We start from the raw sequence: 461,373 nt of genomic DNA, 5'->3' as shown, positions 1-461,373 counted from the left end.
TTAAGTCCTCTCCATTCTTTCCATGGCAATTGTCTTTTCCACCTTCTTGACCAGCCCCAGCTGCAAACTTTCTACGATGTCTATAGTCTGTAAGTGTATTAAGACCTGGATCTACTTCAAAGATGACATCTCCGCCATCACCACCGTCTCCACCATTTGGACCACCATTTGGCACGTATTTTTCACGACGGAAGCTAACATGGCCATCGCCACCTTTTCCTGATTTTATAATAATTTTTGCTCTATCAGCAAATGACATAGTAATCTCCTTGAATAAATAAACGACCCGACTTACGTAATGTGAGTCGGGTCAAATAATTACTGTTCTACTGGATAGACAGAAGCCTGCTTCTTGTCTCTACCTTTTCTTTCGAAACGAAGTACACCATCAACTAAAGCAAAAAGTGTATCATCTCCACCGAGACCTACATTGTTGCCTGGAAGAATCTTTGTACCACGCTGTCTGTAAAGAATGTTGCCAGCCTTAACGAACTGACCGTCTGCTCTCTTAGCGCCTAATCTCTTAGACTCTGAATCTCTACCGTTCTTTGTAGAGCCTACACCCTTTTTATGAGCGAAGAACTGAAGGTTCATCTGTAACATGTCTTACACCTCCTTGTAAAGCAATGATATATATTCATCGCCGTATTGTTTTTGGATTTCCTCCAAACCTAATAACATAGCATCTAATAATACTTGTGACTTTTCTGAAAGTGATTCAGGAAAAGTGGTAAATATATGACCATCTTCCTCAACAAACTCAGTAGTCATTGCATCATCAGTAAATTTTTCAATACTGTTAATAGTATTAAGAACTAGAACTGATACTGCTGAACATACGATATCATAACCTGCGTCATCATAACCTGCATGTCCATCAAACAAGATACTGTAATACTGATTATTACGTTTGGTAATTGCTACGCTAATCATAATTAGCCGTTAATCTTTTCGATCTTAACCTGTGTGAATGACTGTCTGTGGCCATTCTTCTTATGGTAACCTGTTTTTCTCTTGTACTTGTAAACGATTACCTTCTTACCTCTGCCTTCTTTAACAACAGAAGCCTCAACTGTTGCGCCTGCTACTGTAGGTGCACCAACCTTGAGTTCCTTGTCGCTAACAGCAAGAACCTGATCAAAAGTAACCTTCTCACCAGCCTCAACGCCGAGCTTTTCAATGGTAATGATATCGCCTTCAGAGACTTTGTACTGCTTACCACCTGTTGCAATAATTGCGTACATGGTTTGTTCCTCCTTTTTATCATTACTCGCCAGTTTCGGTGGTGTTTCGGAATGAAACACACTTCATAAAACCACACTGAGCGGCATACTCAAGTATATTAACACAGGAATTTGTATACGTCAACGAGAATTGAACAGAAAACTTTGAAAATTTAAAAATTTTCTATTCAACTTCATGATATTTGCCTAAATGCTTCTTTAAATAGACATCTAATGAACTTAGATTCTTTTCGTTAGAAGAACGGATTTTTTTAGCTTCATCAGCAAGACAATGTCTGCAGGAACCTCTAAGATCCTCTTCTTCGTTGGTTACAAACCATTCATTGAATTGCTGGTCTAAATCTTCACTTTCTCTATTAAAATGAAATTTGCTCAACTGTAAGGTTAACTGAGAGGTTGCTCTCTCCTTTACAGCATTCTTTGCTTCATCCGTAAGATTAATGTCAGGAAAATCTTTATTGTATTTTACAATTTCTTCCTCAGCAATCTCGATAGCTTTATCTTGAACAAGCTTAATGATTTCATTCATTTCCATAAATAGCACCCTCCAATGAACTACCATCGATTCATAAAGTGCATTTTCCCCTCTTGCTTACGCTCGAAGTTTTTTGGCTTTTCTCCAACATCAGGATTAAAGAATATTCCGTTAAGATTATTGGTCCTAGCTCTAATGCAATCAGGACAAAATCGCCCATATCTAATACTGCAGCCGCAGCTTTCACACTCAATATAAATAGAGCTACCTTCTGGGATTTCCAAACGACCTTCGTGCAACATTCCATTGATCAAATCCACTGGAACACCTGTCTGATCACTAATAACTACCGCAGGACTTGCGCCATGTTCATCAATATAATCTTTGATTTTACCGAAATCGTCTAATTCTTCGTTGTCGCAATCATAGCATTTATAATGGCCACCACCAATATATTTTAAGCGGCCTTTACATTTACTACAACGATTAGGCTTCCTTTCAATAAACTCTTTCATAAAGCTTTTTTTATCTTCTAATGACCCCATAACGTGACCCCCAGATTAAAACCAGCGGAAAATAACCTTCCCCAATTATTTCCACAAATCTCTAAAGCCTTCGTATTGCCATAAGCCCTTTGAATTGTTCTTAGCCTCTAGTGTAAGACCTTGAAGAACATCGTCATGGGCAACTGTAGGCTCATAACGCTTTGCAATTCCATAACCCTCGGCTACTATTATAGCATTAACCATTGAATTTTTTATGTTCTCCTCATTAAAGGTATCGCTTACATCCTTAAGCCATACATAAGCTAGAATTCTGTCATATTGATCGTCATTATCTACGTCATATTCAAGGTATAAGGTATCTACATTAGAAAGAAGTTCCTTAGTATAGTCAGAAGCCATTCTGCCATATTCATTATTTCGTTCTTCTTCCTTGGCAACAGATTCAGGAGTATCAATACCAATCATGCGGACACGTTTTTGTTCCCCGGATTTATCTTCGACAATTATGGTATCTCCATCAACGCACCTAATAAACTTAACTGCATCCAAGTTGTTTTCACTCCCCACATTATCAATGCTTGTATCAGCTTCAATTACTTCTGTATTTTCAACCTCTAAATCTTCTGTGTTCTGATTGGTAATAAATTCTGGAACACCAACACCAATTAATATTGCAATTAAAATTATTCCTATTCTCTGCCACTTATTTTGAGTCTTCATTTCGTATTCTTCCTTCTACTAGTTTATTTTAAGAGGTGCAAACATTCTACTACGGGTGATTTCGAGTAATCCAAGATTTGTAATGCCGTGGACATCAACAGTAGCGTAATCCTGTTTTGAAAGAGCCACAAACAATTCCATCAAATGTTTTTCCTCATCTTTTGAAACCTTTAATAAATCTACAATTATAATTCCAGAAATAGAACGCAATCTTATTTGTCTTGCCAATTCTTCTAAAGCTTGGATATTGGTTTCCATGGCAGTACTCTTGCCGCTATTTTTCCCGGAATTAACATCTATAACCGTTAAAGCTTCTGTTTGCTCAATTATGATATTACCACCATTTTTTATATAAGAGATTTTTGAAGTAAGGTTATCAATTAACTTTGTTAAATCATAAAGTTGCCATAAAGAATAAGTGTCATCAGTATATGCACGAACATTTAAATCCTTAGATATAACTTCAGGCAAATCAGATACAATCTCATAATCCTGTTCTACAAAATGCTCAATGTAATAATCAATAAAATTATAATTGATATTTGTCGGGACTTCAGATAAGAACTTACATGAATATGGCTTGCTACTTTTCTTATCCTGGTTGATTTGAACCCAAAATCTATCCCCCTGACATACTAGCTTTTTTTCAGAATGTCTTTCTAAGAATTTTTCTGGTTTAAGCTTCTTATTTTCGATAAAACCTTTATCGCCTGTAGATAGCTTAAGAATGCATGCATCTATGTCTGTTAATACTTTTTCAACACAAGCTTCGCATACCGTTCCAATTTTAGTATTAACAAGATTAATTACATCTGTGACTTTATCCTGTTCATCAAAAGACACAAGTAAATTAAGTTCTGTCTCGGCGTATATTCCTTTTGTTATTACAACTTTATTTATCATATTTAACAAACCCTTAACACATAAAAATTAGATAACTGATATATTTATTATAGCCAAAATACCATTAAAGGAGATACTTTGAAATGAGTGAAAAAACTATTCGAAATATTTTGATAGGACTATTTATTCTTTCTATTATTCCTATTTTAAGCCTATGTATATATATCAAACCTTTGTGGGATGATTATTCTAGTGCTGCAACTGTTAGAATATTGATTCCAAATGTGAATTCAATAGTTGCATTAATTATAAATCCGCTTATTACACCGCTTTATCAATGGTTTGCATGGCAGGGAACCTATTCCGCTGAATTCGTATTTGCGCTACAACCTGGAGCCTGGCCTATACCAGCATATTGGATTACCCCATTTGTTATTATTGGTTCCATTAGTATCGCTTATATAGTTTTCGGAAGCACTGTATCAAAATATATATTTAAATGTAGCTCTTTATACGGCATTGCCATCGCAATAGTAACATTGATAATTACCTTCCAATACACACCATATATACATCAGGCGTTCTATTGGTTCAATGGTGCTACTTATTATGGATTATTCTATGCACTAATGATATTTGAGCTTTCTCTGATTATAAAAGTCCTGTATTCAGATAAAGATTATTCTAAAAAGCAACGAATTCTTTTATACCTTTTCACCTTTATAATATCAGGTGGAAACTACTCAACTGCTTTTGTGAACCTATTAGTTTTGCTACTTATAATCTTTGATTTATATGTTACCAAAGAAAAAACTACAAATAAAGTTATTATCAAAATGACTATTTTCGCTTTTATAGGATTAGTTATTAGTATGATAGCACCTGGCAACGCAGTAAGAGCTTCCTCTACTACTTCCATGTCTGCTTTTAGAGCTATTTTTACTTCTATTAAACAAGCTATAAAATTTGTTCTTGAATGGACAAATCTGCCACAAATAGGACTCTACATAATACTGATTCCTATACTTGCAATGCTAATAAAAAACTTAAAGAATATATCAATGATTAGAATGCTTATTTGGATTGTAGTTTTATGCGGTTTATATGCTGCACAAATCACACCACCACTTTACGCCATGTCATCACCTGGCGACAAAAGACAGATAAACCTTTATTACTACAGTTATTACTTCATTTTCATTTGTGTGCTTGCCTGTATATTATTATTGATTAAGTCAAAATTCCCGCAAATAAATGAAGCAATAATAAAATCTAAGCTAATACTAATATCATTAGGTGCGATAGTCCTTATTACTGGTATTTTTATTAATGGATATCAGAATTTGAATTCCTTCCAAACCTATAAGGAAATCTCATCTGGTAACGCAAAGACGTATTATGAAGAATATACAGAAATAATAGAACAGGTAAAGTCCAGCGAGGGCGAATGCTACGTTTCAGATATTGAACATTCATCGGATATTCTTCCGAAGTTTGAACTAAGTGATGATCCAGATAATTGGGTAAACCAAAGTATTGCCGATTATTATGGCATAGAAAAAGTTCACTTAAAAGAATAAAAAATAAGAGAAGATTATTTACATTGAATAATCTTCTCTTTTTTATTACTTACTTATATCACCAAGTGAAACCAACGAATCTGGCTCTCCTGTGAACATATCAAGTCGCTTAATATCAAGTGAAAGCTCATCAAACTCTGGAAGGCCTAAAAACTCGTGGAAAGCCTTAATTACAAGTTCTGGCTTTATGTTGTCAGTACTACCACTAGAAAGAAGCAGGTGGTACTCAGGAACTCCTTCCTTCATAATAAGATTAAAATTATAAATAAGTGGCTTTAAATCAAGCTCACGCTCGCCTTTTTTTGTCTTCTTTACAATGTTAATAGAGGCTGCTTCATCGAAAAACTTTTCTTTTAATTCGATGATGTTGTCAATATAGCAAGCATCATCCTTAGAATCCTTATAGGTAACAATATAGCTTGCTGTAGTAACAGCAGACATACATTTTTCCGCATCATCTGGGAGATACTTAAAGCTTGTAATCTCAAGCCCCTCAACCATATTGTCATTTAAAGCTTTAAGAGCCTTAGAAGCATCAACCTCTTCCTTTAAATCGATGTCCATATACTCTCCAACTGATGTAAGTCCAACACCAAGTGGTGCGGCAAAGGACATAATCTGATGAGGATTAAAGCCTTCAGAATATCTAATAGGAAGTTCAGAGCGTTTAACAGCCTTTTGGAAAAAACGCATTAAATCTAAATGACCTACATAACGCATGATTCCCGTTTTCTCAAATCTAATTCTAACGCGCATTATGACATACCCCCGATCCAATAATTCCAGCACCGCATCCATTACAGTTCATTTTACAGTTAGGAGTAACCTTTGCGTTCATGGCATTATTCCATTCTCTCTTAAGGAAATCCTTTGTTACGTGACAGTTAATGAAATCCCATGGGAGAATCTCATCTAAGTCACGTTGACGGTATGCATAATAATCGATAGAAATATTATTCTTTTCAAAAGCAGCAAGCCACTTATCAAAGTCAAAGTATTCGCCCCAGGCATCAAAGAAGCAACCGCTCTTGTAAGCATCAAGAATTGCTGGACAAAGTCTACGGTCACCTCGAGCAAACACACCTTCAAGAACAGTAACATCAGAATGATGCCAATTGTATTTAAGTGACTTTTGATTAAGCTGAGCCTTCATCTCGTCATTAACAACCTTTGCTCGACGGAGATACTCTCCTGCTTCGTACATAGGAGCCCACTGGAATGGTGTAAATGGCTTTGGCACAAAGAAGGATGTAGAAATTGTAATCTGGCAACGTCCCTGTCTCTGTTCCTTTGGAACTGTATCATAGTAGGCAGCAGCAACCTCATTGGCAAGCTGTGGAATAGCCTTCATATCTTCGTCTGTCTCTGTAGGAAGACCAAGCATAAAGTAAAACTTAACCTTATTCCAACCACCCTTAAAGGCAAGTGTGGCTCCACCAATAATATCTTCTACAGTAAGACCCTTGTTAATTACATTACGCATTCTCTGGGAACCAGCCTCAGGTGCAAAAGTGATGCTTGATTTTCTAACATCCTGTACCTTCGACATAACATCAAGAGAAAATGCATCAATTCGTAAAGACGGTAATGACACATTAACGCCTTCAGATAAACAATCGTCAATAAGGAAATCCATAAGCTCACCAAGAGCATGATAATCCGATGACGAAAGCGAGCTAAGAGAAATCTCCTCGTGACCAGTAGATGCAAGAAGCTCTCTAGCCTGTTCCTTAAGAACATCAACAGACTTCTCACGATTTGGTCTATAAATCATACCAGCCTGGCAGAAACGACAGCCTCTGATACAACCACGCTGAATTTCAAGGACAACTCTATCCTGAATAGCACGTACAAAAGGAATAAGCATCTTTGTAGGATAGCTAGATGAATCCATATCCTTTACAACCTGACGGTCAATAATAGCTGGCACATCATCATAGATAGGCTTAAAGCTTTCGATAGTACCGTCAGATTCCTTATATGTAACCTGATAGAAAGCTGGAACATAAATACCAGGAATCTTCGCTGCAGCGCGAAGGAAGGACTGTCTATCAAAGCCCTTAGCCTTATGTTCTTTGTATAAATCAAGAAGACGAGGATAGCTTGTCTCCCCTTCTCCCACGTATACTAAATCAACAAAATCAGCAATAGGCTCTGGATTTGTAGCGCAAGGTCCGCCAACTATAACAATAGGATCATTGTTCTCACGGTCTTTAGACTCTAACGCAACTCCAGCCAAATCAAGAATCTGAAGGATGTTGGTATAGCACATCTCGTACTGAAGAGTCATACCAATAAAATCAAAATCTTTAATGGCATCCTGAGATTCCAACGCAAAAAGAGGTATATTCCGCTCTTTCATCAGATTATGTAAATCTGGCCATGGCGAATATACCCTTTCACAATATGTGTCTTCACGCTTGTTTAGCATATCGTAAAGGATTGCTATTCCAAGATGAGACATACCTACCTCGTAGACATCAGGGAAGCACATAGCAAATCTAATGTCTACTTCAGCAGGATTCTTTTTAACACTATTAAATTCGTTGCCGATATAACGTGCAGGCTTATCAATCTGCATCAAAATATCGTCAGGTAATGCAAGTTTTTTCATATAATAAACTTATCTTTGAGCAAGCTCAGAGGTGATATCTTCCCAAGTTACACCCTTTTCTACCATAAGAACCATCATATGATACAGGAAATCTGAAATCTCATATTTAGTCTCTTCGGAATCAGGATTCTTTGCAGCAATAACAATCTCCGTTGCTTCTTCACCCACTTTTTTAAGAATCTTATCTAAGCCCTTATCAAATAAATAATTTGTATAGGAACCTTCCTTAGGATGCTGTTTTCTGTCAGAAATAACTGCATAAACATCCTCGAAAACCTTAAGTGGATTACGCTCAATATACTCCTTTTTTACTATCTCGTTGTGGAAACAGCTTGGTGCACCAGTGTGACAAGCAACTCCAACCTGAGAAACTTTCGCCAAAATAGTATCAAAATCACAGTCCGCAGTCAATGACTTAACAAACTGGAAGTGACCACTTGTTTCGCCTTTTACCCAAAGTGATTGTCTAGAACGAGAATAATAAGTCATCTTTCCTGTACGGATTGTTGTATTGAATGATTCTTCATTCATGTAGGCAACCATAAGAACTTCCCCTGTCTGGAAATCCTGAACTACAGTAGGAACAAGTCCCTGACTATCAGGCTTTAAATCAGACCATGAAAGCTTTGGCTCAAAATTGTCCATCTTAACACCGGCATCAGAAAGATCACTTTTCATCTGCATGATATTGAAGTTGGTGTCGTTAATAAACTGGCCAGAAATACCACGAATCTGATCTGATTTTAGAATACCTAAAACATAATCAAAATCGTATTCATCTATCTGAAGAATATATGGAATAGGTGAAATATTCTCCAAGCCCTCTAATAGGTTTTTGTTCATGATAAGAAGCTCGTGAATATTATCCTGGAGGAAATCCTTTGTCTTGAAAAGGAAGTCTACAGTTGCAAGACTGACAAGCATTTTTTCAGCTCCAAATCTTGCACTTGCCTCTTTAATCAAATCAATTGTCTCTGGCTTTGAACCATTGAGGATAACCTCTACGCAACCAGCATAAAGAAGCTTTTTAACATCCTCAAGTCTTTTGATATTTCCACCACCAGCAGTCTTAACTTGAACGTTTCGGTTAATCTCTCTGATAGCTAAAATATTCTTCTCATGCTCTTCATCATCTGTTGAAAGATCATAACAAATGATTTTATCAATTCCACTATCATCATAAACTGATGCTAGCTCTAATACGTCTTGTTTTACATCTAATTCTGTAGGATTTTTAACTGCCATACCATCCTTAAGATAGATAGTGGCAACAATATTCTTGTGTTCCATACCTCGTGTGCTCCTTTAATTAGATTGATCCCTTTGTAGACATAGTCATATCTTGTAAACGAGGATCAATTATTGTGGCTTCATCTAAAGCCTTTGCAAAAGCCTTGAACATGGCCTCGCACATGTGGTGAGAATTACCAGGAGTAATCACTTTAATGTGAAGATTCATGCCTGCTGAATATGAAATAGCATAGAAAAATTCCTTTACCATTTCTGTGTCCATGTAGCCGATTTTTTCTGTTGGAAAATCAGCATCAAAGGAAAGATATGGACGATTGCATAAATCAACAGCTACCATAACTAATGTCTCATCCATTGGAAGAATGCAGCTGCCATATCGTTTGATGCCCGCCTTTGAACCACAGGCTTTTTTTATGGCATTTCCAAGTACGATACCTGTATCTTCTATAGTGTGATGACAATCCACCTGAAGGTCACCCTTTATTGATGCTGAAAGATTAAATAAACCATGACGAGTAAAAGCATCAAGCATGTGATCAAAAAATCCTATACCAGAAGATACCTCACACTCTCCTTTTCCATCAATGGAAAAATCTATGGTAATATCTGTTTCTTTAGTTTTTCTAGCAACCTTGGCTCTACGTTCTTCAGTCATAATTGTCAGCCTTCCGTTTTATTTACCACAATGATTATTATACTCAATATTTCAATTTTTTTAAAGAAATATTAAAGGTGCAATTAACCAATAAATCTCTTAAAAATTCTGCACTATTTAACATCCTCGAAACGCACTTTAATGGAGTTTGCATGAGCCGTAAGACCTTCGTTGTTTGCAAACTTCACAACATCTGGATATACCGCCTGAAGGGCTTCTCTTGAGTAAGAAATAATGCTGGATTTTTTAATAAAATCATCCACCGAAAGAGGTGAGAAAAATCTAGCAGTACCATTTGTAGGAAGCACGTGATTAGGACCTGCAAAATAATCCCCAAGTGGTTCTGAAGAATACTGTCCTAAGAACATTGCTCCAGCATTTTTTACATAAGTCATTGTCTCAAAAGGATTTGCTGTTACTATTTCAAGATGCTCTGAAGCAATAGCATTAACACAATCAATAGCCTGCTTCATATCTGAGGCAACCAACAAGTATCCAAAATTATCTAAGGACTTTTGGATAATATCCTTTCTAGATAGAATCTTAACAAATCTCTCAATTTCCTTTTCAACCTCATCAGCAAGCTTTGAAGATGTGGTAACAAGGATTGCAGAAGCAAGCTCGTCATGCTCTGCCTGAGATAATAAATCTGCCGCAACATATGTAGGATTTGCTGTATCATCTGCAAGCACTAAAATTTCTGATGGACCTGCAATGGAATCAATAGAAACATATCCAAACACTGCCTTTTTTGCCAAGGCAACAAATATATTTCCAGGACCTACAATCTTATCAACCTTTGCAATAGACTTTGTTCCAAAGGCAAGTGCAGCTATAGCCTGAGCACCACCACACTTGTAAATCACATCCACACCTGCTTCATTTGCAGCAACTAATGTACTAGGATTAACCTTTCCATTTTTGTCACATGGAGTGGTCATGTAAATACATCCAACTCCTGCCACCTTTGCCGGCATAACATTCATTAACACAGATGATGGATAAACAGCTTTTCCGCCAGGCACATAAACACCTACCTTTGCAAGAGGAGAAACCTTTTGCCCAAGGATTATACCTTCTTCAGAGGTAAACCAGCTGTTTTGCTTCTGTTTAGCATGATAGCTTTCAATATTAACAAGTGCTTTTCTGATAACTTCCACTAATTCATCAGGAACAAGGCTATAAGCCTCTTTGATTTCTTCTTCAGTGACTACAATATTACTTGCATTAATATCTGCTCCATCAAACTGCTTCGTATATGCGAATACTGCTTCGTCACCTTTTTCTCTTACCGTATTTACGATATTAGTAACGGTAGCTTCGTATTCAGAATATTGATTAGGACTTCTCTTTAAAAGAGTCTCTAAAATTCCATCTATTGTCTCTTCTGTAAGGTTAAGCTTTTTCATTTTCTAATGCTCCCTTCAACCTTTCAATAAGGTCAGTTATTCTATCATATTCCATTTTCATGGAAACCTGGTTTACAACCATTCTAGCGGATAATGGACAAACCTCCTCAAGAACTACAAGACCGTTTTCTCTAAGTGTGGAACCAGTCTCTACAATGTCCACAATCACTTCTGATAAGCCAACAATCGGTGCTAACTCTATTGAACCATTAAGCTTTATAATCTCCACAGTCTGGTTCTTTTTATTATAGAAATAGTCCTTTGCAATTCTAGGATACTTGCTGGCAACTCTAATAAGCTCATGATGCTTAAGAAGCTCAGCGGCCTCTGCAGGACCACATACGCACATTCTGCATTTTCCAAAGCCCAAATCAAGAACCTCGTAAATATTTCGATTCTCTTCTAGAATTGTATCTTCACCTACAACACCAATATCAGCTGCGCCGTATTCCACATATGTAGGCACGTCTGGCCCCTTGGCGAGGAAGAATCTAAGCTTTAATTCTTCGTTAGTAAAAATAAGCTTTCTAGTGTCAGGATCTTTCATTTCCTCACAGGTAATACCAATGCTTTCAAATAAAGCAAGAGTTTGTTTTGCTAATCGCCCTTTTCCTAAGGCAAAAGTTAAATATCTATCGCTCATACTATTGTCTCTCCAATGCTAACATCAACTGGTCAACGGTAATTGCAAAGCCTATAGCTGGTGAATCCTTTCCAAATAGACTAAGTAAAGAATCATATCTACCACCCTTTACAAGAGGTTCCCCTACTCCATAGGAATAACCTGTAAAGATGATTCCCGTATAATACTTATATTCAGAAATCATGCCTAGTTCGAAGGAAATATAATCCATAACCTTATTCTTATTCAAAAGTTCATATAGCTTAGTAAGATATTCTAAGGCATCGTATACCTTTTTATATTTCTTTGCTTTTTCAAGATACTGCTTCCACTCTGAAGGAGAATTTAGAATCTTTCCAGTAAGCTCAAATAACTCTACAAGTCCTTTGCTAACACCTTCTGCTTCCAAAAGCTCCTTTGCTCCAAAGAAGTTTTTATTTGATATTAATGATATAAGCTGTTCTTCCTTTTCATCACTAAGATCTGCAGCATCAATTAGGCCTCTTACAACGTCCACATGGCCTACGCCAATTTCAAATTCCTTAAGGCCAAGTTTCTTCAAAGCATTCACAACTATGGTAAGAATTTCAGCATCTGCATCAACAGAGCTATCCCCAATAAACTCACATCCAGCCTGTGTGCTTTCCTTAAGTCGGCCTTGGAGACTATGGTAATTAATAAATACATTTCCTTCATAGGAAAGCTTTACAGCCCCATCTACATCAGAAAAATACATAGCCGCAGCTCTGGCAATTGATGGCGTAATGTCTGGCCTAAGAACTAAAGTATTACCATCTCTGTCAAAAAACTTAAACATCTCATTTGATTTGCAAGAACCTACTTCCCTTGAAAAAGTATCAAAATACTCAAAGGTTGGAGTTGAAATAGGTGCATACCCATAATCTTTAAAGCATTTTCTAAGATTATATAATGCATCTAATCGCTTCTCATATTCACTGTTATAAATGTCTCTTACACCTTCTGGTGTGTGTAAAGTTAAATTTTTCATAAGAAATCTCCTGTCCATGTCAAAGAGGTTGTTTCTTGGTAATTTGAATCTTCTAATAAATGTTTACATTCATGTTATTCACTTTAGTCTGCTAATGTAATAAAGTGATTATAACTGAATAAAGCCACAAAGTCAAATTTAGACTTGGCGGCTTTGTAAATCTATATTAATCATATCCAAATATGGAACCAAAAGATTTGGTTTCGTTTTAAAGAAATAGTCTTCCTCTAATTCGTCTATGCGAAATGACTTTCTTCCACCTTCAGTCATACGATCCCAAAAGCTTTTTAACTGAACATATGGAAGATAATAATATACATCTCTCTCGCTAAAGAAAATCAGAATAAATGCAAGCCCATCCTGAGCTTCCCACTTGCCCATAAAATCAATCTGATGCTGATGAATATTAGCCAAAGGAAATGTGTCTTTATTACATTCCTTTGCATCGAAGCACACAGGTATCCCCTGTACTGCACCAACGTAGTCTACAGTAGATTTTTGATCAAAATAAGCCAGAGTAATATGACCCTTCTTGCTATCCATCTCTATAGGAGTAATGGGCGTAGGAATCTTTTGGATGAGAGCTAGCCCATTTTCTGAATATACATCATTAGTTTTGTTTATAAATTCTTCGAAGGTAGAACCACGCAGGCCCCTGGATTTAAAGGTAGACATTAAACTCCTTCGGCTCCTTTGCTTCGTAGCAGCCGCCGTCGTCAAACTCTATTGAATAAGCGTGAAGCAACTGAGATTTAGCATTAAGCCTTTTGTTAATATTCGCATTTCCGTATTTCATATCACCAAGGATTGGGTGATTTATAGATGCCAGGTGAGCTCTAATCTGATGAGTTCGACCAGTAATAAGATGAATCTCCAATAGTGTTAGGTCATTGCCTAGCTTTTTAATTGGACGATAAGCTGTCTTGATTGGTTTAGCATCATCAGTTTCTTTATCAAGAATTGTAACTTTATTGGTTTTCTCATCCTTATAAAGAAAACCATCTATCATTTCAGGCTTATCAATTTCACCTAATACAATTGCATGATATAACTTCTTACAGCTACGCTCTTTTAGTGCCTGGCCTAACCTCTGGGCTGTTTTTAAATTCTTTGCGAACAAAACAATTCCAGAAGTATTTCTATCAAGTCTATTGCAGATACTTGGATGAAAGTGCTTAAAGCTTTCTTCAGTAAGCTGTCCAGATTTAATCATATATGCAATGGCCATTTCATTGATGGAAATATCTGAAGCTGTATCCTTTTGAGACTTTATACCGGATGGCTTATTGATAATAATCATATCATCATCTTCATGAATAATATCAATGTCACCTTGAAAACTTGAAATAGTCTGAAACAAAGGATCTACACTTCCCTGTCCTGACATCTTTTCAAAGGTCTCATCAGAAAACCAAATCTTAACAATATCACCTGTATTTAGTTTTTCTGAGCCATCAGCTTTTTTGTCATTTAATGTGATATTTTTCTTTCGAAGCATTTTATATATAAAGGATGTGCTTGCTTCTGAAAGTACACGTTTTAAATATTTATCAAATCGCTGATTGCTATTTGCGTCGTCTATTCTTAGTTCTTTCATTTGCGGTCTTTTTATTTTTCTTATTTTCTGTAGGTCTTACATTTTTACCATTAGATTTTTTAGATTGATTACTTCCAGTTTTATTAACTGGCTTTTTATCACCAGGTTTTTTAGAAAAATCCTTACCCTTAATCTTTCTAGGAGGAATAAGACAATTTTCTCCAAATCCTATTAAATCTTCTCTACCAGCCTTCACAAGAGCTTCCTTTACAAGGTCATAATTTTCTGGACGTTTGTATTGAATCAAAGCTCTTTGCATAGCCTTTTCATGAGGATTCTTACATACATACACAGGCTTCATATCTCTAGGATCAATTTCTGTATAGTACATTGTTGTAGAAATAGTGCTTGGCGTAGGATAAAAATCCTGTACCTGCTCTGGAGATAAATGATGATCACGTAAATATTCTGCCAATGCAATTGCATCATCCAAGGTGGAACCAGGATGAGAACTCATTAAATAAGGCACCAAATACTGCTTTAAACCAAGCTGTTTATTAATCTTTGCATATTTATCACAGAAAGCATTGTAAACGGAAATATCAGGCTTTCCAAGGTATGAAAGTACATTATTTGAAATATGCTCAGGAGCAACCTTAAGCTGCCCACTAATATGATATTTGCAAAGATCCTTCAGGAAGGTGTCATCCTTGTCATACATAACATAATCGAAACGTACACCAGAACGAACAAATACTTTTTTTACCTTTGGAAGCTTGCGAAGCTTTGTTAAAAGCTGTACATAATCCTTATGATCTACCTGTAAATTAGGACACTTGGTTGGGAACAAACACTGTCTATTGGTACAAACACCTTTCTCAAGCTGCTTTTTGCAGGATGGATTTCTGAAGTTTGCAGTAGGTCCACCAACATCATGTATATATCCTTTAAATTCTGGATCTTGAGTTATAAGCTTAGCTTCGTCAATAATTGATTCCTGGCTTCTCGACTGAATAATACGTCCCTGATGGAAGGTCAAGGCGCAGAAATTGCAGCCACCAAAACAACCTCTATTGCTAATCAAAGAGAACTTAACTTCTTTGATAGCAGGAATACCTCCATCCTTTTCGTACATAGGATGATAGGCACGCATATACTCAATGGCATATACATCATCCATTTCCTGTCTTGTTAAAGGCTTTTGAGGAGGATTTTGTACAACAAACATTGCTCCATCGTAAGTCTCTACTAGTTTCTTTGCTGTAAATGCATCCGTATTTTCGTATTGAGTATAAAAGCTCTTAGCATAAATTTTTTTATCTGCTTTAATTTCCTCAAAGGAAGGAAGTATTATGCCATCCTCAGTAAAAGCCTTGTCTCTAGTCTTGAAAACAGTGCCATCAATATAAGTAATATCCTTTACATCCATTCCTGATGCAAGACAATCAGCAATTTCTACAACAGAGCGCTCTCCCATTCCATAGGAAATAATATCTGCACCTGAATCCAAAAGGATAGAACGTCTAACCTTATTTGACCAATAATCATAATGAGCAAGTCTTCGAAGTGATGCTTCAATTCCGCCAATAATAATTGGTTTTGTCTTGTAGGTATGTCTTATAAGATTGCAATATACAATTGTTGCATAATCAGGACGAAGATTTGGCTTACCTCCTGGTGAATAATTGTCGTATTCTCTATGGTGCTTTGAAACACTATAGTGGTTAACCATTGAATCCATATTTCCAGCAGATACAAAAAAACCAAGTCTTGGTTCGCCAAGGATATTTATAGAATTGTCATCTTTCCAATCTGGCTGTGGGATTATTCCCACGGAATAGCCATGTAATTCTAGGATACGACAAATTATTGCCGCACCAAAAGATGGATGATCTACATATGCATCACCGCATACATAAACAAAATCCAATTGGCCTATTCCACGCTCCTTCATATCCTTTTTTGAAACTGGTAAAAATTGTTGCATAAACGCCTCTTAAAATATATAAGGCATCCAATCTAATGGATGCCTTTAAAAATCTAATTACTCTTTGTTAAAAAATGTATCTGGAATATCAAGTGATGGAACCTCGTCGTCACCGCCCTGAGTTGCTTCTGGGGCTTCGATTGGAGCCTGCTCACTTTCGCTAATAGCACCATTTCCAGTTGCATCCAAGCTTGAAGCTGGATCCTCGTTTCCATCGTTAAGTGAATCAGGAACAAGGGATGCTCTATTGGCATTAACAGTATCTAAATATGCCTGCATAGTACCAAGGAAAGCATCATCTCTGCTTCGAGTTGTTTCAATTGAATTTGAAAGTATAGTCTGAATGTTTGCAAGAAGCTCATCCGTATATGCGATAGCACCCATGCGAATATTGTTGGCATCTTCAGTAGCTCTATCGATTTTTTCCTGAGCATTCTTCTGAGCAATAAGGATAACCTCGTTTGCCTGAGCATATGCCTGTTGCATGATCTGATGCTCTGATACAAGCTCGTTGGTCTGCACCTGAGCCTGGCTAATAATATCATCAGCCTTTGCACGTGCATCTGCTAAAATCTGCTCTCTATTTGCCAGCATACGCTGATATTTTCTAATTTCGTCTGGAGTCTTTGTGCGAAGCTCCTGTAATAATGATTCTAATTCATCCTTATTAACAATTATCTTGCTTGCTGAAAAAGCTGATGGCTTACAATCATCAATATATGCTTCAATATCATCAATTATATCTTCGATTTTACTTTGGTTTGCCATAACATTTACTTCTCCTTGTTTTTATATTTGGCTTCTATAAGAGGTATAATCTGCTCTGGAACAAAAAGGCTGATATCTCCTCCATATGATGCAAATTCCTTTGCAACTGTAGAACTTAAATAAGAATACTGTAAAGATGTAGTCATAAAAAGTGTTTCTAATTCTGGATACTGAACCTTATTAGACTGCGCTAATTGAATTTCATTTTCAAAATCAGTAACAGCTCTAAGACCACGAATTATTACTTGTGCATCTTTTTCTTTAGCAAAATCAACTAAAAGGCCTTCAAACGATTCAACTTTAATATTGCCTAAATTTTCAGTCAATTCACTTATCATACTAACACGTTCGTCTATGGAAAACAACGGATTTTTTTGACGATTGTTTAATACACCGACAATCAATTCGTCGCATAATTTGCTTGCTCTTGTTATAATATCCAAATGCCCAAAAGTGATTGGGTCAAAACTTCCTGGATAGATTGCTCTTTTCATATTACATTTACGCCTTCTTTATAAATATATGTTTATTTGTTTTGTAAGTCTTTTCTTTGATGATTTCGTATCCCATTTCAGGAACATAATCAAAGGAGGTTTCCAAACTAGCCTCAACGATAATAACTGTATCTTCACCTACATATTTTTTGTCTTTAATATAGCTTAAGACATCTTTTTCAATAAGCTTATTGTATGGTGGATCCATAAATATAAAATCGAATTCCGCATGACTACTAAGCTTATTTAGGGCTGATAAGCAATCCTCAGAAAATACTTTTGCAGTATCATTAAACTTTGCCTTTGCAAGATTTTTATTTATACATCCCAGTGCATTTTTATCCTTTTCAACAAACACTGCTTCAGCTGCACCTCTGCTCAGTGCTTCGATACCCATTTGACCACTTCCAGCAAATAAATCCAAGAAATAACTGTCTGGAATATCAAATGCAATCATATTAAAAAGGGTTTCTTTAATTCTATCTGACGTTGGTCTTGTATCTAAACCTTCTGGTGTCTCTAGAACCAAACCACGTCTACTTCCAGAAATAATTCTCAATACTATTCCTCTACTTTATAAATACACTTTTCTAACAAAAGAAGTGCTTCTTTTGTGGCATTTTCTCTCACCGTTGTACGATTTCCTTTAAGGTGAAGCTCTTTTACCACGCATTTATTGTCTCCGTAGGCACATGCAATATATACAAGACCTACTGGCTTTTTAGGTGAACCACCACCAGGACCAGCAATGCCTGTAGAAGAAAGGCCAAAATCAGATTTTGCTTTTGCTCGAACACCTTTGGCCATTTCAGTGGCAGTCTCCACACTTACAGCCCCATGAGCCATAAGCGTAGAGTCCTTAACACCTAAGTTTTTCATTTTTGCTTCGTTGGAATATGTAATATATCCCTCATTAAAACAGTCTGAAGCCCCTGGAACATCCACAATTGTGCTAGCAATCATGCCGCCAGTACAAGACTCTGCCGTAGCAACTGTATAGTCGCCATCAATCAGTCTGTTAATTACCTCAGACATATTGGCTATTATCATTATTTCTGCTCCTTAAGAACATCAACATTCTGATAAATATAAATTACAAGTGAAAGAATTGTCATTACAAATGCAACCCACTTAAAGATTTCTCCAAGAACCTGAAGCCATCCAAACTGAAGGTTTGCTACAAGAATAACAATCATAATCATCTGTGTTGTTGTCTTAATCTTTCCAAAAATATTGGCAGCGATAACAAGTCCGTTTTCAGCAGCAATAAGTCTGAAACCTGAAATAATGAACTCTCTTGCAATAACGATAATTACATACCATGCAAAAAGCTGCTTTGTAGAAATAAGACAAATCATTGCAGAACAAACTAAAAGCTTATCTGCAAGTGGATCCATAAACTTTCCAAAGTTTGTAACTAGATTGTACTTTCTAGCGATTTTTCCGTCGGCCAAATCTGTAAGTGATGCTGCGATAAAGATAAGGTCAGCGATGATTCTAAGTGCTGTAACCTCTGGCTTGATAAGCAAGAAGAACACAAAGAATGGAATCATAAATACTCTTAATAGTGTCAATTTGTTTGGTAAATTCATATTCATAACGCTACATCTCCTATCAAATCATATTCATCAAAACTTGTAACAGTCACCTCAACAAACTGGCCGCTAACAAGTTCGGTGTCACTATTAACAAAAATAAAACCATCTACAGAAGGTGTATCTCTGTATGTACGACCAATAAACACACCATCCTCTGGAAGCTTTCCTTCAATAAATACAGGAATAGTTCTTCCAACATAGTTTTCATTATTTGATAAAGAAATATCTTTCTGGCAGAGCATAACTTCTTCCTGCCACTTTTGCTTTAATTCTTCCTCAACCTGATTATCCCAAGTGGCTGCAACTGTGCCATCCTCCTGAGAATATGTAAAGGCTCCAAGTCTATCAAACCTCATGTCTTTAATAAACTGAAGAAGCTCCTGATGAATTTCTTCTGTCTCTCCAGGGAAACCACAAATAAGTGTGGTACGAAGAGAAATATCAGGCATTGCTTTTCTAAGTCTATCAGCAATATTCATGATATCCTGCTTGTTAGTCTTTCGACCCATTTTCTTGAGAATATCATCATTACAATGCTGAATTGGCATATCAATATAATGACATATCTTTGGTTGAGATGCCATACACTCAATTAGCTCGTCTGTGATTTCTTCTGGATAAGCATATAAAATTCTAATCCATTTTAAATCATCAATTTCACAAAGCTTATTTAAAAGCTCTGGCAAGGCTTTTTTACCATAGATATCAGTGCCATAAACTGTAGTTTCCTGAGCTACAAGTATAAGTTCCTTTACGCCGTCAGCAACAAGCTGCTTAGCTTCTGCTAAAAGCTGCTCCATTGGAACTGAGCGATAGTCACCTCTAAGGTACGGAATTATGCAATAGGTGCAACGCTTGTTACAGCCTTCTGCAATTTTAAGATATGCATAATGACCACCAGTGGTAAGCACTCTTTTACCATCCTTTGGAAGACCTGTAAGAGGCTTTTTATAGATTGGTTTTCCATCATGCTTTTCAAGCACCTTATTAATGGCATTTATCAGCTCATCATAAGAGTTGGTACCGATGATGGCATCAACCTCAGGAAGATCTGCAAGTATTTCGTCAGTAAATCTTTGAGCAAGGCAACCTGTAACAATAAGACCTTTAAGATTGCCCTTTTCCTTGTACTGACCAAGGTCAATGATGCTTTGGATGCTTTCCTCCATGGCATCAGCTATGAAAGAGCATGTGTTTACAACGATAATATCTGCCTCAGCTTCATCATCGCAAATTGTAAAGCCCTGCTCCATCAAATCACCAAGCATATGCTCGGAATCTACCAGGTTTTTATCGCATCCTAAAGAAACAAATAAAACTTTCATATAAATTAGTTGTTTACTTCCTCGTTTAAGATTTTAATAGCACCATCGTTAAGCTCATTAACTGCGATAGATAATGGCTTGTCATTTTTGTTGTATCTGATAAGTGGATCTGCACCATCGATAATCTGACGTGCACGCTTAGCTGTTGCAGCTACGATAGTATAACGTGAGTTAACTACTGGCTCCTCACCAACCTCTACGTTTTCGTTTACCTTTTCCATAAGTTCTACATAAGATGGATGTATCATAATTAATTACTCCTTTCAAACATCTTTAATTGACTTTTCATTTCACTGATGGCTGTTGTATTTCTAGTAACCTTGAAATGCTCAGCCTGAATTATATTATGAACCTGATCTACAGCTCTCTCTAGAGAATCATTTACTATCAGGTAATCATACTTGTCCATATACTCAGATTCCTTACAAGAAATTGCAAGACGCTGAGAAATAACCTCTGGGGTTTCTGTACCTCTGCCTACAAGACGATTTTCTAATTCCTTGGCAGATGGTGGCATTGTAAATAATAACAATGCGTCTGGATACATTTCCTTAACCTGAAGGGCTCCCTGAATTTCAATTTCAAGGATAACATCCTTCTTGCGTTCAATGAGCTGCTCTACATATGCCTTTGGTGTTCCGTAAGAATTACCATTGAAAGTGGCATACTCTAAAAGCTCATTGTTTGCTATCATTTGTTCAAACTCTTCATGAGTCTTGAAGAAATATTCTCTACCATCCTTTTCACCAGCTCTCATATCTCTGGTGGTGGCAGATATTGAAAGATTATAATCATTTGGATGTGCTTCAAGCAAATGCTTCATAATAGTGCCCTTGCCAGCTCCTGAAAAACCAGAAAGAACTATTACAAGCCCTTTATCATGCATCATACTCCGATTCCTCCTTAAGGGAATTATTCTATATTCTGGATTTGTTCTCTAACCTTTTCGATTAATGTCTTAAGAGTGATACCAATATCGGCTATCTCAACATCTGTTGATTTTGAAAGAATTGTATTGGCCTCTCTGTTAAGCTCTTGAGCAAGGAAATCTAGCTTTCTTCCAACTTCTTTATCAAGGTCAAACACTGAACGTGTCTCAGCTACGTGACTCTTTAATCGAACCATCTCTTCATCAATGCAAATCTTGTCCGCATAAAGAACAACTTCCTGCGCGATTCGATTTTCATCAATGCGATTATCCTCAAGAAGCTCATGAACCTTATCTAAAAGTCTTGAGCGATATTCCTCAATAATCTGTGGGCTTCTAGCCTCAAGCTTATCAACAAGCTGAAGCATCTCGTCCATCTTAGAGATTAAATCCTTTTCAAGACGATTTCCCTCTGCAATTCTAGAATCAATGAACTGCTTAATGCAGCTATCAAGGGCTTCTAAAACAAGGGACTTAAGTGAATCCTCGTCTGCTTCCATTTCCTCTAATTCGATTACATCTGGAAGACGTGAAATGCTGCTGGCCTTAAGGTCATTGTCTACACCAAGCTTTTCAGCCATTGCAGATATTGACTCATAATATTTCAAGGCAATAGCATCATTAATAGATACCTGATAGCAGGCATCTGAATGCTCGTTTAGAGTAATATAAACATCAACTTTTCCCCTGAAAATGCTTTCGCTGATTTTGTTACGAACTGTGCTCTCTAAGAAGTTGAGCTTCTTAGGAAGTTTAATATTTAAATCGAGATATCTGTGATTTACAGACTTCATCTCGATAGTGACGCGAGCGTCTTCATTTTCGGCAATTCCCTTGCCGTAACCTGTCATGCTTCGTACCATGTTAGTCTCCTTCGACTATGTATTTCGCAAAGTTACCCACATTTACATAGTTGTTTTTAATTATAATTAAAGATACAATAATAGTCAATTACAGATTGAAAGGACTAGACTTTAATTATGGCACTTGACGGCTATACAATCAGCTTTTTAGTACACGAATTTAATCGTGTCTTATTAAACGGAAAAATAAATAAAATATCACAGCCTGAAAAGGAAGAACTGCTCTTCACTATCAATACAAGTGAAGGTAATAAACGTTTGCTTATTTCTGCAAACGCCTCTCTTCCATTTATGTATATAACAAACGAAAACAAAACCGCTCCAGCTGTTGCTCCTGGTTTTTGCATGCTCTTAAGAAAGCACATTGGGGCCGGCAGAATCATTGAGATTTCTCAAATGGGCTTAGAGCGTGTTGTCCGATTTAAAATCCAACATCTTAACGAGATGGGTGACATAACCTTTAAATATCTTTACGTAGAAATAATGGGCAAGCATTCTAATATTATTTTCTGCAATGAGGAAGATATGATTTTAGATTCCATCAAACATATCCCTTCATCAGTTAGTTCGGTTCGAGAGGTTCTACCTGGAAGAACATATTTCATACCTGCGCAGGAAGGTAAAATTGACCCTTTCACCTGCGACCTGGAGTTTTTCTTAAACAAGGTATTAAAACGAAGCGAATCTATATTTAAAGCAATGATATCAAGCTTTGTAGGCTTTAGTCCAGTCATTGTTAATAATATTTGCTATAGCGCAAGCCTTGACTCAGATGCCAGCTGTGCTTCACTTTCAGAGAAGCAAAAGGACACACTTTGGCAAATTTTTAATTCTATGCTCGAGGCTTCAAAAAATGACAATCATCAATACTGTATTTATATCGATGCTTCTAAGGGCGCACCAGTAGAATACTCTGCTGTTCCACTTAAGATTTACGAAGATATGGAATGCAAAACCTTCGAGACTATGTCTGAGGTTTTGGTGGAGTTCTATTCAAAGCGAAATGCCTATACAAATATCAGACAAAAGTCAGCTGATTTGAGAAAGATTATTTCTAACCATATTGAGCGCGCTTCTAAAAAGCTTGACTTGCAAACAAAACAGCTAAAAGATACCGAGAAGAAAGAAAAATACAAGGTTTACGGCGAGCTTCTTCACACTTATGGTTATGAGGCAAGGCCAAATGATAAATCTATTACAGTTTTAAATTATTACACTAATGAAGAGTTAACCATTCCTCTTGATCCAGATTTTTCTGCATCAGAAAATGCCAAAAGATATTTTGATAAATATGCAAAGCTAAAGCGTACAGCAGAAGCTCTTGATACTTATATTGAACAATCTGCCCAGGAGCTTGAGCTTTTAAAATCAATAGAGGCTGCTCTAAACATAGCTGAATCTGAGTCAGATTTAAATGATATCAGACGAGAGCTTTCAGACCATGGCTTCATCAAAAAACATACTGGAAACAAAAAAGAAAAATCTAAGAAAAGCAAGCCACTTCACTTTATTGATGACAATGGCTTCGATATTTATGTTGGAAAGAACAATTATCAAAACGATGAGCTTACCTTCAAGTTTGCCACAGGAAATGATTGGTGGTTCCACACCAAAAAGATTCATGGTAGCCATGTAATCGTAAAAACAAATGGCAAAGAGCTTCCTGATAGCTCATACGAATATGCAGCAGAGCTAGCTGCATACTATTCTTCTGGCCGAGATACAGATAAAGTTGAAATCGACTATCTCCAAAAGAAAAACGTAAAAAAGCCCGCTAGCGCTGTAGCAGGCTTTGTAGTATATTATACAAATTATTCTATGGTAGTTTCACCAACCTTAGAGCACGTAAAACTGGTTAGCCAGGAATGAGTTTAAAGTGGATCTTAGTTCTAGATGATTATCTAGACTAGGGTCCTCTTTTAATATAGCATCAACATCAGCAGAAGCCATTTCTAACTCATCAGCATCCTGATAAATATCAGCAACCTTAAAGCTAAACTCCCCGCTTTGTCTCACGCCAAACATATCTCCAGGGCCACGTAGCTTTAAATCCTCTCTGGCAATAAAAAATCCATCGTTTGATTTAAGCATAATATTAAGACGCTCAGACTCGTTATTATCCTGACTGGCATTCATAAGAATACAATAGCTTTGGGCATCTCCACGACCAACTCTACCTCTAAGCTGATGCAAAGCAGCAAGACCAAAGCGATTGGCATTTTCAATCATCATTACTGTAGCATTAGGAACATTTACACCAACCTCTACAACGGTAGTGGAAACAAGGATTTGAAGCTTGTGATTTGCAAAATCCTCCATGACCTGATTCTTTTCAGCAGGCTTCATCTTTCCATGAAGAACACCAATAGCATATTTATCCCTAAAATAGGATTTAAGCTTTTTGCTGTAATCAGTAACATTCTGAGCTTCGGTGGTTTCTGAGGCTTCCACCAAAGGGCAAATAATATATACCTGATGCTTCTTTTCAATTTCATCAGCTACAAATTTAAAAGCTGTAGCTCTCTTACTCTCTTTAATAACACAAGTCTTAATAGGAAGTCTATTAGCAGGTAACTCCTTGATAGTGGATACATGCATGTTGCCATACAAAATCATAGCGAGTGTTCTAGGTATAGGTGTAGCTGACATAACAATAATATGTGGATGATTTCCCTTTGAAGAAAGCTTGTCTCGTTGCTGAACTCCGAAGCGATGCTGCTCATCTGTAATAACTAAAGCTAAATCACCAAAGGTTCTACCTTCTGAAATCAAAGCATGGGTTCCAATAATAAGACAAGCATCATTTTCATCCACAAGCTTTTGCATTACTTTCTTTTCAGAAACCTTCATGGAGCCTGTAAAAAGTACCACCGGAATATCAAGCCCAGCTTCCTTCACCCAAGCTAAAAAGCTTTCATAATGCTGCTTGGCTAAAACCTCTGTAGGAGCCATGATGGCCGCTTGATATCCAGATAAAGCTACATCAATCATAGCTAGAAAGGCCACAATGGTTTTACCACTGCCAACATCACCCTGAATCAATCGTTGAGTCACATACTCTCCTGTTAAATCTGAAATAATATCAGACAAAACCTTTTCCTGATCTCCAGTAAGCTTAAATTTAAGACTTTCTTTAAACTCATCAGTTTTAGTGTGATGCTCGAGATTAAATTCATTTGGAAAAGATACAGCCGTATCTTCCTGTAACCTGGAATTAAGTATAAAGAAAAACATTTCTTCATAGGCAAGACGACGTCTGGCAGCAACTAAGCTTTCAAAGGTTTCAGGAAAATGATAGGTTAATAAAGCTTTGTCATATGGCATTAACCCGTTCTTTTCCTCTATTTCCTTTGGAAGTCTATCCTTAGAAACTCTACAATGTTCAAAGGCTTCCTTAACACTTTTTAAAACCAGATTATTACTTAACCCCTTGGTTAAATGATAAATAGGCTGAATCTGCTTTTGCAGCTCTAAATACTTTTCAGGTGTAAAAATGGCAGGCTGAGACATTTTGTATCTGCCATTATCAAAAACTAAACGGCCGTAGAAAATATAAACCTTTCCAGGCTCAAAATTACTTCTAAGATAGTTAGAGTTAAACCAGACCAAATCTACCGGAATATCGTCAACATAAGCGATAGCTGACAAAATTTCCATTCTGTTTTTTGAACGATAAGCTTTTGGGCTAGTTTTGATTCTGCCTTCTATACTAACAAGAGAATTCACCAGATCCTTATCTGGAACAGAAGGCTTTGGATAAACAAGATATGTGCGCGGAAAAAAAAGGAGTATATCCTCTATGGTATATACTCCTAACTTATTAAATAATTTAGTTGTCTTTTCTCCAACGCCTTTGATAACGTCTATAGGCGACAACAAATCCATAACAATTACTCCACTGAAACAATGTAAGCATAAACTGCCTGACCACCAGCAGAAATCTCTACCTCAAGATCAGGGTACTTCTCTTCGATGGCTTTACCAAGAGCTGCAGCCTTGTCTTCGTCACTGCCTTCGCCCCAGTAAATAGAAACTACAGCAGAATCTTCTGTAACCATCTGGTCAATCATTTCCTTGAAAGCAACATCAATATCAGCATTTACAGAAAGTAAACCTGTGTCTGCCATACCCATCCAGTCGTTCTTTGTAATCTGCTTGTCGTCGATTACTGTATCACGAACTGCGTATGTTACCTGGCCAGTCTTAACATTCTTGATTTCCTCATTCATGTTTGCTTCGTTATCTTCAACACTTGCATCAGCATCGAAAGTGATAAGAGCTGTAATTCCCTGAGGAATTGTCTTTGTAGGGATAACAACAATCTTCTTATCCTTACAGATAGAAGCTGCCTGGTTTGCAGCAAGAATAATATTTTTATTGTTTGGTAAAACAAATACTGTCTTTGCGTTGACATGTTCGATAGCACTTAAAATATCGTCTGTGCTAGGGTTCATTGTCTGACCACCTGGAATCATGTAGTCACAACCAAGCTCAGTAAAGATAGATGTAAGGCCATCACCTGTAGCGATTGAAACAAAGCCCATTTCCTTAGCTGGCTCAGTGAAAGCTGGCTCTTCCTTTGCAGGAGCAGCTGAAACTTCATCACCAATCTTAAGATCAGTAACAGTACCAACTGTAAGAGCTTCGATCTTTGCCTTAATCTCTTTAATCTGGTATGTAGCAAGTGGCTTATCTGACTCGATAACGAATTCGATTGTAGTCTTGCACTTTGTTTCTTCCTTAGCAGCTGTCTCTGGTGTGAAGTTTGTGTAATCAACTTCCTTACCAATGAGAGCATCATAAGCACCCTGAAGGACACATACTAAGCCCTGTCCACCTGAGTCAACAACACCTGCCTGCTTTAATACAGGAAGCATATCAGGAGTCTTTGCAAGAACAGCCTCTGCCTCAGCAATAACTGCCTCTGAAAACTCAACAATATCATCAGTCTTTGTAGCCATTTCAGCTGCCTTATCAGCAGCACCTCTAGCTACAGTAAGGATTGTACCTTCCTTTGGCTGCATAACTGCCTTGTAAGCAGTCTGAACAGACTTTTCAAAAGCTTCAGCTAAAATCTCAACTGTAACCTCATCATATGAGCCCATGACCTTTGTAAGACCACGGAAAAGCTGAGATAAAATAACACCTGAGTTACCTCTAGCACCTCTAAGGGAACCAGAAGAAATAGCCTTTGCTACAGTCTTCATATCAGCATTTTCAAGCTCTGCTACTGCATTAGCTGCTGACATGATTGTCATACACATATTTGTACCTGTATCACCATCTGGTACTGGGAATACATTTAACTCATTGATCCATTCTTTCTTAGCTTCAAGATTCTTTGCTCCTGAAAGGAACATCTTTGCTAACAAAGACGCGTCTATAGTTTGGATTTCCACCTAAATTTCCTCCTTAGTCAATAACCCTAACGCCTTCAACGTAGATATTAATTGTATCTACTGTTAAACCTGTAAAAGATGATACCTTATACTTTACAGTGTCGATAAGGTTCTCTGCGACAGCTTCAATGCTGACACCATACGATACAATAACATGAAAATCAAGTGTAATAGCATTGTTCTCTGTGATATTAACGCTAATACCATGATTTAAATAGTCTTTCTTAAGAAGCTTAACCAAGCCGTCTTTCATATTAACAGCTGCCATTCCTACAATACCGAAGCATTCAACAGCAACTGAACCAGCATAGGTCGCAATAACATCTGTATCTATAATAATCTTTCCAAGCTCTGTTTCCATTTGACCTTGCATAACGTACCTCCAAATTAGCATATTTTGTCATGATGTGTACATTATATACTAAAGCAAAAATAAAAGCCACCCTTTCGAGTGACTTTCAATATCGTGTCATGTAAGATTAAGCACGCTCAACCTTGCCAGAACGTAAACAAGAAGTACATACATATAACTTCTTAGGTGTTCCATTCACATTACACTTAACGGACTTCACATTAGACTTCCACATATGATTGGATCTTCTATGAGAATGGCTCACATTGTTACCGAAATGAGCGCCTTTTCCACAAACTGCACATTTTGCCATGATTGCACCTCCTTGTAAATTATTTCAAAACAATCAGTTGCGTCAAAATCGCAACAAATGGATTATAGCAAAGCAATTTAGAAATTGCAATGTTTTTCACAAATAAAATTAGAAAAAATCTTAATTATCGAAATAAGCGTTGAAAACATCAGCAGCTAAAGGTGCTGCATACTTACTTCCATAGCCTGCGCTTTCCATAATAACAGCTATAGCAAGCTTTTTGCCATATTCATTCTTGGCATATCCTACAAACCAGGAGTGAGTAAGCTTCTTGTTGCTGGTGTACTCTGCTGTTCCAGTTTTGCCATAAACCTCAAGATCTCCGAAGTCCACCTTTTCAGCTGTACCATCCATAACAACTGCTTCCATATAGCTATTAAGAAGATTTACCTCATTCTGAGAAAGAATAGTGTCATAGCTTTCCGGCTCAGTCTGAGAAATCACTTCACCATTTGCAGATACGATTTTATCTGCCATATATGGCTTCATAAGATTACCATCGTTAGCAATAGCTGAAACTATCATACACATATGAAGAGGTGTTACAGCAGTCTGACCCTGACCAATCGCTGTCTGAGCAACAATACTCTCCTTTGTATCGTCATCAATTTTGAAAGATGATTTCCTTGTGTTGTTCAACATTGTTGGCAAGGTGGTATTAAATAATAAGTCTTCTGCAGTCTTAGTAAACTCATCCCTATCAAGCTCAACTCCCATAGAGGCATAAGCACTATTACATGAATTTGAAAAGGCCTTAAGTAAGTCTTCCTGCCCATGAGATTTATTGCCACTACAATGGATGGTGTAATCATCCACCTTAAAGTTCCCCCTACAATTATAAGAGAAATCATCGTTTCCTGTAGCACGAAGATATGCCAAGGTGGTGATAATTTTAAAAGTGGATCCTGGTGGGTATGAGCCGTTTGTAGCTCGATTCATAAGGCCGGTATTCTTATTAGTGGAATCATTAATCTCCTCCCACTTTTCAGCAATGGTATTAGGGCTATAATCCGGCTTTGAAACCATAGCAATGATTTTCCCTGTGGAAGGCTCAATGGCTATAACTGCACCATCAAACATTTTCAGCCCATCACTGGCAGCCTTTTGAGTCTCATAGTCAAAGGTGGTATAAAGAGAATCTCCTGGACTTTTTGTACCAGTAAGACTGTTATTTATTTGTTCATCCAAGCTAATGTGACTCTTCAGCAAATCAAAGGAATATTCAGCCTCTAAGCCTGACATTCCCTTGCCTACATATCCTACTGCATGACAAAACAACCTGTCATCAGGATAAACTCTCACTTCTTTTCCTTCGCTATCTTTACTGGTTTTGGCAATCTCCACTCCGTCAGCTGTGTATATGCTTCCTCTTGAAACATCATCAGCAAACACAGAGAAACGAGAATTATAGGAATTATAAATAAAATCCTTGGAATCATTTTTCATGAAACCGATGAGATAGATTATCATTCCAATAAAGAAAAGTGAGAAAAATCCAGCTGTAATATATATTTCTTTTCTAATAGATTTTTTATTAGGATAATGATTCATTAATATCTTGCCCTTCTACTGTGTTTTTCTGGCATTGTCCATAAGTCCTCAGAACATTGACAGATAAAAATGCCAAGCATCATTGATAACAACGAGCTGCCGCCGTAGCTAATCAATGGAAGGGTTACTCCTGTAGATGGTATGAACTTAATTACACCGCCAATATTTAAAATGGTCTGTACAGTAAAAATGATACCGAAGCCACTGACCACCAGCATGTAAAAGCTATAGGTACAATTGAAGGCCACATTAAAAATCATAATGCAAGTGCACATGTAAATTAGTATTAAGCATATAGCCACAATGGTGCCCATTTCCTCTGAAATAGCCGCAAAAATAAAATCCTTAACTACTACGGGGATTTTGTTAGGCATGCCCTTATTTAGACCAGAACCAAGCCATCCGCCAGTGCCAATAGCAAACAAGGACTGAGATATTTGATAGCCCTTGTCATCTACAACTGAAAGAGGATCTGTCCAGGCGATAAATCTGGTTCTGATGTGTGGGAAATAGCTATAAGCAAATATTCCGCCAATACTAGCTACCAGAATCTCTATCAATAGCACAAGGTAGTTCTTATAAGCAATAAAAATAAGGAATACATAAGTGGCAAGGAATATCAACGCTGTTCCTAAATCTCTTGAAAAAACAAGTACTAAAACATGCACTGCCGCTCCAATGCCGGCAATTAAAAAACCTCTAAAATCCTTCCAGGTCACAATACAACCTGCTATAAAGAAAAGATAAGAAAGCTTTACAAACTCACTAGGCTGGATGCTAATACTTCCAAAGGTAAGGGAAAGCTTTGCGCCATATTCCACCTTTCCAAGCAGGCTAACCAGCATAAGCGATAAAACACCAAGAACAGCAAAAACCATCATAAAACGATTTATTCCAGGTATCTTTCTAAGGATAAAAACTGCAAGTGCGCAAACCCCTAAGGAAACTACAGCAAATACAAATTGTCGAATCGCTCTATCCATATTTAATCGCTCAAGAAAGACAAAGCTAAAGCAAAGCAAAAGCATAATGTTGTTCATAAGAGCTCTTGAAACAGGAATTGTTATTGTATTAATCAAAAGTCCAAAGCCCACGAAAAACATAAGCTGAAAGATTAATAAGCCAATTATTCTTGGATCGTCTTTGGAAAAGTATAAAACTATGGATGAATTACAAAGGAACAACACTATCATTACCGTCTGGATAGTTGAAAGGATGCTTGAAACAGTCTCATTAAGTCTGTATTCAAAAATCTGTATCATATCTATTACAGTAAAAATTATGATGTACGCAAGTATTGTAATTCGTGAAAACGTAGTAAGAACATTAACCAACGCTATTCTACTCCTCTTCTTAAATGTCCTTTGGTATAGTCCTCATTATATCTAAAGTTATTACCTTCAATAAAGGAATCTTTATAAAGCTTAAGGATATTTTTAGTCTCTTTAAAATCTTCAACAGTAAAATCAAGTCTGAACTCTTTGATTCCAAGTCCCAAGAGCTCGTTTTTCATATCAAAGGCTATATATTTTTTGCTATTGTAGATAGTGTTGTAGCAGTAATCGCAGTTGCACTGAACAACAAGATTTTCATTTTTTCTATCTACGATAGTAATTCTGTCGTTATTCTTTTTGCATCCAACTGTATTTTTCACTGTGCAGTTGGCAGTAACCATCATAGGAATGCGGCTATATACAATCATCTGAGAACGAGCATTGTCCCTATGCTTAAGCTCTTTAAGGGAAAGCTCATAAGGAATACAGTCCATTCCATAATCTAGCTTTCTAAAGCTATTAACACTTCGATTGTTAAAGGTATAAAGTCTATGATCAACAATTATTTTCTCAGAGTCATAGCCTAGGTCATGAAGCCATCCCAGCTCGTCAAAAGATGCCGCAATCACACCGGCAGCTCTATCATCAATCTTAAGCTTAGCTAAACAATCCTCTCTTAATACTGTAGGAAGATAAATATAAACCTCTCCATCAAAGGCGTTAATAGCTTCATCAAAAAGATTAAAAGGTACTGCAAGTCTATCTATTCCGCCTACAGCAACAACAGCCTCTAATTGTTCCTTGGTAGAGATAGTCACAAAGCTTGAAGCCTGAGTCTGATTATTACCAACGAATTTATATGGCTTAAAGTCGTTAATTGTAGGTGCTTCGTTGCTTCCAGACAATTCTTTAGTTAAAGCTTCAATAGCATCTCGTCTGGCATTTTTAATAACAGATACAGGAAGGAAAATATCCTCATCACAATCAATAATAAGCCTACCCATTTCAAAAATGGTATTACCTAAGCCAGATACCGCCTTTTCAATATCTTCTTTGGTGGTAGGCTTTTTGCTGGCAGCCTCAATAATGTTTCCGGATGCAAAGCCTTTGTGTTCATTTCCATCCGTAAAGGTAACTTGGAATTCTTCACCTAACACTGCACGAACGCGACAATCCACTTTTATCTTTGATGCGTTAACAGCAGGAGTTGCACTAACCTCTGTCTTTGTATGAGATGGAGCCTCAAAGGTAATCATTTCAGGCCCATTATGCTTATTTAAATACAAATCAGTAAAGCCACTTCGATTTCCAAAATCTAAAAGCTTTTGAATATCTTCCTCAGAAACAGAGTAATTTTTAGCACCCTTGTAAAGATATTCATCAATATATTTTCTATAAACACTAACAACGCCCGTGGCGTAGCTAAGTTGCTTCATGCGCCCCTCAATTTTGAAGGACATAACACCAGCCTCTATCATTTCTGGAAGGTGATTTATAGTACAAAAATCCTTTGGCGAAAGGATATAGTTGCCCTTTTTTTTAAGCTTCTTTCCGCCTTCATCAAATGCTTCATAAGGAAGACGGCAAGGCTGAGCACAACGACCTCTGTTACCAGAACGTCCACCTAAAATTGAAGACATAAGGCACTGGCCCGAATAACAAACACAAAGTGCGCCGTGTATAAAGCTTTCAATCTCAAGCTCAGGGCACTGCTTATGAATTGCAGCAATCTCTGCTATAGAAAGCTCTCTTGCAGTAACAATTCTCTTAGCACCCAAATCCTCAAAGAACTTTGCACCATGTCCAGTACAAAGACTACACTGGGTGCTTACATGAACATGGGTATCTGGAAAGTATTCTCTAATAAAATTGAAAACACCAAAATCCTGAACAATAAAGGCATCAATGCCATTTTCTACGTATGCCTTTAAATAAGGGTAAAGACGCTCCTCAATCTCTAGATTTTTAAGAAGTGTATTAACAGTAAGATATGCCTTTCTGCCGTGCAAATGGGCATACTTTATAGCCTCTGCCGCCTCATCAATGGTGAAGTTTTTAGCATAGGCTCTGGCGCCAAATAAATCTCCACCGAAGTATACAGCATCTGCCCCTGCATCTACCACTGCCTTGAAAATTTGAAGATCACCTGCTGGTGAAAGTAATTCTAATTGATTCATATATATTCCTTAAATAAAAAAATAATAGAGTCCCAAACTGGGACTCTTGATTAATCGTCTGATAAAGAACCTAGAAGAGCATCCTCTAGGGAAGCCTCAAGTTTAGTCTTTTGAAGAAGAAGTTCTTTGTTCTCCCTCTCAAGCTTTGTAATTGTCTCTTCTAATGTTTCTGTCTTTAGCTGTGCTGAAATCAAATCATGCTTAAGATTATAAATCTCTTTGTCTCGAATTTCTAAATCTGATTCAAGGGATTCAACCTGGGTCTTTGCCTTGAAATAATCATCCGCAATATTCAACTCAAGTAAGGTGGCTTTTAAGTCTGCAGAAATACGCTTGTAATCATCAATTGAATTAAACTCATCAAGCTTTGAATTGATGTAATTGGCTACCTTCTGAAGATATTCCTCTTCCTCGTAACCAGACAACGTATATACTTTCCCGCCTATAAGCACCTTTGCGCTTTTCTCGGAAACCATAACGCATTCTCCCTTCAGAATTTCAAGTTTAATTATATATATTTTCCGCCTTTAGCACAAGGGTTATCGTATAAATCTCTATCCTAAAAAAACTCTGGATATTATAACCCTTTGTTTTGCTGATTATTAATAACCATACCATCAAAAGGCCTGTCTTGATTCTCATTTGACATCCCTGTATTGTATCCCATTAAAACCGTCATAGTAACGCTGAGAATAAAACCAACTATTATAATTATTTGGAATTGAATAGATAAAAATTTTATTTTCTATTTTTTATTCATTACTACAAATAAAAAATGTGTAGAACTAAATTTTTCATCTTCTTCAGATATATTATAGTATGCTTCTAATAACGCATGTTTTGAGCATATTAAAACTGCATCTTTCTTAAAATCAAAATTTTTAGGCAGTTGTATTTTCACACTATACATTTCTTCAAAGTAACTTAATTCATCTTTATCGTATAGTATTTCATAAAATTCATCAGATTCTTTTACCTCAAAAGAATCTATATAATGAACCTCTACATAATGATTATCCTTGTAATAAATTATGAAACATATCAATATAATTACAATAAAAGCAAACCCCATTAAATAATACATTTTCTTCATAATATCTCCTATTTATTCATCACATTATAAATCTATAGCGCCATATCCATACTGCAGTAAACAAAAATCTCTCAAAAATCTCAATTAATAACTATATAGGATAAAATCAATTATTTAATTCTGAAATCATATACCTTTTGAAGCCACTCTGGTTCAGATGAAATTGAATCTGAAATTTTATCAAGTGTACGCTTACCAACTCTTCTATCTAATAATGCAAACATTTTTACAATTGGATTATCTGAATAGAGACTATCTTTGATGTCTGATTGTCTATATTTTTTAAGAGCTTCAGAAAACTCCTCATCTGTATACTCTGTCCTTTCAGAGATTGGATATTCATCAACTAATTGCCAAAAATCTTTCCAATAATCAGTTATAGTCATCTGTGCAGGCTTATCTGCATATACCATCTTAATAAAATATGAGTTTACTGTTTCCCAAGAAAACTGCTTAAATAGCTTATCATCTAAGAAAACTTCAAATATAAAACAACCATCCATACCTACATATGTTGTGCAATTGTACCGAACTTTTCCCTTTAAAGAATCTGCAAGCATATCTTTTTCAAGATATTTACGCATTCCACTCCAAGACTTTAAAACTTTACTCATTTTTTTCTTTCCCGATTAATAGTTATAATCATCAAAATATTTAATAATCCACCATTCTTCTAGTAATATACAAAATATATATGAAAAAACTGCAAAGCATAACACTTTGCAGTCAATAATCTTTATTTAATTCTCCTCAGCATATGCAATTCCAAAATGGTCATAAGCTTCTTTCGTAGCAACTCTTCCCTTTGGTGTGCGAATGATAAGTCCATGCTGAAGAAGATATGGCTCGTACACATCCTCAATAGTTCCTGAATCTTCACCTACTGTAGCCGCAAGGTTATCAAGACCAACAGGGCCGCCATTAAAACGCTCAATGATAGCAAGAAGGATATTTCTGTCATTGTTATCAAGGCCTAAAGTATCAACTTCAAGGGAATCAAGTGTAGCTGCTGCCACCTCTTTTGTGATTTCACCGTCGAACTTAACCTCTGCATAATCACGAACACGCTTCAAATATCTATTAGCTAAACGAGGGGTTCCACGGGAACGAAGAGCTATCTGATATGCTCCTTCATAATCGATAGGCGCATTCAACTTTCCAGCAGAAGCTGTAACAATTGTAGAAAGCTCCTCTGGAGTGTAATAGTCCATGTGACCAATGATGCCAAAACGATCACGAAGAGGTGCTGAAAGCAAACCTGGACGTGTAGTGGCTCCAATCAAAGTGAACCTTGGAAGCATGGTATGGATGGAACGTGCTGTAGTGTCTTTACCCATAACTATATCTACAGCGAAATCTTCCATAGCCGAGTAAAGAGTCTCCTCTACTGGCTTTGAAAGACGATGTATCTCGTCAATAAAAAGGATATCTCCATCCTTTAATGTCATAAGAACAGCTACAATCTCGCCAGGGATGGTAATAGCAGGGCCAGAAGTGACCTTTATGTTTGAGCCCATCTCTCCTGCCACAATACCGGCAAGAGTGGTTTTACCCAGACCAGGAGGGCCATATAAAAGCACGTGATCAAGTGCATCACCACGATTCTTGGCAGCCTCAATATATATTTTCATATTTTCCTTGACCTTTGTCTGTCCGATATAGCCATCGAATGACTTTGGTCTAAGAGCATTGTCATTTACAAGATCTTCATGACTTGCAATTGTTGATGTAATTTGTTTATTCGATAACATTGAAAAACTCCCTGAATTTTATAGGTTTTTGATTTTCCTCAGAAAATCAAAAACCGGACATGGACCAATATTTTCTTAAAGAAAATATTGCTTGGCAAAGCCAAGTTCTTGTGGGCTTTTTCCTTAAGTAGCCCACAAGAAGTCATAAGAAAGACATCTGCTTTAAGGTGTCGGACAGCAATTGCTCTGTGGTTGTAGATTCTGTGATAGTCATCTTATCAAGCGCTCTGGCTGCATTGCTTGCAGAATAACCAAGAGCCACAAGAGCTTCAAGAACTTCTTCCTTAACTGTAGATACTGGAGCGGCCTTTGATTTACCAGATAACTCTAAGGTAATCTTTGCCTCAAAGGCTCCAATAACATCCACCTTATCCTTTAAGTCTATGATAACTCGCTCTGCTGTCTTTTTACCAACGCCTGGTGCAGCAGCAAAAGCCTTTGAATCTCCGCCCGCAACAGCAAACTGAATATCAGAAACAGTCATATTGCTTAGAATTGCAAGCGCTCCCTTAGGACCAATTCCACTAACAGAAAGAAGAAGCTCAAACATCTTAAGCTCCTCCTTCTCATAAAATCCATATAAAGTAAGAGAATCTTCCTTTGGAATGAGCTTGGTATTAAGCTTTATTTCTGAACCAATTGTAGGCAGCTGCCTTATTGTATTCAGAGATGAGCTGATGCCATAGCCCACTCCATTATTCTCTAAAATAATCATATTGTCATCGATGTCAGCAAGTGTGCCTCTAATGTAAGCAAACATTGTACATCCCCCTTTTGTAAGTAATTGGATTATTCAGCGATTTCTCCGATGAAATAAAATCCCTTACAACAGTTTAACTTAACCTTGACAATTTTTCCAATCATAGATTCATCTCCAGGGAAATGAACTGTAACATTGTTGGCAAGCTTTCCTGAAACAAGTGTTGAATCCTGCTCATTAACCTCTTCAACAAGTACTTCCTGAGTAGTACCTTCAAGAGACTTAACCTTGTCGTGGCCATGCTTCTGTACAAGAGCAAGAAGTCTGTCAAAACGATCCTTCACAACATCTTCTGGAACCTGATTGTCCATTGCTGCAGCAGGTGTACCTGTACGCTTCGAATAAATAAATGTAAAGGCGCTGTCGTAATGAACCTTATCTACAACATCCATAGTATCAAGGAAATCCTCTTCTGTTTCCCCTGGGAAACCAACAATAATATCAGTTGTAATTGCAACATCTGGAATACGAGCACGAAGCTTTTCTACTAATCCAAGATAGTGCTCCTTTGTGTAGCGTCTGTTCATCTTCTTAAGGATTTCTGTGCTACCAGACTGTAATGGCAAGTGCATGTGGTGACAAACCTTGTCACAGGTAGCCATAGCCTCGATTAACTCATCTGATAAATCCTTTGGATGTGGAGTCATGAAACGAATACGCTTTAAACCTTCGATATCATTTACCATCTTAAGAAGCTCTGCAAAAGTGGTCTTTTCCTCAAGGCCAACTCCGTAAGAGTTTACATTCTGACCAAGAAGCATAACCTCAACAACACCGTCAGCGACAAGTCCCTTAATCTCTTCTACAATATCCTCTGGCTTTCTAGAACGCTCACGTCCACGAACATAAGGAACGATACAATAAGAACAGAAATTGTTGCAGCCAAAGCTGATGTTTACACCAGACTTAAATGGGTACTTACGTGAAATTGGAAGATTCTCAACGATTTTGTCAGTATCCTTCCAAATATCAATAATCATACCCTTTTTATTAAGGAGAGCTGTTGTGAAAAGCTCTGCGAACTTATAAAGGTTGTGAGTACCAAAAATAAGATCTACGAACTTGTAATTAGCCTTAAGGTGCTCAATTACAGTAGGCTCCTGCATCATGCAACCGCAAAGACCAATCATCATATCCTTATTCTTTTTCTTATAGCCATGAAGAATACCAAGGTGACCATACACCTTGTTGTTGGCATTTTCACGAACTGTACAGGTGTTGTAAATTACAAAATCTGCATTTTCGTTATCTGTTTCTTCATAACCAATCAGCTTTAAGATACCAAGAAGCTTTTCAGAATCACGTGCGTTCATCTGGCAACCAAAGGTTGTTACACAGCAAGTAAGCTTGCGACCTTTCTCCTGCTCCTTTTTCGCTACAATCTTCTTAGCTTCCTCAATAAAATAATATTGACGCTCTGGCTCCTGGTCTGGAGCATTGTTTAATAAATCTGTAATACTCATTTATACTTCCTATCTTACTTTCTAATTTGTCCATCACCATAGATGGTATATTTATAACTTGTCAAAGCTCGAAGTCCCATTGGTCCTCTTGCGTGAAGCTTCTGGGTACTAATACCAATCTCTGCTCCAAATCCAAACTCAAAGCCATCGGTAAATCTGGTAGATGCATTTACATAAACGCAAGCAGCATCAATTCCATTTAAGAATTTCTCAGCATTTGCATCATCCTTTGTGATGATAGCTTCCGAATGACCTGTGTTGTATTTATTAATATGTTCAATTGCCTCTTCAACAGAAGAAACAGTTTTTACCGAAATAATATAATCCAAGTATTCTGTAGCAAAGTCTTCTTCAGTGGCTGCTTCAGAACCTTCCATAAGTTTTCTTGCTTTTTCATCAGCGAATATCTGAACATTGTGGGCTCTAAGTTCTTTGTTTAAAACTGGAAGAAGCTCTGATGCAATATCTTCATGAATCACAAGTGACTCAGCTGCATTGCATACACCGATACGCTGTGTCTTCGCATTTACGATAATATTTACAGCCATGTCAATATCAGCTACGTGATCCACGTAAATATGGCAGTTACCAGAACCTGTCTCAATAACAGGGACAGAAGCATTTTCTACGACTGATTTGATAAGACCAGCGCTTCCTCTTGGAATAAGCACATCGATATAACCATTAAGGCGCATCATTTCCTTTGCTGTCTCTCTTGAGGTATCCTCAATAAGAGAAATTGCATCTACTGGGAAACCGCCCTTTTCAAGGGCCTTCTTGATGACTTTGACGATAGCCTTGTTTGACTCCATAGCATCACTGCCGCCCTTGAGGATTACAGAATTACCAGTCTTGAAGCAAAGTCCAAATACATCAGCTGTAACATTAGGTCTAGCTTCATAAATTACGCCTACAACACCAATAGGAACAAGGCGTTTCTTGATATCAAGACCATTAGGACGCTTGAATTCTTCAACAACCTGTCCAATAGGATCATCAAGCTTTACAACTTCTCTAAGACCATCAGCCATTCCCTTGATACGTGCTTCGTCAAGCTTTAGTCTGTCTAATAGACCAGCTGATAAACCTTTTGCCTCACCGTTTTTCATATCAATTGCATTTGCTGCAATAATATCAGAAGCATTAGCCTCAAGTGCATCTGCAACCGAAAGAATAGCATCGTCCTTTTTGTCTGAAGGAAGTGAAGCCACAGTGTATTTTACATCTCTTGCTTTTGTTGCTAATTCTAGTAATGTCATTACACACCTCTTTTAATAAGCCTATCGTTAGTTACTATATAATCCAAAGGCACATCATGTTCCTTTATATCCAAATTTAACACCATCTGTTCTTCAAAGGCTACACCGATTTTTACAACCTCAGGATGCTTTGTATAGAATCTATCATAAAAACCTGCACCATAGCCAATGCGATTACACTTTTCATCAAATATTAGCCCTGGTGTTATTACTATTGTGTTGCTATCGAAAGCTGGAAGCTCAGGCAATGATTTATTTGGCTCCTTAACATTAAAGCAGCCAATAGAAAAATCCTTATCTAAGTCTCTTATATTATGAAAGCTGAGCTCATGGTTTTTGATATCAGAAACCGGGAAATATAAGTCTTTCCCAGCTTCTAAAAGTGCTTTATATAACGGTCGTAAATCAACCTCTGAACCCAATGGATAAAAGCATAAAAAAATATTAGCCCCTTTAAAATCAGATTCTAAAAGAGCCAAAAGTCCATCAACTATCCTTTGAGACTTGGCATTCCTATCTTCTAAAGTCATGCCATCTCGAATAGCTTTAAATTCAAGTCTAAGTTCTTTACTACTTTGAAACTTTTCCATATTTTTCGCCAAGGTTTTCAACCTTACCATTTTCATCAACAATATCAATATTGTTAAGCTGTGCACGTACATTACCCTTTATAGCATCAATATATGCGCGTCTAAGCTTTGCCTGCTCTTCCTTTTCTGCTTCTGTAAGACCTTCACCCTTCTGCTTGTGGTAAAGCTCGTTGATTCTTGCAATATCTTTCTCTGTAATCATAATTATTCCTCTAATAAATCTAAAACACGTACATCATCGCGTTTATTGGCGATGAAAAGTGTTCCTTTGTCTTTGTTCTCAAAAATACGGTGAATATTTCCAATATGAGCACCATTTGTAATGACCATATCTGCACCACAATAGGTGGCAATCTGTGCTGCACGAAGCTTTGCTGTCATACCGCCAGTGCCTACGTTTGATGAGCTCTCTGAGCTTGCCATACCAAGCACATCATCAATACTTTCAACCACAGGTACAAACTCAGCATCTGGATTTGTGTTTGGGTTGTCCGTGTAAAGGCCATCAATATCTGAAAGAAGTACCAATGCATCTGCCTTTACAAGAGCTGCAACAATTGCTGAAAGTGAATCGTTATCACCAAACTGTATCTCGTGGGTGGCAACTGTATCATTTTCATTAACAACTGGTATAACACCAAGGGCGAACAACTGCTCAAAGGTGTTTCTGGCATTCTCTCTAGATTCTGGATCAGTCATAGTCTTCTTTGTCATAAGAATCTGACCAGCACGTTGATTGTATTCTGAGAAAAGCTTTTGATAAACGGACATCAAATAAGCCTGACCAATTGAAGCGCAAGCCTGCTTTGTAGCTAAATCCTTTGGACGCTCCTTCAAACCAATTGCATATCTGCCCACTGCAATGGCTCCAGAGGATACAAGACATACATCCTTTCCCTGGGCTCTCAAATCACAAAGTTGACGCACCAAACGCTCAAGCTTAGTGTAATCAATATTGCCTGTGGCATCATGGGTAATTGTAGAAGAACCTACCTTTACGATTATTCGTTTTTTCTGTGTAAAATCATGTCCGTACATACCCGTTCTCCCTCTATATTATCCGCTACATCATACCACTAAAATATATATATAATCAAGAAAAAAGAATCCCACTACCGTGGGATTCTTAAAAAATTTATAAAATTATCTTTCGTGGGCAAACTTCTGCACACTTACCGCAGCTTGTACACTTGCTTTGGTCGATGTGTGCATAGAAGCCGTCTACAGTGATTGCACCAGCCTCACAGGTCTTCTCACACTTATGACAGCCGATACATCCAACTGAACAAACCTGCATAACATCCTTGCCCTTGTCATTATTGTGACAACGAACAGCATGTCCTGAATCGTAAGGAATAAGCTCGATAAGATGATTAGGACAAGTGTCAATACATTTGCCGCAGGCCTTGCAGGCTTCCTTATCTACAAGAGCTACACCATCTACAATGTGGATTGCATCAAATGGGCAAGCCTTTACGCAAGAGCCAAAGCCCATACATCCATAAGAGCAGGCTTTTGGTCCACCACCTGGAACAAAGGCCATAGCCTTACAATCCTCAACGCCAGTGTAATCGTACATCTGCTTAGCATTTTCGCAGGTACCGTTACACATTACGAAGGCAACCTTACGAACTTCCTCTTCTGCTTCAACACCCATGATTTCAGAAATAAACACTGCTACAGGTGCTCCACCAACTGGACATTGATTAACAGGAGCCTCGCCCTTTGCAATTGCAGCAGCAAGACCAGCACAGCCAGCATAACCACAACCACCACAGTTATTTCCAGGAAGTACAGCAAGCACAGCCTCTTCCTTTGGATCAACTGGAACCTTAAACTTCTCAGATGCAAAGCATAAGAAAAATCCAATAACACAACCGGTAGCGCCGACTATGACAGCTGCCAGTAAAATTCCTGTAATACTCATAGCAAGCCCTCCCCCTTAAATTACACCTGAGAAACCAAGGAATGCCATAGCCATAAGTCCTGCTGTAACAAGAACAATGGCAGAGCCCTTGAAGGTCTCAGGGATATCGTTGTATTCAATCTTCTCACGAATACCAGCCATAATAACGATGGCGATTGTAAAACCAACAGCAACACCGAAACCATTTATAACTGACTCGAGAATATCGTAGTTATTGGTAACGTTATTAATTGCAGTACCAAGAACTGCACAGTTTGTAGTAATAAGTGGAAGGTATACACCAAGCGACTCGTAAAGAGAAGGTACACTCTTCTTTAAGAACATTTCTACGAACTGTACTAATGCAGCAATAACAAGAATAAACACGATTGTCTGCATGTACTCAAAGCCGGTAGGAACAAGAATAAATTTGTAAATTATCGAAGCTACAAAAGAAGCTATGGTAATTACGAATATAACTGCTCCACCCATACCAGCTGCTGTCTCAACTCTCTTAGAAACTCCAAGGAAAGGACAAAGACCAAGGAACTGAGAAAGAACAACGTTATTTACAATTGCTGAAGCAACTAATAAAAGAATTAATCCTGTAAAATAGCTCATTAGTTATTCTCCTCCTTTCCTGATGATTCTGTGGTGGCACTTGCCTGGGAGCCTGCTGCCTTTCCTGTACAAGCCGATGATAAAGAGCAGCCTGAGCAATCTCCAGCTAAGCAACCTTGAGCAGCTGGAAGTGGCTTTCCTTTAGCTTCCATCTTCTTACGAATAACATTCATTATTGCAACAAGTCCACCAAGTACAAAGAAGGCACCAGGTGCAAGTCCAAATAATGAAATATGATAATTATTAAGAGGTGTAATTGCTACGTTAAATACTGAACCATTACCAAGAATTTCACGAACCATACCAATAAGAGTAAGTCCAACTGTGAAACCAAGGCCCATACCGATACCATCAAACATAGATGGAAGGATTGGATTCTTAGAAGCATAGCTTTCTGCACGTCCTAAGATGATACAGTTAACTACAATAAGTGGAATATAAATTCCAAGTGAAGCATAAAGTGAAGGAGTAAAGCCCTCCATCAAAAACTGTACAATTGTAACAAAGGATGCAACAACAACGATAAAAGCTGGCATTCTAACTCTGTCAGGAATGATGTTTCTAAGTGCTGAAATCATCATATTAGAAAGCACCAATACCACTGTTGTAGAAAGTCCCATTCCTATACCATTGATAGCTGATGTGGTAACAGCAAGTGTTGGACACATGCCAAGCATCAACACAAAGGTAGGATTTTCTTTCCATAAACCGTTATATAAACGTTCAAGATATCTATTCATTTGCTGCACCTCCTTCTAAAGAATTGAAGTAGGTAACACAAGCATTGATACCGCCTGTCATAGCCTTTGAGGTGATTGTGGCTGCAGAAATAGCATCAACTTCAGAGGATGCAGATGCACCGCCCTTTACAACTGTAAAGATTTCTGCTGCTCTATTCTCAAACTGAGATGAGAAGGTGCCATCGCCTGTATCCCTAGCCTTCATACCAAGACCTGCTGTCTCAGAGATGCTAGTGATTGAATATCCATTAATCTTATTATTGTTTGTAATACCAACAGAGAAAGTGATGTTACCGCCGTATCCAGCAGAAGTTGTAACCGTGATAACATAACCAAGAGTGTTTCCACCTTCGTCCACTGCCTTTACACAATTATCAATTGTATTGTCTTTATAACCTGCTTCGCGAACAAGTTCTGTTGCCTTCTCAGAATCGAACCCCTCAAGGTCTTCAAAAGAATCAGCCTTTGCAAAAACTGATCTATAGGCCTGCTGAGTAGCCTCAGCCTGAGCCTTTGCAATTGGAGCCTTTGTGATTTCATATACAAGTCCAAGGGCAAAGCCTGCAATAACAGTGATGCAAGTAAGAACCAAAGCGTCTTTAACTAATTTATTCATTAGCCTTCACCTCCTTGGTCTTTTTCTCCTTAACCACACCAAAGGCACGAGGAACTGTAACCTTCTCAATCAATGGTACTAAAAGATTACTGAAGATAATTGCAAAGCTGACACCCTCTGCACTATTTCCAAATAATCTAAAGAGACCAGTGAGAACACCAAGACATATTCCAAACAGTACCTTGCCTGCGGGAGTAATTGGTGAAGTTACATAGTCGGTAGCCATAAAGAAAGCACCAAGCATTAAACCACCACCACAAAGATGTGCAACGATATATGCTGTATCAAAGCCATGGCCACCAAACAAAGTAATAAATGCAACAAAGGTAAGAATATAGATTCCAGGAATAAGTAAATCAATTACTCCAAGAAGAATAAGAATAATAGCACCAATCAAAATGCAAAGTGCACTAGTCTCACCGATTGTTCCACCTGTACGTCCAATAAGCATATCAAGTGTGTTTACAGACTCTCCATTTTTAAGAAGCTGAAGAGGTGTTGCACCAGACACACCATCATACTCAAAATGAGTCATTGTAGCTGCAAAGGAAATAACAAGGAATGCTCTTCCGCCTAAAGCAGGATTCATAAAGTTCTGTCCTATTCCACCGAAAAGCATCTTTACAACAACGATTGCAAAAATACTACCAAGCACTGCCTGCCATACAGGAAGTGTATATGGTAAGTTAAGTCCAAGTAAAAGACCTGTAACAGCTGCTGACAAATCTTTTATTGTGCTCTTTTTTCCTACTGCTAATTCAAATAAATATTCTGAAACTACACAGGTTAGAACACAGACAACTACAAGTAACAATGCTCTAAGTCCAAAGTTAATTACACCAAAAATCGTTGTTGGCATAAGTGCAAGGATGACATAAAGCATAATTCGAGTTGTATCATCTTTGGCTCTAACATGTGGAGATGAAGAAACCTTTAATAAGTTACTCATGACACGCATTTCCTTTCTATTTTTTTCTCTTGTCTGCAAGAACCATCTTCTTCATAGTCTTTATTGACTGAGCCAAAGGCTGTCTAGCTGGGCATCCAAAGCTACAGCTACCGCACTCAATACATTCAAGACCATACCACTTTTCAAAGCTTTCTTTATCACCGTGCTCTGAAAACTTTGAGAGTCTAGATGGAATAAGATTTTCAGGACATGCTTCCACACAACGTCCGCAGTTGATACATGCAGTTGTCTCAAATTTTGAAACCTCATCCTCTGATAAGGCTAAAAGTGCACCAGAAGTTTTGGTGGTAGGGATATCTACGTCCATAAGTGCAAATCCCATCATCGGACCACCAGAAATAAGCTTCTCTGGTTCACGAATATATCCTCCTGCAGCATCAAGGATTTCCTTGCAACTTGTTCCAATGCAGATTCTAAAGTTGCGAGGCTCCATAATAGCGTCACCAGTGATTGTGAAGATTCTATCCATGACAGGTCGACCTTCAACAACAGCTGTATAAATAGCATTGATGGTAGCAACATTATCAACGATACATCCAGCATCTGCAGGAAGCATCTTTGAATTAATCTCTCTACCAGTGCAAGCCTTAATAAGCTGTCTCTCGCCGCCTTGTGGATATTTTGTCAAAAGTGGAACTACTTCGATACGAGGCTCATCATTTACTAAAGAAGTTAAGCTTTCGATAACATCGCTCTTATTATCTTCAATACCCAGAAGTCCCTTTGCGTTAGGGAACAATTGAAGAATAATTTTCATACCTGTGATGAGCTTTTCAGGTTCTTCCACCATTGATCTGTAGTCTGATGTAAGATAAGGCTCACATTCAGCACAGTTTGCAATGATGAATTCGATGCTTTCAGGATTCTTTGGAGATAGCTTTACATGGGTAGGGAATCCAGCACCACCCATACCAACAATACCAGCATCCTGAATTTTTTTGATAATGTCTTCCTTTGAAAGTGCTGTATAATCAGAGCAACTTTCAAAACCTTTTTCGATGAACTTACAATCGTTTTCGATAACGATAGAGTTCACCATGTCGCCAGTGGCAACACGCCTTGGCTCAATTGCTTTCACTGTACCAGATACAGAAGAAAAAATTGGTGCCGAAACAAAGCCTCCCGCGTCGGCAATCTTCTGACCTCTAAGAACAGTGTCGCCCACATTTACGCATGCTTGTGCAGGTGCACCAATATGCTGCGACAGTGGATAAACCATCATTCCCTGTGGCTTTAATTCCTTGATAGGCTTCTCCTTTGATAGCTCCTTGCCATCATAAGGATGAACGCCACCTTTAAATGTCTTAAGGCCCATAGCATTACCCCTCTTTATAATATTTGTTACTTATTTACTTAAATTATATCATTTTGTTACAATAGGGCGAGAAAATTTATCATTAATTTTGTATATTTTTAAGTACCAAAGCCACAATTATCTGTCAATTAATCTATAATAGAAAAGGCTTTAATAGATTTAGAAAGATTTTATATGGAGAAATAATGGAAATAATAAATAATACCTACGAGATTGATAATATAAGCTACGCATTAGACAAATACTTTGACAACAATACTATTTTCTTCGATATTGAATGTACCGGTCTTTCACCAAGAAAATCCTTCATATACCTAATAGGATATGCAATTCGATTGGGAAATATGGTAACTGTAACTCAGCTTTTAGCAAACAACGAATCAGAGGAAATAGAAATTCTTAATGAATTCGAGAATGTAATACGTAATTACGATAAATTATTAGGCTTTAACTCTACTCGCTTTGATGAATCCTTTATTGTAGAGCGTTGCAAGAAATACAAGCTAAACACTGTAATAAAGCAAAAGAAGCATCTGGATATGTATCTTACCACCACAAAAGCAAAATGTCTTTTGGATTTACCAAACTATAAACAAAAGACTATCGAAGGCTTTTTAGGATTAAATCGTAAAGACGAATATGATGGAGGACAATTAATACCGGTTTATCAGCACTATTCTCTTACTAATGATCAAGAATCAAAGAAGCTTATTCTTCTTCATAATTACGAAGATGTAAAAGGAATGATCTATATTGCTGATATTCTTTCCTACAGCGATATTCTTACTTCGGATTTACGATTTGTAAATATGGAGTTGGATGAAGATAAACTTAGATTTGAAATAGAAACTGATATTGCTCTTCCATCTTCGATAAACAAAATTCGCGAATACGGAATGTATATCATAAAGAATAATCGCATATACGTTACTTTAAATATATTCAAGGGAACCTTGGAAACTTATCTTCCAGATTATAAAAACTATTATTACCTTATTAGTGAAGATATAATCATTCCTCGTTCCTTAGGGGAAAGCATGGATAAATCAAACCGTCGTCCTGCCACCCGCAAAGAATGTAAGGTTGTAGCTGAAGGAAGCTACGTATCCCTCCCAAAGGGGATAGATGTTGGAAGCACTCGCACCTTCAAAGCTTCCTACGAATCCAAGGAAGCGTATATCAGCGTATCGGATATAAAAGAAGACATTATAATTAAGATTACTAGATATATGTTGAAACACTAAAAAAGAGTCTTGGTAGGCCTCAAGCTCATGGGTAACTTAAGCGAAACATTTCTCGTTGAGCGTAGTTACCCATGGCTTGTAGCCGTGACCAAGACTCTTATATTAGTGGCTAACCACTATACTTTCTCATAATAGAATGAATATCTTCTCTTATATCCCAATTCTTTGTAGTCTATTACTTGCTCTGTAGAACCTATAAAGAGAATACCACCCATTCTCAAAGCTTTATTAAACTTAGAGTAAACCTCATTCTTCGCCTCATCTGTAAAGTAAATTAAAACATTTCGGCAAACAATCATGTCGTAGTTTGTAGGATATGAATCTCTAAGAAGGTTATGCTCCTTAAACTCTACACATCTTTTAACTTCATCACTAATCTGGTAAGAGTTTCCCACCTGTGTAAAGAACTTTTTCTTAAGATCAGCAGGAACATTGGCAATAGATTTTGCACTGTAAAGTCCAACCTTTGCTGTAGCGATAACCTGCTTGTCCAAATCAGTGGCGTAAATCTTAATCTTGTTCAAAGGAATATGGTTAGATAAGCACATAACAAGAGAATAAGGCTCATCACCAGTTGAACAAGCTGCACTCCAGATTTTCAGCTGCTGGCCTGACTTAGCCATAAGCTCTGGAATAAACTCCTTGCTCATTAATTCCCATTGTTCTGGATTACGATAAAATTCGGAAACATTTATTGTTAGGAAGTTTACGAATTCATCAAAAACCTCTTTGTCCTTCTTCAAAAGCATAACATACTCATGATATTCCTTGCATTTATGCTTTGTAACAAGGGAATCGATACGACGACGCATCTGTTTTTCCTTATAGGAACTAAGGTCAATTTTGGTAAGGTCGTGAACTTCCTTCTTAAAAGCTTCGTAATTATCCATAATCTTCTCCTATTCCTCAAAAATAATAGAATATCCCATTAATTGAACTCCATTATAACCAACAGTTGTGTATTAATTGTTATTTTTTTAAGAATAAAAACAAAAAAACCTAGGTGGAATACATCCACCTAGGCTGAATAATCTATTGAATTACTCTTCTGAAGCAGCAACTTCCTCGATGTTAACATCTGCAACGTCAGCATCATCAGTTGTCTCTGGCTCAAGAAGCGCCTTCATTGAAAGGCTGATCTTCTTCTCTTCATCGTTGAACTCAACAACCTTTGCCTCGATATCCTGACCGATTGAAAGAACATCAGAAGGCTTCTCAATACGATCCTTAGAAATCTGAGATACGTGAAGGAGTGCATCAATTCCAGGAGCAAGCTCTACGAAAGCACCGAAGTCCTTCATACGAACAACCTTACCCTTAACAACAGAACCTACTGCGTACTTGTCAGCAGCACCGTTCCATGGGTTTTCATTGTCGAACTTGCAAGAAAGTGCAATCTTGCCATCCTTGATTTCCTTAACGAATACCTTGATTGTATCACCAACGTTAAGAGTCTTTGTAGGATTCTCAACACGACCCCAGCTCATCTCTGAGATGTGAAGAAGACCATCAGCACCACCTAAATCGATGAATGCACCGAAGTCCTTAACGTTCTTAACTGTTCCTTCGAATTCCTGACCAACAGCGATCTTAGCCATAAGCTCTTCCTGAGCCTTTGCTCTATCAGCAACAAGAAGTGTCTTTCTGTTACCAATGATACGACGACGCTTTGGATCGAACTCAGTAATTACGAACTGGATTTCCTGACCCTGGTACTTACCAAGATCCTTTTCGTATACATCTGATACGAATGAAGCAGGGATGAATACTCTAGCCTCATCAACAACAACTGTAAGACCGCCCTTGAGAACCTTATCAACTGTGGCTGTAAGAACTTCACCCTTCTCAAATGCCTCAGCTAATCTCTCATTTCCCTTTTCCTGAGCAAGTCTCTTATAAGATAAGAGAACCTGACCTTCGCCATCATTTACCTTTACAACAATGGCAGAAAGCTGGTCGCCTTCTTTAACGACAGTAGTAAGATCAACATTAGACTCATTTGTGTACTCAGAACGTGTAATGATACCGTCTGACTTGTAACCAATGTTTAAAACGATTTCATCAGGCTTTACACTGATAACAGTACCGTCTACTACCTCTCCATTGTGTATAGTTTTAAATGATTCCTCCAACATTTGTTCAAAACTCATTTCTGACATTTCTTTTGAACCTCCTCGATAATATTGTTTGGGGTGGAAGCCCCTGCGGTAATACCTACACTTTCAATGGAACTAAGGTCAGATGGCATGAAATCATCAGCCGTCTGTATATAGTAAGTATTGTTGCATTTTGTTTTGCATATTTCATACAACTTCTGCGTGTTGGAAGAATTTTTACTTCCAATGACTATCATGGCATCCACTTCTGACGCAATTTCAGCCGCTTCAACCTGCCTTTTGTTAGTCGCATCGCATATTGTATTCAAAACAATAATATGATAACCTTTTTGCTTTATAATTTCAACTAATTCTTGAAATTTATTGTGGTTAAAGGTGGTTTGAGACACAATACAAATACTCGTGTGAGTATTAACTGAAAAATCAACAGCAGCCTGTTCATTTGGTATTACTGTATACTCATCACCGTTTATCCAACCAACAATGCCTCTAACTTCTGGATGTTCAGGATTTCCAATGATAACAATGTGCTCATCATTCTTTGAATGCTCATCCACCGCCCTATGAATCTTCTTAACAAAAGGACAGGTTGCATCAATAATATTGTGACCCTTTTCCTTTAATCCTTCTTCAACAGCTCTTGTAACACCGTGGGAACGAATGATTACAGTTCCTGAAGGATAATTTTCATCAGAATCCTCTTCCATAACCTTAACGCCGTTTGCTTCAAAAGCACGAACAACCTCTTCGTTATGGATAATAGGTCCATAGGTATATAAAGGCTTTGTTCCTTCTTCAATTTGTTTGTTTACTACATCTACAGCTCTTTGCACTCCAAAGCAAAAGCCTGCAGACTTTGCTAAAGTAACTTTCATATATCGTTCCTTTATTTATTAATATAAGAAATAATTGTTTCTACAACCTGGTCGATGTTCATTTCTGAGCTATCAACAAGGATTGCGTCATCAGCCTGCTTAAGTGGGCTGATTTCTCTGTGAGAATCTCTGTAATCTCTCTCTTCGATGTCCTTTGCAATCTTGTCAAAGTCTGGTGTTTCACCCTTTGCAACAAGCTCATCAAAACGACGCTTTGCACGACACTCAACTGATGCTGTAAGGAAAATCTTTACATCTGCGTTTGGAAGTACAACAGTTCCGATGTCACGGCCATCCATGATAACGTCTGTTGTCTTAGCAAGCTCCTGCTGTAGAGAAACAAGCTTAGTTCTAACTGGTGCATATACAGAAGTTGAGCTAGCCATGTTTCCAACCTCTTCTGTTCTAATCATACCTGTAACGTCTTCTCCGTTAAGGATTACGTGCTGAGCACCATCTTCATATTTAATAGAAACAAGAATATTATCAACTACTGATGAAATCTTTGCTTCATCAGTTGGAGCGATACCTTCGCGAAGAAAATATAAAGCCATAGCTCTATACATTGCTCCAGTGTCTACATACACATATCCCATTTTTGCTGCAATAGCCTTTGCTATTGTTGATTTTCCTGCTCCTGCAGGTCCGTCGATTGCTACATTCATTGCCATAATAAATTCCTCCGAGTTTTATATTGAAATACCAGCTAAATATCCTGTAGACCAGGCTATCTGTAAATTAAAGCCGCCGGTAAATGCATCTAAGTCCAAAACTTCCCCGGCAAAGGAAAGTCCTTCTATATTTTTACATTTCATAGTACTTGGGTCAATATCTTTCACAGAAACTCCACCTTGAGTTACGATTGCTTCTTTAAAATCCCTAAGACCAATTATTGTAAATGGAAAGGCCTTTAAAAGTGAAACAATACTTTGGCGCTCCTCCTTAGTGATGGAATTGATTTGTCTGCCATCATCAAACCCAAGTATATCTATAAACACAGGCACCATAGAGCTTGGAAGAAGCCCTCTAAGAACTGTGCTTAAGTGCTTGTTCATATTATCATTGAAATCTCTCAGGATTCTAGCATCTAAATCCTGAGCTGACAAAGCAGGCTTCAAATCTATAAACGCTGATAACTTTCCTTTGTTCTGCAAAGTCTTACCAATAATTGACGAAGCAGAAAGTACAAGAGGGCCGCTTACTCCAAAATGAGTAAAAAGCATCTCGCCAAAGCTGTCATAAAGCTTCTTCTTTTCATCAAAAATTGTAAGGTTAACATTTTTGAGAGAAAGCCCCTGCATTTCAGGTATGTATGCTTCCTTTGTATTAAGAGGAACAAGAGCTGGACGCAAATCAGAAATCTTGAGCCCAGCTGCCTTTGCCCATTCAATACCGTCACCTGTGGAACCTGTGGTGTAATAAGACAAACCACCTGTACAAACCACAACGTGATCAGCAGCAAGCTCTTTTCCCGACTTAAGAACTACACCTTTTACAGTGCTTCCTTCTATAGATAGGCCCTTAACCTCTGTATTCAACTGAACCTTAACACCAAATTCCTTGAGACCATTATCTAAAGCCTTTGTAATATCTGATGCATGATCAGACTCTGGAAAAGCTCTATTTCCTCTTTCAACCTTTGTCTTCACGCCATGACTTTCAATAAAATCAATCATCGAATCAGGGCTAAAGGTATAAAGAGCACTATATAAAAACTTAGGGTTACTAACTACATTTTTAAAGAAATCCTCAATATCACAGGCGTTTGTGAAATTGCATCGGCCCTTACCAGTGATATAAATCTTCTTACCAAGCTTTTCATTCTTTTCAAGCAAGGTAACTTTATGGCCACACATTCCTGCTGAATAAGCAGCCATCATTCCAGCGGCTCCACCGCCAACAACTATAACATTTCCCATTAAATCTCTCCTGGATATGCCATTTTTATAGAATCATCCACCAAATCAATTTCATCATTCTCGTAGAATTGATAATCATTCCAAACATTCTCAACCATATCAAGGGTCTTGGCTACTTCTGCTTGTCTACGATTACAAAGCTCTACAATAAGGGCATTGATAACAGAAAGCGGTGCCACCAAGGAATCAACTACAGAATGCATATCACTATCTGCTATCAAATTACAAGAACTATAAAGATTCATAGGCGAATGAATGGAATCAGTAATTGTAATAACATTAGCCTGTCTATTGTTTGCAAATTCCAAAGCCTTAAGTGTTCTCATAGAATACCTAGGGAAGGAAATTCCAATAATACAATCTTGCTCGTTTATATGAATCATCTGCTCAAACAACTCTGATGAAGACGAGGTTTGCAGATTTACCACATTATCGAAAATCATATTTAAATAGAAGGAAAGGAATGATGCAAGTGGCGCACAGGTTCTAATACCTACCACGTATATTCTTCTTGCATTAAGCAAAGCCTCTACAGCATTGTAAAAGGCTGCTTCATCAATATTTTCCATGGTGTTTTTGATTTTAAGGGCATCAGATGTAAGTACCTCTCTAACCACACCATTTTGCTCCAAACCACCATTTGTAATTTCGATCTTCTCAGTGCTATTAAGCTTTGTGCGAACCATCTCCTCCAAAGACTGCTGAAATTCAGGGTAGCCGCTGTAGCCAATAAATGATGCAAAACGAACAACAGTAGATTCTGAAACTCCAATTATTTCGCCAAGCTTTGCAGCAGTCAAAAAAACAGCCTTATCATAATTATCAAGAATATAATTAGAAAGAAGCTTTTGTCCTTTTGACATTCTTCCATACTTTTCATTAATTTTTGAAATTAAATCAGTTGTAGTAGCCATGTAACTCCTTAAAACTAATAATACAATTCAAAATATATTCGCTAAATCACGGTTTATTTATTACTCATTTGTAGAAAATAATTATAGAGTAAAAAAAAGAGTAATGCAAGAATTCTTGCATTACTCTTGAATCAGTGAAATTAAACTGGGTAAGCCCCATTTTCCTTGTCTGCCTTAGCAGGATCAACCTTTGTCTGCTGAGCTTCACGATACTCGAAGAACTCTGTAGCAACCTTTGGGAACAATGCATATGAGAGAACATCCTCATCCTGCTGCTTCCACTGCTTGCACTCTTCCTCGAACTTAGCAAGACCTGGCTCGATTAAGTCTGCTGGACGACATGTAATTGCCTTATCCTTGTCAGCACCAAGTACCTTCTCAACAACCTCTGGGTTGAAAGGCTTAACAGTCTGGCCGTACTTACCAAGAAGGATATCCTTTGTCTGCTCTGTAGCAACCTTGTATCTCTCTCCCATAAGTACGTTAAATACAGCCTGTGTACCAACGATTTGTGATGAAGGTGTAACAAGTGGTGGCTCACCAAGGTCTTTACGTACACGAGGTACTTCCTCAAGAACCTCACGAAGCTTATCTTCCTTACCCTGCTCCTTTAACTGGCTGATAAGGTTTGAAAGCATACCACCTGGAACCTGGTAACGAAGTGTGTTGATGTTAACACCAAGTACCTTTGTTGAAAGAAGACCGCTCTCGATGCACTCTTCTCTGTATGGTCTGAAGTAATCAGCGATTTCTGAAAGAAGCTCCTGATCAAATCCTGTATCGTATGGTGTGCCTTCGAATGCAGCAGCCATAACTTCTGTAGCAGGCTGTGATGTACCAAGAGCAAATGGTGACATAGCACAGTCGATGATGTCAGCACCAGCTTCAACAGCCTTCATATATGTCATTGAAGCTACACCTGATGTGTAGTGAGTATGCATTTCGATAGGAAGTGATGTAGATTCCTTTAATGCTGAAACAAGCTCGTAAGCCTTAGCTGGTACTAAAAGACCAGCCATATCCTTGATACAGATTGAATCTGCGCCCATATCCTCGATACGCTTTGCAATATCCTTCCAGTAATCAAGTGTATAAGCATCACCAAGTGTATAAGAAAGAGCAACCTGTGCGTGTCCCTTCTCCTTGTTTGTAGCTGTAACAGCTGTCTGAAGGTTTCTGATATCGTTGAGGCAGTCGAAAATACGAATGATATCGATACCATTTGCAATTGACTTCTGAACGAAGTACTCAACAACATCATCTGGATACTGGCTGTATCCTAAGATATTCTGACCTCTGAAAAGCATCTGAAGCTTTGTATTTTTAAAACCATCACGAAGCTTTCTAAGTCTCTCCCATGGATCTTCCTTAAGGAAACGAAGTGAAGCATCGAATGTAGCACCGCCCCAGCACTCTACTGCATTGTAACCAACCTTATCCATCTTATCTACGATAGGAAGCATCATAGAAGTTGGCATACGAGTTGCAATAAGTGACTGATGAGCATCTCTAAGTATTGTCTCAGTAATTTTAACTGGCTTTGGACTAATATCTGCCATTATTTTTCTCCTCCTAGTTTAGTATGAATCGAGGCCTAGTTTTAGACTCCGAAAATAGCCATAAATACACCGGCTGCAACAGCTGTACCAATAACACCAGCAACGTTTGGTCCCATAGCGTGCATGAGAAGGAAGTTTGTTGGGTCCTCTTCTGCACCAACCTTTTGAGAAACACGTGCTGCCATAGGAACAGCAGATACACCAGCAGAACCGATAAGTGGATTAATCTTACCGCCAGTAACATGGCAAAGAATCTTTCCAAATAATACACCAGCTGCTGTACCGAAAACGAAAGCAACAAGACCAAGAACTACGATCTTGATTGTAGCTGCATTTAAGAATGCCTCTGCTGATGTTGAAGCACCAACAGATGTACCAAGAAGAATAACTACGATGTACATCATAGCGTTAGATGCTGTCTCAGTAAGCTGATTAACAACACCTGACTCCTTGAATAAGTTACCTAACATAAGCATACCAACAAGTGGAGCTGTTGTAGGTAAGATAAGACAAACAATAATTGTAACAACGATTGGGAAGAGAATCTTCTCAAGCTTTGAAACTGGACGAAGCTGAGCCATCTTAATTGAACGCTCTTCCTTTGTTGTAAGCGCCTTCATAATTGGAGGCTGGATAATAGGAACAAGTGACATATAAGAATATGCTGCAACCGCAATTGGTCCCATTAACGCAGACTGGCCAAGTTTACCAGCCAAGAAAATAGATGTAGGTCCATCAGCACCACCGATGATTGATACGGCAGCAGCTGCCTGATCTGAGAATCCAAGGAAAATAGCAAGGATGTATGCTGTAAAGATACCAATCTGTGCAGCAGCACCAAGCCAGAAGCTTATTGGATTTGCAATAAGTGGACCGAAATCTGTCATAGCTCCAACACCCATGAAAATAAGTGATGGAAGGATTGAATACTCATCAAGAGTATAGAAATAATAAAGCAAGCCGCCTACTCCATTAGAGGTTTCCTCTGGAGATGCAATAATATCAGGATAGATGTTTACCAAAAGCATACCAAAAGCGATTGGTAATAAAAGAAGTGGCTCATATCCTTTCTTGATTGCAAGGAAAAGGAAAACACAGGCAACCGCTATCATGACATAGTTACCCCAAGTCAGATTGAAAAACGCAGTCTGATGAGCGAGGTTTAACAATGTCTCTCCAACGTAACTCATGTGTAATCCTCCTATTAGTTCATAGTAGCAAGTAATGCGCCAGCTTCAACCTGCTGACCTTCATTGCAGTTGATTGATGCAACTGTACCATCCTGAGGTGCAACAACAGGTGTTTCCATCTTCATAACCTCAAGTACAACAACAGCATCACCCTTCTTTACAGCAGTGCCAGCTGCAGCTGCAATCTTAACAACCTTACCAGCAGCACCTGCTTCGATCTTAACACCACCAGCAGCGCCTGTTGCTACAGGAGTTGGAGCAGCCGCCTTAGGAGCAGCAGCTGGAGTAACTGGAGAAACACCAGAGCCTCCCTTATCTTCTACAGTAACGTCATAAACTGTTCCATTAACAGTGATAGTATAATTTTTCATGGAATGAATCCTCCTAAAATCTAAAATCTTTTCTTGATGGAACGAACTACAAACGAATCTGTAGAAGCTCCTGTGCTAGCAGCAATTGCTGCAGCAATAACAGCTACAAGCTGTAAGTCATCAGTTTCATTTTTAACTGTTGTTTCAGCAACAGGTGTTGCAGTTGAAACAACCTCAGGTGCCTCTTTCTTTTCCTTAGCCTTCTTTTCAAGCTTAGGAATGATTTCAAAGCACTTGATTACACCAGACATAACAATGAGCATACAGAATACAATAAGGATACCCATTACTGTATTAAGACCTGCCTTCTTCATTATCTCGCCTAAGGTGTATACTGGCTCAACATTAACTGCTGTAGGACCAGCATCTACATCATTTGCTTTATAAACAAATGTAGTCTTTAAATCTCTCTTTGAATAATCGGTAATCAGTGTTGCTGTAATTGTCTTACCAGACTTTTCTACAGTAACATCTTCAAACTTTTCAAATTCACCAACCTTAACATCTTTGATACTCTTGTAGCTATCAATAAGCTGATCAAAACCAACGAAGCTCTTTGTAAGGAATTTTGGTAAGCCTGCCTGCTCTACAGCTGCGCTGTACTCACCAAGACCATTAGCCATGAAATATTCAGTAGCCTCTTCATACTGATCTTCCTCAAGGCTTAATGCATAGTTCATATAGAGCTTTGCGATTGTATCATAAGCGTCTGTATCATAACCGCCGTAGGTTTCGTCCTTCTTGCCACCACAAGCGACAAGGCTAAGAGCAAGGATTAAGGTAGTGAATACTACTAAAATTCTTTTCTTCATAAATTCACCTTCCTGCTCTAAAAGAACATTTCAAATCCAGCAATAATATATTTTCTAGCATCTGCATAAGAAACGATTCGATCAATGTGACCGTGTGCAGCTGCTGTAAGTGCACTATCCTGAAGCTGAGCATAATCCTTTTCGATTGTTGCAGCATCTGTGCCATTCTCGCTAAGGATTCTAGCAGCCTTTGATGCTTCCATAGCACCAACTGATGCATTCTCGAAAGAATATACCAAATCAGCACCAAGTGACTTAGAGTTCATAAGAACATAAGCACTACCATATGCCTGCTTTGTAATGAGGTTGAGCTTTGGAATGCTAGCATCTACAAATCTCTGTGTCATCTGAGAAAGTGCTCTAGGCAATCTCTTCTCCTGACATGTGCAAGACTTGAATGCAGCAACATTTGTGATTGAAAGAACTGGAATCTCGTACATATCACAAAGATCAACAAAATCAGCAGCCTTCTCACAACCTGCAGCTGAAAGATAAGCCTCTCCATCAACTTCTCTATTACCAACAACACCAATGGTAACACCATCAAGCTTCATAAGACCTGTAACCATTTCCTTAGCGAAACCAGCCTTAAGCTCGATGAATTCTCTATTATCTGCAATTTCTGTTGCTACAGCTGCAGCGTCAGAAACCTTGCTTTCAAGACCTTCAGAAGCTCTGTTAAGATCATCTGTTGCCTCAACGATATCATTAGGAATCATTGAGATAACCTGTCTCATTGATGTAACAACATCATTTAATGAGCCATGCATATCAACTGTACCAGCTTCTTCAAACTGGAACTTAGCTGAAGAAGTATCACATTCATCTGAACGATTTCCTGTGATTGTATCAGGTGAATTAACAAAAAGAGATGCACCGTCTACCATAAATGTAAAATCAGCAAGCGCTGGAAGAACTGAAAGTCCGCCACCACACTGGCCTGCCACACACATAAGCTGTGGGATTACACCCTTAACATCTGCTGCCTTTTCAACTACAGCACCAAGTGCCTCAAGTGCGTCAAATGACTCCTGAAGACGAACACCGCCGCAATCAATAAAGCCAATAACTGGAGCACCTACCTTAAGTGCCATGTCGTAAACCGACAGAATCTTTTTTGCATGCATCTCGCCAATTGTACCACCCAAAACATCGGCATTCTGGCTGAAGACAAACACCAAAGTGCCGTCAATAAGACCATGTCCAATAATTACTCCGTCTGATGGTTCTTTCTTTGCATCAAGGTTAAAATCAGTGTTGCGTGACATTACTAAAGACTGAAGCTCAACAAAGCTGTTGTCATCAAGTAATGCATTAATTCTAGCCTGAGCTTGATTTGAATCACTACCCATCTTGTACCTCCATTTATATAAATTATTTCAAATTTCTCGCAATAATAATATTATCGTTTTTTGCCACTCATTTCAATTAAATGTGTTAAATAATTATCAAAAAAACACCCAAAAATCAGGGTGTTTTTTTAGTAATGATGTTACACAAAATAAGGTAAAAAATACCTATTAACTTTATATTGTAACTTCAACATTATTCGCTTCATTTTCTGCTTCAATTTTGAACTCTTCTATCTGTGTTTGAGAAAGTTCTGGCAATTCATCAATAGAGCTAACGCCAAAGGAACGAAGGAACTCTTCTGTTGTTCCGAAAAGCATTGGACGACCTGGTGCATCTAAACGGCCAAGCTCTGTACATAGACCAAACTCCACAAGCTTCGATACAGCAAAGTCGCAGGAAACCCCACGGATTTTTTCAATCTCAGACTTAGTGATTGGTTGCTTGTAAGCAATTATAGACAATGTCTCAAGAAGAACGTCTGTGAGAACATACTTCTTTGGCTGCTTTGCAATCTTGATAAGGTATTCATAGATATCAGGGCTGGTGCACATTTGATATGCTCCATCGATTTCTGTGATTGTAATACCTCTATTGTTCTTTTCATATGAGGCCTTTAAGGACTCAATAGCCTCAACAACCTCTTTATCTTCTATTTCAAGGGCCTTTGCGATCTTAGATGGCTCTACTGTGCCACCCATGGCAAACAAAATACCCTCAACTATATTTTCAATTTCCTTAAGTTTCATGAATCCTCCCAATTTAACAAGGATAATGTGATGTTTGTAATTGCCTAAGCAGCAATCTTGCTTTCAATAAGAATATCCTTAAAGGTATCCTCCTGAGTGATGTTTATCTGTCCAGCCTTCATCATCTCTAAGATGCAAAGGAAGGTAACAATAACCTCTGTCTTAGAATGTGCTGCCTCAAGCAATGCTCTGAAGCTGAAGGTGTTGTGCATCTTCGCAAATGCGATAGTCCATTCCATTTTCTGCTCAAGAGAAACCTCTTCCTTCTTAATCTTACCGAAGGTAGAACGAATTGGATCTCGACGATTATCCTGGCGCTTAAGCACCTGCTGGAAGATATCGTTAAGTCTGTTTAAAGTAAGGTCAGACATAAGCTCTTCCAAATCCACTGGCTGCTCATACTTAAGCACTTCTTCAGGAATTGTTGGCTCCTTGTAGAATACAAGGCTGGCATCCATCTGTCTATCTCTAAGCTGATAAGAAATAGTCTTGTACATTTTGTATTCCAACAACTGCTGTACAAGCTCTGCACGTGGATCTTCTGCCTCCTCGCCTTCCTCTTCCTTTTCTTCTCTAGGAAGAAGCATGCGGCTCTTGATATCAAGAAGTGTAGTAGCCATAAGGATGAACTCAGACATAACATCTAAGTTGCTCTGATCCATAGCACGAACATATTCCATATATTGATCTGTGATTTCCACGATAGGGATATCGTAAATATCAACTTTGTTTTTATCTATCAAATGTAAAAGCAAATCCAAAGGTCCTTCAAAAACCTGAAGCTTAACATTCATCTCCATACTTATTCTCTCCCAATAATCCGCTCGTTACGTCCACAAGCCATAGTAATTCTCCGGTGGACTAACACGTCCACCTTAAGAATTCTATGAGCTTGATGCCTACGAGCTCATTTAAGGCATAAAAAAGTCCCATACGCCTTACGTATGAGACTATTATATTTGACTATATTGTGTATGTCAATATACGATACCACTATATATAGTTGTCAGATAATTGATAGACATAATCTACATTTTTAAGAATTTCGATGATTAAAACATATCATCGTGGTTATAAACAAAGTCATAAAGTGTCTCTCCAGACTTTATATATTTACCATTTTCATCAAAGAAATCCCACTTCCCATTTTTATTTCTGGTCCAAAATACAAGCTTGCCATAGTATTCAGCATTATACTCATCATGACAATAATCACACTCAAATCCATCATCAAAATCGTCACTAAATTTTCCGGAAAAAATTTCTTTGCCTTTTTCATCATGCCAATGCACAACTGGCTCCATATCATCATTAAGTTCAGCAAAAAATTCAAGTGTTTTACCATTGTTACCATCTTCTACATCATAAATGGTTTCATGACCTTTATATAAATACCAATCGTCAGAAACAAGTTCTCCCGTGGTATCAATCTGATTATATATAGTAAATTTATTATCTGGCCCCACCTGCTGATAGACTGTAAAAAGAGTCTCTTCATCATCTTCGGTAGTATAAAGACCATGATATTTGTATCCTGTATACTTAATATTGCCATCAAGATCTGCTATTACAGCTTCACCAAGATGCTCATCGTCTAAGCACTCTAGACAGAATATATCATCTTCTGACTTAGAATAATCTCCGTAATTTCCAGTGATAATTATTTCACCATTCACATCAAGTATGTTTATAACATCATCCCTTTTACACATCAGATAACTATTGTTTTCTTCATCATATTCAATACAAATTTTATTATATTTGTTTGTCTCATATAGAATTTTGTCACCATGAAATACCGCTATATTATTCGAACCATCATTTCTTCTAAGACAAAAATATCCTGAACCTAGTCTACCATCTTCGGGAGAAAATGCCTTATCATCTTCAAAAACATTACCATCAAAATCAATAATAGCTACATATTCATCGAAACTGCCATCTTCATGGACATCATCATATTCAACAAAAAACTTTTTTAAATCACAGTCAACATCTCTTACTACTACACCATCATATGACTCATCAACTAAATATCGCAATTTATAATCAATGACATTATTACCTCCACCTTTTATATGTACTGGAGTTACTTCATATCTATTTTCAGAAGAAAAATCATCAAAAATAGGCTTCGTTAGTATTTTTCCATCGTCTGAAATAATACCAAAGCAATCATTTAATTCAGAATAATAAAAAGCTAGCCCGTGCCCAAAATAATGTTTTATAGGATTTCCTTTGTTATACTCACGCGATACACAAATACCACTACGAAAAATTTCAACATAATAGAAATGATTCTGTTTAATAACCGATTCTTTCAAATTATTATATTCTACATTTGAACGCTCTTGAAATGCTAAATCTAAAAACTGCTGACGCAATGATTTATGTCTAGTTATAGAACCTGGAATATCAAAAACTATTTCACCATCCATATTTATGAAATGCCCTTTATAATCAGGTGCTATTCCATCATCATCAAATTCTGGGAAGCCATCATAAATAGCACCACTGTTATAACCAGTCTTTACATTCAAAATTCCATACTTAATATCATAAAACATTGACTTTTCAGGCATAATGTTTTCTTTTGAATAAATGTATACATCTGAACTTACCTTTTCAAATTCATCGTAAGACTTTTGTTCAGATAAAACTTTACCATTTTCATTTGTAAGTTTTTTATCACCTGTAATGTAAATGTTTTCACAAACAAAAATAATAAACAATGAGACAACAATAATAATTCCAAAAGGTATCATTCCAAAATATTTTTTTAAATAATTATCGTAATACAATTTAAAGCCTTTTAATTCATCACCGCTAGTCTCTGACTTATTTAAATCATCACTCTCAAGCTTACAAGTCCATACAGTCTTTAAAGGATATATCGCAAAAACGTATTTCAAACAAGTTAAAGCCATACAAAATCCTATTAATTCATCCGACTTTAGCAACATTACAGTAGCAATAACATTTACTGCTATCCAACAGATTTCTATAATTTTATAACGATAAAATTTCTCTTCTTCGCCAGATTTATTTTTTTCTATGTAACTAAATAACTTAAAGTATAAAAAGCAACTAGAAATATATTTAATAATTAACAGTACAGCTAATGTCATATTCACATATTTATTGTGTCTATCTGCAGAAAAAATATCCAAATACAACTCGATGAAATCACAATAGATAAAAGCATTTATATATCTTGATAAATCAGCCCATATACCACCTTGCTTTGTAAATCGATGTTTTATGCGTATGAACAAAACAAGCTCTATTACGTATATAAAAACCTCAACCCCAGAAGAAATAAAAGGATGAAAACCGCTGTATAAGTGTAAAAAGATATTTACAAAATTCCACAGAGTAAAAACGATAATCAGATGCTCAGTTTTAATTAATTCAGGTAATTTATTTTTCAGCAATAACTTCATAATACCTCATAAAATAAGCCTGCCAAAATTGGCAGGCTTACAAATACCTCTCTTATATTTTACAAACTTTCTAATGTTTTACGAATTTCGATGATGAAATCGCGAGAATTCAATACTGTTGGATTCTCGACAGAAGTAATAAGCGCCAAATCTTTAGTCATTTTTCCATCTTCGATTGTCTTGATACAAGCTTTTTCAAGCTTATCAGCAAAGGCTGAAAGCTCAGGGATGTTATCAAGCTCGCCACGTTTTCTTAAAGCTCCTGTCCAAGCGAAAATTGTTGCTACAGAGTTTGTAGAAGTCTCCTCACCCTTAAGGTGCTTGTAGTAGTGACGCTGAACTGTTCCGTGAGCAGCCTCGTACTCATAGTAACCAGCTGGTGAAACAAGAACTGAAGTCATCATAGCAAGTGAACCAAAAGCAGATGAAATCATATCTGACATAACATCGCCATCGTAGTTCTTACATGCCCAGATAAATCCGCCCTCAGACTTCATAACACGAGCTACAGCATCATCAATAAGTGTGTAGAAATATTCAATACCAGCTTTATCAAAAGCATCCTTATATTCCTTATCAAAAATCTCCTGGAATACATCCTTGAAAGTATGGTCATACTTCTTAGAAATTGTATCCTTTGTAGCAAACCATAAATCCTGCTTTGTATCTAAAGCATATTTAAAACAGCTATGAGCAAAGCTTTCGATTGAAGCGTTAATGTTGTGCTGACCCTGAACCACTCCAGGTCCATTGAAGGTATGAACTATAGAACGCTCTTCTGTTCCATCCTCAGCTGTGTAAACAAGCTCAACCTTGCCAGCACCTGGGATTACCATCTCTGTGTTCTTGTAAACATCACCATATGCATGACGAGCAATTGTAATAGGCTTCTTCCAAGACCTAACATTTGGATCAATTCCCTTTACAACAATTGGTGCTCTAAATACTGTTCCATCAAGGATTGCACGAATAGTTCCGTTAGGACTCTTCCACATTTCCTTAAGGTTGTACTCTGTCATACGAGCTGCGTTAGGAGTGATTGTTGCACACTTAACGGCAACACCATATTTCTTTGTAGCCTCTGCAGACTCAACAGTTACCTTGTCATCTGTCTCATTTCTGTGCTCAAGACCAAGGTCGTAATACTCTGTCTTCAAATCAATAAAAGGAAGAAGTAATTCATCCTTAATCATCTGCCAGAGGATGCGTGTCATCTCATCTCCGTCCATCTCTACAAGTGGGGTTGTCATCTGAATCTTGCTCATAATTATTCTCCTATAATCCGGGGACCCTTACATTAACAATCAATACATCTCTTCCTTCAACTAACACGTTTCATTCAGAGATATATTAGATTGTTAATTAGAGTCCCCTCATCATAACAATTTATTTTACAACAATATTTACGATTTTGTTTGGTACGTAGATTTCCTTAACAAGGTTCTTTCCTTCAATTGCTTTAATTACATTCTCATCAGCCTTTGCGATTGAAAGAGCTTCGTCCTTCTCGCAACCGTTAGGAATCTTGATTGTAGCCTTAAGCTTACCATTAATCTGTACTGCGATTTCGATTGTAGACTCTACAATCTTAGCTGGATCGAACTCTGGCCACTGTGAAAGTGAAACATATCCTTCACCGCCAAGCTCAGCATACATTTCCTCACAAAGATGTGGAGCAAATGGAGCTAAGATCTTAACAAGTAAGATAAGATTATCCTTTGTAATATGTCCCTCTGATACGATATCGTTAAGAAGTCCCATCATAGCTGCAATAGCTGTGTTATACTTCATAGCCTCGATATCCTCAGATACCTTCTTAATTGTCTTATGAATTCCTGTTTCGATAGACTCACTGTTTGGCTCATCTGTGATGATATCTGTAAGACCAGCGAATCTCTCAAGGAATCTCTTACATCCACGAACTGATGCATCTGACCAAGGAGCAGCTGCGCCGTAGTCACCCATGAATAATACATATGTACGAAGTGTATCAGCACCGTATGCATCTACAATATCAAGTGGATCAATTACGTTACCGCGAGACTTAGACATCTTCTGTCCGTCTTCACCAAGGATCATACCCTGTGCACTTCTCTTCTTGTATGGCTCTGGAGTGTTAACCACACCAAGGTCATAAAGGAAATGATGCCAGAAACGTGAGTAAATCAAGTGACGTGTAACGTGCTCCATACCACCGTTGTACCAATCTACTGGCATCCAGTAGTTAAGCTTGTCCATTGCAGCAAACTCGTTGTCATTGTGTGGATCAATATAACGAAGGAAATACCAAGATGAACCAGCCCACTGTGGCATAGTATCTGTCTCACGCTTTGCAGCGCCGCCGCACTTAGGGCACTTGCAGTTTACAAAGCTATCAATCTTTGCAAGTGGTGACTCTCCGTCTGTACCAGGCTCGAAGTTTTCAAGTACTGGAAGCTTAAGTGGAAGCTCCTCAAATGGAACTGCAACATCACCACATGATGGACAATGTACGATTGGAATAGGCTCGCCCCAGTAACGCTGTCTGTTGAAAGCCCAGTCCTTCATCTTGAACTGAACACCAGCCTTACCACAACCAAGCTTCTCTAATTCCTGAATCATTCTATCAATAGAGTCCTTCTTGTTGTTAAGACCATTAAGGAACTCAGAGTTAATCATGTTACCTTCGCCAGTGTAAGCTTCCTTTGTAACATCACCACCCTCGATAACAGGGATGATATCAATACCGAACTTTGTAGCGAAATCCCAGTCTCTCTGATCATGAGCAGGAACCGCCATAATAGCACCTGTACCATAACCCATCATTACGTAATCAGAAATGAATACTGGAATCTTCTTTCCTGTGATTGGGTTGATTGCATCAAAGCCCTCAACTCTCACACCTGTCTTATCCTTAGAAACAAGCTGTGTACGCTCGAACTCAGACTTCTTCTGGCACTCAGCACGATATGCTAAGATATCGTCCATGTTAGAAATCTTGTCAGCATACTCATCGATATATGGATGCTCTGGAGCAATAACCATGAATGTAACACCACAAAGTGTATCTGGACGTGTGGTGTAAATTTCAAGCTTTTTATCAATACCATCAAGAGTGAAGTTTACGAATGCACCCTTAGACTTTCCAATCCAGTTTACCTGCTGCTGCTTGATGTTCTCAGGAAAATCAACCTCATCAAGCCCCTGAAGAAGCTTATCAGCATACTCTGTAATACGAAGGTACCAAACGTCCTTCTCCTTCTGAATTACATCGCTGTCACAGATATCACACTTACCACCCTGTGAATCCTCATTTGAAAGAACTACCTTACAATGTGGGCAATAGTTAACAAGAGTCTTATCTCTGAAAACAAGGCCCTTCTCAAACATCTTAAGGAAAATCCACTGTGTCCACTTGTAGTAATCCTCCTGAGTAGTGTCGATTGTACGACTGTAATCAAAAGAAAAACCTACAGACTTAAGCTGTGTTGTGAACTTTTTGATGTTGTCATCTGTAATTTTACGTGGATGTGTGTTTGTCTTGATAGCGTAATTCTCTGTAGGAAGACCAAATGCATCAAATCCAATAGGGAATAATACATTATATCCCTGCATTCTACGCTTTCTAGAAACTACCTCTACTGAAGAATAAGCCTTAATATGACCTACGTGCATTCCTGCTCCAGATGGATATGGGAACTCTACAAGACCATAAAACTTTGGCTTATCTGAACCATCAACTGCTTTGAAAATATCGTCCTTTTCCCAAGCAGCCTGCCATTTTTTCTCAATTGCTTTGAAATTATGTTTCATTTTCTCACCTCGTATATATACAACTATACGAGATTATAATAAAAGCCGTGAAGTTTTGCAACGTCAACTCCACGGCTTATTAGATTTATTTAAGGTTATTACACCTCATCAGTCAGCTTCGCTAACAGCTTCTCCTCAAGGAGAAGCCTATTATTCTTCGTCTACATCCTTAATCTTGTTAGCTCTGCGTTCTACTTCCTTAGCCTGAACATCTGATGGAACCTGCTCGTATCTTGCAAGCTCATAAGAGAATGTTCCGTAGCCACCAGTCATAGAACGAAGCTGGGTGTCGTAGCCATAAAGCTCTGCCATAGGAACCTCAGCAAGAACTTCTGTCTTTCCGCCGGTCTCAGTAGGATTCATTCCAAGAACTCGACCACGTCGCTTGTTAAGGTCACCCATAACATCACCAGTGTAGGTATCAGGTACAACAACCTTTAGAGTCTCAATTGGCTCAAGAAGGATTGGATTAGCCTTCATGATACCATCCTTGAAAGCCCCCTTTGCTGCAACCTTGAAAGCCATTTCAGAAGAATCAACTGGATGATAGCTTCCATCGTAAAGATTAGCATGGATACCAACTACAGGATAAGCTGCAAGTGGTCCAGCAAGAACAGCTTCCTGAAGTCCCTTTTCAACTGCTGGGAAGTAATTCTTTGGTACAGCACCACCAACTACAGACTCTGTAAAGTCGTAATGCTCTTCCATGTTTCCAGATGGCTCAAAGGTCATCTTTACATGTCCATACTGTCCATGACCACCAGTCTGCTTCTTATACTTGTATTCAACATCAGACTTACCGCGAATTGTTTCCTTGAAAGCAATCTTAGGCTGGCTAAGCTCGATATCAACCTTGTATTTTTCAACAAGCTTTTGAACAAGCATATCAATGTGACGGTCACCAATACCATAAATAAGTGACTGGCTGTTTTCACCATCATTTACAGACTTGATTGTAAGGTCCTCTGCACAAAGCTTAGCAAGTGCCTGTGCGATTTTATCTTCATCTCCCTTGTTTTTAGCCTTATATCTCTTATATGTATAAGGAACTGAAAGTGGTGTTCTAATGTAAAGAATTGGATTAGCCTTTGTTGAAAGGGAATCTGTAGTAGCAACCTTCTGAAGCTTAGAAAGTGCACAGATATCACCAGCATGAACCTCAGGTACTTCCTCAGGTTTGCTTCCTGTTAAGATGTAAAGCTTACCAATCTTCTCTTCAGTTTCTTTGTGCTTGTTATAAAGCAAATCATCTGTCTTAAGTACACCAGAGTTAACCTTAATAAGAGAATATTTTCCTACAAATGGATCAACAATTGTCTTAAATACATATGCTGACTTTGGTTTAGAGAAATCGTAATTTGCTTCATAAACCTCATTCGTATTTGCGTTAATACCAGTAATCTTGCAATCAGCTGGAGAAGGTAAATACTTAACAACGTCAGTAAGCATTGTGTACTGTCCTCTATTTGTAAGGTTTGAACCCATCATAACAGGAACAATATCACCACTTGCTACGTTTACACGAAGAGCCTGTCTGATTTCGTCCTCTGAGAACTCCTCGCCACCAAAGTATCTATCCATGAATTCCTCTGATGTCTCTGCAACAGATTCCATCAAAGCTTCACGATACTTATCCAAATATTCTTTGTTATAATCAGGAACATCAGAATGCTCAACTGTGCCGTCAGCCTTCCAACGCTTGCCCATTTGCTGGATAACATTTACATATCCTACAAACTCTCCATTCTCTCTAATTGGAAGATGGAATGGAGCAATCTTCTTGCCATAAAGACTTTGAAGCTCTTCAACAATTTCTCTATAGCTGGCATCATCTATATCCATGTCAGTTACAAATACCATTCTTGGAAGATTAAACTTGTCGCACATCTCCCATGCTCTCTTTGTACCAACTTCAATTCCGCTTTTACCTGAAATTACAATAATAGCCGCGTCAGCTGCACTAACAGCCTCCTCAGCTTCACCTATAAAGTCGAAGTATCCTGGTGTGTCTAGGAAATTAATCTTAGTATCGCCCCATACGATTGGAACTAAAGAAGTGTAGATAGAAAATTTGTTTTTTGTCTCAAGCTTGTCGTAGTCACTAATGGTATTACCAGCCTCGATAGTGCCTGGCTTGCTGATTTGACCAGCCAGAAAAGCCATTGATTCGATGAGACTGGTTTTGCCCGCCCCGCTATGGCCGAGCAACACAACGTTCCTAATTTTGTCCGTAGTAAAAACCTTCATGTGTTATACCTCCCAATAAGTTATTCGACGCCTTAACCCCGCCGCGCCGTGTTGTCTTAAAACTTATATATATTATATTTAATATTCACACTATTTACAACGGATAAATGTGATATTATATAAATATATTTATACTTTAAAGTATTAAAGTGAAAGGACTGTTTTACTATGGCGTTAAAGACTAAAACTATCGGTTTTGTTGGACTTGGATTAATTGGGGGAAGTATTGCAAAAGCCATCTTAAAAATATATCCAAACACAAGAATTCTTGCTACAGCATCCAGAGAATCTACTATCGAGGCTGCCTTTGAGGAAAGACTCATAGACAATAATGGATTACTTAAAATTCACCAGTTTGGTCAGTGTGACATTATCTTCCTTTGCAGCCCTGTAAAAATCAATTGCGATTATCTCAGACAGCTTAAAGAGGTTGTAAAACCAGATTGTATCATCACAGATGTAGGTTCTGTAAAAGGCGATATCACTGCTGTTGCCAGAGAGCTTGGTATGACAAATCAATTTATCGGTGGACATCCAATGACAGGTTCAGAACTTACAGGACTTGAACATTCCGATGCACTCCTACTTGAAAACGCATACTATATTCTTACTGCCGATTCTGATATGAACCCATCCACTTATGATGAATTTGCTGCATACATTCAAAGCTTAGGAGCAATTCCTATTAAACTTACACCTGAGGAACATGATGATGCCACTGCAGCAGTATCTCATTTACCACATGTAATCGCCGCATCCCTTGTTAATCTTGTTCAGGATACAGACGATGAGCGTTCAATTTGTAAAACAATTGCAGCAGGTGGTTTTAAGGATATTACAAGAATCGCATCCGGTTCTCCAACCATGTGGCAACACATATTCTTAAGCAACAGAGATGCTTTAATAAAATTACTAGATATTTATAAGGATGAGCTGGAAAGCTTTAGAAAAGCAATTCTAAAGTCAGATGGAGATGAGCTTCTTCGTCTTTGGACTAAGGCAAAGGATTACAGAGACTCAATCACAATTCCAGACAATGCTCTACTTCGTTTTTACGAATTATACTGCGATATAGATGATAAACCTGGAACCTTGGTTGGAGTTTTACAGCTTCTTGCAAATGCAGATATAAGTGTAAAAAATATAGATATTATTCATAACAGAGAATTCGAACCAGGTGTTCTTAGAATCGAATTTTACACTGATGACGCTATGAAGAAAGCACAAACCGTGCTCACTCACAACAACTACTACGTAAGACAAAGAACAAACTAGTTAGAGGATTATTTAATGGCAATTACAAAAGTTAAAAGTTTAAAAGGGGAAATTACAGTCCCTGGAGATAAATCAATAAGCCACCGCGGGGTAATGTTTGGAGCTATTTCAGAAGGCACTACTGAACTAACAGGCTTTTTAGATGGAGCTGATTGTCGTTCTACTATAGACTGCTTCAAGGCCATGGGAATCGATATCAGCCAAGAGGCAGACCATGTAATTATTCATGGAAAGGGCCTTCATGGCTTGAGTGCTCCAAAGGAAATGCTTGATGTGGGAAATAGCGGCACCACTACTCGACTTATTTCTGGAATCCTTGCAGGACAGTCTTTTATTAGTTCTTTAAATGGAGACGCATCCATTCAAAAAAGACCGATGGGCAGAATCATCACCCCTCTTACTCAAATGGGCGCACATATCCGTTCTATAAAGGATAATGGCTGTGCTCCCCTTGAAATTGGAGGCGCACCTTTAAAAGCTATTCACTATGACTCTCCTGTTGCTTCAGCTCAGGTAAAATCATGTGTACTTCTGGCTGGATTATACGCAGATGGAGTCACTTCTGTTACTGAGCCGGTTGTTTCAAGAAATCACACTGAGCTTATGCTTTCTGGCTTTGGTGCAGATATTAAGTCAGAAGGACTCACTGCTTCTATCGTCGGTGGTCCAAAGCTTGTTGGTCAAAAGATTGCTGTACCTGGAGATATTTCTTCTGCTGCCTACTTTATTGTTGCAGGACTTATTTGTCCAAACTCAGACTTACTCATAAAAAACGTAAATACGAATCCAACCAGAGCAGGCATTATCAAAATAGCTCAGGATATGGGCGGTAATATTGAACTACTAAACGAACGAATTGTTAGTGGAGAGCCGGTTGCCGATATTCATGTAACCACCAGCGATTTACATGGTTGTGAAGTATCAGGTGAGATAATTCCAGCTCTTATTGATGAAATTCCTGTTATAGCTGTTATGGCAGCCTGTGCATCTGGTACCACTGTCATTAAAGATGCCGCAGAGCTTAAAGTAAAGGAAAGTGACCGTATCGCCACCGTAACTGAAAACCTTAAAGCAATGGGCTGTGATATCACACCTACTGAGGATGGCATGATTATAAACGGTGGTAAGCCACTTCACGGCACCACCGTAAATACACATTTAGATCACCGTATCGCCATGTCCTTTGCAATCGCAGCACTTATTGCTGAGGGCGAAACAACCTTTGACAACGAAGAATGTTGTAGCATCTCATATCCAACCTTCTTTGAGACACTAAATCAAATAATCAATAAATAAAACAAAGGATTCTAGAAATCAAAAATCTAGAATCCTTTAATTATTCAAATCAACATTTACCAGTGAGTCTTGTGCTCATCAATAATTTCATTTGTTTCTATATTTACGAGATAAAAGCCCTTAAGGATAGCTTCAGCCTGTCCTAGAGAATTTCCCTCTTCATCCAAAGGCTCAGCTTCAAGAACAAGCTCTAGGCATTCATTACCATTCTCATCCTGTTTGGTTCCGTTGTCATAAAGATTGTACTCATACTCATCATCTTTATAAACCGTTCCCCTCACATTTCCCTTTGCAGAAAAACTTATGGCAATACTAGTATAGTAATCTTCGATGATGCCCTGATCCTTCAGATAACCTCCAAGAACAATCATCATGTTCATAATATCAAGGTCATTTAAAGGTTCTGATGACATATCTATATTATGTTCACCTTCATAATCCTCTGTTTGGGTATAGGCAAAATCATCATACATGTCATCTTCAGCATCATAAGATTTATCCCCATAATAATTCCCTGTGTGACGATAACGGCAATAATTATATGATTCCGTACCAATTAATAAGTACATAACAATTGTTAATACAGCTAGTATTACCACAATAATAGGTTTTGCTATTTTCTTGCGAGTAATACGAGTTAAAATAACACTAATGGCAAGTGTATAAATATAAGCAAAAGCAAAGGCTGAAATTGCTCCAGATAATAATGCAAAATATCCTGGAATATTACTGAAGTAGAACATGTCCACATCTAATCCAGCATAAGCCAGACCATAAAATACAATTAGTGAGCCTATTAATAAAACAGATTTTTTAGGCTGTTTTTGTTCCTTAAAATTCTCTCGCTCAAGAGGCGCATCTTCAGTCTCTAACCATTCTTTAATAACAGTTAAATCATCATTTTTAAAATCCGGAGAAATCAAGCTTACAGCGTTAGCACACTGCTCTCTATCTCCTGTCATGGAATCAATTCTAGCCAGGGATAAAAGGGCAAAATTTCTGTAGCCTTTTCTACGATTGTACATCTTGTAATAAAGATACAAATTATAATCGTGCTTTTCCTGTAAGGATAGAGATTTAGCTTTTGTGCCTACTACTATGTTGCAAGTAAAAATCAAGCACATACAAAGTAATATGGTGGCAAGCGTAAACAGCACTGGAAAAGTACTTCTAAACCAATCTGGATTTTTATAGTAGATGCAGTATATCACTAAGAAATCAAAAGCCAGGCCATACAATCCAATGATTATACGTGATAGAGGAAGCATTTTTGCCAGCTGTAGGCCTTTGCTATTCTGGTCAATCGAGTCTATATCAAAGGAATTCCTATCGTAAATATTCATAATCTATGCTCCATTATTCAAAGACTAGATTTCGAAAATCTACAACACCTCCAAGATTCTTTGTACCATAAGAAAATACGCCTATACGATATCCTACAAAAACATCAAGGGTAAACTCCATAGCAAGAGGCTCACCAAAGGCTACAAAATCTTTTCCATCTACAGAATAATAGAAATAAGCCTTATCATCATTTTCGAAATCAAACACTATTCTAAGCCAAAAATGATTACAATTAAAGCCTTTTATTGAGCTTACATTTTCTCTAATTGTTTTTTTATCCCTGCGCTGCTGAGATATGTAAAACTCACCATTACATTTGCACAAACCAATAGTGCCATATTTACCCATAAAAGCTGCAAGACCAGCATAGTCTCCACCCTTCATTCCCGAGAAATCTCCCTCAATGGTAAATACAGATTTTGGAGTTACTGTTCTTTCAGTAAGAGTGTTTCTAGCATCCATAATAGATGTGGCAAGCTGATAATTCTTAAGTCGTAAGTATCCAGGTCTGGCTGTAAAAGACCAACCCTCCTTTATAGGATTATGGTTCCATTGGAATTGAAGTGGTAGCTCATTTTCACCATGATTGAAGCTATCACTAACCACCAAAGGCGAAGTCTTAACCTCTTTTATATCGAGATTCAATTCAGAAGGAGTCATTCCATCAACACCAACAACCGGCCAATCATTTTCCCACTTCATTGGAAGCAAGTAAGGAATACGACCTACCGCTCCATGATCCTGGAACAACATACTGTACCAATTTCCATCTGGACCTTCAACAAACACGCCTTGAGCAATACCACGGTTCTTATAGCCCATATCATCATCAAAAATGATTTTTCTTTCAAAAGGCTTATTAAGTGAGCGTGAACGATAACAAACCTGGCGACGGCGGAAATTATCCACTCCCACTGCAGGCCACTCAATAAAGGATAGATAAATATAACCGTTTCTTACGTAGGCTCTACACCCCTCGCAGCGAAGCATGATGCCTTCATCCTTCCTTGGTGTAGAAAATAATAGCCTGTGTAAGCCGTCTTCCTTTATTCCAGATAAATCATCCTCTAGCTCAGTAATATAAATATCACCATTTCCATATACAAGATAAGATCGACCTTCAAGGAATAAGAAGCTCATATCATGATATATTCCGTCTAAAACATGACGATTCCAAAAAGATTTTTCAATATCATCAGTGTCAAAAATAAAAGTTTTCTTTAAATCATTGCAAACAAAACAAGCATAGAAATGTCCGTTTCTTTCTACTAAGGATGTCGCCCACTGACAAGCTCCATAAGCATTCTTATCATTTCTCAATTCGTAGATATCATTATCTGCAATCTTGTCAAAAATATAAGATACAATTTCCCAATTCTTTAAATCCTTAGAACGAAGGATTGGAGCACCTGGAGTGAAAAACATAGTGGTGCTTACCATATAGTAAATGTCACCGACCTTGATAACATCCATGTCTGGCATGTCTAGATTCAGTAATGGGTTTAAAACTTTCATAGCATACTTCTCCTAATTTATTACTAACCTCATCATCTGGTCCAAAAGGATGATTACTTTAGTAATCAACTTTTGTGACCTAGTAAGCTTTGCTTACATTAAACCTCCCCTTCGGGGGCACCTTCCCCTTAAAAAGAGGAAGACTTTATAATCCGCCTATCATAGTATAAAAAAAACACACCCACAATAAGGTGTGTTTTTTGACGTATTTGATATAAATTATTTCTTAATAGCACATAAAATCATTTCAAAATAAATGATTTTACTTCTTGTTCATGCAGCAGTGCTTATACTTCTTGCCAGAACCACAAGGACATGGATCGTTACGTCCAACCTTCTTTTCAGCTCTAACGATTGTGTGCATATTCTTAGCTTCCTTTGTAAGAGCCTTGAGCTTGTCAGCATCGAAAATCTTCTCCCACTGTGGAAGACCATAGAGCCAATCAGCCTTTGCATCAATCATGTTCTTGAAAAGCTTTTCCTTATCGAACTTAAGAGAAACAACAGTGTCCTCTTCCATTGTATCGATTGGGTTTGCCTCAACAAGTGAATCGTTGATTCCATCAAGGAAACCAACCATTGGCATAACTTCGATTTTATATTTCTCAGCAAGCTCCTTAACTGTGCCCTTAACCTCTGTGTCAGGGTCGTCAAGTAACTGCTCGTAAATGCCTTTCTCTAAAAGGAAATAATTCTGCCAGAATCTCTGTAAATCTGCCTGAGACTGATTCTGATTGTAGGCAATCTTTTGCCACTGTTCTAATAAACTCATTTTAAAAAATCCTCTCCAATTATAATCAAAATATGTGGCTAACCACGAAGAAAATTATATCATATTGCAAAATAAAAGGCTACCCAAAAGGTAGCCTACAATATACCCGTTTGCTAATCATATAATACTCTTACACACTTAATAGGTGTACGGTACATATAGTTTGAAATCTTGATACCATCACGTTTGTTTGATGCATGACAAATCTGTCCACCACCAATGTAGATGGCAACGTGATTGATACTCTTTCCACGTCCGTAGAATATCAAATCACCAGGCTTAAGCTCTGATGTAGAGATTGTTGTACCCTCATTTGCCTGTGCCTTTGAAGAATGGCTGAGGTAAACACCGTACTGTCTCATAATCTGCATTGTGAAACCTGAGCAGTCAACACCGTTTGTAAGGCTTGTTCCACCCCAAACATAACGGTTACCAACATACTGAAGAGCGTTTTCACAAACAGCCATACGCACATCAGAAACACCAGCACCATATCTGGCCTCTGTAAGTGTCATAGCAGTCTTAAGTGAAAGGTCTACATCAACATATTCAGCGCAAACATATCCCTCGTCTCCATCAACGTCAACCTTAATCCACTCTTCATCCTGAGTGTTATCAAGGATAGCGATTTCTTCGCCTTCTGCAAGCTGATAGATAATTTCACTGTCTGTATTTCCTTCACCGCGAACACGAAGCCCACCAGTCTTTGCTGTAGCAACAAACTCAGCAAGCTCTACTGCTTTATCCCAAGCCTCAGTGCCAGTAAAAAGATATTCTGAAAGAACGTATCCTTCTACTTCGCCGGACTTAATCTTGCTCCACTCGCCTTCAGTTTCTATGATTTCGCAACCAGCATTTGCAGGAAGCTTACCTACAAGCTTTGAATCCTTAGATGCTTCTTCACGAATGTTAAGATTACCTGAATCAACATTACAAATACCAAGGTTCTTGTAGCCATAAATATCTCCAAGAGACTTTGCTGTTGCAATAGCGTTTGAGTCGGTAACTGAAGGTTCTTCAAGTGACGATAAATCAACAGCGGCTACTGATACTGCTCCCGCGGTAGCTGAAGCTGATTCTGTCTTTACAGAAGTATCAACTTTTGTGTATCTATTATCAGCACAATAATCAAGTAGCAATAATGTTGCACAAGCTACTGAAAAGGCTGAAACAACACGTTTATTCATAATTCCTCCAATAACAAATAGCCAAAATAAACCGAAACTTTGATGATTATAGCAAGAAATTACTCTAATGTCAATTTCGATGTAACATTTTTGTAATATTTACAAAGAATCCTAGTTATTAAAGTACTCTTTAGCCAACACCTTATCCTTATTCATCTGGGCTGTAAGCTCCTCAATGGAATTGAACTTCATCTCAGGTCTAAGGAAGTTTTTGAAGGTGACCTTTACATATCTACCGTAAAGATCTCCATTGTAATCAAGAATATGCGTCTCAATTCCAACTATATTTTGATCTGTAACCGACGGCTTCGTCCCAACGTTTGTAACACCATGGTAAATACGACCGTCAAAATCTATTGTGGTAACATAAACACCAAACTTTGGAACCAGCTTCATCTTCTCTGGCATAATGTTTATAGTAGGAATACCGATTGTATGGCCTAAATGAGCCCCATGAACAACCTCTCCCCATACAAAGTAGTCATAGCCTAACATATTGTTTACGTCATGTATATGACCGTTTTTAAGCTCCTCACGGATATATGTACTACTAATATCTCTATCATTAAGCTTTATCTTTTCAATTACCTTATATTCAAACCCTAGCTCAGAGGATAAATCTGCCAGCAGCTGAACATTACCTGCACCTTTATATCCAAAGGTAAAATCAGAACCTGAAATCATATATTTCATATTAAGATTATCAACCAAAAATTGAATAAAGCTTTTTGCATCTGTCTGCATAAGACGCTCATCAAAAGGACATTCGATAAGATAATCTAATCCACCATTATCCAACATATACATTCTCTCTTTGTTGGTAATAAGAGAAGGTGTTTTATCAAGTTCAAGGGCAATTCTAGGTGAATTAGTAAAGGTAATAAGACAAGACTTTAAGCCTTGACTTTTCTTAGAAATGATATCAGTTGTAAGAAGTGTATGACCTCTGTGAATACCATCAAATTTGCCTACAGTCACAGCTGTAGGCTCTGAAATTTTAGTATCAAATAAAGAATGTAAATACTCCATAATTATTCCAAAAACATTTTCTCCAAAACAAATTTCGAATCCTTGAAAGTGTATATACCAAGGAAGCGATTATCAGGAAGAAAGATTCTATATCTTTTTTCCTCCTCAAAACTGCTTATCCCCTCAGCAAAAACTTCCTCTGTAGAAATCTTGCCACCATTCACCGCTGTTTTGATGGCTTCCTCAGTAGGAATAACAAAGACTGTATCCAGTCCTTCAAAAACATCAGCAATACCAATCATAATGCCATCGATATTGCCATTATTTGCTATTCTTTGAATTTCATCTAAAGTCTTGGCATCAGATATGTCAAACTGACTAACTCTTGTTCTAACCAAAGACTTCATGGCGCAGCCACAACCAAGTTTTTCACCAACGTCGTGACATAATGATCTGATATATGTACCCTTGCTACAATGAATTCTAATTGATACCTCTGGCAGAGACATATCAAGAATATCAATGCTAAAGATTGTAACTGGTCGAGCTTTTCGTTCTACCTCCTTACCCTCTCTGGCAAGTTCATAAAGCTTCTTTCCATTAACCTTTAATGCTGAATACATAGGGGGAACCTGCATAATATCCCCAACAAAAGAATTAATTGCCTCTTCCACCTCAGCTTCAGTGCAAGTTACAGAATTACGAGATAATATACGACCAGACATATCGTAAGTGTCAGTTTCCACGCCAAGGAGCATGACACATTCGTAAACCTTATCTTTATCTGTAAGCATATCGCAAAGCTTGGTTGCTTTGCCTACACAAACAGGAAGGACACCAGTGGCATCAGGGTCTAAGGTACCAGTGTGCCCTATTTTTTTTATCTTTAAAATGCCTCTAAGCTTGGCCACCACATCAAAGGATGTAAAGCCCGCCTCCTTATAGACATTAATAATTCCACTTTTCATTAACTAGATTCCTAACGAGTCAAATTGAGCCTTTACTAGCTCTATTATTTCATCAATGATTGACCATGGATCCTTTGTGCTAACTGAGAAGCCAGCAGCCTTTTTATGTCCGCCGCCGTTGTACTTCTGGCAAATAACAGTAAGATCAACATCTCCTGTAGCTCTTGTGCTACCCTTAAAGTCTCCATCATCAAGCTCATACAAGAATATAGCAACCTCAACACCTGTAGTGTCTCTAAGCTGCTGAACAATACCTTCAAGATGCTTGCTTAATGCACCGTATTCAGCCATATCCTCGGCAGTAATAACAGCAGCAATAATCTTTCCATCTTCAAAGGTCTTACAATTCAAAAGTGCCTTTCCAAGCATTCTATTTTGAATCATTGTCTTTGCATAGTAAGTATCTGTGCAAATCTTTGGATAATCAATGCCAAGGCTCATTAAAAAGCCTGCAGCATCCATTGTAGCTTCTGTGGTACAAGAATACTGAAATACACCAGTATCATGAATAATTCCAGTGTATAAGCACTCTGCAATATCCTTTGTAATTTTATCCTTACCAAACTGATTATATACAAGCTCACAAGTAGAGCTATCATCAGGGATTATGTAAGAATACTCTGCGAAGCCACCATTAGTCATGTGATGATCGAAGCAACAGGTATGCTTTGCAGCTTCAAAAAAGCTGAAAGCATCTCCCAATCTGCCTCCATCACTGCAATCCAAGGCAATGTATAAATCAAATACAGTGCCTTCAGGTACAGTGTGAATATCCTCAATTTTATCTGTGTTCTTGAGGAATTTGAAGATATTTGGAATAGGATCAAGATAGACATGAACCTCTACCTGCGGATAGTATGTAGCTACATAATTGTACATAGCCATACATGAGCCAACACAGTCACCATCTGGACGAATATGACCAGAAATGGCTACCGTTTTTGAGTTAGATAATAATGTATCAAAATTTTCAATCATGTCTTTTCTCCTATCTACACCTCATCAGTCACCTACGGTGACAGCTTCTCCTCAAGGAGAAGCCTAGTCTTCTTTCTCGTGTAAAGGTGCATTCACCTCATCAATTAACTTGCTCATCTTTGCAGCGTAAGCAATAGACTGATCACTTACGAAGGTAATCTCTGGTGTGTTTCTGAGATTGATTCTGTGGGCAAGCTCACGGCGAATGAAGCCGGCAGAGCTCTTAAGACCTTCGATAGTCTTTGCTACTGCCTCATCATCACCTAACACTGAAATATAAGCCTTTGCAGTTTTAAGGTCTGGCGCAACCTCAACAGACACCACAGAGGTGACTGGTGAGATGCGTGGATCCTTAACTTCAAGACGAATAATATTACTAAGCTCTCGCATAACTTCTTCATTGATGCGAGTATTTTTAACTGAATTTTTTCTCATTATCTAGGTACCTCAACCATAATGTAGGCCTCGATGATATCCATCTCCTGAACATCATTGAAGTCTTCAATAACAAGACCACACTCGAAGTTTGACTTAACCTCCTTAACATCATCCTTGAATCTCTTAAGAGAACCAAGCTTGCCTTCGTGGATAAGCTCACCTTCACGAGTAACACGTACCATACAATCTCTCTGGAAGTAACCATCTGTTACATAAGAACCAGCGATGTTTCCAATTCCAGAAGCCTTGAAAATCTGACGAACTTCTGCATGACCGATAACCTTCTCTTCGAAGATAGGATCAAGCATACCCTTCATAGCAGACTCAACATCATTGATTGCATCGTAAATAACCTTGTAGAGACGAAGATCTACGCCTTCTCTATCAGCTGTAGCCTTAGCCTGTGGATCGATACGTACGTTAAATCCGATGATGATTGCATTTGAAGCTGATGCAAGAACAACGTCTGACTCATTGATTGTACCAACGCCACCGTGGATAGTCTTAACAACAACTTCCTCGTTTGAAAGCTTTTCAAGTGACTGCTTAACAGCCTCAACAGAACCCTGAACGTCAGCCTTAACGATGATATCAAGTTCCTTAAGGTTTCCTGATTCAATCTCACTAAAGAGTGCATCAAGAGACATCTTAGACTTAGTCTGCTCAACAAGCTTGTTCTTGTGCTCTGCAACAAAGGTATCTGCAAATGCATGAGCTTCCTTCTCTGAATCAAAGGACATAAGAACCTCACCTGCATTTGGAACCTCAGAAAGACCAAGAATCTCTACAGGAACTGAAGGACCAGCGCTCTTTACACGAGCTCCTGTGTCGTCAAGCATAGCACGAACCTTACCGTAGCAGCTACCGCAGGCAACAGGATCACCAACGTGAAGTGTACCCTTCTGAACGAGAACTGTAGCAACAGCACCACGTCCCTTATCAAGCTGAGCCTCGATAACAAGACCACGAGCCTTACGGTTTGGATTTGCTCTAAGCTCAAGAACCTCTGCTGTAAGAAGAATCATCTCAAGAAGGTTGTCGATACCCTCCTTTGTGTGAGCTGAAACTGGACAGAATACTGTGCTTCCGCCCCAATCCTCTGGGATGAGCTGATACTCAGAAAGTTCCTGCTTAACTCTATCAATATTTGCATTAGGCTTATCAATCTTGTTGATTGCAACAATGATTTCGATACCTGCAGCCTTTGCATGGTTAATAGCTTCAACTGTCTGAGGCATAACACCGTCATCAGCAGCAACTACAAGGATTGCGATATCTGTTGAGTTGGCACCACGCATACGCATAGCTGTGAAGGCCTCATGACCAGGAGTATCAAGGAATGTGATGTCCTGACCATTAATTGAAACTGTATAAGCACCGATGTGCTGTGTAATACCACCAGCCTCACGGTCTGTAACCTTTGTATCACGGATTGCATCAAGAAGTGATGTTTTACCGTGGTCAACGTGACCCATTACGCAGACAACAGGTGGGCGTGATGGGAAGTTTGTTGTATCCTCTTCCTCTTCCTTAAGAAGCTCTGCGATAACATCAACCTTTTCCTCTTCCTCACAGATACAGTTGAACTCAAGAGCAATTTCCTCTGCCTTCTCAAAGTCAACTTCCTGGTTTACTGTAACCATTGTACCCTTCATGAAAAGAGTCTTAACAACTGCTGATGCCTGAACCTTCATCTTATCAGCAAGATCCTTGATAGTGATTCTATCTGGAATTGTGATAGTAAGAACTTCGTTCATATCACGCTCTGGAGTCTTAGGTGTGTTGTTCTTTTTCTTCTTTCCACCGTTCTTTTCAAGGTTTACAAAGCGCTCCTGCTTCTTGCCGCCTAAGTTGTTATCTCTATCGTTATTCTTCTTTTTCTTGTCGTCACGACGTCCGCCCTTAGCATTAGAAGATGGAGACATATCTGGAGCTGAAGCAGCCTGTGAAGGACGATTGTTTCTTCCGTCACCTCTACCGCCTTCAGGTCTCTCACCACGATTTGGTCTGTCGCCTCTCTCTGGACGATTTCCAGCTTGCTTATCACCACGTGCTGGTCTGTCAGAACGGTTATTTCTATCCTGTCTGTTGTCTCTTCTATCGTTATTACGCTCTGGACGCTCGTTTCTATCCTGCTTCTTAGCTGGACGCTCCTGAGCCTCCTCTTTTACCTGCTTCTTAGAAACAAACTCTGTATCCTGAGACTGAGCACTAGCTCTCTGAGATGGACGAACACCATCTGCAAAAGAACGTGGTCTGATTGGGCCTCTTGGCTGTGCTGGAGCCTGAGCCTTCTTCTGACCATTGTTGTCTCTATTTTCGTTTCTTGAAGAATCAGAACCACGTCTTCTTCTGTCGTCTCTATCTCTAGTTACAACGAAAACGTTTTTCTTTTTCTTGATTGGATTGCCATCCTTGTCCACTGGACGTGGCTTCTTAACAGGATTGCCTTCCTTATCTTTCTTTTCAGCCTTAACCTCAGCCTTAGCCTCTGATTTAGCGCCAAACTTTGATCTAATTTTAGCTGCCATATCATCCTCTACACCACTCTGAGGTTTTGCCTCTATACCACTTGCCTCAAGGAAAGCGATAATGTCCTTGCTCTCCTTTGAAAGCTCTTTGGCTAACTCATGTACTTTAATTTTTGCCATCTAATATCCTCCTCACCTAACTTCACGTATCTTATCTTGAATGCTTAAGGATAAATTTTCATCGCACACTACGATTGATGCTCGATATTCTTTACCAATTGCATGACCTAAAGATTCTTTTGTTCCATACTCAACATATGAAACCTTGTAAAAATCACAGGAATTTGAAAATGATTTCTTAGTGTTAGCAGAAGCATCTGTAGCAACAATACAAAGAAAACCACTGCCGTCCTTAATAGCCTGCTCACATGCAAACTCACCACTTACCAGCTTGCCTGCCTTCATGGACATGCTAATCATATTAAGCGCTTTATCTACCATCTTCCAACTCCATAAAAAGTTTATCTATAATTTCGTTATTGACTACACCCTTAAATGCCCTGTTTAAGGATTTTTTCTTTTGAGCAAGCTCAATGCAATCCTTGTTGCGGCATATATATGCACCGCGGCTTTGTGCCTTGTAGGTTAAATCCAATTCAACCTGTCCCTGAAGCTTTACCAGCCTAAAAAGTTGATCCTTAGGAAGCATCTGACCACAGGCAATACATTTTCTAAGAGGTAATTCCTTTGATTTCATTACTCTTCCTCTGAAGCATCCTCTGACTCAGCAACTTCTTCATCGTAGTTACCTTCCTCAGCGTACTCTTCATCTTCTGTATACTCGCCGTCCTCATCATAGTACTCTTCATCATCGTAGTACTCGTCATCATCGTAATCCTCATCATAGTCAAGGAAATCACCAGCTTCCTTAGCCTGAGTCTCACTCTTGATATCGATCTTGAAGCCTGTAAGACGAGCTGCAAGACGAGCATTCTGTCCTTCCTTACCAATAGCAAGTGAAAGCTGGTAATCAGGAACAACTACACGAGCTGTCTTCTCATCAGCATCAGCGATAACTGCAACAACCTTTGCTGGTGAAAGAGCATTCTCAATGAGGTAAGCAGGGTTCTCATCCCACTCAACAATATCAATCTTCTCACCACGAAGCTCATTAACGATAGCGTTTACACGAGCACCGTTCTGTCCAACGCAAGCACCTACTGGATCAACATCCTCGTCGTTTGACCAAACAGCAATCTTTGTACGGCTACCAGCCTCACGAGAGATTGACTTAATCTCTACAATACCATCTCTAACTTCTGAAACTTCTTCCTCGAAAAGCTTCTTAACAAGCTCTGGATGAGTACGAGATACAAGAATACGTGGTCCCTTGTTAGAAGTCTTAACCTCTACGATGTAAACCTTGATACGATCCTGTGGCTTGTAGTACTCGCCCTTAACCTGCTCTGTCTCAGAAAGGAAGCCTTCAAGCTTTCCAAGATTAACATGAATGTTGTTGCCTGAGAAACGTGTAACAACACCAGTAACAACCTTGTGCTGAAGCTCGTAGTACTCTTCGTAAAGCACCTTACGCTCTTCCTCACGGATCTTCTGAGTGATTGTGTTCTTTGCTGCTGTTGCTGCAATACGTCCGAAGTCCTTAGACTTAACCTCAAGGCGAACAATGTCACCAATCTGGTGCTTTCCATTAAGGTTCTGTGCCTCAGCAAGAGAAATCTCCTCAACTGGGTCCATTACCTCATCAACAACAGTCTTTGCAAGGAATACGTGATACTCACCTGTTTCCCTGTCAATTTCAACTGAAGCATTATCAGCCTTACCATAATTGTTCTTACATGCAATAAGAAGTGAATTCTCGATTGTCTCGATTAATACTTCCATGCTAATATTTTTCTCTTTTGCAAGATCTGTAAGAGCATCCCAAAAATCATTTGTATTTGCCATATTTCCTCCTTGTATTTAGAAATCTAAAGATAATCTAATTTGTGCAACATCTGATCTATTAAAAATTTCAACGCCATCCTCAAACTCGATAGTGAATGTATCCTTATCGAAAGCCTTGAGGCAACCTGTAAATTCCTTTGCTCCATTAATTGGCTTATAAGTCTTGATGTCAACATCTGACCCAAGAGCTTTTTCAAAGTGCTTGTCCTTTTTGAGAACTCTACCAAGGCCTGGTGAGCTAACCTCAAAAATGTAACCATCATCTCCGCCTATGCTTGGATCCGCATCTAAAAGCTCATTCATCTTGCGGCTAACCTCAACACAGTCGTCGATTGTGATTCCTCCTTCTTTGTCAATGTAGGCTCTAAGATAGTAATCCTCGCCCTCTTTAACGTATTCAACGTCGTAGAGCTCAAAGCCCATTTCATCAAGAATAGGAGTAATCATTGTTTCCGTACGTTTTTCGTAATCGGTGTGTTTTGACATAAATGTCCTCCTCTATTCAGTTTTCCAACGAAGAGCCCAAACAATACAAAAGAGAGAGCTAAGTGCTCTCTCTTTCAGTCGCTCTCTTCAATAACAACTACATTATAGCAAAAAATCTGATAATTGCAAGTTTTTTGGCTATTAATGATGGAAAAGTCTAAGACCTGTGAAGCTCATAACCATACCGTATTTGTTACAAGTTTCAATAACATTATCATCTCTTACAGAGCCACCTGGCTGAGCAACATACTTAACACCCGACTTATGAGCACGCTCAATGTTGTCTCCAAATGGGAAGAATGCATCTGAACCAACTGATACATCTGTCATCTTATCAAGCCAAGCTCTCTTCTCGGCACGAGTGAACTCTGAAGGACGTGTCTTAAAGGTCTTCTCCCAAACATCATCACCAATAACATCCTCAAACTCATCACCGATGTAAAGATCGATAGCATTATCTCTGTCAGCACGCTTAATACCATCAACAAAATCAAGGTTAAGCACCTTTGGAGACTGACGAAGCCACCAGTTATCTGCCTTCTGACCTGCAAGTCTTGTACAGTGAATACGTGACTGCTGTCCAGCACCAATACCAATTGCCTGACCATCCTTAACATAGCAAACTGAATTTGACTGTGTATACTTAAGAGTAATCATTGCAATTGCAAGATCTATCTTCGCCTGTTCTGTAAGCTCTTTATTATCAGTAACAATATTAGAGAAGAAATCATCGTTAATCACCAATTCGTTACGACCCTGTTCAAAAGTAATTCCAAATACTTCTTTACGCTCAAGCTGCTTTGGAACGTAATTAGGGTCAATCTTAATAACTGCATAATTACCGTTTTTCTTAGCCTTAAGAATCTCAAGAGCCTCTGGCTCATATCCTGGAGCGATGACACCATCTGATACTTCTCTCTTAATAAGCTTTGCTGTAGCAACATCGCAAACATCTGAAAGCGAAATAAAATCGCCAAAGGAAGACATTCTGTCAGCGCCACGAGCTCTAGCGTAAGCATTTGCAAGTGGAGTGAACTCCATGTCAAGGTCATCACACCAGTAAATCTTTCTTTCTACCTCAGAAAGTGGAAGCCCAACAGCTGCTCCGGCTGGTGATACATGCTTGAAAGATGTTGCAGCTGCAAGACCAGTAGCCTTCTTAAGCTCTGAGACAAGCTGCCAACCATTAAAGGCATCTAAGAAATTTATGTAACCTGGCTTACCAGATAAAACCTCGATTGGAAGTTCGCCTTCCTCCATGTAAATTCTCGAAGGCTTCTGATTTGGATTACATCCATATTTTAACTCTAACTCTTTCATTATCCTCTCCATTCCGCTTGTTACACTAACAATCCTTATGATTTCTCCGCTCAGCTAGCACGCTTCGCTAAAGAAATATAAGAGATTGTTAGCTACAAGCTAATTTATTTTCTAATATTCTTGTTTACGATACGGGTTTCTTTAGCACCAGTTGCGATATCGATGTAACGTACGAAAAGAGAAACCTTATTATCTGCATTAAGGTTTGACCAAATCATATCGGTAAACTCATCGATATTTCCTGAAATTTCAATTGGTGTAGGCTCTCCCTCGTATGAAGGAAGTGGATTTCCATCGCCCATATAAGTGTGAATAAAACGACCAGAACCGGCCTTAGGATTAGAATAATCAAAGGTGTATCTGTTACAAGAATCTGAATCACCCATGTTAGATTTAAGAATAGACATTACATATGAAAACTCACCGTTTTCAATGTGCATGAGACCTGAAATACGAGGTGTGAAATTAGGGCCATCTGGCTCAAACTCACGGCGACGAAGGGTCTGCTCGAAGGTCTCTCCTGCCTTCATGTAATCGTAAATAGTGTCAGTCTGATCACCATTTGTAACGATAGTGTCATTTCCAAGAACTCTTACCGGTGCATAAATGATAAGACTTGGGTCAGTAAGCTTTGATGGGTCAAAGGCTTCAGTGCGAATTCCCTCTCCATCCTCAACGAATACTCTGTTACGTGAATTTTCAGAACGTCCCATAATAAAATAGGCAGCGACAGCCTTGGTACCATCTGATGATTTACCAATGACAATGCCTCTGCCCGGATAACTGGTTTCTGATAATTCTCTTGCTAAAGATTTTACTACCATGGGTTCCTCCTTGTAATGCAATTTCCGCTCAAAATTATAACCGAAGAAACCCATCAAGTCTACAATTAATTTAAACTAAGTATAATGATTTTCAATTTATGTTGTCTCGTCGAATTTTCTAACAATATCATCTGATGAAAGTGAAAATCCGCCAGAACTTGTATATGATTTGCTTCCTGTAAGCTTAGATAAATCTGTGCTTGCATAAGAATTTGCCATGCTGGCTTTTGTAGCAATTTGATAAGCAAAGCTACCTGTGCCGTTAAACAAATCCTTTACATAGGTTATGTTAGCTTTATTTTTAAGGAAGTCCTCGTCAACATTTAAATGATTTTTAGAGTCAATGGTAATTCCAGCCTTTCCAAGAGTTGTAGCAGTCTTGGAAGAAATGGTAACCATTGCAGCCACCTGACTAAGAAGGCCTGTTGACTCTGCTTTCTGACCACTATCAACAAGACTATTATATGCCTTAGCGAAATTATCTACTGCCTTATAAATAGCATCCTTATCATAGTCTTTTGTAACTTTTCCATCTTCATCTTCAGTCTCTACCTGGTCCCAGAGCTTTGAGCCTTTGCTAAGAAGCTTATCTGCTGCCTGACTAAGACTAGATGAATCACCTCTAATTTCACCTAGAGTACCCTTGTCATCTTTAACCTTACTCTTTGTACCCTCAGTCTTTAAATTGCCCTCAGAATCGTACTTGGCATAATAAGACTTTACAAGCTTAGCGTAGGTTCCACTTTTAATCTGTGAAAGACTTGTAAGGGAGCTCTCCAAACCACCAAACACAGAATTTGTGCTGGTGTTATTAGAAAACAATGAATAGATAGAATTATTATTAAAAGAATTAAGCGTCAAAGACATAAACATCACTCCTTTGAAGATAGTACCTGAACATCCGTGTTCCTAGTCTGTCTCATACTTATACCTATTAGTATAATACACCAAAGTTGTGATAAATCTGTTAAATATAACAAAATAGAACAGCTTCCAAGTTTTACATGCTCCCGCAGGCCACCTTCCATACTCAAGCTAGGCAACTTTCCGCTTCGCGGCTCCCTCCTAGCTTGGCATGGAGCCTTCCTGCTCGCGCTTGCCAAGTCTTCAAAGCTGTTCTTATTTCAATAATTATATATACTTATTTGATTATATTCTAACGGGTACGCCTTCGTCGCGGAGGTAACGCTTCAGGTCGAGGATTTCCAGTTCCTTGTAGTGGAATAAGGACGCGGCAAGGGCTGCGTCAGCGCCGCCTACTGTGAGAGCTTCCTTGAAGTGTTCCATAGTTCCTGCACCACCAGAGGCAATGACAGGAATATTAACAGCTGAAGAAACAGCCTTTGTAAGCTCCAAATCGAAGCCAGCCTTTGTGCCGTCGCAATCCATAGAAGTAAGTAGGATTTCACCAGCACCAAGCTTTTCTACCTTCATAGCCCATTCTACAGCATCAATGCCACAATCTAACCTGCCGCCGTGCTTGTAAATATTAAAACCGCCATCTTCGCGACGCTTTGCATCAATGGCAACAACCACACACTGACTACCAAACTTATCAGCTGCTTCAGCCACAAGATTAGGATTATCTATTGCAGCACTATTAACAGAAATCTTGTCAGCTCCTTCTCTAAGCAAAGCCTTAAAATCCTCTACAGTACGAATACCTCCACCAACTGTAAAGGGAATAAAAACCTGCTCTGCAACTCTTCTAACCATATCTACAACAGTGTTTCTGTGATCAGAAGATGCAGTAATATCCAAAAATACCACCTCATCAGCGCCAGCTTTATCATAAGCAGCTGCTATTTCAACTGGATCACCAGCATCCTTTAAATCAACGAAATTAACACCTTTAACTACACGGCCGTCTTTTACATCTAGGCATGGGATAATTCTTTTAGTAAACATATAACACCTCATCCGCCCCTTCGGGGCACCTTCCCCTCAAGGGGAAGGCTTATTTTAATTTTGCAAAGTTTTCAAGTATCTTAAGTCCAACAGTAGAGCTTTTTTCTGGGTGGAACTGACATGCAAAGATGTTGTTCTTCTCTACTGAAGCATGAATATGACAACCATATTCTGTGGTAGCCTTTACAATTTCCTGCTCCTTAGCCTTCAAATAATAGGAATGAACGAAATATACAAAAGAGCCTTCATCAATTCCTTTAAAAAGACGTCCCTTATTAGGATAATCCAAAGAATTCCAACCAATATGTGGCACCTTGATTCCTGGAGCATCAGGAATACGAACTACATCTCCCTCTAAAAGATGTAACCCCTCAACGCCTGGCGACTCCTCACTAGAATCAAATAAAAGCTGGAGACCTAGGCAAATACCTAAAAATGGTCTGTCGCTCTTTACATAATCCTTAATTGCCTTATCCAGTTCAAATTTCTTAAGATGGTTCATTGCATCAGCAAAAGAGCCGACCCCTGGTAATACCACTCGGTCAGCTCTTTCAATCACACTAAAATCCCTGGTGAGGACAGTTTCCTCACCAAGGATTGCAAATGCTTTTTCTACACTTTTAATATTTCCTGCATCGTAATCAAGTATTGCTATCATGTGTCCGGTAACCCTAAGCCTCTCAGCACCTTTCTAAGTTCTATCGTGTAGTAATGTCTGTTTGGTTGCTTATAGATGGCCATAGCCTCGTCAACAGATAATCCAAAGGATTCCTGTAGCTCACTAATAATCTGATTGCCGTACGCATCATATTGATCAGAAATACCATATTCTACAGCATCGTCTTTATATTTTTCGTATCGGCCAATTCCCTTTAACAGAGAATCTAATGCATAATTATACATTTTTGCATTAATAAAGGCCACATACTCATCTTGACATTGCTGCAAGTCAGCAAGGGTTCTAGCTTGATTTCTAAGTAACTCTAATTTCTCGTCGTTTCTAAAATCGTAGCCATTAATCTTTTCGTAAGCTGCTATATAGTTGCCTTCATCGAAAAGTGTCCTTGCCTGTTCCATATGGCGTTGCAAGCCCGTGAACTGCATTCCAACCATTACCACACCAATTATTGATATAGATAATACCAAAAATGTTGCAATAATGGAAATAGGAATTTTAGGAGAATTGTCAGGTTCCTTAGGTTTCTTTTCCTTTTTCGGCTTAGGTTCCTTCTTTGGCTTTTCTTTCTTAGCCTTCTCCTTCTCCTTTTTAGCTGCTTCTTTCTCTTTTTTTGCAGCCTCCTTAGCAGCTTTCTTTTCTTCCTTTTCTCGTTTTTTCTTTTCTTTTGGATCCTCAGGAATACCGCCCTCAGGAATTATAGGATTACCTTCCTCATCATAAGTAATCTCAACAGCTGGTGCATTTTTAGCTGCCTCAGCCGCCTCCATTTCAGCAATTTCATCTTCGTCAGGAGCGCCAAAGATAAGTAAGGCAAGCTTTTGTAAGAATGGATTAGGCTTCTTTTCTCCCTTTTCCTTCTTTTTCTTTTCTTTCTTCTTTTTCTCTTTCTTTCCCTTTTTATCTGAAGGTTCCTCTTCCTCGGATGGAGCCTCTGCAGACTCATCTATGTCCCCAGCTTCTGGAGCCCCCTCTTCATCACCATTAAGAAGAGATTGAATATCTAATAAATCCTCGTCACCTTCTAAAATGTTTTCTAAGTCTAAATCACCTTCACCTGATAAATCTGGCTCATCACCATCACCGTACTCTGCCTCGTCTAAAGCATCCATGTCATCAGGCATAAACTCCTTCATTGATTCATCCAGAGGCTCTTCTTCTACAGAGTCATCGGTAGCATCATCAAGAGAGAATCCAAAATCAGCCTCGTCCTCTTCAGCAGCCTCACTATCTTCAGAATCATCTTCCTGAACAAATTGAGATAAATCTATATCGTCATCATCTGGAAGCTTTAAATCTTCTCCCAAATCATCTTCATCGTTATTTAATGTGGCAGCAGAATCATCAACAGGCTCTTCAACTGCCATGTCAATGCCCTCTAAAGGTTCAAGGTCATCTAGGGATTCCGATTCTAGCGCTATTGGTTCCTCTTCCTCAGGTACAACAGGAGCTTCCTCAGGTACCTCCTCTTCTTCAAGTTCCTTGGTGGCATCTGAAACAACATTATCAATGTCGTTTATTAATTTATCCACCACATCCTCACTGCCCATGGTTTCACCTGTGGTTTCAAAAAGATGCTCCTCATCATCTATCTCCTGCTCAAAAGCAGAAAGGAAAGTATCTACATCATCGTTATCAAGTTCTTCCTCAAATTTGCGCAAAAAATCCTCCTCAGAAAGAACTTTCCTGAGGTAAGGATGTGAGCTTTTTGCTTTTGTTTGTTGAAGATCCGTTCCAGTAATGCCTGTTGCAGTAAAGAAATCCTCATCCGGGCTTACAGCCCTTCTATTTTCCACGAATTCCTGCTGTTTCTTTTCTGCATTCTCAAGAACAGCTTCAGCATCAGTCTTAGCCCTGCTTATTGAATTGAGTAGTCCATCCAAGTAGTCCTCCGACTGAGACATTCCTAAATCCTCCCTATTCAAAAAAGGGGCATGCTTGGCATACCCCTACGATTTTAAATTTTTAATTTCCCTTACGAGCATCCTCGTACTTGGCAACCAACTCATCAACTACGCTGATAAGCTTACCAATTTCAGGCTTTGTAAGCTGTGCATCTGCACCTAAGCTCTCGCCTTTTCTTCTAATCTCATCATTAATCAGAGATGAGAAGATAATTAATGGGATATTCTTCATGGTGTCATTTTCTTTTACAAGCTTGCAAAGTCGGTGACCATCCATGAGAGGCATCTCAATATCAGTAATAATCAAGTGAACATCGTTAAGAACTGTTCCGTTCTTATGAAGCTCAACAAGCTTATCCCAACCCTCTTGACCATTCATATTGATAAGAAGATTTGTATAACCTGCCTTCTTCAAGCACTCAACAATAAGCTTTGAAAGAAGTGGTGAATCCTCGCAAAGAAGAATTGGTGATTTACTTCTATCACGAGTCTCATAATCATCCATTTCTGAAACCTTAAGACCAGTTTCTGGATTAATATCTGTAACAATCTTCTCGAAGTCGAGAATAACTACAAGTCTGTCTTCAAGTTTGATAACACCTGTAGATACACCAGATTCGTCGGAACTAATAGTAGCATCTGGTTTAATAATATCTTCCCAAGAAACACGGTGAATACCAAGTACCTCGTCTACATGGAAAGCTGTATTCAAGCTGTTGAAGTTTGTGATGATAAACAATCCATCATTGTTTGCTTCATCTGTAATATTCAAGCATTTTCTAAGAGAAATGACAGAAATCATAATATCTCTTGGCATGAAAATACCTTCGATACAAGGATGTGCATTAGGAAGTGGTGTAACCGGTTGATACAACAAAATTTCCCTTATCTTGGCAACATTGATTCCATAGAAATTCTTGCCAACCTTGAATTCAAGTACCTCAAGTTCGTTAGTGCCCGATTCCAATAAAATATTAGTATCCATGCAAATCTCCTCTCATTTAAATCCCAAAAAGATTTATATGCTTGTTTCTCTAGAACTGCCGTCGCTTGTAACAAACAACTCCAAAGAAGAAATATTATCAACCGCTGAATTACTAAATAAAAACACTAAAACAAAAGATTTTGATTCTCCCGCCTTCAAACTTCCCTTAAAGCTTCCTAAATCATTAGTAAGAGGCGTAAACTGGCTTTTTGATTTTTCTCCACCGTTTAAAGAAAGTGAATACTCTCTCTTTGGTAAACTTGAGAAATCTACCGTGGTCTCTGACTCATTGGTAGCTGTTATATTAAGAACCACATATTTCTTTCCACTAACCTTGGAAAGAATATAACTTGAGGTAGGTTTGTATTCGGAAGTTACATTAAATTCAGAGCATACAAAGGATACCCCATCTATTCCAACAGCCTCTGTAAATGAATAACCAGAATCACCTGTAGTCTGGGTTCCTTCCCCTGTTTCAGCTCCAGATTCTTCTTGATTTTCATCCTCAGACTTAACTATTGGTTCGCCTGTTTCCGGGTCAATTTCCGGTTCCGTTCCTTCTGAGTTTTCTTCCCCCTCTATCTCTTCTTCCTCTTCAGGCTCATATTCCATATCTAATTCGCCCTTTTTCACCCTAGCGTTAGCAATTCCAATAATCTGATTTTTATTGAATTTTGCCACTGCCTTAGCTGAATAAAGAGAAATGATAGCTTCTTCTTCGCTGGTGAGCTCAGTCATAGGTTCGCCACAACCAGTTGCTAATAGAGAAAAACACAACACAGAAGTTAAGAATATAATTCTGTTAGTTTTCATGCCTTCTCCTAAAAAATATACTAATCATTAATGGTATATTAGCATTAAAATGTGTCCCATTCAATGTGAAAAATCAGAAAATTCTATGAATTTTCTTTGATTTTTGTGTCTTTTGCCAAAGATAATTCAAACCAGAACTCAACTCCATTTGGAAGATTTTCCACACCAAACTTTTCGTGTAACAATTCCATTGTGGCTTTAACCACAGAAAGACCTATACCACTGCCGCCATACTCACGACTTCGAGCTTTGTCAGCCTTGTAGAACTTCTCCCAAATATGCTTCAAATCCTTCTTTGCAATATTGTTTCCAGAATTGAATACACTTATCCTTACTTTTCCTTTTTTCAAAAAATCATAGCGAACATTAAGGATATTCTCGTTTAAAACGTAATGAATGGCATTACTAATAAAGTTAGTAACAACCTGCTCTACTAAAAATTCATCTGCATGAACATAACATTCTGTTTTATTAATGAAGCTATAACTGATTCCCTGCGCCTCAAAATTAATCTTGTTGCTTTCTACAACACTGTCAATCATTTCCGTCAAATCAAAATCAACCATATCCATGCTCATCTGACCTGCTTCAAGCTGATTAAGAATAAGCATTTCTCGAACAAGACGGTTCATTTTATTGGCTTCATCAATGATGATATCCAAATAGATCTGCCTACTTATTTCATCATCCATAATGCCTTCTTGAAGACCTTCGGCATATCCTTGGATTAAGGCAATAGGAGTTTTCAGCTCGTGACTTACGTTAGAAACAAATTCCTTACGCATATTTTCAGTTTCTTCTCTTAATTCAAGGTCATGCTTTAAGCTTTCATTGGCTGTACGAAGCTGTTCAATGGCACGTTTCAAAGTGGTGGACATTTCATTAACATGTTCACCTAAATCATCCATTTCATTGTAGAATTTCTGAGGATGATAAGTGGCATCAAAATCAAAATTTGAAATACGCTTTGTGATGTTAATAAGCTCGAAAAGTGGCCTAGTAAAATAAGCGATAACAAATTTACCAATGATTATGCTAATTAGCGAACCAACAATTACAATGTAAAGCAAAAATCTATTTGTAAAGGCTGCCACTTGCATCAAAGCGGAACTATTAGATCTTATAAAAACAATATTTCCATCAGGTAAAACGCCCAACAAAATAATGTAAGCATCCTCCACACCAGGAAGCTTCTGCTCAAATATTTTATAATCTCCAGTAGCTTCAATAGCCTCGCTATTATTGTCATTTGCCAGCAAGGTATAATTTAATTGTTCAGAAAGAATTTTGGGATCAACATTAGATTTTATAAGAGATTCCCCGTCTGCCGCTGTAACAATTACAGAAACAGAATATTTCTCAAAAAGAGCTATATTTTGGAAATCATATTCATCTCCATATAGCTCATCCACTTCACACTTCTCAGACATAATCTGATATAAATTTTTTAATTGTTTTTTTGTCTCATAAATATAATAATCGCCTAAAAAGCAGGCTGTTAGGATACTTACTAATATTAATGATAATAATACTACAGCTCCAAACAGTCCTACAATTTGGCGATTAATTTTATTAGACTTTTGCGTCGACTTCAAATTTATACCCCATGCCCCAAATAGTCTTGATGTAATTTCCTTTGTCGTCTAACTTACTACGAAGCTTCTTAACATGAGTATCGATTGTTCTTGCATCTCCAAAGTAATCGTAATCCCAAACATGATTAAGAATCTTCTCACGAGATAAAGCAATGCCTTCATTGTTAATGAAGTAATATAAAAGTTCGAATTCCTTAACTGACAGTTCCACTGGATTGCCATCGTTTGTGGCAACATGCGCATCCACGTCTAATTGGATACCACCAGCTTCAACAACTTTCTTACCAAGAGAATCATCAGTGCTTCTACGAAGAACTGCATTTACTCTTGCCATAAGAATTTTTGGAGAAAATGGTTTGTTGATATACTCATCAGCACCTAATTCAAAGCCATTAAGTACATCATTTTCCTCACCCTTAGCGGTAAGCATCAGAACTGGGATAGATGAAGTTTCTCTGATTTCCTTAAGCACAGCAAACCCATCAACCTTTGGCATCATGACATCCAGGATGATAAGCGAAATTTCGCTATCCATATAGAACATATCAAGAGCCTGTTCACCATTTTCTGCTTCTACAACTTCGTAATCCTCTCTTACCAAATAGTCCCTGATAAGTTTTCGCATACGGCTTTCATCATCAGCCACAAGAATTTTGTTTTTCGACATAACACCAACCCCATCCTTGAAAAATTAATGGTTACTCTATATCACTGACACCCAGTTCTTGTTTGGTAAGCTTTTCCTCTCTCTCGTTGAGATCCTTCTCACGTTGATCAAGCTCTTCCTTCCAAGTTGAGTATTCGTCAGTAATACTCTCTTTATAATTTAGTATGGTTGGACTATTTATTGTTGTGCTGATATAAAACATCCCCCCTATACACAACAATAAAGTAATCACACATACTATCAAAAACCTGTTAATCAGTCGTAGCTTCTTTAACTCCCCATTAGCATCATCAGAAGCAACATTTGATTTATCGGTTTTTTGTTTCTTTTCTTTAGTTTTAGAGGCTTTCTTTTCAGAGGTCTCTATATTTTTTGTTTCAGGTTTCTCTTCTACAGCCTGGACACTTTCAGCTATTGGTGCTGAAGGCTTCGCCGTCTCGGCTGGTCTTTCTTCTTCAATAGTATAAACCGGAGGAATATCTGACTCATCAAACGCGCCAGAAGCAACTAGGTTCTGCCGAAGCTGATTAAGAAAACTCATTCCTATCTCTGTAGAAAAAAGTCTCTGCTTAAGAATCTTTTTGTATACCTGAAGGACCCCGTTCTCATCTGCACCTTTAACCTGTCCTAAAATATACTCAACAGCCTTAAGTTCCTTAGCAGCTTTCTTTGCACTATTCTCATCGTTAAAGATATATCCACCAATATTATACTTAGCCATATCTTTACCTTCACAATTTTATAAGATTATTTTAGCAATTTACAATTAAAAAATCTATCTTTTATCATTATTTTTGTGTATTTATTCTTAAAAGTGACCAAATTGTGATAATTGTCCCTATAAAAGTAACAAATGTGCCGAACCATAATGTGGCAGAAACTCCACATAAATTAATGATTAATCCTCCAAGGACACTACCAAGCAAACTACTAAAAGTCATTGCTATAGTAATAAACGCTTGCCCTTTAACTGCATCAGATTTAGGCATTATCTCATCAACTAAATGAACTGATGCTGGTATAAACAATGCAAAAGATAATGCTTGGAAAATCATACTAAAGTAAAGCATTCCTACGCTTGTAGCAATGGCCGTGAAGAATATCTTAATTAAATAAAATACAGAGGCAGTACCTAAAAGTAATCTATTACCAAAACGTTCCCTTAACCAATTAAAGAATATCATGGCAGGCAATTCAACAATAGCCTGAAGTGCCAACAAACCGCCATTAGCTCCCTCATCTCCTCCAACATTTACAGCTATTTGGAATAAGAAGTTGTTTACAATAATATGTCCGAAGAAAAAGCATACCAGTCCAATTAAAAACATAAAGAACATTCTATATCGTTCAATAAAGGACTTAACATAGTCTAAGGTAATACCTTCAGAAACATCATGTTCAAGTGGATCAAATTCCTTTCTAACCTTAATTCCAGAAGCCTTCAGCTCTCTGTAAATCACGAAAATTAGATAAGTAAACAGAACAGCCACAATAAAACCTAAAACCACCGTAGCTTTTTCAGATACAACTTTCATAAAAAAGCCAACTATAAGGCTCATGAGGAAAAAGAAAAAGGAACCACTAGCTCTTGCCACACCATAATTCATTGACACCTTATAGCTTTCAATATGGAAATTCAAAGCGTTTAAGAAAGGTTGAATTACCGTAGCAATCATAGCTGCCAACAGAAAAGTCATTCCTGTAGCAAAGCCTTTTCCTGATGTAAACAATGCAATAAATAAATCTATGGAAACAATTCCACCAAGAACCGCAAGAACATCTACCACATCAAAACTAGTTGAACTATCTGTAGCCACAGATACCACCTGCTGAACAATTGCAGCAAATAGATATGCTATAGCAAACAACAAACCAATAGCAAAGGTAGAATAACCTCTATTGGATAAATACGCAGAACCCATACTAACCGTACAGCACACTAGCATCCAATAAAGCCCTTGGGTTATTGTGTACAAAACATTCATCTTAAAATCAAAAGAGCTTTTAAAGCGTTCTAAAATATCTACCATAAATAAATCTCCTTTACTAGTTGCTGTTGATAGTATTTTATTGTGTTATCCTTAGTAATATATTTGATTATATGGTATTATTTTTTTGCCGAATAATAAAAGGTATTACTTGTTTTAGGAAGGATAATTTATGACTAAAAAATTCTTGAAGGCTATATTATATGTAATAATAGCTTTAGTTGTTATTACAATAGCCTACTTTTCATATGTGTTAATTGCATACCACCGAATTGATGATAACCTTGACCTTATAATTGAAGGAACTTCGAAAGATTTTACTCTAAAAACCAATCAAAAATATCGAATCACTTCAGCTAATCTTGGTTTCGGTGCTTATTCCGACGATTATTCCTTCTTTATGGATGGTGGCAAAGAGTCTTGGGCTCGCTCCAAAGATGCAGTCTATACAAACATCAATGGCTCTATAGAAGGTATTAACAGCCTTAATCCTGATATAATGCTTTTCCAGGAAGTAGATTTAGACTCTACTCGAAGCTATCATGTAAATCAAAAGGATTTAATCATAAAGGATATACAGGATAAGGGAAATGATAACATTTCTTATAATTTTGCTGTTAATTATGATAGTCCATTTTTAATGGCACCTATCTACCAACCACACGGCAAATCAAAAGCTGGATTGCTTACTGTTTCTCCCGTAAATATCAAATCAGCCACACGACGCTCTCTTCCTATTGAAGAAGGATTTTCAAAGCTGATTGATTTAGACAGATGCTACGTCAAAAATGTAATATCTGTATCTGACGGAAATAATTTAGTGCTGTATAACACTCATCTTTCTGCTTACACCACAGACCCAAGCACAGCGACAAATCAGCTTATAATGCTCTTTGACGATATGAATGAAGAATTACAAAAAGGCAATTATGTAATTGCTGGTGGAGATTTAAACAAAGATATACTTCTTGACTCCTCAAAATATTTCCACAAAACCAGCGATGAAAACTGGGCGGCCGCTTTCCCAACAGAATACATACCTGAAGGTTTTCAGCTAATTCAACCTTTAGATGAAGATAACCCAGTTCCAAGCTGTAGAAATGCTAATGAACCCTACAATGAAGCTACAACCTTTGTTTTAACTGTAGATGGATTTATCGTTTCATCTAACGTGAAGGTGGAATATTCAAACGTTTTAAATACAGAATTTAAATATTCCGATCACAATCCAATTTATATGGATTTTATGCTAAAAGAATAATTCATAGGTTCTTGATTTGGTTAACACCATTTCAAGGACCTTTTTATTTCTATGCTTTTATTTTCACGGTGTTGCTGGCACTAGTGCCACATAGTTTATCAACAGACTTGATGATTTCCTGGATTTCAGGTAGATAGTGCTCGTGTCTAGTCATAAGTCTATCTATCTCATCACGTTCCTCTTGAACAATTTTTCTATGGTCTTCTAACCTATCACGTATCTTCTTTCTTCTCTGAACCAGTCTGTGACGACAGTCCATCATGTCCTGCTTGTTAATTAAAGCATTAACCTGATTAAGCCAGATTTTGTCGTCAGCCAAACCTATACTTCCAAGTATCTTGCCTAGCTTTTCGTTGTAGAATTCCAAATCATCATTGTTCTGCAGAAATCTTTGTTGATCTCGAACCTTGTCCTGATACTGTTCCCAAACATATTGAAGCTCAGCGGCGGTCTTAACCTTGTACTTATCCTTTGAATATTCAATACTATTGGTAACATTAACATATTTCATTCGCTCAACATTTAGCATACTAATAGCCTGGTTCAAATGCACCAAAGCAATTCTACTTTCTCTAGCTAGCTTATTCTGTCTCAAGAAAATTATAAAACCACAAACAGCGCAAATGAATAAAACTGCAAAAATCCATATAGAAATATCAACCTTTGAAGCGGTATACATAACATAAAGCAAAATAATTAGTGTCAAGAAAGATGTCATAACCGCAATTGCCATATGTCTAAAAAGCTTTCCCTGGCTTTTCAAATCTTCTCGTTCGATTTCCCAGCGACTTTTATCACCTTCCAAAGTGGAAAGATTGCGTTTGAGCTTTCCCTGATAAATCTCATCTGCCGCAAATCGATTAATAATCTCAGGCATATCATTTTCATCCCCAGATATAACCTGAAACTGTTCATCAGTAATGTTTCGTTCAATAGCTCTAGCCTCAAGAATATTCTTTTCCAATTCACAAATATTGGAAGCGGTATTCTTAAGATCCTTAGCAGTTTCCTTTGGAAGATTTTCAATAGTCTTAATGTCGTTAAGATATCTGGTGACTATTCTATATTCCATCTTCTGGCGTTCCATAGCCTTTGTGGAAGCAATGATTTGTTCACAGGAATCAAGAATATAGTGCTCTAATTTCTTAGGATCTTCCATGCTGCCAATACCTTCAATTTGGGAATAAACCCTATTAAAGGCATCATCAATCTTAGCGGCTTTAAGTTCTCTTTTCTTTTTTCTACTAGAAAAAATACCCATAGCAAACTCTCCCCAACCATTTTTTAGATTTTACAAAGATTAATGTATTCCTCTTTCCAATCTCTTATTACCCCTGATAAAGAGGAAATAGCATTTTCTCTCTTACCTTCATCATTAACAAGCTCATTAATAGCTGTGTCAAATTCTATTATATTTTCTCTGGCGGTAACTAAAGATACCACCTTTAAAACCTCATCAATCTCATCCTTTGATACTAAGTATTTAGCTACATACTCGTCAAAGGCCCCTTTATCTTTAGCGCATCTGGCAGCATATAAAAGACAGTGAAGACTCTGTTTCTTTTGATTTCTTTTATAAGCTTCATCGAAACATTTCATAGCTTCGTCAAAAAGGAACAATCTTGAAAACGCACAACCAAGATTGTGATAAACATCACCCTCTGTAACCTTTGGCATAGTCTTTGCAACTTCATCGGCAAGTAAGGTTTCATATTCATAAATAGCGTCTACAAGCTTGTCTTTATTCATTAGACGGTCAGCTCGCATCTTCTTTCGTTCAGCCTCTGTTTTGTTTTCAAAGGTAGCGATAACAGCAAGAGTATCTTTAATCTCTTTTGCCGATGCATATCCATTGGCACTAAGAATATGTCCAACGAAAATATGTAAAGGCGCATTGTTCTGTACAAGGCCCAACAATTCCTGTGCAAGCTTTGGTCGCTTTAGTTCTCTTCCAATCCAATTACAAAGCTCAGAATTCATAAGCTTTGTAGATAAAAGATAGACATTATTAAGCATAAAATAGCTAAGCTCCTCCAAAGAATATACATTCAAAGAAGCCTCTTCAAGATAATATGGAGTTGCTGATAATGAATTTTGACAATAAATTAATGTACTCATAATGTCCTTTTAACTATTTAATAGTAATTGTATGCTCCCAGCTTTTTCCTGAAGCTGGAGATATTTCACCAAAACCTAAATCCGTAATTACGATAGCCACTGCCACATCTGAGACCGGTCTGGCTTCGATGCGAAGTCTTGTGGTTCGATTTTCACGTTTTGGCAAATCGGTAAGCTCTAAAACCTCTGTTTGAACCTCTCTGGATTCTGGTCGTTGGATATAAAACTCTATCTCCGGTTCCCCATCCAAGATAACCTCGCATTCCCCATTAACGTCATACCAACTCTGGCCTGCATCAATAAGGGTAAAAAATTTCATTACATTGTTTTCTAATATCTTAATAGAAAGGTTAAGCTTTAAATCGTTATCACCTATATAAATAAATGGCCAATCTCTTTTTCCATCTTTTGTATAGCCTGCATAGCAAGCACCTTTTGAATAAAGATTCTTTCCAAGGAAAACCTTTCGGCCTCGACAAAGATGAGAAAGACTTGTTTTCATCCACTCGCCATCAAAGCCATCTCCGACCAGGTATACTGCTGAAAATAACGCGCTTCCAAAAGTATCACTGATAATTTCATCAAACGTCTCATCCTTATTTTCAATAACCGTACCATGACTAACAACGTTTAAGGTAACCAGCTGTGGTCTGGTATTTTGATTACGGTTTAAGGTACAGGAAATCATATTAGAACCACTGTAATCAAACAGGGCCACATTATAAATAAAAAGCTCTGGCTTTTGTGATAAAGCGTAATAATAAAAGCATTCATTTCTGTCTATAAGCATCACACGACTTAAATCTATTGAAAGCTTAGAAGCAACATAGTTCATAAGCTCCATAACCTCAAGATTCACCTGTGTAACACAAATAACTAGCTTTTCAATCTCACCTAAGGCCGCCATGGGACCAGGAATGGAAAACAGCTTTTTAAAGAAAATCACAAGTAAATCTCTAGCACTATAGTTTTCTGCTTCGATTACAACCTGTCCATCTCTAAGGGCAAGATTGTATAGCTCTTCCACAAGCACTGCCTCCTTTAGGCGACTCATCTTCAAAGCATCCTCTCCAAAAAACCACTGTCCCATGCCCATTCTCTTGGCAAGCACAGTAGGAATGGAATAGTTTTCTTCTCCCACAATAGTGCTTATTGTAGCAGGTTCGTCCATATTCGATTTGTAAATACTAAGTACTGTGCTCTTTGAGCTAATATCAATACCTACGTAAGCACCTTCTGTGTTCATAAAACTCCTAAATTAAAAACTTTTATATGATTTAAAGGGTTGTAAACAACTCTCTGGTAACTGCATCTAAGCCCTGATAAGACTTTACATCCTCTGCCAACTCAAACACCTCTCCATAAAGGCTATGACGTGAAATGCTGTTCATCAAAGCATATCTTCCCTTCTTTTCATCAAGCTCATCACTTAAGACAAAGGTCTTTGACTGAAGAGGCTCTTCTGAAAGCTCCTCGCAAGAAATCTGGTATCTGAGCTCGTCTCCATAGAAAAGAATAAACTGCTTAACGTATAAACCATCATACATCTCTATCATATCTTCAGTCTTAAAAGCTGCACCATTAACTGAGTATGTGATTGATAAATTCTTACGTTTTTCAGCGTTAAACTCCACAAAATGCTTGTCGTAAAGATGATATTTAACCTTTAGTCGACGATCACACTTTGCAAAGAAGCCAAAGTATTGATTACGAAGGATAGCATCTGCAAGAAGAATATCCAACATGTCGTAATCATCCTCCTGAAGCTTATCCAAGCAACATAAGTATTTAAGCAGAGCTATTCTCATACTTTCGTTAAAGCTTTGACCTCTCTTAAATCGATTGTAAATATATGCAAAAATGGTTTCTGGAATATCCGCTCCATTTGCAAGATAATCGTGAGCTTCATAGGTTAGGAAAGCTTCCACAATCATCTTATTATTTTTGCGTGACACATAGGTGTCGAACACCTTAAGGATATCTGGTGTAAGGAAATCTCTATACAGTGATTGTGTAAGAATTCTCTCACCAAACTCAACTACATCCTCTCCCTTTTCAAAGGCATTATCGTAAATACGAAGCATAGTATCTGTAGGGCCCACAAAAAACTTGATAAGATAGCGGACCATATTCGTATGTACGAAGCCTTTTTCAATAAGGCTAGCTGTAAGTATAATCAAGAAATCATCAGGTGTGTCAGGCTTTTCATCAATCAAATACTGACAAAGCTTTGTAGCAACTGCAGGCTTTAGCATTGACCCATTTGTATGCTGCATCATGTAGTATGCTTCATCATATTTGCTTCTAGAAATAAACACCTCAAGCACTGCAGCAATAACCCCCGCACTGAGAGCCTTTAGGTCTGCCTTGTTCATGAAGTGCTGCTCAAGCAAAGCCTCTCTATCCTTAAAGCGCAAAACCTCTATAAGTTTTGGATATAGCCTATGTAAATAGTCTAGTGAAATAACCTTGGAATCAAGGATAAGCTCCGCCGCCTTAACATCTTCCTCGTCATACTCTGAAGATGCCTTGCTCGAAGAAATACGCTCCATAGCATAGGTTAAGTTTAAAGGTGTAAGCTCTTTAAGCTTTTCTGTATATCCTTCTGTGCTAAGGATTTCTTCTGTGAAGTATGCCTGGTCATCCACGAAAAGGAAGCCATTATTATCCTCAAGGAAGATAACACCTTCGCTGCCAATATAATTAATATATGCCTTATGGTCAGAAATATTTGCTATAGTAGGCGCCTTGAATTCCTCCTGATATAAGAACACTCTTCTGATTTCAGGATTGATAACTGCAAGCTTTCTCTTAAAGGAAAGCTCGGAAATCATTCTGGCAACCTCGTTATCAAAGATACCAAGCTCCATAAGTCGCTGGTAGCAAACCGCCAAGTTATCATCAAGTCTACCAAGTCTAAGCTGCTCTATAGAGAAGGCCTCGATAATGCTCTCATACTTCTCATAGGTCTCGTAATCCTCATCCTTATGAAGAATAATGTTTGCATATAAAAGAGCCTTTTTATCGTATGGTAAATTACTATTGTATTTAAAGAACATAGTAACCAGCTGCGGAAGCTTTTCTACTGAATATGAAGGCAGCGCATCCATGTAGGCCTCAAAAATACCTGACACATGAAGATTAGACTCTATCGCCATTTGGTACCACTTCAGGAAGCTTTCATCCACATAAGGAGCCTTCAAAAGATAGGTAACAATTCCAAGCAAAAGCTGCTCATTTGGATAAACCTGATAGCAAGCATCCAAAATAGGCAACGCCTTTGCATTGAAGGTACGCTCTGTTTCAAGAACATGCATCATCTGAATAGCAAATTCCTTAGTGATAGCATCCTTCTTTTTCGCCCAATTAAGTACCTTTATTGTAAGCTCATTAAAGGTGGTAATAAGGTATGGATCTTGTACAAAGATATAGTAGGCCTCTATGTAAAGAAGTGGAGAATCCCAACCTTCTTCAACCCATTTTGAGATATCCCTAAGCTTTGCTGTAGGATTCTTAATATATTCCTTACGAAGGAATAAAAGGAACCAGAAAATATGAGGGTCGTCACTGTGCTCTCTGAAAATAAGCTCGATATTTTCAGTAAGTCGATCCACATATTCCTCTTCTCGATCAATAAGAGTACAAATATAAAGTAAAAATGCCCAATCACGACTGCGCTTGTCTTCGATTGTGCGCTTTAGATCTTGAATAATCCAAAGAGCTTCCTGCTTTTGATTGTTTGTAACATACAAAAATGCCTTTAGAAGAAGCAAGAAATTATCAGGCTCTCCCTCGGTTTCAAAAGACTCTACAATCTCTAAAGAAGAAGCACACCACTGACCAGTGGAAACTCTTCTAAGACGGAAATCTTCGTATAAACGAAATGCCTTAAGCACCCTTTTATTCTGAATATGTTCCTCTGATTCAAGAGTAACACCCTCTTTATCTGCAGTGGCAAGGATAGAAATCTCCTTGTGGATTCCCCTATAGTCGAAGGAAATCTTTGCATAGTTAAGACCAGCATGCATCTTATCCCTATGGATGTAATAACTCATGTTAAATATTGAGCCAAGGAAGAAATCCCCTGTAATATGTTCCTTTTCTACAGAAACAAAATCAGCATCAGATGAAACTGTAATGTCTATGAAGCCCCAAGTTGAACGAGTGATTTCAATCTCACCTTTGACATTTTCTGTAACTTCAAAATATCTATCCTGACGCTCATCAACAGAGAAGGTCATCTTTGCCTTAAGACCACAGGAAACCAAAAACTCATCCACATTAACAGGCGCAATAGGTGCAGCCTTAAAGCCTCGATACATAAGTCTGGTTCGCTTATCTAAGCCTGCTATAAAATCTGAAAAGCGGTCAGAATAAAACAGTGTAACTGCCTCTGGAAAACGATTTTGTGCAAACTCTGCGTATTCCTCAAGGGAATGAATCTCTCCCACTGAAGCAATAAGCGGTGGATGTACATAAGAGATTTTAAAAGGAATAGTTTTTTCAATACCAACGGCAACAACTATAAAATTACCCTCTATTGATTCACCAAACTTAAAATTGCAATCCTCAATGGAATAATCAATGCGAACACTAACACCATCAAACCATGGATCATTAATCTTTACATAAGCATTATCACAATAAATGACACCACGAATTCGAACATCGTTGAGACTCTTAAAATATATACTTCCAGAAAAAGGCTCATTAACGAAGCAGGTCTCTTCAATCTGCTGTCTTTCAAACTCTATATTAGGTTTTAAGTCATCGAATTTATCTTCGGAAATACGATAGATTCTTTTTCTCAAAACAATTCTCCTCAAAAGCTCCTGAACTACTTAAAACCTAAAGAAGGCAACAATTAGCTCAGCATAGTTAGCATATTATTTATAAGTATAGCACAACATATAGTGTTTTCAAACGAATTAAGCGACGAAAATATGGAAAATTTAGAACATCAGTGTTATGATATTTTGCAACAGAATAAACATCCTTTAAGGAGGAAAATCATGATAAAACACAAGGATCATTTCCACGGTAGTGATTTAGAAAAAATAGAGAAAATTTATGGAATAAAAAAGGAAAACATCATTAGCTTTTCTGCAAATGTAAATCCACTTGGTATTTCTCCTCTTCTAAGAGAAGGAATCGCAAAACACATCGATTGCATAACCACCTATCCAGATCGTGATTATGTAGAGCTCAGAAACAGCATTGCAACATATTGCAAAACTGAGCTTGAAAATATAGTTGTAGGCAACGGCTCCACAGAGCTCATCTCACTTTTCATCCAGATGATTAAGCCTAAAAAAGCTATGATTTTAGGGCCAACCTACTCTGAATATGAGCGCGAAATTTCCCTTGAGGGTGGTAAAACCATCTACTATCCTCTCCGTGAAGACAACGAATTCATCTTGGATCCCGCACACTTTATAAGCAAACTCACAGAAGACATTGATATGCTTGTAATCTGCAATCCAAACAATCCTACAGGCACAGCTATAAACAACCACGACATGCGTCTTATCCTTGATGCCTGCAAAGAATGCAGTATCTTCGTAATGGTTGACGAAACCTACGTGGAATTCGCAGAAAACATTGATGAAATATCATCTGTTCCTCTCACAAGAACCTATGGCAACATTGCAATCTTGCGAGGCACTTCAAAGTTTTTTGCAGCTCCAGGCCTTCGTCTAGGCTATGCTATCTGTTCAAACACAGACCTTATGCAGCAGGTTAACCAGCGCAAAGACCCATGGACCATCAACTCCATTGCCGTTGTAGCCGGAAACCTTATGTTCAAAGACGACGCCTACATTCGTCAAACTAAAGAACTTATAAAAACCGAGCGTGACAGAATGTATGAACTTTTCAGCAAATCAGACCGCTACAAGCCATATAAACCTCAAGGCAACTTCATGCTACTGAAGATCCTCGAGGAAGGCCTCACCAGTCAAATGCTCTTCGACAGATGCATCAAGCAAGGCCTTATGATTCGCGACTGTTCCACATTCCCATACCTTGGTGAAAACTACATCCGTTTCTGCTTCATGAATCCCGAAGACAACACACGCCTCGCGGACCTCTTACTCCAATAACCACAATCTCAAAGAGCCCTCCAAGCCTTGGATGGCTCTTTTTTGATGCCTCAAACTCAACAATCCCCTGGCCCTCCCCACCGGGCCGCCCTTAGTACTTCTGTGTCAAAGCCAAAGAATTTGTATTTTCTAAATGCTACACTGCGCTTTCTTTATTGTAGCTGTCTTTTAAATTCATTGCACTTTTAGCGCTACAGTTTGCATTGCTCAAACACACGCTATTTTTTGTAATGCTCCCCCTCAGTGTATATAACTATCAGTTGCTGGAATTTGTAGTGCGCTTAGTAAAATAAAAAGCAGGTTTTGTATGTATAGGCAGCAGCCGCTAGGATGGCGGCTGCAGTGGTTACTTGAGACACGATGTTGAATGTACCACGGTGACTATACATTCAAAACCTGCTTTTTTAATTTTACTTAGCAAACGGAGTATGGAAGCAACTGATAGTTATATACACTGAGGGGAGCATTAATTAAGCTAAAAGGTGTTTGAGCTATGCATACAGTAGCTTCAAAGTGCAACACCAATTAAAAGACACCTACTGAAAGCTAGTTTGTAGCATTAAGAAAATACAAAATTCATTGTCAATCATGACACAGAAGTACTAAGGGCGGCCCGGTGGGGAGGGCCAGGGGAATATAAGGAATAAGGCATCAAAAAAGAGCCCCTAAGAATTTAAAGGGCTCTTTGAGTTTAGTTATTCGGTAAGCCAGAGGTCCAGGTCTACGTTGCCTTGGATTCCGTTTACAGATCCTTTTTCGGAGTATTGCCAGATTTGGTATTCGTATGGCCAGTAGAATTCCTTGTTGTAGCCTGCGAACCACTTTGGATAATCGGTAAGTTTTGCGAGGTCAAGGAGCATAGCGCCCATCTCTGTGTTGTGGTAAAACATTGGCTGATAGCCAGCATCCTTCACTGCATTTAAGAAGGTTTTGGTAAGGGCGGTTCTATCCTCTACGGAAAGTCCGTTGGTACGAGCGTCGCTGTCGCTTACCTTTTCAACGTCGTATACGATTGGAAGCTGTAGTTCATATCCCTGAAGAAGATCGATAACTGTTCCTGCCTCCTCTAAGACTTCTGCATTGGAGATAGCTTGTGAGAATACGTAAACACCTACATCGATGCCTACTGCCTGGGCACCCTCAATGTTTTCAAGGCATTTCTCATCAACAACAAGCTTGCCGGTGCCATAGCCTCTGTACACAGCACGAATAAAAGCAAATTCAACGCCGTCATCCTTAACAGCCTGCCAATCTATATCTCCCTGATGCGAAGATACATCGATTCCAAATTTCGAAACAACAGAACCGTCTTTTACATAGTTATATCTACCAGTCTTTTCATCCACCTGAAGGTTGTCAATATCAAAAGAATTCTTAGCCAAGTCTTCGTTTATAGGTACAAAGTTGTATTTTTGATTTGCTGCAACAACTATGTATTCAGGATAGAAAGATTTCAAAACTGAAATTATCGTATTTCCGTTTTCCAAGGATTCCTTGATGGACTGCAAAACAGAATTTCTACCCTCTTCCTTGGCTTCATCTACCATAGCCTCAACTTCTTCGCTAGAATAAGTCTCGCCATCATCAATATTTATACGACTCTTTGTATCAACAACTACATAGATAATGCCAACTGCCACTAAAGTAAACATAATTGACAATATCGATATTAAAAAGTATCTAAAAGCTTTTTTCATTTATATTTTCAATGTCATATCTGTAAGCGAACCTATCTGCTTACGATACCACACTATCCCCTTCCAAGTTCCAAATTTATAGCCAATGTTTTCAAAGTGCCCTACCTCTTCAAAGCCTAATGACTTATGAAGAGCAATGCTAGGCTCATTGTCATCTGTGAGAACACCATACATGAATTTGTAGCCCATGTCTGAAAGACGCTTTTCAAGCTCCAGATAAAGCATCGAACCTAATCCCTCATGTTTAGGTGCATCCTTCGAAAGATATATGGTGCTTTCTACTGAGTATCTATAGGCATCATGATGTCTAATTCTACCTGCGTAGGCCATTCCTATAACCTGATCTGCCTCGTTGCAAAGAACTATATAAGGATAAGCCTTTTTTGTATTAATTATAGCATCCTCATATTCTTTTACCGAAGGATTATCCTCTGTAAAAGTAACATATGTCTCCTCGGCATAGTAACCATAAATATCATGAATCGCCTGAGCGTCGGCGATTTGTGCTTCTCTAATATAATAACTCATAACATCATCTCCAAAACATAGCTATATAAGATAGTAACAAAGTCCTATCAATAATTCAATTCAAACCCAGATACTTTACAAATGTTTAGGTTTCATCTATAACATAATAGTTAAAAGTTAGGAGAAAAAAACATGAAGTATAATACAATTCTTTTCGATTTGGATGGAACCTTGTTGTACACCCTAGAAGATCTTGCAGACAGCATTAATTATATGTTGGCAAAATATAATTTGCCTACACACTCAATTGATGATGTTAGAAGATTCGTAGGAAATGGTCTTAGAAAATTGGTAGAACGCGCTCTTCCAGAGGGTGAAAACTATGAACACTTTGAGGAATTTTTAAAGGAATTCATTGAGTACTATAACTGTCACAACAGAATTAAAACTCGCCCTTATGAAGGAGTGTTAGAAACCACCGAAAAGCTTGCAGCTTTAAATATAAAAATGGCCATCGTGACCAACAAGGGTCAGACAGCCAGTGATTCGTTAATTGATGAGTTTTTTGCTCCAAGTATTACTATTGTAATTGGCGATGATGGTAATCACAAAAGAAAGCCTGATCCAGAACCAATTGAAATTGCTTTGCAAAAGCTTGGGGTAACAGATAAATCCAAGGTTCTTTATATTGGAGATTCTGAAGTCGATGCAGCCACTGCCGAAAACGCTGGCCTTGACTACGTACTTTGCACCTTCGGATTCCGCACAGCCAAAGAACTCTCCACCTTCCACCCCGTTGCGTACGTGGACTCATTTGCAGAAATACTCAGCATTATTTAGAGTACTGGTAGGTAACCAGCTTTATTTATTCTAAGTGCTTGTTACCGTAAACAGCGCTCTACATTATTCTGCATAGTTCTTATATATATCCACATGGTCATAGATGCATCTCCAAGACGAGCTTGAGTGTGCTGTACAGCAAATGTATTCTATACCACCTTCAGTAACCATTGAGCTTACAGCGCAGCTTCCTGACTCATCTACATATCCAGTCTTTGCGCCTTCAATCTCACCACCAATGTCCTTGTCTTCGATTCTACGTAGGAACCAGTTGGAAATAGTAATTCCCTCAGGATTAACATTAGTAGCAGTTGAATTATATACCTTAGTGGTAACCACTTCCTTGCAGATATCATTATCCAAGGCAGCCATCATGATAATTGCAATATCATAAGGTGTGCTGTAATGTTCCTTGCTATGAAAACCAACTGGATTGGTGAAATGAGTTGTATCTGAAATCCCGAGATTCTTAGCCTCTTCATTCATCATCTTAACAAAGCTATCAATATCACCAGCTACATACATAGCAAGCTGTGCAGCAGCATCACCACCAGATGGAAGAATGGTTCCGTAGAACAAATCCTTAACAGTGACCTCTTCATCCTCAACAAAACCAGAAGTAGAGCCGCCGCCTGCATAAGAATAATCTATAGCCTCATGACACATAACAACCTTCTCATCCAGCTGTTCAGGCTTAATGTTTTTTGCAGCAACAAGGACTGTCATAACCTTTGTCATAGATGCTGGAACAATCTTTTCATGGGCATTTCTAGTTGCCACAATCTCCTTAGTATCATTGTTAATAAGGATTGCGGACTGACTAACAACATCTCCACCTATTTCAACTAAGCTATCACTTTCTTTTGCACTATAACCACCCGAAAGAGCAGGTGTTTCTTCTTCTATCTTTTCCTCTTCTGCAGGCTCCTCTTTATCAGCCTTTGCAGAAACCTTAAGGCCCTTCTCTTCCTTCAAATCGCTGGCAGCTTCCACCACCTGCTCCTCAGAAGCAGCAACCTTCGTAGACTTATCATCTTTGCCTTTAATATGGGATACGATTAAGACGCCAGTGAGGACAATCGCCAATGCCATTAGCGACAGTTCAGAATATACTTTAATCTTACGAATAAGTTTTTTGCGCTTGCGGTAAACCTTACGCTCTTCGTAAGACATGTTTCTAATATCTCTTGCCATAACAAAAATACTCCCACTCCCCTTAAAAACTTCTAACTTTTCCAAAATGCCCTAAAAGCATAAGGAAAATCATATAAAAAGTTTAACATTTGATAGTGGGCAGTACAATTCAGAACAAACATTTCGTAAGTATTGTATAAAATGACACAATCATTAACATTTCTTTAATTTAGTGGCATTGTGTTGCTTTAAGCTACAAAAAAAGACATCCGTCGTCAAACGAATGTCTTATAAAGTGGACTAGACGGGAGTCGAACCCGTGTCCAAAAGCCAATTCCCGGCCCTTCTACGAGTGTAGTTTGCATTTTTACATTCCCTCCACATGACGCCCACAAACAGGCTGCATGCTTTAGTAGCTTCATGATACGCCCACTATCGCAAAGCTTAGATAGCGTCGTTTCCTACAAAGTCGAAGTCTGGGTCCTAAGGTGTAGGTGCCCTAGGTCAGACTGCCGCAACTAGGCAGCGTATGCTAAATTATCGTTAGCGTTTAATTTTAAGTTTGGCCATTTAACCCATCGCCGTGGGACTCGCTTCTTCCGCTGCATGACCCCTGTCGAAACCATGACTAGCCCATATCTGCATTTTATCGAGGACATAATATGTCCGAAGGGAAAATGTAGATCTTTCTTCCATAGAACTAAGTAAACATTTATGTTTACTTAGTGAGAGGGAAGAATTCCACTTACTAAAAGTCAGCTTCCTAATTATACAATTCTCTATAAACCCTGGCAAGAGGCAATCCAACAACATTGTTATAATCTCCTCTAATCCCCTTTACAAGAATTGCCCCAAGCCCCTGGATACCATAAGCACCAGCCTTATCCATTGGCTCCTTTGACTCAATATAAGCCTTTATAGACTCAGCAGAATTCTCATACATCTCAACATCTGTGCATTCAGAGAAGGTATTTACCTTTCCATCTTCTGTCACAATAGTAACGCCAGTGTACACCTGATGTGTTCTTCCAGAAAGAGCTGTAAGCATGTTAAAGGCGTCCTCTTCATCCGATGGCTTTCCAAGAATTTTGTCATCGAATGCCACTACTGTATCAGCAGCTACCACAATCTCACCTGGATGATTCTTTGCAACAGCAAGAGCTTTCTGTCTGCTTAAATCTTCTACTACCTTTGCAGGAAGTGTTTCGGAAGTAACCTCTTCAATATCAGCTGGATCAACAATATATTCAATGCCAGCCTGTGTAAGTAGCTCTCGTCTTCTAGGAGAGCCTGATGCTAAAATAACCTTCATAATTCTGTCCTTATTTCTTATGTCTTTTTTCTAGTAAATCAATTCAACTGAAGCTTTATCCAAGATTTCTAATTTTGAAATCTCTCTCAGCTTCTCGCTTCATATCCTTCTTCTGAATATCAGCACGCTTATCATAAAGCTTCTTACCTTTTGCAAGAGCAATCTTAACTTTCACGAGACCATTATTTAAATATACCTCTAATGGAACAATAGTATAACCACTCTCCTTGATTTTGCTAAGTAATCTGTTGATTTCAGATTTGTGCAAAAGAAGCTTTCTTGGTCTAAGTGGGTCTCTATTAAAGATATTGCCCTTCTCATAAGGATTAACGTGCATTTGGTAAATGAACATCTCTCCATTATCTATACGAACAAAGGCTTCCTTAATGGAGCACTGCCCCATACGCATAGACTTTACTTCTGTGCCGTGAAGTTCGATGCCTGCTTCGTATTCTTCTTCCATGAAATACTCATGGTATGCCTTCTTATTATTCGCAATTAACTTTCTACCTTCTTTATTCATTACATAATCTCCAAGTACGCTGGTTACAGTAACAATCCTTAGTGTTTCTTTTTTCAGCTGAAGAAAGCTTCTCAAAAGGAACCTAAGAGATTGTTACTTACCAGCTCATTTAAAAATTTAATTAATTTAAATCTAAAAACTAGAATCGCTGAAATTCCTCAAGAATAAAATCGATTGTACGAGCTTGCTCGTCGACGCTATCGAGGATTACAGTGACGGGCTGGCCGAGCTTAAAAATACGGCCTGTACGCTCTCCTACAAGTGTAAGATTCTCCTCTATGAATTCGTAATGGTCATCGTACAGAGTGGATACGTGTACCAAGCCCTCTACAGTGTTTTCTAGCTCTACGTACATGCCCCAGCCAGTGATTGAAGAAATACTTCCCTCAAACTGCTGACCAATAAACTCCTTCATAAACTGAACCATCTTCAGCTTATCTACCTCACGCTCACAATCCTCTGCTCGGCGTTCAAGCTTGCTAGTATCAAGAGCCACCTGTGGAAGAATGGATTCATAGTGAGAAATCTTTCTCTCATTCATTCGCCCTCTAAGATAATCCTTAATTATACGGTGAATCTGCAAATCAGGATATCTACGTATAGGCGAAGTAAAATGACAATAATACTGAGCCGCAAGACCAAAGTGTCCCTTACAATCTGTATCATACTTGGCCTGTTGCATGCTTCTAAGAGTCATCTTTGTGATAACAGCCTCATCCTCATGTCCCTTAAGTGTCTCAAGCATCTTTTGAATTTCCTTAGGCTTTACGGAATCCGTTTTGCCTTTAAACGCATATCCACATGCTCCAAGGAAACGAGCAAGGCCCTGCATCTTTTCTGGATCAGGCGCACCATGAACACGATACACAAATGGAGACCCCATCAAACAAAAATGTTCAGCAACAGTCTCATTTGCAGCAAGCATAAAATCCTCTATAAGCTTATGAGCATCATTTCTCTCATAAGGAGCCAATCCCACAACTTTACCATTTTCGTCAATGATAATATGTGTTTCTGGGAAATCAAAATCAATAGAACCTCTCTTCTTACGTTTTGCGCGAAGAATCTGAGAAAGCTCAGACATTCTGTCTATCATTTCCGCTACATCTGAATAGGTTTCTCGCTCAGCTTCGTCCCCAGTCATAATGGCGTAGACAGAAGTATAAGTCATACGATGGTTGCTATGAATAACAGACTCACAAATATCATGATCTATAAGCTCACCCTTTTTATTAAAGGTCATAATGCAAGAAAGAGCAAGTCTATCTTCACCTTCGTTCAAGGAACACATTCCATTTGATAAGGTATGTGGAAGCATTGGGATAACTCTGTCTGCAAGATATACGGAAGTGCCTCGCTTAAGCGCCTCAACATCCAAGGCTGAAGATTCCTGAACATAATTGGTAACATCAGCAATATGTACACCAAGAACATAGTTATCTCCATCCATCTCAAGAGAAACGCCATCATCTATATCCTTTGTGTCTTCACCATCGATTGTAACCACGCATAATTCTCTCAAATCCTGTCGTCCAGCCATGTCTGCCTCAGACACAGGCTTTGCCACATTAGTAGCTTGCTTAAGGACCTTATCTGGAAATTCCGGAGAAATTCCAAAGGCTCTAACAATTGAAAGAATATCAACACCTGGGTCATTCTTATGACCGAGGATTTCAGTAATGTGCCCCTCAGGCTTATGACTGTCATCGCCATAGTCATCAATATGACAAACTACCTTATGACCAGTGACAGCACCCATTTCTTTTCCAGCAGGAATAAAAACATCCCTAACCATCTTTTGGCTGTCAGCCACAACAAATCCAAAGGTACCGCTGCTCTCAAAGGTACCAACCACATCAGAAAAACCATGGGTGATAATTCGAACCACCTTTGCTTCCTGACGCTTTCCTGGGGCACCGAAGGTAAGAACTGCAGCAACTATATCATCCTGCATTGCAAAGCCAGTGTTGTCTCTACCAACGAAATAATCTTCCTCCTGGCCCTCCACCTCTATGAAGCCAAAACCATCCTTATGAGATATGAATCTACCGATAATATCAGGCTCAATATCTTCGTTCTTTGGTTTATTAGCACGCTTTGCAACAGCATTTAAAGACTGCTTTTTTCCGGCAGTCTCTGCCTTTGTAAGCTTTTTTGTTTTGTGATCTTTTGTCTTTATGAACTTTGGACGGTTTTCTGGAATCTGATATTTGCCTCGTTTTGTAATTTCTACCTGGCCTTCTTCTACAAGCTCAGCTAAAACATCAGCAAACTCAGCCCTCTTATCCTTTTCAACATCAAGAAGAATCTCTAAATCCTTCTTTTTCATAGGAATATAGGCCTGACTCTTAAACACATCCATTAAAAAATGTTTTTGTTTGTCTAAATCCTTCATGTTTCTCCTAAAATTTCTCTTTAAACATTAAAAGCCACCCTTTCGGGTGGCATAAAATCAATTCTTAGAAACTTCCAATATTGAGAACAGCTGAAAGTACGAAGAAAAGGATTACACATACGCTTGTAAGCTTAACTAATAAGCCCTCACGTGAGCGACCTTTGTTTCGGCTCCAGTAAGAATCGAACTGCTGGCCTGATAAAGAACCAAGTCCGTTCTGCTTGCCCTCCTGGAAAAGAATAATGACTGTAAGTGCCACACAAATGATGATTAATAATATAATAAGAACTAACTTTAATGTTTGCATAATTTCCTCCTAATAATGGGTGCGGTGATTCGCAACAAACGAAGTATATCACAGCAAAAACCTATTTTCAAGACTTTAGGAGTACTTTATACCCCAACATCAAAATTCATTCCAGAAAGCAATTTTCCATCTGCTTCTTTTCGTGATTTCTGATATGGATTATCCTCATTAGGATACTTAATATGGGTTGTGGTTGTTCCTCCTGAAACATAGGTGCGGCCGCATTCTGGGCATACAGCAGTATGAATAGCCACAGAGGCATTCAAAACCTTACCACCCTTTTCCTTAGCCTTATCATAGGCATTGTTCACATGCTCCTGCTCATGGCCCCTAACTCTTGCTGCAGCAGCTTCTGGAGCAATATGCGCTGCTGATTTAAAGGAAACCTGCTCATCACTTCCATCCTGATATTTACGGGACGCACAGGTTTCACATTCAATAACACCAGCTCTTTTGGCCGCACGTTCAGAACCATAGCTTTTCGCTAAAGCTTCGCTTTTCCCCTCTGCTTTTAGTTCTTTTGCTACCTGAGATGAGCCCTGAGTTGTTAAGGAATTTGAAACACCGCTAGAATTAAAAGGATTTGAATTCCCAATAGAATTTATCCCTAGCATAAATATCACCACCCATATAAAAACACACCTATAGGTATATTTATAATACAACAATAATCGTAAATTTCTATGAACTTTCCCCTATGCATTTTATTTATGCCCCACATCTATTATACTTATGTGTTGGAGGACAAGGTTATGATAGTTTCGAAGTATTTCGTTTATTTTATTATATATAGTTTCTTAGGCTGGATATACGAGACCTGCTTTTGTACAATCCACGAAAAAGCCTGGGAAAATCGAGGTTTTCTTTACGGCCCATGCATCCCGCTATACGGTGCAGGCGCCACTCTAGCACAAATCATATTCGTAGATATACCAAACCATTTATCCGTAAAGCCACATTTAGCAATAATCTTTTTAGGATGCTCCATCGGATCCTTCTTCCTAGAATATGGAACTTCCTACATACTGGAAAAACGCTTCAACGCCAGATGGTGGGATTACGGAGAATTTCCACTAAACATCAACGGACGCGTATGCATCCCCTTCACTATATGCTTCGGATTTGCAGGAATCATTGTTACTCAACTAATCATTCCACCAATCGTGTACAGCATATCCCTTATTCCATCAGTAATCGTTGAGTTATTTGCACTTATATTTATGTTTCTATTTGGAATGGATATGGCTCTTACCGTCTCTGCCATCACAAGCTTCGCCAAGGAATTTGAGCGCATCAACGAACAAATCAACACCCAGATGGCCGAGCGCATCGAGGCTTGGCAAATCAGCCGCGCCGACGCTAAAATAGCCCGTCTTGAAAAAGCCAACGAACGAAAAGAAGCCGCTATCCTCAAGAAGGAAATGAACGCTGAACGAATAGCCGAACTCAAGGAGCAGCTCTCAACCGAGGCCGTTAAACAGTGGGTGTTAAATGCCACCGAAACCCAACGTGGCCAGTTCCGTCACATCGCGAAGTTCACCCACCCCGTAGCCTCCACCAAAGCCCTCCTCGACAAAGGCTCTGAGTTCCTCCGCAAGAAAACAAAATAACATTCCACATCGGCCACATTTATCTGTGGCCGCTTTTTTCTCTTTTTCTACAGTAAGCTACTCTGCCTGCCTCCCGGCCCGCCCCCTAACACCACAGCTATATATGAATCGGAACAAAATAATAGTTTCTCTTAATGCTGCAAATGGAGCTTTACGTAGTTGTCTTTTCATTGGTGTTGCACTTTGAAGCTACTGTATGTATAGCACAGACACATAAAAGCTTATATAATGCTCTCCATCAGAGGATATGCCTATCAGTTGTTTCCATACTCCATTTGCTAAGTAAAATTAAAAAAGCAGGTTTTGAATGTATAGGCACCGTGGCACATTCAACATCGTGTATCAAGTGACCACTGCAGCCGCCGTCCTAGCGACTGCTGCCTATACATACAAAACCTGCTTTTTATTTTACTAAGCGCATTACAAATTCCAACAACTGATAGGCATATCCTCTGATGGAGAGCATTACTAACAATAGTGTGTGTCTGCGCAATGCATACAGTAGCGATAAAAGTGCAACGAATTGAAAAGAAAACTACAATAAAGAAAGCGACATGCAGCATTTAGAGAAACATTATTTTGAGACTGAATATATAGCTGTGGTGTTAGGGGGCGGGCCGGGAGGCAGGCAGGTGTGAGGACAATATAGAAAAAGAGAAAAAAGCGGCCCACGGAATATTCCGTGGGCCGATGTGTTTGAATGTTATTTTGCGTCTGTTGCTTTAACGGCATCCTCAGGCTTTTCAACCTGTGCAATGGCATTCTTAGTCATTGGGATGCGGCAGTGCTTATCGCTTCCGAACTCAACGATAACAGTTGTATCGTCTGGGATAGAAATGATTACACCATAAAAACCACTTGTTGTAAGTACTGTATCGCCAACTGCAAGAGATGACATCATAGCTGTCTTCTGCTTCTGCTCCTTCTGCTGTGGACGAATCATAAAGAAGTACATAAATACAAAAAGTACTACGACCCAAATAATCAAGCTGATTGAACTATCCATTAACTTATCCTCCTAAACTAGGCTTACGCCAAATCACTGAAATTAATTTTACCAAAAGAATATAGTTAAGCGCAAGACAAAAAGATTCATTTAATAAATAATTAAGATTAATCCTCGCCTGCTTCCATACTCTCAAGCTTTCTCTTCTTATATCCTGCAAAATCGCCAGTATCTAAGGCATCTCTGATTTCTTCCATCATTGTGTTGTAGAAATAGAGATTGTGAAGTACGCAAAGACGCATACCAAGCATTTCCTTTGCCTTTAAAAGATGACGAACGTAGGCACGTGAATAGCTTCGACAGGTTGGACAGCCACAGCCTTCCTCGATAGGTCTCATATCCTTTTCAAACTTCTGGTTGAAAAGATTGAGCTTGCCGTGATTTGTATATACGTGACCATGACGACCGTTACGGCTAGGATAAACGCAATCAAAGAAATCTACGCCACGCTCCACTGCCTCAAGGATATTAGCTGGAGTACCAACACCCATAAGATAAGTTGGCTTATTCTGTGGAAGATACGGTACAACATTGTCAAGAACATCGTACATCTGCTCGTGGCTTTCACCAACAGCAAGACCACCTACAGCATAACCAGGCAAATCAAGCTCTGCAATACGTTTTGCATGCTCAATACGAATGTCATTAAAAATAGCACCTTGATTGATTCCAAACAAAAGCTGCTCTTTATTGATAGTGTCAGGAAGAGAATTTAGGCGAGCCATCTCCTCCTTACAACGATAAAGCCATCTTGTAGTACGAGCAACAGAATCCTCTACGTATTTACGTTCAGCAAGGGCTGGTGGACACTCATCAAAGGCCATAGCGATGGTAGAACCAAGATTTGACTGAATCTGCATAGATTCCTCTGGGCCCATGAAGATTTTGCGTCCATCTATGTGTGAATTGAAGGTAACACCTTCTTCTTTGATTTTACGAATGCCTGCAAGAGAGAAAACCTGGAATCCGCCGGAATCTGTAAGGATTGGACGGTCCCAATTCATAAATTTATGAAGGCCACCAAGCTCCTTTATAAGCTTATCACCTGTACGCACATGTAAGTGATAAGTGTTTGAAAGCTCCACCTGGCACTTAATCTCTCGTAAATCGTCAGTAGATACGGCACCTTTGATAGCCGCAACTGTACCAACATTCATAAATACAGGTGTTTCAATTACACCGTGAACAGTATGAAATCGACCTCTTTTGGCCTTCCCTTCTGTTTTTAATAATTCGTACTTCAATTCTTATAAAACTCCTTTATATAATCCACTCTGTCTGTCATGTGACTAAGCATTGCGTCACAAATTGTGATAGCACACATTGCCTCAACCACTACAACAGCTCTAGGAACAACAACAGGATCATGACGACCATGAATCTCAATGTCCGTTTCCTGGCCCTGTTCATTAACAGTATGCTGTTTCTTAGAAATAGATGGAGTAGGCTTAATAGCTGCACGAACAATAATGTCGTCTCCATCTGATATGCCACCTAAAATTCCACCACTGTGGTTGGTCTCCTTAACAACCTTACCTTCATCATCTAAGGTGAAGCAATCGTTGTTAAGGCTTCCTGTTGTTTTGGCAGCCTCAAAACCATCGCCTATTTCTACGCCCTTGACAGCACCGATAGAAACAAGCGCCTGGGCAAGCTTCGCATCAAGCTTGTCAAAAACTGGATCACCAATTCCAGCAGGAACACCGGTGATAACACATTCGATTACACCACCTGCGCTATCGCAGTTGTGAATGCAGGCTTCAAGGAATTCCTGAGCCTTTGCCGCTGCATCTGCATCTGGCATTCCAACAGGGTTCGCATCTCTCTCACCAAGTTCGATTTTTGTAATTGCAATATCTCCAATTGACTTCGTATATGCGAATAATTCCACACCAAGTGTCTTTAAAAGCTTGGCACAAATGGCACCTGCAGCAACTCGACCGATGGTCTCTCTACCAGAAGAACGACCGCCTCCACGATAATCTCTAAAGCCGAATTTTTCGTAGAAACCATAATCTGCATGACCCGGTCTAAAGCTGTGGGCTATATCGCCATAATCCTTGGAATGCTGGTCCATATTTCTAACCATAAGTGAAATAGGTGTACCAGTGGTGTGACCTTCAAACACACCTGAAAGAATCTCTACCTTGTCACCTTCAGCACGTGCAGTAGTGAATTTAGACTGACCAGGTTTTCTTCTATCAAGATAAGATTGAATATCCTCTTCGCAAAGAGGAAGTCCAGCAGGAAATCCGTCAATAACTACACCTAATGCTGCACCATGGGATTCTCCCCATGTTGATATTTTAATAGTATTACCAAACGATGAACCAGACATATGAAGCCTCCTAATTTAAGCAATCAACCCTATGAAAAAGGGGCTGTCTTAAACAGCCCCATAAAAACTATTTAATCTTTACAACCACTATACTGTTTGGCTTAGCAATCTTGATAGGCGCATTCTGCATTAAAGAATGACCAGTCTTCTTGTCGATTGTGAAGCTGCGGATTTCGTTTGTATCGTGATTAAGTGAAACAAAATATTTATCCCCAGGTAAAACTGCAAAACTCTTAGGATAATCGCCACTAATAAAGTTGTGTGAGAAATATGTAATCTTTCCAGATCTAACATCTCTTTCATACATGCAGACAGCATTAAGACCATCAACGCTGGCGTATAAGTACTTGTTATCCTCACCAAACTTGATATTTGTACCAGTACTGATTTCCTCATCAACACCAACAAGAAGAGAAACAGTCTGGATGTTCTCAAAATCAGGATGATCATCAATGATATGATAATCATAAACTAAAATCTCGTTAGACATCTCTGTGATAACGTAAGCATACTTTCCGTCGTTAGAGAATTTCATCTTTAGTGGAGCTGAGCCCATTGTACATCTAACGATATCTACAAGACGAAGCTTTCCGTTTTCGTAATCAACTTCGTAGATTTTGATCTGGTGAAGACCATTTTCTACAACGCAAAGGAAACGCTCATCTGGTGTAAGCTCTACACATGTACAGTGTGGGTAAAGTGGTCTGTCAGCAACTGACTTACCAATTCCCTGATGGAAGATACCATCAGCGATACCGCCAATGCTTCCGTCCTTGTTGAGGCTCATCATAGTAACACGACCATCATGATAACCAGCAACAAATAAATATCTATTCTGAGAATCAACACAAAGATTGCAGCCACGCATGCCTCCAACCCATTCCTGATTCATCTTTTCAAGATCACCGTTCTCTAAAATCTTGAAGGATGCAACACCTTCATCAGCAATAGAATAAAGGAACTTGTTGTCCTTAGAATTAATAATATCAGAAGGATTGTTAATTGGAGCAACGCTCTGCTCTGTAAGTACTCCTGTTTCAGGATTAACATCATAAACATAGATACCTACACTAGTCTGGTGAGTATAAGTACCAACGTAAGCAACATATTTTTCTGCCATTGTATTCTCCTCGTTTACATTTATGCTTCTTTTCTACGTAATAAATCATACTCCGCTGGAGTAACGCTAAGCTTTATGAAAAGCTTTTGCTTTGGATGTGGACAGCTTTCCATAGCGTTTCCGTCCTCATCTTTAATTCCTAAAACTTCTACCTCTACATTATCACCGTTTGGCTTCATAATTTCAATAGTTTCACCTACTGAAAATTTATTTCTCTGCTCAATTTCAAAATATCCTTCTGAATCAGCAGTGCCACAGATACCTAAATAGGTATATCCGATATTGTAGGTATTGTTATCATAAATCTGAGATTCCTCAGATGGCTTTCCATAGTAGAAGCCAGTTGTAAACTGACGATATGTACATGCAGCAATCTGTTCCTTGTACCAATCAAGATTTGCCTCGTATTTTGCAGGTGATTCCTTGTAGTCATCAATAGCCTTGCGATATGTACGAGCTACAGTTGCAACATAAAGAGCAGTCTTCATACGACCTTCAATCTTAAAGCTGTCAATACCAGCATCAATCAAGTCAGGAATATGCTCGATCATACATAAATCCTTTGAATTGAAGATGTATGTTCCTCTCTCATTCTCGTATACAGGGAAATACTCTCCTGGACGCTGTTCCTCAACAACAGCATACTTCCATCTACAAGGATGTGTGCAAGCGCCCTGATTTGCATCCCTACCTGTAAAGTAATTTGAAAGAAGACATCTGCCTGAATAAGAAATGCACATTGCACCATGAATGAATGATTCAATCTCTAAATCATCAGGAATGTTTGCTCTAATCTCTTTGATTTCTGCCAATGAAAGCTCTCTGGCAGAAACAACTCTTGATGCACCTAAGTCATACCAAAACTTGTATGTACCATAATTTGTGTTATTAGCCTGTGTGCTCACATGTCTTTCGATTTCAGGACAAATCTCTTTAGCCATCATGAATATAGCAGGATCTGCAATAATAAGAGCATCAGGACCAATTTCTTTAAGTTCCTTTAAATACTCTCTAACGCCTTCAAGATCATTATTATGAGCCAAAATATTAACAGTAACGTGAACCTTTACGCCATGATCATGGGCAAACTTTACGCCCTCAATCATATCTTCCTTTGAGAAGTTCTTAGCTTTAGCTCTAAGACCGAACACTTCTCCGCCAATAAAAACTGCATCTGCTCCATAAATAACAGCAACCTTAAGAACTTCAAGACTGCTTGCTGGAACTAATAACTCTGTTTCTCTCATTTCTTTCCTTTCACACTAATACTAACGCCATCTCCAAGTGGAAGAATCGTAGTAGAAAAACCTTCATCATGAGTCAGTTCATAAAGATAATCTCTCATTCGTTTGTGAATGGTACGATTACGTCTTGTAATAGCATATCTAGACTCAATAATATCCCCGTCCTGTAATACATTATCAGTAACTATAACACCACCTGCACGAGTAAGCCTCTTGACCTCTGGCCAGAAGTTTATGTACTGGCCCTTTGCAGCATCCATAAATACAAAATCATATGGACCTTCCAAGGTTGGCAATATCTTCATTGCATCCCCCTCCAAAAGTGTGATTTGATTTTCATGACCACATCTTTTGAAATTCGCATTTGCGATAGGAATACGAGGCTCATAATTTTCAATTGTAGTAATCCTAGCATCAGGACCAGCTGCCTCAGCCATAAGATTTGCTGAGAATCCTACTGCCGCTCCAACCTCAAGAATCTTCTTTGGCTGGTTCATAGCAATGAGGAGCCTCAGCAAATTGACAGTTTCTAGCCTGATGATAGGAACAAAGGTGTCTAAAGCCTCCTGCTGAATAGCCTTAAGCTCAGGCGAAAGCTCTGGGTAAAGACTATTCAAATAGGTGGTATATCTCTCATCAACAATCATTTTATACTTCCATAATAATTGGAATAATCATTGGACGACGCTGTGTCTCGTGCCATACGAAATCAGAAAGGTTATCTCTGATATCTGACTTAATCTTATTCCAATCAGTAATATTCTTTTCCTCTAAAACTTCCATAGTTTCAGCAAGCACTGCTCTAGCGCTATCCATAAGATCTTCAGAATCTCTAACGTATACGAAACCACGAGATACGATATCAGGACCAGCAAGAACTGTGCCAGATGCACTATCAAGAGTAAGGACAACGATAATGATACCGTCTTCGGCCAACTTCTGTCTGTCACGAAGAACGATATTTCCAACATCACCTACACCGATACCGTCAACCATGATAGCCCCAGTGTGAACGTGACCAGAAATCTTTGAGTAGTTGTCACCAAGCTCAAGTACATCACCTGAACGAATAATCTTGATATGGTCGTGATCCCATCCAAGAGACTCTGCTATACGTGCCTGAGCTGTAAGATGCTTGAACTCACCATGAACAGGAATTGAGAACTGTGGACGCACAAGAGAATAAATAAGCTTAATCTCCTCTGCGCAAGCATGTCCTGATACATGAACATCCTGCATAACAATCTGGGCACCACGCATTGTCAAATCGTTAATAACGTTTGATACGGCCTTCTCATTACCTGGAATTGGATGAGAAGAAAATACGATTAAATCACCTGGCTTAATCTGAACCTTTTTGTGGGTTCCATTGGCCATACGTGAAAGAGCTGCCATAGACTCACCCTGAGAACCTGTTGTAACAAGTACAACCTTTTCATCTGGATAAGACTTAAGTGACTCTATCTCGATAAGTGTATTTTCTGGAATATGTAAGTATCCAAGCTTCTGAGCTGTATCAATGGTGTTGACCATTGAACGTCCTTCCACACAAACCTTACGTCCGTATTTATCTGCTGAATTAATAATCTGCTGAACACGGTCAACGTTAGATGCAAAGGTAGCAATGATAATACGGCTTGTTGTGTTATCAGCAAAGATTGAATCGATTGTCTTTCCTACTGTCTTTTCAGAAGCAGTGAAACCTGGGCGCTCTGCATTTGTAGAGTCACACATAAGGGCAAGTACACCCTTCTTTCCGATTTCACCAAGACGCTGTAAGTCGATTGGATCACCATAAACTGGTGTGTAATCAACCTTAAAATCGCCTGTATGCACAACAATACCTGCTGGTGAATAAATAGCAAGAGCTGCCGCATCCTGAATGCTGTGATTTGTGCGGATAAACTCTACTCTGAAGTCACCTGCATTAATATGTGTACCGTACTTAACCACCTTACGCTTAACCTTTGTAAGCATCTTGTGCTCTTCAAGCTTGTGCTCAATAAGACCGTTAGTAAGCTTTGTTGAATAAATTGGGCAAACATTTAACTCCTTAAATACATAAGGAATAGCACCTATATGATCCTCGTGACCATGGGTGATAAAAAATCCTTTAAGCTTATCCTGATTATCCTTCAGATAAGAAACATCTGGTATTACCAGATCCACGCCCAACATATCATCCTCAGGAAAGGAAAGTCCGCAATCCACCACAATAATACTGTCCTTATACTCAAAGGCAGTAATATTCATGCCGATTTGCTCAAGACCTCCCAATGGAATAATCTTCAGCCTTTCAGCTGTCTGTTCAGTTTTCTTTTTCAAAAATAAACCTCCTATATCAAATAAAAAATATTAAAAATCAATGTCAGCATCGTCGCCAACTAATTCTTCAAAAAGTTTTGCTACAGCATCAAATTCAACGTCATCTTCAACAAACTCGTAGATAACTTCGTCGCCGTCTACTGAGACTTCCTTCATTATTGCTGCTTCAGCATCTTCATTTTCATCTTCACTGTCACAAACAAGAAGATATTTATTACCAGAAACTACTGTTTCCTCTAAGACAAAAAACTCTAAGTCTTCGCCATTGTCACCTGTCAAAATAATCTTATCCATACTAAATTCATCTCCAAATCCGCTGGTTACGTTAACAATCCTTAGTGTTTCTCCGCTCACCTATAGAAAGGTTCGCTTGAGAAACCTAAGAGATTGCTAACTACCAGCTCATTTAAATACTATAGTTAACAAATACCCTAGTTAACTTTATTTATTGTAGTTATCGAGGAAGTCTTGGAGGATAATCGCGGCGGCGATTTGGTCGATGACCTTCTTTCGATCCTTGCGAGCTACGCCAGATTCTTCCAAGATTTCATCTGCATACATTGTGGTGAGTCGCTCATCCAATAGTTCGATTGGGATATCAACTCGCTTCTCTAATAATTTTTTAAACTCAAGTGTTTCCTCGCAACGAAAGCCTTCGCTATCATCCATGTTTCGAGGATAGCCAAGGATAATTTTTTCCACCTGATATTCGTCGCATATTTCTTTGATACGCACAAGAGTGTGACGTAAAGCGCTAGGGCGCTGACGAGTAATAGTTTCAAGCTCCTGTGCAGTCAAAAGTAAGGGGTCACTAATCGCGACCCCTACTGTTTTCGTCCCATAATCAAGACCAAGAATCCTACTCATTATTTACTCCAACTCTCGTTAGAAATATATTCCTTAAGAAGCTCTTCTACGAGCTCATCACGTTCAACTTTCATAATAAGGCTACGCGCATTATTGTGACTTGTAATGTATGTGGGATCACCAGACATAATATATCCCACAATCTGATTCACTGGATTGTACCCTTTTTCAGAAAGAGCACTGTAAACCTGTTCGAGTACTTCTTTTACTCCAACAGGATTCTCCTTTTGAACCTTGAAATATTGTGTGTTACTTAAATCTGCCATAATAACCTCGTCTCTGTTCTAATCCCACAATAATAATTAAAATTTCAACCTCATTGTAATATAAAAAATTTTATATTTCAACAAGCAAGTACTGTTTATCACTAGATAAAACAACACCTTTTGCCATTACGATTTCATTGGTGTAGTCCTTGTCATCCTTACATTCAATAGCGCACTTAATATACTCCTTTGAGAAACCGATGAAGTATTCCTTGCCATCGATAACAGTTTTCTCTTCAAACAAGATATCAAGCTCTTTGCCAATAAAGGAATTTCTGAAACTTTCAGTAGACTCATTTCCAAGTGCAATAAGGGTTGCACTTCTCTCCTTCTTCACTGCGTTTGTAATTTGGCCAGGCATTGTTGCTGCCTTTGTTCCTGCTCTCTTTGAATAAGCAAAAACATGAAGCTCGTAAAACTGAATCTGTCTAACATAATCTGCAGTGATATCAAACTCTGAAGCGGTTTCACCAGGGAAGCCCACAATGATATCTGTGGTAATTGCAGGATCAGAAAAATATTTTCTAAGAATCTCTACTCCCTTAGTATACTCTTCAATTGTGTATTTTCTGTTCATTCTCTTAAGAACTGTGTCACAACCTGACTGAAGAGATAAATGGAAATGCGGACACATCTTTGAAAGTGAAGACACGCGCTTTGCAAAATCCTCAGTAACAATCTGTGGTTCAAGGGAACCAAGACGAATACGTTCAATTCCATCAATCCTTTGTACAGCCTCTAACAAATCAGCAAGAGTAAACTCAGTTCCACTTCCGAAGGAGCTAAGATGAATACCTGTGATTACCACCTCTTTGTAACCGTTCTTTGCAAGACCAGTAACCTCTTCAACCACATCTTCAATTGAGCGGCTTCTGATACGACCTCTTGCAAATGGAATGATGCAGTAAGAACAAAACTGATTACAGCCATCCTGAACCTTAACAAAAGCTCTGGTATGTTCTGAGTCTTTTTCAATGTGCATATTTTCATAAGCAACATTGCCTTCATTAATATCTATGCAATCAAGGATTGGACCATCGTTTTTGTCCAGGCCCTGAAAATATTCGTGTATACGTTCTACAAGCTCGTTCTTTTTGTTGTTACCAAGAATGATATCGGCACCAAGCTCGTCGGCAATATCCTTGCCAAAGTTCTGAACATAACAACCAGCAGCAACAACACACGCATCAGCGTTAAGCTTCTTGCATTTGTGAATCATCTGTCTCGATTTTCTATCAGCTATATTTGTAACAGAGCAAGTATTAATGACATAAACATCAGCCTGCTCATCAAAAGGAACTATAGTGAATCCATCCTTCTTCAGAAGCTCTTCCATAGCCTCAGTTTCATAGGCATTTACTTTGCATCCAAGATTATGTAATGCTGCTTTTTTCATTTATATAAACCTTTCTATTTTGTTGACTTTTAGGGGGTGTTGCTTTAGTATATATCCATATAATTTATACTAAAAATCTCGAGGGAGGCACAAACGATGAAAACAGTTCAAATTTCTCTTAACTCAATTGACAAGGTTAAGTCTTTTGTAAACACAATCAGCCAGTTTGATTATGATTTTGATCTTGTTAGCGGACGTTATGTTATCGATGCTAAGTCAATCATGGGAATCTTCTCACTTGACCTTTCTAAGCCAATCGATCTTACTGTTCACGCTGAAGGCGATGCAGACGATGTTATGTCTACATTAAAGGATTATATCGTTTAATCCATAGCCTTTACTAAGTAAAGAAATTTATGAGCTTTGCTAGATTCTAGCAAAGCTCTTTTTTTGTTCTTATTTAACGTGAACGATTTCAACTGTTTCAATAGCCTGCTTCATAAGCTCATCTATCTTTTCATCAAGAAGATGCTCGTGCTTTTCAATAGCTTCAAGCTTTGGCTTTGTAACAGGATGCTTAGCAACAAAGATTGTGCAGCAATCCTCGTAAGGTAAGATTGATGTCTCGTAAGTATCAATCTTTTCAGAGATATCTACAATATCCTGCTTATCAAAAGCAATAAGTGGTCTGTAAACAGGAAGTGAACATACAGCGTTTGTACAATTGAGAGACTGCATTGTCTGAGATGCTACCTGTCCGATAGACTCGCCAGTAACAAGACCGAGACAATCGTTCTCCTTTGCAAAGTGCTCTGCTATTCTCATCATGTAACGACGCATAATAATAGTAAGCTCATCATGAGCACACTGCTGATAAATGTAAAGCTGAATATCTGTAAAGTTTACAATATGTAAATCGATAGGACCAGAATACTTAGCAACAAGCTTTGCAAGATCTACAACCTTCTGCTTTGCCTGCTCTGAAGTGTAAGGTGGTGCATGGAAATATGTAGCTGAAAGTGTAACACCACGCTTTGCAATCATATAACCTGCAACTGGTGAATCAATACCGCCTGAAAGAAGAAGCATTGCCTTTCCAGCTGTACCAACTGGCATTCCGCAAGGACCTGGAATTTCTGTAGAGTAGATAGCCATATTCTCACGAACCTCTACATAAATAATCTTGTCTGGATTATGAACATCTACGTGCATCTCTGGGAAGGCATCAAGAAGACGTGAGCCTACCTCTGCAGCAACCTCCATAGAAGTCATAGGATACTGCTTGTTTGCACGACGGCCCATAACCTTAAAGCTAAAGTTCTTATCTTCAAATTCCTCATCCACATATTTAATAACTGCATCTGCAAGAGCATCAAAGCCCTCATCAGGCACAACTACTGTTGGACAAATTGCACTGATACCAAAAACATGCTGAAGAGCCTTAACTGCCTCATCATAATCATAGTCGCCCTCTACTGAAATAAAGATACGACCGCTCTGCTTCTTAACAACAAAGTTGCCCTCTACTGGATAGAGGGATCTTTTAATCTGGCGAACAAGGGCGTCTTCAAAGAGGTAACGGTTCTTTCCCTTAACACCAATTTCTGAATACTTAATTAAAAATGCCTGGTATGTCATAATAACCTTTCCTATAAAACTCTAAACTATAGTTGCATCATTGGCACAAGCTCTGTAAGAGCCTTGATTGCTGTCTCCACTTCTTCCATTGTGTTTTCTGGACAAAAGCTGAAACGAATTGTGCGCTCTAATAAATCTTTTTCAAGTCCGATTGATTTTAAAGTCTCGCTGATTGCTGGCTTATTTGACGAACAAGCAGAGCCTGCTGAAACGTATATACCATAATTATCCTGGAGCGCATTTAAAATAACCTGAGCTCTTGTACGGTTTCCTTTAATTGAAACACTTACAATCTGAGGAGCGCTGGCTTCATCTAAATGACCATTAACGCTGACACCCTCAATTGCAGAAACACCTTCGATTAAACGATGTCTCATAGCATACAAGTGTTTTTGCTTCTCGTCAAGATTTTCATACGCAATCTTTGCTGCCACTCCAAGAGCAGCTATTGCAGGAACATTCTCTGTACCTGAACGCATTCCTCTCTCATGACCACCGCCGAGAATCTGAGGTACCATAATATTAAAGATAGCCTCATTAATATATATAAATCCAGAACCCTTAGGTCCATGAATCTTATGTCCACTAACTGAAAGAAGATCGATTCCCATCTTCTTTGGCTGAATTGCCAGCTTACCAAAGGCCTGGATAGCATCAACATGAAACAAGATTTCTTTGTTGAAGCCTTTGATAATCTTTGAAGCCTCCTCAATTGGCTGAAGAGCACCAATTTCGTTATTTACCATCATAATAGAAACAAAAATAGTGTCTTCGCGAAGAGCTGCCTTTAATTCTTCAAGGTCAATAACTCCATATTCATCAGTTCCAAGATATGTAACCTCAAAGCCTTCCTTCTTTTCAAGATACTTGATAGGATTAAGCACTGAAGCATGTTCAATCTTTGTAGTGATGATGTGATTGCCACGACGTTTCTTTGCAGCAACACCACCCTTTATTGCAAGATTATTGCTTTCTGTTCCACCTGAAGTAAAATAAATTTCCTTAGGCTGAGCTTTTAAAATGCCAGCAATAATCTCTCTAGATTCCTTTAAATAATCCTTGCCCTTTGCTCCCATTCCATGTAGAGAGGATGGATTTCCAAAATCCTCCAAAAGGCACTTATTCATAATTTCAACTGCTTCTTCGGCACATTTGGTAGTTGCCGAATTATCAAAATATATCATTACATTTCCTCACATTTAAGCATCAACATTGCAAGTGAACAGATTGCTGCTGTATCTGTTCTAAGAATTCTGTGGCCAAGAGAAATAAGCTTCATGTGACCATCAACCATCTCAATTTCAGAAGGAGCAAAGCCACCCTCTGGACCTATAAACACCCCTATGCTCTGTCCTTTTTCAAGTTCCTTTAATGCATCAAAGGTATCCTGCATGCCATTTTTGCTTTCATATGGAAGCAAAAGCACATCCAAAGATTTGGCATATTCAAAGGCTTCTTTAAAGGTCATCACAGGATGAATCTGTGGGATAATTGAACGCTTTGACTGCTCTGCCGCAGATTTAGCAATAGCCTGATAACGCTCAACCTTAGACTTTTTCTTTTTGTCATCCAGTTTTACAATACAGTTTTTCATTTCAACTGGGATGATTTCAAAAGCTCCAAGCTCCACACATTTCTCAATGATGGTTTCCATTCTATCTCCCTTAGGAATAGCCTGAAACAAATAGATTTTGTTTGGAAGCTCGGTGGATGGAACCTCTTCCACCACAGTTGCCACCAAATCCTTATCCACAAAATCAGACACTTCACAGATGTAATTGGAACCATCTGCCACCGACACTCGGATTCGCTCTCCTGGACGAAGGCGAACCACCTTTGTAAGATGATGAGCATCCTGACCTGTAATATTAAATTTACCCTCTAATGGCAATTCATTAACAAATACTTGCTGCATAACTCTCTTAATTTTTCTGAGCGGTGATATTCACCCACTCACCCTGATGATTAATTTCTACAATATCAAGTCCAACCTGCTCAAGAGCAGCCTTTACTTCGTTCTCCTTGAAATCGATGATTCCAGAAGTGATAAAGTAAGCCCCCTGCTTCATAGTAGGTGGAATGGCTGGTGCCATAGCAATGATAATATCTGCTAAGATATTTGCAACTACAACATCGTATTTATCGTAGCCCACCTTATCCTGTAACTGTTTGTCATCAATAAGATTTCCAACATAGAAATCACCTGCTGACTTGTCTATATGATTAACTTCAAAATTTTCATAGGTAGATGCGATACAATCTTCATCTATATCGGTGCCTACAAGATGGCACTTTCCCTCAAGAAGCTTGTTGGCAATGATAGAAAGAATACCGCTGCCGCATCCCACGTCAAGGATTTCATCACCAGCCTTAAGATATTTCTTAAGCTGTCTGATGCAAAGCTGAGTAGTCTCGTGCTTTCCTGTTCCGAAAGAAACACCTGGATCAATCTCCACGAAAATCTTTCCCTGATCTGCTGGTGCAATTTCCTCCCAAGTAGGCTTGATAAGAATATCATCAATATAGAAGGATTTGAAAAACTGTTTCCAGTTGTTAATCCAATCTTCCTGCTTTGTAAGGGAAGTATCGATTGTGCCTGCACCTATATCAGTTGTTTCTTTAAGCTCTTCAAGAGCAGCCTTAACCTGCTGAAGCACTGACTCGTGGTCATCATCTTCACCAAGGTAGAAGCAAACCTTTGATAAGCCTTCATCCTCTGGGAGATCAGGCTGAAGCTCTTCAAATACTCCGCCCTGTCTGTCTCCGTCATCTACAGGAACATTGTTTTCAATTTCAATAGAAACTATGCCAAGCTCCATAAGAGCTGCACTTACAAAATCCTCTGCAAATGTAGTTGTATTAATAGAATATTTAATCCAATTCATATAACTCCTCTTTGCCCTTTAGGGCACCATCCACTTAATATGGAAGGATTTGCTTTACATGAAAAATCACATATCAAGGTTTCCCTTGATATGTGAAGTATACAAAAATAGTTAGCCTTGTGCTTTTTCAGCTGCAGCCTTTGCTGTGATTTCATCCTTTAAGTCTACGCATTTATCCTTAAGCTTTCGAGATGTGCTTGGTGATTGAATAAGACGAGCAATAAGCTTCATAGCTGCGTCGTATTTCTTGTAATGCATTGACATATTCGCAAGCATAAACTCAACTGCTTCAGATGCCATTCCACAATATGGAGGGGTCTCTGATGAGATTGCCTTCATAAAGCCTTCGTATGCCTGACTGTAAAAGCCTTCGTATTCCTTGGTGATCATTTCCACAAGCTTTGGATCAGCTTCTTTGTTGCCCTCAAGCTCTTTAAGCTGCGCACGGCGAAGCCATGCTATCTTTAAGCAAACATAAGCCTTTTCAGACATCTTTGCACGCTTTTTCATGGTGCATATCAATGCAAGCTTAAACTTTTCAACTGAATACTCGTAGTCGTATATGTCTGGAAGCTTTTCGTCTGGTTGTGGCTTAAAGCTTGGACAGAACTCTGCTCTAATGAGCTTTACACGAGCTGTGTCTATCTTAGCAAAAGTGGTATCAAGCGCTGAATAACCACAGTTTGGGCAAGACATAAAATCGTATTTAATCTTGTCCACATGCTCATAGTTAGGCTTTAAGTCGAAATCAGGCTCAAGTCTCTTAAGCTTTGTGGCAAGAACCGCTTTAATTGGAAATTCCTTGTCACAAACGGGACAACGAACCTTTTTATCTATAACAAAATCCTTTTCCTGTTTAACAACAGGCGCTGCCTTGGCAGTACCAGCCTCCCCTGCTTTTGGTTTTTCATCAGCTAAAATATCTAGCTCATCCATGGAAAAACCAAATTTTTCCATACCTGAAAGTAAATTCATAACTCGTCCTCTTGTGTTAGCTGTTAATTGTTAGTAGGTAACTTAAACGAACTCTTCAAAGATACAATTCTGTTGAATACTAAAGCATCCTCCCTAGAATCCTTAGCATCAACACAGAAAAATCCCTGTCTAACAAACTGGAAGCTATCATAGGCCTTTGCGTCCTTTAAAGATGGCTCCACAAGACAGTTTTTAAGAACTGTTAGTGAGTTTGGATTGAGATTCAAACTACCATCTTCATTATACACTCCTTTTTCCTCATCCACAATATTTTCGTAGAGACGAACCTCTGCATTGACAGCTGTCTTTGCAGCAACCCAATGGATTGTTCCCTTAACCTTGCGGCCATCTGGAGCATCTCCACCCTTTGTAGCTGGGTCGTAAGTACAGTGAATGCAAGTAACCTTGCCATTTTCATCTGTCTCATATGATGTACATGTAACGAAGTAAGCGTTCATAAGACGAACTTCGTTGCCAGGATATAATCTGAAATATTTCTTAGGAGGCTCAATCATGAAATCCTCTCTATCGATGTAAAGCTCCTTACCAAATGGAACCTGGCGGCTGCCAAGCTCTGGATTCTCAAGGTTGTTTGGAGCATCGAGCCATTCAACATCACCGCTTTCGTAGTTGTCGATAACAAGCTTTACAGGATCAAGAACAGCCATTGCACGTGGACGGCTTGTCTTTAAGTCTTCACGGATGCAATACTCAAGCATTGCATAGTCTGATGAAGAGTTTGCCTTTGAAACACCTGAAAGCTCAACGAACTTTCTCAATGACTCTGGTGTGAAGCCACGGCGACGAAGAGCTGCGATAGAAACAAGACGTGGATCATCCCATCCGTCAACAATTCCGTCCTCAACTAGCTTCTTGATATATCGCTTACCTGTAACAACGTTTGTAAGGTACATCTTTGCGAACTCAATCTGACGTGGTGGATTTGGGAAGCCTGCTGACTTAACAACCCAGTCATAAAGAGGTCTATGGTCCTCAAACTCAAGTGTACAGATAGAATGTGTGATACCCTCGAATGCATCCTCAAGTGGATGAGCAAAATCGTACATTGGGTAGATGCACCACTTGTCACCAGTGTTGTGATGTGTCATGTGTGCAACTCTGTAAAGGATTGGATCACGCATGTTGATGTTAGGTGATGCCATATCAATCTTCGCACGAAGTGTGTGTGCACCATCCTCATACTTACCGTTCTTCATATCCTCAAACATCTGAAGGTTTTCCTCGATAGAACGATTTCTGTTTGGATCTTCCTTACCTGGATGCTCGAAGTCACCACGGTACTCTCTCATTTCCTCTGCAGTAAGGTCTGAAACGTAAGCAAGACCCTTCTTAATAAGGTCTACAGCTACTTCGTACATTTTATCAAAATAGTTTGATGCGAAATAAAGGTGATCACCCCAATCAGCACCAAGCCACTGAATATCAGCCTTAATAGAATCAACGAACTCTACCTTTTCCTTTGTAGGATTTGTGTCGTCGAATCTCATGTGGAACTCGCCATTGTACTTCTTAGCAAGACCATAGTTTAAGATGATAGACTTTGCATGACCTATATGTAAATATCCATTAGGCTCAGGAGGGAAACGTGTACAAACGTGATCGTATACCCCTTCCTTTAAGTCCTTATCGATTTCAAGCTCGATAAAATTTTTGCTTACTACTTCTTCACTCATTTTATTTATTCCCTTCAAATATAATAGGCTTCTCCTCTGCCTTCTCCTTGAGGAGAAGGTGCCCGAAGGGCGGATGAGGTGTCACCATAATTTTTTATTTAATATGTGTATGTGTAAACAAATGCTCACTGCAATACTCATAATTGCCACTGCACTTGCTACAAAATCTAAAATCAAGCTCAGGATTTGTAACCTCTGTACGTCCGCAAACTGCACATTTGTGACGAGCAATTGGTGTGCCATCTCTGTACTGGGTACGAGGTGGTGTAGCCTGACGTCTGAATTCATTTCTTCTGTGAATTTCTTTAGGGTCAAATCTATGATAGTTTCTTGTTGAAAAATAAAAAATAACAAAGTTCAACAATGAAGCTATGATTGGTACTGTGGAAACCCAATTTCCTCCAAGGATGTTGATAACAATGGAATATCCAAGTACTACAACATAAAAGATTGAAAGCCATTTCATCTTCACCGGAATAATGAAATACAGCATAAGCTGCATATCCGGAAAATACATAGAAAAAGCAAGGAATATAGACAAGTTAATGTAATAGGTACTAACTGTATCTCCAAGACTCAAAAACGCAGGGTCAGCTCCATATATAGCGATGCATAAGAAATATGTTAAGAATGCACCGATAATGGTAAACAGCATTCCACCAAAGATGTATACATTAAAACGGAATGCACCCCAGGTATTCTCTAAGGTACTACCCAACGAATAATAAAGTAAAAACATAAACAATGCCCAAATAAGGGACACTTTTGGAGGGATAAGAACCCATGTGAATAATCTCCAAATTTGGAAATTATGAATGATAAGATATGGCTCCAAGGTTAAGTTAGAAATATAAGGAACTCCTGTAAATTTCTGACCAAACTGAAGCATATATCCAATAGCATATCCAATAAGCAAATAAACAGTAAGGTTTCTAATTGCATATTTGCCAAATTTCTTCTCTAATTTATTTAACAAAATCGTCCTCCCAAATGCATAGTAAACATAATTATAGACTTTAAAGATTATAACCCTTTAAAGCCTATTATAGCAACCACTATTTATAAGAGAAACAGCACTAATACAAGAATACAAACAATAACAAAAGCTATCTTTGTCGCCACATTAATTATACTTGGCAGTCTGTAGCTTTCATGGCCTAATACCAATAAATGAATGATGTAAGGAATGGTTCCAAACACTGAAATAATAAAGAACACTGCCAAGGTTATTGGGAAAAGAACTATAGATACAATTTTCTTTTTCTCAGAGAGACTTGAAAACCATATTCTAAAGAAAATAAAAACAAAGCCAAAAGCAAATCCCGATAACGCACTAGTAAGAACTGAAAACAACATGCTATTTATAGGCATTCCATTAAACATCATTCCATAAAGAGGATCAACTGCATCTACTAACGTAAACATTACAAATACGGCAGCAAAAATAATAGGAATTCTAAATCTCTGGCCTAATGGTACTCTTTCCGACCTACTATTATTTCTCCAAGCGGCTTTGATATCTTGTTTATTTTTCTTATCCTTTTCCTTTTTAAAATCCTTAAAAGATACAAGGTTGTTCTTTTTAGCCTTATCTTTTACAAGGTCTTTAATTTCTTCTATGCTTCCCTCTACAAAACCATTTAAGGAAATGCAATACACATACTCTGTGGTTTCAATAAAAGCGAAGGCGTTTCTAACTACAAATCTGTTAACATCTTGAAGAGGTGTTGATAAATCCTTAAAAATCCCCTCTTCATTTCTAATCACTTCGCGAATAACACCATCCTCAATAGTGATTGTACTATTAGCGTTATTTCTTCCATACATATCAACATCAGGCAGATTACTTCCCTTATAATCTGCCTTGATGTTATTTATTACTTCCTGACCAAAGTCATGTTCAATTCTTATCATAAAAAACTACTTCTTCCTACTTTGTTTTGTGGTGAGGAATATATTACTTGGTGTAAAAATATATTGAGTCTGCATCCTCGTCTATTTTGTAAGTGAAATCGAATAATTTGCAGAAGTCATCCACAGAAACTCCCAGTACATAAAAGGCCTTGCCTTCCTGGACATCTATATCTAGCTTCTGTCCATCTTTTGTGAATTTCACCTTGGATACGCCTTGGTCTTCATAGTGAGAGCTCATGTTCCAAGTATGACCGCCGTATTCCCACTGGGTCTTTAAATCCAGAGTTCTTTCTTTCTGGTCTGGAGTAAGAATGGTGAAGGTTCCGCCAAGTCTATCCATGTACTCTGCAATAACCAAAGGAACACTGCCACAATAATCAGCAATAAGTCCAAAATCAATGCTCATCATGTATTGCTCATTCTCTTCATCATAATAAGAATAACAATAATCATCGGTAACTAAGCCATAGTATGAATACTGGCTTTTATTATTGTCATAGAGCATCTCCTCATCATTTAAATAAATATGATTCAGCTGACTCTTATGGAAAGAATCTATTTTATCAGAGAGACCAGTGTAAATCTCTTTTGAGAGATTTCCATCCTTAATAGCTGCAGCAATAGAATTTTCAAGCTCTTCTAGTCTAGCTTCTTTATCAATTTTAGCGCCATAAATAACATACTCGCTTAATTTATAACAGCTATCATTGTGAATGTCATCTGTCTCGCAGCCCCATACATCCACCTGGCCAATAGGATGATTCATCAAAAATTCCTTTGAATTATACTTTAATTCCTTACGATAAATTTCATTGGCTTTATCAACAGCAGCAATTACCTTTTGGGCCTGCTCTGTATTTGTAAGTAAAACACCTTCATTGAAAGGATAATCAAATTCATCAAACAGCGTTTCTATATCATCTCGATAAAGTTCTCGAACTTTGTTGGCGTAATCCGATTCAAATTCAATTTTTTTCTTATCATTCTCATCTGTAATCTGTCGACGATATACATTAAAGACTAAACCACGTTCCTTAGTTTTAAAGGAATATCTCACTTCCTCAGGACTATGACACAAAAATTGACAGCCCAAATATTTAACCTTTTCACCGCAATTATCCTTTAGATAGCTCTTTACTTCCCTCTCAAAAGGATAATATTCAGAAGTGTCAAGCTTTCCAGAATCAGACACACTAAAGTAATCTTTATCTAAATCTACATGATGGAACTTATCCTTAACTTTGAAATATGTATCAATACCAAAGACTTCAGAAATAACGGATTTTTCTACAATAGGAGCCCATCTGTAGGTGTCATATTCCGTATTAATGTATACGTTTTCATCATTTTTAAGATAATAGGCACCTTCATAATCAACACAATTCGTATATGCGAATTGGTACTTGTCACCATTATCATCTATATATTCAAAATCCACAGGTGAGCCACTGATATTACCACCTTGATACTTCAGAAGCCAGTATAAATTTCCAAAGGAAAGTTTATCATCGTCGTTAGAGTATATCTCATTACTGTAATCTGTTGATTCTCCGTCTTTAATTACTCCAACACGATAATAAATAGATTCCTCCAGGGCCTGAGCTTTTTCGTCTTCAGAAAGCCCATCAATGATTTCTGGCAACTGATAAGTAATACCAAACCAATAATAACCTGCTTTAGCTTCAGCACTCATTTCTTCTGGACTAAAAGCGCCAAAACGGTCGTAGGTTCTATCTTTTCCCAGATAACCTGACTGACTCAATAAATCATATTCAAAACCTACGTCCTCATATTTTTCTTCAAGGTCTGAATAGTCGAATTTCAACACATATTTAATTTGGAAATTATAATGGAGTGCATTTAGCTTGTCATAAAAATTCCAAAGATCCTCACAGCCTTTTTCAAGAGAATCCATGTCATCATAACTTACTAAGAAATATCGCTCTCTTTTATCAAGCTTATCATCACTATCATCCTGATACTCATCTTCATCAGAATAATCCTCAGAATCATCATAGTCATTATAAGAAGACTCTTCTTCATCTTCTCCTGAAATTACATATTCAACAGTATCAGAAATTTCATCTTTATATTTTTCGATAAGGCATCGATCATAATCATCCCAGACCTCGCGGCCAAAAGTTATGAATAAATCTGCCTCTGAATAGTATTCATCATAAACATGAAAATGAATATCGTTCTTTTTGTCATATACCTCCCATGAATAGTCATTATTATTTATCCTTTCGGAGTTTTTTGACACTTTAAAATCTCTATGACCAAGCATTTCTCTAACATGCTTTTTTATATCACGCCTGCTGGTAGGTGTGAAAGCACAACCTGTCAGTGCAAAAGTCATGCAGAGAACCAATATAGTTAACAGTGTCTTTTTAAATCTCATGGATAAGTATTTCCTTCCGTTGTATCAATGTAGTCTGAGTAATTATTTCTATCAATCATCTTGTAAGGGACATAATAATACTTGTCATTTACAAGCTTGATATCCTCAGGCACACTGCCCTCAGTGGCAAGACCTAAAGCCATCCTTGCAATAGCGCGACCTTTTTCGCAGGAATCATTAAGTACCGTTCCAAGGATTGTTCCATCACCTACTAGCTGGATTGCTTCCTCCTGACCATTGACACCTACAATCAAAGGCATAGATTGTACGCCAAAAGCCCTTAGTGCATCTACTGCACCTAAAGCCATATTGTCATCGTTAGCAATAATAAGCTCGATTTGACGAGGATATCCCTGCAGCAAAGATGTAATTTTTGTTTGTGCCTGCTGTCGGTCCCAGTTGGCAATCTCATCCCCCAGGCGTTCTAGACGAATGCCTCCAGCCAGAATGGTTTCAACAGAAACATGACTGCGGATAATTGAGTCCTGGTGACCGGCCTCGCCCTCTAGCATAACATATTGTATAACTCCATCTCCACTAATATCTATTTCGTCAAAACGACTTTTTAGCGCTTCCCTTACCAAAAGACCTTGAAGCTTCCCGCTTTCTTCCGGTCTTGCCCCCACATAATAAAGCTTATCAAAACGATTCAAGTCATCCTCAACTAACTCTCGATTAAAAAAGATGATAGGTACATCAGCCAGCTTTGCCTTTTCAATAATCACTGATGCATCGGTTCTATCTACAAGATTTACGCAGACTACATCGTAACCCTTGTCGATAAAATCCTCCACCTGATCATTCTGAACCAACTGATTCTCCTCAGCATAGACAACAGTACAATCCATTTCAATCTGGCGATTGCTGCTGTACACCTGAAGATAATTTTGAATGTTTTGCTTTATTTCTTCTGTGAAGGGATCAAACTCACTGTACATGGTAACCCCGATTTTTATAGTCTTGTTATCAGTTTTCTCCTTTTTGGTGCTTCCTACAATAATGTTTGCAATTATCAAAAGGAGTATAACCGCCACCCCAAGGATGGAAAGCCTTTTTACCCTACTCATTTTCTCCACTATTTTACAAAGGGAAATAAAACTTTTTCTAAATCCGCAGAATACATTGTCTTTCTATCAGCAATGTAATAAAAGTTTCTTTCCTCAGCCTCTTTATTAATGTCTTTATCCTTCAACAACTGACGCACAGCAATATAGCCCATGGAATATTCATCCCTGTAGGCCAAGGCCTCTAAACCGCCAGAATCAAGGTGATATACAGACTCACTACTGTTATCAACTCCATATACGTAAATACGTCTGTTAATTCTATCTTTGGCCTCACAAGCAGCTTCGATAGATGGCCCATCAAGAGCTATGAAGCAATCGAAAAGGCCTGACTGCTCCAGGTTGTACATACTTTGTCTTAACTTCTTTTCATCGGTGGAAAGTGGTCTATACTCAGATTCACAGCCAGCCTCTTCAAAGAAAGAGCTAAAGATGTCTATTATCTCTGCATACTTTTCCTGGTTACCAGATGACACCAGAAGGATTTTTGGACAACCTGTTTCCTTCAGAATTCTGTCGCCTAACTCCGAAACCATGCTTTCATTATCAACCTTCAGTTCCCCCTTTGAATAGGTTACCTTATCATTTTCTACAATAATCTTTTCATCTGCTTCAACCTGTTTTTCTTTTGATGAATCCACGAAATCTATGATGCAGTTACTGTCCATGGCAGCGTTTGCAGCTCCTGATTTCATATTTTCATAGGCATCAGAAGCTTCAGAATCCACCACAAAGGCTATCCTAAAGGGTTCCTTCCCCTTATTGCCATAGCGCATATAAATTGAGGCTTCAATCAAAAGCAAGACACCTACCGCAAGAAAGAACAGGATAATCCATTTTCTATTTTCTTTATTTTGCATTGCCTTCACCTCCCAAATATTCCTCCATTGTCATCTTTGGAAGATGAATAATAGCCACAGTACCCTCATCCAGCTCACTTTCAAGCTTAAGGCCGTAATCATTTTTGAAATACAAATTAATACGCTGATTTATATTCCAAAGTCCTATACCAGAACCCTTTCCCTTGGACTGAGATTTTTCTTTCAGAAGATTTTCAAGGACATCTGGCGGAATTCCCATACCGTTGTCCCTAACCTCTATAAAGATATCTCCATCTTTCTCATAGCCCTTAATATCAATTATGCCTTCGTCATCCAAGTCTCCTACAGCATGATAAATAGCATTTTCTATAAGAGGCTGAATAATAAGCTTTATAGTGACGCAATCCTCAATAGCAGGGTCAATATCTATGTTTGCATCAAACTTGTTTTTATATCTCACCTTTTGAATAGCTAGGTAGTTTCTTGCATGAGTGATTTCATCCTTAATGGTGATGATGTTATTTCCCTTGCTAAGAGAAATTCTAAAAAGGGTGGCAAGGCTCGTAATCATAGAAATAGCCTCTGGATACTTTTCAGATTCAATCATCCAAATAACAGAATCCAAGGTGTTGTACAGGAAGTGAGGATTAATCTGAGCCTGGAGAGCATTTAATTCGGATTTACGTTTTTCCTTTTGCTCCTTTACTCGCTCATCCATAAGATCTCGCATCTGTACCACAAGTGATCTAATTGTTCTGCCAAGATGCCTGATTTCATGTGATCCACCAATGTAAACCTTCTGAGCCTCAAGGCTTCCTTCCTCAATACTCTTAAGAGATGCTTCCAGCTGACGAATTGGGTCAGTAACAATTTTAGAAATGATGATGTTACCAAAGACAATAAGGAAGATTGTGACAGTAACAATAATCATCATAAAGGCTCTCAGCTGATTGTATGGTGCTGAAAGTTCTGAAGCCGGAACCACAGAAACAATCTTCCAGCCTGTATAGCCAATGGTTTTCACCACAACCGCTCTTTCACTGCCTTCAAAGTTTTCCATATGGCCGCCGTCATCATATTCAGCTGCAGCAATATTATTTTCCTGCATAAGACCACCAGAAATAGCCTTTTGCTTTGGGTGATAAATAATCTCGCCGTCGCCATCAATAAGATAAACATAGCCTGAGCCCTTTTCATTTACCCTAGAAAACATCTGCTCAATGGCAGAATAATTCATATCAACAAGAAGAATTCCCCTTCGTGCGTATCCCATATAATTCAGGTCCACGCTTCGACTAAGGGAAACCACCCAATAATATCTGTAATTGCTGCCTTCAAACATATTTTGAACATGGGGTTTTGAGAAATGAAAGTTTTCGATTTTTTCTTCTGTACTGGTGAACCACTCCTGCTCAGTGAAATCCACCCCAGATTTTCTTGTAGAAATTGGAGCAGCAGAAATAAGCGCTCCATCCTGAGAGATGCAGGCTATACTAATCAAATCGTCTTTATTTGCCTCATAGAGAATATCCATCTCTTTGTTCATGGTGTCACTGGTAAGATCCATGTTTTTAATAACACCATAATACATACTGTTGGACACTCCCATCATATTTCGTAAATACGAATTGAGTGTCCAGCTCATTTGGTCTATAACCTGTTTATTATTTTCGATGGCAGTTTCCCTGGCGGTATTTATATAAGTGGTATAAAACGCCATGGTAATAAAAGCCATAGAAAGAATAGACACAATGGTAAAGGACAGAGAAATAATAAGTTGGATACTTCTTCTTTTTGAAGCACGACGAACCCTTTTATATTGATTATAAAAATCAATGGATTTCATTAATTACCTCTCTGCTGTCTGTACTTTGATGGTGAAATACCATAGGCCTTTTTGAAAACATAGCTGAAATAATTTGGCTCTTCGATACCAATCATTCCCGCTATGATATATGCCTTTTCGTCTGTATTATCAAGAAGCCACTTTGCCTTTTCCATACGAAGATTTGTAAGATAGGTCACAAAAGTGAGCCCTGTCTTCTTTCTAAACAAGGTTGAAAAATAGTTTGGAGTTACATTTAAATAAGAGCAGATTTTATCTACGGATAAATCTGATTCCTTGTAATGCTCTAGAATATAAGCTTTTGCTTTGTCTACAATATCTCCGGCATTTGAGGTATTTTCCATGAAATACTTTTCCAATTGCTCAAGCTTGTGCCTAATATCTACCTCATTATCAAGGCGCTCTTTCAAACGTGAAAATAGCTGATACAGCTCATCAGAATTGACAGGCTTAAGGATATACTCCTCCACTGAAAGCTCGATTGCCTCCTTCGCATATTCGAACTCATCATAGCCTGATAGAATAACAAATTTTGTAGCAGGAAGCTCAGCCTTGAGCTGTTTAGAAAACTCAAGTCCGTTCATAAAAGGCATATTGATATCGGTCATTACCACATCTGGGCGACACTCCAATGCCATATCTAAAGCATCGAAGCCGTTGCCTGCGGAGCCAACCACCTTAAAGCCTATATCTTCCCAATTAATCTTCTTTTCGATTGCGACGCGGACTTCCTCCTCGTCGTCTACAAGCATAACATTATACATACATTCTTCTCCCATACCCCTCCTGGATATTATAGCAAAAAGCTGGTAACGCCTACAAGACTTGAATCAGTCGGTTACGCCTACAAGCCATAGATATCTACGCTCAGCTGAAGAAAGCTTCGCTTGAGATACCTATGAGCTTGATGTCTACCGACTGGCAATTCTTGAAGACTACCAGCTTTTCCAAAAGTCTCTAGAATGTATAGGTATATGTATAATGTTAATTCTTTTTACGCTTAGAGAGAACGTCTACGGTTACGGCGCCAAGAAGAACTGCGCCCTTCACGATTTTCTGGATATCAGTTGACCATCCGAAAAGTGACATTCCGTTATTTAATACACCCATTACAAAGGCACCTACAACTGCTCCAAGGATTGTACCAGAACCACCGGCTACGGCAGCACCACCAATGTAGCAAGATGCGATAGCATCCATCTCGAAACCATCACCAGCCTTTGGTGTAGATGATCCGTTACGAGCTGAAAGCACGATACCTGCAATAGCAGCAAGTACACCCATATTTGTGTATACCCAGAAGAATACTTTGTTGGTATCGATACCTGAAAGGTTAGCTGCCTTTCTGTTACCACCAAGGGCATAAATCTGACGACCAGCAACTGTCTTTGTTGTAACGAAGGCATAGATTGCAATGAGAACTACCATGATAAGAAGTACAAATGGAAGTCCATTGTAACGAGCAAGCTTGTAGAAGAAGAACCAAATAATAAAAAGCTCAATACCAAGCTTTAATACTGTCTGCCATGTAGGAGCCAGGACGAAGTTGTACTTCTTCTTTGTTTTAATTCCCTTTAACTCAGACCAAATAAGTCCAACTGAAGCAATAATTGCAACTGCGATTGATACCAAATCAAGAATTCCATCACCAAAGAAAATCTTATAAGTTGGAAGGAAACCAGCACCAATAAAGTTGTAGTTTGTTGGGAGTGGTCCCTTTGTCTGAGCCTGTAACAATGTGTATGTCAGACCACGTCCCATAAGCATGGTTGCAAGGGTTACTACGAAAGGAGGGATGCTTAAATAAGCAATGAAGAAACCTGCAAACATACCAACCAAAAGACCAATAACGAGAGCAGCAATAATTGCCACCCACATATTCATCTTGTAGTCCATCATAATGATACCGGCCATAGCGCCGCAAAGAGCAACTACAGAACCAACGCCAAGGTCGACGTTACCAGTAAGTACACAAAGCAACATACCAATTGCAAGAATAACAACATAACCATTCTGCATAACCAGGTTGTTGATATTCATTGGGGTAAGGTTCTTACCGCCTGTAAGTAAAGCAAATATTAAATAAATAACAATCAAGGCAATGAACATGCCGTATTGTTTCATGTTAAGACTAGCTCTTTTATTCATTTCCATCATCCTTTCTATTATGTGCCATTACACACTGCATAATTCTCTCCTGAGAAACCTCTTGGCTTGTAAGCTCACCTGCTATTTCGCCTTCATTGATTACGTATATACGGTCACAAGTACCAATGATTTCTGGCATTTCAGATGAAATAACGATTACAGCTTTACCTGCCTTAGCAAGCTCATTAATGACACAATAAATTTCGTATTTAGCACCTACATCGATGCCTCGAGTTGGCTCATCCAAAATCAGTACATCTGGCTGTGTGAGCATCCATTTAGCAAGCACGACCTTCTGTTGATTTCCACCGGAAAGTGAACCAACCACCTGATTGATGGAATTCGCTTTTACGTTAATTCTCTTTCTATAATCTTCAGCAGCTAAAATCTCTTCATTTCCATTAATAACACCATGCTTAGAGAAGAACTTTGGACGAGCTGCAATGGTCATATTCTCTTTGATATCACCAATAAGATTTAGACCATTTGTCTTTCTATCCTCTGTAACATATGCAAGCTTGTTATTAATTGCATCTTTAACAGTATGAAGATTAACTTCCTTGCCGTTAATCTTTACTGTACCAGAGATTTTTTGTCCGTAGCTGTGTCCGAAAACACTCATGGCAAATTCTGTACGACCAGCGCCCATAAGTCCTGCCAGACCAACTACCTCTCCTGATTTAACTTCAATGTTAATGTTTTTAAGAATCTGACGATCTGGATCGTCTGGATGGAATACATTCCAATTCTTAACCTCAAAAATAGTATCACCTATTGTGACACCTTCTCTAGCTGGATATCTGTTTGTAAGCTCACGACCAACCATGGCTTTTATAACTCTATCCTCTGAGAAATCATCAACTCCCTTTATGAGAGTTTCAATAGTTTTACCATCACGAATGACAGTAACTGCATCTGCAACATAACTGATTTCATTAAGCTTATGAGAAATAATGATACAGGTAATCCCCTGTCTCTTAAGCTCAAGCATAATATCAAGAAGCTTTTTTGATTCTTCATCATTAAGTGCAGCTGTAGGCTCATCAAGGATAAGAAGCTCTACCTTCTTTGCCATGGCCTTTGCAATTTCAATAAGCTGCTGCTTTCCAACCCCCAATGAATTAACTGGTGCGTTTACATTTTCATTTTCAAGACCAACCTTTGCCAGCATTTCCTGGGCACGCTGTCTTGTCTTTGTCCAATCAATAACCCCCTTCATGGAAAGTTGTTCATTTCCCAAGAACACATTCTCTGCAATGGAAAGAAGGGGACTTAAAGCTAACTCCTGATGAATAATAACGATGCCCTTGGCTTCCGAATCCCTTAGATTGTGGAATTTACAAACCTCTCCGTGATATACAACATCGCCCTCGTATGTTCCAAATGGATATACACCAGAAAGAACATTCATCAGTGTGGACTTACCTGCTCCATTTTCCCCACAAAGGGCATGGATTTCTCCCTTTTTTACCTGCAGATTAACATCATCAAGTGCTCTTACTCCGGAAAATTCTTTAATAATGTGTTTCATTTCCAAGATGTAATCTGACATAATCTTCTCCTTTAATAAAACACCTCACCTGGCTTCCCCTTGAGGGGAAGCTGTCAGCGCAGCTGACTGATGAGGTGTAATTCATTACAATACTAAATTATTCCGCAAGTTGCTCCTCAGTGTAGTAACCACCATCAACAATGATTTCCTTGTAGTTATCCTTATCAACTGCAACTGGTGTGCAAAGGTATGAAGGAACAACAAGCTTTCCATTGTCATACTGCTCTGTATCATTGATTTCTGGCTCTGCACCTTCAAGAACTGCCTGAACCATTGTTACACACTTGTCAGCAAGGAGACGTGTATCCTTGTAGATTGACATTGTCTGAGAACCTGCGATGATATTCTTTGTTGCCATAAGCTCAGCGTCCTGTCCGGTAATAAGTGGCCAATCCTCCCCAACTTTGTAGCCTGCACCTTCAAGAGCTGCCTTACAACCATATGCAAAACCATCAAAAGCTGTTGCACAGATATCTAACTTCTCGTCAGCATAGAAACCTGTAAGGTAGTTCTCACAGTTCTGCTGTGCTGTTTCCTGAGACCATCTTAAGATACATGTATCATCGAAAGATGTTCTTCCTGACTTACATACTAATGTACCGTCATCAAGGTACTGCTGAAGCTCTTCCATAAGACCGTTGTAAAGCATTACAGCGTTGTTATCGTCTGGAGAACCCATGAAGAACTCGATTGTGTATGACTTACCTTCCTTCTGAGCTGCTGGAAGATCTTTAGATTCTACAATGTACTTACCGATTGCTGTACCAACACCCTTGTTATCGAAGGTTGCATAGTATGAAACAGCATCTGTATCCATAAGAAGTCGATCGTAAGCGATGATAGGAATCTTAGCATCCTTAGCCTGCTGCTCAACATTTACAAGAGCTGATGAATCTACAGCTGCGATAACTAAGCAGTCAGCACCAGCTGCGATCATGTTCTCAATCTGAGAAACCTGAGCCTGAACATCATCCTCTGCGTACTGAAGATCAACTTCATAGCCAAGAGCCTCAAGCTTTTCCTTCATGTTGTTACCATCATTGATCCATCTCTCTGATGACTGTGTAGGCATTGCAACAGCTACTCTCTTGCCGCTTCCATCAGCTGGCTTAGAATCTGTTGTCTCTGTTGTTGCATCCCCCGATGCATCTGGAGCTTCGCCTGTATCAGCAGGGCCACATCCAACCATCAACCCAAGTGACATCACTGCAGTAAGCAATAATCCCAATACTCTTTTTTTCATTATTTCTTCTCCTCCTAGTAAATTGATTTCGCAGCCCCCCGGCTGCTTGACTAAGTCAATATTAGCAGTTCACAGTTTAGACATAAATATAAAAATCTACACACAATCTTAAATTTTCTACACAAAAAAACTTCCCCATAAGGGGAAGTTTTATATTAATACAAACTCTACGACGAAAACGACTACGCAGCAGATAATAGCAACCCTAAAAAGGCTTTGGTTGAGCCAGGCGGCGATGGTGCCGCAGATAAGAGCCAGGATTCCAGCGATTTTGTTTTGTGTGGCGTCAATAATGGCTGGAAAAGTCATAACTGCCAAGGTGACGTAAGGCACATAATAAAGGAAGGACCTTACAAAACGGCTCTTTATTGGTTTTCTAAAAACAGTGACAGGCAAAACACGAATTAATGTGCTGACTACAGCTGCCACTAATATATAAATATAAGTATTACTCATAAGTCTCTACCTCCAAAATGCAGAAATTAAACTATTCTCCATAATCATATATTTATAACTGCATTTTTAGTCATCATCTTCCACCTCCGGATGTGGGAACAGGATTGCTGCAATAGATGCAATTGCAACCGTAAGGATTATAGTTTTTGTACCTCCGGATATTCCGGCAAAAAGCTTCACTCGACTGGCAACATAGCTTAATACAAAAGAAACCCCAATAAGCACTGCCACAATTCTATGCTTTCTAGCTTCAGGCATGATGCATGCCAAGAACATTCCATAAAGGGCTACGGATAAGGCACTTACCACGCGGGTAGGCATGAGCTCTCCGGCAATAATACCGCAAGCAGTTCCAAGAGACCAGCTTCCAGCTGCAACAAAAAAGGCTGCATAATTATAGAAAGGTGCAATATATCCAGGTCGTTTAATAGTGATAGCAAAAAGCTCGTCAGTTACAGTAAATCCCACAAGGATTCGATGAAGCATTGGAGTTTTCTCGTTGAATTTCTGGCTAAGAGCTGTGGACATTAGCAAGTATCTTGCATTTACCACCAACGTCATTATTGCCATTTCCACATAGCTGGCTCCAGCGGCTACAACAGTGTATACCGCGTACTCTCCTGCACTGGCATGATTAAAAAAAGAATTAACAAAGCCTTGGATAGGAGTAAAAAATGCTGTGCGGGCAAGAATTCCAAGGGAAAACGCCACAGCAAAATACCCTAATCCTATAGGAAAGCCATCCCGTAATCCCTCAATCAAATCTTTATTTTTAGAATTATTATATGAATTATTCATAGTTTTTTAATACTTTCATCTTCGCATAAGTGTAAAATAATATTAAACATAATTTATGGAGGCGTAATATGAAACCTGGTGTATATCCGGCAAAACGAAAAAATGGTACAACCTATTATCGTGGAAATATTACTTACAACGGTAAACATATTAGCATTGGAAGCTTTGATTCTGAGGAAGAATGCAACCTAGCCTACAAAGAGGCCTGGGATATCCTTAGTTCAAAGGAGATTACTCTTCTCTCTTATCAAAACAATATATCCCACCTTCCATTTGAAAAGGTGGTTACATTAATAAACTTTAGAGATAATCGAATTTACATCAAAAATCCGATTTATCTTTTAAAAAACTACTTTGTTTACTACATAGACCCTTCCATTGTTTTGAAGTTCGATAATGATGATTTGTTCTATTACTCAAGCCACAAGATTCAAAACCGTGGTGGGCATATGTTTGTAAGCGACTACGGCATGCAATATAACATTCTTGCACGCTATGGTATCAAGCCTTACAGCGTCAAAGATAGAGATTACAAATTCGCCAACGGGGATAATACGGATTTCCGATATTCAAATATTATCCTGGTAAACAAATACCACGGGGTTTCTAAAGAAGAAAAGCGTGGCAAGGTAAAATATGTGGCAAAGATTCATCTCAACGGCGATTTTATTGTTGGAAGATATTCCAGCGAGGCAAAGGCAGCCATCGCCTACAACAAGGCGGTAGATCTTTGCAAATCCAGAGGCATGACCAAGAAGTTTCCAACAAACTTTGTGTCTGAATATAGCCCTCGTGAATACGCCGACATTTATACCGAAATAAAAATATCATCGCATCTATATAAGTTCTTCAGGAACAAGAACTTCAGAGAAGCGTAGCGTACAATATTTCAACAGAAGTAACTCTTACCTAATCTGCTAAAAAGCATAAAAAACCACCTGTAGCTAATCAAGCTCTTAGTGTTACTCGAGTGAAGCTTTCTTCAGCTGAACGGAGTAATATCTAAGGCTTGTTAGCGTAACAGGTGGTTTATTAGTTACTAGTTGTTGATGAACTTATCTTCTTCGTTGTTCCAGCTATAAAGCTTACGAACTTCCTCGCCAACCTTCTCTGATGGATGCTCAGCTGCAAGCTTACGCATAGCCTGGAAGTGAACCTGACGTCCTGCTGGAGACATATCAAGTAAGAACTCCTTAGCAAATGTACCATCCTGGATATCTGAAAGAATCTTCTTCATAGCCTTCTTTGTATCCTCTGTGATGATCTTTGGTCCAGTGATGTAATCACCGTACTCAGCTGTATTTGAAATAGAATATCTCATTCCAGCAAAGCCTGACTGGTAGATAAGGTCTACAATAAGCTTCATCTCGTGGATGCACTCAAAGTATGCATTTCTTGGATCATAACCTGCTTCGCAAAGTGTTTCGAAACCAGCCTGCATAAGTGCACAAACACCACCACAAAGAACTGCCTGCTCACCGAAGAGGTCTGTCTCTGTCTCTGTTCTAAATGTTGTCTCAAGAACACCAGCTCTTGCTCCACCGATACCAAGTGCATAGGCAAGTGCAAGGTCAAGAGCCTTTCCTGTAGCATCCTGCTCTACAGCAACAAGACAAGGAACACCCTTACCAGCAAGGTACTCAGAACGAACTGTATGTCCTGGACCCTTAGGAGCAATCATAGTAACATCAACATCTGCTGGTGGCTTAATGCAACCAAAGTGGATGTTGAAACCATGAGCGAACATAAGCATGTTACCAGCCTCGAGGTTTGGCTCAATGTCTTTCTTGTACATATCAGCCTGCTTCTCATCGTTGATAAGAATCATGATGATGTCAGCCTTCTTTGCTGCTTCTGCTGCTGTGTAAACTGTAAGGCCCTGCTTTTCAGCCTTAGCCCATGACTTAGAACCTTCGTAAAGACCAATAATGACATCGCATCCGCTCTCCTTAAGGTTGAGTGCGTGTGCGTGACCCTGGCTACCGTAACCGATAATAGCTATTGTCTTACCTTTCAATAATGAAAGATTGCAATCTTCCTGATAATAGATCTTTGCTTCCTGTGACATTCTTTTATCCTCCTACTTTTTAATATAACTTACAAACATCCCCAAGGCTTCCCCTTGAGGGTGCTAGATGCCAGTGGCATCTGTTTAGCACCGACCGAAACGGCAGTGAAGAAGAAGCTGTCAGCTTTAGCTGACTGATGAGGTGTCATAATTACAAAATAACTACATCGTCTGAGCCTCTTGTCAAACCAGTTACACCAGTTCTTGCCAGCTCAAGGATATCGTAATCTGCAAGCATATCAAGGAATGCTTCCAGCTTGTCTTGATTTCCAGTAACCTCAAGAATCATTGAATCATGTGTAACATCAACAACCTTGCCGTGGAAAATCTCTACGATTGTAAGGACATCCTGACGATCTGTGTTTCTAGCAGAAATTTTAACTAACATAAGTTCTCGCTTAATAGATGTACCGTGCTCTAGCACCTTCAAATCAACAACATCAGTAAGCTTTGAAACCTGCTTTTCAATCTGCTCGAGCACATTCTCATCGCCATGTGTGACGATAGTAACCCTAGTGTATCTAGGATCTGCTGTAACTCCAGATGAAAAACTATCAATGTTGTAACCTCTACGGGTGAATAAGCCAGTGATGCGGCTAGCTAGACCAGGTGTATTTTCTACTAAAATAGAAAGAACCTTTGTAGACTCCATAATATTTCTCCTCTTTCCTACTTCACTATCGCTTTAGCACTGTGAAGTATAAAACTATCCTAAATTCTATCACAAACCATCTATATGTCAACTAGAATTTGAAAAATTCTGATTTAATTTATATTAAAAAAACAAGGAAAAACTGCCATTAATAATATTTCCCATCATACGGATTATACAACCCCATCTGAATTGGCTGTCTTCTATCCTCATAGCAAAGGGTGATATAAAAATCTCTGAACTCAAAGCCCTGCTTAGTCCATTCAGTATTGCCCTTTTCACAGTCACAATATTCACTATAATCAATCCACTGCAGTACCTGCATTAGCGGTCTATCCATCATCTTGCAGGTGGCCTCTTTAAAGGTCCAGACCTCAGTGAACTTCTTGTCCACTTCACTTTTTTTGAAGGATTCCAGATACTCCAAATCGTATTTTGTAAAAAATCGCTTTACAAGATCCACATCATAAGGACGAATACGTTCCACATCAATACCAACAGGCTTGTCAGAAATAGCTGCCACCGCAAAAAAATTGGAATGGCTAATGCTGAAATCCACATTCTTCGGTTGTATAAAAATTGGTTTGCCCTGGGATGTGCTTGAATAAACATAGGGCCTTTGGATGTGGTTTTCCCACAAAAGCTTTTCTAAAAGATGGGCGGCGCCAAGTCTCTCACATTTACCCTTTAAAGTCTTGGCCTCGTCAACATGAGCCCTCCTCTGAGGACTGATTAAATCGTATACTTCGTCAAATACGAATGGATTTTGTAATGGTTCACAGTTATATGCTGCCGCTTTTATCATAGGCTCCCCCTGTTCTTATGTAAAAAATTATACCATAGTGCAATATCAAGTGTGGTAAAATAATTGTGAACAATATATTTAGATTTCTTGCATTCGGAACAAAGCGCAGCACCAAAATTTATAAAATATAATGGGGTTATGGGGTATGAAATTTCTGATTTTTGAAATGCGAACAGTTTGCTACAATTCTTATCTTTACTTTGGGGATTCCTTAGGAAATGCCCTTTCCAAACTCGGGCATGAAGTTGAATACTTTAAAGTCGATGAGAACCAACTAGATGATTTGGAACAATATGTTGGGCAGCATTTTGACGCCATGATAGATTTCAACTCAGACTTGCCTCGCGCTCTAATGGACGATGACTCTTATTTTCTAGACCATGTTGATGGACCATTTTTTGACGTTATACTAGACCATCCTCTTTATCACCACGACACACTAAAAAACAAAATTCAAAACTTTCATGTAGTCTGTTTGGATCAAAGACACAAAGAATATATAAAAAAATACTATCCTCATATTAAATCAGTTACTGTGACACCTATGACAGGGGAGCTGGCTTTTGGCACTGATGCTATCGATTGGAACAACTGGGAGAATCGACCTTACGATATTCTCTTCTCTGGAACATATACAGATCCTGTTAGGATTGAAACCGCCATCAGGAAAATGCCAGATCCAGTTATAGAGTGTGTTTTTAATCTTATTGATATGATGAAAGCAGATAGCACTCTTTCAATAGAAGATGCTGTTGATGAATTGGCCAATGACGAATTTTTTGATTATATAAACTTGGATAAACCACTTCACACCCAGACCTTTTACCTTGCTGATACATATATACGATGTCTCAACAGAAAGAAGCTTGTAGAGGCTTTAGATAAGTGTGATTACAATTTCCATCTATTTGGTGGATTATGGGAAGAACTTGATTTAAAACACGCAACACTCCACCGAGAGATTCCCTTCAATCTGACTTTTACCGTATTTGCGAAGTCAAAAATCTCGGTTAATATTATGCCAAATTTCAAAGCAGGAAGTCATGACAGAGTCTTTTCAGGCCAGCTAAACGGCGCCGTCAGCCTTACTGACCCTACTACACTATTAAACCAAGAGTACAATAATAATGAAAATATCCTGTTCTACAACCTTAACAATCTAGATTCCGTCACCGAACAGGTGAACTCTGCCCTATCAAATCCATCTGAACTCAAAAAAATAGCCCAGGCAGGCTATGACCTTGCGTCACAGCACCACACCTGGGATAATATTGCAAACGTGATCCTTAAATCAATACAGAATATATATTAATACTACTCTTGTTCTGCTAAGGAACTCAGTCCAAGAGCGGCGCGAGCTTGCTCTTCTGTAAAATTTAAATTTTTCATAAGTTCCTTTATTGATTTTTCTCTTTCTAATTCTTTGCCCTGCTCTAGTCCCTGCTCTTTACTCTTACGCTCTATTTCCATAATAGCTTTACACATATTATAATCACCTTCCTTGCTTTTCCTAGGTAATTTGATGCTCGCAAAATCTCTCATCAATTCCGCAGTCTTTCTAGATATATGCTCAAATGAATTATCAGTATTCACAAGTTCCTGCATCTTCACATCATCATTTCTCGTATTTAATAATAGAAATAACTGTCTGAGTTCCGTCTTAAAATCTGGCACATTAACCAAATCTATAATTGAAAACAAATTGATAAAGTAATCATTTATGAAAGGTTCCATCTGAGGATCAACAGCATTAAACATTTGCTTAATTGATGTTGGTGCATTCCAATTCTTTGTTCCCCAATAAACTGTAACTGTAATGACAGGAGTGAGTTTATCCTCTAAAGAAAACCCTGAAAGAAAGTCATCATCTGAGAACCCACCTTTAATCCTCTTTTGTTTTTTGACACCATCAACTTGTTCTGCATAAGACAATGCATCATATAGCATATTTCTGACTGGCATTGCATAATGAATATCTGTCTGATTTTCTATTCCTAGTATAGCATAATAACATGAAGAATCTCTCATTATTATTGTTCTTTTTATAATATCTCTATATTTCTCAATCCCTTTGGATTTCCTTCCACTAGCGAAAGGGATTACAGAAAGTGAAGCAGTATCTATTTCTTCAAGTGTTTTCCAGTCAATTTTTGTTTCTCCATTATAAATATAACCATTAAAAAAATCCGCAAAAATTTCAGGATTTCTCATATATGATTTTGTAATAACATCCTTATTTCCCATTAAACTCACCTTTAAAACATAATATATCGATAGTTGAATATTTTAATCATATAAGATAAAATATCCAATGATAGTTACTATGCTAACCAATGGTTATTACGTCAAGAGGAAATTTATATGAAATTTTGTCCAGAAAGACTTATTACAGTTAGAGAAAATCTAGGCATTAATAAAGCTGATGCAGCTCGCAGACTTAATATTTCAGCTATGGCTTATGGGCGATATGAAAAGGGTGAACGAGAGCCATCATTTCAGACTGTTAGCTATATTGCTCAAGAATTTAACACAACCACAGATTATCTTTATGGTCAAACTGATGAAATGACATCACAGAATATTATCATTTCAAAAAATGATGATGAAGAATTATATGATTTAGTGAAAGAACTTAAAGTTAATCCAGATTCCAGAAAAGCAGTTCTTGCTTATCTAAAATTTTTTCTCAAAGAAAAATAATTAAGAATCTACTGTCGGCACAGCCGACAATAATAAAAGATAGCAGGTATCTAATGATACCTGCTATTTCCTTTTAATCCATATTCAGCATTTCCTGATAGAAGGCGAAGTAGTCTTTTCTGCCCTGCTTTGTGAACTCGATGGCTGTACGAGGATGCTGGTTCAAGAGACCAGTTGTAAGGTACTGCATATCGTAACCCCAAACAACGCCCTGTTCCTTAAGAGGAAGCATATAATCCTCCACGAACTTGATAGCATATCTCTCCTTGTACTTTGGATTCTTGAGGAAGCCAAGAAGAAGCTCCATTGCGCAGTTTCCTGCGCCACGCCCCATAGCACAGTATGTTCCATCAAGATAATCAACATTGTCACCAACAGCTTCGATAGTGTTTGCAAAGGCAAGCTTCTGATTATCGTGAGCATGCATACCAACCTTTTTGCCATATTTAGCAGCAGCATTGCAGTATACATCAGCGATACGCTCAATCTGTTCTGGATAAAGGGAACCGTAGCTATCTACAATGTATACACAAGAAATTGGAGTCTGACAAACAATATCAAGAGCCGCCTTAACATCATCCATAGATGCAGAAGAAATAGCCATGATGTTGCAAGTAGTCTCATATCCCTTCTTGTCAGCATCTTCAATCATCTCAATTGCACCAGGGAGCTGGTGAAGGTATGTAGCCACACGAATAAGATCTACAGGCGACTCGGCCTTTGGATGAATGTCTTCCTTGTAATTACATCTACCAACATCTGCCATGATGGCAAGCTTCAAGTCTGTATCATTGTCACCAACAATCTTTCTAATATATTCGTCAGATGAAAACTTCCATGGTCCAAATTTAGACTCATCGAACTGCTCCTTGTCAGCGCGATAACCCATTTCCATGTAGTCCACTCCTGCCTTAACATTTGTTAAATAAAGAGCCTTTGCAAACTCGTCAGTAAAATAAAAGTCGTTAACAAGACCTCCATCTCTTAAAGTTGCATCAACTACACGTACGCTTTCTCGAACTTCGAGAAGCTTTGAAACCTCTTTCATCTTTGTGTCCTCCTAATGTAATAAAGCCTTCCCCTTGAGGGGAAGGTGGCTCTTTAGAGCCGGATGAGGTGTCTAACTAGCATGCCCTCATACTTTAATAGTTAAAAGTGTTAAAGTGTATAGTAAGTATATCACAATTCCCAATTATGTCAATCGTACAAAGTTCTAATTCACCAAATGCGCAAATAAAAAACTACTCAGTAGCTATAAAGCTCTGAGTGTTGCTTCCAACTCACGTGTTAGTGATTGGAAGCAATATCTCAGGCTTGAGAGCGTGACTGAGTAGTCAAATAACTAAATTATTTGGTTGAATTAGAACTTTCCAGCTGTAGCAGCTTCCTCAACTGAAACTGCAACTGCAACTGTAGCACCAACCATAGGGTTGTTACCCATACCGATAAGACCCATCATCTCAACGTGTGCAGGAACTGAAGATGAACCAGCGAACTGAGCATCTGAGTGCATACGTCCAAGTGTATCTGTCATACCGTATGAAGCAGGACCAGCTGCCATGTTATCTGGGTGAAGTGTACGTCCTGTACCACCACCTGAAGCAACTGAGAAGTACTTCTTACCAAGGTCGATACATTCCTTCTTGTATGTACCAGCTACTGGATGCTGGAAACGTGTAGGGTTTGTAGAGTTACCTGTGATAGAAACACCTACGTTCTCGTGGTGCATGATAGCAACACCTTCCTGAACATCGTCAGCACCGTAGCACTTAACTGTTGCACGAAGACCGTTTGAGTAAGCCTTCTCAGAAACGATGTTAAGCTTTGCCTCATGATAATCGTACTTTGTCTCAACGAATGTGAACCCGTTGATACGTGAGATAATCTGTGCAGCGTCCTTACCAAGACCGTTAAGGATAACGCGAAGTGGCTTCTGGCGAACCTTGTTAGCCTTCTCAGCGATACCGATAGCACCCTCAGCAGCAGCGAATGACTCGTGACCAGCGAGGAAGCAGAAGCACTCTGTCTCCTCCTCAAGAAGCATCTTACCAAGGTTACCGTGGCCAAGACCTACCTTACGGTGATCAGCAACAGAACCAGGGATACAGAATGCCTGAAGGCCCTCTCCGATTGCAGCAGCTGCATCAGCAGCCTTGCGGCAGTCCTTCTTAATAGCGATTGCAGCACCTACTGTGTAAGCCCAGCAAGCGTTCTCGAAGCAGATAGGCTGAATCTTCTTTACCTGCTCGTATACATCAAGACCTGCGTCCTTTGTGATTTTCTCAGCTTCTTCGATTGAGCTGATACCATACTTATTAAGAACAGCATTGATCTGATCAATTCTTCTCTCATATGATTCAAATAAAGACATTATTGTTTCTCCTTTCTATAATTATTCCTGACGTGGATCGATAATCTTAACAGCATCGTCAACACGACCGTACTGGCCCTTTGCCTTCTCCCATGCTGTGTTAGGATCATCACCCTTCTTAATGAAGTCTGTCATCTTTCCAAGAGAAACAAACTGGTAACCGATAACTTCGTTATCAGCATCAAGTGCGATACCTGTTACATAGCCTTCAGCCATCTCAAGGTAACGAACACCCTTTTCCTTTGTTGCGTACATTGTACCAACCTGTGAACGAAGACCCTTTCCAAGATCCTCAAGACCAGCACCTACAGCAAGTCCGTCATCAGAGAATGCAGACTGTGTACGACCGTAAACGATCTGAAGGAAAAGCTCTCTCATAGCTGTGTTGATAGCATCACAAACAAGGTCTGTATTAAGAGCCTCAAGGATTGTCTTACCCTGAAGGATCTCTGCTGCCATAGCAGCTGAATGTGTCATACCTGAGCAACCAATTGTCTCAACAAGAGCTTCCTCAATAACACCATTCTTAACATTTAAAGATAATTTGCAGGCACCCTGCTGTGGAGCACACCAGCCAACACCGTGTGTGAAACCGCTAATGTCAGAAATCTGCTTAGCGTGTACCCATTTTCCCTCCTCAGGGATAGGAGCTGGTTCATGCTTTGCGCCCTTTGCTACAGGACACATGTTTTCTACTTCTTTTGTGTAAATCATTGTAGAACTCCTTTCTTCGTTCGATTAATGACCATTAAAATGTAATTGCTACTTACATTAATGACATAATTATAGTAACACCTTGTCATTCACCTTTTACTCAAGGATAGACATGTGGGCGTTATCGATAATATTTTCTCACTTTCAAGCCCATTAGTAAAGTATTATTTTGAAGTTTGTTAAAATTTTACCAATTACTGCTTCTTCACAATATTATCTGCACTCTTGAAGATGCTGTCAGCCTCGATGACACCACGTACTGGTGAAAGTGGATATACGTTTGAGCGTGGGCAAACCACTGTACCTGGGTTGAGGACTGAGTTGCAGCCAACCTCTACATTGTCACCAAGCATAGCGCCAAATTTCTTTAATCCTGTTTCAATTTTCTCACCATCACGTGCTTTAACCACAACAAGGGTCTTGTCAGACTTTACGTTTGATGTGATTGATCCAGCACCCATGTGTGACTTGTAGCCAAGAACTGAATCACCAACGTAGTTGTAATGAGGAACCTGTACGTTGTTGAAAAGTACAACGTTCTTAAGCTCTGTAGAGTTTCCAACTACGCAGTTCTTACCAACGATTGCTGAGCCTCTAACGAAAGCGCACTGTCTAACCTCTGCATCCTCGTCGATAATAAGAGGTCCATTGAGATAAGCTGAATCGAAGACCTTAGCTGACTTTGCTACCCAAACGTCCTCTCCTCTTTTCTCGAACTTTTCAGGATCAAGAGTTGGACCTAACTTCTTGATGAAATCAGAAATCTCAGGAAGTACTTCCCAAGGATACTCCTTACCTTCAAATAAATCCTTTGCAATTGTCTGATCTAAGCTATACATAGATTTTATTTTTGCTTGTTCCATCTTTTATTCCTTTCTGGCTTTATTGACCATTAAAATTATCAAATTCAAACTCTGTGCGACACTCATCATTAAGTTTTATTCGCGCATCAAAGAATAAACCTTTCTTGCTTAAAAATCCAGAGATAACATCAGTTTTCTTTTCATTAATAAGTTTAACGAACTGATCCTCAGGAATATCAACACCAGCAACCTTTCCAACATAGAACTGACAGCTGTCCACATTGTCCCTTACATTATTCTTACACTTATAGCCAAAGTGGTTCTTAATAATAGGACTTCCACACTTAGGACATTTCACGCCAGGTATTTCTTTTGTTTCATCCTCAAAAACAAAACCGATGCCCGTTACCTTGCCAGCCTCATCCTTAGATAAGGTAAGCTTTGCGTCGAATTTGGTACCCTTCTTTGACTTGAAGCCACTGATTGTCTCGGTAATTCCATTTGTGAGAAGCTCCTTCACCTGTGCTTCCTTCAGCTTCACACCAGCTACCTGACCGATGTTAAACTTGCAGGAATTGTCAGGGTCTTCCTTATTATAATTGCTGCAGCCATAACCAAATGGGGTAACTACAATCTTACCACCGCATATAGGGCACATAACATCCTTTATCTCTTTTGCCTCTACATTATCAAAGTCAAAGGAGATTTCATGCTTACCAGTCTCTTCGTTTTTCTTGAGAACCAAGCAGGAATCAAACTTCTTACCGGACTTTCCTTTGAAGCCACGGATTGTTTTTGTGGCACCATTTGTAAGAAGTTCCTTTGCGTCAGCATCAGTAAGCTTCTTGGATGCAATCTCACCGATTACAAAACTGCACTTATCTTCTGCTTCTTTATCAAAATATTTCTCACAGGCAAAACCAAAGTTGGTCTTGATGATTTTGCTGCCGCAATCTGGGCAAACAACATCGGGAAGATAGTTTGCTTCCACATTATCAAAGTCAAAGACCACTTCGGTGCGACCAGTCTCTTCATTCTTTTTAAGAACAAGAACAGCATCAAACTTCTTCCCAGTCTTTCCTTTGAAGCCTCTCAAGGTCTCAGATTTACCAGACTGAAGAATCTGTGTGGCCACCTGAGGAGAAATGTTCTTTCCAGCAATAGTCTTTCCTATATAAAACTTACAAGAGTTTTCATCTGATGAACTGTAATTAGCGCAACCGTAGCCAGACATCTTAACCACAATATCTCCGCCACAGTCAGGACACTTGCAACCTTCCAGCTTTGTAGCTTCGATTCCCTCGAAATCAAATGCTATAACCGTCTTGCCCTCTTCATTGGTTTTAAGTTTGAGCTTAGCATCAAACTTTTGATTGTTCTTAGATTTAAATCCTGATATAACTTCCGTGCTACCAGTCTCAAGAAGCTGCTTAAACTCCTCTAAGCTAATCTTCTTTCCAGCCACCTCTCCGATTGAGAAGTAACACTGATTCTCCTCCTGGAAGCGATGCTCACAGGCGAAGCCGTAGGATGTGGCAAACATTCTTCCACCGCAAGCTGGACACTTGAGACCATCTATAAACTCGGTAGGAGTCTCAGAAAAATCGAAGGTAACCTTGAACTCTCCGTCTTCGTCCTTTTCCATCTTAAGAACAGACTTAAAAGGCTTACCAGACTTGCTTTTGAAGCCTTCTATTAAGTCGGTCTTTCCTTCTGTAACAAGCTTTATGAACTGATCCTCAGGAATGTCTACACCAGCCACAGTACCTAGATTAAATTTACAATTAATTTCTTCGTTAAAATAGTTAGTACAGCCATATCCGAAGGATGTGGTAGTAAGTTCGCCACCACACTTTGGACATTTGATGCCAAGTGGCTTTCTGGTGGCTATTCCCTTAGATTCCTTTGTGGTGAAAGGATTAATCTTTAGGGCTATAGTCTGATTAAGGTCCTGCTCGATCATATTCTTGGTCTCGCGACGAATATAATCCTCCAGTTCCTTACGATATTCAGTAAACTCAACAGTGCCGTTGATGATTCCCTCTAAGCCCTTTTCCCAGTTGGCAGTCTGCTCTGGCTTCAGCAAAGAAGGTGTGGTCAAAAGAACTACTTCGTATATCATCTCACCCAGATTTTCAGGGGTGATAATCTGAGACTTGTTGTTCTGATTCAGATAACCGATTCTAACAAGCTTTTCCAGGATTTCGCCACGAGTAGCTGAAGTACCAATACCTGTGGTCTTAATCTGCTCACGAAGCTCTTCATCCTCGATGAGCTTTCCAGCATTTTCCATGGCAAGAATCAGTGAACCTGAAGTATAGCGCTTTGGAGGAGAAGTCTTCCCCTCTTTAAGCTGATAGCCATTAACAGCTAAGGCATCTCCAACGTTTGCTGCTTCAAGGAATTCAACAAACTTTTCCTTAGAATAATCGTCCTCTTCCTCAGCATCTTCGCCCTCAACCGACTCAGCTCCCTCCTGGGTAGCTGCATCGGCATTCTTAGCTTTTGGCAATCCGGCGATTTCCAAATATCCAGGCTTTATCAGAATCTTGCAGCCTGCAAAAAACTTTTCATTATCTACCTGAACGGTGATTTTTGCGTTTTTATACTCTGCCGGTGGATAGAAAATGGATAGGAATCTGCGAACAATAAGCTCGTACACTCTCTGGCTGAGAGGTGAAAGCTTGTCGATTCCGTTGCACTGGCCTGTAGGGATGATGGCGTAGTGATCTGTAACCTTACTATCATCTGTATATGAAGTCTTTTCAAGACCAACAAACTTCTGGGTGCCAATAATGTCCTTAACAAAATTTGCAGTTGGACCATAATTCTGGAGACCGTAAAGATTCTTTTTAATCTCCTTTGCCACGGCTGTGGTAAGAACTCTGGCGTCGGTACGAGGATAAGTGGTGTACTTTTTCTCGTAGAGCTCCTGGATGATATCCAAGGTCTGGGCTGGCGAAATCTTGAATCGCTTTGAACACTCAGACTGAAGCTCTGCCAGGTTGAAAAGTAAAGGTGCTTTCTTTTTAGAAATACCTATATCTTTGTCAGCAATTTTAGCCTCAAGATTTATTAATTCTTCAACTAACTTTCCTGCACTTTCTCGAGTTTTAAAGCCGTTTCCCTTGTCGCCATATAAAAGAGGTGACTCGAAGTATTTTGAACCATCTACAGCCTTCCACTCAGCAGGGAAGTTTACCTCGGAGAACTTTCCAACCACCTTGAAGAAAGGATCTTCATTGAAGTTGCGGATTTCACGCTCACGCTCAACAACCATACCAAGGACACAAGTCATAACACGACCGATGGCAATGGCTGAATAGCCGGTGGTGGCTGCAGCATTGTTAATCATGTTTCCGTATTTAACTGAAAGAGCACGTGAGAAATTGATGCCCAAGCTGTAATCTTCGATGGTACGCATGATACCTGAAGCACCAAGCTTGGCATATTCGCTCATTGGCTTGGCTTCGCGAATGCCTCGGAGGATTTCATCGTCGGTCTGTGAGTCAATCCAAACACGAAGCTCTGTCATGCCCTCGCGAACACCGCCATAGTTTCTTATGTTTTCCTCGATAGTCTGACCTTCTTTTCCCGAGTCGCCTGCCCAGTAGACAGTGTCGATGTCCTGGCGATGAAGAAGACCGTTAACAACTTTGTACTGCTCTGCCGCCGACTGAACAACACCGTATTTGTATTCCTCTGGAAGGAATGGCAAATCTTCAAGGTTCCACTTTTTATATTTGATGTCGTATTCCTCTGGGTAGACCATCTGAACCAGATGACCATAGCACCAGCTGATAACATATTCATTATTTTCGATAAAACCATTTTGATTGCCGGCAACCTTCAGCACACGGGCGAAATCTCTGGCAACAGATGGTTTCTCAGTAATAATTAGCTTTTTTCCCAAAACATAGCTCCCAAAATAAAATTTAGAATTAACAAAATGGAAGCCTCTGCAAAATCTATTGCAAAGGCTTCTCCCATTTAAAATTCTATTCAATTATACCAATTACAGCTCTGTCATGTCCACAAGAACAACGCTATTTTTTTCTTTAGCAAGGTCTACAAGCTTGGCGTCAAACTTTGTAGCTGAGAACAGGTAAATGGTGTTGGCTGTAATGCGGGCCTTCTTCATAGACTCCAGAAGTTCCTCGTAACGAGCAAAGCTCATTTGCTTATCAGCCCAGTTACAAATACCAACCACGTTTTCACGATTTGAGCTCTGACCGATTACATCGATAGTACCCTCTTTTCCAATCCAAGTGCCGATTTTAACAAGCTTGATTGGAAGCTGACCAACCACATTAAGAAGATGTAGGTACTCACGACAAACATCCACAAAGTATGACTGGAGATAATCATCCAAATATGGAGCGATAAACTCGTTGTAGAAAGACTCTGGCTGTCTAGAGATAAGCTCTGACAAATGAGGATAAACGAAGGTGAACCAGAAATTGATGTATGGGTCTACGATTCTGTAAACACCTTTCTTTGTGTTGTCCCAACCACCGGTCTCGAAGGAAACTACCTTATCAACGATGTCGAAGGCTGCCAGATTCTTCATATATACTGAAATCTTTGCACGAGAATAGCCTGTATCCTCGAACAAGTCGTTAAGCTTTTCATTGCCAGCGGCGATAGAGCCTAAAATTGTGTTGTAGCAAGAAAGCTCGCGGAGCTCTGTAGAGATGTAGCCCTCCGCCTCTTTATAAAGGAAACCTGTAGGACTAAGGATATGCTCGCAAACATTTTGCTTAATAGTGCGTCTGCCATTCCATCTATCCACATATTCAGCAACGCCACCGATTATGCCGTAAGTGCTGACAGACTGAGCCACTGAATAATCAGGGAAGGCACGAACCACATCAAGGAAAGAAAGATTCTCAAGCTTGATCATCTCGTCAACTGCCGATTTCTGATTTCCAATAATATCTGTAAAGGTATTTTGAGCCCAAACAATAGATGAGCTAACTAGAATAATCATAACCTTTCCAGGATATAGCTTTCTATCTTTAAGGGAAACTAAAGCTGAAAACAGCTCGTTTGTCTTTTTAACCGCAAACTGTGCCTCATCAATGATGACCACCAGCTTTGAACCATCCTTTGAGCGGAAATTCTTGAAGCTTTCCTCATAAGATTCAGAAATTTTCATGAATCTGTAGGTCTCTCGCATCTGTTTATCAAAATATGCCAGCTGCTTGTCGTCAGAGCACTGACGGCTTCTATAATAGAAATAAGATTTACCAGTAGTGAAAGAATCCAGTAAATCCTCTTTTCCGCTACCAAGACGACCATACAACAGCACAAGATTATTGCCATTTTCGTTGTAGATTGCCTCAAGTTTCTTAAGTTCATTTGTTCTAGTCACCATAACATATCTCCCTAGTAAATGCATAATCACTAATTGTACGGTTACTATAATAACACACTTTACTTTAGCAGACTACACTAAAAAAGAATTTTATTCAAATTTAATTAATTGGATAATTTCTCACATATCAAAATTAATGTATTCCATTACTTAAACGTTTTCGCTATAATGGATTTAGGTTTTATAGATTTAATACAAAAGGCGGGTAATTATTATGAAAAATGTGTATGTAAATCAGGTTGGATACCTATCTTCCAGCACAAAAAAGGCGGTTTTCAACTTCCAGCCTTCTAACTTTACTGTAGTTGATGCTAAAGGAAATGTGGTTTTCCAGGGCACTGCTACTCACTTCGGTACAGACGAAATTTCTGGTGAAGATATTAGCTTCGGTGATTTCAGTGAAGTAAACACCAGCGGCCAGTACAAAATCCTTGCGGAGGATGCAGAAAGCTACAGCTTCACTATTAAAAATGATTGTTTTGAGCAGCTTATGAAGCATGCTTGCAAATGCTTCTACTATCTTCGTTGCGGTCAGGGCTTGGATAAAGACCACGCTGGAATCTATTACCATGAGCCATGCCATACCACAAAGGCCACCGTCTACGGTGAGGATGTTCCTGCCGTTGATGTTAGCGGCGGCTGGCACGATGCTGGGGATTATGGAAGATATTCCACTGCTGGCTCTGTGGCTGTTGCCCATATTCTATACGCAGTGCGCTTCTTCCCAAACCTTCTTCAGGTAAAGTTCGATATTCCTGAGGAAAAGGGTGACAAGGGACTTTTGCCTGATATTCTTGCCGAGGTGAAGGTGGAGCTTAACTTCCTTATGAAGATGCAGCGCGAAAACGGCAGCGTTTGGCACAAGGTGACCACCTTTAATCATGCTCCATTCATTATGCCTGAGGCTGATAAGGAAGAACTTTTCCTGTTTCCAGTTTCCAGCCTTGCAACAGCTGATATTGCCGCTGTGTTTGCACTGGCTTACAGCATTTACAAGGATTATGATAAGAATTTCGCTGAATTGCTCTTAGACCGAGCTAAAAAAGCTTATGATTGGCTTGAGAAAAATCCAGCGCCTACCTTATTTAAAAACGCAGAAGGTTCCAACACTGGCGAATACCCAGAGCCAGAGGATTATTCAAATAGATTTTGGGCTGCTTGTGCTCTTTACGAAGCCCTGGGGGATAAGAAGTATTATGAGGATGCCCTTACACAGAAGGGAAAGCTTCTTCATTATGATGGTGCTTCCAGTGAGCAAGGCTTCCACGGAAATATGTTTACCTGCTTCGGCTGGGCTGATGTAGCTGGCCTCGGTGCCCTCTCTCTCCTTCTTAAGAAAGAGGATAACGAGCTTACAGCCCTCGTAAAGGCTGACTTTGAAAAGGAAGCTACACGTCTGAGCCAGAACGGCAAGAAAAACGGCTTTGGACTTTGCATGACAAAGGATGATTTCATCTGGGGCAGCAACATGGAGCTCCTGAAATATATGATGATTCTCACTGTTGCCAACAAGCTTCAGCCAAAGGATGAATACAAGACGCTTATAACTTCAGGACTTGATTATCTCCTTGGTTGCAACACCATGAACATTAGCTACATCACAGGTGAAGGCACCAACGCCTACAAGCATCCTCATCTTCGCCCTACAGATGCGGCTGGCCTTGATCCTTGGCCAGGACTTGTATCTGGAGGGCCTAACTGCGGATTGCAGGATGAGATTGCACAGCAGATTCCCGCTGATACTGCACCAATGAAGTGCTATGAGGATCATGTGCAAGCTTACTCTTTGAATGAAATCACTATATATTGGAACTCACCACTAGTCTTTGTATTAGCTGGAATATAGTTATATAAACAACAAAAAGCACTTGCATATATCTAATAGTATTTTCAATATCGGTCAAGCCTATATTCATTGAAAATACTAAGATATATTGCAAGTGCTTTTTATGTTTACATAACCCTAGAAGTTACGCCCATTCCAGCCCCAATCTGTTACGGGATGGTAGGTGACGTATACTGAATCGCCCGGAATACCAAGCTTTGATGAAAACAAGTCGCAAATCTGTCCTGTGAGCTTGTCATAGGCATCAGAAGATGCATTTCCATAAAGGCTGACCGCAACATAAGCCCCCTTCTCAAGCTTCTTTCCACCCAGCCATAAATCGTACGCATCATCTATGCCCACCATGAGATATGTCTCTGTTTTGTTTAAAGTTGTGATGAGCTTTCCAAGCTCAGACTTAAGCTCTTCCTTTGTATCTGCTGATACTGGTAATGTGATTTTTGAATCAATAAATGGCATAGTGTACCTCCCTTTGAGTTTTATTTATTTTTTTCTTGCCTTATTCTTAACAATTTTAGCAACATCTTTAATACTTCTCAAATACTCTTCTTCCACTGGAGATATACATAGGTTTATGTTCAATAGAATTGATTTCAGCCAAATCAAAGTAACCAGAAACAAGATTATTAAGAGTTTTTAGCTCATCAGCCTTTAGATAATTCTTTGCAATACCTATGTCCTTAAGGGCTGGCAACTCACCTGCAAATGAAGTGAGTCCCATAAATGGTTTCTCGGCATCAGCTCTTTCCAGTAATTTCCGCCACCATTTCCTTTTAGTCGCTCATCATCCATGGCAAACCCTTTGATGATGTACTCTTTTAAAACAGAATTAGCCCATATACGGAATTGCGTACCACGCTGTGATTTTACTCTATAGCCTACTGAAATAATAACATCGAGATTATAGAAATCCACATTATATTCTTTACCATCTGCGGCAGTATAGGCAAATTTTGCCCATACTGCTTCTTTCTCCAACTCACCTTCTTTAAATATGTTTCTAACATGCTTTCCTATTACACTTCGGTCACGCTGAAACAATTCCGCCATCTGATCAATAGACAACCACACCGTCTCATTTATAAGATTGACCTCTAATTTACTTAGTCCATCTTCAGTTTGATATATAATAACTTCACCCTTATTTTCCATTAGGTACTATTAGCTCCCTATTTCCTTCTTTTTGTAAATTATATAAATAATCCTAGCTTTATTCAACATACTCGTAGTATTCATCCTCTGTTGCAAATAACTCATACTTGCCATCAACTAATCCCATGTAACCCTCAGAAACAACATATCCTTTCATAAAAAACACCTCCATAAGTTCCTACACATTAAGTTCCTTGATTAACTATGTATAGGATAACTCATGGAGGTGTACCTATTTAGGGTCCATCCAGCCCATAGTAAAGCATCTCATTATACTTTGCATTGGCAGCCTCACTGGCTTTCTTCTCTCGCCATCTTTCTATATCACTGCAAATTGCAAGGGCCTCATCCACTATTAGCTCAGCTGTGTTTGGCTTTACATTATAAAGATATGCCATCATCCTCTGCATCGCCTTTGGACTGCCAAGCATCTTTGCAATCTGTTCTCCCAGCTCATCAGGAAATCCCAGGCTCCTAATAGCCTGCACCAACTCATCCCTGCTTCTGGCCCATTCTCTTTTTGTGTCCATAATCTCATCTTCCTATATCAAAAATATAAAAAGTGCTGCAAGGCATGTCGCCCCGCAGCTGTTGCTATAAAATAATATCATTAAATCATCGATTTGAGCTTGTCCGCCTCTGTAACACTTAGCCCCAAGAGCTTACATACCTCATCGTATGACTGCTTAGTATTGCTCATAAGATTTTTGATGCTTTCGATTAGTGTCTTCTCTCTACCAAGGATTTCGCCCTGTTCAAGCCCCTGCTCAAGCCCCTGCTCAAGCCCCTTCTCAATGCCCATATTCTCAATATCAATAACCGCTTTGCACATATCGTAATCACCATACTTTTTACTCACTATGCTTTTCTCCCTTAGTATAACATGAAATTTCAAAGAAAAATACCCATCTATTCATTCCACTCCTCCCAATAATCCACAGCCCCATCATAAGCATCGTCGTCATCCTCGTAGTCATCATAGTCATAGAATTCCTCGTAGTAGTCCTCTGCAAAGCTGTCAGCATCCTTATAGCGACTGCTGTCATAAATATCCTTCTTCTTGTAGGTGCCACCAGAGCGTCCCTTAGAAGATGAGCCAGAGGATGAACCGTTGAATTTGCTATTGTTCCACTCCTCACTTGCATGCTCTGTATTAGAGTTAGCCCTAACATAGAAGTTCTTATCCATTGAATCCTCCGGAGGATAAAACAGCAAAATCTGGTACTCATTCTTAGTATCCCTAAGGGTAAAGCTTATGTAGTTTCTATAATTGTATATCCTCTCGCCGCGATAAATGGCATCCCCATTCTTTATATGCTGCACATAAGGACTGTTCTCACACATAGAATCAATATCCGCATACATGGCCTCCAAAGTGCTATGCATATAGTTGTAGACCTGCTCATGGGAAAGCTGCTCAGTGCCAACGCCCTCTCCCTCAAGGGTAATGTAATTGGTTTGAAACAAGCTGTTGTTGCTTTTAAGTCCGCCACCACCGGTGAAATCAGTTTTGGTGACAGATAAGCTTTTGTAGCAGCTTTTAGAATAGGGTGATAAATCCATGGTCTCAACAGACTTGGCAAACTCCTGCCTTGCAGCTTCCGCCTGCTTAGCCTTATGACCAGAATATTGGTTTATTGCCTTGTCCAAGGATAAGATGGCTATGATCACCACAGTTACGATTACCATGAATTTTAGCATTCTGCTATTTGATTTTTGGAGATTTGTAGATGTGTCATCCTTCATAATATATTTCCATAATCACCTTCACTATTATTGCCTTGTGGCTTGTGAATAAATAATATCACCCTACTGTGACTTTTTATCGTACAGTATAATACATGTATATTGATTTTATAATTTGTTCGATTGTTAATATACATTAAATTTGCTAAACTGACTGATGGTGCTACCATTTACAGGTTAGCGGTTGGTCTTCTACTAGAGGACTGAGACCTCTATTTAGAATAATCTGTCTTTGAGCAGAAATATCTATGGAGGGAAACTTTTATGACATTAGAGCAATTTGTAGCTATTACTGGATTATTATTTACAGCATTTGGAATCGGCTACAAAGTTGGCCGAGACAATGCAACAAAAAAGTAACCGCTCATAGGTCCTGGTAAGACTGAGCGGTTACTACTGCTTTTTCTGAACGGACCAACCGTTAATCGGTTAGCACCTTTTTTACACTTTCATTATATCTACTGATAAATAGTTTGTAAACAAAAAAGTAACCTCACATAATCATATTCCATAAGACTTACTGTACCTAAAAATCCTCATCAAACTCATCATCAAAGTCGGCTTCATCCTGATCGTCATCCAGCGAATGCATCAACTCCTCCTCTTCTGCAGGATCAAGATAATCGTCACCATCAAAATCAAAGACCATCTCTTCTGTAGTATTTACTGGTCTACCTGGAAATATTACAAAAAACTGTTCCTTTAGTTTCCCCATCAATAAAGTAATCTATTGGATAGCTATTGTATTTTGAGACTTCTTCAAGCATTTTTCTTTGTAAGTTTTTATTCATAATTATGTTCTCTTCAGCCCTATTCTTACAAAAGTATCATTTTAACTATAGTTTAATTATATAAAAATAATACTGTCAGAATAACAAGTTAAACTGACAGTATTGTGAAATCTTTTTGTTAAAATGTTAAATTGAACAAATTTCTATTACTAACACTTACCTTGTACAAAATTCACGTCAGTTGCACTGTCGTAAAAATTGTTCTCATAATAATTTATTGTTGGAACCGGTGTAGCTATTGTTTTTTCTATTTCAGAAAAATTCTTACCTTCTTTCAGTAGTTCATTTCCTTCTAGTGTTATTGACCACTCTAATATCTTTTTCCTTACAGTACTAATTATTCTGTATAATTCACTCTTTGATACAAAAAATGAATATTGGGTAGGATATCCCGTCCCCTTATTTAGTAAATCAGTTAATTGACTACTTAAAGAAAATTCAATAGATACGTCATTTGATTTATAACATTCAATGATTGATGAAATTGGTATTGTAAGGGGCATATGTGAAAGTGCATCTGTAGATTTTGGATTTTTTGCTAATATTGGAATCCAGCCACTAAGTGGATTCCAAGCCTTTGTTTCACCTGTAATTTGTCTATAATCTGGAATACTATTCACGTCGTCATAACCGTCAAGTTCTTGACACGCCCACTTTTCGAGCTCATCTAATTTTAGTTTCTTTGCAACAAGATAAACCTTTTGTAATAACATTTCTAACGAAATATTATCGTCTAAAGCATCTCTTTGTAATTCTAAAAAAATACCTTCTGCCATTTATAATACTCCTATAATTAATGATGTAATACCCGTTGTTATTACGCCTTTTCCTACACCAACAGCTATATCTTTAATGCCACCTAAAGCCTTTTTTATTAGACTAGGATTCTCTTTATTTTTTATAAGTTCTTCTAATTCAACAATGCTCTTTCTCAAGTTTTCGGCTTCATTGCCAAATTCTGCATCGAATAGAGAATCATACTTTTTAATCTGTAAAACAATATCTGTAATTGCATCATAATCAAATCCCTGTGTGACTGTTTGCTCTTGCGAGGAGTTTACAACTCCTTGTTGAATCTGGACTCCCGTGCAACTCGCGTAAAAATTATTAATACTGGTTGTGTTATTCACACTGTAATTCTCCTTATCGGTAAAATATGTAAAAATAGTTGGACGTAATGATACTTCCCAGCCACCTGTAATATCTATTTTCCCATCAAAATTCAATAAACCAGCATCATCTAACTTTTTGAATTCTTTTACAAGATTGTTTTCTATATAGATTGGTAACTTTACATCCTCAGATGTAATAATGTAATCATCTCCTTTATAGCCATTACTCAATATCTTTATCAGTTCTTCCGAAGTAGTATCTAATATATTCATTTTTTCCCTTTCTAATTTAAATTTTTAAATCAAATAAAATATGTTACTTATCAAATATACTTCTCATAATCATTCCAATGTCACTATCATTCATCACCTCTCTTCTTTTAGGAATATGACCGTTCAAAAAAATTTAACTTGGTAAATATACAATATTTATAATGCAGCCTCTTTCTCTACCAAGTAACTATTATGTTGATAATTCGATACTATCACCACAACATCTAGTAGTCAACAGATTGACTAACCACAAAATAAAGTTTAAGCAATTTAGACATATTTTTTCTCTTGGCCGAACTAAAGTATATGCAATCAATATAAAAAACGTCATATTATTAGAAAAAAGAAGACTGCAAAAGTAGTTCTCTACTTTGCAGTCTTCTTACACTTAAAACGTTATATTTCTTTTCTACATGTTTATTCTGAAATACTAACGATATTTAAATATATCTCCAGTAGTATCCTTTTGATTTCCTATTATATTTCACCGCTTGAAAAATTGAATTAGGAACACATTGCATAGCTCTAGCAGCTTCATGTAATCCTTGATAGGTATTAATTAAAGTTCCAGCTTCATCAAATTGACCTACCAATTTAGAATTGGCGATTCCAACCTTAATGCGAGCGCAGTCTGGACAACCCGAACCACCAATTCTATTCCCTGGAAATGCAGGATATGATTTTTTGCATTTAGGACAAATCCAATAATATTTCTTATTGGAATATGGTTTAATCTGAGAAGGTAATACTCCTTTATTTCTCTCCTTATCCCATTCTTTAGCCAAATCTTTGTGAAGAGTTTCAAAATCATCTACTCCTGGCATTGCTACTCTACCGGCGCAATGAGGACATCCAGATATGCCCTCTTCCTTGGTTCTAACTCTTGAATTTGGAGAACTTGACCATTTATATCCGCAAACGTCGCACTTCCATGCAACTTTATATTTATAATTTAATGGTATTTTATAAGGAGATAAATCACCATTTTCTTCATTATCCCACTGTTTCAGTAACAATTCGCTTCTCTCAGCAAGACTTCCATATTTTGCTATATTGCGCTTACGAAGAGTGACTCCATTATTCTTCATAGAACAAGTTCTACAACAATTAGGTTTTCTAGATACAATACCTGCTATGGGGGCATTCCAAGTATCTCCACACTTAGGACATTTCCATATTGCTGGGTAATTAGAGCCTGGTGTAAACATAAACGGAGTCACATCTTTATTTTCATCTTCATCCCACATAGAAGCTAATTCTGGATACAATGCGCCAAACGAGTTATCCACATCTACTAAATACTCCAGTATTTCTGGCCTATCTCTTTTGATGTTAAAATCGGTAGGAAATCCCAAGAAATGATTTAAATAGGACTCTCTTTTATCCTTACAGTCAAAAGTATGCATGCTTAATGCAAAAAGCTTACTAAACATAAAACTCAAAAAAGCGGTGATTTCTTCATCTTTCATCCTCTTTTTTGTGTAGAATAATTCATCTGCCGTATCAATCCAGCTATCCTCAGATTCTTTTATTCTAACTAGCCTTATTCCAAGCTCTCTACACGCAGCATACTTTCTACGCTCACGATCATGTTGTTCTTCATCATTGTGATATGCAATTCCATCATATTCTATTCCCATCCTATAAGAAGGAATGTATATATCCAACTCCATTCCATTTTCAAAAGGATCTTTATACCTATTAATTGCATCTGGAAAGCATTTCTTAGCATAATAAAAAATAGCTTGTTCTGGAAAGGATGTGCAACTTGCCTTCGCACACTTAGGACAATCATTAGGTTTATGAAATTTAGTTCTTAGCGCTACCTTTCTCCTATATGAATGACCTTTGGGACACGTCCACCAGTATGGTCTGTACGTAAACGCAAGAACCTCACTGGGAGAAATCCCATTTTTTTCTTTGTCAAATTCTTTTGCGATATCTGGAAAAAGAGTTGCCAAGTCATTTTCATTGGGTATTGGCAGGCGTCCAGCACAATATGGACATTCTGATTCTCTGTTAACACGGTGCGTTATGCTTCTTTGAAAACTTGGATGTTTCTTTTCACATGTCCACCAATATGGTTTCGTATCTCTAGGTGATACTTTATCAGGGGTAATACCATTCTTTTCGACATCAAATTCCTTAGCAAGGTCAGGATGTAGTTTTTGTAAGTCATTTTCACCAGACCATATAAGTCTTCCAGTGCAATAGAAACATTTATGTTTTCTTTTGTATATTACACCTACTTTTTCTTTGAAAGTATGTCCATTAGGACATTTCCAATTTACGATTTTGCCAGAATTTACAAATAAATTCATAGCATCGATGCCATTGGACTCATTTTCTTCATTATCAAGAAGATTAACTAACTCCGGTATTTCAAATACATTAATTTTCTCAACCATCAGATTAATCCTCCTTCTCATAGTTAGTTAAAACGTAGGTGAGCATATCAAATGCTGCTTCTTTCTTAGCTTTTTTCTTAGAAGAAGAATCTGCGTAATAATAGTATTCCATCTCTTCAATATGACACTCTACATGCCATATTGGATTACCATTTTCGTCGTGAGTTTCCTCAAAAACATATTCTGGAAGAGAAAAATATCCTCTACGTGATAATGTTTCTAGCTGATTAATTGCTAGTTCAAGACTTGGTTCATCTATTTCATCTTTCACACTTATCATCAAGTTTCTACGCTCTAAAACTATTAGAGCATATCTTGCTGCATCTTGTCTGGCTTCGCTTTGAGTATTACCAAAACCTAGTATAGTTTCTTGTACTCCTCTTATATTCAAATATGCAATGTATCCTGGATTGGCATTAATACGATAGTGTCTGCTCATATCATAGATATAATCAGAACGGTACCAGTGCGCTGTATTATACGTCTTAATGATATAAACAGGTAAAGTACCATATTTCTTTTGTGACCATTCCTGAAGCTCTTGGATATAGTTATCGTCTTCTTCGCGCAAATTTGGCTGAAGCATTTGATCTACTACTCGCTTTAACACTTTCATATCCCAACTACAATCAATTGCAACCGCACCAAGAATTGCCTCAAACAAATCCTCTTTAGTAGAAGCATTTTCATGAACACGATTATCAAAATCACTTTGACTTATTGTAATGAACTTTATCAAATCTAATTCATCAATTCGTCGTGCCAAGTTTTTACGCTGTACCAAAGCTTTTTTGATTTCAGTCAATTCACCTTCTGTCTTATTGGAATGTAATACGTTAGGCTCATTAGTTTTTACAACTGATTGCCACATTCTTTGCTGCTGATACTGCCAGCCCATAGTCATACTACAGTGCTCTTCTACTAGTAACTGGATTACGGCAAGATCTAAAACTTTATCACCTATAAATTCTAGAATTTCATTATGAGCGCAATCATGTTCAACCCCGTAAGACTTGCGCACAAATGCCTGCTGTAAAAGACTTCTCTCCTTAAATTTGTAGCCAATAATCATTTCGACTACTTTCATCTGTTCTAAATTCATTTTTTATCCTCCTTAGAATGAATGTTGTTAAAGAAGGACATAAAAATACCTAACACAAATAACAATACATTTCCGTAAACGTATTGCCCGTGTTAGGCAAGGTAAAATAAATTTAATTCTTTGTTTTATCATGTTTACAAGGGTTCACTTTCATAAACCAGAATAAACATACGAAAACAATGTTTTCAATTTATAAGACTATGCCCTGCTATTATTAAGTTACTATCTCTTTATATCACAGATAAAATAAAAAGACAAATCTAGGATGATAATATCATATAATCTTCGGTATAACTCCAGGACTATAACCGTAAAAGTGTTTTCATATTATCTCTAAAGTACATTACAAATAAGATCCCACTAATTCACCACACCTGATATCCCTGTCTCATCGCACTATCATATACAGGCGCCATATTCTTCTTTAACAAGTTACAAAACTCATCCTTAGTCTTACCCTTCTGGTAAAGTTCACCGCCCCAGATAGAATGCAGATTATCCTTAAAGCAAGACTCGAACTTCTTGTGTATCTGAGGTTTGCTATCATCATTTATCATGCCATACAAAATGAATTGATTATTTGCATACTTACCAAAATATGTATCCCACTTTGGAAGCTTGTTACTCTTTGAACTGTTCAAGCTTGAATCCATAGGCATCAAATTCCACAGTTCATCATTCATCACAAATGACCATGGAATAAAATGGTCTATATCATACTTGCCTCTCTCTATTGGAGTATCCTTAAATACATCAATTATCTGTTGCAATTCCAGAATGCATTCCCACAAGTCACGTACATGATTCAGCTTGCGCATCCTATCATCCATAGGTGCAAGCTTATAAACCAAACTTGGCACTTCTGGATTATTGCTCTGTAGCCATTTCACTTTTTCAAACTGAATCCACCCAAGAATAGAAACAGTATTGTCTTGAATCATTTGAATCCATGCATCGTTAAAGTAAATTTCTCTATTAAGTCCTGTAGATTTACCAAAAACATAAGGCAGTGGTCTGCTGACATTTAGTGCTTGCGCATAGTCCATTACTGCACCTGTTCTGCCCCAGTTAACAGTTCCTTTTTCATTATCAAAGAAACCAGCCAGTGCTCTATAAGGAACATTCTTTGTCAGCTGATCCTTATATGGTTTCAAATCAGCTTCGTAATTACGAATCTCATTTCTGATTTGTTCTGGAGATGCATCTGCTCTCAGTCCACTTTTCGCCTGTAGTGTGAGCACAGCTCTTTCCAAACCATCTCGTGCTTCTCCCAGCATAATACCACTGAGATGAACATGGAATTCCAGCACCGTATACCAGGCATTACATATCATCTCGTCGATAATATCATTGTATGAAGTTTGTTTAACATTTCTGGAAATCAGCTTGACGATTGCTTCAAGCCAATAGAATTTATAGCAATAGGATGGGTCTTTCAGCATCTGTGAAAATCCTGCAATATCCAACCCGTTATAGTATTGCACATCAATATTTAAATGGTTCTGTCCATCCAAATACTCAATCCCCATTACTTATTTCCTTCCCAATAAATGCGCTCTTTAAATGCCCCGCGAGCATCCTGCTTTTTCTGTTTCACTGCCATCAGCTCATCTATGCTATGTCCCCTAGCTTCACATATTGCAAATAGCACTTCTAAAACATCAGCCATCTCTTCAATTGATTTATCTGCCTGATACTCAGCCACTTCTTCGTTTAGCTTTTTATCCAGCTCTTCCAGATATTCAGCCTCATCAAGTATTCTGGTAACAGGTGTTTTACCATCTGCTTTTATTATCTCTGGTATCTTGTCTCGTACTAGTTTTGCCATATTCCCCCCATAGAGCTTATAGTTCATTATACTTAGCGCTGCTACCTTTTGCTTTTTCAACAGGATACTTTGCTTCATTCTGGTCCATTTTTTTATTGATAATCTCGTCAGGATTAACACCAAGCTTATCAGCCAAGTTCTGACAATAGACCATAACATCTGCTAGTTCTTCCTTTACATGCTCCTCGTCAAAATTATCATTATCCCACTGGAAACACTCAAGTAATTCCGCTGCTTCAATGACAATAGACTTTGCAAGATTTACTGGTGAATGAAATTGATCCCAGTCTCTATCTTCAGTAAATTTTCTAATTCGCTGTATAGTTTTTTCTGTCATTGCAAGTCTCCAATCTTTTCTTCAAATATTCTTCCATATTTTTGTCGGTGCAATAAATATAGCATCCTTTCATCCCTCTCGTCAGAAGGGTTCGATAAGTATTCTTAATAATCTCATCTGCTCTTCTTTTAGCAAGCTCCGGGTTCTCTTTATATAGCTTTTTTATTCCCTTTAGGGACTGATCTGTTTTCGCTCTTCGCGTGAAATCAGTTACAACTTTTCCATTTTCGTACCTCATATCATCACCAATAATGACTCCCACGTAATCAAACTCAAGTCCCTGGGACGTATGGATACAACCAACCTCATTAATCGATGTTTCGCTTACAGCAAATGGTTCTCCACTGCCAAGGTTCCAGCTCATTTCAAAATCGCCAATTTTGATATCATGATAATTAGTGTTATTTTGCTCAGACTTCAGCCACTCCCAACAATATCCTGCAAGAACGCGCGCACGATTTGCTAGTTTATTCTTTTCATTGACCGTATCCCACATTTCCACAGGAGAATCGAATACTCTTATATCATAATCTATTCCCTCAAGATCATAATTAGCAGTTTCTCTGATATCCAATACATCATCAAGCCAAGCAAGATATCCATCAGAGCCATTGCATCTAAACTGCGACTGTAATTCCAGATAAAAGAGTTCAGACTCTTCTTCCTTTGCCCACTTTTCAATTTCTTCAACAGAACCTATGTCATCCATTGTTACTCTTTGGCTTTCATCAATAAAAAATACACTGCAAAAAGATGAATGAATGATTTCTTTAATCTGGTTTTCCCCACGATTATGAAACATACCAGATTTTTCATTTAAACGATGAGCCTCATCTACAAGTAGCGTATGCGCAACATTTAACCCAGTCTCAGTATATGTTCCTGACCCTTTGAACATATTATCTACACTACTCTTTCGCATTATACCTTTGAGCTTTTTTAGATAGACCTGTCGAGGTGCACTATTCTTTGAAACATACTGAACCATTTGATCCCTAGCAGTTAGTTCTGCCAACAGATTAACAGCTATAACTGACTTTCCCGTTCCTGGTCCGCCTGTAACTATAACCGTGCGTTTCTTATAATCCTTTTGGCACTGCAACGACAGTCTCAATATTTCTTCATAGGCAACTTTCTGCTCATCTATCATTATGAACTCTCGGTTACCCTTAAGCATTGAAGCGATTGCATTTTGTAAACTTTTGGACGGACGAATCTTGCCGTGATCCACAAGGTAAAGAACTTCCTTCTTATCACCATAGATAATAGATTTCTTTATAAATTTTCTTAAATCTGATGCATGTCCCTTTGTAAATGCAGGTGCCTCATCAAGGTAATCTTTATACTGTTTTGAATCTAAAGGATCATTATCATGTCTTATATAATTATGCAAACAAGCGCATGGATGAAGCTTTACTCTTCTATCCTGAACCGAAGCATTATAATCTAAAATAAGCTGAGCATAACTCCAAGCCTGATAAGATGGATGTACAACCTTGCGAACTGCACCTCCTGTATATGTTTCAACTAATGCATCTACACCGTCAAGAGCTTTCAGTCCCTCCCACTGCTTAAGCTCAACAATGACCATATTAGGTTCATTAGAACTGTCAAATCCTGAAATAATAAAATCCACTCGCTTTGATGTCTGAGGTATGTTGAATTCTATGGCTATTCCTACGTCATTTGGAATCTCATTGTCATTCAAGACCTTATACATATAGTTCAACGAGTTTTCCCAAGAACGAAACTCAGATTTAGGAGTATGTCTGCCCAATTTTGAAAGAATATTCTCCTCAATCTCTATAGCAATAGAATCGCTCTCACAGCTTTTTAAGAATTCGCTTTTTAAGCCATCGTATACAATCATTACTTACCACCCCATAAGTACACATCTATGTTTTCTAATTATAACATTTTCATGGTACCAACGTATAGAACAATAGAAAACTTACGCTTTATGCCAAATACCATTTATGTCATCTATTTATTTTTTCTTCCAAAGCCTTTTTGACTTCGTCATTCCATTTTCTGAAGCTATCTTTTATCAAAATTATCAACGTTATAAATGTAACCAAATTCAGTGCAGAACTTTGCGCATCAGAATTCATCTCAACACCTAAACCACTTGGTTTAAATGCAACTACAAAGAAAAATATCACAAGTTCAATTAAGGCAATCTTTTTTGACTGGCTACTATAAAAAACATCAATATAATGATACTTTGATTTTTCAGTCTCTCCTTGCTTCTTAAGGCTACTTCTTACAAAAAACATATAAACACTATAAACAGTAATATTTATTGAGTGCACCAATACCATTAAAAGTCCTATTGATAATGCATCCTTATCCTCAATCAGCCAGCTTATTTTTGGCATAACAAAATCAATAAACAAATCTATTCTGTTATGTATTAATCCTGCTATTGCTAAAAAAGTAATCAGCTCAAACGCAATCAGATTTATTGTGTCATCCACTCTTGATGTAGAATCAGCATGAATTTTCCTCGCTATAAACTTATAAAAAACCATTATTATTGCCAATGGAGTAACTATAAAACGCAGAATATGTTCAACACCCTTGCTTCTAGTTACCACAGCTATAACTGTGAAAATAAGAGCAATAGCCATATATGCAAACAACACCTTAATGAACATGCTCTTAGTTGTTACCATAACCACGCCCATGGTAAATATAGCCAAAATAAGTGCAACGTAAGCTAAAAAACTATTTATTATCTTTTTCATTTATTATGAAACCTCCAGTGTATTTTATATGCTGAGATATTGTTCTATTTTACTACACATCTACTATAATGTCGCATTTCGATTATCCACCTTTTAAACGTAACAAAATAAATATCACCACCCTCCATAAACATCTATTGAATAGTCCCTTAATATTTATATGTCCCAAAAATCAAAAATACGTGCACAAATTTTGTATTTCTCTTGTTTTTTTTCTACTTTTAATATGAGTAAAAAATCAATTTATTAAAAAAAAAAGCGATTCTCAGCTAAAAAACTGAGAACCGCTTATTTAATTACATTCTAAAACTCCCCATCCTTAACACATTCCTTGTAATAAGGACACCTCAAACAACACTGGCCGCAAGACCTCTTTTCAATCCTCTTCTTTTTCTGTAGCCAAAATATGAATCTTCTCATAGTGTTTCTCCCTAACCTCCTATGGGGCTCCCTTTCTAATTATGAGTATACTCAGGATGGTGACTATTAATCGTACAGCATTAGAAGGGCCTTAAAAACATAAAAATAGCACCTAACCTTTCCGATTAGGTGCCATATGCTTCCCCTATTAAATTATTTAATATGCTTAATCATTTCCTGTGCCAGTTTCTTCGCAGTCTTGGTAAGCAACAACTCCTTGTACGCCAGATAAGCATCGGCATCGCTAATCTCCATCTTCCCTTCACGAAGAGCCTGCCGTATTGTTACGTACAAATCATAGTACTCCTGTGCAGCTGCGTTATCATCCTTTACCTTTACCATTGTATCCATAGCTCACCCCCATGTACACATATTACCCCATGGCTGTGACTAAATCGTTAAATAAATGCTGGTTCACAAAATCTACTTTTTCTGGGGATTAGGAATCACCTCCCCCTCTCATCTCACATAATTACAAAAAAATTATGGGCTATATTTGCACTTTTTATAAATTAGCAGGTGCAAATATTGCACCCTTATTACTATAAATAGTGCAATTTTATATCATTATATTCGTGTTGCGTTTTCATTTTATCCATGTTATTATAACGCTGTCGTTTTTTGTTTTCTTATTATTGTTCAATAATATCTTCCTCAAACTGGAGCATTGGCAGTCCCAATGCACAACGATTACCTCTTCAGAGCTCTTCTTCAAGAGAATAACGAAGTTCTTAAAGAGCTGATTCAAAACCTGCTCTATTTACCAGACGGCGCAATCAAATCTGCAATAATAACAAATCCTATAATGTTGGGTGACTCTATAGATAGCAAGGAATTCTTGCTCGATATCAATGTGAAAATTGACAACGGATCTGTTATTAACATTGAACTTCAGGTAATCAACCAACATAATTGGGTTGAACGCTCTTTATCTTACCTATGTAGAAACTTTGATAAGCTAAATCATAGTGAAGACTTTGCTCAAGCTAAAGGATCCTACCAGATAGGTCTTTTGAATTTCACATTATTCAAAGACCATCCATCTTTCTTTTCCACATACAAAATGATGGATGTAAAAGATCACTATATTTATAGTGACAAACTCCACCTAAGCGTGCTAGACTTAACTCAGATAGATAATGCTACAGCAGAGGATACAGCCAATGGACTTGTTTACTGGGCCAAGCTTTTCTCTGCAACTTCATGGGAGGAAATCCATATGTTAGCAAAAGAAAAACCTATTGTTGAGCAAGCTGCAAACACAGTGTATTCACTGACTGAAGAAGAGAAAATCCGCCTTCAGTGTGAGGCCCGTGAGGATTTTTATAAATCTCAAAATGATTTCCATAATTATTATAAAAATAAGCTAGCTGAGAAGGATAATGAGTTGGCTGAGAAGGATACTGAGTTGGCTGAGAAAGATAGAATAATCCAGGAGCTTCAAAAGGCTCTTGAAGATAAGAACAAGTAGCATGATTTGATAATACGCAAAAAGTCGTCCATCTGGACGACTTTTTTCATTCTCTACTTTTTCTTGGCAAATATATTAAAGTCAAAGGAAGTTGTATATCCATCCGAATCATCAACAATCCCTATATCATCAAAATATACATACTCATCATTCACATCGGTGTTAACATCATAACCATCATTCCTCACCAGGATGTCTTCATCCTTACTAGCTACATCTTTTGGAATGTATACAAATGCCCTATCTGCATTAGTCCTAAGATGATAGGAGGCAACGTGCCTTACCTCTGAATTTGGCATTTCAGCATCAGCAAGCTTTTCTATGGTAATTGGCTCATCTTGAAGAACACAGACTATCAGACCGTCATAGGAAGCAGAAAAGACCTCAAAATACTCCGGTTCATAATCCTCTACACTGTTCTTCTCATAGTAAAGGTACTGGCTGATATATGGCAAAACCCCAGCCGCCTCATAAGCGCTAAAGTATCCCATTCTATCAGGATTTGGCATCTTGCTCTTATCCTTGTAATTAATGACAGACAATGAATCACAAGGAAAGTCTAAACGGAACTGATCTATAGGAAACTCCTTTACATCCTTGTTGAAAAGCTTCAGAACTATATGGCTCTTGTAATCCTCTTCATCAATATAATCAAAGAAGTTGTCCCCTGTTAAATATGGGCCAAAAAGAGTATCCTCATCCTCCAAACTAGGGAAGGACACACCATCCACTGTAGGGTATGCATCAATGATATATTCCTCTAGAAAGCTAAGAATTTCCTCTTTTTGATAATCATCCTTCCCGTCTGTGTTTTTGCTGTTTCCGGCTATTTCTACATTAAACTCTTTCCCCTGATACTTCATCTTGACGGTGACAAAGCCAGTAGGCATAGGGGTAAGATCTGGGATTGGGCCTCCCATAGGATATTCATTGTCCACATCCACCACTTCCGCCTCGAAGCCATACTTTTCTTTTATGTAGTTTTTCGCATTGTCACTTCCTTGAACCTTGTACTTTTTCATGGTGACGAAATCACCAGCAGAATAGCCGCAGCTACAAAGGAAAAGGGCCAATATCAAAGTTAAAACTGTTAATTTCTTTTTCATATAATCTCCTACCTCATGGACACATAGTACAACACAGCAGTGTCCAAATCGTTAAATGTACCGAATGATATTATACCTCATTTCTAGTATAATATGGATTAACGTGATATTTATTACTAAAAAGGAGGTATTTTACTATGGCAAGATTTACGTTGCCCAGAGACATCTATCATGGAAAGGGGGCTCTCGAAGCTTTAAAGACTTTCAAGGGAAAGCGCGCACTCATCTGTACTGGCGGTGGTTCCATGAAAAGGGGTGGATTTTTACAGAAAGTTGAGGACTACTTAAAGGAAGCTGGCATGGAGATTGAGCTCTTCGAGGGGATTGAGCCTGATCCATCTGTTGAAACTGTTATGAAAGGTGCTGAGGCAATGCAAAAGTTCCAGCCTGATTGGATTGTTGCAATCGGCGGTGGTTCACCTATAGATGCAGCCAAGGCTATGTGGATTAAATACGAATACCCTGACACAACCTTCCAGGATATGTGCAAGGTTTTCGGTCTTCCAAAACTTCGTACAAAGGCAAAATTCTGTGCTATCTCTTCTACTTCAGGAACTGCAACAGAGGTTACTGCCTTCTCAATCATTACTGATTATCAAAAAGGTATCAAATACCCAATCGCAGATTTTGAAATTACACCTGACGTGGCTATCGTTGATCCAGAATTGGCTCACACAATGCCAAAGAAGCTTGTTGCTCACACCGGTATGGATGCAATGACTCATGCCATCGAGGCTTATGTATCTACAGCAAATTGCGCTTATACAGATCCTCTTGCTATCCATGCTATCGAAATGATCATGGACAAGCTGGTTAAGTCTTACAACGAAGATATGGACGCCAGAGATGCAATGCACGACGCACAGTGCTTAGCTGGTATGGCCTTCTCTAATGCTCTTCTTGGTATCGTTCACTCAATGGCTCACAAGACTGGTGCAGCCTTTGCAGACTTAGGCGCGCACATCATCCACGGTGCCGCAAACGCAATGTATCTTCCAAAGGTTATTGCTTTCAATGCAAAGGACCCAGTTGCAAAACAGCGTTACGGTGTCATCGCTGACTACATGCACCTTGGGGGCACAAATGACGACGAGAAGGTTGAGCTTCTCATCGCATACTTACGTCAGATGAACGACGACCTGAACATTCCTCACAGCATCAACCACTACGGTGCTGATGGTCTTCCTGCTGAGCAGGGCTTCGTACCTGAGGACGTATTCCTTCAGAGACTTCCTGAAATCGCAGCCAACGCAATCCTTGACGCTTGCACCGGCTCAAACCCAAGACAGCCTAGCCAGGAAGAAATGGAAGAACTTCTCAAGTGCTGCTACTTCGATACTGAGGTGGATTTCTAAACCTATTTAAGGGCTAAACAATAGACCAGTAATCTGGGTATGTGATATATACCCAGATTCGCTGGTCTGTTTTTATTTGAACTGTTGCAAATTTCACAACAGTCATAATCCCTTTTATTTCTCACTAATCTTATTCCACTCATAAGGAGTTGCCTGATAGACATAGTAGAACTCCCAATATTTTTCAAAAGTCCCGCAAAATCAACGTTTCCGGGCACTCTATTTACGTGTTGACACCATTTTGACACCATTTTCAGTGCACAACTTTTCATGTCGTGACACCATTTATTATAACCTTTCTCAATATATTTTTCTGTAAACAAAAGCCCTGATATAATATCAGGGTATTTGTTCAAATTAACTATTAAATTTACATGAGTTTCATTTTTGTATTTTATACAAATGAAACTATCTTTCTACTATCTATAACTGCATTTTTAAAGTTATCCTCAATAAATACTTCATTCTGCTGCTCAATATCAAAATAATAATCATTTAGTGCTATTACTGCTTCATCCCTACATCCATTAATTTCCGCTACTATTCTATCAATAGCATCAATAATAGTCTGGTCACAAAGCGGTCTACCATATCTTGATATAAATAGAAGATTCTCAAAACCTTCAATTGGTTTAATACTACGTCGTGACATAATATTATTTCTTAGAATAAATTGCTTTTTTAAAGCCAGCTCACATTTAGGACATGAGAAATACTATGATTATTTCCTTTAAAGGGTTGGCTACTAATGGTGTTTTTTCCTCTATATGGGCAATAATTAAAATGCCTCCAAATAATGCAGCCATAATAAGGAATCCTAGGGAATATTTGAGCACATAGCCCGTGGAATTGTCACAATTGGTCAAAGCCCTATCTCCGGTTATCTGATACAAGAAAAAACACACTGCACCACAAAGCATAGTTCTTACTATGAAAAACTGGAAATTTGTGTCGGTTTTAATTGATTTAAAACAAATAACCACATAAATTATACAGATAGCCGCAGTAATAATTGGTGACCTCTTCAGAAAATCAATATATCGCTTTAACATATACTTTCTCCTAAGAATTAATAAAGACTATTTATATAATCTGTCAGCTTTGCCCTATCATAAAAATGCTCTGGTTTATCAATTATATAATCAGGTTCTATTCCCTTATCAATATCATATATAGAGCCATTTTTCATATAGCTTAACCGATTTGGACCAGAAATTTGAAGAATTGTTCCGTCAGCAGTTGAAAGTGGCATAACTACACATGCACCGCCGCCACTCTGTTCTCCAATAATCCTTACCATGCCAGAGGATTTAAGTACACTTGGCATTAAATTTCCACAGGAAAAACTTGAAGGTGATGTAAGACAATACAAATTGTAATCCAGTAAGGAATCCTTTTCGTCAAACTGTCCATCTAAATTAGCATCTGCCCTAAAGGACTCATTTGCATAGGCCCCTGTTAACGTATCATGAATACACAAAGTGCCTTCCCCCAATATAAGACTGATAATATAGCTGGCTGTAACCGTATCCCCACCACCATTTAAGCTAACATCAAAGACCACATTTTCAATTGGGCTATTGTCCCTGGTTATCTGAGAATATGCATATAAAAACAGTCCGATAGTATCCTCCGTATCTGCTGTTGGAGGTTCTTTGTAGTAGTCCACATCTTTATCTTTAGTCATAAAACTATCAAATGTTATATATGCAGTATTTCCAACCTCCTGATAACCTGGCACTTTCTCTGGAAAATATTCCATTCTAGCCTGATAATATTTCATACTTGATTCATACATGCTTAAAACAGAATGTCCATATTTACTTTCGACTTCTGCGTCCATTCCAAGTCGCCATGAATTTAAAGTATAACCACTATGACTATCATCAATATAAAGATCTAAAAAAACACTCAGCGCATTAGCACCTGCAGCAGAATCCTGGCTCTTCAATGCATCTTTAAGAGCAACATCTGAAAAAAACTTATCAAATGAATCTATTCCGTGATATTCCTTTAAACCATAATAATAGTCCATTACCATGCATAATTCGTTATAACTGAATTCTGAAAGAGCTTCACTTTTCTCTTGAACAGGTTCAGCCTCATACCATTTTTTCAACAAATCCTTCCCTGTCTCCGAACCATACTCATATACGAAGACAGATTTTTCATTGTATAACAGTAAAACGTAACAAGGTAAGGCTAAAATAATATCGCTTACAGTCTGCAAAGGTATATAATAATTTCCTCCATCAGCGACTAAGTCGATTCCGTATTTTTTCAAGTCGATAAGCACTTCTGAACCATAGCGACTATAAGAGCTATCCTCTGAAATAATAAAGCCATCAAAGACACCATCCGGTGACAAAACGTCCATTATAGTTTTTGACCAGGATGGTACAAAGAAAGCGTCGAAGTCCTTAAAGCTAAATGTATCCTTATCGAAATCAATCTCCATATAATACTGATTATCACGAGTGAATGTAACTAAAGAGCCACTTTTTTCCACATCCAGTGAATAACCATTGTCTTCATTATTTTCATGATAAACTCTTTCAATCAACTCCTCTACAGTATCTATATCTAGGTATGGTATATCCAAACTATCATCAGTAAAATATAGGTTAATACTGTCTTGCTGATCAATAGAGTAAAAATACATTGGTACCTCAGCACTTCTTATAGTTTCTTTAGAAGAATTTCCACAAGCGCATAAAATCGTACCGGCTATTAGAGTTATAACCACTAATAAAACAGGAATTTTTTTACGAAAGACTCTGCCCATAAATAGTCTCCTACTATTAGCAATCATATTGTTCCACTTTGTTAATCATCATATTGTCAAATTTATCGCCATTCTTTTTAAATCTGATTATCATACGGAATGAAAAAACAATAAATCCGACTATTACAACCAATGCATACACACTACCAATTGTAACCATCACATTATTTCCGTTTGCTGCTCCTTCAAATACCATGAAATTACCAGTTGAGCCAGCGTCATATAATGTATGAATAATAACTGGAACAACTAATGCAAATATATTAAATATTGCTACAGGACCAGCATTATTTTTCTTGTTGTACATAGCTATACCTAAGAATTCACCCATAAGCATATCCATTGCCATGTGACCTGGAAGCATTGGGAGTCTTATGAAAACACTTGCCAATTCAGATGCATAACTGTAATCTTCTGCTATAGAAAATCCTATTCCTACCGCTGCGCCTATCAATATATATTCATATACATTTTTTACTTTCTTCCTAAATACGCACAGAGTTATGATTACCATTATTAACTTGAAAAACTCTTCTGGAAATGCTGCAAATAAAAATGGTGACAGAAACTGTCTTGCAACTATTGGCAATTCATTAAACTTAGCAGATCCTTCCTGCCCCAAACTAATCATCACAAAAATAACTAATCTTGACGAAACTATTTCAGATACAATGCCAAGAATAATTGGGAACAAAGCTTGAGGAATACCAATCTGCCCACTTTTTTCCCTTTTTATCATTCTCATATAGAGAACTCCCAAAATTCCCGTAGTGATTAACCCTGCAATTACTTGTTGAATAATAGTGATCATTCTTATACCTCCTCAAATTTACTCACATTCCCGCCAACTTATTTCCTGATCCCTTTATTTTTTCAACAACCATCTTTTTTTGTGATAGCACCCCATTAAAAAATCTTCCAAGATATGTATTTGCTTTATCCTGGCTATGCACATATTGTGAAATATACTTATCCATATCAAAATCCGGAATTTCTTCCCCTGATAGGCTTTCCCCAAAAGCCTTCCAGTCATCAGATGCATCAACCTGCCTTTTTGAAATTATCCGCCGGATTTTTTCAAGATGTGGTTGGATTTTATCAAATTCATAGGTATCTTTTTCAAACACATCTATATCTCCCTTGAGATAACTGAGAGCATAAACCATCTGCGCAAAGGCATATTCATAATCATGGGGATTATCCTTGATAATCTCCTTATAATCCCCCCATGCAGGCAGATAAACATATCTGATGTAACTATAATCCGGCAGATGCCCCGCTCGGCCGTGTCCTAGGTTCATAATAGAATGCTCGTGAAACTGATAAACACTGCCAACATATACCGGTTTATCTACATCCTCTGATGCTGATGGATTATGAGAAAAAACAATCTGTCTACGCTCAGGTTCTGCTCCTTCAACAGGAAACAGTTCATAAAAATACCAATTAGTATTGTTAATTACAAGGGAAGGTGTCCCTGCAAAATTTGTATGAGCCCAAGTGTCTGCAAGTACATGCATAGCAATACCTGCCGCTTCCAATCCTTTATTCTTTGCAAGGTTCACTGTATCTTCAAGCAGGTCTCCATTGGGACCACATATCAGGCGATATTTGTCTTTGTAGCTCTTAGCCCCCTTATCCACATTTGCATACAAATCTCTAGGTAAAAAATGAAAGGCAGACCAGATTCTGGTTATATCGCACAAACCTATGGGATCCGTCCTGGCTTGCAAAAGCTCTGCCTGTAACTGAGTGGTGGCTGCCATGGAAGGTCCACCTGATTTTTTCAGCCAATTCCTAGAACAGTGATCCACCAGCTGGGCGCCGTAACATATATCAAGACTATCAATATGATTGTATCCTGCCAGCAATGCAGCGCAGTAGGTTGCATAATAATGGAAATCTTCCTGCATATTTTTCTCCTGTTTAATCTATGGTTACAACCTGTTGGCGACGGAATGTATTGGCTATACTCATAACCGCCGACAAAATGAAGCCTATTGCGCAGATGTTCACAACTCGTACTTCGCTACGCATAAAAATCAAACAACTTATGGCAAACAGAATCTTAACGATTCCCTGGAAGGTCTTAAACTTCCATGAGCTTTCGATTCTTTTTGCTTCACTTGCTCCAATAATGTTTACTATACCTGAGAATGCTAGCGTTCCTGCTAAATACATCAGAATATATCCTTTGGGAACCCATACTAGAGAGCCTGTAAATAATCCAAAATCAAAGAAAAGGATTCCACGAAACAGGATATTTCGCCCGCCTACCATGTAACGAGCCATACCAAAATAGAAAATAAGCATCCGAAGCCCCATAATCTCTAATGCTAGGGAAAACAGGCCAATAATAGCCATGTATGCTTTTTCACCATAGAATAGCATCGCCACGCCTATGATAATCATAGAAACTGACAGCAATACGTTTTTTATTTTCTGCCAAATCGTCATGCTATTCCCCCTCTATCTTTTCAAGTATTCTGATTTTACGAGCCGAATACAAAATGAAAATGTAATTAAAAAAGGTGGTAATCTCCATTATTAAAAAAGCAAAATCCACATTACCCCTTTCATCTGTTGCATTAAAGAGAACTAAAACATTCGACAAAATTAGCATTCCTGCAAATATCGTACTTAGCAGTGTAAGAACAATAAAAAAACGATTACTTTTTTTTACAGTCTGCCTGCCCACTCTATAAGCATTTAATCCTATGTAAAGGTGGTACAAAAAAATAATTGCAACAAAAATCGAAAGTATTAGCAATATTGATACCCACGTCAGAGCTCGCATCGTACTCTCATATTTAGCGTCAATAGCTGAGATACCATTCTCATATATGGTAGCTTCTACAAGCTCTTTGATAGTGTCTTCCCCGAGGAAAAATCCGATAAAAAGTTTGATGATATCCCATATCGACATGACAATAACCATACCGCCACTTATGGCCAGGCTATCTCGATAATACCTGAGCTGAATCTGTATTCCTTGGTTCTTAGGATTATATAATGTAGAATCCATAAATATTCCTTAGCGCTTACTCTTCCACTTGCTTAGTGTTCCATTTTTTCTCCCATATCTTATTTGCAATAGATAAATCGTTATTAGTAGCCATGTAAAATGCCAATGTACCAACGATTACAGACGATACAATAGCCAGCACCATTGCTACTGGGGTGTATTGCTGTACAATTATTCCTTCTGAAGAAAGCGAAGGATCTGTTGTAAAACAAATATAATCATAAAAAGCATGTGCAAATATTGGGAATATCACACTACCTGTTTTTAAGTACAATGCGCTAAACATTAATCCTAAAAATATTGAAAAGAATGCCTGCACAACAGTCATGACCATATCTGCGCCTTGTTGAATATTTCCCATATGCATAAAGCCAAAGAATACAGCTAGTAAAATAATTGAAAGTATTCTTTTTTCCTTTTTAACATATCTCATAACAATTGCTATGGAGAATAATCTGAACATTGACTCCTCTCCAAATCCAGCTGCTAGGCCCATGGTTAACGCAGAAAAAGTAGGATTGAAATAAAAAGGCCTCTTCAAATACAATGGTTCAGCTAACGTATATAGAAGCAAAAGAATAAAAGGAATCATTAATATGCATATATTCTTTGCAGAGTTTTCCGGCTTCACAAAGCCTTTAAAATTTGGTGAAAACCATGCTTTAAAAATAATCATCATTATTATTGCAGCGATGCAAGTTCCTATATTTCCAGCTTCACTTGAAATCAATCCACCTATAAGTGCACCTGCTCCTACAATAATTGAAGGGACAATCATTGCCATAATAATTGCTAATAATGGCATTTTTTCACAAACTGAATGACTTCTAATATTTTTATCCATTTATTATCTCCTTTTTGTGATATAAGACAATAATAACTATACCCGTAATAATCATAACTGCTATCGCCGTGATTGAGCCCTCTAGGCCAAATTCAACGCTATATGCAAAGCTGCTTTTAGCAGTTGCAGCATCCAATTTAAAAACTGAGACCGGAGAAACTATTCCACTGTTTGGCAGTCCGAGTATCAGATTTTGAGTGAAGTTCCAAGCTGTATGTGTAGCCATCGCACACCAGATACTATCCATGTAATAAACCATTAGCGAGAATAATAAACCTGCCGCCAATACCACTGTCATCGAAATAACACTAGCTCCCGGATTAAATAGATGCATAGACGTAAAAAGTAGCGAATTTAAGATAATTGCAACTGCCGGATGTCGATATCCTCTTCTTAATCGCTGAAATATGAATCCTCTGCAAACCATTTCTTCAGCTGAAGACTGTATAAAAACAGCGATAAACAGCAACAACAGTTTTATAAAATTGAAAGAATCATATTGTAACGAAATATCTTTGTTTAGCACTGCTACAATAGCGCATATTATATTGAGGACAAATCCTATCAAAAATCCAAGCCCCAAATATTTGATATTATTTCCCTTAGGAGCAGTCCATAAAGTCTTAAGTATAGGTCGATCTTTTTTCACGATTAGGAATTCAATCATAAAAACTATCCACGTCCCTATGAATCCAAAATACATGAAGAAAGTACTCCAATAACCTGTACTATCATTTTGAATCAAGTGGGTAAAAGGCACTTCCACCAAGCCTCCCATTATCTGCCCACAAATTATCATCATGAAGGTAGCAAAAAGCATAACTAAAATTGCTTCATCGTACCATCTAAAATTTTCTGTATGTATTTTCTTAAAAAAAGTTTTCATTCACGCCCCCTATTCTACAGTTACATACTATAGTGTATAAAATTTGTATGTTGAAAATGTGTAAATATAAAAAAATACGGGACAGATTACTTGTTCAACACCTCTTATATTTGTTTAAAATGGCTTATAAGGCCTCTCCGCCTCTTGCCTTAGTTTTTGTCTTAAGTTCCTTTTTAGGGACCTCCTTGACCTTATCCTTTGAATCATAATGATAAAGATTATCTGAAATAACATCCTCCGATCTTAACTCTGTTGAATTTACTGTAGAAATCATGTCTTTACGCCATTTCAAAACTAGAAAGTTCACAAAAATGGGCATAAAAAAAGAGCAATTACCGAAATTAGTAATTGCTCTATGATATCCTACGATATTTTACGATAAGTTACAACAGTTTGTAATAACCCCGCAAACCCTTGAAAACAGCTAGTTTTCAGCGATTTTATTCCACTCATAAGGTGTGTTCTGATATACGTAATAACTCATCCAGAAAATTTTTTGAGCCCTGTATTTTCAAGCTTTCAAGCCTGTCTGAATTATTTTGACACCATTTTGACACCATTTTCATATCACAACTTTTTATTACTTGACACCATTTTTATATCTCGAAATTTACCACTTTTCGGCTGTTTAGTATAGCCTTTTTGAAATCATCCTCAATAACGACATCGCCTTGCTGCTCTATATCAAAATAATAATCATCTAGTGCAACAACAGCCTCATCCTTTTTATCATCTAATACATGAGTATAAAGATTCATAGTCATATCTAAAGTAGCATGACCTAAAAGTATCTGAACTGTCTTAGGTGGAATTCCAGCCTCAAAACATCTAGTTGCAAATGTATGTCTGAAGCAATGTGGGGAAATTCTATCAAATAACTCAGCTTCATCCCTATAACTATTTATTTCATTAACTATTCTATCAATAGAATCAATTATAGTTTGATCACAAAGTGGTCTTCCATACCTGGAAACAAATAATAAGTTTTCAAATCCTTCAATGGGTTTTATTCTATGACGTGACATAATATTATTCCTCAATATGAACTGCTTTTTTAAAGCCATTTCGCACTTAGGACTAATAGGTATATCACGATTACTGGTCTTTGTCTTTGGAGGCCCAATATGAAAAGTTTTGCAATCATCTCCTTCAAATTTTTGATAAGTAAGTGTTTTGCTCACATGAATTTTCTTAGCCTTCAAATCAATATCATCCCAGGTAAGAGCACATATCTCTCCAATCCTCATTCCTGTAGTAACTGCAACCACATAAAGATTATCGAAATATGTACCTTTGGAACACTCAAAAAAAGTAATCTGCTCTTCTTTTGATAAAACACGTCGATTAAAATCCCCCTTGTTGAGCTTAATATTCTTAGCAGGATTTTTTCTTATTAAATCATCCATTATTGCCTTATCAAACATATCCACTAACATAATTTTCACTCTACTCTGAGTAGAATAGCCAAGACCATTGTTTTCCAAATTATTAATCAATTTTCTTATATCAGAGGGCTTGATTTCACTGAGAAACTTATCCCCAAGATAAGGTTCTATATGCTTAGAAAAAATCATATTATAATGAGTTTTTGTTCCTACTCTTATAGCATTTTTCTTATATATATCAAGCCATGACTCAAACCATTTCTTCAACGTTACTGAACAATTAACCATTTCATTATTAGCTTCATCAAATTGTGCAGCTTTTAATTTCAGGCGTATTTCATTAATACTAGAAGCATAAACATTTTTTCTATTACCATACCTATCAACAAATCTGGCCACATACCGTCCGTCTTTACGTTGAGTAATGCCTTTTCCAAGTTCCCTACCATTTAAACTTTTTCCCATATTTTTACCTGCCTTCATTTTTATTACGCGCGCTTTATAATTTCATTAAATAAGATTGTTATCATTTCGTCCATGATACGGATTTAATATTTATCACATTCACTTGCCAGCCACTGATCTAGTCGGTTCTTATTCACATACCATTTGTTGCCTATCTTTAAACTAAAACCGTTTTTGGGCTGCCTGATAAGTTCTCTAGCCTTTGTTTCTCCAATACCAAGATAGCTGCAAAACTCTTCAACTGTTAATAATGCTTTCTCCATTCCTTTTTATCCTCCACGTAAAAACCTAACTGAATTAATAGCTTTGGGTTTACAACCTTACTCATGAATTGTTTGTCAAGGATACCAAGCTTTCTAATTAATTTTGTTTTATCTATAGTTGTAATCTGTTCTGCCATGATTGCTGATTTCTCTGTTAGCACTTTTAGGTCATCAATAATCACATGTGTTGGCATTCCTTCACTCTTATGAATTTTCGTAGTGATAGGAAGAACCGTAACTGTAGGTGAAAATATATTTCCCTTATTGTTTTGCACAATAAGAACTGGTCTTTCACCTCTCTGCTCTGAGCCAACTCCTTCACCTAAATCTGCTAAATAAATATCTCCACGTTGAACTACTAGCATATGTGTCCCCCCTTTCCTTATGTATAAAGAGCGCCTTCACATAGAAAGAAGACGCCCTGTAATAAATCATGTATTTCGTATCTATTTGCCACGCACCCCGATACAGTCCTGGGATTCAATCAGGCGGCTGCAACACAGCTCCATAGGTTCTATCCTCCCCGCGGTTCTCGCCGGGCCGCTCCCATTACGATAATTGTGGCTGAGCGGAAGTATCATTATACCTGCATGTATCATCGCCAGTTTGGTGTTACCAATTTTCCAGTGAGGCTATATCGCACAAGGCGTACCTGTTGGGGCTCCAGCATGCAGGAACGTACCTGATGAATGTATATTTATTTTTCAATCTACTAGTGAAAGATAAAATACCTTTCACTAGTTCTAACGAATGTCGGACAAAATATGCGCCCTAGAAAAATTTTTTTATATTTTCTATCGCTTTTGCTAATGTACGGGAAACATTTGACTGATCAACCCCTTCTATACGAGCGATTTCTTCCTCAGTAAATCCATGATAGAAATATAGCTTACATCTTCTTTTTTGTACCTCTGGAAGTTCTTCTATCATTTCTCTCAGGAACTTATAATCCTTTGAAATAGCTGGTTCATTTAATTCATACTTAGTCATCAAATCAAAATATGTTTCCTCAGTTACACTATCTTCATATCCAAGGAATTCGTAAGTACGATAATTTCTCATCAAATGTTTACTTTCATTTTTATGAAATTCCTTAAACGCTCTTCCCTGCTCAACAGAAAGCAGAATTACTGGTGAATACTTTAATAACTCCTTGCCATATTTCTGCATAAGCTCGTCCATAGACAAATCTGATATGACTGCCCATGTAACTCCTCCATTCATTCCTGGATATTCAAATTTTAAATTTATTAGTTCATATTCCTTGTTTTCATTATTTGTATTCAATGTTTAACCTCCGATTTTTGAAAATTGATACGTTCCAAAAACCGGAAGTCATGGGTAAGCTGCTATATAGCATTCCCAATCATGCATCCCCTATCACTCTCAGAGCTCCAGAAGGAAGCATCATTTATTGCATCAAAAAAAAGACGAAGCAAAACAGAATATCTATCTCTAGATACTTCCTTCTGTTTTGCCCCGCCTTTCGTAATTCTCTGATCACCTTAGCCGTGTCACAAACTCTTACTACTTATGTGCCAACCTTGCAGCTCCTACGACCACTTCGTTGCTATCAAAAGTAGCTCATTATATTAAAATATGTAAAATAACAATCATGTTTCCTCAAATGATGTAATAATAGTGTAGTTTGGCCCCTTTACAATACATGTAATATTTACGTGACAACGTGGACAATTATTCTCTGCCATTCCAGCGAGTTTTTTAATAACCAGCTTACCACAGCAAGGACAATAAACACGGTTGTCTTCTACAAATAATTCCATAGCCTTCTCCTTTCCTTCAAAAACTCATTCCCCTGCGCAAAATCAATATTAACACAAGACTATTGAATTGAAGCCCTAACAATGGTCTAATCTTAGTCCAACACTTCCCTAGCACTTGTATAGCATGTGTCTAACATCCGCCTAGCAAATCCCTAACAGATGTCAAACAAATGTCTAACACATCCATAAAAAAATGCCCACAGTCACAATAACTGTAGGCATAATTGAACTAATTATGAGTATTATTTTCTTTTTCGGCATCTTCCTGCTCCTTTTCATAAGCATATCGATACATCATGATGCCAAATAGCTTAATAGCTTCTCTCTTTTTATTTTCTATGCTTGCTCTGCTAAAACCTAGTTCCTTGGCAAGCTGATCTACTGTCTTTCTGTCCTTTCTGAGGTAATAATCAGTGATAATCTTGTGATAAATAGGACCAGAATTTCCATAATCCTTCATTCCTTCAAGAATATAATCTCTTGGCTCTATAAGCCATTCATACTCAGATACTTGCCATAAAAGTCGTCTTTGTATTTCCTTTGATTCAGATATTGGCTGATTAACTACCCAAAGAAAGTCTTTACGCATTTGGCGTTTAACTTTATCTGGATTAGCCAATTTAACAATGCTGGAAAGCATCTTACCAGCAACGACACTTCTACTGTGATGTTCAAACATCATCATTGTGAGCTCATAATCAACGTCTGGATCAATTCCGTTTCCCTCACAAATAATATCAATCCCCTGTTCATCTTTAGACCTTCTAATCATTCCTCATTTCCTCCGTTTTCATAACAACAGTTCCCGCAGTTTCTCCCATATATAATAAAAAGACCAAGGTTGCAATTCACCTTGATCTTAGTACTACCGAAATATATTTATTTAAAATATCTATATCAGTTTTCCTTTTACATAATCCATTGCATCACTTAAAAATCTAGCCCTTTCCTTTTCTGTCATAGAACTGATAACCACTGAAAACTCTGTGTTATCAATCTGTTTACCTAGCAAAAGATACTCAATATCAAAGTGCTTGTTATCATATAAATCTAAAATTCTATCAAGCGGTAAAATGGTCTCACCCTTACAATACTTACGATATTGCTCAATAGATACACCAAGTACTTCAGCCATATCATCTGTTGAATAACCTAATGACTGTTGTACTTCCTTTAAACGTGAGCCAATCTGCTTACTCCGAGTTTTTACATCCATTTTTAATCTCTCCTAAGATAAAATTTTAACAATTCTACCTTAGAAATATGAGTAACTAGAGTGTGGATTGAACCCACAAGTTATGTGGATTTCAAGAACAATTAACGCTTAATGTGTCACCGTTCTCTGTCTCAATCTGAGCAGCCTTATAATTGTGATACACCTCAGCAATCTCTTCCTTTGAAAAATCCTGAAAACAGGCATATAAAGTCTCTAAGTCCATACCTGTGCTAACAAAATTTTCTACTGTCATTTGGTCTTTCTTATTCATTCCAAATTCTCCCCTTACTCTTTTAATAATATGGTGCCACATAAAGATCTGAACCTGACTTCTTTAATGATTCAAAATAAGCCTTATCACCAAGTCTTTCAACAGTATCATTGGTTATTCTATAAAAATCAAGCGATATCTTATCTAAACCATCTGTATATTGATTTAACCAGTCTTGATATACATCATCATCTACAGGTGCTATCTTTTGATAATCTTCTAGCCCATTCTCATAAATATAATAAACAAAACCGTTTCCATCTATATCTGCCTCTGCTGGGAAAGAACTTCCACTCGAATCAAGTACTTCCTTATTGCATTCATATAGATCTTTGTCATAAGCATCGACCGAGCCAACTTCAATATATTCATCAGAATCTGAATTATAATAATATAAATTATATGGCCAAAACGCCCCCGCATATCCTTGATTATGTGACCAACCTGCTTCTATAGTACCATTCTCATAAATACTAAGGTTAGGAAATTCCATGAACTTATATTTTGCCTGACCGTCTAAATAATCATAAATGACCGCAACCATTCCAGCCATACAAGCATCATCAAAATAAACAATTAGTTCATCAATATCGTCATTATCGATATCTGCAACCGCAAAGCTAGAATATTTTAGCACAGTATTCATTTCCTCTGCTGGAGCTTCTATATCCCTGTCATCCATAGGTAAAATCCCAGATTCCATAAAAGTAAACAAAATATCTTTGTACTGAAGATAAACATCATCTAGATTTTTCCCATCAGTTGAATCTTCATAAATATCAGTTTGTTCTTCTTTGTTAACTATATCTTCTGTGGTTTGAGAATCTTCTTTTACATCATTAATAGAATTAACAGTAGTCTGCCCACAACCTATAAGCAGACTACTAGTTAACGTAATTATCAGTGCTCTATTTTTTTTCATCCTCAGATTCCTCTTCTTCATCCTCCGTGAGCAAGCCTAAAGTGATAATATCATCGATAATATCTACATTGCCATCTACATTCCAATCGATTCCAAACATAGCAATATCCTCGCCAAAACTATTTTTCCATGATAATTCTTTTATCAGTTAGCAATGCATAGACATAAGATTGTCCTCTAATTCCATTATCTCCTAAATACTTAGTATCCTTTGCAGGCAAAAGGCTATAGGCTTTTTCAAAATTCTTCCGAGATAATAAATAATCTGTTCTACTTGTTTTAAAACCCTCAGGCTTATCAAAAACAGTATACGTAAAATCTAATCCTCGGGTCGTATGAAATACTTCACCTTCATGTCTTATTAAATTATCCCATGCTTTATTTACATCCATATTTTTTTCCTTCCTATACTGGTTTACCACAAAATGGACATTTTGCGGGCTTTCCACCGACCCATGGAATTTGATTTCCACACCAAACACATAAACTGGTAACAACCCCATTCACATTTGCAAACATAATTTTTCTAAACATATTCATACCTCCACTCTGATATAAAACATTTTTACGTGAAAATAATATCTGCATAGAAATATTCTTTATAATGTCATTCCACAATAGGGACATTTATTGGGTCTTGTTGTCACAACAGGTATTTCTTTACCACACCAACCACATCTAATATTTACCGTAAAAAATTTTATTTTTAATATTCTTATCATATTGCTTCTACCTCTAAAAATATTTAAAAACTAATTTTATCAACTGCATATTTTATTTCAGTTTTCTTATATCCATCATGCTCAAGTTGCTGTGTTAATTTATCTTTTGAAAAACTAAACAGCTTCATATAATTTTTAGCCTTAGTTAAGGCAGCTTCTTTCCAATCCGCTCCACAATTATTAACTGCATATTTTACATCTTCAGGAGAAAATTTTTCATATTCTAGTTGCCTAATTAATCCTTTATAAGAAAAAGCTTGCGAATGAACATACCCTTTTGCCTTTTGTAAAGCCATTTCTGTCCAATTAGGATTAACTTTTTTTACAGCCTTAACTGCCTTATCATGCGTGAATCCCTCATATTCTAATTGATGCACCAACCCATCAAATGAAAATGCTTGTGAAACTAAATACTCTTTTGCCTTTTTATATGCCTGCTCCGATATATTTATATGACATGCCGCTACAGCATTTTCTGCTTCACTTTTACTAAATCCTTCATATTCAAGTTGTTCAACTAACTTTTTTGGGGAAAAAGCAGATGAATTCAAATATTCTTTAGCCTTTCTTAATACCTGAACGCTCCAATCAACATTACATAAATCTACCGCTTCTGTTGCAATCTTTTTTGAAAAGCCTTCATATTGAAGTTGTTCTATCAAAGTCTTACGAGAAAAAGAAGATGCATTTAAATAGTCATTAGCCATCCTGAATGCATCACCTGCTTTTTTTGAACTCAAATTCTTAGGAGCAATACTTTTAGAACTATAATTATCTGCAACAATTTTTTTATTTTTTTTCTCACTTTCAGCTATAGAATAAAAACCTTCATATTCATCATACTTAATTTGCCCACCTTGACGCTTTGCTACATCAAGCAATGCTGCTCGAGAAACAGAGCCATCCAAATCATTGAAATCCGAAAGGGAAAAAATATCATTACAGCGTCTTACAGCCTCAGACAAAATAGATTTGGAAACAGACCCATCCAAATCATTAATTTCGCTTATAGTTAATGTCTTTCCCGAATCCAAGTATGCTTTTAAGACTCTCGACAGAATCTTATCATTTATGTATCCATCTAAATCAAATAATTCATCTTTTGTAAAGATATATCCTTTATCTAATAAAGCCTTTACATAATCTGATATCACTGGCTCAGAAAGATATGACATATATTCCATCAAATCCTTTGAATCAAAATCCAAATTATTATTAAGTGCATATCTACATACTTGTTCAAAAACTGAATCTGAAACCTCTCCCTCCAACGAATATAAATCATCTTTCGTTAAAGGAAGTTTACTTTTCATCCACTCTTTTACTATCTTGTTTACAGCTTCTTCTGATATTTCACCATATACATATTCAATATCTTTAAAAGAAAGCTCTCCTCCATGAGCAATAGTCTTAAAAATCAATGACATCGTTAATTCATCACCGTAGATGCCTGATATATCCGCAATTTGCTTCAATGAAAAAACAATTCCAGCAGCTGAGGCTTTTTCTAAAATTATTTTTCCTGCTTCTTTATACCAACTAATACCTGCAAACTCTACTATTTCATCTGGATGCTCAAACCTAACCATCTCATGCGCATATCTTATATATGTATCTTCATCCAAATTGGTAAAATGATCATAGAAAAAATGCCAGTTCATTGGACGTGGAATTATCTTTTTTTCTTTGTTTACATAATATCCATCAGGATAGTACTCCTTTTCAAGTTTACTTTCGTCAACATAGTATCTACCGCACTTTACTATATCATTGCCTACAATTTTATCTTTATAAGCAGAACTATCCTCTTCTAAATATTCATCATCATCTTCTTCATCTATTTCATCATCGTCATAAGCTTCATCTTCATCATCTTCATCATCTTCATCATCTTCTTCCCATTCATCTTCATCATAATCTTCGTCAAAATCTTCATCGAAGTCTTCATCGAAATCTTCATCATCATAACCACGATCTCGCTTTATTATTTCATCAAAAGTATCTACGTCATGAAGAAAACACTCCTGAGCGTCAAGTTCATTAGGATCTAAAACACCATCACGGTTATAATCAAACATTCTATCTGACCCACCTCTAACTGGTCTATCAAATAATCCCATAATCGCCCTCCATAAAATACTACTCAAGTTCTTCAGCCTTTATAAAATCCATTGCCTCTTTGGATCCCATTTGGGCTGCTTTTTTTATCCCTTTCAAACCGGTTTCAATATCAGATGCAAAAAAAATAGTCTCTTCCTTAGTATTTCCAAATTTTCCAGAATAAAGTATAACCCCTACATTAAATAAATCTAATAACGCCGATTCTTCCAGAGGTTTCTCAACAATCTCAGCAATATTCACTATTTCCTTATAAATAGCTACCATTTTTCCTGTAATTTCTGGGGTATACATAAGTTCGTCCCTATCACATATATAAACCTCTGTTGCAGCAAGATTATATAAAGCAACTATAATACTATCAGCTGATACTTTCTCCAATCTGCTTAATTTGTAATCATAATAAAACTTCTCAAGATAATGCTTTGCCTTGTCAATATCAACACTTAATCCGTATAATCCCCCGCCATATGCAGGTCCTATAAATCCATAATCACCTAAATATCCATAGTCAACTGCTTTTGCTAAATGTTCAATAAACGACGCATTATCATCTTGCTTAATACTAATAGAAGATAAAATAAGCTCTTTTTGCATATTTAGCTCTCGAATCTTATTATCTATATTCTCAACTTGCGTATTCATCTTTTCTATATCATCCATATCAAATATTTCAACCATTATCAAACAATTGTGCTAAATCATTATCAAAACTCTTCTCCATTTCAAGCCGTCACCTTATTGTTACTTATAATATCAAATCTTTGTGACTAATTTACGGCAAAAAAAGCACCACTCTTAAAGTGGTGCTTAACAAATCTAGCGAAAACGTTTGTACCTCACGAGATCGACTGAATCGTATCTATCTTTTTCCCAATCGTTCATCTCATGATCAGTAATATGATATATTCTTCTTTGCGTAATTCGGTCAACATAATAACGATACATTAACGCATCATCATCACAATCTGTAATTAACATTACTCCATCATTAATATACGTAATATGAACTGGATTAGTCTTTAATCGTATATCCTTTTCACTTCGGATTTCTTTCTCAAAAGCATAATCATGACGTTTTCCTTCTGGATTAATAAAATACATTATTCCAGTATATCTTGGGCATATGCCTTCAGAACACTCTGTTTTTGATAATTCACTATCATATTCAATACAATCTATATATGCCTTCATTATATTCTTAACACCAGATTCTATTGCATTATCAAAAACTATTTGATCAATCTCTATTTGATACCCTTTGAAACGAATTTTATCTACATCACCTGCAACAAATTTCCCTTCTGCCAAAATCTGATGCTGTAACATTTGTGGAGCTATTCGATATATTTCATAGGTATATTCACCATCTTCAAAGTCAACATCCCTCTTAATGATTCTATTATGAATGTCCATTTCACACGTGAATACTTTTTCTTTTTCAATATTATACACATCTATTAACGTTGTTGTGTACTGTTCACCAATGAACCCAAAACCGCAGTCCCATATTAAACTTTTATTGGTATATTCAAGCTTTGGTGCGGAAATAAACGCTTCTTTATATTCCACTTTTCCGAGCTCATAACGCTGCTTTTCCTGCTCATTATTTGAAATTACCAAAGATATACAAACTTCCTTCTTGTCAGTTATTGTATTAATTGCCTCTCCCAAGTAAAAAAGTCCATCTTCATCAGCATTAACGAAATCATTTCCTAAAAGAATGTTTATAGATATATTCGAGGGTTTTATAACCCTTAAACAATAATTTTTATCTATTTCGTTAGCATAGTAATTTCTATTTTTCCAGCGACTTCCATCAAGTGATTCAATTCTAACTATTGGCAGATATACGATTAGGTTTCCGTCAGCATATGGTAATTCAACACTTTCATCCCCAGAATAATTAGCAATTTCATTTTCTATGCCATCCAAAGTATATACTATTGTACTTTCACGTAATTCACTTCTAGAAAAATAATAATCTCTATTAAATGAACAAATAAAGCTGGATACATAAGCAAACCACTTATCAAACAAAATTTTATTTGATGACATATCAATAATTTGCAGGCGATTTTTAAACACTATCAAATTTGAAGGTAATTTATACGTTCTTATTTTTCCATCATCTTCATATGATAAATCCGATAATAATACTCGGTCATCATTTAAAATAATTAAATATTTTTGTTCTGTATCGTTACTATCTAATCTAATGCCTATATTCTCTTTACTATTACATACAATATACTCCTGGCCTTCTGAATAATATTTCATTGAACATTCATACTCGTTTAATAATAGTTGAATTTTCTGGCGAACTTTTTTATCGTAAGATACAAGCACATTATCTGCTGTCAAAACATAATTATCGTCAAGCTCAACATCAGTTATTCTATACTTACCTATTGTCTTTTCTGATGTGATATAAATATTGTCTCCAGCAATTTCAGCCCCCTTATTTGCAACAATAGTATATTTACCTGCGTTAATAGAGGACCATGCGCACTCATTATTTTCACAAAAGCATATCGTTTTTCTTCTAAGTTTGCTTCCAGAATCATAAATTACACTTTCAGCTTGTCTAATAATAATTCTTGGGTCTAAATAATTTGATCCCTCGGATGCCAAATAATCTGAAAGGTCATACGAAAAACCTTTTATAGTTCGACCTAATTCATTACCATAAAAATCAACATTACGCTCGAAAATTATTATACCTTTTGAGTTTTCCAAACATACAGTACAATTGTCATCCAGTTCATTCTCAACACGAATATCCGGTAGCTCAATATATAGCCTAGAATTAAGTAAAACATACTCCGGCCTTATGTTACTGTAAGTATATGCTATACTCCTTTTCCTTGAGGATATCTGCGTATTTGTCGACCTTAAATTTGAATAATAATCTTTCTTATTTTTTAACCATATGTCAACAAGCACATCCTCATAGGTTTTGGCTTTACCCGGTTCAGCGGACATAGATTCATCAATTCTACAAATCATCCTACTAAAAACCTCTGAAGCATAATTGGGTCTATAAACTACAAGTTTTCTTATACCTTCCTGAAAACTGTAAGGTTTTTTACCTACAGTGAATTCAACATAATTATCATTTTCTTCAGATTCTAATTTGTAAAATAAGTTTCTTAAATACAATACCATTCGTAAAATATATGGGTCATCCTCATCATAGTTACAACCCAAATTATTCTGATAAAAATCAGATAAAAAATCGCACAAAGTCATCCACGAACGCATGGACCCCATTGCATGAATCATAATAGTTGACTTGTACTGATTTTTACCATGTTGAGAAAAACACCAGCGATTAGAATCGCTAATCGCTGAAAATACTTCTCCAATAATAGGATAATACACCCTATCCTCAGAACGATATCCATACTGTTTGATAATATAACTTGTAAAAGGTCCCTTATCCGTATCCCATTTTTTTGCATAGTTTATTACAGAAAGAGCAAGTATTTGTTTATCTCTCTCTGTAATTTCCGTTCTTCTTGAGCATATTATTTTATCTATTATATTTTTTGCCTTATTATTTAGTACAGCTAAATTCTTTTCTGAAAAAATATAATTACCTAATAACGGATTCTCTGCAAATATTCTCTCAATAAAATCATCTTTTGCATCATGGATTTGCATATCAGATTCATCGTCATCATATATGGATTCATCAAAATACTCGTCATCTTCATTGATAGCATACATTGATGAAATTCTCTTAAACCCAAGCTCTTCAACATAATCAGAGATCGTCATTTTTTTTCTAGAAGAATAAGCATTCAAAACTCGATAAAAATCGCTAGTACATGGTATATATACTGTATCATCATGAACAATATATTTTTGAATTGCTTGCATATGTCTTTGACGCGCTCCTTCAGCTGTCAACAAATCGTTTGATAATGCACTCTCGTATCCATAAAATGATATAAATTCATTTATTCCAAAACCATTTCGCGAAGCATAAGATTTAATCCATTGATTCTTAGGATCAGCTTTTATATGAACTTTCCCTTCTGAATTCATATTCTCTTCAAAAAAAGCTATTATCTTATCATCTGTCACGCCTCTATCGGTGCCTAATTTACATCCAGCAATAAAAAGACTATATTCTTCTGGAGATAGTTTTCTTTTTCTAGCAAAAGATACAAACTTCCCTTTATCACATGGTATTAAATACTTTTCCTTTAACCTCATTACATATGTGGATGAATTGACAATATTTAATTCTTCGTATGAAAAAAAAGCTATTCGCTTGATAGCTACTAACTCTCTTATGCTTTCTGGCATGTCCTGAAGAAAAAAACTTTTTATAAACTCTGGAGACACAACTATAAAGCACATATCTCCATTTAAATTAGAATAATACTCATATAAAATTTCATCTTGAGTTAATTCAGCTATTCCCCTGTTAATCATTTCCTGAAAAACAGCTTCTTCACTAGGAGAACACTCAAATCCTTCCCAGGTATATTTAAGTTTAGCTTGTTTTCTTTGAGAATGTTTAAATCTCATATCTGCAGCTTGTCGAGTAATTCCATACCACTTACAAATTTGAGATATTTTAAATCCATAATCTTCAATTAACTTATTAACAACAACATAATCTATTTCTTTTGTTAGTTTTCTCTCAATAACTACTTCACAATTACTCTCAATCACATCTTCATTATCATCGTTAGCAGCAATATTAAACTCAAGCGGTATATCATTAATAGATAATCCCTCTAGTTCCTCCAAACACTTAATTCCAGCATTACGAAAAGTAGCAAACTCTCCACTATAATAACTTTCTAAAAGCTCATATAAATTGCTTATTCCGTGCCTTTTAGCAATATTATATAATCGTGCAGATATATAGATTTGTTCCAAATCGACAGTTTTAAATCGTTCTTCATTAATAAGCATAAGGCGCCCCATTTCTATTTCATAATGAGTTCAAGCAAATAATATTTAGCCCTTGTATATGCAATATAATCAATATTATCTGTGGTCTCCTCAGAATGAATATATATAATCATATCTGATTCTAAGCCCTTGAAATCCTCAGGAGTTGAGACTCTAATTTTGTCAGAATCATCGTTAATATCTCGTGTAAACAACCATTTAGCAATTCCATCATCAAAATACTCAAAGAAATCATCTATGTAATCAACCAAAATCACTAAAGAAGATGTTTTTAATGCTTCATCATACAAATACTCTTTAAATAAATTTTCTAATCGTTGAGATAAATGCCGTTTATCACTTATTTTTTCTTTCACTGGAATCGGACCTTCGATCGGATTTGTAATAACATCCTTTCCTAGATTAGTTGTTTCCGACGCCCATTTGTAAATATTTGATGTATTTCGTATATTTTCATTTAACAGTAATGGAGGCAAATCTATCATAAATGCATCTCCAAAACTGTTTTCACGTATTATTTGGACATCATCATAAAATACTCCTAACCTTGATTGCTTTTCGTCACTTAGTAGCATTTTAATGACATATGCCCATTCTTCAGTAAAATCTTGCGCCTCATCTATAAATACAGCATCATAAATCGGTAAATCTTCTCTTAAATTATCTGAAATACCTTCGAATAACGGATTTACCAAATTGTAATTTGGATTTTTTATTTCGGAAAAGAGGCTCTCTATATCATAAACGTCTACACTCGACGTTACATGTTTTTTTACCATATCAGAAAGAGGTTTAGAAGCACATAAGAACAAAGTCTTGCTCTCTTTCTTCGCTTCATAATTCGCCAATTTTATAGCAATCCAAGTTTTACCAGTACCAGCACCACCACGGATATAAAACTGCCTTATATTTGACAATAAATAAATATAATTATCCTGTACTCTATTAATTGCACTTAATTCTCTTTCTTTAACTTCAACCAAAGCTCCTGCAGCAGCAGAAATTGCAATTTTCTTTTTTATCAAGTCTAATAATGCTTCATGATGTTGCTTGGTATACAATTTGTATCCATATGAATTACCACCCCATAGTTTGAACATTTTTTTTATCTTTTCTTCCAAACTATTCATATCACTAAACATTATTGTACATTCTCTATTTCTGTCACTTATCTTAGAAATAATATCATCTGATAAATTGTAAAATGGGAATATCGCACCTGCAGCAAAAATACCTGGATATTTTAAATGGTTTGCATTTGCATAAATATCCTTAAAATAATACATACTCTTTTCTGCTTGTTCATAAGGTGATTCGCTTAATTCTCTTCCACCTGTATTGTCACTAATGTGCCAAATTGAATTATCATCAATCTCTATTCCAGTTCCACCTTTTACCTCTAAACACAAAAAGCCATATTTGGGAGATGTAATGATAAAATCTGCTTCTGATTTTTCAATTTTACCATTCTTCTTGCGCTGCCAAGTAACAGAATAAAAAACTTCATAATCTGAATCAGGCAATTGTGTTTTTAAAGCATAATAAACCTGTTTTTCAGAATCTATCACATCATAAATTGCTATATTATCTGGATGCATTATAGCCATACTACTTCTCCCAAAAACCCTTTAATTTATTTTCATTTGTATCTATTGTATATAGATATTTTCTTCCTAAATTTGAATTAAAATATCCGCAAGATACTTCTGGAATAACAACACAAGCAGAACATGCAGTGTCTTGTCTTTCTGCACAGATTGGATCAAAAATACAATTTCTATTATCTGAAAATGTTTGCTTTAAAAAATTAGCGTAATTTGATTCAACCATTCCCGAAATAGCACCTAATGGTAAACCTTGACTACTTTGAGCATAAATAAAAATGCTAGATGTCTCCAGAAACAATATTTCTGTTAATGAATTACTAGATAAACCACTCAACTCACCAATAGTTTTTATAAAAGCATGCGACATTGTATGCAACAAGCCATACACAGCAGATGTAACCGAATCTGCCCCTACCTCACCAAACATTCCGATTGTATGTGCCTTAACATTATCTGCAAACCATTTTTTTACAGCTATATCATCATTAATATCAGGCATAACGGCTTCATCAATGATATTATTTTCCAACAACCATAAGACTATCTTTGCCTGGTCAATTTCAAATAAAACTCCTTCTGTTTCTAATTTTGCACCATATACAAGATTTGTATTTCCATCCTTAGCTTTATCATATGCATTTAATTTTAATCTAATATTTTTGTTTGTCCTATTTATAGGGTCGCTAGCACGACGAGTATAACCATATGTACATGTTATTATTTCCATATCGCAGGAAACCTGCATATTTTTTATGCCTAATCTATTCTGCATTTCTAAAATATCATTTGGATCGTCAATAAAATCCATTTCCAGTTGACGGTCAATAGAATCTTGCAACGTGACAATTTTCTTTGCATACTTTACGGTATTATACTGCATCAATTTAAAAGAATAATAATTAATCCACCTAATGTATTCCTCTGCATCAGCAGCCCTTCTTTTGGCAAAAATATCATCGCATGCTGCAGCATATTTTTCTACACTAATTGATGTCGACTTATTACCTAATACCGTTTGAACAGTTTTTTCAAAATCCTCTTCCTTTATAATATTCATCGCAATTAGTGCTTTAGCTTGCTCTTCAGCTTCTTTTCTTTGAGCGTCCATCTTCATTCCATCACTAAATGCTAAATCAATATTATCTAAAAGCTGTTGATACTCCGCATCAGACACCTGTCCAAACCATCTCGAGATAACGGTTTTTTGTGCATCTATTCCTTTTTCAAAAAAATCTCCTGCATCTTTATCAATTAAATTAATAATGCTTAATGTAAAAGGCTTATAATTTCTTGAAGCTTCAGCGTTATCTGGATTAAGTCTTGATTGACATCTTGGACATTGAATTCCAAAATCTGTCGCAACTTCATTTTTTCCATCTTCATAAAACATTTTAAATGCAGTCTTATTGGGACGATACAGCATTTGCTTGTCTTTCCTGTAAGGTATTTTTATTGGCTCAGCATGTCCACATTCACAAGCATAAATCATCTGCAATTGCTTAATTGTTTGTTTTTTACAATTAGCGCAGAACCAAGTACTATCATCAACTTCTTTTGAACTTCTTTTAGAAAAAGTTCTTCCACAACTACTACAATAAAATACAAGAGGCGATAATTCTCCTAAGATATCTGGAACATTCTCGATACACGCTGGTTCAACAATCGTAAATGCCTCAACATTATCATCTAAAGTAAATGATGATATATCGCCACCTTTTTCTCCAAATAACCTTATCAAACGCTTTATTTCATTTTCTATAAAGCTATGATAAATGTTTTCCATCTTTGAATAATTCCAATTATTTATACGAGCAGTCACTGCTCTGCCTTTATCATCTCGTTCCGAAACCCATACACCCGGAAGAAACTTGTATACCGCTTGGCTTTTACTTCTTCTCATAAAGGTATTCCCCCTTCTATATGCTAATCTCTATCGTTTCTTCTGTATCTCTTAGACTAGACATTGGTTCTAATTTTCCATGTGAATACTTGCCTATTCCTCTAGATAAAAATTCATCTTGAGCATGTACACCATTTTTTATCTCATTTAAAATACGGGATACCTCTTTCCTAATAGTTTCCTCGTATGAAATAGACAATTTTTCCTGTTCATTACAAGCATAAATACCAATTATCTTATTAATCGCATCATCTATATCAATCTTTCCTGTCTCAAGCAACTCTTGAACCTTTATTGTTTTATATAATGAATCTGTTCCAGTATTTATGGTGTAATATTGGTATATCAATGCTGCCAGAATTCCTGGCAATGAACTATAAATAGCATTCTTCGCCCATCTATTTATAGGTACAGACTCAACCAAATCATCCTTATTCTGATGAAATACAACAAAATTTTTTAAATAAGAACGATCTCTCACTCGCATCAATCTAATAATATCAATGACTATACCTGTATATTTTCTACCAGTTCGTGAATACGCTTGTATATATTCAGCATTGGCATTAGGCATTCCATAAAAATACATAATATTAAAAGAGTCTTCATCAACACCATGAGATATGGTACTTGTTGCAAGAATCAAGTTTGTACTATCCAATTTCTTATGATTTGCTTCAATATCAAATAATGTCTTTCTAACTGACTGAAAATCAACATCACTTGTCATTTGCTGAATATTAAATAGTGGTATTTTTTTCTCCAACAAAAAGTTATTAGCCTGGTTTCTAAATGCGTTCTCTAACTCCATTGCATCTTGTTTTCTATTGTTATATAAAAGTTCAATCCAATATTCATATAACATATTATCAAGCAATTCCTTTGAACCTATGAAACCTCTATCACACAATTTTTCATAAGTATCATCTATTTGTGCTCTAAGATTGTATGTTATACAACGCATTTTATATACAGACTCCCATACACCATTTGTCATAGAACGTCCATATGGAGCATAACCTAGAATAATTCTTGTTGTATCTTCTTTATCTGTCTTTGAGTAAAAATTCACTCCATTTTCAACTGATGGATATTCACAAGGAAATCTCCTAGCCGAACTATGGTATAAATTTTTTATATGCTCTTCATACATAGAAATTGTCGCAGTAGCGCCAATAAAACGAATTTGTTTTCTTTGAGCTTCTGGTATTAAGTCACTGCAATAATATTTGATAAAGGATTCATAGTGAGCATCAAATGTTCCAAGACTTTCCTTAACTAAATGTAACTCATCTTGTATAAATAAGGTTGGAACCGGATCTTTTAATGGCATAATAGCATTTACATTATCGCTACAACTACTATCTCCGCATATGCATTTTGATTGACAAGTAAATCCATGCTTACTACATCTTCCCTTGATTTGTCCAAAAAGCATCTTAAATTCATTTGTTGTACCAGACATTGCCATTTTATCGACTGTACTAACTAATACCGTAGGTAACATTCTATAAATATCATTATCAACAATTAAAATAGGCAATGTATCAATCTCACAATCTGGATTTGTGCAAAAATGATTTAAAGTCCATTTTTCAAAATCAAACTTTACTGATACTTGTTTTTTCCCACATACAGGGCATGTATCGATAAAACGATAATACTCATTTAAAGTTTCTTCATCACTATCAATAATTAAATTTTTGCGCACTGAAGCACTGTCTGATCTAGCACTTAGCTGCTCAGTTGCAGTGATCTTATTTGGAGTATTGTTTTTTCCAACAAAAAATCCAACACTAAAATCATTAGTTGTCTTTAACACCTTAGACTGATTTTTCACATAATTGGCTTTCATTACAACAGTGAGGACACGATCCAACTGTTGAACAGCTAACAACCTTAATGGATATTTTAGAATAGCGGTTATACCCTCATCCTTACCACGTAACCTATCAAAAAACATATCAAAAACAGTTGCACCTAAAAATGCCTCTGTTTTACCACCACCTGTTGGAAAATAAAGAAGGTTACTTACCTCATTATCCGCTTCTTTAATCGAGCTATCATCAGGATATTCACTTCTAATCATCTCAGGAATTAATGAAACTATGAATACTAACTGGAATAATCTCCACCCTTTGATTTTGTTTTCAGTTCCTACAGGCATCTCCTGTTTAAATGTCATATTCATGTATTTGAAGGCCTTTTTTACATAATCCTTCAATTCGATCTGTTTTATTCCAGCCTCAAAACGATCGATTTCTATCTTGTAGTCTTCTAAATCTCTTAGATATTTATCATTAGCAATATCACTTAATAAATGCTTTTTAGCATTATATTCGTTAATTCTACCATCATAATCCTTTCGCATTTTCTCAAGTAAGTATGATAAATTTGAAATAGGATCATCTATTAACTTATCAAAGCAACAATAGTCTTTATAAGTTTCATTTGTAATCAAACGTTTTTGCCTGTATATAGGAACGTTTTCTGTAGTTATCATATTCGCAGTTGCGTCAAATCTAGATGAAGAATTTTCTGCAACGGCATAGACAGGTTCTCTATCTTTATAGCTTTTTTTGAAATAATCAATCTCTATTTCTTCAAATGTTGTATTTTCAGCAAAAACCCCTATACCGGCATTAAATATCCTTGGGCTATATCCTATATCAGCCCTGGTATTTGAACGAGTATTATTAATCAGTTGCAACGATATTTCATATACATCATTTGATAAACTAACATATGATTGTAATCCTATCTTCCAATCTGGAATAACCTGTTCATTTTTTTTAGAACATTTCTTGTTAAATGCATCCTTAGTTAGTAAATCAAAAATAGATATTTGCATTTCATTTACAATAGCAATCTCAGAATATACTTGTTCACTTAGACTTGTAGAAAGTATTGCTGCAATATCCTCATCAAAATCACTTTTTCCTAACGCAAGAGCGTTCAGTTCAACTTCAATTCCTTTACCAAAAATCTTCTCTAAATCAATTTTTTTATATACTTTTGGCAATTCAATCTTTTTATCTGCATATAGATCCGTTAATTCCTCAATACTCTCGTATTTACAATTGTCCTCTTCAGAAAAACGCTTTAATATGTATTCTCTTATCTCTTCATATTTAGGCAGAACTGTATAGAATAGTAATCCCTTTGGCACTATTCTTATTTTTCCATTTGTATCATTTTTAATCTTAAAATGAAGAGAAATTGATGGAACACTTTCAAATCTACGTTCAGGATTTTCAGAATATGTTCCATCAAAAGATTTTTCCATTCTTCCTTCAGCTAACATACCTACCATAACAGTTTTTTCTGGCTCAGCTCCAACAAATCGCTCACCAAGATTTGTACCTGATATGTCAGCTATATATTTTTCAACTATATATTCCGCTAAAAGATTATAATTATTAGCCATTATTGTCCCCCTATTCCTGTATAACATCATTTAAAGGTGTACCTTCATCGACGTCACTTATAACATATAAAATTTCTCTAGCGCGAGATGCAGCTGTATATGTTTTTCTAACTTCGAGCATAAACCGTTCTTTCATTTCTGGTCCAAACTTTTCAACTTGCTCCCACGACTTTACTTGAGATTTTGCTCCAGACTCAGAATAAACAAAATTATACGGATATAATCCCGCTACTATTACTGCTTTAAAATCTAATCCAAGAGATGAATCTATTGTAGTTAATACCACACCGCTAGTTTGACTATATCTTCTATACTTATCTCCTTCAGAAGAAATGATAGTACAGTACGGTATACCCATTTGGTTAAATTCTCTTTCGAGCCAATACATAAAATAGTACTTAAGATTTTTCATCTGTCTGTACGGAAATATGATCGCAATATCCGAATACGCTACGTCATAGCTATTAACAATTTCAAAAAGTGATTTTAGCACCTCATCTACTATGTTATTTCTAGTCACACCAGTTTTTACTTTTAACGCAATTGATGGCCTATCGTTTACTTCAAATGAATCATAATCATATTCCGATGGAATCATTATTCCTAAATTTTCCATTTTTTGATTCATGTATTTGAGCATAGCATTTAAATATTCGCCTATCTCTTTTGTATTGCGATAATTTTTTTTAACGTAACGTACTCTCCCCTTAAAATCTAAATTAACTCCCTCAATCTTTTTCCAAGGAGCATCTCCGCGTCTACTTTGAGAGCGTACTGTTTGATTCAAATCTCCAGCCATCAAAAAAAGACTATCTTCTACTGGTGATTCCAATAATGCATAGCATAACTCCAAATACTTAGGTTCAAATATTTGAACTTCATCTATAAAAATTGCTTTAAAACGTTGTTTAATATTTCCATTTTTTACCAGCCTTATACATTCATCTATCTCCTCTGGTGTTGCAATATTACCTTCAATACCTCTACCTAAGCAATCATTAAATAATTTTTTAACTAATTTATGCAATGTCAATATATATAAATTTCTATTGTCCCCAAAGTTAGCGCAACTGTACTTGAAAACATAAGAATCAGCCAAATTATTATTAAAACATGTCAACAATACTTTTGAATCCTTATACATACTTGCGTATTTAAAAGCTTTAGATAATAAAAGTACACTTTTACCTGCACCGGGATTAGCTAATAGTACTCTGTGTCCTTTTCCCATATCATTAACTATGTTAACTTGGTCATCATCCAAGAAAAATGTTTTGAACTCACTTTCATTTCCAGTAATTAGTAAGTCCTCATCAGAAACACCAGTTTTTCTACCATCTGAGATTGTTATATGTTCTTTTTCTGGTATTACTACGGCATACTCAGGTGCAAGTCTTTCAAATATTGCGGCATTTTCTACTTCTGACAAATCAATAAAATTTGCATCATATGGCTTTCTAATATCCCTAAATAGATGTAAATCTTTTAGTTTAAGTTTTGAATCGGTGTTATCTATAGGAGTAAAATTTCTTGCTGTTGCATATTCCGAAATTAATTTCCTATTTTCTATGGAACATTCCATTTTCAATCTATCTTCATTAGAAAACACCATAATATGCTTATATGGAAATTTTAGGATTTTTGATTCTCCTACTCTAGAAATTAATACTTTAGAATCAAGTAATCTATTGTAGATTTTATCTTCATACATCTTTACCATCATGATGTAGCTGTCGATCATCTTCTCAATAAAATCACCTGTATAAATAGAAAATGTAATTAACCCCTCTTCTGGCGAAATATATAATCCCATATGATTTTCATTGGTACACATACCAAGCGGATCTATTCCTACAACAAAATGTCCTTCTTTAAAATTTTTAGTAGCAATTCTTAATAATGCCTTTTCTTCTGGAATAATATGAGATTTCTTTTCATATTCACGTGGCCAAAGCGTTATGCTCAATTGTATACCCCCTCACAACCCCTTTAATAGTATAATTATAACATTCACCGATTAACAATCGTATATCTGTTTTCCAATAATTCTAACTATGATGAATATATTTATATCAAATATCTATGATAATTTTATAAAATAAATAAAGCACACGAAATTATCATCTCGTGTGCTTTCCTACTTATCCTTATATAATCACTTTTGAATTTCGTCAATTACACTTTGTAACTGTGTATTCAGATATCCCTTAACTGAAGCCACAATACTTTTAACAACTTTAATTTGTGAATTAACTAGTTCCTTATTTTTCAATCCCCCTTCTAATGCAGGTTCCAGATTACTATTAAATGAAATTATTGAGCTTATAACTGAAGTCCACAATTGAATAAGCTTTTCAAAATCACTATTATCCTTAAACTGTAGTTTCCACTTATCGCTAATTTTAACATCCATAATATCTTCTATACACTCTGAGATAGTTGCAATTAGCAACATCTTAGAACCGCGTTTTGATAAAAACTCCATTTGTTGCTGTTCTGTATCATTACGAGATTCTTTCTTTTTTCGCAAATTATTTTTATACTCATCGATTGCTTTTGACAAAGAATATACAAAAATAATATGTTCAACTGATAATTGGTCTACAAATACCTGTGAATACAATTTATCTTCATCCCAAATACGTTTTCTACCATTATAACCAGTTACACTGTCTCCATGAAAAGTAAGAATCGTCTGAGCCACTAAATATGGTTCGAAAACAACTTTATTTTTTACAATGGTATCATCTCTTCTTCCACCATTGTAGAATAATGCTGGATATTTTTTAAACTCATTGCGTAATCGTTCTTGTTGTTTATCATTACTTCTTAAATCTGATGGTAATATTTCATTTTGTTTGTTGTTATTATTAATTATCGACTCTATGATAGATTTCTTACTACAAACAATAAATCTGCATGGAATATAAAAATCGTTTTCTAGATTTTCTGGGGCACTAATAGCTCCTGTAGTCTGTGCTCCGTTAATAATAGTTATCCCCTTGATTGATAACTCATCTTTATCATTATCATAATAGAAATCATTAACCAAGGCTGTAACACCATTATTATATGCCCAAAAATTCTCAGGCTCATCTTGAACAGAATCCATAATGCCACTATTAATATTATGCTTTCTCTTGGCATTTCCTAAATAATTTCTAGGATTTCCAGAAAATAAGTCGTCTTTATTTTCTAAATATAAATTACGGAGCCATTTTCCTGAAACAGCAGTAACATATGCTCTCCAAGATTCAGCACTTAACTCAAATCCTTTATAACATTCAACAATATAATCTTTTTCAACAGATATTCTTCTTGTAGAATTATCAAACCATTTTTGGATTGTATTTAACCCTACTTCAAGAGTATTAATTTTAAGTTCTTGCTCAGAATATTTGCTATCAACAGCTGCTTGAACTTGTTCTTGTATTTTAGCCATCTCGATAGCAATCTTAGGATTATTATTTTCATCCAAATTATGAACATACCAAAAACAAACAGATGATATAGCTTGCTCTTTTATCGCATCTTGTAAATCAAGTACTGCATCTTTTATAGTATTAGGTACCTCTGAAGTATCATCAGAAAAAACCCAAGCTGCAGCTGTATTTAAATCACTGGCTTTATTCTCTTTTGCTAAATCTGTATCTTTAGGATTAGTTCTATTATATGCTTGCGCAACGATTGCAACACCTAATTCTCGATCTACAAAGATTAAATCACATTTCTTATCATCAGCTCCATCAGTCAACGCATCTGCGGCGATCGAATCAATATCTTCGATATCAAATTTCAATTGCAACGCGTATAATAATAAAGCATTATCACCATATGCTTCCTCTAATTCTTTTCTTCCATAAAATTCCTTAAGAAATGTATATTTCTCCTCCATTAAACCATTTTTCCCCTTTCTGATTTCATAACATTCTTAATTATTATAAATTTTAATTGCACTATAAATTTCTAAGGTTAAAAATCCATTTCAACCATCCTTGAACAGAACTTGCTCTTCGAATAATCTGTCCTTCGTTACATACATTATAATTTCTCATTAAATCAGCGATAGTTTCTTTATCTGGCATTTCACCATCATTTTCAAGAATCATGTCAAAACAAACGGCAAATATTTTATGTTGCAGCATTAACTCAACGAACTTTAACTGACGTTGCTTATAATTTAAGGATAGTACTTCTTCACCCAATTTAGTTAAGATAATTTTTGTTTGTTTATCTTCCCTAACTTTAACAAACAATCCTAAGTAAGCACCTGCATTATAATAATAATCCGACTGTCTCTCATCAAATTCCATAAGTTGAGCAATTTGCTCTGTAGTCATAGGATTATCCTTCATGTTTTCGAGTAATGAAATAACTCGTTCAAAAGAATTTGCCTGAATGAATGGAACCTTTAGATCAACATTTTGATTATCCTGATACTTTACATCTGTTTTCTTTCGCACATCTATCAAATCTTCTATTTCGATTGTAGTATCTTGTAGCGAATAATTCTTTGTCTTAACCAGTTCAATTGATGAATAATCATTTTCATCAACAAATCTATATTCAAACAATCGAAATATCATATTTGAATATATTGAAAAAACTAACCTAATTGGTTTAGTTACTTTCTTTTTCCACAACCTATACGGATAATATAACTGCCTGATATGAAAGTCTTCATTCAAAACATTCTTGGCTTCCATAATAATTACATCACTATCATTTTCAAAACCACCATCAATTTCACATTGAGCATTTCTGACACTTATAAATTGTTTATTACCATCTACAGTATCAACAACAAAATCAAATTCCCCAGTCCCCATTCTTCCATTGAACGTCTCAACAGTACCCTCGTCTTCAAGGAAATCGTCTAAAATTCCAGATAGAATAAGTACATTGATTGCATTAGCTTCAGAAGAAATATTATTAACATCTATTGTTTCATAATCTGGGAGTTCAACGTAATCCATTTTATTAACCGATTCTGTTAACTCTGGAATTTCTTTATAAAGAAGAAATCTCCCCAATACATACGAAGTTCTACTATCGGGTAATATATTCAAATTATTAGCTTTAAAAACAGATGGCAAAGCAGCTTTACAGTCCCACTTTGCCATCAGCCTAGGTTCCTTAAACTCTTTGATTTCATTCGCTTTTATATGAAAAATGCCATTATCATCAACATGTTTTAAAATATTATATTTATCTATAAGCTTTTGCCAAGCCTCATTAGCATTCATTTGTAGTCCCCCTAAAAATTATAGATAATTACTTCGTTAATCTCTCCTCGTTTATTACCTACACTATTAATACTTCTTTTGGCTTTAACAGTCTTTATCTTATAATCTTTATACAATTCTCTAATCTCTTCACAATCAGAATTAGATTGAACAAAATGTATCCCTTTTTTTGCTAATTTATCACACTCTTCCTTTAATTCAACTTGCTTGCTATATCCAAAACCACCTTCAGTATATCCTGTAAAAGATGATGACGATGATATCGGCATATATGGAGGATCAAGGTAAACAAATGAATCCTTATTTATGTTTTTTAACGCATCCTTGTAATCTCCATTAAGAATTTTAATATCATTTGTAGTAAAATACTTAGAAATTGCTCTAATCACAGGTTCATTAACAATATTCGGATTTTTATACTTTCCATATGGAGAGTTAAACTGTCCAGCAGAATTAACTCTATATAATCCATTGTAACAAGTCTTATTTAGATAAATAATTCTTGCCGCTCTATCAACAGCAGACATATTAGCAAAAGCTTCTTCACGGTCTAAAGCTCTTATTTCATAAAAATATTCAGCTGAATTTTTAGATTCATGCTCCTTTAATTTATCTAATAATTCTTCTAAGTTATCTCTAACAGTTGTATAAACATTGATTAATTCTTCATTGTAATCGTTAATAATGGCTTTCCTAGGCTGCATGCTAAACAAAACTGCGCCACCCCCAACAAATGGTTCTACATAAGTAGAGCATTTATCATCAATCATAGGTACTATATCTGACAATAACTGCCTTTTTCCTCCGACCCATTTCAACATCGGGCTTAACAATAGATTTTTTGCCATTTTTTCACTCCTAAACTACCTTCATATTCCCCTACATTCTATCAAAAAATACTCTTACCGTAAATCAAAAAAATCGAACATATTATCGTTTTCAATCAGACAAGCTTATATGTACGATTAATTTCGTTACTTGTATATTATAAAAAACAGCCTATGTTTTCTCAAAAACAAAATCAACACATTTGTCTTGTACCATAATAATAATAGATTTTTTTATGAGGTGCTCAAAATATGAAAACGATAGAAAAGGAACTGACTAAAAAATCAAAAGAAACTCTTTTTAATTTACCAATCTATGTGACCGATTATATTGAAGAAATTAAAGATTCAAACTCTCCAGAGGAATTAGGAAAAATTATTGACTCACTATATCATTACTACACTAATTTATATCTTATAATGCATAAAATAATAAATGGCATAACACCAAAAGATATCGACCTTTTAGGTCTCACAGACATGAAACGACAAATTTTAAATTTAAATAGTATCCAAATAACTCATATTGCAAATTTTCAACAATTTTTAGTTAAATCAAAAATGCTTTCAAAGCAATATATATTCTCTAATACAGAAAGCACTGAATCTAAACGTATTAGAAAACAAATTGATGCACTACTTAATGATGATGGAAAAAACTTAAAAACAACAGAACGATTAAAACAAATTATAAGCTTTAACAATCTAATAGATATGGCTGACAAAGTTACTTCAAATCCAAAATACATTATTGTAATTAATGCAGCACTATCTGGAAAAAGAAACTGTGAAATTGCAAAACAAATAGGTGCAAAAAGTCCTAGCCAAATCCCGCAAATGCTATCCACTTATATTCGATGGTGCAAAAAATATACAGGTCTTTGGTATTTTACAGATAAACCACCTATTCCAAATCCATACAATAAAGGTTAGGCTTCACCTCAGCCTAACCTTTACTATATAGGAACCATTATAAAGAATCCTTCATTCCGTCAAAAATACTTACAATTTCATCTATATTTGAAGGTGCACTAAAATATGTAGGCTCATTATCTCCTGGATGTCTTAATGATATTACATAATCTTCTGTAGTGTATATAAGCTTACCATTAGCATCTGATTGCGGTTCATAAATAGACAATTCTTCTTCTGTTACTTTTGCCAATAAACCTTCAAATGCAGACATAGAAAAATCGCCAGCATGATAATCATAATCATCTTCTGAGCCTTGATAATGAAATTCTGCTTTATTTCTATTTTCTCTTAACTCAAAAGTATAATTATGTTCACCAATACGTCTCTCACCATCAAAGTCTTTATAAAGGCATATAGTCGTTATATTGTTATAATCAAAATCAGCAGATTTTTTATCAATGTCTGTACTAATTTCAGTATTAGAAGCGTCAGATTCAACATCCAATTTCTTTAAAACCATTAGATTCAAACCCAAACTAATGCAAATTAATATAAGAATTATTACATCAAAGACTCTAATTTTATTCATGAATTATGTCCTTTCTATTAGAAAACGATTTCTTTAACTATCTAGAAAGATAACACCAAAATGTGATTAAACCGTTACCAGAAATATCATAATGTACGTTTAATAATTATCACTTTCTTATGTACCATGGCAGCCTCAGCTGCCATGTACTAATTTCCCATTCCAGCTTAAATCTAGCAATGCATCCTCGTATGCTTTTTCAAATTCATACTCACACCAGGTACATTCCATAAAAAGCTTATAAGAAAAATCCGTCTGCAATGCTACATTCATTACTTTACGAGCTAAACCATGTCTTAAATGTTCAACAAACTCATGCTGCTTTTTTACATCAGAAACAAATTCAAAGAAATAATATTCGTATTCATCCTCATTGTGCTCTTTCATGCGAAGAACCACATTTCCATTTGTAAAAATACAGAGCTTGAAATGCTTTCCAAACTCTTCAAAGGTAATGTAATGATTATCATTCTTAACTGTCACTGTCATCGTCATTGAATCTCTAGCACAACTTAGTGCCTCAGTGTAAGCAATCATAAATTCTTTAAATACATCTCTGATGAATACACGCTTCTGCTGAACCATTATTCTCTTCATTTCCGTTTTTGAAAACATCTTCTCCTTCAAAGTCATCCTCCCCTTAAACCGTAAACTCCACCTTCTCATCATTCTTAAAGCTATCAAGGATCTTGCCGTAAAGCATTTCTCTGAACTCCTTTGTAACCGGATATGCGATATCCTTGAACTGGGCATTTCCATTTTCATCTGGCTCTTTCATCTTGTAGTTAGGCATAGATACGAATAAGCCGCCCTTCTTGCTTTCTACAATTGAGATATTTCTCACTGCATACTTTTCATCAAAAGTCACAGTCGAAAGACCTTTAACATGTCCTGTTGGTTTTTCTAATCTGGTTGTCTTAATTTCAATTTTCATGACTTTCATCTCCTTTACTTTTTCAAAATTCTTTTAAAGAACAAAAACAGTTTAAGCAAGTATCTAGGGTCTGATTGGGTCCGTCAGGGTTCCTTGCAAGCAATGTTTTTGTCCGACAAAAACGAAAAAAGACCAGTTTTGTAATCTTTAGAATTACAAATTCTGGTCTAGCAACGAAGTCTTCGACTTCGAACTTTTCTCTTTTTGCTGCTCTTCCTTTTCGTAGATTATCTCCAGATTCTTTCTGGCAATTAGATAATCTTTAAAATCCTTTTGTAGCTGCTGATACTCACTAAAAGCATCCTTCTTCTCCTGCAGGATAACACCATAGTCTTGTCTTAGCTGATTCAACTTTGGAATCTTCTTATATCCACTTTCATCAAAAACAGCCACTGCCTTTTTATACACAAGCAATTCTCCTTCATGTTCCTCATAAAAGCTTTTAGAAAATTTTCGTTTCTTGTACTCATCATAAACCGGCTTTGTTTTAGCAAAATCAATTATGGCATTTTGCAATTTCTTATTTTCTCCAAGCTGTTTTTCTTTAGATTTCATCACTTCTTTGAGCTCATTCATTTTTAAATTCTTCTCATCAGTGAGAGCTTTCAGCTCTTCAAATGAAGAAATCCCTTTGTCCTGAAGGAATAGAATCGTCTTAGAAAGCTGCTTTGCATTGAAACGTTTGGCCCAATTAACATAGCCTTTTCCTTTACCTTCAAGAATTTTATTCTCTAGATCTTTTACAAACTCTAGCTTTCCATCTTTTATGTTTAGCGCCTTCTTTTTAGATTTAGCCTTACCCTTATACCTGTTTTTTCTTTCCTCAACGACAGATAAACCATTCTCTAAACAGATTAAATCTGATAGATGCTGTAGCGTAAAAGATGAATTAAAGAAGTTCTTAAATTTGCTCTTTCCATCAACACTGACAGAGTTAAAAGCTATGTGATTGTGAATGTGCTTAGTATCATCATGTGTCGCTACTATAAAAGCATATTTGCCTTTCGTGAATCTCATAGCAAGCTCATAACCTATCTCATTTGCTTTTTCAGGTGTTATCTCTCCAGGCTTAAATGACTGTCTGATCTGGTAAGCAATTACTTCGTTTTTACGAATGGACCATTTTGAATTGTGGTATTCTTGTTTAGAAAGCATGAACTCTTCCTCTGCTGTTTCTGGGTCGCACTCGTATCCACTTAGCAATTTTCCCTCTTCTGTCTTATCACCATTTCGATAATAATCCATTCTGGCCTTTAAGCTATGCAAGACACTTTTTCCTGCTGATACATGTATAGGCATGAGTCTTGTTGTTGCCATCAGATTCTCCTTTCCATCAAAAAAGCAGCCTCTCTATTTCTAGAAAGACCGCTTCTCTAATCAATAAATTTAGATTTGCTTTAATACATCCCGAAGATCATTACAAAGCAATTCTATGTTTGTTGCAAAGAATAAAATTCCAAATATTCCAAGGATAAATACGCCGCATACTGCTGCAATTGGAATGTTGTGAGCCAGTAGGTTTATGACTGCACATATGATAAATAGATTAATGATAAATCCACCTACATAACATCCAAGGCGAACAGATACCTTAGTAAAAGCTGATGCTAATCCAAGTAAAAGGATAAGTGGAAACACTGCTACTTTTGCCAATACTCTTAAGAATGTCATATCAAAAACCTCCTGCTTCAATACTTTTTCTTGAGAATATTTCAAATTAAAAATAAATGCAAGGATGTCAATTACATTTTAAGGATGCAAAAATGTTTTTTAGTTCATTGGTGTTTTTACTTAGATCTGTAAACCTCATCTTCAGGTCATTTATATCTGCCTGATTAACTACACCAAGTCCATTTGCTTTCTTTGCATATTGATTAAGATTGTTAGAACATATCCTAACCAACCTACAAACTTCTCTAATATCACTGTAATCCACCTTTACACAATATCCGTCTAAAAGCATCTTCCTCATGTAAGCGCTCATGCAGCTGACACCAACTTCATCCATCTTGAATTTCATTCTTGCAAGCTCATCATCGGACAATCTCACTGTGATGCGGTTTGTGCGTTTTTGCAATTCTATCAGCCTCCCACGCTCTCTGCATTTTCTCTTGAAACTCCTTGGACTTCTTATAACTCTGCTCTGCTGGACTATCATCAGGAAGATTGTTTATTATTCCATCGAAGTTATTATCATTACCTTCGATAGCATCCTCAGCATTCTTCAAATGATTCTTTTTAGAAAAAATCGTATGCTGCTCCATGATGTTTTCCTCAATATCAGAAAGCTCCTCTTCCTTAGAAAGTCTATCATTTGCAATGTCTAATCCATCCATAAGCTCACCTCCTACTCATCTGTTGAATCAGCTGAATCTTTATTATCGCTCTCCACTGGAATCTCTATATACTCTTCACCATCATCGATGATAGGCCCCTTCTTTTTCTTGATGAAGCTACCCTTATTACTGTAAAAATAAAGACCACCTACTGCAGCCATTCCAAGTAATATACAAATCACTGCAATGTTACCTTTACCGCTGTCTTTAGTGGTCTTTTTCTTTGAATCATCTGGCGTATCTGTATCCTCAGATTCTGTATTTTCAGTTGTAGGTGCTGGCGTTGCTACAGCTTCCTTTTGCTTTTCAAGCTCTTCCTTTTCGTCATCATCAAGAAGAGACATCAGGTCCTGCTCATCCACAAGATTAAGAAAGTGCACTGTGTTCTCTCCAGTATCATCTCTATCGATAATGATATAAAAGATGTTTCCATCCTTTGTAGTAACTGTGATGAACTGTTTACCTGCCTCATTCTTCTTACCATAATCATCTACGATAGTAAGATTACCATCAGGTGTAAGTGGACCAGTTGCCTCTTCAATATCTTCCTCCGATTCATCCTCATCGATAACTGAGGTGTCCACATTATCAGGCACCTGTGCTTTTACTGTAATAGGAAATGCTCCTATACTAAGCACACCAATAAGCGCCATCATTAAAAGCTTACTCTTCAGTTTCATTGTTCTCATCCTCCTTTTCTGTATTTACGATTTCATTCACTGGCTTATCCCCAGGCAGATTGTTTTTTGCATAAACTATAAGCTCTGCTAACTGTTTAGGAGTCAGTTCTTCTGAAACCATGATTTCATGAATGCAGGTCTTTTCTAACTCTGCACATCTCTTTTCCTGAGCCTTTTCCTTGTTTTCCCATTCAATTCTTTTGGCTCTGATTCTCTTTAACTCTGCATACGCCTTATCTAATTTTTCAAACATAATGCCCTCCTAATTCTCAGGCAATCTGCCATAGCATAAAAAGTGATTCTGATAGTATTTAGTATTAATAGATGTGTACTGAATTGGATTACCGCAATGTATCATGATTCCATTCCCGCAGTAGATTCCAACATGAGTTGCACCTCTTTTACTCTTTTGAGTACCTTTAAAGAAAATCAAATCACCGGGCTTTGCCTCCTCAGGTGAAACAATAGTGCACTTGGATTTAAGCCCATTACAATCTGTTCTTCCCACACTCCATCCACTGTGATTGAGTACCCAACATACAAATCCGCTACAGTCAAAGCCTGAACTAGGGCTACTGCCTCCCCACACATAAGCTCGTCCCAGATACTTCTCTGCCTCTGAAATCATAGATGCAAAAGTCTGATCTGTAAGAGACTCTGGTGGCACTTCATACTCATCTGGAATCTCTACATCAGTGTATAGGTCATCTAGAAGATCTGGCTTATTCCCCTGTGTCTCCATGAGCAAATCATATCTTGCCTTTTGAACATTAGTTAAAGGTTTAGATGCTATTACATTTCCCAAGCCTCTATTACTTAAAGTTACTCTAAGGATTGTTACTGTATAAGTCTCAGTATCTTCATATGGTACTAATGAACCGTTTTCCATCTTATACTTGGTAACAGTTCTGGTTCTCGTCTCTGTTCGCTGAGAATACCTCAAATCATATTGCTCATTAAACAAATCCTTTACTACCTGCTTCATTTCAGCACGGGTAAAGTTTTCATACATAACAGTCAGATATGAAATAAGTTCATATGGGTTATGTCCAATTTCCTCTAACCTATATTCATACTCATCATATCCAGGAAAATCCCTTTCGGTGTTGTTAATCGTCTTTTGAAGCTCCTTTTCAAGCTTTGAGTAATCTGAATTAACACCGATGATATCATCGTCATAAGCTGTATAGGTTCCCATAAGAACACCTTCACCCATACCTGACATATAACTCGTGATTGCACTAGAAAAAGCCTTATAAAGCAAAAACAACGCTAATATAACTGCAATGACAATCAACACAACTGGATTATCTACTATAAAGGCAATAATAGACGTTATGACTTTTTTAGTTGCCCCAAACAAAAGCTTTACAAGCTTAGCTGATTCTTCTGCAAGCTTCTTTGACGCCTCTGCACTGGCTCTAGCTGATTTTGCTGCAGCCTTAGCCGACTCTTCTTGTGCCTTTCTAATCTGAGCTCGTTTAATTCTCTTCTTTATGATTCTCTTAGACTCATCATGAAGTAATCTACCAGTATCAACACCTAAATCTAAGGCTTCACCACCTACGTTCTCATCCTTGTTATAGTCATACACTACAAGCCTCCCTTCCTCTGTTTAATCTGAGCCAGTTCCTCTGGCTTTGTAGTCAGATACTGATAAAGGATATTGTCCTTAGGGAAGTTATCCTTGAATGGAATAACCACACTTCCACAGAACATTAATCCTCTGCCAGAAGGAGCATTCGTCACATACTTAAGCTGAGCTTCACTAATGCCAAGACTCTCTGCCAAAATCTGCTTATCTTCTGATCCTTGATTAAGCATGTAAACAAACTCACAGTTCTCAAAGATATTGCTAATCTCTGGGCTACATAAAACGTCCTTTACATTCTGTGTAAGAGCTGTTGGAATACCGCCCCATTTTCTGAATCTCTTATAGATTTCAACGCTATAAGCCGCTGTCTGCTCATCCTTTAAAAGTAGATGAAACTCATCCATGTAGTAGCGAGTAGTCTTTCCTAAATCTCTATTAAGAGTGACTCTGCCCCACACCTGATCATGAACAATAAGCATTCCAACCTTCTTAAGCTGCTTGCCTAGGTCTTTGATGTCATAGCAAACTATTCTGTTGTTAATGTTTACGTTTGTGCGATGATTAAAGACATTTAGAGAGCCTTTTACATATAGCTCAAGAGAAGTTGCAACCTCCTTTGCCTCTGGCTCATTTTGAGCCATAAGCTCCTTATAGAGGTCTTCTAAAAGTGGCATTCGCTCTGGAATAGGATTCTTATAATATTCCTCATATACATTGCGAATACACCTATCAATAATGGTCTTTTGAATACCAGATAAACCATCCCTTTGATTTAGAATCAACTCACATAATGACAGAAGAAACTCCGCCTTAAGTGAAACTGCATCCTCGCCATCAGAATAGTTATCATTAATATCCATAGGATTAATATACTGAGTGGACTTCTGGCTGATATGGATTACCTGACCATTAAATAGTTCTACCAATGGTGTGTACTCACGCTCTGGATCGCTGATAATGATGTCATCATCACTTGATAAAACTACATTGGCGATTTCTCGCTTAGCTGCCAGAGATTTACCTGAACCTGGCTTTCCAAAGAACATTCCATTTGGATTATTGTTCTTTTTTCTGTCGGCAAAGATTAACTCTCCTGTAAGAGCATTCTTTCCATAGTACAAATCATTCTCATCCGTCTTATCAAGTTCTGGAATAAGAAACGGAACAAACACAGCTACCGCTGATGTGGTTACATTTCTATCCTTCTTAATCAGATTCACTCCTAAAGGAAGTACTGACTTAATAGCCTTATCCTGCCTGTATTCAAGCGGATATATTTCACAGCTAAACTGCTGAGCTATACTCTTCGTCTGCTTCACATTATTCTTAAGTGATTCCTTTGTTTCACCTTTAGACATAACAAGAAATGTCATCTTAAACATTCTCTCATTCTGACTCTGCAGATTAGAAAGAATCGAGCTGGCATCTTTACCATATAGGTTCAAATCATTTGGAATCAAATCCATGTCATAGCCAGCCTTAACCGCTTTCTTCTGCTCATCAATCTTATTTGAATCGATATCAGTTATCTTTCTCTTAACACCTCTGATAGCTTCATTCTGATTAACAGACTGTAAGTGAATAGTTACAAGTTGCTCTGAATCAAAGCTTAAGAGGTTCTCAATAAACTGATCTGATATTTCTGGTGAATCATAGGAAAAGCAAGATACCTGACCAAAGTAATTACTCTTCTTAAAAGTGCTCTTTGTTGGATAAGATGTCTCACTGGCAAACTCTCTGGTATTAAATCCCAGCCTTCTAAATATCTGAAGACGTTCCATGCCATCTAATGTCCTGGAGTCAACACCCATCTGCTCAAAGTTTTCAATCACTTTATCCTGAATCTTATTAAGACGACCTTTTGCTTCTCTAAGTGATGAAGCATGAATACCAAAAGTGAGATACTTTGTCTTAGTTAATGAATCTGTAAGACTGCCCTTATTTTGAAGCAGCATCTTAGAATACTCATCCCTAAGTTCATCAAATGCATCCCCCTGCCTTTTGATTGTTAGTCTGTCTCTCAACTCATTTTCCTTCGCATATACGTTTGCAAAGGTTATTTCAAACTCAACAGATGTATCAAAAAAGTTTAGAAATGTCTTCCACGCTTCAAATATCATCTGCTGATTCTCCTCAGAAGCCAGCTTATAATTGATGTCTTTAAACTCAATTGTCTTAGAATAGAAATCTCCATCCGTTAGACAAATACCGTCAGCATACATCCTGTCATAAAGCTCAGTTTCCTGATTCTTTTTAAACTTAAACTCTATCGCCCTTTGTATGATTTTCTCCAGATTTTCGCCATTCTTCTCATACATAGCCACAAAAAATAGCGGCATCATAACCGCCATCATAGCAAGAGTTGGAATACTGATATCTACATTAAGCTTCTTTACCAAATAAAATATTGGTATTCCAATAAGTGCAGCTAGAGAAAAACAGATTACCTGCCTTTTAGTCAGACCAAAGGCAATCTTTTCCTTTACCTTGGATAAATCACTTGGGACGTTTACATTTACTGCCATACATTCCCTTTCATTTACTGTGCTGAGAATATTCTCTTTGATAATGTTCCAGTCTTAAACAAACTGAATGCCAAAAGTATGTTATATCCAAACAATCCCCACATAGTCGCAACCACATCATCTGAGTACGTTATGTTTTGAATTAACATGGCATATATACCTACAACGATTATTATTAAGAATCCCTGGAATCCTATAGCCAACAGACTTCTAAAATAGTTTTGCCCAATATGACTCTGCTCTCTATTTCCAAATGTTGCGAATGGAATTGGAGCCATTGAAATCAATAAATAGATTTCAATCATACGTCCGTAGATAATAACAAATATCACTAGGGATATTATCTTGAATCCTGTTGATAGCATCGCTATTTCACCATAGATAGCAAGCAGCTCACCATACCCCATCTGTCCAAGATTAAACTTTAAATGCGCCATCTCAAGACCAGTAATCTCAGTAGAACCCTGAATAAAGCTTCCAGCATTTGCCGCAACCTCACAGGTCAGATCAAAGACTGCCATCGTGATATCAAAGCAATGTGTAATAAGCTCTACAGCTATAACAGTCTTAATAAACCATTTGAAAAAGATCCATGTTTCAAAGTTAGCCAGATTATTATGGGATATTACTAACTGAATCATCTCGTAGCATGCTATAAACGTTAGTATTATTCCTGCTATTGGCATAAGTACATCTTCTGACGTTTGTTTTATCATCGGATATACGTTAGGCAAGAACTCTGCTGGCCCAATTGATACTTTAGCCGAAACACTTCCTACCATCGTATTTACATCACCAAAGAGACCTTCCAAAAGATATACGATTCCATCTATTAGTTTATCTTTCGCATAATCAGAAACCGCATTAAATAAATCTTCCATAAAGTAGTCTCCTTTACAAAAACAAAGGCTGGAAGCAATTGCCCCAGCCCAATTTCAGTTTCAGTATTCAGTTTTTAGAAACACCTCTTAGAACAAACCTGAGAGAAGTGGAATCATCTTAATACCAATAAGAATAACACCACCGCCAGCCATGAACTGCTTCATGCCCTGTGACTTAGCACCTGGGTTATCATTACCATAACCTTCAAGAAGGTTTATAGCTCCCCATACTCCTAAGCCTGCTCCAATTGCTGTTACTAATGTCTGCATTACCTGTACACCTGAATTAAAATATGCCATTTTGATACCTGGTTCGGAACCTCACCATCATTCTCTTTCCTTCATCCGGAATCTCACCATCATCCTCGTACCTTCATTCGGAAGCAGCGAGCTTCCGAATTTTCCTTTCTTAAAAAATATAGTTTATAGTTTCTTCTCATGCCTTAAACCTGCGCCTGATTTTGGGCATAATAATAGACCAGAAGCTTCTGGGCGTCCCCAGAGTTCTGGCCTATGTACACTTTTAGTTATTTAAAAATATGCTTTCTATGATATTCAAAATAGTCTCTATTTTGATTATTTATATCAACTCTCATATCTCTATTTATATTCATAAACATCTTATTACGTTCACTTAATTTTTTTGATACAAGAATATTGCCAAATTCATCAAATGAAATATAACCGCCATCAAATAATTTATCATGATTTGGACATAACAAAAGTCCGTTGTTTATATCCACCTTCTCATTTTTATCACTTACACTCCAAGGCTTTATATGACTAGCAATTAATAAACCGCTATCATCTACCCCACACAAACAACATTGTTTGTACTTTGATTTTAATAAATCGCGAAAATAGCCTTGATTGACCCTCGCCTTGATTAATAACTCTTTTTCATAACCACTTTTAAATTCATCGGTACCAATCTCATACTCCTCAATTAATTGGTCCACATTTATAGCTGCAGAATCAAATTTATCTGTTATGTATTCAAATAACTCTTCATAATTCTGTTCTTTAAAAGCACCCTGAATGTTTCCATTTATTAAACTTCTTTGCTGCAGATCATTTAAAGATAATCCTTCACCATCATATTTTTGTAAAAGTTTTAATTCTACGCAGTCATACTCACCAGACGAATTATTCTCTAACCAATATTTTATATCTTTTTGACCTTCAGGCTCAGAACTCTTACAGTTGTCTTTAGTGCATAATGTTTTATACATTACTTTTGATATTGGTCTACCAACATATAGATAAACTATATCTCCAACTTTTATAGAAAAATTTGATTTTTTCCAATACAATGAGTCAAACTCATTAAAAGCACCAACAACATCATATTTCTCAATATTTGCAACACGTAACCATTTCATTATTAATACTCCTCACTTATAAATGATTATTTAATCAATTATCTTTTAATGCCTTTATCAGTTTTTCAGGTTGTTTTCTTAATTTCCATAAATTACTGTCAGTTCTTATTTTATTCATAACGCTATACTCTGACATAAAAGAACGAATATCTTCCTCAGTCTTACCATTTCTTCTTAAATAACGCCTCAATGCTGAGGTTGTTGCATGTATTTTTTCTTTTAATAACATTTTCTCCACATCTTGCTCGGGAATTGCCCAAATCTTATTCATCACTCTAATTATTTCATCATCTTTTACATCCGCTTCATATAATGCAGATAATGTTTTACTGATTCCCTCCTCAAGTCCTTCATAATAAGCATCTTCCATATCTGCATCATATCTATCTCTAATTCCATTTCTTAATTCAATAGCTCCATCGGAGATGTAGCTAATGATTTTGTCTCTTGATAATCCCATAAAACCTCCAAACCTACGCAATTCATTTATCACCTTTTCTATTATATAACTACCTCAATAGAAAAGGTGATATTTTTTAAATTTTCAACACATCAAAGAGCTCTCCCTTTTTAAACTTCATTCCTTGCTTAAGAAACATCTCAATATCCAACTTATTTCTATCATCATACTCTCCAGTCTCTTGATAAAATGGATGCTTAGTAACATCATATTTGTCCGACAAAAATGGTCTTACGCCTCTAAGCTGCAAGATACATTTATCACCATCCATAACAGCCAGTTCATCAATAGTCATAAGTTCTTTACCTGTCTTTTGATAGTTAGTAGAAAACGATGGATTGTTTCCTCGGCTTTCTCCTGTGTTGTACATATCAATAGTTTCTTTACCTAATGCCTGGCTTAAGTCTTTCAATGTAGAAGGCTCAGAACCACCTAAAAACAGTTGTGAATCCATATTACCTATGATTGTGTCACAATGATCTTTGTAGATGGCTTTCAGCTGTGATTTAGCCTGTAGGAATAGACATGCACTAATCTCACGGCTTCGTATTGTAGCTACTAGCTTTTCCAAATTAGGAATCTGACCAATGTTTGCTGTCTCATCAATAAGGCAGCGTACATGAACTGGAAGTCTTCCACCATAAACATCATCAGCTTTTTCACATAGCAAATTAAAAAGCTGAGTGTAAATCAAAGAGATTAAGAAGTTGAATGTAGCATCTGTATCACTCATGATAAGGAACAATGCTGTCTTCTTATCTCCAAGAGTATCAAGCTCCAGCTCATCATATTCTGTAATGTCTCTAAGTTCCTTAATATCAAAAGGAGCTAGTCTTGCACCACATGAAATCAAAATACTTTTCAATGTTTTACCAGCTGCCAATTTAAATTTGGCATATTGTCTTACTGCAAAGTGATCTGGATTCTTTTCTTCAAGTTCTTTGAACATGATATCAACTGGATTTTCATAATCCTCATCATCTTCTCGGACCTCACAAGCATTAAGAAAATCTAAAAGTGTACTGAAATTTTGCTCTTCCTCAGGAGCCTCATAATGAATGTATCCAATGAGTGCTGTATAAAGAAGAGTTTCAGCTTTTGTCCAGAAGGCATCGCCTTCCTTTCCATCACCTTTTGTGTTTGTAATAAGAGCATTTACCAGCTTTAAAATATCCTTTTCTGAGTGAATATACTCAAAGGGATTGTAGTGCATGCTTTTAGCAAAATTGATGGTATTAAAAATCTTTAACCTGTAGCCATGTTTAAAAAGAGTCTTTCCAGTTTTTACTACCACATCTCCTTTTGGATCAGTGACTACATAACTTGAATGCATCTGTAAAAGGTTTGGAATCAAAAAGAATCTGGTCTTACCTGAACCAGATCCACCTGTCACAAGAACATTCTTATTTCTTGCATATTTAGGAAGTTTAGGGCGATTGCTCATCATCAATCGCTCAGTTTCAGTGAGAATAATATTATCCTCAAATTTTGGTGCCATAAAAGGCTCTATGTCCTGCGATGTCCCCCATCGTGCTGTTCCATACTCTGCACCATGACGATACTTCTTAGCATTTTTACCCTTAACATAAACTACAACCTTCATCACAACACCAATAACAATACCGAACATCAAATCAAAGGGATTTAAGCTTGGCATAAAATTGGAAAGAGCTATCGGAATCGACTGGAATAATCCATCCATCTTTTCCGATACATTTGCCCCTTCCGCAATTCTCCAGGCTTCACCTAGATTTGTAGCAAAGAGTCCCAGCAACACGTAAGGAACATTTAGCAGAATCATACGCTTCTGCTGTTTTGTCATCTTACCTGCTCCTTCTTCTTTGTTCTGGTTTTCTTAGGCTGAGCTTTTGCTTTTTCAATTAACTTCTTAAGCCTCTGTCTGACACTTGGTCTTTGTTCGATTTTCATCATCTTCTTACCATAGTCATTCATGACAGCTTCTAAAGCATCTGTATCTCTGGCCTTAAAGAAAGCTGTGTAAACTGGAGTATCTTTTGACTTGTCTTTTACTACAGCAAAATCTACTCCATATTTCTTAGCAATCTTTTCAAACTGCCTGATCCCCTTATCGCCTACAACCATACTGCTAACGCCTTGGTTTTGCTTAATAAGTTCATCAATAGATTGCTTGCCCTGGATATGATCATCAATGTTATTTAGCTTCTTATTTGCCCTATGCCTTAGATATAGCCTAAGTGCATTAAGCAATCCTCTTGCTGTAAGCTTGGTTCCTGTAATGGCAAGCCGGACTGTTCTTTCTTCAATTTCTTCCTGCAAAATCTCACCTCCCTTCCAATAAAAAAATCAGCTACATTAGAGGTGTTTTCCTCGTAGCTGACTTCTTATCATCTTCTTCTGTTGCTTTGGAGATTAAAGACTGGTACGCAACCAGCCTTTTAGCTTTCTCCTTTTTATCCTGATCTTCAATATCATCAAAACTAGGACTTACTTCATAAGAACTCATAGTGTTTTCCTCCCATATTAATCTTTGTTTTTCTCTTGTTAACTCACTTTTTCTCACTTTTTCATAATCACATAGATGAAGCTATCTAAGTCCATGCCATTCCCCATGGCCAAAACAACGGATATACAGGTATTTGGGGTGCACTTAATAAGACGTCGTCTTATTTTGCTATGATTGGCCCTTCTTATCCCCAAGTCCTTACGGCAGCCTAACCTCCCATATCATACGGGATCACCTGATTCCAGGGTCCTTAATTCCTTCGTTCTGCTTATCCATAAAGGGGCGTCATTATGCTCCTAAACTGAGTCATTACTCTAATGGGTAAAAATCTGACTTCGGCTCTCTATGTTTTGTTAAAGTAAAAGTATCTGCTCGTTCCAGCACCTTTCGGTGGACGTCTACCTGAAATTTACAGTTTTTCTTACGCTACTAATGGTTGTCTATGAATATCCGACATCATTTTATTCGGATCATAAGATACTCCTTTGGTTAGTATTGCGAAGAAAACTCTTATCAGCTTACAGCTGATAGCAATCACTGACTGCTTCTTTTTTAGTGGATTATTAGCTCTGTTAGTATAATAATCATGCAAAGCTCTAAATTCTGGATTAGTTGCTATTAGAGGGATTGCCGCATTAAACAGCACAGCTCGTAGCTTACTTCGACCTCGTTTACTTATGGTCGTTTGACCCTTATGCTTCCCAGAACTGTTTTCTCTTAATGATAATCCTGCTAACTTCTGTATCTGTCTTGGTGATTCAAAACGTCTTACATCACCAACCTCTGCCAAAAATCCAGCAACAGTGATTAAACCTATACCTTTAATGGCAAGCAGTTGCTCGCTTTCAGGTATCTTTTTACACAAGCTTTCAATCTCTTCCATGATAATTTCAAGCTGCGCCATCTTGTAATCATAATCCTGAAGCAACATTTTCATTTCAAACTCAGCTGCTGTCATTCCCTTCTTTAGTCCAATGCTTCGTTTTGCTGTCTCACACAGAGTCGTTGCTCGTTTTAATCCTACAGCTCTTAACTTTGCATTTCTCCAAAGCTGGTTAATTCCATCAGGACCAAGCTTTACTATTGCCTCAGGGGTGCATGCGTTTCTCAAAACAATCATGCTACCTTCTTTTTCATAATCCTTGAATACATCTCTGAATTCAGGAAAATATATCGCAAACCATCTTGCAAAGCGATTCTTGATCTGGGTAAGTTCCCTAATTATTCGCTTTCGATTGTTTGTCAACACTCTTAAATCTGCATACACACCGTCTGGCGTATATGGTGCAGAATAGCGTCCCTCAATAACTAGCTTCGCTATTACCTTTGGGTCCTTACAATCATTCTTACTTTGGCTGTTATCATCTAGTTCCTTGGTCTGCTTTACCGCATAAGGGTTAACCATAACCAGTAGGATGCCTCCATCCTCAAGATAAGCGCCAAGGTCAAACCAGTAATGACCAGTTGGCTCAATTCCTACAATTACATCTGACTTCTTATATTTGTCCTGTAACCACTGCATCCAACGTTTGAAGGAGTCAAAACCTTCTCTGCTGTTGCTAAATTTAAAGACTTTACCAAGCTCGATGCCTCGCCAGTCAAATGCTCTGGCATACTGTGTAGTACTTCCAATGTCAATTCCAACTACCAAAGTTGATTCTTTTACTTGATTGATTCTCTCATTCTGCTTACAATTCATTTGTGGGTGTCTCTCCTTGGATAATGATTTTTATTAACCGGCAAGTTAACAATCATTATTCTATGGAAGACACTCATTTTTTACAAACCCGTTATTTGTTACCTAACAGGAATGCTCCTATAAACTCATATCTCTGTCACGTTTCTTCTGCCACTGTTGTAGCAGCTTAATTATCTGGTCTTCCATCATCTTTGGAGTGTAGCTCTTTGGAAAGTATTTCTTTAAAGTATCATGCTTTAAAGTCACTCTATCGAGATCCTGTTTCTTTTCCTCAGATAAAATAATTCCCATTCCCTCAGCTGTAATCTTATTCTCCTGAGCAAGCTTTTTAATTCGCTGTGCCTGGGATAATGATGGAGTAGCCTGTGCATAGTCCATTGCATCAAGTAAATCCTGCTGCTGAGTTTCATTTAAGAATGAAAGCTCTACAGCTGGATTAAATGCAATACGTTTGTCATCAACCATTTCAAGAAGCTCTGGCTTAAGGTTTGTCAGACGAATATATCTAGCTATCTGATTTCTACTAACACCAGTCTCCTCAGCCATAAGCTGATCACTTCTTAACTTTGTCCCAACTTGGGACGAAGTTAAATCTGCCCTTTCACCTTGGTGTTTCATTGCATCCAACTTCATCTTAAACGCCCAGGCTCTTTCACTAGGTAGAATCTCTTCTCTTTGAAGATTCGAATCGACCATTAAAATTGTAGCGGCATCATCATCCAAATCTCTAACTATACAAGGAATAGTTTCTAGCCCTGCGATTTCACAAGCATGATGTCTTCTATGACCTGAAAGAATTTCGTAACCATCTCCATCAGGTCTTACAATTGCAGGCTGTAGCACTCCAAACTCCTGGATTGACTCTACAGTCTTTTCCATATCTTCATCATCCTTAACCTTAAAAGGATGTCCTTCAAATGCATGGAGTTCTCCAAGGGGTATCTGAACAACTACGTCACCATTTGGAGTACCTGATACTTCTGAATCATTCCCTCCAAAAATATCATCGTAACTGCTCAATTGAATGTTTTCTCTCTTCATTCTTCAATACCTCCTTAGTCAAATTCTTATATGCCTCAGCTACCTTTCCTTTTGGGTCATGAGCAAAAATACTCTTTCCTTCAGCTGAGATTTCAGCTGCTCTTACAGAATGTGGAATCTCTGTCTTATATACCTTTAACTTGCTACCATAAGTCTCACGAATAAGACTGCTTATGTCCTTAGCGTAGTTTGTTCTGTTATCCACCATTGTAAGGAGAATTCCATTAATCTTTAGCTTTGGATTAATCTGGCGTCTTACCTTGTTTACAGTCTGTAAAAGCTGTTCTAAGCCCTTAGCTGATAAATACTGAGCCTGAACTGGAATAACAAGCTGATCTGCGGCTGCTAACGCATTTACGGTAAGCATTCCAAGTGAAGGCATACAGTCAATTAACACGTAATCATAATTCGTTTTTACGGAATCAATGTATTCCTTCAAAACTCGCTCACGACTCATATAGTTAACAAGCGATAGCTCCATTCCAGAAAGTTCAATGTTTGCCGGAAGCAAATCAACACCTTCCTTGTGGTGAAGAATACCTTCACCTTCTGCTATCCGCTCTTCGTTAAGAACCTTTGCCATTATATCCTTGACTGTCACCGGTATCTCATCAGTTCTTGGATACCCAAGGCTGATGGTAAGTGAACCCTGTGGGTCCAAATCAACAAGAAGAACCTTCTTTCCCTCGTTAGCCAACCCAATCCCAAGGTTTTCTGTACTTTGGGTTTTGCCGGTTCCTCCTTTCTGATTAACTAATGCCATTACAACAGGTTTACTCATTTTTAAATCCTCCTTCATATGCTTTATACATGTTATGATTGCACCTGGTGGTGTTGTAAGAATCAGTCGTAAAGATTGAATTATACAAAGCTGCTAACAAATACTGTTTAATGTTTTTTATATCAGGCTTAGAATCCTCCAGCCTATCTAAAACAAAAGCAATATTGAACATGTTTAGCTTCATAAACTGTGATTTCACTACACTCATAGGCTTCGTTTCTCCAATGATTACTATGTCTTTCCTGTTAGAGCTGACAACATCAACAATCAACTCATATAGATCATCTACAAGGGGGTTATCTGGATAATCTACTTTCAATGCATCAAGGGAAATCTGATTTGCAACATAACTTCTAATTGCAGAATAGGTGTTATCAAGTCCTGTCCCGTCCTGTCTTCCTTCATCTTTCAAACCTTCACTTCTAGACAAGACTAGACTAGACTCAGTATTACTAATATCAGTTTTATTAAACTTAGTATTATTAGTGTGTTCACCTGACATTTCTTGAATTTTCCTTACGACATTTCCAGAAGTGTCATTTGGACATTTCCGGAAGTGTCCACTCGACACTTCCTCTGAAAAGTCCAATACATAGATGAGATTTGGCTTATTTAAACCCTGTCTCCTTTTTTCAATAAGCTCGAAATCCTCAAGCTCCTGAAGAAAACTGCAGGCTTTTTTATTACCGCATTTGAAGTCTTTCTGGACCTCTTCAATGGTGTAATAAACAAACACTCTACCTTCATCATCCAACCATCCATTTACTGCAGATAAGCTCATCCTATCCAAAAGAAAACCATACAAAACCTTGGCTTCAACAGAAAGCTTGTCGTATCTTTCTTCTGAAAATAAAAGCTTGGGTAATCTTACAAATGAAAAAAGGTCAGCTTGCCGCCGACCATAAAAATACTTTTTAGACATAAAATCTCACCTTTCATATTTAGTTTGTCACGTGGGCTAAATTGCCTGCTCGCCTCTATCTTTTACCTTAGGCTTAATCTCTCTTTTAGGCTCCTTTGATACCTGGATTTCCTTATCCTTAAGTTTCTTTACAGCCGATTCTCTTTCTGGCTTAAGCTCCTTTTCAGCTGTTCTCTGCTGATAGTCCTCAGCCAGCTCAAATAATCGTTCCTTAGCATCATAGTGATAAAGCTTATCCGACAAGATATCCTCTGGACGAAGCTCTGTAGCATTAACAGTCTCAATCATCTCCTGCAATGCCTTTGGATCAGTACCAAGACTCTCTGGAACCATCAAAACTTCATGGATAGATGATGGGATAATATAGAAGCTTCCACCGTTCTGAGCTGCCATATTATCAAGGAACTCAGGATAAGCAAGTACACATGCACCATGCATCTTATCCTTAACTGTACCAACCAAGATCTGGTCCTCTGGACCTCCAACTTCAAAACCTGGAATCTCTGCACCAGTAAGCTCAATAATTTCACCCATAAGAGTGTTAACCTCAACTGGTCTGATTTCTGGAGCTATAGCTACAGCATCCTTATGAAGCTGCTCTGGTGTAACCCCCATAGCCTCAAGCATCATGTTATTAATTAATACTGTGGCTATACCATCACCATCACGACCAAGCTGAGCTCTATAGACTACAGCAAGATCTGCAAGCTTTTTATGAGGAATCTCATTTAAAATAGCCTCATTCTTCTCTGCGTTTACCACATCAAGCACCAGCTTATCCTTGATAAACTCATAATCCTTAAGCTGATTAACATCGTAACCTGGGACATTTTCAATGGCGTCAGCAAACTTCTCGGTAACATGGCCTAAAACCGTATCATAGTTACCATTGCTCTTCTCGTAGATATCAAAGAAGTTTTCAAGGTTTCCACTAGGCCCTACCATTGAATCCTCAAGTCTTACAGTAATGGCATCGTACTCGCCATGCTGTAGTTTTGTATTTGGTATAACATCGATTCGCTCAATCTTATACCCTTCGGCCTCAAGACTCTTCTTAAGGTCATCTTTGAACTGCTCTTTAAATTGTTCGTAGTTCATCATAATGGTGTACAACCTCCTTATAAAAAATATTTTTCCCGAAAAAATGGGCACAAAAATAGAGCAGAATCTCAAAATGAAATCTGCTCTATGTACTGATTTTATAAGGTTTTTAGAACGAAATGGTGTCAGCAAAAATTGACACCATTTTGACACCATTTTCTCACGGGACCCATTTAAAGAATCCTTATTTTACGCCATTTTGACACCACAAGTTACGATAACTTACGATAAGATATGACAGAATTTAACAAGTAATAAAAACTCTTAAAAAGCCTGTAAAACCGCTACTTTTCGCTAATCTTATTCCACTCATAAGGGGTGTTCTGATATACGTAATAATTCAACCAATTAGAATACATAATATTGCCATGGCTTCGCCACTGTAACAGTGGCTTCTGGTCTGGGTCGTCGTCTGGGTAGTAGTTCACAGGGAGGGCGATATCAAGGCCTTTGCTTTTGTCGCGCTTGTACTCGCTGTCCAAAGTGAAACGGTCGTACTCTGGGTGGCCCATGACGAAGATGTTGCTGCCATCATTTGACATGCAAAGGAATACGCCTGCTTCCTCGCCCTTGGCACAGACTACAAGGTCCTTGCAAGCCTCGATATCTTCTGTGCGAACGCCGGTGTGACGGCTGTGTGGCGCATAGAAAACATCATCAAAACCTCGAACAAGAGGAATCTTTCTATTCTGAACCTTGTGTGGGAACACGCCAAACTTCTTCTCATCCAAATCATATTTATTTATGCCATAACGATAGTAAAGACCGGCCTGGCAGCCCCAGCAAAGATGAAGTGTAGATGTAACATGGGTCTTTGTCCACTCGAAAACGTGAGTGAGCTCCTCCCAGTAATCTACCTCCTCGAAAGGCATCTGCTCCACCGGCGCACCTGTGATAATCAAACCATCAAAATATCTGTCATACACATCCTCAATGTGCTCATAGAAATTGTTAAGATGTGTCTTGCTAGTATGTGTGCTTTCATGGCCTCCTATGGTAAGGAAGGTCACATCAACCTGAAGTGGTGTGTTTGAAAGGGAGCGCAAAAGCTGAAGCTCTGTTGCCTCCTTCAGTGGCATCAGGTTTAATATTCCAATGGAAATTGGTCTAATATCCTGGTGGGTAGACCTGTTTTCATCCATTACGAATATATTCTCGTGTTCAAGTATGGCCTTAGCTGGCAAATCATTTTGTGTTCTAATTGGCATAACCCTATTCTCCTATCTAGTAAAAAACTTTTGCTTAAAACTCAAAAATAACCTCTAAAATCACTAAGGGAATCAAGCCCCATCTATTCATTAATCATCGCAAGTAACCCTGCCTCGTCCAAGACAGTAACGCCAAGTGCGTTGGCCTTATCAAGCTTAGATCCCGCAGCCTCACCAGCCACAACATAGCTAGTTTTCTTTGATACGCTGCCGGCACATTTTCCCCCGTTTAATTCGATAAGCTCCTGGCATTCTTTTCTGCCCATGGTAGGAAGTGTTCCAGTGATGACAAAGGTAAGGCCTGCGAACTTATCTGTAGCGCCTTCCTTTTCCTCTTCCACCATATTCACACCTGCTTCCTTCAGGCGGTTTATAATATCTATATTCACGCTGTCATGAAGATAATCATAGATTGAGTTGGCACTGATTTCACCAATGTCATTTACCTGCATCAAATCCTCTACAGAAAGAGACATGATCTTTTCAATGCTCTTAAACTCTTTCAGGAGAGCCTTTGCGGCTGCCTTACCAACATTTGGAATTCCAAAGCCTGTGAAGAGCTTCACCGCATCGTTTTCCTTGGAACTTTCAATTACCCCAAGAAGCTTGTCAGTGTTCTTTTCCTTGCCGATAATGCCCTCTTCGATAAGCTGCTCACGCTTGTCCTTCAAGGTATAGATATCAGCAATATCCTTGATATATCCGCGTCTTACAAGGTCGATGATATAGACCTCGCCAAAACCTCTGATATCCATGGCATCCCTTGAGACGAAGTTGATGATGTGACGCTCAAGCTGAGCTGGACAGCTAGGATTTGAGCACTTCATATCAGCTGTGTCCGCATCTCTTGAAACCGGCCCGCCACAAGCTGGGCACACACTTGGAATCTTGTAGGTGCTCACACCCTCAGGGCGCTTGTCATGCTTAACCTCTTTAATCTTCGGAATGATTTCCCCGGATTTATAAACCACGATAGTATCACCGATACCGATGTTCAACTCATCGATAAAATCCTGATTGTGAAGAGTTGCTCGGCTGACAGTTGTACCGCATAAACGAATTGGCTCGAATATGGCTGTAGGATTCACCCTGCCAGTACGTCCCACTGAAAGCTCCACATCAAGAAGCTTTGTCTCCTTTTCCTCTGGTGGATACTTGTAGGCAATGTGACCGTTTGTATATTTTGCGCTGGTAGAAAAATCTGCGCGATATCCCACCTGATCAATCTTTACAACTGCACCGTCTATATCAAATTCAAACTCCTCTCGCTTGTCACCAATCTCATCGATGACCGAAAGGATATCTTCTGCATTATCGCATATACGATGGAAAACCACTGGAACCTTGTGGTCTGCTAAAATATCAAGCCCCTTGCAGTGGCTTTCTGTCAGCTCCTCTGGACCCTGCTGAACATTGAAAACAAACATCTTCAAGCCACGTTGCTTTGTGATGTTGGCATCAAGCTGTCTAAGTGTTCCTGCAGCAAGATTACGAGGGTTTGCTGCCAGCTTTCCACCCTTAAGCTCCTGGTCTTCGTTGTATCTGTCGAAATCCTCGTGAGACATGTACACCTCACCACGAAGCTGAAGACTGTCATATGGCAAATCAAGATAGCGATTAACATCTGGAATTACCAGGGCATTCTCAGTAACATCCTCACCAACAAGACCGTCACCTCTGGTCTCAGCCAGCTTTAGCTTAAGCTTTCCAGTGCTATCCTTCTCATAGCGTAGAGTCATGCTCAGACCATCTATCTTGGCCTCCACAGAAAACTTTGCGTCGGGATGATCAGCCTTAACCTTCTTCACCCACTGTGCAACTTCTTCCTTTGTGAAAACATCCTCGATGGAAAGCATTGGCACGTCGTGTGTAACTTTTACACCAGCTTCACGCTTTGCGATTCCACCAATCTTCTGTGTTGGAGAATCTGGTGTCACCCACTCTGGGTGCTCCTTTTCAGCTGCCTTCAACTGAAGCATTAGCTGATCATATTCGAAATCGGAAATTTCCGGCTCATCATCGTTGTAGTATAGATTCATGTGGTAGTCTATGGTATCGACTAGCTTCTTATATTCTTCTAATAACATTAGTTCCTTGACCCTTCTAACATTTTATTGAGCATTTTTAGCTCGTGAGGAGTGACATCTCTGTAGGTATCTTCCTTCAAGTCACCCAATTCTATGTTCATAATACGAACTCTTTTTAGGGTGCGAACCCTATAGCCTAATTCCTGGCACATTCGTCGAATCTGACGGTTTAACCCCTGGGTAAGGATGATATTAAACTTGTTTGGCGCCAGCTTTTTGATTTGGCATTTTCGAGTGGTAACTTCAAGCTCCTGAAGATACACACCTGCCCCCATCTTTTTAATAAAATCAGCAGTGATTTCTTTATCCACAGTGACCACGTATTCCTTTTCGTGGGCGTTCACTGCTCTCATAATCTTGTTTACCAAATCCCCTTGATTTGTGAGAAGAATCAGGCCTGTGCTGTCTTTATCCAACCTGCCTATAGGATAGATTCTCTCTGGGTAATTCAAGTGGTCTATGATATTGTTTTTCTCTCGCTTTTCCGCTGTACAAACAATGCCTGCAGGCTTGTTGTAAGCAATGAGAATCTGCTTTTTGTGGGCGTTAGAAACGGACTTTCCCTTAAAGAGCACCTCATCCTCGCAGGAAACCTTCATTCCCATCTCTGCAGGCTTGCCATTTACCATTACCTGGCCAGCCTCAATAGCAGCATCTGCAGCACGTCGACTGCAAACCCCAGCATCAGACAGATATTTATTTAATCGAAATAGCTCCTGACTCAATGTGTCCTCCTAGTCCCTTTTATTAACAAATGGAGACCAAATTCATGGTCTCCACTAAATCTCATATTCTAAGTTTATTGAAGAAGATCTGTACGGATGTATCCTTCTTTCGACTTAAACTTAACCTTTGTCCATCCTTCAGCGTAGCTCATAATAACTTCAACTGTATCTCCGGAGTATGCAACTGCTACCTTTGAAGATGAAGTATCCATCTTTGAACGGATATTTGTGGTCTTCTTGATGGTAATCTTTGTTCCCTTTTCGAAAGAACCTGCTGTCTTATTCTCTGTATTCTCTTCCTCTGCCTGCTGCTCTGTATCATCAGCATCACCTGTGCTGACTGTTACAGCATCCTTTGTGATGTAAGCTGTTGTGCCGTCGTAATCAAACTTGTAGAAGTCACCCTCCTCACCATAGATGGTGATCTTCTTGCCTTTATCAAGAGAACCAAGTTTGTTGCTGTCTTTGTCAGCCTGCTCACGAACGTTGGCTCTAGAGTTAACCTTTCCTTCGTAAGAGTTAGCCTTTTCCTCTGCCTCAGCAGCTGCCTTTGCTTCCTCTTCTTCCTTTGCCTTAGCCTCTTCCTCTGCCTTCGCTGCTTCTTCAGCGGCCTTAGCCTCCTCCTCTTGCTTTGCAACAAGCTGAGCGTTGTAATCAGCATTCCACTGAACAATAGCAGCTGGAAGTGTTTCTTCCATTAATGTCTTAAGAGCTGAATCCTTTTCGATTGCTGCGTTGTATTCCTCAGTAACCTCTGCTTCCTTATCAAGAAGATCCTGCTGACGAATATAAACTGAAATCAAATCTGAAATCTCGGTGTCCATCTCGTAAACGTTGTTGTTCTGGTTGAAAGAACCGTAGATGTTGTTAATCTGAAGCTTTCCATCCTTTGTTGTCTCGATGTAGAAGAAATCAAGACCAGGTGCAGCTGAATCAACATCCTTGTATTTAAGATTTACCTTAACTGATGCAAGGTATGAGTTTTTCTCAAGACCTTCCTTTGTGTAAACCACGATGTCGCTGAAGCTATCGATATAAGCGCTGTAAAACTGAATGTAGCTAATCTCCTGATCACAAACAGGATCAGCCAGCTTTTGAATAGCATCTGTATCGCCATCGGCGTATGCCTTGTAGTAGTCTGTAATAAGCTTTGTAAGTTCGGCGTTTTTGTTTTCTTTGAAATCCTTATAAACACCTGTGGTGGACTTTGTAGATGTACCGCTGTCTTTAGTTCCAAGGAACAGAACCAAGTTCATACATACAAAAACCAGACCTGCCAAAAAGTACCTTTTATTTTTAAAAACGAAATCTCCGCAGATACCTGCGACTTCCTTAATTTTTTCTATAAGCTTTTGAAAATCCATGTGCCCCTCCAGTTAGTTAAGTAGGCTATGTGCTGTAGACGGCCGGATTCGAACCGGCGATCTTCGGAGTCGGAGTCCGATGCGTTATCCAGCTACGCTACGCCTACTAAAATGCCTGCCGATTTATTTTAACACAAGTTAGTATTCACATCAAATATTTAAAAATAAAGGATTTGAAGAAACTTTAGTTGATTAAAGTGTCATAATACACTAAACTATAGTAAATCATTAAGGGAGGTCGTAATTTTTATGAATCCTATTGGTTCTACAAAACTTATGTGTCTGCTGGGCAATCCTGTTTCCCACAGCATTTCACCTGCCATGCACAACTTAAGCTTCGATGAGCTTAATCTTGATTGTTCTTACATGGCATTCAATATTGAAGAAAACAATTTTAAAGCTGCAGTTGATGGACTTAAGGCCATGGGTTGCGTTGGCTTCAATCTCACCATGCCTTTCAAAACCGCCATCATCCCTTTGTTGGATGAAATCGACAGCGTTGCCTCACTGGCTCACTCCGTAAATACGGTAGTAAATGAGGATGGCAAGCTAAAGGGTTACACCACTGACGGCTATGGATTTTTAAAATCTATGGAAGAATGTGGAATCTCCTATAAAGGAACCACTATGACAGTTCTTGGGGCAGGCGGCGTTGCCACTTCTATTGTTACCCAGGCTGCCAAGGATGGCGTTTCAAAAATCAATATCTTTAAAAGAAAGAATGCTACCTTTGAAAAGACCGTTGATTTTGCAGACAGAATTTCCAAAGCCACTGAATGTGACTGCTTCGTCTATGACATGGCTGACAACGACATCTTGGAGTTCAGCCTTCAGGAAAGTGACATTCTTATTAATGGCACAAATGTAGGTATGGGCGATGACGACACTTCTCTCATCCCAAAGGATTTTTTGCATCCTTCTCTTACTGTTTGCGACACCATTTATCATCCTGAACAGACTCGTCTTCTTAAGGACGCTGCCTCAAAGGGCTGCAAGACTATGAATGGAAAGTTTATGCTTCTCTATCAGGGCGCTGCTGCCTTCAAGCTTTGGACTGGTCAGGATATGCCGGTTGATATAGTTAAAGAAAAATACTTTAGTTAACAATTTGTCATGGTATTCTCTTCCAACAATTTTTGTAGCAAGATAATCCATGTCAAAAATAATAAATACAAAATAGAAACGAGGAATTAAAATGAGCTTCACTTACTTAAAGAAAATGCCAACACCTGAAGAAATTAAAGAAATGCTTCCAGTTCCTGAGAAAGTCCAGGAATTAAAGAAGAAGCGTGACCAAGAAGTTGCCGATATCATCACTGGCAAGGATGACCGCTTCTTATGTATCATCGGACCTTGCTCTGCTGACAACGAGGATGCAGTTTGCGAATACATCAACAAGCTTTCTCGAGTTGCAGATGACATAAAGGACAAGGTTTTGGTGGTTCCTCGTATCTACACCAACAAGCCACGTACCACCGGCAGCGGCTACAAGGGAATCGCTTCACAGCCAGATCCAAATGAAGCTCCTGATATGTTGGCTGGTCTCATTGCCATGAGAAAGATGCACATCCGTGCCATGGAAGAATCAGAGCTTACTGCCGCAGACGAAATGCTCTACCCTGAAAACTGGGGCTACGTTGACGACCTTCTTTCTTATGTAGCAATCGGTGCCCGCTCTGTAGAAGATCAGCATCATCGTCTCACAGTTTCAGGCTTTGATGTTGCATCAGGAATGAAGAACCCAACCTCAGGTGATTTTTCAGTTATGCTTAATTCCGTTTACGCAGCACAGCATCCACACCACTTCACCTTCTCAGGTTACGAGGTAAAGACTAGTGGAAATCCTCTTGCTCACACCATCCTTAGAGGCGCTGTATCAAAGCATGGCAACAGCACACAGAATTACCACTATGAAGATCTTATCCGTCTTCACAATATGTACGAGGAAATGGACCTTGTAAATCCTGCTTGTATCATCGATGCAAACCACTCAAACTCAAACAAGCAATTTAAGGAACAAATCAGAATCGTCAAAGAAGTGATGCACAACCGCAAACACTCAGATGATATTAAAAAGCTAGTGAAAGGTGTCATGATTGAAAGCTACCTTGTGGAAGGTTGCCAGCCAATCTCCGACCACCAAACCTACGGACAGTCAATCACAGATGCATGCCTAGGATGGGAAGATACACGCCATCTACTATACACAATCGCTGAGAGAAATTAATATAAGCCCCTAGTTACACCTACAAGCCTCAGATATCTCCGCAAAGCTAAGAATGCTTTGCGGCAGCGTAAGCCATAATTGCTGCTACTGTTTTGGCATCTTGGAGCTTCCCAGCATAACACATATCCATAAGTTCTTTTAAGTCCCAAGACTCGATTTTGATATCTTCGGATTCATCCAGCTTCTGCTCACCAATTTTTTCTAAGTCGGTGGCAAGATATACATCTATCAACTCATCACAGAAAGCTACTGTTGATTTCAAAGACAGTAGCTTTTCTAATTTTCCTGCACGATATCCTGTCTCTTCTTCAAGCTCTCTTGCAGCGCAGATGCTGGTATCCTCATTTAAGGAATCTCGCTTTCCTGCAGGCACCTCTAAAGTCTCACGCTCTAAGGCATTACGATACTGTCTAACCATAAGGATTTTACCATCTGGCTTTACAGCAAGAACGCATGCCGCTCCCATTCTGTGGCTGATAAAATCCCACTTTTCTGTTTTGCCGTTAGGCAAAAGCATGGTGTCTTCATACATGTCCAAGATAGAACCTTTATGGACAAGCTTACGCTCTATTCTTTTTATTTCGTTCATATTATTCTCCTACAACAAAAAGCGGCTGGAATAACCAGCCGCCATTAAATTACTTAGCATAGTCAGTAACTCGTGACTCACGAATCACATTTACCTTAATCTGTCCTGGATACTCAAGCTGATTCTCAATCTGCTTTGAAATATCCCTAGCCATGATGACCATATCGGCATCTGTAACCTGTTCAGGAACCACCATGATTCGAATCTCTCTACCTGCTTGAATAGCAAAAGATTTTTCTACACCCTTAAAACTGTTTGAAATTTCTTCTAATTCTTTTAATCTGTTTGTGTAAGTCTCCATAGCCTCACGTCTTGCACCAGGTCTTGCTGCACTGATTGTATCAGCTGCCTGAACAATACAAGCTATGAGTGTTTCTGGCTCTACATCGCCATGATGTGCCTCAACAGCATTAACAACTGTCTGAGACTCTTTGTACTTGCGACAAAGATCTGCACCGAGCTGTACGTGTGTACCCTCTTGCTCTCTATCTACTGCCTTTCCAATATCATGGAGTAAACCAGCACGCTTAGCTACTCTAACATCAAGACCAAGCTCTGCAGCAAGGAGCCCTGATAACTGAGCAACCTCGATAGAATGCTTAAGAACATTCTGACCGTAGCTAGTTCTGAATTTCATCTTTCCAAGTAATCTAAGAAGCTCTGGGTGGATACCCTGAACACCAACCTCGAGAGCGGCTGCATCGCCTTCTTCACGAATCTGCTGTTCAACTTCCTTCTTAGCTTTTTCAACTGTCTCTTCAATTCTAGCTGGATGAATACGTCCATCAACAATGAGCTTCTCAAGTGCGATACGTGCAATCTCACGTCTCACTGGATCGAAGGCAGATAAGATAACTGCTTCTGGAGTATCATCGATAATAAGCTCAACGCCAGTCATTGTCTCAAGTGTACGGATATTTCTACCCTCACGACCAATGATACGTCCCTTCATTTCATCGTTTGGAAGCTGGACTACAGAGATTGTTGTCTCTGCAACGTGATCTGCTGAGCACTTCTGAATTGCGCTAACAACAATATCACGGGCCTTTTTATCAGCCTCATCCTTAGCCTGTGTAAGGCTTTCCTTAATTAGTTTTGCTGCGTCTAATTTGACGTCTTCTTCTACAGATTTTAAAAGTTGTTCTTTTGCTTGTTCGGAGGTAAGTCCTGAGATTCTCTCTAGTTCCTGTACACGCTGCTGATTAAGCTTTGCAACCTCTTCTCGCTGCTTATTAAGCTGCTGTTCCTGACGAGCAAATTCAGCTTCTCTCTTCTCTGCAGCTTCAAGCTTTTTCTCAAGGTTATCTTCCTTCTGAGAAATTCTATGCTCGCTGCGCTGAATCTCTGCTCGGCGCTCACGGATTTCCTTGTCGAGATCATTCTTCTGCTTCATGGCATCTTCCTTTGCCTCAAGCATAGCTTCTCTCTTCTTGGCCTCCGCACTCTTTACAGCCTCATCAATAATCTCACGTGCCTTTTCCTCAGCAGAACCAACCTTTTTCTTGGCCTGATTCTTGTGATAATTATTGGAGATGGCAAGAGTAACAACAACTGCGATAACGGCAACGATAAGACAACTAATAATCGTTACGCCCACAGGAGCACCTCCTTATTAAATTTCTAAATTGAATATAAAATAAAAGCCGTTTAAAATGCTCTCATTTATACATATCAACACATTTAGTTTAACTTTATACACGGCGTCTGTCAAGATAATCTCTACTATATATAGATTCTTAGACAACAATATAATGTGCTTTTAAACCTTGATTTTACGGCATTTAGTATTACCCCAAAGCACGACCAATTGAGTCAGAACTAAAGCCTCTGCCTGCCAAAAAGCGATACATCTTAGCCCTGTCTTCGTAGGTGGCAGTTTCCTTGTCATATCCCTTTTTATCAAGGAGCTTTTCAATGAGAGCTCCCTCGTCAGCTGTATATTCTTCTTCCAAAACACGCTCGATGACATCAGCAGAAATACCCTTTCCCATTAAGTCTTGCTTTAGGCGCATACGACTGCGGGAATCTTGGTAAAAACGAACATGACTGGCCGCCATTCTGGCATCATCAAGATAACCATAGTCATTAATGTAGTCGATGGCAATATCGATGATTTCTGAGCTATAGCCTCCCTCTCTAAGCTTATCTCTAAGATTTTTCTCAGAGCGGTCTTGCTTTTCAAGAAGATGAAGTGCACGCTTTTTGCAGCGTGGAATCAATATTTCTGTACAGATTTCCTGATACTGGGCCTCGGAAAGCTGCGCACCCTCTTCTATGCCATAGCTTTCGTATTCCTTTTTATATAGAACAAAATCTGCCCCGTTGTCGAGACAGATTTTTGCTCTTCCCTTGGATAATTTAACAAGAGATGTAATTTCCATAATTATTCAATAACCTCTGTTGGGATATCTTCCTTTTCACCACCAACTAAGCCAACTTCGCTTTCGTCTGACTCAGCATAGTGCTCACGAATAGCTTCTGCGATTTCCTCGCAAACCTCTGGATTCTGCTTAAGGTATGTCTTAGCATTTTCACGACCCTGACCAATCTTTTCGCCAAGGTATGCATACCAAGCGCCAGACTTCTGTACAATATCAAGATTTGTAGCAACATCGAGAATATCACCCTCGCGAGAGATTCCCTCACCAAACATGATATCAAACTCTGCCTCTCTAAATGGAGGTGCTACCTTATTCTTAACGATTTTGGCACGTGTTCTGTTACCAATAACCTCTCCGTTTTGTTTGAGAGCCTCGATACGACGAACATCGATACGTACTGAAGCGTAGAACTTAAGAGCACGACCACCAGTGGTTGTCTCTGGATTTCCAAACATAACGCCAACCTTCTCACGAAGCTGGTTGATAAAGATAACAACACAGTTTGTCTTAGCAACGATGCTAGTGAGCTTTCTCATAGCCTGTGACATAAGACGTGCGTGAAGACCAACGTGGCTATCACCCATATCTCCATCGATTTCTGCCTTTGGAACAAGAGCTGCAACTGAATCCACTACGATGATGTCCATAGCACCTGAACGAATCATTGTCTCTGTGATTTCGAGAGCCTGCTCACCATTGTCTGGCTGAGAAATGTATAAATCGTCGATATTAACACCGATTGCCTTAGCATATTTAGGATCAAGTGCGTGCTCAGCATCGATGAAACCTGCGATACCGCCTGCCTTCTGAACCTCTGCAACTGCGTGAAGGGCAAGTGTTGTCTTACCAGATGATTCTGGACCATAAATCTCGATGATACGCCCCTTAGGGAAACCACCCTGACCAAGGGCAATATCAAGACTGATAGAACCTGTAGGAACTGTCTCAACCTGAATGTTCGCACCCTCGCCCAGCTTCATAACTGAACCCTTACCATATTGCTTTTCAATCTGCGAAATCGCAGCATCTAACGCTCTTAACTTATCTTCATTTGCCATATTATAAAACCTCCGTTCGGAACAACTGTTCGCTTTCTAAATATAATAATAGTGAAACCAATACCAATTGTCAACAACAAAATGGGATAAAAAAATAAGAAACTAAAAAAACAAAAAAGACAGTGGCGACTGCCACTGCCCAATAATATACAATCTAAAATTTGATTAGTCAAGAACTAATTTGTTCCGAATTCAGAAAGCACCAATCCTTCATTTCTGTCCTGAACCATGCCAACTGACCATGAGTTTACAAACAGAAGAAGTGGTCTATCCTTAAGGTCTTTAATCTTCTTCATGTCAGAAGTACCAGAGATTTTGTTGATATCGTAATCTCCTTCAATCCATCTGATATGTTCGTATGGAAGATTCTCAAGACCAATTTCTACGTTGTATTCGTTGTTAAGTCTGTATTTCAAAACGTCGAACTGAAGAACACCAACTACACCTACGATAATCTCTTCCATACCAGTGTTGAACTCCTGGAAGATCTGGATAGCACCTTCCTGTGCAATCTGAGTGATACCCTTCATAAACTGCTTACGCTTCATGGTATCAATCTGACGAACACGGGCAAAATGCTCAGGTGCGAAGGTTGGGATTCCTTCGAACTTAAATGGCTTCTTAGCTGATGTAAAGGTGTCTCCAATGCTGTAAAGACCTGGATCGAACACACCAATAATATCGCCAGCATAAGCCTTATCTACGATTTTACGCTCATCTGCCATCATCTGCTGTGGTGCAGAAAGCTTTGCCTTACGACCTCCCTGAACGTGAAGATAATCCTTGCTGGCATCAAAAGTACCAGAACAGATTCTAAGGAAGGCAACACGGTCTCTATGAGCCTTGTTCATGTTTGCCTGAATCTTGAATACAAAGGCCGAGAAATCCTCTGAAAATGGGCTGATTTCACCAGCATCACTCTTACGTGGGAGTGGGCTGTATGTCATCTTAAGGAAATGCTCAAGGAAAGTCTCAACACCAAAGTTTGTAAGGGCTGAACCAAAGAATACAGGTGAAAGCTCACCGGCTGTAACCTGCTCCTGATTAAACTCAGCACCAGCACCATCTAAAAGCTCAAGCTCTTCCATAAGCTGCTCGTACTTATCCTCGCCGATTTCTTCCTTTAAAGCTGGGTCGTCAATTGAAAGGATACGCTCCTCACCCTGCTTTGTACCCTTCTGAGTATCAGAGAACATGCGGACTGTACGCTCATTTCTATCGTAAACACCCTTGAATTCCTTACCTGAACCGATAGGCCAATTTACAGGAACAGTGGCGATTCCAAGCTCGTTTTCAATATCATCTAAAAGCTCGAAGGTGTCGTTTGCATCTCTATCCATCTTGTTGATGAATGTAAAGATAGGGATATGTCTCATGACGCAGACCTTGAAAAGCTTACGTGTCTGGGCCTCAACACCCTTTGAAGCATCGATAACCATTACGGCCGAATCTGCAGCCATAAGTGTACGGTATGTATCCTCCGAGAAATCCTGGTGACCAGGTGTATCAAGGATATTGATGCAATAGCCATCATACTCGAACTGAAGAACTGAAGAAGTAACAGAAATACCTCTCTCCTTCTCAATTTCCATCCAGTCAGAAACTGCATGTCTGGCTGTAGCCTTTCCCTTTACGGAACCTGCCAAATTGATCTGACCTCCATAAAGAAGGAACTTCTCTGTAAGAGTTGTCTTACCAGCATCAGGATGGGAAATAATTGCAAACGTACGACGTCTTTTAATTTCTTGTTCAACTGTATAAGCCATCTGAACCTCCATACTTGCGGACTCCACAAATAATCATGCTCCCGCAGGCCATCTTCCATACCTTCGCATGGGCACCCTCCCGCCGGTGTAGGTCCTTCCCATGCTCGGCATGGAGCCTTCCTGCTCGCGCTTGCCAAGACTATGTGTCCGCTTTATAAAAATTTACCTTATATATAGTTGCATAAAAAATTTACGCAAACAGAAAATGAGCCCGTACCACAACTGTGGTACAGGCCATAATTTCTAAACGTTAAACGCAAATTAGTATTTACGCTTTCTAGCAGCCTCAGACTTCTTCTTACGCTTTACTGAAGGCTTCTCATAGTGCTCACGCTTACGAATCTCCTGCTGGATGCCAGCCTTAGCACAGTTTCTCTTAAATCTACGAAGAGCGCTGTCTAATGACTCGTTTTCTTTAACTGTAACATATGACATAGTCTAATCCTAACCTCCCTCCATTTGGGGACTTGTACTCATTAATCTAAAAGCACTAACAAGCATTTTAACACAAAATCAAGTTTTGTCAACCCAATTTTTCTATAAACTACGCAAGTTACGGTATCAAGCCTGATATTACTCCGCTCAGCTATAGAAAGCTTCGCTTGAGTAACACAAGAGCTTGACACCTACTTGCTTAGTATTTTGCAATATCTTAGTTCAACATACCCTCAAGTACTGATTTTGCTTCTGTTAACGCATCGGCGATGCCTGCTGGGTTCTTGCCGCCGGCCTGTGCCATGTTTGGACGACCGCCGCCGCCACCGCCTACCTTTGGTGCGATAGACTTGATAAGGTTTCCAGCGTGTGCGCCAGCTGCCTGAGCTGCATCTGTAGCCATAACCACAAGGTTTACCTTGCCGTCGCAGTCTGATGCAAGAACAACAACGCCCTCGCCAAGCTTTGTCTTAAGGTCGTCGCCAAGATCACGAAGTCCGTTCATATCTACACCTGAAACAGATGTAGCAAGAAGCTTAACTCCCTTAACCTCAACAACAGAATCCATAACATCACCTACAGCAGCCTGTGCAACCTTAGCCTTCATAGACTCAAGCTCTGAGTTTGTCTCCTTAAGCTGCTTCTGAAGGTGAGCAATCTTTTCCTCAACCTCAGCTGGCTTACACTTAAGAGCTGCAGCTGCAGCGTTAAGCTTAGCCTCAAGGTCAGCATAGTATTCGAAAACAGCTGAGCCTGTGATTGCCTCGATACGACGTGTACCAGCAGCAACACCAGACTCTGAAAGAATCTTGAATGCTGAAATCTCTGATGTGTTTGCTACGTGTGTACCACCACAAAGCTCAACAGAGAAATCACCCATCTTTACAACACGAACTGTATCGCCGTACTTCTCACCGAATAGAGCCATAGCGCCACTCTTCTTTGCCTCGTCGATTGACATGATAGCTGTCTCAACAGCAAGGCCTTCAGCGATTTTGTCATTAACAAGCTTTTCAACCTTTGCAATTTCCTCTGAAGTCATAGCTTCGAAGTGAGAGAAATCGAAACGAGTTCTGTCAGCATCCTGATATGAACCCTTCTGCTCTACGTGTGTACCAAGTACCTCACGAAGTGCCTTCTGCATAAGGTGAGTAGCTGAGTGATTCTTGCAAATACGAGCTCTACGCTCAGCATCAACAGTAAGAGTAACCTTCTCTCCTGTCTTAATCATACCTGTAGTCATTTCACCAACGTGACCAATCTTTCCGCCCTTAAGCTTGATTGTGTCTTTAACTGTGAACTGACCGTTTGGTGTAGAGATGATACCTGTATCGCCAATCTGACCACCCATTGTAGCGTAGAATGGAGTCTGTGGAACAATGATTGTACCAATCATGCCCTCTGCAAGAGTATCAACGATCTCTGTTTCTGTAGTGAGGACTGTAACTGTAGACTCTGATGTAGTCTTGTCATAGCCAACGAACTCAGATGTAACAGAAAGATCAATATCATCGTAAACAGATGCATCAGCACCCATGTAGTTTGTCTCTTTACGAGCAGCACGAGCCTTCTGTCTCTGCTCTTCCATGCAAGCCTCAAAGCCCTTAGCATCATAGCCAAAGCCCTTTTCCTCAAGGATTTCTGCTGTAAGATCTACAGGGAATCCGTAAGTATCGTAAAGCTTGAAGGTATCCTCGCCTGAAAGCTCCTTTGAGCCTGAAGCAACAAGCTTCTCTTCCATACCTGCAAGGATTTCAAGACCCTTGTCGATAGTCTTGTTGAACTGCTCTTCCTCAGCTGTGAGAGTCTTGAAGATGAATTCTCTCTTCTCCCAAAGCTCTGGGTAGCCGTCCTTACATTCGTTAATAACTGTCTCTGAAAGCTTAGCCATAAAGGTACCCTTGATACCAAGTGCACGACCATGCTTTGCAGCACGACGAATCAAACGACGAAGAACATATCCACGTCCCTCGTTTGAAGGTGTAACACCATCAGAAATAAGGAATGTAGATGAACGAATATGGTCAGTGATAAGACGGATTGAAACATCATCAAGAGCATCCACCTGATACTGCTTGCCTGACATCTCGCAAATCTTGTCACGAATAGCTTTCATTGTGTCGATGTCGAATACTGAATCTACATCCTGCATAACAACAGCAAGACGCTCAAGACCCATACCTGTATCGATATTCTTCTGAGAAAGCTCTTCATAACCGCCATGGCCATCGCCATTGAACTGAGTAAATACGTTGTTCCAAACCTCCATAAAGCGGTCGCACTCGCAACCTACCTTACAATCTGGAGAGCCACAACCATATTTCTCACCACGGTCGTAGTAAATCTCTGAGCAAGGACCACAAGGACCAGCGCCGTGCTCCCAGAAGTTGTCACACTCGCCTGTTTCAGGATCGCGATAGAAACGTGTAATGCGCTCCGGAGCAACACCAACTTCCTTTGTCCAGATTTCAAAAGCTTCCTCATCCTCACCGTAGATTGATGGATAGAGACGATTTGGATCAAGCTTAAGAACCTCTGTTAAAAATTCCCAAGACCAAGCAATAGCCTCGTGCTTGAAATAGTCTCCGAATGAGAAGTTACCAAGCATCTCGAAGAATGTAAGGTGACGAGCTGTCTTTCCTACATTATCGATATCGCCTGTTCTAACACATTTTTGACATGTAGTAACGCGCTTTCTTGGTGGAATCTCCTGACCTGTGAAGTATGGCTTAAGTGGTGCCATACCAGCGTTGATGAGCAACAATGAGTTGTCATTCTGTGGTACAAGAGAAAAGCTATTGAGGCAAAGATGATCTTTGCTCTCAAAGAACTCCAAGTAGGCGCGTCGTAAATCATTAACACCGTTATTCAAAACAAAGTCCTCCAAATATTATTCATTTGAAGAAGTATCAGCCAATGGATCGATACCCTTCTTCCTATCGCTGGACTTGCGAAGCTTAATTCCAATGAAGCCTCCACAAATTCCTAAAGCAACAAGTATGATCATTTTAATCAGATAACTTGCAAAAGTAGATAAAAATGCAGACATGGCAATTCCTCCTAAATTACAATATTTTTACAGATTAAACCTTTATTACATACTTAATCAAATTATAAATCAAAGTATTTTCAAATTCCACCAGTATTTCAGAAAAATAACAATAAAAACACTAAAATAAATTGATTAAGCATAAAACAGTTTCTAAGTAACGTTACAGCCCTTCTAATATCCTTTGGTTCTGGCTGCTTGTCAGCCTCTCCAATCAGGCCCTTAAATCCAATTTCCAAAGCTCCGGCAAAAGCCGAAACCGCCTTGTATCTATCTCTCAGATGGATGTATCTGGCATTCTTTCCATTGAAATCACCGAAGGTATACTTGGCAGCAAACACAGTCAGTGCCCCACTAAAACGAGATGGAAGCCAATCTACCACCTTATTTATCGCAACTATTGGCTCACCAAAGTATCGATATCGCTGATACTCCTTTTGCCAGTTGCCGCACTTATAGTTTCCAATCCTACCTTCGATTATATCTAAAGTCTTGTAAAGGAAACCGCCAACAGGGCCAAAGAGAAACATCACAAATATAGGAGACATCACGCTATCGGAAGCCTCGTTTGCTATGTATCGAATAACATCCCCTGTAAGTTCCTCTTCAGATGAAGATGTATCCTCCTGTCCCATAAGGATTCCTGCTGAATGCTTCATGGAAGATATGCCGTCGCTATAGAAATCTTCCATAGTTTCTATGCCTCCATAATAAAGGCGGCGATAATCAAGACAGAAATATGAAGCAACTGCCTCGAAAATCACACCCAGCCAAGGGGCAATTTCATAGCAAAGCAGGGTAAAAAACAAAATTCCCAAGAATACCGGTATAACCACAAGGGCTATAAGCCACCAGCCAAGGCTTTTTTGCTTTTCCGGCTCCACTAAGATAATCTCATCTCCCAGTAAAGCCCTGTCTAAATATTTTACAAACCGGTCAATTGTCTCCATAGGATTCCAGATACTGTAAATCCGTCCAAAGAAGAACTCTAAAATTGTACCCAATAATAGAGCAAAAACATGATACTTAAACATTATTCATCCCCAAATTCTTATTTCTTTCTTTTGTGATAGAACTGAAGCTGCTGAACATATCCCTGAAAACCGCTGTATGTTTCATTGATATATTCAAGATACGCTTCCTTGTTGTAATCCTTGTAGTCCTCAGAAATAATCTTTTTCATCCAAGTATCTATAGGATAGCTTTCCATAAAATGGAAGCCATAGAGCATAATGCAATTAGCCACCTTTGGGCCAATGCCCTTTATGCTAATAAGGCTATCATAAGCCTGCTGATACTCCTGCTTACTTATAGACTCAATATCTAACTGGCCATTACAAACGGACTTTGAAATTCCGATAATATAGTCTGCTCGATATCCTAGGGCTGTGCCCTGGGAAAGCTCTTCCTCTGGAATGTAAGCCAAAACCTCTGGCTTTGGAAAATGAATTCCATCGGAATATCTATCGCTTAAAACCTGAATAGATTTCTTTATCTTTGGAATGTTGTTGTTTTGTGAGATAACATAGGAAATGAAAACCTCCCACAAATCCTGTCTAAGGATTCTCATTCCAAAGGAATCCTTCAGGGCATCCTTCAAGAATTTGTCATTGCTATTTCTGATAGCTTCATTAAAGGATGTGTAATCTGTGGAAAAATCAAAATAATTCTGCCAGAAATCCCACTGGTTTTCCTGACAGACAAAATCCCACATATCTGTTTCTTTATTAAGATAAAAATATACGTCGTTGTCACCTGAGCAAGCACTATAGGTATCCGGGGTGCCATGGGCACCAGCAGTCTCTTTTCTCATTCGAAAGACTTGGCCGGAGTTCATAATAACTTCTGGATTAAAATCTTCAGGGGTTAATTTTTTAGTAAATTTCATATATTATATTTTCTCGGTCTATGTCTACGATTCGTTCTTTGAGGTTGGCCATGCCTGGGCGATTCTTGAAGCGTTCAATCCATTTGTAATCTCCCCACATATGCATAGGGAAAATATAGTCGCACTCTATATTTTTAACAAAATGCTCCATTCCAAGGAAATATCCATCCTCACCCATTCTTGAATCAAGCACCACAAAGCCTAAATCAAAATGGCGATTAGCAATAGGTCTGAGGGCACGCTTGTATTCACGACCATAAACCTCGCCATACAGCTCACCTCTGCCTTCAGCGTTCCACCAGTTCAAATCTCCGGCGTGATAAATATTTATATCCTTGACACTTATTACAAAAGCAACACCTGCATCAGTGGAACGCAAGGTCTCAATCACCATGTCATCCACCTTGTATTTCTTCATAGCTCCAACAAAGGTGATTTTGTTTTTTATGGAAAGATCAAAACCATTTCTAATGAGATAATTTCGACCAAGCCTAATATCCTTGGAAAGGATGTAGTGAATATTTTCGCGGCTATCTGCCCATCTGAGATTTTCCAACCACCAGTGGTCCTTATGACTATGGCTGGCAAATACATATAGGTATTTGTCTGGATTAAGCTCAGGCAAACACCCCTTAAACTCTACCATATCTCTGACTACCTCTTTGTCAAAGTAGTCAAACAAGAGATATCTATCCTCCATTTCAACTAAAAAACAACTGTGCATTATGTAATAAACTTTAAGCATTATTCTAGTCCTTTTCTTCTGCCACAAATCTTATTCTATCTTTTGCATTAAGGAAAGCCTTTGCTACCAATGGATCAAAGTGGGAACCAGCACTCTCTTCGATTATGCTAATTGCCTTTTCAAAGGTGAATGGCTCCTTGTAGCTTCGTCTGGATACAAGGGCGTCAAACACATCTGCCACCGCCATTATTCTAGCTGACAAAGGAATCGCCTCTCCCTTCAAGCCATATGGATAGCCAGTGCCATTCCATTTTTCATGATGGTAAAGAGCAAGATTTCTTGCCTCGTACAAGTATCCTCCCTCAGATTCAGGAAGTGTATCAATAACTCTATCAATGATTTCTGCACCAGCCACTGAGTGACCCTTCATAATTGCAAACTCTTCATCGGTAAGTTTGCCTGGCTTATTAAGAATCACATCACTAACACTGATTTTACCAATGTCGTGAAGTGGTGCAGACTGATAAACATCTGAAATAAACTTTGGAGTCATCTGCTCTTTGTAAATACCTTCACTGAGCATTTCATCCATAATAAGCTCTACATATTCTGCGGTAGATTTAATATGGTCGCCAGTGTTGTTGTCACGACTTTCTACCAAATCTGCAAGCACAACAATCAGTGCATTTTGCATGTCAGAAATTGTGGCGTTCTTTTTTTGAATAGCGTTTAGGAATTCGGAATTCTCCTGGGTCATCTCTGTGATGATTTTGTACAAATTCTCCGTCTCATCACCTGTATCAATCTGAATCTGACCAAAGAGATTTGCCATCTCCTCTAAAGAGTGCAAATCGCGCTCTGTAAATTTTGATGCAGCATAAGCCATTGTGTTCAGCGGAAGAATCACGTGATATCTAGCTAAATACAAAACTACTGCAACAATAAAAACAAATACACCCACAAAAAGAGTAACTTGGTTCAAAAGGTAATTCAAAGACCTGAACTCAATCTCTTCCTGGGAAATATAGTCACCAGAATAAACAGCAAACTCAACTATAGATTCCTTGAAAAGCAAGTAGCTAATGGCAACGGATGCAATAGAAACAAGAGCTGCGCCCAAGCCCAATAAAACCATAATTTTCACACGAAGTGAATGTGTCCTGGTTTTGTTGTTTATCAAGGTTTTAACAGCATCCCTTGTAAGAGGTGCCTGCTTCCAGGCATGAATTCTAAACTGGCCTCTCACACTTTGAGGAACAAGATTATAAACACCAACAGCAATTCCAACAGATATGGCCTTATCCGCCAAATCCACAAGAGTATCACCAACAATTTGAGCAGAGAATTCATTGAAATGTTGTTCTGCAATGAGATACTTAACAATTTCTTTTGTCTGTTCTCCACCGCCAACACCATAAAGACCAATAGTAACCAAAGCACCTATGGTACCACCAATAAATGCAAGGCATGGTATTGATAAGAGGATTGTTGGGATTTTTTTGAACCAGCCCCTCTCATTTGCCCAGGTTGCAAAAAGGGCAATAAAGGTATTGAGCATACCGTAGGAGGTTGCTTTTGGATCTGTAAGAAATCCGTTAATAAACGAACTAACCAAACCAACAAGAATACCTGGCACATAACCGCCAAACATAGCTGCAATAATGGTTCCGATACTGTCAAGGTATAAAGGTAATGAAAGCTGGTTTACAAGGTCCGCTCCAGTAAAATTAATACCGGTACCCACAAAAATAAGGATAAAGAATACCAGCATCTTTTTAGATTTTGACCTTGTTCCATAACCTCGGACTATGTTCATGTGAATACCTCCACCCACAGTCTCCCCAAACTGTAACGTAAAATTATTGAACCATTTATTTACGCAACTTACTAGAGTACATTATAACACAATAGGCCCAAACAGAAAATCTGTTTGAGCCTATAAATAGTGAACATTGTCTTAAATTTAATTGTCCAAAATATGATTAAATTGGATGCAATTACTTAGCTGCACGAGCAAGTGCTTCCTCATAATCCTTTGTTCCAACGAATACTTCGTTAGAGTATGGGCTCTTGCCCATCTTGATTGCTCTCTTAATAATAACAGAGATGCAAAGGATGTTGAAAAGAAGTGCTACCATAGCTACAAAGCCCTGCATTCTAGGATCAGCTGTGATACCCATAGCTGCAATTGCCTCGTTAGCTGCTGCTGTCTTACCCTGACCAGCATGATAAATTGAAATAGCCTGTGAGTAAAGATCCATTGTAGTGATACCAGCTGATGTTGCGCCGCCGTAAACTGTTGGAAGAACAGCTGCGAATCTACCCTTAAGCTGGAAAAGAGGCACTACCTGAGCCCACATACACCAAATTGCAAGTGTGTTTGCACGGTTCTGAATCCATGCACCCTTGTTCCAAAGTGCGTTAGCAAATGTAGGAGCAAGAAGAAGTGCAAAACCACAGTACCATGTATGTGTTGGAAGGTTAAGATATGTATACTCAAAGTTCCAAAGGTCATATGCGATAATGAACCAAACTGTCATATCTGGCCAAAGCATATCTGACTTGTTCTTGTCGTTTGATGTGTAAAGATGTACACAACCTGTCATACAGAAGATGTTGATAACACCAGCGATGGCATTAACCACGTTCCACCATCCACCATAAATGAATACACCTTCGTTTGATGCCCACCAAGCACCTGTAAGGTCGCCTGTGATGCCGTATGCTGCAACTGCAGACTCTAAATCAGAAACAACTGCGATAAGGATGTTTGCTGATACGATGAACCAAGGCCACCAAGCAAACCATTTCTGCTTGCCAAGTCCTTCCTTGTACTTGATCATCATGAAACCTACGCATCCGATATCAGCTGCATAAAGCTTGAAGTAATGGAACCATCCATCCATGTAAGCCACTGTTGGGTTGTCAGCACCGCCAAACATTCCAACATGAGCAAGAATGAAATATACGGTGAGAATAGCTGGTATGATAACGAAGATAATCATTCCGCCAGTCTTTGTACGACGACCAATTTCATTCATGATAATTAATCCAGCAAATACAAGGCACCAGCCTAAAATCTGCCAAAGATTAGAAATTTGGAAAATCATAATCTCCTCCTTATTAATTATTTATTTTAGAGAAACTATTTCTCTTTACTCCAGTTTTTATTATAAACATTTGCCTAATAAATAACAATGAACCAATTGTGAAACTTTTTTGAGTATCTGATTGAGTTGTATTTATATCATCCCCTGATTTTCAACACCTTAGGCATACATTCAAAGGTTATTTCATCAAAGAATCCCAGATGTTCGCCGTCTGCATGGACGCACATACTCTTTTTCATTTTGATGTGAATTTTGTCAAAATTCAATAAATCAAAACCGCCCTTACCCTCATGCTTACCTGCAACAAGAAACGGCAGTAAGGCAAAACATTTCAGTCGACTGATATCGTGGGCATAAAAAGCTGTAAGATATCCAGAATCAGGAGTGGCCTTTGGTGCCATTGGCACTCCGCCCCCCTCCGCTCTACAATTCATAGCAGCCGCGAAGATGGTTCCCTTCACATCAAACTCACTCTTTTGTCCCTGAAACCAGGATGTTATATGAGCATCGGAAAAAGGCATGGTAAAAATATCTCCCACAGTAAGAAGGCTATAGGTGGCTGAGCCTAGTCCAAACTTATTAAGGAATCTCTTAAGTTTGCTATCCAAAGCCTGAAGACAAACATAGGCATCCACACCTATTCCAGAGCTAACCCCAAAAAGCCTCTCTCCTCCTTCAAATATAGCTTTTCCAACGTCGTAAGCCTTATATTCTTCGCTATCAAGAGCTCTCTTTAATATATCAAGAGGTGAACCCTCTAGACCGATTCCTAAAACAAAATCATTTGCTGAGCCTGATGGAAGCGGAGTATAAAAGGTGTTTTCAAAATCCATTATTCCATTTAAAGCTTCATTAAGAGTGCCATCGCCACCCATTACAAATAAAGCTACCTTCTCCCCTTTCGAGGTAGCCTCCCTTGCAATTTCTGTGGCATGGCCTGCCCCTTTTGTAACAAAAGCTTGATATTCTATGTGATTTGATTTCAGGTAATCCTCAAGCTCCTGCCAAATCTCAGCAGCCTTTCCCGTACGAGATGCTTTGTTTACAATAAAAACATTTTTCATAACGAAAATCCTTTTCTATAATATAGTTAAATGATAGCATAATAGGTAACTTTGTTGAAGAAAGGTCCAATATATGTTTAACGAGAATAACAGAAATTATATTAACGAAGATTTTAAGAAAAAAGCAGTACACAAATTAGATCACAACAGCCAACGAGCCCTTTCTGTAGTTTCTTGGACTTTAGCTGCTATTATTGTTGGCCTGGCAGTTGGAGCTTTTGCCTCTGCTTTTGGACTAGCCATGAGATTTGTTATTAAAACACGTACCACCAATCCTTGGCTTATATATTTTCTTCCAGTAGGCGCTATTTTAATCACCTTTATATACAAGCACGTCCTAAAGGAAAAAGACAGCGGAACAAACACTGTTATCGCTGCAATCCAATCTAGCACAAAACTTCCTTTTAGACTTGCTCCACTTATCTTTATTGCAACTCTTATCACACACCTTGTGGGTGGTTCCGCTGGCCGAGAAGGAGCAGCTCTTCAGATGGGTGGTGCCATCGGAAATGGTATTGGACGAGGCCTTCGTCTAAACGAAACCGATAAGAAAACAATGATTATGTGCGGCATGAGCGCAGCCTTTTCTGCTCTTTTTGGCACTCCAATGGCTGCAGCCATTTTTTCCATGGAGGTTATCTCTGTAGGTATCATGCACTACGCAGCACTAGTTCCTTGTGTTATCTCCTCTTTGGTTGCTCGTTCAGTGGCTAGCTACTTAGGTCTTGAAGCTGAGGATTACCTTATATCTGTTATCCCAGCTTTCAACATTAAGAATGCAGTCTTAATTTGTATCTTTGCAGTTTTATGCGGATTTGTTTCTATTGTTTTCTGCACTTGCCTACACAAATACGAAGAATTCTTAAGCGGAAAATTAACAAACCCTTATATTAAAGCTTTAGTAGGTGGTTCATCAGTGTTACTTTTGACTCTTATTGTAGGCTCTCAAAACTACAACAGCACAGGTACAGCAATCATTGAATCCTGCTTTACTGGCGCCACCATCGGCTTACAGGTATTTTTGCTTAAAATAATATTCACCACCCTCACACTATCCTGCGGATATAAGGGTGGCGAAATCGTTCCAACTTTATTTATAGGTGCAACCTTTGGCGCTGCCATGGGTCCAACCCTTGGACTTCCAGCACCACTGATGGCTGCAGTAGGTATGGGTGCTCTTTTCTGTGGCGTCACCAACTGCCCAATCTCCAGCCTACTAATCTGCTTCGAGCTCTTCGGGTACGACGCAATGCCTTACTTCCTTTTGGCAGTAGCCTTCGCATACTGGGTATCCGGATACTCCGGACTCTACCGCGCCCAGAAAATAGTTTACAGTAAATATAAAAGTAACTACATTGACAAGAAGGTTCAATAGGCAACACTCACAGTCTACTTAAGCGCGAGCAGGAAGGCTCCATACCTCATGGGTGGGTCCCACGCCGGCGGGAGGGCCCATGAGGATATGGAAGGTGGCCTGCGGGAGCTTAGTATTACTATAAATGTTGCCTATAGCTTTTCTGTAAAATATAGTCGAGCTCCGAAGTCTGGGAAGTAGCGCACGTTTTCGTTGTAGCCGGTACCTACGAAGGACTGTGCAAGCTTCACACCTGCATTGTTTAGTGTTGACCCGCTAGCTACGAAGTCTTCGCACTCTCCAGGCATCTTTACAAACTTGGCAATTACGTTGTGAAGCAAGCCATCCTGCTTTACATGCACTGGTGCCACTGTATTTACCAAATCTCCAAAGCCTTTGAGATTGTACTCAAGCTTTCGTCCAAAGAAATGATACTTGCTGGCTTCATCAAGGCCAGCTTGTTTTATTCTTAAGTACTGTTCTCCAGCCTTAATCTCTTTTTGCATAAGCATTGTTACAGCTGTAGCTTTATCCTTTGAAACAATGCTCCATTCATAAATATTTCCATCCATATGACGATAGAAATCTCCAAACTGAAGCGCTCTTCTGTATTCCTTATAAAGCTCAATCTGAGCCTTTACAGCTGCTATATCCTCAGACTTTGCATCATTAAGATTAAGCTCGTAGCCAAGAACACCAAAGCTTGCTACTGCAAAGCGGCTCTCAAGAGGTGTGACTCTAAGAGTCTGATGGTTTGGACATGCAGATACATGAGCAGTGTAGGTGCTCTGTGGATATCCATAAGAGTATCCATTTTGAATTACAAGTCTGCTAGCAGCATCTGTATTGTCACTACCCCAAATCTGTGGGAAGTAACATAGTGCGCCAAGATCAAAACGGTTTCCACCAGCAGCACATCCCTCCATGAGAATCTCTGGGAATCGTTCTGCCAAAGTCTTGAGCATCCTGTAGAAACCAAGAACATATCTATGACCTACCTCCTGCTGTTTTTCTGCAGGAAGATATTTTGAATAGTAATCTGAGAAGGTACGATTCATATCCCATTTAATATAGGATAAGCCCGGTGTAGAGAACACCTCACTCATACGCTCAATCATGTAGTCAACAACCTCTGGATTACAAAGGTCAAGCAAGCGCTGATTACGACCTTCAGCATGGTCCATACCTGGAATATCAATTGCCCACTCTGGATGCTTTTTATAAAGCTCACTATCCACATTAATCATCTCAGGCTCCACCCAAAGGCCAAACATAAGCCCAAGATCATTAATCTTTTTAGATAAGCCAGCCAAGCCTCCTGGAAGCTTCTTGGTGTTTACAATATCCCAATCTCCAAGAGCATGTTTGTCATCATTACGCTGGCCAAACCAACCATCATCCATAACAAAAAGCTCAACGCCAGTGTTCTTTGCTGTCTTTGCAAGCTTCACAAGAGAGCTTTCTGTGAAATCAAAATAAGAAGCCTCCCAGCTGTTAATAAGAATAGGACGTTCCTTATCCTTCCAGCTGCCACGGGTAATATGCTCACGAACGAAATCGTGCATGTTTAAACTCATCTGTCTAAAGCCCTGGCCTGAGAAAGTCATTACAGCCTCTGGAGCCTCAAACTCATCAGATGGTTCCAAGGTCCAAGAGAAGTTTTGAGGATTTATTCCGTAAACAACTCTTGTCTTGTTCCAAGGGCTAACCTCAGTTGCTGAATAATGATTTCCAGAATATAAAAGATTGAAACCAAACACCTCGCCTGCAGTCTCGCTGGAATCTGCCTCTGAGATAATAAACAAAGGATTTGTTCTATTGGAGCTAGTGCCTGTAAAGGATGAATTTACATACTTTCCAGCAGGAAGAATCATATCTGATTTGTTCATCTCTCGTGTCCAGCTACCGTGGAAGGAGGTAATCTTCATACCTGCCTGATCAAAATCCATAAGAAGTGACATCATACGAGTAAGCTTTACAGTGGCATCGCTAGTATTAATAAACTTGGCAGTTCTTGTAATAACGTCGCAGTCTGCAAATACTGAATAAGAAAGCACAAGTGTAAAACCGTGGTTCTTGTCTTTTAAGGTGATATTTAAAGTCTCAACATTACCAATTTCATAATATGAACTTGGTAATGTCTTAAGCTCTGGCTTTCCTGCAATTATCTCATAGCTATCATATACAAAATCCAAAGTAGAGCTGCCGTCTTGGCAAACCACCTCTACCATAGGCTCTCTGTAATCTCCCTTTCCAAGGGCCGACATTTCAAGCCTAACATCCTCCAATGTAAGCTCAGGATGCTCAGGATTGTAGGTAACAGTATTGCCTGGCGCAAAAGCTCTTTTCTCCGCAAGATTCCATGGCTCCTCCTCGTTTATAAGAGAGCCATAATAAAGATGCTCAAGCTGTCCTGTCTCCATTACCTTAAAGGCATAGGATGTGTTGTTTGTATTAAGTAAAAAAACTTTATTTTCAAAAGTTCGAATCATGAAAAAACCTCCAAGTAGTTATTGCTAGTAGTATAAAAAGTCTAATACATTATATTTTCAAACTCTATTATATTGTTTTGAGCCCCATTGCAAGCTCAACAACCTTATATGCTCCATCATAAAGGCCAACCTTTTTGTTTTGAAGGATGCTTTCGCACATATCTATGAGAAGTCTATCATCCTGCATAAACAAGTCTATCATTTGAAGTGTATGAGGAATATCTCTGCACTCCAAGGTGCCATCTCCCATTTCTGCCGCGTGAATAGCACCCCACATCTCGTGCTTGCCTACACGCTTAATAAAAAGCTTTGGAACTGGATAAAAAGCCAACTCTGAAGGCTTTGTAACAAGCACATCACAGCTTCTCATAAGAAGGTTTGTGCAGTATACAGCCTCGAAAATGTTTGCATGATAAAATCCATGAATACCTGCTACATCACCTGTAAGTGCATCCTCTGCAAACTTTGTAGTTTCATCAAAATTGTCGAAGTGCTCTGCGGAAACGCTCTTCATTTCTGGAAGCTCGTTGCAAAGCTCATCCCAAACATTTTTATAATCACCTACGTTTACATATAAAGCAGCCTTCTCAGCCTTAATTGCAGGAAGAAGATACTTGATTATAGCTGCAAAAATCTCTTTCTGAGCACCTGCTCCACCGATAGTAAGAAGAAAACGCATTGGCTTACCATTTTCTTTTCTGGCAAGACGAGCAGCACAATCTGCCTCTATGTTGCTAACCAACTCGTGATCAATATAGTGACCTGTATATACCAAATCATCATTTGGCATTGGATTGCAGACAGCCTTTTTATTCATTCCGTTACAGATTCGATAGCCCATATAGGCATTTTTACACTGAATAGTGTGAACAGAACCTTCAGCGAAATGAAGAGCCATTGGCCAGTTGTCAGGAATTGCGTTTACAACATGCTTCATTCCTGCATGAATTGCTGCCTGAGCAGGCCATACGTGTGTACCAATAACAGGAATCTCCTTTGGTACCTTTTTGTATACGTTAGCCATAAGCTCAGCTGCCTTCTGGTCGTTGGCATTGTAGGTAAGCTGTCTAAAGGTTTCGTAGTTTGTAGGTTCCCACACAAGCTTATTAAAAAGCTTGTTCTTAGAAAGTCTAGAACCAAGAGAATACAAATAATTCTGATAGCTAATAATCTTTGTGCAAGTGGTCTGTGGATATCCATTTAAATCCATCCAGTATGGAGTATATCCCATCGCCTTTGCTGCAGATGCCATAGCCATAGAAATACGGTAGTGGCCAAATCCCATACGGATATTGCCAACAATGATTCCCTTTTCAAGGTCGAACTGCTCCTTTGATTCTCCGTCCTTCAAAAGCACATCATAAACGCCTAGAGAATCACCAATATGGCTATTCTTTTCGATGACCATATTGTAATCCACATTGGAATCATCCCCATATTTCTTAATAAACTTGTCCTTTGCCTTACAAGCTTTTTTGTAATCTCTGTCTGAAATCTTGTTTCCAAATATAACTTTACTTCTATCCATTGATATTTCACCCTTTAATAATTATTTTGTAAGACATTCCACAGAAAGGCTTATTGTCACTGTTTCAAGACCTTCGCAGCTGATAGTAAGCTTTCCGTCTCCGTCCTCTCCTATTGATTTGATATAAACACCTGTGGCTCCACCAGCTGGAGTTACCACCTTTGGACCAACAATCTCGAACGGCCCCTCAACCGCAAAGGATACTGGTCTTGTGAAATAGAAAAGCTGATTATCATTTTGATCAACTATTCTAATTCTAATATTTGCTACATCGTAGGTATGAAGTTCTGTAAGCAATGTGTGACTAGGCTTTACCTCTATATGAGCACTGGTAACCGCCGCCTTTGTCACAGTCTTCACTACCTCACCATTTTTGATAGCTTCAAACTTGTATTCTCTAGACTCTCCACCCCAATCACCTATAAATTTGTTGTAGATGGAAACAGCCTTTTTAGGATTTACCCTATGAAGTACCACAAGTCTAAAGGCCAGCCATGCCAAGGTAGGTGTTGGTCTAAAGCCCTTGAGAGTAACCTCATTCAAGGCTCTTTTTATAAGCTTCGCCTGGCCCTTTGTAAATTCACCGTCTGTTTCAACTGCATCCCCCACAAAATCATTTATAAGAATAGGACCATGCTTCAGATTCTCAAAGCTACTGTCTGTAGGGAAATATTCCTTTATAAGAACATCGTTCTTGTACATCTTCACAGAATCTGCATTGCTAATAATGTATGACTTTCCACGGTTGCAAGCAGGATGCTCGCCAATATCAAAGCTTGTGGTAACATCTAGCACCGTTTCAGTATCTGAAAATGCTGCGTACACTGATGCTGCAAGCTTTGGATTTCTAAACATATCCATCACACCGTGATAGCAAATTCTATCTCCAGAACCAAAATCCTTGTGAGTGTTGTAATCAAACATGCACCAACCGAAGCCACCGGAAATATCAGGCTCCGCAGCAATTGCATCAAGTACATTGGCATGTCTTATTGCGTGCTCCTGACGCTGCTCCTCATCGTCAAAAGGCTTTGTTGGATACATATGTCCATTGTATTCGCTAATCAAATATGGCTTTTCTTCATCAGAAGTAATGTCTGCCTTCTTTGCGCAGCCCTTATTCTTTCCCGAATGAACAAAGTCGTTGTAGGTATAAACATCCTCCAACAAAGAACTCTTAGCGATGCACCGTACACCACCTGTAGGTCTGGTAGGATCAAACTTATGCGCCACCTCGTTAGTTCTGGCATAGAACTTATCATTATCAGGAGATTCGTTTATACGAACTCCCCAAAGAATTACTGAAGGATGATTGCGATACTGAATCACCATTTCTTCAGTGTTTTTAACCGCAATATCCTGCCAGCTTTCATCACCTATATGCTGCCAGCCAGGAATCTCGGTAAACACTAAAAGGCCAAGCTTATCACACTCATCCAAGAAATAATGAGACTGAGGATAATGGGAGGTTCTGACCGCATTCAACGCCAATTCTTCCTTGAGAATCTTGGCATCCAATCTCTGCATAGACTCTGGCATAGCATATCCCACATAAGGATAAGACTGATGTCTGTTCAAGCCACGAAGCTTTAATCGTCGTCCATTAAGGAAATAGCCGTTTTTCCTGAACTCAGAGCTTCTGAAACCAACTGTAACAGTATCCTCATCGATAACCTTATCATCCACCAAAAGCTGAGTCTTAACCGTGTAAAGGGATGGACTTTCCACATCCCAAAGCTTTACCGTGGATGGAGCACTTGTAAGGCTGAGATAATATCCGTCCTCTCTCTCTTCAAGACCACCCACCGGCTGCGAAATAAGCAAGCTATCATCAAGGTATTGTCTAATGAACACACGCTCAGCTGCCACCAGCTTATAGATTCGCTTTGGCATAGAGCACTCGGTCTTGATAATACCCTGAACGTTCATCATCTTTATTTGCTTAGGAGTGCGCTTGCTAGTGCTAACACGCTCCAATAATGAAGGCTGGATATGAACATCTTTGAAGTGAATCTTCTCTTTCACCTCAAAATACACATCTCTATAAATACCACCATAGGTCATGTAATCAATAACATAACCAAAAGGCGGCTGGTTCAAGGTCTCTCTAGAATCCACCTTTACAGTGATAAGGTTTTCCTCTCCGTACTTTAAAACCTTAGTAATATCCATAGAAAAGGCCGTATAACCACAGTCGTGATGCTTAAGATGTTTGCCATTTACATAAACATCACAAGAATGCCCCACACCCTCAAACACCAATGAAACCAGCTGATTCTCCCACTGGGTAGGAGCAAAGATACTTTTTTGATATCCACTTACCATCTGATAAATGCTTTCATCAAAATACGAAAGTAGAGTTTCTACAACTGAATGAGGAAGATTCACCAAGGTAGATTTTTCCATTGGTGAATTTATCATATCCTCACTAAATTCTTTATTAAAACGCCATTTTCTGTCTAAGTATATTCTTTGAGCCATTTATTTTCCCTTTATAATAATGCCATCAACCATAACATCAACAACGAGTTTCAATGCAGTAGGATAATCAATCTTATTTTTCTTTAAGAAATCTCCCATTAATAAACGCTCAACGCTTGATTCATATATAAGCTTGAAGATTTCGTAATTAACAACCTTAACATTTCCATCCTCAGAGCCAATTTTGATAAGCTCGTAAGTCTTCTCCCATCCACTTTCGATACGACTGGTAAGCTTTTCGTATGCCATAGGATACTTCTCACCAAGCTGTTGCATCGCACTAAAGTCAAAGCCGTAATAATTCTCAGGCAACACCGCAAGAATACCTCTGATTTTATCTACTGTCGACAAGGAATTATCCTGATATATTTTATCCTCAGCAGCCTTAATCAAATCAAAAGCATAATCAACCATTTCACACATCAATTCGTTCTTGTCATTAAAGACTGTATAAATGGTTTTCTTGCTCATCTTCAATTCAGCAGCAATGTCATCCATCGTAAATTTTGGGCCTTTTTTCTTGAAAACGCTTAAGGCTCCCTCTAATATTCTTTCGTTCATATTTATCTCTCCTAAAAAACTCCAAGATATGCATCTAGTTTCCTGTTACTCATTTTAACACAACAATGGAAACTAACTCAATATAAATAGGTTTGTTGATTTTTCACAATTTGTCAACATTCGTTTTGTTGACAAATCACAAATCCGCTGTTAAGATATGCAGGTAGAGAAGAAGAAGAAAGATAAAGGAGGAAAAAGAATGTTCGAAGAAGTATCATTCACAATGTACACAATTTATTCCGATTATGAGAAGTATTGCCAAAAGATGAAAAACGAAGGTAAGGAGCCAGTATCCTTCTTCAAATACGCATTTGGACAGTACTAAAAATTAACCCAAACATTCACGGCCACCCATTTGGTGGTCGTTTTTTGCGCCCTTTCAGTTACTACATCAGTGGCCACACCTCTATGTAATCTATATTAGCCCCTCCCTACAGTATCCACTAGCTACACCTCCCTCTATGCAATCACGAAATTATGATTTTCTAAATACTGCGTGTCACTTTCTTATTGATAAGTGTCTTTTCAATTCTTTGCACTTCTATCGCTACTGTTTGTATGGCTCAGACACACTCTATTATTAGAAATGCGCTCTATCAGAGGATATACCTATCAGTTGTTGGAATTTGGAATGCGCTTAGTAAATGGAGTATGGAAACAACTGATAGGTATATCCTCTAATAGAGCGCATTATAAAAACTTACCGGTGTCTGAGCCATACATACAGTAGCTTCGAAGTGCAAAACCAATGAAAAGACACTTATAAAAGCTCCACCTGCAGTATTAAGAAAATCTATAATTTCGCTCAAATGTCATAGAGGGAGGTGTAGCTAGTGGATACTGTAGGGAGGGGCTAACAAGCAGAAAATATAGAGGTGTGGCCACTGTAAGAATAAATTTAAGGGCGCAAAAAAGGCCCCGGTAAACGGGGCCATGAATGTTTGAAATTAGTTTTTAGACTTGAAGTATTCGTCGATGGCTGCTGCGGCAGTCTTTCCTGCGCCCATGGCGAGGATAACTGTTGCGGCACCTGTTACGGCATCACCGCCGGCAAATACGGCATCTTTTGTTGTTGCGCCCTGCTCTGTAGCAATGAGGCAACCCTTCTTGTTTGTATCAAGTCCAACTGTTGTGCTTGAAATAAGTGGGTTTGGAGATGTACCAAGAGACATGATAACTGTGTCACACTCGATTTCGTACTCTGAACCTGGTATTTCAACTGGACGACGACGTCCTGAAGCATCAGGCTCACCAAGCTCCATCTTGATAACCTTACATCCACGAACTGAACCTTCCTCGTTAACAAGGATTTCAACAGGATTCTGAAGGAGATCAAAGATAACGCCCTCTTCCTTAGCGTGATGAACTTCTTCTGCTCTTGCAGGAAGCTCAGCCTCTGAACGACGGTATACAACGTGTACCTCTGCACCAAGACGAAGTGCTGTACGAGCAGCATCCATAGCTACGTTACCACCACCAACAACTACGACCTTCTTGCCGCGTGCGATTGGTGTATCATAGCCTTCCTTGAAAGCCTTCATAAGGTTGTTACGTGTAAGGTATTCGTTTGCTGAGAATACACCGTTAGCCTGCTCTCCAGGAATGTGCATAAACATAGGAAGACCAGCACCTGAACCGATGAATACAGCCTCGAAGCCTTCCTGCTCCATAAGCTCATCAATTGTAATTGAACGACCAATGATAACGTTCTTTTCGAACTTAACGCCGAGAGCCTTTACGTTCTCAACCTCAGCCTTAACTACCTTGTCCTTTGGAAGACGGAATTCTGGGATACCATAAACAAGCACACCACCCATCTCGTGAAGGGCCTCAAATACAGTAACATCATAACCAAGCTTTGCAAGGTCTCCAGCTGCTGTAAGACCTGAAGGGCCTGAACCAATAACAGCTACCTTGTGTCCGTTTGGTGTAGATGTGTTCTTTGGCTTAATTCCATTCTCGCGAGCCCAGTCAGCAACGAAACGCTCAAGCTTTCCAATTGCAACAGCCTCGCCCTTGATACCACGGATACACTTGCCTTCGCACTGTGACTCCTGTGGACAAACACGACCGCAAACTGCTGGAAGAGCTGAAGACTCAGAGATAATCTCATAAGCTCTCTCAAAGTTACGATTCTTAACCTGCTCGATAAATGCAGGAATATTAATAGAAACTGGACAGCCGCCTACACACATAGGCTTCTTACAATTAAGGCAACGTCCTGCCTCTTCTACTGCCTCTTCTTCTGTATATCCAAGACAAACCTCTTCAAAGTTTGTTGCACGAACCTTAGGATCCTGCTCTGAAATAGGTACTCTAACTAATACGTCTCCCATTACTTGTCACCTCCACAATTTCCACATCCGCCGTGGTGAGTATCGCCTTCCTGCTGCTTAAGAAGTGCTCTGCCTTCTTCTGTCTTGTACTGCTTTGCTCTAGCCATAGCCTGATCAAAATCAACAAGGTGTCCGTCGAACTCAGGGCCATCAACACAAGCAAACTTAACTTCGTCGCCAACTACAAGACGGCAAGCTCCACACATACCAGTTCCATCAACCATGATTGGGTTCATAGAAACAACTGTAGGAATACCAAGCTCCTTTGTAAGGAGACATACAAACTTCATCATAATCATAGGACCAATTGCTACGCAATGATCATACTTCTTGCCAGAATCTACAAGTGCCTGAAGCTGCTGGCAACCATTTCCGTGGAAACCGTAGCTTCCATCATCTGTTGCAAGATAAAGCTCATCTGCAACTTCACGCATCTCATCCTCATAGAAAAGGATATCCTTTGAACGTGCGCCAATAATAACAGTAGTCTTAACACCGTGTTCCTTAAGCCACTTAACCTGTGGATATACAGGTGCTGTACCTACACCACCAGCGATGAATACGATACTCTTCTTCTTTGTCTCTTCAAGGTCTTCCTCAAGGCAAAGCTCTGAAGGCTGACCAAGTGGACCTACGAAATCTGCAAAAGCATCGCCCTCGTTAAGATTAGCCATACGCTCTGTTGATGCGCCAACAGTCTGGAACACGATTGTGATTGTTCCTTCTGCTCTATCGTAATCACAAATTGTAAGAGGAATACGTTCACCCTCCTCATCAATCTTTACAATAATAAACTGTCCTGGCAGACAACCAGCTGCAACGCGTGGTGCCTTTACTACCATAAGGAAAATCTTGTCCGAAAGCTTTTCCTTCTTTACGATTGGATACATAAAATAGACTCCTTCCCTTTTAAACCAATTTCTAATAATTTATAACATTTCTTTAGTTTTGTAAAGTGTTAAAGTGCATAAAAAACCTATTTACAGCCCCATATCTTCCATGCTCCCGCAGGGCACCCCTCATACTCAAGCATGGGCCCCACCCGCCGGTGTAGGTCCCTCCCATGCTTGGCATGATTCTTCCCTGCTCGCGCTCACCAACATTGTGTAGCTGCAAATAGCTATAAATATGCTCCTCGCAAGCTAACGAGGAGCTTTTTTATTTACGTTATTAACTAAAATATACGAGTTCATCCTCTGGTTTTTCTGCTGGGTTTACGCTAACCGGATAAAGAACTGGGCCTCGGCCCTTATATTCTTTAGCGAATTCAAGCTTAATCTTTGCTGTGATATCTACCCAACTACGATGTCCAAGTGTTGAAGCCTTGTCCCATTTACACTTCATACCAAGGAACTGAATATCCTCAACGCAACAAGTCATTGCGAATCTACCTGGAACAAACACATCCTTGCGAAGCTTTCCATCGTTAGGATTATAAACCAAACCAAGGAAATGAACTGTTTTACCATCATACTTCTTTGGTGTTTCCATACAATCCATGAACCAAAGAGCATAATCTGCATCTGAAATCTCAATTACATCTGCATTAATATCAAAAGGAAGTTCCTCTGGAGAATCATCAATTGAGCCATCTGCTCTCTCGTAAACAATCTGAGCTGGACGATTCATTGACTTAATCTGTCCACGGAACTTTGACTTTGGAGTAGCATCTGTACAGCGATTGAAAATAACCACCTCAGCCTTAAAAAGCTGCTCCATCATCATTGTACGCATATTATTAAGATAGTTTTCAAATGTGGTAGCATCTACTGTTGCAAGACTCTGAGCAGGCACCCATCCTTCTGGAAGAGGCTCATCATAAATCTTGTCTACGCCCCAAGTACCATTGTATTCAAGGAAGATAACATCTGGATCATACTCCTTGGAAATACGTGTAAGGTTCTCAAGATTGAATTCATCTTCTGAATCAATTGTTGCTACCTTAGCATTTACTGTCTTAAGCTTTTCAATATCATATTCAACATCGCCATCTTCGCAGGAAAGAATAAGGATCTTATCCTCTCCACCAGCAGCGAAATCATTTTCAAATAATGTCTCCTGGATTAAAGTGGTCTTTCCACTATCCATAAATCCAGTAAAGACGTATACTGGTATATCTTTTGCCATTTTATACTCCGAATAATTCTTCAATCTTGTGCTCGTCGATGTCAGCACCAATTACTACAAGACGTCCTGTGTAATCAGGTTCGCCACTTCTAAGCTCATACTCTCCATCTACAAAGTCAAAGTAGATCCATCCGCCGTTGACATCCTCAACCATACCCTTTGAACGGATAACTGTGCCGTAGTCTGTTGTCTTAGCAAATGCCTTCATTGCCTTTTCGATTGTTGCACGCTCAAACTTGTGAGGTGTTTCTTTGCCCCATGTAGTAAATACATCATCTGCATGATGGTGATGATGCTCATGATCGTGGTCGTGACATCCACAAGTACAGTTCTCACCATGTTCGTGATGGTGCTCATGGTCATGATGGTGATGCTCGTGTTCATCATGGTCATGGTCGTGATGATGATGCTCATGATCATCATGCTCATGATCGTGATGATGTTCATGCTCATCATGGTCATGGTCGTGATGATGATGCTCATGCTCCTCGTGCTCATGGTCGTGGTCATGGTGATGTTCATGCTCGTGCTCTTCATGAGCCTCTTCTGCAAGATGCTTCATTTCAGATGCAAGATTGTCCTGTCCCTCCATAACAGAAAGGAGCTTTTCACCAGTGATTTCATCCCATGGAGTTGTAATGATAGCAGCCTTAGGATTAAACTTCTGAATCTGCTTTACGCAGAACTCAAGTTGATCCTCAGTAGCTGTCTGTGAACGTGAAAGAACGATTGTTGTTGCAAACTCAATCTGGTTGTTGAAGAATTCGCCAAAAGCCTTCATCTGCTTTGAAGCCTTAAGTGCGTTTACAACTGTAACAAGTCCACAAAGCTTAACATCAGCTGTCTCTTCAAGCTTGATAACAGATGTCATAACATCTGAAAGCTTACCAACACCTGATGGCTCAATAAGAATTCTGTCTGGAGAGAACTTCTCAAGTACCTCGTGAAGATTCTTATCAAAATCTCCAACAAGTGAACAGCAAATACATCCAGAATTCATTTCAGAAATTGTGATGCCAGCATCCTTTAAAAAGCCACCATCAATACCAACTTCGCCAAATTCGTTCTCAATAAGAACGACCTTTTCACCTTTGTATGCTTCCTCGAGCATCTTTTTAATGTAAGTAGTTTTACCTGCGCCCAGGAAACCTGAAATTATATCAATCTTTGTCATAATACACCTTCCTTTTTGACAAATATATTATCTAATCACAACTAATTATTTTAACACAGATAAAGCAAAAAAGACAGTCTATTTAGCAATAGACTGTCTTTAAATGTATATCAATTGGGTTAATATACGTAAATAAGTGAACTGTTTTAGGGATTAAAAAAAACTTTTAATCCATTTCATCTAATGCAACCCTCTCGATGTGCATAGCAAGATATCCAATCTCTGCATCATGAATATCTTTGCCCAAGCTCTTTGAAAGCTCTTTGCAAATCTTGGTAGCTGCCTGAAATGAATTTGCGGCAGAGGCATTAATATAGTCGTTCATATCAAGCTTCAAAACCTCGCCTTTAACTGTTCTTGCAATCATATAACGAATATGGTTGAGCAACCTGTTATAAGATAGAGATTGTGTATCAATGCGCTTACCTGTTTCCTCTTCTACCATCTTTACGCACTGTCTGACAGCATCAGCCATCTGCATGGCCTGAGAAACTGCCTGATCCATAATAGAAGAATGAACATGAAGAGCAATGTACCCAATTTCATCATCAGAAATAGCTATATTAAGTCTCTTAGCAAGAATATCTCTCGCTACCTCAGCTACCTTAAACTCTGCATGGAATAAAACTCTGATGTCATCTGTTAAGGGGTTCTTAAGCTGCTCGTTATTTTTAATTCGTTTAACTGCAAATTCAATATGGTCTGCTAAAGGCAGCAGGACATCTCTGTCGATGTCCTTGAATGCCGCCTCCGCTCCATCTAATATTTCATTAGCGATTTCAAGATATACAGGGTCAATACTTGTTGCTAACTCCTTCTTGTCACCACGTTCTGTGGATTCCTGAAGTGAATAAACTTTGTGCTCATCAGTGACCTCAATTGTCTCACTAATATGTTTTCCAAACCCTATCCCCTTACCTAAAATCAAGTATTCTTGAGTTGTGTTCTCTGGAATACCGATTAAGGCATTATGATTTAGAACCTTCTCGACTCTATACATCTAATCTCTCCTAAGGATTACTCGTAAAAGTCTACAGCGAGTAAGTCCTCTCCTGCATTAATATTTCCATCACCTACGCGACGAAGCTTCTGATTGCTCTTAAGCTCAGTGCAAAGAACTGGTGTAGCGATTGATGGTGCATTCTTAGAAATGAAATCTAAGTCAGCCTCCATAAGAACATCACCCTTCTTTACCTTCTGACCATTTGTTACATGAACATTAAAGCCTTCACCCTTAAGCTTAACTGTATCAATACCGAAGTGAAGAAGCATAGCTACATCATCATCTGTCTTGAAACCGATTGCGTGCTTTGTATCAAATACAAATACAACTGTACCATCAGCAGGTGCAACAACCTTTCCATCATTTGGAGTTACAACTGCACCGTCGCCCATCATCTTCTGAGCGAAAACATCGTCTGGAGTCTCTGCTAAGTCAGCAGCAACACCTGTGATTGGGCTACCAAGGATAACTGTCTTAACAACCTTACCTGTTGGCTCGTTTGTTGCCTCAGCCTTAACTTCCTCAGCTACAGCCTCATTTGCTCCATTATACTCAACATTAGGAGCTGTCTCAAGATAATCTTCAAGGTTAGCCTTGATGATTGTTACGTGTGGTCCATAAATAACCTGAACACCGTTACCCTTGTGAACTACACCAGAAGCACCAGTTGCCTTAAGCATAGCATCGTTAACGAGCTCAGACTTGTGAACAGTTACACGAAGTCTTGTTGCACAGCAGTCAACATCAGAGATGTTTGCCTTACCACCAAGACCGTTACAAATCTTCTCAGAAGTGTTGTCGTTCATAGACTCCTTCTTTGCGTTGTAGTCAGAACGTCTATAAAGCTTAACCTCTTCATCTGCATCTCTACCAGGAGTCTTAAGATCGAACTTCTTGATAAGGAATGTGAAAAGTAAATAGTAAACTACGAAGTAACCTGCACCAACAACTGGGATCCATACCCATGATGTCATAGCATTACCAGGAAGAATACCAAAGAGGATTAAGTCGATAAGACCACCTGAGAATGTCATACCAACACCAACACCTAAAATGTGCATAAGCATGTATGATGCACCTGCGAATACGCAGTGGATACCGTAAAGAGCTGGAGCTACGAATAAGAATGTGAACTCGATTGGCTCTGTGATACCTGTAAGCATTGATGTAAGAGCTGCAGAAAGGAGAAGACCTCCTACTTCCTTCTTCTTCTCAGGAAGTGCGCATCTGTACATAGCAAGAGCTGCACCTGGAAGACCAAGGATCATGAATGGGAACTTACCAGACATGAATCTTGTAGCTGATACTGCAAAGTGGTCAATTGTGTTCTGTGCACCAAGCTGTGCAAAGAAGATGTTCTGTGCACCTTCGATCATCTGACCGTTAACCTCGAGTGTACCACCGAGTGAAGTCTGCCAGAATGGAAGATAGAATACATGGTGAAGACCAAATGGAATAAGAAGTCTTTCCATGATACCGTAAATCCATGTTCCTGCATAACCGGACTCCATTACGAGACCACCAACAGCTGCGATACCCTGCTGAATGAATGGCCATACGAAGAACATTAAAATACCAACTGCTGTGTATACCAAACCAGAGATGATAGGAACGAATCTTGTACCACCGAAGAATGATAATACCTGTGGAAGCTGGATCTTATAATACTTATTGTGAAGAGCTGCTACACCAAGACCTACGATCATACCACCAAATACACCCATCTGTAATGAAGTGATACCGCAAACTGATGTTGTAGCACCATCAAGCATTGCCTCTGGACCGCCGTGAATTGTGATCATAGCGCCGATTGAAGCGTGCATGATTAAGAAAGCGATAGCTGCTGCTAAAGCTGCTACTTCCTTCTCCTTCTTTGCCATACCAATTGCAACACCGATAGCAAAGATGATTGGTAAGTTAGCGAATACAATGTTACCTGCCTCGTTCATAACAGTAAGGATAGCGTTTCCTACTGTACCTGGGCCTAAAACTGATGTGAGGTGGTATGTCTCAAGCATAGTTGTGTTTGTGAATGAACCACCGATTCCGAGAAGCAAACCTGCTACTGGAAGGATTGCGATTGGAAGCATGAATGAACGTCCAACTCGCTGCAATACTGCAAAAATTTTGTCTTTCATTTGTTTTTTCTCCTATACATTAAATTGTTTGTGTACTATGCGATTGGCTTCTACTCTGATGCATTTCTACATAATAAGTAAAATTTGTGTCTTTTTTATGCCTTTGATGGGAAAACATAAAAAAAGACACGAACCAACACATAAATACAAATAACTTATGCATAGTTCGTGCCTTGATTGGTTACAAGTTACACACTACGTATGATAACTTAGCAAAAGTAACCACCAATGTCAACACTTTTTTTAAAATTTTCGAAAACGTTTAAGAGAGCATATTTTCCATGTATTCATCTCCTACCGCTGAACACAACTTGCATGTATGTGCAACAATCCTTGAAAGTTCGTCTTTTTCCTCATCAAAACCCTCAAAAACTGTACCATTATAGGTGAGACCTACAGCTGATTTTACGTTTTTATATTTTATAGTTTTCATAGAAACTCGATCGTAAGTACCAAAAACCTGAATAGTTTTAAATATATGTTCCAAAGCTTTATAGTCCTTAGCTTCCACCAACTCTTCTATCTTTTTATATAAAACAGAATTTGTTGAATACTCATCCTCTGAATACTTATCAACAAAATCTAAAAAATTCTGTCCAAGGCTTATTACGAATGAGGCTTCTTTATTTCCACCAATTTGGTGTTGTAACATTCCAAGCTTTCTACGTGTACGAATTGTAATCATGATACGGCTCCTGTAAAACGTTATAAATAAACTATCATTTGCAAAACCTCAGACATAATATAACATTTCATTTAGGGTGTCAACCGTTTTTTGTTTTATATTTTCATGACTTCTTGCTGGAAAAACAAGAATCTATACATTATTCTATCACTTAGATATACCAATAAAAATAGGTTATACTAATAAAAAAATAAAGGAATAAAACTTATGACCTACATTTCCCTTTCAGATTATCTTAAGGATAAATATAACACAAAAGTATATAAACTATCTCTCACCAGCGGTTGCACCTGTCCTAATCGTGATGGCACCATCAGCACAGGAGGATGTATCTTCTGCTCTGAAGGAGGTTCAGGAGATTTCGCTACCTCAGGAAGTATAGAAAATCAAATCTCTGACGCTAAAAAAAGAGTCGATAATAAAATTTCCTCAAAGATACCTGCCTCGGAACGAAAATACATTGCCTATTTTCAATCCTTTACAAATACCTATGGAGATCAAGATAGACTTATGACAATGTTTTCCAAGGTTTTGGAATATCCAGAGATTGTAGGTTTATCTATTGGGACAAGGCCGGATTGTCTCACAGATGATATGATTAGCTTTCTTTCTAATGTAAATAAACATAAAGAGGTTTGGGTGGAGCTAGGCCTTCAAACTATAAATGAAGATACTGCCACATATATTAATCGAGGCTATAAGCTAAGCGTCTTTGAAGATACTTACAAGCGTTTGACTGACGCTGGTCTTAAGGTGGTAGTTCACGTGATACTTGGTCTACCTGGGGAATCAGAAGAAGATATGCTTGGTACAGTAGCCTATCTTTCCAAGCTTACTCCTACCCTATTTGGAGTTAAGCTCCAGCTTCTTCATGTGTTGGAAGGAACCAAGCTTGCTGAAATATATAAGAATGAACCCTTTCATATATATGAGCTGGAGGAATACTGTCAGCTTGTCTGTAAATGCCTAAAGCTTCTTCCAAAGGAAACTGTCATCCACCGTCTTACGGGAGATGGACCAAAAAAGCTTCTTATTGCACCACTTTGGAGCGGGAATAAGAAGCTTGTTATGAATACAATGCGAAAATATATAATTAACTATCAATAATATCCTATAATAAATCCTCGAGGGCTGACAACAGCCCTTCGTTTTCGTTATGCTGCTTTACAGCGATTCTGTAGAAGCCTTTTTCCAAACCGTAATAATCAGAACAATCCCTAATTAAAATACTGTATTCTAAAAGGGCCTCCTTTAAAGCATAATTATTACATTTGAACAGAATAAAGTTTGCATCAGATCCGTATACCTTTGCTCCTAGCTTTTTCAAACCTTCCTTCAAAAATTTACGTTCCTCATATATCAGCTTATTAGATTCCTCAACATAGTCTTTATGCTTCAGACACTCAGCGCCAGCCATCTGGGCAAATATTGAAACATTCCATTCTGGAAGATGCCCCTTTAACCCGTCTGCAATAGACTTCTTTGAACAGACAGCATAACCTAATCTCACACCTGGTATAGCATAGGTCTTTGTAAAAGCTCTAAGAACAATCAGTTTTTTGTACTTGTGAATATTTCTGATCAGAGAATATTCATTATCCCTGCCAGTAAGAGGCAAGAAACATTCATCAACAACAAGAGTGGTATCCACCTTTTCACAAACCTCAATAATATCAAGGAGCAAATCCCCATCAATTAACTTTCCATTTGGATTGTTAGGATTTGTTAAAAATACAAGGTCTGGTCTTTCCACCTGTATCTTTTCTACAAAATCATGATGAAGCTCAAAATCATTTTCTTCCAATAATAAATGTGTAAAAATCTTACACTTTGGCATAGCCCCTCTCAAGCATGTTTCATAACCTGAAAAGCAAGGGGATAATATAAGTGCTTTTTTAGGAGCAATACTATGACAAATAGCCATTATCAACTCTGATGCACCATTGCCATAAACAATGTTATCTTCATGAACATCAAAAAGCTCAGCTGTCTCTTTGATTAAGCTTTCATGAGTAATATCTGGATATTTATTTGCGTGAAGAGCCGCTTCAGTAAGAACCCATTGAACCTCTGAAGGAACCCCTAAAGGATTCAGGTTTACCGAAAAATCGAATCTTATACTGTTTCTATAGATGTCTCCACCATGCATGTCACACTACCTCACAAATAAAATAATCGCCATAATAGTGACAGATAAAACCACACATATAGCTTCTGTTGCAAACATCATTATGTTTGCTTTTTTTATATCATCAATAGATATTCCCCTGATAGAATCTCCAATATATTTCTTATTTACAACCTTTCCGAAATAGCTGGCTGGTCCAGCCAATCTAAGACCTAAGGCTCCGGCACAAACGCTTTCTGTTTGGGCTGAATTTGGACTAGAATGATTAAACCTATCTCTTTTAAAAATCCTTACTGCATTTATAAAGCTATAATCCCTTCCAAGGAAAATACAGCTGACTATCATAAAAATAGCGCTAAGTCTTGCTGGAATGAAATTGACAACATCATCAAGCTTGGCTGCTGCCCTTCCAAAATCCATATATTTATCATTTTTGTAGCCTACCATGGAGTCCATAGTATTAATTGCTTTGTAAGTAATACCAAGAACCGGCCCACCTATTGCAAGATATATAAGAGGAGCAATTACCCCGTCTGAGGTGTTTTCGGCCACAGTCTCCACAGCTGCCTTAATAACTCCATTTTCATCCAGGCTATTAGTATCTCTTCCTACTATCATAGATACAGCTTTGCGTCCTGCTAACAGGCCTTCCGAAGAAAGGGCCTTTGCCACCTTCATACTTTCAACATACAAGCTTTTGGCTGCAAGACACTGATAAGTAATTACTGATTCAATTATAAGTCCTAAAAATGGATTTAATGTGTAGGTTAACTTAAGAATAAGAAAACAAATCAAAGTTGGTATTAATATCACAAGGATTACCATAATTAACCCGTATCTTCTTTTTCTTTTAGACAAGGTCTCCACACTGAGATTTCTTTCGGCCAACTTGAGAAAATCTTCTGTGAATCTTCCTATTAAAACCCCAATAAATCTGATGGGATGAGGCCAACCAATTGGATCACCTAAGAAAAGATCTAGAATGTAACCTGCCAAAAATGCCGTCATGTGATAAATCAAAAGTATATCCCTCGCTGTTTTCTACATGATAAGAATAATAGTCTCCCCCAAAGTAATGGCTTAAAATAGCCATTATTGTTCCGCCATGAACAATTACTGATATATTTTTCGCTTCTCCTATTTTGGTAAGAAGCTCTTCAAAGCCCTTTATAGCTCTGACTGTAGCCTCATCTCTGCTTTCCCCCTGTGGGAAAGGAATGGTTCCACCACAATCAATAAATCGCTGATAGTCTGGATTGCCTTCAAGATCCTGATAGTTTTTCCCCTCGAATAGACCAAAGTCAGTCTCTCTCAAATCATCTATGATTACCGGGGTAAGATTCGGATAAATCAGCTTCGCCGTGAAAACACATCTTTGCAAGGGACTGGAAAAAACTATATCCGCCTCAGGGTATGCTCTAAGAAGTATGGACTTTTCACCTTTTTCGCTAAGGGGCTCATCTGTAATTCCTATGTAGCATTTTCTATCATTTCCCGGACAACAGCCATGACGAATAAGAGTAATCCTTCGTTCCATTATTTTATCCTCTGCCCAATGCCGCAAACCACCTTGTGAACCTCTGTAGCTTCTCTGGCTAAGCTAATTAAAATACGACCTGTAACCTCTCGCCACTGTCGGTCAAAAGCATCATAAGGAACCACACCATTTCCTATTTCATCAGAAATGATAATCCACTGGCCTTCAGAAATCACATCCTTAATCTCTGCCAAAATTTCATCCTGACTTTTTAAATCCTCAAGTCTCTTCTTAATAAAGGTATGAAGATTATTGAAGTATTTTGCATTAGGGAAATTTTGTCTGGCATATTCTGTTTTTCCTTGGTAGCTTCCGCCAACAATAAGAATCATGTTACACCTCAAATAAATATTGAAAGAATTGCTATGCAAACTGCCATGTAGACCTCTGCTTTGCATACAAACCAGCCAGCTAAATCTCCGGTGATTCCTCCGAATTTGGAGTATGCAGTATAGATATACTGAATCACGGCTATAGCAAGACCAACCATAGATATGGTCCAATACCAATCGTAGACGCCTCCAGCATATACTGCACAAGCAATAAACTGAAGCATCAGAAAGAACATTACAAGCTTTTCGCTTGCTGTCTTAGAGGATACAAAAAGTATCCCATCGTTCTTTGCTTTTTTATAATTCACAACACAAATGCCGCTAATGGCTCTAGTAGCAAAAAATGAAAAACACCAGGCTATAATTCCTGCAAGATCCATGATATAAAGAGCTGCGGCAAGTATTAATCCATGTGTGACTAATCGAATTATTGCAAAGGCTCCCACATGAGAATCTTTAAGGATTTCTAATCGCTTTTCCTTATCTCCCAAGGATGCAAGGGCATCACTGGTGTCCATAAATCCGTCTATATGAAAGCCACCAGTCACAATAATAGGAATAGCCATGGCTACTAAAACAAAAGGCATACGATCAATGGACACATCATAAGGAAGATTAAAAGGTAGATTAACGACCAAATAATACCAGCCATACTCCAGTGCACCTATTACTGCTCCCACCCAAGGGAAAAATATCAAATGATATTTCATATCCTTACTGTCCCAGTTGAACCGTGGCATTGGAATTCTAGAATACATTGAAAAAGCAACCACTATTGATTTAAGTACAGTCATTATCTCTCCTTATCCTTTGATAACTATTGGTATACCAACAGTCACCTCAACTACCTTGTTAGCCCTTAACGCCAATTGAGAATTAATGGCCCCCAGGGCTCTAATATAGTCTTTTGTTTCAGCTTCATAGGCTATGCCATCATCAAAAATATTGTTGGTAACAATTACAAGCTCTGAAACCTTAGCCTCCAACTCCTGTATATCAGAAAGGATTTTGTTAACGCAGAAATCTAATTCCTGAGTAACTCCTCCTTTAAACATTTCGTTTGCCAGAAGATTTGACATACATTCCAAAAGCACAATATTGCTTTTATGATATGGATCCTCTGTAGAAAAATCCCCGGACTCTATCCTTTCAATATCACCTATGGCATTTTTCACATCAACAGGATGCTCCAGGGTAATAAAGCGCTTCCCAGACCTAAGCTTTCTGTGACGCTTTATTCTTGCCTTGGATTCCTCATCCTGAGAGGACATTGTAGCTAAATAATATCGGTAGTTGTATTTCGAGTTGCAGACCAGCCCTTCTGCATAGGCTGATTTGCCGCTACTGGTTCCACCATAAATTATAGTAATCATCTAATTAAATCTTTCGTACTGTTCTACTTCTGAGTCTTGGAACTTCAGAGCATTGTGAAAAACATCATCTGCCGTCTGAAGCAAATGTGCCATCATCGCAGCCCCAGCTCCCTCTCCTACTGCCATCTTTCCATCAATAACTGGCTGAATCGAAAGCTTCTTAGCCAGCTTTTCAGATACTGGCTCCTTACTGATGTGAGAAGGAATAAGATAATCCTTAGCATTATCAATCAGTCTATCTGCCACCAAAGCCGAAACCATACTAAGCATTCCATCAAGAATAACAGGCAGCTTGTAAAGACCTGCGCCTATAACGATACCTGTCATTGCCGCCAGCTCTAAACCTCCAAAATTGCTGCATATTTCTACAGGAGAAAGCCCGCTGTATTTTGAAAGTGCCATAGATACAACTGCACGCTTTCTGCTGAAGCCCTCATCATCAAGACCTGCCCCTCGACCTGTGACAGTCTCGGCATTTAAATCCAGAAGGTATCCTGCCATTACAGCAGCACTGGTGGTATTTCCTATACCCATCTCTCCCACCAGCAGACAGTTAAAGCCATCATCTTTACTATCCTTTACAAGATCCATTCCCACTTGAACAGCCCTTGAAAATTCTTCTACTGACATTGCAGGATGCTTCAGGAAATTACAGGTTCCATACTTTACTCTGCGATTTAAAGTGTAAGGAACCTCCTTAGCATAATTAATTCCAACATCAACTGAAAGGATATCTATACCTGCGCTTTTAGCCATGATACCTGCTGTGGTAACACCTTTTCCGATGTTGGTTGCACAAATACGGGTAACATCCTGATCTGTTTGACTAACACCTTCTTCAACAATACCATGATCACCACAACATACAATAAGACGCATGTGTGATAAGTCCGGTGCTTCAAACCCCTGAATGGCAGCAATCTTTGAATGCAAATCCTCCAAAGTGCCAAAGCTTCCTATAGGCTTGGCCACCTTATCCCATTTCGCCTTCACAGCCTCAATAGCCTCTTTTGATACAGGCTCTATAGTAAGCTTATTTTCAAGTACATCATCAAATAAAAATCTATTGTCCCCCATATTCTTTCATAACCTCCACAAATGAATTAACAAAGCCCGGATTGGATGGATAGTAAAGATGTGGAAAGCCCATATAGGATTGTCCTATTTTATGAATGCATTCCCAGCTTTTACTTCCAGTAGGTTTTACAGCAATAAGATCTGAGCCATTATTGTCTGTGTCATAATAATGGAACTCATGTCCTTTAATTTGCATTTCACCATCATGTAAGGTTACATATCCAAATCTTACAAGCTTTCCTACAAAACGAGCTGCACCCGAGATTGCTCCAACCATATCGTATTTACGATTCTCGTTATCAGTGATGGAATCCATAAGGTACATGAAGCCACCACATTCCGCAAGGATTGGCATGCCTGATTGAAAGGCTTTCTTTATTTCTAACTTAATAGAATTGTTTAAAGAAAGCTCCTTTAAAAAGTTTTCAGGATAGCCTCCTCCCAACAAAATTCCTTGTATGCCCGTTGGTAGATGAGCATCTTTTATTGGAGAAAACTCTACCAGTTCTACACCGGCCTCCATAAGCATTTCTAAGTTTTCTCTGTAATAGAAACAAAAAGCTTCATCCCTTGCCACAGCAAGCCTTGTACTAACCTCTGGATACGCCTTATTCTTATCTTCTATTATATCTAATTTAAAGGCAGATTCGGCAATTTTTTTAATTGAGAAAATATCAACATTTTGAAGAATGCTTTCAGCAATTCTAACGATTCTTTCGTTTATAGAATGTATCTCATAAGGAAGAATTAAACCAAGATGTCGACTACTAAAATCAGCATCTACAGACTGAGGAACTGCCCCAAGATATTTAACCCTAAGCTCCTTTTCAATTAAAGCTCCTAGTTTTTTTCCAAAGGCTGCACTTGTTCGATTCAGAATAACCCCCTGGATTAGATGATACTTGTCATAATCAAGAAAGCCTCTAATCTCACTAAGAATTGAACGACCAGCTCCTTTTCCGTCTATAACCAGAATAATTGGGCATGACAAAGCCCTGGCTAAGTCATAGCTAGAGCCTGTTTCTTCTGTGCCACCTATTCCATCATAAAGGCCCATTACTCCTTCAATCACCGCAATATTTCCAGAATATTCCTTAGCAAAAAGAGACCTTGTAGTTGTATCATCTGTAAAAAAAGTATCAAGATTACCAGAAGGAATCCCTAAGACAGTTCTATGAAACATAGGATCAATATAATCTGGTCCACACTTAAAGCTGCATGGATTCATCCCACTAGCTTTTAAGGCTGCTAACAAGCCACATGTAATTGTAGTTTTTCCAGTGCCGCTTTTTGGCGCGGCTATCATTATTCTTTTCATAACTTAAATGAGACAATATAAACTGGATTCTGTCCCTGCATTACGCTATAATCTCCAGCTTTCTTTGCCTTTGCCACTCCCACTTGAACTATATCTGCATCCTTTATTTGATGCTTTTTTAGAACATTAAATATTTCTGTACTTGTTTCTATTGTAACAGAATTAATTACAACTCTTATATCATTATCTAATGCTTTTAAGGCACCGATTATTTCTTCTAAACGCCCTGCGCTTCCGCCAATAAAAACATGTGTCGGAACAGGTAGGCCTTCTAAAGCATCAGGTGCTGTACCTTCAATTACCTTAACATTGTTTAGGTTGAATTTTGCTAGGTTTTTGCGAATCAATGAACAAGCCTCTGACTTCAGCTCTATAGCATATACAGATATGCTTGCATCAAGAAGTCCCAGCTCCACTGTTACAGAACCTGTTCCACTACCTATATCGTAAATCACAGAATTCTTTTTTGGCCTGAGCTTACAAATAGATAGCTCACGGATTTCTTCCTTCGACATAGGAACCTGCTCACGTATAAACATATCATCTGATAAGCCAGGTGCACATGGTTTTGAATTCGCATTTACGTTTTTTATAAATAGGGTGCACAGGCCCTCCTCATTAAAGGATGAGCATTTTTCCGGTCCCATAGTAATTATCTTTTCATTTGAATAAAGGTTTACGGCTGCGTATATTTGAAGCTTATACTGATTCTTCTGAGAAAGCTCCATAAGCATTTCGCCAATTGTTCTCACATCTGCAACACCTGAAGTAAGAACAAACACCTTTTCATTAAAACTAACAGCCTCTATTAATTCTGGCTTCCACTTGCTTTCCTCCACACCATGGGTGCTTATTATTTTTCCATCCTGCCAGCTTTCATTTACTTTTGCAGCAAGTGCGCTGATTGATGATATGCCAGGTAAAACCTTTACAGAGCAAAAACTAAGCTTTTCAATTTCTGCCAAAAGACGTTTTGTTCCGCTATAAAAGCCAGTATCTCCTGAAAATAAAACAACTACCTTCTTTTGGCCAAACTTAATCTCGTCAGCCAGCTGTTCAAGAACAGGAACTATATCCTTTGCTAAATAATAAGGGTATTTTTTACAATTTCTATCTATACCCACAAGCATTCTTGAGGCGCCGAAAATATAATCAGCCTGATTTATGGCGGTTTGAACCTCGCTGGTGATACTTCCAAAGCCCATACCAAATCCTGCTAAGGTAACTGCCAGCTTTTTATCTGGAGTAATATCGTTTGTGTCCTCTTTAACACCAAATAGATCAAACAATGCAGCCTTAACCTGAGAGAAATTCATAGCTTGCATTTTTTCCTCTGGACGTTTTAGGATAAAAACTTTTACCCCCAGTTTATTGGCAGCCACAATCCGCTCCCTCTCTCCGCTGGATTTGCCGCCTTCCTTCATAACAAGAACCTGAGCTTCACATTCCTTAAGAAATGCCAAGTTCATGCCAGCAGTAAATGGTCCTTGCATGGCAATAATCTGATTTCCCTTAAGACCATTGTCGTAGCAAATCTTAAGGCTTTCTTCGCTTGGGATAACCCTTGCTACAACACGCTCCCTAAGTGCTTCATCCTCACAAAAGGCCTTTAGCTCTTTACTACCAGTTGTAAGAAAAACCCTTCCGCTGGTATTTTTCAATGCCCTAATGCATTCCTCTATATCATTAAAGAAATAGCAATTGCTAAGATCCAAGCCTTCCTCCTCGTCACGTGCAAGTCTGAAAAAGGAAACCTCTTTATCATAAGCAAAGATGCTGTTAGCAATTTCTTCTTTTACTATTTCTGCAAAAGGGTGGGTTGCATCTACAATTGCATCTGGCTCCTGCTGCTGATAGAGCTCTGTCATAGCAGAAGCATCCATTCTTCCCTCATGTATTCGCAGATAATCTGACTCCATCACCGGTTGCTTACCATACTCGGTGGCAACGCAATAAATGCAGGAAATCTTAGCCTTAACTAAAAGCTCTGCTAAACGTCTTCCTTCAGTTGTTCCACCAAAAATAATTACTTTTTTCATAGTGCATATCCTCTAGGTGTAACTAATCTGTTGTTTATAATTTTCGCATTTGAGTTTCCAATGAATACTGTAGTGAACATATTCACCTTTGTATCACGCAATTCCTTTAAGGTGCATACCGTTGCGGTTTCTCCCTCTCGACCAATGTTTTCCACGTAACCGCAGGCTCTATCCTCCTTTGCCCCAGCCGCCATCATAATGTCACAGGCCTTCTGTAAATAATCGTGACGTTTATGGCTGCTAGGATTGTATAAAGCAATGGCAAAATCACCTTTAATAGCACAGGCTAAACGATTTTCAATAGCCGGCCAAGGGGTGAGCAAATCACTAAGACTTATAAGACAAAAATCATGATTAATAGGTGCTCCCAAAACTGCCGCTCCAGAAATTGCTGCAGTTACTCCTGGGATTACAGTAATGCTGTCCTCAGAAATATCAGGATTCGTATTTACGTATTCTGGTAACAACTCAAACATAGGAGCCGCCATTCCATAAACTCCGGCATCACCACTGCAAATAAAGGCAACTTCTTTACCTTGAATTGCAAAATCGTAACAAGCTCTGCATCTTTCAATTTCCTGCCTCATAGGAGTGGTGAAAAACTCCTTGTCTGGGAAATGCACCTTCACTAAATCTATATAAACTGTATACCCAACAATAATGTCAGCCTTATCCATGGCCTCATAGGCCTCATTGGTCATCATGGTTCTATCACCAGGTCCCATGCCAACTATATAAATATGTCCTGCCATATTATCTCCTACCAAACATAATAAATCTTGGTTCGCTTTGCTGCCGCCAAGGTAATGCCATCCTTAGCGACTTTATTCTTAACTAACAGGCCCTCATCTCCTGCTAAAAGAAGAGCTGACCTCTCACATACATTTCCAACGCCAACCTTGTCCTTAACAAAAGAGGATTCCTCAAATTCTCCTTCAACCAGTTGTAACTCTTCAGCTGAAAAAGTAACAAAGGGCACTCCATAAAACTCTGCCAGTTTTATAAGTCCAAGCTCCTCTGCCTTAACATCGATAGATGCAATCGCGTATAAGTTTTCATTAAGTTCCTCATCAGAGTAAACCGTATTTACCAAGTCTTTTAGTTCTTGAAAGTCTTTTCCTTTTTTACAACCAATTCCTAGAATTAATCTTTTTGGAATAAGTCTAAGGCCTTCGATAATAATATCATCATCGGTTTGCTTGATATCAAGATTTTCTCCCTTAAGAGCTTTGGCAGATACCTGCTTAATCAAGCTTTTGTCAGTAATTGTCAGGCCATTTTTCTTTGCAAAAACATCTACCGCAAATACGTTATTAAGATCTGTGGCCGTGGTAATAACTGGATTTGCTCCAAGGTTTTTAGCTATAAGTCTAGCAAGTTCGTTTGCGCCACCATAATGGCCCGATAAAATAGGAATAACATTCTTTCCCAATTCATCAATAACAATTACTGGACTATCCTTTAGCTTACTTGTAACAAAAGGCGCAATTGTCCGGACTGCTATACCTGTGGAGCCAATAAAAATCAAAGGTAAATGCATTTCGAAGGTATCCTTAGTCCAGTCAGCCAAGGAAATATCCTCAGGCTTCCCCTCCACATAGAAATATTCTTTCAGCCTATCCGCTATTCTGTTTCCATTATCAGTAAAATATACCGCTCTAATTAAAATCATGTTTATCCTAGGCTTCCCCTTGAGGTGTTATTATCTATTGAGGCGTTGCCTTTCTAAATCCCGTCTCAAACTCTGGATCATACAACTTACTTAAAGAATAATTAGACTTTGCTATCACATCTCCCACAAGAATAACAGCAAGATTTGTAATATTTTTAGCCTTTGCTGTATTTGCCAAGGTACCCACCGTACAAATATACTTTTCTTCCTCAGGCCAGGTTGCCTTGTACACAATGGCTGCTGGTGTATTTTTAGAATATCCACCCTTTAATAGTCTCTCCTGAAGCTCCTCCAACATTCCAGCACTTAAATAAATAGCCATTGATGCCCCGTGACTGGCAAAGCTTTCAATAGACTCCTTTGGTGGAACTGCTGTCCTTCCCTCCATTCGAGTAATAATCAGAGACTGACTTACATCTGGCAAGGTGTATTCTAGGTTTAGACTAGCCGCCGCTCCAAAGCAAGCGCTAACCCCAGGGCAGCTTTCATAGGCAATTCCCTGTTCCTCTAGTCGCTGCATCTGCTCCTGAACAGCTCCATAAATACTAGGCTCTCCTGTGTGAAGTCTAACAACCGTCTTTCCTTCTTTATCTGCAGCGATCATAACCTCCAAAACTTCATCTAGGGTCATGGTGGCACTGTTGTAAATCTGGCAACCTTCCTTTGCGTAATTTAGAAGCTCTGGATTTACCAGGGAACCTGCATAAATCATCACATCCGCAAGCCCAATTAATTTCATTCCTCTAACTGTTATCAAATCGGCAGCACCGCAGCCTGCCCCAACAAAATAAACCATTCTAACTCCTTTTGAAGGCTTCTCCGGCCCCCTCAGTCTCAGCCAATATTCCGAATTCATTGCTATAAAGAACACACTCAAACTTTATTCTTCCCTGTGCTCTAAAGTTCAAATAAAAGATAATCTTTTCCAAAACTATCTTCATAGTCTCCTCAAGCAAGCCTTTTTCTTTAATCATCCTTAAGGCTTCCTCTGTGTTAAGGCACTCTAAAACTGCTCTGGCTATATCAGCATCTGCTCCTGCTCTCAAAGCGCAGCTTGAAAGGATTTCCATTCTGGCATCTGCCTCGTGGGAGTGGGTGTTCATAATTCCTCCAGCTACCTTAACCAGCTTTCCTATGTGCCCTGTTAAAACCATGGTTTCAAATCCAAGTTCACAAGCCATATCCACAGTCTCACCAATAAAGTTTGAACACTTTACACTTTTATCCAAATCATAATCAAACTGTTCCTTCATAAACTTTAGGCCATAGTTTCCCGGAGAGACAAAAGCAATATTATTTCCTAATGACTTTTTTTGATTTAGCTCCACTCGGATTGTATCAACAAGAGCCTTGTTACTCATAGGCTCAACAATTCCAGTTGTACCAAGGATTGAAATGCCACCAGTAATTCCAAGTCTAGGGTTGAATGTATGCTCAGCAATCTTCTCACCCTCAGGCACAGAAATCTCCACTAGAAGCTTTCCTTTAAAATCCAACAGATGGCAAACCTCCAGCACCTCTTTTTCAATCATAGACCGTGGAACACTGTTTATAGCTGCATTTCCCACCGGCTGATCAAGACCTGGCAGAGTCACTCTTCCAACACCCTTTCCACCATCGATTTCAATCACCGGCTCCAAGAAGGCATCTTCCTCTCCCTCAGCCCTTACAGTCACTGTAGCCTTAACATGTGCCCCTGTGGTAACATCCGGATCATCTCCACCATCCTTTATCACTGCACAGCTAACGCTGCCTTCATCTCTTACGATATCCACCAGCTCAGCCTTAAACATCACGCCTGCCGGAGTCTCTATCTCTATTTGATTTTTCTCTTTTCCAGAAAGCAGCATATAGGCGGCTGCCTTTGCAGCCGCAGCACTGCAGCTCCCCGTAGTAAATCCTTTTTTCATAGGCTGTATATAAGTGCATTGCATATTGCGGCTGCAATATTGCTGCCGCCCTTGCGTCCTTCATTTATTATGTAAGGTATCTTCGAATTTAAGAACAGCTCCTTTGCAGGAACTACATTTACAAAGCCAACTGGAACTCCAATTACAAACTCTGGCGTAAAGGTGCCTGCTTCCATCAGCTCGTAAAGAGATATAAGAGCCGTTGGGGCATTTCCAATTGCAAAAATCACTGGCTTGTTCAGCTTGGCAGCTCGTTCCATGGATACAGTAGCTCTGGTAACCTGGCGAGCCTTGGCCTCTGCTGCCACATCCTCATCGGCCATAAAGCAGTGAACCTGACCGCCGAAGCTTTCTAGCTTTTTCTTGTTGATGCCAGCCTTTGCCATGTTGGTGTCTGTAACAATGTCTGCTCCATTTCTAATAAGGTTATGGGCAATTTCTATTGCGTCCTTTGAATATCTCATGGTAGAGGCATAATCAAAATCTGCGCTGGTATGAATGACTCTTTTGGTAATAGGTTCCTGAATAGGATCAAGGACTATTCCCATTTCACTCAGCTCCTGACCAATGATTTCGAAGCTTCTTTTTTCAATTTCTGTTGGTAAGACGTACTCAATAGCATCCATAATAATTACACCTCATCACATGGGTCAAAAGGATGATTACTTTAGTAATCAACTTTTGTGCCCTAGTAAGCTATGCTTACATTACAGCTTCTCCTCAAGGAGAAGCCTTTAATAATCCATAAATATATTCCATATCAAGATTTTCTCGCAGCACAGCTGCCAGCTTGTCATATTCTTTTTCTTTGAATTCCTGATAATCAAAAGGTTCACTGTCAGCGAAAGCAACTCCCTTTGCCATAGCCAAACCTTCCACTATTCTGTAGGCAATATCTTCATTATCAAATATACCGTGGACATAGGTGCCTAGGATATTACCTTCCTGAACCAAAATAATATTTCCTTCATCATCCTGTTCCACAACAGAAGGACAGTTATCTCCAGAAATTATCGTATTTCCGTTATGAATCTCATAGCCTACAAAGTTAAGACCTGATAGGTTTTCATATGGTCCAGTCAAATCATCGAAGCAATCCTCTGTCTGACTACGATATTTCTGTCCATTCAGCTGTGTCTCAAGAGGCAATAATTCAAGACCTCTGATGGTTCCGCCTTCTTCCACTCCAAAAGGATCTGATATAGAACTTCCCATCATCTGGAAACCGCCACAAATACCTACAACAGGTTTTACCACTGATATCTTCCGAAGGGCTGCCTCCATTCCAGATTCTCTAAGCCATCTCATATCTCCAAGGGTATTTTTACTACCAGGGATAATCACAAGGTCTGCCTTTTCTAAATCCCTAGGATTAGTGGTGAAGGTAACCTTCACACCAGGAATACTTTCAAATGGTGCCACATCTGTAAAATTTGAGATGTGAGGAAGTCTGATAACCATAATCTGAATTAAATCAGGGCCAACTTCACTAATATTCCCATGACTATTAGATAATCTTTCACTAAGACTATCCTCATCATCAATCTGTAGCTGAGTATATGGAACTGTACCTACAACAGGCACCTTACCCATATCCTCAATCATGTCAATTCCTGAATCTAAAAGAGATTTATCCCCTCTAAATTTGTTTATAATAAGACCCTTTACTCGGTCTCTTTCATCAGTCTCTAAAAGTTCAAGGGTACCAAGTAGCTGTGCAAAAACACCACCCCTATCGATGTCTCCCACCAATAACACTGGAGCATCCACCAGCTTTGCCATACCCATATTTACAATATCATCGGCTTTAAGGTTTATTTCTGCAGGGGATCCAGCCCCTTCAATCACTATAATGTCTGCCCATTCCTCCAGCTTTCTAAAGGCTGTCATTATATCAGGGATTAGTTTCTTCTTGTAGGCAAAATAGTCCACTGCACTCATATTGCCCACTACTTCACCATTTACAATCACCTGGGAGCCCACATCATTTGTAGGCTTTAAAAGAATAGGGTTCATGTACACGCTCGGTGCCACCTTGGCACATTCAGCCTGCATAGCTTGAGCCCTTCCAAGCTCCAAACCATCTGCTGTTACAAAAGAATTAAGAGCCATATTCTGAGATTTAAAAGGTGCAACCTTATAGCCATCCTGGGAAAATATACGACACAAGCCTCCTACAATTAGACTCTTTCCAACGTTGGACATTGTGCCCTGTACCATAATAACTTTTGACAAAATATCACCTCTTGCCCTATAAAAAGAGCTAAATTAAACTTTCAATATTCTTTGAATAAGCCATTAACCCCTCAACTAATATTTCACCTGTACCAGGTTTCATGTGGTAAAGCTTTTCCATGTTTTCACCAGTGATAATTTCATCTGGGGTACCAACAAAAACCTGTCTGTTTCCATCTACGGCCACTACCTTGTCTGCTATAGCTGGAACAAACTCAAGCTCATGAATAGACATAATAACCGCAATATTTCGTTCCTTAGAAAGGCGTTTAATAAGAGCCAGCAAATCAAGCTTATATTGAACATCCAAAAAGGAGGTAGGCTCATCTAGAATCATTATTTCTGGCTCCTGGCAAATTGCACGAGCAAGCATCACTCGCTGTCTTTGACCATCACTTATTTTGGAAAAATCCTTATCCAAAACAGCCTCGGCCCCAACCAGATGAATAGACTCTAAAACCTTGGCTTTATCTTCTTCCTTTAGTAACCCCAACGCTCCTGTGTAAGGATATCGACCTGTGGCCACAATGTCGAAGCAGGTCATAAGTTCTGGATGAATTCTCTCAGTCATAACCATTGATATAACTTTAGCTATGCTTTCTTCAGACATCTGAGACTCATCTTCATTGCTTATGTATATTTTACCATTAATTCGGTTTAGTTGTCTTGTAATAGTCTTAAGTACTGTGGATTTACCAGCTCCGTTTGGACCAATTAGAGCATAAATCTCCCCTGGCTCAACAGAAAAGCTTAGGTTAGACACTACCGGTGTATCGTAACCTACTGATAATTCCTCCAACTTAATTTTCTTATCCACGCTGCATCTCCTTACGCTTAATTAGAAGATAAATAACCACTGGTGCTAAAAACAAAGCAGTAACCGCACTAATGCTCATCTCTGTAGGAGCAAAAGCTGTGCGAGCCACATCATCACAGGCCAATGTAATAATCCCACCACCAATAAAACACGCTGGTATCATAACTATAGGCTTAGCTGTCTTAAAAAGACTTCTCATTATGTGTGGCACCGCTATACCCACAAAGGATATTGGACCTGCAAAAGCTGTAACCGTGGCAGACAAAAGACTTGATAATAGAATTAAAATCCCTCTTAAAACCTTAACATTTACTCCCATATTTCTGGCGTAGGCTTCTCCCAATTGATAAGCTCCAATTGGCTTAGACATAAAGAAGGAAACAATGACCGTAATTGTAACCAACACAAAGGAAAACATAACCTGTCCAGAACTAATTCCTGAAAAGCTTCCTAAGGACCAATTATGAAGATTTACAATATTTGAATCCTCCGCAAAAGTCACCACAAACTCTGTAATTGCTGAGCATATGTAGCCAATCATAACACCACATACTATAAGCAAAGACATATTTCGAACTTTTTGAGACATAAGTAGAACTGCTCCCATAGCAAGAAGGGAGCCTAAGAAAGCTGCAAAAACCATTCCTAGAGAATTGATATAGATTCCTTTTCCTAATAGAAATACCATTAAAAGTGCCACAAAAAGCTTGGCACCAGAAGATATACCAAGAACGTAAGGTCCTGCAATTGGATTCCCAAAGAAAATCTGAAGAAGAAATCCTGAGACGGCCAATGCTCCACCCAGAATAATTGCTGCTAAAATCCTAGGCATTCTTATGGTTATAAGGATTTTTGAATAGTAATCGTCTTCTGAACTAGTGAGTGAAGATATTATTTCACCTGGAGAAATATCTGCGCTTCCCATAGCAAGGCTAGCTAATGCTAGCCCCATTAGCACGAGAATCATCAATATAAAAATAAGAGTATAATTTCGTTTTTTCACAAATTACTCCTTAAGCTTAAAGATATAAGTCAAAGAATCCGTCTGTCCATTAAGCACTTTATTCATATCTTCAATGAACTCCGCCACATTTGAACTTGCCTGGAAGTATTCCTTTGATAAACAATACACCTGGCCGTCTTTAACAGCCTTAAAATCAGCAAGAATCTGGTTCTTTTTGATAAGATCCATAGTGGATTCCACTTCACCCTCAACAGTGCTATTGTATATCAAAATATCCGCGTCACCTGCGTATATGAAGAAATCTTCTGATGTTATCTTCATGGTAGAAAGAGCATTTTCATCAGTGCCCTTTATCTTTTCAGGAACATATTTACCACCTGCCATATTAATCATTGTGGCAATATAATCTCCTGGCTTTCTAATTACAAAAATTCCCTTAGAGGTAACCGAAAACACTGCCACACTCTTTTCTGGTGTGCCTGTGTTGCTAAAGGCTGTGGCGCCCTTTACCTGCTTCGTAAATACGTTATCTGCTTCTTCCATTTTATCATACAAAAGACCGTAAAGCTTAATCCATTCCAATCTTCCAAGAGGATGACTTTCGTAGCTGGACAACTCGACCATTACTGGAATGCCCAGACTTTCAAGTTTTTCTTTTACCGCCGGAGTATGATAAATCATTGTGTTTTCAATGGCCAAATTACACTCATCTGTTAGAAGCAATTCATAATCAGGAGCTGAATACTTTCCAGCGTAGATAATGTCGCCCTTTTTCATACTCTTCTTTGCAGAAGAGACATACCATTCACTGGCTTTTGTGCCTGTAAAGCTGATATTGTCTAAAGCATCAACAGATGAGATTAAATCCATTACAGAAGTGGAAACAAGGTAGGTTTTGTCCACTGATCCCAAAAAGGTTATGTCACTTGATAATCCTTTAGGCTCAGGTGCATTTTTTAAGGATTTTAAAAAGTGCTGTGTGTAATCTCCAGAGCCGATGGTAATAAGAGCATACTGTTTTTTTGAGCCATCCTCAAAATAGTCGACTGTATACTGTGTGGCATATTCAAGGGTCATTGAACCTGTTTTGGACAGACCGGATTTTTTTAGGGCTTCTGACAGCTTCTTCTCCGCTTCCGCAGAAGACACCTCATCAGTCAGCTTCTTCTCCGCTTCCGCTACGGTCGGCTCAGATCGGAGGTCCCCCGGACCTCCTTCGCCCTCAAGGGGAAGCCCTGAAGTTTTTGGCGAAGATACCGTCAGCTCATACTCAATCTCATGAGGCTGGCTCATGGCTGTGGTATCACCAATTACCTTAAAGGCCTTGTCATATTCTGCAAAAGGAATTGTAAACTTGGAATTATCACCTTCAGAAGCTTCATTATCAAAACGCTGCCCTTCCACTAACATATAGTCATAGTTGGAGCTTGACCAAATCAATTCCACAGTCCTCTTGCCATCAGTCTCCACGACGGTAGCTGGAGAGTTTACGGAAGCTCTTCCACTGCCACCTGAAAGTGAAACCTGACAGCTATATGTAACTACAGAGTTATCACTTACACTCTGCAGCTTGTTATCTTGTTCAGTTTTATTAAAAAAGCTGCAGGCTGTTAAGCAAATAGCCAGCACTGCAGCAAAAAATACTAATTTTTTCTTCAAAAGACACCTCTTCCGGTTCTTATTGTGCAACAGGATTTGAAACGCTTACCTTGTGATCATACCAAGTGCCCTTCTCACCGATAAGTGCTAAGTCAAATTCCTCATCAAGATTTTCTACAGGAACATCAAAACCATATACTGTGTCAGTTGTTCCATCTTCATAAGTAATCTCATCTTCTGTTGGCTGAAGCCAGTTTGCTTCGTCTCCTTCAGCATCAGCCGCTAGACCAACATAAAGATTTAAAATCTTCTTTGATACAAGAGAAATATGAACAGTCATCTTTCCATCCTCTACAGTAAGGGCTCCGTGACCATTCATAGCCTCATTAACGTGGAACATACCACTGTCAGTAGTGAAATCCACCTGGTATACTCCATCTTCAAGAGCAGCAGCATCTGAAACTTCTGTAGGCTCAGTAGCTTCCTCTTCTTCTGTATCAGGCTCCTGCTCTGTTTCTGTTGTCTGTTCTACAGTTGCTTCTGAGGACTCCTTCTCTGTAGTCTGTGAAGTTCCACAGGCTACAAGAGAAATAGTCATAATTGTTGTTAATAAAAGTGTGAATAATTTCTTCTTCATTATTTAAGCGCTTCCTTTGTGTGTTCTACATATATTTTCTGAACATCTTCAATTCCACCTAAGCCGTTAATCTGACAGCTAATTTCAGAGAATGCTCCTGATGCATTGAACTGTGCTGCCCAAGATTCGTCATCCTGCAAATCAGCCATATCGTTGTTTGCATGATCACCTGCAACAACCATAAGTGGACGAAGAACAACCTTTGTGTAACCTGCAGCCTTAACTGCTTCAATTATATTTTCGCAAGCTGTCTCCTCTGGCTCACCCTCAACTGTACCGATGAATACATTCTTGTAGCCAAGCTTGTCCATCTGTGTCTGCATCTGAGAATAAGTAACCTTTGCAGTATGGCTTGTACCATGTCCCATAAATACAAATGCAACGCCATCCTTTTCAGCTGCCTCTAAGGAATCAAAGCCACCATCCTTAACTGCCTCTGCTGTAATAGCCTTTGCTACCTTTTCCTTATCTGCATTGATAACAGTTGCGTCTTTTCCAACCTCTCCAAGAAGTGGCTCAGCAACCTTTACTGATTCAAACTTGTCTGTATATTTATCAAGCTCTGCAACAAGCTCATCATACTCAGCACCGTGCATAAGGTGTGTTGGCTGAACCACAAGGTTCTTAACACCATTTTCTACTGCTCTATCAAGAGCCTGCTGAACATTATCAATCTTCTCATTATCACGAGCCTGAATGTGATTAATAATAATCTGAGCTGTAAAGGCACGTCTTACAGACCAATCAGGATTAGCCTCCGCTATAGCCTTCTCGATTCCACCAATATCCTGAACACGGCTATCATTGAAGGATGTACCAAAGCTTACAACAAGGATTTCATTCTCGCCAATATCATCCTGATTTAAAGGATCATCCTTGCTGGCATCACCTGTATCTCTACCGAAATAATCAGGATCAGCATTCTCGCCTTCAACAAGCTCCTTTGCTGTATCTGAAAGAGCATCCCAAGCTGCTTTTGCTGCAGCACACTGCTCATCTGTTTTATCTGTACGCTCCTGAACATAGATTGCATCAATTAATGCTGCACATTCTTCCGCTGCCAATTTATCAGCATCCTCCTCACCTGCATCAGTCTTTTCATCTGCAGTTGCTTCTGTCTCAGTTGTTGCAGTTTCATCTGTAGACTCTGTTGAAGCACTTCCGCAAGCTCCAAACAAAAGAGCTGCTGACATTGTTACTGCAAGTAAACTAACTAATCTTTTCTTCATGTTCGTCCTCCTTAATATATTAAGACTCGCGAACACAAACCAAAAGGGCCGCATACTGCGACCCTTAATTCTCAAATAATAGAATCAAGATTCGAAAGTCCGCAAATCTTAGATACAAGAATAGGCAGGTCTCCTGACTTCGATCATCATTTGCTTCCTCTTCCCAAATAACTCAGTGATATAAAAGCAAACTCCCTAACACAGTGACGGCTTCGCTCTGGATTCTCACCAGATTCCCTTTTCACTCATACCCGATTCGTATATACGAACCCCATGAGCACCTATACTCAACAATATATTTAATTCAGTGAAAACGTTAACATATTTGTATATCACTGTCAAACCTAATCTTCTGTAGATATGGCAATAATTACCACCTCAAAGGCTACAAAAGAAGTGATAGGATTTCTTCCAATAAACTTTATAAACAAGTCTATCTTCATGCTCTGTTCATGCAAGCCTTCCACTAATTCCCACTTGCCAGAGTCCACACATTTGTTAATTACATTAATGAAATCAACCTCAGGTAGTCTTTTTTGTTTTATCATTACAGCACCTAGATCAGTTTCATCAATAAAATCTGCTCTAACAAGGAATTTTGCGAAAGTCTTATTGTATCTAATAATATAGATACTATCTTCTCTAAACTCCAATATACCTGTAGGCAACTGTCCAAAGAAATCATTTGATCTCCAGTTGTAGTCAACGTTTACTTCAGGCTCTACTACATTGATACGAGAAATGGCATCATAATAAGCGGTCTCATTTTCATTCTCAATGCTATTGCCAATATTTGCCCCGTAAATTGCATACCACTCATCCATAGGTATTGGTTTTGCGAAATAATAACCTTGAAGCTTTGCTACTCCGATTTCTCTGAGGAACTTAACCTGCTCAATGGTTTCAACACCTTCCACCAAGGTATCTATGCCAAGCTTTTTAGCCATCTGAACAAGCTGTCTTAGAATAATATGATTTTTACGAGATGAACTAAACTCTCTCATAAATCTCATATCAAACTTTATCAAATCAAAATCGAATTGCTGAAGCATATTAAGAGATGAATAACCACTTCCGAAATCATCCATCCAAACCTTAAAGCCCGCCTTATGGAATCGATTAATCTGAGTAGATACAAAATCAGGATCCAAACCAGAAACACTCTCTGTAACCTCAATGGTAAGAAAATCCGGTTCAAGCTTGGAAGCCTTGATTCGTTTGTCTATCTCTTCCACAATGTCGCAAAGCTCAAAATCATATTTGGATAGATTAAGTGATACAGGAACTAATGGCATTCCCTTCTCTAAAACTTCTTCTCCATGCTCAATAATTCTATCTAAAATATATAAATCTAGCTTATGAATAAGCTTAACATCCTCTAAAACGTAAATAAAATGATCAGGTGGAATTAAGCCTCTTACAGGATCATTCCAACGAGCAAGAGCTTCCTCATCGCAAACCAAACCATTGACAGCTCTTATGATTTGCTGATAGTAAGGCATAATCCAACGTTCTTCCATAGCCTTTTCAAAGTTGTTAATTACGTATTGATGATTTGAAGCTACCGCATGGGTGTTATTATCATAATACGAATACTTTGAAACATAAGCGCCTTTTTCCTTGTCAGATGCAACCTTTGCTCTATCAAAGGCTGTACTAGCTGGAACATCTTCAAACTCCATAGAGTAAATACCAACATGTACAGGTAAGGTTCTACCTTCATTAGCATATTTAATATCAGTAAAGATATTTATCAGGATTTCTTCGATTCCTTCCATTTTGGTGTATACTGCAAAATGGTCAGAACCCATTCGTCCACAATTTTCATTAGGAAAATACTTTTTGAGAATCATTGAAAAAGAAACCAAAAGGTTATCTCCTTCTCTGATTCCATATTTATCATTGAAAAATTTCATTCCTGTTAAATCAAAGAACAAAATACCTGGGATATGTCCTGACTCAATTATGGTCATTTTGCCAGACTCGGCTAACTGTAAAAAATAAGACATGTTCGGTAAACCTGTAAGGGTGTCATAAAAGTTATCCCTTATCAGGCTTTCTTTTTTCATAATATCTTTAAAGTTAGACGCCAGCTTTTCGGTAAGCGGATTATCCTCGTCCTGGCCCAGCCCCTCAACCATATATAAAGTTGAAGAAAGCATAGTACCATCTTCTGTAAAGAAGTGAGCTCCGTGAGAATGCAAAATAACATAGTCATTAAGAACATGTGACATTGTTCTATAGACACAATCAAAGGTCTCACCACCAGAAGCAAACTTAAGGGCAGCATCTGCCACACGAGCCTTATCATCTGGATGAGTGTCTCTGTACATGTCATCATCCAAAAGCTTGATTACATCTGCTCTTTCCATCCCCATAAGTTTGCACATACCATCAGTAACAAGGAGTGTAACAACTCTTTTGTCAATATACTGATATATGGCCATTGGGAGATTTAATCGCTCCAATGTATATCTTTCTACTTTGTCAAACTCATACCTTCCCATTTAGAAATTCCCCCAAGTAAAATTATTTAAAATACATTAAGCAATACTCACACAGATACAGTATAGATAAAAATAATGAATTTACTGTTAAAAAAAACAATAAATTCATTATTTTATAAAACTATTTTATATCAAATTGTTCGCGGAGTAGGATTGCCTGTCGCTCCACCTCTTCTATAAACTCTCTGGAAGAAATAAGTCTTGCCCCTGCACCACGTATAATCACCTGTTCCAGGCCATCTGAGGTAACTACGGTTATGTCATATTTTTTGCCGTGCTCGTGGGTAAATCTCTCAATATATGCATCCGCAGTTTGAGCCTCCGCAGTGAATACCTGATGGATGTTAAGATAATCACTGGCTTCTACCGGATGGCCCTTAACCCTATAGGCGTCAAAAACCGCAATCACATTATAGTCTGTCATGGCTTTATAATTGCTAAGGATATCTAGAAGCTTTCCCCTTGCTCCATCAAGATTAACCTCCAAAACTTCCTTAAGCTCAGGCCATGCATATATCAAATTGTAGCCATCTACAAGAAGATATTTTTCTCTAGGCTTAATCTCCTTAGGCGCTTTGTACACATAGTCCGAATCCACTCTCCTTGGCCGGTTTCCCTCACCATAGTGCCATCCTTTTTTGGGATTCTTTCCCTGATTGCTATGGGTTGCCATAGCAAGAATCTTGTCGATTTCATCTGGATCCAGCCATTCATCAACAGAGTGATTCATTCTTTTTGCCACATCCATTTCCTGAGAAAGTTCTGACTTATCAGAAAGACATGACACATGGCAATGTTCTTTAACCTCCTGCCAAGGAACAATGGTGGCTGCTCCATGAGAACAGAAAACTGAAGCTGCAGGATTATCCACATCAGCATCAGGATTATAACCGTAGGCTTCTATGACCTGTTCAGAGTTGTGACATTTTTTGTAACCGTCAAACACTAATGACAATCTGCCTTCCCCCTTTGTAAAAGCCACCAGCTTAGCACTATAATTTCTGATTTCAACTGCAGGTGCTACGCCTCGAAGAATAGACATATTATTAAAATCTTCAGGTGCTTCAAAGGTGCCACTCATGGCTTCGATGTCAGTCATAGCTCTTCCAACTGCTGAAGTTGGAATTGTCATTTCAAAACGAAAATATGGTTCTAAAATTTCCGTGCCTGCTTCCATAAATCCTTGACGAATTGCTCTGTAGGTTGCCTCTCTAAAATCGCCACCTTCTGTGTGCTTAATGTGGGCTTTGCCTCCAATAATTGTATACTTCACATCCGTTATAGGTGCACCAATAGATGTTCCAAGATGTTCCTTTTCAAGGATGTGTGTCTCAATAAGTCGCTGCCAGTTAAGAGCCAAAGCATCTACTGACACATCAGCTTCAACGCTTATACCACTTCCCTCCGGCTGGGGCTCCATCAATAAATGGACCTCGGCATAATGGCGTAATGGTTCAAAATGTCCTACACCCTCCACCTTATCTTTCAAGGCCTCTTTGTATAAAACACCTGCCTCAATAAACTCTACCTGATAACCAAGCCCTTCTTTAATTCTATTAACAAGAATTTCTGTTTGAACCTCTCCCATAAGATTCATTCTTATCTGCTCGGCTTTTTCATCCCAGGAAACGCTTAAGGATGGGTCTTCCTCGTTAAGAGCACAAAGCTTTGGATAAGCAACTCTTGGAACTGTATCATCTAAGAATTTAAGCTCATAAGAAAGAACTGGTGTCAAGGAAAGCTCTGGTCTGTTTTCTTCTATACCAAGGCCTTGGCCTGCGAAGGTTTCTTTAGGTCCAACAAGGGCCACTACATCACCAGCAAAAACCTCATCCACCTGAGTGTATTTCTCACCTGAATATAGTCGAAGCTCGTTGACCTTCTCCTGGTTTGACAACATGCTCTTCACCTGGAGACTTCCACCAGTAACCTTCATAAAGCTTAGCCTTACATCTCGGCCTAAGCTTTCTATCTTGTAGATTCTTCCACCAAAATCCTCTGGACGTTTCACCGAACCTGAAAGATTTGTCATAGCCTTCATCAATAAATCTACTCCTTGGTTTTTAAGAGCTGAACCTGAATATACAGGATAAACCTTCAAGGAATTAATGAGATTAGTAACTGTAGCTGAGCTTAACTTTTCAGTATCTAAAAACTCCTCCATGGTTGCTTCGTCTGATAAAGCCATAGCTTCATAATCATCTGCGAAAACGCATTTATCTGAAATCTGACTTTTCAAGTCGCTCATAATTTGCGACAGTTCCACCTGAGGCATATCAGTTTTGTTTATAAAAATAAGTGTAGGAATGCTGTTATCCCTAAGCAATTTAAATATAGTCTTTGTGTGAGCCTGAACACCGTCAGTACCAGAAATCAAAAGAATTGCATAATCCAACGCCCATATGGCACGCTCCGCCTCAGTTGAAAAATCCACATGACCAGGAGTGTCTAAGAGAGTAAACTCTTCTCCCTCATAATCGAAAATTGCAGGCTTAGTAAAAATAGTAATCCCGCGATTTTTTTCTTGATTATCTGTATCTAAAAAAGCGTCCCCATGGTCTACTCGACCAATAGACGCTATTTTTCCTGCATTATATAAAATGGCTTCAGACAAAGTAGTTTTGCCTGCATCCACGTGAGCCATTATTCCCCAAACTGATTTCATAAACACCTCATCCGCCCTTCGGGCACCTTCTCCTCAAGGAGAAGGCAAAAATTTTAGTTGTATCCTCTAAATCCCTTGCCGATAATTTCACTAGAGTTTGTTATTGCAATAAATGCTGAAGGCTGATTCTTTCTAATGAAAGTCTTAAGCTCTACAGCCTGCTGTCTTTTAAGAATTGTAAGTATGACAGTCTTTTCCTGATGACCATAAGCGCCCTCTGCTTTGTACACAGTAGCACCCTTTCCTAAATCATTCATAATGAAATCTACTATTGGATCTGGGTCATTACATATGATAGTAAAGTACTTTACAAGATTAATATTCTCTATGGTTTCATCCACAACCAATGACTTTGCCAAAAGTCCCACCAAAGAGAACAAACCTGTCTGTACATTAAATACCAAGCAGGCACTGGCAACAATCATTATATCTGACATAAAAAGAGCTGTACCAATATCTACCTTGGTATATTTCTTGAGAATCATAGCCACAATATCTGTTCCACCTGACGATGCACCAAGGTTGAAAAAGATTGCAGACGCAAAAGCAGGAAGGGCAATGGCAAACATAAGCTCAAGAACAGGCTCTGTAGTCAAAGGTCCTTCCATTGGCCAAAATCTTTCACATATGCTAGGGCCAAAAGAAACAAGTAAAGTTATGTAGGTGGTCTTTACTCCGAATTCCTTGCCAAAAACAATAAATCCAAGAAGTAACAAAAACATATTTATTATTAAGTTAATGTATCCAGGTGTGTGTGGCAACAATGCAGCAAGTACAATTGAAAGACCACTTACTCCTCCAAATGAAAAATGATTTGGGAATTTAAAAAAGTATATTCCAACAACCATCACCACAGAAGCAATGGTAAACATAATATATTCATATATGTCTTGTTTGTGCATATAAATTCTATGTATCATACACTCTCCTAACCCAAAAGTCTGAGACCCTTTGGATAATGATTTTTTATCTGGCCTTTAACAGCCTTACCCCATCCCAGAGAATAACCATCTACTGTAATTAAGGTCCATCCATCCTCCACTTCCCCATAGAGGGATTGGCCTTTAAGATAGTTTTCTGCTTCCCTAGAATTGCTATCCACATCAAAGACTCTCTTAACCTCGTCAGCCTTAACTGCAAGAGCTAAAGCGTGACTTGGCTCAAAACGATTCTTCTTTAAAGTGCCAAGGAAAAGCCCTCCCCTAAGAACATGTAAACCTTCAAAATCTGGGCAACCCTCAGGAAGCATATAAAGCAAATCCTTTACAAGAATTAAATTCTTAGACCATTGCTTTGGATCTGCCATTGTTTCTTTTATGAAGCTTTTGTAATCCACCAAAAGCTTATCATTTATCTTTTTATAGCTGTAGAGATTTCTATCAGCTGCACATTCCTCGGCTCTGCCATCGCCATCAGCCTTTTCAAGAAGACAAGCATAATGGCCCTCTCCCTTAACTTGATGTGGCCATAATCTTTTTTCTTCCACAACGGACATATCAGGATGCCTTTTTACAAAGGCTGCCACAGTCTCCTCATCCTCTGCCCTTGCAAAGGTACAAGTGCTATAACAAATTCTTCCTCCTGGAATGAGCATCTCATAGGCTCTATCTAAAATTTCGGCCTGTCTTTCGGCGCACATCTGAACCGACTCTAAAGACCACTCATCACAGGCCTCATGGTTCTTTCTGAACATGCCCTCTCCAGAGCATGGCGCATCCACCATTATCTTATCAAAATATTCATGATATTTCTGTGAAAGTTTGTCTGGGAATTCAGAGGTGACAATACAATTTCTAATGCCAAGGCGTTCCACATTTTCCGAAAGAATCTTGGCCCTGTTTTTCATAGGCTCATTGGAAACCAGTATGCCGGTACCATTAAGATATCCTGCTATCTGGGTAGATTTACCTCCTGGAGCAGAACATAAATCAAGACAGATTTCATAGGGCTTTGGATCAAGCATCTCCACTGGAAGCTGAGCTGATGCATCCTGAATATAATAAACACCAGCCTGATGATAAGGATGAATACCTGGACGGCTTTCCTCATCGTTGTAGTAATATCCGTTCTTTGACCATTCCACTGGCTCAGTTAACATATGAGAGATTTTCTCTTTAGCCTTGTCATCTGCCTTTATAGGATTAAATCTGAGGGCTGATATTTTGTTTTCCTCATATGAACGCAAAAACGCATGGAAGTCAGGACCTAAGTCCTGCTCCATGCGGTTAATAAAATCAATTGGTAAAAATGATGATGAGGACATTTACATACGCTCCGGTGCATTAAAGCCAAGAAGGTCAATAGCCTTTTCAAGAACATCTCTTGTAAGACTAAGTAGCTTCAAGTAGCTAGCCTTAACTGTCTCATCCTCCTCAGCCAATATTTTTGTATCGTGATAAAATCTGTTGAAAGCATTTGCTAAATCGTAGATGTAAGCACAAATCTTGTGAGGCGCCATATCCTCGTATGCAGAAGAAAGTGCAGCCATGAACTTTGTAAGCTCAAGCTGAAGTGCTCTCTCTGACTCTGAGTGTGCTGGAAGGATTCCACCTTCACAAGCGAACTCTCCTGCCTTTGCAAGAATTGATTTACATCTAACAATAGTGTAAAGGATGTATGGACCTGTGTTTCCTTCAGCAGATGTGAATCTATCGATATCGAAGATATAATCCTTTGAAGCCTGGTTTGAAAGATCACCATACTTAACAGCAGAAAGTCCAACTATACGAGCTGTCTTAAGTGCATCCTCTTCATCCATTGTACCATTCTCTCTAATCTTCTCAAGCATCTTGTCTTCAACTTCCTGAAGAAGATACTCAAGACGCATAACGCCACCCTGACGAGTCTTGAATGGCTTTCCGTCCTTTCCGTTCATAGTACCAAAGCCTACGAAGAAAAGGTTTGTAGAATCAGGAACGATGCCTGTCTTCTTTGCACAACGGAATACCTGTGTAAAGTAAAGCTCCTGACGCTTATCTACAACGTAGATGATTGAATCAGGATTGTAATCCTTCATACGCCAAACCATTGTTGCAAGGTCTGTTGTATTGTATAAAGATGCACCATCTGACTTAAGAATCATACATGGTGGAACTTCTTTTGTATCTGTGTCTTCCTTAACATCAACAACAAGAGCACCCTCTGAAATGTATGCGAAGCCATCGTCCTTCATCTTCTGAACCATATCAGGGATGTAAGGCTGTGCATCTGACTCACCCTTCCAAAGATCAAAGTCTACATCAAGCTTTTCGTAGTTTCTCTTAAGGTCAGTAACTGACACATTAAGAATGTGTGAAAGAAGAGCCTGGTAACCCTTTCTTCCATGTTGAAGCTCGAAAGTTGCCTTAAGAGCAGCCTCCTTGTATGCCTCATCCTCCTTTGACTTTCCCGATGCGCAAGGATAAATCTCTTCAAGCTCTGAAATTGTGAAAGGTGGCTCTACTGGGTATTCACCATCATAGTTTTCATCAAAGTATACAAGCTCAGGCTTACGAAGCTTAAGCTCTGTAATGATAAGACCCATCTGAAGGCCCCAGTCACCAAGGTGAACATCACCGATTACCTCATCACCCATGAAACGAGCTGTGCGCTTAATAGACTCACCAATAATTGCAGAACGAAGGTGTCCAACGTGAAGTGGCTTTGCAACGTTTGGTCCGCCGTAATCAATCATAACCTTCTTTGGCGACGCTACCTTTTCTACACCAAAACGCTCTTTATCAGCTGCCATATCTGAAACGAAGTTTGCTATAAACTCATCAGAAAGATTCATATTAATAAAGCCTGGAGGGCATGCCTCACACTTAGAAAACATATTGTTTTCTGCAAGCTTCTCTGCCACCTCTGTAGCAATACCGATTGGGGCTTTCTTGTATTCCTTTGCAGCGGCTAATGCACCGTTACACTGGAACTGACAAAGATCAGGTCTGTTTGAAAGTGAAACCATTCCATATTTCTCATCATAACCGCAATCTTTGAAGCCCTGAATAACAACTTCTTTAATCTGCTGAAGAATTTCTTTCATCATGTCCTCCGTATATCTTAATTCCTAAATATATAGAACCTTTAAACACTAATTTTGTTGGCTCAAATAATAATTTAAACATAAAAATCCGGTGTATGCAACACCGGATTTTAACTCGCTTTGCTTATGCTCCTACATAAAAAATTATATATAGGTTTGCGATTAAAACAAGCAGGATACCAATAAGGTTTGCCACTAAAAGCTTGCCTCTGATACTCTGGCTTTCCTTAACCTGGTTAACCGATTCCTGAAGTGCGTTAAGCTTTGCCTCAAGCACGTCGCACTTCTGCTCAATAGGTAAGCTAATTTCCTCAATGTATTCTCGGATAGAAGCCTTGATGCTTCTGGTCATATTGTTGCCAGTATCATCAGGAAGAGTTTTTTCCTTTGCCTCAATAAGCTTTTCTAAGGATGTAATACTCTCTCGAATATGCGCAACTTCTTCTTTGATGTCTCTCTCGGCAAAATCTGATAAATCGATAATGTTTTCTTCCTTGATCATACTGTCCCCCCTTCTAGACCAATAATAACTTTTAAATATTGTACCACTTAATTCACAAAAAGAGTATAATTTTGTGGTATAAATGTTAGTACTCACAGCATTAAAATATAATACAAGGAGACTTGAAAGATGTTAGAAATCGGAATGAAGGGCAATGCCGAAACTGTTGTAACTCTCGATAACACTGCAAAGGCTTTCACCAGCGGTGCTTTGGAAGTATTTGCTACACCAGCAATGATTTCCCTTATGGAAGAAACCTGTTGGAAAATGATTCAGCCAGAGCTCGAGGAAGGCTTAGGCTCTGTAGGAACTAAGGTTAATGTTAGCCACATGGCTCCTAGTGCAATTGGCATGACAATCATGTGTGAAGCTACATTGATTGAGATTGATGGTAGAAAGCTTACCTTTGAAGTGGTTTGCTCTGATGAAAACGGAATGATTGGAATGGGCACACATGAACGTTTCATTATCAATAACGAAAAATTTATGGCAAAGGCTCAAGGCCACCACTAATAACCTAGTATGATTTAGCCTAAAAATCAAAAATGCAGTAAGCTGGACTTTAGCACCAACTTACTGCATTTTTTTATTCTTCTTCATCCATTGCATAGCTTATTTCATCAAGCTCCGCATGGAAAAATTCTGGCCAACTATACTGATTCATATAGTCACCCATATATTGATATTTAGAAGCCTTTCGTTTTTCTAGCCAATCAAATAAATCACATTCTATTTTATCAGCTGCTATGGCCATGCTTCCTCTCTGCTTTAAAATGATTCCATCAAGCTTAAGTTTCTTGAAGGTGTTCTGTAAATCTTGTCTCAAGTTACAAAGATAAGAAAGCTTTTTGTCTGGATCACCATCATCCTCCCAAAGGCAGGCAATCAACTCACCATTTGAAGTCTGGGCACCTTTGTTGTTAATAAGCACAGCAACAATTTCTTTTGTTCTATTATATTTAAAAGTCACAGGCTCTCCATCAACAAACAACTCAAAGTTTCCAAAGGTTTGAGCAAAAACTCTCTTGTATTTCTTTCTAAGCTCTGGATATCTAAGAGCATCTAATTCTCTTTTTACATTACGAGCCACCGCCGGTTTTAGAATATAGCCACTGGCGTGAAGCTGCATGGCATCGTAGCCAAATTCCTTGTGCTCCGTAAGATAAATAACATTTATAAAAGGATTTAACTCCACTAAATACTTTCCCAAATCTATACCTGAAAGTTCCGGCATATTTACATCTAAAAAAGCAACATCAAACTCTTCTTCTCTGGCCTTTGCCAAGGCTGAAAGCGAATTATCGAATTCCATATAGGTTGCATCTGGCGCAACCTCCTTGACTATGTCAGAAATAGCCTCTAGAGATTTTTTTTCATCATCAACTGCCAATATCTTCATTAATGCTTCCCCCTTGCAAACTAAAGTGTCACTGACTTAATCTTTTGATTCTTTCTCTGTTCTGGTGTCATGTGCAAAGGATCAGCTTCACCTACCACAAGTGTTTCACCATCGTTAATAGCTGCCTCGTGAAGTGGACCAGAATTCATATCCGCCAAAACCAAGGCTGCAAATCTATCATAGTTGTCAAAATCAATAACAGGAAAATGGTATTTCATTCTGTACCAATGATTAGGATCGTAGCCCATACTTCCAATGTATAATCGATCTGCAGTATCGGTAACTTCATCAACCCCCGCTGGCTGACCAGGCTCTAAATTAAACTCCTCACAGAAAAGCATGCCATAGGCCTTAAGGATTCGCTCTCTCACGGTTTCTTCAGAGCCGTCTTTATTCTTTCGTCCAGTTGGAGTGTCCATGACATTATAGTAGTATTCTCTAGCCTCATCACTATCATCAAAATCAACGATAGCATCGTAAAACTCTTTACCTCTAATCATTGATAACGCATCCATATTTCTTCTCCTTAATATGTTATTCACCTTATAACCACTAATTACTACGCTCCATGATATGTCATACAAAGCATTGTAATATCATCGAATTGTTTTGTACCTGCTACAAAACTATTTATGCCCTTCATTACATTTTCTAAAACCTTTTCAGGCTTAGCATCAGGTTCTTTATTTAGTGCGTTAAGCATTCTATCTGTGCCAAAAAGTTCGTTTTCAGAATTGCTAGCCTCTGGCACACCATCAGTATAAACAAAAATGCTGTCCCCAGGCTCCATCAGAAATTCATGCTCTTTAAAAGGAATATCCTCCATAGTGGCAACTGCAGGAGAATGCTTGTATTTCAATAATTCGTATTGACCGTCAGCATGTTTTATAACAGGGTGTTCGTGACCTGCATTTGCAGAAATACCTGCCCCTGTTTTCACGTTTATTGTAGCCAGCCATACTGTAACAAACATATTAGCTTTATTGCCCTCGCATAATTGGTTGTTAACATCCTTTAAAACATTAGCTGGACTTTGTCCTCTTCTAATGCCGTTTTTTATAAGAGCTTTTGAAACCATCATAAATAAAGCTGCAACTATACCCTTACCAGAAACATCTGCCATAACAAGAGCCAATTCATCCTCATCCACCATAAAGAAATCGTAAAAGTCACCGCCAACCTCTTTGGCAGGAGTCATGGTGGCATACAAATCAAATTCTTTACGCTCTGGCAAATATGGAAACTCACTAGGTAAAACAGCCTGCTGAATCTTTCCAGCCAGGGACATATCTCTGGCAGCTGCCGCCTTTTCCTGCCCTTCCGAAACATTGAGAACGCAATACATTAATAAAATATCCAGCATAATTACAGCTGGACCAATTGAAAGTCCATACACAAACATGGTTAATATACCTACTGCTACAGGTGCAAAGGTATACATAAAGAAGGTGATCACTTGATAAATTTCCAACTGATTACGCTCAATAATTACCATTACAAGAGCAGACAAAACCGTGACAATGGAATAAACCAAAGAAAACCAATTATATTGGGTTCGAGAATATACTCCAAGCTCATTTACGGTAAAATAAATACCATTAAAAATGTTAATGAATCTGATTGAAATGGAAATATAAAGACCTACTCTAACTGCTCTACTAAGCTTCTTAAGCAAATTCTTTTTTATATTGAGATATGACATGGTGTACATCCAGAAGAAATAAGCCGAAAGTGGTGTACACAGATAATACAAGGTATTATCCATAATATTAACATACCTAAACTGTGGTAATTCATCTACCAACCAGGCAACACCATCTGTAAATAAAGATAGGAAGGTCGTATTAATGAGAGCCATTAAATACCTAACATTATTACCTGTTTTTTGCAAATCAATATAACAGCATACATAAAGGGTAAAACCTGTAAGCATACCTACAAAATCAATTCCGATATTAATAAGATATATGTCTTTTAAATTGTGAATTCCCCTTAGAAAAACCAGCTGAGCCAGTATTAAAACAAAGAGCATATATAAAAGTGAAATCAACACAACCGAATGGCGTTTTTTTTGATCGAGCATACTTGATAAATCTCCCCTTTTCGTATATCATTTCCCCTATGTAATTATACGTATTTATTCCTACAAAAAGCAATAGAAGAAAGGAAAATACTATGTCTCAAACCAATATCACTGTTAAGGAAATCAAAACCTACGAAGCACTTAATCTAGTGATTAATCATTTTAAGGACACTTATTTTCTTCGAGCTATCACCGACGACAGATATAAAGACATTTATATAAAGAAACAGCTTGAGGATGGTCACTTTATCGTTGAATTCCATAATGATATTCCAGTTGGCTTTATCAGCTTTTATTCCAATGACTCAGAAACACACATCGCCTACATTACAGCTTTAGCCCTAAGTGACGACTTAGGTTTCCTAAAAGGAAAAACCTTATTTAGAATTATTACGGAAGCCTTTAAAATAGCAAAAGCTACCAATATGGAAATTGTTCAGTTGGAAGTTGAGAAGGACAATAAGCGCGCAATTAAGCTTTATGAACATTTCGGCTTCAAATACATTGGTGATGGAAATAACAATTCCTTTTATATGCAAATGAATATAAAAGATTTTAAGCTACTAAAATAAAAGGAGACCGAAAATGATTAAGAATAATAAGCTTAAGGGAATTATTTGTATATTGCTGGCTGCATTCGGCTTCTCGCTTATGACCTTCTTTGTAAGAATCTCTGGTGATTTGCCAACTATGCAGAAAGCTTTCTTCAGAAATCTTGTAGCTCTTTTTGTGGCCTTAGTAGCCCTTGCAAAATCTGAAACCGGCTTCAAAGTTGGAAAAGGAAATCGACTTTCACTATTTATGCGTTGCGCCTTTGGAACCTCCGGATTAATTGCAAATTTTTACGCCATAGACCGTCTCGGAATCGCTGATGCTAATATGTTAAATAAACTGTCACCTTTCTTTGCTATTATTCTTTCTATTTTTATTTTAAAGGAAGTGCCAAATCGTTTTGATATTCTCACAACTATTGTGGCCTTCACAGGGGCATTATTTATTATTAGACCTACAGGGGCTTTCTCATCTTTCTTCCCTGCATTAGTAGGATTATTTGGTGGCTTTGGCGCCGGAACAGCTTATGTATTTGTAAGAAAAATGACCAGAAATGGAGTTCAGACTCCAGTTATTGTAATAAGCTTTTCAGGCTTTTCATGTTTGGTTACTCTTCCATTTCTAATAAAAGATTATGTTCATATGACTCCTTGGCAGTTGACATGTCTATTGCTAGCTGGAGTTGGCGCTTCCCTTGGACAGTTTGCCATAACAACAGCTTACAAATATGCACCTGCAAAAGAAATTTCAGTTTTCGATTACACCCAGGTAATCTTTGCTGCTCTACTTGGTATCATCTTCCTTGGAGAAACACCAACTTTCCTTAGTATTATCGGATATACGATAATTATTGGAGTAGCTATTATTAGATGGAAGAAGAATCTAAAAGAATAATATTTAATAAAGGCTACTGTCTCTCACAAAAGGTGAGAAACAGTAGCCTTTTCTAATTATTATAAGAAGTGAGCTCTAAGCTCTTCAGGATTTATTGGTGATAGATATGCTGGTGCAATGTCAAATACTGTTTTTGCACCTGTGACACCTTCAGCGTTAAGACGAGCAACAGCTCTTGCATATGCTGTAAGTGTAGCTCCGGTAAATTCTGGATTAGAATCTAAGTCTAAACGATATTCGATAACATGCTTGTTACCATCAAAACCTGTCTCGCCAGTGTAAATCACACTTCCTCCATGTGGTAGACCACTATGGTTTGCCTTAAGCTCCTCAGCAGAAATAAAGTTTACTGTTGTATCGTAATCTGAGAAGTAGTTAGGCATCTCCTTAATCTCTTTTTCTATACGAGCCTTATCAGCCCCCTCTTCAACAACTACAAAACACTCTCTAGTATGTTTTTCTCTAGTAGTAAGTTCTGGATTCTCTCCACTTCTAACTCTTTCAAGAGCTGCTGGAACTGGAACCGTATATTGTCTAGCATCAACAACTCCATCGATACGACGAATAGCATCTGAGTGTCCCTGGCTAACACCCTTGCCCCAGAATGTATAAGCCTGTCCCTTTGGAAGGATTGATGTAGCATATAAACGATTTAATGAAAACATTCCTGGATCCCATCCGCAAGAGATTAGACCAATCTTTCCAGCATCTTTTGAAGCTGAATCTACATTTGCAAAATGCTCCGGAATTCTTGCGTGTGTATCAAAGGAATCAATTACATTGTAAAGCTTCGCATACTTAGGTGTCATTTCAGGAAGATCTGTAGCACTACCACCACAGATAACCAAAACATCAATATCCTCTTTTCCTGTATCCAAGTCAGCTGTACTCTTAACTGGTGTATTTGTTTTTACTGTAACTGTCTTTGGGTCTCTTCTTGTATAAATGGCAACAAGTTCCATATCCTCGCTTAATGAAACCGCTGCTTCTACTCCACGTCCTAGGTTTCCGTAACCTAATATACCAACTTTAATCATCTTTTTCCTCCATGATCTGTTAATAGCTACAAATAATTATAACAATTAATAACATAAATAAAAGAGACAAATGTATAGATATCATAAGTTCTTTGTATATCTGTAACCCTCTTGTTGAATCCCTCTTTAAAAGAGGATAAAATAGTTTCATCATTCTAATAAGGAGCAAAAACATGGACAAACGACTACAGCAACAAATGGACTTTGCATTAGAAATTGACAAAGAGAAAAATATACTTAGACAGACCCATCTTTCTGGCCATGGTAGAAACGAAAATGATGCAGAGCATGCCTGGCATATGGCCATAATGGCTTATCTCCTTAGAGAATATTCCAATGAACCAGTTGATATTGGTAAAGTTATGCTTATGTGCCTCATTCACGACATCGTGGAAATTGATGCAGGTGATACCTATGCATATGACACAGAAAATCTCAAGACACAAAAAGCTAGAGAAGATGCTGCAAAAGAGCGAATCTTTTCTCTTTTACCTGAAGATCAAAAAGCTGAACTTATTGCTCTCTTTGATGAATTTGAAGCCTATGAAACTGCAGAAGCTAAATTTGCCCGTGCCATGGATAACCTTCAACCTCTTATGCTAAACGACAGCAACGGAGGTGAAGATTGGAAAAAGCGTGGAATAACTTCTACTCAAGTTCACGGTCGCCAGGATAAAACCAAGCTTGGTTCCGAAAAGCTTTTTGAACTAGTTAATTCTATAATTGAAGATAATGTAAAAAAGGGTAATATAAAAGAATAGCAACCTGAACTGCTATTCTTTTTTATTCTGCCACTATATATTTTTTACACTTCAAAGTCTAAGCAACTTCTGATTTTTGTATAAGGTCTAACCTTTCCATCAGCAACTGCCACGTGCTCAGGATGAACAGCATAGCCCTTTAATGCCTCTTCACTTTCAAAAGTGGAATCAAGCATTAAATCTGCATTTGAGCTTGTAAGACCATTAATATTTACCTTGATGTCAACCATTCCAGGAATCTTTCCAGCAAGGCCCTCAAGTCCTTCCTTTATCCCCTGCTTTACCTGCTGCTTTTCCGAATCTGAAAGCTCATCCTTAAGTGTCCATAAAATAATATGCTTTACCATGATATCCTCCTTTGAATTGTGTCTTAAACTATCCAAAATTATAGCACAGTTCATTTTAATTATACATGTCTTACCACTTCAAAACGCTGTAGTTTTACTTTTTCATCCGGTGATATTCCACCTTTTTGACGAGCTATGGAGATCTGCTGTTCAACGGTGTCTACACCATCCAGATCAGGAAGCAATAATCCTCTACGATTTCCGGAGCTTACAATTACACCATATCTTCTAACATCCAACTTCTCTGGACCAGAAATATCCTCTGGGTCACCTAATACATCTACATTGATTTCAAGAAATGGCAATTCCTCCGGTCTAATTGGATCAAAACGTGGATCCCTTGTGGATGCACTAATAGCGTTGTTTATTATTTCTACTGCCACATTTTCTGTAGTAGGAAGTATTGTGCCAATGCACCCGCGAAGTCGACCAGCCTTATGTATAGACACAAAGGCTCCCGCTTGTTTTGAAAGCATCTCTGATGGAAGGTCATCAGGAACACTTATTACCTGTCTATTTAAGATATATGATTCAAGTGACTTTCTAGCCAACTGAACATAAGCGTCAGAATTCTTTGAAATCTCACTCAATTCATCCCTTAACTTACTTAAATAGCTTTCACGGAAATTGCGGCTAACATCTTTCCCTTTAGGATAAAAAGATGCTATTCCATAACCAACGCCTGTTACATCCTGATGAGAATATACCTTAACCTCCACCTTGAGACCGTTTAATGCTCCTGCCATTATTACGAAGGAGCGATGTCCGCACTCAGCTGCTTTATCACATAAATCCTCACTAAATTCAAGCATTTCCCCAAAGGCTGCACGACCAGCCACATCCATTATTTTTGAATCATAGATGGGACCTTCCTTTGCAAAACCATATGGACCATTTTCCTGCAACTTATGTGACAAATCTCCACTTGCTATAAAAACCACTTTTCTTCCTGTTTCTTCTACAGCCTTTTGAATAAGCTCCCCCAAGGCATAATGTTCTACAAGGCCTAGACCTGACAATCCAATACGAATTATTCTGCCCTCTTTATATTTATTTCTAATGAACCAAAGGGGCACCATGGTTCCATGATCTAGCTCAGGATTATGTTCTCCCAATAATCCTGCTGGGAAGTCTATTTCCTCACATAAATCGCAAATCTTATCTCTCAGCTCTTCATCATAATCTTCCTGAAAAGAAACCTGTGGCGCTCTAAAATTTGCAAAGGAGCCCTTTGCGCCCTTTCTAGGTGAAATATGAAAATAGTCTGAGTACATTACACTATGAGGGCTGGTTATGATAATTGTCTCAGGCTTAAGCTCTGCTATTTCATCTGCCACCTTCTCATAAGAATTTATAGTTTCCCTAACACACTCTTCTGAACCTTTACCTATTTCTGGCACAATCATCGGTGGATGAGGCACCATAAATGCAGCTAAAATCCCCATTTTTTCTCCTCCATAAAACGCATCTAAAACATTAACAATTCCCCGTATATACGTATTTTAAATTCTGTTCAGCAACATCTTTTAAATGATAAATCCAATCCACGGAAGTGGCATCTCTATCTGTCATCTTAAATCTCGGGAAGAATCTAGATAAATGAAGTGGAATATCTTTATCTAACTCGCTAATCCACTTACTGAGATTAGAGATTTCCTCTTCCGAATCATTTTCCCCTGGAATTATTAGCGTGGTCAGTTCCACATAACAATGCTTCACAGCCTCTTCTATAAAATCCATTACCATCTGACGATTTCCCTTTAATAAATCCTGATAGTAATAATCTGTGAAGCCTTTTAAATCTATATTCATAGCATCCACATACTGGAATAACTCTCCTACTGTAGATGTATCTGCCATGCCATTTGAAACCATTACTACTTTTAAATTCTTTTGTTTTAAAAGCTTGGCTGTATCCAATATGTACTCGTATGATATAAGTGGTTCATTGTAGGTAAAGGCTACTCCAATATTTCCTTTTGGCTTCAGTTCTTCAGCAAGCTCTGACAATTCCTCTGGTAAAACATATCTGGATTCTTGTTTGCTAATCGCAACTTCATCTGACCAGGATATATCAGAATTTTGGCAGAAAGGACATCTAAGATTACAGCCATAACTCCCCACTGATAGAATCTTGCTACCAGGATAAAATCTGTTAAGTGGTTTCTTCTCAATTGGATCGAGAGCAATTGCTGTAAGGCGCCCATAATTCTCAGGAACCACAACACCATCCTTACAAGTTCGAACTCCACAAAAACCGTAGTTCCCCTCATCTATTTTACAATGTCTGTAACAAACCTTACACTCTGCCAAAACGGTCCCCCTAAAATAAATTTCATTCCCTTACTTAATTATAAAGAAAGGAAATAATTCCCGCTAGAGCTATTTTGAGGACATCTTTAGAATTCTTTAGGCGTTTTATACTATAATCTTATCCTCTTTTTGATTATTATGTTGACAAGCGGTTTGTAGAGTGTTATAACCGTATTACTACAAATAATACAGTTGACTAATTAAGGAGATTTTGAAATGAAGAAAAAGTTTTTAGTAACAATGATAACAATGCTTATGGGATTATCAATCGTGGCTTGTGGCAAGAGCCAGGATGATGATTTCTACAATACTAATGAAGGATGTAGCGATTGTGACATTTGCTGTGTAGAGGAAGATGGTAGCACAGGCTTAACAGTTGAGGATCCAAAAGCTGAAACTACTATTTCAAGCGATGTATTTGACATTAGCATTTCAGTTATGGACGACGGTGACGAAGTTCTTAACAGACTTAAGGAAGAGTTTGGTGATCCTACAGATACTTCTGCTGATGGCGATTTCCATACAGACACTTTTGATGACATTTCAGTTACATATTCTGAAACAGATGGAAAGAAAGAAATTGTTGAGTTCAAGTGTGTATCTGATAGATACAAGACTAACAAGGGAATCACTATTGGTTCTACTTTAGACGAAGTAAAGAACGCATATGGTGAAGTTATTTGTGAGTACGATGATGAGGATGGACACCACCTTAATTACATCTATGATGATGGTTTCAGCATCTACTTTACTTTCGCTAATGATGAAGTAATCACTTACCAGGTTGTATGTGGCAGAGGCTAATAAACATACTAAAAAGCAGCACTACTGTGCTGCTTTTTTTACGCCTATCTCTTATTCACTCATAAGCTTATTTAGCTCTTCCCAATCTGCATTGTTCAAAGCCTTCTTTATAGCCTCATACTTTTCAGCTTCATCCTCTGGCATCCTATAATCCTCTAACACTTCAATTATCGACTGCGCACTGTCATAATCAAAGAGCATTCCTATTTCTTTAAGGGCATCATAGGCCTCCTTAAGCTTATCCCTTGTAATCTCAGGCTTATCTTCCGCCGAATCCTCCGATTTCATATATCGCTTCAGTGCAACACCTAATGCCTTGTGATAGCTTAACAGCTGATCAGTGTAGGAATTTATGGCATCAAGATTATTGTCATTGCCTGCCTTTTCCAGTTCTTCAGCAAGCGAGCCAATCTCCATAGCCCCAATGATTTTAGAAGAGCTCTTTAAAGCATGAACCTTTGTAGTATAATCTTTAATTCTGTCCTCCTCCAAGGCTGATTTAATATCATTTTGTACATCCTCAAGTGCATCCATATAAGCATGAAGGGCATATAGATAAGATTCGTTTCCTCCACAGTTTACTACTCCAAGCTCAGGCTCTATAAATGGAAGTTTCTCCATCCAATCTGGCAATTCTTCTTCACTGATTTCTTCGAGACTCTCATCTCTTTTTTGTACCAAATCTTCAGGGAGCAACTCAACTATCATTTCTTCTAATAAATCTGCAGAAATTGGTTTTGTAAGATAATTATCAAAACCTGCATCCAAATACATTTCCCTTGCACCAGAAACAGCATTCGCTGTAAGAGCAATTACTGGAGTGGAATTATTGATTCCATCTTTATCTGCCTTAATCAACTGAAGACACTCTATACCATCCATCTCAGGCATACGATGGTCTAAGAAGATAATATCGTATTTACGTTCCTTAATCATTTCAAGACATTCGAAGCCTGAGTTTGCGGTATATATGTTAACCTGTGTCTGTTTAAGAAGATTCTTAAATACTGTTAGATTAATTTCAGTGTCATCAACCACAAGCAAGCTTGCATCTGGAGCTATAAAGCTTTCTCTATAGTTTGATGCGATAACTTCTGATTTTATCAGATTCTGAGAGAACTCTCCTATTGGCTTTTCATCCACTATTCTTTGAACAATATCAAAGCTAAATTTCGAACCAACACCATAATCACTCTGGACTTCAAGCTTACTTCCCATCAAACTAAGAAGATTTGTAGTAATACTCATACCAAGCCCTGTACCTTCAATGGTACGATTTCTCTTTTCATCCGCACGCTCAAAGGAATTAAAGAGCTTGTCCATGTCCTCAGGCTTTATACCAATTCCCGTATCCTCTACAGAAACCTCCAAGGTAATATTCCCCTTTGCCCTACAGTTTTTATCTAATTGTTCAATAATATTTTCATCAAGTGCCTGTATTTCTTCTATTGAACAGGCCTTCCATTTGATGCCTAAAACAATACCACCATTTTCTGTGTATTTTACTGCATTGGTGAGAATATTAGTGATAATCTGCTTTAATCGTATCTCATCTCCGAAAAGTAAATGAGGAATGGTAGGATCAACATTTACAATTATTTTTAACCCTTTTTCTTCGGCACGATTTTTTATCATGTTTACCAAATCATTTAGCACCGAAGAGAGCTCATATTCAACAGGTATGATTTCCATTTTCCCTGCTTCAATCTTAGAAAAATCAAGGATATCATTTACTATTCTAAGAAGATTTGTTCCAGCCCTTTTAATATCAGAAGCATATCCCAGAATTTCTTCATCCTTGGATTCACGAAGAATCATCTCATCCATACCAAGAACTGCATTTATAGGAGTTCGAATTTCATGGGACATATTTGATAGGAAGCTGGATTTTGCTTCGCTAGCACGCCTTGCAACCTCCAAATCCGACTCAATTTGCTGTCGTTCCTCCTGTCTTTGGATGAAAGCCTCCATCTCATAAACCGTCTCATGAACAGCTTCATACATAACTCTTATCTCGTCGTGTGAATTTACTACAATATCATCTATGTTGTGACCGTAAATAATCTTGTCATCATCTGATGCCGTAGCGTAGCTTGCCATAAAATCGGACATTTCTCCAAGAGGGCCAGCAATAAAGCTTTTAGTATAAAAATTTGCAAAACCTGCCAGTGGGACACCTGCACAAAGCATAAGCATAATCATTTTAACATCAAAGGAAATCATGGCATTATCAATGCGAAAATCCATATTTTCCAAATCCGTTACCATTTGCTCTGTTTGTACACTCTCCGAATTATTTAAATCTCTTTGACGGGTGGTAAATACCTTTTTTATATCTGGGAAAAGTACCATCATAAATACGGCAACACCAATCCCTAGCACAATTTCCACAAGTATAATTGTAGCCGTAATTTTTACACTAACCCTAGTTTTTCTAAGCTTTCTCCAAATATCATTTACACCAGGATTATCTTTTAAGTAGACCACTCCCAAAGGAAAACAATACTTCCACTTGTCAGGAGCATAATTAAAAAACAAATACAGTAACAAGCCTGTGCCATAAATTGCAATGATTTCTTTATATGTGTAAAAATTGGTAGAAAAGTAATTATGCAACTTATAATTCATGTTTGCTACTGCACTGAAACATAAAAAATTGTTAAAGGTTATAAATATAAAGGTTATAGTACACGTAACAATTGTCTTCCACAGCTTTTTAAAATATAAATCCTGGCTACACAGCGAAAAACAAAGAATCGCCGCCATATATATAACCATGGAATAGGCGTTATTCATATTGACGCAAAGGGTAATAATAAAGCCAACTAAAAAAATAAAGAAAGAAACAAGATAACCATAGAGACCTGCAAGAAGCAATGTAGGCAGCAGATAAAAGCCTGCTACAACCTCTGTACCAGAATTGGTAAAGTAATCGCCACCATGTGAAGACGATATATAGCAAAAGCCTAATCCTAAAACCAAAAGTACAATAGAACCAACAAGCTTGTTTAGCTTGCTTCCACTTGTAAATACCTTAACTGTGTATACCTGGTTTCCTGTAGCCATGACATTTCCCCTTGTTCATACAAACAATAAAAATAGCATCCCTTCTTACTTTAACATAAGAAAAGATGCTATTATTCGTTATTCTGTGAATAAATCTTTATTTCTTTGTGATAATAATAAATAGGATTCATCCAGCCTTTTAGGTCAATCCCATGTCCACAGATTGAACATTTTTTAAAGAAGCCAGAGCATTTACCACATCAAGGGTTGTGGTGGTCTCCGGTATACTAATTTCAAAGCTATAGAAAAACAAATCACCCTTTTGACGTTTTATCCCGGTGTTTTCCACGTCTATATTATATTCTTCAAAAACAGAAAGCACGCGATTCAAACATTTCTCGGTTGAATCCATAAGGATATCCACTTTATTAGGAACCTTTACATGAAGGCGTTTTGTCATCTTATCCTTCAGAAGTGTCTGGATTCCAAATAAATATAGGGTTGCAACTGTGGCTACAATGTACATTCCACAACCATAAGCCGTGCCTATAGCTGCCATAACCCAAATACCTGCTGCGGTGGTAAGTCCTGTAACCTTCTCTCTTTTAAAATAGATAGCACCAGCTGCCAGGAAGGATACACCTGTAACAATATTTGATGCTACTCTGGAAACATCTGCACGCTCTCCAAGGGTAAGCATATCCACAAATCCATATTTGGAAGCTGCAGCAAACATGCAGGCTCCAATACCAACTAGCATATAGGTTCTGATTCCTGCCGCCTTTCCATGATAGCTACGTTCTATTCCAAGAAGAAAACCGCTAATCAAAGCAAAGGCCAGTCTTACAATAACCTCTAGTTCAAAGCTATTTTTAAATAATACGTTTACCATACTTAGCCCTCCTTAGAATCCAATCGACTTTATATTGGAGCTTTCTTTTATAAGGGCTAATAGCTCTCTAGTAGAAAGATTAGGTGGAATCTTTACATCCAAAGAATAGGTCAAGGAATTATCCTTATGTCGCTTTATGTGACTACCATAAATCTCAATGTTTCGACTCTTAAGCATGCTCTGCAAATCAGCAAACTCCTTTGGATCATCATTCATAGAAACCACAATTTTGCTGGTCACCACGTTTCCCATATCACTAAGGAGCCCCTTGTGCATAAAGTATTGAACTAATAGTACCATCAGCGTACCCACTCCACCAAGGATGTACATACCTGCTCCCACAGCCATTCCGATAGCTGCGGTAACCCACACTCCTGCGGCGGTAGTAAGACCATGTACACTGCCACCCCTCAGGAAGATAATACCTGCACCCAAGAAGGACACTCCTGATACAATGTTTGCAGCAACACGGGAAACATCCACTCCTGTGTTTTCTATAAAAACATAATCCGCAAATCCGTATTTAGAAATAATAACAAACAAGGCAGCACCAATAGCAACAAACACGTGAGTCTTAATACCGGCACCTTTGTTCCTGTGTGTTCTTTCTATTCCAACAAGTGCACCACATACTCCTGCTACAAACAGCCTTAGAGCGCACTCAAAATTCATGTTATCTAATAGAATATGTGGCATACGACCTCCCCCTAACTTACGTTAATTTCCATAAAAGCTAGAAGCCTCAGCTTCTAGCTTTCATTCTATATTCTATATTCCATAATTTATCTTTACTGGCACCTTAACAATAACCTGGCAACCTGTATCCTTTTGAGTGTTTAAATCAATATTTCCACCCATTAAGTCAATGATATTCTTTGAAACTGCAAGGCTTAAAGCTGGTCCAACCTCATCCTCAAGAGTAGTTTTCTCCTTAGAGAAAATATCAAAAGCATTCTTTAGGAATTCCTCACAAATAACATTGGCATCTGCTTTTATTGTAAAAATCATGTTGGTAATTCTTGGATTGCTGCATTTTTGCTCTTCTACCAACATTTGAACGTGTCCACCCTTTGGTGAAACATTAATTGTATTCGAAAGAATATTCATAAGGGCCTGAGCCAGTCGAGCTTTATCTGCAATGATGTATTTATTTTTAATATCATTCATTTTAATTGTCAGCTCGACATTTTTGTTGATAGCATCATCACGAAGTTTGTCATCTATGCACTTTATAAGTCCTGGTATATTTACCTTATCCTCACTAAGGGTAACCACTCCATTATCAAAGTTGCTCATATCAATTACATCATCAACAATAGAAAGCAATCGATGGGCCTCCTCCTCATCAGCACCCTCTGCAACCTCTTTAACAGGACCTCTAATTATGTTGGCCATATTGTTAATGAAATTAATCTTGGCATTGTTTTCACCAATAAGCCTTTCATTCATTTCATTGGCCAGTTTAAGCTTTTGTGAAACAAGAACCAAGGATAACACAACTATAAATATAATAATCAAAAGAAAAATATAAAAGTAATCTCTTATAAAATCTGATACAGAATAATTATATAATTGATCCGTATATCTGTATGCCAGGTTCTCAGCATAATCATTCCCAAGAATATGTATACCACGATTAAGCAAACGAAGAACTCCCTCGTTTCCAATCTTCACACCAAAGCATCTATCGTCAGTAGCGGACAACTGTCTAAGGGACAGTTTTTTGTAGGCAGAATTCTTGAGGATGGCATTACCTCTCACACCATTAAGTGTGGTACAGTCCACCTCTTTAGACAAAACAGCCTCCAGACAATCTTCAATACTGTCGTAGTAATAAATATCTGCTTCAGGATAAGTATTCTTTACATAGTAAAACTGCATCCTATTGTTTTTATTGATGGCAAACTTTGCTTTGTCTGGATAAATAACAACATCCCTATAAATCAAATCAGTACTAGATGATAACAAAGCATTTGACTGATATATTCCATTTTCCTCGGAATAATAAAGACCACCTGCAACAGGAAAGGCTACATCAATTTCTTCTGAATCTATGGCTGCTATCATATCATCATAATTGTCATAGCCCTTATATACCACATTTATGTCATCCAATTTAAGGGAGGACAATATATGAGGAATAACCTCTTTAACAATTCCCTTTGCCTGTCCCTTGGAATCTGTGTCGCTGTATGGTAAATAATTATTTAGATAACCCACGTGAATCTTATCATGAGAACTAATCCAATCTCTTTCAACTGTAGACAATGCTTGCGAGGAAAGACTTGAGGCATAATACTTTGCATTTAAAGTGCTAAGATAATATGGCTCGTCACTATATAAGTGAGACTGTGCATCGTTTAATTCACTAAGTATAGTTGTCTCTTTTTTATTGACACACATATAGTAGTCAGTGTGTCCAAAAGCAAAAAGTACTTCCGTATTATTTCTGGCATTTGTACCGCTTCCTTCAGCTGCGAAAACATCAATAACTCCCGCATCAAAGTCAGCCATTAGTTTTTCATTGTCACCATAAATAATTAGATTTGCATCTATACTATGCTCAATCAAATATTGTTTAATAGCGTCTAGCAAAGCATTATTAAGCACTCCAATTGTATGTCCATTCAAGGTGGCTGGGTCACCTGTTATGCCCGTATTATTTACATTTTTTACCAACACATAGGCTTCGCTTCCCATTGCTAATTCCGGATAGCTTATTACCTTTTCTCTGTCTTCTTTATAGGCCAAGCCTGCCAACAAATCGATATCTCCCTTAAGAAGCATACGATACAATTCGCTATAACTTCCGTACACATACTCATATCTCCAACCTGTGTACTCAGAAATCTTCATATAGTATTCGTAAGCATAGCCGGTCTTGACTGCGCCCTCTTCAGCTCCCTCCTCAAATATTTCATTCTCGTAGTAGCCAACCCTTACAACCTTTTCTTCATCGTTATTTTTTGCAGACGCAAAAACAGGGCTTTGTGAAACAAGTAATACAAAGCCCAAAATAATTAACAATGATTTTTTTAAAGCAGCACAATCACGAAACACTTTTTTATATTCCCCCTGTATGTATTCATGAATACTTATAAAAAAGTTTATAAAACCCTTCTAATCTACTTTATTGCCCTTATTGTAGCAATTCTAGCACTCTTTAACAATAATTGTCAGCATATATTTGCTGTCATCAGGTATCATCATTGCTCCTCTGAAGATTTGTTCTGTTTCCATGCCACAATCTGCAACTGCCCACACGGAAATCTCCCCTTGATTTTCAAGCGCAAGAAGCTTTTCCTTTATCTTTGCTACCTGCTTTCCGCTTTTCATTATTACCTTTGTTCCAGAAAGCTTAAGGGCCTCATCAATATCCTTCTGCCCAGAAATAATATGAACATCCTCCTCGCCTTCGCACAGGAGAATACCACTGGCAGCAGCCGAACCACAGAAGGATGTAATTCCATTAATGATTTCCACTTCAATCCCATCTGCTTTTGCAAGCTTCATTATGTACCCGAAGGTGGAATAAATTGTTGGATCACCAATGGTCAAAAAGCCAATGTTATATCCTTCTTTTACAAGGGCCTTATATTTCTGATAAAAATCCTTGTGCATTTCCTCTAGAGCAGCTTCATCCTTAGTCATCTCGAATTCATAGCTTAAAATCTTTTTATATCTAAGCTCTGGCACTGCACCAAGTGCTATTTGGTAAGCTCTGCATTTATCCTTATCTGCCTTTGGCAAACAAATAACATCCGCTTCCTTTATTGCTTCTACCGCTTTTAGGGTAAGCTGCTTCGAATCTCCTGGCCCAACTCCTATACCATATAACACACCCATCATAGTGGCTTCCTCCTAAACATTTTTTACTACTCTAATAAAAGAGAGACTGCCTTATCTATATCATCAACATCAATCTTACTGCAGGATAATAACAAGGTGGAATTATCCTTTGTATTATCCAGTATTCCAACAGAAACTGGCTTCTTTATTATCTTTTCAAAAACGCTCTTTTTATTTATTCTTATGCCCAATTCCATGCCACTTTCACCCTTTAGGATTTCTCCCTTATCTGAAAGATTCTTTAGGATGGAAGCCTCCATAACCATACGCTTTTCTTCGTATAAACGTCTCATCTTCTTTATATGACGGTTCAGATGACCATCTCTAAGGAACTGGGCTAGGGCTATCTGTTCCGCCTTTGATGCTGTTTGATTATAAGCTTTTTTTATAGAGTTATATTCCTGTTTCACACCCTTTGGTAATATTATAAAGCTTATTCTTACGCTAGGCAGCAAAACTCTTGAAAATGAGCCTAGAAAGGCTGTATTTACTCCTCCGTTTAAGGCGTAGAGACTTGGTGTAGGTTTCGAAGAAAAAACAAACTCATTCTGATAATCATCCTCAATAATCAAATGATTATTTTTGATAGCATGCTCACAAAGCTCATGTCTTCTTTTTATAGTCATAACCTCGCCCCATTTTGTCATGTAAGAAGGGGTAACATAGATTACGTGGCTCTCCTTGTTTCGGTAGCTGACCTGAAAGCCTGCGTTTTTAAAGGTTGTAGCACCATCAAAGAAATCTCTGGTGGGAAATGATATTGATTTTTCTCCTGGAATAAGAGCTATGAGTATTTGAAGCAAATTCTGAAAGCCTGCCCCAATAACAATATCATCTTCTGAACAAATTATATTTCTTCGCTTTCTAACATAATTTGCAATTTCTATTCTAAGATCGCGCTCCCCCTGATAGTCACCATAAGATAGCAATCTATCCTCCTGTCTTAAGGCTGATTTCATGTACCGGCGCCACATATTAAGACAAGAAACCTGTTTATCCTCTCCTATGGTTGCAAGATCATATTTATAGTCCTTTGGCTTTTCTTTTAAGATGGTGCCTTTTTCCTGAGTATCAATTTTAGTAGCCAGGTCTGTAACAAAATAACCTACCTTTTCCACAGAATAAATATATCCATCTGCAGCCAGCTGAAGATAAGCATTTTCAACAGAGGTTCGACTGACACTTAGTGTTCTTTCGCACTCTCTTAATGATGGCATTCTATCTCCTGCCTTCAAATCACCGGACTTCATCAAATCTAAATAATAGTTATATACTGTTTCATAGACTTTCATAATCTGTCCCCTAAAAAATATATAATATTGAGCATTTTTTTAGTATCAGTTTGGTGCTATTATATCTCCAACTTAGGAAAAGTAAAAGGCTTTTTGCTTGAATTTATGGAAATAAGGAGGCACAAAATGAATAACACAACAACTTCAGTTAAAGCTATTAATCACGACCAAACCAAACGACTTATCTTTGCAGCATTAATGGCAGCACTCACTTGTGTCAGTACCATGATTATAAAAATACCAACCCCAACAAATGGCTATATCCACCCTGGTGATGGTTTTGTTCTTTTATCAGGATTGTTACTTGGCCCTTTATGGGGCGGCTTAGCCGCAGGAATCGGAAGCGCTCTTTCAGATTTAATCGGAGGATACTTTATATATGTTCCAGCCACCTTTATTATCAAAGGGCTTACTGCTCTTGTAGGCTTCTATGCTTTTAAGTTCTTCACAAAAATATTTAAAGAGAAAGAAATTCCTAGTACTATTCTTGGGGGTATCTTCGGTGAAGCAGTTATGGTTCTTGGATATTTCCTTTTTGAAATCTTTATGCTTTCAGTGGTAAATAATACCAGCCTTTCAGCTGGTGTGATTGCTTCATTAGCAGGAATTATTCCAAACCTGATTCAGGCAGTATTCGGCGTCATTTTCGCCTTTGTACTCTACCCTATTCTAAAAAAGCTTATTTAATACAGCTTTATATAAATAATTTTACGCACGAAAAAGGAGCTCATTACGAGCTCCTTCTTATTTTACCGGATTTCTAGTTTAGTTATTAAACTAATTAGCCCTCTGAGATAGCACCTGTTGGGCAAACACCAGCGCATGTACCACATGATACACAAGCGTCAGCATCAATGTTGAACTGTGAATCGCCCTGTGAAATAGCGCCTACTGGACACTCAGGCTCACATGTACCACATGAAACGCATGAATCAGAAATAACGTATGCCATAATTAAATCCTCCTTAAAATCTTTTTGATAAAAACTATCAATTACTAAGTAAGTTGATATTACAATATAATTGTGTCCAAATCAAGAACAATTATTATTGTACCTAAACTAGTGCATTTTCAAGTTTTATTAGACTAACATCCGTCTAAATGAACTAATTTGAGTCAAAATTGTGTACACATTTCCAATGTAACTAACCTAATAATAATTGATTTTCATAATTCTAAGGATTCCGGATAATCCATAGTCTCTTTTTCCTGCCCCCATGCCTACTCCTTCCACGTTAAAGGACTCTGGCAATTGTTCGCTGGTTCTTACAGCAGCTACTGTGGCTGCGCCTGTTGGGGTAACAAGCTCTCCCTTTGTCTCTGTAATTTCTATTGGAATATCAGCAGCGTTAACTATGTTTAAAACAGCAGGTACTGGAACTGGAAGAATCCCGTGCTGACAGCGTACAGTTCCTTGCCCATCTGTAAGCTTTGGAACAAATACCTTATCAATTCCTATGTTATCCAGACAAACTGAAATAGAAACAATATCCACTATAGAGTCTATTGCTCCAACCTCGTGAAAATGAACTTGGTCCACAGGAACTCCGTGTGCCTTGGACTCTGCCTCAGCCAATACTTGAAAAATATTATTACAAATATTTCTAGCACCATCTGTCATGTCTACTGATGAAATAATATCATTTATTTCTTTTAGACCACGGTGATGATGCTTTTCATGATGGTGCTTATGATGTTCGTCATGAGGCTGAGCCTCATGGGTATGTGAATGCTCGTCATGATTATGGTTATGATTATCATGACTCTCGTGATTGTGTGTATGGCCATAAAGATATTCCATATCATGATCATGGCCATCATGATCCTCATCCAAAATCACATCAAAATCCACACACCTAAGACCAGATTTTTCAACCTTTGAAATCCTTGTTTGAAAGCCCTCTGCCTTGATAGAAGAAAGCGCCTTGTTTAGCACCTGAACATCTGCGCCTAAATCAAGTAGGGCTCCTACTGTCATATCCCCACTAATACCTGAACTACACTCAAAATATAATGCCTTCATCCCATCTCCCTATTTATCGTTTTTTTCACCTACTGCTAGTCGATTTATCTGGGTGGCAATATAACCTGCACCGTAGCCATTATCAATATTCACCACAGATATTCCGTTTGCACAGGAATTTATCATTGTAAGAAGCGCTGATAAACCGCCAAAGTTGGCACCATATCCAACACTTGTAGGCACCGCAATAATAGGCTTACTAACAAGCCCTCCCAAAACAGAAGCCAGTGCACCTTCCATACCAGCCACTGCCACTACACAGTTAGCTTCATCAATGATTTCTCTTTTGTCTAGAAGTCTGTGAACACCGCTTACTCCAACGTCGTAAACTCTGCTAACCTTTGAGCCAAAATACTCAGCTGTCATGGCTGCTTCCTCTGCCACTGGAATATCTGCTGTTCCTGCAGTGACAACAGCAATGTTTCCAACCAATTCTATTTCACTGTGATTTGCTGCGGGCACCTTTAGTATACGGCTGACTCTGTCGTATTCTGCCTTTGACATACTAGCCCTTATTAGCTCAAACTGATGCTCAGTGGCTCTAGTACCAAAGACACAGCCGTCTCTATCATAAAGCTTTTTATAAATATCAACTAAAAAGCTGTCATCCTTCCCCTGACAAAAAACCACCTCAGGAAAACCTGTGCGCCTCTTTCTATCAAAATCTAAGTTTGCAAACTCCATTTCCCATTCTCACTCTGTATTAAAATCTAGCCGAAAGTTTCCTTTAAAACCTGATATACACCCTTTTCCATCCAAGGAGGACAAATGTGATTTGCACTTGCCTTTACAATATCTGGAGCTGTGGATACTGCGTAGCTTTCAGCTGCTCTCTTAAGCATTCCAATATCGTTATTATTGTCACCAAATACCATAGTTTCCTCTGGTGTGATTCCATAGAATTCCTGAACAAACTTGAGAGAATTTCCCTTATCCACAGAGGTATCCATAAAATCTACCCAATCCTCTCCTGCCATTGTTACCTTAAGTCTATCCTTCCACTTAGGAATAAGAATATCCTCTCCAATGCTTCTGATGGATGGTCTTCTGAAAATAGAAATCTTGATAATATCCTTAGCTTCCTTAAGTACATCATCCACAAGCTTAATATCAAAGCGATACTGATTCTGAATAAAATCGATGTAATCCTGATTCTTTGATTCCAAGTACGATAAACCTGGAGCCTCGCAGAGAATCTCGCAATCATCAAAGGCTCTAAGATCAGTAACCAATTCTTCTATATAATCAGGATTCATCTTTGCAACATGAATATCCTTTTCTCGGCACTGAATATGCGCACCGTTGTCAGCCATGATAATTAAGTCATCTGCCACTTCGCTAAACATTCTTTTAACACTTGAAACCTGTCTGCCAGTGGCTATACAAAAAATAATATCCTGCTGACGAAGCTTCTTTATCATATCAATCATCTCAGGATATATTTCCGGAGATGAATCCTTTACTAGGGTTCCATCTACATCTGATGTAATAAGCTTAATCATAAATCTGTCTCCAATTCTAATCAGTGCCAACGCTTAATTTCGCCTTCAGTCCACCCTTTGTCAGTATCCTTTTTATTTTCTTTTTCTTTGACTTTCAAGGATTCCGCCACAGCTTCATCATGATTTACTATTTTCATCATCTCGAACTTATAGCCCTTTGAGATGTGACAACCTAGCAATTCACTACCATCTTCTTTAAATACAGTTCTAACCAGACGGGCACTGATTATAGTGGAATCCCCAAAATCAATTACGAGAGGTTCACTAGGGATAACCCTTGTATTTCTCTTAACTGAAATTCCCACTCCGCCATAGGAAATATCTGCTGTAGAGGCCATAAAACTGTAGTCCCCTTGGGTGACTTTGATTTTTCTAATTATAGGATATCTCTTATATCTTCTGCGTTCTGTCTCATCACCAAATTCTCGTCTGCAGACAATAAGATGCTCTCTTTTGCCTTTACTAGAATTGATTGTGGCAACCTTAACATTGTTCCAGCTGTAGGCCTTATGCCCTCCTGTACAATATAGGGTCATTCGATTGTGATTAAAGGCCCAATTGAGTCTCACAGTCTTACCTTTAAAGGTGACCTTGATATTATCGCAACCTAAAAAAGCAAATTTTCTCAGACCTAATTTGCTAGGTGGTACCGCCACGACCTTAGGAACAATAGGAACATCTACCTTTTTCTTACCTTTTGTAATACGAATATAAGGCTTATTTGCAGAAGTGATTTCCGATATCCTCATAAGAACCCCCATTCTTACGTTAACAATCCCCATAATCATTATACGTTACCTAAATTTCCATGTAAACAAAAGGCTTCCACCAAAAAGTGGAAGCCAATCTGAACGTTGTTTTGTTTGAAACGAGAAATTTGTTTTTACTGAAATTAATTAGTTATTATTCTACATCCTGAAGAGCTGCAAAGTCTTCTTCGCCTGTACGAATCTTTACAACCTGCTCTACGTCGTATACGAAAATCTTACCATCACCAATGTGACCTGTATAAAGAACCTTCTTAGCTGTTTCGATTACTTCTTTAACTGGAACCTTGCATACTACTACGTCTACACGAATCTTTGGAAGTAATGATGGCTCCAAAGCAACACCTCTGTAATACTCTGGTGCACCCTTCTGTACGCCACAGCCCATTACGTGTGAAACTGTCATACCTGTAATTCCAAGCTTAAGAAGTGCATTCTTAAGTTTCTCAAGGTTACGCTCCTTACAAAGGATTTCAACCTTTGTCATACGAGGTCTGCCTGCAGATGTAATCTGTGAAGGCGCATATTCAACCTCAATTGCCTCATCAGGGCTTGCAAGTCCAGCAGCCTCAAGAGTCTCTGTAATAAGTGATGCTGTCTCATCATCATACTCATCTGTATCGAAGTCGTCCTCAAGCATGTTAAAGCCTGAATATGCTGATGGAAGACCATGCTCCGTTCTATCAAGACCAACGATTTCTTCCTCAGCTGAAGCACGAAGACCGATAGTAGCCTTAATAACAGAAAATGAAATTGTAATTGTAACAGCAGCCCATGCTCCTACTGAAAGAACACCAAGAAGCTGTAAACCTAAAAGCTTGAAGCCACCGCCATAGAAAAGACCTGTAAGCTCACTTGCTGGAGCTGAAGGTGTAGCAAATAAACCAACTGCAATTGTTCCCCAGATACCATTCATCATGTGAACTGCAACAGCACCAACTGGATCATCAATATGAAGCTTATAGTCAAGAAGCCATACACCAAATACTACAAGGAAACCTGCAACAACACCAATTACAATAGCACCGAAAGCATCTGTAACGTCGCATGGGGCTGTGATAGCTACAAGACCTGCAAGTGAAGCATTTAATGACATTGATACATCTGGCTTACCAAACTTAATCCATGTGAAAGCCATTGTTGTACAAGTAGCAACTGCAGGAGCAATTGTTGTTGTAACAAAAATTGAAGCAAGCTGCTCTAAAGATGTTGCTGCAGCACCGTTGAAGCCATACCAGCCAAGCCAAAGAATAAATACACCAAGTGCACCAAGAGCAATGTTGTGACCTGGGAAAGCATTTACCTTTGAAATACGACCTTTGCTGTCGTGTGAAAACTTACCAATACGAGGTCCAAGAATCTTTGCACCGATAAGAGCACAGATACCACCAACCATATGAATAGCACAGCTACCTGCAAAATCGTGGAAACCAAGCTGTGCAAGCCAGCCACCACCCCAAATCCAGTGAGCCTCGATTGGATAAATTACAAGTGAAATAATTCCTGAATAAACACAGTAGCTAACAAACTTTGTACGCTCTGCCATAGCACCAGAAACGATTGTTGCTGTTGTAGCACAGAACACAAGGTTAAATACAAAGTTGCTCCAATCAAAAGAAGCATAGTTTGTAAAAATTCCAAGTGTTGGTCTACCTACTAAACCAAAGAGACAATCCTCTCCAAGCATAAGACCAAAACCTAATACAATGAACATTACTGTTCCAATACAGAAATCCATTAAGTTTTTCATAATGATGTTTCCTGTATTTTTTGCTCTGGTAAAGCCAGCCTCAACCATTGCAAAGCCTGCCTGCATCCAGAAAACCAGTGCAGCTCCTATAAGGAACCACACACCAAATAATAAACTTGTGTACTCTTCCATAATATTTTCCTCCTAGTTTTTATTAAAAAAAGTGCAGTCTAAAGCATCTCTACTTTAAACTGCACTCCATTGTGCTAATATAACACCTCATCCACCGCAAGCGGTCCCCCTTCCCCTTAAGGGGAAGGCTCATTCTCTGGCTTCCCCCTGGGGGCGAGAGAGGTCCAGTGGACCTCTGATCCGAGCCGACCGGAGCGGAAGCGGAGAAAAAGCTGTCAGCTTTAGCTGACTGATGAGGGGTATTATTTCACCGAATATAAGATCTCTCCATATGTAGGATATGGCCAGATATCACTTGGAACTACTGTCTCAAGCTCATCTACAACCTCTCTTACTTCATTCATATCTGCAAAGATAACATCGTGGTGGAACTTAGCAAGCTCATAAGTATCTGAAAGCTCCTTAGCCTTCTCGATATCTGCCTCAAGCTTTTCAAGTCTTGAATCCATTTCAAAAGTAAGCTTTGAAGCCTTCTCAAGATGCTTCTTCTCTACTGTTGAATCTACAGAAAGACCAGTTGCTGCCTTAGCATTAAGTGTCTCTGCAAGTGTGTACTGATAATCACTTGCTGCTGCCATGATGTCCTTCTTAACCATTGAATCAAGCGTAAGTGCCTCGATATCAAGTACCTTATAATAGTTCTCAAGAAGAATATCATAGCGGCTGTAAAGCTCTTCCTTCGTAAATACGTTATGCTTTGTAAATACATCGATAGACTTGTCAGCGATAAAAGCTGGAAGAGCATCCACTGTAGACTTAAGGTTTGCAAGTCCTCTTCTCTCTGCTTCCTTTACCCACTCCTCTGAGTATCCGTTACCATTGAAGATAATTCTCTGATGTGCTGTAAGCTCTCTCTTAAGAAGCTCTCCAAGTGCCTTTTCGAAATCAGCCTTTCCTGTAAGCTCTGCAGTAAACTTCTCTAATTCCTCTGCAACAATTGTGTTAAGAACAATGTTTGGACCAGAGATAGAAGCTGTAGAACCAAGAGATCTAAACTCAAATTTATTTCCTGTGAAAGCAAATGGTGATGTTCTGTTTCTATCTGTTGTATCCTTTGAAATACTTGGGATAACATCAGAACCAACTGTCATCTTCTGCTTCTTAATGTCCGTGTAATCTGTTCCGTCGATGATTGACTTTACAATTGCCTCAAGCTCGTCACCAAGGAACATTGAGATGATTGCTGGTGGTGCCTCGTTAGCGCCAAGTCTGTGATCATTACCAGCAGATGCAACAGACACGCGGAGTAATTCCTGATACTCGTCAACAGCCTTGATAACTGCGGTGAGGAAAAGCAAGAACTGAGCGTTCTGGGAAGGAGTAGCGCCTGGTTCAAGTAGGTTTACTCCGGTGTCAGTTGATATAGACCAGTTGTTGTGTTTGCCCGATCCATTGACGCCTGCAAAAGGCTTCTCATGCAGTAGACATGTCATACCGTGTCGCTGAGCTACCACCTTCATCATCTCCATGGTAAGCTGATTGTGGTCTGTAGCTATATTAGTGGTTGAGAATACTGGTGCAAGCTCATGCTGCGCAGGAGCAACCTCGTTGTGCTTTGTCTTAGCAAGTACACCAAGCTTCCACAACTCCTCGTCTAACTCTTTCATAAATGCAGAAACTCTTGGTTTAATAGTTCCAAAATAATGATCCTCAAGTTCCTGTCCCTTTGGAGGCTTTGCTCCAAATAATGTACGTCCACAGTAAATTAAATCAGGACGCTTGTTGTACATCTCTGTATCAATAAGGAAGTATTCCTGCTCTGGTCCAACTGTTGTGATAACTCTCTTAACTTCATCATGACCGAAGAGCTTTAATACCTTAACTGCTGCCTTGTCCAAAGCTTCCATAGAACGAAGAAGTGGTGTCTTCTTATCAAGTGCCTCACCTGAGTATGAACAGAAAGCTGTTGGAATGCAAAGTGTATCATCTTTAATAAATACGTAGCTTGTAGGATCCCAAGCTGTATATCCTCTTGCCTCGAAAGTAGCTCTAAGACCACCTGATGGGAAAGAAGATGCATCAGGCTCACCCTTAATAAGCTCCTTGCCTGAGAATGTCATAATCACTCGTCCGCCTGCATCTGGCTGGATGAATGAGTCATGCTTTTCAGCAGTTACACCTGTCATTGGTTGGAACCAATGTGTAAAATGTGTAGCACCAAGCTCTATAGCCCATTCCTTCATAGCATGAGCAATTACATTTGCCAAATCTCTATCAAGAGGTCTTCCCTCTTCTACTGTATTTCTAAGGGCCTTGTAGGCATCCTTAGGAAGACGCTCTTTCATGGTTTCATCATTAAAAACCATGCTACCAAATACTTCTGTAACTTTCTTTTCCATAATTATCCTCCATGTTTCTATTAATCTATCCCATTTACCTGTGTATAACTTAATTATTTCAATATCGTTTTCACTATATTCATTGAAATAATTAGTTATACATCAGGTAAATTCATTCTAGTAAATGAATTCCTTGAAATAATCTAGGAATCAATCAAGTTAGCTTATACACGATTATTAAATTCCCGACGCTCCGTAATTGGATAGCACACGGGCTGATGGGTCGTCCACATCGCAACCTTCCCAATTTTTATTAGGCATCCAGAAGTCCACAATCATGTGTGCCTGACCTGGATAGTATTTTTCAAACAAATCTCTATATAATAGAGATTCCTTTGTGAATGGTGTGCGATATTCGTATTTACGTTTTGCATCTTCTAAATCCTGATCTGAATAGACACTGTTTGCATATTCTTTTAAGTAATAAACCATTGAGTGTCCAACTGCATCGGAAAATGCTGCTTTCTCTCTAAAGAGAATGTCATAAGGCAAGTAATCGTCTCCCTCGAATGCATGTCTTAACAAGTATTTTCCTTTGTTATACTTATTCATCTTTATTTCAGGATTAATGCTCATTACATAATCCACAAAGGCTAAATCTCCAAATGGAACTCTTGCTTCCATAGAGTGAACTGAAATACATCTGTCAGCTCTAAGTACATCGTACATATAAAGCTCTCTAAGTCTCTTCTCTGCCTCTCTCTGGAACTCCTCTGCATTAGGAGCAAAGTCTGTATATTTGTATCCGAATATCTCGTCTGAAATCTCTCCAGTAAGAAGAACTCTAATATCTGGGAACTGCTTTTTTATTCCTTTGCAGATTAAATACATTCCCATGGAAGCTCGAATGGTTGTTATATCAAAGGTTCCAAGAGCTGCTACAACTTCTTCAAGACTTTCAAGCACTATGTCCTTGTTGATGATAATTTCGTGATGCTCAGAACCGATATAATCAGCAACCTCTTTTGCATATTTTAAGTCGATTGCATCTTCATTCATTCCAATGGCAAATGTTTTGATTGGCTTATCCATCATCTTTTGAGCAATTGCACAAACCAATGAAGAATCAAGTCCGCCGGAAAGAAGGAATCCTACAGGAGCATCTGCATCAAGTCTCTTTTCAACACCTGAAACTAAAAGCTTCTTAATTTTGGCTGCCGCCTCTTCAACTCCATCCTTGCTATAAGCCTGTCTCTTAGCTAAATCTCTATAACAAATGAACTTTCCTTTGAAATAATAATGTCCTGGTGGAAATGGCTTAACCTCATCAGTAAGACCAACCAGATTCTTTGCTTCTGATGCAAACATTATTGCACCTTCACTGTCATAGCCATAAAACAAGGGTCTAATTCCGATTGGATCTCTTGCAGCCACAAGATCATCTAACTCTTTGTCGTAGATAACCATTGCATATTCTGCGTCAAGCTTTGCAAACATTCCTAATCCGTATTTGCGATACATAGGAAGGATGATTTCGCAATCGCTATCACTTAAGAATTTATATCCATCAGCCTTAAGTTCTTCCCTAACTGGCTTGAAGCCATACAATTCTCCATTACAGATTGCATAATTGCCATCCAACTCAAAGGGCTGCATACCTGCTTCAGTCAAACCCATGATTGACAATCTTTGGAATCCAAGGACCGAATCATTTGCAGTAATCACTCGTTGCATATCTGGTCCTCTAGATAGTGTTTTAGAAAATGCCGCTTCGAAATCCTTCATTCCAATGTGGCATTTGCTTAGAGCCATAATAGAACACATAAATCTTTTTTCCTTCCCATTTTTTTACTAAAACAAAAAGGCGCCGAGACGAAACTTTCGTTTCTATCTCGACGCCTTTGTCGTTCGTGTTTTTTATTGATATGAATAATAAAACTTTGTAAAGCGGTTGTCAACAAGTTTTTTTATTTTTTTTCATTATACAATAAAAAAACACATTTTATTGATAAAATTATAAACCGTAATGATTCTAAATAATCTTTCGAAAGGATGGTTTAACTATGGATAATCAGGACTACACTTACACACAGGCACCTAACAATGCACCAGCACCATATACAGATATGTCTGTAGGTGATTGGCTAATCACAATGATTCTTACTTGCATCCCAATTGTAGGCTTTATCTGCCTTATCGTTTGGGCTGTTAGCAGTTCGCCAGAAAAACGAGCTCGTAAGAACTGGGCTATAGCTCAATTCATTATGTGCGCAATCGCTATTGTACTAAGTATTATCTTAGTAGCATGCCTTGGAGTTGGCGCAGCATCCATGGCTGGTTCATATTAATCAATTAAGGTCAGACCGTTTTTAGGTCTGACCTTTTCTCATTATGCATTGTTAAGCTCTATAAAGATTTTACTGCTTACCAATCATATTTAAACTCAAATCCATCTTCTGGCTCACCTATTTCATATCCCAGTTCTCGTGATAGCTTTGCTTTTAATTCTTCATACCAAGGTTCCCACATCTCCTCAGGCATAGTGCTAAATAACTGTAATCCACTAGGTTCACTAGAAGCCTCAAATACCTTTTATTATTTTATCATGCATAGTCATATTATGCAGAATAAATTGCATGTCAATCTCACTACCTGAACAAATTATTCCCTATGTAGTAATTTACATTCTAATTACGGAATATGCATTTAATATTTAATTCAGTTTGAAGCTTTTTATCTTCTTGAACTACGGAAAAATATACTGCATATTAGCATTATTCCGTAATGACAGTCATTTTACCAAAATTCGCTACGGAACAAATGCTAATAAAAGTCAATATTTCCGTAATCACAGCCCAAATAACAATATTTCCCCCAAAAAGCAAGTTCAAATAGCCCTTGCAGCACTAACAAAACCCCAAAGTTGGTCATAGTGTCTAAATACCCACAAATACAAAAAGTTGGCCATAGTGCCTAAATACCCACAAATACAAAAAGCCGCCTGGCGTATGCCAAGCGACTCAATAAAAAATCTAATTATTATATTTTTCAATAATCCCAAGGGCTACCTGATACCTGGAGATACGTGAATCCATAGCTTCTTTCTCAATAAGCTTGTGGGCTTCCTCTTCACTTACGTCTTCGTTGACGATGAGAAGGAGCTTGGCCCGGGAAATGGTTTTAAGCTCGTCAAGCTTCTTTTCAAGCTTGAGGTTTTCGCGCTTTGCCATGGATATTCTGCGCTGGGCTGCCATGGCAGCCTTCAGGGCCTGCCAGAAAAGCTGCTTGCTAATAGGCTTGGATACAGTGATAATACCGTAGTCTGCCACCTTGTCGGTGGTTTCATCATAAATGTCTGCTTTTACAAAAAGCAGAATCTGACAAACATTCTTTTCTGCAATATCCACCACATGCTCGATAGAGTTTGTTCCACCGATAGGAAGGTTGATTAGACAAATGTCAAAATCATAATCCTGGATGGTGCGTTTGGCAGTAACAAGACTTGTCTCGCACATCATATCGATGAAACCATTCTCTTTGAGAAAGGATTTATAGAAGGCGGTACCCTTTTCGCTATCGCAGACAATTAATGCTCGTTCCATAGTCTACTCCTTTTAGGGTTAAATACTTGCCTTTATAATTTCAATATAATCTGCGGCAATATCCGCAAAGCTAGATTCCTTTATGAATTGACTATTTGACGCACATTCAATTGCCTCCTCGATAGATGAAGGAAGCTTTGTTAAAGTTGATGCCTTTTCATCAGTCAAATCTCTTGAGCTAACCTCCAAGGCTGGTGGAAGCTTTTCCTTGCCTTTTACACCTGCGATTCCGGCTTGGATAACGATAGCGCTGGCAAGGTATGGGTTAATACATGAGTCTGGTGAACGCAAAATAAAATGCTTACGCTTTCCATTGACTTCAGGCACTCTAAAAAGTCTAGAATTGTTCTGTTCAGACCAAGTAACATACTTTGGTGCTTCTAGCAAACCAAAGCGATAGTAAGAGTCACGACGACAATTCAAGAACAAAGTGATATCTCTCATTCTGTTAATGATACCTGCCATAAAGCTCTCAGAGAATTCTCTATCAGTATCAATTAGGTTAGAATCCCCCTTGTAGTTTGCCATAATAATGTGCAAACCATTTCCAGGAGCATCCTCCATAGGCTTTGGCTCAAAGCATGCACAGGCACCATTTCTAGCTGCAATATTTTCAACAACGTTTTTGTAGGTTACGAGGTTGTCGGCTGTAGTAAGCACATCTGCAGACTGGAAATCAATCTCATTCTGGCCTGGTCCTCTTTCGTGATGTGAAGATTGAGGCGAAATGCCCATTTCTTCAAGGGATAGACAAATCTCTCTTCGAATGTTTTCACCCTTGTCGCTTGGAGCAACATCAAGATATCCACCATTATCAAATGGTTCTTTTGTAGGATTACCATCCTCATCTGTCTTGAACAAATAGAATTCTGACTTAAGTCCCATTCGAGTGGTGAAGCCCATACTCTCACACTCCTTGAGTGTTTCCTTAAGGAATTGTCTATAGTCATAGGCGAATGGTGTTCCATCTGCATAAACCACATCACAATAGAATCTGATTACACGACCAGATTGTGGTCTCCAAGGAAGCACATGCAAGGTGTCTGGATCTGGCTTTAAGAATAAATCCTTTCCTGCCACACCAGAGAATCCAAGCACTAAGAATGAGTCGAAATTAATTCCGTCTTCGAAGGCAGACTTCAATTCTGATGGCATTATAGAAATATTCTTTTGGTTGCCGTAAAGGTCACAAAATGCAAGTCGGATAAACTTAACATCGTTCTCCTCAACGAACTCCAAAATATCATCAATTGATAAATGAGACATGGTATGTCCTCCAAAATTTTTTATTCTATTCTAAACCATTCAGAGCATATTCGCAAAATCGCACTAATGTGCTTTCCTTTTGCTCATATGTTTTTCTCACAAAATAAAATTTAATAGAAAAATGCTTGCCAGCAATCATTTTCTATATAAATTTTATTTTGCTCTGAATGGTTTATATGTTTGTGTACCCCATAAGGTACTCATCTACTTCTCTTGCGCAGTCTCTACCCTGGCGGATAGCCTTTACAACTAGAGACTGACCTGTATGCATATCTCCAGCAGTAAATACCTTTGGTACCTTTGTTGCAAATTTATCGGCACCAACAGAAGCCACATTTGTACGTCCGTCTACCTCCACCTTGAAGGCATCTGTAACATATTTCTGTGAGCCTAAGAAACCTGCAGCAATAAGACAAAGCTGACAAGGGATTTCCTTTTCGGTTCCCTCCACTGGTACCATCATCTTGCGACCTGTTTTCTTATCAAGTTTAGACTCTAAGGAAACAAGAACGGCGCTCTTAAGGTTGCCATTTTTATCGGTCTTAAATTCCTTTACAGTTGTTGTGTACACACGTGGGTCATGACCGAACTTGGCAATAGCCTCCTCCTGTCCATAATCAGTTTTGCACACAAGTGGCCACTGTGGCCATGGATTAGTCTCCGCTCTCTCATCTGGAGCCTTTGGCATCATTTCAAGCTGTGTTACGGACTTGCAACCGTGACGGATAGAAGTTCCCACACAGTCGTTTCCTGTATCTCCACCGCCGATAATGATAACGTCCTTATCCTTTGCAGAAATATACTGGCCATCCACAAGCTTCATGTCGTTTGCCCACAAGCATTTTGTGGTTGATGTAAGGAAATCCACAGCAAAGTGAATACCCTTGGCATCCTTACGACCAACTGCATCTATGTCTCTTGGATTGGAAGAGCCGCAGCAAAGAATAACAGCATCATATTTGTCTGTTAAATCCTTAGCCTTCACGTCCACACCAACGTTGGCATTTACGATAAAGCTAACGCCCTCTTCCTCCATTATTTTTACCTTGCGATCGATGATTTGCTTCTCAAGCTTCATATTTGGAATGCCGTAACGAAGCAAACCACCTACATTGTCATTTCTCTCGTATACGGTAACACTGTGGCCTCTGCGGTTAAGCTGATCTGCTACAGCAAGACCTGCAGGGCCTGATCCAATAACAGCTACAGATTTACCTGTGCGCTGCTTTGGAGGATTTGCCTTAGCAAGTCCATTGGCATAAGCGTATTCAATAATAGCCTTTTCATTTTCTCTTGTAGAAACAGCATCGCCATTTAACCCACATGTACACGCCTTCTCACAAAGACCTGGACATACTCTGCAGGTAAACTCAGGGAAGTTGCTAGTCTTGTGAAGACGCTTATATGCCATCTCATAATTTCCCTGATAAACAAGCTCATTCCACTCAGGAATAAGATTGTTCAAAGGACAACCTGAAGTCATCCCTTTAATAGTCATACCTGACTGACAGAAAGGTACGCCGCAATCCATGCAACGTGCTCCCTGTCTCTTTTGTTCCTCCACTGAAAGTGGTTCGTGGAACTCATTAAAATTCTTTATTCTTTCAAGAGGACTAAATGCTTTAGCCTCTACTCGATCATACTCTAAAAATCCTGTTGGCTTTCCCATCTATTTAATCCTCCTATTTGCATAAAGCGTTAAAAGCTTCAATCTGTGCCTGCTCTGAAGACAGTCCCTTTTCTTCCATTTGAACAATTGTCTGCATCATCTTCTTGTAATCAAATGGAACAATCTTCTTAAACTTAGGAAGGTATTCACTGAAATTATCGTAAATACGTTTTCCCTTCTCTGAACCTGTCTCAGCCACGTGGGCAGCGATTATCTCCTTGAGTTCCATAACATCATACTTGTTTGTTACAGTCTCAAGACTAACCATGCTTTTATTTAAGCGCTTGTAAAGAGTGGCATCCTCATCAAGGACATAGGCAATGCCACCTGACATACCAGCAGCAAAGTTCTTTCCAGTTGTACCTAGCACAACCACTCTACCGCCTGTCATGTATTCACAACCATGGTCACCACAGCCCTCAACAACAGCTGTAGCACCAGAGTTTCTTACAGCAAAACGCTCGCCAGCCACACCATTGATAAATGCCTTTCCTGAGGTTGCACCATATAAAGCAACGTTACCAATAATGATATTTTCATCCTGCTTATAGCTTGCTTCCTTTGGAGGATTAACCACGAGCTTACCACCAGAAAGACCTTTTCCAAAGTAGTCATTAGAGTCACCTACAAGCTTTAAGGTAAGTCCCTTTGGAATAAAGGCACCGAAGGACTGTCCTCCTGCTCCCTGACAATTTACTACATATCTGTCTTCTGGAAGAGTTTCTCCAAAACGTCTGGTAAGCTCTGCACCAAGCAAGGTTCCCAGTGAACGGTTGATATTTGAAACCTCGACCTCAACCTGGCCTTCTTCATTTGCCTCAATGGCAAGTATAAGCTTCTTTAAAAGAACCTTTTCATCTACAGTCTTTTCAAGCTCAAAGTTGTAGACATTTTTCTTCTCGTAGTTAACCTTCTCATAAGGATTAGGATTTGAAACTACACAAGATAAATCTACCTTTGACATTCTCTTGCTGCCATCCACATCCTTAAGCTGTAAAAGATCATAACGTCCGCAAAGCTCATCCACAGTCTTGCAACCAAGCTGTGCCATATATTCACGAAGCTCCTGAGCAATAAAGCGCATGAAGTTTACAACATACTCAGGCTTACCTGTAAATCTCTTTCTAAGCTCTGGGTTCTGAGTTGCAACACCAACTGGACATGTATCAAGATTACATACTCTCATCATTACACAGCCCATTGTTACAAGTGGAGCTGTTGCAAAACCAAATTCCTCTGCACCAAGGGCACAAGCAATAGCAACATCACGACCTGTCATAAGCTTACCATCAGTCTCAATAACAACCTTATTTCTAAGACCATTCATAGCAAGAGTCTGATGAGCCTCTGCAAGACCAAGCTCCCAAGGAAGACCTGCATTGTGGATTGATGACTTAGGTGCCGCACCTGTACCACCATCATAACCAGAAATAAGAATAACCTGAGCTCCTGCCTTAGCAACACCAGAAGCGATTGTTCCAACGCCTGCCTCTGATACAAGCTTTACAGAAATACGCGCAGCCTTATTGGCATTCTTTAAATCGTAAATAAGCTCCGCCAAATCCTCGATGGAATAAATATCGTGATGAGGTGGTGGGGAAATAAGAGCCACACCTGGAGTAGAAAGACGAGTCTTTGCAATCCAAGGATAAACCTTCTTTCCTGGAAGATGTCCACCTTCGCCAGGCTTTGCCCCCTGTGCCATCTTAATCTGGATTTCCTTTGCGCTAACAAGATACTTGCTAGTAACACCAAATCTACCAGAAGCAACCTGCTTAATTGCAGAACAACGATTCAGACCATCTGGGCCAATGCTATAGCGCTCTTCCTCTTCTCCACCTTCACCAGAGTTCGACTTACCATGAAGCATATTCATAGCGATAGCCATAGTCTCGTGAGCTTCCTTTGAAATAGAACCGTAGCTCATGGCACCTGTCTTAAAACGCTTTACAATAGAATCTACAGACTCAACTTCATCAATACTAATTGCCTTCTTTGGATACTTGAAATCAATAAGTCCACGTAGATTTCTAACCTCATCCTCCTTGTTAAGAAGTGCTGTATATTCCTTGAAGGTATTGTAGTCACCAGTTCTTGTAGAAAGCTGAAGCAGGTGAATTGTTGCAGGATTGTAGAGATGCTCCTCTGCACCTGAACGCATCTTGTGCTGTCCTCTAGAATCCAAGGTTTCATCTACAGATAATCCAAGTGGATCAAAGGCCTTGCTATGCTGCATTTCCACATCTGCCTGAATATCCTCTAATGTGATGCCGCCGATTCTGCTGATTGTTCCTGTGAAATACTTATCTATTACATCTGCGCTGATACCAATGGCCTCGAAAATCTTGGCACCCTGGTAAGACTGCACTGTAGAGATACCCATCTTTGATGCAATTTTGATGATTCCGCTAATTACAGCCTCGTTATAGTCGTCAATTGCGGCATGCTCATCCTTCTTAAGCTGACCCTTTTCAATAAGCTCACTGATAGTTTCCTGTGCAAGATAAGGGTTGATTGCAGAAGCACCATAACCTAAAAGTGTCGCAAAATGATGGACCTCTCTTGGCTCACCTGATTCTAGAATTACTGAAAGGCTGGTACGCTTCTTTGTCTGAACCAGATGTCTTTGAACAGCGGCAACAGCCAGTAAGGATGGAATTGCCACGTGGTTTTCATCCACACCTCTATCTGAGAGAATAATGATATTTGCACCTTCTCGGTTTACTCTATCAACCTCAACAAAAAGATGCTCAATAGCCTTCTCCAAAGAAGTGTTCTTATAATAAGTGATAGGTACTGTTTCAGCCTGAATTCCAGGTACCTTCATTGATTTAATCTTCATTAAATCTGTAACTGTTAAGATTGGATTGTGAATCTCAAGCATGTTACAGTTTTCTTCCTTTTCCTCAAGGACATTTCCAGCTGTTCCAAGATAGATAGTTGTTGCTGTGACAATCTCCTCACGAATAGAATCGATAGGTGGATTTGTTACCTGGGCAAACAACTGCTTGAAATAGTTGAAAAGAGGCTGATGATGTTCTGAAAGTACAGCAAGTGGTACATCGATACCCATTGCACCTGTGTTTTCACCACCATTAAGAGCCATAGGAAGGATAGAATCCTTTATCTCCTCGTAAGAATATCCAAAGGCCTTCTGAAGACAGTCTCTCTCCTCCTTTGAATACTTTGGAACTGGCTCATTTGGAATCTTTATTTCAGAAAGCTTTGCAAGGTTTGCATCCAGCCACTGACCATATGGCTGTCTTGAAGCAAACTGTGCCTTAAGCTCCTCATCATCTATAAGTCTTCCGGCAACGGTATCTACAAGAAGCATTTTTCCTGGACGAAGTCTGTCCTTCTTTTTAATCTTACTTTCCTCGACAGGAAGCACACCTACCTCAGAAGAAAGGATCAAATAGTCGTCCTCTGTAATGTAATATCTTGATGGTCTAAGTCCGTTTCTATCAAGAACCGCACCCATAATATCACCATCTGAGAAAAGAATAGATGCAGGACCATCCCATGGCTCCATCATTGTAGAGTAATACTGATAGAAATCTCTTCTAGCCTGATCCATTGCCTTGTTCTTTACCCATGGTTCTGGAATTGTAATCATAACGGCAAGTGGAAGTGGCATACCGTTCATTACAAGAAACTCTAGAGCATTATCAAGCATTGCAGAGTCTGAACCTGCCTGATTACAAACTGGTGTAATCTTTGTCATCTCTGGCTCTAATACCTGGGATACCATTGTCTCCTCACGAGAAAGCATCTTATCTGCATTTCCCTTGATGGTATTAATCTCTCCATTGTGTACAATAAAGCGATTTGGATGAGCACGCTCCCAAGAAGGATTTGTGTTGGTTGAGAAACGAGAATGAACTGTAGCAATTGCAGATTCATAATCCTTATCCTCCAAATCCTCAAAGAAAAGTCTAAGCTGATTTACAAGAAACATACCCTTATATACGATAGTTCTGCTTGAAAGAGAAGCAACATAGGTATTCTCAGCAGTCTGCTCAAACACACGTCTAGCCACATAAAGCTTTCTATCAAAATCAAGCCCGCGGTTGCAATCCTCTGGTCTCTTAATGAAAGCCTGATAAATTGTTGGCATACAATCCACTGCAGCCTTACCAAGGATGGTAGGCTTTGTTGGGACCTGTCTCCAACCTAAAAATTCAAGGTTTTCTTTTTCCACGATGATTTCGAACATCTTCATGGCCTGTTTTCTTTTCAGTTCCTCAGAAGGGAAAAAGAACATACCTACACCGTAGTCTCTCTCATTCCCAATTGAAATTCCAAGCTCCTTTGTAACCTTTGAAAAGAATTTGTGAGAAATCTGAAGAAGGATACCAACGCCATCTCCTGTTTCACCGTCAGCATCCTTACCTGCTCTATGCTCAAGATTTTCAACAATCTTTAATGCATCAGAGACAGTTTTGTGAGTTTTGATTCCCTTAATAGAAACAACAGCTCCAATACCACAATTGTCATGTTCAAATTCCGGGTTGTACAAACCTTTATTTTGATCTACCATGTTTGCTACTCCTTCCACTTTTTCGATCTAGCACTAAAATAATGCAAAAAAAGGGCGCCTAAACAGACTCCCACTACGGGAATTTGTTTAGACGCCTTTGTCTTTGAAATAATATACAATTAATTGAGAATAAATGCAAGCACTTTTTTACATTAAAGTGTTAAACCGCACTTTATATTGCTACACCGCAAGCCTTACAATCACTTACAAGCTCCTGTACAAGAGTTTTAACTGGAAGAATCTCATTCACTCTAGATGCATTTTCACCGCAGAAAAATAATCCCTCTTCCCTATCTCCTGTTACAGCGGCAATTAAAGCTCTACTTATACAATAAGGAATTTTGTCCCCCTTTGGACAAGCCTTAAGGCAGTTATTACATCTTTTTGCAAAAAAATTCTTTCCGTCATCAAGCTTTTCTAGAAGTGGTGTGTATACCGCACGGGCTGGCATACCAACTGGACTTTTAATAATCTTAATGTCCTCTTCCTTAGCATCAACTATCACCTGCTTAAAAACATCACTGGCATCACACTCATCAGTGGTGATAAAACGTGTTCCCATTTGAACGCCGTCAGCACCTGCATCAATTGCCTCAGCTATATCCTGGCCTGTGAAAACTCCGCCACCCAGGAACACTCTAATCTTTTTCTTGAACTCAGCCTCGTAAGGCTTAATAACCTCTAATACTTCTTTTAAAATCTGAAGATTTGGCTGACAGGTTTTCTCACTTAAATCTTCCTTGGAAAATCCAAGGTGACCACCAGCCTTATGACCTTCGATAACAATAAAATCAGGAATTGAACCTGCCTTCTTTGCAAAGGTCTTGCACAAAAGCATTGCTGCTTTCTTGCTAGAAACAATCGGTGCATATAGAGTGCTGCTTCCCTTTACAAGCTCCGCCAAATTAAGAGGAAGACCTGCTCCAGAAATAATTGCATCTGCTCCTGCAGCGATTGCAGCCTTTACAGTTTCTTCGTAATGGCTAACTGCCACCATAATATTTACTCCTACAAGACCGTTGCCCCCAGATATTTCCTTTGCTCTTTTAATATGTGCCTTTAAGGCTCTAAGATTTGCCTCTAAAGGATTGGTTAAGAAGTCTGCCTCCTTGAAACCAATATTTACTGAGCTAATTACGCCCATGCAGCCCTGCTTTGCCACATTGCCTGCAAGCTCTGATAGAGAAACACCAATTCCCATACCGCCCTGGATGATTCCATGAGCTAATTCTTTTCCATTAATATTCATTGCATATTCTCCATATAAGATTAATTAATTAAAAAGTTTTAACTAAAGTCTTTGAGATAATACATCAAATTCTCTTATATGTCAAATTAATATACAATTATACTCAGTTGTGTATTTATTCAGCGTTGCATCTGGTAATTACTGGGTTTACAGGTGTTGCTTATTTCAGAAAATTAGCCAACATCTTCTTTCCCTCAGGAGTCAAAATAGATTCCGGATGAAACTGAAGCCCGTAAATCTCATAATCCTTGTGCTTAACAGCCATAATCTCTCCATCAGTGGTGCTTGCAACCACTTTCAGATTGCTTGGAAGCGTGGACTCCTCCGCAGCCAAGGAATGATATCTGGCAACTGTTGTATTTTCAGGAAGCCCCTGAAAAATCTTGCAAGACAAATCCAGTGTTACCTCTGACTGCTTCCCATGCATAAGTTCCTTGGCATATGTAATAACACCACCAAAGGTCTCACATATTGCCTGATGCCCTAAACACACTCCAAGAATAGGAAGCTTTCCTGCAAAGTGAGCTATAACATCCTCACAGATACCTGCTTCAATAGGACGTCCTGGCCCTGGAGAAATAATAATATGGCAAGGTGCTAATTTTTCAATATCGCATATACGTAATTCGTCATTACGAACTACCTTTATATCTGGATTAATCTCTCCTATCAGCTGATAAAGGTTGTAGGAAAAGCTATCGTAATTGTCTATTAGTAAAATCATTCTAAGCCTCCCTCTGCTCCTCTAACTGCATTTATTACAGCCTTAGCCTTGTTAATGCACTCGTCTGCTTCCTTTTCAGGAATAGAATCATATACAATTCCTGCCCCTGAACGGATACAGATTGTATCATCCTTTTTATAAACAAGTCTGATAGCAATGCAAACATCTAAGTTTCCTGTAAAATCAATATAGCCTAGGGCACCACCATATATTCCTCGTTTACTCTGCTCCAGCTCCTCAATAATCTCACAGGCTCTGAATTTTGGTGCACCAGAAAGGGTTCCTGCAGGGAGTATTGCATCAACTGCATCAATAACATCTCTATCCTCTGCCAACTGGCCAACAACTGTGGAACCAATATGCATTACATGGGAGAATCTTTCGATTCCCATATACTGCTCAACATTTACAGTTCCAAGCCTGCTGATTTTTCCAATATCATTTCGTCCTAAATCCACAAGCATATTGTGCTCAGCAAGCTCCTTTTCATCTGCCAACAGCTCCCTTTCAAGAGCCAGGTCTTCAGCTGGAGACTTACCACGTGGTCTGGTTCCTGCAAGAGGAAAAGTGCTGACTCTTTTTTGTTCCACCTTTACAAGAGTTTCAGGTGAGGCACCTGCTATTTCTATATCATCACTTGAAAAATAAAACATATAAGGTGATGGATTGCTAGCCCTGAGAAGTCTATAGGTATCAAAAAGGCTTCCCTGTGCTTCAGCGCTCATAGGATTTGAAAGCACTACTTGGAAGATATCACCTTCCTTTATATAATGCTTTGCCTTTTCAACCATATGTCCATACTCTTCTTTTGTAAACTTTGGCTTTATCTCAGACTTAATTGATAAAGGTTTAAACTCCTTCTTCTCTCCTGACTTTAAAAGCTTCTTAATCTCCTCAAGCTTTGCTTCTGCAACAGAATAATTATTTGCTATTGCCTGAACCCTGTCTTCCACATAAGAAGAGTTTACATCTCTTAAATCAACCCCTGTGATCAAATAGATTTTTTGCCTATAATTATCAAAAGCAATTACATCATTAAAAAGCATCAAATCCATATCCTTAAAGTCATCTTCCCCGTGATTAGACAGCTGAAGCTTTGGCTCGCTGTACTTTATATAATCATAGGAAAAATAGCCTACAAGACCACCAGTAAAAGTAGGCAAGCCTTTTAGTGTTGGGCTTTTATATTTTGCCAGAAGCTCTCTAAGTATCTCGCCTGGATGAGAAACTTTACACTCTTCCACAAGGGTCTTCCCCTCTGCGGAATTATCCTTTATCTGTACAACACCATCCTGGCAGGTGATTTCCATTTTAGGATTAAAGCCCAAGAAAGAATAACGACCCCAATCCTCAGACTGACCTGCACTTTCTAGAAGATAACACTGGTTGCTGGCCTTTCTAAGAATCCTTACCACCTCAATAGGTGTAAAGCTATCAGAAAGGATTTCAATGGCAACAGGAATTCGTTTGTAGGATTTGTCTTCTGCTAATTCTAAAACTTCTTCTAAACTAGGAAACATAATAGGCCTCTTTCATTTCTCGCACGAACTTTCCTACCTGAGCGGGAGCATTCTTTCCATGCTCTGCAATAACTCTTACAATGGCAGAACCAACAATGGCTCCATCAGAAATGTTTGCCATCTCAGCAGCCTGTTCAGGTGTTGAAATACCAAATCCTACAGCACATGGAACCCTTGTGTTTTTACGAACTCTATCAACAAGCTCAGCTATGTTGCTAGTGAATTCCTTTCTTGTACCAGTTACACCAAGACTTGAAACAATATAAATAAAGCCCTTGGCATTTTTTGCAATCATATCGATTCTATCCTCAGAAGTTGGAGCAATCATTGAAACAAATTCCACTCCAAACTCATCAGCTGCATCCTCAAATTCAGCCTTCTCTTCAAATGGAACATCAGGCAAAATGATTCCGCAGATTCCAGTATCCTTACAACGCTCAAAGAATCTATCAATGCCATAAGAGTAAACCACGTTTGCGTAGGTCATAAATACAAGTGGCACCTGAACCTGACTGCTAACCTCTGAAACCATTTTAAAAACATCATCTGTTGTAATTTTATTTTCAAGAGCTCTGATGTTGGCCTCCATAATAACTGGGCCCTCTGCTGTTGGATCTGAAAATGGAATACCAAGCTCAATTAAATCAGCACCATTTGCTGCCAATTCCTTTATGATTTCCTTTGTGGTCTCTAAATCTGGATCACCACAGGTAATAAAAGGGATAAATGCTTTCTTATTGTTAAAGGCTTCTGCTATCTTATTCATAAATGTTCTCCCCTCTGTATCGTGCAATTGCGGCACAATCCTTGTCACCGCGACCTGAAACTGTAACCATAATAATCTGATCCTTATCCATTGTAGGAGCAAGCTTCTTCGCATATGCGATAGCGTGACTACTTTCAATAGCTGCAATAATGCCTTCTGTTTTGGCAATATACTCAAAGGCCTCTACTGCTTCCTCATCTGTCACTGGAACATACTCTGCTCTTCCGATATCGTGAAGATATGCATGCTCTGGGCCAACACCTGGATAATCAAGGCCAGCTGAAATTGAGTACACTGGTGCTATCTGACCATATTCATCCTGGCAGAAATAAGATTTCATACCATGGAAGATTCCAACCTTACCAGTATTTACTGTTGCTGCTGTCTCAAAGGTATCAATGCCTCTACCTGCTGCCTCACAGCCAATTAGTCTCACGCCCTCATCTCCAATGTAGTGATAGAAAGAACCCATGGCATTACTTCCACCACCAACACATGCAACAACTGCATCTGGAAGTCGTCCTTCAACTTCTAGAATCTGCTGACGAGACTCTCTTGAAATAACAGCCTGGAAATCTCTTACAATAGTAGGGAATGGATGTGGACCCATTACCGAACCAAGACAATAGTGAGTGTCATCAATTCTGGTAGTCCACTCTCTCATACACTCAGAAACAGCATCCTTTAAAGTTGCTGTTCCGCTAGTAACAGGAATAACATCTGCGCCTAAAAGCTTCATACGATATACATTAAGAGCCTGTCTTTCTGTATCTTCTTTTCCCATGAAGATTACACATTCCATATTAAGAAGAGCTGCAGCTGTGGCTGTGGCAACACCGTGCTGACCTGCACCAGTCTCAGCAATAAGTCTGGTCTTTCCCATCTTTTTTGCAAGAAGAGCCTGACCTAATACATTGTTAATCTTGTGAGAACCAGTGTGATTTAGATCCTCTCTCTTTAGGTAAATCTTTGCTCCACCTAAATCCTTTGTCATCTTTTCCGCGTAATAAAGAAGACTTGGACGTCCAGCATAATTATCAAGAAGCTCCTTTAACTCTTTATTAAATTCAGGGTCATCCTTGTAGTGATTATAGGCCTCTTCCAGCTCATTTACTGCATTCATAAGAGTCTCTGGAATGTACTGACCTCCGTGGATACCAAAGCGTCCCTTACTTTTGTTTCCTGGTTTATCCTGTCTTACCGCATTTACGAATTCTTTCATCTTATTTCCATCCTTTAGCTTGTCAGTCTCAATACCTGAGCTGACATCAACACCAAATGGCTTTGTTATTTCAATAGCTTTGGCTACGTTTTCCTGATTCAAACCACCTGCAAGAATAAAAGGTCTATCTATATAAGTAAGAAGCTTTAGATCATCAATCTCTTTGCCTTCACCATTTCCTGCATCAAACATAATCATGTCTGCACTGGATTTTTCAGCCTTAATAAGCTCTTCTGGTGAATTAGCCTTAAAGGTCTTGATAACCGGAATATTGTTATCCATAAGTTCCTTGATATAGTCTTCATCTTCATTACCATGAAGCTGAGCCACATCAATTATCTGCTCTTCAAAAAGCTCTTCCACCTGCTTGGCTGGAGCATCTACAAAAACGCCTACAGCCTTGATTTCAGGATTAAGCATGCTCTTTAACTTCTTAGCCTGCTTATGGCTCACGTTTCTTCTGCTTTTCTCATAAAATACGAACCCAACATACTCAGGCTTAAGCTCGTTTGCCTTTTCTATATCTGCCTCTCTAGTGAGACCACAAAGCTTTATAGTTGTCATATCAATTTTCCTTTCCTTTAAGTTCTGCTAGTTTTTGACTTTTATCTGCTGCTCTCATTAAGGTTTCACCAATAAGAACTGCATCCACTCCTGCTTCTCTCAGTCCCTTTATATCCTCAGGGCCTGTAATACCGCTTTCTGATACAAATAAGATATCTCCAGGAATCATATTTCTAAGTCTTACACTATTTCTGGTATCAACTGAGAAATCCTTAAGATTTCTATTGTTAACTCCGACGATTCTAGCTCCTGCTCTAATTGCTTTCTGAACCTCCAACTCATCATGGGCTTCCACCAAAGCTGACATTCCAAGTTCATCGCAGATAGCTATATATTCCTCGATTTGACTTTCACTAAGAAGGGAACAAATAAGAAGTACTGCCTTTGCTCCTAAGATTTTGGCTTCATAAATCATATATTCATCCACCACAAAATCCTTTCTTAGAACTGGAATATTTACTGTAGCTGCAATTTCCTTAAGGTAAGCATCCTGTCCTAAAAACCACTTTGGTTCTGTAAGTACAGATATGCAATCCGCTCCAGCCTTTTCATAATCCTTAGCAATCTGAAGATAATCAAAGTGCTCAGCAATAATTCCCTTTGAAGGAGACGCCTTTTTACATTCACAGATAAAGGAAACATCTCCGGCTATCAAAGCATTTTCAAATTCAAATTTTCCTTTACTAATGCCAAAGGTTTCCTTTCTAACTTCTTCTAAGGATTTATTCGCTTTTGCCTGAGCTACACGCTCTTTAGCATACTCCGCTATTTCTTCCAAGATGTTCATCATTTTCGTCTTCCTTAATCTGGTTGCTTACAAGAATAAATTTCTCAAGTGTCTCAAATGCTTTTCCTGAATCTATGATTTCTGCTGCCAACTTAATACCAGCCTCAAAGCTTTCTGCCTTTCCTCCAATATAAAGTGAAGCACCTGCGTTCATTAAAACTGCATCTCTCTTTGGCCCCTTAGCACCCTTTAATATTTCTCTGGTTATCTTTGCATTTTCCTCAGGTGTGCCACCTTTTAAATCATCCTTTGTACACTTATTAAATCCAAAGTCCTCTGGCTTAATAGTATAAGTTTTGTACTCGCCATTATTGATTTCACACACCTTTGTTTCAGCACTCATGGAAATCTCATCTAGCTTGTCCATACCATAAACAACCATTCCACGCTTAACACCAAGGCTTGTAAGAACTCGAGCAAGTGGCTCCACCAAATATTCATCATATACACCAAGAAGCTGCATTGTTGGTGTTGCTGGATTTGTAAGAGGTCCTAAAATATTGAACACTGTTCTAAATCCAAGCTCTTTTCTAATGGCTCCTACATACTTCATTGAAGTGTGATACTTCTGAGCAAAGAAGAAACACATTCCAACTTTATCTAACAACTCCACACACTTTTCAGGATCCTGCTTAATATTAACGCCAAGAGCCTCCAAGCAATCTGCTGTTCCACAAAGAGAAGATGCTGCACGATTACCGTGCTTTGCCACCTTCATTCCACCAGCTGCTGCTATAAGAGCAGAGGTTGTTGAAATGTTGAAGCTATGTGCGTTGTCTCCACCTGTACCTACGATTTCGAATACATCCATTCCTGTCTCAACCTTAGTTGCATGCTCTCTCATTGCTGCGGCACAGCCTGCAATCTCATCAGTTGTCTCAGCCTTTGCACTCTTTGTTGAAAGGGCTGCCAGGAAGGCTGCGTTCTGTGTCTGAGATGTATCACCATTCATAATCTCGTTCATCACTGCGTATGCCTCATCGTATGTGAGGTCTTCCTTATTAACGATTTTTACAATTGCTTCTTTTATCATGTTTCTCCTCCTTTATCCTTTAATCCGCCAGTTACGGCTACAAGCCTTAGTGTTACTCCGCTCACCATAGAAAGGTTCGCTTGAGTAACCTAAGAGCTTGTTGCCTACTGGCTCACTTAAATTTCCCTGTTAAAACAAAGACAAGATTGTCTGAACGGATATAAAAAAAGTCCTTGATAAGAGCTTACGCTCTTATCAAGGACGAAAATTCTATTCCGCGGTGCCACCTTGAATTCATAGCCTTTGCTATGCGCTTAACAGGATACCAACATATCCCTGACAACTAACGAGTGTCTTCCGTCGTGCAATACTTTGACTTTCGTCATTTCCTCACGCCCTCAGGAGTCCATTCCCAAATCACTATCATACTGCATCCCACCATCGCAGCTCTCTCTTATGAATCATGAAGAGGTACTCCTCTCCTTCATCGGTTTAAAGTATTGAATTAAGTTGTAGTAAATATATCACTTCACAATTATGGTGTCAACAACTTTCTAAACAATTATTTGAAGAATTTCATTTCATCGTTAAGTTGCATTGAAATGTTCTTCAAACTATTGGCAGAATCTGCAAGGCTTGAAACCGTTGCTGAAAGCTCCTGAACTGAAGCACCTGTGGTCTCAGAGGATGCAGCATTCTCTTCTGAAATAGCTGACAATGATGACATAGCTTCAGAGACAATATCATTGGATTCTACGCAGACATTAGCTCCACCAGAAATCTTCTTGACACCAATTACTGTCTCTTCAATATCTGCAAGCATGCCATTTACTGATTCTAAGGTTTCTCCTAAAGCCTCCTGCTGCTCGATATTTCCTTGTTTAACCTGACTTGCTGCAGTAACTGCAAGTTCAGCCTCTCTTAAAAGAACATCCATAACCTCTCTGATTTCCTGGGCCATATGATCAGAATCATCAGCAAGCTTTCTAATCTCTTCAGCAACAACTGCAAAGCCCTTTCCTGCCTCGCCTGCTCGAGCCGCCTCAATAGATGCATTAAGAGAAAGAAGATTTGTCTGGGATGCAATACCAGAAATACCCTCAACGCTCACATTAATGTCATTAACCGCCTTTTGGGTTTCACCGATTGTTCTTGCGATATCCTCAATCTTATCGGTCATCTCACTACTTGATTTCTGAAGAGTAAGAAGTGATTTGCTAGATGCTTCAGAAGCCTCCTTCATTCTGGCTGCTAAGCTTTCCATATCATTTGTGGAATTCTGAACACCACCTACTGCATCAGTAATCTTACCAACATTTTCTGCTGCCTGTTGAATCTCCTCAGCCTGCTGAATGGCTCCTGTGGCTATTTCCTGAACAGAATTTGAAACTCCATCTGTTGTGGCAGCTATCTGATTGGCCATATCTGAAAGTTCCTCAGCAGAATCTCCAACAGTATGGGCTGACTCCTTAATATGACCTACTATCTCATTTAGCTTTTCTATAACCGTGTTTGTATTATTAACAATCTGTCCAAATTCGTCTTTACGATTTGTAAATTCCTCTATCTTACTGAAGGAACCATCTGCAAGCCCTGATAAAGACTGGTTAACAGCAAGAATAGGTTTTGTAAAGCCGTTTGCCAAAATAAGAGAGAAAATAAAAACAATAATCAAAAGGACAACACCTATGGCAATTACTACCATAACTGCTTTTCTAGCTGATGAAAGTATTGTATCCTCAGCAACATTCAAACAGAAAACATATCCAGAAAGTTTATCTACAGCAAAAGAGGTATACGCTGAATAACCTAATTCATTTGATAAATAGGTACCTTCTATTTCATCTGCATCCAAATGCATATAAGGGCTACTACTACAATCTATAGGTTCATCATCAGCTGTAATATCCCAATCTGAATGAGCAGCTAAAATACCGTCTCTATCTACCATATAACCATTGTCACATTCGGTATCCAAAATCTCATGGAAGCTTGTAAGACTATAATTTCTATGGCAGGTACCAATAATCTTATTTGTTTCAGGATCAATAATAGGCGCAGCCATACTGATGCTTCGCTTGCCTGTGGAATTACTTACAATTACATTGGAAACATTAAAGTTTCCGGCCATTGCTTCCTTCCAAAAGTCACGATGAGAAATATCTGTCAAATCACCATCATCATCACGAAGGACCATCTGACCATCGGTATTTGTAAGCACCAAAACATTTCCATCCCCTAAATTCTCATCGATAGAATGCATCTGCTCCTTTATATCTTTAACATCTACATCCTCACCCTTCATAAAGGATATAGTTGTAGGTGATTCAGCAAAGGATGTAATGGCAGATTTATTGTTTTCGAACACTACCTGAATCTGTGACTCAACATACCAGGTTTGCCATTCCAAGCTATCAATTGCATCAGCCTTCGCCTTGGTGGTAGATGTAATATAACTAACAATAATAGCAATTAAAAGCGGAATTGCAGCAACTGAAAGCATGGAAACAATAAGCTTAGCCTTTACGCTGTTAGAAACACTAACGCTTCCATTTGCCTTAATTTTCTTTTCTTTCTTTTCTTTAGACATAGCACACCTCTTTTAGATTATTGTATTAAAATTATAAATCCACATAATACTCCTAAATCTAAACTAAATGATAACTCAAAAAAAACTAATAACTGTGCCTTTTCTGTGATAAAGCTATGAAATATAAAAAGGAGCCAGTCCAACTTAGGACTGACTCCATAAATAACTAGTATTTATATTCCTAGATTAATAACGACCTGTAAAATCGTAGGTCTGTGTATCTGTAGTGAGTGTGGCACCAAGAGCCCAACAGCTAAGGGAACCTGTTGTTCCATCCTCGCCTGTGTAGGTAAGCTCCTGAACATCATCATTTGTCACTTCAGCTGTTCCTGAGAATTCTGTTTTATCATCAACATGAACTAACACGTCAAATGTGCCGCTTTCCATTCCCTCATTTATAATAAGGTAGCTGTCACTTGTATAATCACCGTAGTATCCACAAGCATTCTTTCTCTCTGGTAACATAAAAGCAACCTCACCATTAAGATCTGCTAAGGTGCTAGCCAACCCGAAAGCATTTTCCTTATAACGATCAGCTGCATTATATGTCCACATCATGCTGTAGATAGAACCACCTTCATATAAATATGTCATTCTATCTGCCATTGTATCAACATACTTTTCCCATTCAGTGGCAACTGCAGCATCATAAAGACTCTTGTCAGCCACCTCTATTCTGGACATAAGGCTGTCACTTTCAATCTGCCAAATTAATCTTACTGAGTCACATAGAGAATTCATCTCGGTCTGTGTCTGACAATTACCAACCTTATCACGCCACTTATCTTCTAACTCAACAAGTGACTCTAGCTCAGAGGTTAAATCTTCTGAGTTCATGATAATATCATTTACTTCTGTGTCAATTTCAGATGCATACTCATCTACATCTGCTGAAGAAGTTAAATCTGCTTCAGAATCATCTGGACCGCCTAAATCCTCTGCAGCTCCATTTATTTCTTCAGCAGCTCCTGTTAACTCCTCTTTGGCACTGCATCCAATAATAGAAAAAGATAATACAGTAACCAATAATAATACTGATAATTTTTTCATTTCATTCCTCCAAAATTGTATTACACATATTGCAGACTTTACCTAATCAAACAACAATATGTTATACTGTAGCACTTTTACAATAAAAAAGCACCGCATAACCGCGGTGCTTAAGAATTCTTTATAATATTACTTTTTCATTGAGCTCATGAAATCTGGCATTTTAATGTTGAGCTCTGGAACAGTGCTCTCTGTAGGAGCAGCTGGAGCAGCCACCTTCTGAAGTGGTGAAGGAGCTGGTGTAACTGTTCTGTTAACAACTGGTGGTGTGTTTGTAACACCTGACTGGCTAGCTGGAGCTGCTGTACGCTGCATGCTTGAAAGTAACTCTGCACTAGATGGTCTAGTCTGAGTATACATCATGCCTGAAGCTGATGTACGTATACCTGGTGTAGCTGCTGGCTCGCCAAGACCTGTTGCGATAACAGTAACAGATACTTCGTCGTCCATATTTTCATCAACAGTGATACCAAGAATAATGTTGGCATCTGCACCTGTCATATCCTGTACGTAAGATGTAGCCTCGTTAGCATCGTTAAGTCCAACATCACCACAGATATTAACGATAACATCTGTTGCGCCCTGGATGCTTGTCTCAAGAAGTGGAGAAGCAACAGCTGCCTTAACAGCCTCAAGAGCCTTCTCATCACCCTTAGCAGAACCGATACCTACGTGAGCTAAGCCCTTGTCCTTCATAACTGTAGTAACATCAGCGAAGTCAAGGTTGATAAGTGAATTCTTAGTGATAAGATCAGTGATACCCTGAACAGCCTGGTGTAAAACACCATCAGCCATTCTAAAGCTTTCGCCAATACCCATTGACTTGTTGCAGATTTCAACAAGCTTCTGGTTAGGGATAACGATAAGAGTGTCAACGCTCTCCTTTAATCTTTCGATACCACTAAGTGCGTTGTTCATACGTGGCTTTCCTTCAAACTGGAAAGGCTTTGTGACGATACCAACAGTAAGGATGCCCTGTTCCTTAGCGATACGAGCAACTACTGGAGCTGCACCTGTACCTGTGCCACCGCCCATACCACATGTGATGAACACCATATCAGCGCCCTTAATAGCAGCTGAAATGTCCTCAGCACTCTCCTCTGCTGACTTCATTCCAACCTCTGGATTAGCGCCTGCGCCCTTTCCACCTGTTGTTTTTTCACCTATAGCTAAAAGAGTAGGCGCCTTGCATAAATCAAGTGCCTGCTTGTCAGTGTTGATACCAATAAACTCAACTCCCCCAATACCCTCTTCAACCATACGCTTTACTGCATTGTTGCCTGCTCCGCCGACGCCAACAACAATGATTCTGACAGGAGCCCCTGTCTCATCAGTCGTAATGTTAATCAAAACTTTATCCTCCTTTTATTAAACCTCTAAGGGAGGTCGAAAAAATTCTCTAATACCAAAATACTATATATAATATTATATTTTTTTAGTTCATTAATCAACCGTTTTTTATCAAAAATTGCATTTTATTACAAAAATTATAGTATACCGACAAGTACAATATATATATTTGTTGTTCTAATTACTAACAAGATATTGTATTATCCTCATGAATCCAATATAACAAATAAGCCACAATGTAATAGACTGTGGCTTATTCCATACCCCCTTGTGAAACCGTGAAACCTTATAGGATTTCAGCCTACTCACCAGCAGGAGTTTCTGTATTTTCTGTTGACGGAGTTTCTTCACTTGACTCGCCCTCTGCTTCTTCTGTTTCGCCTTCTTCAGCTGGTTGCTCCTGGGCATCGGTATCCATCTCAAAAATAATATCTGTGCTGGCACTAGAATAGTTTTCAAGATGTAGTGTTCCGCTTCTGCCCTCCAGCTGAGGAATTATCTTAAGGGCTCTATCAATCTTCTCCTCAAGATAAACACTACTTCCTAAGGAAATGTTGTAATTATCATAGGATAATATGATTCGGCCATCCTCATCATAGGAAACAACATTTGGCATTAAGTCATTCTTATGAAGAATCTTAATCAGGGATGTTAAATATCCCATCTGTGTCTTTCCAATGGAAAGCTTTGAGCCTACCTCTGGCTTCTCACAGGTTACACCTTCCACCTTCATATAACCTCTATCTACAAAGGTTTCGCTAATTTCAACTATTTTTCCGTTATAGTTGAAATATATGTATTTGTCATCATCACCTACAACGTAACCAAGAATCTTCTTTTCATTGCAGACAATAGTGACTGAATTCATTCCTGTTATTTTTACCTGGAAGGAATCAATAAATTCTGCATCTCCCTTTGGGAAAAATTTATTTTTAAGAAAAGCATATACTGCATTTCCCGAGTAATCATCATCTAAGATGTAGCCCTGAATTTCTTCCTTTGTGTAAAGATCTGTTCCTTCAACCTTTACCTCTTTAATAGGACACAGGAAATAAGCAAAGACCGCAGCTATTGCAAGAAGGATTACCAGACCAAGCAAAAATTCTATAAAGGCAAGAAAAATATTTTTCCTTCTTTGTCTTCTCTTTCTTCTACTCATAATCATCCTCCTCAAATTCCATGTTCTTTGACACACTAAGTGCCAAACCAAGCTCTGTGAGAAGAATTGCAACAGAAGTACCACCGTAGCTTATGAGTGGAAGTGTTACACCTGTGTTTGGCATTGAATTTGTAACAACGGCAATATTTAAAACCACCTGAAGGGCAATATGAGCCATGATACCAATGCATATATAAGAGCCAAACATATCCTTGGCATGATTTGCAATAAACAACAATCTGTAAAGCAAAAGAATAAATAACAAAATAATACATACTGCGCCAAACACGCCAAGCTCTTCGCAAATAATGGAGAAGATCATATCATTCTGAGCTTCTGGCACAATATACTTTTGCATACTGCCACCAAGACCTTTTCCAAACAGACCACCTCGTCCAATAGCATATAAGCCCTGAAGTGTCTGATATCCTTTACCATCTTTAATGTGGTTTTCAGGATGAAGCCAGGCATCCACTCGACCTGCACGATAAGAAGCTGTGGTGATATAAAAGCCTACCAACAAAAGTGCCGCCGCACCACCGCCAATAAACTGAACGAACTTTGGAGATGCCACAAAAACCATAACAAATGCGATTCCAAGAATGATGATAGCTGTAGAAAGGTTGTTATAACCAACCACAAGAAAGGCAGGTAAAACAAAAGCAAGGGTTATTGCTGTTCCCTTAAGGCTTCGCTGTACCTTTGGTGCCCTATCTATGATTTGTGCAACAAGCATAATAACTGCAATTTTTGCAAGCTCTGATGGCTGGAACTGAATAGGACCAACCCTTAACCATCTGGAAGATTCGTTGATGGTAACACCTGCAAAAATAACAAGAACACATAAAAATACTGAACCCATATAAAATGGCCATACTAATGGTGACCATCTTCTATAATCTATTTTTGTAGAAAAGAACATTCCTACAAAACCAAGGCCAACAGCCTGTAATTGTCGTTTTAAGTAGTAAATAGAATTTCCCTGTCTGAGGGATGCAGCGTAAGCTGATGTGCTGTAAAGCATAACAAGTCCAAATGCTAGGATAAAAATAATAAGCAAAAGTAAGGTATAATCAAAATTTAGAAGTCGTTTTATTTTTTTACGCTTCCGCGCCTCCTTTCTAGAGGCCGCAAGCTCTCTATCTCTCGCCATATACTCTCCCCCGCGCCTTTAGACCAAATAGTATGCGAAAACGCATAAAAAGATTGTGACAGTTGTAAACACAGCAACAACCTTAACCTCGGACCATCCACCAAGCTCATAGTGATGGTGGATTGGAGCCATTCTAAATATTCTCTTACCGTGAGTAAGCTTGAAGTATCCTACCTGAAGGATAACTGAAAGTACCTCTGCCAAATAAATAAGTGCAACAATAATAATGAACACCGGCATCTGAAGCATATAAGCTGTAGAAGCCACAAATGCTCCAAGGGCCAAGGAACCTGTATCACCCATGAAAATCTTTGCAGGATGAACATTAAACATTAAAAATCCAAACAACGCACCAATCATAGCTGCAATTGCTGGAGTGATATCTGAATAAAGATTAATAGCTGCAAGACCAAAGAAGGCTGCAATTGGAAGAGTTACAGAGGTTGCAAGTGCATCAAGACCATCTGTAAAGTTTGCTCCATTTACTGTACCAAGCACAGCAAGGAATAAAAGAACAATTGATAACCCCCCTAAATCAATAAGGGCTCCAGTAGCTGGAACTCTGATTTCAAGGGTGATATCAGAAAACTTGTACATATATAATGCAAAGATTGCTGTAAGAAGAATCTGTCCAAGCATCTTCTGCCAAGCCTTAAGTCCATCTGAGCTCTTCTTAAGGGCCTTAAGCAAATCATCCACAAATCCAAGGATTCCAAATCCAAGTGTAAGAAGCACGATTGGATAAATATGTGGAGCTGTTCTGGCATAGAATAGTCCAACAACAGCAAAGGCAACAATAATCATGATACCTCCCATTGAAGGGGTACCGTTCTTTGCCTTGTGCTCTTTGATGTACTCGCGCTCAGTATTGCCCATTTTAAGACGTCTTAAAAGAGGGATACACACTGGGCCCATAGCCAAAACAACAAAAAATGCAATTATCATAGGTACAAATACTTCTAACATTTAAAAAACTCCAATCTTTTTAAAACTACATAAAACCTATATCCATATCATTCTAATGATATGAATCTAGCTTTTATTCACTCTAAATATACATTATAGTAGTGAATTTCTACCAACGCAAAGGTACGCGTTGTTAGTGTTCGTCGGATTCGTCGCCGTCGTCTGGGGTGGCGTCTGGGTCGGCGGTGGAAGCTTCACCTTCTGGTGTATCTTCCGCTACCCCTTCATCCACATTAGACTGCTGTGCGGCCTCTGTAAGCGCATCTGCAGCCGCCTGCTCTTCCTCTTCTGTAAGGGATGATTCCACTCCAAGATAAGGCAAAGCGTTGGCGAAGATGTTGTGAACGATTTCCTGTGCAAAGCTACTGTGAGCCTGATCATCAACTGATGGTTCGTCCACAATTACATATACCACCAACTGTGGGTCCTCAACAGGTGCAAAACCTATGAAGGAAACCAAATACTTGTGATTTCCTCGAGGAAGCTTTTCGGCAGTACCTGTTTTACCACCGATAGTGTATCCATCTACACCGGCAGTCTTTCCAGTTCCGTTTGAAACTACATAATGAAGATATTCCTTCATCATATCGCTGACTTCACTAGATACTGTCTTCTTTAAAACAGTAGGCTCAATCTCCTGGATAGTATTGCCATTTGAATCTGTAATCTTTGTAACCAAATGAGGCTCATAAAGATTTCCACCATTTACAAGAGAGCAGAAACCTGTTCCAAGCTGAATCATTGTGGTGTTAAAGTTCTGACCGAAGGAATTTGTTGCAAGGTTGATTGCAGAATGCAAATCCTCCCTGCTGTATATAAGTCCAGCTGTGCTGGCCTCTCCCGTAAGGTCGATACCGGTCTTCTGACCAAAGCCAAAGATGGACTGATAATCAGCAAAGGTATCAGGACCGATAACTCGAACCATCTGCATCAATGCATCGTTGCAGGAATTCGAAAGGGCGTCTGCTATAGTTTGTGTTCCATGACCACCTTTACTATGAGCAACACACTTTACAAGCTTCGGATAGCCTGAAATCATTTCACCACCATCACAGAAGTAGGTTTCGTTTCCATTTAATACACCTGACTCGAGGCCCATTGCAACGGTGAAAGGCTTGAAGGTTGAACCTGGCTCGTATGTATAAGTGATTGGGAAATTCTGCCAGATTTTATTCAGCTGATCCATCTTTTGATCAGTAGTCATTTCTGCAAGCTGTTCCTCAGTATAGTAAGCAGATAAATCTCTAGGATTATTCAAATCAAAGGATGGATATTGAGCCATGGCTAAAATTTCACCAGTCTTTGGATTCATAACCAACGCAGCTGTGTGAAGAGAGCCCTGTGACTTTGGCTCGTCTGGATGATCAGCATTCCACTGAGCAAGCTTTTCATTATTAAAGTCTGCTATAGCCTTTTCGGCGATGGTTTGAATGTTTACATCCAAGGATAAAACAATATTATTTCCGTTGGTGGCGTCGATTGTGGTCTGCTCTAGGTTGCTGTCTGAATTTAGATAACCGTAAGTACGACCATTTATACCATTAAGAATATTGGAATACTTGTTTTCTAGACCAATAACACCTACATTACCACTACTTGCATAACCGATGGTGGAAGCAGCCAAGGAACCATAAGGATACTGACGAACATATTCCTTTTCAAACCAGATACCATATATCTTGTTCTTATTGGATTTATCAGCTTTCTTTTCCTCGAACTCTGCCATCTCCTCATAAGGAACTTTTTTAGCCAAAACAAAGTATTGTGACTTTGGATGCTTTTCAAGCTGATTTCGAATATCCTCTTTATCAATCTCTGAGAAACACGATGCCACAAGATTTACTGTGGCTGATACGCTTCCCTCGTGCTTTTCCTCGTTACCATTAAGTACCTTACAGTCAAGGATTACATTGTAAACATCCACACTAGTGGCAAGGACAGTACCTCGTGAATCCACAATGTCGCCACGCTGGAAGGGGATAATTGTACTGTCGTAATGCTGCTGAGCGAGGACGATTTTCTCATATTTATCCCCACTTGAGTGCTGAATGTACATTATTCTTCCTATTAGAACGACAAAAAGAATACAAACAACTCCAAACACAAACCAGAGCTTTCTTTGCATTCTTTTTAGAATTTTTTTATTTGGTTTTAATCTTCTTCTTTTGCTAGCCATTTACTGTACTTCCTATGGAATATCCTGGTACTGACTCATGTAATCAGAACCATCTACACTATAATACACTATTTGGCTGCTAGTTGCATACACCATTCCCAAATCGTTTATGGCTTTATCCTTAATGTCAGTAAGATTAGTTGTTGTAGCGATTCTACTTTCTGCGGCTTTGTTGTCAGCCTTAACTGTAGAAAGCTCATTTTCAAGATCTGCTATGTGATCCATTCTAGTGGTAACATTTGTCTGTAAGGCTACATATCCTACAAGCATCATACATGTAAGGGCAACTGCCATAATCATATAGCCTGTTAATATTCTATTTCTTCTAAGGGCTGCAGCTCGACGTCTGTCAGTAATCTTTTGGCGACGTATAGCATCTTCTCTCTTTTCACGTTCACGCTGCTCTCTTGTAGGCAGACTTCTAGCAGGACGTACGTACACCTCTTCAGGCTTTCTAACTGCATTTCCCTGTGTGTAATAATAAGACTGTAATTCCTGCATTGATAACTCCTAACTATTGCTGTTTGCAAATTAAAACTAGTACTATAAAAACTCCCTTTACTTATGCCCTTTCAAAAACTCTAAGCTTAGCGCTCTTTGATCTCGAATTAGCTTCTAATTCCTCCTCGCTAGGTAGAATTGGTTTTCTTGTAATTACTTTCCCCATTGATACCTTTCCACATACACAAACTGGAAAATTCTTTGGGCATGTGCAAGGATTTTCATTTCTCTTAAAGGCTACCTTTGTAATTCTATCCTCTAGCGAATGGAAGGTAATGATGCAAAGTCTTCCACCTGGATTTAGTAGCTCTATCATATCGTCGATATGATCTTCGAGAACTGTAAGCTCTCGGTTTAGTTCGATTCGAAGAGCTTGGTAGGTTCTCTTTGAAGGATGTCCCTGACCTACCTGTGCCTTCTTTGGAATACTTTCAGCGATGATTTTGTTAAGCTGTCCTGCTGTAAGTATTGGAGCTTTTTCTCGCTCCTTAATTATGTTTTTAACAATTTGCTTGGAGAATTTTTCCTCTCCATATGTATAAAGGACTCTGGTCAAATCCTCTGCAGAATATGTGTTGACAATATCTGCAGCCGTCATAGGATTATCCTTGTCCATTCGCATGTCTAGTGGTGCGTCCTCGACCCTGTAAGTGAAACCTCTGTCAGCCTCATCAAGTTGAAAGCTTGAAACACCAAGGTCAAGCATTATGCCATCAACCTTTGTGACTCCCTGCTCTGCAAGTCTCTCTTTCATGAATTCATAATTACTGTGAATTCTAGTGACCTTGTCCCCATAGCAGCTAAGTCTTTCACCAGCTGCCTTAAGAGCATCAGTATCCTGATCAAAACCATACAGATGACCGGTGGTTAGATGACTGGCAATTTCGAAGGAATGTCCTCCTCCGCCTAAAGTACCATCAACATAAATGCCGTCAGGCTTTATATTCAAATTGTCTACTGTCTCGTGTAAGAGAACTGAATAATGATTAAACTCCATTAAATTCCCAATCCTAACTCTGCCATATGCTCTGCAATTTCATCCATATCGTCATAAGTGCCTTCCTCTATCCAGCGTTCCTTAGACCAAATTTCAATTCGGTTAAGAACACCAACAGAAACCACTTCCTTGTCAATTCCTGCATACTCCTTAAGAGTGGCTGGAATCAATACTCTTCCCTGCTTATCAATGTCGCATTCTGCCGCTCCAGCAAAGAAGAATCTTGAGAACTTTCTAGCATCCTTAGTGGTTCGTGGAATCTCTCGGAACTTTTCCTCTATGGTCTGCCATTCGCTAAGTGGATAAACGAAGAGGCATCCATCAAGTCCCTTAGTGGCTACGAAGTGGTCTCCCAACTGCTCACGGAACTTAGCAGGCATAATAAGACGATTTTTCGCGTCTAAATTGTGACTGTATTCACCCATGAACATGAGACACTCCTCCTTCCTTTCATAGCGGACTGTCTCCAAATCCACCACTTTGTGACACTTTTATTCCACTTTCCTCCACTTTTAACTACATTTTATACCAAATGGCTCCCCTGTGCAACCCAAAAACCGTGAAAAATCAATGTTTCTTGAACTTTTCCATATGTGGTGGTTGGTGGAGGGCCATCCCACAATATGGGCAAAAAATGTAAAAAATTCGTAAAAAATGGCATAAAAAAAGACATCGAATTACTCGATGTCTCTAAAAAAATACAATTATTATATAAATAAATTACGGCCCAGTTACAGCAACAAGCATTATATCTCTCCACTCAGCGTAGAATGCTTCGTTTGAGAGATATAATAGCTTGTTACCTACTGAGCCTGTCTTTATAAAGATTTAAAGATAATATTAATCTTTTTCTGTTCAGTTTTTCTTAGAACTTTTAAGACTATACGTAACTATGGCTACGCCAACTACTACGAGAATAGCTGCGACAGCTTGGGATACAGGAAGGTTTGTACCCCAAAGCTTTAGCTGATCGGTGCGAATCCCTTCAATCCAGAAGCGTCCGATACCATATCCAATAAGATATGTGCAGAATATCTGTCCCTCGAACTTCTTTCTCTTTCTCATAAGAAGCATTATGATAAGCACTCCTAAGTTCCAGAGAGATTCATAAAGGAAGGTCGGATGTACAGATATATAATCTACTCCATTTATGCTAACAATGTTTTTAAGCATCTCAGCAGTAATATCGTTTTGGCTACGAACTGCATTTATTGGAAGCAGCATAGCAAATAATCCATCTGTATACTGTCCAAAGACCTCTCTGTTGAAGAAGTTTCCCCAGCGTCCAAATATCTGGCCTATAATTACACCAAAGAAGCAAACATCCATAACCTTAAGGAATTGGTATTTCTTTATTTTACACAGCACTGCCACGCAGACAATGCCAGCAAGCACGCCACCATAAATAGCAAGCCCACCCTGTCTTATGTTAAGAGCGCTGAGTAGATTGTCCTTGTAGTATTCCCATTCGAAGGCTACATAATAGAGTCTGGCACCAATAACTCCTGTTATTATTGTTATTATGCAAACATCAAGGAACTTATCCTCGTCAAAGCCAACTCTATGCGCTTCTTTTAAAATAAAACTTACTCCAATCAACATACCAATTGCGATAATTACTCCGTAAAACGCAACGAAAAAGGATCCAATATAGAATCCTTTTCCGACATTGTTAAGTGTGATATGAAGATTTGGAAAAATAATGCTAGTATCCAAATTACGCTCTCCTATTATTCCGCATCACTAAATAGCTGATAAATCTCAATCTTTAACGCATCTGTGTCGGTCATTCCAACAAAGATACAACCATATTCATATACATCATCAGGAAGCTTGTTTACACGAACAACCTTGAATACTGTATCTATGGTTTCTCTAGTCCATATCTGAATTCGGGCATCAAAGCAAGCACCGGCTTCAAACTCAACTCCTGTCATCCTAAAAGCTAAACCAGTCTTTGAAATGTTGGTAACCTCTACGTCCATATATTTGACCGTAGTAACGTTCGCCTCATCAATGCGTTCAATTTCAACCTTTACATTAATGTCCAGTCGTTTGTGTTTTCTTTTCTCTTCCATGCTCTTTGCCTCCCACACATAATTGATTAGTTCTTAAGATTTATACCCTTATCCTTAAGTTTCTGAACTATCTCGTCAACTACCTCTTGAACTTCATCGTGGGTAAGTGTACGCTCGTCATCACCAAAGAGAAGTCTTACAGTAATTGACTTGCTATTTCCATCTGAATATACGTCAGCTACGCCAACCTTCTTCAAGATTTCTCTAGCACTTTCCTTTATTGTATCATTTATTTCTGAAAATTTCTCGGCTATAAATGATAAATCTACTTCAATTGATGGATATTTAGATGGTTCTACATATTTAATTGGCTCAGGCTTGATATCAGAAAGAGCCTCAACATCTATTTCAGCAAATACAATAGCAGCCTTCTTATCAATCTTCTTTGAAACAAGTGGATGCGCTACACCAATCTCACCTATCTGAACACCGTCTAAAACAAGTGCATTAAGGTTCTTTGGATGCTCATATGAATGTGTAGCTTCAAGCTTCTTGTAAGTAAGAGCCTTATTTCTAACATCATCGATTGTCTCTGCAACCATATCACGAAGTTCAAAGTAAAGTGACTCAAGAGACTTTGTCTTAGAGAATAATGTGATGCAAAGCTTTTTCTTTTCATCGCAAAGGCCATCAGCCTTAAGACCCTCAACTACACGACCAACTTCGAAAATACCGAAATCTGTATCGTAACCAGTGTTATAGTTAACCTGGCAAAGCTGAGTAGGAATAATTGAATTTCTAAGTGTCTCAATATTAGGGTTTGTAGAATTAGCAAGCTTAACGTTCTCTTCTACTTCCATACCAAGCTTCTTGTATTCGTCTGCATACTGCCATACATAAGAATGTACCTCATGAAGCTTGAATCTCTTAACAAGAATATCCTTGATTCTGTCTTCAGTATTCTTAACCTCGTCCATACGAACCGGATAAAGAGGTGCTGCTGTAGTAACTAAATCAAAGTTGTCATATCCGTAGATACGAGTAATCTCTTCAATAATATCTGCCTTTAAGCTGATGTCCTTTGTTGCACGATATGAAGGAACATCTACGTGGAAGTTATTTCCATCCTGAGTAACACCAAAACCTAAAGCAGTAAGTGTATCAACAATGTGCTCATTTGTGATTTCGATACCAGTATACTTATCAACAAAATCCTTATCAAAATCAAGAGCAACCTTTGGATAATGGAAGGCATACTCGTCTGTAAGGGCTGATACAACCTTTACACCTGGATCAATATCAAGAAGAAGCTTCATGAAACGAGCAATAGCAACTGTAGTCATCTCTGGATCAAGGCTCTTCTCATAACGAGCTGATGCATCTGTTCTGTGAGCAAGACGAACTGCACTCTTTCTAATAGAAGCAGCATTAAAGGTAGCAGACTCAAGAGTAAGAGTTGTTGTATCCTCTACGATTTCTGAATCAAGACCACCCATGATACCAGCGATAGCAACTGGTGTGTCACCGTTGCAAATCATAAGAGTATTTTCATCGATATTTCGTTCTACACCATCAAGTGTTGTGAAAGTGAATGACTTATCGAATCTCTTTACACGAATCTTTTCTGCCTTACGAGAATCAAAAGCATGCATAGGCTGACCCATTTCAAGCATAAGATAGTTTGTAAGGTCTGTAAGAAGATTTATTCCTCTCATACCACAGTAGAAAAGACGAATTCTCATATTCATAGGTGCAACGTTCTTCTCAACGTTCTCAACCTTAATAGAAGAATATCTCTGACAAAGCTCATCTTCTATCTTTAAATCAACCTTTTCAAGATTGTCGTACTTGCTTAAATCAAGTGTAGGAAGCTCTTTAAGAGGACGCTTTGCAATTGTAGCGAACTCTCTGGCGATTCCATAGTGACCCCAAAGGTCAGGACGGTTTGTAAGCGATTTATTATCTACCTCAAAGATAATATCATCGATTTCGTATAAATCCTTGATATCTGTACCGTTTGGAGCATCCTCGAGAATATCCATGATACCATCGTTGTTATCTGAAATTCCGATTTCCTTTTCAGAACAGCACATACCAAAAGAATCAAAACCAGCAAGTGGTCTTGGAGCGATTGTGATATCACCAAGCTGTGCTCCAACCTTTGCAAAAGCTGTCTTCATGCCAACACGAACATTAGGAGCTCCACAGACTACATCTGTAAGCTTTCCATCACCAGCATCTACCTTTAAAAGATGAAGCTTCTTTGACTCAGGATGCTCTTCTACTGACTTAATCTCAGCAACAACTACACCTGATAAATCTTCACCCTTATGGAAAATATCGTTTTCAACCTCTGCTGTTGCAAGAGAGAACTTAGCAATAAGCTCCATCTTGTCGAGACCTGAAAGGTCAACAAAATCAGAGATCCAATTCATTGAAATAAACATGTTTTAGTCCTCCCTTACTGCTCGTCATCTTTGAACTGAGCTAAGCTGCTAAGATTGCCGCTGTTCAAATCACGAATATCTTTAATTCCATATTTCATCATTGCAAGTCTTGTAAGGCCAAGACCAAAAGCAAAGCCTGTGTACTTTTCTGGATCAATTCCACCTTCTTCAAGAACCTTTGGATGAACCATACCACATGGGCAAAGCTCAAGCCAACCTGAGTGCTTACAAGAAGGACAACCCTTACCGCCACAGTTTAAGCAGTTGATATCAAGCTCGAAGCCTGGCTCCACAAATGGGAAGAAGCCTGGACGAAGACGAACCTTAATATCTCTTCTAAACACTTCTGAAAGCATAGTCTTCATGAAGTAAATAAGGTTTGAAATAGAAATATCCTTTCCAACCATAACACCTTCCATCTGGAAGAATGTGTTCTCATGGCAAGCATCTGTAGCTTCGTTTCTGAAGCAACGTCCTGGGAAAATAGCCTTGATTGGTGTACCGTTCTCAAGAAGCTGCTTTCTGTATTTCTTGTAGATAGCATTCTGGGCAGCTGTGGTCTGAGACTTAAGAAGCTGACCGTTCTCAAGATAGTATGTATCCTGCATATCACGAGCAGGATGATACTTAGGGATATTAACTGACTCGAAACATTCGTAGTCTGTAACCACCTCGCTATAATCCTCGACAGTAAAGCCCATCGACTTAAATATTGTCTCGCACTGGCGCTGAACAAGTGTGATTGGATGATAGCTTCCCTGGTCCTTTCGCTCTGGAAGGGAAATATCAAACTCAGGAACCTTATCGATTTCCTTCTGAAGCTCTAATGCTGCAAGCTCATCCTTCTTCTCTGCAATCTTGTCTGCAACAGTGTTCTTAAGCATGTTAATCTTCTGACCAAACTCTTTTTTCTCTTCCGCTGAGAGCTTGCCCATTTCTTTCATAGCAGCTGTAACGCTACCCTTTTTGCCAAGATAAGAAACACGGATATTCTCAAGTTCTTCAGAATTCTTGATATTCTGAAGCTCCGCCTCAAACTTGGCGCTTAATTCTGAAATAATATCTACCATAGGTGGCCTCCCTAACAAATAATCTCACTAAGTTAAAATTTTAACAGTTGAAAGTGCTAAATTCAATGTTACTATTCACAGTTTTAAAATATTTAAAATCCATTCTGTCCAAATTTATTTGGTAAGGAATGATTTTTAATATTTTATAAACTGGAATCAGTGACTCCACCCACATGAATAATGTTAAGTGCTTTAGCACTGAGAAAGAAGTCTGAAAGACTTCCATTATGAATGTGGTGGAGTTGCTGTGAATAGTAACTATTCAATGCTAATGCTGCAAATCTGTAATCATCATCGCATCGCCAAAACTAAAGAAGCGATACTTTTCCTCCACCGCCTTTTCATAGGCTGCAAGCACATGCTCTCTTCCTGCAAGAGCTGATACTAACATAATAAGTGTAGACTGAGGAAGATGGAAATTTGTAATCAAACAATCAATGACCTTAAACTCATATCCAGGATAAATGAATATCTGTGTCCATCCGCTCTTTGGAGTAAGAGGCTTGCCTGCTTCAGCTGCCGACTCAAGTGTACGGGTGCTGGTGGTACCAACAGAAATAACTCTTCCACCATTTGCCTTTGTTTCGTTTATTATGTCGCAGGCTTCCTGAGTGAGCTCATAATATTCTGAATGCATATGATGGTCTAAAACCTCATCCTCCTTCACCGGTCTAAAAGTTCCAAGACCAACATGAAGAGTAACCTCGGCAATCTTCACTCCCATAGCCTTAACCTCTTCAAGAAGCTCAGGCGTAAAATGAAGACCAGCCGTCGGTGCAGCTGCTGAGCCATCAAACTTTGCATAAACAGTCTGATATCTATCTCTATCTTTAAGTTTATGAGTGATGTATGGAGGAAGTGGCATCTCACCAAGTTTATCCAAAATCTCCTCAAAGATTCCGTCATAACTAAACTCGATGATTCTATTTCCTTCATCAACTATATCAATAATCTTTCCTATTAAAAGACCATCTCCAAAGGAAATTTCCATTCCTGGACGAGCCTTCTTACCAGGCTTAACCAAACACTCCCACTGAGTGTCGCTGAGTCTCTTTAATAGAAGAATCTCTACTTTTCCACCGGAACCAACTCTGGCTCCGTATAATCTTGCTGGAATAACTCGAGTGTTGTTGATAACCAAGCAATCACCTGGCTTAAGATATTCCTTTATATCATAGAAATGGCGATGCGCAACCTCGCCTGTGTTCTTATCCAAGACCATAAGTCTTGAATTGCTTCTCTTTTCAAGAGGATCCTGAGCTATTAACTCCTCAGGAAGGTAATAATCAAAATCTTTAACCTTCATTTTTATTTCTTTCTAATTATAAACATTTAATTATGGTCTAAACCATTCCATTCAGTTTAGCACAGAATCACTTACTAGTCCAATCACTTGAGTGCTTCTTCTTGAATCTATTCTTGCGATTCTGCCAAGCCAGACCAAAGGCCTCTGCAAAGAATACATTTGCCTCTGCAGCCATCAACATAAAATACATACAGAAGTACAACCAAAACATAAACATCATCATTGTTGCAAAGGTTCCGTACATGGAGAAATTATTGAAAATACGAACCCAAATAGCTAAGCACATACTGAATACATACCAGCTAACAGCGCAGATAAAGCCGCCTGGCAACTGACTGATAAATTTGAGATGCTTGTTTGGAAGTACTGTAAACAAAAACGTAAATACGATAACCAAAAAGATAAAAACAAACACACTTCTAAACAGCGGTCTAATACCAATAATGTATGGCAAGAAACCATAATAGTTCTTAGCAAAGTACTGGAACTTCTGCGTAAAGACAAGCATCAGCATAATTACAACGATAATCGAAAGCAAAATCAAAGTATAAAATACGGCTCTAAGACGTCTTGCAAACCAGTTTCTAGTCTCTTCGATTTTGTTAACCTGATTAAGTCCAACCATAAGATTCTGGAAAGCTTTTCCAGAAGACCAGATAGCCATAATTGCTGAAATAGAAACTGCACCAACAGAACCATGTGTAACAGCTCTCACAACCTTAGCCACATAAGGTGAAAACTCAGATGGCATTACGTCATAAATCAGCTCGTTCATATACATATTAATAGAAGGAATCAATCCAGCCACCCACACCAGAAGCATTACTACAGGAATGGATGACATAATCATAAAGTATGCTGTTTGGGCAGCATACGCCCCTATGTTATCTCTTCCACATTTATCTAAATAGGTTTTTCCATAGCCCAAAAATGTCCACATATTTTTATTCTCCTCTAGTACAAAATTCTACCAAATATCAAAGAATTTTTAAAGAAATTCTCTCCCCTCACCATTCTACGAAAAGTATTTTGTTGGTTAGGTTTCAAGCAATAAAAAAAGAGGCTTGTAACTATCAAGCTCTTAGTGTTGTTTCTAGTCACATTCTAAAGTGACTAGAAATAATACTAAGGCTTGAGAGTGTAACAAGACTCTCTCAAAATCCAAACAGAAACCTAACCCAAAATGCCGGGCCTATCAATTGACTCCTAGCTCTAGCTAGGTGGATCGCCGCAACTAATTTTTTGTCTTCCACTGCGAATTCGGAGGCCTGACAGCCAATTAGAAATATAGGCATTCCGTTTAAAGTAAATGTAGGTTCAAAAAGGATAAGTTAAATCGTACATCCCAGGTTAGGTAAAATTCGGTATCTTTGTACCTGCAATTATAGTACAACAAATTTGTGTCAAAATAAAGAACGAATTTTTCACAGAATGTCCTTATTCGTGTTATAAAAAATAAAAGCACCCCAATACACATGTTTTCATGTAACATTAGAGTGCTTTTTTATAATACAAATCAGACCTCATTCGCAAAATCGCTCTTTCAGAGCTTTACTTTTGCTCATTAGGGTGTTCTCACCAAATAAGTTTTTATAGAAAAATGAATGCAAGCATCCATTTTCTATATAAAACTTACTTAGCTCTGAATTGTTTAAAGCTGTGGACCTGCAGAAACAAGTGCCTTACCAGCCTCGTTAGATGTGTACTTAACAAAGTTCTTGTTGAATCTTGCAGCAAGATCCTTTGCCTTCTCTTCCCACTCAGAAGCGTTAGCGTATGTATCTCTAGGATCAAGAATCTTAGGATCTACACCTGGAAGCTCTGTAGGAACCTCGAAGTTGAACATTGGAATTGTCTTTGTAGGAGCATTCTTGATGTCACCATTAAGGATAGCATCGATGATACCTCTTGTGTCCTTAATTGTGATTCTCTTTCCTGTTCCGTTCCAACCTGTGTTAACAAGGTAAGCCTTTGCTCCAGACTTCTCCATCTTCTTAACAAGCTCCTCAGCATACTTTGTAGGATGAAGCTCAAGGAATGCCTGACCGAAGCAAGCAGAGAATGTAGGTGTAGGCTCTGTGATACCTCTCTCTGTACCAGCAAGCTTAGCTGTGAAACCAGAAAGGAAGTAGTACTTTGTCTGCTCTGGTGTAAGGATTGATACTGGTGGAAGTACTCCGAATGCATCAGCTGAAAGGAAAATTACGTTATCAGCATCTGGACCAGCAGAAACACCGTTTACCTCAGCTGCAATATTGTTGATGTGGTCGATTGGATAAGATACACGAGTATTCTCTGTAACGCTCTTATCATCAAAATCAATCTTACCAGCGCCATCTACTGTTACGTTCTCAAGAAGAGCATCTCTCTTAATTGCGTTGTAGATATCTGGCTCAGATTCCTTATCAAGGCCGATAACCTTTGCGTAGCAACCACCTTCAAAGTTGAATACGCCGTTGTCATCCCAACCATGCTCATCATCACCGATAAGACGACGCTTTGGATCTGTAGAAAGTGTTGTCTTACCTGTTCCAGAAAGACCAAAGAAGATTGCTGTGTGCTTTCCATCCATATCACAGTTAGCTGAGCAGTGCATTGAAGCCATGCCCTTAAGTGGAAGGAAGTAGTTCATCATAGAGAACATACCCTTCTTCATCTCTCCGCCGTACCATGTATTGATGATAACCTGCTCACGAGATGTGATATTGAAAGCTACGCAAGTCTCAGAGTTAAGACCGAGCTCCTTGTAATTTTCAACCTTAGCCTTTGATGCATTGTAAACTACGAAATCTGGCTCGAAGTTTGCAAGCTCTTCTGCTGTAGGCTTGATAAACATGTTCTCAACGAAGTGAGCCTGCCAAGCAACCTCAACGATGAAACGAACTGCCATACGTGTATCTTTGTTAGCACCGCAGAAAAGATCTACGACATAAAGATCCTTGTTTGAAAGCTCTTTCTTTGCAAGTTCCTTAACCTTTGCCCAAACTTCTTCAGACATAGGATGGTTATCATTTGGATATCCCTCTGATGTCCACCAAACAGTGTCCTTTGAGTTCTCATCCATAACGATATACTTATCTTTAGGTGAACGACCTGTATAGATACCTGTCATAACGTTAACAGCGCCAAGCTCTGTTTCCTTACCTACTTCAAACCCCTCATTTGAATCTGCAAGCTCTGCCTTGTAAAGCTCTTCATAAGAAGGATTGTGAACAATATTAGTTGTTCCTGTGATGCCATACTTTGTTAAATCAACATTAGCCATCTGTCTTACCTCTTCTTTCTAAAAATATTATTAGCTAACCCTTAAAAAGCTAGGGTTATGAACTAATTTTCGCTAAATATCATTTTATCCAATCGTTATTTTATTGTCAATTAATTCACATAAATTTTGTTTTATGATTTGTACAATTTTTCACTCGATTTTTAAGCAATTTGCCAACTCTTAAATTTTTCTTAAAAATAACGGAATTTCTTGAAAATTATATATAAGAAATGTCACAATTATTCTTGTAATATTTAGTTAAATTGTGTTAGTATACTCTAAATCACGATTTAGCGTGCTAAAGTGAAAAAGGAGGACAATGTTACATGGTTATAGAAAATTATTGCGAGATGACTCCGGAAGTTGAAAAGCTTGCTGAGCTCTCCAAGAAATCCTCATATATAGACCCAGAACTGTACACTACATATGATGTAAAACGTGGTCTTCGTGATCTTAACGGTAAGGGTGTTTTAGTTGGTATCACAGAAATATCAGAAGTAAACTCAAAGAAATTTGTTGATGGCAAAGAGGTTCCTTGCGATGGTCAACTTTTCTATAGAGGCTACAATGTTAGAGACTTAGTTAAGAATCTTCCAATGGAACAGCATTTTGGTTTCGAGGAATGTGCTTATCTTCTATTATTCGGTTCCCTTCCAACAAAGGAACAATTAGAAGAATTCAAAGGTATTCTTGCAGATTATCGCTCACTACCTCAGAACTTTGTTAGAGATATGATTATGAAGAGCCCTTCAAAGGATATGATGAACTCGCTTGCTCGTTCCGTCCTAGCTCTTTATTCTTATGACGATTATGCTGATGATACATCAGAGGCAAATGTACTTAGACAGTGTCTACAGTTGATTGCAAACTTCCCATTGCTTTCAGTTTATAGCTTCGCAGCTTACGACTACTATTACAATGAGAACTCGCTTATCATTCATCAGCCTAGACCTGACTATTCAACTGCAGAAAACATTTTGCATTGCCTTAGACCAGATAGCAAATTCACTCCACTTGAAGCAAAGCTTCTTGATGTTGCACTTATTCTTCATATGGAGCACGGTGGTGGTAACAACTCCACCTTCACTACACACCTTGTATCATCTTCAGGAACAGATACATATGCTTCCATTGCTGCTGCTCTTGGCTCTCTCAAGGGACCAAAGCACGGTGGTGCTAATATCAAGGTTGTAAAGATGTTTGAAGATATGAAAGCTCATCTTAAGGATTGGGAAGATGAAGAGGAAGTAGGTGCTTATCTTCGTGCCCTGCTTCACGGAGAAGCTTTTGATAATGCCGGTCTTATTTACGGTATGGGGCACGCTATTTATTCTGTTTCAGATCCACGTGCTCTCACCTTCCACTCTTTCGTAGAAGACCTTGCTGTTGAAAAAGGAATGGAAAAGGAATATCAGCTCTACGAATTAGTAGCAAAGCTCGCTCCAAAGATTATTGCTGAAGAACGAAAAATCTACAAAGGTGTATCACCAAACGTGGATTTCTACTCTGGCTTTGTTTATCAGATGCTTGGCATTCCTTCAGAGCTTTTCACTCCTATATTTGCCATCGCACGTATTGCTGGCTGGAGTGCACACCGAATGGAAGAGATTTGCCATAAGGGAAAAATTATGAGACCTGCATACATGACCGTATGTCAGCATAAGAAATATATTCCAATCGAAGAAAGAATTGTAGATTAATATACATATACTATCCCCCCTAGTTACGGCTACAAGCCTTAGTGTTTCTCAGTTCAGCTAAAGAAAGCTTCACTTGAGAAACCTAAGAGCTTGATGCCTACTAGGGGTCTTTTTTACTTTCTATATTTTATTTATAATACACATTTTTTATTTGAGCTATATACATTTTATCCGCAAAGAACCTCTGTCAAGGGCAAGGGCTAACACCAGCTTCGCTTCCTTGACAGAGGTTCTTTTTTGCGGATATTTTGCAGACAAGCTCAAAGTAAAAATGGGACTGTGGCGAGCCTCCAGTTCTTTAGGAAATATATTATGTCATATCACAGTGTTATTTATTTTTTTCAATAGCACTGTATGGCTTTCAATATTAATTTACATTGTTACTTATTATGAAACTTATCTTGCATAAAATAGCAATTCCAAATTATCTAATCAGAGTATTAATCAACTTACAATTATCTTTAAGTGTAAAATATTGCTTTTCATACAGTTTTAACCTACTTTTTCTATATATCACACTGTAGATTCAGGAAATAGCTATTGTTAAATGGGCTTCGTTTACGTAACACATGTCAAATTAGCGATATCTTTCCGTAGCCATAAGTCCTCTTTATCACTCAAATATTCATTTATTTCCATATATCCCGCCAATCATACACATTATCTAAAATGTGTTACCAAAATAATACTCACTTTATCATAAGACTACGTAACAAGTGCGGTTTAACAAGCATCCTTCCGTAAAACATGCTTTATTTACAAATTCAACCCACATTTGTATACATCTACGTACTGGGGCATAGCCACAGTCCCATTTTCAAGCCTGCTTGATTACTCTATACCCATCAAAAGGCGGTGTGTCAATGACGCGAAGCGCCGAAGGGTATCATTAACACACTATCATTGATGGGTATCATGTAATAAGCAGGTTAAAAAAAGGACTTCAGCCATAAGCTAAAGTCCCTAAAAATTTTTAAATTATTCTTCATCTTCCACGAAAGGATTGATGGTTAGCTCGAACCAAAAGGTTGCTCCCTGGCCGGCTGTGGAGTGAACGCCATACTTTGCTCCGTGAAGTTCAAGTACATTCTTTACAATTGAAAGACCAAGTCCGGTACCTTGGATTGCGCGCTTATGTGTTGCAGAATCCTTGTAATAACGATCCCAAACATATGGAATATCCTCCTGCTTAACGCCATCACCAGTGTCAATTACTTCAAGTCTTAAGGTGTTGCCCTTTACCTTCTGTATTACCTTTACATTTTTATCCTCGCCAGTGTAATTGATAGCGTTGTTCACAAGATTATATAGCACCTGATACATCTTCTGCTCATCCGCATATACGATAATTTCCTGATCATATTCAAAATCAATGGTATAGCCATCCACTTCTCTAAGCTTGTTGTAACGCTGTAACACGTGAAGCACACTTTCAGTGAAGTTATACTCCTCTGGCTGAATTGAAATTGTACCAGCCTTCAATTTTGAAATATCAAGCATATCATTTACAAGCCCAGACAAACGCTCTGTCTCATCAATAATAACTTGAACATTTTCTGGGGTATTTTCACCAGGTATATCTCGCATTACCTCTGCGTAGCCTTTAATCATAGTAAGAGGTGTACGAAGATCATGGGAAACATTTGCAATCAATTCCTTTTGGAAGCTGTCGGCCTTTCCCAGCTCAGAAGCAGCATAGTTCAGAGTATCAGAAAGCTCTGCCACTTCCATATAATCCTTGGAATCAAACTTGACGGAATAATCTCCTGCTGCTAATTTCTTCGCACCTTCATTTAGGCTTATGACTGATTTTGAAATATTCCTTGAGAAGGTAACTGCCAAAACAAAAGCTATAACAATAAGGATTACTGAAATAAGCTTTAGCTGTGCCTTTAAAGTGGAAACAGTGGCATCTACAGGGGTAAGCACTGAGTTAATCATAATAACCTGCTCTGTACCACCATTATCTATAACCCTTACATAAATAACAGACTCTGCCATATCGTTTCCGATATTCTGGCGGAACTGGCTCATATCATCCTTCTGAGGTGGAATTGTATATGGGATTTTTCCCTTCTCTTCTTCTGTCTCAGAAGTATTATCAGATTCCCCGTCTATTATTTCTTCCGAATTCTCTTCTAACTGTTTGTCAACAGATTGATTTTCTTCTGACTCTTCCTTCTTCTCTTCAGAAGCATCTTTTGGAGGCTCTACTTTTTCGCGGTCAATAGTTTTTTGCATCTCGCTACCCTTAAACTCGATTACCGCCTCTCCACCATTATTTACTGCCTCCTCATAGAAAAACTTAAACAAGAACGGTGGCAATGATGACATCTGCGAATTAGAAATGTATTCAGCATTGTAGATTGGGCTGCCATCTATATTAGTGATATATACACCTAAATTGTTGCTAGCCGCCAACTTTTCAATTTCATCAGAACAGTCCTCTTCGTTTGCTAAAACAATACTTTCTACTGAGTTTAAAATCCGCTCAGTCTCTTGACGTTTTATCATTTTATAAAAGTCTTTAAGATAAACTATTTGAAAAAACCATAGCACTGCCAGCAGTACTATGGTAAAAATCAAGAATATGGAAAAGGTTTTCCATTTTATACTTATATGTCTATTATTCAAAAGAATCCCTCCAAAGCAAAACTATGCTTCAAATCTGTATCCAACTCCGCGCAAAGTAATAAGAAGTTTTCGATACTCTCCAAGACTATTTCTAAGTAGCTTTATATGTGTATCTAAGGTCCTGTCATCGCCATAATAGTCATAGCCCCAAACCTCTGTAATAAGCTTTTCTCTTTCGAGGGCAATATTTTTATTGCGAACCAAGTAAAATAAAAGCTCATATTCCTTTGGAGACATTTCTATCCTCTTTCCATCAATAGAAACTGTTCTTGCTGTAAAGTTAATCTCAAGACCTTCGTACTTAAACACGTCTGCAGCAACAGTTTCGCTTTTGCTTCTGCTTGTTACTACCTTAACTCGCATCATTAATTCCTTAGGTGAAAATGGTTTAACCACATAGTCATCCACCCCTGCTTCAAATCCATGAATACGATCATATTCTTCGCCTCTGGCAGAAAGCATAATTACAGGAATATCTTTTATCTTTTTTATTTCACTACAAGCTGAGAAACCATCAAGCTCTGGCATCATAACGTCCATGATAATCACATCATAATCGCTGCTTTTCTTGACCTTAGAAATGGCATCCATACCATCACAGGCCTCTGCTACCTCGTAGCCTTCAAACTCGCCATACTTGCGAATAATAGAACGAATCTTTTCTTCATCATCCACTACCAAAATCTTTTTCATTTGCGCCTCCTAATCATACATAGAGTTTCGCTTATAAATGTGAAGACTAAGTGAAGGTCACCTTAGTATTTAATGAATTCTTTTTTTGCCTTGCGAATGAAATAAGAGAAAATCACCCATACAACAACAAAGGCAATCAAAAAACCAATGTTTACTGACTTTGAAAACTCAACAACCTTTGCATCATTAAGAAGTCCCTGAGCACCAAAAAGCACACAAAATCCACCAAACACTGCACACTTAGGCATAAGGAACTTAGAAAGTCCTTCAAGATCACTACAGCGAGTAAGCTCCTCTGATGTAATCATCATCGGATCAACCTCACCTTTCTTATAGCTTTTAATACCGGTGTACACTAAATACAGTCCCAATACACCAATAATTACATCAAAAATAGAAAAGAAATTCATGTTCATTAAAATAAGTCCTCCAATATATTAATATGGTAATAATTATAGCTAAACTATAGCGAAAATAAAACCGTCACGCAATAGTGATAATTCGCTTGAGTTCATTGAAATTTCAGATAAATACGTTTGAATAATAAGAATTGTTATTGTATTATTATACTATAATATGCAGGAGGATTTGGCTTTATGGACATAACAAATAAAAAAATTTTAGTTTGCGATGATTCCATTCTGGCCCGCAAACAATTGATGGATGCCATAAAAGAAGAAGCCGAGGGTGGCACCTTTATCGAAGGCGTCAACGGTCAAGATGCGGTGGATAAGTATAAAGCTGAAAAACCTGATATCGTTTTTATGGATATCGTTATGCCAGAAAAAGACGGTACTACTGCTCTTGCTGAAATCAAAGAATTTGACAAGGATGCTGTCATCATTATTGTATCCTCTGTCGGCACTCAGGAGCAACTTAAAAAGGCTATTCAGTTAGGTGCAAAGGATTTCATCCAAAAGCCCTTCGAAAAAAATCAGATTAAAGAAATAATCGAGCTTCGACTTGGAGGAAAGTAATATATGTATACTCAGTTCTTAGGAAATTATCTGCTCCAAAAGGGGTTGGTTACTCAAGAACAATTATTTGATGCAATGGCTCGCTTATCACAAACTCATATAAAGCTTGGTACCATTGCCATTCACGAGGGTCTTATGACCGCAAATGAAGTGGATGAGTGTCTCTATGTGCAAACCAGAGAAGATAAACGTTTCGGTGAGATTGCAGTAAATAGAGGATATCTTACAGAAGATCAGGTGACAGAACTTTTATCAAAACAAACACCTGAGTTCCTTCTTCTTGGCCAAAATTTGGTAGAGGATGGCATTTTCTCTTACGAAGAGCTTGAGCGTGTTATGTTCGACTACAAGAGCGAATCCGAGCTTTACGATTTAAGCCTTGACGTTGAAAATCAAGAAGCTGTAGAAGGCATTATTTCAAAGTTCTTTTTAATGGCTGAAATGCCAGCAAATGACTTGAACATAATGTATCTGGAGCTTATGTTCAACAGCTTAATAAGATTTATTGGTGAGGATTTCACGCCTCTTACTCCAATGGTTTTGGAAGAATTCCCTATTACCTTTGGTGTTTCTCAGATGATTTCAGGTGATCATGATTTTGAGACTCATATTGATTGCGATAGAGATACATCCATCGCCTTTTCATCTAGATATGCAAAAGAAGATTTCAATGAGTTTAATGAATATGTCGTGGCAGCTCTTGAAGATTTTCTGAACCTCCACAATGGATTATTTATTGTAAATGTTTCAAATCAGCTTTCTAAGGATATAGCACTTGAGCCACCAGAAGTTACACAAGATGGTGTAATATCTGGACCAAATAAATGCGTAGACTTCCCGGTAGCCTACCCATTCGGAACGGTACATTTACTCGTGGCTTTCTAATAAATATAAACAAGCCCCTAAGTTACGGCTACAAGCCTTGTATCTCTCCGCTCAGCGCAAAATGCTTCGCTTGAGAGATACAAGAGCTTGATGCCTACTTAGGGGCTCTTAATTTTTTCTCACATCCAACCACCAGTTAAATTCCAAGGAAACGCTTTACTTCAGCACACATGTCGGCGACCTCTACTACGGTGTCGTGGCGAGTTGGTGCTGTGCGAATCTCCTCGATTGCATTAGGAACTGCAACCTGTCCAAGCTCTGAAAGCTTATCTACAAGCACAAAGTCTTCTTCCTTTTCGTAGGCTGGGTCAATTGCACCCATAACGGCACGAGTAAACTTGAATGGGCTTGCAGTTGATGCGATAACTGTTGTCTTGTCATCTCCAGTAGCCTTCTTATACTTTCCGTATACAGAAGAAGCAACGCCTGTGTGTGTATCGATAATATAGCCTGTCTCATCATACAAGCCTTTAATTGCCATACCTGTCTCTAGCTCAGATGCATAATTTCCGTAGAAGCTATCAAGCTTAGCCTTCATATCTTCAGTGATTTCATACTTGCCTGTATCCTTGAGGCTAGCCATAAGCTCTGCATTCTTTCCCGCATCATTTCCAGCAATATGATAAATCAAACGCTCAAGGTTGCTTGAAATAAGAATATCCATTGATGGCGAATTTGTAAGCATAAACTCACGATTCTTGTCGTATTCTCCTGTTGTGAAGAAATCATAAAGAACCTTATTTTCATTTGAAGCACAAATTAATTTATCAATAGGGAGTCCCATGTTCTTAGCATAATATGCAGCAAGGATATTTCCAAAATTTCCTGTTGGAACAACCACATTAATCTTCTCACCTGAAGTAATTTTCTCTTCTGCAAGAAGCTTTGAATACGCATATACGTAATAAGCAATCTGTGGAACAAGACGACCAATGTTGATAGAGTTTGCAGATGAGAACTGGAATCCCTTAGCATCTAACTCTTCTGCGAGTGCTTTGTCATTGAACATCTCTTTAACACCAGTCTGAGCCTGATCAAAGTTACCCTTAATTCCAACAACGTGAGTGTTATCACCCTTCTGAGTAACCATCTGACGCTCCTGGATAGCAGATACACCATTCTTTGGATAGAATACAACAATACGTGTACCTTCTACATCTGCAAAGCCTGCAAGAGCAGCTTTACCTGTATCACCTGATGTAGCTGTAAGAATAACAATGTCATTCTTAATATTATTTTTACGAGCGGAAGTAATCATAAGATGTGGCAAAATTGAAAGAGCCATATCCTTAAAAGCTATTGTTGCACCATGGAAAAGCTCAAGGTAATATGCGCCATCAGCAAATACCAAAGGAGCGATTTCCTCGGTATCAAACTTGCTGTCGTAAGCACTGTTGATACAATGCTTTAATTCCTCTTCTGTGAAATCTGAAAGGAAAAGCTTAAGAACCTCATAAGCTACTTCCTGATAAGACATCTGAGCAAGCTTCTCAACTGAAACTTCAAGCTTAGGAATCTCTGTAGGAACAAACAAACCACCATCATCTGCAAGTCCCTTTAAAATAGCCTGTGAAGCTGTTATTTCAGCCTTGTTTACATCTCTTGTACTAACATAATTTACTGACATGATACTTCCTCTCTTTATTTATAAATTCTTTCCCTACACTTTAGCACAGTGAACTATTAAAATCTAGTCAAAATTTCAACAAATAGGCGTAAAAATGTAGCCATTATTAATTATATATTTTTTCACTCTTCCCTTTTATTATTTATGATTTTTCCGTGAACTTTAGCCTGAATCCATTTATTATCTGACAGCTTTAGTTATAATAATAGTACGCCATTATTTTATTGGCCTTATATCTAACAGCGAGGTGCAAACCTATGGCAAGACTGGCAAACACAAAATTAGTGAAAATAATTTCAATAATATGTTCTGTTATCCTAGCAATAACACTGTTTATGCATTGTGATTTCAAAACCTATGCGGGTGGAGAAATGTACATATATAATACGGTTCTTAATGAAGAGCAGCAGGCAGTTTACAATCAGGTATACGAAAACATAATTGCTTTTAATGAAAGAATCTTCAAGCTGGTTACACCTTTATCTCACGATGATCTATATATAACCATGAATGCAGTTTACAATGATCATCCTGAACTATTCTGGGTTAACACATCCTACAAATATGGTTACAATGCTGACAACTTGGTAATCCAATTAAAGCTAAGCTACTGTATTTCAAAGGATGCTCTTGCTTCCGCTACTATAGCATTTAACAATGCAGTTGATAATATTGTTTCTCAGGCTGCTGCTTTCCCAACAGATTTAGAGAGGGAGCGTGCCATTCACGATCTCATATGTGACCTTGCCACTTACAATGCTGTTAACGCAAAACATCAAAGTGCTTATTCAGCATTAGTAGAAGGCACAAGCGTATGCGCAGGTTATTCAAGAGCCTTCCAACTGTCCTGTCAAAAGCTAGGAATCGTTTGTTATTATGTTACTGGAATGGCCAACGGCGAAGAACATGCTTGGAATATTGTTAGAATTGGTGGAAATTTTTACAATGTAGATATTACTGGTGATGATACTATAAACGAAACATTAAATACTCATTCTTATCAGTATTTTAATGTTACTGATGGACAGATAGCCCACAACCATATTCGTTCAGAATTATCAGCAATGCTTCCAGCTTGCAATGCCATCTAAACAGTAAAAAACAATAAGCGGATGAAGAATTTCTTCATCCGCTTTACTATGCTATAAATCTGTCAAATCCTGAATAGAAATATCCACTTCCTCTGTGGCCTTTACTCTCATATCTATAGTACTACTCACTCTTTCTGGTCTTGTTCTTCTAGGATTTCTTGATGTTCTGACTTTTATATTTTCTGGCATCTGTAACTCTTCATAATACTCTGCTTCTCTAGTTCTTTGTTCTCTTCTTTCTCTACGCTCTTCCCTGGTAAGTCTAGATTTCTGTCTTGATACTTCCCCTGCAACAGCCTTCTTTGACTTTGAGCCAGCTGCTTTCTTCACAATTCCATAAGCAATAAAGTGAGTTACAAACATTGCAACTATCATAAACAGGTGAGTAAAGAAAATGTTTGTGATTACACCATTATGCTTCAACAGATAGTCATTTGAATAGCCGTATAGACACATGATGCCAAGATAAGCAAGTGCCATAATCATCATAGGTATATTTGCTGCAGCTCTCTTAATACACTTCAAAAAATCAATGAAGCTTGCATCAAAGTAAACGAATCGACCGATCATCAATGTAAGGAAATAGGCAATGAACATATCATAATTATTATCTTCGTAGATGAACTTTATGTAACAAAAAATAATAATCATATAAAGCATACCTGTAAGTCTGATAGAAGCCATAGCCTCATCATCAAGATGCTTTATCCTAATAACGAAATGATCAAGGAAGCTATTCACCAAAATAGAAATGACCATGAATAGCAACAGCAAGTAATCTTTGTAATCATCCCAGAATACCTTGAAGCTTCCAGTTGTCACAAATCGATTAATCAAATAATAGGCAGCCATAAATCCTATAATTGAACCGCCTGAGAAAATCAGCTCATAAAAGCGTTCAGATAAATAATAGAATTCATGCTCCAGCTTTTCTTCAGTTTTGTTTGTTTTCTTTGCATAAAGATAAAAAACAAAAAACACAATCCCCATCAAAACCATAGCCAACACAAGGAAGATAATAAACTGTGGCATTTGGAAATAATGGTCAACATAATCAGAATAAGTATTCATAATGTTACTCCTGTATTTTTTTCTACAGGGGCCATTATACACCTATCCTCTTTCAAAGTCATCCTGAAGGACACGTTCGTATTGGCCCTTGAACCATGCGCCAATACCAGCCGAATTATCATTGTGACGACCATGAAGACCTTTGCCATACACCTGAACACCTACGGAATTTAATTCTGAAAGTAGTTTGTCATAGGCTGTATCATCATAATCATCCTCGTACATATATGAAACTATAAACTTCGTATGACTAAAATCTGTAGCTCTTAGCTTCGTCCAAAATCTGTCATTCAGATTATCTACAGCCTCCTGATCCATTCCACCACCGTGATATCTAAGCAGATCTAATGAGGTTGGGAAGCCTCCAGGACGTCTAAGCCTTTCGTTGGCAGCTATATCTCCTAGGCTGGCAAGAGGTTTTCCAAGAATTAATGCATGAGGCTTTAGGTCGCAGCCATAATACATAGACCCAATTGTGCCCATGGAAATTCCTGATAGTATAAGCTGATCCGAATAAAAGCCAAGACGATTCAAATAATGAGTTATTACCGAAACCATCAGCTTTTCATATTCGGTGTTGCCCATGTAAAAGCCACCGCCCTGGAATCTTTGCTCTGCAATAAGAAGGAATGGGCAGCCCATTTTCTTCATCATGTAATATCCTTCAAAGCCTTCCATTGTCTTATATCCAGAAAAGTACACTGCCATTGGTGGCTTCATATCACCTGGATCAAAGTAGGCAAATATTTCCTCGCGGTCTTTGGTTACAAATCTTTCACCACCAACCATAAAGATGCCCTGATCCCATCGAGATATTCTGTCATGAAGGCCAATTATATCAAGTCGCCCTCTTCCCTTTGCTTTAAGCTCACAAAAGATTGTTCCAGCACCGTTTCTTCCCTCTATCAATACTGGTTTTAAAAGATCCTGTTCAGAAAAGCTCCAGCTATCACTGACATCAGCCAAGCTTCCAGAAACGAACTGCTTTATCTCAAGAGCTATTTCTATGCCAGGCTCCTTCTTATACTCAAGCCAAAACTCTATTCCTTGTTCCTCTTCAATTGGAATATTACCTCTCCAAAAGGCTATCTGATTAAAGCCTTCACCATACTCCCCCTCAAGAGTAACGCTATATTGACCGTACCATTTAATGCTGCCCTTGAACCCTTGGGCTATTCCTAGAGATTCTGGTCTAAACTTTTCACCATAAGGCTTTGGAAAATATTTTTTAACTTCATTATCAATAAAATTCTGAATGCCATAGGCTGGGATTATCTTTCCCATTTTCTGTTCAAACAGCTTTTTTGTAACTCTATCAACCTCAAAATTATCCACCACAAAAAAGCAGTAGGCCATGGACATTTTTCTTACTGCTGCATACTCCATCTCGGTGATGTTTCGCTCTAGCACAACTATCTCGTATATTTCTTTCTTTAATTCAATTTTGTCACAAGCAAAAATAAGCTTCACCCTATCGGGAAGCTTATATTTGCCTTGCCAGCTTTCTTTTCCAATCTGTAAAATTCTAATTTTATCCATAGTTTTCTACATATAGATTCTTCAACAAAAAGCTACATTAATATTTTCTTTCCTCTGGTTTCAATCCCAGAGGTTTATCTAACAATGAAAATGCTGCTGCAAAAGGAATCACATAAAGTGCCTTTGACAGCTGAACCATGGTATCGACCTTGTCAGCCTGAAGTGAAAATACCAAAATAGCAGCCACTATAAATCCAAGCCAACAACATAAATCCTTAACTTTATCTCCACCTACAGCCTTAATAATAATCACAACAATAAGAACTGCTGCAAAGAGAATCCAAGGAGTAAATGCAACTATTCCAAGCCCCTGACCAAAGCCACCAAGATTTTTCAAATTGTAAATTACAACCTTGTCCACGAAAGCTCTAGCATTTTTGAAATACCAAAGATATAGTCCCATAGGAATACTTACAGTAATAAGTCCCTCTAATAGAGAAATGTAGTAGGCTCTGTACTCCTTTCCCTCAAGCCCATCAAGCTTAATCTTAATAGCGAAGAATACAAAGAGGATAATCCATAAAATGGAATAACCTGGCTGAAGGAAAAAAACAAGACCAAAATCTATAGCTAATAAGTATGTATGATATGATAAAAATCCAAATTTCAATTGTCTTGCCACATGATAGCAAGTTAATGATAACAGGAAGAATAATAATTCCTCTGCTCCTGCATGTGTAAGAGCACCCCAAGAGAAAACTGTCATCACTATAGTGCATAACAGTGCAAATATTTCAGAGGTATATAGCTTGCTAGTTTTGTAAACAAACAATACCGAAAAAAATACTACAACTGTTTCCATTATGAAGTGAACAATATGAGTTTCTGTCAACAAATATCCTAAACCATAAAACTCATATAACACTGGTCCATAATGACCATCCAGTTCCACATAGGCTAAGTATCCATCTCTGACTGAATGTGCTATATCAAGTATATCATGCTGCACCTGAGTCAAGGTATCCTCTGCACCAGTGATCCAAGGATTGAACGGACTAGAAAGCGCAATAATAATTGTTATAGCCAATACTGCCAACAACTCTAACGTGGTTTTTAACTTCTTGTTCATGATTTACCCCCAAAGTTCACTTATTCCTCTATCTTATAATGATAGCACCAAAGTTTCTAAAATGTATGACCATTCTGTTATCATTCTATATTCTAGATAAACTAAGCAAGTCTAAAAACACAAAGGGAGCAGTTAGCTTTATGCTTCCTACTCCCTTATTATAGATAATAAATTAATTACAATCTACTAACTTTTGTGAATTATTCCTCACTATTAATAGCTTTTTCCTTCTGATTCTTTTTATCCTTTGCAATCTTTCCAGAAATAGCGCTGATAATGATAAGAATCCAATACCACCATACTCTTGCGCCTGCTCCTGACTTAGCAATACCAAGTGGAGTATCCTCATCCTCGATTACTGTTGTATCAAGATCATCGTCAAGAACTACTGCAAGTGGTACCTGAGCTTCATCGATAGATGTATTTGCACCTACTTCGTTGAAGGATGTTCTTCTAGCTGCTCTACCTGTATTCTCAACCTCATTGAAGCTCTCTGTTACTGTAGCTTCAGTTGTTGTCTCAGTAGTTGTGCTAGCAGGTGTGCTTGTCTGGCTTGCTGATGAAGGTGTTGTTGTACCTTCGCCAGAACCGTCTCCATCGTTGCTTGTATGGTTAGCAGCCTGGCTTGCTCTAGCAGACTCAGATGCTGAAATGCTTTCACTTGTTGAAAGGCTTTCTGATGTTGAAAGGCTCTCACTTGTTGAAAGGCTCTCTGATGTTGAAAGACTCTCGCTTGTTGAAAGACTCTCGCTTATTGAAAGGCTCTCGCTTGTTGATGCAGACTCAGAAGCACTCTGGCTAGCTGATGTACTTGCTGACTCTGAAGCACTTGTGCTAGCTGACTCTGATGCACTTGTGCTTGCTGACTCTGATGCACTTGTGCTTGCTGACTCTGATGCACTTGTGCTTGCTGACTCTGATGCGCTTGTACTTGCAGATTCTGAAGCACTTGTACTAGCTGACTCTGATGCACTTGTACTTGCTGACTCTGATGCACTTGTACTAGCTGATTCTGAGGCGCTTGTACTTGCTGACTCTGATGCACTTGTACTTGCTGACTCTGATGCACTTGTACTTGCTGATTCTGAGGCGCTTGTACTTGCTGACTCTGATGCACTTGTACTTGTTGACTCAGAAGAGCTTGTTGAAGCTGATGTGCTTGCACTCATGCTCTCTGAAAGGCTCAAGCTTACTGAAAGTGACATACTCTCTGAAAGTGATGTACTTGTTGAAGCTGATAAGCTTGCGCTTGTGCTTGCAGACTCTGATACAGAGTTGCTTGCACTAAGTGACTCAAGCTGGCTTACACTAGCTGATGTTGAAAGACTCTCAAGCTCGCTAAGTCTAGTTGATGCAGATTCAGATACAGAAGTGCTCTCACTTAATGAAGCAGACTCTGATGCTGAAAGGCTTGCACTTACTGATGCTGACTCTGAAATGCTAGCTGATGTACTTGCACTTACTGATTCAGACTGGCTTACACTTACAGATGTTGAAAGGCTCTCAAGCTCACTAATTCTTGCTGATGTAGACTCAGATTCTGATAAGCTTGCTGACTCAGAAGCTGACTCTGATAAGCTAAGGCTAGCAGAAGTGCTCTCGCTTAATGATGCACTCTGGCTAATGCTATATGACTCTGAAATACTCTCAAGCTCACTAATTCTTGTAGATGTGCTTGCTGAGGTAGATTCACTAATGCTTGCTGAGATGCTTGCACTTGTTGACTCACTCAATGACTGTGACTCACTTAAGCTAAGTGATGTGCTAGCTGACTCAGATGCTGATGTACTTGCTGACTCTGAGGCACTTGTTGATTCAGAAGCTGAAGCACTTGAACTAGCTGATGCACTTGTTGATGCGCTCTCAGAAGCAGATGCACTCTGGCTTGCCGATGTGCTTGCTGAAGTACTTGCAGACTCTGATACACTTGTGCTTACTGATGCAGACTCGCTTGCTGAGGCTGATTCTGATGCTGATGCACTCTGGCTTGCTGATGCAGACTCACTTGCCAATGCTGATTCACTTATACTTGCACTTACTGAAGCTGACTCAGAAGCGCTGATGCTAGCTGATGTACTTGCACTTACGGACTCTGACAAGCTAACACTTGTTGAAGCTGAAAGGCTCTCCAACTCACTAATTCTATTTGATGCACTAGCAGATTCTGATTCTCTAATACTCTCAGAAATACTAGCACTTGTTGATTCACTTGCACTAATTGATGCAGACTCTGATGCACTTGTACTTGCACTTATGCTTGCTGACTCAGATGCTGATGTGCTTGCGCTTGTTGATGCAGACTCTGATGCTGATGTGCTTGCACTTGTTGACGCAGACTCAGATGCTGATGTGCTTGCACTTGTTGACGCAGACTCTGATGCACTCTCTGATGCTGATGTGCTTGCACTTGTTGATGCACTCTCTGATGCTGATGTACTTGCGCTTGTGCTTGCAGACTCTGATGCTGATGTGCTTGCGCTTGTTGATGCACTCTCTGATGCTGATGTACTTGCGCTTGTTGATGCACTTTCAGATGCTGATGTGCTGGCGCTTGTGCTTGCACTCTCTGATGCTGATGTACTTGCACTTGTTGATGCAGACTCTGATGCACTCTCAGATGCTGATGTACTTGCACTTGTGCTTGCTGACTCTGATGCACTCTCAGATGCTGATGTACTTGCGCTTGTTGATGCACTTTCAGATGCTGATGTACTTGCGCTTGCTGACTCAGATGCTGATGCGCTTGCACTTGTTGACGCAGACTCTGATGCTGATGTGCTTGCACTTGTTGACGCAGACTCTGATGCACTCTCTGATGCTGATGTGCTTGCACTTGTTGATGCACTCTCTGATGCTGATGTACTTGCGCTTGTGCTTGCAGACTCTGATGCTGATGTGCTTGCGCTTGTTGATGCACTCTCTGATGCTGATGTGCTGGCACTTGTTGATGCAGACTCTGATGCACTCTCAGATGCTGATGTACTTGCGCTTGTGCTTGCAGACTCTGATGCTGATGTGCTGGCACTTGTGCTTGCAGACTCTGATGCACTTTCTGATGCTGATGTACTTGCGCTTGTTGATGCACTTTCAGATGCTGATGTGCTCTGGCTTGCTGATGTACTTGCTGACTCAGAAGCTGATGCGCTTGCACTTGTACTTGCACTTGCTGATGCAGAAGCACTTGAAGAAGCTGATGTACTTGCTGACAAGCTTGCACTTACACTTGCAGACTCACTTGCACTTACAGATGTGCTATTGCTAAGCGACATACTCTCACTCATATACTGTGAAAGACTTGCACTAAGTGACTCTGAAATGCTCTGGCTCATTGAAGCTGATGCAGAAGCTGATGTACTAAGTGACTGTGATCTAGATAATGACTCTGCTTCTGATGCAGCTGCACTCTCAGAAATAGACTGGCTTCTTAACTGAGACTGGCTCTCAGATCCCTGTGCTGACTCTGATAATGACTGGCTTCTTGACTGAGCTGCAGACTCTGAAACTGCTGCTGACTCAGATGCTGACTCTGACCAAGCTGTAGACTGTGATGCAATCTCACTTACTGATGTAGAAAGTGAAGTTACCTCACTTCTTGCCTCATGGTAGTCATCCTTACCCTTATTAAAATCATCCTCTGTGAAGTATGTGTATCCCTTTACTCCAAAGTTACCATCCTGAGCAACTCCGTTGTAATTGAAATAAATATCGCTCTCTTCATGATCCTTAGCTACAAATCTAGGATTGAATGTCATTGACTGCGCTGAAGATGCTGTAGCTGCCTTCAGTGTAATATACTGAGCTGTATAAGTTGAACCCTGGGCATCTTCATATGCTACAAGTGTATATGTACCATCTGCGTTTCTTGAAATATTTGAGCTCTCATAATAGAAGGTCTTACCACCAATGGAGATAGCTGTATACTTCTCCATGTGCCAGCACCACTTATTATCCTGAACTGCTGTCTCCTGTGTAACAAGACTTACAGTGTTTCCCTGTGTATCAACTAAATCTGCATATACTGATTGACCACTTCCATTAACACTTACAACTCCAATGTTTGAATTTGCTGTGTTTCTATAGATACCTGTGAAAGTATTATTCCAATCGCAGTCTAAAGTTGAATAATATCCTAAATCCTTATATAAGGTACAATCATTGCCAACATATGTATGATGACATCCAGATCTTACTGAAAGACCATCTGAACCAAGCTGGGTCCATGAAGCTGTGAAAGTACCATCCTCATTAATAGTGATTGAAGTATCATCTCTAATCTCAAGACCATTAATATAGTACTTACATACAGTCTTCTCTGTACCGTCTGCTAAAGTTTCTGTATCATACTTCCATGTTAATGAATTTCCATTACCATCTGTATAAGCAACAGTCTTCTTAACAACCATAATTCCAGAAACGATATTTGCGTTATCATTCTGTCCCCAGCCTGTTGTCTGTCCTGGTACTAACGCATTACCGTCCTGATCTACAGTTACATAATCAAAATATGCATACTTTGTTTCACCAGCAGCATCAATATATGTAACCTTTACACTGTTTGTATTGTAGCTATGGCTATCCCAATCACTGTAAAGAATTTCTCCAACATAACCTTCCTGATAGAAAGAATACTGAATAAGAAGGTTTGCAAGCTTATCACCATATCCATAGTAGTTGTTTGAAGATGCAGTGTGATTTAAGCTTTCTCCGTTAGCAATGGCCTCGGCCTGTGCAGCCTTAAGCTCTTCCTGTGCCTTCTCGATTTCCTTAATCAAATTCTCAAGATATTCATCCTGAAGACCTGCCTCTGAGAAAGAATTAGATGCAGACTCAAAAGCACTCTCAGCTTCTGAAAGAGCTGTTGAAAGACTTGTTGACTCTGAAGCAAGTCTCTCTGACTCTGAAGTTGATGTGCTAGCTATATCATCATTTTCTGATGTTAATGATTCACGTGCTGAAGAAGAAGTAGATGCAATTGTAGAATCCTCTGCTGAGAGTGACTCCTTTGAGGACTCAGATGTTGAAGCAATCTCTGAATCCTCTGCTGAAATAGATGTAGACGCAACTGCAGACTCTGACATAATCTCAGAAGTCTGTGTAGCTGCAGACTCACTAGCAGCTTCAGAATTAGCTGCCATCTCAGAATTCTGAGTAGCAGATGAATCACTTGCAGATTCGCTTGCTGCTGTGATTGTAGAATCAATCTCTTCTGTCTGCTTCTCTGTCTCTTCCTGGGCTGTCTCCTGAGAAGAAGCCTGTGTTGTCTCCTCCTGAACAGTTTGAACAGTTGTCTCAACTACTTCCTGAGCAGTCTCCTCAACCTGCACTTCAATTACACCTTCTGCTGTTGCAGCTGCTTGCTCTTCACCAAGCTCAGCTGCGTATGCTAAATTAGCATCACCAAGAACTGATGCGCCACCAACAGTAGCACCAGTGATAGCAACTCCTTTTAATAAACTTTCTACTTTTTTCTTCGACATTACTTTTACCTCATTACTTTCAAATCTATATCAAATATGTAACTTTTCATGTTCCAGTGTTATTGTAGCACGTAAAAATTATTTTTAAATAGATTTTTATAACCGTTTTTGCCAAAAATCGGAAGTTTTTGCCAAATTCAAAAAATTCCCTCAATTTTAATTTAAAAGAGACGAAAAATAACGCCTTTAAAAATATATCGACAAAAAAAATCCCCAGGATAACAATATCCTAGGGATTCTTTCTATATAATATAGGAATAAAATAATGAACTAGTATGCAATACCCTGAGCAATCATAGCCTCAGCTACCTTCTCAAAGCCTGCGATGTTAGCACCTGCAACGTAGTTGCCTTCCATGCCATACTTCTTAGAAGCGTCATCACATGCGTGGAAGATACCTTCCATGATTCCCTTAAGCTTAGAGTCAACTTCCTCGAATGACCAGTGAAGTCTCTCAGAGTTCTGTGACATCTCAAGAGCTGATGTAGCAACACCACCTGCATTTGCAGCCTTAGCTGGTCCAAAGAGAACGCCAGCCTTCTGGAATGCTGCAACAGCCTCTGGAGTTGAAGGCATGTTTGCACCTTCTGATACAGCCATAACGCCGTTGTCGATAAGCATCTTAGCATCGTTCTCATCAAGCTCGTTCTGTGTAGCACATGGAAGAGCGATGTCTACCTTGTACTGCCATACACCGTGCTCACCGTTCTTCTTCTCATGGTACTCAGCTGATGGGCGAGCTTTCGCATACTCAGAAAGACGTGCACGCTTAACTTCCTTAACTTCCTTAAGAAGGTCAACATCAATTCCCTCTGGATCATAAATCCAACCTGTAGAATCAGAACATGTAACTGGCTTAGCGCCAAGCTGATATGCCTTCTGGATTGCATAGATTGCAACGTTACCTGCACCTGAAACAGCTACTGTCTTGCCTTCGAATGATGTGTTCTTTGCAGACTTAAGCATTTCCTGTGTGAAGTAGCAAACGCCATAACCTGTAGCCTCTGTACGAGCAAGTGAACCACCGTATGTAAGACCCTTACCTGTAAGAACGCCTGTGAACTCGTTGCGAAGTCTCTTGTACTGACCGTACATATAACCAATCTCACGTCCGCCAACACCGATATCACCAGCTGGAACGTCTGTATCTGCACCGATGTGCTTAGCAAGCTCTGTCATGAATGACTGACAGAATCTCATAATCTCCATGTCTGACTTGCCCTTAGGATCGAAATCAGAACCACCCTTACCACCACCGATAGGAAGTGTTGTAAGTGAGTTCTTGAAAATCTGCTCAAAACCTAAGAACTTGATAACTGAAAGGTTTACTGAAGGATGAAGTCTAAGACCTCCCTTGTATGGTCCAATTGCTGAGTTGAACTGAACTCTGTATCCACGGTTAACCTGAACCTTACCCTGATCATCTACCCAAGAAACTCTGAACTGGATGATACGCTCTGGCTCAACGATACGCTCAATAACGCCAAGCTCCTCAAGCTTAGGATTTGCTGCAACAACTGGCTCTAAAGACTCAAGAACCTCGCTAACTGCCTGAAGGAACTCCTTCTGCTCTGCGTTTCTAGACTCTAAACCGTCATAAACGCGCTGTAAATAACTACTCTTAAATTTCATTTTTATATTCTCCTTTCAGAAATAAAAAGTCATGATAATGCCGACTTTCCCAATCAGACACAATCTAGAAAAGATTGTACATCTTTTAACACTTTAATGCAATAAAGTTTTTCCATAAAGATTTAATTTTTTTTCATAGCAAAAGCCACCGACTTTTCGATGGCTTTTGCTGGATTGAATATATAAGGAATAATTTAGGAAAACACTAATTAGAATTAATCACTATCTACATACAATCTCACAAGGTACATTCATAATCTTAGCGACCTTAAGGATTGTATCGATGTGACGGCCTGCTGCCGCAGCCATGTGGATTATCTTCATTTTGAAGTTGCAGATATTCTACCAATCCAAAACCTGATGGAGAACTTAATCTATGCACAGCTTAATCCATCAGATAAGCAACGGCAGTTAAATCAGACCACTGTAGGCCTGCTCTTTATGTACTTACTTCAAAATACCGAGCAGCTTACCATCGGCGGTGACCGTTTTGAAGATGAAGTTATGATGAAGGTATTAGGATTAATTGAAGAACAGGTCGAACCTACACCGAGTTGCTTCAGGAGAAGCGTATAAATTTGGCTGCTTATCTGCTTACCAATACGGAACTTCCAGTTACAGATATCAGTGCTGATGTGGGCTACAATAATTTCAGTTACTTCTATAAGATATTTAAAAAAGAATTTGGAATGACTCCAAAAGAATATAGAAAAAAATAATGCCTCCCGATGGGAGGCATTTCTTCTAATTATAAAGTTGCCGCAATAGACACACCTATTTTCTTATTATATGGAATCAAGGTTGCCTGCAGGGCATGATAAATATCTGACTTGCCTGGCCATACAGTAGTAAGTAACTTATTGTTTCGATCCAGCTGATGGAACCATGAACCATTCACGTGGTCGATAACATAGGTATCCAGATACTCCATAAAGGCTGCATAGTTCTGGGCATATTTTTCTTTTCCAGTAACACGATAAAGAACTGCTGAAGAATTAATAGCCTCTGCCAAAGTCCAGTGCATCCTGTCATGAACGATTGGCTTACCGTCCCAACCTGTGGTGTAGCAAATACCTGGCACACCATCAGCATTCCAGCCATCCTCCACTGCTCTATTGTAAAGATGCTCTGCCACATCAATGTACTCTACCCGCTTTTGTTCTGTCAAACTTTGTGTTGAGGTAGCCCACTGCACAATAAGTCTTGCCCACTCTATACCATGACCTGGTGTGGCACCATATGGTTTAAATGGATCATCAGGCTTGTCCTTATTGCATTCCAAGTCTGGCTGCCAATCCTTAGTAAAGTGCTCTGGAGTTCGATAATCATTATTCTTTGCCCAGCCAATTACTCTGTCTGTAATTCTGCCGGAACGTATTCTGTACTTTTCATCCTTTAACACATCAGCTGCAGCAAGGAACGCCTCCACTGTATGCATATTGGCATTGATCCCACGGTAATCATCAAGGACAGTAAACTCTGTGTTCCAAGTGTCAACAGATAGTCCAAGTTCTTCATCCCAAAAATATTTATCGTATATACGAATTGCTTCATCAAGAAGTTCTTTCGCACCTGGTCTGTTCGCCAGCAAAGCTGATGAAGCTGCAAGAATAACAAAGGCATGGGCATAACACTGCTTTGTAGGAAGTGGTTTGCCATCTGCTGTAAGCCCAGCATACCAGCCACCGTTTTCCTTGTCATGAAGTTCGCCTGTAAGACCCTTTAATGCTGCATCAGCAAGAGCCTCACTACCTTCATGTCCCATCATACAGCCCATTGAATAGACGTGAAGCATTCTACTTGTAATCCAGGTTTCACGAGGTCTGTCCTTCCATGGTGTGCCATCATCTCCAAGATAATATGAACCACCGCCTGGCGATGGAAATTTATGTCCAAATGACAAAAGAGTGCCACAGCACTCTTTTAAGAATTGTTTGTTTTCTGGTGTATCTAGTTGATATTTTTTCATTGTAATATTCCCCCTAATTTGACACCTCATCAGCCAGTTAAAGCTGACTTAGAGCCTTATAAATACCTTCTTCATCATTAGATGCTGTGATATTTGAAAACTGAGCCTTTAGTTCCTCAGGGGCATTGCCCATCAGAAAAGGCTTCCCCACAGCCTTCAGCATCTCAATATCGTTATAGTGGTCTCCAAAGGCGATTGCATCCTCAGGATTAATTCCCCATTTCTCACAGACAACATTTATACTGTGTCCTTTGGTAACCCCACGCTCCATCACTTCCACAAGTATATCCGAAGACCTTACTATAGAAAGCGTTGGAAACTTCTTTTTCAAGGCAGCCTCAATCTCATCTGTCTTTTCAGGGTTGCACATGCAAAGAATTTTTCCAATATCAGCCCCATTGGGCAAATCCGATACCATGCCTTCAGTGGACTGGGCCTCCACAATGTTTTCCTCTCGAATAACCCTTGGGTCAGACCGGTCTTTAACAAACCAGCTATCCATGGAATATACATTCCAGGTGCAGTCAAAACCTTCATCCTCAATGTAATCAATAATCTTACTAGCTGTATCCTTGCTAATCCCCTTTGATAAAAGAACCTTTCCATTTTCATCCAAAATCAACGCCCCACTGTAACAAACCATAGGGCAAATAAAATTGTAGCGGTGAAAAATTGGATAGATTCCTGATGGGCCACGAGCAGTGACTATCACAAAAGGAATTCCCCGTTTTTGCAATGACTTAATAGCCTGTAAGGTGCCATCAAGGATTCGATGCTCACTATTTAAAAGTGTGCCATCTACATCACTAAAAACAATCTTATAATCCATAGGAACCTCTATTGTCCTATTAGTTCTTTCACATCAGCAATCTCAGGCATTACCTTAAGTGCTCCTTTAACTCTGGTAATCAACGATGCCGCTCCATTTGCAAAAGTAAGCATTTCCTTAAGCTTTGCCTCATCAAAATTATCAATACCAGTTTCAAGGATGTAGTGAATTACTGTTCCACAGAAGGTATCACCAGCACCAGTTGTCTCGATTGTTTTATCTGAAAGGAATGGTGCAACATCAACAATGATTTCTTTATCATCATTTGTTCCATAGTAAAATGCGCGGCTTCCCTCCTTGCCCATTGAAACAGTGATGAGAGGAATCTTGTAGGTCTCACGAAGCTTATGAACAGCCTCAGTGTAATCCTCGATACCTGTAAGCCACTGGATTTCATTATCAGAAATCTTCAGATAATCGCAGTACTTCATTCCTGCAAGAATCTGCTCCTTCGCCTCATCAAGGCTATTCCATAATGGCTCGCGAAGATTTGGATCGAAAGTGATTACGCATCCAGCCTTCTTTGCCTCCTCCAATGCCAAAAGAGTAGCCTCTCTAACCTTTTCATGAGTCATTGAAAGAGTTCCGAAATGAAATAGTTTTGCCTGTTTAATCAGGTCAACTTTTACCTCATCCTTTGTGAGCATCATATCGGCACCTGGGTTTCGATAGAAAGAAAAATCTCTGTCACCATCTGGGAATGTTTCTACGAAAGCCAATGTAGTTCTTGCTTCCTTATCAATTACCAACCCCTCTGTATTGATTCCAACCTCTTCAATTGTAGCCTTAAGCTTGTTGCCGAAAATATCGTCACCAACCTTGCCTATAAAAGCCACTGAATGATTGAACTTTTTCAACATTGCCAATACATTACAAGGTGCTCCTCCTGGATTTGCCTCAAACAATGTGTTTCCTGTTGCAGAAACTCCATTATTTGTCATATCAATTAAAAGTTCACCTAATGCAACAACATCAATTTTTTTCTCCACGTCTAATTACTCCTTAACATTTTTGTTACCACCCTATCTTTTAGAAAAGGGGGCAAGGAAAGCCCGCCCCCTCATATTTAAATAGGATGAAAAGAAATTTAGCTTACTTTAAAAGCTCTAATCTTGAAGGATCGTTTGCAAATACTTCCTTTGCATTGTCCTTTGTAACAACAACTGGTGGAAGTTCATAGATGAGAACATCAATAACACCGTTGTCAGCTGTTACATCTGTTGAAGGCATTCCGTTGCCAGCCTGAAGAGAATCGATGATTTCGATTGTCTTTGCTACAAGATCCTGAGTTGGCTTTGCAACTGTAGAATACTGACGGCCAGACCATACCCACTCAACTGACTCGTTCTCTGCATCAAGACCAGAAACTACAGGAATATCCTGACCAGCATTCTCACATGATGTGATGATTGCACGAGCGATACCATCGTTAGGTGAAAGAACACCGTCGATTTCCTTATCTGAATAGAAACCTGAAATAAGTGAATCCATTCTTGACTGAGCCTTTGCATTGTCCCAATCAACAGTTGCACACTGTGTGAAATCTGTCTGTCCTGATACAACTACAAGTGTACCATCATCAATCTTTGGCTGCAATACTGACATAGCACCTTTGAAGAAGTTTGGAGCATTAGGATCAGCAGGGCCACCACCGAAGAGCTCGATGTTGTAAGGAGCCTCGCCCTTTAATTCCTCAAGACCCTGAAGAAGCGCCTGAGCCTGAAGCTCACCAGTCTTTACTGAACCGAACTGAACTACACCGTCAACACCTGTTGTGTTCTCAAGAAGACGGTCATAACCGATTACATAAACGCCAGCTTCCTTAGCCTGCTCAAGAACTGAACCAAGCTGTGAGCCGTCAACAGGACCTACAACGATAACCTTTGCACCGTTCTCTATCATTGACTCGATCTGCTGTTGCTGCTGTGTAACCTTCTGGTCTGCTGCCTGAACGATTGGCTTGTAGCCAGCCTCCTCAAGCTGTGCTGTGAACATTTCCTCAGCCTCTTTCCAGTTCTGTGTTCCAAGCCATGGAAGAGATACACCGATTGTTGCCCCCTCTTCAAAGCCAGGGAACTCTGCTACTGCTGAGCTATCATCTGTAGCTGCAGTTTCTTCTGTCTCAGTAGTAGATTCAGCAGCTGTGTCTGAAGCTGCTCCCTCTCTACTTCCCCCACATCCTGTGAATGTAGCAAGCGCCATTGTTGCTACCATCGCCATAGACAAAAGTGTTCTTTTTTTCATTAATACATTCCTCCTTCTTTAATACACTTTATATGTGTAAGACTCTTTTTGACCGAGTCATACCCCCGTTTTATTTTGCTTCCTTGCTTGGGAAGAGGCGTCCAATAATTGAACTCTTTCCACTCTTCTTGTTGTAAACATCAAATGCTACAGCTGCAAGAAGTACGAAGCCCTTGATAACCTGTGTCTTATCAGCACCAACACCCATAAGCATAAGTCCGTTGTTAAGTACTGCCATTACAAGACCACCGACGATTGTTGCAAGGATTGTTCCAACACCACCTGATACTGCAGCACCACCAATGAATACAGATGCGATAGCATCCATCTCCCACTGAGTACCATCAGCTGGACCTGCTGCTGTTGAACGTCCTACAAAAAGGATACCAGCAACTGCTGCAAGGAAGGACATGTTCATCATTGTAAGGAAATAAGTCTTCTTAACATTTACACCAGATAAAGCTGCTGCAGCCTTGTTACCACCAACTGCATATACGTGACGGCCGAACTTTGTGCGCTGTGTAATGATGTGATAAATGATTGTCAAAAGTAAAAGAATCAAACCTGGAACTGGGAATGAAGTTCCTACTCTTCCTGAACCAAAAAGGTATGTGAAATATCCGATGAGAACAGTCATAAGAGCAATTCTTACGATTACTGCCCAGAATGGTGTAACCTCTACTGCATTGTTCTTTGTGCTATTGTATTTACGAAGCTGTGCAACAGCGAAAGCAACTATTCCGATGATTCCAAGTAAAAGAGTTGAGTTGTTCATTCCTGTAAATGAAGGACCCCACTCAGGCAAGTATCCTGCACCAAACCACTTAAGCTCTTCTGGAGCTGGAACTGAAATTGAACGTGAAATCCAAATTACACCGCCTCGGAAAATCATCATGCCACCGAGTGTTGTGATGAAGCCTGGAATTCCAAGCTGTGAAAGGAAAAATCCATGCCAAGCACCAGCAAGAATGCCGATTGCAAGAGCAATGAGAACTGCTACCCACCAAGGCACATTGTAGTTTTTAGCCACCAGTGCCATTACCATTCCGGCGAAACCTGCCACCGAACCTACGGACAAATCAATCTGTCCGATTACGATTACCATAAGCATTCCAAGTGCAAGTACAAGTACATAAGCATTTCCTGATAACAGATTCTGGAAGTTTGATGATGTAAGCATTCTTCCACCAGAAATTACATTAAAGATTAATATCAATAAAGCTAACGCAAGAACCATTGTGTATTGACGAAGATCTCCGCCCAATACCTGTTTAACATATTTCATAATTGTCCATCCTTTCTCCTCAATACCTTTATTATGACTGTGAAGTAATAGTCATCTTCTTCATCAGGCTTTCCTGATTTGCTTCACTTGCAAGAAGCTCTCCAGTGATTGTGCCCTCGAAAATAGTATAGATTCTATCAGCCATACCAAGCAGTTCTGGCAATTCAGAAGACACCAGAATAACTGCCTTCCCCTGGTCCGCCAACTGATGAATCAGCTTGTAAATCTCGTATTTAGCACCAACATCAATACCTCTTGTTGGCTCATCCAAAATCAATACATCTGGCTCTGTGAACATCCACTTTGAAAGTACAACCTTCTGCTGATTTCCACCTGAAAGAGTTGTCACTCCAACATCCACATTTGCTGTCTTAATCTTTAAAGACTTTCTATATTCCTCTGCTGCTGAAAGCTCCATGTCCGGACTTAACAGACCACTCTTTGTAATCTTATCAAGGTCAGCTGAAACAATAGTTTTTCTGATTGAATCCAGAAGGTTAAGTCCAAGATTCTTTCTATCCTCAGGAACATAAGCAAGACCATTTTTGATAGCCTGCTCTACTGAGTTCAACTTCACTTCACGGCCTTTAATCTTTACTGTTCCACTCTTGTAGATTCCATAGTTCTTTCCAAAGAGTGAGCGCATCAGTTCAGTACGGCCAGCGCCCATAAGACCTGCAAAGCCTACGATTTCACCTGCTCTTACATTGAACTTTGAGTTCTTGCAGACCATTCTGCCTTCAACTTCTGGATCCTCAACACACCAGTTTTCTACTTCGAAAATCACATCTCCAATCTTTGGCTCATGCTCTGGATATCTGTTTTCGATGGAACGACCAACCATTGATTTAATGATTTGATCCTCATCCACCTTGCCACCCTCAACATCATAGCTTTCAACTGTGTGTCCATCTCGGATAACTGTTACCGCATCTGAAACATCAGCGATTTCGTTGAGTTTGTGCGAAATCATAATACAAGTGATGCCTTTATCTCTAAGCCCCTTCATAAGTTCAAGAAGGTTAGCCGAGTCGGCCTCATTAAGAGCCGAAGTTGGCTCATCCAAAATCAAAAGCTTTACATTTTTTGATAAAGCTTTTGCGATTTCTACCAATTGCTGTTGTCCTACACCTAAGTGCTTTATTAAGGTATCAGGATTAATGGTAAGACCTACCTTTTTGAGAATCTCGCTGGTTCTGCGTCTCTCCTCTGGCCAATCGATAAGGCCTCGCTTTGCAATCTCATTTCCCATGAAAATGTTCTCAGTGATTGAAAGTTCAGGAATCATTGTCAGCTCCTGATGGATGATTGCAATTCCAGCATTTTCAGATTCTTTGATGTTTTTGAATTTCATCTCCTTGCCCATATAGATGATTTTGCCATCATATGTGCCGTGAGGATAAACACCAGATAGAACCTTCATCAGCGTGGATTTTCCTGCACCATTCTCACCGCAAATTGCGTGAATGGAACCCTGTCGAACTTCAAGAGTAACGTCATCAAGCGCCTTTACTCCAGGAAATTCTTTTGTAATCCCCTGCATCTGAAGGATATAAGAATTGTGTTCCATAGTAAAAATTCCTCCCTTTATAATCCAAAAGCGATTCTAATTCGAAACTAGATACTCGCTTGGTTTCCTAAGTACCTTGTCAGTGGCGATTGCCGCTGCACCGTAAAGTGTTGGATCAACAGTGAGTTTTGAGATTTTGATTTGTACCTTACCGCTGATTTCAGGTATCACTCTCTCCTTCACTATCCTGTTTATTGTAGGAAGAAGTAAATCTCCTCCCTGAGAAATGCTGTCCCCAATAACTATTATTTCTGGGTCATATGCGTTTATAAGTGTCACGCATCCATATCCCAAATATTCAGCAATTTCTTCTGTCAGCTTCAGGGCTTTTTTGTTGCCCTCCTTCGCTGCAAGGAAAACTCTGTTACAAGCTTCCCATCTATTTTCATATTCCTCCTTAAATAATTCAGGAAGAATCTCTTCAGCCTTTTTTAATAACGCATTTGCGGAACAGTAAAGCTCCAAGCATCCTCTGTTTCCACATTCGCAAGCTGGTCCATTTACATCAATACTGATGTGCCCCACCTCGCTGGCGATTCCCAAGTTTCCAAGAATCAACCTGTCGTGGTCAACTATTCCAGAACCAACGCCCTCACCTGCCAAGAAATATGCAAGGGAATTAATTGGTCTTCCATGATTTCCAAACCACCACTCTGCCAAGGCACCTGCGTTAGCGTCCTGCTCTATAAACACTGGCTTATCAAATTCATTCTCAAACTCTTCCTCAAAATTGATATTCTGCCAGCTTTGCATCTTTGTAACTAGGGCGATTCTGCCTTCATCCCTAAGGTAAGGACCAGGAACCGCAAATCCAATGGCAACCACATTTTTATATTTCTTAAGCAGAGCGTGTATCTGCTTTTTCATATCTGCCACAACATCTGATGCAAACTCGTCTAAGCCAAATTCTGTCTCCTGCTGTGTGTAGACCTTTCCACAGATATCAAACACCCCTATGGAAAAAACGTGTCTGGAAAATTTAACTCCTAAAACCAGATTTTTGGCGGCGTTCAATCTAAGTCCTATTGAACGTCTATTTCCTTCACCCTTTGTAAAACCTACTTCAGTAACAATTCCCATATCTATCAGGACTGCTACGATTTTTGTAATTGATGCCTGTGTCAGGCCTGTAATCTTTGCAATGTCTGCTCTGGAGCAAACATCCTTCTGCTGAAGAATTCTAACGATAGCGGAACGATTCATCTCCACAAGATCGCTAGTATTGTTTCCAGCAACCTCTTTTACTTTTATCATGTTCATACACCCCTAGGTTTATGTTTGACGTTTGTTGAAGCTCAAATTTTAGTTGGCCAATTTGTGTTTCAAGTGTTAATCACTTAACACTGTTAACACATTAACTGTTTTTATTTTCACCGTCAATGCGGAAACTGGAATTAATTTTTTTTTGTAAATAGTTACAGAAATTGCTTTGTGATATTTCATAGAAACTGCATAAATACGGGCTTTGTGAGACTTTTCGTGATTACCTTGGATGAAAACTAATCACTTCGGCAACGAAAAAATCAGAAAAAAGAAAGGTTGATGTGAGCATTTTCTAAAAACTCAATCATCAACCTAATCAATTAGTATTATTTTGTAGTTGACTTCGCAAAAAAATCCTGTTGACTTTTATTAGCGAGTGAGGTCCTTAACCCACTTATACTTCCTATAATGATGGAATACCCATGGCAGTTTTCCAACCTCATCCACACAGGTGCAGGCATAAACCATAAGCACTGGCCAGTGAAACACAAAGGCACCAAACAATGCTAATGGGACTGCAAGACACCACATGCAGACAGCTAGGCTATATATATCAAATAGGGTGTCACCGCCTGAAGCAAACACGCCATTGATAACAACAGTGTTAATGCAGCGGCCTATCATATATATTGCCATAATTACCATCATTCCCACAAGATAGTTTTTGGCTTTATCTGTAAGAATCATGTAATTTACTACAAAAGGTGTTACCAGTAAAACTAAAGCAGTAGTTAAAAATCCTATGAATACTGCAATCTTAGCTATTCTTCTACCATAAAGCTTACCAGTTTCAAGATTGCCTGCCCCAAGCTCATTTCCAATAACAATTCCACTTGCGGCACTAATACCATCGCAGAGGCAACACATCAAGTCACGAACTACAGCTGCAACAGAATTGGCAGCAGCCGCATCCGCCCCTAGATGTCCCATTATAGCAGTATAGGAAGTGAATCCTACTCCCCAGAACATGGCAGCTCCAGCCAGCGGTAAACCGCATCTCACATAGTCCTTTGCAAGCAAGGCATCGTGCACTAGCAAATCCTTAAACTCAGGATGAATAAATCCCTTCTGATAAGATGAAATAACCGCCCAGGACAGCTCGATTATACGGGCAATCAACGTTGCATAGGCAGCACCATTTGCTCCCATGGTTGGAATTCCCATAAATCCAAAAATGAAAATGCCGTTCAAAATAAGATTGATGATAACAGCTCCTGAACTGATGATGGCACACCTGTCTGCATGATCAGTAACACGCATCATTCCCAAATAACACTGGGATAAGCCTGTCAAAAGATATGACCATCCAGCAATTCTTAAATAGCCTGCACCAATTGTAATCAAATCATTATCATTGGCAAAAATATGCATAAGGTATGTAGAGAAACATACGCATGCCACAGCGAATATTGCAGAAATCACCACTGCAATACGAATACTCATACCAAAGATTTTATGGATAGTCTTTACATCGCCCTTGCCCCAGTACTGAGCACCTAAAATTGAGATGGAACCAGTAACAGCGCATAGCATCATATTTTGAATAAACTGGATTTGGGTGGCAAGAGAAACTGCCGCCATAGAATTCTGCTCTACCCTTCCAAGCATTACTGCATCGCAGGCTGCTACCAGCGCCAGCATCAACACCTGAAATGACAGTGGTAAAGTCAGATTAAAAAGTCGCTTTAAGAAAGCCTTGTCGGAAAACATATTGTCTTTAGTCATTATTATCCCCTTAGTATATATTAATGTATATAATATATGAATTAAGGTTCACTGACTAGCCCATATCTTTTCAAAAAAAGTGCAAAAAAACTGCATCCGAAGATGCAGTTCATTTTATTATCAGATTTAATTATACATTAATCTCAGCCTTTACACCAAGGATGTCCTTGTTTGCATCGAGGATTGGTGTGATGACATCGCGGAGGTAAACCTCTACCTGACGAGGGCTGCGGCCAACATAGCGGCTAGGCTCCATTGTAGCCTCAAGCTCCTCAAGTCCCATTGGGAATTCATCGTCAGCTGCGATAAGTTCAAGAAGGTTGTTCTCCTTACCCTCTACCTTAACATTCTTTCCAGCTTCCATAGAAAGTGTTCTAATCTTCTCGTGAAGCTCCTGACGATTTCCGCCAAGCTTAACTGCATCCATCATGATGTTCTCAGTTGCCATAAATGGAAGTTCTGACATAAGGCGCTTTGTAATAACCTTGTCGTAAACTACGAGACCATCTACTACATTGAGGCAAAGGTCAAGGACACCGTCAGTAGCAAGGAAGCCCTCTGCAATTGAAAGGCGCTTATTTGCTGAATCATCAAGTGTACGCTCGAACCACTGAGTAGCTGATGTGATAGCTGGGTTAAGAGCATCAATCATTACGTATCTAGAAAGTGATGCAATACGCTCACTTCTCATAGGATTTCTCTTGTAAGCCATAGCTGATGAACCAATCTGGCTCTTCTCGAATGGCTCTTCCACTTCCTTAAGGTGCTGAAGAAGACGGATATCATTTGACATCTTGTGAGCACTAGCTGCAATACCAGCGAGAATGTTACATACTCTTGTATCTACCTTACGAGAATATGTCTGGCCTGAAACTGGGTAGCAAGCCTCAAAGCCCATCTTCTTTGCGATAGTTGGGTCAATCTTGTCGATTGTATCGTGGTCTCCATTGAAAAGCTCTAAGAAGCTTGCCTGTGTACCTGTTGTACCCTTTGAGCCAAGAAGCTTAAGAGTAGAAAGCACATAATCAAGATCTTCTAAATCCATAACAAATTCGTTAAGCCAAAGTGTAGCACGCTTTCCAACTGTGGTAGGCTGTGCTGGCTGGAAATGAGTAAATGCAAGTGTAGGCTGTGCCTTGTATTTCTCAGCAAATGCTGCAAGCTCTGCAATAACATTTACAAGCTTCTTTCTGATAAGAAGAAGCGCATCTCTCATGATGATGATATCTGTGTTGTCACCAACGTAGCAGCTTGTTGCACCAAGGTGGATAATACCTGCTGCCTTTGGGCACTGCTGTCCATATGCATATACATGGCTCATTACATCGTGACGAACTTCCTTCTCACGTGCCTTTGCAACATCATAGTTGATGTCCTCGATGTGCTGCTTCATCTCATCAATCATATCCTGAGTGATAACTGGCTTGCCATCCTGTGAAAGGCCAAGCTCCATCTCTGTCTCAGCAAGGGCAATCCAAAGACGACGCCAAGTTGAAAACTTCTTGTCCTGGCTGAAGATGTACTGCATCTCCTTGCTTGCATATCTCTCTGAAAGTGGGCTACTGTATCTACTTGTATCTGACATAATTCTCTCCTTACTTTTGGGAAGATGGGTCCCCCCTATTTACGCTTCGTATTCCCCTCGTATATCTTTTGTTGGCGGTTCCATTGGGTACTTTCCATCGAAGCATCCATGACAAATCTCAAGTCCATCTACCATTTCAGATAGACGATCAAAATTAAGATATGCCAGTGAGTCCGCGCCGATAATAGCGCAAATCTCTTCAACAGAATGCTTGTAGGCAATCAGCTGCTCGCGGCATGGTACATCTGTGCCGAAATAGCATGGCCACAGGAATGGTGGCGATGAAATACGCACATGAACCTCTGTAGCACCTGCATCTCTCAGCATCTTAACGATGCGGTCTGAGGTGGTACCACGAACAATGGAATCATCAATCATGATAATACGCTTACCATTAACAACCTCGCGAAGTGCATTCAGTTTTACCTGAACTGAAGACTCTCGACTGGCCTGCTTTGGCTTAATGAAGGTACGACCTACATAGCTGTTCTTTACGAAGGCCGTACCATAAGGAATGCCCGATTCCAAAGAATAGCCCATAGCGGCCGCATTTCCCGATTCAGGAACACCTACAACTAAATCTGCATCCACTGGAGAATCCTGTGCAAGGAAACGACCTGCCTTAATGCGGGATTCATATACAGATTTGCCATCGATATTGCTATCTGTTCTGGCGAAATAAATATACTCGAATATACAACGACCGTGCTTATCATTTGAAACACAGCGGCTCTTGTCTGACTTAATACCAAAATCTGGAGAGATGGTAACAATCTCACCTGGCTCCACATCACGGATATACTCTGCTCCAATTGTATCAAGAGCGCAGGTCTCTGATGCAATTACATAAGCATTGTCGCGCTTACCGATGCAAAGTGGTCTGAAGCCCTGTGGGTCACGTGCTGCAATGAGCTTTCTTGGGCTCATAACAACAAGTGAATATGCGCCCTTTATTTTGTCGCAAGCTCTAGCTACAGCTTCCTCAACAGTAGCACTCTTAAGACGCTCTCTTGCAATGATATATGCGATAGTCTCAGAATCAATAGTGGTCTGGAATATAGCACCTGTCATAGAAAGCTCATCGCGCAGCTCCTCTGCATTGATGAGGTTTCCATTGTGAGCCATTCCAAGAATGCCCTTCCAATAAGAAAGCACTAACGGCTGAGCATTCTCGCGGCAAGATGAACCAGCAGTTGAATATCTGGTATGGCCCACACCGATGTCTCCGTGCATGCCATCCAAAATCTCCTGGTTGAATACTTCATTTACAAGGCCCATGTCCTTATGTAATGCATAGTTACGCTTTGGACCATTTGTATCAGAAACGGCGATACCGCAGCTCTCCTGGCCTCTGTGCTGAAGTGCAAAAAGACCATAATAAATAGAGGAGGCAACGTCTCCACCGTCGAAATCATACATCGCAAAGACGCCGCACTCCTCATGCAAGCCGTCCCATGGAGTATCCTTAATCTTAAAATCTCCCATAAAATCTCCTAATACATAACGATGCTCACATATTTCTAATTGATTCAGTATCGTTTTCACTATATTCACTGAATCAACAAGAAATATTGTTCGCATCTGTTTTCTCTAAGTTCTTATTATGCCAGTTTTAAATAAACTACGCTACGAGAGACTTGCCTGTAAGAAGTGCGTACGCCTCAAGATATTTGTCGATGGTTTTGTCGATTACATCCTGTGGAAGGAGGTAGTCTGACTCAGGATTTGCCTTGAGCCAATCACGTACAAACTGCTTATCGAAGGATGGCTGTCCATGGCCTGCTTCGTAACCCTCAAGTGGCCAGAAACGTGAGCTGTCTGGAGTAAGCATCTCATCTGCAAGAACAATATTGCCATTCTCATCAAGACCAAACTCAAACTTTGTATCAGCAATAATAATTCCCTTTGAAAGCGCATAATCAGCACACTTCTTATAAAGAGCTATTGTATTGTCACGAAGAGCAGTTGCGTACTCCTCTCCATGACCTGGAAATTCTTTCTCAAGAACCTCTATAGAACGTTCGAAAGAGATATTTTCATCATGATCACCAATTTCTGCTTTTGTTGATGGAGTGTAGATTGGCTCAGGAAGCTTATCTGACTCCTTAAGGCCCTCTGGAAGCTTAATGCCACAAACTGTACCGTTTTCTTTGTAGCTAGCCCAACCAGAACCAGTGATGTAACCACGAACGATGCACTCGATTGGAAGCATTGTAAGCTTCTTGCACATCATTGACTTGCCTTTGTATTCATCATTTCTGAAATACTCAGGCATGTCGTTTACATCTGTTGAAAGCATGTGATTTGGAACGATGTCCTTAGTTAAATCAAACCAGAACTTTGACATCTGGGTAAGAACTGCACCCTTATTAACAATCTTGTTCTTTAAAATCACGTCGAATGCAGATATACGATCTGTGGCTACCATGATAATGCTATCGCCATTATCGTATACTTCTCTTACTTTTCCCTCTTTAATTGGTTTCATAATCAAATCCTCTCTCTATTTATTAAATTTTATTTAACAGCATTGCTGTTATTAACTATTTCTTGATAAGTAATGACTTACCTGTCATCTCCTTAGGCTGCTCGAGACCCATGACCTCGATAAGTGTAGGAGCGATATCGCAAAGTGCACCACCCTCACGAAGAGTGTAAGCACTGTCATAGTTAACTAAAATAAATGGAACAGGATTTGTTGTGTGAGCTGTGTAAGGCTCTCCTGTCTCATAATCAATCATCTTATCAGCATTACCGTGGTCAGCACAGATGAACATTACACCGCCCATCTCTTTAACTGCCTCTACAGCATCGCCTACAAGTGAGTCTACACGCTCTACAGCCTTTACAGCTGCCTCTATAACGCCGGTATGACCTACCATATCAGGGTTTGCAAAGTTGATAACGATTACATCGTACTTGTCAGACTTAATAGCCTCTACAAGCTTTGCGCCAACCTCTGGAGCTGACATCTCAGGCTTAAGGTCATATGTAGCTACATCCTTTGGTGAGTTAACAAGGATTCTTTCCTCATCCTTGTTAGGCTCTTCAACACCACCGTTGAAGAAGAATGTAACGTGTGCGTATTTTTCTGTCTCTGCAAGTCTAAGCTGCTTTAATCCCTTGTTAGCTAAGAACTCGCCGAAGGTATTTTCAATTGATTCCTTCTCGAATGCAATGTGCTTGTTAGGAATTGTCTCATCGTAATCCTTGAAGCATGCATAGTAGAGATTAAGGAACTCTCTATCGAAACCTGTGAACTTATCATCACAGAAAGCTCTTGTGATTTCACGAGCACGGTCTGGACGGAAGTTGAAGAATACAACTGAATCACCATTCTTTACAACTGAAAGCGGATTACCAGCAGCATCTGTGATAACTGTTGGAAGTACGAACTCATCAGTAACGCCATCATCGTAAGAAGCCTGCATAGCATCAGAAACTGATGTAGCCTTAACTCCTTCGCCCTTAACTAATGAATCATATGCCTTCTGAACTCTATCCCAGTTGTTATCTCTATCCATTGCATAGTAACGACCAGAAAGTGAAGCAATCTGTCCAACACCGATTTCATCCATCTTCTTCTGAAGTGTCTCTAAGAAATCCTTACCAGATGCTGGAGGAGTATCACGACCATCAAGGAAAGCGTGAACATATACCTTAGAAAGACCGTTCTTCTTGCACATTTCAAGCATTCCATATACATGCTCGATGTGGCTGTGAACACCACCGTCTGAAAGAAGACCCCAAAGGTGCATATCGCTGTCATTCTTCTTGCAGTTTTCAATTGCCTCAAGAAGAACCTTGTTATCAAAGAACTCACCGTCGCTGATTGCCTTAGTAATTCTTGTGAGATCCTGGTAGATGATACGGCCTGCGCCGATGTTCATGTGACCAACCTCTGAATTACCCATCTGACCATCTGGAAGTCCAACGAACATACCAGATGCCTGGCCCTGAACGAATGGGCACTCAGCCATAAGGCTATCCATAACAGGTGTGTTTGCCATTGCAATTGCATTTCCCTTAGGATTTTCGTTGATACCGTATCCATCGAGAACCATAAGTACTACAGGTTTCTTACTCATAGAAATTCCTCCTTAACAACTAGCTTTGCTAGTATTTCACTATTATTTTTTTATAATGTGACCTTGAGTGTCAATCTTTGCTGTGCTAGAAAGATTATTAAGGTCGTTTATGATATCGCTATATGCTTTATCTTTCTCATTAAGTAGGCTTGTAACGCCTTCGCTAAAATAGCATGGAAGGAAATATGCTTCTATATCTCCTTCTTTTGAAATACGAATCTGGGCAAGTCCAGTATCGTAATCACTTGGCATTGTTCCTGTAATTGAAAACCAATAATTTCCAAGACTGTAATAAATAGGAACATTATCCATATACTCAACTGTCTCCAAGCAGTGGGTGTGACCACCGATGATAACATCAGCCCCTGCTTCCACAAAAGCTCTAGCCAAAGAGCTTTGGTCTGCACCATAATTGGCACTGCCTTCCGTTCCCCAATGTGGGAACACTATAACATAGTCTGCATTCCTTTTTGCTTCCTTTATCTCTTCACAGAAAAACTCTGGATGAAGACACTTCAAAACACCAGCTTCATTATTTGTAGCTTCTTTTGTGAAGTTCAAGGTACGCTCGATCTGCGTTGCAGAGCATATGGCTATTTTTCTGCCATCTATTATAAAGTATACAGGCTCCATTGCATCGTAAATATTACGACCGGCACCCATGTATGGCATGCCATCATTTTCCAGGGTGTCTAAGGTGTCAAGAAAACCTGTTTCTCCATAATCATATACATGATTGTTTGCAACACTTACAACATCTGTTCCTAACTTTCTAAGTAAATTTATTCTGCTAGGATCTGCTCTAAATGTGTATGCTTTATCAGGAAGAGCCGCTCCACGATTTGTGAAAGCAAACTCGTTGTTTATCATTAATATATCTGCTGAACGCATTTCCCTAAGTAACTGTTCTGAAAAGCAATCCTCTATGCCATTCTTTTGATGGTCCATAAAAGTTGTGGTGGCAACACCTTCAGCCAAGGATAAATCTCCGGTGAAATCCATAACAATATCACCATCAATATCATCATCTATCACATAAGTTTTATCATAGGCATAGTTTTGAATGCCTGATTCAATGCAGTAATCATACCATAAGACATGTATGCTTTTACCAGTAAGCTGATACCAAATTTCTGGCGTTTCAAAATTTGCATAGCTGGCAATTTCTTGAATAACATCTTCCCCGTATTCTGCTGTAACCATCGCTAAAAAGCTTTCATCTACAGGATGTGAACCAATAAAATTCTTTGTGCTATTATTAAGAATATTGTCCCATGCATCAGCCAAATCATCGATTACGATTCGCTGAGGAACAGGTTCATTTTTTGTGGTGATTTCAATTGCTGAGAAGCTCTTACCACATCCTATAAATAATAAAACTGACGATAAAAGTATAGCTGCAAAATATTTACATTTCCTCATTAATCTGTGCTTTAACTCGGACAACAGCTTCGGTAGCTCCCTCATAACCTGAAGACGCTGCCATTTCGTAATAAGATAAAGCCGTTACCAAATTCCTCTCAACCCCGTATCCGTTTTCGTACAAAAAACCTAGATTAACTTGAGCAATAGGATATCCCTGTAATGCTGCAAGTTTTTGATAATAAACAGCCGATGCAAAATCAACATCTACACCAAAGCCGTTATAATAAAGATAACCAATCTGATTAAGTGCTGGCGCATAATTAAGCTCTGCAGCCTTAAGATAGAACTCCATGGCCTGCTCATAATCTTTATCTACTCCCATACCAGTTTCATACATCTGACCGATGTAGTAGCTGGCCTTTGCTGAATTGTTGTCAGATGCCTTTGTGAAATACTCTAATGCTGTCTTAGAATCTGCTTCCACTCCATTTCCCTTTACATACATAAGACCAAGGGCTATGTTTGAAAGATTTATGGCATCTCTGTCATTTAAAGCGGTGCTTGTTGACTTAACCACTCGATTATAATAATCAAAGGCCTTGTTGTAATCCTGCACCACACCAATTCCATTTTCATAAATGTACCCAAGATAATAGGCACCATCTAAATCTCCTGCCTGCTGAGCAACCTTTAGCAATTCAATAGGTCCGTTCTGCTCAAGGCTTTCCTCATCTTCTCCATCTTCAGAAGACTGTTTATCTTGAGTTTTCTTTTTTTCTTTATCTGTTTTATCTTTTTTATCTTCTATATTTTCTTTTTTGTCTTTGTCGGAAGATGTTTCTTTTTGTTCTGAATTCTCATTAGAACCTGTAGAAAGACTCTCTTCTGTATAGATCTCATAATCACCCTGCTGAAGCATAACTCTAGCAAGTCCAACCTTCGCATTTATTGAACCATGCTCCATTGCAGTAGTAAAAAGTTCCTGAGCTTTATCTAAATCTTTTTCAACACCCGCTCCGTTAAGATAAAAATATCCAAGTGCACAAGTGCCGTCTGCGTTTCCTGAATCTGATGCCATCTGATACCAAGACAAAGCTTCATTGAAGTTTTGCTTTATATCTTCAGTGCCATACTCAAGGCTACGACCAAGCATTACCTGAGCCTCTGTATCACCTTCGTAGGCTAAAACCTCTAACTCGCTATAGGAAAGGACTGTGTAATCTTCAACCGCCACATCATCGAACGCAACCTGCTCCGTTGTGGCCTGTTCTTCTTCTGTCTTTTCCTCTTCTTTTTTAGAGCATCCCATAAGTGCTAAAGCGGAAATACTCAACAATAAAATCAAACGAATATTTCGTTTCATAATACCTCCAATGTCCAATGGAACCAAAACTGTCCATCAGCGCAAATTATATCATAAAAAATAGTGGAATAAAACTATAATAATCAATGAAAGAACAGACAAATGTCCTATTCTTATGTGAAATTTGTCAATAAGAAAAAAGCAGAAAAATAGCGCACCGAAAAGCCGGTGCGCAATAAAAACTTTAGGAGTCTTTAATTAAGCATTTACAATCTTGCCGAAGTCTGGCTTAAGTGAAGCACCACCGATAAGACCACCATCGATGTTTGGCTTGCTGAGAAGCTCTGCAGCGTTACCAGCATTCATAGATCCGCCGTACTGAATACGAACAGCCTCTGCTGTAGCACCATCATAAAGCTTAGCAATAAGCTCACGGATGAATGCACAAACCTCTTCAGCCTGATCAGCTGTAGCTGTCTCACCTGTTCCGATAGCCCAGATTGGCTCGTAAGCGATAACAAGGTTCTTAACCTGGTCAGCTGTAACACCTGTAAGATCCCAAGTAATCTGTCTCTCGATCCACTCCTTGTATGTGCCAGCCTTGCGAAGTGCAAGTGACTCACCACAGCAAAGGATTGGTGTAAGACCAGCAGCAAATGCCTTCTTAACCTTTGCATTGATAAGGATATCATCCTCACCAAAGATATCTCTTCTCTCAGAGTGTCCCATGATAACGTACTTAACACCAGCGTCTACAAGCATAGGAGCTGAAATCTCGCCTGTGAAAGCGCCCTTATCCTCGATGTAGAAGTTCTCAGCACCAACGTTTACGTTTGTGCCCTTAACAGCCTCTACTACAGGAACAATATCGATTGCAGGTACGCAGTAAACTACGTCTACATCATCATTCTTTACTAAATCCTTAAGCTCAGCAACAAGCTTTACAGCCTCAGAAGGTGTAATGTTCATCTTCCAGTTGCCGGCAATAATTCTTCTTCTTGCCATAATTAACCCTTTCTCTCGCCTATTCCCTCAGAATAACACACACTCTCTCAGACACGCTTGCGCTCTTATTCGCTCGTTGCCCTACATAAGATGCCACTTCGTGCCATCTAAGTAGGGACGGCTCATCAAGGTCTGATACGAGTATGTTTTATTCTCTTGGGCATAGGCTACTTTTAAGTATTATTTTAAAAATTCTAGTATTTTTCTAAAATTGCAAGGCAATTAGTATGAAGCTGTACACAGACGTACAGCGAATACTAATTAACGCAGAAATTTTTGAAAAAGACGAATTTTACTTATCGTCAGCAGCATAAACACCTGGAAGTTCTTTTCCTTCCAAGAACTCAAGTGATGCACCACCACCTGTAGAGATGTGGCTCATCTTGTCAGCAAATCCCATCTGGTTAACAGCTGCTGCTGAATCACCACCACCGATGATTGTTGTAGCATCTGTCTCAGCAAGAGCCTTAGCTACAGACTCTGTACCTACAGCAAGTGCTGGGTTCTCGAAAAGACCCATTGGTCCGTTCCAAAGAACTGTCTTAGCTGTCTTAACCTTCTCTGAGAAGATTTCAACTGTCTTAGGTCCGATATCGCAACCCATTCTATCAGCTGGCATGTTCTCCTTATCGTATACTACTGTCTCAACAGGAGCATCGATTGGATCTGGGAACTCAGCGATTGTAACAGCATCAACTGGAAGGAGAATCTCCTTACCCATGCTCTTAGCCTTCTCAAGCATTTCCTTACAGTAATCAAGCTTTGTCTCATCACAAAGTGATGTACCGATTTCATATCCCATAGCCTTCTGGAATGTGTATGACATACCACCACCGATGATAAGTGTGTCACACTTCTCAAGAAGGTTGTTGATAACGTTAAGCTTATCAGCTACCTTTGCACCACCGAGAATTGCTACGAATGGACGTACTGGAGTCTCAACAGCGTTGCCAAGGAAGTCGATTTCCTTCTGCATAAGGTATCCAACTACGTTAGAACCACCCTTAGCTGTGATGAACTTTGTAACACCAGCTACAGAAGCGTGAGCTCTGTGTGATGAACCGAAAGCGTCGCATACATAATCATCAGCAAGATCAGCAAGTTCCTTAGAGAATGCCTCACCGTTCTTTGTCTCTTCCTCGCCACGGAAACGAGTATTCTGAAGAAGAACTACGTCTCCTTCCTTCATAGCCTCAACTGCCTTTGTAGCAGCCTCACCTGTTACATTGTAATCAGAAACAAATGTAACTTCCTTGCCAAGCTTCTCTGAAAGACGCTTTGCAACTGGAGCAAGTGACTCGCCCTCGTTAGGACCATTCTTTACCTTACCAAGATGTGAGCAAAGGATAACCTTTCCACCATCAGCGATAAGCTTGTTAATTGTAGGAAGAGCTGCCTTGATACGTGTATCATCTGTGATTTCACCAGCCTTAAGTGGTACGTTGAAATCGCAACGAACAAGTACGCGACGGCCCTTTACGTTGATATCATCAACTGTCTTCTTGTTTAATGCCATTTTTTTATTCCTCCTTAAATACAAAAAGGGGTTCGGTCCAATTGGACCGGACCCCTAAAAAGTCGTATTCGTAAAAACGAATTAAGCTAACTCTGAGAAGTACTTGATTGTACGAACCATCTGTGATGTGTAGCTGTTCTCGTTGTCATACCAAGAAACAACCTGTACCTCGTACTGATCATCAGAAACCTTAGAAACCATTGTCTGTGTAGCATCGAAGAGAGAACCAAATCTCATACCTACGATATCTGAAGAAACGATTTCATCCTCGTTGTAACCGAATGACTCGTTAGCTGCTGCCTTCATAGCTGCGTTGATACCCTCAACTGTAACGTCCTTCTTGTTTACAACTGCTGTAAGGATTGTTGTAGAACCTGTTGGTGTAGGAACACGCTGAGCAGATCCGATAAGCTTTCCGTTAAGCTCTGGGATAACAAGACCGATAGCCTTAGCTGCACCTGTTGAGTTAGGAACGATGTTAACTGCTGCTGCACGTGAACGACGAAGATCACCCTTTCTCTGTGGGCCATCAAGTGTCATCTGATCACCTGTGTAAGCATGGATTGTTACCATGATACCAGACTGGATTGGAGCGTACTTGTTAAGTGCGTCAGCCATTGGTGCTAAGCAGTTTGTTGTACATGAAGCTGCTGAGATGATTGTATCATCTGCCTTAAGTGTTGTGTGGTTTGTATTGTAAACGATTGTAGGAAGATCGTTTCCTGCTGGAGCAGAGATAACAACCTTTCTAGCACCTGCATTGATATGAGCCTGTGCCTTTTCCTTTGATGTGTAGAATCCTGAACACTCAAGAACTACGTCAACCTTAAGGTCACCCCATGGGCAATTGTTTGCATCTGGGAATGCATAAATCTTGATTTCCTTACCACATACGATGATTGAATCATCTGTTGAAGAAACCTCATCAGCATGCTCATACTTTCCCTGTGATGAATCATACTTTAAAAGATGTGCTAACATCTTTGGGCTAGTTAAGTCGTTGATTGCTACTACTTCGTAACCTTCTGCTCCGAACATCTGACGGAATGCAAGACGTCCGATACGGCCAAAACCGTTGATTGCTACTCTTACTGCCATTTTTAAATCCTCCTAAAGATTCTTTTAAAATAAATTTTCTAGGGCTTTCAAAATTTCGCCCCGTATGCATTTCATTTTAAACAATATGATTCTATAATTCAACCCCAAATCAAAATATTGTTAAAATTTTCTCAATCTGCCAAAATAAGTCGCCAAACATTGTTACTTTGTATAACAAAACGCTATAACCTTGCCACTTTGGGTTATATCATTTATATTATTAGAAACTAATTCGTAGACAACAAGGAGGTAGCTTATGTTTTGGGATAATCACATGCACTGTAACTTTTCTGGAGATTCCGAGGCTGATCCACTAGATATGATTAATGTAGCAAAAGCCAAAGGTCTTAGAGGTATCACCTTCACCGACCATTTAGATTTAGGATATCCCCAGGAATATGGTTTCTTCGATTTAGATATAGAAAACTACTATCCTACGCATCATAAGCTTGCTCTCGAAAATTCCACCGACGAGTTCACCATACTCACAGGCCTTGAGGTTGGCCTTCAGCCTTGGGCAAAAAACGAGAACGAAGAAATTGTAAAGGCATATCCTTTCGACTTTATTATAGGAAGCACTCATTTGATTGACAGACTTGACCCATATTTTGATAGCAGCTGGGAAAACACCACTCCAGAAGCGCTTCTAACCCGTTACTATGAATGCATTTTAGAAAACATTAACACCTTCACTGATTTCGATTCCCTAGGACATCTGGATTATGCTTTCAGATATGTAAAAGATTCATCTATTAAAAATAATACCTATGAACCTTATAAAGATATTGTGGATGCAATCCTTCAAATCATAGTAAATAAAGATAAGGCCTTAGAGATTAACTCAAAGGCTCTTAGCAAAGGAATGAAATACCCAAATCCACATAAGGATATTGTAAAGCGCTATCACGAACTAGGCGGTAAGCTTATCACCATAGGAGCTGATGCTCACAGCCCAGATGGCATCGCCGCAGATTTTGATTTTCTACCAGACTTCCTTAATGAATGTGGCTTCACAGAATATGCTGTATATCAAAAAAGAAATCCTGTGTTCTATCCTCTCAGATAGAACACAGGATTTTTTATTTCTTTTCATATATAGTGCATTGGCCTTTACCATTTTCCTTCGAAGTATAGAGAGCCTTATCTGCACGTCCCATATTTTTCTCTAGATTTTCACTAAGATCAACCTGAGCTATTCCACAACTACAAGTGATAGTTTTATTAGTTTCAATCCCTTTAATTTCTTCTAATAAACTGTTAAGTTTCTCCAATGTTTCTTCAGGTGAACCAAAATATACGCCTATGAACTCATCGCCACCCCATCTGGCAACCACTCCAGTATTTTCTACTGTTTCCTTAAGTCCGTCAGCAACAATTTTCAATACCGTATTGCCATATAGGTGTCCGTACGTATCATTGAAGATTTTAAAATCATCAACATCCAGCATAAACAAAGATACTGTCATCTGTTTGTGATTTTTCTTCTTTCGCTCACGTTCAAAATTCTCACTAAAAATCTTGTTATTTAGCAAGCCTGTTAAATCATCTGTATTTTCCGCTTTACGATTAAGTCGATTTAGTTTACGCATCAATGTAACACTAAAGGCCATATAGACAACAATAAACAAAGCAACAATTCCAAAACGTTTTATAACTCTATCCATAATAGAATTAATACGATTGGTAATATCCTTTTGAACAATAATATTCCAGTTTAATTCATTATTATGCTGAATGCTTATACATCTATTATCCTTAGTTAGGCTTAATCCTTCATCTCCTACATTCTGACATAGCTCTTCCTCAGAGACTCCGAATTGTTCTGCAACCTGTTCTGCAGTTTTATAATAACCTGTGCTACCCTTAAAGGAATTATGTGCATTTCCAATATTTACGACACTGATTTCCACCCCGTATTCTTTCTCGTACTCTGCAACCTGGCGTTGAAAACTATTCATATTATTACCAACACCAACTACGCCAAGAGTTTGAAAGCCTTTATCCTGAACCAGACAGTTAACAAACAAACTGACTTGATTATCATTTACCTCATCATGATCCACCTGCATATCATAAGGCTGATGTAGTGTCAAAAAATTAAAGTACCAAGAATCGAAATCATCGTTTTCATCCAAAGTCTTGTTAAATCCACCATCATAGTAATAATTCTTGGTAGAATCAGAAATAAAGAATACAACATCATAACCATAGATGTTTTTGTATTCCCTAAGGTAACTGTACAAGGAATATACGTTCTGTCCAGCAGTCTCGCCGGTTTCAGAATGGCACCATTCTTTTAGGAACATGTCATTAGACATCATCTGAGATACCACACGCTGTTCAATTACAAAACCGTTCAAGCTGTCATTGATATCTCTAGCAGTCAGTTCAGCATCCTTAATAGCCTCGTCATAAGCCATCTGCCTATAAAACTCTATTTCATTAATCTGAATAGATAAATAGGTTACCAGAATCAGAAAGAGGACTATGAAATTCGCGATAAAGACTGAGTTCTTTCGAATTTTCGATTTCATAGATTAACAACTCCATTATTATCATAACAACAAGTTTATTTTACCAACACTATTTGGCTATTCTGTGAATAATCTCTTGAGCGATATCCCTTTTGTCCCTATCATCAGTAGTAACAGAAAAATCTGCTGCCTTCTCATATTTCTCGCGTCTCTGTCCTAGAAGATCAGCTATATATTCTACAGACATATTATCATTTAATAGAGGTCGATTATTACTTTTGCATACTCTTTTATATATGATTTCCGGTTCAGCAGTAAGCAATACTGTAACACCGCTTTCCTTCATAACCTTAATATTTTCCTCACGCATAGGAACACCACCGCCACAAGATACAACAGTGTTGTCCCCCTGGCCTATTTTTCTAAGGAGATCAGTTTCCAAATTCCTGAAGTATGCTTCTCCCTTTTCTGCAAAAATATCTTTGATACTCATTTTTTCATTGGCCTCAATGGTCTCATCCATCTCAACCACTGACATTCCAAAATGCTCTCCAATATAGGAAGCAATTGATGATTTTCCAGTTCCCATAAATCCAATCAGAAAAATGTTAGCCATATTTACCTCGCAAGTCTTTATGCCTGTTAATTGCAGTTTTTATGTAAATCACAGTAATACTAGCAAATATTTTTACAAAATAAAAGAGATTGCTTTTTTTTATGGATTAATTGTGCTAATCTCTTAAAAAAGCTTTTACAATCACACGAAAAGGAGCGGCTATATGGACAAACTAGTTAAGGTGCGAGACTTAATAATCGGGGATGGAATTCCTAAAATTTGTGTTCCAATCATTGGCAAAACCAGAGAGGAAGTTTTAGAAGTTGCAAAATCCTTATCAGATATAAATTATGACTTTGTAGAATGGCGTGTAGATTGGCTTGATAACCCGCTAGACCTTCCCTATATAACTGAAATATTAAAGGAACTTCGTTCCATACTTAATAACGTTCCCATTCTTTTCACCTTTAGAACCGCCATTGAAGGTGGAGAAGAGGAAATCACAAAAGAAGATTACTACAAACTTAACTATGGAATAATCATATCTGGACTTGTAGACATGATAGATGTGGAACTTTTCATGGGGGATGAGCTTGTTACAGCCACCATCGAAGAGGCTCATGCTCACGGAATCAAGGTGGTGGTTTCAAATCACGACTTCGAAAGAACACCTGCAAAAAAAGAAATTGTAAACAGACTCCAAAGAATGCAAAGCTTAGGTGCAGACCTTCCAAAGATTGCTGTTATGCCTGTTGATAAAACTGATGTCCTAACACTTTTAGCCGCCACAGAAGAAATGGCTTCCACCTATTCTTCCACACCAATCATCACCATGGCAATGGGAAGAAACGGTGTGATTAGCAGAATCTGCGGCGAGTTCTTTGGCTCAGCCGTCACCTTCGGATCAGCCAGCCACGCTTCAGCCCCTGGCCAAATTCCAGCAAATGAATTATCGAACATAATAACAAAAATGCACGAGTTCTTTTAAAGAGCTCGTGCTTTTTGTTTAATCCTTGTTAAGGTATTATCTATTGATTTTTCACTTTTATCAAGCTTTGCAGCTATTTCTTTGTAGTCGAAATCCTGCATATATAAATCAAAGACCTTTTGTTCCATAGGAGAAAGCGCTTTTTTTAGTCTATCCATCAGAGAGCTATTCTCCTCCGCCTCAATAATTAGTTCTGCAGGGTCATCTACCGTGGTAGCCACATCTCCTCCATCGCCGCCTTCCTCATCATACAGCGAAACATAGGCATTTAACGGAGCATGCTTTTTTCTATTACTAGCCTCAATAGCCTTTATCATCTGTCTATCGATACAAAGCTCCGCAAAGTGAAAAAATGTAACTTCCGACCGAACATCATAATCTCCGATTGCCCCAAATAGACCAATCATCCCCTCCTGAATTAAATCCTCGTTTTCTCCACCAACAAGAAAATACTTTTTGGAGTTTTTCAACACAAGAGGTTTATATTTTTCACATATATAATTCAGGACAGCCTGGTCGCCGTCCTGATATTTTTTAACTAATTGTTCATCTGAAAGCTTGATGTATTCCTGTCTTAGGTCCATCCTTAACTCCTTAGAATCCAATTATTTTGCCTTATTTATTCTTTGTCTTACCACTTCGTAGGCTAAAACGCCGCAAGCAACAGAAGCATTAAGAGAATCAATATCTCCAAACATAGGAATGCTTGCAATCATGTCACAGTTTTTCTTCACTAAGTCTGAAACACCATGACCTTCGTTACCAATCACTAGGCCAATAGAACCTGTAAGGTTAAGGTTGTACATTTCTGTGCCGCCCATATCTGCACATACAAACCACATTCCCTTTTCCTTAAGCTCTTCCATAGTCTTCGAGATGTTTGTCACCTTAGCTACAGGAGTATAGTTGATAGCTCCTGCTGATGCCTTAGCTACAGTAGCTGTAAGGCCTACCGCTCTATGCTTTGGTATAACCACACCATGTGCACCAGCCTGGTTAGCTGTACGGATGATTGCACCAAGATTATGTGGATCTTCAATATTATCAAGGATGATGATAAATGGATCCTCACCCTTTTCTTCAGCCTTTGCAAGAATATCTTCAAGCTCAGCGTATTCATAGCTTGCAGCATAAGCGATAACCCCCTGGTGCTTTCCAGTCTCTGAAAGCTGATCAAGACGTTCCTTCTTAACAAAGCTTATAACAGTATCCTTGCTTTTCTTAGCTTCACGAAGAATGGTCTGGATTGGGCCATCCTTGCAACCATCTAGCACAAACAATCTGTCTATTGTTTTACCTGAGCGAAAAGCTTCAAGTACTGCATTTCTTCCTTCTACAATTCTACTTTCTTCCATAATTTTCTGAATCCTACGCTGGTTACGCACACAATTATTACCAGCTTACTCTTTCTAAATCAATAAACAAACTACATGTTGTATCAGCTTAAATGCCACTAAATATTACGATTCTAGTCGAGAATATCTAGCTGTAAGGCCTCGATGCCACGGTTTACCAGATCGCAGATGCGATCCATATCTCCAGTGAGATAAAGGTATCCCATAACAGCTTCAAAGCCTGTGGCTTCTAAGTAATCCATTGTGGTTGCATTCTTCGCCTTTGTATGAGGTTTGGAATTGCGGCCACGACGATACCAATCAGCCTCTTCTTCTGTAAATTCATCCATGAGTGCCGCCGCCATCTTAGCCTGAGTAGGGGCCTTTACAACGGAGCTTGTTCTCTGGTGAAGCTTGTTTACAGCTGTATTTCCTTTATTTACAAGGATAGAACGAATCACCACATCAAATATTGCATCACCAATATATGCAAGAGTCAGTGGTGAATAGGTTCTTATATCCTTTGGTTCAATATCAAATTTGCTATTTAAATAATCATTTAAACTAGCTTCCATACTACTCCTTCACGAGTATCTTTTATCTCTACACCCTTAGCCAAAAGCTCGTCACGGATTGCATCTGCTGTTGCAAAATCCCTAGCTTTTTTAGCCTCTGCACGACGAGCAATAGCATCGTTAATGTATGCCTCAAGCTCTGAATCAACAGCTGTACCTGCCTCTGAAAGAGACTTAGCATGACCAATCAAATCAAGCGAAAGAACTCTGTCAAAGCTTTCTACAAGAGCAAGCTTTGTAGCATCATTAGTATCTGCCTTAAGCGCGTCATAAAGAATTGTAACAGCCATAGATGTGTTAAGATCATTTGATACAGCCTCGCAGAACTTGTTCTCATATTCTGACTTAACAGCCTCATCAACAGCACCTTCAGCCTTAAGCTCTGAAACACGCTTTACAAGCTTGTTGTAAGCAGCTGCTGCATTATCAAGATTCTCGTATGAGAATACAAGTGGCTTACGATAGTGTGACTGTAAGCAGAAGAATCTGTATACAAGTGGGTCATAACCCTTTTCCTTTAAAAGTGAAACAGTAAGGATAGCGCCCTTTGACTTTGACATCTTTCCTGACTGATCATTGAGATGATTGCTGTGGAACCAGTAGTTGCACCACTTATGTCCAAGGTAAGCTTCTGACTGAGCCACCTCATTTGTGTGATGTGGGAAGATGTTATCAACTCCGCCACAGTGAATATCCATATACTCTCCAAGATGCTTCATAGAAATGCATGAGCACTCAATATGCCATCCTGGATAACCAACGCCCCATGGGCTATCCCATTTAAGAGCCTGGTCTTCAAACTTAGACTTTGTAAACCAAAGAACGAAGTCTGTCTTGTTCTTTTTATTTGCATCCTCTTCTACATCGTCACGAACACCAACCTCAAGGGCCTCCTTCTCAACTGATGATGAGAAGATGTAGTAATCCTCAAGCTTGCTTGTGTCAAAGTAAACATTGCCACCTGCAACATATGCGTAACCCTTTTCAAGAAGAACCTCTACCATGTGAATGAACTCTGGAATGCAATTTGTTGCTGGTTCAACCACATCAGGACGCTTGTTGCCAACAGCATCAAAATCTGCAAAGAAAGCATCTGTATAGAACTTTGCAATCTCCATAACGGTTTTGTGCTCACGCTTTGCACCTGCCACCATCTTATCTTCACCTGTATCGGCATCTGATGAAAGGTGACCAACGTCTGTAATGTTCATAACACGCTTTACATCATAACCAGCATACTCAAGAGCCTTGATAAGGACATCTTGCATGATGTATGTGCGGATGTTTCCGATATGGGCGAAATGGTAAACTGTAGGGCCGCAAGTGTACATTGCAACCTTGCCTTCTTCCCTTGAGTGAAATTCTTCAACTGTTCTACTTAAAGTATTATAAAATTTAAAACTCATTACTAAACTCCTACAAATACTCTTTATTTTTTTATTTAACTAACTAGTTTCAAAAATTGTTACACATAATATCTTCTCGCTATTTACGAGCGCAGCCGCCACAAGTCTCGCAGCTTCGTCCGCTATCAAATACTACGTTGCTTCCGTCATAAAACTCGTAGAGTAAACAGACTGCCTGTGCGCTGATGCCCTCTTCACGTCCTGTGAAGCCAAGATGTTCCTCTGTAGTTGCTTTTATGTTCACCTGATCAACATCGATGCCAAGACACTTAGCAACGTTTTCTTCCATCTGCTCAATAAATGGACGAAGCTTTGGCTTTTGAGCGATAACTGTTGCGTCAACATTTCCAACCACATAACCCTTGTCCATAACAAGCTCACGAACCTGTTCCAAAAGCTTCATGGAATCAGCTCCCTTGTACTTAGGATCTGTATCTGGAAAATGAGCGCCAATGTCTTTAAGCCCTGCTGCTCCAAGAACTGCATCTGCAATAGCATGTAAAAGTACATCTGCATCAGAGTGGCCAAGAAGACCAAGAGTATGGTCGATTTTTACACCGCCAATAATAAGGTCTCTACCCTCAACAAGCTTATGTACATCATAACCTGTTCCTATTCTCATATTATAATCTCCTAATGATTACTAGTCTTAGTAAAATCTAATAAATCAATTTATTATAATAGCAAAAAATAAGGCCAAGGGGAACCCTCGGCCTTGAAATTATTTCTTATTTACTGGTTTTCTTCTGTGTCATCTGTGTATACAGGACCTACATATGGATTATCCTCTGCTGGTTGCTGATTATTAATCTCCTCTCGCTCATTTGCAAGTTTTTCTTCAAGCTTCTTTTTTCTAATAGTTCTTCTCTTCTTTGTGATAATTAAAACAATAACAAGAATCACACCTGCAACAGCTAAGTATGGAAGAACATAAATTAAACCGATAATCAAAGCCTGAACTACTGCCAAGAAGCCAGCGATGGAATTCTTAAAGGCTTCAACGAATCTGTTCCATGCAGTGTCCTTCTTAACTTCTGTATAGGTTACAACCTCATCTAAATCGATGGTTACAGTGCAGTAATCAATTTTATCATCGTAAAGGCGAAGCTGAGCCTTATAGCTTTCTATATCATATGTGACGTTATTTATTCTATCCTCTATTTTAAGTAGTTCTTCCACTGTCTGAGCATTCTTTTCAAGCTCTAAAAGTCTATCAAGCTTAGTATTAAGAGTCTTTAGTCTTGTCTCAGCATCTACGTAGCTTGAAGTAATATCATCCACGTATTCGTTGCTAGACGTAACAGAACCAATATCACCTAAGCTATCCATAAATTCCTGATACTGTTTAGCTGGAACTCTTGCTGTATAGCTAGCTGTTCTTCCACCGTACTCAGCAGTGCCTGTAACAGAAGAATTCTCATAATAACCATTATAAGAACGAACAAGCTTCTTTAAAGCTTTAACATCATCATCAAATTTCTTGGTTTCAATATTTATATAGGATGTGTAGACAATCTTTCGACTGGTATCATACTCAGGCTCATCTGATTCTTTTGCCTGTGTATTTTCATCAGGTTCCACAACAGCCTCTTCTGTGGCTTCCTCATTACTAGCCTCTTTAGAATCAAATATTGAGGATTTCTTTGCACTTCCTACAGCAGCATTATCAGCCATTGGCGCTTCCATATCAGCAGAGCCTTCATAATCCTCTGTGTCCGCATAATAGCTTCCTAAAGATGCATCAAATCCACCACCGTCATAGCTATCAGTTGTTTCCATGGCGTAATCTGCAGTTGCACCTGACTTAGAGCCACCACAACCAACAACCACCAATGATACCGATAATAAAACAGCCAATAAACAAACTATTTTCTTTTTCATGATATACCTCCCGTTTCTCGGATAATAATATTAAAAGCTGTAATTTAAACTTCTGTCTTATTGCTTTCTAACATATATACAAACGGTACCTATAAAATGTTGCATCTTTTTAAAATAAATTTTTTATTTATAAATCTGCGAACAAAAACCTGGGCCCAGGCAAAAGCCTGAGCCCGTGAAAGGAGGATATATAAAATGTTACAAGAGAAAAAAATCACTTTATTACAAGTCTCTTTGCACCTTCAGCTGCAAGTGCACTTCGAACTGTTTCACTTTCGTCAAAGGTTATCTGTGCACAAAGACTTGATCCCTTCATTCTCTCAGCTGCAAAGGAAAGACCATTGTTCTTTCTATCCAACTTTGGAGAATCAATCTGATCCGGATCTCCTAGTAGTACAACTTTTGACCCTTTACCTGCACGTGTGATAATTTCAAGTATCTGACCGATGGTACAGTTTTGAGCTTCATCAACGATGATAAAAGAATTAACAAGAGAACGACCTCTCATATAAGCAAGAGAACATATCTCTATGATACCTGTATCAAACATATCTTCTATCTGAAGCTTAACCTGTTCCTTCTCCTCATTCTGCCCCTTCAAAAGAACCTGAAGGTTATCCATAAATGGAGCAATAAGAGGGGTCATCTTTTCCTCTAGATCACCTGGAAGGAAACCTAGGTCATTATCAGAAAGAGTGTTACTTCTAGTAATCATAATTCTGTCAAAGCCATTGTGATAATAGCCTTGAAGACCAGCTGCCAACGAAAGGAAGGTTTTAGCAGTACCAGCACTACCCTTTAAAATAACTAAAGGAAGTTCCTCTGGACTTGCAAGCAAAGCATATAGTGCAAAGCGTTGACCTACGTTTCTTGGTTGGCAATATGGAGTATAGTAATCTCTATCTTTTAATAGATGCCATCCATCCTCTTTGAAGGTATATAGTGCTGAATTGCTACCCTCACGGCAAATACCAAACTCATTTTCAATAAAGCCCTTATTAAATGGACTCTCTATATCTTCTGGAGTGATATCCCTACGCCCTGAATAGTTTTCATTATCGAGAATCATTTCGTTGTGATAACCTTGAACTACACAACCACACATTGTTGCATTGATTCTCATTGATATATCATTAGTAACAAGTATTGTTTCCAGCTCGCTCATCTTACCAATAGCAAGAACACCATTTATTATTCTGTTGTCAGGTCGATCTAGTGTAAATTCTGCTGGAACCAGCTTTTCAAATTCAGATTCTTTGGCAATTTTAAAAGTTCCGCCATTTGGCATCAGAACTCCATTAGCGTAATCCCCCTCAATAGACTCAATATTACGAATGGATTCTCTGGCACCATAGCCCACCTCTGCATACGCAGTCTTCTTAGAATCCAATTCCTGAAGTGTCGTAGTGGTAATGATTACGTTGTTATCATCAAAACCGAAAATAGCACTTGGGCAATGGATAAGGATGTTAGTGTCGAGTACGTAATTTTTCTTCATAGGGGTCACGCTCCTTTTACCTATTAAATTTTCCACTTCTCGAGTGGTTCTTGTAAACGAGAACTGCACCAGAGCTACAATAAAATGTAGTTGGTTTTTATAATTAAATTTTATCTTATTTGGCTTTTAAGTTCTACAATATTTTGTGGTTTTTTATGTAAATTGTGTGAAAAAAGCTCCCTATATTGTTATAATGACTAACATTTTACCATCATAACTATATAGGGAGCTAAACGCTTCAAAATACTTATATTATTTTCTCTAAAATAGACCACTAAAAAATTATAATTAAATGTGTCCCACCAATAATATTCCTGCCAATCCGTAGTAAGTAACTACAGCAACAAGATCGTTTACCGTAGTGATAAGTGGGCCAGAAGCAACCGCTGGATCCACCTTAATCTTGTGGAAGAAAATAGGAATAATAGTACCAATAAAACTTGATACAATCATTGCTATAAAAAGTGAGAAGCCAACAATTCCAGAGATTCTGAAAGCTGCAGCCCACACATACGCCTTAAAGCCGTGCAAATAAACTGCCACAAACACAAGGGCAAGCAAACCAAGAATCAAACCGTTGGTACCACCAACTCTCATTTCCTTAAGAACAAACTTCGCTTTCTCTACGCCAGAGATTTCCTCATCCATAAGCACACGAATTGTAACAGCTAGAGACTGTGTTCCGACGTTTCCTGCCATGTCCAAGATAAGAGACTGGAATACAACAACAATAGCAACCGATGCTACAACCTTATCAAAAATACCGATAACAGAGCTAGTAACCAATCCAAGACCTAGAAGTAAAAGAAGCCATGGAATACGCTTCTTAATACTCTCTGTAAGGGATTCATTTAAATCCTCCTCTGCAGTCAAACCAGCCAACCTAGCATAGTCTTCACCCATCTCATCATCCACAGCCTCAATGATATCCTGAGATGTGATAACACCAATAATCTCGCTTTCGGAATTAAGAACTGGGATTGAATCCTCAGCGTAATCCTTCAGCATTTCAATGGTGTCAGAGATAATAGCATCAGCTGCAACAGATGGATAGCTGTGACTGATAATGTCCCCCAATGGAGTCTCAGCTCTGGCCAAGATTAAATCTCTAAGTTCAATAGCACCAGCATATTTATTATCTTTATCTTCCACATAAATTGTGTTGATGTTGTCATTTTCCTGAGACTGAGAAATAAGGGCACGCATAGCCTGCTTAACTGAAAAGTTTTCTTTGATTACAATGAAGTTAGTAGTCATCATGCTACCAATTTCATTTTCATCGTAAGAATTAATCAGTCTGACATCGGCAGAAGCATCCTTATCCATGAGTTCGATGAGCTTTTCTCTTTGCTCCTCATCCTCAATGTCTTCCAAGGCGTCGACAGCATCGTCGGCATCCATGTTTTCAAGGACGTCGGCAGCCTGTTCAGGATTGAACTCTGCTAAATATTCACCTACATCTTCAATATAAGGAAAAATTTCAGAAAGACGCTCAGCACCCAAAATGCCAAATAAGCGCTGACGATCTTCAGGCTCAAGGGCCTCATAGGCTTCCGCAATATCATTTTCATGATAATCGTCCAAAGCCTCCACCATCTGTTCGGCATCTATATTAGAGCGTAATATGTCGATAATCTCTTGAAGCTTGTTGTCCTCTAATAAGTCCTTTGTTTCCATAGTTTCACATGAACTATAGGAATAAAAAAAGCGTCACCGGAAAGACTGTGACACTTAACAAACAAAACAACTAAAAGAAACTACCCTTTAGATATTTAAAAGAGCAGCTAAAATGCTAAGTTCATTAAATGCCTCGTCGCTAAATAATCGCCCGTGACTGTCTGATTTATCCATAGCTGCTCTCCTTTCATTAAATTGAATATATTATTTGAAATCCATAAAAAATTTAACACATAAAACCGCCCCTTGTAAACCCCATTTACGATTTTTCTACAAAGAATTATACCAACAATATCCGTTTCGTCCTCTCTCTTTAATTATATAGAGAGCTGTATCTGCACATCGTTTTAAAGTACCTAAATCCTCAGCATCATCTGGATATATAGCCAGTCCAGCACTAAAGGTTACGCCCCTTTCAGTTCCTTCGTCAGATTTCTTGAAATTAGGTAAAATTATACTGTTTATCTCTGCCTTTGCTCTATCAAGCTTTTCATTAACAGCCTCAACAGAATCCATCTTAATAATAGCTACAAACTCATCTCCACCAACTCTAAACAGCTTAGCATCATCACCTAAACTACGCTGCATAATACTAGCAAACTTTTCCAACAAAATGTCACCAGCATCATGTCCAAGGCCATCATTTATTTTCTTAAAGTAATCTACATCAAAGAAAATGAGGGCAGACTTGTCCCATGTATTAATGTATTTAATAGCCATATCCTCAAAGGCTCGTCTATTAAGCAAGCTGGTAAGAGGGTCATGCTTTGAAATATCCTCAAGCTTTTGCTTCTCATTTTTACTGATTTTCAAGATTACGAAAATCAATAGTACTACAATGCTTAAAAGTACTACCAGGAAGTTTAATACATAGTTTCTGAAGGAATTCATTGTATCTGAAAGAACACTACTTGGAATTCTAACAACCACATACCATCCAGGCATACTGTTAATTCTTGCAGAATAGCTGGCATAATAATCACCATCCACCTCGTAATGATTTCCAATCAGCTCCTTACCCTGTCTCATGCTCTCTATCCACTGAGAATGCTGTTCTCTACCATTCTCATCAAGCATCTGTCTTGTCAAAAAGCCATTAGCCCAACTTCCGTTAAGGCTTTCGTCGGAGCTATTACAATAAATCATATTCGCAGACTCAGAGTCCATAAACCATATTTCCAATGCCTTGGAAAAGACTTCTGTAGAGGCAACATTTTGCAAATCCTTAAATGGGGATGTTGCAAAAATCCATCCCTTCTTGGAATCGTTATAATTTACAACTACAAATCTTGTAACTACCAACTGACCTGTAATAGCATTTCTATACGGAACAGATAAAGATATAGGATTAGCCTCCTTTGCAGTCTTTATCAAATCCCATTTATCAAACTCCTCTTTTTCACTTTCAGTGGCATACACATTTCCCTTTGCATCTATGAATCCCATACTAATATAGTTTTCATTGTCCTTAATCACATTGTATATATCCTGTGGATCAGCAATATTTTCATCACTAATTACAGAAGCTATACCTATTACTGTCTCATTGGAAATCTCTATAGCATTATTAATCTTTTCAGATACTAAATTACAGATTTCACCTGATAATCTTTGATCGTGTTTCTCCATCAGATTATTGAAGGAAATAATAAGCACGCAAAAAGAAACCAAGAATATGCTGAAGCAAATCACAATGGTGATATATAAAGTTTTTCTATCCTTTGAAAGGAATAAACGGTCTTGCTTTCTCATATCATTCCTCAGTTCTCATTGGTTATTAGTAGTAAGACAACATTTGCTGTATATCTTCATTCTGATAATTAGAGTTATTAATCACAACTATTCCAGTATCATAATACTTTTGGCTTGGAGTGTTGCCTGCCAACATGTCCTTAGCGGTAACTACTGCTTTGTATCCCATATCAAACTGTCTTTGTACAACAGAAGATGCGGTATAATCCGAATCTATTATTAAGCTTTTAATCTCATCAGAGAAATCAAAACCCACTAACACTATATCTTTACGTTCCTTATTTGAAACCGCTTTTGCAATAGCCTGTGTAGGACCATTATTCGTGGCAAACAATCCAACTATATCTTTGTTATTTTCCAAGAAGATTTCTACCTTTTTTGCTCCAGTTGATGCATCATTATCCCATTCCAATATGTCATCACATATCTTCCATTTTTTAGGAGCATTTTCCACCCAATATTGGTAGAACCCCGCCAAGCGCTCATTAACGGTTTGGGAGCTGGAATTACCAGGCATTATGCCAATATATACTTCCTCGTCTTCTGTATGCCCCTTTTCCTTCAGCTGATTAACCATTTCCTCAGCAGCACTTTTTCCAGCCAAAATATTCTCTGTCATAAAGCAGGCATCAAACTTATCTGTGTTAACTATAGTATCAACTAAGACTACAGGAATATCTTGCTTCTTGGCTTCTTTGATACTTTTCACCAACTTAACCGAATCATTTGGCGCAAGAATAATGGCATCAGCGCCCTTTTCAATGGCTTCCTCAATAAGAACCTTTTGCCCCTTCCAATCAGAATCGTTATCAGTACCTGCCCAGAAAACATTGCAGCCTTCTGTAATTGCCGCAGACTTAACAGCCTTAGCAATTGACTGCCAATAGCTAGAGCTTACTACCTTAACAATCAGATATATATTTGGTCGTCCTTCTTCAATATCATTAAGGGCCGCAAACTCTGTAATAACTGATTCCTGTTCAGTGCTTTCTGCAACAAAAATCCCACCGCAGGCTGTAAGGTTGATACATATTAATATACTTAATAAAAAAGAAAAAAGTCTTTTCATCCTTAATCCTCATAGTAGCTACACAAATCTACTATAAGTATAGGTTGAAAAGACCTTTCATTCAACGAATTCGCAGAATATTCAAACTTTTATCAGACTTTTATCAGATTCTTTCTAACAAAGCTTCTCTACCATAGCTCTGTCAAAGGTAACTGTCTTTACTGAATCAACTTCAATTTGATATAAAGCGTTGGCTGCAAGGTGTTCTGCCGCCTGCTCAACGTTTCTGATTCCCGTTGAGATAACGAATTTCTCCATTACTGCATCAAGTCCATCCTCTGTAATCTGACACTCCTCAGGTGACATTCCCATACGCTTTAACACCTTAGGAAGAGAGAATCTTCTAAATATCTCTTTCTTCTCCTCAACTGTATAATCAGGAATGTCAATCACTGCAAAACGTGACATAAGCGGTGCAGATATATCAGCCTTTACATTGGCTGTAGCGATTGGGTAAACGCCCATAGTAGGAATCATACATTCCATATAATTATCGGTAAAACCAAGATTATCAAGAAGGGTTAATAACACGTCTGCAGGGTTACCATTTCCCTTTCCTGAATTGGCTTTATCAAGCTCATTTATGATAAATACAAGATTGCTAGTTCCAGAATTAGCAAAAGCTTCCATAATAATTCCCGGCTTTGCATTTGAATAGACTCTGGAGCTACCAGTAAGCTGCTCAGGGTCATTTATTGAACTCATATCAAGGGTTGTCCAAGGAAGCTTAAGAATTCGTGCTACTGCATATGCGATTTGAGATTTACCAACACCTGCAGGACCACAAAGAAGAAGACCGTAGCTTGGCAGTGTGTGGGTACGATTGACTTGGATGACTGTCTCCATGATTCTCTGCTTTACAGACTCTAAGCCGTATAGTTCTTCATCCAGAATTCGACGAGCCTCCACTGGATCGATTGCCTCGAAATAATCGCTTTTCCATTGAATGCCGGTCATTATAGAAAGAGCACGTTGTGCATGTCTTCTCTCTTCAATGGTAACCTCTGCTGACTTTGCTACAGCAAGATTTCGACGAGCCCAAAGGCGGATATTGTCAGGGAAAGTTCTTCCAGCGCAGGTAATAAAGTCTGTAATTGACTGGATGCTAGTAAGCTTCATGTCATCGCCATCTTCTGCATCCTCTTCATCAAGTTCCTCCTCAGAAGGTGCATTAGACGCAAAAAGGCGCTCCATCATAAACTGAAGGAAACCATCCTCTGAAGAAAGCTTGCCATTGCCCATGCCAGTCTCTCGAATTTTGTACACTGCGTAACCCTCAGCGGTGTTAGCGCCAGAAAGTCTCACAGGGATATGATTTTCTCCAAGCCAGCCAATAAGACTTGTAAATCTAGAATCAATTTGAAGAATATCCACAGAGACAACACCATTTTCCGATTCATACTCAAAGCTACTTCTACTGACTGGATTTGTGAAAGCTCCATTTGTATGATGGGCCATCTTCCCTGTCTTATCCTCAAGAATAAGGATTGGTTTTTCCGGTGTAGCAGCAGGCTCGTTAGATCTGAAGGTGGTGTAGGTTATAACAGCATCCTTCTTAGCATTATCATCATTAGCAAAATCAAATACTGGCATAGTCTCGTTCTCCCTTTATGACAATTATTTGTTTTTCATTCTAGCAGAACACTTTAGCGGAGTAAAGTCCTCCTAAGCTGCAATAAAAGAGGCAACCTGCAGCCAATGCAAGTTGCCCATATATTTATATTATAAATATTTCTTCTGTGTCGTGAATCCTCTACCTTTAACCTCAGAAACACGACTTACTATAATGAAGGCTTCTGGGTCGATTTCATGAACTAGCTTTTCTGCTTTTGCCAGCTCACGAGTGGATACAATTGACAAGCAAATCTCAGTGTCTTTGCCAAGATAACCAGTACGGCCATACATAACAGTAACACCGCGGTCTACATCCTGAAGGATGGAGCGTCTAATTTCATCACTCTTCTTGCTAACCACCTTAATCTGAGTTTTAGCCTTTCCGAGGATTAGAGTTTTATCCATGGTCATGGTATAGATTACCACGAGAATAATTCCATAAAGCACCAAATTTATATCTGTAAATAATGCCTGCACAGCAAGGATACAAATATCACAAGCCCACATTACTCTGGAAATTGATGTGCCAAAATATTTATTTAAAACAATAGGTGGGATATCCATTCCACCAGTGGATGCACCAGTACGAATTACAATTCCGAGGCTGACGCCAATAAGCAATCCTCCAAAAACAGTGCAAAGAACAATGTCATCAACTGGCTTGTAATGAGAAGCAATTATCTCGGCAATATGGATTTCAACTGGTAGACAAAATGTGGAAAGCAAAGTGTTAGCGGCGAATTTACGTCCCATTACACGCCATCCAACGAAGAATAAAACTGTATTTATTACAAAAACCGCATAGGATGTTTTTACGCCCCACATGTGGTGAATAAATAATGCCAATCCGGTGCCACCGCCAGTTATAAGCCCCGAAGGCTCAATAAAGAATGCCACGCCAACGGCATAAAAGAATAGTCCTACTACAACGATTAGCCCCGTTTTAATTATCTGTTTCATAGTGTCTCCAAACATTATTCTCTATTGTTACACAACGAGAATGATTGTACACCAACAGCGGACATTTGTCAGCACAGCACGGTAACGCGTTATCACATTAGCGCAATAAAGAGTCTAAATAAAAAAGAATCCCTGTTGTAAATACAGGGATTCTTATAAATCGAAATCTGCCACATCTTCATCAAGCTCAAACCATTCTGGCTGAAGATTTCCTTCTAAGCCTTGCCTAATGTGTTTCCAGTTTTTAAGAAACCAAACTGTCTGACCTGGATGCTTATATAACGAGAGCATCTGTGCCCCCTCGTATTTGTATGGATAAACCAAAGGAATTGCTGTTGGACGAGCTGTTGTAAAATAAATTACATGTCGATACAGCTGATTCTCCAAGGTATCTGGTGTCGCACAATAATAAATGTAATCACCAAAATCTGATCCATAAACGAATTCCATTTTGGATTGCTCTACTTCCATTGGCTCCATATCGACACAACAGAAATCATTTACTCTCAAGGATTTTACATCAATATCCTCTAACTCATTTTCTTTTTTTGCCTTTTCAACAGCCGCCTTCCACTTTTTAGCCTCAAGGGGACTCATTAAACCTGCAAAAAAACGATCCTCCTTCTCCTGCTTCTCAGATTCCTCCTCAGAAGCATTTGGATCCTTGCCGGTTTTCAACCAATAATTAATGGTGTTAAGATGCTTGTTTAACTCATTTATATGGGCTGCATAATGTTTATCCAGCTCAACCATATTATCCCATTTTTCTTGAAATGCCTCACGCGCTGCCGTCCTAGCATTTTTTCTTTTAAAATAAATGGGCATAGCAATTAACAAATTCAAGCTTATAAGTAAAACAATAATATTTACTGTAACCCAATCCATATATCAGCCCCCGATGCTAAAAGAAAAAAATTGAGCCAATCACTAAAGCGGCCAAGATAACTATCAATCCAGTATTAATGTACGCAAGGGCCATTAGTTTGCCCCATCTTTGATTATTGGCAGTTTCTATCTTTTCGCTTATTTCACCTGTAACTTTGTCTAACTGAGATTTAATCGGCGCTTCATAATCTAGGGAGCGTTGTAACTTGGACATTTTAACATCAATGCCCTTAAGCAAACGCTCATTTTTCACCTGTACCTCTGCCGCAAGAGCCTTAGATTCCTTGCTATTATCATATAGATAATCAAGAGCATCCTGCATGGAGTATAGCTCTTCCTGAAGACGACTAATCTCCTGGCGGATTGCATCTTCATCCATGCCTACATATCTGCGCCTAAAGATATCTCTACCTTTATATTCTCCCTGCATAACCTCTTCTCCCATGAGTTTTGCAAATTATGATGTCATGTTTATAAACTTATCTAAATTCTAACACTTTTATCTACATTTTGTATAGTAAATTAACAAAATTCCCACATATAGAAAACCACCATGTTGCATAATAGCCCCATGGTGGTATGTATGTAATTTAAGAAACAGAAAGGTTACAGAGTAAATCTTGCAACGAAATCCTGAAGCTCTTGTGCGTTGCCAGCTAACTTATCTGAAGCCTGTGCTACTTCATAAGATGAGGCAGTCTGCTCCTCAGAAGCAGCAGAAACGTTAGAAGTTTCATCAGCAACCTCAATACTCATCTGCTCAATCTCATGAATATTTCTAGCAATAGTCTCTGTTCCAGTAGACAACTGCTCTACAATAGAACTCATGGTATTTGACTCCTCAGAAATAGAGTTGACCATGGTTACAATATTATTAAAGGTTCCACCTGCCTCGTTAACGAGTTCTGAACCATTTACAACATTCTGAGCACCTTGACGCATAGCCTCAACGGCTTCCTCAGAGTTCTTAGTAATACCAGCAATAAGCTCAGTAATCTTTAAGGCTGCCTGATTTGATTCGTCAGCAAGCTTACTAATTTCACTAGCAACAACCGCAAAGCCTTTACCCATCTCACCAGCTCGAGCTGCTTCGATACTAGCATTTAATGAAAGGAGGTTTGTCTGGCTGGCAATCTCTGAAATTGTAACTACAAACTCATCAATGCTCTTAAGTCTTTCACCCAGCCCCTCAACAACCTGTGCAGTATTCTCAACAGATTCTCTAATGCTATCCATCATATCTGTTGCATTAGTCATATCTGCTGCACCATTTACAGCTGCCTCATTTGTAGACTTAATCATCTCAGTTGTACGAGAAATAGCTTCTTGGAAGTTTTCCATATTTGTAACGAAGGAATCTGTCTCGTTACTTGCACCAGTAACAGCATTAATCTGACCAGAGCAAGAATTTGCAACGTTTGTACAAGAAGTAGCAACCATTTCTGATGCTTCTGCTGACTGGGATGCAGATGCTGAAAGCTCTTCAGATGCAGCCGCAACTGAACTGGTTGTATCTGAAATCTCTAACATCAAATCTCTAATGTTTTTATGCATCAAATCAAGAGCTTGTGAAATAGAACCAATTTCGTTATTTCTATTTACAAGTGTACGAACTTCAGCAATCTCATCATTTTCGGTGAAGTCACTATTTGACATTCTTACTATTTGACTAGCTGCAATCTTAATAGGTTTTGTAATCTTGTCGCCAAAGAATAACGCAACAAATACCCCGGCTACAATCAAAATAATAAGGATTACAATTGTAGTGATAATATTCTGCTGCAATGCCTTACTTGCTTCTGCTTCATATTCTGCAGAAAGAGTATCAATATAATCAACCCATACACCAGTACCCATTACCCAATCAAATGGCTCATAGTACGCTGTATAGTTAATCTTTGGAAGTGGTTCGGTCTCATTTGGCTTTGCAAACATAAGATTAGTGTAACCACCGCCGTCTTGCATACCATTATGAATCATGTCCTGAATGAAATAGTTACCATCAGGATCTACAGAATCCCATCTAGACTGTCCTTCTGTATCACGTCCCAAAAGAACAACGTTTATACCTTCGGAAGTATCAACCCAGAAATATCCAGAACCATCATTATATTTCAGCTCACGAATGATATCTGCGGCCTCTTTCATTGCCTCATCCTTTGTCATCTCGCCAGCCTCATATCTAGCATTCATAACCTCACATATACTCATTGCTTCCTGAGTCTCATTTTTTAACTCACTCTTTATATCTTCAAGAAGTCTGCTTGAATATGCCTCGGTCTGAGTTGAATTAGTATTTAATGTACTAATGATTGTAAATACAGAAATAATAACTGCAGTAAGTACTACTGCCGCTAAAATAACTGCAATCAAAACAGTTTTTAACGAACCCCTCTTTTGTTCCATGTGGTCGTACCTCCTATTAAATGATGCATTATACACGTTACACTTCCGGATGTACCTAATATACCATGATTTTTCAGACATTTTTTTGATTTCACAGACATTTCATCAAAAATTACGTTTCCTTAAAAAATTCGAATACGCCCACAAAAATAGAGAGCCCGCAGGCTCTCTAAAGGAAAAAACTATATATATTTTTTATAAATCATAATAATCGTCATAGACAACTACGCTAACAACTGGCGAATCCCATGCAGAATTTTTTATTGAGGCATTTCCTCTCTTGTAAATATCCTCTCTAATAGAGTCTTCATCAATAATGAATTCGCTGCAACAGCTTGACTTGTAAGTGAATGTGTTTGTTGAATCAGTATCTACATCGGCTTTTAAATCGCCCATCATACATTCAATTACAACACCATTTTCTAGTACAAGATCAATATACTGACCAGGCTCGGTATCAAATCGGCTTCCAACAGCAATCAAATATCTGTCATCCAACTTCATGAAACCATCTGAATCTGGGGATGCCAAATCATTAATCTCTCCAGCATCGCCATAAGTAATCTTGCTTGAACGCTCAATTGTTTTTCCACCATTGTAGCTAACAGTATTTCCCGATTCAGGATTTACAAAACTACTTGGTACGTCATATACAGTTTCTTCGATTTCTTCTTCGACTTCAGGCCCTGATAGTGCTGTAGCTTCTTCGTCGATAACAACGCTAGCACCTTCTAATTCACTAGGTGCTGCTGTATTTTCAGCTGTGTTTACCTCTTGAATAATCTGTTCTTCGGTCCCAATTTGCATAGCATAAGTTCTAATGTAACAGAGGCAAAATAATAAAATTAAAAATGATGTGATTATAAAGAAACTACAGGCCAGCTGGCCCGATCGAATGTCATTTGAATCAAATCTTTTCATTCTTTTCTATCCTCTCTTTCCGAAAGTCCGCATTTTAGCAAAAAAAATAACAACTAGCAACGGCTAATTGTTATTTTTGTGGTATTTTTTTCGAAATTTTGAAAATAGGGTTAAATTCTAAATATCCATATGTTGTCTACAAGATACTCCATTTTTCTTCAGGTCAGAGTCCAAGTAATCATAAGAATTTGGCTCCACTTTTATTAGGTTCATAGCCTGTGGCAACTTCTTCATAGCCTCCACTGGAATCTTCTTATGCTCCATCAATTTCAAGTACTCATCTGAAAAAGGTTCTACCATAACGGCTGTGCCCTGCACCTGCAAACTCTTCAGATTTCCAAACCCACCATATGGTTCAAAAATCGCTAGTCCAACATTCTTATTCTCTTTTAATCCTCTGAACTTCAATCCTCCTTCAGAGAAAAAATAAAAACAACTATCCACATAGTTATATTCTATGGGTGTATTGCGAACCATATCAGCTGAAGCTGTAGCAAGAGCACATGTATTGTGTGAACTGATGAATTCCTCAATCTTTTCTTTTAAAGCTGCTGGCTCCATATGGACAGAGTTGCAATCAACCTCTATCCAGTGTGATGCTGCTGCATCATAATCTGGTTGGTACATTATGTTATTCCCCCTTTAATTTTCTTCACAACCATAATTATAGTCTACTTTTTATTTATAATCTTCAGACACATCAAAAAATGAGCGCACACCAACTATATAATCATCATAAGCAGTCTCTGCATCCTTTCCATGAAAAACTGTGCATAGTCCACACATATCACAATCCGCAATACAAGGGAAACGACGTTTTATAAAATCTCTCCGCTCTTCAACTGTAGACTTATTGATATCTGGTGCATCTCTCATAAATCACCTACTTAATCTGCCTGTCTTGACGGTAGACAGACATATAATCCTGGTTGATGTCACTAATTTCACGCTTGCCATCAATATAATCCTGATATATATCCCACGGACTTCCACCGCCAAGCCAGCATGATGAACAGTTTTCACAACCGCCACCACAATCAAGAGAGGCTTTTATGATTTCCTCTCGTTCCTCTTTGGTTGTATCTTTGATAAGAATGGATTTCATAGGCACCGCCTTTCTCAAACTATGTGCCAATCATTAAAATCATTGTACCATTAAATGTATAAAAAGTCCCACTAGTGCTGCGGGGATTATTGCAAATACTAATCCTGGGAAAATGCACCCCTTTAGATGGAACCACTTTTGATGATAAGCCTCATCCATGTGCTCTGTCCCCTCTAGTCTAAACTTCTTCATATTCGCAAATAACACCCAGTCCAAAAAGAAGGTATCATAGGCTCCAATCCATACCATGAGCCCAAAGGCAATTCCAAATCCCTGCCAAAATGTAGCGGCACCTGCAACCTTCGCACAGATTGTAAGAATAACTGTGAACACCAATATACCGCAAGATTTTGCAAGAACCACATTCTTAGATTTATAGGATACATCCACCTTCTCATGGGTCTTGAAGTACTCCTCTTGAATATCAGGAGGATAATTGTGAATACATTCTGGACGATACATCCTATCACCACGATATAATGTGAAAAGTATCGTAGTAAAAATCGTCGCAAATATTATTGCTTCAATTACAAATACAAACCAGCTCATGTTTTCTCTCCCCATAAGATTAATGCTTATGTTTGTGTAAATAGAAATGTTGCCAAATTAATGCTGCAACCAATAAAGCAATTGAAAGAATCTGTATAAGCGTCATAGTAAACACCTCCTACTCTTCTACCTCTACACTTATTATATCGCCAAAAGTTAGTTATGTCTAACTTTTTGTTTTAAAAAAAGAGACTGATGATAATCAGTCTCAATAACGCCTCTATCTACATTATTCCCCCATATATTTCTCAAATCTAAACATCCCATCTGGGAACTGGTCGTCTATATCCATATGCTCGACCTCAGGGTCATTTGGGTCTGGATGAAATTTATTGTAAAACTCCACTATATGAAACCCGCATCGATTCACATAGAAATGGATGTTTCGAGTCTCGAAATATGGTGTCACCGTCTCCCAGACCTTCACCTCGGAATGAAGCTTTTCCACCTGGCACCAAGCAGCATATCCCACACCTTTACTATGTTCTTTAGGGGATGTGAAGAGAATATCTAAATCGCCTCTATCGCCTTCAGCTCTAATTATGACACCACCTACTGGCTTACCATCTTCCATGATGCGATAGGCCTCTCCACCATCTATGGATTGCTCAATAGTCTTCCGCGAAATGATTTGTTCACCGTCTTCAAAGTGATCATCTCTACGGCCGAACTCTTCTAAGGCTCCATAGTTGAACGCCTCCTGGTTGTCTAATATAAATTGCTCACGGTCATCTGGTGACAGTGGGGTTAATGTAATCGCCATAATCTTCTCTCCTTCAATGTTGTCATTATAACCACTAAAGTTTTATATATCCGCTAAATCCAACACTTTTATCCCATTCTGAATCAGAAGTTCTGCGAACACTCCATGACCATCAATCAACTTCCCAGTGAAACTTCCATCGTAAATTTGCTTCACACCGCAAGAAGGACTTCGCGACTGAAGTATAACTAAATCAACATTCTCATCAAGTGCTTTCTGCAAACAAACCTGTGCTCCCTTTCTGAATTCCTTATCCTTACTTTCTCCATTTTTATTAGTGACAACTCCATTCACGATCTCGCAAGGAATTCTTGGTGTTGGAAGACCTCCTGCCACCTCTGGACAAACAGGAATAATCTCATGCCCCTCTATATACTTGGCAACCTTATCACTGTAGTTGTTTCCACCATTATATTTGCAATTCTGCCCAAGCAGACAGGCACTAACCATAATCTTCATTATATAAACTCTTCCACCTTGCTTCTAATAATGTTAATTATATCTGAATCTATTTTGACAACCTCATCCTCAACCTTTTCTTTAACAGGCCAGAAACGATCAGGTACAGTAAAATCAAAGGCTGTTAAAAAATCAGCACTTGGTAGCTTCCCAGTAATAACCTTTGTAAGTACCATCGCAATCAAATAATCACCTGTTGCCGATGCATGCTCACCATCCCTGAAATAAAGTTCAATATCAGATGTGTTAAGAATTTTGCTCCACACCTCTCCAATTGGTGCAAGTGAAACATTTAACTTATCTGCAAGACTTCTGTATCTACGATTCATTTCAATCTGATTCTCTGGTTTCACCTTTTCAGCCCAAGTCTCAAAAATAATAGGTGATGTACCAACTTGGTTACAAAGCTCCACTATCCTTGTAGCATATTTAATTGTATCCTCCTCAGATCCCATAGGATGTGCCTGTTCCTGGATTACACAGTAGTCATAGTTTCCATGAAGAATATTAAATCTCTCAGAAAAATACTCCTCTTCCATATGCCACTTCAAGGATCTACCAGAATACGCAAGCATAAAAACTTCGCAAGCCTCTCCTGTAGCATCCTCAATCATAAGTCTGGTAAGCTCAGGCATGTCGTTCATGTAAGTGTGACTGTTACCTATAAATAAGATTTTCATTGTTGTCTCTCCTATGTAGTTTTTCGTCTTTTCCATGGAATGCATCTGTTTACCTGCTTCTTGTACTCAGCATATTCATCCCCATATAAATCCAATAGCCACTTTTCTTCTGTATTAATTAAAGCAACTGTCATAATAAGCCAATCTATCACTGGCAAAATCAGCATACAAGCATTGTGCCACATCAGCAAACCGCCTGTGAAGGCGAGCCACCATCCACTGTACATAGGATTTCTCACCCAAGAATATATCCCCTTAGTCTGCAACTTATTCCCGGTAATTGAATCATCCATATCTGAGCGCATGGCACCTATATACCAAACCGCAACACCTACAACAATTAACAGTCCACCAATAATACAGAAAATCACAGTCCATGGAAGTTCTAGTGTTCCGATTTTGAAAACATATCCAAATAAAATTATCCCTAAAATATTAACAACTGCCATACCATAGACAATATATGGTCCTACTCCAAACAGTGGAAGTTTTTGCCCTTCCTTCTTATAATTCTTTAACATTATTTTCTCCTAAACTTATCAATACTATTAAGTAAAAATCATATTTCCTTGCTATCAATTATGACTGTTTATTGATTGTATTTCAAAGGATTTTTCCATATAATTGGTCGTATCAAAGAAAGAGATTTTAACTATGAAAGATTTTGAAGTTTTAAAAGAACAATGCATCTATGAGGTGACTCGACTTGGCATGAAGCTTGGCAATATTTCCTCATGGTCTATAAATACAAGGGCGAAAACTCGCTGGGGACTATGCAAACTGAACCCTGACGGCTCATATTCCATTGAAATTGCTGCTCGTCTTCTTGAGGACGACCGTATTTCTGAACAAGCTTGCAAAGAAACAATCATCCACGAGCTTCTACACACCTGCAAGGGGTGCATGCGCCACACTGGAAAGTGGAAATACTATGCTGAAGTTGTAAATCAAGTTTATGGATATAATATTAAGAGAGTAACTCAAGGCCAAGAAAAGGGCATTGAGAATTATAAGCCCTCAGAGATGCGCATCAAATATGTCTTCACCTGCGGCAGCTGTGGTGCCACAATCTACCGCAAGCGCGAAAGTAAATTCACTAGAAATTATAAATATTACGGCTGCGCCAGATGCGGCGCCGTAGCCTGGGTCAAACAAGCCTAAAACTGTTTTAAACTATTTGTTACTCCCTATTCCTTTGAATGTCAGCAACCATGCCAATAAGCATTCCAATCACCATACCCATACACATACCTGTTCCAGTCCTATGAATAGCTATACCAATAGCCATACCAAATAGCATCCCCATAATCATGCCTGTAGCCATAGTTGCGGTCTTTTGTTCTTGCCTCTCAACGTATTTACGAACTATCTCTAGCCCGCCCATAGGAACACAGAACTTTTCATCTACAATGTCAAAAATCTCTTCTGCCATTATTCCTCCAAATTCAAAAACATCATCAACTCTCTAGCTTCCTCATAATCCTGACTATAGAAATTCACATGATTAATATCTGTGCTTCTGTTAGTAAATGCCGGATAAAGAAATCCAGCCTCTGGCGAATGAGGCACCAGCTCCTCATCCACTGGTGAAATCGCCACAATCAGATACTTATAAACCTCTTCCGATTCATCCTGGTAAGACTTATCACTGCCTTTGATTGGTACATCGTAAGCCCCATAATAAACATAAATCGCATATGGTCTTCCCTTAGGATATTTCTCCGCTATCAGCTCATACAAATTAAGCATCAGAGCATCATTCTTCAATTCGCAATCACGAATTGCGTATATCATCTGCCAAATAGAACCTGGGCACATTCCCGGAATCTTGTACTGAATTAATTCCTCATTTGGCTTTGCAAAAGGTATCGCTTTAGCTATATCAAGGCATCTATTCTTTTCTGCTCCCTTCAGACTCAGGAAGTTGGTATTAAAAGTGCCGTCTATATACCCCTCCTCATCTATATACGCACCTGCAATTCTAACTAAGTTACTACGAGCTGATGTAAATCTTCGGGTAAGCTCCAGCATATCGTCTCTTTTAATCTGTCCCATATCTTTTTCAATCATTCTAACATTATACCGTATTTGCGAATCACATAGAAATAAAAAAAATGAAGAGCAGCCCGCATATGCAAGGTGCCCTTCATTTTACTATTTATCAACCTTATTAAATTCTACAACAGACTTAAATAAATCTCCATCAATAGAAAGCTTCAAGCTTCCTCCCATTGCTTCAGCAAGACTTCGAGCTATTGAAAGTCCTAGACCGTTTCCATCTGTGTATCGAGATTTATCACCACGAACAAATCTTTCCATAAGTTCTTCAGCTGTGATGTTCAATTCTTCCTTCGATGTGTTTCTGAAAACAAATCTAATCTTATTCTCATCCTGTTCCAGATCCACATATGCTCTGGTATTTGGCTGCGCATATTTCACAACATTGCTCATGAGATTATCGAATACACGCCATAAATATCTGTTATCAGCCTTAAGGTAAACATCCTCAGAAGGAAGGCTTGTGACTACAGTAATTTTATTTGCTTCAAGTCTGTCGCTAAATTCTCCTAGGGACTGATTCAAAAGTGTTACTGCATTCACTTTCTCAAAATTAAAATTAATATTTCCAGTAGAAACTTTTGACGCTTCTATCAAATCCTCTATGAGTTTTTTAAGACGCTTAGACTGTCTATCTAAAACCTCAAGATAATCCTTTGCTTTATCATTATCAATTTCTTCTTTTGAAAGCAAATCAACATAATTGATTATTGAAGTGAGCGGTGTTTTTATATCATGAGAAACATTTGTAATGAGCTCTGTCTTCATTCGCTCACTCTTGGTTCGCTCCTCTAAAGCAATTGAAATTCCTGACTGAATATCATTCATTGCCTTTGCATGTTCTTCAAGAAAAAGTGGCATTCCTTTTAAATCCACCTGAGCATTTGTGTCGCCCTCTGCAAGCGCTAAAGCTGTACCTTTGATTTTTGCATAGCTCTTTAATAGGATATGCAGAATAATTCCAAAAGCTACTTTTTCCACGAACCAAATTAATAATAGGCTATCGGCGCCAGTTGCAATAATACCAAACCATTCCAAGATAGTAATGATTACAAATATAGCCCAAATTCTGTAGGTCCACTTTATTGTGGAGCGAATATATTTTGTCTCTTGATTAAAATTTCCAAACCACTTTTTTATTACACCTAATATCTTGCATATCACGCTGTTTTTCCATACATGATGTAGCTTGACATTTACTGCAATGTTAGAGCTCCAAAGGAATCCAATAAGCATAGCTACTATTCCTGTAGCTGCCAAAATCATTCCAATCAATCCAAAGGCTGATGCGCTTAGTTCATCAACAATTCCTATACATATCGCAAATACAATAACCTCAGCAATAAAAGCCATCACAAGTGCCAAATCAGCTGGAAGCTTTTCAATTGGACCTTCAACGATTCCCTCTACACCTTTTTTATGTCCTGCTGCGAATAAGAACATTACCCAACATCCAATTGCAATTGCAAATGAAAGAATTGCTGTAAGTGGAAGAAGAATTTTAAAGGTTGGAGCCTTTGCTATAAGAGCATTTGCCTGAGCATAATAATCATTTGTATTAGTATTTGCTGCAAGCTTTGTCTCATTAGGGAAGCATACAACCGTATAGTAAGTTAAATCTGGATTATCCTCATAAATTCCAAAGGCTGAAATGCTATCTAATGAAACTTGATAATTTAATTTTGTAAGTTCTGCGTGGATATCTGATAAATCTGCCACATTATCAAGACAAAGCTTTCCAGAAGCGCCTTCATCAGTATTTAATGCTAAAACGTATCCCTTAACAGATCCAGATAATGGCTTGTAAGCTTTTCCATCTATATAAAGGAAATCACCATCTTCGCCTAAAGCACCATTTTCAATAACAGTCTCTTCTGATAGATAATCAGTTGTAACTTCCTCTTTACCTTCTGATTCTTCTGTTTCCTCTGATTGCTCAGTTTTTTTAGAATCCTCAACTACATAATAAGTCTCATCTTCCTGGACAACCTCTAAATTAGCCTGATTATTAGCCCAAATTTTAGAGTAGATGCTATTTGTATTAGGTGTCCCTTCAGGTTGTTCGCTTGTTTTATAGCTGTAATAATATTCCTGAATAGGATAAAATCTTCCGTTACCAAACACATAAGCCTTCTGACCAATAAGGTCATATCCTATTCCTTCTATACTTACATTTGTATAAACTTCACTATATTCTGTACTGATGTAGCTAGGAGTCCAAAAATCCAACAGCTTCTCACTTAATGTTATTTCTGTATCTCCATCAATTCCATAATAGTTTTTGAAAGCATCCTTAGGAACTTTTACATCTTTAAAATTACGATATACATAAGAGCTGTCAGAATTGAGATCAATGTCTTCTGTATCCTTTCCAGGGATAACGCCGTAGTAGCAATTCATTCCTTCCAATCTTTCAGAAGTAAATCCATTCTCTTCATTATCTAAAATCCAGGCTGCATAATCCTTTCCAGCCATCTTATATAATTCGCTTTTAAACTCGCTGGTGTCGCTTGAAAATAATCCAATGTTTCCTAAAATACCACCAGCAGCAACGGAAAACATAAAAATAAACGTAAATACGGTACAGATAATTCCTAAAATAATTCTTCCTGTCCGATTGTAAAATAGTTTCATATCACCCTCCTAAAGATTTTCACAAGTTACTATTCACAGTAACCTTATGAATCCATCTTGTAGCCGTGCCCCCAGACTGCTTTAAGGTATCTAGGATTAGCACTGTCATATTCCAATTTTTCTCTCAGGTGTCGGATGTGAACAGCCACTGTACTTTCAGCACCAATGACCGACTCCTTCCAAACACTTTCATAAATATCTCTTGGGGAGAGTACTTCGCCCTTATGTATCATAAGAAGCTTTAAAATATCATATTCTAATGGAGTAAGTGATACAGGATTTCCATCTAAGGTGACTTCTTTAGACTTGTCATTTAATTCAATACCACCAACTGTAATAACATTTGCATTTGCGGTGTTCGTATTTCCGTTCTGAGCTCCAAGCATTGTATAACGTCTCAGCTGAGATTTAACTCTTGCCATAAGCTCCACTGGATTGAAAGGTTTTGTAACATAATCATCTGCGCCAACCGTAAGTCCAATAACTTTGTCAGCATCCTCACTTTTTGCAGTAAGCATAATAATTGGTACATTCGACTCCTTTCGGATTTCAGACATAGCTGATATGCCATCCATCTCTGGCATCATCACATCAAGAAGAATCAGCTGCATATCTTCGCCCTCTGGGCTTTTCATAATCTCTACTGCTTCTCTTCCATTTGAAGCCGATGTTACGTTCATTCCCTCACTCTCAAGATAAATTCTAAGAGCCGATACGATATCCTGTTCATCATCACATATTAGAATATTATTCATTTTTTCTCCCTGTGTAACTCTTGTAATTAATTACAAGCTTATTGTATTGAATAAATTTTTAAGTTCCAAGATGGTAAATCTTTAAGAATTGTTTAAGATTATATAGCTTGATATGTTCTAATATTACCTACCTTTTCTTATAATTCTATATGACATTTCTAGCGATTTCCTCATTATTTTCCTAATTACGACTCATTAACTAGCTTTCCTGTCATATGCTCTGGCACTAGTTCTATACATTGGACGTTTTTAAATGAGTTCTTAATCTCCTTCTTTACGGAAGCCATCGTTGTAAACACAATAGCTAGCCTTATCGCAAGCCTTGATAGCATCAATCTTGTGCCCAGCCTTGGCTCCATGGAAATAAATCTTACCATCCTCTTCACAATAATAATGATTAATTGGCATTCCATATGGATAACCATCATCTCCAATTACAGATAAGACACCTCTCTTAGTACTTTTCAAAATATCAATACACTCAGCCTCTGACACCTGCTGTTTAAATCTACGCATTTTTCTAAACATTCTCAACACCTCAATCTTTCGCTAAAATCTTAAGTCCTGCTATTCCAATTACAATCAGAATAACACAAATCACCTGTGGAACTGACAATTTTTCATGGAAAAGAAAAACACCAAGCAACGTGGTTCCTAAGATTCCCATACCAGTCCACATCGCATAGGCGGTACCTAATGGCAGCTGTTTTAAAGCTATCGCCAGGAATACGGCGCTGGCTATGTAACCTATTCCTGTGATAACAGATGGAACGAGAACTGTAAACCCATTTGACATTTTCATTGCCACTGCCCATGTAATTTCAAGCACACCGGCAATCAACAAATAAATCCACTTCATAAAAAACCTCCGTATAATAAAATACGCCATTCCTTCACCTGCTATGACCTAACGATAAAGGAATGACGTGAATCCCACTACTCGGTAGCAATGGGCGCCTGTTTGATTCAGTTGCTATGATGATATATTAATTTATAGATTTCGTCAATCTACTAAAATAGAGAGCGGGTTTCCCGACTCTCTACTAATAAACTTATTCAATTACGAATTGGTTGTAATTCTCTGCGATAGCTGCCTGTAGTGGTGTGCTAAACTACGACAGTTTTTACTTTACATTAATCGGCTACAATCTCACACCATTCTGTCGAAGTTTCCTCGCCAGGAATTTCAACTGCAAGATGAGAAAACCAGCTATCATCCGCCGCTCCATGCCAATGCTTTATATCTGCTGGAATATTGATTACTGTTCCCGGTGTCATTTCAACAGGTTCTTTTCCCCATTCTTGGTAATATCCTCTTCCACCAACGCAAATGAGAAGCTGTCCACCACCAGCTTTTGCATGATGGATATGCCAGTGATTCTTACAACAAAGCTCAAATGTCACATTAAAAATAGGGATTTGTTCCTTTGATATAGGCGCCAGATAGCTTTTTCCCTCAAAGTTCTCCCCAAAGAGAACATCATCATTGAAATGCGCAAATTCTGGGGCAAATTCTCCAAGAAGTGCTCGACCTGCAGTTTGTACAATTTTGTTACTCATTGTTGTCACTCCTTCATAATCAAAAAATTTTTCGAATTTTGTTGCATTGGATATTTCTTTTTTAGGACATAAGTGTTCTCACGTCTGCTATTATGGCTTCATTTGTCATGCCAAGGCTTTCTAACAGTTCACTAGGATTATATCTATCGTAGAATTCTTTCTTCAATCCATAGTTTTTCACCTTCATATCTGAAGTTCCATAGAAAGCTGAAACCTTATGACCAAATCCACCGTCCAAGATTCCATCTTCAAGTGTAAGAACGACTTGATGATCTTTCTTAAGATTCTCCAGCATTTCAATATCTAATCCCGATGCGAAACGAGGATTTATTAAAGTAGGTGAAAAACCAAGCTCCGCCTTAATAGAATCAGCCAAACTCTCACCCATCTGATAAAAATCACCAAGAGCGAGAATTGCCACATTTTCACCTTTTCTTTCTATCTTGAAAGTATTGATATTGCCATAGTCCTTGTCAGCCAAGCGATCTGTTACCTCATTTCCCGGAATAAGAATCATAACAGGATGATCTTGTTGATCAAGTGACCACTCAAGCATATTTAAATATTCTGATTTACTTGTAGGCGCTAAGACTTGTAGATTTGGGATATTTGAAAAAGCTGATATTCCAAAGATTCCCAAATGAGTTACATCAGTAAGTCCTGCAAAGCTTGTGTAATTCAAAAGAATTGTGACAGCAGTTCCATTAATGCATACATCCTGAGAGATTTGGTCATAAGTCCTCTGAATAAAAGTCATATTGGTGACAACCAGAGGTTTTACACCATTCTTTGCAGCACCTGAAGCCATAGCAACTGCCTGTTCCTCTGCAATACCAACATCAATATACTGACTTCCAAGTTCCCGTCTCATTTCCGGTGTTAATCCTACAGATCCTGGCATAGCTGGTGATATTACAAGTAAATCTTTATCCCTTTTTGCCTTATCCATAATGTACGAGGCTGTTAATCCGGTATATGTTTCTCCATCACCAAAGTTAACTGTTGGCTTCCCTGTATCTCTATCAAATGGCATTGTCCAATGCCATGCTTCTTTATTTTCCTCAGCGAGTTTATATCCCAAACCTTTGATAGTGTGAATATGAATTACAATTGGATGATCAATATCCTTAACCTTCTCAAAAGTATTAATCATTGTTTGTATATCATTTCCACTTTCAACATAAATATAATCTAGGCCGAATGCTCTAAAAAGATTACTCTGCGCCGCGCCAGCTGTCTCACGAAGTTCTTTAAGATTCTTATAGATGCCACCGTGAGTCTCAGCAATAGCCATCTCGTTATCATTTACAAGAATGATGAAGTTTGAGTTCAACTCTGAACCAGCAACATTTAACGCCTCAAGAGCTTCTCCTCCTGAAAGAGAACCATCACCAATTACGGCAATAATATTTTCCTTATCACCCTTCATATCTCTTGCTTTTGCAAGTCCTGATGCTAGTGAAATAGATGTTGATGTGTGACCAACATTAAAGAAATCATGTTCACTTTCATCCGGATTTGTGTAACCAGAATCTTCTGCGAAGCGATCATCATAAATATAGCCTTCTTTTCGGCCTGTAAGAATTTTGTGAGGATATGATTGATGTGATACATCAAAAACAAATTTATCTATTGGTGAATTAAATACATAATGCATAGCAATTTCTGCTTCGACCATTCCAAAGTTTGGTCCAAAATGCCCACCTACGTGAGTCAATCTGTTAAAAAGTGCCTCTCGGATTTCTACTGCCAATTCTTCTAATTCCTGTGGAGAAAACTTCTTAACATCTTCAGGTCCATTTATTCTATTTATTAATTTATACATCTTATATCTCCTATACCCAAGCTCTCACAACATCCATTGACTGGCTGGCTTGGGCGCCTCTAATAGCTAGTCCTTTATTATCTAAAATCGCACCCTTGCACATTCTCTTTACATCAGAAGGCATTCCAGAAAGGCCCGATCCTTCATGAGTACAAATGACACGGACTGTCTTGCCTGTAAAATCAAGGCCTTCAAGTGCTGTCTCTACCTCAGGCGCATAAGTTCCCCAATAAATAGGGCTCATGATATATACGGTATCGTAAGCTGAAATATCAGTAAGTTTCTCCTTGATTGGTGCATTACCGATACGCTGCTTTGCTTCCTCAATACAAGTCTTGTAGTCCTTTGCATATGGAACGGCAGGTTCCACCTTAAACATATCTGCTCCCGTCAGTTTCTGCACATACTCTGCAACAATTTCCGTATTACCCTTATCGATATAGCCGACTGCATAGTTTTCATCTGCACGGCTAAAATAAATAATCAAACTCTTCACTGCAAAATCCTCCTACTCTTTTATCTCATTTGGCTCTAAATATTTGATAACCTTTGCAGGCACTCCTCCAACAACTGCATAATCCTCAAATTCAATACCACCTGATGCCGAAAGGATTGCAGAATGATTGATGAACACATTCTTTCCAAGCTTAACCCTGTTTCCAAAATCACAGATAAACGGAGTTAAAATCCTTACATCATCAAGCTTTCTTCCAAACAACTCTTCCAAATATCCTACATAAGAAGGATCATCCGGAAGTGTTGCGTTTGCCTTTGCACAAAGTGTTCTGGCACGAATCATTTCTTCAGATGCTTCTTTAAAATATTCTTCACGACAATCTGTAGGACCACCCTGATCCATTAGTTCATATACATAGCCCTTTTCGTAGCTCATAAACTTAACCTCCTAATCCTTGTCCCAGCTTAATACGCCGGTTTCCACTGCTACTTCATAACGTCCAATCTTATAATCTAGTTTTTCCAAAGCAACATCGTATTTCTTCTTTGCCTCTAAAATCTGTTCTCTAGCCTCTTTCAAAAGATTGGCTCTTGCCTCAATCGTATCATCACCAAGCTTAAACAGCCTTACATACTCAATCAGCATTTCCACCGGAACGCCGGCATCGCGCATGCACACTGCATTTTCAACCCATTTGATATCTTCTTCCTGATAATCCCTGATTCCACCAGCAGTACGATTTACCTCTGGGATTACACCTACTCTTTCATAATATCTAAGAGTATCTGGGGAAAGATTATATTTTTCACATACTTCTTTAATTGTCATGGCCATGCCCTCCAAACAGCTTAAATACTGCATTTCAAACTATCATTAGTACCTTTGATATGTTCACTATACACCTTGGAGTTAACTCCAAGTCAATACCTGAAATTGTGAAAATTGTGAAAAATTTTAAAAATAGAGAGCCGGTAAACCGACTCTCTACAAACAAAATCTATTCAGTTACGAATTACTTATTTGCTATAGCTGCCTGTAGTGGTGTACTATTCTACGACACTTTTTGAAACGATTACATTATTGCTCAGAAAGAGCATCATAAACAATATCAAACGGATCAGAATACTCTACTGATTGTCCACCTAAAACATCTTCCTCTTTATAAATCGATCTTGAGACTTTATACCAAGAATATTTTTTAGAACAGGAACGTCCTCATAAAGATAAGGATCACGCATTTGTAGACTCCTTCATCTTATATTTCTTATCTAAAAAACGCTTTGCATCTTCCATTGTTACTTCGCCACGCTTTTCTTTTTCAATATATTCTTTAAAATCTTTAGTTGGCTCTAGACCGTCTACTTTAATCATACCTATTGCATAATTCCATGCGTCAGCATTAGTCATAATACCCGCCTCCTTTACAACTATATTTTAACATATATCGGCATATATTTCGATTTATATCCACACAGCCTTTTCAAATTAAAATGCCACCATTGAGTACAAAAATCAACTAAAACACCTTTTACGTTTCGCAAATTTAAGAATTTTTAAAATTTGCGAAATAACAAAAGTGAACGCAATGCGCCCATAAACAAAAATTCAATTTACATTTTTACAGACGAACTTTTAGTGTAGCAATACATTTTTACAGACGAAAATTATTAGGTTCGACGCAAGTGCAACGTAAATTTTTACGTCGCATTTTCAAAAATTTAAATATATTTATTTTTTGAAAGTAAAAAAGAGCAGCTATCTTTTGATAACTGCTCTATGCAATGTTCATTATTCAATTAGGTCGACAGATTTGAATTTGTGCGTTTAACTTCCAATATTATGTTCCAATGCCCTTTGCATTGCATATTTTCTTTATTGTATTGCCTGTGCGGATAGTCAGTTTTTCTGCAATACCTTTCGTGGCCGTTTTCTTCCACCAGTTGCATTTCTGATAACAGGAAAGATCATAACTCCAGAATACCGCTTCGCCATAAACTTCTACATATTCATTTCCTTCAGAAGGGACTCCGATCAGATCACATATCTCATTGGGAGAATCTTCCGAAAGGATGAAAACAAGATTATGATAATATTCCTTATTATCCGTATTCCACCACGAAGGCGTATGCTCAAGCATATTCCTTAGTGCTTCCAGTTCTGTAATATATACCGGTATCTCAAATCCGAACTCTTCACAGAGTCGGTTCTCTATCCGAGATCTTATGCTGTTTTTATCTGCATCTTCGGCGGAAAAAAGCACATTGCCGCTATTAAGGATAGTCAATACTTCCTCAAATCCCATATCGGCAAATACCGCCTTCAGTTCACTCATCGAAACTTTTGTTTTTCCACCCAGATTTACTGCTCGCAAAAATGCTACATATCTCTCCATATACACTCATTTCCGGATAAGTTAATATTCGGTTCTCCTTTTAGTGCGTTATCCTGAAATATAATTACATCGACAAACCCCGATTCTTAATATATAAGTAGAGACTTTTATAGCCTCTGCTCTTTTTATATGATGAAGGTGATTGGTCTGACGTAATCTTCGATTGGGACATAACGCCCGGTAACAAATTTGTCAGCCTGCCTTCATCGTTCTACATTCGATTCAGCAAGTTGGGAAAGTAATCTTCTCCCGTTTAACTAAAGAATATGAGTGAACCCTGAAGAGCTGAATCCAATCAATTACAAAAGCAGAAAGGAGACACTTTTATGATTGCTGTTGGTATCGATGTATCAAAATCTAAAAGCACCATTGCCATTCTAAACACAGATGGCAGCATTCGTGCTAAACCATTTGAAATCCATCATAACCTGGATGAATTACATTCATTGGCGCTATATATAAAAAGTACTAATGAACAGCCTATTATTTTGATGGAGCCTACTAGTCACTATCATTATCCCATCTTAAAAGTCTTTCAAGAAGAACAACTTCCAGTATGCTTAATCAATCCGTACTTAATGAAAAAGTATGGTGATAATGAAATACGAAAAGCTAAGACAGATAAAAAAGATGCACTTCGTATTGCTCAGTATGCACTCGAAAAGGCTTATTCATTGACTCCATATGAATCAGCTGAACAAAAATATGATGATTTAAGATTTCTTTCGAGACAATACAAACAAAGAATATCTACATTAACTGTCGCTAAAGTTCAGCTACAAAATCTTCTTGATGAAACAATGCCTGGAATTACATCTATTCTCCCTCTTAAGAGCCGAGATCCAGAAAACTGTGTACTCTTGA

422 protein-coding genes, 1 tRNA gene, 2 other RNA genes, 2 pseudogenes, 1 riboswitch and 1 other annotated feature (1 of these 429 only partly in view) are annotated in these 461,373 nt (G+C 38.7%); of the genes and pseudogenes, 39 read left to right on the top strand and 388 right to left on the bottom strand.

All coding sequences use genetic code 11. The features are described from left to right. From obgE to BLR54_RS02060, 8 genes are all read right to left on the bottom strand, one after another. On the bottom strand, positions 1–259 hold the 5' end (the start) of the coding sequence (gene obgE, locus BLR54_RS02095) for a GTPase ObgE (RefSeq protein ID WP_090416563.1). It extends 1,028 nt beyond the left edge of the window; only the first 259 of its 1,287 coding nucleotides appear in the window; the start codon lies at positions 257–259; its stop codon lies beyond the left edge, outside the window. A gap of 59 nt (positions 260–318) precedes the next feature. Further along, on the bottom strand, positions 319–603 hold the full coding sequence (rpmA, locus tag BLR54_RS02090; protein ID WP_015549701.1) for a 50S ribosomal protein L27: 285 nt from the start codon (positions 601–603) through the stop codon (positions 319–321). 3 nt (positions 604–606) lie between these two features. After that, entirely contained in the window at positions 607–933 is a 327-nt protein-coding gene (locus BLR54_RS02085; protein ID WP_090416562.1) for a ribosomal-processing cysteine protease Prp, read from the bottom strand. 2 nt (positions 934–935) lie between these two features. Next, the gene (gene rplU, locus BLR54_RS02080) at positions 936–1,244 is read right to left on the bottom strand and encodes a 50S ribosomal protein L21 (RefSeq protein ID WP_072918564.1); all 309 of its coding nucleotides are present in this window, start codon (positions 1,242–1,244) and stop codon (positions 936–938) included. Positions 1,245–1,407: 163 nt separating this feature from the next. Continuing rightward, a complete protein-coding gene (locus BLR54_RS02075; RefSeq protein ID WP_090416561.1) occupies positions 1,408–1,779 on the bottom strand; it encodes a hypothetical protein in 372 nt (123 codons plus the stop codon). Positions 1,780–1,799: 20 nt separating this feature from the next. Beyond that, positions 1,800–2,264: a hypothetical protein gene (locus tag BLR54_RS02070; protein ID WP_090416560.1), complete on the bottom strand. Its 465-nt coding sequence runs from the start codon at positions 2,262–2,264 to the stop codon at positions 1,800–1,802. A gap of 45 nt (positions 2,265–2,309) precedes the next feature. Continuing rightward, complete coding sequence (locus BLR54_RS02065) at positions 2,310–2,945, bottom strand: thermonuclease family protein (protein WP_090416559.1); 636 nt, start codon at positions 2,943–2,945, stop codon at positions 2,310–2,312. Between the two features lie 18 nt (positions 2,946–2,963). Continuing rightward, positions 2,964–3,848, bottom strand: a complete 885-nt coding sequence (locus BLR54_RS02060; protein ID WP_090416558.1) for a ribonuclease E/G — start codon at positions 3,846–3,848, stop codon at positions 2,964–2,966. An 83-nt stretch (positions 3,849–3,931) separates the two neighbouring features. Between BLR54_RS02060 and BLR54_RS02055 the strand changes: the two genes are divergently transcribed. Further along, complete coding sequence (locus BLR54_RS02055) at positions 3,932–5,368, top strand: DUF6056 family protein (protein WP_090416557.1); 1,437 nt, start codon at positions 3,932–3,934, stop codon at positions 5,366–5,368. 45 nt (positions 5,369–5,413) lie between these two features. Here the strand turns inward: BLR54_RS02055 and BLR54_RS02050 are convergent, their stop codons facing one another. The 19 genes from BLR54_RS02050 to BLR54_RS01960 all read right to left on the bottom strand — a co-directional run bounded on the left by BLR54_RS02050 (position 5,414) and on the right by BLR54_RS01960 (position 22,428). After that, positions 5,414–6,124, bottom strand: a complete 711-nt coding sequence (locus tag BLR54_RS02050) for a TIGR03936 family radical SAM-associated protein (RefSeq protein WP_090416556.1) — start codon at positions 6,122–6,124, stop codon at positions 5,414–5,416. Continuing rightward, positions 6,114–7,982, bottom strand: coding sequence for a TIGR03960 family B12-binding radical SAM protein (locus BLR54_RS02045; RefSeq protein WP_090416555.1), 1,869 nt, complete (start codon positions 7,980–7,982; stop codon positions 6,114–6,116). Before BLR54_RS02045 ends, BLR54_RS02050 begins: the two co-directional genes overlap by 11 nt. Positions 7,983–7,991: 9 nt before the next feature. After that, entirely contained in the window at positions 7,992–9,272 is a 1,281-nt protein-coding gene (gene hisIE, locus BLR54_RS02040; protein ID WP_090416554.1) for a bifunctional phosphoribosyl-AMP cyclohydrolase/phosphoribosyl-ATP diphosphatase HisIE, read from the bottom strand. 19 nt (positions 9,273–9,291) lie between these two features. After that, positions 9,292–9,888, bottom strand: coding sequence for an imidazoleglycerol-phosphate dehydratase HisB (gene hisB / locus BLR54_RS02035; protein WP_090416553.1), 597 nt, complete (start codon positions 9,886–9,888; stop codon positions 9,292–9,294). 113 nt (positions 9,889–10,001) lie between these two features. After that, positions 10,002–11,297: a histidinol dehydrogenase gene (gene hisD / locus BLR54_RS02030; protein WP_090416552.1), complete on the bottom strand. Its 1,296-nt coding sequence runs from the start codon at positions 11,295–11,297 to the stop codon at positions 10,002–10,004. Further along, complete coding sequence (gene hisG / locus BLR54_RS02025; protein ID WP_090416551.1) at positions 11,284–11,940, bottom strand: ATP phosphoribosyltransferase; 657 nt, start codon at positions 11,938–11,940, stop codon at positions 11,284–11,286. Before hisG ends, hisD begins: the two co-directional genes overlap by 14 nt. Position 11,941: 1 nt before the next feature. Continuing rightward, entirely contained in the window at positions 11,942–12,928 is a 987-nt protein-coding gene (hisZ, locus tag BLR54_RS02020) for an ATP phosphoribosyltransferase regulatory subunit (protein WP_090416550.1), read from the bottom strand. Between the two features lie 138 nt (positions 12,929–13,066). After that, the gene (locus BLR54_RS02015; protein ID WP_090416549.1) at positions 13,067–13,603 is read right to left on the bottom strand and encodes a Holliday junction resolvase RecU; all 537 of its coding nucleotides are present in this window, start codon (positions 13,601–13,603) and stop codon (positions 13,067–13,069) included. Continuing rightward, on the bottom strand, positions 13,590–14,525 hold the full coding sequence (locus tag BLR54_RS02010; protein WP_090416548.1) for an RluA family pseudouridine synthase: 936 nt from the start codon (positions 14,523–14,525) through the stop codon (positions 13,590–13,592). Before BLR54_RS02010 ends, BLR54_RS02015 begins: the two co-directional genes overlap by 14 nt. After that, complete coding sequence (locus BLR54_RS02005) at positions 14,494–16,452, bottom strand: YgiQ family radical SAM protein (RefSeq protein ID WP_090416547.1); 1,959 nt, start codon at positions 16,450–16,452, stop codon at positions 14,494–14,496. Before BLR54_RS02005 ends, BLR54_RS02010 begins: the two co-directional genes overlap by 32 nt. A gap of 57 nt (positions 16,453–16,509) precedes the next feature. Then, a complete protein-coding gene (locus tag BLR54_RS02000) occupies positions 16,510–17,220 on the bottom strand; it encodes an ATP synthase subunit B family protein (RefSeq protein ID WP_090416546.1) in 711 nt (236 codons plus the stop codon). 5 nt (positions 17,221–17,225) lie between these two features. Beyond that, a complete protein-coding gene (coaD, locus tag BLR54_RS01995) occupies positions 17,226–17,714 on the bottom strand; it encodes a pantetheine-phosphate adenylyltransferase (RefSeq protein ID WP_090416545.1) in 489 nt (162 codons plus the stop codon). Between the two features lie 7 nt (positions 17,715–17,721). Further along, positions 17,722–18,273, bottom strand: coding sequence for a 16S rRNA (guanine(966)-N(2))-methyltransferase RsmD (gene rsmD / locus BLR54_RS01990; RefSeq protein WP_090416544.1), 552 nt, complete (start codon positions 18,271–18,273; stop codon positions 17,722–17,724). A gap of 2 nt (positions 18,274–18,275) precedes the next feature. Beyond that, complete coding sequence (locus BLR54_RS01985) at positions 18,276–18,749, bottom strand: CinA family protein (protein WP_090417273.1); 474 nt, start codon at positions 18,747–18,749, stop codon at positions 18,276–18,278. Positions 18,750–18,763: 14 nt separating this feature from the next. Next, positions 18,764–19,306, bottom strand: a complete 543-nt coding sequence (gene pgsA / locus BLR54_RS01980; RefSeq protein WP_090417271.1) for a CDP-diacylglycerol--glycerol-3-phosphate 3-phosphatidyltransferase — start codon at positions 19,304–19,306, stop codon at positions 18,764–18,766. A 2-nt stretch (positions 19,307–19,308) separates the two neighbouring features. Beyond that, entirely contained in the window at positions 19,309–20,637 is a 1,329-nt protein-coding gene (gene rimO, locus BLR54_RS01975; protein WP_090416543.1) for a 30S ribosomal protein S12 methylthiotransferase RimO, read from the bottom strand. A 5-nt stretch (positions 20,638–20,642) separates the two neighbouring features. Beyond that, a complete protein-coding gene (gene rpoZ / locus BLR54_RS01970) occupies positions 20,643–20,885 on the bottom strand; it encodes a DNA-directed RNA polymerase subunit omega (RefSeq protein WP_090416542.1) in 243 nt (80 codons plus the stop codon). Between the two features lie 2 nt (positions 20,886–20,887). Further along, positions 20,888–21,523, bottom strand: coding sequence for a guanylate kinase (gmk, locus tag BLR54_RS01965; protein ID WP_090417269.1), 636 nt, complete (start codon positions 21,521–21,523; stop codon positions 20,888–20,890). A gap of 26 nt (positions 21,524–21,549) precedes the next feature. Next, entirely contained in the window at positions 21,550–22,428 is an 879-nt protein-coding gene (locus BLR54_RS01960) for a YicC/YloC family endoribonuclease (RefSeq protein WP_176761829.1), read from the bottom strand. Between the two features lie 117 nt (positions 22,429–22,545). Between BLR54_RS01960 and BLR54_RS01955 the strand changes: the two genes are divergently transcribed. After that, entirely contained in the window at positions 22,546–24,297 is a 1,752-nt protein-coding gene (locus BLR54_RS01955; protein ID WP_090416541.1) for an Rqc2 family fibronectin-binding protein, read from the top strand. Here the strand turns inward: BLR54_RS01955 and recG are convergent. The 23 genes from recG to rsxC form a co-directional block, all read right to left on the bottom strand. Beyond that, positions 24,265–26,313 carry an ATP-dependent DNA helicase RecG gene (gene recG / locus BLR54_RS01950; protein WP_090416540.1) on the bottom strand — a complete coding sequence of 683 codons (2,049 nt, stop codon included), beginning with the start codon at positions 26,311–26,313 and terminating at the stop codon, positions 24,265–24,267. The two genes, BLR54_RS01955 and recG, sit on opposite strands and share 33 nt — an antisense overlap. Positions 26,314–26,318: 5 nt before the next feature. Next, positions 26,319–27,827, bottom strand: a complete 1,509-nt coding sequence (locus BLR54_RS01945; protein ID WP_090416539.1) for a DAK2 domain-containing protein — start codon at positions 27,825–27,827, stop codon at positions 26,319–26,321. 13 nt (positions 27,828–27,840) lie between these two features. Beyond that, on the bottom strand, positions 27,841–28,200 hold the full coding sequence (locus BLR54_RS01940) for an Asp23/Gls24 family envelope stress response protein (protein ID WP_090416538.1): 360 nt from the start codon (positions 28,198–28,200) through the stop codon (positions 27,841–27,843). Positions 28,201–28,306: 106 nt separating this feature from the next. Beyond that, on the bottom strand, positions 28,307–28,492 hold the full coding sequence (gene rpmB, locus BLR54_RS01935; protein ID WP_015549663.1) for a 50S ribosomal protein L28: 186 nt from the start codon (positions 28,490–28,492) through the stop codon (positions 28,307–28,309). A gap of 120 nt (positions 28,493–28,612) precedes the next feature. Next, positions 28,613–30,043, bottom strand: coding sequence for a peptidoglycan D,D-transpeptidase FtsI family protein (locus BLR54_RS01930; protein ID WP_090416537.1), 1,431 nt, complete (start codon positions 30,041–30,043; stop codon positions 28,613–28,615). Further along, the gene (locus BLR54_RS01925) at positions 30,043–31,305 is read right to left on the bottom strand and encodes an FtsW/RodA/SpoVE family cell cycle protein (RefSeq protein ID WP_143008386.1); all 1,263 of its coding nucleotides are present in this window, start codon (positions 31,303–31,305) and stop codon (positions 30,043–30,045) included. Before BLR54_RS01925 ends, BLR54_RS01930 begins: the two co-directional genes overlap by 1 nt. Positions 31,306–31,379: 74 nt before the next feature. After that, positions 31,380–33,494: a peptidase U32 family protein gene (locus BLR54_RS01920; protein ID WP_090416535.1), complete on the bottom strand. Its 2,115-nt coding sequence runs from the start codon at positions 33,492–33,494 to the stop codon at positions 31,380–31,382. 50 nt (positions 33,495–33,544) lie between these two features. Beyond that, complete coding sequence (locus BLR54_RS01915) at positions 33,545–33,970, bottom strand: cell division protein ZapA (protein ID WP_090416534.1); 426 nt, start codon at positions 33,968–33,970, stop codon at positions 33,545–33,547. A gap of 269 nt (positions 33,971–34,239) precedes the next feature. After that, entirely contained in the window at positions 34,240–34,587 is a 348-nt protein-coding gene (locus BLR54_RS01910) for a hypothetical protein (RefSeq protein WP_090416533.1), read from the bottom strand. A gap of 110 nt (positions 34,588–34,697) precedes the next feature. Further along, a complete protein-coding gene (locus BLR54_RS01905) occupies positions 34,698–35,201 on the bottom strand; it encodes an SF0329 family protein (protein WP_090416532.1) in 504 nt (167 codons plus the stop codon). A 126-nt stretch (positions 35,202–35,327) separates the two neighbouring features. Beyond that, on the bottom strand, positions 35,328–36,338 hold the full coding sequence (gene ruvB, locus BLR54_RS01900; RefSeq protein WP_090416531.1) for a Holliday junction branch migration DNA helicase RuvB: 1,011 nt from the start codon (positions 36,336–36,338) through the stop codon (positions 35,328–35,330). Positions 36,339–36,480: 142 nt separating this feature from the next. Continuing rightward, positions 36,481–37,098 carry a Holliday junction branch migration protein RuvA gene (gene ruvA / locus BLR54_RS01895; protein ID WP_090416530.1) on the bottom strand — a complete coding sequence of 206 codons (618 nt, stop codon included), beginning with the start codon at positions 37,096–37,098 and terminating at the stop codon, positions 36,481–36,483. Positions 37,099–37,127: 29 nt separating this feature from the next. Further along, positions 37,128–38,561, bottom strand: coding sequence for a tRNA (N6-isopentenyl adenosine(37)-C2)-methylthiotransferase MiaB (gene miaB / locus BLR54_RS01890; RefSeq protein WP_090416529.1), 1,434 nt, complete (start codon positions 38,559–38,561; stop codon positions 37,128–37,130). Positions 38,562–38,575: 14 nt separating this feature from the next. Continuing rightward, positions 38,576–39,820, bottom strand: a complete 1,245-nt coding sequence (locus BLR54_RS01885; RefSeq protein ID WP_090416528.1) for a glutamate-5-semialdehyde dehydrogenase — start codon at positions 39,818–39,820, stop codon at positions 38,576–38,578. Then, the gene (locus tag BLR54_RS01880; RefSeq protein ID WP_176761828.1) at positions 39,820–40,410 is read right to left on the bottom strand and encodes a 5-formyltetrahydrofolate cyclo-ligase; all 591 of its coding nucleotides are present in this window, start codon (positions 40,408–40,410) and stop codon (positions 39,820–39,822) included. The genes BLR54_RS01885 and BLR54_RS01880 overlap by 1 nt, the downstream gene beginning before the upstream one ends. Beyond that, the gene (locus BLR54_RS01875) at positions 40,391–40,612 is read right to left on the bottom strand and encodes a DUF896 domain-containing protein (protein WP_330388119.1); all 222 of its coding nucleotides are present in this window, start codon (positions 40,610–40,612) and stop codon (positions 40,391–40,393) included. The genes BLR54_RS01880 and BLR54_RS01875 overlap by 20 nt, the downstream gene beginning before the upstream one ends. A 2-nt stretch (positions 40,613–40,614) precedes the next feature. Continuing rightward, entirely contained in the window at positions 40,615–41,448 is an 834-nt protein-coding gene (proB, locus tag BLR54_RS01870; protein ID WP_090416526.1) for a glutamate 5-kinase, read from the bottom strand. Between the two features lie 97 nt (positions 41,449–41,545). After that, entirely contained in the window at positions 41,546–42,337 is a 792-nt protein-coding gene (locus BLR54_RS01865; protein ID WP_090416525.1) for an RnfABCDGE type electron transport complex subunit B, read from the bottom strand. A 15-nt stretch (positions 42,338–42,352) separates the two neighbouring features. Next, a complete protein-coding gene (gene rsxA, locus BLR54_RS01860; RefSeq protein ID WP_090416524.1) occupies positions 42,353–42,937 on the bottom strand; it encodes an electron transport complex subunit RsxA in 585 nt (194 codons plus the stop codon). Then, on the bottom strand, positions 42,937–43,677 hold the full coding sequence (rsxE, locus tag BLR54_RS01855; RefSeq protein ID WP_090416523.1) for an electron transport complex subunit RsxE: 741 nt from the start codon (positions 43,675–43,677) through the stop codon (positions 42,937–42,939). The genes rsxA and rsxE overlap by 1 nt, the downstream gene beginning before the upstream one ends. Beyond that, on the bottom strand, positions 43,670–44,293 hold the full coding sequence (locus BLR54_RS01850) for an RnfABCDGE type electron transport complex subunit G (protein WP_090416522.1): 624 nt from the start codon (positions 44,291–44,293) through the stop codon (positions 43,670–43,672). Before BLR54_RS01850 ends, rsxE begins: the two co-directional genes overlap by 8 nt. After that, positions 44,286–45,242 (bottom strand): RnfABCDGE type electron transport complex subunit D, encoded by a 957-nt coding sequence (locus tag BLR54_RS01845; RefSeq protein WP_090417263.1) that lies wholly within the window; start codon positions 45,240–45,242, stop codon positions 44,286–44,288. The genes BLR54_RS01850 and BLR54_RS01845 overlap by 8 nt, the downstream gene beginning before the upstream one ends. Before the next feature lie 16 nt (positions 45,243–45,258). Further along, on the bottom strand, positions 45,259–46,578 hold the full coding sequence (gene rsxC, locus BLR54_RS01840) for an electron transport complex subunit RsxC (protein WP_090416521.1): 1,320 nt from the start codon (positions 46,576–46,578) through the stop codon (positions 45,259–45,261). 185 nt (positions 46,579–46,763) lie between these two features. Between rsxC and BLR54_RS01835 the strand changes: the two genes are divergently transcribed. After that, complete coding sequence (locus BLR54_RS01835; RefSeq protein ID WP_090416520.1) at positions 46,764–47,822, top strand: ribonuclease H-like domain-containing protein; 1,059 nt, start codon at positions 46,764–46,766, stop codon at positions 47,820–47,822. A gap of 116 nt (positions 47,823–47,938) precedes the next feature. On the opposite strand, the gene BLR54_RS01830 is transcribed toward BLR54_RS01835, so the two are convergent. The 17 genes from BLR54_RS01830 to BLR54_RS01750 all read right to left on the bottom strand — a co-directional run bounded on the left by BLR54_RS01830 (position 47,939) and on the right by BLR54_RS01750 (position 69,160). Further along, positions 47,939–48,712 carry a CheR family methyltransferase gene (locus tag BLR54_RS01830; protein ID WP_090416519.1) on the bottom strand — a complete coding sequence of 258 codons (774 nt, stop codon included), beginning with the start codon at positions 48,710–48,712 and terminating at the stop codon, positions 47,939–47,941. Between the two features lie 150 nt (positions 48,713–48,862). Next, positions 48,863–49,981, bottom strand: a complete 1,119-nt coding sequence (gene rpsA / locus BLR54_RS01825) for a 30S ribosomal protein S1 (RefSeq protein WP_090416518.1) — start codon at positions 49,979–49,981, stop codon at positions 48,863–48,865. After that, the gene (gene ispH / locus BLR54_RS01820; RefSeq protein ID WP_090416517.1) at positions 49,969–50,814 is read right to left on the bottom strand and encodes a 4-hydroxy-3-methylbut-2-enyl diphosphate reductase; all 846 of its coding nucleotides are present in this window, start codon (positions 50,812–50,814) and stop codon (positions 49,969–49,971) included. Before ispH ends, rpsA begins: the two co-directional genes overlap by 13 nt. Before the next feature lie 11 nt (positions 50,815–50,825). After that, positions 50,826–51,485, bottom strand: a complete 660-nt coding sequence (cmk, locus tag BLR54_RS01815; RefSeq protein WP_090416516.1) for a (d)CMP kinase — start codon at positions 51,483–51,485, stop codon at positions 50,826–50,828. An 18-nt stretch (positions 51,486–51,503) separates the two neighbouring features. Further along, positions 51,504–52,733 carry a BaiN/RdsA family NAD(P)/FAD-dependent oxidoreductase gene (locus BLR54_RS01810; protein WP_090416515.1) on the bottom strand — a complete coding sequence of 410 codons (1,230 nt, stop codon included), beginning with the start codon at positions 52,731–52,733 and terminating at the stop codon, positions 51,504–51,506. Then, a complete protein-coding gene (locus tag BLR54_RS01805) occupies positions 52,733–53,647 on the bottom strand; it encodes a MurR/RpiR family transcriptional regulator (RefSeq protein WP_090416514.1) in 915 nt (304 codons plus the stop codon). Before BLR54_RS01805 ends, BLR54_RS01810 begins: the two co-directional genes overlap by 1 nt. A 140-nt stretch (positions 53,648–53,787) precedes the next feature. Continuing rightward, complete coding sequence (locus tag BLR54_RS01800) at positions 53,788–55,206, bottom strand: oxaloacetate decarboxylase subunit alpha (protein WP_090416513.1); 1,419 nt, start codon at positions 55,204–55,206, stop codon at positions 53,788–53,790. 41 nt (positions 55,207–55,247) lie between these two features. Next, the gene (locus BLR54_RS01795; RefSeq protein ID WP_090416512.1) at positions 55,248–56,396 is read right to left on the bottom strand and encodes a sodium ion-translocating decarboxylase subunit beta; all 1,149 of its coding nucleotides are present in this window, start codon (positions 56,394–56,396) and stop codon (positions 55,248–55,250) included. Positions 56,397–56,410: 14 nt separating this feature from the next. Further along, a complete protein-coding gene (locus BLR54_RS01790; RefSeq protein WP_090416511.1) occupies positions 56,411–56,767 on the bottom strand; it encodes a biotin/lipoyl-containing protein in 357 nt (118 codons plus the stop codon). 20 nt (positions 56,768–56,787) lie between these two features. Beyond that, positions 56,788–57,579, bottom strand: a complete 792-nt coding sequence (locus BLR54_RS01785; protein WP_090416510.1) for an OadG family transporter subunit — start codon at positions 57,577–57,579, stop codon at positions 56,788–56,790. A 17-nt stretch (positions 57,580–57,596) separates the two neighbouring features. Further along, complete coding sequence (locus tag BLR54_RS01780) at positions 57,597–58,931, bottom strand: carboxyl transferase domain-containing protein (RefSeq protein WP_090416509.1); 1,335 nt, start codon at positions 58,929–58,931, stop codon at positions 57,597–57,599. Between the two features lie 174 nt (positions 58,932–59,105). Further along, positions 59,106–59,678, bottom strand: coding sequence for an SMC-Scp complex subunit ScpB (gene scpB / locus BLR54_RS01775; RefSeq protein ID WP_090416508.1), 573 nt, complete (start codon positions 59,676–59,678; stop codon positions 59,106–59,108). A gap of 44 nt (positions 59,679–59,722) precedes the next feature. Beyond that, positions 59,723–60,478, bottom strand: coding sequence for a segregation and condensation protein A (locus tag BLR54_RS01770; protein ID WP_090416507.1), 756 nt, complete (start codon positions 60,476–60,478; stop codon positions 59,723–59,725). 252 nt (positions 60,479–60,730) lie between these two features. Next, complete coding sequence (locus tag BLR54_RS01765) at positions 60,731–63,121, bottom strand: hypothetical protein (RefSeq protein WP_090416506.1); 2,391 nt, start codon at positions 63,119–63,121, stop codon at positions 60,731–60,733. A 59-nt stretch (positions 63,122–63,180) separates the two neighbouring features. Further along, a complete protein-coding gene (locus BLR54_RS01760; RefSeq protein WP_090416505.1) occupies positions 63,181–64,386 on the bottom strand; it encodes an NADP-dependent isocitrate dehydrogenase in 1,206 nt (401 codons plus the stop codon). Between the two features lie 121 nt (positions 64,387–64,507). Further along, positions 64,508–66,913 (bottom strand): leucine--tRNA ligase, encoded by a 2,406-nt coding sequence (gene leuS / locus BLR54_RS01755; RefSeq protein ID WP_090416504.1) that lies wholly within the window; start codon positions 66,911–66,913, stop codon positions 64,508–64,510. A 150-nt stretch (positions 66,914–67,063) separates the two neighbouring features. Then, positions 67,064–69,160, bottom strand: coding sequence for an elongation factor G (locus BLR54_RS01750; RefSeq protein ID WP_090416503.1), 2,097 nt, complete (start codon positions 69,158–69,160; stop codon positions 67,064–67,066). Between the two features lie 168 nt (positions 69,161–69,328). Between BLR54_RS01750 and BLR54_RS01745 the strand changes: the two genes are divergently transcribed. Both BLR54_RS01745 and aroA read left to right on the top strand, forming a co-directional pair. Then, positions 69,329–70,435 carry a prephenate dehydrogenase gene (locus BLR54_RS01745; protein ID WP_090416502.1) on the top strand — a complete coding sequence of 369 codons (1,107 nt, stop codon included), beginning with the start codon at positions 69,329–69,331 and terminating at the stop codon, positions 70,433–70,435. Positions 70,436–70,450: 15 nt separating this feature from the next. Further along, positions 70,451–71,731, top strand: a complete 1,281-nt coding sequence (gene aroA, locus BLR54_RS01740; protein WP_090416501.1) for a 3-phosphoshikimate 1-carboxyvinyltransferase — start codon at positions 70,451–70,453, stop codon at positions 71,729–71,731. A gap of 56 nt (positions 71,732–71,787) precedes the next feature. Here aroA and BLR54_RS01735 read toward each other — a convergent pair whose 3' ends face one another. The 25 genes from BLR54_RS01735 to BLR54_RS01615 form a co-directional block, all read right to left on the bottom strand. After that, on the bottom strand, positions 71,788–73,074 hold the full coding sequence (locus BLR54_RS01735; RefSeq protein WP_090416500.1) for a hypothetical protein: 1,287 nt from the start codon (positions 73,072–73,074) through the stop codon (positions 71,788–71,790). A 13-nt stretch (positions 73,075–73,087) separates the two neighbouring features. Continuing rightward, positions 73,088–74,590 (bottom strand): glycoside hydrolase family 43 protein, encoded by a 1,503-nt coding sequence (locus tag BLR54_RS01730; RefSeq protein ID WP_090416499.1) that lies wholly within the window; start codon positions 74,588–74,590, stop codon positions 73,088–73,090. 262 nt (positions 74,591–74,852) lie between these two features. After that, a complete protein-coding gene (locus BLR54_RS01725; protein ID WP_090416498.1) occupies positions 74,853–75,362 on the bottom strand; it encodes an SEC-C metal-binding domain-containing protein in 510 nt (169 codons plus the stop codon). A 113-nt stretch (positions 75,363–75,475) separates the two neighbouring features. Next, positions 75,476–76,549: a C40 family peptidase gene (locus BLR54_RS01720; protein ID WP_090416497.1), complete on the bottom strand. Its 1,074-nt coding sequence runs from the start codon at positions 76,547–76,549 to the stop codon at positions 75,476–75,478. A gap of 111 nt (positions 76,550–76,660) precedes the next feature. Beyond that, complete coding sequence (locus BLR54_RS01715) at positions 76,661–77,578, bottom strand: bifunctional riboflavin kinase/FAD synthetase (protein WP_090416496.1); 918 nt, start codon at positions 77,576–77,578, stop codon at positions 76,661–76,663. Positions 77,579–77,580: 2 nt separating this feature from the next. After that, positions 77,581–78,486 carry a tRNA pseudouridine(55) synthase TruB gene (gene truB, locus BLR54_RS01710; RefSeq protein ID WP_090416495.1) on the bottom strand — a complete coding sequence of 302 codons (906 nt, stop codon included), beginning with the start codon at positions 78,484–78,486 and terminating at the stop codon, positions 77,581–77,583. A 3-nt stretch (positions 78,487–78,489) separates the two neighbouring features. Then, positions 78,490–79,464: a DHH family phosphoesterase gene (locus BLR54_RS01705; protein ID WP_090416494.1), complete on the bottom strand. Its 975-nt coding sequence runs from the start codon at positions 79,462–79,464 to the stop codon at positions 78,490–78,492. Between the two features lie 63 nt (positions 79,465–79,527). Continuing rightward, positions 79,528–79,899: a 30S ribosome-binding factor RbfA gene (rbfA, locus tag BLR54_RS01700; RefSeq protein WP_090416493.1), complete on the bottom strand. Its 372-nt coding sequence runs from the start codon at positions 79,897–79,899 to the stop codon at positions 79,528–79,530. Next, positions 79,899–82,553 carry a translation initiation factor IF-2 gene (infB, locus tag BLR54_RS01695; protein WP_090416492.1) on the bottom strand — a complete coding sequence of 885 codons (2,655 nt, stop codon included), beginning with the start codon at positions 82,551–82,553 and terminating at the stop codon, positions 79,899–79,901. Before infB ends, rbfA begins: the two co-directional genes overlap by 1 nt. 12 nt (positions 82,554–82,565) lie before the next feature. Continuing rightward, positions 82,566–82,874 (bottom strand): L7Ae/L30e/S12e/Gadd45 family ribosomal protein, encoded by a 309-nt coding sequence (locus BLR54_RS01690; RefSeq protein WP_242871180.1) that lies wholly within the window; start codon positions 82,872–82,874, stop codon positions 82,566–82,568. Beyond that, complete coding sequence (rnpM, locus tag BLR54_RS01685) at positions 82,864–83,130, bottom strand: RNase P modulator RnpM (protein ID WP_090416491.1); 267 nt, start codon at positions 83,128–83,130, stop codon at positions 82,864–82,866. The genes BLR54_RS01690 and rnpM overlap by 11 nt, the downstream gene beginning before the upstream one ends. Next, positions 83,130–84,338 (bottom strand): transcription termination factor NusA, encoded by a 1,209-nt coding sequence (nusA, locus tag BLR54_RS01680; RefSeq protein WP_090416490.1) that lies wholly within the window; start codon positions 84,336–84,338, stop codon positions 83,130–83,132. The genes rnpM and nusA overlap by 1 nt, the downstream gene beginning before the upstream one ends. Positions 84,339–84,353: 15 nt before the next feature. After that, entirely contained in the window at positions 84,354–84,824 is a 471-nt protein-coding gene (gene rimP, locus BLR54_RS01675; RefSeq protein WP_090416489.1) for a ribosome maturation factor RimP, read from the bottom strand. Between the two features lie 141 nt (positions 84,825–84,965). Continuing rightward, entirely contained in the window at positions 84,966–86,144 is a 1,179-nt protein-coding gene (locus BLR54_RS01670) for a phosphoribosylaminoimidazolecarboxamide formyltransferase (protein WP_090416488.1), read from the bottom strand. A gap of 104 nt (positions 86,145–86,248) precedes the next feature. Then, positions 86,249–86,968 (bottom strand): IMP cyclohydrolase, encoded by a 720-nt coding sequence (locus BLR54_RS01665; protein WP_090416487.1) that lies wholly within the window; start codon positions 86,966–86,968, stop codon positions 86,249–86,251. 96 nt (positions 86,969–87,064) lie between these two features. Next, positions 87,065–87,835 (bottom strand): hypothetical protein, encoded by a 771-nt coding sequence (locus BLR54_RS01660; protein ID WP_090416486.1) that lies wholly within the window; start codon positions 87,833–87,835, stop codon positions 87,065–87,067. Positions 87,836–88,117: 282 nt separating this feature from the next. Further along, on the bottom strand, positions 88,118–88,876 hold the full coding sequence (hisF, locus tag BLR54_RS01655; protein WP_090416485.1) for an imidazole glycerol phosphate synthase subunit HisF: 759 nt from the start codon (positions 88,874–88,876) through the stop codon (positions 88,118–88,120). A 49-nt stretch (positions 88,877–88,925) separates the two neighbouring features. After that, positions 88,926–89,534 (bottom strand): imidazole glycerol phosphate synthase subunit HisH, encoded by a 609-nt coding sequence (gene hisH / locus BLR54_RS01650; protein WP_090416484.1) that lies wholly within the window; start codon positions 89,532–89,534, stop codon positions 88,926–88,928. After that, positions 89,531–91,456, bottom strand: coding sequence for a hypothetical protein (locus BLR54_RS01645; protein WP_090416483.1), 1,926 nt, complete (start codon positions 91,454–91,456; stop codon positions 89,531–89,533). Before BLR54_RS01645 ends, hisH begins: the two co-directional genes overlap by 4 nt. A 61-nt stretch (positions 91,457–91,517) precedes the next feature. After that, entirely contained in the window at positions 91,518–92,441 is a 924-nt protein-coding gene (locus BLR54_RS01640) for a chemotaxis protein (protein WP_090416482.1), read from the bottom strand. Positions 92,442–92,474: 33 nt separating this feature from the next. Then, positions 92,475–93,254, bottom strand: a complete 780-nt coding sequence (locus BLR54_RS01635; RefSeq protein WP_090416481.1) for a hypothetical protein — start codon at positions 93,252–93,254, stop codon at positions 92,475–92,477. Positions 93,255–93,337: 83 nt separating this feature from the next. After that, the gene (locus BLR54_RS01630) at positions 93,338–94,684 is read right to left on the bottom strand and encodes a sensor histidine kinase (RefSeq protein ID WP_090416480.1); all 1,347 of its coding nucleotides are present in this window, start codon (positions 94,682–94,684) and stop codon (positions 93,338–93,340) included. A gap of 142 nt (positions 94,685–94,826) precedes the next feature. Then, positions 94,827–95,516, bottom strand: coding sequence for a response regulator transcription factor (locus BLR54_RS01625; RefSeq protein WP_090416479.1), 690 nt, complete (start codon positions 95,514–95,516; stop codon positions 94,827–94,829). Between the two features lie 31 nt (positions 95,517–95,547). Then, positions 95,548–96,237: a hypothetical protein gene (locus tag BLR54_RS01620; protein ID WP_090416478.1), complete on the bottom strand. Its 690-nt coding sequence runs from the start codon at positions 96,235–96,237 to the stop codon at positions 95,548–95,550. A gap of 67 nt (positions 96,238–96,304) precedes the next feature. After that, positions 96,305–97,546: an MFS transporter gene (locus BLR54_RS01615; RefSeq protein WP_090416477.1), complete on the bottom strand. Its 1,242-nt coding sequence runs from the start codon at positions 97,544–97,546 to the stop codon at positions 96,305–96,307. 130 nt (positions 97,547–97,676) lie between these two features. On the opposite strand from BLR54_RS01615, the gene BLR54_RS01610 reads away from it, so the two are divergent. After that, the gene (locus BLR54_RS01610; RefSeq protein ID WP_090416476.1) at positions 97,677–98,765 is read left to right on the top strand and encodes an endonuclease/exonuclease/phosphatase family protein; all 1,089 of its coding nucleotides are present in this window, start codon (positions 97,677–97,679) and stop codon (positions 98,763–98,765) included. Between the two features lie 49 nt (positions 98,766–98,814). Here the strand turns inward: BLR54_RS01610 and BLR54_RS01605 are convergent, their stop codons facing one another. From BLR54_RS01605 to BLR54_RS01590, 4 genes are read right to left on the bottom strand one after another with little or no spacing between them, the layout of a single operon-like run. Further along, positions 98,815–100,026: an ABC transporter ATP-binding protein gene (locus tag BLR54_RS01605; protein WP_090416475.1), complete on the bottom strand. Its 1,212-nt coding sequence runs from the start codon at positions 100,024–100,026 to the stop codon at positions 98,815–98,817. Between the two features lie 23 nt (positions 100,027–100,049). After that, entirely contained in the window at positions 100,050–100,883 is an 834-nt protein-coding gene (locus tag BLR54_RS01600) for a hypothetical protein (RefSeq protein ID WP_090416474.1), read from the bottom strand. 13 nt (positions 100,884–100,896) lie between these two features. Beyond that, positions 100,897–102,129, bottom strand: coding sequence for a DUF5716 family protein (locus tag BLR54_RS01595; RefSeq protein ID WP_090416473.1), 1,233 nt, complete (start codon positions 102,127–102,129; stop codon positions 100,897–100,899). 31 nt (positions 102,130–102,160) lie between these two features. After that, on the bottom strand, positions 102,161–105,694 hold the full coding sequence (locus BLR54_RS01590) for a DUF5717 family protein (protein ID WP_090416472.1): 3,534 nt from the start codon (positions 105,692–105,694) through the stop codon (positions 102,161–102,163). Between the two features lie 201 nt (positions 105,695–105,895). Here BLR54_RS01590 and BLR54_RS01585 point away from each other — a divergent pair, with 201 nt between their 5' ends. Further along, positions 105,896–106,984, top strand: a complete 1,089-nt coding sequence (locus BLR54_RS01585; RefSeq protein ID WP_090416471.1) for a pyridoxal phosphate-dependent aminotransferase — start codon at positions 105,896–105,898, stop codon at positions 106,982–106,984. Positions 106,985–107,679: 695 nt separating this feature from the next. On the opposite strand, the gene BLR54_RS01580 is transcribed toward BLR54_RS01585, so the two are convergent. Both BLR54_RS01580 and BLR54_RS01575 read right to left on the bottom strand, forming a co-directional pair. After that, a complete protein-coding gene (locus BLR54_RS01580) occupies positions 107,680–108,681 on the bottom strand; it encodes a glycoside hydrolase family 25 protein (RefSeq protein WP_090416470.1) in 1,002 nt (333 codons plus the stop codon). Continuing rightward, on the bottom strand, positions 108,682–109,209 hold the full coding sequence (locus tag BLR54_RS01575; protein WP_090416469.1) for a GNAT family N-acetyltransferase: 528 nt from the start codon (positions 109,207–109,209) through the stop codon (positions 108,682–108,684). It abuts the gene before it with no gap. 132 nt (positions 109,210–109,341) lie between these two features. On the opposite strand from BLR54_RS01575, the gene BLR54_RS01570 reads away from it, so the two are divergent. Next, on the top strand, positions 109,342–109,989 hold the full coding sequence (locus BLR54_RS01570; RefSeq protein ID WP_090416468.1) for an HAD family hydrolase: 648 nt from the start codon (positions 109,342–109,344) through the stop codon (positions 109,987–109,989). A 63-nt stretch (positions 109,990–110,052) separates the two neighbouring features. On the opposite strand, the gene BLR54_RS01565 is transcribed toward BLR54_RS01570, so the two are convergent. The 7 genes from BLR54_RS01565 to BLR54_RS01535 all read right to left on the bottom strand — a co-directional run bounded on the left by BLR54_RS01565 (position 110,053) and on the right by BLR54_RS01535 (position 116,274). Then, complete coding sequence (locus BLR54_RS01565; RefSeq protein WP_090416467.1) at positions 110,053–111,183, bottom strand: D-alanyl-D-alanine carboxypeptidase family protein; 1,131 nt, start codon at positions 111,181–111,183, stop codon at positions 110,053–110,055. A 233-nt stretch (positions 111,184–111,416) separates the two neighbouring features. Beyond that, positions 111,417–111,758: a transfer-messenger RNA gene (ssrA, locus tag BLR54_RS01560) on the bottom strand. 128 nt (positions 111,759–111,886) lie between these two features. Beyond that, entirely contained in the window at positions 111,887–112,438 is a 552-nt protein-coding gene (locus tag BLR54_RS01555) for a Maf family protein (RefSeq protein WP_090416466.1), read from the bottom strand. Between the two features lie 52 nt (positions 112,439–112,490). Further along, positions 112,491–112,958, bottom strand: a complete 468-nt coding sequence (gene smpB, locus BLR54_RS01550) for an SsrA-binding protein SmpB (RefSeq protein ID WP_028247901.1) — start codon at positions 112,956–112,958, stop codon at positions 112,491–112,493. Positions 112,959–113,097: 139 nt separating this feature from the next. Beyond that, the gene (gene rnr / locus BLR54_RS01545; RefSeq protein ID WP_090416465.1) at positions 113,098–115,353 is read right to left on the bottom strand and encodes a ribonuclease R; all 2,256 of its coding nucleotides are present in this window, start codon (positions 115,351–115,353) and stop codon (positions 113,098–113,100) included. A gap of 64 nt (positions 115,354–115,417) precedes the next feature. Beyond that, positions 115,418–115,660 (bottom strand): preprotein translocase subunit SecG, encoded by a 243-nt coding sequence (secG, locus tag BLR54_RS01540; RefSeq protein WP_090416464.1) that lies wholly within the window; start codon positions 115,658–115,660, stop codon positions 115,418–115,420. An 86-nt stretch (positions 115,661–115,746) separates the two neighbouring features. Further along, positions 115,747–116,274, bottom strand: coding sequence for a hypothetical protein (locus tag BLR54_RS01535; RefSeq protein WP_090416463.1), 528 nt, complete (start codon positions 116,272–116,274; stop codon positions 115,747–115,749). Between the two features lie 138 nt (positions 116,275–116,412). On the opposite strand from BLR54_RS01535, the gene BLR54_RS01530 reads away from it, so the two are divergent. Next, the gene (locus BLR54_RS01530) at positions 116,413–117,270 is read left to right on the top strand and encodes a putative ABC transporter permease (RefSeq protein WP_176761827.1); all 858 of its coding nucleotides are present in this window, start codon (positions 116,413–116,415) and stop codon (positions 117,268–117,270) included. A gap of 703 nt (positions 117,271–117,973) precedes the next feature. Here the strand turns inward: BLR54_RS01530 and yajC are convergent. The 11 genes from yajC to mtaB form a co-directional block, all read right to left on the bottom strand. After that, entirely contained in the window at positions 117,974–118,276 is a 303-nt protein-coding gene (gene yajC, locus BLR54_RS01525; protein WP_090416461.1) for a preprotein translocase subunit YajC, read from the bottom strand. A gap of 107 nt (positions 118,277–118,383) precedes the next feature. After that, positions 118,384–119,520, bottom strand: coding sequence for a tRNA guanosine(34) transglycosylase Tgt (gene tgt, locus BLR54_RS01520; protein ID WP_090416460.1), 1,137 nt, complete (start codon positions 119,518–119,520; stop codon positions 118,384–118,386). After that, positions 119,517–120,614, bottom strand: a complete 1,098-nt coding sequence (aroC, locus tag BLR54_RS01515) for a chorismate synthase (protein ID WP_090416459.1) — start codon at positions 120,612–120,614, stop codon at positions 119,517–119,519. Before aroC ends, tgt begins: the two co-directional genes overlap by 4 nt. A 67-nt stretch (positions 120,615–120,681) precedes the next feature. Then, a complete protein-coding gene (locus BLR54_RS01510) occupies positions 120,682–121,734 on the bottom strand; it encodes a lactonase family protein (protein WP_090416458.1) in 1,053 nt (350 codons plus the stop codon). Between the two features lie 20 nt (positions 121,735–121,754). Continuing rightward, positions 121,755–122,981 carry a peptidase U32 family protein gene (locus tag BLR54_RS01505; protein ID WP_090416457.1) on the bottom strand — a complete coding sequence of 409 codons (1,227 nt, stop codon included), beginning with the start codon at positions 122,979–122,981 and terminating at the stop codon, positions 121,755–121,757. Continuing rightward, a complete protein-coding gene (locus BLR54_RS01500; RefSeq protein ID WP_090416456.1) occupies positions 122,978–123,625 on the bottom strand; it encodes an O-methyltransferase in 648 nt (215 codons plus the stop codon). Before BLR54_RS01500 ends, BLR54_RS01505 begins: the two co-directional genes overlap by 4 nt. A 1-nt stretch (position 123,626) precedes the next feature. Then, positions 123,627–125,303 (bottom strand): ribonuclease J, encoded by a 1,677-nt coding sequence (locus tag BLR54_RS01495; protein ID WP_090416455.1) that lies wholly within the window; start codon positions 125,301–125,303, stop codon positions 123,627–123,629. A gap of 30 nt (positions 125,304–125,333) precedes the next feature. After that, on the bottom strand, positions 125,334–125,657 hold the full coding sequence (locus BLR54_RS01490; protein ID WP_330388117.1) for a DUF1292 domain-containing protein: 324 nt from the start codon (positions 125,655–125,657) through the stop codon (positions 125,334–125,336). A gap of 87 nt (positions 125,658–125,744) precedes the next feature. Then, complete coding sequence (ruvX, locus tag BLR54_RS01485) at positions 125,745–126,170, bottom strand: Holliday junction resolvase RuvX (protein WP_090416453.1); 426 nt, start codon at positions 126,168–126,170, stop codon at positions 125,745–125,747. Beyond that, on the bottom strand, positions 126,170–126,436 hold the full coding sequence (locus BLR54_RS01480; protein ID WP_090416452.1) for an IreB family regulatory phosphoprotein: 267 nt from the start codon (positions 126,434–126,436) through the stop codon (positions 126,170–126,172). The genes ruvX and BLR54_RS01480 overlap by 1 nt, the downstream gene beginning before the upstream one ends. A gap of 70 nt (positions 126,437–126,506) precedes the next feature. Further along, on the bottom strand, positions 126,507–127,832 hold the full coding sequence (gene mtaB, locus BLR54_RS01475) for a tRNA (N(6)-L-threonylcarbamoyladenosine(37)-C(2))-methylthiotransferase MtaB (RefSeq protein ID WP_090416451.1): 1,326 nt from the start codon (positions 127,830–127,832) through the stop codon (positions 126,507–126,509). 96 nt (positions 127,833–127,928) lie between these two features. Here mtaB and BLR54_RS01470 point away from each other — a divergent pair, with 96 nt between their 5' ends. Beyond that, a complete protein-coding gene (locus tag BLR54_RS01470; protein WP_090295519.1) occupies positions 127,929–128,159 on the top strand; it encodes an HPr family phosphocarrier protein in 231 nt (76 codons plus the stop codon). 69 nt (positions 128,160–128,228) lie between these two features. Here the strand turns inward: BLR54_RS01470 and thiI are convergent, their stop codons facing one another. The 18 genes from thiI to BLR54_RS01380 all read right to left on the bottom strand — a co-directional run bounded on the left by thiI (position 128,229) and on the right by BLR54_RS01380 (position 149,207). Next, the gene (gene thiI, locus BLR54_RS01465) at positions 128,229–129,410 is read right to left on the bottom strand and encodes a tRNA uracil 4-sulfurtransferase ThiI (RefSeq protein ID WP_090416450.1); all 1,182 of its coding nucleotides are present in this window, start codon (positions 129,408–129,410) and stop codon (positions 128,229–128,231) included. A 26-nt stretch (positions 129,411–129,436) separates the two neighbouring features. Continuing rightward, complete coding sequence (locus tag BLR54_RS01460; protein WP_090416449.1) at positions 129,437–130,594, bottom strand: cysteine desulfurase family protein; 1,158 nt, start codon at positions 130,592–130,594, stop codon at positions 129,437–129,439. Next, positions 130,594–131,325, bottom strand: a complete 732-nt coding sequence (locus BLR54_RS01455; protein WP_090416448.1) for an RsmE family RNA methyltransferase — start codon at positions 131,323–131,325, stop codon at positions 130,594–130,596. The genes BLR54_RS01460 and BLR54_RS01455 overlap by 1 nt, the downstream gene beginning before the upstream one ends. Before the next feature lie 7 nt (positions 131,326–131,332). After that, positions 131,333–132,295, bottom strand: a complete 963-nt coding sequence (gene prmA, locus BLR54_RS01450; protein WP_090416447.1) for a 50S ribosomal protein L11 methyltransferase — start codon at positions 132,293–132,295, stop codon at positions 131,333–131,335. Between the two features lie 111 nt (positions 132,296–132,406). Then, complete coding sequence (locus tag BLR54_RS01445) at positions 132,407–133,270, bottom strand: DUF2225 domain-containing protein (protein ID WP_090416446.1); 864 nt, start codon at positions 133,268–133,270, stop codon at positions 132,407–132,409. 23 nt (positions 133,271–133,293) lie between these two features. Further along, positions 133,294–134,964: a glutamine--tRNA ligase/YqeY domain fusion protein gene (locus BLR54_RS01440; protein ID WP_090416445.1), complete on the bottom strand. Its 1,671-nt coding sequence runs from the start codon at positions 134,962–134,964 to the stop codon at positions 133,294–133,296. 94 nt (positions 134,965–135,058) lie between these two features. Further along, positions 135,059–135,940: a derlin gene (locus tag BLR54_RS01435; RefSeq protein ID WP_242871179.1), complete on the bottom strand. Its 882-nt coding sequence runs from the start codon at positions 135,938–135,940 to the stop codon at positions 135,059–135,061. Between the two features lie 83 nt (positions 135,941–136,023). Beyond that, the gene (locus tag BLR54_RS01430) at positions 136,024–136,878 is read right to left on the bottom strand and encodes a hypothetical protein (RefSeq protein ID WP_090416443.1); all 855 of its coding nucleotides are present in this window, start codon (positions 136,876–136,878) and stop codon (positions 136,024–136,026) included. A gap of 43 nt (positions 136,879–136,921) precedes the next feature. Continuing rightward, positions 136,922–139,279, bottom strand: a complete 2,358-nt coding sequence (locus BLR54_RS01425) for a hypothetical protein (protein WP_090416442.1) — start codon at positions 139,277–139,279, stop codon at positions 136,922–136,924. Next, the gene (locus BLR54_RS01420; RefSeq protein ID WP_090416441.1) at positions 139,276–140,346 is read right to left on the bottom strand and encodes a galactose ABC transporter substrate-binding protein; all 1,071 of its coding nucleotides are present in this window, start codon (positions 140,344–140,346) and stop codon (positions 139,276–139,278) included. The genes BLR54_RS01425 and BLR54_RS01420 overlap by 4 nt, the downstream gene beginning before the upstream one ends. An 8-nt stretch (positions 140,347–140,354) precedes the next feature. Continuing rightward, positions 140,355–141,203: a type 1 periplasmic-binding domain-containing protein gene (locus tag BLR54_RS01415; protein WP_090416440.1), complete on the bottom strand. Its 849-nt coding sequence runs from the start codon at positions 141,201–141,203 to the stop codon at positions 140,355–140,357. Next, positions 141,193–143,010: a sensor histidine kinase gene (locus BLR54_RS01410; protein WP_090416439.1), complete on the bottom strand. Its 1,818-nt coding sequence runs from the start codon at positions 143,008–143,010 to the stop codon at positions 141,193–141,195. Before BLR54_RS01410 ends, BLR54_RS01415 begins: the two co-directional genes overlap by 11 nt. Further along, entirely contained in the window at positions 143,010–143,789 is a 780-nt protein-coding gene (locus tag BLR54_RS01405) for a response regulator transcription factor (RefSeq protein ID WP_090416438.1), read from the bottom strand. Before BLR54_RS01405 ends, BLR54_RS01410 begins: the two co-directional genes overlap by 1 nt. Before the next feature lie 205 nt (positions 143,790–143,994). Then, positions 143,995–145,158: a multiple monosaccharide ABC transporter permease gene (gene mmsB, locus BLR54_RS01400; protein ID WP_242871178.1), complete on the bottom strand. Its 1,164-nt coding sequence runs from the start codon at positions 145,156–145,158 to the stop codon at positions 143,995–143,997. Further along, on the bottom strand, positions 145,151–146,710 hold the full coding sequence (gene mmsA, locus BLR54_RS01395) for a multiple monosaccharide ABC transporter ATP-binding protein (protein WP_090416436.1): 1,560 nt from the start codon (positions 146,708–146,710) through the stop codon (positions 145,151–145,153). The genes mmsB and mmsA (BLR54_RS01395) overlap by 8 nt, the downstream gene beginning before the upstream one ends. A 97-nt stretch (positions 146,711–146,807) precedes the next feature. Beyond that, positions 146,808–147,953 carry a multiple monosaccharide ABC transporter substrate-binding protein gene (gene chvE / locus BLR54_RS01390; protein WP_090416435.1) on the bottom strand — a complete coding sequence of 382 codons (1,146 nt, stop codon included), beginning with the start codon at positions 147,951–147,953 and terminating at the stop codon, positions 146,808–146,810. 150 nt (positions 147,954–148,103) lie between these two features. Then, positions 148,104–148,409: an AzlD domain-containing protein gene (locus tag BLR54_RS01385; protein ID WP_090416434.1), complete on the bottom strand. Its 306-nt coding sequence runs from the start codon at positions 148,407–148,409 to the stop codon at positions 148,104–148,106. 66 nt (positions 148,410–148,475) lie between these two features. Further along, a complete protein-coding gene (locus tag BLR54_RS01380) occupies positions 148,476–149,207 on the bottom strand; it encodes an AzlC family ABC transporter permease (protein ID WP_090416433.1) in 732 nt (243 codons plus the stop codon). Between the two features lie 68 nt (positions 149,208–149,275). Between BLR54_RS01380 and BLR54_RS01375 the strand changes: the two genes are divergently transcribed. After that, on the top strand, positions 149,276–150,085 hold the full coding sequence (locus tag BLR54_RS01375; RefSeq protein WP_090416432.1) for a hypothetical protein: 810 nt from the start codon (positions 149,276–149,278) through the stop codon (positions 150,083–150,085). Between the two features lie 161 nt (positions 150,086–150,246). Here BLR54_RS01375 and ilvC read toward each other — a convergent pair whose 3' ends face one another. From ilvC to BLR54_RS01360, 3 genes are all read right to left on the bottom strand, one after another. Beyond that, positions 150,247–151,275, bottom strand: coding sequence for a ketol-acid reductoisomerase (gene ilvC, locus BLR54_RS01370; RefSeq protein ID WP_090416431.1), 1,029 nt, complete (start codon positions 151,273–151,275; stop codon positions 150,247–150,249). Between the two features lie 151 nt (positions 151,276–151,426). Next, positions 151,427–151,927: an acetolactate synthase small subunit gene (gene ilvN, locus BLR54_RS01365; RefSeq protein WP_090416430.1), complete on the bottom strand. Its 501-nt coding sequence runs from the start codon at positions 151,925–151,927 to the stop codon at positions 151,427–151,429. Positions 151,928–152,075: 148 nt separating this feature from the next. Further along, the gene (locus BLR54_RS01360; RefSeq protein ID WP_090416429.1) at positions 152,076–152,732 is read right to left on the bottom strand and encodes a 4'-phosphopantetheinyl transferase family protein; all 657 of its coding nucleotides are present in this window, start codon (positions 152,730–152,732) and stop codon (positions 152,076–152,078) included. Between the two features lie 145 nt (positions 152,733–152,877). Here BLR54_RS01360 and BLR54_RS01355 point away from each other — a divergent pair, with 145 nt between their 5' ends. Continuing rightward, entirely contained in the window at positions 152,878–154,044 is a 1,167-nt protein-coding gene (locus tag BLR54_RS01355) for a glycosyltransferase (RefSeq protein ID WP_176761826.1), read from the top strand. 2 nt (positions 154,045–154,046) lie between these two features. On the opposite strand, the gene BLR54_RS01350 is transcribed toward BLR54_RS01355, so the two are convergent. After that, the gene (locus BLR54_RS01350; RefSeq protein ID WP_090416427.1) at positions 154,047–154,976 is read right to left on the bottom strand and encodes an Rpn family recombination-promoting nuclease/putative transposase; all 930 of its coding nucleotides are present in this window, start codon (positions 154,974–154,976) and stop codon (positions 154,047–154,049) included. 117 nt (positions 154,977–155,093) lie between these two features. Here BLR54_RS01350 and BLR54_RS01345 point away from each other — a divergent pair, with 117 nt between their 5' ends. Further along, a complete protein-coding gene (locus BLR54_RS01345; RefSeq protein WP_090416426.1) occupies positions 155,094–155,432 on the top strand; it encodes a helix-turn-helix domain-containing protein in 339 nt (112 codons plus the stop codon). Between the two features lie 73 nt (positions 155,433–155,505). On the opposite strand, the gene BLR54_RS01340 is transcribed toward BLR54_RS01345, so the two are convergent. The 6 genes from BLR54_RS01340 to BLR54_RS01315 all read right to left on the bottom strand — a co-directional run bounded on the left by BLR54_RS01340 (position 155,506) and on the right by BLR54_RS01315 (position 164,697). Further along, positions 155,506–156,480 carry an aldolase catalytic domain-containing protein gene (locus BLR54_RS01340; protein ID WP_090416425.1) on the bottom strand — a complete coding sequence of 325 codons (975 nt, stop codon included), beginning with the start codon at positions 156,478–156,480 and terminating at the stop codon, positions 155,506–155,508. A 312-nt stretch (positions 156,481–156,792) separates the two neighbouring features. Further along, positions 156,793–157,803 carry a GGGtGRT protein gene (locus BLR54_RS01335; RefSeq protein ID WP_090416424.1) on the bottom strand — a complete coding sequence of 337 codons (1,011 nt, stop codon included), beginning with the start codon at positions 157,801–157,803 and terminating at the stop codon, positions 156,793–156,795. Between the two features lie 21 nt (positions 157,804–157,824). Continuing rightward, complete coding sequence (locus tag BLR54_RS01330) at positions 157,825–158,517, bottom strand: iron-sulfur cluster assembly scaffold protein (RefSeq protein ID WP_015549537.1); 693 nt, start codon at positions 158,515–158,517, stop codon at positions 157,825–157,827. Positions 158,518–158,711: 194 nt separating this feature from the next. Then, the gene (locus tag BLR54_RS01325; RefSeq protein ID WP_090416423.1) at positions 158,712–159,380 is read right to left on the bottom strand and encodes an acyltransferase; all 669 of its coding nucleotides are present in this window, start codon (positions 159,378–159,380) and stop codon (positions 158,712–158,714) included. Positions 159,381–159,399: 19 nt separating this feature from the next. Then, complete coding sequence (locus tag BLR54_RS01320) at positions 159,400–163,233, bottom strand: DNA topoisomerase III (RefSeq protein ID WP_090416422.1); 3,834 nt, start codon at positions 163,231–163,233, stop codon at positions 159,400–159,402. A 102-nt stretch (positions 163,234–163,335) separates the two neighbouring features. Continuing rightward, positions 163,336–164,697 carry an ATP-binding protein gene (locus BLR54_RS01315; protein WP_090416421.1) on the bottom strand — a complete coding sequence of 454 codons (1,362 nt, stop codon included), beginning with the start codon at positions 164,695–164,697 and terminating at the stop codon, positions 163,336–163,338. A 214-nt stretch (positions 164,698–164,911) separates the two neighbouring features. Here BLR54_RS01315 and BLR54_RS01310 point away from each other — a divergent pair, with 214 nt between their 5' ends. Beyond that, positions 164,912–166,543: a glycoside hydrolase family 9 protein gene (locus BLR54_RS01310; protein ID WP_090416420.1), complete on the top strand. Its 1,632-nt coding sequence runs from the start codon at positions 164,912–164,914 to the stop codon at positions 166,541–166,543. Positions 166,544–166,660: 117 nt separating this feature from the next. On the opposite strand, the gene BLR54_RS01305 is transcribed toward BLR54_RS01310, so the two are convergent. From BLR54_RS01305 to BLR54_RS01230, 17 genes are all read right to left on the bottom strand, one after another. Further along, positions 166,661–167,002, bottom strand: coding sequence for a phenylpyruvate tautomerase MIF-related protein (locus BLR54_RS01305; RefSeq protein WP_090416419.1), 342 nt, complete (start codon positions 167,000–167,002; stop codon positions 166,661–166,663). A 67-nt stretch (positions 167,003–167,069) separates the two neighbouring features. Beyond that, positions 167,070–167,264 (bottom strand): RhuM family protein, encoded by a 195-nt coding sequence (gene rhuM, locus BLR54_RS15285; protein ID WP_330388115.1) that lies wholly within the window; start codon positions 167,262–167,264, stop codon positions 167,070–167,072. Continuing rightward, on the bottom strand, positions 167,216–167,695 hold the full coding sequence (locus BLR54_RS01300; protein WP_330388114.1) for a virulence RhuM family protein: 480 nt from the start codon (positions 167,693–167,695) through the stop codon (positions 167,216–167,218). Before BLR54_RS01300 ends, rhuM begins: the two co-directional genes overlap by 49 nt. Positions 167,696–167,931: 236 nt before the next feature. Then, on the bottom strand, positions 167,932–168,225 hold the full coding sequence (locus BLR54_RS01295; RefSeq protein WP_090416418.1) for a hypothetical protein: 294 nt from the start codon (positions 168,223–168,225) through the stop codon (positions 167,932–167,934). Between the two features lie 80 nt (positions 168,226–168,305). After that, positions 168,306–168,554 (bottom strand): hypothetical protein, encoded by a 249-nt coding sequence (locus tag BLR54_RS01290; protein WP_090416417.1) that lies wholly within the window; start codon positions 168,552–168,554, stop codon positions 168,306–168,308. 50 nt (positions 168,555–168,604) lie between these two features. Beyond that, a complete protein-coding gene (locus BLR54_RS01285) occupies positions 168,605–169,441 on the bottom strand; it encodes a hypothetical protein (protein ID WP_090416416.1) in 837 nt (278 codons plus the stop codon). Between the two features lie 526 nt (positions 169,442–169,967). Beyond that, positions 169,968–170,156 carry a hypothetical protein gene (locus tag BLR54_RS01280; protein ID WP_090416415.1) on the bottom strand — a complete coding sequence of 63 codons (189 nt, stop codon included), beginning with the start codon at positions 170,154–170,156 and terminating at the stop codon, positions 169,968–169,970. A 225-nt stretch (positions 170,157–170,381) separates the two neighbouring features. Then, on the bottom strand, positions 170,382–171,008 hold the full coding sequence (locus BLR54_RS01275; protein WP_090416414.1) for an AbiTii domain-containing protein: 627 nt from the start codon (positions 171,006–171,008) through the stop codon (positions 170,382–170,384). Then, positions 171,009–171,617 carry a hypothetical protein gene (locus tag BLR54_RS01270; RefSeq protein ID WP_090416413.1) on the bottom strand — a complete coding sequence of 203 codons (609 nt, stop codon included), beginning with the start codon at positions 171,615–171,617 and terminating at the stop codon, positions 171,009–171,011. 440 nt (positions 171,618–172,057) lie between these two features. Beyond that, positions 172,058–174,025: a zinc-ribbon domain-containing protein gene (locus BLR54_RS01265; RefSeq protein WP_176761825.1), complete on the bottom strand. Its 1,968-nt coding sequence runs from the start codon at positions 174,023–174,025 to the stop codon at positions 172,058–172,060. A gap of 4 nt (positions 174,026–174,029) precedes the next feature. Beyond that, the gene (locus tag BLR54_RS01260) at positions 174,030–175,127 is read right to left on the bottom strand and encodes a ribonuclease III family protein (protein WP_090416411.1); all 1,098 of its coding nucleotides are present in this window, start codon (positions 175,125–175,127) and stop codon (positions 174,030–174,032) included. A gap of 365 nt (positions 175,128–175,492) precedes the next feature. Continuing rightward, complete coding sequence (locus BLR54_RS01255) at positions 175,493–176,656, bottom strand: HNH endonuclease domain-containing protein (protein ID WP_242871177.1); 1,164 nt, start codon at positions 176,654–176,656, stop codon at positions 175,493–175,495. Further along, the gene (locus BLR54_RS01250) at positions 176,656–176,955 is read right to left on the bottom strand and encodes a nucleoside triphosphate pyrophosphohydrolase (RefSeq protein ID WP_090416410.1); all 300 of its coding nucleotides are present in this window, start codon (positions 176,953–176,955) and stop codon (positions 176,656–176,658) included. Before BLR54_RS01250 ends, BLR54_RS01255 begins: the two co-directional genes overlap by 1 nt. Before the next feature lie 16 nt (positions 176,956–176,971). Beyond that, positions 176,972–177,292: a nucleotide pyrophosphohydrolase gene (locus tag BLR54_RS01245; RefSeq protein WP_090416409.1), complete on the bottom strand. Its 321-nt coding sequence runs from the start codon at positions 177,290–177,292 to the stop codon at positions 176,972–176,974. Then, positions 177,264–179,162: a DUF2075 domain-containing protein gene (locus BLR54_RS01240; protein ID WP_090416408.1), complete on the bottom strand. Its 1,899-nt coding sequence runs from the start codon at positions 179,160–179,162 to the stop codon at positions 177,264–177,266. Before BLR54_RS01240 ends, BLR54_RS01245 begins: the two co-directional genes overlap by 29 nt. A gap of 109 nt (positions 179,163–179,271) precedes the next feature. Beyond that, complete coding sequence (locus BLR54_RS01235; protein ID WP_090416407.1) at positions 179,272–180,039, bottom strand: hypothetical protein; 768 nt, start codon at positions 180,037–180,039, stop codon at positions 179,272–179,274. Between the two features lie 573 nt (positions 180,040–180,612). Further along, entirely contained in the window at positions 180,613–180,810 is a 198-nt protein-coding gene (locus BLR54_RS01230) for a hypothetical protein (RefSeq protein ID WP_090416406.1), read from the bottom strand. Between the two features lie 328 nt (positions 180,811–181,138). Here BLR54_RS01230 and BLR54_RS01225 point away from each other — a divergent pair, with 328 nt between their 5' ends. Continuing rightward, positions 181,139–181,930 carry an Rpn family recombination-promoting nuclease/putative transposase gene (locus BLR54_RS01225; RefSeq protein WP_090416405.1) on the top strand — a complete coding sequence of 264 codons (792 nt, stop codon included), beginning with the start codon at positions 181,139–181,141 and terminating at the stop codon, positions 181,928–181,930. Between the two features lie 53 nt (positions 181,931–181,983). On the opposite strand, the gene BLR54_RS01220 is transcribed toward BLR54_RS01225, so the two are convergent. Further along, the gene (locus BLR54_RS01220; protein WP_090416404.1) at positions 181,984–183,036 is read right to left on the bottom strand and encodes a hypothetical protein; all 1,053 of its coding nucleotides are present in this window, start codon (positions 183,034–183,036) and stop codon (positions 181,984–181,986) included. Between the two features lie 137 nt (positions 183,037–183,173). On the opposite strand from BLR54_RS01220, the gene BLR54_RS01215 reads away from it, so the two are divergent. Beyond that, on the top strand, positions 183,174–184,391 hold the full coding sequence (locus tag BLR54_RS01215; protein WP_090416403.1) for an iron-containing alcohol dehydrogenase: 1,218 nt from the start codon (positions 183,174–183,176) through the stop codon (positions 184,389–184,391). Between the two features lie 394 nt (positions 184,392–184,785). On the opposite strand, the gene BLR54_RS01210 is transcribed toward BLR54_RS01215, so the two are convergent. From BLR54_RS01210 to BLR54_RS01075, 31 genes are all read right to left on the bottom strand, one after another. Further along, a complete protein-coding gene (locus tag BLR54_RS01210) occupies positions 184,786–185,043 on the bottom strand; it encodes a hypothetical protein (protein ID WP_090416402.1) in 258 nt (85 codons plus the stop codon). 46 nt (positions 185,044–185,089) lie between these two features. Beyond that, positions 185,090–185,443 (bottom strand): hypothetical protein, encoded by a 354-nt coding sequence (locus BLR54_RS01205; protein WP_090416401.1) that lies wholly within the window; start codon positions 185,441–185,443, stop codon positions 185,090–185,092. Between the two features lie 17 nt (positions 185,444–185,460). After that, on the bottom strand, positions 185,461–187,176 hold the full coding sequence (locus BLR54_RS01200) for a S41 family peptidase (RefSeq protein ID WP_176761824.1): 1,716 nt from the start codon (positions 187,174–187,176) through the stop codon (positions 185,461–185,463). Positions 187,177–187,192: 16 nt separating this feature from the next. Further along, complete coding sequence (locus BLR54_RS01195) at positions 187,193–187,987, bottom strand: PrsW family glutamic-type intramembrane protease (protein ID WP_090416399.1); 795 nt, start codon at positions 187,985–187,987, stop codon at positions 187,193–187,195. Between the two features lie 22 nt (positions 187,988–188,009). Next, entirely contained in the window at positions 188,010–189,089 is a 1,080-nt protein-coding gene (locus tag BLR54_RS01190; protein WP_090416398.1) for a DUF6765 family protein, read from the bottom strand. Between the two features lie 13 nt (positions 189,090–189,102). Beyond that, the gene (locus BLR54_RS01185) at positions 189,103–189,633 is read right to left on the bottom strand and encodes a DUF308 domain-containing protein (RefSeq protein WP_090416397.1); all 531 of its coding nucleotides are present in this window, start codon (positions 189,631–189,633) and stop codon (positions 189,103–189,105) included. Position 189,634: 1 nt separating this feature from the next. Further along, entirely contained in the window at positions 189,635–190,201 is a 567-nt protein-coding gene (locus BLR54_RS01180; protein ID WP_090416396.1) for a hypothetical protein, read from the bottom strand. Between the two features lie 16 nt (positions 190,202–190,217). Next, the gene (locus BLR54_RS01175; protein ID WP_090416395.1) at positions 190,218–191,045 is read right to left on the bottom strand and encodes a CPBP family intramembrane glutamic endopeptidase; all 828 of its coding nucleotides are present in this window, start codon (positions 191,043–191,045) and stop codon (positions 190,218–190,220) included. Next, positions 191,038–191,931, bottom strand: a complete 894-nt coding sequence (locus BLR54_RS01170) for a CPBP family intramembrane glutamic endopeptidase (RefSeq protein ID WP_090416394.1) — start codon at positions 191,929–191,931, stop codon at positions 191,038–191,040. The genes BLR54_RS01175 and BLR54_RS01170 overlap by 8 nt, the downstream gene beginning before the upstream one ends. 124 nt (positions 191,932–192,055) lie before the next feature. Further along, entirely contained in the window at positions 192,056–192,205 is a 150-nt protein-coding gene (locus BLR54_RS14905; RefSeq protein ID WP_176761823.1) for a hypothetical protein, read from the bottom strand. A 322-nt stretch (positions 192,206–192,527) separates the two neighbouring features. Next, positions 192,528–193,799 (bottom strand): tyrosine-type recombinase/integrase, encoded by a 1,272-nt coding sequence (locus BLR54_RS01165; RefSeq protein WP_242871176.1) that lies wholly within the window; start codon positions 193,797–193,799, stop codon positions 192,528–192,530. Positions 193,800–193,864: 65 nt separating this feature from the next. Beyond that, entirely contained in the window at positions 193,865–194,044 is a 180-nt protein-coding gene (locus BLR54_RS01160; RefSeq protein WP_090416392.1) for a helix-turn-helix domain-containing protein, read from the bottom strand. Then, a complete protein-coding gene (locus BLR54_RS01155; RefSeq protein ID WP_090416391.1) occupies positions 194,026–194,409 on the bottom strand; it encodes a type II toxin-antitoxin system PemK/MazF family toxin in 384 nt (127 codons plus the stop codon). The genes BLR54_RS01160 and BLR54_RS01155 overlap by 19 nt, the downstream gene beginning before the upstream one ends. A 406-nt stretch (positions 194,410–194,815) precedes the next feature. After that, entirely contained in the window at positions 194,816–195,331 is a 516-nt protein-coding gene (locus BLR54_RS01150; RefSeq protein WP_090416390.1) for a sigma factor-like helix-turn-helix DNA-binding protein, read from the bottom strand. A 326-nt stretch (positions 195,332–195,657) separates the two neighbouring features. Then, on the bottom strand, positions 195,658–195,828 hold the full coding sequence (locus tag BLR54_RS14900) for a hypothetical protein (protein WP_176761822.1): 171 nt from the start codon (positions 195,826–195,828) through the stop codon (positions 195,658–195,660). Positions 195,829–196,057: 229 nt separating this feature from the next. Continuing rightward, the gene (locus tag BLR54_RS01145) at positions 196,058–196,600 is read right to left on the bottom strand and encodes a hypothetical protein (protein WP_090416389.1); all 543 of its coding nucleotides are present in this window, start codon (positions 196,598–196,600) and stop codon (positions 196,058–196,060) included. Between the two features lie 120 nt (positions 196,601–196,720). Continuing rightward, entirely contained in the window at positions 196,721–197,044 is a 324-nt protein-coding gene (locus BLR54_RS01140; RefSeq protein ID WP_090416388.1) for a helix-turn-helix domain-containing protein, read from the bottom strand. Between the two features lie 91 nt (positions 197,045–197,135). Then, positions 197,136–197,315 carry a hypothetical protein gene (locus tag BLR54_RS01135; RefSeq protein ID WP_090416387.1) on the bottom strand — a complete coding sequence of 60 codons (180 nt, stop codon included), beginning with the start codon at positions 197,313–197,315 and terminating at the stop codon, positions 197,136–197,138. Between the two features lie 22 nt (positions 197,316–197,337). Beyond that, positions 197,338–198,237 (bottom strand): hypothetical protein, encoded by a 900-nt coding sequence (locus tag BLR54_RS01130; RefSeq protein WP_090416386.1) that lies wholly within the window; start codon positions 198,235–198,237, stop codon positions 197,338–197,340. 119 nt (positions 198,238–198,356) lie between these two features. Further along, positions 198,357–198,629, bottom strand: coding sequence for a hypothetical protein (locus BLR54_RS01125; RefSeq protein ID WP_090416385.1), 273 nt, complete (start codon positions 198,627–198,629; stop codon positions 198,357–198,359). Between the two features lie 13 nt (positions 198,630–198,642). Continuing rightward, positions 198,643–198,771: a hypothetical protein gene (locus BLR54_RS15140; protein WP_255396669.1), complete on the bottom strand. Its 129-nt coding sequence runs from the start codon at positions 198,769–198,771 to the stop codon at positions 198,643–198,645. Between the two features lie 211 nt (positions 198,772–198,982). Next, a complete protein-coding gene (locus BLR54_RS01120) occupies positions 198,983–201,079 on the bottom strand; it encodes an Ltp family lipoprotein (RefSeq protein WP_090416384.1) in 2,097 nt (698 codons plus the stop codon). A gap of 19 nt (positions 201,080–201,098) precedes the next feature. Beyond that, positions 201,099–201,758, bottom strand: coding sequence for a hypothetical protein (locus tag BLR54_RS01115; protein WP_090416383.1), 660 nt, complete (start codon positions 201,756–201,758; stop codon positions 201,099–201,101). 138 nt (positions 201,759–201,896) lie between these two features. Next, complete coding sequence (locus tag BLR54_RS01110) at positions 201,897–206,012, bottom strand: hypothetical protein (protein WP_090416382.1); 4,116 nt, start codon at positions 206,010–206,012, stop codon at positions 201,897–201,899. A 14-nt stretch (positions 206,013–206,026) separates the two neighbouring features. Beyond that, on the bottom strand, positions 206,027–207,619 hold the full coding sequence (locus tag BLR54_RS01105; RefSeq protein WP_090416381.1) for a nuclease-related domain-containing DEAD/DEAH box helicase: 1,593 nt from the start codon (positions 207,617–207,619) through the stop codon (positions 206,027–206,029). 1 nt (position 207,620) lies between these two features. Then, entirely contained in the window at positions 207,621–209,519 is a 1,899-nt protein-coding gene (locus BLR54_RS01100) for a hypothetical protein (protein ID WP_090416380.1), read from the bottom strand. A gap of 16 nt (positions 209,520–209,535) precedes the next feature. After that, positions 209,536–212,946, bottom strand: a complete 3,411-nt coding sequence (locus BLR54_RS01095) for a helicase-related protein (RefSeq protein WP_176761821.1) — start codon at positions 212,944–212,946, stop codon at positions 209,536–209,538. Positions 212,947–212,956: 10 nt separating this feature from the next. Next, positions 212,957–214,912, bottom strand: coding sequence for a DEAD/DEAH box helicase (locus BLR54_RS01090; RefSeq protein ID WP_090416378.1), 1,956 nt, complete (start codon positions 214,910–214,912; stop codon positions 212,957–212,959). A 189-nt stretch (positions 214,913–215,101) separates the two neighbouring features. After that, positions 215,102–216,841: an AIPR family protein gene (locus BLR54_RS01085; RefSeq protein WP_090416377.1), complete on the bottom strand. Its 1,740-nt coding sequence runs from the start codon at positions 216,839–216,841 to the stop codon at positions 215,102–215,104. A gap of 61 nt (positions 216,842–216,902) precedes the next feature. Further along, positions 216,903–218,192, bottom strand: coding sequence for a type II restriction enzyme (locus BLR54_RS01080; RefSeq protein ID WP_090416376.1), 1,290 nt, complete (start codon positions 218,190–218,192; stop codon positions 216,903–216,905). Positions 218,193–218,203: 11 nt separating this feature from the next. Further along, positions 218,204–219,040, bottom strand: coding sequence for a DNA adenine methylase (locus BLR54_RS01075; RefSeq protein WP_090416375.1), 837 nt, complete (start codon positions 219,038–219,040; stop codon positions 218,204–218,206). A gap of 231 nt (positions 219,041–219,271) precedes the next feature. Here BLR54_RS01075 and BLR54_RS01070 point away from each other — a divergent pair, with 231 nt between their 5' ends. After that, positions 219,272–219,952, top strand: a complete 681-nt coding sequence (locus BLR54_RS01070; protein ID WP_090416374.1) for a hypothetical protein — start codon at positions 219,272–219,274, stop codon at positions 219,950–219,952. 37 nt (positions 219,953–219,989) lie between these two features. On the opposite strand, the gene BLR54_RS01065 is transcribed toward BLR54_RS01070, so the two are convergent. The 28 genes from BLR54_RS01065 to BLR54_RS00935 form a co-directional block, all read right to left on the bottom strand. After that, positions 219,990–220,523: a hypothetical protein gene (locus BLR54_RS01065; RefSeq protein ID WP_090416373.1), complete on the bottom strand. Its 534-nt coding sequence runs from the start codon at positions 220,521–220,523 to the stop codon at positions 219,990–219,992. Positions 220,524–220,658: 135 nt separating this feature from the next. Continuing rightward, complete coding sequence (locus BLR54_RS01060) at positions 220,659–221,120, bottom strand: hypothetical protein (protein WP_176761820.1); 462 nt, start codon at positions 221,118–221,120, stop codon at positions 220,659–220,661. Positions 221,121–221,163: 43 nt separating this feature from the next. Next, positions 221,164–221,457, bottom strand: a complete 294-nt coding sequence (locus BLR54_RS01055) for a SpoVG family protein (RefSeq protein ID WP_176761819.1) — start codon at positions 221,455–221,457, stop codon at positions 221,164–221,166. Positions 221,458–221,610: 153 nt separating this feature from the next. Continuing rightward, entirely contained in the window at positions 221,611–222,774 is a 1,164-nt protein-coding gene (locus BLR54_RS01050; protein ID WP_090416370.1) for a relaxase/mobilization nuclease domain-containing protein, read from the bottom strand. Positions 222,775–222,843: 69 nt separating this feature from the next. Beyond that, on the bottom strand, positions 222,844–223,128 hold the full coding sequence (locus tag BLR54_RS01045) for a hypothetical protein (RefSeq protein WP_090416369.1): 285 nt from the start codon (positions 223,126–223,128) through the stop codon (positions 222,844–222,846). Positions 223,129–223,195: 67 nt separating this feature from the next. Then, complete coding sequence (locus tag BLR54_RS01040; protein ID WP_090416368.1) at positions 223,196–223,534, bottom strand: plasmid mobilization protein; 339 nt, start codon at positions 223,532–223,534, stop codon at positions 223,196–223,198. Further along, positions 223,491–223,793, bottom strand: coding sequence for a DUF4316 domain-containing protein (locus BLR54_RS01035; RefSeq protein ID WP_090416367.1), 303 nt, complete (start codon positions 223,791–223,793; stop codon positions 223,491–223,493). Before BLR54_RS01035 ends, BLR54_RS01040 begins: the two co-directional genes overlap by 44 nt. Positions 223,794–223,804: 11 nt before the next feature. Continuing rightward, the gene (locus tag BLR54_RS01030; RefSeq protein ID WP_090416366.1) at positions 223,805–224,473 is read right to left on the bottom strand and encodes a DUF4366 domain-containing protein; all 669 of its coding nucleotides are present in this window, start codon (positions 224,471–224,473) and stop codon (positions 223,805–223,807) included. Next, a complete protein-coding gene (locus tag BLR54_RS01025; protein WP_090416365.1) occupies positions 224,457–224,726 on the bottom strand; it encodes a DUF4315 family protein in 270 nt (89 codons plus the stop codon). Before BLR54_RS01025 ends, BLR54_RS01030 begins: the two co-directional genes overlap by 17 nt. 9 nt (positions 224,727–224,735) lie before the next feature. Further along, a complete protein-coding gene (locus BLR54_RS01020; protein WP_090416364.1) occupies positions 224,736–226,067 on the bottom strand; it encodes a C40 family peptidase in 1,332 nt (443 codons plus the stop codon). Further along, a complete protein-coding gene (locus BLR54_RS01015) occupies positions 226,067–228,592 on the bottom strand; it encodes a VirB4-like conjugal transfer ATPase, CD1110 family (RefSeq protein WP_090416363.1) in 2,526 nt (841 codons plus the stop codon). The genes BLR54_RS01020 and BLR54_RS01015 overlap by 1 nt, the downstream gene beginning before the upstream one ends. A gap of 14 nt (positions 228,593–228,606) precedes the next feature. Continuing rightward, complete coding sequence (locus BLR54_RS01010; protein ID WP_090416362.1) at positions 228,607–229,473, bottom strand: VirB6/TrbL-like conjugal transfer protein, CD1112 family; 867 nt, start codon at positions 229,471–229,473, stop codon at positions 228,607–228,609. An 87-nt stretch (positions 229,474–229,560) separates the two neighbouring features. Further along, positions 229,561–229,773, bottom strand: a complete 213-nt coding sequence (locus BLR54_RS01005) for a Maff2 family mobile element protein (protein WP_090416361.1) — start codon at positions 229,771–229,773, stop codon at positions 229,561–229,563. 227 nt (positions 229,774–230,000) lie between these two features. Continuing rightward, on the bottom strand, positions 230,001–230,855 hold the full coding sequence (locus tag BLR54_RS01000) for an HNH endonuclease (RefSeq protein WP_090416360.1): 855 nt from the start codon (positions 230,853–230,855) through the stop codon (positions 230,001–230,003). A gap of 34 nt (positions 230,856–230,889) precedes the next feature. Then, positions 230,890–231,315: a hypothetical protein gene (locus BLR54_RS00995; protein WP_090416359.1), complete on the bottom strand. Its 426-nt coding sequence runs from the start codon at positions 231,313–231,315 to the stop codon at positions 230,890–230,892. Positions 231,316–231,391: 76 nt separating this feature from the next. Next, entirely contained in the window at positions 231,392–233,137 is a 1,746-nt protein-coding gene (locus BLR54_RS00990; RefSeq protein WP_090416358.1) for a VirD4-like conjugal transfer protein, CD1115 family, read from the bottom strand. Further along, the gene (locus BLR54_RS00985) at positions 233,134–233,613 is read right to left on the bottom strand and encodes a PcfB family protein (RefSeq protein WP_090416357.1); all 480 of its coding nucleotides are present in this window, start codon (positions 233,611–233,613) and stop codon (positions 233,134–233,136) included. The genes BLR54_RS00990 and BLR54_RS00985 overlap by 4 nt, the downstream gene beginning before the upstream one ends. Positions 233,614–233,644: 31 nt before the next feature. After that, positions 233,645–233,800, bottom strand: coding sequence for a hypothetical protein (locus BLR54_RS14895; protein ID WP_176761818.1), 156 nt, complete (start codon positions 233,798–233,800; stop codon positions 233,645–233,647). A 421-nt stretch (positions 233,801–234,221) separates the two neighbouring features. After that, positions 234,222–235,499, bottom strand: coding sequence for an IS110 family RNA-guided transposase (locus tag BLR54_RS00980; protein WP_090416356.1), 1,278 nt, complete (start codon positions 235,497–235,499; stop codon positions 234,222–234,224). 117 nt (positions 235,500–235,616) lie between these two features. Next, a complete protein-coding gene (locus BLR54_RS00975) occupies positions 235,617–236,540 on the bottom strand; it encodes a ParB/RepB/Spo0J family partition protein (RefSeq protein WP_090416355.1) in 924 nt (307 codons plus the stop codon). Further along, positions 236,503–237,321, bottom strand: a complete 819-nt coding sequence (locus BLR54_RS00970) for a ParA family protein (RefSeq protein WP_090416354.1) — start codon at positions 237,319–237,321, stop codon at positions 236,503–236,505. The genes BLR54_RS00975 and BLR54_RS00970 overlap by 38 nt, the downstream gene beginning before the upstream one ends. Then, positions 237,314–238,243, bottom strand: a complete 930-nt coding sequence (locus BLR54_RS00965; protein ID WP_090416353.1) for a replication initiator protein A — start codon at positions 238,241–238,243, stop codon at positions 237,314–237,316. The genes BLR54_RS00970 and BLR54_RS00965 overlap by 8 nt, the downstream gene beginning before the upstream one ends. Before the next feature lie 36 nt (positions 238,244–238,279). Then, positions 238,280–239,344, bottom strand: a complete 1,065-nt coding sequence (locus BLR54_RS00960; protein WP_090416352.1) for a DUF5688 family protein — start codon at positions 239,342–239,344, stop codon at positions 238,280–238,282. 284 nt (positions 239,345–239,628) lie between these two features. Continuing rightward, positions 239,629–240,552 carry a homoserine O-acetyltransferase MetA gene (metA, locus tag BLR54_RS00955; RefSeq protein WP_090416351.1) on the bottom strand — a complete coding sequence of 308 codons (924 nt, stop codon included), beginning with the start codon at positions 240,550–240,552 and terminating at the stop codon, positions 239,629–239,631. 83 nt (positions 240,553–240,635) lie between these two features. Then, complete coding sequence (gene ligA / locus BLR54_RS00950) at positions 240,636–242,639, bottom strand: NAD-dependent DNA ligase LigA (RefSeq protein ID WP_090416350.1); 2,004 nt, start codon at positions 242,637–242,639, stop codon at positions 240,636–240,638. Continuing rightward, a complete protein-coding gene (locus tag BLR54_RS00945; protein WP_090416349.1) occupies positions 242,639–243,364 on the bottom strand; it encodes a pseudouridine synthase in 726 nt (241 codons plus the stop codon). Before BLR54_RS00945 ends, ligA begins: the two co-directional genes overlap by 1 nt. Positions 243,365–243,438: 74 nt before the next feature. Beyond that, entirely contained in the window at positions 243,439–244,728 is a 1,290-nt protein-coding gene (locus BLR54_RS00940; protein ID WP_090416348.1) for an SH3 domain-containing protein, read from the bottom strand. A 33-nt stretch (positions 244,729–244,761) separates the two neighbouring features. Beyond that, positions 244,762–244,835, bottom strand: a tRNA-Arg gene (locus BLR54_RS00935). Positions 244,836–244,977: 142 nt separating this feature from the next. On the opposite strand from BLR54_RS00935, the gene BLR54_RS00930 reads away from it, so the two are divergent. Both BLR54_RS00930 and BLR54_RS00925 read left to right on the top strand, forming a co-directional pair. Further along, positions 244,978–245,832: a shikimate dehydrogenase gene (locus BLR54_RS00930; RefSeq protein ID WP_090416347.1), complete on the top strand. Its 855-nt coding sequence runs from the start codon at positions 244,978–244,980 to the stop codon at positions 245,830–245,832. 91 nt (positions 245,833–245,923) lie between these two features. Then, positions 245,924–246,955 (top strand): 3-deoxy-7-phosphoheptulonate synthase, encoded by a 1,032-nt coding sequence (locus tag BLR54_RS00925; RefSeq protein ID WP_090416346.1) that lies wholly within the window; start codon positions 245,924–245,926, stop codon positions 246,953–246,955. Positions 246,956–247,001: 46 nt separating this feature from the next. Here the strand turns inward: BLR54_RS00925 and BLR54_RS00920 are convergent, their stop codons facing one another. The 14 genes from BLR54_RS00920 to BLR54_RS00860 all read right to left on the bottom strand — a co-directional run bounded on the left by BLR54_RS00920 (position 247,002) and on the right by BLR54_RS00860 (position 262,980). Then, positions 247,002–247,544, bottom strand: coding sequence for an NUDIX hydrolase (locus BLR54_RS00920; RefSeq protein ID WP_090416345.1), 543 nt, complete (start codon positions 247,542–247,544; stop codon positions 247,002–247,004). A gap of 49 nt (positions 247,545–247,593) precedes the next feature. Next, a complete protein-coding gene (gene rny / locus BLR54_RS00915; RefSeq protein WP_242871175.1) occupies positions 247,594–249,141 on the bottom strand; it encodes a ribonuclease Y in 1,548 nt (515 codons plus the stop codon). Positions 249,142–249,331: 190 nt separating this feature from the next. Beyond that, positions 249,332–249,925 carry a regulatory protein RecX gene (locus tag BLR54_RS00910; protein ID WP_090416344.1) on the bottom strand — a complete coding sequence of 198 codons (594 nt, stop codon included), beginning with the start codon at positions 249,923–249,925 and terminating at the stop codon, positions 249,332–249,334. A gap of 2 nt (positions 249,926–249,927) precedes the next feature. Further along, positions 249,928–250,983, bottom strand: a complete 1,056-nt coding sequence (gene recA / locus BLR54_RS00905) for a recombinase RecA (protein WP_090416343.1) — start codon at positions 250,981–250,983, stop codon at positions 249,928–249,930. A 176-nt stretch (positions 250,984–251,159) separates the two neighbouring features. Continuing rightward, positions 251,160–252,749, bottom strand: a complete 1,590-nt coding sequence (locus tag BLR54_RS00900; RefSeq protein ID WP_090417255.1) for a peptide chain release factor 3 — start codon at positions 252,747–252,749, stop codon at positions 251,160–251,162. 261 nt (positions 252,750–253,010) lie between these two features. Then, positions 253,011–253,184 carry a 30S ribosomal protein S21 gene (gene rpsU / locus BLR54_RS00895; RefSeq protein ID WP_015549455.1) on the bottom strand — a complete coding sequence of 58 codons (174 nt, stop codon included), beginning with the start codon at positions 253,182–253,184 and terminating at the stop codon, positions 253,011–253,013. A gap of 217 nt (positions 253,185–253,401) precedes the next feature. After that, positions 253,402–256,056, bottom strand: coding sequence for an alanine--tRNA ligase (alaS, locus tag BLR54_RS00890; RefSeq protein ID WP_090416342.1), 2,655 nt, complete (start codon positions 256,054–256,056; stop codon positions 253,402–253,404). 18 nt (positions 256,057–256,074) lie between these two features. Next, positions 256,075–256,233: a hypothetical protein gene (locus tag BLR54_RS14890; protein ID WP_176761817.1), complete on the bottom strand. Its 159-nt coding sequence runs from the start codon at positions 256,231–256,233 to the stop codon at positions 256,075–256,077. A 98-nt stretch (positions 256,234–256,331) separates the two neighbouring features. Further along, a complete protein-coding gene (locus BLR54_RS00885; RefSeq protein WP_090416341.1) occupies positions 256,332–257,267 on the bottom strand; it encodes a cobalamin biosynthesis protein CobD/CbiB in 936 nt (311 codons plus the stop codon). 17 nt (positions 257,268–257,284) lie between these two features. Continuing rightward, positions 257,285–258,121: a DNA-3-methyladenine glycosylase 2 gene (locus BLR54_RS00880; protein WP_090416340.1), complete on the bottom strand. Its 837-nt coding sequence runs from the start codon at positions 258,119–258,121 to the stop codon at positions 257,285–257,287. Further along, complete coding sequence (locus BLR54_RS00875) at positions 258,108–258,866, bottom strand: MBL fold metallo-hydrolase (RefSeq protein WP_090416339.1); 759 nt, start codon at positions 258,864–258,866, stop codon at positions 258,108–258,110. Before BLR54_RS00875 ends, BLR54_RS00880 begins: the two co-directional genes overlap by 14 nt. 4 nt (positions 258,867–258,870) lie before the next feature. Beyond that, the gene (locus tag BLR54_RS00870; protein ID WP_090416338.1) at positions 258,871–260,622 is read right to left on the bottom strand and encodes an HD-GYP domain-containing protein; all 1,752 of its coding nucleotides are present in this window, start codon (positions 260,620–260,622) and stop codon (positions 258,871–258,873) included. A 181-nt stretch (positions 260,623–260,803) separates the two neighbouring features. Beyond that, positions 260,804–261,916: a DUF5692 family protein gene (locus BLR54_RS00865; protein WP_090416337.1), complete on the bottom strand. Its 1,113-nt coding sequence runs from the start codon at positions 261,914–261,916 to the stop codon at positions 260,804–260,806. Between the two features lie 137 nt (positions 261,917–262,053). Further along, positions 262,054–262,980, bottom strand: coding sequence for a diacylglycerol/lipid kinase family protein (locus tag BLR54_RS00860; protein ID WP_090416336.1), 927 nt, complete (start codon positions 262,978–262,980; stop codon positions 262,054–262,056). A 73-nt stretch (positions 262,981–263,053) separates the two neighbouring features. On the opposite strand from BLR54_RS00860, the gene BLR54_RS00855 reads away from it, so the two are divergent. Then, the gene (locus BLR54_RS00855; protein WP_176761815.1) at positions 263,054–264,355 is read left to right on the top strand and encodes a chloride channel protein; all 1,302 of its coding nucleotides are present in this window, start codon (positions 263,054–263,056) and stop codon (positions 264,353–264,355) included. Between the two features lie 131 nt (positions 264,356–264,486). On the opposite strand, the gene BLR54_RS00850 is transcribed toward BLR54_RS00855, so the two are convergent. The 4 genes from BLR54_RS00850 to BLR54_RS00835 form a co-directional block, all read right to left on the bottom strand. Then, positions 264,487–266,826 (bottom strand): alpha-galactosidase, encoded by a 2,340-nt coding sequence (locus tag BLR54_RS00850; RefSeq protein ID WP_176761814.1) that lies wholly within the window; start codon positions 266,824–266,826, stop codon positions 264,487–264,489. 67 nt (positions 266,827–266,893) lie between these two features. After that, on the bottom strand, positions 266,894–268,354 hold the full coding sequence (locus BLR54_RS00845; RefSeq protein WP_090416335.1) for a DUF6937 domain-containing protein: 1,461 nt from the start codon (positions 268,352–268,354) through the stop codon (positions 266,894–266,896). 21 nt (positions 268,355–268,375) lie between these two features. Next, positions 268,376–270,835, bottom strand: a complete 2,460-nt coding sequence (locus BLR54_RS00840; protein ID WP_090416334.1) for a glycoside hydrolase family 2 protein — start codon at positions 270,833–270,835, stop codon at positions 268,376–268,378. Continuing rightward, the gene (locus tag BLR54_RS00835; protein WP_242871174.1) at positions 270,836–271,396 is read right to left on the bottom strand and encodes a TetR/AcrR family transcriptional regulator; all 561 of its coding nucleotides are present in this window, start codon (positions 271,394–271,396) and stop codon (positions 270,836–270,838) included. Between the two features lie 199 nt (positions 271,397–271,595). Between BLR54_RS00835 and BLR54_RS15135 the strand changes: the two genes are divergently transcribed. After that, positions 271,596–271,721, top strand: a complete 126-nt coding sequence (locus tag BLR54_RS15135; protein WP_255396668.1) for a hypothetical protein — start codon at positions 271,596–271,598, stop codon at positions 271,719–271,721. Positions 271,722–272,343: 622 nt separating this feature from the next. On the opposite strand, the gene gltA is transcribed toward BLR54_RS15135, so the two are convergent. The 7 genes from gltA to BLR54_RS00800 form a co-directional block, all read right to left on the bottom strand. After that, entirely contained in the window at positions 272,344–273,732 is a 1,389-nt protein-coding gene (gene gltA, locus BLR54_RS00830; protein ID WP_090416332.1) for an NADPH-dependent glutamate synthase, read from the bottom strand. Further along, the gene (locus BLR54_RS00825; protein ID WP_090416331.1) at positions 273,732–274,622 is read right to left on the bottom strand and encodes a sulfide/dihydroorotate dehydrogenase-like FAD/NAD-binding protein; all 891 of its coding nucleotides are present in this window, start codon (positions 274,620–274,622) and stop codon (positions 273,732–273,734) included. The genes gltA and BLR54_RS00825 overlap by 1 nt, the downstream gene beginning before the upstream one ends. A 280-nt stretch (positions 274,623–274,902) precedes the next feature. Continuing rightward, positions 274,903–275,859 carry a TIGR03943 family putative permease subunit gene (locus BLR54_RS00820; RefSeq protein ID WP_090416330.1) on the bottom strand — a complete coding sequence of 319 codons (957 nt, stop codon included), beginning with the start codon at positions 275,857–275,859 and terminating at the stop codon, positions 274,903–274,905. 1 nt (position 275,860) lies between these two features. Next, positions 275,861–277,033 (bottom strand): CobW family GTP-binding protein, encoded by a 1,173-nt coding sequence (locus BLR54_RS00815; RefSeq protein WP_090416329.1) that lies wholly within the window; start codon positions 277,031–277,033, stop codon positions 275,861–275,863. A gap of 166 nt (positions 277,034–277,199) precedes the next feature. After that, complete coding sequence (locus BLR54_RS00810) at positions 277,200–278,033, bottom strand: PRD domain-containing protein (RefSeq protein WP_090416328.1); 834 nt, start codon at positions 278,031–278,033, stop codon at positions 277,200–277,202. A gap of 17 nt (positions 278,034–278,050) precedes the next feature. Beyond that, entirely contained in the window at positions 278,051–280,174 is a 2,124-nt protein-coding gene (locus tag BLR54_RS00805) for a PTS sugar transporter subunit IIABC (protein WP_090416327.1), read from the bottom strand. Between the two features lie 262 nt (positions 280,175–280,436). After that, complete coding sequence (locus BLR54_RS00800; protein WP_090416326.1) at positions 280,437–280,859, bottom strand: hypothetical protein; 423 nt, start codon at positions 280,857–280,859, stop codon at positions 280,437–280,439. A gap of 207 nt (positions 280,860–281,066) precedes the next feature. Here BLR54_RS00800 and BLR54_RS00795 point away from each other — a divergent pair, with 207 nt between their 5' ends. Continuing rightward, the gene (locus BLR54_RS00795) at positions 281,067–281,966 is read left to right on the top strand and encodes a tRNA modification radical SAM protein MnmL/YtqA (protein ID WP_090416325.1); all 900 of its coding nucleotides are present in this window, start codon (positions 281,067–281,069) and stop codon (positions 281,964–281,966) included. A 4-nt stretch (positions 281,967–281,970) separates the two neighbouring features. Here the strand turns inward: BLR54_RS00795 and BLR54_RS00790 are convergent, their stop codons facing one another. The 26 genes from BLR54_RS00790 to BLR54_RS00665 form a co-directional block, all read right to left on the bottom strand. Continuing rightward, the gene (locus tag BLR54_RS00790) at positions 281,971–283,008 is read right to left on the bottom strand and encodes a pyridoxal phosphate-dependent aminotransferase (protein WP_090416324.1); all 1,038 of its coding nucleotides are present in this window, start codon (positions 283,006–283,008) and stop codon (positions 281,971–281,973) included. 6 nt (positions 283,009–283,014) lie between these two features. After that, positions 283,015–283,995 (bottom strand): adenosylcobinamide-phosphate synthase CbiB, encoded by a 981-nt coding sequence (gene cbiB / locus BLR54_RS00785; RefSeq protein ID WP_242871173.1) that lies wholly within the window; start codon positions 283,993–283,995, stop codon positions 283,015–283,017. Next, positions 283,949–284,524: a histidine phosphatase family protein gene (locus BLR54_RS00780; RefSeq protein ID WP_090416322.1), complete on the bottom strand. Its 576-nt coding sequence runs from the start codon at positions 284,522–284,524 to the stop codon at positions 283,949–283,951. The genes cbiB and BLR54_RS00780 overlap by 47 nt, the downstream gene beginning before the upstream one ends. Continuing rightward, positions 284,524–284,856: a bifunctional adenosylcobinamide kinase/adenosylcobinamide-phosphate guanylyltransferase gene (locus tag BLR54_RS00775; protein WP_176761813.1), complete on the bottom strand. Its 333-nt coding sequence runs from the start codon at positions 284,854–284,856 to the stop codon at positions 284,524–284,526. Before BLR54_RS00775 ends, BLR54_RS00780 begins: the two co-directional genes overlap by 1 nt. 8 nt (positions 284,857–284,864) lie before the next feature. Then, complete coding sequence (locus tag BLR54_RS00770; protein ID WP_090416320.1) at positions 284,865–285,650, bottom strand: adenosylcobinamide-GDP ribazoletransferase; 786 nt, start codon at positions 285,648–285,650, stop codon at positions 284,865–284,867. 9 nt (positions 285,651–285,659) lie between these two features. Then, entirely contained in the window at positions 285,660–286,229 is a 570-nt protein-coding gene (locus BLR54_RS00765) for a bifunctional adenosylcobinamide kinase/adenosylcobinamide-phosphate guanylyltransferase (RefSeq protein WP_090416319.1), read from the bottom strand. Further along, positions 286,230–287,306: a nicotinate-nucleotide--dimethylbenzimidazole phosphoribosyltransferase gene (gene cobT / locus BLR54_RS00760; RefSeq protein ID WP_090416318.1), complete on the bottom strand. Its 1,077-nt coding sequence runs from the start codon at positions 287,304–287,306 to the stop codon at positions 286,230–286,232. After that, positions 287,293–288,624 carry a cobyrinate a,c-diamide synthase gene (locus tag BLR54_RS00755; protein WP_090416317.1) on the bottom strand — a complete coding sequence of 444 codons (1,332 nt, stop codon included), beginning with the start codon at positions 288,622–288,624 and terminating at the stop codon, positions 287,293–287,295. Before BLR54_RS00755 ends, cobT begins: the two co-directional genes overlap by 14 nt. Then, positions 288,621–290,663, bottom strand: coding sequence for a precorrin-6A reductase (gene cobK, locus BLR54_RS00750; RefSeq protein ID WP_090416316.1), 2,043 nt, complete (start codon positions 290,661–290,663; stop codon positions 288,621–288,623). The genes BLR54_RS00755 and cobK overlap by 4 nt, the downstream gene beginning before the upstream one ends. Then, positions 290,660–291,415: a precorrin-3B C(17)-methyltransferase gene (cobJ, locus tag BLR54_RS00745; RefSeq protein ID WP_090416315.1), complete on the bottom strand. Its 756-nt coding sequence runs from the start codon at positions 291,413–291,415 to the stop codon at positions 290,660–290,662. The genes cobK and cobJ overlap by 4 nt, the downstream gene beginning before the upstream one ends. Positions 291,416–291,423: 8 nt before the next feature. After that, positions 291,424–292,335 (bottom strand): cobalt-precorrin 5A hydrolase, encoded by a 912-nt coding sequence (locus BLR54_RS00740; RefSeq protein ID WP_090416314.1) that lies wholly within the window; start codon positions 292,333–292,335, stop codon positions 291,424–291,426. A gap of 34 nt (positions 292,336–292,369) precedes the next feature. Further along, positions 292,370–293,131 (bottom strand): precorrin-4 C(11)-methyltransferase, encoded by a 762-nt coding sequence (gene cobM / locus BLR54_RS00735; RefSeq protein ID WP_090416313.1) that lies wholly within the window; start codon positions 293,129–293,131, stop codon positions 292,370–292,372. Position 293,132: 1 nt separating this feature from the next. Continuing rightward, positions 293,133–294,245, bottom strand: a complete 1,113-nt coding sequence (gene cbiD / locus BLR54_RS00730) for a cobalt-precorrin-5B (C(1))-methyltransferase CbiD (protein ID WP_090417249.1) — start codon at positions 294,243–294,245, stop codon at positions 293,133–293,135. Next, positions 294,242–294,871 (bottom strand): precorrin-8X methylmutase, encoded by a 630-nt coding sequence (locus BLR54_RS00725; RefSeq protein ID WP_090416312.1) that lies wholly within the window; start codon positions 294,869–294,871, stop codon positions 294,242–294,244. Before BLR54_RS00725 ends, cbiD begins: the two co-directional genes overlap by 4 nt. 94 nt (positions 294,872–294,965) lie before the next feature. Further along, positions 294,966–296,480, bottom strand: coding sequence for a cobyric acid synthase (locus BLR54_RS00720; protein ID WP_090416311.1), 1,515 nt, complete (start codon positions 296,478–296,480; stop codon positions 294,966–294,968). Between the two features lie 28 nt (positions 296,481–296,508). Then, entirely contained in the window at positions 296,509–297,297 is a 789-nt protein-coding gene (locus tag BLR54_RS00715) for an ABC transporter ATP-binding protein (RefSeq protein ID WP_090416310.1), read from the bottom strand. Further along, on the bottom strand, positions 297,290–298,264 hold the full coding sequence (locus tag BLR54_RS00710) for a FecCD family ABC transporter permease (protein ID WP_090417247.1): 975 nt from the start codon (positions 298,262–298,264) through the stop codon (positions 297,290–297,292). The genes BLR54_RS00715 and BLR54_RS00710 overlap by 8 nt, the downstream gene beginning before the upstream one ends. Before the next feature lie 39 nt (positions 298,265–298,303). Then, the gene (locus BLR54_RS00705) at positions 298,304–299,920 is read right to left on the bottom strand and encodes a TroA family protein (RefSeq protein WP_242871172.1); all 1,617 of its coding nucleotides are present in this window, start codon (positions 299,918–299,920) and stop codon (positions 298,304–298,306) included. Between the two features lie 19 nt (positions 299,921–299,939). Next, positions 299,940–300,497, bottom strand: coding sequence for a hypothetical protein (locus BLR54_RS00700; RefSeq protein WP_090416309.1), 558 nt, complete (start codon positions 300,495–300,497; stop codon positions 299,940–299,942). Continuing rightward, the gene (locus BLR54_RS00695) at positions 300,497–301,726 is read right to left on the bottom strand and encodes a sirohydrochlorin cobaltochelatase (RefSeq protein WP_090416308.1); all 1,230 of its coding nucleotides are present in this window, start codon (positions 301,724–301,726) and stop codon (positions 300,497–300,499) included. Before BLR54_RS00695 ends, BLR54_RS00700 begins: the two co-directional genes overlap by 1 nt. A gap of 106 nt (positions 301,727–301,832) precedes the next feature. Next, positions 301,833–302,026, bottom strand: a riboswitch (cobalamin riboswitch). A 44-nt stretch (positions 302,027–302,070) separates the two neighbouring features. Further along, complete coding sequence (locus BLR54_RS00690) at positions 302,071–304,233, bottom strand: EAL domain-containing protein (protein ID WP_090416307.1); 2,163 nt, start codon at positions 304,231–304,233, stop codon at positions 302,071–302,073. 121 nt (positions 304,234–304,354) lie between these two features. Next, positions 304,355–306,898 (bottom strand): translation factor GTPase family protein, encoded by a 2,544-nt coding sequence (locus BLR54_RS00685; protein ID WP_090416306.1) that lies wholly within the window; start codon positions 306,896–306,898, stop codon positions 304,355–304,357. Positions 306,899–306,951: 53 nt separating this feature from the next. Further along, positions 306,952–307,818: a YitT family protein gene (locus BLR54_RS00680; protein ID WP_090416305.1), complete on the bottom strand. Its 867-nt coding sequence runs from the start codon at positions 307,816–307,818 to the stop codon at positions 306,952–306,954. A gap of 8 nt (positions 307,819–307,826) precedes the next feature. Continuing rightward, the gene (locus BLR54_RS00675; protein ID WP_090416304.1) at positions 307,827–309,161 is read right to left on the bottom strand and encodes an RsmF rRNA methyltransferase first C-terminal domain-containing protein; all 1,335 of its coding nucleotides are present in this window, start codon (positions 309,159–309,161) and stop codon (positions 307,827–307,829) included. Continuing rightward, positions 309,162–310,922, bottom strand: a complete 1,761-nt coding sequence (gene argS, locus BLR54_RS00670) for an arginine--tRNA ligase (protein ID WP_090416303.1) — start codon at positions 310,920–310,922, stop codon at positions 309,162–309,164. It lies immediately after the preceding gene. A 124-nt stretch (positions 310,923–311,046) separates the two neighbouring features. Continuing rightward, positions 311,047–311,424, bottom strand: coding sequence for a hypothetical protein (locus BLR54_RS00665; protein WP_090416302.1), 378 nt, complete (start codon positions 311,422–311,424; stop codon positions 311,047–311,049). Positions 311,425–311,553: 129 nt separating this feature from the next. Between BLR54_RS00665 and BLR54_RS00660 the strand changes: the two genes are divergently transcribed. Next, a complete protein-coding gene (locus BLR54_RS00660) occupies positions 311,554–311,937 on the top strand; it encodes a thioesterase family protein (protein ID WP_090416301.1) in 384 nt (127 codons plus the stop codon). Between the two features lie 73 nt (positions 311,938–312,010). Here the strand turns inward: BLR54_RS00660 and BLR54_RS00655 are convergent, their stop codons facing one another. The 3 genes from BLR54_RS00655 to BLR54_RS00645 are packed head-to-tail and all read right to left on the bottom strand — an operon-like array spanning position 312,011 to position 314,906. Then, entirely contained in the window at positions 312,011–312,823 is an 813-nt protein-coding gene (locus BLR54_RS00655; protein ID WP_090416300.1) for a response regulator, read from the bottom strand. A 20-nt stretch (positions 312,824–312,843) separates the two neighbouring features. After that, positions 312,844–313,338 (bottom strand): hypothetical protein, encoded by a 495-nt coding sequence (locus BLR54_RS00650; RefSeq protein ID WP_090416299.1) that lies wholly within the window; start codon positions 313,336–313,338, stop codon positions 312,844–312,846. 44 nt (positions 313,339–313,382) lie between these two features. Further along, a complete protein-coding gene (locus BLR54_RS00645) occupies positions 313,383–314,906 on the bottom strand; it encodes a PP2C family protein-serine/threonine phosphatase (RefSeq protein WP_090416298.1) in 1,524 nt (507 codons plus the stop codon). A gap of 92 nt (positions 314,907–314,998) precedes the next feature. On the opposite strand from BLR54_RS00645, the gene BLR54_RS00640 reads away from it, so the two are divergent. Further along, the gene (locus tag BLR54_RS00640; RefSeq protein WP_090416297.1) at positions 314,999–315,478 is read left to right on the top strand and encodes a GNAT family N-acetyltransferase; all 480 of its coding nucleotides are present in this window, start codon (positions 314,999–315,001) and stop codon (positions 315,476–315,478) included. A 13-nt stretch (positions 315,479–315,491) separates the two neighbouring features. Beyond that, positions 315,492–316,352: a DMT family transporter gene (locus BLR54_RS00635; protein ID WP_090416296.1), complete on the top strand. Its 861-nt coding sequence runs from the start codon at positions 315,492–315,494 to the stop codon at positions 316,350–316,352. A 59-nt stretch (positions 316,353–316,411) separates the two neighbouring features. On the opposite strand, the gene BLR54_RS00630 is transcribed toward BLR54_RS00635, so the two are convergent. Further along, on the bottom strand, positions 316,412–317,389 hold the full coding sequence (locus tag BLR54_RS00630; protein WP_090416295.1) for a diaminopimelate dehydrogenase: 978 nt from the start codon (positions 317,387–317,389) through the stop codon (positions 316,412–316,414). 173 nt (positions 317,390–317,562) lie between these two features. On the opposite strand from BLR54_RS00630, the gene BLR54_RS00625 reads away from it, so the two are divergent. Further along, positions 317,563–318,150 carry an HD domain-containing protein gene (locus BLR54_RS00625; RefSeq protein WP_090416294.1) on the top strand — a complete coding sequence of 196 codons (588 nt, stop codon included), beginning with the start codon at positions 317,563–317,565 and terminating at the stop codon, positions 318,148–318,150. Positions 318,151–318,194: 44 nt separating this feature from the next. Here BLR54_RS00625 and BLR54_RS00620 read toward each other — a convergent pair whose 3' ends face one another. Genes BLR54_RS00620 through amrS form a run of 3 tightly spaced genes read right to left on the bottom strand, consistent with a single transcriptional unit; the run spans position 318,195 to position 320,810 of the window. Beyond that, positions 318,195–318,497: a Dabb family protein gene (locus BLR54_RS00620; protein ID WP_090416293.1), complete on the bottom strand. Its 303-nt coding sequence runs from the start codon at positions 318,495–318,497 to the stop codon at positions 318,195–318,197. Positions 318,498–318,556: 59 nt separating this feature from the next. After that, a complete protein-coding gene (gene amrA, locus BLR54_RS00615; protein WP_090416292.1) occupies positions 318,557–319,942 on the bottom strand; it encodes an AmmeMemoRadiSam system protein A in 1,386 nt (461 codons plus the stop codon). 31 nt (positions 319,943–319,973) lie between these two features. Next, a complete protein-coding gene (gene amrS / locus BLR54_RS00610; RefSeq protein WP_090416291.1) occupies positions 319,974–320,810 on the bottom strand; it encodes an AmmeMemoRadiSam system radical SAM enzyme in 837 nt (278 codons plus the stop codon). 216 nt (positions 320,811–321,026) lie between these two features. On the opposite strand from amrS, the gene BLR54_RS00605 reads away from it, so the two are divergent. Beyond that, positions 321,027–321,614: a hypothetical protein gene (locus BLR54_RS00605; RefSeq protein WP_090416290.1), complete on the top strand. Its 588-nt coding sequence runs from the start codon at positions 321,027–321,029 to the stop codon at positions 321,612–321,614. 51 nt (positions 321,615–321,665) lie between these two features. Here the strand turns inward: BLR54_RS00605 and BLR54_RS00600 are convergent, their stop codons facing one another. The 6 genes from BLR54_RS00600 to BLR54_RS00575 all read right to left on the bottom strand — a co-directional run bounded on the left by BLR54_RS00600 (position 321,666) and on the right by BLR54_RS00575 (position 330,653). After that, positions 321,666–324,680, bottom strand: a complete 3,015-nt coding sequence (locus BLR54_RS00600; RefSeq protein WP_090416289.1) for a response regulator — start codon at positions 324,678–324,680, stop codon at positions 321,666–321,668. Between the two features lie 139 nt (positions 324,681–324,819). Further along, on the bottom strand, positions 324,820–325,512 hold the full coding sequence (locus tag BLR54_RS00595) for an MgtC/SapB family protein (RefSeq protein WP_090416288.1): 693 nt from the start codon (positions 325,510–325,512) through the stop codon (positions 324,820–324,822). Positions 325,513–325,524: 12 nt separating this feature from the next. Continuing rightward, complete coding sequence (locus tag BLR54_RS00590; protein WP_090416287.1) at positions 325,525–326,208, bottom strand: MgtC/SapB family protein; 684 nt, start codon at positions 326,206–326,208, stop codon at positions 325,525–325,527. Positions 326,209–326,280: 72 nt separating this feature from the next. After that, the gene (locus BLR54_RS00585; protein ID WP_176761812.1) at positions 326,281–328,539 is read right to left on the bottom strand and encodes a transporter substrate-binding domain-containing protein; all 2,259 of its coding nucleotides are present in this window, start codon (positions 328,537–328,539) and stop codon (positions 326,281–326,283) included. A gap of 126 nt (positions 328,540–328,665) precedes the next feature. After that, on the bottom strand, positions 328,666–329,361 hold the full coding sequence (gene cobI, locus BLR54_RS00580; protein WP_090416285.1) for a precorrin-2 C(20)-methyltransferase: 696 nt from the start codon (positions 329,359–329,361) through the stop codon (positions 328,666–328,668). A 26-nt stretch (positions 329,362–329,387) separates the two neighbouring features. Further along, positions 329,388–330,653, bottom strand: coding sequence for an aminotransferase-like domain-containing protein (locus BLR54_RS00575; RefSeq protein ID WP_090416284.1), 1,266 nt, complete (start codon positions 330,651–330,653; stop codon positions 329,388–329,390). A gap of 126 nt (positions 330,654–330,779) precedes the next feature. On the opposite strand from BLR54_RS00575, the gene BLR54_RS00570 reads away from it, so the two are divergent. Further along, a complete protein-coding gene (locus BLR54_RS00570; protein ID WP_090416283.1) occupies positions 330,780–331,340 on the top strand; it encodes an ECF transporter S component in 561 nt (186 codons plus the stop codon). A 94-nt stretch (positions 331,341–331,434) separates the two neighbouring features. Here BLR54_RS00570 and BLR54_RS00565 read toward each other — a convergent pair whose 3' ends face one another. From BLR54_RS00565 to asnB, 8 genes and pseudogenes are all read right to left on the bottom strand, one after another. Then, entirely contained in the window at positions 331,435–331,605 is a 171-nt protein-coding gene (locus BLR54_RS00565) for a DUF362 domain-containing protein (protein WP_090416282.1), read from the bottom strand. Between the two features lie 198 nt (positions 331,606–331,803). Further along, the gene (locus tag BLR54_RS00560) at positions 331,804–332,676 is read right to left on the bottom strand and encodes a nickel pincer cofactor biosynthesis protein LarC (RefSeq protein WP_090416281.1); all 873 of its coding nucleotides are present in this window, start codon (positions 332,674–332,676) and stop codon (positions 331,804–331,806) included. Between the two features lie 9 nt (positions 332,677–332,685). Next, positions 332,686–333,363, bottom strand: a pseudogene (gene larB / locus BLR54_RS00555) (nickel pincer cofactor biosynthesis protein LarB); the annotation flags it as partial. Positions 333,364–333,386: 23 nt separating this feature from the next. Further along, positions 333,387–334,178, bottom strand: coding sequence for an HAD family hydrolase (locus tag BLR54_RS00550; RefSeq protein ID WP_090416279.1), 792 nt, complete (start codon positions 334,176–334,178; stop codon positions 333,387–333,389). Positions 334,179–334,198: 20 nt separating this feature from the next. Next, positions 334,199–334,927, bottom strand: a complete 729-nt coding sequence (locus BLR54_RS00545) for a PilZ domain-containing protein (protein ID WP_176761811.1) — start codon at positions 334,925–334,927, stop codon at positions 334,199–334,201. A gap of 154 nt (positions 334,928–335,081) precedes the next feature. Continuing rightward, positions 335,082–336,827, bottom strand: a complete 1,746-nt coding sequence (locus BLR54_RS00540; protein ID WP_090416277.1) for an ammonium transporter — start codon at positions 336,825–336,827, stop codon at positions 335,082–335,084. A gap of 242 nt (positions 336,828–337,069) precedes the next feature. Beyond that, complete coding sequence (locus tag BLR54_RS00535; protein ID WP_090416276.1) at positions 337,070–339,166, bottom strand: glutamine synthetase III family protein; 2,097 nt, start codon at positions 339,164–339,166, stop codon at positions 337,070–337,072. Positions 339,167–339,343: 177 nt separating this feature from the next. After that, positions 339,344–340,930 (bottom strand): asparagine synthase B, encoded by a 1,587-nt coding sequence (asnB, locus tag BLR54_RS00530; protein ID WP_090416275.1) that lies wholly within the window; start codon positions 340,928–340,930, stop codon positions 339,344–339,346. Positions 340,931–341,169: 239 nt separating this feature from the next. Between asnB and BLR54_RS00525 the strand changes: the two genes are divergently transcribed. Beyond that, positions 341,170–341,454 (top strand): hypothetical protein, encoded by a 285-nt coding sequence (locus BLR54_RS00525; protein WP_207645272.1) that lies wholly within the window; start codon positions 341,170–341,172, stop codon positions 341,452–341,454. 684 nt (positions 341,455–342,138) lie between these two features. Here the strand turns inward: BLR54_RS00525 and BLR54_RS00520 are convergent. From BLR54_RS00520 to pckA, 30 genes and pseudogenes are all read right to left on the bottom strand, one after another. Then, complete coding sequence (locus BLR54_RS00520) at positions 342,139–342,708, bottom strand: ANTAR domain-containing response regulator (protein WP_090416274.1); 570 nt, start codon at positions 342,706–342,708, stop codon at positions 342,139–342,141. Positions 342,709–342,726: 18 nt separating this feature from the next. Then, positions 342,727–343,974: a glutamine synthetase family protein gene (locus tag BLR54_RS00515; RefSeq protein WP_090416273.1), complete on the bottom strand. Its 1,248-nt coding sequence runs from the start codon at positions 343,972–343,974 to the stop codon at positions 342,727–342,729. 172 nt (positions 343,975–344,146) lie between these two features. Then, the gene (locus BLR54_RS00510) at positions 344,147–345,643 is read right to left on the bottom strand and encodes a glutamate synthase subunit beta (RefSeq protein ID WP_090416272.1); all 1,497 of its coding nucleotides are present in this window, start codon (positions 345,641–345,643) and stop codon (positions 344,147–344,149) included. 13 nt (positions 345,644–345,656) lie between these two features. Then, on the bottom strand, positions 345,657–350,183 hold the full coding sequence (gene gltB / locus BLR54_RS00505) for a glutamate synthase large subunit (protein ID WP_090416271.1): 4,527 nt from the start codon (positions 350,181–350,183) through the stop codon (positions 345,657–345,659). A gap of 172 nt (positions 350,184–350,355) precedes the next feature. Then, positions 350,356–351,432 carry an NAD(P)H-dependent flavin oxidoreductase gene (locus BLR54_RS00500; protein ID WP_090416270.1) on the bottom strand — a complete coding sequence of 359 codons (1,077 nt, stop codon included), beginning with the start codon at positions 351,430–351,432 and terminating at the stop codon, positions 350,356–350,358. Positions 351,433–351,592: 160 nt separating this feature from the next. After that, a complete protein-coding gene (locus tag BLR54_RS00495; RefSeq protein ID WP_090416269.1) occupies positions 351,593–352,156 on the bottom strand; it encodes an anthranilate synthase component II in 564 nt (187 codons plus the stop codon). Continuing rightward, a complete protein-coding gene (gene trpE / locus BLR54_RS00490; protein WP_090416268.1) occupies positions 352,153–353,676 on the bottom strand; it encodes an anthranilate synthase component I in 1,524 nt (507 codons plus the stop codon). The genes BLR54_RS00495 and trpE overlap by 4 nt, the downstream gene beginning before the upstream one ends. Beyond that, positions 353,666–354,442, bottom strand: a complete 777-nt coding sequence (gene trpA, locus BLR54_RS00485) for a tryptophan synthase subunit alpha (RefSeq protein WP_090416267.1) — start codon at positions 354,440–354,442, stop codon at positions 353,666–353,668. Before trpA ends, trpE begins: the two co-directional genes overlap by 11 nt. Continuing rightward, positions 354,435–355,664 (bottom strand): tryptophan synthase subunit beta, encoded by a 1,230-nt coding sequence (trpB, locus tag BLR54_RS00480; protein ID WP_242871195.1) that lies wholly within the window; start codon positions 355,662–355,664, stop codon positions 354,435–354,437. The genes trpA and trpB overlap by 8 nt, the downstream gene beginning before the upstream one ends. Further along, positions 355,659–356,228: pseudogene (locus BLR54_RS15245) on the bottom strand (phosphoribosylanthranilate isomerase); the annotation flags it as partial. The gene trpB and the pseudogene BLR54_RS15245, both read right to left, overlap by 6 nt. A gap of 1 nt (position 356,229) precedes the next feature. Then, a complete protein-coding gene (trpC, locus tag BLR54_RS00475) occupies positions 356,230–357,015 on the bottom strand; it encodes an indole-3-glycerol phosphate synthase TrpC (RefSeq protein ID WP_090417241.1) in 786 nt (261 codons plus the stop codon). After that, the gene (gene trpD, locus BLR54_RS00470; RefSeq protein WP_090416265.1) at positions 356,981–358,048 is read right to left on the bottom strand and encodes an anthranilate phosphoribosyltransferase; all 1,068 of its coding nucleotides are present in this window, start codon (positions 358,046–358,048) and stop codon (positions 356,981–356,983) included. The genes trpC and trpD overlap by 35 nt, the downstream gene beginning before the upstream one ends. A gap of 194 nt (positions 358,049–358,242) precedes the next feature. Next, positions 358,243–358,485: a binding site (T-box leader), on the bottom strand. A gap of 65 nt (positions 358,486–358,550) precedes the next feature. Next, a complete protein-coding gene (locus BLR54_RS00465; RefSeq protein WP_090416264.1) occupies positions 358,551–360,578 on the bottom strand; it encodes a methyl-accepting chemotaxis protein in 2,028 nt (675 codons plus the stop codon). 186 nt (positions 360,579–360,764) lie between these two features. Then, positions 360,765–361,628: a hypothetical protein gene (locus BLR54_RS00460; RefSeq protein ID WP_090416263.1), complete on the bottom strand. Its 864-nt coding sequence runs from the start codon at positions 361,626–361,628 to the stop codon at positions 360,765–360,767. 129 nt (positions 361,629–361,757) lie between these two features. Then, positions 361,758–362,978, bottom strand: a complete 1,221-nt coding sequence (gene ftsZ / locus BLR54_RS00455) for a cell division protein FtsZ (protein WP_090416262.1) — start codon at positions 362,976–362,978, stop codon at positions 361,758–361,760. Positions 362,979–363,279: 301 nt separating this feature from the next. Further along, positions 363,280–364,137: a cell division protein FtsQ/DivIB gene (locus tag BLR54_RS00450; RefSeq protein ID WP_090416261.1), complete on the bottom strand. Its 858-nt coding sequence runs from the start codon at positions 364,135–364,137 to the stop codon at positions 363,280–363,282. Then, positions 364,130–365,290, bottom strand: a complete 1,161-nt coding sequence (locus BLR54_RS00445) for an FtsW/RodA/SpoVE family cell cycle protein (protein ID WP_090416260.1) — start codon at positions 365,288–365,290, stop codon at positions 364,130–364,132. Before BLR54_RS00445 ends, BLR54_RS00450 begins: the two co-directional genes overlap by 8 nt. Before the next feature lie 18 nt (positions 365,291–365,308). Continuing rightward, on the bottom strand, positions 365,309–366,256 hold the full coding sequence (mraY, locus tag BLR54_RS00440; protein ID WP_090416259.1) for a phospho-N-acetylmuramoyl-pentapeptide-transferase: 948 nt from the start codon (positions 366,254–366,256) through the stop codon (positions 365,309–365,311). Positions 366,257–366,389: 133 nt separating this feature from the next. Next, positions 366,390–368,312, bottom strand: a complete 1,923-nt coding sequence (locus BLR54_RS00435; protein WP_242871171.1) for a peptidoglycan D,D-transpeptidase FtsI family protein — start codon at positions 368,310–368,312, stop codon at positions 366,390–366,392. A 132-nt stretch (positions 368,313–368,444) separates the two neighbouring features. Next, positions 368,445–368,933, bottom strand: coding sequence for a hypothetical protein (locus tag BLR54_RS00430; RefSeq protein WP_090416257.1), 489 nt, complete (start codon positions 368,931–368,933; stop codon positions 368,445–368,447). A gap of 61 nt (positions 368,934–368,994) precedes the next feature. Further along, the gene (rsmH, locus tag BLR54_RS00425; RefSeq protein WP_090416256.1) at positions 368,995–369,930 is read right to left on the bottom strand and encodes a 16S rRNA (cytosine(1402)-N(4))-methyltransferase RsmH; all 936 of its coding nucleotides are present in this window, start codon (positions 369,928–369,930) and stop codon (positions 368,995–368,997) included. Continuing rightward, the gene (mraZ, locus tag BLR54_RS00420) at positions 369,930–370,361 is read right to left on the bottom strand and encodes a division/cell wall cluster transcriptional repressor MraZ (RefSeq protein ID WP_028246662.1); all 432 of its coding nucleotides are present in this window, start codon (positions 370,359–370,361) and stop codon (positions 369,930–369,932) included. The genes rsmH and mraZ overlap by 1 nt, the downstream gene beginning before the upstream one ends. Positions 370,362–370,785: 424 nt before the next feature. Then, a complete protein-coding gene (lgt, locus tag BLR54_RS00415; protein WP_090416255.1) occupies positions 370,786–371,646 on the bottom strand; it encodes a prolipoprotein diacylglyceryl transferase in 861 nt (286 codons plus the stop codon). Between the two features lie 14 nt (positions 371,647–371,660). Further along, the gene (locus BLR54_RS00410; protein ID WP_090416254.1) at positions 371,661–372,008 is read right to left on the bottom strand and encodes a PilZ domain-containing protein; all 348 of its coding nucleotides are present in this window, start codon (positions 372,006–372,008) and stop codon (positions 371,661–371,663) included. A 26-nt stretch (positions 372,009–372,034) separates the two neighbouring features. Next, complete coding sequence (gene pheT, locus BLR54_RS00405) at positions 372,035–374,395, bottom strand: phenylalanine--tRNA ligase subunit beta (protein WP_090416253.1); 2,361 nt, start codon at positions 374,393–374,395, stop codon at positions 372,035–372,037. A 14-nt stretch (positions 374,396–374,409) separates the two neighbouring features. Beyond that, complete coding sequence (locus tag BLR54_RS00400) at positions 374,410–375,465, bottom strand: phenylalanine--tRNA ligase subunit alpha (RefSeq protein ID WP_090416252.1); 1,056 nt, start codon at positions 375,463–375,465, stop codon at positions 374,410–374,412. A gap of 268 nt (positions 375,466–375,733) precedes the next feature. Next, positions 375,734–376,771, bottom strand: coding sequence for a tRNA preQ1(34) S-adenosylmethionine ribosyltransferase-isomerase QueA (queA, locus tag BLR54_RS00395; protein WP_090416251.1), 1,038 nt, complete (start codon positions 376,769–376,771; stop codon positions 375,734–375,736). A gap of 67 nt (positions 376,772–376,838) precedes the next feature. Beyond that, positions 376,839–377,711 carry a YihY/virulence factor BrkB family protein gene (locus BLR54_RS00390; protein ID WP_090416250.1) on the bottom strand — a complete coding sequence of 291 codons (873 nt, stop codon included), beginning with the start codon at positions 377,709–377,711 and terminating at the stop codon, positions 376,839–376,841. Between the two features lie 231 nt (positions 377,712–377,942). After that, positions 377,943–378,126, bottom strand: a non-coding RNA gene (ssrS, locus tag BLR54_RS00385) — 6S RNA. Between the two features lie 296 nt (positions 378,127–378,422). Then, positions 378,423–380,036, bottom strand: coding sequence for a phosphoenolpyruvate carboxykinase (ATP) (gene pckA, locus BLR54_RS00380; RefSeq protein WP_090416249.1), 1,614 nt, complete (start codon positions 380,034–380,036; stop codon positions 378,423–378,425). Positions 380,037–380,362: 326 nt separating this feature from the next. Between pckA and BLR54_RS00375 the strand changes: the two genes are divergently transcribed. Beyond that, positions 380,363–381,736 (top strand): citrate/2-methylcitrate synthase, encoded by a 1,374-nt coding sequence (locus tag BLR54_RS00375; RefSeq protein ID WP_090416248.1) that lies wholly within the window; start codon positions 380,363–380,365, stop codon positions 381,734–381,736. 978 nt (positions 381,737–382,714) lie between these two features. Here BLR54_RS00375 and BLR54_RS00370 read toward each other — a convergent pair. The 3 genes from BLR54_RS00370 to BLR54_RS00360 all read right to left on the bottom strand — a co-directional run bounded on the left by BLR54_RS00370 (position 382,715) and on the right by BLR54_RS00360 (position 385,479). Beyond that, a complete protein-coding gene (locus BLR54_RS00370) occupies positions 382,715–384,250 on the bottom strand; it encodes a sensor histidine kinase (RefSeq protein ID WP_242871170.1) in 1,536 nt (511 codons plus the stop codon). A gap of 141 nt (positions 384,251–384,391) precedes the next feature. Then, positions 384,392–385,063 (bottom strand): response regulator transcription factor, encoded by a 672-nt coding sequence (locus BLR54_RS00365; protein ID WP_090416246.1) that lies wholly within the window; start codon positions 385,061–385,063, stop codon positions 384,392–384,394. Between the two features lie 62 nt (positions 385,064–385,125). Next, on the bottom strand, positions 385,126–385,479 hold the full coding sequence (locus BLR54_RS00360; RefSeq protein WP_090416245.1) for a hypothetical protein: 354 nt from the start codon (positions 385,477–385,479) through the stop codon (positions 385,126–385,128). A 180-nt stretch (positions 385,480–385,659) separates the two neighbouring features. On the opposite strand from BLR54_RS00360, the gene BLR54_RS00355 reads away from it, so the two are divergent. Both BLR54_RS00355 and BLR54_RS00350 read left to right on the top strand, forming a co-directional pair. Then, entirely contained in the window at positions 385,660–386,040 is a 381-nt protein-coding gene (locus tag BLR54_RS00355; RefSeq protein WP_090416244.1) for a response regulator, read from the top strand. A gap of 3 nt (positions 386,041–386,043) precedes the next feature. Continuing rightward, complete coding sequence (locus tag BLR54_RS00350; protein ID WP_090416243.1) at positions 386,044–386,925, top strand: chemotaxis protein CheX; 882 nt, start codon at positions 386,044–386,046, stop codon at positions 386,923–386,925. A gap of 136 nt (positions 386,926–387,061) precedes the next feature. Here the strand turns inward: BLR54_RS00350 and thrC are convergent, their stop codons facing one another. Continuing rightward, positions 387,062–388,552, bottom strand: coding sequence for a threonine synthase (gene thrC, locus BLR54_RS00345; protein WP_090416242.1), 1,491 nt, complete (start codon positions 388,550–388,552; stop codon positions 387,062–387,064). Between the two features lie 257 nt (positions 388,553–388,809). On the opposite strand from thrC, the gene BLR54_RS00340 reads away from it, so the two are divergent. Then, positions 388,810–389,643, top strand: a complete 834-nt coding sequence (locus BLR54_RS00340) for a transglutaminase domain-containing protein (protein ID WP_090416241.1) — start codon at positions 388,810–388,812, stop codon at positions 389,641–389,643. Positions 389,644–389,694: 51 nt separating this feature from the next. Here the strand turns inward: BLR54_RS00340 and BLR54_RS00335 are convergent, their stop codons facing one another. From BLR54_RS00335 to gdhA, 5 genes are all read right to left on the bottom strand, one after another. Next, positions 389,695–390,714, bottom strand: coding sequence for a hypothetical protein (locus BLR54_RS00335; protein ID WP_090416240.1), 1,020 nt, complete (start codon positions 390,712–390,714; stop codon positions 389,695–389,697). Positions 390,715–390,756: 42 nt separating this feature from the next. Further along, the gene (asp2, locus tag BLR54_RS00330) at positions 390,757–392,253 is read right to left on the bottom strand and encodes an accessory Sec system protein Asp2 (protein WP_090416239.1); all 1,497 of its coding nucleotides are present in this window, start codon (positions 392,251–392,253) and stop codon (positions 390,757–390,759) included. Between the two features lie 37 nt (positions 392,254–392,290). After that, positions 392,291–393,322, bottom strand: coding sequence for a hypothetical protein (locus BLR54_RS00325; protein WP_090416238.1), 1,032 nt, complete (start codon positions 393,320–393,322; stop codon positions 392,291–392,293). A gap of 200 nt (positions 393,323–393,522) precedes the next feature. Next, on the bottom strand, positions 393,523–398,799 hold the full coding sequence (locus tag BLR54_RS15180; protein ID WP_176761810.1) for a hypothetical protein: 5,277 nt from the start codon (positions 398,797–398,799) through the stop codon (positions 393,523–393,525). A 270-nt stretch (positions 398,800–399,069) separates the two neighbouring features. After that, entirely contained in the window at positions 399,070–400,431 is a 1,362-nt protein-coding gene (gene gdhA, locus BLR54_RS00315) for an NADP-specific glutamate dehydrogenase (protein WP_090416237.1), read from the bottom strand. Positions 400,432–400,791: 360 nt separating this feature from the next. Here gdhA and BLR54_RS00310 point away from each other — a divergent pair, with 360 nt between their 5' ends. Both BLR54_RS00310 and BLR54_RS00305 read left to right on the top strand, forming a co-directional pair. Continuing rightward, a complete protein-coding gene (locus tag BLR54_RS00310) occupies positions 400,792–401,007 on the top strand; it encodes a hypothetical protein (protein ID WP_143008384.1) in 216 nt (71 codons plus the stop codon). A gap of 2 nt (positions 401,008–401,009) precedes the next feature. After that, entirely contained in the window at positions 401,010–401,150 is a 141-nt protein-coding gene (locus BLR54_RS00305) for a helix-turn-helix domain-containing protein (protein WP_242871169.1), read from the top strand. A gap of 29 nt (positions 401,151–401,179) precedes the next feature. Here the strand turns inward: BLR54_RS00305 and BLR54_RS00300 are convergent, their stop codons facing one another. The 17 genes from BLR54_RS00300 to gap form a co-directional block, all read right to left on the bottom strand. Beyond that, entirely contained in the window at positions 401,180–402,400 is a 1,221-nt protein-coding gene (locus BLR54_RS00300) for an AGE family epimerase/isomerase (protein ID WP_090416234.1), read from the bottom strand. A gap of 37 nt (positions 402,401–402,437) precedes the next feature. After that, on the bottom strand, positions 402,438–403,229 hold the full coding sequence (locus tag BLR54_RS00295) for an HAD family hydrolase (protein ID WP_090416233.1): 792 nt from the start codon (positions 403,227–403,229) through the stop codon (positions 402,438–402,440). Positions 403,230–403,237: 8 nt separating this feature from the next. Continuing rightward, a complete protein-coding gene (locus BLR54_RS00290) occupies positions 403,238–404,218 on the bottom strand; it encodes a carbohydrate kinase family protein (protein ID WP_090416232.1) in 981 nt (326 codons plus the stop codon). A gap of 103 nt (positions 404,219–404,321) precedes the next feature. Then, the gene (locus BLR54_RS00285; RefSeq protein WP_090416231.1) at positions 404,322–405,473 is read right to left on the bottom strand and encodes a substrate-binding domain-containing protein; all 1,152 of its coding nucleotides are present in this window, start codon (positions 405,471–405,473) and stop codon (positions 404,322–404,324) included. Positions 405,474–405,543: 70 nt separating this feature from the next. Further along, complete coding sequence (locus tag BLR54_RS00280; protein ID WP_090416230.1) at positions 405,544–406,758, bottom strand: sugar ABC transporter permease; 1,215 nt, start codon at positions 406,756–406,758, stop codon at positions 405,544–405,546. A 31-nt stretch (positions 406,759–406,789) separates the two neighbouring features. Further along, positions 406,790–408,328: a multiple monosaccharide ABC transporter ATP-binding protein gene (gene mmsA / locus BLR54_RS00275; protein ID WP_090416229.1), complete on the bottom strand. Its 1,539-nt coding sequence runs from the start codon at positions 408,326–408,328 to the stop codon at positions 406,790–406,792. 36 nt (positions 408,329–408,364) lie between these two features. Continuing rightward, on the bottom strand, positions 408,365–409,582 hold the full coding sequence (locus tag BLR54_RS00270) for an ROK family transcriptional regulator (protein WP_090416228.1): 1,218 nt from the start codon (positions 409,580–409,582) through the stop codon (positions 408,365–408,367). A 378-nt stretch (positions 409,583–409,960) separates the two neighbouring features. Beyond that, the gene (locus BLR54_RS00265; RefSeq protein ID WP_090416227.1) at positions 409,961–411,316 is read right to left on the bottom strand and encodes an MATE family efflux transporter; all 1,356 of its coding nucleotides are present in this window, start codon (positions 411,314–411,316) and stop codon (positions 409,961–409,963) included. Between the two features lie 130 nt (positions 411,317–411,446). Further along, positions 411,447–412,901 (bottom strand): adenylosuccinate lyase, encoded by a 1,455-nt coding sequence (purB, locus tag BLR54_RS00260; protein WP_090416226.1) that lies wholly within the window; start codon positions 412,899–412,901, stop codon positions 411,447–411,449. Between the two features lie 39 nt (positions 412,902–412,940). Next, complete coding sequence (gene purF, locus BLR54_RS00255; RefSeq protein ID WP_090416225.1) at positions 412,941–414,386, bottom strand: amidophosphoribosyltransferase; 1,446 nt, start codon at positions 414,384–414,386, stop codon at positions 412,941–412,943. A gap of 136 nt (positions 414,387–414,522) precedes the next feature. Further along, entirely contained in the window at positions 414,523–415,389 is an 867-nt protein-coding gene (locus tag BLR54_RS00250; RefSeq protein WP_090416224.1) for a phosphoribosylaminoimidazolesuccinocarboxamide synthase, read from the bottom strand. A gap of 55 nt (positions 415,390–415,444) precedes the next feature. After that, positions 415,445–416,989, bottom strand: a complete 1,545-nt coding sequence (gpmI, locus tag BLR54_RS00245) for a 2,3-bisphosphoglycerate-independent phosphoglycerate mutase (protein ID WP_090416223.1) — start codon at positions 416,987–416,989, stop codon at positions 415,445–415,447. 42 nt (positions 416,990–417,031) lie between these two features. Continuing rightward, positions 417,032–418,411, bottom strand: a complete 1,380-nt coding sequence (locus tag BLR54_RS00240) for a CapA family protein (protein ID WP_176761809.1) — start codon at positions 418,409–418,411, stop codon at positions 417,032–417,034. Next, positions 418,398–419,717, bottom strand: coding sequence for a tetratricopeptide repeat protein (locus BLR54_RS00235; protein WP_090416221.1), 1,320 nt, complete (start codon positions 419,715–419,717; stop codon positions 418,398–418,400). The genes BLR54_RS00240 and BLR54_RS00235 overlap by 14 nt, the downstream gene beginning before the upstream one ends. 198 nt (positions 419,718–419,915) lie before the next feature. Next, positions 419,916–420,662, bottom strand: coding sequence for a triose-phosphate isomerase (tpiA, locus tag BLR54_RS00230; RefSeq protein WP_090416220.1), 747 nt, complete (start codon positions 420,660–420,662; stop codon positions 419,916–419,918). Between the two features lie 292 nt (positions 420,663–420,954). Beyond that, positions 420,955–422,178 (bottom strand): phosphoglycerate kinase, encoded by a 1,224-nt coding sequence (locus BLR54_RS00225; protein WP_090416219.1) that lies wholly within the window; start codon positions 422,176–422,178, stop codon positions 420,955–420,957. Between the two features lie 81 nt (positions 422,179–422,259). Then, on the bottom strand, positions 422,260–423,276 hold the full coding sequence (gap, locus tag BLR54_RS00220; RefSeq protein WP_090416218.1) for a type I glyceraldehyde-3-phosphate dehydrogenase: 1,017 nt from the start codon (positions 423,274–423,276) through the stop codon (positions 422,260–422,262). A 256-nt stretch (positions 423,277–423,532) separates the two neighbouring features. Between gap and BLR54_RS00215 the strand changes: the two genes are divergently transcribed. Further along, positions 423,533–424,342: a histidinol-phosphatase HisJ family protein gene (locus BLR54_RS00215; RefSeq protein WP_090416217.1), complete on the top strand. Its 810-nt coding sequence runs from the start codon at positions 423,533–423,535 to the stop codon at positions 424,340–424,342. 13 nt (positions 424,343–424,355) lie between these two features. Here BLR54_RS00215 and BLR54_RS00210 read toward each other — a convergent pair whose 3' ends face one another. Next, a complete protein-coding gene (locus tag BLR54_RS00210; RefSeq protein ID WP_090416216.1) occupies positions 424,356–425,810 on the bottom strand; it encodes a sensor domain-containing diguanylate cyclase in 1,455 nt (484 codons plus the stop codon). 49 nt (positions 425,811–425,859) lie between these two features. After that, positions 425,860–426,366 carry a shikimate kinase gene (locus BLR54_RS00205; RefSeq protein WP_090416215.1) on the bottom strand — a complete coding sequence of 169 codons (507 nt, stop codon included), beginning with the start codon at positions 426,364–426,366 and terminating at the stop codon, positions 425,860–425,862. A gap of 163 nt (positions 426,367–426,529) precedes the next feature. Between BLR54_RS00205 and aroD the strand changes: the two genes are divergently transcribed. After that, the gene (aroD, locus tag BLR54_RS00200) at positions 426,530–427,294 is read left to right on the top strand and encodes a type I 3-dehydroquinate dehydratase (RefSeq protein WP_090416214.1); all 765 of its coding nucleotides are present in this window, start codon (positions 426,530–426,532) and stop codon (positions 427,292–427,294) included. Here the strand turns inward: aroD and BLR54_RS00195 are convergent. The 24 genes from BLR54_RS00195 to BLR54_RS00080 form a co-directional block, all read right to left on the bottom strand. Continuing rightward, the gene (locus tag BLR54_RS00195) at positions 427,291–427,878 is read right to left on the bottom strand and encodes a sigma-70 family RNA polymerase sigma factor (protein WP_090416213.1); all 588 of its coding nucleotides are present in this window, start codon (positions 427,876–427,878) and stop codon (positions 427,291–427,293) included. The genes aroD and BLR54_RS00195 overlap by 4 nt on opposite strands. Before the next feature lie 21 nt (positions 427,879–427,899). Next, the gene (rlmB, locus tag BLR54_RS00190; RefSeq protein WP_090416212.1) at positions 427,900–428,649 is read right to left on the bottom strand and encodes a 23S rRNA (guanosine(2251)-2'-O)-methyltransferase RlmB; all 750 of its coding nucleotides are present in this window, start codon (positions 428,647–428,649) and stop codon (positions 427,900–427,902) included. Between the two features lie 113 nt (positions 428,650–428,762). Then, positions 428,763–429,203 carry a Mini-ribonuclease 3 gene (locus BLR54_RS00185; protein ID WP_090416211.1) on the bottom strand — a complete coding sequence of 147 codons (441 nt, stop codon included), beginning with the start codon at positions 429,201–429,203 and terminating at the stop codon, positions 428,763–428,765. Next, positions 429,188–430,609 (bottom strand): cysteine--tRNA ligase, encoded by a 1,422-nt coding sequence (cysS, locus tag BLR54_RS00180; RefSeq protein WP_090416210.1) that lies wholly within the window; start codon positions 430,607–430,609, stop codon positions 429,188–429,190. Before cysS ends, BLR54_RS00185 begins: the two co-directional genes overlap by 16 nt. A gap of 79 nt (positions 430,610–430,688) precedes the next feature. Continuing rightward, positions 430,689–431,231: a 2-C-methyl-D-erythritol 2,4-cyclodiphosphate synthase gene (gene ispF, locus BLR54_RS00175; protein WP_090416209.1), complete on the bottom strand. Its 543-nt coding sequence runs from the start codon at positions 431,229–431,231 to the stop codon at positions 430,689–430,691. A gap of 110 nt (positions 431,232–431,341) precedes the next feature. Further along, positions 431,342–432,490, bottom strand: a complete 1,149-nt coding sequence (locus tag BLR54_RS00170) for a DUF4349 domain-containing protein (protein ID WP_090416208.1) — start codon at positions 432,488–432,490, stop codon at positions 431,342–431,344. A 214-nt stretch (positions 432,491–432,704) separates the two neighbouring features. Then, positions 432,705–433,988, bottom strand: a complete 1,284-nt coding sequence (locus BLR54_RS00165) for a PhoH family protein (protein WP_090416207.1) — start codon at positions 433,986–433,988, stop codon at positions 432,705–432,707. A 288-nt stretch (positions 433,989–434,276) separates the two neighbouring features. After that, positions 434,277–435,665 carry a magnesium transporter gene (gene mgtE, locus BLR54_RS00160; protein WP_090416206.1) on the bottom strand — a complete coding sequence of 463 codons (1,389 nt, stop codon included), beginning with the start codon at positions 435,663–435,665 and terminating at the stop codon, positions 434,277–434,279. A 270-nt stretch (positions 435,666–435,935) separates the two neighbouring features. Further along, a complete protein-coding gene (locus BLR54_RS00155; RefSeq protein WP_090416205.1) occupies positions 435,936–437,417 on the bottom strand; it encodes a sensor domain-containing diguanylate cyclase in 1,482 nt (493 codons plus the stop codon). 25 nt (positions 437,418–437,442) lie between these two features. Then, the gene (locus BLR54_RS00150; protein WP_090416204.1) at positions 437,443–438,486 is read right to left on the bottom strand and encodes an ABC transporter substrate-binding protein; all 1,044 of its coding nucleotides are present in this window, start codon (positions 438,484–438,486) and stop codon (positions 437,443–437,445) included. Positions 438,487–438,600: 114 nt separating this feature from the next. Beyond that, entirely contained in the window at positions 438,601–440,079 is a 1,479-nt protein-coding gene (locus BLR54_RS00145) for an AAA family ATPase (RefSeq protein ID WP_090416203.1), read from the bottom strand. 129 nt (positions 440,080–440,208) lie between these two features. Continuing rightward, positions 440,209–441,060 (bottom strand): YitT family protein, encoded by an 852-nt coding sequence (locus BLR54_RS00140; protein WP_090416202.1) that lies wholly within the window; start codon positions 441,058–441,060, stop codon positions 440,209–440,211. A 153-nt stretch (positions 441,061–441,213) separates the two neighbouring features. Then, the gene (locus BLR54_RS00135) at positions 441,214–441,945 is read right to left on the bottom strand and encodes a hypothetical protein (protein ID WP_090416201.1); all 732 of its coding nucleotides are present in this window, start codon (positions 441,943–441,945) and stop codon (positions 441,214–441,216) included. Positions 441,946–441,961: 16 nt separating this feature from the next. Beyond that, positions 441,962–442,375, bottom strand: a complete 414-nt coding sequence (locus BLR54_RS00130) for a hypothetical protein (RefSeq protein ID WP_090416200.1) — start codon at positions 442,373–442,375, stop codon at positions 441,962–441,964. Between the two features lie 176 nt (positions 442,376–442,551). Beyond that, entirely contained in the window at positions 442,552–444,351 is a 1,800-nt protein-coding gene (locus BLR54_RS00125) for a methyl-accepting chemotaxis protein (protein WP_090416199.1), read from the bottom strand. Positions 444,352–444,546: 195 nt separating this feature from the next. Further along, entirely contained in the window at positions 444,547–445,158 is a 612-nt protein-coding gene (locus tag BLR54_RS00120) for a hypothetical protein (protein ID WP_143008383.1), read from the bottom strand. A gap of 231 nt (positions 445,159–445,389) precedes the next feature. After that, a complete protein-coding gene (locus BLR54_RS00115; protein WP_090416197.1) occupies positions 445,390–445,899 on the bottom strand; it encodes a pyridoxamine 5'-phosphate oxidase family protein in 510 nt (169 codons plus the stop codon). Positions 445,900–445,950: 51 nt separating this feature from the next. Continuing rightward, a complete protein-coding gene (locus tag BLR54_RS00110) occupies positions 445,951–446,148 on the bottom strand; it encodes a hypothetical protein (protein WP_090416196.1) in 198 nt (65 codons plus the stop codon). 7 nt (positions 446,149–446,155) lie between these two features. Then, a complete protein-coding gene (locus BLR54_RS00105) occupies positions 446,156–446,377 on the bottom strand; it encodes a hypothetical protein (protein WP_090416195.1) in 222 nt (73 codons plus the stop codon). Between the two features lie 39 nt (positions 446,378–446,416). Continuing rightward, on the bottom strand, positions 446,417–446,926 hold the full coding sequence (locus BLR54_RS00100; protein WP_090416194.1) for a hypothetical protein: 510 nt from the start codon (positions 446,924–446,926) through the stop codon (positions 446,417–446,419). 229 nt (positions 446,927–447,155) lie between these two features. Then, positions 447,156–447,689 carry a GNAT family N-acetyltransferase gene (locus tag BLR54_RS00095; protein WP_090416193.1) on the bottom strand — a complete coding sequence of 178 codons (534 nt, stop codon included), beginning with the start codon at positions 447,687–447,689 and terminating at the stop codon, positions 447,156–447,158. A 42-nt stretch (positions 447,690–447,731) separates the two neighbouring features. Beyond that, complete coding sequence (locus tag BLR54_RS00090) at positions 447,732–448,148, bottom strand: 2-thiouracil desulfurase family protein (protein ID WP_090416192.1); 417 nt, start codon at positions 448,146–448,148, stop codon at positions 447,732–447,734. After that, positions 448,148–448,828: a hypothetical protein gene (locus tag BLR54_RS00085; protein WP_090416191.1), complete on the bottom strand. Its 681-nt coding sequence runs from the start codon at positions 448,826–448,828 to the stop codon at positions 448,148–448,150. Before BLR54_RS00085 ends, BLR54_RS00090 begins: the two co-directional genes overlap by 1 nt. A gap of 11 nt (positions 448,829–448,839) precedes the next feature. Continuing rightward, entirely contained in the window at positions 448,840–449,349 is a 510-nt protein-coding gene (locus tag BLR54_RS00080; protein WP_090416190.1) for a methyltransferase family protein, read from the bottom strand. A 133-nt stretch (positions 449,350–449,482) separates the two neighbouring features. On the opposite strand from BLR54_RS00080, the gene BLR54_RS00075 reads away from it, so the two are divergent. After that, positions 449,483–449,989, top strand: coding sequence for a SprT-like domain-containing protein (locus tag BLR54_RS00075; RefSeq protein WP_090416189.1), 507 nt, complete (start codon positions 449,483–449,485; stop codon positions 449,987–449,989). A gap of 19 nt (positions 449,990–450,008) precedes the next feature. Here the strand turns inward: BLR54_RS00075 and BLR54_RS00070 are convergent, their stop codons facing one another. From BLR54_RS00070 to BLR54_RS00010, 13 genes are all read right to left on the bottom strand, one after another. Further along, positions 450,009–450,260: a hypothetical protein gene (locus tag BLR54_RS00070; protein WP_090416188.1), complete on the bottom strand. Its 252-nt coding sequence runs from the start codon at positions 450,258–450,260 to the stop codon at positions 450,009–450,011. Then, positions 450,260–450,898, bottom strand: coding sequence for a DUF4317 family protein (locus BLR54_RS00065; RefSeq protein WP_330388110.1), 639 nt, complete (start codon positions 450,896–450,898; stop codon positions 450,260–450,262). Before BLR54_RS00065 ends, BLR54_RS00070 begins: the two co-directional genes overlap by 1 nt. An 84-nt stretch (positions 450,899–450,982) precedes the next feature. Beyond that, positions 450,983–453,520, bottom strand: a complete 2,538-nt coding sequence (locus BLR54_RS00060) for a sensor histidine kinase (RefSeq protein ID WP_090416187.1) — start codon at positions 453,518–453,520, stop codon at positions 450,983–450,985. Between the two features lie 44 nt (positions 453,521–453,564). Further along, positions 453,565–454,275, bottom strand: a complete 711-nt coding sequence (locus BLR54_RS00055; RefSeq protein WP_090416186.1) for a response regulator transcription factor — start codon at positions 454,273–454,275, stop codon at positions 453,565–453,567. Between the two features lie 261 nt (positions 454,276–454,536). Further along, positions 454,537–454,803: a pyridoxamine 5'-phosphate oxidase family protein gene (locus tag BLR54_RS00050; protein WP_242871168.1), complete on the bottom strand. Its 267-nt coding sequence runs from the start codon at positions 454,801–454,803 to the stop codon at positions 454,537–454,539. A 10-nt stretch (positions 454,804–454,813) separates the two neighbouring features. Continuing rightward, a complete protein-coding gene (locus BLR54_RS00045; protein ID WP_090416185.1) occupies positions 454,814–455,134 on the bottom strand; it encodes a DMT family transporter in 321 nt (106 codons plus the stop codon). Between the two features lie 275 nt (positions 455,135–455,409). After that, a complete protein-coding gene (locus tag BLR54_RS00040) occupies positions 455,410–455,835 on the bottom strand; it encodes a cupin domain-containing protein (RefSeq protein WP_090416184.1) in 426 nt (141 codons plus the stop codon). 61 nt (positions 455,836–455,896) lie between these two features. Continuing rightward, positions 455,897–457,660, bottom strand: a complete 1,764-nt coding sequence (locus tag BLR54_RS00035; RefSeq protein WP_090416183.1) for a 1-deoxy-D-xylulose-5-phosphate synthase — start codon at positions 457,658–457,660, stop codon at positions 455,897–455,899. Between the two features lie 10 nt (positions 457,661–457,670). Next, a complete protein-coding gene (locus BLR54_RS00030) occupies positions 457,671–458,156 on the bottom strand; it encodes a flavodoxin (protein ID WP_090416182.1) in 486 nt (161 codons plus the stop codon). Positions 458,157–458,168: 12 nt separating this feature from the next. Then, positions 458,169–458,552: an LbetaH domain-containing protein gene (locus BLR54_RS00025; protein WP_090416181.1), complete on the bottom strand. Its 384-nt coding sequence runs from the start codon at positions 458,550–458,552 to the stop codon at positions 458,169–458,171. Positions 458,553–458,564: 12 nt separating this feature from the next. Further along, the gene (locus tag BLR54_RS00020) at positions 458,565–458,945 is read right to left on the bottom strand and encodes a MerR family transcriptional regulator (RefSeq protein WP_090416180.1); all 381 of its coding nucleotides are present in this window, start codon (positions 458,943–458,945) and stop codon (positions 458,565–458,567) included. Between the two features lie 402 nt (positions 458,946–459,347). Continuing rightward, positions 459,348–459,524 carry a hypothetical protein gene (locus tag BLR54_RS00015; RefSeq protein ID WP_176757607.1) on the bottom strand — a complete coding sequence of 59 codons (177 nt, stop codon included), beginning with the start codon at positions 459,522–459,524 and terminating at the stop codon, positions 459,348–459,350. A 430-nt stretch (positions 459,525–459,954) separates the two neighbouring features. Then, entirely contained in the window at positions 459,955–460,509 is a 555-nt protein-coding gene (locus tag BLR54_RS00010) for a DUF1697 domain-containing protein (RefSeq protein ID WP_090416179.1), read from the bottom strand. 326 nt (positions 460,510–460,835) lie between these two features. Here BLR54_RS00010 and BLR54_RS00005 point away from each other — a divergent pair. Continuing rightward, positions 460,836–461,373 (top strand): IS110 family transposase (locus tag BLR54_RS00005; RefSeq protein WP_143008382.1); only part of this gene is annotated, 538 nt, incomplete at its 3' end.

The organism is Pseudobutyrivibrio sp. YE44 (assembly GCF_900104335.1).
Lineage (GTDB): Bacteria > Bacillota > Clostridia > Lachnospirales > Lachnospiraceae > Pseudobutyrivibrio.
Note: the sequence above shows the minus strand (reverse complement) of the source record. Positions and strands in the feature narration are given on the sequence as shown.

What these genes read in the sequence shown, in the direction of transcription:
- BLR54_RS00090 (WP_090416192.1), bottom strand. Translation starts at nt 448,148, where the DNA reads ATGAAGATTATGGTTAGTGCCTGTCTGCTTGGGCAGAATTGCAAATAT.
- BLR54_RS00625 (WP_090416294.1), top strand. Translation starts at nt 317,563, where the DNA reads ATGGACAAACGACTACAGCAACAAATGGACTTTGCATTAGAAATTGAC.
- BLR54_RS02070 (WP_090416560.1), bottom strand. Translation starts at nt 2,264, where the DNA reads ATGGGGTCATTAGAAGATAAAAAAAGCTTTATGAAAGAGTTTATTGAA.
- BLR54_RS01765 (WP_090416506.1), bottom strand. Translation starts at nt 63,121, where the DNA reads ATGAAGTTATTGCTGAAAAATAAATTACCTGAATTAATTAAAACTGAG.
- ruvB (WP_090416531.1), bottom strand. Translation starts at nt 36,338, where the DNA reads ATGTTATCGAATAAACAAATTACATCAACAATTGCAAGTCATGAAGAT.
- ilvN (WP_090416430.1), bottom strand. Translation starts at nt 151,927, where the DNA reads ATGGAGTCTACAAAGGTTCTTTCTATTTTAGTAGAAAATACACCTGGT.
- infB (WP_090416492.1), bottom strand. Translation starts at nt 82,553, where the DNA reads ATGGCAAAAATTAAAGTACATGAGTTAGCCAAAGAGCTTTCAAAGGAG.
- BLR54_RS01430 (WP_090416443.1), bottom strand. Translation starts at nt 136,878, where the DNA reads ATGATAAGAATTGAACATGACTTTGGTCAGGAAGTAATAAATAACATC.
- BLR54_RS01030 (WP_090416366.1), bottom strand. Translation starts at nt 224,473, where the DNA reads ATGAAACTGAAGAGTAAGCTTTTAATGATGGCGCTTATTGGTGTGCTT.
- leuS (WP_090416504.1), bottom strand. Translation starts at nt 66,913, where the DNA reads ATGAAACATAATTTCAAAGCAATTGAGAAAAAATGGCAGGCTGCTTGG.
- BLR54_RS01250 (WP_090416410.1), bottom strand. Translation starts at nt 176,955, where the DNA reads ATGGCAAAACTAGTACGAGACAAGATACCAGAGATAATAAAAGCAGAT.
- BLR54_RS00495 (WP_090416269.1), bottom strand. Translation starts at nt 352,156, where the DNA reads ATGATTTTACTAATAGACAATTACGATAGCTTTTCCTACAACCTTTAT.
- BLR54_RS00165 (WP_090416207.1), bottom strand. Translation starts at nt 433,988, where the DNA reads ATGAAGAAAAATTACGTACTCGACACTAACATCCTTATCCATTGCCCA.
- amrA (WP_090416292.1), bottom strand. Translation starts at nt 319,942, where the DNA reads ATGGGGATTTTAGCTGCATTTATGGTGCCTCATCCACCGATGATTGTG.
- BLR54_RS01510 (WP_090416458.1), bottom strand. Translation starts at nt 121,734, where the DNA reads ATGGCAGAAAAATATGTTGCTTACGTTGGTACTTATACTCACCAGACT.
- BLR54_RS01470 (WP_090295519.1), top strand. Translation starts at nt 127,929, where the DNA reads ATGAAAACAGTTCAAATTTCTCTTAACTCAATTGACAAGGTTAAGTCT.
- BLR54_RS01415 (WP_090416440.1), bottom strand. Translation starts at nt 141,203, where the DNA reads ATGCAAAATAAAGAAAATAGAAAATGGATTATCCTGTTCTTTCTTGCG.
- BLR54_RS00520 (WP_090416274.1), bottom strand. Translation starts at nt 342,708, where the DNA reads ATGGAACGAGCATTAATTGTCTGCGATAGCGAAAAGGGTACCGCCTTC.
- BLR54_RS00860 (WP_090416336.1), bottom strand. Translation starts at nt 262,980, where the DNA reads ATGAAAAATGTTTTTATTGTAAACAAAGCATCTCGTACGGGAAAGGCT.
- pheT (WP_090416253.1), bottom strand. Translation starts at nt 374,395, where the DNA reads ATGTTTATTTCAATGAATTGGATCTCTGATTTTGTTGACCTTTCAGGT.
- BLR54_RS01345 (WP_090416426.1), top strand. Translation starts at nt 155,094, where the DNA reads ATGAAATTTTGTCCAGAAAGACTTATTACAGTTAGAGAAAATCTAGGC.
- BLR54_RS01480 (WP_090416452.1), bottom strand. Translation starts at nt 126,436, where the DNA reads ATGGCAGATTTAAGTAACACACAATATTTCAAGGTTCAAAAGGAGAAT.
- BLR54_RS01380 (WP_090416433.1), bottom strand. Translation starts at nt 149,207, where the DNA reads ATGAATAATTCATATAATAATTCTAAAAATAAAGATTTGATTGAGGGA.
- BLR54_RS00410 (WP_090416254.1), bottom strand. Translation starts at nt 372,008, where the DNA reads ATGGAAGAGAAAAGAAAACACAAACGACTGGACATTAATGTAAAGGTT.
- BLR54_RS00645 (WP_090416298.1), bottom strand. Translation starts at nt 314,906, where the DNA reads ATGCTCGATCAAAAAAAACGCCATTCGGTTGTGTTGATTTCACTTTTA.
- trpE (WP_090416268.1), bottom strand. Translation starts at nt 353,676, where the DNA reads ATGTTTCCTAGTTTAGAAGAAGTTTTAGAATTAGCAGAAGACAAATCC.
- BLR54_RS00710 (WP_090417247.1), bottom strand. Translation starts at nt 298,264, where the DNA reads ATGATTCTCGTGCTAATGGGGCTAGCATTAGCTAGCCTTGCTATGGGA.
- hisIE (WP_090416554.1), bottom strand. Translation starts at nt 9,272, where the DNA reads ATGGAACACAAGAATATTGTTGCCACTATCTATCTTAAGGATGGTATG.
- cobI (WP_090416285.1), bottom strand. Translation starts at nt 329,361, where the DNA reads ATGATGGGTGTGTTATATGGTATAGGAGTTGGGCCAGGAGATTCGAAG.
- prmA (WP_090416447.1), bottom strand. Translation starts at nt 132,295, where the DNA reads ATGAATTGGATTAAATATTCTATTAATACAACTACATTTGCAGAGGAT.
- trpC (WP_090417241.1), bottom strand. Translation starts at nt 357,015, where the DNA reads ATGAACATCTTGGAAGAAATAGCGGAGTATGCTAAAGAGCGTGTAGCT.
- yajC (WP_090416461.1), bottom strand. Translation starts at nt 118,276, where the DNA reads ATGGATAGTTCAATCAGCTTGATTATTTGGGTCGTAGTACTTTTTGTA.
- BLR54_RS01715 (WP_090416496.1), bottom strand. Translation starts at nt 77,578, where the DNA reads ATGGAGTATTTACATTCTTTATTTGATACTAAAATTTCAGAGCCTACA.
- BLR54_RS00070 (WP_090416188.1), bottom strand. Translation starts at nt 450,260, where the DNA reads ATGGCAGAAGAGATTTTTGACATTGTAGATGAAAAGTTCTGTGTTCCT.
- BLR54_RS01195 (WP_090416399.1), bottom strand. Translation starts at nt 187,987, where the DNA reads ATGATCACTATTATTCAACAAGTAATTGCAGGGTTAATCACTACGGGA.
- BLR54_RS01260 (WP_090416411.1), bottom strand. Translation starts at nt 175,127, where the DNA reads ATGAATTTAGAACAGATGAAAGTAGTCGAAATGATTATTGGCTACAAA.
- BLR54_RS00010 (WP_090416179.1), bottom strand. Translation starts at nt 460,509, where the DNA reads ATGGAGAGATATGTAGCATTTTTGCGAGCAGTAAATCTGGGTGGAAAA.
- BLR54_RS02075 (WP_090416561.1), bottom strand. Translation starts at nt 1,779, where the DNA reads ATGGAAATGAATGAAATCATTAAGCTTGTTCAAGATAAAGCTATCGAG.
- BLR54_RS15180 (WP_176761810.1), bottom strand. Translation starts at nt 398,799, where the DNA reads ATGTCGAAGAAAAAAGTAGAAAGTTTATTAAAAGGAGTTGCTATCACT.
- BLR54_RS00570 (WP_090416283.1), top strand. Translation starts at nt 330,780, where the DNA reads ATGAATAACACAACAACTTCAGTTAAAGCTATTAATCACGACCAAACC.
- BLR54_RS00040 (WP_090416184.1), bottom strand. Translation starts at nt 455,835, where the DNA reads ATGAGTAACAAAATTGTACAAACTGCAGGTCGAGCACTTCTTGGAGAA.
- BLR54_RS01180 (WP_090416396.1), bottom strand. Translation starts at nt 190,201, where the DNA reads ATGGATTCTACATTATATAATCCTAAGAACCAAGGAATACAGATTCAG.
- BLR54_RS01880 (WP_176761828.1), bottom strand. Translation starts at nt 40,410, where the DNA reads ATGGAAAAGTTTCAAAGTAGTAAAGAACTTAGACTTGAATTTAAAGCT.
- thiI (WP_090416450.1), bottom strand. Translation starts at nt 129,410, where the DNA reads ATGACATACCAGGCATTTTTAATTAAGTATTCAGAAATTGGTGTTAAG.
- BLR54_RS00850 (WP_176761814.1), bottom strand. Translation starts at nt 266,826, where the DNA reads ATGATTCGAACTTTTGAAAATAAAGTTTTTTTACTTAATACAAACAAC.
- pckA (WP_090416249.1), bottom strand. Translation starts at nt 380,036, where the DNA reads ATGGCTAATGTTGATTTAACAAAGTATGGCATCACAGGAACAACTAAT.
- BLR54_RS00250 (WP_090416224.1), bottom strand. Translation starts at nt 415,389, where the DNA reads ATGAAACCAATTAAAGAGGGAAAAGTAAGAGAAGTATACGATAATGGC.
- BLR54_RS01940 (WP_090416538.1), bottom strand. Translation starts at nt 28,200, where the DNA reads ATGCAAGGTCAAATGGAAACAGAGCTTGGAAAGATTATTATAGATACA.
- BLR54_RS00545 (WP_176761811.1), bottom strand. Translation starts at nt 334,927, where the DNA reads ATGAGGATATCGGAAATCACTTCTGCAAATAAGCCTTATATTCGTATT.
- rimO (WP_090416543.1), bottom strand. Translation starts at nt 20,637, where the DNA reads ATGAAAGTTTTATTTGTTTCTTTAGGATGCGATAAAAACCTGGTAGAT.
- BLR54_RS01925 (WP_143008386.1), bottom strand. Translation starts at nt 31,305, where the DNA reads ATGATACAGATTTTTGAATACAGACTTAATGAGACTGTTTCAAGCATC.
- BLR54_RS00450 (WP_090416261.1), bottom strand. Translation starts at nt 364,137, where the DNA reads ATGAGTAGAAGAAAGAGAAGACAAAGAAGGAAAAATATTTTTCTTGCC.
- BLR54_RS01660 (WP_090416486.1), bottom strand. Translation starts at nt 87,835, where the DNA reads ATGTCTTTGACGCTTAATTCTTTTAATAATAATTCTATCTATTCATTG.
- BLR54_RS00800 (WP_090416326.1), bottom strand. Translation starts at nt 280,859, where the DNA reads ATGATTACAATTCGTACACGTAGAAAGCTTGGAATGTTACAACACCAA.
- BLR54_RS01235 (WP_090416407.1), bottom strand. Translation starts at nt 180,039, where the DNA reads ATGAAAAAGATAATAAATAGTTTTTTAGCTTACGTTGCACTTATTTTG.
- BLR54_RS00535 (WP_090416276.1), bottom strand. Translation starts at nt 339,166, where the DNA reads ATGGAAAAGAAAGTTACAGAAGTATTTGGTAGCATGGTTTTTAATGAT.
- BLR54_RS00755 (WP_090416317.1), bottom strand. Translation starts at nt 288,624, where the DNA reads ATGAAAAGAATAATGATAGCCGCGCCAAAAAGCGGCACTGGAAAAACT.
- BLR54_RS01115 (WP_090416383.1), bottom strand. Translation starts at nt 201,758, where the DNA reads ATGGTTGAAATATTTGATATGGATGATATAGAAAAGATGAATACGCAA.
- BLR54_RS01310 (WP_090416420.1), top strand. Translation starts at nt 164,912, where the DNA reads ATGAAAAATGTGTATGTAAATCAGGTTGGATACCTATCTTCCAGCACA.
- BLR54_RS00140 (WP_090416202.1), bottom strand. Translation starts at nt 441,060, where the DNA reads ATGAAACAGATAATTAAAACGGGGCTAATCGTTGTAGTAGGACTATTC.
- BLR54_RS02065 (WP_090416559.1), bottom strand. Translation starts at nt 2,945, where the DNA reads ATGAAGACTCAAAATAAGTGGCAGAGAATAGGAATAATTTTAATTGCA.
- aroD (WP_090416214.1), top strand. Translation starts at nt 426,530, where the DNA reads ATGGACAAACTAGTTAAGGTGCGAGACTTAATAATCGGGGATGGAATT.
- BLR54_RS01565 (WP_090416467.1), bottom strand. Translation starts at nt 111,183, where the DNA reads ATGGCAAGAGATATTAGAAACATGTCTTACGAAGAGCGTAAGGTTTAC.
- BLR54_RS00700 (WP_090416309.1), bottom strand. Translation starts at nt 300,497, where the DNA reads ATGAAGAAGAAATTATTCACACTTTTATTAACAACAATTATGACTATT.
- recA (WP_090416343.1), bottom strand. Translation starts at nt 250,983, where the DNA reads ATGGCAAATGAAGATAAGTTAAGAGCGTTAGATGCTGCGATTTCGCAG.
- BLR54_RS00635 (WP_090416296.1), top strand. Translation starts at nt 315,492, where the DNA reads ATGATTAAGAATAATAAGCTTAAGGGAATTATTTGTATATTGCTGGCT.
- BLR54_RS01045 (WP_090416369.1), bottom strand. Translation starts at nt 223,128, where the DNA reads ATGACATTCTTAAGAGTATTGGCAAAAGTAGCAGTGTTTCCACTTATC.
- BLR54_RS01835 (WP_090416520.1), top strand. Translation starts at nt 46,764, where the DNA reads ATGGAAATAATAAATAATACCTACGAGATTGATAATATAAGCTACGCA.
- BLR54_RS00685 (WP_090416306.1), bottom strand. Translation starts at nt 306,898, where the DNA reads ATGAAATCAGTTTGGGGAATAATGGCTCACGTGGATGCAGGCAAAACT.
- BLR54_RS01640 (WP_090416482.1), bottom strand. Translation starts at nt 92,441, where the DNA reads ATGGATACTAATATTTTATTGGAATCGGGCACTAACGAACTTGAGGTA.
- BLR54_RS00115 (WP_090416197.1), bottom strand. Translation starts at nt 445,899, where the DNA reads ATGTACCAACCAGATTATGATGCAGCAGCATCACACTGGATAGAGGTT.
- BLR54_RS01240 (WP_090416408.1), bottom strand. Translation starts at nt 179,162, where the DNA reads ATGATTGTATACGATGGCTTAAAAAGCGAATTCTTAAAAAGCTGTGAG.
- gltA (WP_090416332.1), bottom strand. Translation starts at nt 273,732, where the DNA reads ATGGGAGACGTATTAGTTAGAGTACCTATTTCAGAGCAGGATCCTAAG.
- BLR54_RS02015 (WP_090416549.1), bottom strand. Translation starts at nt 13,603, where the DNA reads ATGTCTACCTTTAAATCCAGGGGCCTGCGTGGTTCTACCTTCGAAGAA.
- BLR54_RS15140 (WP_255396669.1), bottom strand. Translation starts at nt 198,771, where the DNA reads ATGTTTAGAAAAATTATGTTTGCAAATGTGAATGGGGTTGTTACCAGT.
- BLR54_RS00045 (WP_090416185.1), bottom strand. Translation starts at nt 455,134, where the DNA reads ATGAAGTGGATTTATTTGTTGATTGCCGGTGTGCTTGAAATTACATGG.
- BLR54_RS01315 (WP_090416421.1), bottom strand. Translation starts at nt 164,697, where the DNA reads ATGGTGACTAGAACAAATGAACTTAAGAAACTTGAGGCAATCTACAAC.
- BLR54_RS00590 (WP_090416287.1), bottom strand. Translation starts at nt 326,208, where the DNA reads ATGCCACATATTCTATTAGATAACATGAATTTTGAGTGCGCTCTAAGG.
- BLR54_RS01000 (WP_090416360.1), bottom strand. Translation starts at nt 230,855, where the DNA reads ATGAAATGGTTACGTGTTGCAAATATTGAGAAATATGATGTTGTTGGT.
- BLR54_RS01035 (WP_090416367.1), bottom strand. Translation starts at nt 223,793, where the DNA reads ATGGATGGATTAGACATTGCAAATGATAGACTTTCTAAGGAAGAGGAG.
- BLR54_RS00790 (WP_090416324.1), bottom strand. Translation starts at nt 283,008, where the DNA reads ATGCATGGTGGAGACATCTATAGAAACAGTATAAGATTCGATTTTTCG.
- BLR54_RS01850 (WP_090416522.1), bottom strand. Translation starts at nt 44,293, where the DNA reads ATGAATAAATTAGTTAAAGACGCTTTGGTTCTTACTTGCATCACTGTT.
- BLR54_RS01200 (WP_176761824.1), bottom strand. Translation starts at nt 187,176, where the DNA reads ATGGGCAGAGTCTTTCGTAAAAAAATTCCTGTTTTATTAGTGGTTATA.
- BLR54_RS01760 (WP_090416505.1), bottom strand. Translation starts at nt 64,386, where the DNA reads ATGAGCAAGATTCAGATGACAACCCCACTTGTAGAGATGGACGGAGAT.
- BLR54_RS00620 (WP_090416293.1), bottom strand. Translation starts at nt 318,497, where the DNA reads ATGGTAAAGCATATTATTTTATGGACACTTAAGGATGAGCTTTCAGAT.
- hisG (WP_090416551.1), bottom strand. Translation starts at nt 11,940, where the DNA reads ATGAGCGATAGATATTTAACTTTTGCCTTAGGAAAAGGGCGATTAGCA.
- BLR54_RS00875 (WP_090416339.1), bottom strand. Translation starts at nt 258,866, where the DNA reads ATGCTTAAAGTTTATTACATAATGCACAGTTGTTTTTTAGTTGAAATG.
- BLR54_RS01275 (WP_090416414.1), bottom strand. Translation starts at nt 171,008, where the DNA reads ATGGCAGAAGGTATTTTTTTAGAATTACAAAGAGATGCTTTAGACGAT.
- BLR54_RS01295 (WP_090416418.1), bottom strand. Translation starts at nt 168,225, where the DNA reads ATGGACACAAAAAGAGAATGGGCCAGAAGCAGGGATGAGTTGGTGCAG.
- BLR54_RS00550 (WP_090416279.1), bottom strand. Translation starts at nt 334,178, where the DNA reads ATGATTAAGCTTATTACATCAGATGTAGATGGAACCCTAGTAAAGGAT.
- BLR54_RS01190 (WP_090416398.1), bottom strand. Translation starts at nt 189,089, where the DNA reads ATGCAGGAAGATTTCCATTATTATGCAACCTACTGCGCTGCATTGCTG.
- BLR54_RS01175 (WP_090416395.1), bottom strand. Translation starts at nt 191,045, where the DNA reads ATGGATAAAAATATTAGAAGTCATTCAGTTTGTGAAAAAATGCCATTA.
- rnr (WP_090416465.1), bottom strand. Translation starts at nt 115,353, where the DNA reads ATGAAGGATTTAGACAAACAAAAACATTTTTTAATGGATGTGTTTAAG.
- BLR54_RS01255 (WP_242871177.1), bottom strand. Translation starts at nt 176,656, where the DNA reads ATGGGGATTGAGTATTTGGATGGACAGAACCATTTAAATATTGATGTG.
- BLR54_RS00430 (WP_090416257.1), bottom strand. Translation starts at nt 368,933, where the DNA reads ATGCAGGAATTACAGTCTTATTATTACACACAGGGAAATGCAGTTAGA.
- BLR54_RS00375 (WP_090416248.1), top strand. Translation starts at nt 380,363, where the DNA reads ATGGTTATAGAAAATTATTGCGAGATGACTCCGGAAGTTGAAAAGCTT.
- BLR54_RS01805 (WP_090416514.1), bottom strand. Translation starts at nt 53,647, where the DNA reads ATGGCTACTACAACTGATTTAATTTCAAAAATTAATGAAAAGTATGGA.
- BLR54_RS01355 (WP_176761826.1), top strand. Translation starts at nt 152,878, where the DNA reads ATGAAATTTCTGATTTTTGAAATGCGAACAGTTTGCTACAATTCTTAT.
- BLR54_RS15135 (WP_255396668.1), top strand. Translation starts at nt 271,596, where the DNA reads ATGTTCGAAGAAGTATCATTCACAATGTACACAATTTATTCCGATTAT.
- BLR54_RS01630 (WP_090416480.1), bottom strand. Translation starts at nt 94,684, where the DNA reads ATGTCTGAGAAGTGTGAAGTGGATGAGCTATATGGAGATGAATATGAT.
- trpB (WP_242871195.1), bottom strand. Translation starts at nt 355,664, where the DNA reads ATGAAAGAATTCGTAAATGCGGTAAGACAGGATAAACCAGGAAACAAA.
- BLR54_RS00135 (WP_090416201.1), bottom strand. Translation starts at nt 441,945, where the DNA reads ATGGATTGGGTTACAGTAAATATTATTGTTTTACTTATAAGCTTGAAT.
- gap (WP_090416218.1), bottom strand. Translation starts at nt 423,276, where the DNA reads ATGGCAGTAAGAGTAGCAATCAACGGTTTTGGCCGTATCGGACGTCTT.
- purB (WP_090416226.1), bottom strand. Translation starts at nt 412,901, where the DNA reads ATGTCAGATACAAGTAGATACAGTAGCCCACTTTCAGAGAGATATGCA.
- BLR54_RS00565 (WP_090416282.1), bottom strand. Translation starts at nt 331,605, where the DNA reads ATGGCATACGTTATTTCTGATTCATGCGTTTCATGTGGTACATGTGAG.
- BLR54_RS01505 (WP_090416457.1), bottom strand. Translation starts at nt 122,981, where the DNA reads ATGAGAGAAACAGAGTTATTAGTTCCAGCAAGCAGTCTTGAAGTTCTT.
- BLR54_RS00085 (WP_090416191.1), bottom strand. Translation starts at nt 448,828, where the DNA reads ATGAAAATCTTATTTATAGGTAACAGTCACACTTACATGAACGACATG.
- ilvC (WP_090416431.1), bottom strand. Translation starts at nt 151,275, where the DNA reads ATGTCACAGGAAGCAAAGATCTATTATCAGGAAGATTGCAATCTTTCA.
- BLR54_RS01215 (WP_090416403.1), top strand. Translation starts at nt 183,174, where the DNA reads ATGGCAAGATTTACGTTGCCCAGAGACATCTATCATGGAAAGGGGGCT.
- cobK (WP_090416316.1), bottom strand. Translation starts at nt 290,663, where the DNA reads ATGAAAAAAGTAATTATTTTTGGTGGAACAACTGAAGGAAGACGTTTA.
- BLR54_RS01625 (WP_090416479.1), bottom strand. Translation starts at nt 95,516, where the DNA reads ATGTCGAAAAACAAAATTCTTGTGGCTGATGATGAAAGCCGTATGCGA.
- trpD (WP_090416265.1), bottom strand. Translation starts at nt 358,048, where the DNA reads ATGATAAAAGAAGCAATTGTAAAAATCGTTAATAAGGAAGACCTCACA.
- BLR54_RS01690 (WP_242871180.1), bottom strand. Translation starts at nt 82,874, where the DNA reads ATGGTAGATAAAGCGCTTAATATGATTAGCATGTCCATGAAGGCAGGC.
- proB (WP_090416526.1), bottom strand. Translation starts at nt 41,448, where the DNA reads ATGTACGGACATGATTTTACACAGAAAAAACGAATAATCGTAAAGGTA.
- BLR54_RS01130 (WP_090416386.1), bottom strand. Translation starts at nt 198,237, where the DNA reads ATGAAAAAAAATAGAGCACTGATAATTACGTTAACTAGTAGTCTGCTT.
- BLR54_RS00840 (WP_090416334.1), bottom strand. Translation starts at nt 270,835, where the DNA reads ATGGCTCAAAGAATATACTTAGACAGAAAATGGCGTTTTAATAAAGAA.
- trpA (WP_090416267.1), bottom strand. Translation starts at nt 354,442, where the DNA reads ATGAATAAGATAGCAGAAGCCTTTAACAATAAGAAAGCATTTATCCCT.
- mtaB (WP_090416451.1), bottom strand. Translation starts at nt 127,832, where the DNA reads ATGAAAAAAGCAGCATTACATAATCTTGGATGCAAAGTAAATGCCTAT.
- rsmH (WP_090416256.1), bottom strand. Translation starts at nt 369,930, where the DNA reads ATGGAGTTTAATCATTATTCAGTTCTCTTACACGAGACAGTAGACAAT.
- BLR54_RS00515 (WP_090416273.1), bottom strand. Translation starts at nt 343,974, where the DNA reads ATGTCTCATTTATCAATTGATGATATTTTGGAGTTCGTTGAGGAGAAC.
- hisH (WP_090416484.1), bottom strand. Translation starts at nt 89,534, where the DNA reads ATGATAGCAATACTTGATTACGATGCAGGAAATATTAAAAGTGTAGAA.
- rlmB (WP_090416212.1), bottom strand. Translation starts at nt 428,649, where the DNA reads ATGGAAGAAAGTAGAATTGTAGAAGGAAGAAATGCAGTACTTGAAGCT.
- truB (WP_090416495.1), bottom strand. Translation starts at nt 78,486, where the DNA reads ATGAAAAGTGGAATTATTAATGTCTATAAGGAGGCGGGCTTTACATCC.
- BLR54_RS02050 (WP_090416556.1), bottom strand. Translation starts at nt 6,124, where the DNA reads ATGCGCGTTAGAATTAGATTTGAGAAAACGGGAATCATGCGTTATGTA.
- nusA (WP_090416490.1), bottom strand. Translation starts at nt 84,338, where the DNA reads ATGGCAAATACAAATGATTTTTGGGATGCTCTTACAGATCTTGCAAAA.
- metA (WP_090416351.1), bottom strand. Translation starts at nt 240,552, where the DNA reads ATGCCAATTAGAACACAAAATGATTTGCCAGCTAAGGCCATACTTGAA.
- hisF (WP_090416485.1), bottom strand. Translation starts at nt 88,876, where the DNA reads ATGTTTACTAAAAGAATTATCCCATGCCTAGATGTAAAAGACGGCCGT.
- BLR54_RS01165 (WP_242871176.1), bottom strand. Translation starts at nt 193,799, where the DNA reads ATGAAGGCAGGTAAAAATATGGGAAAAAGTTTAAATGGTAGGGAACTT.
- rpsU (WP_015549455.1), bottom strand. Translation starts at nt 253,184, where the DNA reads ATGTCATATGTTACAGTTAAAGAAAACGAGTCATTAGACAGCGCTCTT.
- BLR54_RS01915 (WP_090416534.1), bottom strand. Translation starts at nt 33,970, where the DNA reads ATGGTTTCCGAGAAAAGCGCAAAGGTGCTTATAGGCGGGAAAGTATAT.
- cbiD (WP_090417249.1), bottom strand. Translation starts at nt 294,245, where the DNA reads ATGAAAAAAGGATTTACTACGGGGAGCTGCAGTGCTGCGGCTGCAAAG.
- BLR54_RS01605 (WP_090416475.1), bottom strand. Translation starts at nt 100,026, where the DNA reads ATGGGTATTTTTTCTAGTAGAAAAAAGAAAAGAGAACTTAAAGCCGCT.
- BLR54_RS00600 (WP_090416289.1), bottom strand. Translation starts at nt 324,680, where the DNA reads ATGGCTACAGGAAACCAGGTATACACAGTTAAGGTATTTACAAGTGGA.
- BLR54_RS14895 (WP_176761818.1), bottom strand. Translation starts at nt 233,800, where the DNA reads ATGAGTTCTTATGAAGTAAGTCCTAGTTTTGATGATATTGAAGATCAG.
- rimP (WP_090416489.1), bottom strand. Translation starts at nt 84,824, where the DNA reads ATGTCAAAACACACCGATTACGAAAAACGTACGGAAACAATGATTACT.
- BLR54_RS01050 (WP_090416370.1), bottom strand. Translation starts at nt 222,774, where the DNA reads ATGGCAACAACAAGACTCATGCCTATACATGTATCAGCAGGAAAAAGT.
- BLR54_RS01670 (WP_090416488.1), bottom strand. Translation starts at nt 86,144, where the DNA reads ATGAAAGAGTTAGAGTTAAAATATGGATGTAATCCAAATCAGAAGCCT.
- BLR54_RS00740 (WP_090416314.1), bottom strand. Translation starts at nt 292,335, where the DNA reads ATGATTTTAATTAGAGCGGTATATTTTACTGATAATGGAAACAGAATA.
- BLR54_RS01745 (WP_090416502.1), top strand. Translation starts at nt 69,329, where the DNA reads ATGGCGTTAAAGACTAAAACTATCGGTTTTGTTGGACTTGGATTAATT.
- BLR54_RS00595 (WP_090416288.1), bottom strand. Translation starts at nt 325,512, where the DNA reads ATGGTAAACGTATTATTTAAAAATAGCTTTGAACTAGAGGTTATTGTA.
- BLR54_RS02085 (WP_090416562.1), bottom strand. Translation starts at nt 933, where the DNA reads ATGATTAGCGTAGCAATTACCAAACGTAATAATCAGTATTACAGTATC.
- BLR54_RS00295 (WP_090416233.1), bottom strand. Translation starts at nt 403,229, where the DNA reads ATGGATTATAAGATTGTTTTTAGTGATGTAGATGGCACACTTTTAAAT.
- BLR54_RS00235 (WP_090416221.1), bottom strand. Translation starts at nt 419,717, where the DNA reads ATGAAACGAAATATTCGTTTGATTTTATTGTTGAGTATTTCCGCTTTA.
- rsxC (WP_090416521.1), bottom strand. Translation starts at nt 46,578, where the DNA reads ATGGGCCTTAAGACATTTAAAGGTGGCGTTCATCCTTATGATGGCAAG.
- BLR54_RS00130 (WP_090416200.1), bottom strand. Translation starts at nt 442,375, where the DNA reads ATGCAGGGAGAATATAAAGGTAGAGATATCTTTAGGCGCAGATATGTA.
- BLR54_RS01225 (WP_090416405.1), top strand. Translation starts at nt 181,139, where the DNA reads ATGCACAACGATTACCTCTTCAGAGCTCTTCTTCAAGAGAATAACGAA.
- recG (WP_090416540.1), bottom strand. Translation starts at nt 26,313, where the DNA reads ATGGATTTGTTGTCGCCTATAGACGTTATCAAAGGCGTTGGAGAAAAG.
- cobM (WP_090416313.1), bottom strand. Translation starts at nt 293,131, where the DNA reads ATGGTTTATTTTGTTGGGGCAGGCTGCGGTGCTGCCGATTTGATAACA.
- BLR54_RS00845 (WP_090416335.1), bottom strand. Translation starts at nt 268,354, where the DNA reads ATGGATAGAAGTAAAGTTATATTTGGAAACAAGATTTCAGACAGAGAT.
- BLR54_RS00995 (WP_090416359.1), bottom strand. Translation starts at nt 231,315, where the DNA reads ATGGGATTATCAAGAGACAAAATCATTAGCTACATCTCCGATGGAGCT.
- BLR54_RS00775 (WP_176761813.1), bottom strand. Translation starts at nt 284,856, where the DNA reads ATGATTCTTATTGTTGGCGGAAGCTACCAAGGAAAAACAGAATATGCC.
- BLR54_RS00820 (WP_090416330.1), bottom strand. Translation starts at nt 275,859, where the DNA reads ATGGCAAAAGATATACCAGTATACGTCTTTACTGGATTTATGGATAGT.
- BLR54_RS01110 (WP_090416382.1), bottom strand. Translation starts at nt 206,012, where the DNA reads ATGCTTATTAATGAAGAACGATTTAAAACTGTCGATTTGGAACAAATC.
- BLR54_RS00105 (WP_090416195.1), bottom strand. Translation starts at nt 446,377, where the DNA reads ATGAAATCCATTCTTATCAAAGATACAACCAAAGAGGAACGAGAGGAA.
- BLR54_RS01665 (WP_090416487.1), bottom strand. Translation starts at nt 86,968, where the DNA reads ATGGTAGTAAAATCTTTAGCAAGAGAATTATCAGAAACCAGTTATCCG.
- BLR54_RS00630 (WP_090416295.1), bottom strand. Translation starts at nt 317,389, where the DNA reads ATGATTAAAGTTGGTATATTAGGTTACGGAAACCTAGGACGTGGAGTA.
- BLR54_RS01930 (WP_090416537.1), bottom strand. Translation starts at nt 30,043, where the DNA reads ATGAATCATTATCCTAATAAAAAATCTATTAGAAAAGAAATATATATT.
- BLR54_RS01140 (WP_090416388.1), bottom strand. Translation starts at nt 197,044, where the DNA reads ATGGATGTAAAAACTCGGAGTAAGCAGATTGGCTCACGTTTAAAGGAA.
- BLR54_RS00990 (WP_090416358.1), bottom strand. Translation starts at nt 233,137, where the DNA reads ATGACAAAACAGCAGAAGCGTATGATTCTGCTAAATGTTCCTTACGTG.
- BLR54_RS00725 (WP_090416312.1), bottom strand. Translation starts at nt 294,871, where the DNA reads ATGGATGCTATTGAGTACGTCTTACCAACAGAAATTGAAAAAAGAAGC.
- BLR54_RS01570 (WP_090416468.1), top strand. Translation starts at nt 109,342, where the DNA reads ATGAAGTATAATACAATTCTTTTCGATTTGGATGGAACCTTGTTGTAC.
- BLR54_RS01220 (WP_090416404.1), bottom strand. Translation starts at nt 183,036, where the DNA reads ATGAAAAAGAAATTAACAGTTTTAACTTTGATATTGGCCCTTTTCCTT.
- BLR54_RS01270 (WP_090416413.1), bottom strand. Translation starts at nt 171,617, where the DNA reads ATGAATATATTAGATACTACTTCGGAAGAACTGATAAAGATATTGAGT.
- ispH (WP_090416517.1), bottom strand. Translation starts at nt 50,814, where the DNA reads ATGAAAGTTACTTTAGCAAAGTCTGCAGGCTTTTGCTTTGGAGTGCAA.
- rplU (WP_072918564.1), bottom strand. Translation starts at nt 1,244, where the DNA reads ATGTACGCAATTATTGCAACAGGTGGTAAGCAGTACAAAGTCTCTGAA.
- BLR54_RS00575 (WP_090416284.1), bottom strand. Translation starts at nt 330,653, where the DNA reads ATGAAAGTCTATGAAACAGTATATAACTATTATTTAGATTTGATGAAG.
- BLR54_RS01385 (WP_090416434.1), bottom strand. Translation starts at nt 148,409, where the DNA reads ATGAGTAATACTTATATTTATATATTAGTGGCAGCTGTAGTCAGCACA.
- BLR54_RS00855 (WP_176761815.1), top strand. Translation starts at nt 263,054, where the DNA reads ATGTTTAACGAGAATAACAGAAATTATATTAACGAAGATTTTAAGAAA.
- BLR54_RS00225 (WP_090416219.1), bottom strand. Translation starts at nt 422,178, where the DNA reads ATGGCATTAAACAAGAAGACAGTTGATGATATCAACGTAAAGGGCCGT.
- BLR54_RS00435 (WP_242871171.1), bottom strand. Translation starts at nt 368,312, where the DNA reads ATGTACATTCAGCACTCAAGTGGGGATAAATATGAGAAAATCGTCCTC.
- BLR54_RS01500 (WP_090416456.1), bottom strand. Translation starts at nt 123,625, where the DNA reads ATGATTGTTGATGAGAGATATACCACCTATTTGAATAGTCTTTACCCA.
- BLR54_RS00080 (WP_090416190.1), bottom strand. Translation starts at nt 449,349, where the DNA reads ATGTTAAAGAATTATAAGAAGGAAGGGCAAAAACTTCCACTGTTTGGA.
- gdhA (WP_090416237.1), bottom strand. Translation starts at nt 400,431, where the DNA reads ATGAAATTTAAGAGTAGTTATTTACAGCGCGTTTATGACGGTTTAGAG.
- BLR54_RS01425 (WP_090416442.1), bottom strand. Translation starts at nt 139,279, where the DNA reads ATGAGATTTAAAAAGACACTGTTAACTATATTGGTTCTCTGCATGACT.
- BLR54_RS01335 (WP_090416424.1), bottom strand. Translation starts at nt 157,803, where the DNA reads ATGTCTTTATTTGAATCATATGAGAGAAGAATTGATCAGATCAATGCT.
- BLR54_RS01245 (WP_090416409.1), bottom strand. Translation starts at nt 177,292, where the DNA reads ATGACAGAAAAAACTATACAGCGAATTAGAAAATTTACTGAAGATAGA.
- BLR54_RS01170 (WP_090416394.1), bottom strand. Translation starts at nt 191,931, where the DNA reads ATGAAAACTTTTTTTAAGAAAATACATACAGAAAATTTTAGATGGTAC.
- BLR54_RS01750 (WP_090416503.1), bottom strand. Translation starts at nt 69,160, where the DNA reads ATGAAGGTTTTTACTACGGACAAAATTAGGAACGTTGTGTTGCTCGGC.
- BLR54_RS01375 (WP_090416432.1), top strand. Translation starts at nt 149,276, where the DNA reads ATGAAACCTGGTGTATATCCGGCAAAACGAAAAAATGGTACAACCTAT.
- BLR54_RS01080 (WP_090416376.1), bottom strand. Translation starts at nt 218,192, where the DNA reads ATGAATGCTAATGAGGCTTGGCAAAAGCTTATAGATAAATATAATATT.
- BLR54_RS00870 (WP_090416338.1), bottom strand. Translation starts at nt 260,622, where the DNA reads ATGAACATAGTCCGAGGTTATGGAACAAGGTCAAAATCTAAAAAGATG.
- BLR54_RS00825 (WP_090416331.1), bottom strand. Translation starts at nt 274,622, where the DNA reads ATGTATCCAATCGTAAAGAAGGAAAAGCTTTCGGACAAGATTTTCCTT.
- BLR54_RS01595 (WP_090416473.1), bottom strand. Translation starts at nt 102,129, where the DNA reads ATGAACACAGAAGGTGCTTACGTAGGTATTGATATTAGCTCAAAGAGC.
- BLR54_RS01185 (WP_090416397.1), bottom strand. Translation starts at nt 189,633, where the DNA reads ATGACGATTTGGCAGAAAATAAAAAACGTATTGCTGTCAGTTTCTATG.
- BLR54_RS00865 (WP_090416337.1), bottom strand. Translation starts at nt 261,916, where the DNA reads ATGATTTTCCAAATTTCTAATCTTTGGCAGATTTTAGGCTGGTGCCTT.
- ruvA (WP_090416530.1), bottom strand. Translation starts at nt 37,098, where the DNA reads ATGTTTGCTTACATTAGAGGCACACTTGCTGACATCGATGACAATATG.
- BLR54_RS01300 (WP_330388114.1), bottom strand. Translation starts at nt 167,695, where the DNA reads ATGGAAAATAAGGGTGAAGTTATTATATATCAAACTGAAGATGGACTA.
- BLR54_RS01780 (WP_090416509.1), bottom strand. Translation starts at nt 58,931, where the DNA reads ATGGGTAGTGATTCAAATCAAGCTCAGGCTAGAATTAATGCATTACTT.
- BLR54_RS00065 (WP_330388110.1), bottom strand. Translation starts at nt 450,898, where the DNA reads ATGATTGAAAAAGATATGGGACAGATTAAAAGAGACGATATGCTGGAG.
- BLR54_RS14890 (WP_176761817.1), bottom strand. Translation starts at nt 256,233, where the DNA reads ATGTCTGCATTTTTATCTACTTTTGCAAGTTATCTGATTAAAATGATC.
- rpmB (WP_015549663.1), bottom strand. Translation starts at nt 28,492, where the DNA reads ATGGCAAAATGTGCAGTTTGTGGAAAAGGCGCTCATTTCGGTAACAAT.
- BLR54_RS01730 (WP_090416499.1), bottom strand. Translation starts at nt 74,590, where the DNA reads ATGAAAGTTTTAAACCCATTACTGAATCTAGACATGCCAGACATGGAT.
- BLR54_RS00900 (WP_090417255.1), bottom strand. Translation starts at nt 252,749, where the DNA reads ATGGCTTATACAGTTGAACAAGAAATTAAAAGACGTCGTACGTTTGCA.
- coaD (WP_090416545.1), bottom strand. Translation starts at nt 17,714, where the DNA reads ATGAAAAGAGCAATCTATCCAGGAAGTTTTGACCCAATCACTTTTGGG.
- BLR54_RS01615 (WP_090416477.1), bottom strand. Translation starts at nt 97,546, where the DNA reads ATGGTAGATATTTTAGAACGCTTTAAAAGCTCTTTTGATTTTAAGATG.
- BLR54_RS00885 (WP_090416341.1), bottom strand. Translation starts at nt 257,267, where the DNA reads ATGTTTAAGTATCATGTTTTTGCTCTATTATTGGGTACAATTTTAGAG.
- BLR54_RS00015 (WP_176757607.1), bottom strand. Translation starts at nt 459,524, where the DNA reads ATGACTAATGCTGACGCATGGAATTATGCAATAGGTATGATTAAAGTA.
- BLR54_RS01875 (WP_330388119.1), bottom strand. Translation starts at nt 40,612, where the DNA reads ATGATTACAGAGAAAGATATTGCAAGAATCAACGAGCTTTACCACAAG.
- BLR54_RS14905 (WP_176761823.1), bottom strand. Translation starts at nt 192,205, where the DNA reads ATGATTTCTACAGTAAATTCAACAGAGTTAAGATCGGAGGATGTTATT.
- BLR54_RS00145 (WP_090416203.1), bottom strand. Translation starts at nt 440,079, where the DNA reads ATGCCAGTATTTGATTTTGCTAATGATGATAATGCTAAGAAGGATGCT.
- rpoZ (WP_090416542.1), bottom strand. Translation starts at nt 20,885, where the DNA reads ATGATACATCCATCTTATGTAGAACTTATGGAAAAGGTAAACGAAAAC.
- BLR54_RS01735 (WP_090416500.1), bottom strand. Translation starts at nt 73,074, where the DNA reads ATGAATATTTACGATAGGAATTCCTTTGATATAGACTCGATTGACCAG.
- BLR54_RS00660 (WP_090416301.1), top strand. Translation starts at nt 311,554, where the DNA reads ATGTTAGAAATCGGAATGAAGGGCAATGCCGAAACTGTTGTAACTCTC.
- BLR54_RS00930 (WP_090416347.1), top strand. Translation starts at nt 244,978, where the DNA reads ATGAATCCTATTGGTTCTACAAAACTTATGTGTCTGCTGGGCAATCCT.
- BLR54_RS01905 (WP_090416532.1), bottom strand. Translation starts at nt 35,201, where the DNA reads ATGAGTAAAGTTTTAAAGTCTTGGAGTGGAATGCGTAAATATCTTGAA.
- rhuM (WP_330388115.1), bottom strand. Translation starts at nt 167,264, where the DNA reads ATGGGACTCACTTCATTTGCAGGTGAGTTGCCAGCCCTTAAGGACATA.
- BLR54_RS01445 (WP_090416446.1), bottom strand. Translation starts at nt 133,270, where the DNA reads ATGAATTTACTTTCAGGTATGGAAAAATTTGGTTTTTCCATGGATGAG.
- BLR54_RS00325 (WP_090416238.1), bottom strand. Translation starts at nt 393,322, where the DNA reads ATGAACAAGAAGTTAAAAACCACGTTAGAGTTGTTGGCAGTATTGGCT.
- BLR54_RS01440 (WP_090416445.1), bottom strand. Translation starts at nt 134,964, where the DNA reads ATGAGTGAAGAAGTAGTAAGCAAAAATTTTATCGAGCTTGAAATCGAT.
- BLR54_RS00100 (WP_090416194.1), bottom strand. Translation starts at nt 446,926, where the DNA reads ATGAGCTGGTTTGTATTTGTAATTGAAGCAATAATATTTGCGACGATT.
- BLR54_RS01055 (WP_176761819.1), bottom strand. Translation starts at nt 221,457, where the DNA reads ATGAAAATTGAAATTAAGACAACCAGATTAGAAAAACCAACAGGACAT.
- BLR54_RS01095 (WP_176761821.1), bottom strand. Translation starts at nt 212,946, where the DNA reads ATGGCTAATAATTATAATCTTTTAGCGGAATATATAGTTGAAAAATAT.
- mmsA (WP_090416229.1), bottom strand. Translation starts at nt 408,328, where the DNA reads ATGGAACACAATTCTTATATCCTTCAGATGCAGGGGATTACAAAAGAA.
- cobT (WP_090416318.1), bottom strand. Translation starts at nt 287,306, where the DNA reads ATGGGGGACAATAGATTTTTATTTGATGATGTACTTGAAAATAAGCTT.
- BLR54_RS00310 (WP_143008384.1), top strand. Translation starts at nt 400,792, where the DNA reads ATGGAGAACTTAATCTATGCACAGCTTAATCCATCAGATAAGCAACGG.
- BLR54_RS01810 (WP_090416515.1), bottom strand. Translation starts at nt 52,733, where the DNA reads ATGGGAAATGTTATAGTTGTTGGCGGTGGAGCCGCTGGAATGATGGCT.
- BLR54_RS01105 (WP_090416381.1), bottom strand. Translation starts at nt 207,619, where the DNA reads ATGGCTATAATGCATCCAGATAATATAGCAATTTATGATGTGATAGAT.
- BLR54_RS01785 (WP_090416510.1), bottom strand. Translation starts at nt 57,579, where the DNA reads ATGAAGAAAAGAATTTTAGTAGTATTCACTACCTTAATCCTTGCTCTT.
- BLR54_RS00640 (WP_090416297.1), top strand. Translation starts at nt 314,999, where the DNA reads ATGTCTCAAACCAATATCACTGTTAAGGAAATCAAAACCTACGAAGCA.
- gltB (WP_090416271.1), bottom strand. Translation starts at nt 350,183, where the DNA reads ATGGTAGATCAAAATAAAGGTTTGTACAACCCGGAATTTGAACATGAC.
- BLR54_RS01205 (WP_090416401.1), bottom strand. Translation starts at nt 185,443, where the DNA reads ATGTTAAAGCGATATATTGATTTTCTGAAGAGGTCACCAATTATTACT.
- asp2 (WP_090416239.1), bottom strand. Translation starts at nt 392,253, where the DNA reads ATGGATAAAATTAGAATTTTACAGATTGGAAAAGAAAGCTGGCAAGGC.
- BLR54_RS14900 (WP_176761822.1), bottom strand. Translation starts at nt 195,828, where the DNA reads ATGGAATTATTTGTAGAAGACAACCGTGTTTATTGTCCTTGCTGTGGT.
- cbiB (WP_242871173.1), bottom strand. Translation starts at nt 283,995, where the DNA reads ATGACGGCATTTTTGGCAGGTTACATTCTAGATCTTTTCTTAGGTGAT.
- smpB (WP_028247901.1), bottom strand. Translation starts at nt 112,958, where the DNA reads ATGAATAAAGAAGGTAGAAAGTTAATTGCGAATAATAAGAAGGCATAC.
- BLR54_RS00095 (WP_090416193.1), bottom strand. Translation starts at nt 447,689, where the DNA reads ATGGCGATTACATTAACCCCACTGTCACCAGATGACCGTGAGCAATTT.
- BLR54_RS01910 (WP_090416533.1), bottom strand. Translation starts at nt 34,587, where the DNA reads ATGAAGAAAATGTATTATTTAATGGGGTTTGCTTTTATTGTAATTATA.
- BLR54_RS00025 (WP_090416181.1), bottom strand. Translation starts at nt 458,552, where the DNA reads ATGAGCTACGAAAAGGGCTATGTATATGAACTAATGGATCAGGGTGGT.
- BLR54_RS00805 (WP_090416327.1), bottom strand. Translation starts at nt 280,174, where the DNA reads ATGAAAGACAAAATTTTTGCAGTATTGCAGCGAGTTGGACGTTCATTC.
- BLR54_RS00075 (WP_090416189.1), top strand. Translation starts at nt 449,483, where the DNA reads ATGAAAGATTTTGAAGTTTTAAAAGAACAATGCATCTATGAGGTGACT.
- BLR54_RS02060 (WP_090416558.1), bottom strand. Translation starts at nt 3,848, where the DNA reads ATGATAAATAAAGTTGTAATAACAAAAGGAATATACGCCGAGACAGAA.
- BLR54_RS01790 (WP_090416511.1), bottom strand. Translation starts at nt 56,767, where the DNA reads ATGAAAAATTATACTATCACTGTTAATGGAACAGTTTATGACGTTACT.
- aroA (WP_090416501.1), top strand. Translation starts at nt 70,451, where the DNA reads ATGGCAATTACAAAAGTTAAAAGTTTAAAAGGGGAAATTACAGTCCCT.
- BLR54_RS00210 (WP_090416216.1), bottom strand. Translation starts at nt 425,810, where the DNA reads ATGAAATCGAAAATTCGAAAGAACTCAGTCTTTATCGCGAATTTCATA.
- BLR54_RS01460 (WP_090416449.1), bottom strand. Translation starts at nt 130,594, where the DNA reads ATGATATATTTTGATAATTCGGCAACTACCAAATGTGCCGAAGAAGCA.
- BLR54_RS00695 (WP_090416308.1), bottom strand. Translation starts at nt 301,726, where the DNA reads ATGAAGAAAAGATTAGTTAGTTTACTTGCAGTAACAATGTCAGCAGCT.
- BLR54_RS00675 (WP_090416304.1), bottom strand. Translation starts at nt 309,161, where the DNA reads ATGTCCTCATCATCATTTTTACCAATTGATTTTATTAACCGCATGGAG.
- miaB (WP_090416529.1), bottom strand. Translation starts at nt 38,561, where the DNA reads ATGAGTATTACAGATTTATTAAACAATGCTCCAGACCAGGAGCCAGAG.
- hisB (WP_090416553.1), bottom strand. Translation starts at nt 9,888, where the DNA reads ATGACTGAAGAACGTAGAGCCAAGGTTGCTAGAAAAACTAAAGAAACA.
- BLR54_RS01120 (WP_090416384.1), bottom strand. Translation starts at nt 201,079, where the DNA reads ATGGGATTATTTGATAGACCAGTTAGAGGTGGGTCAGATAGAATGTTT.
- BLR54_RS01455 (WP_090416448.1), bottom strand. Translation starts at nt 131,325, where the DNA reads ATGCAGCAAGTATTTGTTAATGAATTGCCATTAGAGGGTAAATTTAAT.
- rpmA (WP_015549701.1), bottom strand. Translation starts at nt 603, where the DNA reads ATGTTACAGATGAACCTTCAGTTCTTCGCTCATAAAAAGGGTGTAGGC.
- BLR54_RS00215 (WP_090416217.1), top strand. Translation starts at nt 423,533, where the DNA reads ATGTTTTGGGATAATCACATGCACTGTAACTTTTCTGGAGATTCCGAG.
- hisD (WP_090416552.1), bottom strand. Translation starts at nt 11,297, where the DNA reads ATGAAAAAGCTTAACCTTACAGAAGAGACAATAGATGGAATTTTAGAG.
- BLR54_RS01985 (WP_090417273.1), bottom strand. Translation starts at nt 18,749, where the DNA reads ATGTCTGAGGTAATTAACAGACTGATTGATGGCGACTATACAGTTGCT.
- BLR54_RS00360 (WP_090416245.1), bottom strand. Translation starts at nt 385,479, where the DNA reads ATGAACATGAATTTCTTTTCTATTTTTGATGTAATTATTGGTGTATTG.
- BLR54_RS01955 (WP_090416541.1), top strand. Translation starts at nt 22,546, where the DNA reads ATGGCACTTGACGGCTATACAATCAGCTTTTTAGTACACGAATTTAAT.
- BLR54_RS00965 (WP_090416353.1), bottom strand. Translation starts at nt 238,243, where the DNA reads ATGTCTAAAAAGTATTTTTATGGTCGGCGGCAAGCTGACCTTTTTTCA.
- BLR54_RS01725 (WP_090416498.1), bottom strand. Translation starts at nt 75,362, where the DNA reads ATGAGTTTATTAGAACAGTGGCAAAAGATTGCCTACAATCAGAATCAG.
- BLR54_RS01405 (WP_090416438.1), bottom strand. Translation starts at nt 143,789, where the DNA reads ATGGGAGAAGAATGTATGTATAATGTTATGCTTGTAGACGACGAGGAG.
- BLR54_RS00835 (WP_242871174.1), bottom strand. Translation starts at nt 271,396, where the DNA reads ATGAACGAAAGAATATTAGAGGGAGCCTTAAGCGTTTTCAAGAAAAAA.
- gmk (WP_090417269.1), bottom strand. Translation starts at nt 21,523, where the DNA reads ATGCATGATAAAGGGCTTGTAATAGTTCTTTCTGGTTTTTCAGGAGCT.
- thrC (WP_090416242.1), bottom strand. Translation starts at nt 388,552, where the DNA reads ATGTCAGTAAATTATGTTAGTACAAGAGATGTAAACAAGGCTGAAATA.
- BLR54_RS00445 (WP_090416260.1), bottom strand. Translation starts at nt 365,290, where the DNA reads ATGGCGAGAGATAGAGAGCTTGCGGCCTCTAGAAAGGAGGCGCGGAAG.
- BLR54_RS01070 (WP_090416374.1), top strand. Translation starts at nt 219,272, where the DNA reads ATGAAAACGATAGAAAAGGAACTGACTAAAAAATCAAAAGAAACTCTT.
- BLR54_RS00370 (WP_242871170.1), bottom strand. Translation starts at nt 384,250, where the DNA reads ATGATAAAACGTCAAGAGACTGAGCGGATTTTAAACTCAGTAGAAAGT.
- secG (WP_090416464.1), bottom strand. Translation starts at nt 115,660, where the DNA reads ATGCAAACATTAAAGTTAGTTCTTATTATATTATTAATCATCATTTGT.
- BLR54_RS01410 (WP_090416439.1), bottom strand. Translation starts at nt 143,010, where the DNA reads ATGAAATCCATTGATTTTTATAATCAATATAAAAGGGTTCGTCGTGCT.
- BLR54_RS01135 (WP_090416387.1), bottom strand. Translation starts at nt 197,315, where the DNA reads ATGAATAAGAAAGACCAAATGACAGTAGAAAATTTTGTTAGCACAGGT.
- BLR54_RS00560 (WP_090416281.1), bottom strand. Translation starts at nt 332,676, where the DNA reads ATGAAGGCATTATATTTTGAGTGTAGTTCAGGTATTAGTGGGGATATG.
- BLR54_RS00690 (WP_090416307.1), bottom strand. Translation starts at nt 304,233, where the DNA reads ATGGGAAGGTATGAGTTTGACAAAGTAGAAAGATATACATTGGAGCGA.
- mraZ (WP_028246662.1), bottom strand. Translation starts at nt 370,361, where the DNA reads ATGTTCATGGGTGAATACAGTCACAATTTAGACGCGAAAAATCGTCTT.
- BLR54_RS01530 (WP_176761827.1), top strand. Translation starts at nt 116,413, where the DNA reads ATGATAGTTTCGAAGTATTTCGTTTATTTTATTATATATAGTTTCTTA.
- cobJ (WP_090416315.1), bottom strand. Translation starts at nt 291,415, where the DNA reads ATGGCAGGACATATTTATATAGTTGGCATGGGACCTGGTGATAGAACC.
- BLR54_RS00280 (WP_090416230.1), bottom strand. Translation starts at nt 406,758, where the DNA reads ATGAAATATGTTAAACAGGTATTGGGCGGAGATCTTCGTCAATACACA.
- BLR54_RS01705 (WP_090416494.1), bottom strand. Translation starts at nt 79,464, where the DNA reads ATGATTGAAAATTTTGATACATTATTATCTAACTCAAAAACGGTAGCC.
- BLR54_RS00270 (WP_090416228.1), bottom strand. Translation starts at nt 409,582, where the DNA reads ATGATAAAAGTAAAAGAGGTTGCTGGAAACAATACTAGCGATCTTGTG.
- BLR54_RS01230 (WP_090416406.1), bottom strand. Translation starts at nt 180,810, where the DNA reads ATGGATACAATGGTAAAGGTAAAGGATGATAACGCAGCTGCACAGGAG.
- BLR54_RS00170 (WP_090416208.1), bottom strand. Translation starts at nt 432,490, where the DNA reads ATGAAAAAGAAAATAGTTTGTTTATTGGCTGTTTTATTATCGGTATCA.
- BLR54_RS01210 (WP_090416402.1), bottom strand. Translation starts at nt 185,043, where the DNA reads ATGTCACGACGTAGTATTAAACCAATTGAAGGTTTTGAGAATCTTCTA.
- BLR54_RS01535 (WP_090416463.1), bottom strand. Translation starts at nt 116,274, where the DNA reads ATGCTAGGGATAAATTCTATTGGGAATTCAAATCCTTTTAATTCTAGC.
- argS (WP_090416303.1), bottom strand. Translation starts at nt 310,922, where the DNA reads ATGAAAGAAATTCTTCAGCAGATTAAAGAAGTTGTTATTCAGGGCTTC.
- BLR54_RS00605 (WP_090416290.1), top strand. Translation starts at nt 321,027, where the DNA reads ATGAAGAAAAAGTTTTTAGTAACAATGATAACAATGCTTATGGGATTA.
- rnpM (WP_090416491.1), bottom strand. Translation starts at nt 83,130, where the DNA reads ATGAAATCAAAGGAATTACCTCTTAGAAAATGTATTGCCTGTGGTCAG.
- BLR54_RS00335 (WP_090416240.1), bottom strand. Translation starts at nt 390,714, where the DNA reads ATGAATACTTATTCTGATTATGTTGACCATTATTTCCAAATGCCACAG.
- ligA (WP_090416350.1), bottom strand. Translation starts at nt 242,639, where the DNA reads ATGTTATTAGAAGAATATAAGAAGCTAGTCGATACCATAGACTACCAC.
- BLR54_RS00195 (WP_090416213.1), bottom strand. Translation starts at nt 427,878, where the DNA reads ATGGACCTAAGACAGGAATACATCAAGCTTTCAGATGAACAATTAGTT.
- BLR54_RS01770 (WP_090416507.1), bottom strand. Translation starts at nt 60,478, where the DNA reads ATGGAGATGAATGTTAAGCTTCAGGTTTTTGAAGGACCTTTGGATTTG.
- BLR54_RS00920 (WP_090416345.1), bottom strand. Translation starts at nt 247,544, where the DNA reads ATGAACGAAATAAAAAGAATAGAGCGTAAGCTTGTCCATAAAGGTTCT.
- mmsA (WP_090416436.1), bottom strand. Translation starts at nt 146,710, where the DNA reads ATGTCAGATTACATCTTGGAAATGAAACACATTATTAAAGAATTTTCC.
- BLR54_RS02045 (WP_090416555.1), bottom strand. Translation starts at nt 7,982, where the DNA reads ATGAAAAAACTTGCATTACCTGACGATATTTTGATGCAGATTGATAAG.
- BLR54_RS00510 (WP_090416272.1), bottom strand. Translation starts at nt 345,643, where the DNA reads ATGGGAAAGCCAACAGGATTTTTAGAGTATGATCGAGTAGAGGCTAAA.
- BLR54_RS01145 (WP_090416389.1), bottom strand. Translation starts at nt 196,600, where the DNA reads ATGATTAGAAGGTCTAAAGATGAACAGGGGATTGATATTATTTGTGAG.
- BLR54_RS01580 (WP_090416470.1), bottom strand. Translation starts at nt 108,681, where the DNA reads ATGAAAAAAGCTTTTAGATACTTTTTAATATCGATATTGTCAATTATG.
- BLR54_RS01005 (WP_090416361.1), bottom strand. Translation starts at nt 229,773, where the DNA reads ATGGCATATTTTAATTCAGGTGTACAGGTAATGCAGACATTAGTAACA.
- BLR54_RS00125 (WP_090416199.1), bottom strand. Translation starts at nt 444,351, where the DNA reads ATGGAACAAAAGAGGGGTTCGTTAAAAACTGTTTTGATTGCAGTTATT.
- BLR54_RS00975 (WP_090416355.1), bottom strand. Translation starts at nt 236,540, where the DNA reads ATGAAGAGAGAAAACATTCAATTGAGCAGTTACGATGATATTTTTGGA.
- BLR54_RS01360 (WP_090416429.1), bottom strand. Translation starts at nt 152,732, where the DNA reads ATGATAAAAGCGGCAGCATATAACTGTGAACCATTACAAAATCCATTC.
- BLR54_RS01305 (WP_090416419.1), bottom strand. Translation starts at nt 167,002, where the DNA reads ATGCCATTTATTGATTCAAAAATCACATTACCAGTATCAGCAGATACA.
- BLR54_RS00120 (WP_143008383.1), bottom strand. Translation starts at nt 445,158, where the DNA reads ATGCAAATTGGGACCGAAGAACAGATTATTCAAGAGGTAAACACAGCT.
- pgsA (WP_090417271.1), bottom strand. Translation starts at nt 19,306, where the DNA reads ATGAATTTACCAAACAAATTGACACTATTAAGAGTATTTATGATTCCA.
- BLR54_RS01845 (WP_090417263.1), bottom strand. Translation starts at nt 45,242, where the DNA reads ATGAGTAACTTATTAAAGGTTTCTTCATCTCCACATGTTAGAGCCAAA.
- BLR54_RS01065 (WP_090416373.1), bottom strand. Translation starts at nt 220,523, where the DNA reads ATGAATAAAATTAGAGTCTTTGATGTAATAATTCTTATATTAATTTGC.
- BLR54_RS01830 (WP_090416519.1), bottom strand. Translation starts at nt 48,712, where the DNA reads ATGGATAATTACGAAGCTTTTAAGAAGGAAGTTCACGACCTTACCAAA.
- BLR54_RS00265 (WP_090416227.1), bottom strand. Translation starts at nt 411,316, where the DNA reads ATGACTAAAGACAATATGTTTTCCGACAAGGCTTTCTTAAAGCGACTT.
- BLR54_RS00400 (WP_090416252.1), bottom strand. Translation starts at nt 375,465, where the DNA reads ATGGTAGATATTATTTCAGAATTAAGCGCCAAGTTTGAGGCGGAGCTT.
- BLR54_RS00680 (WP_090416305.1), bottom strand. Translation starts at nt 307,818, where the DNA reads ATGATACATAGAATTTATATGCACAAACAAGACATATATGAATATATT.
- BLR54_RS01010 (WP_090416362.1), bottom strand. Translation starts at nt 229,473, where the DNA reads ATGGAAGATTTATTTAATGCGGTTTCTGATTATGCGAAAGATAAACTA.
- BLR54_RS00960 (WP_090416352.1), bottom strand. Translation starts at nt 239,344, where the DNA reads ATGATGAACTACGAACAATTTAAAGAGCAGTTCAAAGATGACCTTAAG.
- BLR54_RS00185 (WP_090416211.1), bottom strand. Translation starts at nt 429,203, where the DNA reads ATGGAAGCTAGTTTAAATGATTATTTAAATAGCAAATTTGATATTGAA.
- BLR54_RS00925 (WP_090416346.1), top strand. Translation starts at nt 245,924, where the DNA reads ATGAGCTTCACTTACTTAAAGAAAATGCCAACACCTGAAGAAATTAAA.
- BLR54_RS01015 (WP_090416363.1), bottom strand. Translation starts at nt 228,592, where the DNA reads ATGGCAGTAAATGTAAACGTCCCAAGTGATTTATCCAAGGTAAAGGAA.
- BLR54_RS02005 (WP_090416547.1), bottom strand. Translation starts at nt 16,452, where the DNA reads ATGCAACAATTTTTACCAGTTTCAAAAAAGGATATGAAGGAGCGTGGA.
- BLR54_RS01920 (WP_090416535.1), bottom strand. Translation starts at nt 33,494, where the DNA reads ATGAATCAATTAGAATTACTTTCACCAGCAGGTGATCTTCAAATTTTC.
- BLR54_RS01340 (WP_090416425.1), bottom strand. Translation starts at nt 156,480, where the DNA reads ATGAAAGAGGTTTCAAAGCTTCTCGAAGTTCGAGAAAGCGTACGTGTA.
- BLR54_RS00770 (WP_090416320.1), bottom strand. Translation starts at nt 285,650, where the DNA reads ATGACTGTACTTAAATCAATAGTGGTTGCTTTTTCAATGTATTCTAGA.
- BLR54_RS00285 (WP_090416231.1), bottom strand. Translation starts at nt 405,473, where the DNA reads ATGAAAAAAAGAACACTTTTGTCTATGGCGATGGTAGCAACAATGGCG.
- BLR54_RS01645 (WP_090416483.1), bottom strand. Translation starts at nt 91,456, where the DNA reads ATGTCTCAGTCGGAGGACTACTTGGATGGACTACTCAATTCAATAAGC.
- BLR54_RS00810 (WP_090416328.1), bottom strand. Translation starts at nt 278,033, where the DNA reads ATGTATAGAGTCGAGAAGGTTCTAAATCATAATGCCTTAATCGGTATT.
- BLR54_RS00155 (WP_090416205.1), bottom strand. Translation starts at nt 437,417, where the DNA reads ATGAGAAAGCAAGACCGTTTATTCCTTTCAAAGGATAGAAAAACTTTA.
- BLR54_RS00460 (WP_090416263.1), bottom strand. Translation starts at nt 361,628, where the DNA reads ATGAAAAAATTATCAGTATTATTATTGGTTACTGTATTATCTTTTTCT.
- cysS (WP_090416210.1), bottom strand. Translation starts at nt 430,609, where the DNA reads ATGAGTTTTAAATTTTATAATACTTTAAGTAGAACAGTTGAAGAATTT.
- BLR54_RS00540 (WP_090416277.1), bottom strand. Translation starts at nt 336,827, where the DNA reads ATGGAAGAGTACACAAGTTTATTATTTGGTGTGTGGTTCCTTATAGGA.
- BLR54_RS01610 (WP_090416476.1), top strand. Translation starts at nt 97,677, where the DNA reads ATGACTAAAAAATTCTTGAAGGCTATATTATATGTAATAATAGCTTTA.
- BLR54_RS00525 (WP_207645272.1), top strand. Translation starts at nt 341,170, where the DNA reads ATGGATAATCAGGACTACACTTACACACAGGCACCTAACAATGCACCA.
- purF (WP_090416225.1), bottom strand. Translation starts at nt 414,386, where the DNA reads ATGGGAGATTTTAAGATTAAGGATACTCCATGGGACGGCTTGCATGAG.
- BLR54_RS00300 (WP_090416234.1), bottom strand. Translation starts at nt 402,400, where the DNA reads ATGAAAAAATATCAACTAGATACACCAGAAAACAAACAATTCTTAAAA.
- BLR54_RS01160 (WP_090416392.1), bottom strand. Translation starts at nt 194,044, where the DNA reads ATGGAGAAAGCATTATTAACAGTTGAAGAGTTTTGCAGCTATCTTGGT.
- BLR54_RS00365 (WP_090416246.1), bottom strand. Translation starts at nt 385,063, where the DNA reads ATGAAAAAGATTTTGGTAGTGGATGATGAAGAAAAGATTCGTTCTATT.
- rbfA (WP_090416493.1), bottom strand. Translation starts at nt 79,899, where the DNA reads ATGAGAAAAAATTCAGTTAAAAATACTCGCATCAATGAAGAAGTTATG.
- BLR54_RS01100 (WP_090416380.1), bottom strand. Translation starts at nt 209,519, where the DNA reads ATGAGAAGAAGTAAAAGCCAAGCGGTATACAAGTTTCTTCCGGGTGTA.
- BLR54_RS01280 (WP_090416415.1), bottom strand. Translation starts at nt 170,156, where the DNA reads ATGGGGAAACTAAAGGAACAGTTTTTTGTAATATTTCCAGGTAGACCA.
- scpB (WP_090416508.1), bottom strand. Translation starts at nt 59,678, where the DNA reads ATGAAACTTAAGGAAATTGAAAATATAGTTGAGGGTATTTTGTTTGCC.
- BLR54_RS00020 (WP_090416180.1), bottom strand. Translation starts at nt 458,945, where the DNA reads ATGACAATTAAAGAAGTATGTGAAAAATATAATCTTTCCCCAGATACT.
- BLR54_RS00150 (WP_090416204.1), bottom strand. Translation starts at nt 438,486, where the DNA reads ATGAAAAGACTTTTTTCTTTTTTATTAAGTATATTAATATGTATCAAC.
- BLR54_RS00110 (WP_090416196.1), bottom strand. Translation starts at nt 446,148, where the DNA reads ATGAGAGATGCACCAGATATCAATAAGTCTACAGTTGAAGAGCGGAGA.
- BLR54_RS00795 (WP_090416325.1), top strand. Translation starts at nt 281,067, where the DNA reads ATGACCTACATTTCCCTTTCAGATTATCTTAAGGATAAATATAACACA.
- asnB (WP_090416275.1), bottom strand. Translation starts at nt 340,930, where the DNA reads ATGTGTTCTATTATGGCTCTAAGCAAATGCCACATTGGAATGAAGGAT.
- BLR54_RS00240 (WP_176761809.1), bottom strand. Translation starts at nt 418,411, where the DNA reads ATGAGGAAATGTAAATATTTTGCAGCTATACTTTTATCGTCAGTTTTA.
- ispF (WP_090416209.1), bottom strand. Translation starts at nt 431,231, where the DNA reads ATGAGAATAGGAACAGGTTATGATGTACATAAGCTTGTTGAGGGTAGA.
- BLR54_RS00465 (WP_090416264.1), bottom strand. Translation starts at nt 360,578, where the DNA reads ATGTCTAAAGAAAAGAAAGAAAAGAAAATTAAGGCAAATGGAAGCGTT.
- BLR54_RS01800 (WP_090416513.1), bottom strand. Translation starts at nt 55,206, where the DNA reads ATGGCAGATATTAGTCCAAAGCCAGTTAAAATTACTGAGACAATACTT.
- BLR54_RS01325 (WP_090416423.1), bottom strand. Translation starts at nt 159,380, where the DNA reads ATGGAACAAGCAAAAATAAAATCTATGTATAGCTTAGATCAGACAATT.
- cmk (WP_090416516.1), bottom strand. Translation starts at nt 51,485, where the DNA reads ATGGCAATGAATGTAGCAATCGACGGACCTGCAGGAGCAGGAAAATCA.
- mgtE (WP_090416206.1), bottom strand. Translation starts at nt 435,665, where the DNA reads ATGGAAACAAAGGACTTATTAGAGGACAACAAGCTTCAAGAGATTATC.
- BLR54_RS01265 (WP_176761825.1), bottom strand. Translation starts at nt 174,025, where the DNA reads ATGGTTGAGAAAATTAATGTATTTGAAATACCGGAGTTAGTTAATCTT.
- BLR54_RS01575 (WP_090416469.1), bottom strand. Translation starts at nt 109,209, where the DNA reads ATGAGTTATTATATTAGAGAAGCACAAATCGCCGACGCTCAGGCGATT.
- BLR54_RS01075 (WP_090416375.1), bottom strand. Translation starts at nt 219,040, where the DNA reads ATGGCAAAAAATCTATTGTTAAGCCCGATGTTGAAATGGGTCGGAGGA.
- rpsA (WP_090416518.1), bottom strand. Translation starts at nt 49,981, where the DNA reads ATGTCAGAAATGAGTTTTGAACAAATGTTGGAGGAATCATTTAAAACT.
- BLR54_RS00035 (WP_090416183.1), bottom strand. Translation starts at nt 457,660, where the DNA reads ATGTATAAATTAATAAATAGAATAAATGGACCTGAAGATGTTAAGAAG.
- BLR54_RS00340 (WP_090416241.1), top strand. Translation starts at nt 388,810, where the DNA reads ATGGCAAGACTGGCAAACACAAAATTAGTGAAAATAATTTCAATAATA.
- BLR54_RS01635 (WP_090416481.1), bottom strand. Translation starts at nt 93,254, where the DNA reads ATGAAAACTAACAGAATTATATTCTTAACTTCTGTGTTGTGTTTTTCT.
- tpiA (WP_090416220.1), bottom strand. Translation starts at nt 420,662, where the DNA reads ATGGCAAGAAGAAGAATTATTGCCGGCAACTGGAAGATGAACATTACA.
- BLR54_RS00910 (WP_090416344.1), bottom strand. Translation starts at nt 249,925, where the DNA reads ATGGAAATTACATCTCTTGTTAAATTATCCAAGGGAAGAGCAAAAATC.
- ruvX (WP_090416453.1), bottom strand. Translation starts at nt 126,170, where the DNA reads ATGAGTAGGATTCTTGGTCTTGATTATGGGACGAAAACAGTAGGGGTC.
- queA (WP_090416251.1), bottom strand. Translation starts at nt 376,771, where the DNA reads ATGAAGGTTAAAGATTTTGATTATTACCTTCCTGAGGAGTTAATAGCT.
- BLR54_RS01155 (WP_090416391.1), bottom strand. Translation starts at nt 194,409, where the DNA reads ATGCTAGTAGTTCAACGTGGAGATATTTATTTAGCAGATTTAGGTGAA.
- BLR54_RS01960 (WP_176761829.1), bottom strand. Translation starts at nt 22,428, where the DNA reads ATGGTACGAAGCATGACAGGTTACGGCAAGGGAATTGCCGAAAATGAA.
- BLR54_RS00650 (WP_090416299.1), bottom strand. Translation starts at nt 313,338, where the DNA reads ATGGATGCGTTATCAATGATTAGAGGTAAAGAGTTTTACGATGCTATC.
- aroC (WP_090416459.1), bottom strand. Translation starts at nt 120,614, where the DNA reads ATGTCTGGTTCATCGTTTGGTAATACTATTAAAATATCAACATGGGGA.
- BLR54_RS01025 (WP_090416365.1), bottom strand. Translation starts at nt 224,726, where the DNA reads ATGTTTGAAAAATTAGATAAGGCGTATGCAGAGTTAAAGAGAATCAGA.
- chvE (WP_090416435.1), bottom strand. Translation starts at nt 147,953, where the DNA reads ATGAAAAAAAGAGTATTGGGATTATTGCTTACTGCAGTGATGTCACTT.
- BLR54_RS00050 (WP_242871168.1), bottom strand. Translation starts at nt 454,803, where the DNA reads ATGTTTAGAAAAATGCGTAGATTTAAACAGCAGGTGTCAGAGGCTGAG.
- BLR54_RS02000 (WP_090416546.1), bottom strand. Translation starts at nt 17,220, where the DNA reads ATGGCAAACCAAAGTAAAATCGAAGATATAATTGATGATATTGAAGCA.
- BLR54_RS01085 (WP_090416377.1), bottom strand. Translation starts at nt 216,841, where the DNA reads ATGGAGGAGAAATATACATTTCTTAAGGAATTTTATGGAAGAAAAGAA.
- BLR54_RS00980 (WP_090416356.1), bottom strand. Translation starts at nt 235,499, where the DNA reads ATGAATTGTAAGCAGAATGAGAGAATCAATCAAGTAAAAGAATCAACT.
- BLR54_RS00205 (WP_090416215.1), bottom strand. Translation starts at nt 426,366, where the DNA reads ATGGCTAACATTTTTCTGATTGGATTTATGGGAACTGGAAAATCATCA.
- BLR54_RS00350 (WP_090416243.1), top strand. Translation starts at nt 386,044, where the DNA reads ATGTATACTCAGTTCTTAGGAAATTATCTGCTCCAAAAGGGGTTGGTT.
- BLR54_RS02055 (WP_090416557.1), top strand. Translation starts at nt 3,932, where the DNA reads ATGAGTGAAAAAACTATTCGAAATATTTTGATAGGACTATTTATTCTT.
- BLR54_RS01285 (WP_090416416.1), bottom strand. Translation starts at nt 169,441, where the DNA reads ATGAAGGATGACACATCTACAAATCTCCAAAAATCAAATAGCAGAATG.
- BLR54_RS00500 (WP_090416270.1), bottom strand. Translation starts at nt 351,432, where the DNA reads ATGAATATTAATGGAAAAGAATTAGCTCATGGAATCATCCAGGGCGGT.
- BLR54_RS00815 (WP_090416329.1), bottom strand. Translation starts at nt 277,033, where the DNA reads ATGACAAAGATTGATATAATTTCAGGTTTCCTGGGCGCAGGTAAAACT.
- BLR54_RS01795 (WP_090416512.1), bottom strand. Translation starts at nt 56,396, where the DNA reads ATGAGTTACGTTGGAGAGACATTGTTAAACCTCGCTCATCAGACTGCG.
- BLR54_RS02010 (WP_090416548.1), bottom strand. Translation starts at nt 14,525, where the DNA reads ATGAAAGAACTAAGAATAGACGACGCAAATAGCAATCAGCGATTTGAT.
- BLR54_RS01600 (WP_090416474.1), bottom strand. Translation starts at nt 100,883, where the DNA reads ATGAGTACATTAATTTATTGTCAAAATTCATTATCAGCAACTCCATAT.
- BLR54_RS00355 (WP_090416244.1), top strand. Translation starts at nt 385,660, where the DNA reads ATGGACATAACAAATAAAAAAATTTTAGTTTGCGATGATTCCATTCTG.
- rsxE (WP_090416523.1), bottom strand. Translation starts at nt 43,677, where the DNA reads ATGAATAGATATCTTGAACGTTTATATAACGGTTTATGGAAAGAAAAT.
- BLR54_RS00780 (WP_090416322.1), bottom strand. Translation starts at nt 284,524, where the DNA reads ATGGAACGAAGGATTACTCTTATTCGTCATGGCTGTTGTCCGGGAAAT.
- hisZ (WP_090416550.1), bottom strand. Translation starts at nt 12,928, where the DNA reads ATGAAAAATTTAACTTTACACACACCAGAAGGTGTAAGAGACATTTAT.
- BLR54_RS00765 (WP_090416319.1), bottom strand. Translation starts at nt 286,229, where the DNA reads ATGATTACTATAATTTATGGTGGAACCAGTAGCGGCAAATCAGCCTAT.
- BLR54_RS00060 (WP_090416187.1), bottom strand. Translation starts at nt 453,520, where the DNA reads ATGAAACTATTTTACAATCGGACAGGAAGAATTATTTTAGGAATTATC.
- BLR54_RS00655 (WP_090416300.1), bottom strand. Translation starts at nt 312,823, where the DNA reads ATGAAGATATTGGCAGTTGATGATGAAAAAAAATCTCTAGAGGCTATT.
- gpmI (WP_090416223.1), bottom strand. Translation starts at nt 416,989, where the DNA reads ATGAGTAAGAAACCTGTAGTACTTATGGTTCTCGATGGATACGGTATC.
- BLR54_RS01585 (WP_090416471.1), top strand. Translation starts at nt 105,896, where the DNA reads ATGATAAAACACAAGGATCATTTCCACGGTAGTGATTTAGAAAAAATA.
- BLR54_RS00390 (WP_090416250.1), bottom strand. Translation starts at nt 377,711, where the DNA reads ATGTGGACATTTTTGGGCTATGGAAAAACCTATTTAGATAAATGTGGA.
- BLR54_RS01620 (WP_090416478.1), bottom strand. Translation starts at nt 96,237, where the DNA reads ATGGCTAAGTATAATATTGGTGGATATATCTTTAACGATGAGAATAGT.
- BLR54_RS01350 (WP_090416427.1), bottom strand. Translation starts at nt 154,976, where the DNA reads ATGGGAAATAAGGATGTTATTACAAAATCATATATGAGAAATCCTGAA.
- rsxA (WP_090416524.1), bottom strand. Translation starts at nt 42,937, where the DNA reads ATGAGCTATTTTACAGGATTAATTCTTTTATTAGTTGCTTCAGCAATT.
- BLR54_RS01420 (WP_090416441.1), bottom strand. Translation starts at nt 140,346, where the DNA reads ATGAGTAGGGTAAAAAGGCTTTCCATCCTTGGGGTGGCGGTTATACTC.
- BLR54_RS00055 (WP_090416186.1), bottom strand. Translation starts at nt 454,275, where the DNA reads ATGAATAATATTCTAATATGTGATGATGAACAGGATATCGTATCGGCT.
- mmsB (WP_242871178.1), bottom strand. Translation starts at nt 145,158, where the DNA reads ATGAATAAAAGAGCTAGTCTTAACATGAAACAATACGGCATGTTCATT.
- mraY (WP_090416259.1), bottom strand. Translation starts at nt 366,256, where the DNA reads ATGTTAGAAGTATTTGTACCTATGATAATTGCATTTTTTGTTGTTTTG.
- BLR54_RS01125 (WP_090416385.1), bottom strand. Translation starts at nt 198,629, where the DNA reads ATGGATGTAAATAAAGCATGGGATAATTTAATAAGACATGAAGGTGAA.
- BLR54_RS01720 (WP_090416497.1), bottom strand. Translation starts at nt 76,549, where the DNA reads ATGAATAAACGTGTTGTTTCAGCCTTTTCAGTAGCTTGTGCAACATTA.
- BLR54_RS01885 (WP_090416528.1), bottom strand. Translation starts at nt 39,820, where the DNA reads ATGACATTACTAGAATTAGCAACAAAAGCAAGAGATGTAAAATACACT.
- BLR54_RS01060 (WP_176761820.1), bottom strand. Translation starts at nt 221,120, where the DNA reads ATGAAGAGAATAATGGTTCAGCAGAAGCGTGTATTCATCAGAGATGTA.
- BLR54_RS01330 (WP_015549537.1), bottom strand. Translation starts at nt 158,517, where the DNA reads ATGATTTACACAAAAGAAGTAGAAAACATGTGTCCTGTAGCAAAGGGC.
- BLR54_RS00970 (WP_090416354.1), bottom strand. Translation starts at nt 237,321, where the DNA reads ATGAGTAAACCTGTTGTAATGGCATTAGTTAATCAGAAAGGAGGAACC.
- BLR54_RS01865 (WP_090416525.1), bottom strand. Translation starts at nt 42,337, where the DNA reads ATGAGTATTACAGGAATTTTACTGGCAGCTGTCATAGTCGGCGCTACC.
- BLR54_RS00665 (WP_090416302.1), bottom strand. Translation starts at nt 311,424, where the DNA reads ATGATCAAGGAAGAAAACATTATCGATTTATCAGATTTTGCCGAGAGA.
- BLR54_RS00940 (WP_090416348.1), bottom strand. Translation starts at nt 244,728, where the DNA reads ATGGATTTTCAAAAGCTTATAGAAAAAATTAAGGAAGTCGCAGGTATC.
- BLR54_RS00880 (WP_090416340.1), bottom strand. Translation starts at nt 258,121, where the DNA reads ATGAAATTTACTAAAAAATTAACCCCTGAAGATTTTAATCCAGAAGTT.